This window comes from Polaromonas sp. P2_G11 (genome assembly GCF_056403595.1).
In genome coordinates this window covers 169,421-624,422 of sequence record NZ_JBFUFE010000004.1, presented here as the reverse complement: position 1 = coordinate 624,422, position 455,002 = coordinate 169,421, and the positions used below count along the sequence as shown (strand labels likewise).

The following is a 455,002-nucleotide window of genomic DNA, read 5'->3' as shown; positions in this document are numbered from 1 at the left end:
GCAGCGGCAGCGAGAGCACTTCGCGCAGGCTGCTGCCGGTGTACAGGGGCTGCGTGCCCAGCTCTTCAAACGGCAACTGGTAACGGTTGACCCACAGCGTCTGGTAGCCATACCAGGTAGCCGCCAGCGCGTCCCAGCTGTTGCAGCTCACGAAGGCGATCTGTTTCGCCTCCAGCCCGGTGGCTTTCAGCCCGAGCGCATAGGCTTCGGGAGCGGTCTTGTATTTGCGAATGCTGTCCACGCTGATGATGTGGTCCAGCAGGCCTTCAAGCCCTGCCGACTTGACGGCCACATCCAGCATGGAGGGATCGCCGTTGGACAGGATGCCGGTGGTGATGCCACGCGCCTTCAGCGCCTGCAGCACCTCGCGGTTTTCCGGAAACGCCGACAGGTGGCGGTACTGGTTCATGAGCTGCTCCTCACGGGCGGCATTCAAATCCAGCCCCAGGCGTTTGCACGCATAACGCAGGCCTGCGCGCGTGAGGTCCCAGAAGGGCCGGTAATGCGAGCCGCTATTGCTGATGGTCACCAGGCGCGTGTACTCAATCTGCTTGTCGCGCCACAGCACGCCCAGCGCTTCGCCTTTGCCCGGAAACAATTGCTCCGCCAGCAAGCCCACGCTGTACACGTCAAACAGCGTGCCGTAGGCATCAAACAACACGGCACGAAGCTTGGGCTGTGGGTTGGAGCGAGACTTTTCCATAAGCCTCTACTGTATTTGATACATCGAGCGCGATTAATTACCCAAGAATCGCTTTATCCATGACATTCATGCGCCTAATTGGATGACAAGCAGACATCAAAGTACTTTTCGTCATCGGCAGTGCTCGGGACGGCTCTACGGATTGGCACAGCTCTTGCATCTCATCTTGTACACAAGTATGGATGCTTTCAATTGGTGCACATCTCTTCATCGCCGAACTCTCCTCAATCGCTCGCTGCACCTGAGCAGGTGATGGCATCTGCAGGCACGGACGCCGGCAGGGCTCCCGAGGCCTGGATTACCAGGACATCGTCTTTCCCGACCGGCCGCGGCGGCGCGCTGGCCGGGCTCTCATTTGCGGCCAAAGACAACATTGATGTAGCGGGCCTGCCGACCACCGCCGCCTGCCCCGCTTTCGCCTACACGCCGACGGCGCACGCCGCCGTGGTGCAAAAGCTGCTCGATGCGGGTGCGCAACTGCTTGGCAAGACCAACATGGACCAGTTCGCCTGCGGCCTCAACGGCACACGCTCCCCCTACGGCGCCGTTCCCAACGCGATCAACCCGGCATATATATCAGGAGGGTCGAGTTCCGGCTCCGCCTACGTGGTGGCGACCGGGCAGGCGGATTTCGCGCTGGGCACCGACACGGCGGGTTCCGGGCGCGTGCCGGCGGGCCTGAACAACATCGTGGGCCTGAAACCCTCCAAAGGCCTTGTCAGCGCACGCGGCGTGGTGCCGGCCGCGCAGAGCGTGGACTGCGTCTCCATCTTCGCGCGCACCGTGGCCACGGCCGCCCGCGTGCTCGAAGCGGCCATGGGCTACGACCCGCTGGATCCCTACTCGCGCGTGCTGGCGATGGCCGACACCGCCTTGCCCGCAGGCTTTCGTTTCGGTGTGCCTTCAACACTGGGCTTCTGCGGCGACGCGCTGGCCGAGCAGGCTTTTGGCGAAGCTGTCACCCGCATGCAGGCCCTGGGCGGCGTGCCGGTGCCCATCAATTTCGCGCCGCTGGCCGAGGCGGCCGCGCTGCTCTATGAAAGCGCGCTGGTGGCTGAACGCTACACCGCCGTGCGCGATTTTTTTGACGCGCATGAAGAAGCGGTGATCGAGCCGGTGCGCAGCATCATCGGCGCGGGCAAACAATACAGCGCTGCCGACCTGTATGCAGCCCAAACAAAGTTACGCGCGCTGGGCCAGCAGGCGGGCGCAATGTGGCGTGACATTGATGTGCTGTTGCTGCCGACCGCGCCCACACACTACACGCTGCAGGCCATGCAGCGCGACCCCGTCACGCTGAACCGCCACCTGGGCACCTACACCAACTTCGTCAACCTGCTGGACTACGCGGCCCTTTCCGTGCCCAGCAGCCTGCGTCCTGACGGCCTGCCTTTCGGCATCACGCTGGTGGGGCTGGCGGGCAGCGACTGGCAACTGGCTGAGTTGGGGCAGCGCTATCACCATGCCACTGGTTTGCCGCTGGGCGCATTGAACGAAGCGCTGCCCGCACCCGCAGCGTTGCCAGGCATCCAGCCGGCGGCCACGGTCAGGCTGGCCGTGGTGGGCGCTCATCTTTCGGGCATGCCGCTGAACAGCCAGCTGACCTCGCGCGGCGCCACGCTGGTGGGCCCGGCACGCACCGCGCCAGACTACCGCTTTTACGCCCTGCCGGGCACGGTGCCGCCCAAGCCGGGGCTGCTGCGTGTGGCGGCCAATGAAGGTGCAGGCATCGCGCTGGAAATCTGGGAAATGCCGGTGCAGCACTACGGCTCTTTCGTTGCGCTGATCCCCGCGCCCTTGGGCATAGGCACGCTGGCGCTGGAGGGCGGCGGCAGCGTCCAGGGCTTCCTCTGCGAGGCGCATGCCCTGCAAGGTGCACAAGACATCACACACCTGGGCGGCTGGCGCGCTTACCTCGACTCACCGAAGCCAGTCGCGCAGGCGTGAAAGCTTTTCGTCCTCTTCATCAACCCATTCCTTCACCACTTATCCATCACCAGCAGGAGCATTTCATGAAGCCCGTTCCCACACCGTCATCCGCCCCCCACGGCCCGGCACGCCGCTCGCTGCTCAAGGCCACGGCCGCCGGCGCCACACTGGGCTTGCTGGGCATGCCCGCCTTCCTGCATGCGCAGGGCGGTCCCAAGATACGCATCGGCTACTGGCCCATCGCCGCCGGCCTGCCGTTCTACTCAGCCATCGAGCTGGGCTACTTCAAAGAGACCGGCCTTGACGTGGAGCCGCTCAAATTCGCCGGTGCGCAGCAGGTGATGGAGGCGGTGCTCTCGGGCCGCGCCGATGGCACCGCCAACGGCACCGGCTCGGCCAACATCGCCATCGGCGAGATCGCCCAGCCCGGCACCTTCAAGATCTTCTGCTCCAACCCCAGCAACGTGAAGAATGTGCTCGACGAGGTGATCGTGCCGGCGGCCAGTCCGGCCAAGGTGATGGCCGACCTCAAAGGCAAGCGCGTCGGCTCCGGCCCCGGCATCCAGAACGTGACGCTGGCCAAGACCGTGCTGGAGCGCGGCGGCGCTACCGGCGCGACCGTGGTCGAGCTGCCCATCGGCCAGCATGTGGCCGCGCTCGCCGCCGGCCAGATCGACGGTGCCTACACGCTGGAGCCCACCGGCACCATAGGCCGCATGAACGGCACGACGCGCGTGCTTGAAGCCGGCGTCATCGCGCGCTATGTACTGGGTGACCCGATGGCACCGTGGTTCGGCGGCTCGGCGTCGCTGTCTTCCGACTTCATCAAGAAGAATCCCGACGCGGCAAAAAAATTCGTCGCCGCCTACGGCAAGGGAGTGGCCTACGTGCGAAGCAAGTCGGTCGAGGCGCGCCAGTACCTCAAGGGCTACACCGCCATTGAAGGCCCGCTCACCGGCGAGGTGCCGCTGGCCGCCTACACCATGTACAACGAGTTCACCCCGGCCGACGTGGCGCACTTCCAGAAATTCTTCGACCTGTTCTCCGAAAAAGGCATCTTCAGTTCGCGCCTCATCGTAGACACCATGCTCTACAAGGGTTGAACACCATGAGTACCACCTCTCCCGTGACGGCAACGCCCGCCAAACCCTGGACGCCTCCGGCCGCGCCGGCGGCCGTCGTGCAGCGCAAACCGGCGCTGGACAAGGCCCTGCCCTTCATCGGCCCGGTGGCGCTCTTCATCATCTGGGACCTGGCCGTGCGCCTGGGCTTCATCAAGGCCATCCTGCTGCCGCCACCGATCGACGCGCTGGGCGCACTGCTCAGCGGCCTGGCTGGCGGGCCGCTCCTCAAGGACTTTGCCGTCACCGTGTGGCGAACGGTCCAGGCTTTCATGATCGCCGCCGCGGTCGGCATGCCGCTGGGCGTGCTGCTGGGCAGCAATGAAAAAGCCTACCGCAGCGTGGAATTCCTGATCGACTTCTTCCGCTCCACGCCGTCCTCGGCGCTGATTCCGCTCTTCCTGATGATTTTCGGCGTGTCGGACATCAACAAGGTGGCGATTGCCGCCTTCGGCGCGCTGCTGATCGTGGTCTTCAACAGCGCCTACGGCGTGATCAACGCGCGCAAGCAGCGTGTCATGGCGGCCAAAGTCATGGGCGCCTCGCGCTGGCAAGTGTTCAAGGACGTGTTGATCTGGGAAAGCCTGCAGCCGAGCTTTGTCGGCCTGCGTTCGGCGGTGTCCATGGCACTCGTCATCGTGATCGTTGCCGAGATGTTCATAGGCGCCGACACCGGCCTGGGCAACCGCATCATCAACTCGCAGCAGGTCATGAATGTGAAGGACATGTACGCGTCCATCCTGGCGGCCGGTGCGCTGGGGTATGCGCTGAATATTTTGTTTCTCATCGCCGAGCGCCGCATCGTGCATTGGAGTGGAAGATAAATGGCCCCCACGCTTTTCACTTCGTGTAATGCGCTTCCCCCCGAGGGGGCCGCTGCGCCTGCGGCCCGGCAAAGCCGGTTCCGCGGCCCCTGCTTGAAGGTGAGAGGCCTGCAGTCACTCACCACTGTGTTTACCCATGGATCCCACCGGAGTCCGACATGTCCGCTGTAATTAATGCTCCCGTATTCGCCGATGTCCCGGTGCGTGAATTCCAGCCCGGCCCGGCAGGCACGCACATCACCATACGCGGTCTGACCAAGTACTTTGCGGGCTGGCCGCTGTATGAAGACTTCAACCTGGACATCCCCAAGCACAAGATCGTCTCGGTCTTCGGGCCCAACGGCTGCGGCAAGTCCACGCTGATCAACATGATCGCGGGCCTCATCCCCATCGACGCGGGCGAAATCCTGTTCGACGGCAAGTCGCTCAAGGACACCAAGATCGGCTACGTCTTCCAGAACTACCGCGAAGCCATGTTCCCGTGGATGCGTACCATCGACAACATCGCCTACCCGCTCAAGCTTGAAGGCAGATCCAAGGCTGAAGTCGACAGGCGCATGGCCGAACTCGTGGCCTCCTTCGACGTGAAGTTCGACCTGAACCGCTACCCCTATGAACTCTCGGGCGGGCAGCAGCAGACGGCCTCCATCATGCGGGCGCTGGCGCCCAATCCGGAAGTGCTGTTCCTGGACGAGCCGTTCTCGGCGCTGGACTTCGAGATGACGCTGTTCATCCGCGAAAAACTGCAGGAGGTGTTCATGCAGACAGGCACTACCATGCTGCTGGTGTCGCACGACCTGGAAGAAGCCGTGTACCTCGCCGACCAGGTACTGCTGCTGACCAAGCGCCCGACGCGCGTCGCCGAAATCCTGCCCTACGGCGATGCGCGTCCGCGCACGGTGGAGACCTTGTCTGAAGCCAGCTTCATCCGCACCAAGAAACTCAGCCTGGAAATATTCCAGCGCGAAGTCAGGCGCTGAACCACATGACACCCGCGCAAATAGATGCCTATGTCGACGCCGCCGCGGCCGCGCTGGACTTGCCGCTGAATCCGGAACACCGGCCCGGTGTGCTGCAGTTCTTCGCGCTGGCCGCCGGCTTTGCCGCGCAGCTGCAGGCCGTGCCGCTGGACGCCCATAACGACCCGGCGCCGGTGTTTGTACCTGTTGAGCCTTCCGGCAAGGCTGGCGGATGAGCGACGCTGCCGAATGCCTGCGCGGCGATGCGATGGCCATGGCGCGGGCCGTGCGGACGCGCGAGGTCGGTGCAGGCGCATTGATTGAAGCCAGCCTCGCGCACATAGCCGCCACCAATGGCCGCGTCAATGCCTTTACCGAAGTCACCGCCTCGCGGGCACGGCAACGCGCGGCACTGCTGGACCAGCAGCTCGCCGTCGATGCGCCCGGCCTCGCAGCACAGCCCTTGCTGGGCGTTCCTTTTGCCGTAAAGAACCTGTTTGATATCCAGGGCCTGTCCACACTGGCGGGCTCGGCCATTGAACGCGGGCGAACGCCTGCCACGGCCGACGCACTGCTGGTGCAGCGGCTCGAGGCAGCTGGCGCCGTGCTGGTGGGTGCGCTCAACATGGACGAATATGCCTATGGCTTCACCACCGAAAACAGCCATGCCGGCCCGGCCCGCAACCCGCACGACCTCACACGCATCGCCGGCGGTTCATCCGGCGGCTCAGGCGCCGCAGTGGCTGCGGGCCAGGTACCGCTGACGCTGGGGTCGGACACCAACGGCTCCATCCGTGTGCCGGCCTCGCTGTGCGGCGTGTTCGGGCTCAAGCCCACTTTTGGCCGGCTACCGCGTACCGGCAGCTACCCCTTTATTTCCGGGCTGGATCACCTGGGGCCGTTTGCGCGTTCTGTGCGCGACCTGGCCCTGTCTTATGACCTCATGCAAGGCCCGGAGGCCGCCGGGCCATCAACCGTCCGCGACCCCGGCTGCGCACAGCGCACCGCCGAGCCGGCATTGCCATCGCTGGTGCAAGGCATGGGCGGACTGCGCGTAGGTGTGCTGGGCGGCTACTTCCAGGACTACGTCCAGCCCCAGGCCTGGGCCGCCGTGCAGCGTGTGGCCCAGGCGCTGGGCGCCCGCGAAACGGTGGCGCTGCCAATGGTCGAGGCGGGCCGCGCCGCTGCCTTCCTGATCACCAACGCCGAGGGCGGCGCCCTGCACCTGGACGACCTGCGGCGCCGCGCCGGCGATTTTGAGCCTCTGTCGCGTGACCGCTTTCTTGCGGGCAGCCTGCTTCCGGCTGCCTGGGTAGACCGCGCCCAGCGCGTACGCCGCCTTTATGCCCAGGCCGTGGCCGGACTGTTTGAACACTTCGATGTCCTGCTCGCCGCCGCCACCCCCTGCGCCGCCACGCCCATAGGCGCCGAGTGGCTGGAATTGAACGGCAAACGACTGCCGCTGCGCCCAAGCATGGGTTTGTTGACCCAGCCTTTTTCGTGCATAGGCCTGCCCGTCTGTGCGGTGCCGGTGTGGCCGGATGAAGGCCTGCCCGTAGGAGTGCAGCTCGTCACCGCGCCCTGGCGTGAAGACCACGCGCTGCGCGTGGCGGCCGTGCTGGAGGCAGCCGGCATCGCCCGCGCTCCGCTGGCTTCGCTGGCTTCGCTGGCTTCGCTGGCTTCGCTGACAATCGGTAAATCATGATCCATGCCATCAACCTGCCCGACGTTCATGCCGAAGTGACTGCCGCATTTTTTCGCTACGAAGATGCACTGGTCAACAACAACGTGGAAGTGCTCGACGAGCTGTTCTGGAACAGCGAGCACACCCTGCGCTACGGCGTCACCGAGAACCTCCACGGCTATGACGCCATCCGTGCTTTTCGCGCGGGGCGCTCCCCACAAGGGCTCGCGCGTACCTTGCGCGCCACAGTCATCACAACATACGGACGCGACTTCGCCACGGCCAACACAGAGTTTGCACGTGTAGGTAGCGACAGGACCGGGCGCCAAAGCCAGACCTGGTTGCGCACGCGGGATGGCTGGCGTGTGGTAGCCGCCCACGTGAGTCTGCTGGCATGAGCCGCACGCACGCCGCCCCGCCTGTTGCCGGCAGCGCCTTTCATTCGCGCGCCGAGCAAGCCTATGCCGAACTCAAGCGCGACATCGCCGAATTCAAGCTGGTGCCCGGCGACCGCTTCACCGAAAGCGAGGTCAGCGAGCGCCTGGGTGTCTCGCGTACACCGGTGCGCCAGGCCCTGTTTCGCCTGCAGCAGGAGGGATTCGTCGAGGTGCTGTTTCGCAGTGGCTGGCGCGTGCTGCCCTTTGATTTCGACAAGTTCGAGCAGCTCTACGATCTGCGCATGGTGCTGGAAACCACGGCCGTGCAGCGCCTGTGCAGCGGCAGCCAGACGGTGGACACGGCGCTACTCGATGAACTGGCGGCCATCTGGCTGGCGCCGCTAGCTCAACGCAGTACCGACATGGTGCAGGTTGCACAGTGGGACGAGGCGTTTCATTGTGCGCTGGTGGCGGCCGCCGGCAATGCCGAAATGGCCCGGGTGCACCGCGATGTGACTGACCGCATCCGCATCATTCGCCGGCTTGACTTCATCAAGCAGCCGCGCATTGACGCGACCTATGAAGAGCACGCCAAGATTCTCAAGGCGGTGCGCGCCAAGCGTGGCGACCAGGCCGCCATGCTGCTGCGCGCCCATATCGAAACCAGCCAGGCCGAGGTGCGGAAAATAACGCTGCACCAGGTGCATCTCGCGCGTCAGATCGGCTCCGGAACGTCGCCCAAGGCATAAAACGCCTGGAGCCGTTAACCGGTGGGCGCGAGAAGCTATCAAAAAAGGAGCAATGTGCGGGGCATTACCCCGCGGCGTGCCCTGCTTACCGCCCCCAGCGCAGCACAAGCGGATCAAGCCGGCTGGCGGTTGCCAGCAGCCCGGCGCGCGTGTCCGGGTGCATGGCCGGAAAAGGATGACGCGGTGCTTCGCAGGCGATCACGCCGCCTTCCTTCATCAAGGTCTTGGCGGCCAGCAGCCCCGCCTGGCGGTTTTCATAATTGATCAGCGGCAGCCATTGCTGGTAAAGGGCATAGGCCTTGTCATGGTCGCCGGCGCGGTGCGCCTCGATGATCGGACGAATGCCGTCGGGGTAGCCGCCGCCGGTCATGGAGCCGGTGGCGCCGGCATCGAGGTCGGGCAACAGCGTGATGGCCTCTTCGCCGTCCCATGGCCCTTCCACCGAGTCACCTCCCAAACGGATCAGTTCGCGCAGTTTGGAGGCTGCACCGGCGGTTTCGATCTTGAAATAGGCGACGTGTTCAATCTCACGGGCCATACGCGCGAGGAAGCAGGCTGAAAGCACAGTGCCGCTGGCGGGCGCATCCTGGATCATGATGGGAATGTTGACCGCATCCGACAGCCGCGCATAAAACTCGTAAATCTGCGGCTCGCTCACGCGAAAGGTAGCCCCGTGATACGGCGGCATGACCATCAGCATGGCGGCGCCCATGTCCTGCGCCCGGCGGCTGCGTTCGGCGCAAACCTTCGTGCCGTAGTGGGTGGTGGTCACGATCACCGGCACGCGGCCGGCCACATGTTCGAGGACGGTACGGGTCAGGGTTTCACGCTCTTCGTCCGAAAGCACGAATTGCTCGGAGAAGTTGGCCAGGATGCAGATGCCGTCTGAGCCGGCGTCGATCATGAAGTCGATGCAGCGCTTCTGGCTTTCAAGGTCAAGCTCGCCGGTTTCGGTGAACGTGGTGGGGGCAACGGGGAAGATACCGCGGTAACGCGGCTGGCGGAGCGTGTTCATGGGGACTGGATCAGGTTGAATAAAGTTCAGTAATTCACTGCTTGCGCGATTTAATGGGAGTGCCGGGGAACTTCGGAGCCGCGGCAGCCGACCAGAAAATCGAAGTCGCAACCCTCGTCGGCTTGCAGCACGTGGTCGACATACAGGCGCTGGTAGCCGCCACGCATGCCTGCAGGGGCCTTCTGCAGGGCGGCAAGGCGTTCAGCCAGTTCGGCATCGCTGATGTCCAGGTGCAGGCGGCCCGCATCGCAGTCGAGCTCGATCCAGTCGCCGTCGCGTACCGCGGCCAGCGGCCCGCCGGCCGCCGCTTCTGGCGCCACATGCAGCACAACGGTGCCGTAAGCGGTGCCGCTCATGCGTGCGTCCGAGATGCGCACCATGTCCTTGACGCCCTGGCGCAGCAGCTTGGGCGGCAGGCCCATGTTGCCGACTTCGGCCATGCCGGGGTAGCCCTTGGGGCCGCAGTTCTTCATCACCATCACGCAGCTGGCATCGATGTCGAGGTTCTCGTCGACGATGCGCTCCTTGTAGTGCTCGAGGTTCTCGAATACGACCGCGCGGCCGCGGTGCTTGAGCAGTTCGGGCGAGGCCGCAGAGGGCTTGAGCACGGCGCCGCGCGGCGCCAGGTTGCCGCGCAGGATGCAGATACCGCCGTCGGCGATCAAGGGGTTGTCGAGGGGGCGGATCACCTCGTCGTTGTACTGCGGCGCCTCGCGCACGTTGTCCCATATCGACCGGCCATTGACGGTGAGCGCATTGGGATGCGGCAGCAAGCTGTTTTCACCCAGACGGCGCAACACGGCGGGCAGGCCGCCGGCGTAGTAGAACTCTTCCATCAGGAAACGGCCGGAAGGCTGCAGGTCAACGAGGGTGGGCGTGTTGCGGCCAATACGCGTCCAGTCTTCCAGGTCCAGCTGCACACCAATACGGCCCGCAATCGCCTTGAGGTGAATCACTGCGTTGGTGGAGCCGCCAATGGCGGCGTTGACGCGAATCGCATTTTCGAAGGCTTCGCGTGTGAGGATTTTCGACAGCGTGAGGCCTTCGCGCGCCATCTCGACAGCCCGCGCGCCCGACATTTGCGCCAGCACATAGCGGCGTGCATCCACCGCGGGAATGGCGGCGTTGTGCGGCAGCGAAGTACCCAGCGCTTCGGCCATGCAGGCCATGGTGGAGGCTGTTCCCATGGTGTTGCAGGTGCCGGCCGAACGCGACATGCCGCCCTCGGCCGCCAGGAACTGGTGCAGCTGGATTTCGCCCGCTTTCAGCGACTCGTGCAGCTGCCACACTGCCGTCCCCGAGCCGATGTTTTTGCCTTCAAGCTTGCCGTTTAGCATGGGCCCGCCGGTCACCACGATGGCCGGAATGTCGCAACTTGCAGCACCCATCAGCAGTGCGGGCGTGGTCTTGTCGCAACCGGTGAGCAGCACCACGGCGTCGATGGGATTGCCGCGAATCGCTTCTTCCACGTCCATGCTGGCAAGGTTGCGTGTGAGCATGGCGGTGGGCCGCAGGTTCGACTCGCCGTTCGAGAACACCGGGAACTCGACCGGAAAGCCACCCGCCTCTGAAATGCCGCGCTTCACATGCTCGGCGATCTTGCGGAAGTGGGCATTGCAAGGCGTGAGCTCCGACCAGGTATTGCAGATGCCGATGATGGGGCGGCCGTCGAACTCATGGTCGGGAATGCCCTGGTTCTTCATCCAGCTGCGGTACATGAAGCCGTTTTTGTCGGCCGTGCCGAACCACTCGGTGGAACGTAGTTTTCGTTTGGTGCTTGTCATGATGGTCTGGCCATTAAGGTTTCAGGAAGATTTGGGTGTGCGATTTGCCAGCAGCCGTTGCAGGAGGCAAAAAACAAACAGCAACACGCCGACGACAATGCGCGTCCACCAGGAACTCAAAGAGCCGTCAAAAGAGATCAGGGTCTGGATGATGCCGAGCATCAACACCCCGAACAGGGTGCCGGCCACATAACCCACGCCGCCGCTGAGCAAGGTGCCGCCGATCACCACGGCGGCAATGGCGTCAAGCTCCATGCCGGTGGCGTGCAAGCCGTAGCCCGAAAGCATGTAGAAGGTGAAGACCACACCGGCCAGCGCCGAGCAAAAGCCCGATAGCGTGTAAACCCCCACCAGCGTGCGGCGCACCGGCAAGCCCATCAGCAGTGCCGATTGCTCGTTGCCGCCGACGGCATACACCGCTCGGCCAAAGGGAGTGCAGTGTGCAATGAACACCGCCGCCAGCAGCACCGCAATGGCGATCACGGCACTGATTGAGAGGGAGGCGTCTTCCCACAAGGGGATGCGCAGCTGCGAGACCTCCGAGTAAAACTCGTTGGTGATGCTGATGGAGTCGACACTAATCAGGTAGCACAGGCCGCGCGCCAGAAACATGCCGGCCAGCGTCACGATGAAAGGCTGCAGGCGAAAACGCTCAATCAGAAAACCCATGAAGGCGCCGAACGCCGTGCCCATAAGGAGCACCAGCGGAATCACCGCAGCTGGACTCCAGCCATGGTGCTCCACCAGCGCGGCAGACACCATGGTGGTCAGCGCCACCACGGAGCCGACGGACAGGTCGATACCGCCCGACAGGATGACAAACGTCATGCCCACGGCGATGATGACCAGAAAGGCGTTGTCGATCAGCAGGTTGAGGAACACCTGAGCCGAAAAGAACCCGCTGTAGAGCACCGAACCCATGGTCGCCATGGCGATGAAGAGCGATATGGTGGCCGCCAGCGGCAGGTATTTGGGATTAAAACCCGAAGCCGGCGCAGCAGGTGCCCGTTGGCTGGCGGCGGCCTCCTCTACGGGAGGCTGGGTGACGATTGTGCTCATGGCCGCATTCCCCGCGCGGCCGGCCGCCGCATCCAGATACCGATCTCGGCCCGGAATTCAGCCGATTGCAGCAGCATGACCACAAATACCACCACAGCTTTGACCACCAGATTGATCTCGGGCGGCACACCCAGCGAGTAGATGGCGTAAGTCAGGGTCTGGATGATCAGCGCACCGATGACACTGCCCACGAGGCTGAAACGCCCACCGGTGAGGGCGGTACCGCCCAGCGTCACGGCCAGGATGGCATCCAGCTCAAGCAACTGGCCCGCATTGTTGCCGTCGGCGCTTTTGACGTTGGAGCTGATCAACAAGCCCGCGATGCCCGCGCAGAAGCCGCAGAAGGCATAGGCCGCAACCATCAGACGCCGGGCCTGCACACCGGCAACGCGTGCCGCAGTCGGGTTGATGCCCACAGCCTGGATGAACAGCCCGAGGGCCGTGCGCGTCACCGCCAGATATAGCAGCGCAAAGACTACGGCCACGATAAAAAGCGAGAACGGCAAGCCCAGCAGGTAGCCACTGCCCAGGAAGAAGAACGGCGCGTAATAGATGGTGATGATCTGCCCGCCGGTGATCAGCTGCGCGATGCCCCGGCCTGCCACCATGAGGATCAGTGTGGCGATGATCGGTTGCATGCCCACCCTGGCGACCAGCAGCCCGTTCCACAGCCCGCACAGCAGCGCGACGGCCAATGCCGCCAGAATTGCCAGCGGCATCGGGAAACGGCTCACGCTCCCTGCCACCGACCCGCCAATCATCCAGGCGGCCACCGCGGCAGCAATGGCCACCACGGCGCCCACGGAAATGTCGATGCCGCGGGTGGCGATCACCAACGTCATGCCGAGCGACACCAGCACCAGCGGCGCGGCACGGTTGAGAATATCGATCAGGCTGCCGTACAAATGACCGTCACGCCACTCGACGTGCAGGAAACTGGCGTTAAACGCTGTGTTCACAGCCAGCAGCAGGAACAGCGTGATGAGCGGCCAGGCCAGGCGGTGCCTCATGGCAGTGGCCAGAGGCGAGGGGTGGTGTTTCTCTTCAGGCATGTTCAGCTGCAATCAGTTCATAGACGGTGTCTTCGCTGCTGCCTGCCGGCAACTCACCCACCTTGCGGCGGTCACGCAGCACCACAATGCGATGCGCCACGCGAACCACTTCGCTCATTTCGGAAGAGATGAAAATCACGGCCATACCGGCTTCTGCCAGGCGCAGGATCTGCTCCATGATTTCCTGCTTGGCGGCCACGTCGATACCGCGCGTGGGTTCATCCAGGATCAGCAGGCGCGGTTCGGTCGCGAGCCAGCGCGCGATCATGGCTTTTTGCTGGTTACCGCCTGACAGCAGGCCGATGGGCGTGTCCACACTTGCGGTCTTGATACCCATCGCCTGGACAAAGCGTTCGGCCAGCGCGGTTTGCTCGGCCCGCGACAAAAACCGGCGCATGCCCATGCGGGCTTGCAGCGCCAGCGCAATGTTTTCACGGACCGACAGCTCGGCCACGATGCCGTCGGTCTTGCGCTCTTCCGGGCACAGCGCCAGGCCGTGGCGGATCGCATCCGCCGGGCTGGAAAAAGTGACCGTCTGGCCGTCGATCCTGAGCACACCGCGGTCGGGTGCCTCCAGGCCGAACAACAACCGCGCCAGCTCCGTGCGCCCCGCCCCCAGCAAGCCGGCCAGGCCCACCACCTCGCCGGCACGCACGCGCAGATCCACAGCTTGCAGTTGACCGGCCTGGCCGAGGCCTTCGGCTTGCAGAAGTGCCGGCACGGCATCGTCAAACGCCTGAGGTATCGCGGTAACGGCAGATTGGGCGGCCAGCTCCCGGCCGAGCATGGCCGCTATCAATGCCTGCGGTCCCAGCTCGCTGGCCCGCCACTCGCCTACCCAGGTGCCGTTGCGCAGCACGGTGATGCGGTCTGACACCGCGTAGACCTGGTTCAGGAAATGGGTCACAAAAACGATGGCGAGCCCCTCGTCGCGCAAGCGGCGCAACACCCCAAAGAGTTTTTGGACTTCGTCATCATCCAGACTGGAAGTCGGCTCGTCAAGGATAAGGACTTTCGATTCGATGCTGATGGCGCGCGCGATGGCAACCAGCTGCTGCACCGCGACCGGGTAGCTGGACAACAGGCGCGTGACGTCAATATCCAGGCCGACACGCGCGACCAGCTCGCGGGCGCGGCGATTCAGCGCGGCCCAGTCGATGCGGTATCCCTGCGAAATGCCGCGCCGCGGATAGCGGCCCGCGAAGATGTTTTCCGCCACGGAGAGGTTGGGGCAAAGATTGACTTCCTGGTAGACCGTGCTGATGCCCAGACGCTGTGCGGCCAGGGGAGAGCCCGGCCACACCGGTTTGCCGGCCAGCTGCATCTGGCCGCCGCTGGCTTCAAGCACCCCGGTCAAAACCTTGATCAGGGTGGACTTGCCCGCACCGTTTTGCCCCATCAAGGCATGGATTTCACCGGGATACAGGCGCAAACGCACGTCGCGTAATGCGTCAATGCCCGCAAACTGTTTGTGGATGCCCGCGAGTTCCAGTACGGGGACGATGTCAGTGGCGGTAGTGGCCAGGGTCATAGAACAAGTTCCGTGCTGTGTGCTGCGGTATTTGTCTTCGAAACGGCCGGGCGGCTCATGCCTTGTTCTTGTTGTAGACGTCGACAAACACGGCGGCCAGCAACACCACGCCCTTGATGACCTGCTGGTAGTCGATGCCGATGCCCAGGATGGACATGCCGTTGTTCATCACGCCCATCACAAACGCACCGATCACCGCGCCCATGACCTTGCCGACACCGCCCGAGGCCGAGGCCCCGCCGATGAAACAGGCGGCGATGACGTCGAGCTCAAAGCCCAGGCCGGCCTTGGGCGTCGCGGTATTCAGGCGCGCGGCGAACACCAGGCCCGCCAGCGCCGCCAGCACGCCCATGTTCACGAAGGTATAGAAGGCCAGGCGCTCGGTCTTGATGCCCGACAGCTTGGCGGCCTTTTCGTTGCCGCCCAGCGCATAGACGCGCCGCCCGATGGTGGTGCGACCCGTTATGAAGTGGAACAGGAAAATCAGCGCGGCCATCACGATCAGCACATTCGGCAGACCCCTGTAGGAAGCCAGCAGGTAGCTGAAATAGATCAGGAGCGCCGAGAACATCGCCGTTTTGACGAAGAAAATGGCGGCGGGCTCGGCCTGGATGCCGTGCTTGAGCTGCTTGGCCCGCGCGCGTATGCCGGCCACGGCGAGCACGGCGGCCAGCGCCACGCCCAGCAGCAGCGAAGTCATGCGCAGGCCTTCGCTGCTCAGCAGGTCGGGCATGAAACCCGAGCTGAGCATCTGGAATGAATCGGGGAAGGGGCCGACCGACTGGCCTTGCAGCAGCGCCAACGCCAGCCCCTTGAACACCAGCATGCCGGCCAGCGTGACGATAAAAGAAGGGATGCGGAAGAACGCGACAAACCAGCCCTGAACCCCGCCTATCAGCGCGCCGCAGAGCAGGCACACCAGCGAGGCCGGCACGAAATGCCAGCCGTACTCCACCATCAGCACGGCCGCCAGCGCGCCGATGAAGCCGCACACCGAACCGACCGACAGGTCGATATGCCCGGCCACGATCACCATCAGCATGCCCAGCGCCATGATGACGATGTAGCTGTTCTGCAGGACCAGATTGGTGAGGTTGAGGGGCTGCATGAGCGTGCCCTCGGTCATGTACTGGAAGAAGCCCATGATGGCCACCAGCGTGATCAGCATGCCGTACTCGCGGAAGTTGTGCTTCAGGTAGTCGAGCGGCGATTTGCCGCTGGCAGCGGCGGTTTTTGCCGCAATCGCTGTGGCGTTGGAGGACTCGTTGTTCATTTCAGCTTGCTTTCATGATCGCGCGCATGATCTTTTCCTGGGAGGCTTCGGCCGTCGGCATCTCGGCGATGAAGCGGCCTTCGTTCATGACGTAGATGCGGTCCGTCATGCCCAGCAATTCGGGCATTTCCGAGGAAATCATGATGATGCATTTCCCTTCTGCCGCGAGCTGGGCCATCAGGGTGTAAATCTCGTACTTGGCGCCCACGTCGATGCCGCGCGTGGGCTCGTCGAGGATGAGGACTTCGGGGCTGGTGAACAGCCATTTCCCGAGCACCACTTTCTGCTGGTTCCCGCCCGAGAGGTTGAGGACTCTCTGGCCAACGCTTGAGCACCGGATGCGGAGCTTTTCCCGGTAGCTCTGCGCGACCTGGTATTCGCGGCCGCTGTCGATGACGGAGGCACTTGAAACGCCCTTGAGGTTGGCCAGCGACACATTGAACTGGATGTCTTCGTTCAATATCAGCCCGTTGCCCTTGCGGTCTTCGGTCACATAGGCCAGACCATGGCGAACGGCTTTCTCTACCGTGCCGACATCAACAGGCTGGCCGTTCAGAAGAACCTGGCCGCTGATGCGGCGCCCCCACGAACGGCCGAAGATGCTCATGGCAAGCTCTGTGCGCCCCGCCCCCATCAGTCCGGCAATGCCGACGATTTCACCGCGCCGCACCTGCAGGCTGACACCTTTGATGAATTTCCTGTCCGTGTGCAGCGGGTGGTAGACGTTCCAGTCGCGCACTTCAAACACGGTCTCGCCAATTTGCGGCTGGCGCGGCGGATATCGGTCAGCCATCTCACGGCCCACCATGCCGCGAATGACGCGATCCTCGCTGATGGCTTCGGCACGGCAGTCCAGTGTTTCGACGGTGCTGCCGTCGCGCAGGATGGTGATCGCGTCCGCCACGCGTGAAATTTCGTTGAGCTTGTGTGAAATAAGGATGCAGGTGATGCCCTGCCCCTTGAGTTCCAGCAACAGGTCCAGCAAGGCCTGGCTGTCGTTTTCGTTGAGGCTCGCCGTCGGCTCATCGAGGATCAGCAACTTGACCTGCCTCGACAGGGCCTTGGCAATTTCCACCAGTTGCTGCTTGCCCACGCCGATGTCCGTGATCAGCGTGGCGGGTGATTCCTTGAGGCCCACTTTTTTCAGCAGGGCCTGTGTCTTGCTATGCGCAGCCATCCAGTCGATCACGCCGCGCTGTGCGGTCTCGTTGCCAAGGAAAATGTTCTCGGCAATGGATAGCAGCGGCACCAGCGCCAGCTCCTGGTGGATGATGATGACGCCCAGCTGCTCGCTGTCGTGGATGCCGAGGAACTGGCGCTCCTGGCCTTCGTAGACGATGTCCCCACTGTAGGAGCCGTGCGGATAGACCCCCGAGAGCACTTTCATCAAGGTCGATTTTCCGGCGCCGTTTTCACCGACGATGGCATGAATCTCACCCGCGCGCACGCGCAGGTTGACCTTGTTCAGCGCGACCACCCCTGGGAAGGTTTTGCGGATGTCGCGCATCTCGAGAATCGTTTCCAATGCCTGTCCTTTGGTACAAAAATCGCTCCGCAGGTGATTGACACCCATGGGCGTAAACAGTCCCGCGCCTCCCCGGCACGGGACCGTCGTGCTTTCACCCTTCAGCCGGGGTTACTTGATTTGTGACTCTTTGTAGTAACCGCTGCCAATCAGAACCTGGTTCCAGTTAGAGGCATCCACAGCCACCGGCTTGAGCAGGTAAGAGGGCACCACTTTCACGCCGTTGTTGTAGGTCTTGGTGTCATTGATCTCGGGCTGCTTGCCCGAGAGGGTGGCGTCCACCATGTTGGCCGTTACCTTGGCCAGCTCGCGCGTGTCCTTGAAGACCGTCGAGTACTGCTCGCCTTTCAGGATGGACTTCACCGAAGGAATTTCGGCGTCCTGCCCACTGACCACCGGGCAAGGCTGCTGCGCCGTGCAGTAGCCGACGCCTTTGAGCGAGGACAAAATGCCGATGGACAGGCCGTCATATGGCGACAGGACCGCGTGGACCTTTTCCTTGCCGTAGTAGGCCGAGAGCAGGTTGTCCATGCGTGCCTGGGCGACCGCACCGTCCCAGCGCAGCGTGCCGACCTTGTTCATGCCCATCTGCTTGCTGCGCACCACCAGCTTGCCGCTGTCGATGTAGGGCTTGAGCACGCTCATGGCGCCGTCGTAGAAGAAAAATGCATTGTTGTCGTCCGGGGAACCGCCGAAGAGTTCAATGTTGAAAGGGCCCTTGCCCTGCTTCAGGCCCAGCTTGTCGACGATGGAAGTGGCCTGCAGCACGCCAACCTGGAAGTTGTCGAAGGTGGCGTAGTAATCCACGTTCTTCGAACCCTTGATCAGACGGTCATAGGCGATGACCTTGACACCCTTGTCGGCCGCGTTCTGCAACGCCTTGGACAGTGTGGTGCCGTCGATGGAGGCGATCACCAGCACCTTCGCGCCCTTGGTGATCATGTTCTCGATCTGGGCAAGCTGGTTCGGGATGTCGTCATCAGCATATTGCAGGTCGGTTTTGTAGCCGCGCTCCTTGAGCACCTTGACCATGTTGTCGCCGTCGGCGATCCAGCGGGCAGAGGATTTGGTGGGCATCGAAATGCCGATGCTGCCTTTGTCTTGCGCCTGGACTGACGGTGCAATACCGAGGGTTCCCAGCACGAGGCCGGCGAGCAGGGTCTGGAGAAATGTACGTTTCATGAAATAGTTTCCTTCTGGAGGTTTGAAAGAGCGCCCCAGTATCGGGGCGCCGGCCCGGATGCTGATCAGTATTTACGCTTGGGGAATTCCTTGGCGGCTACTTCCATCGGAAAAATACCCTCTTCGGTAACGATACGTTTCTGAACGGACTTGCCGGCCTTGATGTCCTTGACTGCCGCCATCAGCTGCGGGCCCAGCAAGGGGCTGCACTCCACGGAGACATTGAGCTTGCCGGCCATCATGGCTTCGAAAGCGCCCTTGACGGCATCGATCGAGATGATGGTGATGTCCTTTGCCGGCTTCATGCCAGCCTCTTCAATCGCCTGGATCGCACCGATAGCCATGTCGTCGTTGTGCGCGAAAAGCACATTGATCTTCTTGCCTTCGGCCTTGAGGAAGGCTTCCATCACCTCCTTGCCCTTGGCCCGGGTGAAATCACCCGTCTGCGAGCGAATGATCTTGAACTTCGGGTCGGCCTTGATGATTTCTTCAAATCCTTTTTTGCGGTCAATCGCCGGCGCGGAACCCACGGTTCCCTGCAACTCAACGATGTTGACCTGGCCGCTTGTGCCCTTCATTTTTTCGACAAGCCAGCGGCCTGCCTTGCGGCCTTCCTCCACAAAGTCCGAGCCCATGAAGGAAACATACAGCGAGGTGTCTTTGACGTTCACGGAGCGGTCAGTCAGCACCACCGGAATTTTGGCGGCCTTGGCTTCACGCAAAACGGTTTCCCAGCCCGACTCGACCACGGGCGAGAACGCGATCACGTCAACCTTTTGGGCAATGAAGGAGCGGATCGCCTTGATCTGGTTTTCCTGCTTCTGCTGGGCATCGGAGAATTTGAGTTCGATGCCGGCGTCCTTGGCGGCCGATTTGATGGATTCGGTATTGGCGGTGCGCCATTCGCTCTCCGCGCCGACCTGGCTAAAGCCCAGCACGATGGGCTTTTGTGCCCATGCTGAAACCGGCAACAGGCCGGCAAGGGGGGCGCAGGCGAGTGCGACAGTGAGGGTGCGGCGATGGATCTTCATTTTGTCTCCTTGGTTGAAATGGAACTGAAAGCTCTCTGGTGATCTTCAATGGCTCAGGCTAGCACGTAACCGGTCTTGACGGTGGTGTAGAACTCGGCAGCGTAGCGGCCTTGTTCGCGTGAGCCGTAACTCGACCCCTTGCGCCCGCCGAACGGAACGTGGAAGTCGACACCCGCAGTAGGCAGGTTCACCATGGTCATGCCGACTTCTGCATGACGCTTGAAATGCATGGCGTGCTTGAGGGAAGTCGTGCAGATGCCTGCACAGAGGCCGAAGGGTGTGTCGTTGGCCAGGGCCAGCGCGTGTTCAAAGTCATCGGCCTGCAACACACATGCTATCGGCCCAAAAATCTCTTCGCGCGCAATGCGGTGTTCCGGCCGGGCCAGGAAGAGCGCCGGATTCATGTAATGCCCCGGTGTCGGGCGCTCCAGCAATTCGCCGCCCCAGACATGCTCGGCACCTTCGTTGCGCCCTATGTCCAGATACGACTGGTTCTGTTCGAGCTGGCTGCGATCAACCACCGGGCCCATTTCGATACCCCGCTCCAGCGCGTGGCCCACCTTGAGCCCGGCAATGCGGTGGCGCAGGCGCGCAACGAATGCATCGTGTACGGGCGCTTCCACGATGAGCCTGCTTGACGCGGTGCAGCGCTGGCCGGTCGAAAAGTACGAGCCTTGCACGGCGCATTCGACGGCCTGGTCAAGATCGGCATCAGCCAGTATCACCAGCGGATTTTTGCCACCCATTTCAAGCTGCACCTTGGCGCGGCGCGCGGAAGCCGACTGAAGGATGCGTTCGCCGGTTGTCACCGAGCCCGTGAAACTCAGCGCATTGACCAGGGGATGGTCGACCAGCGTTTGCCCGACTTCCCGGCCGCTTCCCATGACAAGGTTGAAGACGCCCGCAGGCAGCCCGCAGCGGCTGATGATTTCGGCCAGAGCCCAACCGCAGGTGGGCACCAGCTCGGCCGGTTTGAAAATCACCGTGTTCCCATAGGCCAGTGCCGGCGCGATTTTCCAGGCCGGAATCGCCAGCGGGAAATTCCATGGTGCGATGATTCCCACCACGCCGACAGGTTCACGCGTCACGTCGACCTGAATGCCGGGCCGGACCGATGCCATGGTCTCCCCCTGAACACGCAATGCTTCGCCTGCGAAAAACTTGAATATCTGGCCGGCCCGTGCCGCTTCGCCCACGCCTTCGGGCAAGGTTTTTCCTTCTTCCCGTGACAGCAGCATGCCCAGCTCATCTTTTCGCGCCAGGATCTCGCTGCCGATCTGGTCAAGTACATCAGCCCGGCGTTGCGGCGTGCTGTGACTCCAGTGCGGCAATGCCTCGGCTGCGGCCCGGATCGCAAGTTCGGTCTGGTTGCGGTCGGCACGTGCGTACTCGCTGACCACCTCCCGGGTATCCGAGGGGTTGGTGCTGGTGCCCGTGGTGGTGCCGGTTTCCCAGCGCCCATTGATATAGTGCCGGGCGTTTTGTTGCAGTTCGCCAAATTTCATGAGAGTGAGAGCCTCGTCTTCATAGCGCTGCAGTCTAGAATTAATTTTGATATCAATCCAATTGTTTTTTTGACAAAATAGATATCGTTCTACGCATTCTGGAAAACCCGATGAGCACCTACAACCACTGGTTCATACGCGCACGGCTCAAGACAAGGCAATTGCTGTTACTGGTTGCACTGGCCGAAGAAGGCAATATTCATCGCGCAGCGCAGGTTCTCAGCATGACCCAGCCGGCGGCGTCCAAGTTGCTCAAGGATCTGGAAGATGTTCTGGAGGTACAGCTTTTTGAGCGCTTGCCCCGGGGCATGCGGCCAACCTGGTATGGCGAAACCATGATCCGGCATGCGCGCATGGCACTGGCCAGCCTGAACCAGGCACATGACGAGCTGACCGCACTCAAAACCGGCCACTTCGGCCAGGTCGGCATCGGCGCCATCACGTCGCCGGGCCTGGCCTTGTTGCCGTCTGCGGTGGCCGTGGTCAAACAGGAGCACCCGAGCCTGCGCATTTCGCTGGATATCGAAACCAGCCCGGTGCTGCTGGAGCGGCTGGAGCAGGGCAAGCTCGACATCCTCGTGGCACGCCTCTTTGCCGAACACGACAAGACCAATTTGCGCTATGAGCCCCTGGTCGAGGAGCCGGTGTGCGCCATGGCGAGGCCGGGACATCCACTGCTGGGTGTGTCTGGCCTCACCCTGCGCGACGTGGTGGCCGCCGCCTGGATTGTGCCGCCCGCGGGCAGCGTCCTGCGGCACCGGTTCGAGCTGATGTTCCGCGAGGATGGGCTTGCTCCACCCATCAACGTGGTGGAGTCTTCAGCCCTGCTTTTCATCACGCGCATGCTGCAGCAAAGCGACATGGTGGCCGTGGTCGCGGCCGATGTGGCGCGGTATTACGCCGCGCACGGTATCGTCTCGGTACTGCCGCTGGACATGCCCTGCCACATGGACGCCTTCGGCATCATCACCCGCACCGACCGGCTGCCATCGCCAGCCGCCAAGGTCATGATGAAAGCGCTGAAGACAGCGAGCCTGACACTCTATGGCCGCAGGCTGGAGATGGACTAAAAGTCTTCGCGACTCAGGCCAAGGACACCGCGGAACCGGCTTTGCCGGGCCGCCAGTGTCGCCCCCTGAGGGGCTGAGAGCCGCGGCTCCAAGCCTGCCCGCGCAGGCTTGGACGGCTCCGAAGAGCCGTCGCGTCTGGCGGCGGTACGGGGCGCCGAAGGCGCCCCGGGGGGATTGTTAAACCCAGCCGGCATCCACCGTGAACTCCTGCGCTGTGCACATGGCGGCGTCATCGGATGCCAGGAACAGCACCATGCGCGCGATGTCGTGGGGCAGCAGCTTGTCGGGCAGGCATTGGTTGCGCTGGAGTTCCTTCTCGCCTTCGGCATCCAGCCAGAGCTTGATCTGCCGCTCGGTCATGACCCAGCCCGGCGACACGGTGTTGATGCGGATGCGGTCCCGGCCCAGCGTTTTCGCGAGGCCGCGCGTCAGGCCGTTCACCGAAGATTTGGCGATGGCATAACAAGGGTAGCCTGCGCCCTTGCCTTGCCAGCCGGTGGAGCCCAGGTTGATGATGGAGCCGGCGCCGAGGCGCTGCATGCCCGGCACCACCGACTGGATTGCAAAGAAGGCGGGCCGTTCATTGATCGCGATGCGGTCGTCGTAGTAGGCGGGCGTTACAGACTCCAGGCTGTGGCGGTCATCGCTGGCAACATTGTTGACCAGCACCGAAAAGTCGCCCAGCGCGCTTGCTGCGTCGGTGATTGCCGACTGCAGCGCGGCCACGTCCCGCACATCGCAGGCGCGCCACCATGGGCGGGCGTGCCCCGCATCTGCCAGCTCCTGCGCAAGCGCTTCACTGGCCTCCTTCGCGACATCGATGAAGGCAACGCGCGCGCCCTGCTGCGCAAAGGCTGTCACGATGGCGGCGCCTATGCCGCTGCCTCCGCCGGTGACAAATACCGACCGCTTGTTCAGGCTGGGAAAGACGGAGAGGGTCTCGCTTGCGGGAGCGGCACGCATGGGGGCAGAGCTGGAAATGTTTGACATTGCAAGTTGTGTATCAATTAATATAAAAAGAATAAGTTTCCAACATCACTATGCATTGATATCATCCACCGCGTCAAGAGGCCACCGCACAGCCCCGCAATACGGAGACATTAGTGACATTGATTCCAGACACCCCCGCGGGCATGCATCAGCAGCGGCCGGCCATGCCGGTCCCCGGCAAGGTGCATTGCGTCCATCCGGCGGGCGCCCTGCTGGGTGAGGGTACCTTGTGGTCGCCGCGGGAGCAATCCCTGTATTGGGTGGACATTCTTGGCTGCCGCCTGCACCGCTTTCACCCCGCCACCGGCGCGCGCAGCAGCTGGGCCTTTGACGAGGAAATTTCCGCGCTGGCCGAGCGGGCGCATGCGCCCGGTCTGATCGTGACCCTGCGGCGCGGCTTCGCGCTGTTTGACCCCGCTTTGGGCGGCGAACCACACTACCTGCACCAACCCGAGGCTACGTTGCCGGGCAATCGCTTCAACGATGGCAAGTGCGATGCGCAAGGCCGCTTTTGGGCGGGGACGATGGACTTTGACTGCGTGGCCCCCACCGGCGCGCTGTATCGCTATGACCCTGATGGCCGCTGCACGCGCCATGAAGAAGGTTTTGCGGTGACCAACGGCCCCACCTGGTCCGCCGACGGTCGCACCCTGTATTTCAACGATACAGTCAATGGCCGCATCCATGCGTATGACTTCGACAGCGCGGCGGGAACCTTGTCAGGCAAGCGCCTGTGGCTGGCTTTTGCGGCCGGCGACGGCGTACCCGACGGCATGACCACCGACGCCGCCGGCCGCCTGTGGATTGCCCATTGGGGCGGTGCCTGCATCAGCTGCCATGACCCGGTCACTGCACAGGAGCTGTGCCGCGTGCCGCTGCCGACAAGCCATGTGACCAACTGCGCCTTTGGCGGGCCGGACATGCGCACGCTTTTCATCAGCACGGCACGCACCGGGCTAACGCCCGCGCAGCTCGCAGACCAGCCGCTGGCCGGCGGCCTGTTCGCGGTGGCGATTGACAGTCCGGGTCTGCCTGCCGGTTTGTTCGGCGCCTGATATCACGAACAAAACACCATCTACCTGCCCTCACCGTGAAAGATCTTCAATGACCGATTCCGCACATCCTGTAGTCTGGCTGCGCCACGCCGGCCAACGCCTGGGACTGGTTCCCTCGCTCGGCGGCAGTGTGGCTGCCTGGCAGCTTGACCGTCCGCAAGGGCCGCTGGACCTCTGGCGGCCTTGGGACGGCAAAACGGACGATCTCTACCAGACCGCTTCGTTTGCCATGGTGCCGTGGTCCAACCGCATCAGCGGTGGCGGCTTCACGCATGAGGGGCAATTTCACGCCATGCGCCCGAATCGCGCGGGCGAGCCCTATCCCATTCATGGCGACGGCTGGCTGCAGCCGTGGCAGGTTTCGCAGCCGGCTGCCGACACCCTGGTGATGACGCTGGTGTCGTATGGGTTCGACGGCAACCCCTATGACTACGAAGCCGTGCAGACCTTCCGGCTGGTTGATGGTGGGCTGAACCAGAAGCTGCAGGTGCGTCACCTGGGCGTCAAGCCGCTGCCGTATGGTTTGGGCGTGCATCCCTGGTTTCCCCGCACCCCGCAAACACGGATTACCGCGCAGGTAGAGGGCCTCTGGCTCTGCGGTGACGATCCGCTGCCGGTTGCGCACACGACCGACTTTCCGGCAAGCTGGAACCTGAACGAAGGTGCGCCAGCCAACGGCCCGCTCATCGACAACGGCTACACAGGCTGGGGTGGCAAGGCCAGCATCGCATGGCCCGAGCTGGGCCTGCAGGTCACGGCCAGCATGCCGGACTTCGCGCGCGACGGCGGTGCTGCACAGCACTTCTGCCTGGTTTACCGGCCGCCGCAAGGCCCCGCGTTTTGTTTTGAGCCCATCACGCAGCCCATCGACGCCTTTCATCTGCCGGGGCAGCCAGGCCTGCGCGTGCTGGGGCCCGGGGAGCAGTTCTCGCTCAACATCCAGTGGCGCATCGAATCCACCGCCGCGCAGGGCTGAACGGCAATACAGGCTTAGACCGCGAACAGATGCTTAAACCAGGCCAGTCAGGCGGCGGGCTGCTTCGAGTACCGGTTTGACGTGGCGTTCTCTGTAACGGGTGTCGGGCATGGTCAGCGTCAGCGCGCCTGCCAGTGCGCCGCCAGCCCCAAACACCGGCGCTGAAATGCCTGCTACCTCGGCCAGGCGGTCACCCACGGCCGTGTAGTAACCCTGTTCGCGGATTCTGGCGTACAGCTGACGGTCTTTTGGGCCACCAGCCCTTACCCGTTCTGCGCCAAACGCTATCAAAATGCGAGCGCCCGTGCCGCGGTCGGCGGGTAGCAGGTCGCCGGCCTTGATGTGGTCGCGGATCGGATGCGGCGAGTCCACGCGGTACAGGCACAGGCGGGCCTCCCCCTGGCGCACATGGTAGGCCGCGCTCTCGCCAGTGGCTGCCACCAGTTCACGCAGCACCGGCAGCACCACGCGGTCCAGCGAAAACGAGGCGGCGTAAACACCGTGCAGGCGCGCCACCTCGGCGCCCAGTGCGTAGCGGCCGTCGCCGAGTTTCTGGACCAGCCTCGCATGCTCCAGCGAAGCCAGCAGCCGCAGCACCGTGCTCTTGTAAAGCTGCGTGCGCTCCGCCAACTCCCCCAGGCCCAGTGAGATGTCGCCCGCCCTGAAGGCTGACAGCAGCGACAGGGCGCGGTCCACTGCCGCGGCACCGCCGGGAGCGGCATGGGCGTCTGCAACGGATTCGGTCTGGGCTTTGCGCGGCATGGCTCGATCTCCTGGGCTTTCGTGCCGGTTGCCTGCTTGACAGTGCTTGCAACCTGCTTCATCATTCCATCAGAAAGAATATAGTTCTATCTTACAGAATACCAAAGACGATGCAAATCCCCCAGCCCTGCCAGGTGCTGATCAGTGAAGTCGGCCCGCGCGATGGCCTTCAAAGTGTCGCGCGCACCATGGCGACCGCCGACAAGTTGCGCTGGATCACAGCCCTGCACGCGGCCGGCCTGCGCGAAATCGAGGTGGGCTCGTTTGTTCCCGCCAAACTGCTGCCGCAAATGGCCGACGTGGCGGAAGTGGTGCGGCACGCGCTCACCTTGCCCGGCCTCACAGTGATGGCCCTGGTGCCCAACCGCCGCGGCGCTGAAGCCGCACTGCAGGCCGGCGTGCACAAGCTGACCATGCCGGTGTCGGCCAGCGCGGCGCATTCGCAGGCCAATGTGCGCAAGACGCGCGAAGAGATGGTCGAAGAAGTGCGGGCCATTGCCGGCCTGCGCCGTGAGCTTGCACCGCAGGTCAAGCTGGAGGCCGCCATCTCGACAGCGTTCGGCTGCACGCTGCAGGGCGTAGTGCCTGAAGACGATGTGATCCGGCTGGCCGCCCAATGCGTCGCTGCCGGTGCTGATGAGTCGGGTTTGTCGGACACGGTCGGTTATGCCAACCCCGCGCAGGTGCGCCGCCTCTTCAGGCGCCTGCGCGCCGAGCTTGGCAACAAGGCAGGCGCTGCGCATATGCACAACACGCGTGGCCTGGGCCTGGCCAACTGCCTGGCTGCGTATGAAGAGGGCGTGCGCACCTTCGATGCTTCGCTGGGCGGCCTGGGCGGCTGCCCCTATGCACCGGGCGCGTCGGGCAATGTGGTCACTGAAGACCTGGTTTTCATGTTTGAAGCCATGGGCGTTTCCACGGGTGTGGACCTTGCAAAACTGATGGCTGCGCGCGAGCCGCTCAAGGCCGGATTGCCGGGCGAACCGCTTTATGGCATGACGCCCGAAGCGGGCCTCCCCAAAGACTTTGTACAAGGACGTTTGCATGGCTGAAGCCAGCGTATCCGGCGAACAAGGCCTGCCCTATGCAGGCCTGCGAGTCGTCGAATTCACCCATATGGTCATGGGCCCGACCTGCGGCATGCTGCTGGCCGACCTGGGAGCCGAAGTCATCAAGGTCGAGCCGATCATGGGAGACAACACCCGCAAGCTGCTCGGCTCCGGTGCGGGATTTTTCCCCCTGTTCAACCGCAACAAAAAAAGCATCGCCGTCGACCTGCAGACACCCGAGGGCCGCGAGCTGGTGCTCAAGCTGGTTGCCACGGCCGACATCGTCAGCGAGAACTTCAAGCCCGGCACCATGAAGAAGCTTGGCCTGGATTACGCCAGTCTTTCGCAGCTCAACGAGCGCTTGATCTATGTCAGCCATAAAGGCTTTCTGCCGGGGCCCTACGACCACCGCACCGCCCTCGACGAAGTGGTGCAGATGATGGGTGGCCTGGCCTACATGACGGGCCGCGCTGGCGACCCGCTGCGTGCCGGCAGCAGCGTCAACGACATCATGGGTGGCATGTTCGGCGCCATAGGTGCCATGGCCGCACTGGCCGCACGCGAGAAGACGGGCAAGGGCCAAGAGGTGCAGGCCGCGCTGTTTGAAAACAATGTCTTTCTGGTGGCCCAGCACATGATGCAGTTTGCCGTGACCGGCCAGCCTGCCGCACCCATGCCCAGTCGCATTTCGGCCTGGGCGATCTACGACGTGTTCACGGTCAGGGACGGCGAGCAGATTTTCCTGGCCGTGGTCAGCGACACGCAGTGGGCCGTTTTCTGTGAGGCCTTTGGGCTGCAAGAGCTGCGGGCCGACCCGCGGCTGCTGACCAACAACGAGCGCGTAATTGCGCGCGAGTGGCTGATGCCCCTGCTGCGCTCGCACCTGGCCGGGCACAGCGCCTCCGAACTGGGCGCTGTGTTTGAAAAGCATGCGTTGCCCTTTGCGCCCATCACCCGGCCGCAGGATTTGTTTGACGATCCGCACCTCAAGGCCACGGGCGGGCTGGCGCCCATCACCTTGACTGACGGCGCCCGCGCGGGACAGGAAAGCGCCACCGTGCTGCTGCCGCTGACCCTGGGCGGCAAACGTCCCGGGGTGCGCCTGAACCCGCCCAGGCTGGGCGAGCACACGCGCGAACTGCTGCGGGAGCTCGGTTATGACGAGGACGCCATCCAGGCTCTGCAAGCCAACCGGGTGACGCGCTGAGTTTTGTTGCTATAAAAAATGTAGCTACTCGCGCACAGCTATAAAGGGCTGGTGGCACTTTTCATAAACAACTCGGCACACACGCTGCGCAGCCACCGGGAGGCCGGGTCGTGGTGGTAGCGGGCATGCCAGTGTTGCTTCACGGTAAATCCGGGAATCGCCAGCGGGCAGGGCAGCACCTGGAGGTCGGCGGCGCGGGCCAGGGTTTCGCCGATGTGGCGCGGCAGCGTGGCGATCAGGTCGGTGGTGGACAAAATGGCCGAGAGGCCCAGAAAGCCCGGCAGCTCCAGCAGCACCCGGCGTGAGATGTTTTGTGACGCCAGGGCACTGTCCAGCAGCTGGTAGCCCGTGCCGGAGCTGATGCCGATATGTGCCTCAGCCTGGTAGACCGACAGGCTCCAGTCGGCGCCCAATTCGCTGCCCACCCGCGGATGCCGGGCATTGGCCAGGCAAATCCAGTCCTGGCCATACAGCGTCTGCTGGTAGAAGCCGGTGTCGAGCCAGGGCAGAAAGCCGACAGCCAGATCGGCCTCGCCTGCTTGCAGGGCATGCGCCAGGCCGGCATCGATACGCGCGGCTTCCAGCGCCACGCCCGGCGCCACCGCCCGCACGTGGGACAGCAGCCGGGGCAACAGCGTGACGTGGCTGGCGTCGGTCATGCAGATGCGAAAGCGCCGCTGCGCCGTAGACGGTTCAAAGGCAGCCTCTGACTGGGCCAGCCGCTGCAACCCGCCCAGCACTTCGCGCACCGTGGCAATCAGCATATCGGTGCGCGGCGTGGGCAGCATCCCCTCGGCCGTGCGCACAAACAGCGGGTCGCCAAGCTGCTTGCGCAGGCGCGCCAGCCAGATGCTGACCGTGGGCTGGCTTTGCCCCAAGGCCTCGGCCGACCGGGTGACGCTGCGGGTGGTGTAGAGCTGGTCCAGCAGCCGCAGCAGCTTGATGTCCAGCAGATCCAGGTCTTTTTCCATACCTCTATTGTTATACGCAATGATTAGTATTGCCTTCATTGCATGGACGACATGGGTGGCTCCACCCAGAATTCGCTCCTGAATCACGAAGGAGTTGTGCAGTGAAGATTTGTGTTCTGGGGGCCGGCGCGCTGGGCGGTGCACTGGGCGGCGTGCTGACGGAGGCGGGCCACGAGGTCTGGCTCATCAACCGCAATGCTGCGCAGGTCGAGGCCCTGAACAGCCGCGGGCTGATCCTGCGCGATGGCGGCATAGACCGTTGCGTGCAGGTGCATGCCGCGATCTCCGCTACGGGCGTGGCCATGGACACCGGTGCGGTGGACCTGGTGATCGTGCTGGTCAAGTCCTTCGACACCCGCCCGGCCATGGAGGCAGCCCTGTCGCTGCTGGGGCCGGACACGGTCGTTCTGTCGCTGCAAAACGGGCTGGGACACGAAGACATCCTGGGCAGCATCGTGGGCCGCGAGCGTGTGCTGGCCGGCAAAACTTATGCGGGCGGCACGCAGCTCGGCGCCGGGCATGTGCTGATTGGAACGCGCGGCAAGGACACCCACCTGGGCGAACTGGACGGCCGCATCACGGAGCGCGTGCAGCGCATTGCCGCCGCCTTCAACGCCGCCGGGCTCGACACCACCGTCAGCCGCAACATCATCGGCACCATCTGGGACAAGCTGCTGGTCAATGTGGCCACCGGCGCTGTCAGCGCCGCCACGCGCCTGCCCTATGGCGAGATGTACCAGGTGCCCGAGCTTGAGGCCTGCGGCATTGCGGCCGTGGCCGAAGCAATGGCGGTGGCGAAAGCCAGCGGCATCACGCTGGCCACCACCGACCCGCGCCAGCCGTGGGTCAAGGCGGGCGAGGGCCTGCCCTACGCCTTCAAGACCTCGATGCTGCAAAGCCTGGAGAAGGGCTCAATCACCGAGATCGACTTTGTGAACGGTGCGGTGGTGCACCAGGGCGCGAAATGCGGCGTACCCACGCCCGTCAACCAGGCCCTGGTGGCCTGCATCAAGGGTATTGAGCGCGCACAGCCTCGTCAACGCGATTCAAAAGAGCACACCATGGCCCCTCACAAACAAAAGTCTTATGTAGAACACGTTGCGGTACGCGTCAAAGACATCCAGTGGCACATCAACTTCTTCCTGGAGGTGCTGGGCATGGATGCGCGCGAGGTCGACGGACCCGCCGATGCACCGCACCAGTACTGGACGATCGGTGGCCTGCAGCTCATGAGTACGCCCGGCTTTGTGGCGGCGCCATCCAACGACGCTGGCTGGCTGGCGCATCTGGGCATCATGGTTGACGACCTGGAGGCCGCCTTGGCCGAGGCGAAGGCATGGGGCGTCAAGCAACTGCCCCAGGGCCGCAACTGGCTGCAACTGCCCGATGGCCTGGCCGTCGAGCTGATCCAGGCCAGTGCCGGCAGCGTGTCTGCTGTATTGGCCGTCAATCCCAGAGCCGCCACGGCCTGAAAGGCGCCTCATGCCTAACCCCAACATCCAGTTCGCCACGCCGGAAAAATACTGGGACGACGCACAGGTCGGTGACGAGTGCACCAGCCCGTCCTATACCTTCACCGCCGCGCGCATTGATGCCTACGCCGAACTCACCGGCGACTTCACGCCGGTGCATATGGATGAGGCCTACGCCAATGCCTCGCACTTCGGCTGCCGCGTTGCGCACGGCCTGATGGGGCTGTCGGTTGCCGACGGCCTGAAAACCCAGAGCGAATACCGCTTCCTGCCTGGCATGTCGCTGGGCTGGACCTGGGACTTCCTGCTGCCCATCAAGATCAATGACACGCTGCACGTGAAGTTTCGTGTGGACAGCATGCGGCCCTCGAAGAGCAAGCCGGGCTGGGGCATCGTGGTGCTGCCGGCCGAGCTGATCAACCAGGCCGGGCAGGTGGTGCAAAAGGGCGAGCACCGCCTGATGGTGCCGCGCCGGCCATCGTCTGAAAAATGACTTGCTATCAAAAACATAGCCGCTTGCGCACGCTATACAAGGATGAACTCAGGTTTTTATGGATAAAACTACACAAGCGCTGCCGCTGGCGGGCATCCGCGTCGTCGATTACAGCCATTTCCTGGCTGGGCCCTATTTGTCGCGCTGCCTGGCAGCGATGGGCGCAGACGTCATCAAGGTCGAGCGGCCCAAGGACGGGGACGCGGGACGCGCCCACGCTTACTTCATCAAGGGACAAAGCGGCTACTTTTTGCAGCAGAACATGGGCAAGAAGGGTTTGTGCATCAACCTCAAGGACCCGCGCGGCCTGGAAATGATGCACAAGCTCACCGACGCAGCTGATGTGTTCGTCGAGAACTACCGCCCAGGCGCATTGAAAAAACTCGGCCTGGGCTACGAAGAGCTGTCCCGGCGCAACCCTGGCCTGGTGTACTGCTCGATCTCCGCCTATGGCCATACCGGCCCCGACGCGCACCGTGCCGGCTTCGGCCTGATTGCCGAGGCCAAGAGCGGCATCATGGCCATGGTCGGCGAGCCCGGCAGCGCACCGCCGTTGCTGCGCGTTTCACTGGGCGACATGTATACCGGCATCCATGGCGTGGCGGCGGTATGTGCCGCGCTGCTGGGCCGCATCAAGTCGGGCAGGGGCCAGCATATTGACTTGTCCCTGTACGACTGCCTGGTGTCCATGCACGACTATGCGGTGCAGTGCTACACCCTCTCGGGCGGCAAGGAAATTCCGCAGCAAACCGGCCACGACATGCCGCAAAGCACGCTGTACGGCGTGTTTGCCGCCAGCGACGGCTACCTCGTGATTGCCGCGCAGGTCGACGACGCCTGGAAGCGTTTTGCCCTGCTGATCGGCGGTGAAGCACTGGCGCTTGATGCGCGCTTTCACAGCGCTGCGGGGCGCAATGAGAACCGTGCAGAAATACTCGCCCTGGCGAAAGGCTGGGTAGCGGGCCGCACTGTGGCCGAATGCCTGGCCGCGCTGGACGCGATTGATGTACCCAGCGCCAAAGTGCAGAACATCGAGGAAGTGCTGAACGACCCGCAAATTCAGGCACGCAACATGGTGATTGAGCAAGACCACCCGGTGCTGGGAAAAATACGCCTGCCCAACCTGCCTTTCAGGTTTTCGGAGTGCGACACCTCGCCTGCCTGCGTTGCACCCGGCATGGGCCAACATAACCGCGAGATCGCCGCGAGCGTCGGTTATAGCGCTGCCGACATTGACGCGATGGAGCGCGACGGCGTGCTGTATGCAGAGGTGCAGCCATGACCGACCGCTATGCCGTCATCGGTAACCCGATAGGGTTCAGCAAATCGCCGCTGATCCACGGCATGTTCGCGCAGGCTAGCAGGCAGGACATGGAATACACGGCTATCGAAGGGCCGCCAGGCGGGTTCAACGGCGCCGTGGATGCCTTCCGCGCTCTGGGCGGCAAAGGCATGAACATTACCGCGCCCTTCAAGCTCGACGCCTTTGCCTATGCCACCGAACGCTCGGAGCGGGCGCAGCTCGCGGGGGCAGCCAATGCCATGAAGTTTGAAGGCACACGCGTGATTGCCGAAAACTTCGACGGTGTTGGCCTGGTGCGCGACGTCACGCACAACCTGGGCTGCCAACTGCAAGGCAAACGCGTGCTGCTGCTGGGCGCCGGCGGAGCGGCCCGGGGCGCGTTGCTGCCGTTTCTCGCGCAGGCCCCGGCCGAACTGGTGATTGCCAACCGCACGGTTGCCAGGGCACATGAACTACAGGCCATGGGCGCGGCCCAGGCAAACGTCCGCGGCTGCGGCTATCCGGATCTGGCGGGGCAGACCTTTGACGTGGTGTTCAATGCCACCTCAGCAAGCCTGCGCGCCGAACTGCCGCCGGTGCCGGCGAGCGTGTTCGCTCCCGATTGCCTGGCCTACGAACTGGCGTACGGCAAAGGGCTCACGCCGTTTTTGCGCCTGGCGCAAAACGCGGGAACCCGGCGGCTGGCCGATGGCGTGGGCATGCTGGTGGAGCAGGCAGCCGAAGCCTTTGCATGGTGGCGCGGCGTGCGGCCCGACACACGCGCCGCGATTGAACGCATCACCATTGCGCTGGTATGACATGAGCTCAGCCTGCCCCCTATACTGCGCGAATGGACGAAACAGTACATTCGCAGGCAGCTTCGGCCAAGGTGCGTGCGCGCAAAAGGAAGGCCCCGGTTGTGCAGACGGCCACGCGCACCAACGACCCGGCACGCACGATGGCCGGGATCCTCGAAGTGGCCACAGCCGAATTCGCCGAGAAGGGCCTGAGCGGCGCACGCATCGACGAGATCGCGGCGGCCACCCGGACCAGCAAGCGCATGATCTATTACTACTTCGGCAGCAAGGAGGGGCTGTACCTCGCCGTGCTGGAGGAGTCGTACCGGCGCATGCGCAGCATCGAGGCGGAACTGCACCTGGAAGACCTGCTGCCGGAAGATGCGCTGCGCCGCCTGGTGGGATTTACCTTCGACCATCACCACAGCAACCCGGGCTATATCCGGCTGGTGATGTCCGAGAACATGGAGCGCGGCAGCTACCTGGCGCAAAGCAAAATCATCCAGCAACTCAATGTGCCGGCCATCGATGCCATCCGCAAGCTTTACGAGCGCGGCGTGGCGGCGGGCATATTCCGTACGGGCCTGGACCCGATCGACATCCATGCATCGATTTCCGCGCTGACATTCTTCAATGTGTCCAACCAGCACACCTTCGGGCTGATCTTCAAGAGCGACACACAGTCGGGACGCGCCATGACGGCGCGGCGCGACAGCATCATCGAAATGATCGTGCGCTTCGTGCGCAAATAAGTTCCGGATCGCCGCCGGCCAGGGGCGGGCATGTCGGGTTTCTACTGATTCGTTTAAAACTAACTAGTTCGTACATTATGGGTTAAGACAGTCCTCAACAGGCTTGGCGCTGGACGGCCGCGCGCGCGGCCACGCATAAAAAGGAGACAACATGGACAAATGGATAAACCGGTTTTGCCGGGTGCTGGATGGCGTGATTGCGCTGTTCCTGGCACTGATGGTGGTGCTGGTGTTCGGCAACGTGGTGTTGCGCTATGGCTTCAACTCGGGCATCAATCTGTCAGAGGAGCTGTCTCGCTGGCTGTTCGTCTGGCTGACCTTTCTCGGTGCCGTGGTGGCGATCAACGAGCGCGGGCATCTGGGCACCGACATGCTGGTGGGTCGCCTGGGGCCCAGGGGCAAAAAAATATGCCTCGGCATCAGCTATCTGCTCATGCTTTTTGCCTGCTGGTTGATGTTCCGCGGTGCGTGGGAGCAGGTCAAGATCAACTGGACCACCACCAGTGCCGTGATGGAAGTGTCCATGAGCTGGTTCTATGGCTCGGGCATGGTGTTCGCCGTGCTCGGCGGCCTGTTGCTGCTGCGGGATCTGATCCGGCTGCTCAGCGGCAAGACCGGGGACGGCGAGCTGATGATGATCAGGGAATCCGAAGACCAACCGCATGAAGGAGGTCCGGCATGACCATCGCTATATTCCTCGGATCGCTGCTTGCCGCCATGGCGCTGGGCATCCCGATCGCGTTCTCCCTGCTGCTGTGTGGTGCTGCATTGATGTGGCATCTCGACATGTTCGACGCGCAGATCCTGGCACAGAACGTCGTGAACGGCGCCGACAGCTTTCCGCTGCTGGCCGTGCCCTTTTTCATGCTCGCCGGCGAGGTCATGAACGCAGGTGGCCTGTCGCGCCGCATCGTCAACCTCGCCATGGCCCTGGTCGGCCACATCAAGGGCGGTCTGGGCTATGTCACGATCGTGGCGGCAGTCATCATGGCGGCGCTGTCGGGCTCTGCAGTGGCCGATGCGGCTGCGCTGGCGTCGCTTTTACTGCCCATGATGGTGGCCGCCGGCCATGACAAGGCGCGCTCCGCAGGGCTGATTGCATCGGCGGGCATCATCGCGCCGGTCATCCCGCCTTCGATTGCCTTTGTCATCTTCGGTGTGGCAGCCAATGTGTCAATTTCCAAGTTGTTCCTGGCCGGGATTTTTCCGGGTGTCCTGCTGGGGCTGTCGCTGTGGCTGACCTGGTGGTGGCTGGTGCGCAAGGAAGTGGTGAAAGCCCCGCCGCGCAAGAGCCGCGCAGAAGTCCTGGTGGCGTTGAAGGAGTCGACCTGGGCGCTGGTGCTGCCGCTGATCGTGGTGTTCGGCCTGAAGTTCGGCATCTTCACGCCGACCGAGGCTGCCGTGGTTGCCGCGGTGTACGCAACGCTGGTTTCCGTACTCGTCTACAAGGAGCTCACGCTGAGGAAGCTCTACCCGCTGTTCGTGGGCGCCGCCAAGACCAGCGCGATCGTGATGTTCCTGGTGGCTGCGGCCATGGTGTCGGCCTGGCTGATCACGGTAGCGCAGATACCGGGCCAGGTGGTTGCCCTGCTGCAACCGCTTCTGGACAGCCCGAAGTTGCTGATGCTGGCCATCATGGTGCTGGTGATGGTGGTGGGAACCGCGCTGGACATGACGCCCACCATCTTGCTGCTGACGCCGGTGCTCATGCCGGTCGTCAAGGCCGCCGGCATTGACCCGGTGTACTTTGGCGTGCTGTTCATCATCAACAACGCCATCGGGCTGATCACCCCACCAGTGGGCACGGTGCTGAACACGGTGGCCGGGGTGGGCAAGGTGAGCATGGACGAAGTCACCAAGGGCGTGCTGCCCTTCATGTGGGCCCAGTTCGCCATCATGTTCCTGATGGTGGCTTTCCCGCAAATCGTCATCATTCCGGCGCGCTGGTTCTACGGCGGCTGACAACTTTCCGCGCTGCCGGGCGTGCTGGGTACGCCACGGCCGGCAGCCACGTCAAAGCGTACCGTGACACCTCATCCCCTCAAAGAAACCGGAGACAACCATGAAACGCCTGTTTATCAAATCCGTCCTCACTACCGTCGCCCTGGCGGCCTTCGGCATGGCCTCAGCCCAGGACATCAAGGAACGCACCGTCAAGTTCGCCACGCAAAACCCGGACGGCCACCCGATTGTGCTGGGCATGAAAAAATTCGCTGAAACCGTGGCAGCGAAATCGGGCGGCAAGATCAAGGTCAACCTCTTCCCCGGTGGCGTGCTGGGCGGCGATGCACCGAACATCTCCGCGCTGCAAGGCGGCACGCTGGAAATGGTGGTGATGAATTCCGGCATCCTGGCCAGTCAGGCCAAGGAATTTGCCGTTTTCGATTTTCCGTTCATGTTTGCCAGCTCGCAGGAAGCCGATGCCGTGGTGGACGGGCCCTTCGGGAAAATGATGCTCTCCAGGCTCGATGCCAAAAACATCCATGGGCTGGCCTACTGGGAACTCGGTTTTCGCAACATCACCAACAGCAAGCGCCCCATCACCAAGGTGGACGACATTGCCGGCCTGAAACTGCGCGTGATTCCCAATGCCATCAACATCGACTGGGTGACCGCCCTGGGCGCCAATCCGACGCCCATGGCTTTTCCCGAGGTTTATGCCGCGATGGAGCAAAAGGCCATTGACGGCCATGAAAACCCGTTCACGGTCATCAACGCGAACAAGTTCTACGAAGTGCAAAAGTACCTGGCGGTGACCAACCACCAGTACAACCCGCAAACCGTCATTGTCAGCAAAAAGCTGTGGGACACCCTGAGCAATGATGAGAAAAAAATATTCTCGGATGCGACCGCCGAAGCTGCTGCGTACCAGCGCAAGGCCTCGCGTGAACAGTCCGGCACTGCGCTCGAAAACCTGAAGAAGAACGGCATGCAGGTCAGCGAGTTCAGTCCCGCGGAGATGGCTAAATTCCGCGAGAAGATGAAGCCCGTGATCGAGAAGCACTCAGCCATCGTGGGTGCCGATGTGGTCGGCGCGCTGCAGGCAGAGCTCGCCAAACTGCGCAAATAGGATTTCACGCCCCGGCCGGCCCAGCGCACCGGAGCGCCGGCCGGCCTGTTCTTTCATTCCGGTTCCGGGTATCTTCCTTCATGAGCAAAATCCGCATCGCTGTCGCAGGGGCCGGCTACATCGGTCTCGCCCACATGGATGTGGCTCAAGAGAGCCCTACGTGCATCCTTTCGGCCATTGTCGATCCTGCGCCGGCGGCAAAGGCTATCGCCGCCAAGGCGGGTGTGCCCCTCTACCAATCGCTGGACGAGCTGTTCACCAGAGACCGGCCCGACGGCGTGATCCTTGCGACGCCGAACCAGCTGCACGTGCCGCAGGCCCTGCAGTGCATCAAGGCGGGCGTTCCCATCCTGCTGGAAAAACCCATCGCACCCACGCTGGCCGAAGGCGAACAGCTGGTCAAGGCGGTCGCTGAAACGGGCGCCAAGGTACTGATAGGCCACCACCGCGCGCACAGCCCCATCATGGCCAAGGCGAAGGAAATCGTGGATTCGGGAAAACTCGGCAAGCTGGTCGCCGTGATGGGTAGCGCCACATTCTTCAAGCCCGACCGCTACTATGAAGACGCGCCATGGCGCCGCGAGATCGGCGGCGGCCCCATTTTGCTGAACATGATCCATGAGGTGCATAACCTGCGCATGCTGTGCGGTGACATCGTGGCGGTGCAGGCTTTTGCCTCCAATGCCACACGCGGTTTTCCGGTGGAAGACACGGTGGCCATCAATCTGCGTTTTGCCAACGGCGCGCTGGGCAGCTTCATGCTGTCGGACACCGCCGCCTGCGCGCGCAGCTGGGAGCAAACCTCCCGGGAAAACAAGGCCTACCCAAGCTATGGCGACGAAGACTGCTACGTGATTTCGGGCACCAACGGAAGCCTGTCGATTCCGACCATGCGCCTGAAAAGCTATCCCAGGCCGGAAGACCGTTCCTGGTGGAAGCCGTTTGACGAGAGCGTGGCCGACATGGTCCGCGACGATCCCCTCAAGCACCAGCTGGAGCACTTCGGCGCCGTCATTCGTGGTGAAGCACCGCCGCTGGTCAGTGCCCGCGACGGCCTGCTGAACCTGCGCGTCACCGAGGCCATCGCACAGGCCGCCCAAACCGGCCAGGTGATCGAGTTGCCCGTTTTTTAAGCAACTCGACCCTCCCACATGCAAATCAAACCACCACAAACAACGTCAACCACCAGGAAAGAAATCACCATGAAAGTGCTCATGCTTCACGGCATCAACCACAACATGTTCGGCAAGCGCGATCCGGCGCAGTACGGCACCATCACGCTGGACGAAATCAACACCAGCCTGCAGGCTTTGGGCCGGGAGCTCGGCGCCGAGGTGGAACATTTCCAGACCAACAGCGAATGCGACATGTGCGAACGGATTCACCAGGCATTCACCGACAAGGTCGACGCCGTGCTGATCAACGCCGGCGCCTGGACGCATTACAGCTACGGCATCCGCGACGCCCTGGCCATCCTCACCGTGCCGGTTGTCGAGCTTCACATGTCGAACATCCACGCCCGTGAGCCTTTCCGCCATGTGTCGGTGTTCGCCGAAATCGTCAAGGGGCAGATCTGCGGCTTTGGCGCTGACAGCTACCTGCTGGCTTTGCGCGCCGCTGTTTCGGCGATCAATGCCGCAAGGGTTTCGTAAATCATCAGAAAGAGAGCGGCCATGTCACAGGAGTTCGCTGGAAAAGTCATCGTCATAAGTGGCGCCAGCCGGGGCATTGGCCATGGCATCGCCGCTGCGTTTGCTGCACGCGGTGCACAGACCGTTTTGGCCGCATCGTCCATTGAGAACCTGAAGACTGCCGCGGATGCGATTGCCAGTACCGGAGCAATCCGCCCTGAGATATGCGCTGCGGATCTTCGAGGCGAAGAAGGTTGCAAAGCGGTATTCACCCTGGTGTCCGAAAGATTTGGACGCTGTGACGTGTTGGTCAATTCCGCGGGTGCCACGCGCGCCGGTGCGTTTCTGGATCTTCCGGAGGACGCATGGCATGACGGCTTTGCATTGAAGTTCTTCGGCTGTGTGAACCTGTGCCGCCTGTTTTGGCCGATGCTGAAAACTGCGGGTGGGCACGTTGTCAACATCATTGGCGGCGCTGCCCGTACGCCCGACCCGGGCTTCCTGATCGGTGGGTCGGTCAACGCTGCGATGCACAACTTCACCAAGGGCCTGTCCGGGCTTGGAAAGCGGGACGGCGTCAATGTCAACGCCATTCTTCCGGGCTTGACTGAAACCGGCCGTGTAGCGCAGCTGTTTCAGCAGCGTGCAGCCGCAAGTGGAAAACCCGTCGAAGAAGAACGACAAGCGCAAATCGCACGCGAGGGACTCAGCCGGCTGGGTACGCCCGAGGATGTCGCCGCACTTGCGATATTCCTGTGTTCGGAGAGTGCCCGCCACATTCAAGGCACGGCCATCGCTGTGGACGGCGGTGGCACCCCTGGCCTGTATTGATCGTCAAAAGCGTCTTTGTTGCCGGCGAATGACCGTCAGCACTGATTATTCGGCGTTATTTTCAACAGCGGTTTTAACTGCAAATTTCTGGAACCTCCATGATCAACGGCCATACCGAACTCATCGCCCACATCGGCTACCCGACGCATTCCTTCAAGGCGCCGATGATCTACAACCCCTACTTTGAACAGGCGGGAGTGAACGCGGTGGTCGTGCCCATGGGTTGCAAGGCCGAAGACTACCCGGCCTTTCTGCGGTCGGTGTCTTGCCTGGAGAATTTCCTAGGCGCGCTGATCACCATGCCGCACAAGGTCACGACAGTCGATTTGCTGGACGAAGCCACACCCACGGTACGCATCGCCGGCGCCTGCAATGCCGTCAAGCGCGACGCGAACGGCAAGCTCGTGGGCGACATGTTCGATGGGGAGGGCTTTGTGCGCGGTGTGCAGCGCAAGGGCTTTGATCCGCGCGGCAAACGTGCCCTGGTCGTCGGCAGCGGCGGCGTGGGCTCGGCAATCGCGGCTTCCCTGGCCAAGGCCGGCGCGCGCGCGCTGGGGCTGTGCGACGTCAATGCGGACTCTGCGCAGGCCCTGGCAGGGCGGCTACGCCAGCACTACACGGCACTGGAACTTTCCACTGGCTCCAACGACCCGGCGGGTTACGACCTGGTGGTCAATGCCACGCCCATGGGCATGAATGAAGGCGATCCCTTGCCCATGGACGTTTCACGTATCGCAGCCAGCAGTTTTGTGGGCGAAGTGGTCATGAAGTCGGAAATGACCGCGTTTCTGGCGGCGGCCAAGGCGCGAGGTTGCACCGTGCAGGTGGGTTCGGACATGCTGTTCGAGCAGATCCCGGCCTACCTGGAATTTTTTGGCCTGCCGACCACCACACCGGACGTCTTGCGGTCGGTGGCACGGCTGAGTTATTAAAAAAGTGTAAGAGGACGCACGCACCGTGCGTCCTGGGTGGGAAGTACTGGAATCAATGCTAAAAACGTCTGATTTCAGACGTTCATAGACATAATCCAGCATGGACAAACTCAAGCAGCTTGAATCGTTCGTGTCGGTTGCGACGCGCGGCAGCCTGACTGCCGCCGCGAACGCCGAAGGCGTGGCGCCTGCCATCATGGGTCGGCGGCTTGATGCACTGGAAGGCCGCCTGGGCGTCAAGTTGCTGGTGCGTACCACCCGGCGCATCACGCTCACACACGAAGGCAGCGCCTTTCTTGAAGACTGCCAGCGCCTGCTGATTGATTTTGCCAACGCCGAAGCCAGCGTATCGGCCGGCGGCGTCAAGGCCAGCGGGCATCTGCGCATCACCGCGCCGGCCGGCTTTGGCCGCCGCCATGTGGCGCCGCTGGTGACGCGCTTTCGCGAAGTGCATGCCGATGTCACGATCTCGCTGAACCTGAGCGACCGGGTGGTTGACCTGGCCGGCGAGGGTTTTGACTGCGCAGTGCGCGTCGGCGACATGCCGGACTCTTCGCTGGTGAGTGTGCGCATGGCTGACAACCGCCGGCTGTGCGTGGCCACGCCGGTTTACCTGGCCCGCCACGGCACGCCCCAGCACCCCAGCGAGCTGGCGAAATTTGACTGCCTGACGCTGTCCAGCGACGCCTCGCAAACGCGGGGCTGGGCGTTCCGGGTCCAGGACGAATTGATCCATCTCAAGCCGGGCGGGCCGCTCGACTGCTCGGACGGCCAGGTCCTGCATGACTGGTGCCTGGGAGGGTACGGCATTGCCTGGCGCAGCACCTGGGAGGTCGAGGCGGAAATTGCCGCCGGCCAGCTGGTAGCGGTGCTGGAGGATTTTGCCGCGCCGCCCAACGGTATTTACGCCGTATTTCCGCAACGCAAACACTTGCCCCTGCGGGTTCGCCTGTGGCTGGATTTTCTGAAACACCATTACAGCCAACCGGAGTTCTGGTGCTCGTCGCCAGCCGCCGCAAAACCCTGACTGGAAAGGATCCCGACGATGGTTCTCGAATCTCTTTTGGCCTATGCCCACCTGCTGGCGATTCTCACCATGGTGGTTTTTCTGGCGAGCGAGGCGGCGCTGTGCCGCACCGAGTGGCTGGACGCCGCCGTGATCGAGAGGCTCGGCAAGATCGACATGGTCTACGGCATCTCGGCCGGCGCGGTGTTCCTGACCGGCCTGGCGCGCGTGTTTCTGGGCAGCAAGGGCGCGGCCTGGTACGCCCATAACCCCTTGCTGTACGTCAAGCTCGTCATGTTCCTGGTGATCGGGCTGATTTCCATCAAGCCCACCATGATGTTTTCGCGCTGGCGCCGGGAGTTGCGCGCCAACGGTGCCCTGCCCGATTCGCTGGAAGTCAAACAAGCGCGGCGGCTGGTGATGGTGCAGGCGCACATCCTGCCGTTCATTCCGCTGGCTGCCGTCTTTCTGGCCCGTGGCTTTGGTTAGGCGCACGCCAGTGCTGCAGCCGGCGTCAGGCTGAAAACAGGCCGTGCACCAGCCAGAAGGCGGTGCCCCACATCATCAGCGCCACCAACATGTCCATGGCGCGCCATATGACCGGCGTGTTGAGCTTACGCCCCACGCACCACAGCGCCACGCCCAGGCCGGTAAACCACAGCAATGAACCCGTGATAGCGCCCAGGCCGAACACGGCGTTGTCCGGCCGGGCGTAAGCCAGCGATGCGGTGCCGATGACCACGGCGGTGTCCAGCCAGGCATGCGGGTTGAGCCACGACAGCGCCAGTGCCAGCCCGATGGCTTTGCGGCGCGGCATGGCTTCGGCGACAAGGGGCGCGCCTTCTGCCGCCTGCGGCGCCGGCTGCACAAAGCGGCGCATCGCGTGTGTTCCGTACACCATCAGCACCAGCGCACCCGCGCCCGTCATGGCGCCCACCAGTTTGTCTGACAGGCCGCCCAGCTGTGCGAGCCCCATCACACCCAGGCCGATGAGCGCCACGTCAGTCAGCACGCAGACGGCAACCGTCAGCCAGAGGTGCTGGCGCAGCAGGCCCATGCGGATCACATGGGCGTTTTGCGGGCCTATGGCCATGATGAGCGAGAGGCTGAGGACCATGCCGGTCAGGAAGGCGGGGGCGGTGAGCGGGTTCATGGCCGCAAGTGTGTGCCAGGGTTCATAATAGTTAAATAGAATTAACTAAAACTAGCTTTAGTCAATTATTAATTGATTTAGTAGGTGCCTAACAACATGCTCGATGCCCGACAACTTGAAGCATTGGCCGCCGTGATTGAGCACGGCAGTTTCGGCGAAGCCGCCAAGGCCCTGAGCCTGACGCTGGCTGCCGTGTCCCTGCGCATCAAGTCACTAGAAAACGCACTGGGGCAGCGGCTCCTGGTGCGCGGCAAACAGGTACGCGCCACGTCGACCGGTCAGGCTTTGCTCGGGCACACCCGGCAGGTTCGCCTCATGGAAGGCGACCTGCTGGCCGGGCTGCAGGGCGGGGGAAAGTCCGCGCGCCTGCAAAGCCTGAGTGTGGCGGTGAACGCCGACTCCCTGAGCACGTGGTTCTTGCCGGGCGTGGCCACAGCCCTGCACACTCACGGCCTGCTGCTCGATGTCGTGGTGGACGATCAGGATCACACCCACGAAGCCCTGAAAAGCGGAGATGTCACGGGCTGCGTGACTGCATTGGCGCAGGCTATGCGGGGCTGCGTGGCTGAACCGCTGGGCGTGATGCGTTACCGCTGCATGGCCTCGCCCGCACTGGTGGCACAGTGGAACGAGCCCGCGGCGGGTGGCAAGGCCGCACCGAACCGGCTGGCCCATCGCCTGCTGGCCAGCCCTGCCGTGATCTTCAACCGCAAGGACGCGCTGCAGGATACTTTTCTTGAACAGCATTTCGGGCTGCGCGACGCGCTGTACCCGCGCCACTTTGTGCCGGCGGTGGATGCGTTCGAGCTTGCGCTGGAGCTTGGCATGGGCTGGGGCATGGTGCCCGACCTGTTGCTGGCCGCGCGCACCCGCAAGCCGCCGCTGCAGGAAGTGCTGCCGGGCAGCACGGTCGACGTGCGGCTGTACTGGCAGCACTGGGCACGTGAATCCGTTGCGGCGCAACGATTGACACAGGCGGTCAAGCAGGCGGCGCAAGGGGAGTTGCTACAGATGTGACGGTGTATTTGTAAGCAAAAAGTGCCGCCTGCGCTTTGCGGATGGGCGCAAGCAGCTATCAACTCAATAGCGCTCATCAAGAAATCGCTGACACAAAAAAAGCCCGCCATGACATCCATGGCGGGCTGGTTCGGCTGGATACGACTGGCTTACTTGCTCAGGCATTCTTTCATGAACGCTTTGCGTTCGTCGCCTTTTTTGCCCTTGGCGTCGACGTTGCAGGTTTTCATTTTGGTTTGCTGCGTTGGCGCTTCTTTCTTGGCACTGAGGCACTCTTTCATGAATGCCTTGCGTTCGTCGCCCTTCTTGCCTTCAGCGTCCTTGTTGCAGGTACCCATTTTGGTTTGCTGTGCGGTTTTGGCTGGAGCGTCCGCGGCGTGCGCCACCGGAGACAAGGCCATCGAGACGGCAAAAACGGCGGCGATCAGGGATAACAGCTTTTTCATGGTGGCTCCATTGGGTTGGGGAATCAGGTTTGAGTTCCGGCTGGAATTCCAACACATAACGCCGCGCCGGGCAAATTCGATGACCGGGTATCTGAGGGGTCCGAACGGCAGATGGCTTAACCGTAAAATCAGCCCATGCTCTCGATTAAAAAAGACCTGCTCGCGGCCCTGGCTGCGGGGCTGGAAGACCTTTCCCCCGGCGCAGGCGACAAAGCTGCCTTTGAATCCCCCAAGGTGGCGGCCCACGGCGACTTCGCCTGCACGGCCGCCATGCAGCTGGCCAAGCCGCTCAAGCTCAATCCACGCCAGCTGGCGGAAGACCTGCGTGCCATTTTGCTGAAGGCTCCGGCCTTCGAGCGCTGGGTGGACGCGATCGAGATCGCCGGGCCGGGCTTTATCAACATCCGCCTGAAGCCCGCCGCCAAGCAGGAGACCGTGCGCGAAGTGCTGGCCGCCGGCGCGCAGTTCGGCGTACAGCCCGCCGACCCGGCGCGCAAGATGATCGTGGAGTTCGTCTCGGCCAACCCGACCGGCCCTCTGCATGTGGGCCATGGGCGGCAGGCCGCGCTGGGCGATGCGATCTGCAACCTGTTCGCCACTCAGGGCGCGAAAGTCTGGCGCGAGTTCTATTACAACGACGCAGGCGTGCAGATCCAGACCCTGGCCACCAGCACGCAGGCGCGCGCCAAAGGCATCAAGCCCGGTGACGCCGGCTGGCCCGAGTCGGCCTACAACGGCGATTACATCGCCGACATCGCGGCCGACTTTCTGGCCAAAAAGACCGTCAAGTCGGACGACCGCGAATACACCGCCTCGGGCGATGTCGACGACATCGATTCGATCCGCCAGTTCGCCGTGGCCTACCTGCGCCACGAGCAGGACCTGGATCTCAAGGCTTTCTCGGTCAGGTTCGACAACTACTACCTTGAGTCCAGCCTGTACAGCTCGGGCCGTGTCGATAGCGCCGTGGCCAGACTGAAAGACGCCGGTAAGACCTACGAGCAGGACGGCGCGCTGTGGCTGAAGTCGACCGACTACGGCGACGACAAAGACCGCGTGATGAAAAAGAGCGACGGCAGCTACACCTACTTCGTCCCCGACGTGGCCTACCACCTGGCCAAGTGGGAGCGCGGCTTCGGCAAGGCCATCAACATCCAGGGCATGGACCACCACGGCACCATTGCCCGCGTGCGCGCCGGGCTGCAGGCCGCCGGCGAAGGCATTCCCCAGGGCTACCCCGATTACGTCCTGCACACCATGGTGCGCGTGGTGCGCAACGGCGAAGAGGTCAAGATTTCCAAGCGCGCCGGAAGCTACGTCACCCTGCGCGACCTGATCGAATGGACCAGCGCCGACGCCGTGCGCTTCTTTTTGCTCAGTCGCAAGCCGGACACGGAGTTCCTGTTCGATATTGACCTGGCGCTGGCACAGAGCAATGACAATCCGGTGTATTACGTGCAGATGGCGCACGCGCGCATCTGCTCCATCCTCACCATCTGGGCCGGCCAGGGCGGCGACGAAGCGAAGCTGAAATCCGTGGACCTGTCGGCACTCGACAGCCCGCAGGCCCAGGCACTCATGCTGCTGCTCGCCAAGTACCCTGACATGCTTGCCAATGCGGCCGCCGGCCTGGCACCGCACGATGTAGCTTTTTACCTGCGCGAGCTGGCGGCGAGCTATCACAGCTATTACGATGCCGAGCGCATCCTGGTAGACGACGAGGCCGTCAAGCAGGCACGCCTGGCGCTGGTCGCCGCGACTGCGCAGGTGTTGCACAATGGCCTCGCAGTGCTGGGCGTGAGCGCCCCGCGCAAGATGTAACCAGTAGCGAAAACCATGCGAATTTCAGGACAAGGCAATGAACGTGGGCAAGGTATGAATACACAACGAGGCGGAACCCTGCTGGGGTTGATCATTGGCGCGCTGATCGGCCTGGGCGCGGCGCTGGCGGTGGCGGTTTACATCACCAAGGTGCCGGTTCCTTTCATGAACAAGAGCCAGGCACGCAACCCCGACAGCGACGCTGTTGAAGCCAAGAAAAACAAGGACTGGAACCCGAACGCCCCGCTGGCCGGCAAGAACCAGCCCAAGCCGCCGCCTCCGGCAGCGGTTGAAGTGCCTGGTGTTCCGGTACCCGACCCCTCCGCCGGGCCCGCCCCCAGGGCCGCCGCTTCGGCGCCGACCAAGGTGGCCAAGCCGGCACCTGCCGATCCGCTGGGCGATCTGGCAAAGGCAAAGGTCGAAGGCCTGTCGTCCGGTCCGGGAGCGGATCCCTTCAGCTATTTCATTCAGGCCGGTGCCTTTCGCACGCCGGAAGATGCGGAACAGCAACGCGCCAAGCTGTTGCTGCTGGGCATGCAGGCCAAAGTGTCGGAACGCGAGCAGGCGGGCCGCACCGTGTACCGCGTGCGCCTTGGCCCTTTCGACAAGAAGGAAGATGCCGACAAGGCCAAGGAGCGCCTGGACAACAATTCCATTGAAACCGCGCTGGTCCGGGTCCAGCGCTGAAGCCCTCGTCCAACGATAGGCTGAACTTTTCACGAGGCTGGTGTACAAACCCCTATACCCCGCGCCACGAGGCATCCGCCAGAGGGGCGGTTTCCGGGCTATTTCCGTCATTCCAGGAGAAAAATCTGATGCAACGCCGTGAGTTTTCGTTTTCAGCCGCCTCGGCAGCAGCCGCCCTCGGCGGCGTCGCCGCCCTGCCCACCCTGGCGCAAGCCCAGGCCAAGGCCTTCAAGGACGGCGAGGATTACCTGACGCTGGACAAGCCGGCGCCGACCGAGACCGCCGCCGGCCGGGTCGAGGTGGTGGAATTCTTCTGGTACAACTGCCCCCATTGCAACGCCTTCGAGCCGCAATTCGAAGCCTGGATGAAGCAGATCCCCAAGGACGTGTCCGTGCGGCGTGTTCCAGTGTCCTTCCGCCCCGATTTCGAACCTCAGCAGCGCCTGTATTACGTGCTTGAGGCCATGGGCAAAATTGAGGAACTTCACAAGAAGGTGTTTGCTACGATCCACGTGGAAAAACAACCGCTCAACACGCCCGAACTGATAGCTGCATGGGCTGAAAAGCAGGGCCTCAACAAGGCCAAATTCGTTGAGTTCTACAACTCCTTTTCGGTCGCCTCCAAGGCGCGCAAGGCCACACAGCTGCAGGATAGCTACAAAGTGGCCGGCGTGCCGTCGCTGGGTATCGCGGGGCGTTATTACACCTCGTCGGACCAGACCCAAACCATGACCCGCGCGCTGCAGGTCACAGATCACCTGATCGCGCAATCCCGCAAGGCCAAATAAAGAAAGCGCCTGCGGCCGTGCGCCGCGCCAAACACTGGCTCACAAAACCCGCCCGATTTCCGGCGGGTTTTTTTATGCCCCTAATATTCCCCGTGCAAGCCATTCCCGGAGCTGGCATGGCTACAATGGCCCAACACCAAGCAGCAAGATTCGTGCCTTATGAAACACCCCATTTTTTCGTTCATCCTGCCGGTCATCCTGGTGCTGGGGGTGGCTTTCCCGGCCAGCGCCGAAAAAGCCGACCGGGACAAGCCCATGAATGCGGAGGCAGATGCCCTGCGTTATGACGACCTGAAGCAAACCAGTGTTTTTACCGGCAATGTGGTGATCACCAAGGGCACGACCATCGTGCGCGGCGAGCGCGTTGACGTCATGCAGGATCCCGAAGGCTACCAGCAGGCGGTGTCCATCGCGGCGCCCGGCAAGCTGGCGTTTTACCGGAAAAAGCGTGACGGCGTAGACGAATACATCGAAGGCGAAGGCGAACGCATTGAATATGACAGCCGTGCAGACCTGGTGAAGTTCATCAAGCGGGCGGTGGTGCGCCGCTACAACGGCGCCACCCTGGTGGACGAAACCACCGGCAGCCTGATTGTTTACGACAACAACACCGACGTCTTCACCGTGGATGGGGGCGCGCAAAATCGTACGGCCAGCAACCCCACAGGACGGGTTCGCGCCATGCTGTCACCCCGCGCGACAGCCTCGGCCCCCGTCGCGGCGCCGCCCGCAGGCCCAGCCCCGGTTCTGCGCCCCAGCACGACGCTGGGCAATGAAAAGAACTAGAAAGACCTGCACAGATGGATGTGGTGACTGACACTTCAGCGGCCCCGGCCGCTCCTGCCCTGACCCCCAGCCGCCTTGTTGCGCAAGGTCTGCAAAAATCGTACGGCAGCCGCAAGGTGGTGCAGGACGTTTCGCTGTCCGTGCAAAAAGGCGAAGTCGTGGGCCTGCTGGGCCCCAACGGCGCGGGCAAAACGACCTCGTTCTACATGATCGTGGGCCTGGTGCGCGCCGATGCAGGCGAAATTTCCATCGACGGCGAGTCGGTCGAGCACATGCCGATTCACCTGCGTGCCCGCCTGGGCCTGAGCTACCTGCCGCAGGAAGCGTCGATTTTCCGCAAGCTCACGGTCGAAGAAAACGTGCGTGCCGTGCTGGAGCTGCAGCTCGACAAAACCGGAAAGCCGCTGGGGCGCGCAGACATCGAGTCGCGGCTCGACGCGCTGCTGCAGGATTTGCGGGTAGATCATTTGCGCAACTCACCGGCACCGGCGCTCTCGGGCGGCGAGCGCCGCCGGGTCGAAATCGCGCGGGCGCTGGCAACCCAGCCGCGCTTCATCCTGCTGGATGAGCCCTTTGCCGGTATCGACCCCATTGCCGTGATCGAAATCCAGCGCATCATCGGTTTCCTCAAATCGCGCGGCATCGGCGTGCTGATCACCGACCACAACGTGCGTGAAACACTGGGCATTTGCGACCACGCCTACATCATCAGCGACGGCCATGTGCTGGCGCAAGGCACACCGTCCGAGATCGTGAACAACGCCGATGTACGAAGAGTCTATCTCGGCGAACACTTCAAGATGTGAAGATGGTTCCCCCCTGTTGTCGCTCACTTCGTGTAGCTCCCTCTCCCCCTCTGGGGACGGCGCCTGCGGCCTGGCGAAGCCAGTTCCGCGGCCCCTGCTGGCCGAAGACATGTCGTTTTATCTTTCCGCACATTTGAAAATCCAGTGAAACAAGGCCTGTCACTCCGCGTCTCGCAGCATCTTGCGCTGACGCCCCAGCTGCAGCAGTCGATCCGGCTGTTGCAGCTGTCGACGCTTGAGTTGAGCCAGGAGGTCGAGCAGATGCTCGACGAAAACCCGTTTCTGGAAGTGTCGGAAGAGACGGCGGTGCGCGAAGAGTTTGGGCTGGAGCACATCAACACGCCGGTAAGCCAGGACAGCCGCGAGTTTGAATCTGCTACGGATTCGATAGCTGGCGGCGCAGACGAGACTGGCGCTACAGCCCCGAATGACGCAGAAGTCAGTGCGGAGCCCAAGCTCGAGGAAAGCTGGGAAGGCGATGGCACGGTAGAAACCACGCCCGACGACAGCGAGTGGGGAAGCGACGCACCGGCGCGCAAGAACAACAATGAAGAGAGCGAAGCCGAGGCCTCCGACCTCACGGGCAGCCATGAGTCGCTGCAGGACCACCTGCACCGGCAATCGCTGAGCTTGCGCCTGTCGGAGGAAGATCGCGCCGCGCTGCACTTCCTCATTGAATCGCTCAACGACGACGGCTACCTTGAAGACAGCCTGGCGTCGCTCGCGGCCGGTCTTGCAAGAGATGACATGGCGCAGGCGGAAGAGCTGGAGCAGCGTTTTGCGATGGCGCTCAAGCTGCTGCACCACATGGAGCCTGCCGGTGTCGGTGCGCGCAACCTGGCGGAATGCCTGAGCCTGCAACTGCTGGACTGCAAGGACTGCGAAGAAACCCGCGCAGCCATTGCCATGTGCAAGCAACCCATGGAGCTGCTGGCCAAGCGCGATGTCAAGCGCCTGTCGCACCTGTGTGGGTTCACCGAAGCCGCCATCAAGGGCGCCATCACGGTGATTGGCCGGCTCGACCCCAAGCCCGGGCGCCGCTTTGTGAACGTGGAGCGCAACCTGATCGTGCCCGACGTCATCGTCATCAAATCGGGCCGGGGCTTCAAGGTTTCGCTCAATGGCGACGTCATGCCGCGCCTTCGCGTGCACGACATTTATGCCAATGCCCTCAAGCAGCACAAAGGCCAGGGCGGCCAGGCGCTGCAGCAGCGCCTGCAGGAGGCCCGCTGGTTCATCAAGAACATCCAGCAGCGCTTTGACACCATCCTGCGCGTAAGCAGCGCGATTGTGGAACGGCAGAAAAACTTCTTCACGCACGGCGAACTCGCCATGCGGCCGCTGGTGCTGCGCGAAATCGCCGATGAACTGGGCCTGCATGAGTCCACCATCTCCCGCGTGACCACGGCCAAGTACATGGGCACCCCTTTCGGTACTTTCGAGCTCAAGTATTTCTTCGGTTCCGCACTCGGCACCGAAACCGGCGGCAATGCTTCCAGCACAGCGGTGCGCGCGCTCATCAAACAATTTGTCTCGTCAGAAAGCCTCAAGAAGCCGCTCAGCGACAACCAGATTTCCGAAATGCTCAAGGAGCAGGGCATTGAATGCGCCCGCCGCACCGTGGCCAAGTACCGCGAGGCGCTCCGCATCGCGCCCGCCAACCTGCGCAAATCACTCTAGCCGCCCAATCAGGCCGCGCTGCCCCGCCCCTCAAAGTCAGTCATGAATCAACTCCAACTCTTTTTACCGTGCGCCGCAGGCGTCGAAACCCTGCTGGCCACCGAGGTCAAGCGTGTCACCGGGATCGACGGCAAAGCCTGGCGCGCCGGCGTGCAGCTGCAGGCTTCGTGGCGCGACGCGTTGCAGCTCAACCTGCACAGCCGGCTGGCGCAGCGCGTGCTGATCGAGCTGCAGCACAACCAGTACCGCAGCGAACAAGACCTCTACAACGCAGCTGCCAACGTGGCCTGGGAAATCTGGTTCACGCCCAAGCAGACCTTCAAGGTCGAGATCACGGCCCAGCACAGCCCGCTGCAAAGCCTGAACTTCGCGGCGCTGAAGATCAAGGACGCGATCGCCGACCGCTTTCGCGCCAAGTTCGACGACGTGCGGCCCAGCGTCGACACGCGCTGGCCCGACGTGCGCGTCTACGTGCACCTGACGACGGACACCGTCACGGTCTACATCGACACCTCGGGCGAGCCGCTCTTCAAGCGCGGCTGGCGCGAAGACAAGGGTGATGCCCCGCTGAAGGAAACCCTGGCCGCCGCCATGATTGCCGCCAGCGGATGGGATCAGCTCTGTAAAGAAGGCGTGCCGCTCTATGACCCCTGCTGCGGCTCGGGCACCATCGCGATTGAAGCCGCGCAAATCGCCTGCAACATTGCGCCCGGCATCAACCGCCGTTTTGCCTTTCAGAAATACCTGCCCTTCCAGGGCCATGTCTGGGACGGCCTGCTCGACCAGGCCGAAGCCGCCATCACCGAACCTACAGCGCCGGTGTTCGGCAGCGACGTGTCTTTCCGCATGGTCGACTTTGCCGAACGCAATGCCGAGCGTGCCGGTGTGGCCAATGCGGTGGAATTCCGCGGCGGCGACGCCCTGCAGCGCATGCCGCCCGCGCCTTCGGGCGTGATGCTGGTGAATCCGCCTTACGGCGAGCGTATTGATGTGGCAGGTGTGGCCGGCATCACCGGCGTGCAGGGGCGCGACCAGCGCCGCCAGCAAGGACAGGCCGAAGGACGCGTGCAGCAGGACCACCGCAACCAGCCCATCGACGAATTTGGCCAGCCGCTGAACCGGGACAGCGGTGATCGGGGTGACACACGTGAAGAACCCGCCTTCGAGACATCGCGCGACCGCTCGGCGAACCCCGGCCGCGAGCAGGCACAAAACGCCTGGGGCGAAGAAGCGACGGAGTTTTTTCCACAACTGGCCGCGCACTGGAAGAAAAATTACGCCGGCTGGACCGCTCACGTGCTCACACCCGACCTCAAACTGCCCGGCAAGATGCGCCTGAAAGAATCGCGGCGCGTGCCGATGTGGAACGGTCCCATCGAATGCCGCCTGTTCCGCTTTGACATGGTGGCGGGCTCCGCACGCGGCAAGCCCGGCGCAGCCGCCCCCACCCCACCGAACGAGCCGGCGGCGTGACGGCCTCAGTGCGCCAGCCTGTCGTGCTGGACACCAACATCGTCCTCGACGTGTTTGTCTTCAATGACGCGGCAGCGCAGCCACTGAAAAAAGCGCTGGAGGCCGGCGAGCTCGACTGGCTGGCCACGCAGGCCATGCGCGACGAACTTGAGCGCGTGCTGGCCTATCCGCAAATCATTCCCCGCCTGGCGTTTTACGAATTAAGCGCCGATGACGTGCTCGCCGCCTTTGACCGGCATGCTCGCCTGACGGAGGTGGCAGCCAAGGCCGGTGTCACTTGCAGCGACCCCGACGACCAGAAGTTCATCGACCTGGCGGTGACTGGCAAGGCCTTGCTGCTCAGCAAGGACCGGCATGTGCTTTCAATGAAGAAAAGGCTCCTGACCCAGGGTGTACGTGCGCAAGCAGCTATTTAATTAATAGCGACCCGTTCATGACCCGGAATGCCGTGAGAGGCGTTTAACCCGCAGCGCGCTCTGCGGAGGCGCCAGAGGGAACTGCCCCCGATACCGCCGCGGCATCACCCGTCACCGGCATACGGATGCCGTTGGCTTGCGCAGGCATGTGCCCACCCGGCCCCACGCCATTGGCGCGAAAACTGTGCGCGCTGGCCAGCGGCCAGTAGTAGCTGAACACCGTGTTCTGTTTTTCCAGCGAGCCCAGTAGCGCGCCGGGTTCGACCTGCATGATGAGGTTGCTCAGCAGCCGCACCTCGGTATCGGTCAGGCGCCGCACGATGTGATGCGCGTTGACTTCGCGCGGGTGGCACAGGCCCGCGGCCTGCACCAGCTCCTGCAGCGCATGCAGCGTGCTGCGGTGGAAATTGCGCACGCGTTCGGCCTTGTCGGGCACCACCAGTGCCTGCTGGCGCACCGGGTCTTGCGTGGTGACGCCCGTCGGGCATTTGCCGGTGTGGCAGCTTTGCGCCTGGATACAGCCCAGCGCCATCATGAAACCGCGCCCGGCATTGCACCAGTCGGCGCCCAGCGCCATCAGCCGCACCATGTCAAACGCGCTCACCACCTTGCCGGCGGCACCGATGGAAACGCGGCTGCGCAGATTGACACCGATCAGCGTGTTGTGCACCAGCAGCAGGCCCTCCTGCAGCGGCGCGCCCACGTGGTCGGTGAACTCGACGGGCGCCGCGCCCGTGCCGCCCTCGGCGCCGTCCACCACGATGAAGTCCGGCGTGATGCCGGTCTCCAGCATGGCTTTCACAATCGCAAACCATTCCCACGGGTGTCCGATGCAGAACTTGAAGCCGGTCGGCTTGCCGCCCGACAGCTTTCGCAGTTTGGCGATGAAATGCATCATCTCGACCGGCGTGGAAAATGCACTGTGGCTGGAGGGCGAAATGCAGTCCTTGCCCTGCGGTACACCGCGCGCCGCCGAGATTTCCTCGGTGACCTTCGGCCCCGGCAGGATGCCGCCGTGGCCGGGCTTGGCGCCCTGGCTCATCTTGAGCTCGATCAGCTTGACCTGTGGGTCGCGTGCGTTGGCGGCGAAACGCTCTTCGCTGAACGTGCCGTCCTCGTTGCGGCAACCAAAGTAACCCGAGCCGATTTCCCAGATCAGGTCACCGCCATGCAGCCGGTGGTGCTGCGAGATCGAGCCTTCGCCCGTGTCGTGCGCGAAGCCGCCGAGTTTGGCGCCCTTGTTCAGCGCCATGATGGCATTGGCCGAGAGCGATCCGAAGCTCAGTGCCGAAATGTTGAACACGCTGGCGTGATAAGGCTGCGTGCAGGGCTCCACCGAGGGCGACGGATGATCGGGCGTGCCGCCTATCCAGACACGGAAGTCGTGGGTTGACAGTTTGGTCGGCGACATCGAATGGTTGACCCACTCATACCCCTGCGCGCCCACGTCCAGCTGCGTGCCGAACGGCCGGTTGTCGGGTTCGCCCTTGGCGCGCTGGTACACCAGCGAGCGCTGGGCACGGGAAAACGGCGTGGCCTCGCTGTCGCTTTCGATGAAGTACTGGCGCATTTCGGGCCGGATGTACTCAAACAGGAAACGCAGGTGGCCGATGACCGGGTAATTGCGCAGCACGGCATGGCGCGTTTGCCGCAAGTCGCGCACACCGACACACACCAGCACCACACCGGCCACCAGGGAAACCAGCGCCAGCTTCCCGACGCCAAAAACCATCAGGCCGAGCAGCCCCAGCAGCGCAGCAAGCCCGCACAGGGCCATAAAGGTGTAACGGACGGGGAACCAGGCATCCAGGCGCTGAAGAAACATGGTGGAGCTTCCGGGGGAGGGGTCACAAAAGGGCACAAAACAGAGTCATATCAGGGGCATACGGCCGCGACGCGCCAGATACACTTTGCATCATAAGAGCCTCATGTGACGCTCAGAACTGTTTTTTTCATGAAGCCCACCCCCAAATCCGTCATCCCTTCAAAGCCCTCGCCGGAGCCGGTTTTCCTGGAAGTCGAGGCGTTCGACGAGCTCGATGCCATCCTCGACGACCTGCGCACCCGCTATGACGAAACGCCGCAGTGGGAATTCTGCGAAGGCTTCATGGCCGCCGTGATCTGCTCGCGCCGGCCCATCGAGGCAGCCGAATACCTGCCCGTGCTGCTCGCCGTCCCCGCTGAGGGCGAGGCACCGGATCCGGAAGGCGGCTCGTTCGCCAGCGACGCGCAACGTGAGCGCTTCCTCATGCTCTGGAACCAGCGCTGGCAGGAAGTCGAAACGGCGCTGGACGCCGAAGTGGACTCGCTCGAAGACGACAACTGCTACCACCCCGAGGTCATGGACATACGCGGCGCCGTGGCCGACATGCCGCCCGACGAACGTGCCGCTTTCAAGGGCGAAGACCTGCCCGCATTCGCGCAGGTCTGGGCGCTGGGCTTCATGTTTGCGGTGGAAAGCTGGCCCGACGAGTGGATGGCGCCGCGTGACAAAGACGCCGCCAAATGGCTCGACGGCGCCCTGCAGGCCGTGGTCGCCATGACCGAAGACGATAGCGCCCCGCCCGAGGTGTCACCCCTGAGCGAAGACGGCACGCCCAGCACCAGCATTGCCAGGCTCAACGCTTTTGGCGAGGCCATCTGGGCGGTGTATGACTTGCGTGAGTTGTGGAAGACCATGGGCCCCAAGGTCGAGACGGTGCGGGTGGAGGCCACGCCCGGGCGCAACGACCTGTGTTATTGCGGTAGCGGGAAGAAATACAAGAAGTGTCACGGGGCGGGGTAAAGGCCGGTGATCTGACGGCAGGTGTCCTTTGCCGGGTCCGGACGCACCGAGCGATCGCTATCAATTTCATAGCTTGTGGCGCCCTATTTAATTGACCTCGAGCCACTTTTGGACCTCAAGAACAAGGCTTGCGAGGCCTCCTGAACGCGCCAGAAGAAGGGATTTGCCCCGAAACTGAAACCAGACCCGGTTCAGGCTGTTTTCAGGGGAAGTTTCGGCCTTAAGCCCAATATGGATGGGCGCCAGCAGCTATGTTTTTAATAGCAACAACAAACACCGGTAAAACCCGCAGAGTTCAGCCGGTTGTCCACCAGGATATTCCGCCGAGCAGCAGGTCGTAACGCTTCACGCTGGAAGGCGGCGTCTGGACACTTTTTTGGGGCAACGGTGTTGGTTACGTGGGCGACGGCCAGGCGGTCCGCCGCCGGACCGCCGGTTTTCATGAAGTCAGCAATCGCGGAAAACCCGGGTCTTGACGCGCGCGGTCGGCGGCGCAGAATGCATCAGTCGCCCTGGACCGTGAACAGGTCCCTGACTTGTATGTACAAGTTACCGGCGGCAACCACCAGCGGCATGGGCATGATTCCTGCTCACCCCTGAGACCCCCGGGCGCGGCCGCCACAAGCGGTCAGGCGCAATGTTTGTTTGACTGTCCAACCGAAGGAAATCATCTTGAACCACATGCTTCCCCACCTCAGCCGCCGCGTTCTTTGCGCCACTGCCGCAGCCGCCATGCTGGCCTGCAGCGCCGGCGCAGTGCTGGCCGCCACGCCCAAAGACACCCTGGTGCTGGCCTTCGGTTTCGATGACATCATCACCATGGACCCGGCCGAAGCCTTTGAGCTGTCCGCCGGCGAGATCATGGGCAACACCTATGACCGCCTGCTGCGCCTGGATGTGAACGACCCTTCCAAACTGGTGGGCGACGTGGCCAAGTCCTGGACCGTCTCGGCCGATGGCAAGACCTACACCTTCGAGCTCAAGCCCGGGATCAAATTCGCCTCCGGCAATCCACTCACGGCCGAAGAAGTGGCGTATTCGCTGCAGCGCGCCGTGATGCTGGACAAATCCCCCGCCTTCATCCTGACCCAGTTCGGTTTCTCCAAGACCAACGTCAAGGACAAGATCAAGGCCACCAGCCCGACCGTGGTGACCCTGGAAACCGACAAGGCCTATGCGCCCACCTTTGTCTTCAACTGCCTGACGGCCAACGTGGCCGGCATTGTCGACATGAAGCTGGTGCAGTCGAAAGAGGTCAACGGCGACTGGGGTTATGCCTGGCTGAAAACCAATTACGCCGGCTCCGGCCCGCTCAAGCTGCGCGAATGGCGAGCCAATGAAATCGTGGCGCTGGAACGCAACGACAACTACTATGGCGCCAAGCCCAAGCTGGCCCGCGTGATCTACCGCCACGTCAAGGAATCGGCCACGCAGCGCCTGCTGCTGGAAAAAGGCGACATCGACATCGCCCGCAACCTGAGCCCGCAGGACATCGCCGCGCTCTCGACCAACAAAGATGTGAAGATGACTTCCACGCCCAAGGGCACGGTCTACTACATCAGCCTGAACCAGAAGAACGCCAACCTGGCCAAGCCCGAAGTGCGCGAGGCCCTGAAATACCTGGTCGACTACGACGCCATCGGCGACACACTGGTCAAGAACATCGGCGTGATCAATCAGAACTTTCTGCCGCAGGGTTTGCTGGGCGCCAGCACCGTCAAGCCCTACAAGCTCGACGTGGCCAAGGCCAAGGCGCTGCTGGCCAAAGCGGGCCTTGCCAACGGCTTCAAGGTCACCATCGACATGCGCACCATCCAGCCGGTGCAGGGCATCACCGAGGCCTTCCAGCAAACAGCCAAGCAGGCCGGCATCGACATCGAGATCATTCCCGGCGACGGCAAGCAGACGTTGACCAAGTACCGCGCCCGCACCCACGACATGTACATCGGCCAGTGGGGCGCCGACTACTGGGACCCGCATTCGAACGCCGACACCTTCACGCGCAACCCCGACAACGCCGACGATGCCAAGGCCAAGCCGCTGGCCTGGCGCAATGCCTGGGCGATTCCCGAGCTGACCAAGCAGTCGGACGCGGCGGTGCTGGAGCGCGATGCCGGCAAGCGCAAGAAGATGTATGAGGACCTGCAGGCCGAGTTCCGCAAGACCAGCCCCTTCATCATGCTGTACCAGCAAACTGAGGTGGCGGCTTTCCGGAGCAACGTGGACGGCCTGAAGCTGGGCCCCACCTTCGACAGCAACTACATGTTCAACGCCTCCAAGCGCTGATAAGCCACCGACTTTGGCCATTCCCGACCCCACAGCCGCCGGCGTGGCGCCGCTCAGTGCGGTGACCACGCGCACGGCGGGCCAACGCTTCACGCCGCACGCCAGGAGCTTAGTCAACTTCCTGGTGGTGATTTTGCTCACCTACCTGGGCCTGCTCGCGGTCACGTTTTTCATCGGCCGCGTGATCCCCATTGACCCGGTGCTGGCCATCGTGGGCGATCGCGCACCGGCGCATGTGATCGAGCGGGTGCGCCAGGAGCTGGGGCTGGACAAGCCGCTGTATGAGCAGTTCTACATCTACATCGGCAAGGTGCTCAAGGGCGACTTCGGCGTCTCGGTGCTGACAGCCAACCCGGTGATGACGGACATCAAGCGCGCCTTTCCGGCCACGCTGGAGCTGGCGAGCCTGGGCATCCTGATAGGCGCGGGCCTGGGCGTGCCGCTGGGCGTCTGGGCCGCAGTGCGGCGCGGCAAGCTGGTGGACCAGGTGGTGCGCGTGATCGGCCTGGTGGGCTATTCGGTGCCCATCTTCTGGCTGGGGCTGATGGCGCTGGTGGTGTTTTATGCGCGGCTGGGCTGGGTCTCCGGGCCGGGCCGGATCGACGTGAGTTATGAGTACACACTCAAGCCCATCACCGGGCTTTTGCTGCTCGACACAGCCATGACCGGCGAGTGGGAGGCTTTTCGCAATGTGTTTTCGCACCTCATCCTGCCGGCTTCGCTGCTCGGCTATTTCGCGTTGGCCTACATCAGCCGCATGACGCGTTCCTTCATGCTCAATGAACTCGCGCAGGAATACGTGGTCGCCGCGCGCGCCAAGGGTCTGTCGGAGTCGCGCATCATCTGGCGCCATGCGCTGCGCAACGCCATGGTGCCGCTGGTCACGGTGATCGCGCTGTCGTATGCGGGCCTGCTCGAGGGCTCGGTGCTGACGGAAACCGTCTTTGCCTGGCCAGGCCTCGGTCTCTACATCACCAACTCGCTGCAGAACGCCGACATGAATGCGGTGCTGGGCGGCACGATTGTGGTGGGCTCGATCTTTGTCGGCTTGAATTTATTGTCAGACGTCTTGTACAAGCTGCTCGACCCAAGGACGCGTATCCGATGACTTCAAAGGTTGCATCCCTGCGCGACTGGCTGAGCACCGACCGCCCTGCCTCGCGCCGCCAGGCCTTCATGGGCCGCATGTACCACGGCTGCCACGATTTTTCGCGCAACCGGCTGGCGATGCTGGGCCTCTTCATCGTGCTGGGCCTGGTCCTCGTGGCGATTTTTGCCGACCTGCTCGCGCCGTATTCGGCCTACACCGGCGACCTGCGCACCACACGCCTGCTGCCGCCTTCGTGGGCGCACTGGTTCGGCACCGATGACCAGGGGCGGGACATCCTCTCGCGCATCATCATCGGCTCGCGCATCACGCTGATGGTGGTGATTCTGGTGGCGGTGCTGGCAGCCCCGCTGGGCCTCATCGTGGGCACCGTGGCGGGTTATGCCGGCGGCTGGGTCGATGCGGTGCTGATGCGCATCACCGATATTTTTCTGGCGTTTCCGCGTCTCATTCTGGCATTGGCGTTTGTCGCGGCGCTGGGCCCCGGCATCCAGAACGCGGTGATCGCGATCGCCATCACCTCCTGGCCGCCCTATGCGCGCATGGCGCGGGCCGAAACGCTGACGATACGCCAGACCGACTACATCGCCGCCGTGCGGCTGCTGGGCGCATCGCCCTGGCGCATCGTGCTCGGCCACATCATGCCGCTGTGCGTGTCGTCGGTGATCGTGCGCGTCACGCTGGACATGGCCGGCATCATCCTGACCGCCGCCGGGCTGGGTTTTCTGGGCCTGGGCGCGCAGCCGCCCATGCCGGAGTGGGGCGCGATGATCGCCAATGGGCGTCTTTATGTGCTGGACCAGTGGTGGGTGGCCGCCGCGCCCGGCGCGGCGATTTTTGTCGTGAGCCTGGCCTTCAACCTGCTGGGCGACGGCCTGCGCGATGCGCTGGACCCGAAGGCCGCCAAATGACGGGCGCCAACATGCCCCTGCTGGTGGTCGACGACTTGCGCGTGAGCTTTCCGCGCCGTGACGGCGGCATGACCGAGGCGGTGCGCGGCGTGTCCTTCACGCTGGGCCGTGAGCGCCTGGGCATCGTGGGCGAGTCGGGTTCGGGCAAGTCACAAACCGGCCGCGCCATCATGGGGCTGACCGCACCGGAAGGCCGCATCAGCGCCAAGTGTCTTGAGTTCGCCGGCATGGACTTGCTCAACTGCCCGCCCGCCCAACGCCGCGAACTGCGCGGCGGCCGCATCGCCATGGTGTTGCAGGATCCGAAGTTTTCGCTGAACCCCGTCATGACCATAGGCGCACAGATCGTGGAGACGCTGCAAGCCCATACCCGTGTTTCGTCGGCGGAAGCAAAAAAGCGCGCACTCGCCGCGCTGGAATCCGTGCGCATCGACGACCCGGCGCGCGTCTACAAACTCTACCCGCATGAGGTGTCCGGCGGCATGGGCCAGCGCGCGATGATCGCGATGATGCTGATCGCCGACCCGGACCTTCTGATCGCCGACGAGCCGACTTCGGCGCTGGACGTGACGGTACAACTGCAGGTGCTGGCCATCCTCGACACGCTGGTGGCTGAGCGCGGCATGGGCTTGATTTTGGTCTCGCACGACCTGCGGCTGGTGTCGACCTTCTGCGACCGCATCCTCGTGATGTACGCCGGTCGGGTTGTGGAAGAGCTGGCTGCCGGCGGCCTGGCGAATGCGCAGCACCCCTACACACGCGGCCTGATGGCCTGCCTGCCGCAGCTGGGCGCGTCCACGCATCCGCTGGCCACGCTGGACCGTCAACCGGAGTGGGCGCTGTGAATGCCGTGGTTTCATCTGCATCGCTGGGCCTGGAAGTCAGCGGCCTGCGCGTGGTGTACGACAGCTTTGTCGCCGTCGCCGATACCTCCTTCGTCGTGAACCCCGGCGAAAGCTTCGGCATCGTCGGCGAATCGGGTTCCGGCAAATCCACCGTGCTACGCGCCATCTGCGGGCTCGCGCCGCGCACGGCCGGCACGGTCAAGTTGCTGGGCCAGGACAGCGCACCCGGCAGCAAGGCCTTCAGGCGGCAGGTGCAGATGGTGTTTCAGGACCCGTACGGGTCACTGCATCCACGCCACACCGTAGACCGCATCCTCGCCGAGCCGCTGGCCATTCACGGCATCGACGACGCAGAGGCGCGCATCGAACGTGCGCTGGAAGAAGTCGGGCTGGGCACGGGCTTTCGCTTTCGTTACCCGCACCAGCTCTCGGGTGGGCAGCGCCAGCGCATCGCGATTGCGCGCGCCTTGATTCTCGAGCCGCAAATCCTGCTGCTGGACGAACCCACTTCGGCGCTGGACGCCTCGGTGCAGGCCGAGGTGCTCAACCTGCTCGAAGAACTGCGCCGCAGGCGCGGCCTGACTTTCGTCATGGTGAGCCACGACCTGGCCGTCGTCACGCACCTGTGTGAACGGCTGATGGTGATGCAGCGCGGCCAGACGGTGGAGATGCTGCCTGCGGCCGACCTGGCGGCACACAAAGTCACGAATGCCTATACGCTGAGCCTGATGGAGGCTTCCACCGGGTTCAAACGCCGCGCAGCGGCCGACGTATCCGCCACGGCGTAAATCGTTACCAGGCAGGTCTGGCGCGCCGCAGCGCCGCATGCTTTAATTTCTCTTCAACACCACACGCCACGCCATGATCCACTGGGAAGCCCACGCCTGCCTGCCATTGCACCCGGCAGCCGATTTTTCGCCGATGGACGCGTTGCGCACTGCGGGCGTGAACTATGTGTCCGTCAATGTCGGCATGGACATGAACCCGGTGGCGCAAATCATGGCGGTCATTGCGGCCTTCCGCGCGAAGATTGCCGCGAACCCCGGGCGCTATCGGCTGGTGTCCAGTGTGGACGAGATCCGCGAGGCCGCGGCGGCGGGCCAGCTTGCCATCGGCTTTGACCTGGAAGGCGCGATGCCCCTGCAGGAGCGGCCCGATATGGTGACCTTGTACCGCGAACTCGGCGTGCGGCAAATCCATTTCGCCTACAACCGCAACAACAGCGTGGCCGACGGCTGTCACGACGAAGCACGCGGCCTCACGCCGCTGGGTGTGCGCATGGTGCAGGCTGTGAACGAGGCGGGCCTCTTGATGGACTGCTCGCACACCGGCCGCCGCTGCAGCCTGGACATCATGGCTGCCTCGGCCAAGCCGGTGATCTTCAGCCACGCCAACCCGCTTGCGCTGGTGGAGCACGGGCGCAACATCACCGACGAGCAGATACGCGCCTGCGCCGCAACCGGCGGCGTGGTGTGCGTCTCGGGCGTCTCTGCCTTCCTGGGCACACGCACCCCCACAGCCGATGACATGGCGCGGCATGTGGCCTATGTGGCGGGCCTGGTCGGCGCGCAGCATGCGGGCATCGGCCTGGACATCAGCTTCCGGCAGGATGAGCTCAATGACAACCCTCCCGGCGACTACGATCCCACCTACTGGTGGCCCAAATCGGCTGGCTATGACCGCGCCGTACAGCGCATGACATACACGCCGGTTGAAACCTGGCAACTGCTGCCCGAAGCGCTGCGCCAGGTGGGCCTGAGCGCAACCGAGATCGAAGGTGTGATGGGCGACAATATGATGCGTGTCGCCGGCATCGCCTGGCAGCACGCATAAGAACCTCATAAAACTACCGGCAGCCCCCATGTCCTCCATTACCCTCCGCTTCCTGGCCGAACCCAGCACCGTCAACTTCGGCGGAAAAGTGCACGGCGGCACCGTCATGAAATGGATTGACGAAGCCGGCTACGCCTGCGCCACCAGCTGGGCGAAACGTTATTGCGTCACCGTGTCGGTGGGCAGCATACGTTTTCAGCGCCCCATCATGATCGGCGACTTGGTCGAAGTCGAAGCCCGCCTGGCCTATACCGGCACGACCAGCCTGAACATCTCGGTGGAAGTGCGCGCCGGCGACATGAAAGTCGGGCAGATGCAGGTCATCACCGAATGCCTGGTGGTGTTTGTTGCGGTAGACCTGGACGGCAAGGCCTTGCCCGCCCAGGAATGGCGGCCAGAGACCCCCGGCGACGTCGCGCTGGCCCAGCGCGTCAAAGCGCACCTGGATGCAGCCCGCTCCATGCAGCTGGGCTGACTTCACGTCTTGCGCGGATGCAGCCCAATGCTCTGACGGGCCGCGATCTGGCGGCCGCCCTCACGGTCGTCGTGCTGTGGGGCGTTAACTTCGTGGTGATGAAATTCGCGCTGCGCGATTTCACGCCTTTTCAGTTGGGCACGGCCCGTTATGTGTTTGCCGTGTTGCCGCTGGCGCTGCTGATCCGCCCGCCCAAAATCGCGTGGAAGTGGATCGTGTTCTACGGCCTTTTTCAGGGTGTGGGCCAGTTCGGCATCTTGTTTCTGGCGCTCAAGGTCGGCATGACCGCGGCGTTGGCCTCGGTGCTGCAGCAGACCCAGGTGTTCTGGACGGCGCTCTTTGGCTTTGTGCTGCTGCATGAGCGCGCCAGCCGGCCGCTGCAGGCGGGCCTGGTGCTGGCGGCGCTGGGCTTGGCCTGCTTTGCGCTCAACTACGTGGGCGCCAATGGCGCGGGCGCCACCACGCCGCTGGGCTTTGTGCTTACGCTGTGCGCGGCGGCCATGTGGGCCATGTCCAACATCGTGGCGCGTCGCGTTCAGCAGACCTACAGCGATTATTCGCCGCTGGCCTTTGTGGTCTGGAGCAGCCTGGTGGCGATACTGCCCTTTGCCGCTCTGTCCTGGGCCTTCGACCCCGAGGCCGCGCGCTGGCACTGGATGGAAGCGCGTGCCTCCAGCTGGGCCGCTGTAGCCTACCTTGGCTGGGCGGCCACCATTTTGGGCTACAGCCTGTGGACCAACCTGCTCAAGCGCCACCCGGCCAATCGCGTCGCGCCTTTCAGCCTGGGCGTGCCGGTGGTGGGCCTGGCCACCGGCATGCTGGTACTGGGCGAGGTTGTCACGCCCTGGCAATGGGCCGGCGTCGCGTTTGTAGTGGCCGCGCTGGCTTGTGTGATGCTGGGCGGGCTGGTGCTCAGGCCGCGTCCGCAACAGGCCTGACGCCCAGGAACCAGGCCGCCAGCAGCTCCAACGCGTAGCGCACCTTGGCCGGCTGCTCACCACGCCGCGGCGTGACGGCGTAGACCGGAACATCCGCCATGCGCCAGCCCGGCAATATCGGCAGCAAGCGGCCTTCGGTCATCGCTTTGCGGTCGTCCTCGCTCACACCCATGCTGATGCCCCAGCCGGCTATGGCCAGCGCATGCAGCGCCGTGACCTGCGAAGCCTGCACCCGGCCTTCCAGCCTCAGGGTTGCGCGTTCGCCAGACGGGCCCAGCAGCTCCAGCATGTCCGCGCTGTTGCTGCTGTTGGGTTTGCTGGCCAGCCAGTCGTGGCGCAGTAAATCCTGCGGCGTGGCGGGCCAGCCCCGTTCGGCCAGGTAGGCCGGCGAGGCGCATAGCTGGCGCGTCATATTGCCCAGCTTGCGTGCCACCAGGCTGGAGTCGGCCAGCTCGCCCACGCGCACCGCGATGTCCACGCGTTCGCTGATCAGGTCAACCAGCTTGTCGTCCAGCAACAGGCGCAGCGTGAGCCGGGGGTAGCCGCGCAGCGGCGCCAGCGCCGCTGCCAGCAGGCCGCCAAAGCCGGCCGGCGCGGCCAGGCGCAGCTCGCCTTCGGGTTCGTCGCGCAGCCGCACCAGCGCCTGTTCCGCCGAGCGCGCAGCCGCCACCATGGCGGCGCAACCAGCGTGGTAGCGCTCACCCGCTTCTGTCAGTGTCAGGCGCCGCGTGGACCGGTGCAGCAGGGCCAGGCCGAGCGACTGCTCAAGCTGCCGCAAATGCTGGCTCACGGCCGAAGGCGTCATGCCCAGCTGCCGCGCCGCCGCAGTCAAGGACCCCTTGGCAACCACCTCGGCAAAAATGGCCATGCGCTTGAGCTGGTCCATGGATTTATCGCTCATTAGTTAGCTCTACTTCACAGTGTTAGCGAATTTTGCCGTCTATTCAGAGCGTTGTGAAGTAATGACACTAGAGGCTCTTTTAACCCGCAGGAGTTTTTATGAACATCGCACTGATCGGCGCCACAGGTTTTATCGGCGCACCTATTCTTTCCGAACTGCTAAGCCGCGGCCACAAAGTCACCGTGCTGGCCCGCAACCCCGGCAAGGTCACCCCGCAAACCGGCCTGACCGTGGTCGCCGCCGACGCACTGAATGCCGGCCAGGTGGCCAAAGCCGCGGCGGGCCACGATGCCGTCATCAGCGCCTACAACCCGGGCTGGAGCGAGCCGAAAATCCACGACCTGCACCTGGAGGCCAGCAAAGCCATCGTGAATGGCGTCAAGCAGGCGGGTGTCAAACGCCTGCTAGTGGTCGGCGGTGCCGGCAGCCTGTATGTGGCGCCGGGCCTGCAGCTGGTGGACACGCCTGAGTTTCCCGCGCAATACAAGCAGGGCGCGCTCGCCGCACGCGAGGCGCTGAACCAGCTCAAGCTCGAAACCTCGCTGGACTGGAGCTTTGTCTCGCCCCCTATCGGCCTGGCACCCGGCGAGCGCACCGGCAAATACCGGCTGGGTGCGGACGATCTGCTGCCCGGCCAGGGTGACAAGCCGGCCGGTATTTCGGTGCCTGACCTGGCTGTGGCCATCGTGGACGAAATTGAAAACGCGCGGCATATTCGGCGCCGGTTTACGGTTGCCAATTAATAGTCTTATCGATCCCCGGACCAATAGACATGGGCGCAAGCAGCTATCCAATTAATAGCAATTTCTTTTGAGGTTGTGGCTGATTTTCAGGACGTGCTCTTTGTTGAGGGCGGCTAGCCGGGGGTAGCCCGGCAGCTACTCACTTTTCTTTTGCTTCGCCAAAAGAAAGTTACCTGCATGCCGGGCTACCCCCGGCCAGCAACTCTCAGTAAAGAGTACAACGCCGGGTAAGAAACCAGCCTACTTCAAAGCCTCACCCCGAGCCGCCTCCAGCACATCCCGAGTCTTCACCGCCTCGCGCCGCGCAGCCTCCGCAAAATCATCCGCCGAAGAGGCATACAAAATCGCGCGCGACGAGTTCACGATGATGGGAGCGCCGGACCGCCATCCCGCCTTCACGGTCGCCACCGCATCGCCACCTTGCGCCCCCACACCCGGAATCAGCAAAGGCAAGGTAGGCGCCACGGCCCGCACACGCTCAATCTCCGCCGGGTACGTCGCCCCCACCACCAGCCCCAGCTGGCCATTGAGGTTCCACAGACCTTGCGCCAGACGCGCCACATGCTCGTACAGCAGCGGCTGGCCTTCAATCGAGGCGAATCGCTGGTTCTGCAGGTCGTCGCCGCCGGGGTTGGAGGTGCGGCACAACAGGAAAGCGCCCTTGCCTTCGTACTTCAAATACGGCGCGACCGAATCAAACCCCATGAAGGGCGAGAGCGTCACCGCGTCGGCACCGTAGCGCTCAAAGGCTTCCTTGGCATATTGCTCCGCCGTGCTGCCGATGTCGCCGCGCTTGGCATCCAGGATGATGGGCACTTGCGGCGCCACGCGGCGCATGTGTTCCATCAGGCGTTCGAGCTGGCCTTCGGCGCGGTGCGCGGCGAAGTAGGCGATTTGCGGCTTGAAGGAAATCACCAGGTCGGCAGTGGCGTCAACAATCGCCGCGCAGAAATCGTAGATCTTGTTGGCGTCGCCCTTGAGCTTGCCGGGAAATTTCGCGGGTTCAGGGTCCAGGCCAACGCAGAGCATGGAGCGGTTCTGGCGTTCTGCGGCGCCCAGCATGTCGAGAAAAGTCATGTCCCATTTTAAGCTCCCACGATCTCGGCAGCTTGCACTGTGCCCCTGATGGAGAACCCCCTGTATGCCAAACGCGCGATTGTCGCCAGTGGCTACCTGTCTGGCGTTTTACACGACGCAACAAAAAACAAGCGCCAGCGTCATGAGGATTTCACAGTGAATTTTTACGATCACCGCATTGCAAGTGCAGGAGGTCGTTGTGAATTTGCGGATCAGTCAAGGCGAATGCCCGCTGGAGATACCTCGTTCCAGGCTCGGGGCCGTGCCGGAGATGGTGTCTCCCCAGAGGCATGAGTGGATAGGTCATGGCCCTGTTGTTTTGCGGGGCATGGGGCGCAACTGGGCAGCGCTGGAGCGCTGGACATTTCAGCACCTTGCCCATCTGGGCGGGGCCAAGCCCGTGACTTTGGTGGTGGGTAATCGGGAGAGGTCCAGCACCCGGTTTGTGACGTCCACACTTGATCGCTATGTGGCACAGCTGGCGTTGCAGACAGCCGCGCAGGAAGAGGGCTCCCATATCGGATACCTCAAAGAGTTCGATCTGCTCAAGGAGATACCCTCATTGCGCCAGGACGTGGAACAAGATGCATGGTTCCCGCCGGGCAACATCGTCTCCAGCAGCGCGTGGATTGGCCCGCAAGGGGCACACACAGGCTTGCATTACGACCTGCTGGACAACCTGGCGGTGCTCACGCGCGGAGTCAAACGCTTTTATCTGGCCCGCCCCGGCACCGTGGAGCACCTGGGTGCGTTGTCAAAGAAGTATGACCGCTGGGCCAAGCTGGCATCGGTGGGCATGCGCGATCTGGCGCAAAGCGATGTGCCGGCAGACGCACTGTTTGCTGTCGATCTCTATCCGGGTGATGCCATCTACGTGCCTCATGGTTGGTGGCATGAGGTGGTGAATTTGCAGGCCAGCATTTTTCTGAGCGGATTTTTCGGCAGCAAGGCCCGGGTCGTTGGATTGTGGGTGGCCACAGGTGCCGTGCAGCTGATGCACGACTTTCAACCCTTGGGCACTCGCAATTGCTCCTGCCACTCAGGCGCCGCACGCCCGCCACCAGCCCCCGAAGTTCCGGGCAGTCAACTCCTTTAACACCAACGCATACCGTTACCCATGACAACCAAGCCGACCATCAAAAAGCACCGCTACATCACCCGCAATCTGCGTATCGGCGATATTCCGGCCTTGCTGGATCTGGAGCGCAAGCAATGGACAGAAGAGCAGCAAGCTACGGCAGAAGACTTTCGATCACGCATTGCCGCGCATCCCGATTTGAGCGGGGGTGCATTTTGCGCAGAAACGGGTGAGCTGCTGGCATCGCTGTTTTGCAAACCCACCACAGAGGCAGAGTGGGTCAACCCGGGCGACTGGCAAAAGAGCGCCGCTTTGGACGGCAAAGTGCCCAGCAACAAATACGCATCACGCTGCCTGTTTGGCATCAGCCTGACCAGCGTGGATGCCGGCGCTGCTTTGCAGCTGATTGCCTTTAACTATCTTTATGCTGTGAAATGTGGCAACCGCAAATATTTCCTGGGTTCGCCAATGCCCGGGCTCAAGCGTCATTTGCAACGCAAGCCAGGTGCGTCGGTAGAGGCCTATGCACGGGCTACGCGGGCCGGTTTGCCGGTTGATCCCCAGCTGCGCTACTACCACGGCAAGGGGTTTTGTGAGGTTGTGGCCGTGCGTGAGAACTACTTCCCCCACGAAGCCTCGTGTGATTACGGCGCCATTCTGAAATCCAGAGTGCCGTATCCCTGGCTGACGCCGCTATTTCGCTTGGTACCCGTCCCGGTGTTGAGGTCGCTTGCAGCATTGGCGCCACGCTATGCCATTCCAGAAGACGACGGGGTGCCCGCACGAACAGAGTCGGCCGCTGAGCCGGAGGCAGCTTAGCAGTTCAACCCGTGTTGCGCAGCCCAGCCGGGCTGGTTACTCCACTGAATCTTCAGGCCAGCATGAGCCGCGGGACTGGCTTTGCCAGACCGCAGGCGGGCGGCCCCCTCGGGGGGCAGCGCATTACACGAAGTGAAAAGCGTGGGGGCACAATAGTTCCATGCAACTCTCCCAACGCCAACTCATCCTGCTGGTTCTGCTCACCCTGGTCTGGGGCCTGAACTGGCCGGTGATGAAACTGGGGATTGCGGACTTTCCACCCTTGACGTTTCGGGCGATGTCGATCTGGCTGGGCATTCCGGTGCTGGGCATCGCCATGGTGGTGCTGAAGGTGCCGTTTTGGGTGCCGCGGGGCAAGTGGCGTGAGCTTTTCTGGCTGGCGGCGGCCAACATGTTTGTCTGGCATGCGCTGATCATCCTCGCCGTCAAAAACTTGAGCAGCGGCCGCGCGGCGATTCTGGGCTACACCATGCCGATTTTTTCGGCGCTGCTGGGCGCCTGGTTTTTTGGCGCCAGGCTCAAGCCCCGCAACTGGCTGGGGGTGGCAGCTGCCGCGCTGGGCGTGGCGCTGCTGCTGTGGAATGAAATGACCAACCTGTCGGGCAGCCCCCTGGGTGTGCTGTGCGCGCTGGTGGCAGCTGCGGTGTGGGCGCTGGGCACGCAGCTGCTGCGCAAGACCACGATACCGGCCGCGACGCTGACGCTGTCGTTCTGGATGACGGTGATGACCGCCGTGATGCTGACCGTGTTGGGTGTCGTGTTTGAGATGCCGCAGTGGAAGGCACCTTCGCCCACGACCTGGGGCGCGATTCTTTACAACGCGGTGCTGATTTTCGGTTTTGCGCACGCGGCGTGGTTCACGCTGGCGCGCGCGCTCCCGCCGGTGGCTTCCACGCTGAGCGTGATGATGATTCCCATCCTCGGGGTGTTTTCAGGCGCGCTGGGCCTGGGCGAAGTGCTGCACTGGCAGGACTGGGCTGCCGTGGTGCTGATGGTGGTGGCGATTGCCTCGGTGCTGGCGCCCAGCCGTGGCGCAGTTAAGGCCTGATAAAAATCAGCCCGGGTTGGTGACCAAATTCATGGCCAGGCACAGGTCGTCCCAGGCCTTGCCCTTGTCGGCCGGGTTGCGCAGCAAATAGGTGGCGTCGTAGGTCACTACCATGCGGGCTCCATGCAGGCTGTGCAATTGGCCGCGCTGTTTGCCGAAAGGCTCTGTCGATTGCAACACCGCCTGCGCGGCCAGACGGCCCATGACGAGCACGACGTCGGGCTGCGCGCTGGCCACCAGGGCGGGCAGCGCTTCGGGCAGGCCGGCGCCCGCACCGGATGCCGCCTGCCGGACCAGCGGCGCCAGCAGCACCATGCCAGCCTTGTGCAGGCGCGTAGCGCGCAGCATGTTGTCGAGCAGCTTGCCGGCATCGCCTTCAAAGGGGTTGAAAGACTCCCGCTGCAGCGCAGCCGCCGGCGTTTCGGCCAGCACCAGCCAGCGTGCGCCTTCGGCATGGGCGGCGTCAGCGTACAGGGCTTGCGCGTTGCCCATGCGCCACGCTGCCGTCGTGCCGGGTGCAGCGGTTTCGCGCGCTTCGGCCAGCGGGCGAACCGGCGCCTGCACGGGCCGCACGGGCGGCGCAACCTCACGCGGCGTAGCGGACGTGGAAGGTGCACTGACTTTTTGATCAAATTCACTTGCAGGCGTTACTGACTGTGCGCCAGCAGCTACCAAATCAGTAGCAACGGCAGCTTCAGCAGGCGCAGCAGCGACCGGCAACCACACGCGTACACCCATTTCGCGCAGCATGGCGCGCTGGCGTTTGTCGAGGTCCAGGCTCATAGCGCCAGGCTCATGACGACCGCATCTTCGCGCGTGGAAGCGCCGTCCGGGTAGTAGTTGCGGCGCGTGCCGACATGGCGAAAGCCGTAGCGTTCATAGATGGCCTTGGCCCGCACATTGCTCACGCGCACTTCCAGCCACAGCCACTGCGCGCCCTCTCCGCGCGACCAGAGGGCCAGCGCATCCAGCATGATGCGGGCCCAGCCCTGGCGCTGGTGTTCGGGGGCCACGGTGATGTTGAGCAGGTGTACTTCGTCAACGCCCTTCATGGCCACGAAATAACCGAGCAGCACGGCGTCGGGCGGGTTGCCGGCAGTGAGCAGTTGCGCCTGGTAGCCGGCGTTGAGCGAATCGTTGAAATTGCCGTGCGTCCAGGGGTGGTCATACGCGGTTTTTTCCACGCGCACCACCTCATCCAGCCATGCAGTTGTCATGGCTTCGAACTGGGCTTCGAGGGGCTTGAGGATGGCGTTCATGAAAGGGGTGGAGCGGCGGCCAGCTTGGCGGCCTTGACCTGGTCGCGCTCTTCGGTGGTCAGCGCTACTTTATCGCGAACGTAGAGCGGCAGGGCGAGGTCGGCGCTGACGCACAGCCCGGCAGCAGCCAGCTGCGGCGCCAGGCGCAGCATGGCGGTGGCGGTGGGCAGGGCCTCGGCCTGCGCAAATGCCGCAAGGCTGTCCGGCAACCGCCCGGCGTATACCGCAAAAACATTGCCCGCGAACAAACCGGCCGCAGTGTCAGGCACCAGGTTTTCAGGCCGGACCAGCCCGCATTCGCCGAGCGCCCGGCAGTGCCCGCCGCTGAACTCAAAACCCTGCACATACATTTCGTCCATGCGCGCATCCAGCAGCGCGGTGACGCGCAGGGTCGCATCGCCATCACCCTGCTGCTGAAAGCGCGCTTCTTCGGCCACAGCCATCGGCGTGTCGACAGGCAGCACGGGAATGCCGGCGCCCTGGTTGGCGCCCAGCGCCAGGCCTTGCGCCACCGCGCAGGCCGTGCGCAGGCCGGTAAAGGAGCCGGGGCCGCGCCCGAAGGCGATGGCATCCAGCTCGCCCAGCGCCAGGCCAGCCTCGGCCAGCAGCGCCAGGATGGCGGGGATCAGCGTGGTGGAAGCCTGCGCGCCGCCCGGGCCGTTGTGCTGCCAGACACGCGCACCGTCGGTCAGCGCCACGGACATGCGGTCGGTGCTGGTGTCAAAAGCGAGGAATTTCACAAGTTCAGGCATTAAATCGGGCTCATGCCCTTATATATCAGGCGCAAGCAGCTATTAAATTCATAGCAATCTGCGGGTACCCGGAGGCTGGGGCCGATGGGTAAGCCCTGATTATCCGCGCCAATGGCCGGCCACCCCGGCGCCCACCGGCAATGCCTTGCAGAACGCTCAACCGCGATAATCCCCGCATGACCCACGACTTGCTGCGCCCGCGCACGACACACACTGTTGCGCTGGCTGCCCTGGCGGCCATGGCAGCCCTGGCCGCAAGCCCCGGCCTGGCACAAACCGCACGCCTGCCGGCCCCGATTGAAAAAGCCCTGTCGCGCGCCAGGGTACCGCGCGATGCGGTGTCCATGCTGGTGGTGGAAGCCGGCAGCGGCAAACCGGTGCCGCGCCTGAGCTGGCGCGCCGATGTGCCGATGAACCCTGCCTCCGTCATGAAACTGGTGACCACGTATTCGGCGCTCGACGCGCTGGGCCGCGACTTCACCTGGAAGACGAAGGTGATACTGGACGGCAGCGCCTCGGGCGGCCTGCTCAACGGCAACATGGTGGTACAGGGCGGCGGCGACCCCAAGCTGGTCGTTGAACGCCTGCAGGCCCTGCTGGCCGAGGTGCAGGCCGGCGGGGCGCGGGCGATCCGCGGCGACATCGTGCTGGACCGCAGCGCCTTCAGCGTGCCGCCCACCGATCCGGGCGAATTTGACGGCGAGCCGCTGCGGCCCTACAACGCCCGGCCCGATGCGCTGCTGATCAATTTCAAAACCATCGTGATGACCTTCACGCCGGACCTGCCCAACGGCCGCGCGCTGGTGCGCTATGAGCCGCCGCTGGCAGGTGTGCAGGTGGGCACGACGGTGCCGATCGTGCGTGTGGCGCGCTGCGGCGACTGGCGCAGCGAGCTGCGCGCCAGTGTTGAAAATCCCGTCAACATCGAATTCCTGGGTACCTATTCTTCGGCCTGCGGCGAAAAGGTGTGGCCCAGCGCCTATTCCGACCCCGTGAGCTTTGCGGCACGCGCCATCGAAGGCTCGTGGCGGCAACTGGGTGGCCTGCTGACGGGCACAGTGCGCGACGCCACGCCGGCAGAGCTGGCCATGCTGCGCAGGACCGGCACCCTCTCGGGCGAAAAGGCCGCAGTGCGGTTTGAATACCAGTCGCCGCCATTGCTGGAAATGGTGCGCGACGTCAACAAATACTCCAACAACATCATGGCCCAGCACCTCTTTTTGACACTCGGGCTTTGGGCCGGCCTGGGCCAGCCCAAGGCCGGCACGCTTGAATCTGCGCGCGCAGCGCTCACCGCCTGGTGGCGCAAAAGCCTGCCCGGCAGCACGCCCCCGGTGATGGACAACGGCTCGGGCCTGAGCCGCGATGAACGCATCAGCGCCGCCAGCCTGTCGGCCCTGCTGCAGCACGCCGCAAAAAGCCCTTTTGCCGCTGATCTCGCCGATTCGCTGCCGGTGGCCGGCACCGACGCCACCATGCGCGAACGCGCCAGGCCGGTGGCCGGACTGGCTTTCGTCAAGACCGGCTCGCTGCGCGACGTGACCGCGGTTGCCGGTTATGCCAATGGCGACAGCGGCGCACGCTACATCGTGGTGGGGCTGATCAACCACCCGAACGCGCCCGCTGCGCGCCCGGCACTGGACGCCATGCTGGAATGGGCCGTCAAGGAGGGCAAGCGATGAACGCCACAGACATCGTGGGCTTTCTGGCAGCCGTGCTGACCACGGCGAGCTTTGCGCCGCAGGCCTGGCTGACCTTTCGCAGCCGCGATGTCAGCGGCATTTCACTGGCGATGTACAGCGCCTTTACCGTTGGCGTGGCACTCTGGCTGGCCTACGGCGTGCTGGCGGGCGCCTGGCCCATCGTGCTGGCGAACGCCGTCACGCTGGGGCTGGCGCTGGCCATTCTGGTGATGAAGCTGGTGTACGGGCGCGGTGACTGAATAGCCCGATGCCATACACGCCCCGCGCGGCAGGCACGGATGCTTCGTCGAAGTGCCTGCAAGTTATCCCTGCCGCCTGTGGACAAGGCTGTTGATGGCGGCGGGACTTGTGGACGAAAACACCGCTTGGCGCGGCATTGCGCCACAATGCCCGAAATTTGGGCAAACACCTTAGCGGCCTCCCGGGAAGGGCGCCTCAGCTCGCGGCAGCCCGCTGCAGCCGGTCGCGCACACCGTCCCACCCGGCATCGGCCGGCGGGTTTTCAATCCAGATCAGCTTGACGCCTTTGGTATCAAAGTCGCGCAACACGGCAAACAGTTGCTGTGCGGTGGCCAGTGCATCGTCAGGCATGCGGCGGTACAACACCTTGTCGGACTTGATGCGCACGATGCTGCGCGCGAAGACGGCGATGTGGGCCGCGTCGGCGCCCAGCAAATCGAGTGCGGTTTGTATGGGGCCGGCGTCCATCAGGCGCACCTTGGCGTCGGGCGCGTAGTGCGCTTCCAGCGTGCCGGAAGCACGTGGCGCATCGCCTGCGCCCAGGGCTTGCTGCTCAAATTCGTCCTTGCCCAGTACGGCTTCGCCGCATGCTGCTTCCAGTTGTGCGCGCGTGAGGATGCCCGGGCGCAGCAGCACGGGGCGCCCGCGCGTGCAGTCGACGATGCTGGACTCGATGCCGACATCACAGGGCCCGCCATCGAGCACCAGCAGGCTGTCGCCAAACTCTTGCTGCACGTGCTGCGCGGTGGTGGGGCTGACGCGGCCGAAACGGTTGGCGCTGGGGCCGGCCACGCCGGTGTCGCAAGCCTTCAGAAAAGCCAGCGCGACAGGGTGTGAGGGGCAGCGCAGGCCGATGGAATCCTGGCCGCCGGCCGCGGCCGCCGCCACGCCTTCCTTGCGCGGCAGGATCACGGTGAGCGGCCCGGGCCAGAAGGCTTTCATCAGGCGCGCGGCAAACGGCGGCACGCTGCTGGCGTAAGCGTCTACGTGTGCCGCATCGGCCACGTGCACGATGAGCGGATGGTCGGACGGTCGGCCCTTGGCTTCAAAAATTCCGGCGACGGCTTGATCGCTGGAAGCGTCGGCGCCCAGGCCGTACACCGTCTCCGTCGGGAAGCCCACCAGCCCGCCGGCCCGGATGCGGCGTGCGGCTTCAAGAATGGCCTCAGGGTCCGTACCGGGAAGAATCATCAGAGGGCGTCCAGGCCGGGCAGGCCCAGGATGGATGCAACCTGGCGTGCCGTGGCCTTGACTGAAGCGACGTCGGGGCCTGTGATGTTGAGATGGCCCATCTTGCGGCCGGTGCGGGCTTCGGTTTTGCCGTAGAGATGCAGGTGCGTGCCGGGCAGTGCCAGCACGGCCTGCCAGTCGGGCGTGCGCATCTTTCCGTGAGCGTCAAACCACACATCTCCCAGCAGGTTGAGCATGATGGCCGGTGAATGCTGGCGCGGCTGCGGCAGCGGCAGGCCGGCCATGGCATGCACCTGCAGGTCGAACTGCGACACGTCACAGGCGTCCATCGTGTAGTGGCCGCTGTTGTGCGGGCGTGGCGCCATTTCATTGACGATGAGCGCGCCATCGGCGCTGCCGTCGTCCACCAGGAAGAACTCGACGCAGAGCACGCCGACATAGTCAATGTGTTTTGCTATGGTTTTGGTAGCTGCTTGCGCACGACCAGCAAGCGCTGCAGGCATATTTCCTTCATAAGCTTGCGTCACCGCGAGGATGCCGTCGACATGCACATTCAGCTGGGGCGCAAAACTCACGACGCTGCCGTCCCAGCCGCGCGCCACGATGACCGAGCACTCGGCCTTGAGCGGCAGCATTTTTTCGAGCACACAGGGCACCTGCTTCAGGCCAGCCCAGGCGGTGGCCAGTTCGTCCGCATTCTTGACGCGGACCTGGCCCTTGCCGTCGTAGCCCATGCGCGCGGTCTTGAGGATGCCGGGCAGCAAGCCGGCCGGCACGGCCTTCAGCTGCCCGGCTGTTTCAATCACGGCGTAGGGTGCGCAGGTAACGCCGGCCAGCACGCCGGATTCAGCAGCGCTGGCGGTGAAGTGGGATTTTTCCTCGATGCGGTTTTGCGCGATGGCCACGGCGGCAGCGCCGGGTGCCACGGGCCGGCTGGCGGCCAGCGCCTGCAGCGCGCCGGCGGGCACGTTTTCAAATTCGGTGGTGACGGCGGCGCACAGTGCGGCCAGTTGGGTCAGCCCTTTTTCATCGCTGTAGCCGGCCTGGATGTGGTGATGGCTCACCAGGCCCGCGGGGCTTTGCGGATCGGGGTCCAGCACCGCCGTGAAATAACCCAGGCGCTGCGCGGCATGCACAAACATGCGGCCCAGCTGGCCGCCGCCCATCACGCCGAGGGTAGCGGGCTGGCCGGAGGCCGAGGCCGTGCCGGGAAAAATAGGCAACTCCGGCAGGCTGGAGGCGGCCCGGGAAGAGGTGGAGGCGGTCATGCTGGCGGCAGCGTCATGGCGTGCGCGGCAGCGGTTTGCTCTGCACGGAAAGCCTGCAATTGGGCGGCCAGCGCCGGGTTGTGCAGGGCCAGCATGGCCACCGCGAACAGGGCTGCATTGGCTGCGCCGGCGTTGCCGATGGCAAAGGTGGCGACCGGAATGCCCTTGGGCATCTGCACGATGCTGTGCAGCGAGTCCACGCCCTGCAAATGCTTGCTGGCCACGGGAACGCCCAGCACCGGCACAGTGGTTTTGGCGGCCAGCATGCCGGGCAGGTGCGCTGCGCCGCCAGCGCCGGCAATGATGGCCTGCAAGCCGCGACCGCCGGCACCTTCGGCATAGGCAAACAGCTCGTCGGGCATGCGGTGGGCCGACACCACCCGGGCTTCGTGCGCAATGCCGAATTGCGTCAGGATCTGCACGGCGTGCTGCATGGTCTCCCAGTCGCTGCTGGAGCCCATCACCACACCCACCAGGGGTTTTGCCGAATTGTTGCTTGTTGTCATGCGGGGACCTTCAAGGCCGGGGTTGCAGGTTCTAACCCCATGATTTTAAGGGCAGGCCACCGCAAGGGCCGGGCCGTGCGTGCTACGCTCTTGCCTCTCAGGCGTCCAGCTGCGCCGACCCGGTTGAAAACCGGCCCCGATACCCCAACTTTGCCAGACCATGATCGACGTCACCATTGCCAACTTTGAAGCGGAAGTCGTTGCCGCATCCATGACCACGCCTGTGCTGATCGACTTCTGGGCGCCCTGGTGCGGCCCCTGCAAGTCGCTCGGGCCCATCCTTGAAAAAGTGGAAGTGGAATATGCCGGGCGCTTCAAGCTGGTCAAGATCGACTCCGACCAGGAGCAGCAACTGGGTGCCGCTTTCGGCATCCGGAGCATCCCCACCTGCATCCTGATGATGAACGGCCAGCCGGTGGACGGTTTTGCCGGCGCCCTGCCCGAAGGCAAGGTCAAGGAATTTCTCGACAAGCATTTGCCGCCGGCTGAAGAGCAGCCCGAAGAGCAGGAACTCGCGCTCGAAGAAGAAAGCACCGACCCCACTGCCGTGCTGGAAAAACTCCAGCATGCCGTCGCCGCCAACCCGGCCGACGACAACGCCCGCTTTGACTATGTGAAGCTGCTGCTGCAGCTGGGCCGCGAAGACGACGCCAAGGTGGCGTTTGCGCCGGTGATCGCCCAGACCACGGTGGTGCGGCGTTTTGACTCGCTCAAGCGCTGGATGGATGCTATGGATTTTGTAGCTGTCGGCGCTTATGGAGTGGGCGCCGCAGCCGGTTTTGATGCAAAGATTACGGCCAACAAACGCGACTTCGAAGCACGTTTTGACAAAGCCCGCTGGCTCATGGCACAGCAGCGCTGGACCGAGGCGCTGGACGAGTTGCTGGAAATCCTGATGCGCGACAAGGCCTGGAGCGAAGACCTGGCCCGCAAGACCTACATCGCCGTGCTCGACGTCATGGAAGCGCCCAAGCCCAAGGTGGCTGATGGGCAAATCCCGCCGGAAGATGCGACCGTGGCGACGTACCGTCGGCGCCTCAGCAGCGTCGTCTTGAGCTAGGGCTTATTGGCCAAACAGCCAGCGCGTCAAGGCAAAAGCAAACCCGAACAGCGCGGCATAGCCTGCCACCTCAACGCTGAATTCACGGCGCGATTCGCGCCACGCACGAGCCCTTTCGACCAGCAGCCCCGCCAGCAAAGGGGCAAGCAGCAGATTGAGAATTTGCAGCCAGTGCAGGCGAATCGCCAGATGAGGCACCACCAGCACGGTGAGGAGGCCGGCGCCAACACCTGTAGCCACAGACCAGGCAGCTTCCTGCACGGGAGTGAGCTCATGGTCGCGTCCGTGCAGCTTGTACCAGGCCGCCTTGAAAACACCGCCAAAAAACTCACCGAAGAGCTGCAAAAACAGTTCACCGAAAAATTCGAACAGCAACTCGAGCAGGAACTCCATGGAGAGCGCCGGCGACTGCTGCCGTGCCTCAGGCCGTCAGGCGGGCCAAGGCTTCCTGGTACTTGGCAGCGGTCTTGGCAACCACATCGGCCGGCAGGTGCGGCGCAGGCGGGGTTTTGTCCCAGGGCTTGCCGTTGATGCGTACGCTTTCAAGCCAGTCGCGCACAAACTGCTTGTCGTAGCTGGGCGGGTTCTGGCCAGCCGCGTAGGCCGCTTCATAGCCTTCAATCGGCCAGTAGCGTGACGAATCCGGTGTCAGTACCTCGTCCATCAGCGTAAGCACGCCATTCTCATCAAGGCCGAATTCGAATTTGGTGTCGGCAATGATGATGCCCTTGGTCAAGGCGAAGGCGGCGGCGGTGCTATAGATCTCGATGCTGATCTTTTTAATCTGCGCGGCGAGTTCGGGGCCCACAACCTTGACGACCTGCTCGTAACTGATGTTTTCGTCGTGCTCGCCGGCTTCGGCTTTGGCGGCCGGTGTGAAGATGGGCTCGGGCAGTTTTCCGGCGTTCTTCAGGCCCGCGGGTAGCGGTACGCCGCAGACGGCCTGGCTCTCCTGGTATTCCTTCCAGCCGCTGCCGGCCAGGTAGCCGCGCACCACGGCTTCGACCGGGATGGGCTTGAGGCGCTTGACCAGCATGGAGCGGTTCACGACCTGCGGCACCTCGGCCGGCGTGACCACGCTTTCGGGCGTCTCGCCTGTCAAGTGGTTGGGGCAGATGTGGCCGAGCTTGCCAAACCAGAACAGCGCCATCTGCGTGAGCAGCGCGCCCTTGCCGGGAATCGGCTCACCCAGGATGACATCGAATGCACTCAGCCGGTCGCTGGCCACCATCAGCAGCCTGTCTTTACCCACGGCGTAGTTATCGCGCACCTTGCCACGCGCGAGCAGGGGCAGGGAGGTCAGGGCGGAAGTATGGAGAGCAGGAACTGTCATCAATGGATCCATGTCAATTGAACCGGTGGCTCAGGAACGGCTTGGAGAATTGTGAGCCGTACTTGATGGAAGAAACGCTGGCAAGTGCCGGGTGCGAGAGCACGATGTCCGAGGGCGCCGCAGACCATTCGCCGGCGCGCTTGAATTCGGTCCAGTAGCTCAGGCTCGAAGGCGAGGAAGAAGCCGGCTCGATCCAGTATTTGCTGAGCTGCGCATTGCCATTGCTGAATTTGTAGATCACGCTGGCCGTGCCGGTGCGCGCGATGGCGGCTGCAATTTGCAGGTACCAGCCTTCGGAAACATCAGGCGGAACACCTGAAGGATTGATGGTCTTGTAGAAGGCTTCACCGGCCAGGATAGGGTGCTTACCCTCCGACTGTGCGATGCAGACGGCAGTGGATCCCGTCACGACAAGGTAGCCGGCATCGCGCTCATGGCCGTGGATCACTGTGGTTCCCCGCGGCAACGGAAGCTTCCAGTTACCCAGCACCGCCGTAGTGCTGCGCTCGGTCCAGGACGGCATGCAACGTTTCGCGGTGGCCCCAAAATTCTCGCGCGTCAGGGTCACGGTTTCGAACTGCCCGGACAACTGCATCTGGGCGTACGGCACGAAACCTGTTTTTTCGACGATCGGCCGCTGTGGCGCCGCACACGATGTGAGCAGCATGACAAACGGCACCAAAGCAGCCGCCCTAAGCGACACGAAGGAAAGTGGGAACACAGGCGCCCTCAAGTAAATGCCGCTTTTGCAGCCGGCCAACGCCGGCACTCGTTACGGATGCCTGTCGCGATAGCGTTGAAGTTTAATGCACGACCTGGGCGAGCTCGCCCTTGGCGTACTTGGCGGCCACGACCTGCAGGGCGTCACCCTTGATCTTGGCGCCCTGGCCTTCACAGCCGAATTCGATGTAGCGCTGCTTGCACAGGGCCTTGGCGGCTTCGCGGGCGGGCTTGAGCCACTCGCGGGCGTCGAATTTCTCGGGGTTTTCAGCCAGGAACTTGCGCACCGCGCCGGTCATGGCCAGGCGGATGTCGGTGTCGATGTTGATCTTGCGCACGCCGTGCTTGATGGCTTCCTGGATTTCCTCGACGGGCACGCCGTAGGTTTCCTTCATCTGGCCGCCGTACTGGCGAATGACAGTCAGCATTTCCTGCGGCACCGAGGACGAGCCGTGCATCACCAGGTGGGTGCTCGGGATGCGCTTGTGGATTTCCTTGATGCGGTCGATCGCCAGGATGTCGCCGGTGGGCTTGCGGGTGAATTTATAGGCGCCGTGGCTGGTGCCGATGGCAATCGCCAGCGCGTCAATTTGCGTGCGCTTGACGAAGTCGGCGGCCTGCTCGGGGTCGGTCAACAGCTGCTCGCGCGTCATGGTGGCGTCGGTGCCGTGGCCGTCTTCCTTGTCGCCCTTCATGGTCTCCAGCGAACCCAGGCAGCCGAGCTCACCTTCGACGGTAACTCCGTATTTGTGGGCCAGCTGCGAGACCTTCTTGGTCACCTCGACGTTGTATTCATAGCTGGCGATGGTCTTGCCGTCGGCTTCGAGCGAGCCGTCCATCATCACGGACGAAAAACCAAGGTCGATGGCGCCCTGGCAAACGGCAGGATTCTGGCCGTGGTCCTGGTGCATGACCAGCGGGATGTTGGGATACATCTCGATAGCCGCCTCGATCAGGTGTTTGATGAAGGGTTCACCGGCGTACTTGCGGGCGCCTGCGCTGGCCTGCAGGATGACGGGCGCGCCGGTCTCTTTGGCCGCTTCCATCACGGCTTGCACCTGCTCAAGGTTGTTGACGTTAAAAGCCGGAATGCCGTAGCCGTTGACTGCCGCATGGTCCAGCAGCTCGCGCATAGAAACGAGTGCCATGTGTGATATCCCCAGAAGTTAGAAAAACACTGCCAAAAGGCGGGTTCCTCGCGAGGGCCGTGCGGCGTAAAAGCCGCCTGGAAACGCCCGTAACCACGAAGTAACCGAAGCCTTGATTCTAACGTTTACCCGAATAGGGTGGGATAACCGAACTTGTGTCTGAATGCATGCCGTAACTGCTTGTAAGCGTTGCCCACCCCCGTCCAGGCTCACTGCGTGTAGCCTGTTCCCCCCTCAAGGGGGCGGCGCCTTGGGCCGGCGAAGCCGGACCCTTGGCCCCTGCTGGTGGAATACCCCGCTGGTTGCGCTCAAAGAACTCTTCAAGCCAGCATGAGCCGCGGGACTGGCTTTGCCAGACCGCAGGCGGGCGGCCCCCTCGGGGGGCAGGGAGCTACACGAAGTGAGCGACCGTGGGGGCCATATCTTTAAGCTACCCTGCAGATCTTCAGCATATTGGTGCCGCCCGGTGCGCCCATGGGTTCGCCGCAGGTGATGGCATAAATGTCACCGCTTTCGACGATGCCGCGTTTTTTCAGGTGGGCCTCGGCATCGCCGAGCGCGGTGTCGCGCTCGACACTCTGGTCCATCAGCAGCGGCCTGACATTGCGGTACAGCGCCATCTTGCGCTGGGTCGCCAGTTTGGGCGTCAGCGCGTAGATGGGGATATGGATACGGTGGCGGCTCATCCACAGCGCCGTAGAGCCCGAGTCGGTCAGCGCCACAATGGCTTTGCAACCCAGGTGGTGGGCCGTGAACAAGGCGCCCATGGCGATGGACTGGTCAATGCGGTCAAAGGTCATGCCGGTAAAGTCGGCGTCCAGTTTCACGTCCTCGGCTTTTTCGGCTTCGGCGCAGATGTTGGCCATCTCGACAATGGTCTCCAGCGGATAACGGCCGGCGGCGGTCTCGGCCGATGTCATGACGGCATCGGTGCCGTCGAGCACCGCGTTGGCCACGTCGCTGACCTCAGCGCGCGTGGGCACCGGGTTGGTGATCATGGACTCCATCATGTGGGTCGCGGTGATGACCACCTTGTCCAGCTCACGGGCCATGCGGATCATGCGTTTTTGCAGCGCCGGCACGGCCGCATTGCCGACCTCGATGGCCAGGTCGCCACGCGCGACCATGATGCCGTCGCTGGCCCTGCAGATGGCTTCCAGGTTCGGGATCGCTTCGGCACGCTCGATCTTGGCGATCAAGCCCGGCTTGTGGCGGTGCTCAGCACCGGCCACATTGCACAGCTGGCGCGCCATTTCCATGTCGCTGGCGTTCTGCGGAAAGCTCACCGCGACATAGTCGGCCTGGAAACTCATTGCGGTGCGAATGTCTTCCATGTCTTTGGCCGTCAGCGCCGGCGCCGTCAGACCGCCGCCCTGCTTATTGATGCCCTTGTTGTTGGACAACACGCCGCCGATTTTGACCGTCGCATGGACCTGCTCGCCCAAGACCCTGTCGACCGTCATGACGATCAGGCCGTCGTTGAGCAGCAGTGTGTCACCGGCCTTGACGTCGCGCGGCAGTTCCTTGTAGTCCAGGCCTACGCCGTTGATGTCACCAAGCTCGGTGCGGGACGCGTCGAGCACAAACTTCATGCCTTGCTCAAGCTGCACCTTGCCCTCGGCAAATTTGCCGACACGGATTTTCGGGCCCTGCAGGTCGGCCATGATGGCGACCTCGCGCCCGGCGCGGGTGGCGGCCTCTCGCACCAGCCTGGCACGATCGATGTGGTCTTGCGCCGTGCCGTGGCTGAAATTCAGCCGCACGCAGTTGACGCCAGCGCGAATCATCTGCTCCAGCAAGGCCGGATCGCTGGAGGCGGGGCCAAGGGTGGCAACGATTTTGGTGCCGCGGCGCTGCATCTTCATGTCTGTCTCCTGTAATTTAGTTTCTTATTTTTACACGAATGAGTTACGTGGCGGTTACCAAGCCATCGCCGCATCCGGGGTATTGGTCAGAAGCCGGAGGGGTGGCCCGCTGCATGCAACGTGTCGCGCCTTGAACCTGCAAACCGCGGTTTGCCGCATTTTGCAGGTAGCGCCTCAATGGCCCGCGCGCTTTTGCAGGATTTCAAAGGCCGGAAGCGTCTTGCCTTCCAGCACTTCCAGAAAAGCGCCGCCGCCGGTCGAGATGTAGTCGACCTGCTTTTCAATGCCGTATTTGGCAATGGCGGCCAGCGTGTCCCCGCCTCCGGCGATAGAGAACCCGCTGCTGTCCGCAACGGCGCGCGCAATGCCTTCGGTGCCTTTAGCGAACGCGTCAAACTCAAACACGCCGACCGGGCCGTTCCATACGATGGTGCCGGCCGCCTTGAGCTGCGCCGCAAGTCTCGCGGTGGTTTGCGGGCCGATATCAAGAATCAGGTCGTCATCGGCGACGTCAGTGGCCGCCTTGACGGTGGCCGGCGCGTCAGCGGCAAAGGTTTTGGCGGTGACAACGTCCGTCGGAATCGGCACCTCGGCGCCACGCGCCTTCATGGCGTCAATCACGGCTTTGGCTTCGGCCAGCAGGTCGGCTTCGGCCAGGCTTTTGCCGATTTTCAAACCGGCGGCCAGCATGAAGGTGTTGGCAATACCGCCGCCCACGATGAGCTGGTCAACATTGGCGGCGAGTGATTTGAGGATGGTGAGCTTGGTCGAGACCTTGCTGCCGGCCACGATGGCCACCAGCGGCCTGCGCGGGCTGGAAAGGGCTTTGGAGATGGCGTCCATCTCGGCGGCCAGCAGTGGGCCGGCGCTTGCCACGGGCGCGTACTGCGCAATGCCATAGGTGGAGGCTTCAGCGCGGTGCGCCGTGCCGAACGCATCGTGCACAAAAATATCGCAGAGCGCAGCCATCTTGCGCGCCAGCTCTTCGCTGTTTTTCTTCTCGCCCTTGTTGAGCCGGCAGTTCTCCAGCATCACCAGCTGGCCGGGTTTGACATCCACACCGTCCACCCAGCCGGAGGCCAGGGGAATGTCGCGCTTCATCAACTCGCCCATTCGTTTGGCCACAGGCGCCAGCGAATCGGCCGGCTTGAACTCACCCTCCACTGGCCGCCCGAGATGAGATGTCACCATGACCGCCGCGCCTGCGTCCAGGGCCATCTGGATGCAGGGAATCGAGGCGCGGATGCGCGTGTCTTCCGTGATGTTGCCGCTGTCATCCTGCGGCACGTTGAGGTCGGCACGGATGAACACGCGCTTGCCGGCAACTTTGCCGCTGGCGCACAGGTCGGAGAAACGGATGAAGTTCATAAATCGCTCGCACAATAAAAAAGGCTTTGGGCCACAGCGCCCAAAGCCCTAAATTGTAGGTGCCTGTATGTGCCTGGGCCCGTCAGACAAAGCCGGGAAAGCGTAAATTTAGGCATCAAATCGGCCTCCAGCCCACGCAGAACGAGCGCAAGCAGCTACTGATTTGATAGCAGTCGACACCAAACACGATGCGAAGCGAGTAACACCAAGGCCAGCAGGGGCCGCGGAACCGGCTTTGCCGGGCCGCAGGCGCCGTCCCCTGCAAGGGGAAAAGGGCTACACGCAGTGAGCCCGATAGGGGTGTGCTAATTTTTACCGTGGGGGCTCACCATCCAAACCCCATATGCAGCGGCAAATACACCGCCATGCCGGCCAGGATGGTGCCCAGCACGCCGTGACGCCAGTAATACCAGGCGGTGCCGGCGACTACCGCAAACAGCCGCGCGTCTTTCCAGGTTGCGATGAAATGGCCCTGCGTCATCACCATTTCCGGCACGATCACTGCGGCCAGCGCAGCAATGGGCGCGTAGTGCAGGCCGCGCTGCGCCCAGCCTGGCAGCGTCCAGGGCTTGCTGGAGAGAAAAAAGAAGGAGCGCGTGAGGACGGTCATCAGCGTCATGCCGATGATGGTCACCACCGTCCAGAGATCGGTCTGGTTCATGCTGCGTCTCCGGTTCCGGGAGTGGATACCGCAGGCTTGGCCGGCGCTGATTTTTCCAGCGCCAGGCAGACGATGACGGCTACGGCAATGCCCACCAGGATATTGAGCTTGAGCGGCAAGGCGAAGGTGGCGACAGCGGCGGCACCCGCGATGGCTGCAGACACCGCTCGCAGGCGGGTGGTGGCCAGCGACCACATGATGCCCAGCAGCGCCAGGATGCCGGCAAAGCCCAAGCCCCAGGACAGCGGAATGGAATTGGCCAGCGCAATGCCCACCAGCGTGGCACCCACCCAGCTGACCCAGCTCATGCCGCAGCTGCCGACCCAGTAGGCGTCCTGGGCTTCAATGCCGGCAGCATCGGCGGCCGGGTGCGGGAAGCGTTTGGTAAAAAGCACATAGTTCAGGTCGGCCATGCCGTAGCCAAAAGCCATGCGGCGCCACAGGCTCTGGTGCATCACATAGGGGCGCAGGTGAGCGCTGAAGACCATGAAGCGCAGGTTGACGCAAAACGAGGTAGCCAGAATCACCCACATGGGTGCGCCCGCCACGATGAGAGGCAAGGCTGCCAGTTGGGAACTGCCGGCAAAAACCAGCACCGCCATCAGCAGCACCTCGATAAGACTCATGCCCGACTTCACCATTGCCACGCCCGTCATCAGGCCCCAGGCGGCGATGCCAGGTGCAACGCTAGCGAGCTCACTCACCCCGAGCCGGAAGTCCGGATGCTTGAAGAATGTCTTCACAAAAACCCCGCCCTTTTCTGTTCCGTCATTTTTTTCACCCCTGTTTGGCGATATCCGGTTGAATGAAGACCATGCCGGGACGGATCTCAAACCCCCGCAAAAACTCGGACGCATCCAGCGCCTTGCCGCCGGCTTTTTGAAGGCGGCTCACACGTAGAACGCCGTCGGCGGCACAAATGTCCACACCTTGTGGCCCTGCGGCAAGGACTTCACCGGCCTGGGCATCCCCCGGCCGACGCGCATTCGCCAGAACTTCGGCACGCCAGAACTTGAGGGTTTGCCCGTCTACAACACCGGCCGCGCCGGGAAACGGGTTGAACGCCCGGATCCGCCGCTCGAGTACGGAAGCGCCTTGCGACCAGTCCAGTAATGCCTCATGTTTTTCAATTTTGTGTGCGTAAGTGATGCCGTCCGCGGGCTGAGAGACCGCGTGCAGGCCTCCGCACGCAGCGATCTCGAGGGCCTCCACGATGAGCCGCCCGCCCAGATTGGCCAGCTTGTCGTGCAGCGAAGCCGTGGTGTCGCCGGGTGCGATGCGCAGCTTTTCCGTCAGGAGCATGTCGCCCGTGTCCAGCCCGGCATCCATTTGCATGATGGTGACGCCGGTTTCCGGATCACCGGCTTCGATGGCCCGGTGAATCGGCGCGGCACCGCGCCATCTCGGCAACAGCGACGCGTGGATATTGAGGCAGCCCAACCGCGGTACATCCAGAACCCACTGCGGAAGAATGAGTCCATAGGCCGCCACCACCATGACGTCCGCGCGCGCTGCGGTGATGGCTTCGTGCGCCGCGGCTGCATCGTCAGGGAATTTGCCGTCCAGCCGCAAGCTTCTGGGTTGGGCGATGGGTGTGTGTGAGGTTTCGGCCCATTGCTTGACAGGCGAAGCCTGCAGTTTCATGCCGCGGCCTGCGGGGCGGTCAGGCTGGCTCAGTACGAGGGGAATCTCAAAACCGGCCGCATGCAGTTTTTCAAGGGCCACACGGGCGAACTCAGGGGTACCGGCAAAAATGACACGCATGGAGTCCGATTCTAAAGACTCCTAGGGAAATCCCGTGGTTCCGGCACGCGGTACAACGGCCGACGTCCGTACGTACGGACAGGTTAACGGGGCGAGTCGCGCTCCTCGTCCTTTTTCTGCTTGATCATCTTGGTTTTGATGCGGTTGCGTTTAAGCGGGGACAGGTACTCCACAAACACCTTGCCCATCAGATGGTCCATTTCATGCTGGATGCAAACCGCCAGCATGCCTTCGGCTGCGTGCACCTGCAGCTTCCCGTCTAGATCCAGCGCCTGTACCTTGATGGCGGTAGAGCGTTCCACGCCGTCATAAATACCAGGCACCGACAGGCAGCCTTCGTCGCCCACGCGTGTTTCTTCGCTGGCCCAGACAATCTCGGGATTGATCAGCACCAGGGGCTGTGTCCGGTCTTCGCTGACATCAATCACGACCAGGCGCTCATGCACATCCACCTGGGTTGCCGCCAGGCCGATGCCCGCCGCTTCGTGCATGGTTTCGAGCATGTCGTCGACCAGCTTGCGCAGGCGCGCATCAACGGCCGCCACAGGCTTGGCAACGGTGTGGAGGCGGGGGTCGGGGTAACGAAGAATGGTTAACTGGCTCATGGAGGAAGGCTGGGCAATGGGTGAGATGTCGCTATTTTCGCCACTTTTCCCGGTTTTTCAGCATCCCGATATTCCCAGAATCGCGTAATCGTTGCTTAATCAAGGGCTTAGGTACAAAATCGTTAGTAATTTATCAAGATATAGAAGCGGCTTTTTCTGCCCGGTTCAGCCCGGATAGTGTCTGCCAGCCTCATAAAAGCACCGAGGGCCTACAGAGATGCAAACAATTTTTGGTCGTTTCAGTCAAATTTCAATGGCAACCGCAGCCCTTTTGGGCACTACTGTCGGCTTGCATGCCCAGAATTTTCCCATTACCCCGGCACAGAAGGCCACGGCCACCCAAGTGGCTCAAACCGGGGTTCCCCTCAGTGAACTGGCGCCCAATGCGCCTGACAACTACACCGTCAAGCGGGGCGACACGCTCTGGGCCATTTCCGGCATGTTCCTCAAGAGCCCATGGCGCTGGCCCGAACTGTGGGGCATGAACCTAGACGACATCAAGAATCCTCACCGCATCTACCCGGGACAGCAGCTCTACCTCGACAAGACCGGCGGCCGCGCCGTCTTGCGCACACGGCAGGCCTCCAGCGACGGCCCGCCGACAGACACCGTACGCGTTTCTCCGCGCACCCGCTTTGAAACCCTGGCAGACGCCTCCATTCCCACGATCGCGCCCAACCTGATCGAGCCCTTCCTGAATGAGGCCTTGATCGTCGACGAGGCCATGCTTTCCAATGCGCCCCGCATTGTGGCGGCCCAGGAAGGCCGCGTTCTGCTTAGCCGCGGAGATCGCGCCTATGCGCGCAGCCAATACGGCACCGGCAGCACCACCGGCAAACCCCTGAGCATTGAAAAAGGCGAACCGGTCAATTACCGGGTGTTTCGCAACGCAACGCCGCTGAAAGATCCGACGACCCAGGCGATTCTGGGCTACGAGGCGCAATACGTCGGCAAGGCGGAAATAGCACGCGGCGAATCGGTTGCGGAAATAGCCGGTAAAGACGGCAAGCCGCAATCCGAAATCGTGCCGGCGACGATCGACATCGTTGCTACCAAAGAAGAGATGCGGGTGGGGGACCGGCTGTTGGTTGAACCGCCACGCGAGTTGCTGAATTACATACCGCACGCGCCTTCTTCTGCCGTTGCCGGACAGATTGTGTCTATCTATGGAAGTGCCGTGACCAATGCTGCGGAGAACCAGGTCGTGGTCATCAATCGTGGCGCCAGGGATGGTCTGGAACGTGGCCATATCATGGCCATTCTCAAGGACGGCGCAAGATTGCAAGACAAGACCGACAGCAGCCGCCAGCAGATTAAACTGCCCAACGAGCGAAATGGCTTGTTGATGGTATTTCGCACTTTTGATGCCGTTTCCTATGCCCTCGTCCTGCAGATTACCGATGGCGTGAAGGTGGGGGATCGCTTCGTCAATCCCAATTAAACCGGCGGACAAGCAACGCACGAACTTGGGCAATCCGGGTCCATCGACATTCGAGACAAATACTCGAACTCGTTGACCCTGTCATTCTTTCAGCCCTGGCTATCACGTGGAAAAACATGAGCTCCAGGCCTGGTTGCGCCTGACCCTCTCAACGGGCATAGGAAATGAGAATTCCCGCAAGCTGCTAGCCGCTTTTGGATCCGTGCAGGCGATTTTTGACCAGAGTTCAGCCGCTCTGGAACAGTTGGGTTCGGAGAAATTGGCGCGCGCGCTCAGGGCAGAGCCTCCAAATCTGGCAGCCCAGCTGCAAATGACGCTGGACTGGTTGCAGGCCGGCGAGCACCGGCGGGTGGTCGCGATTGGAGATGCGGCCTACCCTGCGGCCTTGCTCGACATCGCCGATCCCCCGCTGATGCTCTACATGCTCGGCAAGCGTGCATCCCAGCCTCAGGCGTTATCGCCATCCCACGTGGCCCATATAGCCATCGTAGGCAGCCGCAACCCGACGCCGCAGGGCGAAGCTAATGCGCGCCAATTCGCCAAGGCCCTGGCCGGTGCCAAACTCTGCGTTGTGTCAGGCTTGGCCTTGGGTATCGACGGTGCGGCGCACGACGGCGCCATGCAAGCCGGCGGAGATACCATTGCCGTGGTGGGTACCGGACTAGACCGCGTCTATCCCAAAAAACATCTCGAGCTGGCGCACCGTATTGCCCAGCAAGGCATGATCATCAGCGAATTCCCGCTCGGCACGCCACCGCTGACCGCGAACTTCCCGAGACGCAACCGCATCATTTCCGGCCTGTCGCTGGGCACTCTTGTCATCGAGGCAGCGCTGCAGTCCGGCTCACTGATCACCGCGCGGCTGGCGGCCGAACAGGGCAAAGAAGTGTTTGCCATACCCGGCTCCATCCATTCGCCCCAGTCACGCGGCTGCCACGCACTGATCAAGCAGGGGGCCAAGCTGGTGGAAACTGCGCAGGACGTATTGGAGGAATTAAGTCTCCCTGCGCGGGGTGTGGCGCCGGCTGCAGCGGCATATACGCCAACAGAGAAAGAAACCGGTCTCCTGGTCGAGTCCCCCTCATCTACCGCCCTGATCGCCGCACTGGGATTCGACGTGGTGAGCCTGGACACACTACAGGCGCGAACCGGGATCGAAACAGCCATGCTGCAGGCGCAGCTACTTGAGCTGGAACTCGACGGACAGGTGTTCAGGCTTCCCGGCGGCCTGTTCCAGCGACGCGCTGACGCATAAACACCGCACTCTTTTCACCGGCTTGACAATGCTGCCGCCAACTGCGTTATATTGGACGCATGTTCGAAGTACTCGTGTACGTCTACGAAAATTACTGGCAAGGTGACGCTTGCCCCGAACTTCAGCGGCTCGGCCGCAAACTGACAGCGGCGGGTTTTGAGGCGGAAGAAATCCAGGCGGCCCTCGTCTGGCTCGACGGCTTGAATATCGCCGCCCAAGGCACGCAAATCAGTCTGCCGGCCAGTGCCCCGTCAGAGCTCACCGAGCCCGGTGCGCATCCGGTCATTCAGCCCCAATCCCCCGACAGCCTTCGCGTTTATTCGGTTGCCGAGCAAACACAACTCGGCGCACAGAGCCTGGGATTTGTGAGCTTCCTTGAGTCGTCCGGCGTATTGCCTCCGCACATGCGCGAGATTGTGATTGACCGTGCCATGGCGGCACCGGGCGACCCCGTCACGCTCGATGACCTGAAAATCATCGTATTGATGGTCTATTGGAGCTTCGGCGAAGAACCCGATGCGCTGGTTCTGGACGAATTGTGCGACGACGCGGAAGGTCGCCTTGCTCACTGAATAGCACTGCGGCACAAAAACGACATTTTTGAACCGGTTGCCCGGGCACGCCGGACAACGAGGCCCTTAGCCGAGCAACCGCTCGGGATTTGCATCCAGCTTGGCAAGCGCGTCGCGCGTGGCACGTACCGTGAGCGCCTCCTCTTCCGTAGGCACCAGCAAACCCGACTGCAGGTAGGCCGCGAGCCGACGAGCCTGGATCAGGAAGTTCCGGCCATCGGCAGAAGCAAACAGGTGCAACTGCTTGCGATCACTGCACCAGGCAAACTGCACATGACTGATCTTGCCGTTGTGGTCCAGGCTGAACCATGTACCTACCTGGAGCTCCCGGGCCCATGCGCGCATGGCTTCCGTGGGCTGGCTGCCGCCATCGGCGATCACTTCAATGTCGGTAGCATCGATCCCGATCATGGTGACCAGGCTGTCAGTATCCAGCGGCAGGTCTCCGACGTCCTCGTCGGAAAGATAGTCTTCCAGGTTCATCAGCCGTTTGGCCATGATCTCCACCCGCTCCTGGGAAATGGTGTCGGTTTTGGACATGAATGCATCGGCCAGCGTATCGCTGATGGTCTTCAGGTGCCCGTCCTGGTCAGACACACCCAAGCCCAGCATGGACATGCCCAGGCGCAGCAGCTGCAGCAATTTCGGCAGGTCTGCAATCACGCGGGCGCGATCATTGCGGTTCGGTTTGGCGCTCGCGGCCCACACCAGATCAGCGGCAGCCCGCTTGAGCGTGATGGTTTCCTCGTGCTGCGGCCCGTTCTTCATCGCGGCGATTGCCAATACCTCGGCCCATACCTTGAAGAGGAATTCGCGGATCTCGTCTCGAACCGGCATGTCATTGAGCATGTTCCGCATCTCAATGGTGTACTGGATCGTCATGGTCTCTTTTTGTTCGACCTGTTGCGCGACGCTCACAACACGGGCGGCGCTGCCATGCTCGGAAAGGAATTTGGATAAAAACTTTTCGAACTCGTCGTAAACCAGCTGAAACACCCGACGCCCTGTTTCGGGATACTGCTCTATCACTTGCACAATGCGCTTGACTTCAGATTCCATGGCGCCGCCGGCCACCGTGACGTCAAAGCCCAATACGCAGGAACCCATGCGGTCGATCAACCGGCGTGCAGGATGCTGCAGCGACTCAAAGAACTCTGGCTCGGAAATCGCCACACGCAATACCGGCATCTGCAAACGGGCAAACCAGACCCGGATCACAGGCGGAATGCGGTCTTCGGCAAGAATGCTCTGGAACATCAGGGCCACGATTTCAATCGTCGCCTTCTCGGATGAGGTGGACGCCGCCTGCTTGAGGGTATTGGTTCGTTCCCGCAAGGCAGTTGCAGCATTGTCGACATGCACCTGGCCATAGATCTGCCCTTGCGCATCTGCGAGCAAGGTACGCTCTGCACCGGTTTCTTCCTGCTTCTGCACGCTCACCATGGCCTGCGCGAGCTGAGGCGACGCCTGTGTGGGGTGGGTATCGTCGAAGCCTGCGACCTGGTTCGACAGCAAACGCTTGAGGTGCCCCATCACACCCTGGGCCCTCATGCGTGCCCTGGCGAGCGGCGTCGTCGCCGTTTGCATGCGGGTTTCATCGTAGACTGCGCCGCCTTGCCTGGATACGCCTGGCTGCGACCCTGCTCCTTCGGACGCCGTACCTGGAGAAGCTGCACCCTGACGGCCGCCAAAGGCTGAAGATCGCCCGCCACCCACACCCTGAACCCGGCTATCAGGCCCATCGCCCTGGCCTCCGCCAAAACCACGTGCGCCACCGCCTTCAGACCCGCCGGTCCTGGAGCCGGTTTCGCTGCCGAATTTGCCGCGTTCCTTCTCAGAAGTGGAGGCTTTCCTGGCAGACGCTCCGGCATCCGCAGCGGAGGGAGTGCGTTTGACCAGCGGCCGTAAGTCGATTTCCGCCATCACCCCCTGCTGCACCAAAAACTCGTTGGTGGCATGGTAAGTCTCCAGCAGGTGTGTGCCCATGTCCTTCTGGATGACATCCTGGACAACGAGCCAGACATCCCGTGGCAGCGATGCAAGACTCCATTGCTCAACCATGTGCTGGGCAAGCACCTCGGGGCGAAGAATGTCCTGCTTGTGCAATTCCGTGACGGCCTCCAGGTTTTGGATGCGCAACCGGAGGTCGTTCAACTCCCAGCTTGCGAAGTCCAGCAACCGAAGCGCGAGCCGCGAAGCAAGGATTTTGTCCTCCATCACGTCGTTACCCATCAATTCAAATTTGCCGCTGTCGGCAAACCTCGAGGGCGAGTTTGGCGCAGGAATCGTCTGGGCAGTGGTCCATGCGGCGGTTGTGCCACGGACCCAGGTGGCACCACTTTTCTGGAAAGCCATCCAGGCATCACGCCGGTCCTGCATTTCCCGGACACTGCCGGGCTGATCAACTGCGGCAGTGAGCCTGTCTTGAATGGTTTTCGCCAGTGCAGGCAGTACGCGTACAGCACGCTCCGCAAACAGCGCACGTGCCTGCTCGACCAGAACCCTGCTATTTTTGTTACTTGGAGCCACAGCCGCCCTAGGATGATTAAGTCATAGCTTACACCGTGGCTCCGGCGTTGGGGTCATTGGGATCCTCGTCTTTTTTGGCCGGCCCTTTCATCAGGTCTTCACGCCGAATGCCTAGCCACATGGCGATTGCAGCGGCAACAAACACCGACGAATAGATCCCGAACAGAATGCCGATGGTCAGCGCCAGGGCAAAGTAAAACAGGGTCGGCCCGCCAAAGAGAAGCATGGACAGCACCATGATCTGGGTGGAACCGTGGGTAATGATGGTACGGCTGATGGTGGACGTGATCGCGTTGTCGATGATCTCGGTGGTATTCATCTTGCGATAGCGTCGAAAATTCTCGCGGATCCGGTCAAAGATCACCACCGACTCATTGACCGAGTAGCCCAGCACCGCCAGCACAGCAGCAAGCACAGCCAGTGAAAACTCCCATTGGAAGAAAGCGAAGAATCCCAAAATGATCACGACGTCGTGCAAATTGGCGATGATGGCCGCCACGGCATATTTCCATTCAAAGCGGAAAGCCAGATAGACCATGATGCCGAAAACCACCATGGCGAGCGCCTTCAGCCCGTCGTGGGCGAGTTCCTCGCCCACCTGCGGGCCGACGAATTCGGTGCGCCGCAGCGTCACATCCGGGCTGGCAGCCTTCAGGGCCGCAAGCACCTTGTCGCTTTGCTGCGCAGTGCTTACGCCCTTTTGTGCCGGCAGGCGGATCATCACGTCGCGTGAGGTGCCGAAATTCTGGACCTGCACATCGGCGAAGCCCAACCCCGCCACCGTATCGCGGATTTTTCCGACATCGGCAGCCTGGGTGTAATTCACCTCCATCAAGGTGCCGCCGGTGAATTCGACGGACAGGTGCAAGCCGCGCGAGAACAGGAAAAATACTGCCAAAGCGAACGTGGCAAAGCTGATGGCATTGAAGATCAGGGCGTGCCGCATAAACGGAATGTCACGCCGGATTTTGAAAAATTCCATCTGGAGTCCTTGGGAAATTCAGGAAAAAAGGGCCGGGCGTGGGCTTACTTCGCCACCGCACCCGAAGTGGTGGGCCGCCACACTGTGCCAATGGAAACCGTCTTGAGCTTCTTCTGGCGGCCATACCAGAGGTTGACCAGGCCGCGCGAGAAAAACACCGCTGAGAACATGCTGGTCAGGATACCGATGCAATGCACAACGGCAAAGCCGCGGACCGGGCCGGACCCAAAAGCCAGCAACGCAAGACCTACGATCAATGTCGAGGTGTTGGAGTCCAGAATGGTTGCCCAGGCCCGCTCATAACCTGCATGAATCGCCGCTTGCGCGGAGGCACCGTTTCGCAATTCTTCCCGCACACGCTCATTGATCAGCACATTGGAATCGATGGCCATACCCAGCGCGAGCGCCATCGCCGCCATGCCAGGCAAGGTCAGGGTAGCCTGCAGCATGGACAGCACCGCGACCAGCAACAGCAGGTTGACGGCAAGCGCCAGGCCGGAAAACAGGCCAAAAAGCATGTAATAGATCGCCATAAACGCCACGATCACGACGAAGCCCCACGACACACTGTGAAAGCCCTTGGCAATGTTGTCGGCGCCCAGCGTCGGGCCAATGGTGCGCTCTTCAATGACCTCCATGGGAGCGGCAAGCGAGCCTGCGCGCAGCAACAGGGCGAGATCGTTGGCGGCATTGATATTCATGGCGCCCGAGATGCTGAATCGTGTACCCAGTTCACCGCGAATGGTTGCCACCGAAATAGCCTGCCCTTTGCCCTTTTCGAACAGCAGGATGGCCATCGGCTTGTCCATGTTCTCGCGGCTTGTTTCGCGCATCACCCTCCCACCCTTGGCATCCAGCGTCAGGGATACATTGGGTTCCTGCTTTTGCGAATCGAAGCCGGCCTGGGCGTCCGTCAGGCTCTCACCGGTAACAAGGACCTGCTTCTTCACAATCACCGGATTGCCGCTGATATCGGGGAATTTTTCCGACCCAAAGGGCACCATGCCCCCCCCGGTCATGGCAGCACGGGCTTCAGCGCTGTCTTCCACCAGACGCATTTCCAGGGTGGCGGTACGGCCAATAATGCGCCGGACCCGGGCAGGATCCTGAATACCTGGTAGTTGCACAACAATGCGGTCTATACCCTGCTGCTGTATTACCGGCTCTGCGACGCCCAGTTCGTTGACCCGGTTGTGAAGGGTCACCATGTTCTGTTTGAGAGCCTGGTCCTGAATGCGGCGCGCCGCCTCAGGCTTGATCGTAGCCGTAAGCTTGTATTCCGTGCCTTCGGGGACCTCAGCAGTCTGGAGGTCGGGAAACTGGTCTTGAATCAGGGCTTTGGCCGATGCCAGTGTGGCAGAGTCACGCACCTTGATGTCAATGGTCTGTCCATTACGAGCGATGCCGCCGTGCCGGATATTTTTCTCACGCAGCGACGTCCGTAGGTCGCCAACCAGGGACTCGGCGCGCTTGGTTAGCGCGGCCTGCATGTCCACCTGCAGCATCAAATGCACGCCGCCTCGTAAGTCAAGCCCGAGGTACATTGGGAAAGCATGAAGCCGGGCTAGCCAGGGAGGTGAAAGCGATAGCAAATTGAGCGCAACGACATACGGAGGATCTTCGGAATCCGGCGCCAGTACTTTCTGGATCGCGTCCCTGGCCTTGAGTTGCGTATCGGTATCGCCAAACCGCGCCCTGACAGAAGTTTCGTCCAGGGCGACGGCATCCGCCGCAATACCGGCTTCCTTCAGTATTTGCTCCACTTTCGCCATCGTCGTACTGTCGATCTTGACGGTGGACTTGGCGCTGGAGACCTGGACCGCAGGCGCTTCGCCGAAAAAGTTGGGCAGCGTGTACAGGGCTGCGACGATGAACGCAATCACAATGATGGCGTACTTCCAGGCCGGATAACGATTCATGAGAGGGCTGTTCCTGGTGGACGGATGAACAAAGTCAGGCCTGCCGGCCGTTGCGGCCGGCGAAAGCCTTATTTGGCTGGATTGATAGCGCCTTTGGGCAGCACCTGGATGATCGCGCTGCGCTGCAGCTGGACTTCGACGCCTGGCGCCAGTTCGAGGGTCAGGTACACATCGCCCAGCTTGGTCACCTTGCCCAGCAGGCCGCCTGCGGTGGCGACTTCATCGCCCTTGGCCAGCGCCTCAATCATGGCGCGATGCTCTTTCTGCTTTTTCATCTGCGGGCGGATCATGACGAAGTACAGGACCACGAACATCAGCACCAGAGGCAGCATGCCCGTCAGCGAGGACATCATGTCACCGCCGGCAGCGGCAGCGGGAGCGGTTTGGGCAAAGGCGGAAGAAATGAACACGGCTAACTCCACAACGATTTAAAAGACACACTGGCGCGCGCCATCCGGCACGGACAGCGCACAGAGTTCACGATTGTATGCGGCGGGGCATCCGCAGAAGGGGGTAACTGGCGCGCACCAGGGGCTTTTCAAGCCGGGGTTGCGCGCAAAGGGCTGCTGCAAGCTCCGCAGCAAAGCCGCTCCATGAAGGAAACACCGGACCGGCGGCGAGGCCGGCGCCGGTCCAGGCTTTAAGCCGCTTCCCGCTGAACGGTAGATCCGGGGGTACGAAAGGATTCCATCAACGCGGCCCACTGGGGCCGCGCTGCTGCCAGGTGGCGTGCCTTGACATGGCCATAACCCTTGATCATTTCTGGAATCCGGGCGATTTCCAACGCCGTGGCGTGGTTTTCGGCCGTCAGGCCAGCCATCACGTCCTGCAGGCTCGCCTTGTATTCCTCAATCAGGGCCCGCTCGGTGCGCCGCTCCTCCGTGCGGCCAAAGACATCCAGCGGCGTGCCGCGCAGACCTTTCAGGCGAGCCAACACCTTGAATGCGCCCAGCATCCAGGGGCCGAACTGCTTCTTCTGCAGCTCGCCCTTGTCGTTTTTGGACGCAATCATGGGCGGCGCCAGGTGGTAATTGAGCTTGAAGTCGCCTTCAAACATGCCGTTGACTTTGTCCAGGAAGCCCGTGTCGGTGTGCAGGCGCGCCACTTCGTACTCGTCTTTGTAAGCCATGAGTTTGAAAAGGTACCGGGCCACCGCCTCGGTCAGCAGCGTCTTGCCCAGCGGCGCTTCCACAGCGCGCACCTTCTCCACAAAAGCCTGGTAGGTCTGCGCATATGCCGCGTTCTGATAAGCCGTCAGGAAGTCAACCCGCTTGGCCAGCATGTTGTCCAGCGAAGGGCGCTTCACGAACTCGATCACCTGGGCGGCCTTGAACAGGGCCTGCACCGCAGCCAGGTCGTGCGCGCAACGCCGGCCCCACTCAAAAGCCGCCTTGTTGTTGTCAACCTGCACACCGTTGAGCTCGATCGCGCGCATCAACGCGGCGTGCGACAGCGGCACCCGGCCTTTTTGCCAGGCAAAGCCGAGCATGAGCGGGTTGGTGTAGATCGAATCCCCCACCAGCTGCACCGCGACCTGCTCAGCATCAAAGCTACCGAGCAAGTCAGCGCCCACTGCGGAGGTCACGGCCGTCTCGCAATTGCCGCCAGGGAACTGCCAGGCGGGGTTGGTCACAAAGGCCGCTGTCGGCGTGCCGTGTGAATTCATGGCCACGTAGGTACGGCCCGGCTGCATGACGGTCAGCGTGTACTTGCTGGCCGCCACGATCGGATCGCAGCCGATCACCAGGTCCGCCTTGGCGGTGTCGACTTTGGTCGTGTAAATGGCTTCCGGCCGGTTGGCGATCTGAATATGGCTCCAGGTGGCGCCGCCTTTTTGCGCCAGGCCACCCGCATCCTGCGTGACCACACCCTTGCCCTCAATATGGGCTGCCATGCCCAGCAATTGGCCGATGGTGATGACACCGGTGCCGCCGACACCACCCACCACAATGCCCCAGGCGTTTTCCGCCACAGGCAGCACGGGCTCGGGAACTGCGAACAGGCTGCTGGGCGCGCCCTTCTTGTCTTTTTTGGGCTTCTTCAGCTGCCCGCCCTCGACGGTCACAAAGCTGGGGCAAAAGCCCTTCACGCAGGAGTAATCCTTGTTGCAGGTGTTCTGGTTGATGCGGCGCTTGCGGCCGAATTCGGTCTCCAGCGGCTCCACCGACAGGCAGTTGGATTGCACCGAACAATCGCCGCAGCCTTCGCACACCAGCTCGTTGATCACCACGCGCTTTTCAGGATCCACCAGGGTGCCGCGTTTACGGCGGCGGCGCTTTTCAGTCGCGCAGGTCTGGTCGTAAATGATCGCGGTCGTGCCCTTGATCTCGCGGAACTCGCGCTGGATGCGATCCAGCTCGTCGCGGTGGTGCACCGTCACACCGTCGAGCAGCGGCGCGCCGTCGTATTTCTGCGGCTCGTCGGTCACGATGACCAGCTTGGCCACGCCCTCGGCGCGCAGGCTTTGCATGATCTGCAGCACCGAATGGCCTTCAGGCCGTTCGCCGACTTGCTGGCCGCCCGTCATGGCGACCGCGTCGTTGTAGAGGATTTTGTAGGTGATGTTCACACCCGAGGCGATGGCCTGGCGGATCGCCAGCAGCCCGCTGTGAAAGTAGGTGCCGTCGCCCAGGTTGGCAAAAATGTGTTCGTCGGTCGTAAACGCCGCCTGGCCCACCCATGTCACGCCCTCGCCGCCCATCTGGGTGAAGGTGGAAGTGGAGCGGTCCATCCAGGTCGCCATGTAGTGGCAGCCGATACCGGCCACGGCGCGCGAGCCTTCGGGCACGCGGGTGCTGGTGTTGTGCGGGCAGCCGCTGCAAAACCAGGGTGCGCGCTCGCCGGTGTCGGCCTTGCCTGCGGTCAGGGCGCGCTCACGCCCTTCAATGATGGCCAGGCGCTCGTCCATGCGCGAGATGATGTCGGCGGGTACGCCCAGCTTCTTCAGGCGCTTGGCAATCGCCTTGGCGATGATGGCCGGCGTCAGGTCGGCCTTGGCGCGCAGCAGCCAGTTGTCGCTCGGGTTGGAACGGCCCCATTCGCCGCCCGACTGGTCGCCTTCGGGCTCGTCGAACTTGCCCAGCACATTGGGGCGCACATCGGCACGCCAGTTGTAGAGCTCTTCCTTGATCTGGTATTCGATGACCTGGCGTTTTTCCTCGACCACCAGAATCTCTTGCAGGCCTTCAGCGAAGTCGCGCGTGATGGTGGCCTCCAGCGGCCAGACCACGTTGACCTTGTGCAGGCGGATGCCCAACTGGTGGCAAGTGTCTTCGTCCAGGCCCAGGTCGGCCAGCGCCTGGCGCGTGTCGTTGAAGGCCTTGCCGCTGGCGATCAGGCCGAAGCGGTCTTTGGGGCCGGCGATGACGTTGTAGTTGAGCTTGTTGGCGCGGATGTACGCGAGCGCCGCATACCATTTGTAGTCCATCAGCCGGGCTTCCTGCTCCAGCGGAGCATCCGGCCAGCGGATGTGCAGTCCGCCAGGCGGCATCTCGAAATCTTCGGGGATGATGATCTTCACGCGATCGGGGTCGACCAGGATGGAGCTCGAAGACTCGACCACTTCCTGGATGGTTTTCATGCCCGACCAGACGCCGGAAAACCGGCTCATGGCAAACGCGTGCAAGCCCATGTCCAGGATGTCCTGCACATTGGACGGAAAGAACACCGGCAGGCCGCAGGCCTTGAAGATGTGGTCACTCTGGTGCGCGGCGGTGGAGCTCTTGGACACATGGTCATCGCCGGCGATGGCGATCACGCCGCCGTGTTTGGCCGTGCCGGCCATGTTGGCGTGTTTGAAAACGTCGGAGCAGCGGTCCACGCCCGGGCCCTTGCCGTACCAGATGCCGAATACGCCGTCGAATTTTTTGCTTTGCGGGTACAGGTCGAGTTGCTGGGTGCCCCAGACTGCCGTAGCGCCCAGTTCTTCATTGACGCCGGGCTGGAACACGATGTTTTGCGCAGCCAGGTGCTTTTTGGCAGCCCACAGGGCCTGGTCATAACCGCCCAGCGGCGAGCCGCGGTAGCCGCTGATAAAACCCGCCGTGTTCAGCCCCTCGATCGCATCGCGCGTGCGCTGCAGCATGGGCAGGCGAACCAGCGCCTGGACGCCGCTCATGAAGGCGCGGCCGTGGCCTAAAGAATATTTATCGTCAAGCGTGACGGTCTCTAGCGCTTTGCGGATGTGTTCAGGTAGGGGCGCGTTCATGTTCGTGGGTCTCCAGGACTGTTTGTTAGTACCGCTTTGTGGGCAGGCTGGCAGAAGGGCCACACCCGGATAGGGGGCGCCCTCTAGTTGCATGCAAAGTGTATGCCGCCAGCCGTGATATGTCTTTGCTTTGTTTGCCCAATTTAGGGCACTTCCAGAAAGAATCTTGCTGTAAAGTTGTGAATATGGAAACATTAGATAAGTTTGATATCGCCATCCTGAATGAGTTGCAACTCGACGCCCGGTTGACGAACACGGAACTCGCCTCCCGCGTGGGCCTGTCGGCCGCGCCCTGCTGGCGGCGCGTGCGGGCGCTGGAAGAAAGCGGCTTCATCACCGGCTACCGGGCCGAGATCAACCGTCACAAGATCGGGCTGGGCGTGCTGGCTTTTGTCCGGCTGGACGCTGACCGCAACAGTGGCGACGCAACGCGCCAGCTGGAAGAGGCCATCAAGAAGCTGCCGGAGATCGTCTCTTGCCACTACATCAGCGGCACCGGCACCTTTGAGCTGCAGGTGGTGGCGCAAGACCTGGAAGCCTTCAGCAAGTTTGCGCTGCAAAACCTGATCAACCTGCCCAATGTGAAAGACTTGCACACCAGTTTTTCGCTGGGCGAAGTCAAAGCCAGCAGCGCGCTGCCGTTGGGGCATCTGACGCGAGCTACAGCCTAAAATTCAAGAAAATAGTGCTTGCAACCCTTTTCCGACGGGCGCAATCAGCTATTGATTTAATAGCATCAAGCTCTCCCACTGTGCACAATGGCCAGCGCATGAAACACCTGCAAGACAACGCTTCAAGGAGCCCCGCATGAAACCATTTTCCAGCCCCGCCTCTTTGGCCTTTATGCTTTTTATGGCTCTGGCGCCCGTCCTGCAAGCGCAACCCGCTATCAATTCAGGAGCAAATCCAGAGCCACTACCCATGCGCAACCTGCAGATCGAAGTGCGGCAGGCCGGCAGCAGCCTGCGCTCCCAGAGCGCCCTCGGCGCACAAGGCGGTGTTGTGCTGCAACCGGGCCGTTCGGGCCTCAATGCGCAGATCACAGCCCAGGACAGCCAGCGCAGCGATTCACGCGACCTGGTGCAGCGCGTGCTGGTGCTCAATGGCCGCAACGCCAACATCAACCTGGGCAACAGCCAGCCGCTGCGGCTGGTACAGGCGCGCCAGGCCGGCACCGTGTTCATCGAGGCCAACAGCGGCTTTTCAGCCAGGCCCACCTGGTACGGCGGCGACAGCGTGGAGCTGGAACTGGCCGCGGGGCAGGCCAGCCGCACAGGCTCGTCGCCGCAGGCTCCCCTGTCCTCATCGTCCACCAGCACCTCGCTAACCGTTCGCCTCGGGGAATGGGTCACCGTGGCCGAATCGGACGATGCGAGCGCCGGCAGCAGCAGCGGCATCGCCGACAGCCGGCAATCGACCCGTCGGGACGGCATGAGGGTAGAAGTCCGCCTCTCCGTGCGCTAGAAGAAGCCGCCCACAAATCGCGGTGAAACGATTGTGGCACGGCAGGTCCGCACAACAACGCAAAGAGGTTTTCCAGGGAATCAGTCGCGCACGCAGCGTGACGTCAGCGGCAGCAAGGAATAACGCAGCACCGCCTCACGGCCGCTGGCGCCCAGGCCAAACTCGGCGCGCATCCGCGGATTGCTGTACACCGTCTGCTGCGCACCCTGGCCGCCTGCGTCACGAAACAGCAGGTCCGAGCCGCCGGCGCTATCCAGCACGGCGGTGTCGTCCACAAATTTCACCTTGAAGTCAGCGCCGTGTTCGCAGCGGTACTGCGCGGTAGACGAAGGCCCGCCACCCGCCGCGCAGGCTGCCAGCACAAGCGCTCCGGTCACCCCCACCAAGGCCATCCCGGTTCGGGCCGACAGTTGTTTCATGGAATCTCCTTCAGGCTTGCCCAACGTTTCGAGCACTCACTTCGGCCAGAGCACCCAGAGCCGCAGCGGCTGGTTGACACGTGCCGCCAGCAGGCCGGCTTCGGGGCCGGTTCCGGCAAAGTAATCGGCCCTGACCGCACCCACGATGGCGCTGCCGGTGTCCTGCGCCAGCACCAGCTTCTGCAGGTTGGCCGCACCGCCACGGGACGCCAGCCACACCGGCGTGCCGTAGGGAATGCTTCCCGGGTCAACTGCAATGGAACGGCCCGGTGTCAGCGCCACGCCCTGCGCACCTTTGGGTCCAAAGGCGGTATCCAGTTCACTCAGCGGCTGCTCCTGGAAAAAAGTGTAGCGCGGGTTGCTCCAGAGCATTTGCTGCGCGCGCTGCGGATTTTTTGCAACCCATGCCTTGGTGGACTCCACCCAGGGCGCCGTCATGCGGCCTTCGCCCTGCTCCAGCAGCCACTGGGTCACGCTGCGAAACGGCTGCTCGTTCGAGCCGGCATAGGCCACACGCACGACACGCTGTGAGCCATCGGCTTCGGTGATGTTCAGGCGGCCCGAGCCTTGTATGTGCAGCGACATCGCCTCAACCGGGTCGGCCAGCCAGGCGATCTCGCGGCCGCGCAGCGCCGCTTTGGCTTCAGCAAGGGTGTCGATTTCCTGCCGGGAGAACCACGGTTTGCGGCTGCCCAGCGATGCGGGAGGACGGTACAGCGGCACCTCGTAACCCGCAACGGGCTGCCGGCTGGCCCTGAGCACAGGCTCGTAGTAACTGGTCAACAGCCCCTCGGTTACGCCTTGCAGGCTCTCCACCCGATAGGGCTGCAGCCGCCTGACCATCCAGTTGCGCTGCTCATCGGCAGACGCAATGCTAAGGCGCCGGATCTCGCCGCATAGCGGCGCAAAACCCGGGCCGGGACGCTCGCAGCTTTTGAGCCAGGCGTTCCAGGCCTCAAACAGCGCGTCTTCCTCGAAGCCGGGCAACTCGGCCCAGCGGACCGCGACCCAGCGGCTTTTCCCCTGCACCATGGGCGCAGGCAATGGGCCGGTATCGCCGGCGCGCACGCCCGGGGCTGTGGGCTCGCCCGCCGGGACGGTCGAAGGCGGCCGGGGCGGGCTTGCGCAGGAAGCAAGCAGCGCCGCCATGGCGATAATTGGGACAAGCCGCATGGAACGCATTGACGGCAGCACAGGCATCGAAGCCTCTTTTGAAATCCAAGGAAATGTCATGGCCCTACTTTTGCTCGAAGCCCTGGGGGCATTGCTGCTGCTGGTGTTCATTGTGTGGTGGACGATGTTTTCGGGCCGTAAAAATGGCGAATTGAAGGAATCGGTCCACTCAGAGATCCCGGCAGAGCCCGAAAAAAAATAAGCCCGGCACAGCGCTGCAATTACAGGTTACGCAGCAGGTTGGCCAGCTCCACCGCCGACTTGACACCCATTTTGTCAAAAACCCTGGCACGGTGGACCTCCACCGTGCGCACACTGATGTCAAGCTGGTCCGCCACCAGCTTGTTGGGCAACCCACCCACCACCAGCTTCATCACATCACGCTCACGGTCTGTCAGGCCGTCGAGACGGGCCTGCAGGCCCGTCGACTCGCTGTGCTGCGCCAGTGCCCCGGCAGAATGGTTCAGCGCCTGTTCAATGCGGTCTACCAATGCGTTGTCTGAAAAGGGTTTTTCGCAAAAATCAAAAGCGCCGCGCTTGACCGCGTCGACCGCCGTGGGAACGTCCGCATGGCCCGTCAAAAAGATCACCGGCAACGTGGGCAGCAAGCCGTAGGCAATCAGCTTCTCGAACATGGCCAGACCGCTCAGGCCCGCCATGCGTACATCCAGCAACACACATGAAGGCGACTTGACCGCGAATTGCTGGGATACGCGCGCATCAAACGCCTCTGCACTGTCGAAGGTTTCGCTCAGCAGGCGGCGCGAGCGCAGCAGCCAGGCCAGCGCGTCGCGCACGCTGGCATCGTCGTCGACGATATAAACCGTGGCATTTTGAATGGGTTCCATGCTGTGTCCTTCAGGCTGTATGCGCCCCTGCATCATGCGGCAGGGCCGCCGGCAAGGTGAAACTGAAAATCGTACCCCGCGGCTGGCCGGGCTCAAACCCCAGGAAGCCGCCGTGCTGCTCAATCACCGTGCGGCACAGGCTCAGGCCCAGCCCCATACCCTCTTCCTTGGTAGTGAAAAAAGGCGTGAAGAGCTGCTCGGCCACTTCACTGGAAATGCCTTCACCGCAATCCGTCACCGAAAATTCCACCCAGCGGCTCTGTGCGTTCGATGCGGCCGGACGGATACGCAGCGTCAGCACCTTTTCCCGCGGGGCCGCCTCCGCCGCCCCTCCTTCGTGGGCCGCAGCCTGCATGGCCTGCATGCCGTTGCGCGAGAGGTTGAGAAGCACTTGCTCAACCATGGTGCGGTCACACAGCACGGGCGTGCAGGTCTCGTCGACCTCGATCACCACGCGCACGCCGAGCTTGCGTGCCTGAAGGGTCACCAGCGGCATGATGGCGTCCAGCAGGGCGCGAGGCTGCACGGCTTCGCGCACCTGATCGCGCCGCCTCACAAAATCATGCACGCTCTTGATGACCTTTCCCGCGCGTTCGGCCTGCTCGGCAATGCGGCGCATGGCCAGCTGCAAATCTTCCGACAACGGTGCCATGGCTGAGCTGGCGTTCGCTGCCAGCGGCTTGTCATGGTCCATGCCATCCTGCAGCAGGTTGAGTGAGCCGGTGGCGTAGCTTGAAATGGCGGCCAGCGGCTGGTTGAGTTCGTGGCTGAGCAGCGAGGCCATCTCGCCAACCATCGCCAATCGTGCGGTGGCCTGCAGACGGTCCTGGCTGGCACGGGAAAGCTCTTCCACCCGTCGCTGTTCACTGACGTCCAGAATCGCACTCATCCAGCCGGTGTGCTTGCCCACGGCATTGATCAGCGGAGCTTCCATGATCAACACGGGGAACCGCGTGCCATCGCGCCGCATGAACACCGATTCGTGACCCTCCCTGGGCAGGCTGTTGCCCGCCAGCCGGATTTCCTGGCGCTGCTGATAAACGCCGGCCAGTTCGGGTGGCCAGTAGGGCGAGGGAAAGCTCTGGTTGAGCAGGTCCTTGGCGTCCACGCCAACCATCTTGCAAAACGCCGGATTCACGTAAGTGATGCGCCCGTGCAGGTCGCGCGCGCGCAGGCCGGTCAGCACGGAGTCCTCCATGGCCTTGCGGAAAGCCAGGGCCTCGCCGAGGTCATGCTCGACTTTCAGCCTGCGGCGCATATCCCTTGCGAGGAGGTACAACACGGCAAGCAGCGCCAGTGACATGGCGGTTACCAGTGCGGTGAGCACGTTGGGAAAAAGGGCCGGCGTGCCCAGCCGGCTTTCCATCCTGACCACCAGCGTATTGCCGGGCAGGTCCAGCAGCTGTTGCGCAATATAAATCCGGCTGCCGCGCGAAGGCACGCCTTGCAGGGCCAGGCGCGTGCCGTCCGCTTCGGTAAAAGACAGGCCGATGCCCCGTGCGAGCTGGCGGCCGACCAGTTCCCCCAGAATGTCCTGCAGCGAATAGGTGACCACGCTATACCCCGTGAGGCGCCCCGACACCGTGATGGGCAGGCACATGTCGAGCACCTCCAGACCCAGGCCATCGCGCTGCGGCATGAAATAACTGGTGGAGTAGGCCGCGCCGCTCAGGCGCCGGGCCGTGGTGCAGGTCAGGCCCACGTCGGTTTGCAAACTGCCCCGCCCGAGCCGCTCGAACACCGAAGTGCGATAGGGCGTCTCCACAAACCCGAGCACATCGAGCGCTTCGCTGCGCCATTCAAGCCGCATGATTTCACGGCGCTCGCGAAGCAGCTCGGCGGCGGACGAATGCCACGACTCCGGCGTGCGGTCGCTGGACTGAAGTGCCTGCAAGGTCTGGATATTGCGCGTCAGTCCCGAGCGGATGTCGGTCACGGCTTCCGCTGCGTCATGCTCCAGCCGGCTTTGCACCATGCTGGACTCGTACCGTCCCGCCAGCCACACCAGAATGCCCAGCAACGCCACCAGCAGCGCCACCAGCAGCGCCCACAGGGACCAGCGCTTGCTGGCGCGGCTGACGCCGTTGGCAAACGGAAACCTCACGCGGCCGGCCTCATAGGAAACGATGGTTCAATGCAGGCAAACGGCTTCGCACACCTTCCGTGTGAGTGCTGGAGATTTCACCCAGAACAACGCCTGCGCCTTCGGCCTGCTGGGCCAGCACCTCACCCCAGGGATCCACCAGCATGCTGTGGCCCCAGGTACGACGGCCGTTTTCATGCGTGCCGCCCTGCGCCGCCGCAATGACATAGGCCTGGTTTTCAATGGCGCGTGCACGCAGCAGCACTTCCCAATGCGCCTGCCCGGTGGTGTAGGTAAACGCGCTGGGCACCAGCAGCACATCGGCCTTCAACGCGCGGTAAAGCTCCGGGAAGCGCAGGTCATAACAAATGCTCATGCCGACAGCGTAGACATGGCCATCGCGGGAAACCAGATCAAACCCGACGGGCTGCGCGCCGGGCTCCAGCACACGCGTTTCGTCATAGTCTTCCTTTCCCTGCGCAAAGCGAAAAAGATGGATCTTGTCGTACCGCGCGATGCATTGGCCCGTCGGCGCATAGGCCAGCGAACAGTTGCGCGCGCGCGCCGGATCAGACGTGGCCATGGGCAGCGTGCCGCCCACGATCCACAAGCCGAGCTCACGCGCCGACCGGCTCAGGAAGTCCTGTATCAAGCCCGTTCCGACGCTCTCCTGGACTTTCAGCTTGTCGGTGTCCTTGAAGCCCATGATGCAGAAATATTCCGGCAGCACGGCCAGTTCGGCGCCCTGCGCCGCAGCCTGCTCAAGCAGGCTGCGGGCTGCGGCAAGGTTGTCCTGCACGCGCGTACCTGAGACCATCTGGATGGCAGCTATCTTCATGGTTAACGAACCTCCTGAACAGGCTCTGCTGCAGCCTGTGCCTTGCGATCCACCTTGATGATTTTCGGGTCAGACCAGGTTCCTTCAATGTGGAATTCCTGGGTCGCCGCCTGCATCAAAGGCCGGCGCAGGAACATCTGGGCAAGGAAGCTGCCCAGGCCGATGGCCGGATTGATGACTGTGGCGATCAGGGAAGCCGTACCGGCATTGATTTCCGGCACCACGACCGCCTTGATGTTCTGCGTCTCCTTGGCAATATCGGCACTACCCTCCATCAGCACGGCCGCATTCACGCCCTTCATCTGCAGGTTGTTGGTATAGGCGACGCCCTGGTTGATATTGATGTCGCCGCGGACAAAGTCAAAGGCAAAGCCTTCGGAAAAAACGTCCCGGAAATCCAGGGTCAGCCGCCTGGGCAAAGACTGCAGGCTCAGCACACCCAGCAGTTTTGTGATGCCCGGGTCAGCCTTGACAAACTGCCCCGACTCCACATTGACGTTGAACTGTCCGCTCATGCTGGGATAGTCCAGGCTGAGAGGTGACCCCATCCACGCGACCTGCCCCTCCAGTTTGCCCTTGCCACGGCGAATGACCTCACCCATGCCAAAGCGCTTGAGCAGCTCACCCGAATCGGCGATGTCCAGCTTGAAATTCATCACGGTGCGGCGGCGCTCGGCAGCCGCGCGCGCGGCACGCGGCGCATTTGTCGCAACGCTCTGGGCATTGATCGCCACCCAGTTGCCCGTTGCCGTCAGCACCGCCTCGGGAAGGATCACATTGAACTTGTTCAGGCGCCATTCGCGCACGCCCTCGCGGGCCGCGGCAGACGCTCCGCGGTTGACGGCGTCGATCTCGACCCGCCCCAGCTTTTTTCCGCGCAGCTCCAGGTCTTCCACCACGATGTCCAGGGCAGGGATGCTGGCGGGCTGCTCGTTCAGGATCGCTTCCACGTCACTGGCCGTACCTGGCGCCAGGCTCAAACGGGAAAGCCGCGCATAGACCCGCCCGGCCCCTATGCCGCCAGGCTGCCGGAATTCGACATATCCATTGAGCTCCGACGCGTCGATATTTGCACGCCATGTCAGGCCTTCACGGGAGCCTCCCACCACCACGTTGTTCAGCTTGCGCCCTTCAATCACCAGCTCCTTTGCGCGAATGGCCATGGAGGTCGGCAGATAAGTCAGGGACGCGTTCGCGGCGGCCCGGTTGGTCGCCGCAGTGGCAGCCACCGGCGGAGGTGTCTGGAGCGCGCTGCCGGAAGAAGAATCTGCCAGTATTTTTTGCCAGGCATCGAGGTCCACGTGGGCCAGGTTGATATTGGCCGCCACACCGGCTTCCTGCACGGGCACTGTCTCCCCCGGCTCCAGCCCGACGCCGATTCCGCCCCGCATCACACGAGGTTCGCTGCCGCTGACGTCGCGCACATACATGACGGACGCCACACGGCCAATGGTTACCGAAAGCTGGTCCTCCAGCTTTTGCCCCGGCCCCATGGAGGTCGGCACAAGCGAATTCTCAAACCGCAGCGGCAATGCCGCTTCTGCGGTCTTGCTCAGGGGCGCGGGCAGGTTGAGCGCCATGCCTTGCAGGCTGCTGGCGACAACCAGCTCAGGCACGCCACGGCGAAAACCCAACGAGGCGGTGTAAGCCGTGCTGCCCGTGGCATTTTGGGCCATGCGCGAAAGCGCGCCGAGCTCCCTGGCCTGACGCAACCCTTCAGCGGTGACAACGCCTTGCGCCTTGAATGCCACCAGGCTTTCCGGCTCTGCATTGCCGGGCGATCGCGCCTGCACCCGCGTGCCACCGTCAAAACGGACGTCGCCGCCAAGCAGCCGTGCCTGGGCGCCTGTCACGGTGAAACCGCGTTCGCTCACGGTCACAACGCCCTTGAGTTTTGTCAGCGCTGGGGTATCCAGGCCAAATTGCAGGTCATTGCCGGGCAGAGTGACGGTTCCTTCCACCCGGGATTTATCGATCGTGTGGATAGGCAAGTCCAGCCGGAACCGGTATTCGCCCGTTCCGGCCGCAACCGCCTTGGCCAGCACATGATTGGTCATGCCGGCAACCGGGGACTGGTTGACGAACCCCAGCGCATCAGCAAGCGGCCCCTTGAGGTGTGTGTTCACCTCGACAGTGGTGTCATGGGTCAGGTCAGGGATACGTGCATTACCCTTGACCAGCTGCAAACCCGGCAGGCCATTGACCTTGCCGGTGACGTCGTTGACCTCAAGTGCCGCATGGTTAAACACCAGTTCGCCGTTGAGTTCAGTCAAGGCCGGCCACCCCGCCGCTCCGGCCGGCTGTATGGATTTGGGCACATAGGCATAGTGCCCATTCCGCACCTTGGCGGTCACCCGGAAGTCCCCTTGCGCCGGGTTGGTGAAAGGCAATTGCGCCAGCGGTCCCTTGACCTTGAACTTCACGTCGCTGACCTGGCCTTGCACGACCGCGTCACGCACATAGTGGCGCACCCGGTCCGGCAATACCAGCGGCAAATAACGGTGTACCCGCTCGCCATCACCGCGGCTCAAAACGCCCTGCAGATCCAGCACACCCGGGAATCGGGGATCTGCTGCATCTCCGGCAGGCGGCTTGCCGGAAACCACATCGTCGGTATGCCATGCGGCTTGCGCTTCTCCCTGCGCGTCGGCATTGGCAAATCGCAGGTTGTTCAGCTGCGCTTCGATTTTCCGGCCCGCAAACTTCCATTGCGTCTCGGCGGAAAGCTGGTCAAACGGCACCAGCGAATCCTCAAACACGCCCGGCAGGTCGAGCGAGCCGTTGAGTATCTTGACCCCGGCCCGTCCACCCGCTTGCGTCAGGTCAAAGTCAATGGTGGCGCCGCTGATTCCCGGCCTGCCAGGCTTGGGATGCACTGACGCTGGGCTGGGCGGTGCGGGCAGGGCAGCAATACTCAGCCCGGCGACGCGTCCTTTTGCGGCGTAGGCGGCAGGGGCATCCAGCGGTCCCTGCCAGCGAGCCTCAACGCTTTCGACCAGTCCCTTCGGGGCAAATGAAGCGATCAGCCCATGGACGGGAGCATCAAGCGGCAGGCGATTGGCAATCTGTGCGAGCGCTGCAAGATCGAGCTTGTCTGCCTTGAGTTCGGTGTGCTGCGCAACGCCGGCCTCGTCCCCTGTGTGCACCAGCGCCACGTTGCCGCCTGGCCACTGCAGGCCGTCGCGGGTACGAAAGCGCAGGCCTTCGGTATTGAAATCAAAACCATTGGTACGCTGACCGCCACCCACACGCCCGGCGACAAAATCAAAGGCCAAAGGCTGCAGCTTGGCACCCAGACGGGCGTCTACATCCTGCAACGCCACATCGGCCGTGCCGCCAGTCACCCGGCCCTGGGAAATATCTGCCCAAGCGCGAAGCGCGCCATTCCCGCGTGTCAGCTCAATGCCCAGTGCGTCCAGGTTGAGGTACGGTTTGATGCGGGACGCATCCACCCGGTCGAACCCGGCAAATAGCTGGCCTGTCCAGGCATCAAAATCACCGGCGCTGCTTGACAGCAGCGATTGGCGGAATATGCCCCTGACAGTGAAACGGTCACCCCATTCTGCAGGGGGTGTGGCATCCAGACGCATGAGGTGGCGCCGCCGCGTATTGCGCATCACCCAGTCAACCTGCGTCAACGCCAGGGGTGGTGCCGGATTCATTTCATCTGTCCAGCGCACGGTGCCGCCTCGCATGACAAACTCGGTCTGCGAGAAGAACCAGTCGGCAGCGGCGCTCTCGCCGGCCGCCCGGTCCTGCGAAACATCGAGGCCGCCGACATAGATCTTTCCGTCAGCGGTTCGCCGTATGTCCAGCTCGGGCTTGTCGATGTAAAGCTGCTCGAAGCCCAACCCCCAGATCGAAGAGGCGGACAGGGCGCCGAGAATCACCGGCAGCCGCAGGGCCTCGCGCCCCTGGGCGTCGAGCAGGGTCACGTCGCGCAACTCGAACGACGGAATCATCCCTTGGGAATGTGCGGTGATTCCACCAATGCGAACAGGCACCCCCAAAGCCTTGCTGGCCTCTATTTCCAGGCGCGGACGAAACTCCCCGATTCGCGGCACAATCCAGCCATGCAGCACGAACCAGGTCAGGCCAAAGAGCACCCAGGCCGTGGCAACAAGCCACAGCAACACGCGCAGGGTAAGAGCAAGCCATCGCAGTCGTTGCGGCGGCGGGGTAGGCAGGCTGGGGATCGTTGGCTCCATTGACATGAGAATTATGACCGCCGGGGCCAGCGTTCGCCCGGCAGTGAACCATGAAGTTTTGTGAAGTAGTGTGATGACCGTCGCTCAAACCGCCTGCCCTGATACCTTACTCGCCGCTGGGCCGGCCGCGTCGGACTATTCACGGTTCGTTCAGCGCATCCGCCGCCGCTACGCTGATCAACTCCTCCTCCTGCCTGCGGGCGCCCCCGTGCGCGCCGCCATGCAGGTCGCGCTGGACGCGCTGCTGGCGCAGGGCATGGCGACAGGCGCGGCGCTTCGGGTGCTTCGCCAGCTGGTCATGGAAAGGCTGGTGGTGCTCGACTGTGACGGCGCCCTCGAAAGCCAGGCCCCGCTTGCCGTAGTGACCTGCGCCATGACCGAGCTGGCCGAGCTGGCCCTGGATGTCGCCATGCGCGAGTCGGGAGCCGAACTTGACGGGCTGCATGGCGCACCGCAAGGCCCCGACGGGGAGCGTGCCCGGATGTGGGTTGTGGGCATGGGCAAGCTGGGTGCGCGTGAACTCAACGTTTCCAGCGACATCGACCTCATCTATGTCTACGACCACGACGGCGAAACCCGGGGGCGCAGCGATGGCCGCGGGCAGATATCCAACCACGAGTACTTCGCGCACCAGGTCAAAGCCGTCTTCAGCCTGATTGGTGATGCCACGGAGCATGGTTTTGTGTTTCGGGTGGACCTGGCGCTCCGGCCCAACGGAAGCTCCGGGCCGGCGGCCACTTCACTGAGCGCGCTTGAGGAGTATTTCCAAGCACAGGGTCGTGAATGGGAACGCTTTGCCTGGCTCAAGAGCCGGGTGGTGGCGCCGCTTGAATGCGTGCAGGACGGCTCGGCGCAGGCCCTGCGCGGCTCCGTGCTGCCCTTCGTGTTCAGGCGCTACCTTGACTACAACGTCTTCGATGCGCTGCGCACCTTGCACCGGCAAATCCGCGAGCATGCCGCCAAGCGCTGCGCCGGCCACCCGGAGCGGGCCAACGACGTGAAGATGTCGCGCGGCGGCATTCGCGAAATTGAATTCACCGTGCAATTGCTCCAGGTGGTGCGCGGCGGACAGTTTCCCGAGCTGCGCACCCGTCCCACGGTAGACGCCTTGCAGCGCGTGGCACGCGCGGGCCTGATGCTGCAGGAAACCGCCGATGCGCTGGCACGCGCCTATGATTTTCTTCGCCGCGTGGAGCATCGCATCCAGTACCTCGATGACCAGCAGACCCATGTCCTGCCCACGCGTGATGACGACCTGGCGTGGATCGCAGAAACGCTGGGCTACAGCAATTGCTGCTTCTTCCTCAGCGAACTCGACACCCACCGGGAGCTGGTGGCCGGGGAATTCGACAAACTGCTGGGCGGCAAGCCCGACTGCAAAGGCTGCGGCAAAACGGCCAAGGCGGCGCCGCAGCAGCTCGAAGACGTGCTGGAGCAATTGTCGGAACAATGGCCGGAACAGTTTCGCGCCCGCCTGGCGCTGTGGCGCCAGCACCCCAGGGTGCTGGCCCTGCGCGAAGATTCCCGCGCCCGCCTGGCGCGGCTGGTGCAGCGCACCGCCGCCTGGCTGGCGGAAGGCACGGTCACCGAGGAAGCGGCTGTGCGCATCATCGACTGGATAGAGCCGCTCCTGAGGCGGGAGAGCTACCTGGCGCTGCTGCTGGAACGGCCCGCGGTGCATGAGCGCCTGCTGCGCCTGCTGGGGGCCGCCAAATGGCCCGCGCGCTACCTGCTACAGCACCCCGGCGTCATTGATGAACTGGCCAGCGACGAGCTGCTCAAGGAACGCTTTGACGGCACGGCCTTCGCGCGGGACCTGCAACAGCGCCTGGCCGCGCTCAGGAGCACCGGCGAGGACGACGAGGAAACCTGCCTGAACCTGCTGCGCCGCGCCCATCATGCGGAAGTGTTCCGCACCCTGGCGCGCGATCTGGAAGACGTACTCACCGTCGAGCAGGTGGCCGATGATCTGACGGCTCTCGCCGAAGCGGTGCTGAGCATCACCACCGACTGGTGCTGGCAGCGCCTGAAGAACCGGCACCGTGAAACACCGCAGTTCGCCATCATTGCCTACGGCAAACTGGGCGGCAAAGAACTGGGTTACGGCAGCGATCTCGACATCGTGTTCGTCTATGAGGACGATGACGAGCGGGCCCCCGAAGTCTATGCGGCATTTGTGCGCAAGCTGATCAACTGGTTGACCATCAAGACCGGCGAAGGCGACCTGTTTGAAATCGATACCGCTTTGCGCCCCAACGGCAATTCAGGCTTGCTGGTCACCAGTTTTGAGGCCTATACCCGCTACCAGCAGCAGCGCGGCAGCAATACCGCCTGGACCTGGGAACACCAGGCCATGACACGTGCGCGCTTCGTGTTGGGTGACGAGTCGCTGCGCCTGCGGTTTGACGAAGTCCGGCAGACCGTCATCACCGCTCCGCGCGACATCGTTGCGCTGCGCAATGAAATTGTGGCCATGCGCGAAAAGGTTCGCGACGCCCATCCGGTCAAAAGCCTCCATGCAACGCCGAGCCCCACAGGCGGATCCGTCTCAGGCCCGCCTCCGCTCAAGGCTGAAAAATTTGACGTCAAGCACAGTGCGGGCGGCATGGTGGACGCCGAGTTCGCCGTGCAGTTCCTGGTGCTTTCCCAATCAGCCCGGCACCCGGAATTGAGGGACAACGTCGGCAACATCTCGCTCCTGCAACGCGCAGAAACGGCCGGCCTGCTGCCGGCCGGCGTCGGCCAGCGGGCGGCAAGCGCCTACCGCGAACTGCGGCGTGTCCAGCACCGCGCACGCCTCAACGAAGAACCCACCCAGGTCAACCCGCCTGCGCTTGAGGCAGAGCGCGGCGCGATCCAGCAACTGTGGGTCGCCACTTTCAAATCAAACAATTGATTTAATTCAATCGATTGTTTGATTAATGTGCTCTAATCCGGGCACATGACACCCGACCTGCCCTCTCAAACACCTTCGCGCTCAGCCAAGCCTGAAGGCGAAAGCCGAAAACAGCGCTCCGACGGCGCCCACGCCAGGGCGCACCTGTTGCTCGCGGCACTCAGGCTGTTTTCCGAAAAAGGGTTTGCCAAAACCTCGATTCGCGATATCGCCCATGCTGCGGGAGCCAACGTGGCGGCGATCAGCTATTACTTTGGCGACAAGGCCGGCTTGTACCGGGCCGTTTTCACCGAACCGCTGGGCAGCGCGCGCGATGACATTGCGCTGTACAACCAGCCCCATTTCACCTTGCGGCAGTCCCTTGAAGGCTTTTTTTCGAGCTTCCTAGAACCTTTACGCCAAGGTGAACTGGTGCAGTTGTGCATGAAGCTCCACTTTCGCGAGATGCTGGAACCCACAGGCCTGTGGGCCGAAGAAATCGACCAGGGGATCAAGCCGGCGCATACCGCGCTGGTTATTGTGCTTTGCCGCCATTTAGACGTCACCAAAGCCGACGACGAGGTGCACAGGCTGGCGTTTTCCATCACCGGGCTGGCACTTCAGATGTTCCTCAGCCGCGAAGTCGTGGAGGCGATCCGGCCCCAGCTGTTCGGAACACCTGAAGCCCTGGAACAGTGGGCCGTCAGCCTGGTGGCGTATGCCGAAGCCATGGTAGGCGTCGAAATGGCACGCCGAAATCACCTTTCCGATTACCCCGTGGCCGCGGCGCCGCGATTGAACACAGCACACCATGAAAAAAACTGACTCCGGACGCGATCGCTTGCGCTTGCTGACAGCGGCGCCGCTGTTCGGCGCATGCGCGCTGTTGCTGGGCGGCTGCGCTTCCGACAATCCGCACACACCACCTTCCGTCTCGATTCCCGCGCAATGGCAAACGCCTTTGCCGGCGGCGGGCACCACAGCAGCATTGCCTCACGGCGGCAGCCTGAAAGGGCTGTCGCAATGGTGGCAGCAACAAAATGACCCCTTGCTGGTGGAACTGATCATGGCGGCGGAATCGGTCAGCCCGACCGTTTCCACCGCGCGCTCCAACATTGAGCAGGCGCGGGCTTCACGCGTGGCCTCGGGCGCAGCCATGCTGCCTACCCTTGATGGCACCGCCAGCGTCAGCCGCGGACGCTCGGCACCCGTGAACCGTACAGCGCCACCGATTGCCACAACCGCCCAGGTGGGTTTGCAGACCTCCTGGGAGATCGACCTCTTCGGTCAGTACGCCGCGAGCCGGGATGCCGATCAGCAGCGGCTGGAGGGCTCCCAGGCGCTGTGGCATTCGGCGCGGGTATCGATTGCCGCCGAGGTGGCCACCCAGTACTACAGCCTGCGCGCTTGCGAAAAGCTGCTCGAGGTTGCGCGCTCCGATGCCGCATCCCGGGGTGAAACTGCACGTTTGGCGGAACTCAGCACCAGGGCAGGTTTTCAGGCGCCCGCCACCGCCGCATTGGCCAGGGCCAGCGCGGCCGAAGGCAACAGCAATGCCATCCAGCAGCGCGCACTGTGCGACCTGGATGTCAAGGCACTGGTGGCCCTGACTGCCATCGATGAGCCCGCACTGCGGCAAAAACTGGCCAGCACACCGGCCGACCTGACACAGGAATCGGTAGCGCCTGTCATCAGCGTGCCGGCGGAAGTGCTGGCCCAGCGGCCCGATATCTTCAATGCGGCACGCGAAGTGGACGCCGCCCACCTGGAAGTCGGCAGCGCACGCGCTCAGCGCTTTCCAAGACTCAACCTGAGCGGCTCGGTTGCGACCTCCAAGTCGTACACCGCCAGTACCACGCAGCGCTTTGACACCTGGACCGTCGGGCCGCTGCAGCTGACCATCCCGATCTTTGACGGCGGCGCCAGCGAAGCCAATGTAGAAGCCGCCAAGGCGCGCTACGAAGATGCCGCAGCCCAATACCGCGGCAGCGTGCGAAAAGCCGTACGGGAAGTCGAAGAAGCGCTGGTGAACCTGCAAAGCACGGCTGAACGCAGCCAGGATGCATTGATCGCCACACAAGGCTACCGCGCGTCGTTCGTCGGCACCGAAGCCCGCTACAAGAGCGGGCTGGCGAGCCTGGTCGAACTTGAAGACGCCCGTCGCACACTGCTGGCCGCACAAAGCGCCCTGGTCACGCTGCAACGTGACCGGCGCAGCGCCTGGGTTGCGCTGTACCGGGCGCTCGGCGGAGGCTGGACTACCGCCGAACCGCCTGTGCCGCCGCTGGTCTCCGATGTGCCGGCACCTTTCACCCCTGCTGCCCTCACCGCCCCCTGAGGCGCGGTTTGCCGACCCTGCCACACCTTATGACAGATCCTTTGAACACCATGCCAAACTTCAAACTAAAACCCGTCGCTCTCGCTGTGATCGCCGGGGCCGTGCTCGTTGCCGGGGCCGCAGCTTTTTTTCTTCTGAAGGCCAACGCAAAAGAAGACAAGGCAGTCACCGCAAAGCCGGCACTGACTGTCGCCACCGCGCTGCCGTCTCAAGTGACTTTGCCGGTGAAACTGAGCGCCAACGGCAATATCACCGCCTGGCAGGAGGCCGTGATCGGCTCCGAATCGAACGGCTTGCGGCTGGTGCAGGTGCAGGCCAATGTGGGCGACCAGGTCAAGGCCGGGCAGGTGCTGGCGGTGTTCTCGGGTGACAGCGTGCAGGCGGACACGGCCCAGGCCAAAGCCAGCCTGATCGAAGCCCAGGCCAACGCGGCCGACGCGGCAGACAACGCTGCGCGCGCGCGCACGCTGGCGAATTCGGGCGCTTTAAGCGAGCAGCAGATCAACCAGTACAACACCGCCGAGCAAACGGCCAGGGCGCGTGTCGAGGCGGCCAGGGCGCTCCTTGAGGTGCAGCAGGTACGCGGTAAAAACACGCAGGTGCTGGCGCCCGACAACGGCGTGATCTCCGCACGCACCGCAACGGTAGGCTCGGTGGTGCCGGCAGGCACCGAGCTGTTCCGCCTGATCCGGGGCGGCCGCCTCGAATGGCGCGCGGAAGTCACCTCGGCCGAGCTGGGCCGGATCAAGGCCGGCACGGTCGCCAGCGTGGTGGCGGCCAGCGGCGCCGAACTCAAGGGCCGGGTGCGCATGATCGCCCCGAGCGTGGACCCGCAGACCCGCGCGGCGCTGGTCTATGTGGACCTTCCCGTTTCGGCCGGCATGGCTTCCCCGGCCAAGGCCGGCATGTTTGCCCGCGGCGAATTCGATCTGGGCAGCACGTCCGCGCTGACCGTCCCGCAACCTGCGCTGGTCGTGCGCGACGGGTTCAACTACGTCTTTCGCCTCAACCCGGACAACCGCATCAGCCAGCTCAAGGTGCAGACCGGCCGGCTCGCCGGCGACCGGGTCGAAATTACCTCCGGCCTTGCTGCCGATACACGGGTGATCGTCAGCGGGGCGGGCTTCCTCAACGACGGCGACCTGGTCCGGGTCAGCGACGCCACCCCTGGAATTACGGCAAATCCGGCTATAGCGACCGCCAGTCGTGCGCAAGCAGCTATCAAATAAGGAGCGACTCGATGAACGTCTCCTCCTGGTCAATCAAGAACCCGATCCCTGCCGTCATGCTGTTTGTGCTGCTGACGTTCGCCGGCATGCTGTCGTTCAAGGCGATGAAGGTGCAAAACTTTCCCGACATCGACCTGCCGACCGTGACGGTCTCGGCATCGCTGCCGGGCGCCGCGCCCGCCCAGCTTGAGACGGAAGTAGCCCGCAAGCTTGAAAACTCCATTGCCACCGTACAGGGCCTCAAGCACATCTACACCAAGGTGCAGGACGGCGGTGTGAGCGTGACCGCCGAATTCCGGCTGGAAAAGCCGGTACAGGAAGCCGTGGACGATGTGCGCGCGGCCGTGTCGAAAGTGCGCAGCGAATTGCCCGGCGATGTGCGCGATCCGGTGGTCAGCAAGATGGACCTGGCCAGCCAGCCGGTGCTGGCCTTCACCATCCGCTCGCCGCGCATGGACGAGGAAGCGCTGTCCTGGTTTGTCGACAACGACATCTCCCGCAAGCTGCTGGCCGTACGCGGCGTCGGTGCGGTGAACCGCGTGGGCGGCGTCTCGCGAGAAGTCCGCATCGCGCTGGATCCCTCGAAGCTGCAGGCCCTGGGCGCGACAGCTTCCGACATTTCCCGCCAGTTGCGGCAGGTGCAAACCGAAAGCGCGGGTGGACGCGCCGACCTGGGCGGCAGCGAGCAGCCCATGCGGACGCTGGCGACGGTGAAGTCCGCACAGGAGCTGGCGCAGCTTGAGCTGGCGCTCAGCGACGGACGGCGTATCCGCCTCAGCGAGGTCGCCGCCGTGAGCGACACGACCGCAGAACCGCGCGCCGCCGCGCTGCTCGACGGCAAGCCTGTCGTCGGCTTTGAGGTGTCCCGCAGCCGGGGCGAAAGCGAAGTGGCGGTCGGCGCCGCCGTGCAGGCGGCGCTGGCCGAGCTGAAGCAGCAATACCCCGAAGTGGAAGTCCACGAAGCCTTCAACTTCGTCACGCCGGTGCAGGAAGAGTACGACGGCTCCATGCACCTGCTGTACGAAGGCGGCATCCTGGCGGTGCTGGTGGTGTGGCTGTTCCTGCGCGACTGGCGCGCCACCTTTGTGTCGGCCGTGGCGTTGCCGCTGTCGGTGATCCCGGCTTTCATCGGCATGCACCTGCTCGGCTTTTCGATCAACGTCATCACCCTGCTCGCGCTGTCGCTGGTGATCGGTATCCTGGTCGACGATGCCATCGTCGAGGTCGAAAACATCGTGCGGCACCTGCGCATGGGCAAGTCGCCGTACGAAGCCGCCATGGAGGCAGCCGACGAAATCGGCCTGGCCGTGGTGGCCACCACGTTCACGTTGATCGCCGTGTTCCTTCCCACCGCCTTCATGAGCGGCGTGGCGGGAAAATTCTTCAAGCAATTCGGCTGGACGGCCTCCCTGGCGGTGTTTGCCTCGCTGGTGGTGGCGCGCGTGCTGACTCCCATGATGGCGGCCTACATCCTCAAGCCCGTGGTGGGCACGCACTCCGACCCAGGCTGGATGAAGTGGTACATGCGTGCCACGACCTGGTGTCTGCATCACCGCCTGAAGACCATGATCCTGGCCACGCTGTTCTTCTTTGGCTCGGTGGCCTTGATCCCGCTGTTGTCCACGGGTTTCATTCCGCCCGACGACAACTCGCAGACACAGGTCTACCTGGAACTGCCGCCCGGCGCAACACTGGCGCAAACCCGGGCCTCGGCCGAACATGCGCGATTGCTGATCAGCAAGGTCAAGCACGTCAAGAGCGTGTACACCACCATCGGCGGCGGGTCGGCCGGCACCGACCCGTTCGCGATGCAGGGCGCAGCGGAAACCCGCAAGGCCACACTCACCGTGCTGCTGGACGAGCGCAGCGAACGGCCGCGCAAGCAGGGGATTGAAAGCAAGATGCGCACAGCGCTGGAAGCCCTGCCGGGCGTGCGCAGCAAGGTGGGGCTGGGCGGCTCGGGAGAGGCTTACATCCTCATGCTGACTGCTGAAGATGCCAATGCCCTGCAAACCGCGGCGCTGGCGATTGAAAAAGACCTGCGAACCATTCCCGGTCTGGGCAATATCTCGTCCAGCGCCAGCCTGGTGCGCCCCGAGATTGCCATCAAGCCGGATTTCGCCCGGGCAGCAGACCTGGGCGTGACCAGTTCAGCCATGGGTGAAACCCTGCGCATCGCCACGGTTGGCGACTACGAAGAGTCGCTGCCCAAGCTCAACCTTTCGCAGAGGCAGGTGCCCATCGTCGTCAAGCTGGATGAAGCGGCGCGCAAGGACCTCAGCGTGCTGGAGCGTCTTGCAGTTCCCAGCGTCAAGCCGGGCGTCGGCCCCGTCATGTTGGGACAAGTGGCGAGCCTGGAGATCACGGCCGGCCCGGCCGTGATTGACCGCTACGACCGCTCCCGCAACGTCAAGTTCGAGATTGAACTGTCGGGCCGGGCGCTGGGGGACATCACCGAAGCCGTGAAACTGCTGCCGTCCGTCAAGAATCTGCCGGCCGGCGTCAAGGTGGTGGAAGTCGGCGATGCCGAGGTCATGGGCGAACTGTTTGGCAGCTTCATCCTGGCCATGGCGACCGGCGTTCTGTGCATCTATATCGTGCTGGTGCTTCTGTTCAAGGATTTCCTGCACCCGGTGACCATCCTGGCCGCCCTGCCGCTGTCGCTAGGCGGCGCCTTTGTCGGCCTGTTGATCGCACAGAAGAGCTTTTCCATGCCCTCGCTGATCGGTCTCGTCATGCTGATGGGAATCGCGACCAAGAACTCCATCTTGTTGGTCGAATACGCCATCGTCGCGCGGCGCGACCACAATATGTCGCGCTGGGATGCGCTGCTGGACGCCTGCCACAAGCGGGCACGGCCCATCATCATGACCACGCTGGCCATGGGCGCGGGCATGATGCCGATTGCCCTGGGCTTCGGCGCGGCCGACTCCAGCTTTCGCTCACCGATGTCGATCGCGGTGATCGGCGGCCTGATCACCTCCACCGTGCTCAGCCTGCTGGTGGTGCCTGCCGTGTTTACCTACATCGATGACCTGGAGCGGCTGATCAAGCGCATGGCGGCAAGATTGCGCGGCCACGGCAGTGAAAAGCCTGAAAACGGCCAGCCCGCCGCTGAATCAGGCGCCCCATAAGCTGCAAAATAATGCACATACAGCCGCGTACCGCTTTGTAAAAGGCGGATCAGACGTGTAATTTTGCTGATTTGGACAGGTCCGTCCGAGTGAATTAGGGCTGACCGTCCAATACCCCTCGCTTATACTTGCAGGTTCAGCTTTACATTTCTTAACATGTCAAAACGCGTACTGCTTTCGGGCGCAACAGGCCTGATTGGCGGCGAATTAATGCTTCTTTTGGCTGCGCGCGGCGTTTACAGCACTGCTGTGGTGCGCGCTGCCGATTCGAACCAGGCCCGTGACCGTCTGCTGGATCGCCTGAAAAAGAGCGTCCTCTGGAAGCCCGAATTTGCCGACATGGTGTCTGCCGAGGCCGGCGATGTGGTCGAGCCCGGTTTTGGCCTCAGCGCGGCAGTTCTCCAATCGGCCGACGTCATCCTGCATTCGGCGGCCAGTACCTCGTTCAAGCCCGGTGCCGGGGTCTATCCCATCAATCTCAAGGCCGCCGAGCATTTTTCCGGCATCCTGAAAGACCTGCGGCCCTCACAACGCGGTTTTTTTGTTGGAACGGCGGCAGTGACCACCGAGCCGCGCGGCGTGATCACCGAAGACATGCCGTTTGCCGGCTATGCCAACGACTACATCAGGTCCAAACGCGATGCCGAAACACTGCTGCGCGGCAAAGGCCATCCTTTTGTGAGTTTGCGCCCGGGCATTGTGCTGTCGCGCGGGATTGACGACGCCAAACTGGCCCGCAACATGTTGTGGTCCATCCCGGTCATGGCCGAACTTGGTGATGTGCCGCTGGACCCCTTGGGCAAACTTGACTTCGCGCCGGTGGATTTCATCGCAAGCGCCTTCGCCGAGATGTTGCTCAAGGACGAGCTCCGGCACGATTGCTATCACGTGTCCACGGGCGAAGACTCCATGACGTTCGCGGCGCTGGCCGAAGAACTGAAAGCCAGCATGCCCGGCATCGGCAAGATGGTAATGCGCGGCAGGGACTTCGTGCCCACACCGAAGTTTGCCCGCCAACGCTGGATGTTTGAAGCATTGCAGCCGTATTTGCCTTTCCTGACCGCCGACGCGGTGTTCAGCAATGCGCGCCTGCGGGCAGAAATTGGTGCGGCAGCTGTCGCGCCGGCGCCCATTAGTTATCTGGGTGAATTATTGGGGACCTTCAGCCTGTCGGACGCCGTCAGGCAGATGTACACGCCCTGAGGTACGAAAACAACGCGGCTGCTTTTGTAAAATGCCCCTACAGGCCCGAAGAGGCCGGCCGTCATATCGATGGTGGGACAATGGCGGTTCGCATTACATATTTACTGGTTCGTGATGAATTCTGATTTGATTAATCTTTTTGCCGAGACATTTGGCATCAGCGAAGAAAAACTGCTGCCGGATGCCACGCTGGAGAGCCTGGGCCTTGACTCCCTCGCCGTCATCGAATTTCTGTTCCAGATTGAAGACCAGTTTGGCATTCAGATTCCGGACCAGGCCAGCCCGCCGCGCACCCTCGCCGAAATGGTCCAGCTGATTGAACCCCTGCTGCCATCAGGCAAGCCCGCCGCCTGAGCCCTGCCGGGCCCGCCAGACCGCCCATGCGTCGCGTAGCCATCACGGGTCTTGGCGTTGTTTCCGCCGTTGGAACCGGCACTCCCGCATTCTTCGAGTCCCTGCTTTCCGCCCGCTCCGGCATCCGGGGCATTGACATTGGCTTTCCCACCGGCAGCGAAAGCGTGCTGGCCGGCGCCGTCCAGTTCGACCCGGACCAGCATTTCCCCCGCGCCCGTCTCCTGACCATGGACCGGGTCAGCCAGCTCGCGGTGGTGGCTGGCCGCGAAGCCATGGCGCAGGCTGGATGGGGCCCTGAGGGTGGCTTCGCACCCGAGCGTTTCGGCGTCTCGCTGGGCACAGGCAGCGGCGGCGCAGGATCCACGGATGTGGCTTACACGGCATTGCTGGAGCAAAAAGTGGCGCGGCTGCGCCCCATGACGGTCGTGCTGGCCATGCACAACGCCATTGCCGCCCATGTGTCCATGGAGTTCGGGCTGAAGGGCCCCAGCAGCACGGTTTCCAATGCCTGCGCATCGTCGGCCACCTCCATTGGAGAAGCTTTCCGGCAGATCCGCCACGGTTATGCAGACGCCATGCTGGCCGGGGGTTCCGAGGCATTGCTGAACCGCGGCACCATCAAGGCCTGGCAAGCCATGCACACGCTGGCCAAGCCCCATGCCGACGGCACCGAAACCTCGTGCCGTCCATTTTCGGTTGACCGCTCCGGTCTGGTGCTGGCCGAAGGCGCCGCCATGTTGGTCCTGGAAGAATGGGAAAGCGCCAAACGGCGCGGCGCCAATATCCTGGCCGAACTTTGCGGCTACGCATCCACCACCGACGCCCATCACCTGACGCAGCCCGACGCCCAGGGGCAATCACTCGCCATGACGCTGGCGCTGAAAGACGCGGGACTGCAGGCCGCCGACATCGGTTACCTCAATGCCCACGGAACCGCCACCGATGTCGGTGATGTCATCGAAACCAGCGCCATCAAGCTGGCCTTCAAGGACCTGGCCGGGCGCCTGCCCATCAGCTCCAGCAAAGGGGTGCACGGGCACGCCATGGGCGCTGCGGGGGCGATGGAATTCATTGCGAGTGTGATGGCACTGCGCGCGGGGCAACTGCCGCCAACGGCCTTCCTGGTGAACCCAGACCCGCGTTGTGACCTGGACTACATACCGCTGGCGGCACGCGATGCCAAGGGCCTGCGCGCGGTGATGTCCAACTCGTTTGCCTTTGGCGGCTCCAACGCCGTGCTGGTGGCGAAGTCCGCCTGAGGGCGACCACCCTCCGAAGAAAAGCCGGCCGGGCTCCCCCAATACCCAATACCCAATACCCAATACCGGCGGATATCAGTGGATCAACTCGCAGCGCGGATTTTTTTCACCAGGGCCGTCGTCGAATAGCCATCCACAAACGGGATCGCCCGGGCGCTGCCGCCATACGCCTTGACCACCGCGGTCTCTGCCAGCTTGTCCATGTCGTAGTCTCCGCCCTTCACCAGCAGATCCGGCTGGAGCTCACGGATCAGCTCCAGCGGCGTGTCTTCGTCAAACCAGGTGACCAGGCTCACCGACTCCAGCGCAGCCATCATGGCGGCGCGGTCGTGTTCGTTGTTGAGCGGCCGGTCAGGGCCCTTGCCCAGCCGCCGTGCCGAGGCATCGGTGTTCAGCGCCACCACCAGGCTTGCGCCCAGCGCGCGTGCGTCGGCCAGGTAGGTGGCATGCCCGCGGTGCAAGACATCAAACACCCCATTGGTAAAGACAATGGGATGTGGCATTGAAGCAAGCCGCTGCCGCGCTTCTTCGCGGGGGACTATTTTTTGCAGGAAGTGGGTAGAGGAGGGGGTAGGGGGCTCGCTGGGCATCCCGCCACTTTAACGGAAGGCCCGGGTTACCACCCGGCTTCTGCCGCCCGAGGCACCCGGCCAGCGGACGTCGTGCATCAGGCGCCGGCAGGTGCCGGCTTGGCGGCGATGGACTCCGCCAGTTCCTTGGCAATTTCCTTGCGGTAGCGGTTCAGTTCCTGCACGGTCTTGAAGCTCTGGTTCAACAGCAGACTCAGGTTGTGCAGGATGCGTTCGACCACCTTGCCCTCCCACACCGCGTCAAACTTGATCTGCGTGTCGAGCCAGTGCTCCAGCCACTCGGGGTTGGGCAGGCGGCTCTGGATGGTGTCGCGCGGAAAAAGGCTTTTGTTCACATGCAGGTTGGTCGGGTGCAGCGCCTGGGCGGTACGGCGTGCGCTGGCCATCAGCACGCCCACCTTGGTGAAGGCGGACTTGGCTTCATTGCCGAAGTTGTTGATGGCGCGCTTCATGTAGCGCAGGTAAGCGCCACCATGGCGGGCTTCGTCCTGGCTCAGCTGGGTATAAATCTGCTTGATGACAGGTTCGGTATGCCATTCGCTGGCGCGGCGGTACCAGTGGTTCAGGCGGATCTCGCCGCAGAAATGCAGCATCAGCGTTTCCAGCGCGGGTGCGGGTTCGAACTCGAAACGCACTTCGTGCAATTCTTTTTCCGTGGGAGCGAGGTCCGGGCGGAAGCGCTTGAGGTATTCCATCAACACCAGCGAGTGTTTTTGCTCTTCAAAAAACCAGATGGACATGAAGGCCGAGAAATCGCTGTCGTCCTTGTTGTCGCGCAGGAACATTTCCGTGGCGGGCAGCGCAGACCATTCCGTGATGGCATTCATCTTGATGGTCTGGGCCTGCTCGTCGGTCAGCTTGGACGCGTCAAAACTTGCCCATGGAATGTCCTTGTCCATGTCCCAGCGGACGGATTCAAGTTGTTTGAACAGTTCGGGATAAAGCATGAGAACTCCTTCGCAAGGGATATGCAGATATATCTGCCTCGGATGTCCTGCGGGAGCATCCTGGGTACTTGTAACGATTTTAGGCGGCTAATGTGACAACGGGCGACTTATGCGCTATTTACCGGCAAATCAGGGTAATTCGGACCCCATTCCGGCGTGTTGGACCACACAAGTGCTCTTTTTCGGACTGCATTGTGCCAAATAAAGCCATGCAGACCCTGGATAGTCCGGGGCTGAATTCCCGCTGAATCCATTCACCGCGATACGGGCGTATCGTCAGGGCATGTTGTGAAACATGTATGACAGCGCCAGAATAAACCTGAATCAGCCCGATCACCAGCCCGCGAGTTTAGCCAATGACCGCCACTGCCATCTCTTGCGCCCCCCGCCGGGCGGCCCAGTTCCTTTTGCTGATCATGCTGGCTGCCCCTGCGCTGCTGGCCTCCGGCGGCGCGCTGGCAGCGCCACCGGCACCTGCCGTAGCGTCCGCCGGCCCCGCACCGGCAACCTGCCCCGCGCTGCTGCAGCAGACGTTTTTACGGTTGCAAGACGAAAGGCCGCAGACGCTCTGCCAATACAGCGGACAAGTGGTGGTCGTGGTCAACACTGCCAGCTTCTGCGGCTTTACCCCGCAGTACCAGGGGCTTGAAGCGCTCTACGCCAAATACAAAGACCGGGGCCTGGTGGTGCTGGGTTTTCCATCCAATGATTTTTCGCAGGAAACAGGCAGCAACAAGGAGATCGCGGACTTCTGCGAAAACACCTTCGGCGTGAAGTTCCCCATGTTCACCAAAACCAGCGTGACCGGAAAAGACGCCAATCCCCTGTTCCAGAAGCTGGCGGCCACAACAGGCACCACGCCGCGCTGGAATTTTTACAAATACGTCATTGCACGCGATGGTGTCGGCGTCACCAGCTTCAACTCCATGGCCGACCCGGCCGGCGGCGCGCTGGTCAAAGAAATCGAAAAACAGCTGGCCATCAAGCCCGCGGCCCGTTAACAAAAATTTACCTGAGGGATCTTTTATTTGCGGGAACTACCCCGCACTTGTGCTCTCATACTTCTGCAAGCGCGATTTGCCTTCACCGGTAGCGCTGGCAAGAGAACAGTTTCATTGTTGCGAAGCCTTCTGAGCCGTCCAGGTTCAGCTGCAATCCCGGGGCGCTCCTCCTCCTCCCTCCCTCCCTCGTTCGCGCCGGGGCGCTTCGCAGCATTTTTATATTCCGGCCCTTTGCCGGGCCAGGGCCAGCACATGCGTTGTGCCCGCCTGAAGTTCACCGCCGATGGCCTGGTGAACTTCCATCGTGATGACCGGGAAACCCGTAAAGCCCCGCAACCGCTATTATTTTGATAGCTGCTTGCGCTCGCTCTGATTAGGTCGGAGGCCATTTTGACGCCTGAAATCAGGCTGTCTCGACCTCAAAACACCTGAAAAGGGCTGCCCAAGAGGCGTTGAAAGAGGCCTTGAGCCTGTTTTTGAACCAATTTCAAACGCGAATAGTAGCCAGGGCCCAATAAAGACGGGCGCAAGCAGCTACCAAATGCATAGCAAATAGCCGGCGGCGTCTTGAGTTTGTATGCGATTTGGTGATTTGGCATCAGCGAGAACATCGGCGAGAAGAGCCGCCTCCTCCACCATTCAGTACCCGCATCAGCCCGGCGGAATGCTTTCCGCAAAGCTGGGCCGCTGCATCAGCTTGTCCTGCAGCTTGGTCAGGTTCGGATACATCTCACGCCAGTTGATTTGCGCAAAACGCAGGTCGAGGTAGCCGAGCGCGCAGCCGACCGCGACGTCGGACAGGCTGAAGTGGATGCCGCTGCAGAACGACTTGTCGCCCAGGCCGGTGCTCATGGCCTTGAGGGTGGCTTCGATCTTGCCCATCTGGCGGTCGATCCAGGCGTCGCTGCGCTGCTTGACGCTGCGGCCGGCCCAGGTGGCTTCGAGGCGCGCCAGGATGGCGGCGTCGATCAGGCCGTCGGCCAGGGCCTCCCAGGTTTTGACTTCAGCGCGCTCACGGCCCTGGCTGGGGATAAGCTTGCCGACAGGTGACAGGGTGTCGAGGTATTCGACGATGACACGGGAATCAAATACGGCTTCGCCGCCTTCCATGACCAGGCAGGGCACCTTGCCGAGCGGGTTGGAAGCCTGGATGGTGGTGTTGGCTGCCCAGACATCTTCCAGGACGAACTGGTAGTCGAGCTTTTTCTCGGCCATCACTATGCGCACTTTACGCACATAGGGGCTGGTAGCGGATCCGATGAGTTTCATGATGGTGTGAGATCGTGGTCCGGGGGAAGAGCATTCTATCGAGTAAGCCGGCAGCCAGGCTGACGGGGGTGTAACGTGCCGGGCAAGAAGATTCGCAAATATGCACATCTTTTCGGGCTTGCGGCAGCGGCTTCCGGCGCGGCGGGCGCGGCAGGCACCCGGCCTACAATTGGGCCATGAGCTCCTCTCCCCCTTTTTCCACGATCAACGCCCTGTCCCCACTGGACGGCCGCTACGCGAACAAACTGAACCAGTTACGCCCCCTGATGTCCGAACAGGGCTATATGCACCGCCGCGTTCAGGTCGAAGTGGCGTGGTTCATCGCGCTGTCCGATGCCAAATTCGCCGAATTCAAGCCGCTGAGCCCGGGCGCCCGCACTTATTTGCTGGGTCTGGTCAAAAACTTCTCGGAGGCCGATGCGTCGGCCATCAAGGAAATCGAAAAGACTACCAACCACGACGTGAAAGCCGTCGAGTACTGGATCAAGTCGAAATTCGAAGCCAGGCCGGAGCTGCAGGGCGCCAGCGAATTTGTGCACTTTGCCTGCACCAGCGAGGACATCAACAACACCAGCCACGCGCTGCAGCTTAAAAGCAGCCGCGACCTGGTGGTGCTGCCGGCGCTGGACAAGGTCATTGCGCAGCTGCGCGAAATGGCCCACATCTATGCCGAAGAACCCATGCTGAGCCGCACGCACGGCCAGACGGCCAGCCCGACCACGGTCGGCAAGGAAATCGCCAACGTGGTGGTGCGCCTGGCCAATGCGCGTGACAAGATCGCCGGCATCAAGCTGATGGCCAAGATGAACGGCGCGGTGGGCAACTACAACGCGCATCTCTCGGCCTGGCCCGACTTCGACTGGGAGGCCTTCAGCCGCAACGTGATTGAAACGCCGGAGCCGCTGGGCCTGGGCCTGACCTTCCAGCCCTACAGCATCCAGATCGAGCCGCACGACTACATGGCCGAGCTGTTTGACGCGGTAGCCCGCACCAACACCATCCTGATCGATCTGGCCCGCGACATCTGGGGTTATGTGAGCGTGGGCTACTTCAAGCAGCGCCTGAAAGACGGCGAGATCGGTTCCTCGACCATGCCGCACAAGGTCAACCCGATTGACTTTGAAAACGCCGAAGGCAACCTGGGCCTGGCCAATGCGCTGCTGCGCCACCTGAGCGAAAAGCTGCCGATTTCCCGCTGGCAGCGCGACCTGACCGATTCGACCGTGCTGCGCAACATGGGCGTGGCGCTGGGCTACGCCGTGCTGGCCTACAACTCAATGGGTGTGGGGCTGAACAAGCTCGAACTCAACCGCGAAGCGCTGGGCGACGACCTGAATGCCTCCTGGGAAGTGCTGGCCGAACCGATCCAGACGGTGATGCGCCGTTACGGTGTGCAGGGCGCTTACGAGAAGTTGAAGGAAGTCACGCGCGGCAAAACCGTGAAGGCCGAAGACCTGCACGCGCTGATCCGTTCGCTGGAAATTCCTGCTGCGGAAAAAGAGCGCCTGTTGAAGATGACACCCGGCAGCTATGTCGGCATGGCGGCCGAACTGGCGAAACGGGTCTAACCCCCGTCCAGGCTCACTGCGTGTAGCCTGTTCCCCCCCTTGCAAGGGGGCGGCGCCTGCGGTCTGGCAAAGCCAGTCCCGCGGCACCCTTGGTTGTGCCCACAGAACTCTTCAACCAAGCATGAGCCGTGGAACTGGCTTTGCCAGGCCACAGGCGGGCGGCCCCCTCGGGGGGCAGGGAACTACACGAAGTGAGTGACCGTGGGGGCTACAGCCTGACAGTTCCAACACTGCTCAAACCCGCCCTCGACGATTTCGCCACAGACGCACAGCCATCGCCGCTGCGGCATGTTCTGCAGGTTGTCGAGCAACTCCCGTGCGCGGTGTTCTTCTTCGTGGTGGGTGAGCCAGACTTCGGGCTGGCACTGGTCGGGTGGGAGTTCCCCGGCGACGCTGCCCAGAAAATAGCGCTGCACGCTGGCGGCAATACCGGCCTGCTGCAACACGTCGACCCACAGCGCCGCGATGGCGATATTGGGGGCACGCGTCAGTCTGAGCATGCCGTCAGTGTAGCGACATCACTATCAAATTCATAGCTGCTTGCGCTTGCCATATATGGGCCGCAAGCCCAAAAGGCCTAGATTTTTGGCATGGCGACCGGGGCGGGCGCCGCATCATTCTGCACATCCTTGTCCCGGTTCTCAAGGGCGCGGTCAGCGTAGCGGCCAAACCGCCAGGCAGTTGCTTCCTGCGTGATGCGCCGCCAGGTACCACGCTTCTCGGCGGGCGTCATCTCGGGCCAGTGCTGCACTTCGTCAAACGTGCGGCCGCAGCCCTTGCACAGGGCGTCCCCCTGGCTGGTTGAGCAAATGGCAATGCAGGGCGTGTCGGCTGTCGTGTCGTACCAGGTCCGCCACGCCGCCAGCGCCTTGGGCGGAAAGCTTTTTTCGTCGGCCTCATCCTCATGGTAGAAAACCAGGAGCGCATAGACCTCGGCGAGCGCACGCAACTCGGGCGCCAGCGTCACGCCGTCGGGCGAAGGCTTTTTGTCGCGCCAGTAATTGATGGCGGCTTCAATATCGGTGATGTGGATGCCGGGCATGGAACGGTGGGTCTAAGGGCTGCCGCTGAGCGGATGGAGCGAGCGCAAGGAGGCGAAGAATGGCGAGGAAGCGAAGTGGCAGCGCCGGGCCGTTCATTATCAGCCAGATGGGCGGGCCGGACGTCTATGGGGGAAATGGGGGCATATCCCCGCATCGCGCCGCTGCGCGGCAAGACCGGGTTGCAAAAAATCTTTTTTTATTGTCAAATACCCAGACGAAGGGGAGTAACTCCCTCGTTTTGCTGCAATATACGAAAACAGACACCACAGCAAAATCGCTAACAACAAGTCGTCATTACGAAGTTGACACTTCCGGCTTGTTGGGCATGCAGCGACACTGCATGTCGAGCCAGACCTTCGATTGAAACCTGAACAGGTTTGATCGAGGTATCTGCGGCGTCCACGGGCGCCGACCCCAGCCACCCATCACACCCGTTCCGGTTTCACGAAGCCGGAAATCCGTCGTGCGCCGTCGCGCGGATTTCCAAGTCGAAACTTGACATGGAGTGTGACGTGGAACTATTTACTGCCCCCTGGTGGTCCGCCCTGCTGGCCATCATCCTCATTGACCTGGTGCTCGCCGGCGACAACGCCATCGTGATTGCACTGGCCGCGCGCAACCTGCCATCCCACCTGCAGAAAAAAGCCATCGTATGGGGTACGGTGGGCGCCATTGTGGTCCGCTCTGCCATGACGGTTGGCGTGGTGTGGCTGCTGAAAATTCCCGGCCTGATGCTGGTGGGCGGCCTGGGGCTGCTGTGGATTGCCTACAAGCTGCTGGCCGACCAGGGTGACAAGGAGCACGACGGCCCGGTTGCTCACACCTTTTGGGGCGCCATGAAAACCATCGTCGTGGCCGACGCCCTGATGGGCATCGACAACGTGCTGGGTGTGGCCGGCGCCGCACACGGCTCGTTTGACCTGGTGGTCATCGGCCTGCTGGTCAGCATCCCGATCGTGGTGTTTGGCAGCACCATGGTGCTCAAGCTAGTGGAACGTTTCCCCATCATCATCAATATCGGCGCCGCCGTTCTGGCCTTTACCGCCGCGAAGATGATTGTGAGCGAGCAGCTGCTCGACCCGATCTACGGCGGCCCGGGCACCATGCCTTCGGCTGAAACCCTGCACCTTGCAGCGCAGTGGGCAACCTACGCCCTTGCGGTGGCAGGCGTGCTGGGCGCAGGGTGGTGGGCCACACGACGCTCACGGTCCGCGCAGGATGCCGACCTGATTCCACATTGAAACCAGCAACCCGTGGGGGGCGTATGCCCCTCTTTCAGCCAGCAAGCTTCTAAAACGACGACAACTCAAGGAGAACTTTATGGACAACATCATTGTGTACATTGACGATGCCGCATATGCCCTGCAGATGCTGCAACCCATGCTGCCGGCCGGCGAGGCCCACAGCCCTACTCGCTGGATCGTGGTCGGCTGCGCACCCCGCGTGACGCACCGCGTCAGCAAATGGGTAACACACAGTGCGCGGGAAAGCTGGCGCGGCAAGTGGGCCGAAAAGGTGTTCGCACAGTTGACGCCTCTTCTTCAAAAAGAAGGCAACACCGTGTTGACCCAGCTGGCGCAGGCCACCCTGATCACCCAGACCGAGGGCCTCATCAGGCAGTATGGCGTTGCACGCGTGCTGGATGCCCGGCGGCCGAAATTCGGCCAGGACATGCAACCGGTCACGGCAACGCAGGCCCAGGAAAGCCACGGCATCCTGGGTTATGCCACGGCACTGGCAGGTGCCGGGCTGCTGGTCGCAAGCGACTGACGGCTTTCACTTCGTGCTGAAGTCGGGAGGGCCACCTCCCCGGCTTGATCCGCTGAATCGGGTTGCACACGGACACAAAAGACCGTGTACAACCCCGGGCACGCGGCTTCTGCTTGCCAGAGGGATGGGGGCCGAATCGGGCAGGCCGGTGGTATTCTTTGCCCATGAAACTTATCCTCAAATGGCTTTTAAGCGCAGCGGCCTTGCTGGCCGTTGCCTATCTCTACCCCGGGGTCGTGGTGACCAGTTTCACCGGAGCACTGATTGCCGCGGCGGTACTTGGTGCGCTGAACATGGTGGTGCGCCCGATCCTGGTTCTGCTGACGCTGCCCGTCACGCTGGTGACGCTGGGCTTGTTCCTGTTTGTCATCAACGCGCTGATGTTCTGGGCTGCGGCCGGTCTGATTGACAGCCTGAAGGTCACGGGCTTTACCGCCGCGCTGATAGGCTCACTGATTTATTCGGTGCTGCAGCTAGCGATCGACTTTGTCCTGGAGCGCCTGCTCTTTAACAAGTAGTTCGGTCTGACGGGTTCGTGTGTCGATGATCGAACCCTCCACGTAATCTGCGTTGCCGGGGCTGCTGCGCATCAAGCCCTGCGCCGCCTTGAAGCGGTCCAGCGCCGCCGGGTAGTCCAGCTGGGCGGCGCGGCTTTCCGCATCAGCGCGAATCGCCTGAACCTGCTTGTTTTGCTTGCCGTACGCGACCGCAAGCAGCTGCCAGGCCATCGCGTCCTTGGGATGCAGCGTCACCCAGCTTTGTAGCCGGCCCGAAACGTCCTGCGCACGGTTCGCGGCCATCAACGACTGGGACTGCAGCAGTACCTCAGCGCGAGATGTCGCCCTGGAAATGTCAGCAGATGCCGCTGTCGGGGGAACCAAGCCGGCCATCAAGTCAATTTCAACGGCCAGCAGATCCACCGCATTGGCGGCATGCGGCGCACCCACAGCAAGCGGTTTCAACCGTTCCAGCAAGCCCTTCGCCGTGGTGAAGTCGCGCAGCCGGGCCGCCGCAAAAGCGCCACCATACAAAACTCCAGCATCACGCACATTGTCGGCCGTGGGAAGCGGTTGCAGTGCGGCAACAGGGCCGGTCTGGCGCTGGGCCTCCGCCACCATGGAGCGCAGCGCATCAACCCCCGGGGCTGCCAGGATGCGTGCCCGCGATGCCATCATGGCGTGTAACACGCGGGCCCTGCCGGCCTCGGTTTCTTTTTCGCGCGAGGGTTTTGCCGCGTCCGCTGAAGACAGTTGCACGCGCGCCCGCGCTTCGGCAATTCGCTCGGTCGTCAGCGGATGGGATCTCAAATAGGGAAAGGAGCCGTTGTCGTTCAGGCGCGAGGCCTGCTGCAGCTTTTCGAACATGGCCGAAACACCACGGCTTTCAAAACCCGCATCGGTCATGACCCCGAAACCCACGCGATCGGCCTCCCGCTCCATGTCCCTGGAAAAGTTGAGCTGGTTCTGCATCGCGACCGCCTGCCCGCCGACCACGGCGGCGCTGCCGGCATTGCTGCTCTTCCCGGCAGCCAGCACGCCAAGAATCATGGCGGCAATCATCCAGGGGGTCTGGCGCGACTGCTGCGTCAGCATGCGCGCAATATGCCGCTGGGTCACATGACTGAGTTCATGACCCATCACTGCGGCCACCTCATCGGAACTGCTCACCGCGGCCAGCAGGCCCAGGTGCACGCCAAAGTAGCCCCCGGGCAATGCAAAGGCATTGATGCTGCGGTCCCGGATCAGGAAAACCTGCCAGGCAAAACGCTCTTCAAGTTCGGCATTGAGCTCGCCCCGGGCCCTTGCGGCGGCCACCAGCGGCAACCAGATACTCTGGAGGTAATCGCCGAGCACCGGATCATCAATGTAGTCAGGGTCGCGGTAGATGCTGACGGCGATGCGGTCTCCGATACGGCGCTCTGCTGCCGCTGCGAGGTCGGAAGTTTCACCCAGCGATGGCAATGAACCCGTCGAGCCTCCGGTCGTACCGACGGGCGCCTGAGCCAGCGAGGAACCGCCCAAAGCCATGAACACAATGCAGGCCAGGGCAAGGCGGTTCAGGGCCGGACGCGGCTTCACGGACACAGTTCGCCTAGAAGGAGTCAATGGGTACAAATGCAATTACCTCTGCCGTTTTGGTGTCGATGAGAACAGTCCAGAAAGTCTTGCGCCCGATCATCGGGATATAGCCAATATCGCTGCTCTTGCGACCCGATGCCAACGCTGATGCCAATGCGTTATCGATATTAACAACCTGTGCCGGAAAACGGTTCTTGAGTTCTGCAAGAGGCTTGGCCTGTCTCAGGATCTGGGGCTTGGCCGTTTCATAGCTTTGCCATAAATCGGGACGAGCCCCCAGAGGCACGCCGTCCAGCGCCGCCATGGTTGCGTCGAAGCTTTCCTTGGCGTCCTTGAACTCCCGCACTGACAACAGTGTCGGCCCGGTCAACGGCAGTTGCCGCAGTCTTTCAGGCGCAAGAGAAAGAAGCCCCGGGTCAACTTCAATGGCATGAACCACCCGAAAACGGTCGAGTTCAAAAACCAGATGCACGGGACGGGCCACTGCAACCGTCCAGACACCATAAGCGAGCGCGGCCAGCTGCAAGAGCCCGATCACGCACAGATCGAGGCGCAACACTTTGCTCGGCTTGGCGATGTTGAATATGGCAAGGGTCATCAACGGCCCCATGATCACATCCACCGTAATGACCAACAGGAAGAGCTCGCGCCCCCCGGATATCTCACGATAGGGATAGGGATACCAAATGATAAAAACCAGCAACGCCGCGCACAGGGCTACTGCCAGGCTAATGCCTAAATGAATGCCAGAAGCCTTAAATCGGCTCCTCCAAAACTTTGGATTGTTGAACATGGTCTTATGATGATGGATACATGTAAAGGTTCTTGCTGCATGATGTCCGATTCAACACTCACCCATTTTGACGCCCGAGGCCAAGCCCACATGGTGGATGTATCCGGCAAGACTGCCACACACCGTGTGGCCATCGCGCAGGGCCGTATAGTAATGAATTTCACGACCCTGTCCATCATCCTTGCCGGTAGTGCAAAAAAGGGGGATGTACTGGGCATTGCACGCGTTGCCGGGATCATGGCAGCAAAAAAAACCAGCGATTTGATCCCGCTGTGCCATCCTTTAGCTTTGACACGGGTAGCCATAGAATTCACACCGGATGAGAAAAGCTCCTGCATCGCCTGTTCCGCAACAGTAGAAACCGTCGGCCCAACGGGCGTCGAAATGGAAGCATTGACTGCAGTGCAAATTTCGCTGTTGACCATCTATGACATGTGCAAGGCAGTAGATCGGAGCATGACCATCACCGATATACACGTGCTTGAAAAACACGGCGGCAAATCAGGCAGTTTCGTCCACGAACCCTTGTAGTACCGTCTTCATCTGGCCGCCGCTCCCGTCGAAGTAGCCTGTCCCGGTGCAAATTTGCTGTTTTGCCGCGTCCATTGTGCGTACTCCGTCGGGAAAGCGGCCCTGTAGCGCGCCAGCTGCTCGACAGCCACATCATCAGAGCCGAGCATCACTGCACTTTCGATGAGCTTTTCGATGACTCGCGGCTCCGGCGAGTAGTGCAGCAATGCGCTCGCGGTATTAAATGTCCACTGGGCGTTTGCAGGGGTCAGCGGGGTGAGAGAGATCTCGGCAAATCGCACTTGATCGGTGAATAGCCACGAGCCTTCAATTTTGGCAAGCGTGTCGCTGCGATAGCTGGCAGCTCGCTCATCTACAGGAAGATAGATCTGGCTGACGCGGCGGTAGTCCCATGCAGCATAGATAACAGCTATTGCAAGTACGCCCCCCAGCAGGGTCATGCCTACGGCTGATATACGGTCAATTAACAGTGATTTCGACGGGTTCGTCACAATCGGGACCGCATTCTCCCGCCTCCAGAGCATTGCGATGCAAAGGCAGAAGGCCATCTGAAATGGGCCATACCATAGTGGATATTCGAGCATGCTGTGGAGCAGAATCACTAGAAGGACTGTCCATGCGAGCTGACGCGTCGGTTGAGTCTCGCGCCATGGCGCACGCCGAAACACCCAGTATAGAAACGCGCCACAGGCAAATAGCGAAGCAGGCAGCCCTAGCTCTACGGCAAGTTGCAAGGGCAAATTGTGGGCGTTGTCGAGTATTTGGCAGAACCGCGGACCACTGTAGAGGGTAATGTAATGTGCGTAATCCAGCTCACCCCAGCCCCAGCCAAGCCATGGCTTTTGGGCAATAAGGCTCAACACATTTGACCAGAGCGTCAAGCGGCTAACGCAGAGTTCATCGCCAGCCAGAAACCGGGCTGCGGCACCATACAGCGACGGATCCAATCCAGAAAGCCATGGCAGGAGGAGTGTGCCGAGTGCATAGACAACGGCCGATACCCATAACAGCCGGCGAGCAGAAGACAGACGTGATGCCCCCCAATACCACCACAATCCGGCGACAAAAATCAACTGCACCATACCCGTACGGGAGGAGGAAGCAGCATTACCCAGCGCGAGCACACAAGCACACGCCACGAATGCAAATGCCCGCCCACCGCCCGCCCTCACAGTCGAACGCTTAGAGTCCTTCACCGCACACCAGATCACCGCAGCCAAGGCAATGTTGATAAGGGTGGCAAATTGATTGCGCTGGCGCAGATTTGCGAAGGCCTCACCCAAGCCTGCCTTGGCCACCCAGGGAGTGAGAGCATTCGCATGACCGGAATATTGCAACAACGCAAAAATACTGCTGATCGTTCCCGCCAAAATCCATGCCCAGGAAACCGGGGTGACCCAGTATCGGCTGAACGGGGCGCCGCTTGCCGCTTTGTCGATACTCGGCAAGATGGCTTGGAGAAGAATCAGGCCAACGACGGCGGCGAGACTTATCAATAACGGAACAACATTGGGCGATGGGCCGAAGGCGAATGGATTCAGCCAAGGCAACAAGACAAGCAAGGTGACCGGCACCGCCCAGGTATCAGCAGAAAATTTCATTCTTTGGATTGCATGTACACCGCGCGGAGATATCAACAATAAACCGGTGCTTAGCGATGCAGCAAGTGTATGGGCTTACGGCTCGCGCAGCTCCGCCGACCGGCCAGCTGTAGAGAGGCGTCCACTCTATTTCCGGGTTAACGCTGTATTGCTACTGGCTGGCATGCCGGGAAACGGGATTTTGGACAGTTGTGGCCACTTTTTTCTGGACAGTTCCGCCCACGCCTCCCTGGCCTCTGCACACTTCCGCGGCTCATGCAAACTGCAGAGGAGACGCAGAGCTTGAACAGCATCGCTGTCTGCGCCATTCAGACCAGCCGCGGTGGCATAGCGAAAAAGAGCGGAAGAGTAGGGGTATCGCGTGGATACCAAACGCATCCAGTGAAGTTGCTCTGCCGTCATATTTGGGCTGGCCTCGGTACGGGTGAACAGAAGCAGCGCTTCGAGCTGGTCTAGCAAAAATGCACGCGGAGGTACGTGTTTTGTATCAATACCGATGCGCCGCTCTTCGAAGCGCATTGCCTGCCAATCTTCTTCAAATGCAGGATATTCCTTCGACACGAGAATAAAGAGCAGGACTGTGATGACGGTGACAACGGGCACAAAAGATCGAAGCAAAAAACCCTCTCGGGAAATTCGCCATAAACCCAAGAATGCCCCCGGTTTGGCGCTTAAAGCGCCCATCCAAAGCCCCACGGGCAGCAGGAAATAGGCGTAATGCAGAGGGAACTCAACCATGGCATGGCTGAACACGAAACCCGTGCCGAGCAGCAGACACCAGGATAGAGAATCACGAACAATACGGTATTGCCACAAGAACCATAGGGAAACCAGTAAAGTGGCCGCAAGCCCGACTGGTAAACCGTTCCACAACATCAGGTCAAGAAAGAGATTGTGGGCACTTTCAAAGAATGTGTAGGTAGGGGGATAAGCAAGTGCAGTGGCTTGTTGTGCCGCTGCTATCTGCGTCCATCCGTAGCCCTGCCATGGGGCCAGGGAAATCGCCTCCATCATTGATTGCCAATAGATGGTTCTAATTCCGGGAGTCATGCGGCCAACAATGCTTCCCGCTTCGGCTCCAAGCAATAGCCATTGATTAATCAAAGGCCAGGCGAGCGTGACGGCGAAGTAGAAGGCACCGATGGCGGCAATTGCGCTCCCACTCACACGCAGCTGGCACCGTTTGCGCAGCGGGACATATAAAACCAGGAGCCAACACCATGCCAACAGGACGGAGCGGGAGCCTGTCATGACAAGCCCGAATACCAACCAAAGAGCCGCGCTTAGCCCTACCCAAACATGTATTTTTCTTGTCTCAAATAGAAATAAAAGCCCGGTCAGGCCGAGTAGCAGTAGTGTGGCAAATTGATTCGGCTGAGCCAGATTGGCGAAGACTCGTCCACCCGGCTCAAGGTCAATCACAAAAATCGCCAGCTTCCCTAAATCCAGCCACTGATGGAACGCAACGCCCATGGAGACAATTGACGCCATCGAAATGGCGAGCCACAAACCAGTGATACGCGTCAGATCCGCCGGCAGATTGTCGTCGGGCTTCACATAGCGGGCCCCCAAGAAAACGGCGAGTCCAAAGCCCGCCGGGTACAAAAACGCCATCAAGGCATCACCCCTGAAAACGATCAACCCAAAGCCCAGCTGCAACATGGGCACTATCGCCAAAGCCCAAGCAGCCCACGCCAATAACGGCACACTTGGCACGCCATGAATAGCAGCCCACAAGCCCAAAGGCAGAAATGCCAAGGCCATCGCCCATTCCTGATGGGCGGTAACCCATGGGGAATAGTGGTTTGGCAATAGATACGCAAGAAACGCCAGAACTGACAACCAGGTAAATGCCCTCTGCCGCACCAAAGTTTCCGAAATCAAGTTATGGACTCCGACGATTTATTTATCTTCATACCCAAAAATAAAAGCGGCGCGTCGAATGACGCGCCGCTTTACATGCAATACCGAACTGCTGTTTCAGGCAGCAGCGCAGCAATTAACCCCTGCAAGAACCTGGCAGGTACTTGGTAGGCGTTCCACCGGTGGCGATAGGACCACAAACCCATTTGAAGATGGTTGAACCGACATCGGTGTTGGAAAGTGCCGTGGTTGAATCCTTGAAAGGAACCAGCTGGATCGATGTGGCGCCTGCATCCTTCAAGTCAGCAACGTTTTGCGTGAGCACCGTGATTACACCGGCATTGTCTGTTTTGATGGAATAAACATATTTCGTTGGTGCGCTTGCGGCGGTACCGGCGCCGCTGGCGTTCTTTTCACAGCCCCAGTTATTGGCGCTTGGAAGATTCGAACTGGCGGCAGATTGCACGGTTTCAGTGATGCTGGTACGGCACTGTGATGCAGCCAGAATCACTTCAGACACTTTTGCACGAATGGTGTAGTCCTGATAGGCAGGCAGAGCCACCGCAGCCAGGATACCGATAATCGCCACGACGATCATCAATTCGATCAGGGTAAAACCCCGTTGGATTGAACGCTTCATAAAAACTCCTTGGTTAAAAAAACTAGCTCAACTGTTCAGCAGTTTTTGTGCCACGTTAAAGAGCCTTCTTTTTCGTGATTTTTGGGCCGTAAAAGGCCGCCAACTTACTTTTTTGACTCTCGCCCCTAAATCCAACGACATTTTTGTCACTTGATGCAGACGGATCGGACCATCTTTAAATCTGTCATGCCCATGAGTACCTTTTCCATGCCATCCATCTTGAGCGTCCGCATGCCGCTGTTGACAGCGCTTGCAAACAGCTCCGCGACACGCGCCCGCTCCTGGATCAATTTTTTGGCAGCATCATCGGCAATCATCAGTTCATGCAAGCCAATACGGCCCTTGTAGCCGGTCTTGTTGCACTTGTCGCAGCCGACCGCACGGTACAAGGTCAATTTATCGTCCTTCCCATAGCGCGCCATCCAGTCTTCATAGAGTTTTTGTGACTCGCCACCAGGATCGGCTTTCCAGGCTTCGGTATGGCGCAGCTCTTCGGCGTATTCCTTGATGAAATCTTTGACTTCCTGAGCACTCGGCTGATAAGCCTCTTTGCAGTCGCAGAGTTTTTTGGCCAGACGCTGAGCCAGGATACCCAACAATGCGTCCGCAAAATTAAAGGGATCCATGCCCATGTCCAGCAGGCGGGTGATGGACTCGGGGGCCGAATTGGTGTGCAGCGTCGAGAAAACCATGTGCCCCGTCAATGAAGCTTCCACGCCCATCGCCACGGTTTCTTTGTCGCGGGACTCACCGACCATGATGATGTCGGGATCGGCTCGCAGGAAAGCACGCATGACCAGTGCGAAGTCAATGCCCGCCTTCCTGTTAATTTGCACCTGACGCAAACCCTTCTGGGTAATTTCCACGGGGTCTTCGGCGGTCCAGATTTTGGTGTCCGGGGTGTTGAGAAACTTCAGGATGGAATGCAGGGTCGTGGTCTTGCCGGAGCCTGTGGGGCCACATACATAAAAAAGACCATAAGGCTTGGAGATCGTTTTTTCCAGTCGCTCCTTGTTGTGCGCCGTCAATCCGAGTTTTTCAAGCGGGATCGGCTCACCTGCGGCAAGAATCCGCATGACCACATCTTCCACACCACCGGCGGATGGAATCGTGGCAACACGCAACTCGATGTCCAGTGGGCCGTATTTCTTGAACTTGATCTTCCCATCTTGCGGTTTGCGCTTTTCAGAGATGTCCAGGTCGCACATGATCTTGAGCCGCGTGACCATGGCCTGGCGAAACTGCGCCGGCACTTCGATATAGGGCTGCAAGGTACCGTCAATGCGAAACCGGATACCGGTTTTGGCTTTGCCTGGCATAGGCTCGATGTGAATGTCCGAAACCTTCTGGTTGTAAGCGTCAATGATGACCTTGTTGACAAACTTGACCAGCTCGTTGTCCGCTGCGGCAGACTCCAGCGAAGAATCGTCATTTGACTCACTCTCCAGTGGTGAGTCCATGTCTGCAAGCAATTGGTCGATGGTGCTACTGTCTGCAGCCACGCCAAAGAGCTGCCCCAGGGTTTCTTCAAATTCGGTCTGAGTTGTAACGCGGTAAGAAAATTTGGAGACGCGGGGAAACACCTGTGGAACCACGCGTGCCCCTCGCACAGCCTCCGGATCCACACACATGATCACGAGGCCTTCGGTAGTTTCCTCCAGCGGAATCCAGCCTTGCTGTTCAATAAAGTCCCGTTTTAACGCACCATGCAACATCTCCGAGCGAATCCGCCCAGCATTGAATGCTTCGTAGGCCACACCAAAAAACTTGGCAAGCGAAGCACCAATCTGAGTGGGCCGGATGTGGAAGTTGGCCATGAGCATATGCTCGACAGACTGACCTTCTTCCCGGGCCTGGCGGATGCATTGCTGTAATTCTTCTTGGGACAGCACACCTTCCGTCACCAAGCCGTCGTACTTGGTAGCTTTGCGCCTTTGGCTGTCGCCCGCTTTTTGCATTCGCTGGCGTATGGCAATGCCCAAAGTCTTGCACAGCTGCAGCGCACCGTCTTCCTCAAGTTTTCCAAAAGGCTGATCGCTCCGGTTGTTGATAACCTGCAGCACGCCGTACAACGTCTCTCCGTCCATGACGGGAGCCACCAGCATCTGCTTGGTTCTGTACCCGGATCGCTTGTCAACTTCCTGGAGAAAGCTCAACGCAGGATGAATTTTCTTCAGCGCCTCCTCATCGTAGACGTCCGCAATATTCACCATCTGGCGAGCCATGGCAACGTAGCCCGCAATGCTCTGCGCACTGACCGGGAGTTTCAGGTCGCGGCTGGTATTGAGCCCCGTCTTGACCTTGGAAACAATGGAACTGCGGTCTTCGTTGACTGCATAAAGTGTTAACCGGTCTGCGTTAAAAAGCTTGCAGATGTCCTGGCTGGCTTCGAGCATGATCTGCTCGACATTTTCCGTTTCGTGAATCCGGTTGGTAACCAGCTGAAGCTGCCGGAAATACAGGGCTTCAAAAGTAACGCCCCGCTCCTGGGGAGGCAACATCTGCGAGTCAAAAAACTCGTCCTCGGGGTCACGTTGCAATACGGCGCTCATAGCTCAAACTCCTGGCCCGCCCTCAACCACCGGATGTCGTGCGATACATTCGGGCCAAACGGGCGGGTTTGGTCAAAACGCTGTATCTCGGCCATGATCAGGTCGGTCTCGGCCGGTTTGGTATGGGTAATGTAGATGGGATAACTGTGTCCTCGCTCGATGCAATCGAGTTCATTGGCAAGCGCATGAGGAGAAAGATGAAGGCTCCGCTTGGCAAGGTCGCGCTCACGATTGCTAAATGCCGTTTCGATGACCAGCATGGCAACCCTTATCTGATTAATGCGGGCCCACAGAGCCGGATTCTGTTCCGTGTCGCCCGTGAACACCCAATACCCCTTGCCCGTGGCCACCGCGTAGCCTGCAGCCGGGACGGTATGCACGGCAGGTAGAACCTCTATTTGCTTACCAGCCAATAACAAGGTTTGTCCGATTTCCAGAGGGTGAAAACTGACAAACGGGGCCTCGGGGCTGGGAATGCGGGAAAAGTCGGGCCAAATGGTGTTGTTGAAAATATGCGCCTTCAGTGCGTCAATCGTGCCCTGCAGCGCATGAATCTGGATAGGTGTTGTTCGCCGGGCGGCAATGGCGTCCACCATCAACGGTAACGCGGCCACGTGATCGAGGTGCGAATGCGTCAACAGAACATGGTCAACACCGGCCATCTCATCCAGCGTGAGATCTCCCACTCCCGTACCGGCATCAACCAACAAATCATGGTCAAGCAAAAAAGACGTGGTCCGGCAGTCTTTGGCAATGGCTCCCGAGCAGCCGAGTACACGTACTTTCATGAGATTTCCCGGTTGGCCTTGACTTGGAGGGTTGTGCTATTTGGTTTCAAAATTGGTTGCGCCATCCCATTCCGGATCAAAAGGCAACAGCCTCATAGAGGCTACACGCTCCGCATACAGCCGGTAAAGGAACTTTTTGCCATTTATCCGATGTAAATTGAGCAATTGCACATCGCATTGATCCCAATCCTGCGCGCGATAAGCTTTTAACGCCATTCCCCAGGTTTTCAGCTCAGCCGCAATGTCCTTGTCGATCTGGTCTACCGGCACCAACGGCCAGAAAATGGAAACCGCCTGATCTTTGCCCTTCACGCGAACCTTGTCGAGTTCCTGCCATGCAAAATCATTCGCCTGCTTTCGGGTTGACTCGCTGACCACGATATCCACTCCGTAGGTTTTTGAGAGCCCCTCCAGACGCGAACCCAGATTCACGGAATCGCCAATCACGGTGTAACTGCGGCGGATATCCGAACCCATGTCACCCACACACATCGTGCCCGTATTGACACCGATACCTATGCCAATCTCGGGTAAACCCTTGATCTTGTGTTCCTCGTTGATCTTCTTGACTGCATTCGACATCTCAAGTGCCGTTTTGACTGCAAGACCAGCATGATCTGGCGTGTCGACAGGGGCCCCCCAAAAAGCCATCACGCAGTCACCCATGTATTTGTCAATGGTGCCGCGATTGCTGCGAATCAGGTCTGTCAGCCGGCTGAAAACACTGTTTAGCAAAGCCTGTAGTTGGGTAGGCTCCATCGACTCCGACATTTTGGTGAACCCGCGCATGTCGCAAAACATGACCGTCAGCTCCTTGGTCGTTGCCTTCATGCTGTAGCTGTCGGGATCTTTCACCATCTCGTCAACCAGTTCGGGGGGTACATAGGTGCCGAACAGATGGGCCAACTCACGCTTGGATCGGCTTTCCACGAAATATCCATAACTCATGTTCAACGCAAATGCGGTCAAAGCCATAACCAGCGCACTGGCCAACGGCAGCACAAGACCGTAACCAGAATAAAGCCAGAAATTCAAGCCGGCTATGGCGGCAATCACCGCCAAGCTGACCAGCACCGCACGGGAAGCCGAAAGCAGGGGCAGTGCAAAGGCCAGCGTCAGCCCCGAAAAAAGCAGGATGACCACCTCAAATCCGATGGCGTAGTCCGGCTTGACGAATACCTTCCCGTCAAGGAAACCGGAGATGACATTGGCATGCGTTTCCACCCCCGGATAGGTTTCCCCTACCGGAGTCACTCTCAAATCGAGCAGGCCGGGCGCTGTGGTGCCGACCAGGATGATCTTATCCTTGAGCGTGCCAGGCGCAAGGCGTTTGGCCAGGACATCCGCTGCGGAGATATACCGAAACGAGCCGCCGTTCGCACCACCATTACCCCTGAAGGGCACCAAAGTGGCTACGCGATCATCGACCGGAATCGCCAGGGTTTTGTTGCCTTGCTTAAGCAGAATGCTTTCCAGCCCTTGATAGTTCCGGGTCAGGAATTTTTCCTGCGGAAAACCAGGCTCGACCTTGGGCAAACCCGCAAGCATGCGAAACATGGCGAGCGCCAATGACTCGTAGTACTGCCCCTTGAACTCCGCCAGCAAGGGAATAGAGCGCACCACACCGTCGCCCTCGGTAATGGAGTTGAAGAAACCTCCCAAAGGGGCCGCTTTGGCCAACAACTCAATGTTGGCCCCGTATCCGTTCCAGCTGGTGAATTTGATAGGACGGCCACCAAGCGCATCGCTGCCCATAACCGGTGGCGGCAAAACGCCATTGACCCGGCCATCCCTGTCGCTGGTGAAGTAATACCCCATCACGACGGGGCGTTTTTCGATCGCTTTCGCGAAAATCGCGTCGTAATCCAGGCTGGTCTGCAGCTGGCTGAGTTTTTCCGAGAAACCCGGTTGATCTTTCAGCTCCGCCTGTGCAAGCTGCTTGAGCCGCTTTAGACCCGAGCTTTCGTCGGCTTCGGCAAATACGACATCAAACCCCAACAGCGCCGTTTTTTGACGATCCTGCAGCTCTTCGACCAGCTCCGCCAACCTGTTACGGCCCCAAGGCCACCGCCCCACCTCCGCAAGGCTCTTCTCATCGATGTCAACGATAACAATGCGTTCGTCCAGTGTATGCGGCATGGTCGCGCGCAGGCGTGCATCGTAGATGATGTCGTCCAACCTTTGCAGAACACCAATGCGAGCGACCCCGCTGGCATGCATCAATGCAAACACCAGCGGAATCAACGTGACGGCGATACGAGGCCAGTGCCGGAAGAGGAGTCTCATGCGACCTCGTTTGAAGGGTGCTTGCGGTCCGCTTGGTGCGAGACCTCTCAACACCAATGTCAGTGTTGGACGAACTGCATTTGCGTTCCGGCCAGCTCAAGCATGTCCCCATTTTTCAGGACAACCGGCTCAGCCCCGATGGGAGCTCCGTTAAGCGTGGGCTTGCCAGTGCCCTCTACATGGGCAACGACAAAACCCTGCGGCCGCTTGGTAATGGCGGCAACTGCGACCCCGGGCTTTCCGATGGTTGTGACTACCTTCACCAATGCCACTTCACGGCCAGCTGCAGCACCTGACATCACTTTAATCGCCGCCGTGAGGCCCGTACCACCGGCTTCAGTTGATGCCGCTGGCGAACCTGTCGGCGCCGGAGGCACAAGACCGGCAGAGCCAGCCTTGATAATCATGGTTTTCTCAAAGCCTGCGGGTGCAGCTTCGTTGACGTACTTGATTTTGTACTTGCCAATTTCAACGGTATCGCTATTTTGCAGCAGCAGCTTTTTAACGGCCTTCCCGTTGACATAGGTGCCATTGGTGCTGTTGAGATCCTCTAGATAGACCTCGTTGCCGGTCATTTGCAAAACGGCATGCTCCCCGCTGACAGCTAGGTTGTCGATGACAATGTCGTTGTAGGGCCTACGGCCCAAAGAAGTCCGGTCTTTCGTCAACTGGACTTCCTTGATCACAACGCCGTCAATAGAGACGATCATTTTCGGCATGGCCGACTCCTGTCTGTTTGTAATATTTCAGTCATCGCTATTTTCCCAGCATTCTGGACAAAAGGCCGCGCTTGGTCGAGTCTTCTTTCGCGTATGCCAACAGTACGGAAATATTATCGCGTCCACCAGCCTCATTCGCCGCAACAATCAGCTGTTTCGCTTTTTGCTCCAAGGTCCCTGCGCCTGTAAGGATAGCCGCAATGCCCGGATCCGCAACCATGTCCGAGAGCCCATCCGAACACATCAGATAAAGGTCCCCCGCGTCCACACGATGCTCATTGACCTCAACCAGCACCGTGTCTTCGACGCCCAAGGCGCGTGTGACCAAGTTCTTGTTCAGGGAAGTCAGTGCCTGCTCGGGAGTTATCAGCCCGGCGTCAATTTGTTCTTGCAGCAGCGAGTGGTCTTTGGTGATTTGCTGCAGCTCCTGGCCGCGCAGACGATAGCAACGGGAATCGCCAATATGACCCAGCATCAGTCGCCCGTCCTGGAACACCCCCACCACCAGCGTGGTACCCATACCCGCGTACTGGGGGTTGGAGTTCGCCGCGTTGAAGATCGAATGATTGGCATTTTCCACGCAGATTTCTAAAGCCCGACGCACTTCCTTGGCATTGGCATGCCTGCCCGCCTGGGAAAGCCAACGGCCCATTTCCGACTTGATGAAAGCGGCAGCCATGCCGCTTGCAATTTCGCCTGCGTTATAGCCACCCATTCCGTCCGCCAGGATGCAAAGCCGCGTCGCAGCATCAAAAGCAACCGCATCCTCGTTGTTGTCCCTCGTCAACCCCGGGTCGGTATGTGTACAAATCTCGTAGTTCATCTTGTTCGTGTGATCACTGGGTGTCGGTATCGGCAGCAGGTGCTTTGGAAACCACGGTTTTCTCAAATGTCTGCGTGCCGTCGACATTCACGGCCTGGGTCGCATCATAGGTCTTCGGGCCAGCAGCTGGTACAGTCGCTGATTGCACGACCGTGGCGTCAAATTGGGCTGCTGGCGCACCCTGTTGAGGCGCAAACGATGGGGCCGGTGCAGTACCTTCCATTGCGGCAATGACAGCGCGCAGATCTGTCGCCAATCGATCACCATCCTGATACCGCAACTCCGGCTTCTTGGCCAGAGACAGCGCAACAATCTCGGCCAGTCGCGCCGGCAGCTCTTTACGGATGATACGGATATCGGGGGCTTCTTCGTTCGCGATCTTGTACATCAGTTCGGCCATGGAATCGCCACGGAATGGCAACACGCCAGCCAGCATCTGAAACAGCATGACACCCAGCGAGTACAAGTCCGAGCGCCCGTCGACTTTTTTACCTGCAATCTGCTCCGGCGACATGAAGCTGGGCGTCCCCAATACAAGACCGGTCTTTGTTTTGCTTGAATCCGTAATGCGAGCGATGCCGAAGTCGGTCACCTTCACCGTATCGCTTTCGATTTCATACATGATGTTGGCCGGTTTGATGTCCCGGTGCACCACATTCTGCTTGTGTGCGTAAGCCAGGGCTTCAGCCACCCGTGCCACGATGGACAGGACCTTCGGGACCGGCAACAAATGGCCGTCCTTGGTGACATCTGCCAGATCCTTGCCCTTCAGAAACTCCATGGCAATGAATGCCAGGTCGTGTTCTTCACCCGCATCAAAAATCGTGACAATGTTCTGGTGCTGCAGCCGGCCAGCGGTCTCGGCTTCCCTGAAGAAGCGCTCCCGCGCATCGTCAAGCTCCTCGCCCTCGAACTCCTGACTCAAAGCCATAGTCTTGATGGCGACGACACGGCCAATCTTTGGGTCCTTGCCGAGGTACACCACGCCCATGGCGCCCTTGCCCAATTCCTTTTCGACTTGATAGCGACCCAACATGGGCTTTTCAACACCCCCACCGTCAAGGAGCATGGTCCCGCCCGGGTGCGCGCCGCCACCGCCCAAAATGACGGTTTCCGACAGGTTTTTGGCCCGATTAAGCTTGGACTGCAGGTCTTTGTGGTTCTTGTTGTAGGTGGCCATGTACTCGTACACGGCTTGAGCTTTGTTGAACTGGCGCTTGCGCTCGAAATCCAGCGCTAGGTTGTTCATGTTGTCCATCAGTGCGTCAGTGAAAGGTACGCGGCGAAAACGATCAAACGCCATGTCGAGCTGGCCTTGACCTTGCAGCGCCAGACCCATCATGCGATTGGTCTCGGCCGATTCCTCGTCGGACTTGAGCTTGCCAGCCTCGGTCATGAGGAAGCGCTTGGTCGTCAACGCCAGGTGGCCGATCACCAGCAGGGCTGCGGGAAAGACAAACTTGAGCCAGGTCGCGGCCGCCGACAGCAAGCCGAACTCAACCACCAGCAACACCAGGAACAGTGCCAACGTGATGACCGCAGCCTTACCAGCGGAGAGGCGAGGCAACCCGGCGATAAGGTAAGCCGCAACCACGAGCAGAACAGCCAACGTAGCCCAGACACCCCAAGTCGGCTGGACAATGAAGTGTTCACTCAGGATGCTGGAAGTGATGTGCGCAATGGTCTCTGCCGGTGACAGCCCCGGACCGGCCGGCGTCGTGAAGAGGCTACCCACGCCCTGCGCCGTGGCGCCGATCACCACAATCTTGTCCGCATATTTGGTGGCAGGGATTTTGCCAGTCAGCACGTCATAGAAGGAGTCAACTGCAAAAGCAGGCTTGCCGCCGCTGCCTTTATAAAACTGCGGCAACATCAGGGCCGACTCGTCGGTGCGCACTCGGAGCTTGCCGATTTGCACCGACTCCCCCACGTTGAGCTTGATATCAGAGGTGTTGAGGTTGAGGCTTTTTGCGGCAGCCAGCAGCGCCATAGAGGGCACACCCTTGCCGTAATAATTGACAAGCAGCGGCTCCTGGCGAACTGCCCCATCAACGGGATCCTGTATCTGGTTCAGGTGGCCTATACCGGCGGCGGCATTGCCTATGGCTTCAATCGGCTGGGTGCCGCGTATTGCCGCAATGGAAAAGCCGTTGCTCTCGTCAATCGCGCTTTTGAGCGCGTAGGCCGGCAGCGGATTGTCTGGCCTGCCCTGCGGCTCGCCAAGAGTAAACACCGAGGGCACAAGCACATTGCCGGCATTGACCATACTGGCAGCCAGCTTGGCATCGCTATCCAGCGCCACCTCGGCATCCGCAATCACCTTGCTCAATTGCTCGCCAATACCAGTTTGCGCGACAGCAGGATCGCCGAGGACCTCTTTCATCTTGCGGATAAAAGCGAGACCTCGGTCGGTTTGAGGCTCAAAGAAAAAAGCCGTGTGGACGACTGTCTTGGTCTTGGCGGCTGTCAACTGGTCTATCAGCTTCGCATGGACGTCCCGGGGCCAGGGCCAACGGCCTATATTCGCGATGCTTTGGTCGTCAATCGCAATAACCGCTATACGGTCTGAGGGCTGACGATTGCTGCTGGTGCTCGCATAGTCATAGTAACGGCGCTCAAGTGTGCCGAAAAAATCGGTCAGGCCATGCAAAAAAAGGACGGCCAGCACCACCAGAACGCCCACAAACCAGTCGGCCCGCCAGAACTGACTCAATTTCCTAGATGTTTTGGCCACTTCCCGTCCCTTGTCCTGATTCGCTATGCATAGCCCCAGCCATTTTTGTAATTGCTTTGTACTATCGGTCCTCCGGCAGCAAATTTCGTGCGCCGGATATCACCCGCCGACTGTTTCGGCAGGTTACAAGTCTCCTGACAATGGACATTAACAGACGGGGTGCGGCTGGACAAGCGACTTCTGCACCGCAAGCGTGCCGACTGTTGCAAATAAGTGGTTTTCTGGTATGCGCGGCGCGCATCCGGTCCGCAGCAGGTGGCGAACGCTAAGAAACGACCCTAACCGCCAAAGGGGCTGCGGCGGCCGGGCCGTACGCCGGTTCAGGCGGAAGGCGCCTTTGTCTGCTGCCGTTTGGTCAGGTAGGTGCCCAGTGCCACCACGAGCACGGCACCCACAATCCCACCGGCAGTCACCGTATGGTCGCTAACGGCACCAAAATAGCTCACTACCGCAGGATCCGTCAGCAACATCTCACCCGCCAGGAAGCCCAAAAGAGCTGCACCGATGGTAATGATGATGGGGAAGCGCTCCATGACCTTGGTCAACAAGGTGGCGCCGAAAATAATCAGCGGGATGCTCACCAGAAGACCCAGTACCAGCAACGGGAGGTTGCCCTTGGCGGCTGCTGCGACTGCCAGAACGTTGTCCAGGCTCATTACCAGATCGGCAATCAGGATAGTGCGAATCGCAGCCATCATGCCGTTGATTTCGTGGCCTTCGCCGTCTTCATCTTCTTCGCCTTTGAGCAGGTCCACGCCAATGTAGACCAGCAGTACGGCACCGATCATCTTCAGGTATGGCAAGCTCAACAGCTGAATGGCCACAATGGTCAGCACGATACGCATCACGATCGCGGCGGCGCTGCCCCAGAAGATCGCCTTGCCGCGCTGCTCGGGTTTGAGTGTGCGCGCAGCCATGGCAATTACCACGGCGTTATCCCCAGACAGCACGATGTTGGCAAGAAGGATGGAGCCGAAAGCGCTCCAGAAGAGGGGGGACGCGAGGTCCAGTCCGAAAAACATGGCAGCTCCTGTTATGAATTAAAAAAGCGCTGGGAAGCGCTTTTTTGTTTTGGAGAGTCTAAGCCGCAATAGGCCAATCCCGATTGGTATTACTGCTTACCTGCTTGACCGTGGTCAAGTTTTCAAATCACTTTTTTGTGGTGGCGCCTTACAGCAGCGCTTTGAGCAGTTTGGCCATTTCCGAAGGATTGCGCGTCACGGTGAAACCGCAGGCTTCCATGATGGCAAGTTTGGCATCGGCCGTGTCGGCGCCGCCGGAGATCAGCGCGCCCGCATGGCCCATCCGCTTGCCGGCAGGGGCAGTCACACCAGCAATGAAGCCAACGATCGGTTTTTTCATGTTGGCCTTGCACCACTGGGCGGCTTCGGCCTCATCGGGACCGCCGATTTCGCCGATCATGATGACGGCGTCAGTGTCCGGATCGTCATTGAAGGCTTTCATCACGTCAATGTGCTTGAGGCCATTGATCGGGTCGCCGCCGATACCGACTGCACTCGATTGGCCCAGGCCGATTTCGGTCAATTGCGCCACAGCTTCATAGGTCAGCGTGCCGGAGCGGCTGACTACGCCGATACGGCCCTTGCGGTGGATATGTCCTGGCATGATGCCGATCTTGATTTCTTCAGGCGTGATCAGACCGGGGCAATTGGGGCCCAGCAGCAGGGTTTTCTTGCCGCCGGCAGCTTCCTTGGCTTTCATGCGGTTGCGCACTTCCAGCATGTCCTTGACCGGAATGCCTTCGGTGATGCAGATCGCCAGGTCCAGGTTGGCTTCAACAGCCTCCCAGATGGCGGCGGCAGCGCCTGCAGGGGGCACATAGATGACCGACACGGTTGCGCCGGTCGCCTTGGCGGCTTCGGTCACGTTGGCAAAAATCGGGATGCCTTCGAAGTCTTCGCCGGCTTTCTTGGGATTCACACCGGCCACAAAAGCTTCTTTGCCGTTCGCGTAGTCGCGGCACATGCGGGTGTGGAATTGACCGGTTTTGCCGGTGATGCCCTGGGTGATGACTTTGGTGTTTTTGTTGATGTAGATGGACATGTTCTTGGCTCCGGGCTTTTATTTGACAGCGGCGACGATTTTGGTCGCGGCTTCGGCCATGGTGTCTGCGGCGATGATGGGAAGGCCAGAATCGGCCAGCATCTTCTTGCCCAGGTCTTCGTTGGTGCCCTTCATGCGCACGACCAGTGGAACCGAAAGGTTCACGGCCTTGCAGGCGGTGATCACGCCGTCGGCGATGGTGTCGCACTTCATGATGCCGCCGAAGATGTTGACCAGGATGCCTTTGACATCAGGGTTCTTCAGCATGATCTTGAAGGCTTCGGTGACTTTTTCAGCTGTTGCGCCGCCGCCCACATCCAGGAAGTTGGCTGGCTCGCCACCGAAAAGTTTAATGGTGTCCATGGTCGCCATGGCCAGGCCTGCGCCGTTGACCAGGCAGCCGATGTTGCCGTCCAGGCTGATGTAAGCGAGGTCGAACTTGCTGGCTTCGACTTCGGCCGGGTCTTCTTCGTCCAGGTCGCGATAGGCCACGATTTCGGGATGGCGGAACAGCGCGTTGGCATCGAAGTTGAACTTCGCATCCAGGGCCATGACTTCACCCTTGCTGTTGCGGTTCAGGGGGTTGATTTCAACCAGCGACGCGTCGGTCTCCATATAGCACTTGTAGAGCTTTTTCAGGATGTCGACGGTCTGCGCCACGGAGTCGGCAGGCATGCCGATGCCGGCGGCGATTTGCTTCGCCTGGGCGTCCGTCATGCCGACCAGCGGATCGACAAACACCTTGATGATTTTTTCAGGGTTGGAATGAGCCACCTCTTCGATGTCCATGCCGCCTTCGCTGGAGGCGATGAAGGCCACCTTTTGCGACTCACGGTCGGTCACGGCCGAAACGTAGTATTCCTTTTGGATGTCGGCGCCGTCTTCAATATAGAGGCGGCGGACTTTCTGGCCTTCTGGGCCGGTCTGGTGCGTTTTCAGCTGCATGCCGAGGATTTCGCCGGCAATGCGCTTGACGTCGTCGATGGTTTTGGCAACCTTCACGCCGCCGCCCTTGCCGCGGCCGCCCGCGTGGATCTGGGCCTTGACCACCCACACCGGGCCACCTAGCTTCTGGGCGGCTTCCACCGCCTCCTGCACCGTGAAGGCCGGGATGCCGCGCGGCACTGGCACACCAAAATTGCGCAAGATTTCCTTGCCCTGGTACTCGTGAATTTTCATGAAAGACCTTCAGAATTCAGTAAAAGAGGGGGGTGCAACAGGGATTTGGGCAGAGGAATGGGGTGTCGGAAACAGGCCACACCGGCCCAAAAAACCACGTCGGCGGTCACTGCAGGCAGCAACGCAGAACTGTATCATGGTGCGACGCACAACTCTTGTGCCCGCCTTACACCCCGAAAAGGGCCGAAATTGACCTCTGGGGCGGCCAGCCGCCCACTTTGTTTTGTACCTGGAAGCCCATGCCTAAAGTATTTATTGACGGCGAAGCCGGCACCACGGGCCTGCAAATCCGCGAGCGGCTGCAAGCCATGCCGCAGATCGAACTCGTCAGCATCGCGCCCGAGCTGCGCAAGGACGCGGCCGCCAAGCGCGCCCTGATGGCGCAGGTGGATATGGTGATCCTGTGCCTGCACGACGACGCGGCACGCGAATCGGTCGCCATGATTGACAGCTTGACCGGCAAAAAGCCCAAAATCATTGACGCCTCCACGGCTCACCGCACCGTGTCCGGCTGGGTTTACGGCTTTCCCGAACTGACCCAGACCCAGCGCGCCGCCGTAGCCGCTGCCGACCGCGTGGGCAACCCCGGCTGCTACGCCACCGGTGCGATCGCGCTGATCCGTCCGCTGGTTGACGCCGGCATGATCCCGGCCGACTTCCCGCTGAGCCTTCCCGCTGTGAGCGGTTACTCCGGCGGCGGCCGGCAGATGATTGAAGACTACGAAGCCGGCACCGCTCCCCTGTTTGAACTTTACGGCCTGGGCCTGAAACACAAACACCTGCCCGAAATCATGAAATACACAGGGCTCACACGCCGGCCGGTGTTCATTCCGTCGGTAGGCAACTTCAAGCAGGGCATGCTGGTGCAATTGCCGCTGCACCTTGACTTGCTGCCCGGCAAACCAACCGGGGCGCAGTTGCAGGACGTACTGGCCAAACACTATGCCGGCAGCGAATGGGTAACCGCGGAGGCCGCGCCCGAGTCAGGCAAGCTGGATGCGCTGGCGCTGAACGACACCAACAAGATGGAGTTGCGCGTGTTTGCCAATGAAGAGTACCGCCATGCGGTGCTGGTGGCGCGGCTGGACAACCTGGGCAAGGGCGCATCCGGCGCTGCAGTCCAAAACCTGAAGCTGATGCTGGGTCTCTAATCGTCCGGACCAGACAACCAAACTCCTTGCCTCCCAAAGTTGAAGCTCAGCCTTCCATTTTGATGTGTTCAAGCGCCTTTGGCAATTCACTGCCGACTTTCTTTACTACTTCTTCCCAACAACGGCTCTCGCCTTGGCGGAATAGGCGCGCCGTGGGGTACCAGGGGCTGTCGTCCCGTTCAAGCATCCAGCGCCAATCTGGCCGATAAGGCAGCATGAGCCACAGCGGTTTTCCCATCGCGCCAACCAGATGGGCGACGCTGGTGTCGACGCTGATGACAAGGTCCACGCAATCAGCCAGAGCAACTGTGTCTTCAAAGGTTTTCAGCGCGTCACCTGCAAAGAAGATGCCGGCCGACTCGACCAGCTCTTGGTCAGCCTCACGCACCTCTTTTTGCAGGCACACCAGCTGGCAGGACTGCGGCAAAGCGTCCAGCAGCGTCGCCAGCGGCATCGACCTGTTCGCATCATTCTGATGTGTCGCGCTACCTGACCAGACCAAGCCCAGCCTTGGGCCGCGCTCTGTGCTGAGCTTTCGCAACTCTCCTTCCCATCCTGTCTTCAGGGCAGGAATGCTTCGCAAGTAGGGAATGGCCGCCGGAATGCTGGTCAGGTCGGTTTCAAACGCGAACGGTAGGCTGAACAATGGGCAGTGAAAGTCAAAATCCCCAGGCAATTGCCCGCGGCCCACAAGAATGCAGTCATCCTTGAAGTCCGCGCAGAGCGGCTCTATCGAAGCCGGGACCGATAAAAATACTTTCGCGCCTCTGGTGGCAATCAAAGGGATGTAGCGCAGCAACTGTATGGTGTCGCCCAAGCCTTGTTCACCATACAGGAAAATGCTTTTACCAATAAGCGACTCGCCGGTCCAAATAGGCTTGCCGAAATTGGGCCTAGGCGGACGCGGACCAAGCGCGCTGGCAAACCACCGCCATTCGTATTCAGGCCAGCCTTGGCGCAGGTCGCCAAGCAGCAAATGGGCAACGGCCTTGTTCCAGTGGAGATTGGCATGGTCGCCCTCCGCCGCGAGACCGCGATCAGCAACCGTCACCACTTCAGCACAGCGACCCAGATTCAGCAGGGTGCAGCCCATGTTGTACAGAACGTGCGTATTTTGCGGCTGCAGGCTAACGGCGCGTTCATGAAAAGCCATGGCCTGATCAAGCCGACCCAACCGGTCGCAGGCCGCACCGGCATTCGACAGCGCGTCCGCATGCTGGGGCTGCAATGCGATCACCTGCTCGTAACTTTGCAAGGCTAACGCATGCTTGCCCTGTGCAGCCTGAATCGCCGCTTTGCCGTCGAGCGCCGGAACATTCCCGGGATGTTCAGCCAGAATGGCATCGATCAGGGCAAGGGCTTCGTCATGGCGGGCCAAACCGTTCAGCGCGCACGCTTTCTGGATGCCGAAGCCATGGGGTGCTCCGTTTTTCATCTGCCCGTCCGCCACCGTGATGACCTCCTGCCAGCGCTGCAAGTCAAGCAACAGCTTGACCTGGTTGGCTGCCGCATCTACAAAGGCCGGATTGATACGCAGGACCTGCTGGTAGCTATCCAGCGCCGCATCCACCTGGTGCAAATTTTCCTGCACGCGGGCCAGCTCAAACCAGGCCAAATCAAAATCAGGCTTCAAAGTCAGAGCCGCTCGGAAACTGCGGACCGCGTCTTCAACCAACGTCTGGCGCATCTGCACCTGTCCCATCAGGAAATGGGCATCCAGAAGACCGCCGTCCAACGCGAGGGCCTGCCTGAAGCTAGCGCTGGCCTCAGGCAGTTCGCCCAGTTCCATCAGGCCATAACCCAGGTTGACATGGGCCAAGCCATCGTTCGGTGTCATGGCAACCACCTGGCGATAGCAGTCGGTGGCCTCGGAAATCCTGCCTTGTGCCAACAATTCGTTGCCACGTGAGCGCAATGACTGGGCATCTTCGTCCGGGACAATCGGTCCGGCAGATACAGCGCTTTTATTGCGTGCCAGTAGGGTGCGGATACTCTGGAAAATGGCTGACTCCTGAAAGTTTTTCACATTCCCAGGCCAGACTTTGGGAGGAAGGGCCACTGCAGCCTGGATCTCAATACCCTTCCTTGTCGGGATTTTTGAGGACCCACGATGCAACCTCCAGTGTAAAACCTCTTCCCGCCAGAAATCGGATTTGCCGGGCATGTTCTGCGGGGTTGGCCGGGGCTGTGCCAAACTTTCGCTGCCAGATGTCTCGCGCCCGTTCGCGCTCGGTGGCCTTAAGCTGCCCAACCGCCTCCCGTATGGCCGTCACGTCCAGTCCTTTGGCCTGCAGCTCCTGCTGGATACGCGAGGCGCCCAGCTTGCGGGAACGCCGGTTGATGACCGAATCGATGACACGCTCTTCGCTGATGAAATCCTTGAGCTCAAGGTCGTCGAGCACCGCCTTCAGCTGGCCCGGCGTTTCTTCATGCGGAGCCAGCTTGCGTTCAAGTTCGGCGCGTGAATGTTCGCGCGCGGCAAGGTAACGCAATGCGCGGCCCTTGAGGGAAAGGCCAAAACCCGCACGGCGGGCGGGTTTGGCGGGGGAGCTGTCTGCCGGGTTTTCCATGTCAAAGGACCCAGCCAGATTGAAATGCAAGCGCTACTCTTTTGATAGCTGCTTGCGCCCATTCTGATTGGTATGTCGCCTTATTTGGCATTCAAAAGACAGGCTCAGGCGGCTACTTTGGCGGGTTTTTCGGCTTTCTCGGCCTTGGGCGCCTTTTCAGCCGGTGCTGGCTCGGTGCCGGCCGCGGCTTGCACCAGCGGAATACCCAGCGATTCGCGCACCTTGTTTTCGATCTCGATGGCGAGTTCGGGGTTTTCTTTCAGGAACTCACGCGAGTTGTCGCGCCCCTGGCCAATTTTTTCGCCGTTGAAGGCATACCAGGCGCCGGCTTTTTCGACGATGTGGCCGGCCACACCCAGGTCCAGCACCTCGCCCAGCCGGCTGATGCCCTCGCCGTAGAGGATGTCGAACTCCGCCGTCTTGAATGGCGAGGCCACCTTGTTCTTGACCACCTTCACCCGGGTTTCGTTGCCGATCACCTCTTCGCCTTTCTTGATGGAGCCGATGCGGCGAATGTCCAGCCGCACCGAGGCGTAGAACTTCAGCGCATTGCCGCCGGTGGTGGTTTCGGGCGAACCGAACATCACGCCGATCTTCATGCGAATCTGGTTGATGAAGATGACCATGCAGTTGGCCTTCTTGATGGTGGCGGTGAGCTTGCGCAGCGCCTGGCTCATCAGGCGGGCCTGCAGGCCGGGCAGCGAGTCGCCCATTTCGCCTTCAAGCTCGGCCTTGGGCGTGAGCGCCGCCACCGAGTCGACCACGATCAGGTCGACCGCGCCGGAGCGGGTCAGCGAATCAACGATTTCAAGCGCCTGCTCGCCGGTGTCGGGCTGGCTGATCAGCAGGTCTTGCAAATTGACGCCCAGCTTTTGCGCGTACTGGATGTCCAGCGCGTGCTCGGCATCCACAAAGGCGCAGGTGCCGCCCAGTTTTTGCATTTCGGCGATGACCTGCAGGGTCAGCGTGGTTTTGCCCGACGATTCAGGGCCGTAGATTTCAACCACACGGCCGCGCGGCAGGCCGCCGACGCCCAGGGCGATGTCCAGGCCCAGGGAGCCGGTGGAAACGACCTGGATGTCTTCGATGACCTCGCCGTCGCCCAGCTTCATGATGGTGCCTTTGCCGAACTGCTTTTCGATCTGGGCCAGCGCGGCCTGCAGGGCTTTGGCCTTCTCGGTGTTCAGGGCGGCGCTTTGTACAGGGTTTTGGGCGGGGTTCAGTTTGCTGGTCAGTTCCATGAAAAACTCCTTGAAAATCAATGATGTAAAACTTTTTCTCTAATTTCCGGCCTCTGCTTTTAATCACAGCGCTGGATGCATGACCAGTACTTTATGGGCGCCATAGAAATAAGTAAACCCTATTTTTAGTCAGTTTGCCTGATCAATTGAGATACCATGATTTCATGCCTGAAGCAGTCAGTCCACCTCACATTTCCAGCCCCTTTGGTGCCACCGAAGCCGGCTGGCGGCAGACCCACCTGGGCCGCCTGATGGGCCATGCGCTGCGCCGCTTCGACGAGCGCGTGCTGTCGCTGATGGCCAGCAGCATCGAGGTGCCGCTGGCGCTCTCCAACCTGGCCGCACGCGACCAGGTCGGTGCCGCGCACATCCACATCACTCGCCACCTGGCGGTCGGCGGCTCGCGCCTGACGGACCTGGCGCAAAGCGCGGGCATGAGCAAGCAGGCCATGGGCGACCTCGTCGACCAATGCGAAGCCTGGGGTTTGGTGACGCGCCAGCCCGACCCGCACGACAAACGCGCCCGCCAGGTGGTGTTCACCGAATCGGGCCTGCTCTGGCTGGAAGCCTTTCACAGAGCGGTTCGGCAAGCCGAGGATGAGTTTCGCCAGGCTGTGGGGCATGATGTAGCTACGGTGGTCGCGCTGGGACTCGAGGCCTACGCAGCAGCCTGATCCCAACCGACGTCAGCAAACCTCTGGCGACAAAAGCCTAAAATTTGCCGAACAAGTAAAACTGGCCCACAGCTCCCGTAATGCGGACCACTCCCCGGAGACAACCATGCGTATCCTGATTGCCGAAGATGACCAGGTCCTGGCAGACGGCCTGCTGCGCACTTTGCGCGCCTCCGGTGCGGCAGCCGACCACGTGGCCAGCGGCACCGAAGCCGACGCCGCGCTGCTCACCAACACAGAATTCGATCTGCTGATCCTGGATCTGGGCCTGCCGCGCATGCACGGGCTGGAAGTGCTCAAGCGCCTGCGCGCCCGCGGCTCGGCCATGCCGGTGCTGATCCTGACCGCCGCCGACAGCGTGGAAGAACGCGTCAAGGGCCTGGACTACGGCGCCGACGACTACATGGCCAAACCGTTTTCACTGCAGGAACTCGAAGCCCGTGTGCGCGCGCTGATCCGCCGCGGCATGGGCGGCGCCAGCAGCACCATCAAGCACGGCCCGCTGGTGTACGACCAGGCCGGACGCGTGGCCACCATCGACGGCCAGATGCTGGAGCTGTCGGCGCGCGAACTCGGCTTGCTCGAAGTGCTGCTGCAGCGGGCCGGCCGCCTCGTCAGCAAGGACCAGCTGGTGGAACGCCTCTGCGAATGGGGCGAAGAAGTCAGCAACAACGCGATCGAGGTGTACATCCACCGGCTGCGCAAGAAGATTGAAAAAGGCCCGGTGCGCATCGCGACCGTGCGCGGGCTCGGTTACTGCCTCGAAAAAATACCAAATTGATGAGCCCCCACGGTTGCTCACTGCGTGTAGCGCCCTGCCCCCCGAGGGGGCCGCTGCGCCTGCGGCCCGGCAAAGCCGGTTCCGCGGCCCCTGCTGGCATGAAGAGCATGCGCGCCGGACGGACGTCCCGCACGCTTCTTGACCTGTGGCTCTGAGACTCTTCCAGCGCGAGCGCCGAAGCCTCTTCGGCGAGATCCTCGACTGGATGCTCACGCCGCTGCTGCTGCTATGGCCGATCAGCCTGGCGCTGACCTGGCTGGTGGCGCAGAACATTGCAGGCAAGCCATTTGACCGTGCGCTTGAATACAACGTGCAGGCACTGGCCAAGCTGGTGGCGGTCAAAAACAACCAGGTGCAATTCAACCTGACGGCGCCGGCGCGCGAGATCCTGCGCGCCGATGACACCGATCTGGTCTATTACCAGGTTGTGGGCACGCAAGGCGAACTGCTCAGCGGCGAACACGACCTGCCCCTGCCGCCCGATGAAGACAAGCCCACCAACGGCGAGGTGCGGCTGCGCGAAGACCTGATCCAGGGCGAGGATGTCCGCGTGGCCTATACCTGGCTCAAGGTCGAGGTCAAAGCCCCGGCGCCGACAGGCAAGGCGGCTGCACCGCGCAGCGACAAGAGCGCGGGTGCACCCGAAGCCGTGTCCGCCCAGATGGTGCTGGTGCAAGTGGCCGAAACGCTGGAAAAGCGCAAGACGCTGGCCACTGAAATCGTCAAGGGCACCATGGTGCCGCAGTTCGTAACGCTACCGCTGGCCGTACTGCTGGTGTGGCTGGCACTGGTGCGCGGCATCAAGCCGCTGGCCCAGCTTGAAAAGCGCATCCGCGCACGCAAGTCCGACGACATGAGCCCGCTCGATGAAACCGCGGTGCCAGAAGAGGTAGCACCGCTGGTGTCCTCCATCAACGATTTGCTGAGCCGGCTCAAGGTGTCGCTGACCACGCAGAAACGCTTTCTCGCCGATGCCGCGCATCAGTTGAAGACACCGCTGGCGGGCCTGCGCATGCAGGCCGACCTGGCGCAGCGCGAAACCGATGCCGACGAACTCAAAAAATCGCTCAAGCACATCGGCCGTGCCAGCATACGTGCCACCCACACCGTCAACCAGCTGCTGGCGCTGGCACGCGCCGAAACCACAGGCCGCAGCCTCGCCAAGCTGCACATCGACCTGGTGCATATCGTCTCGGAAGTGATGGCCGACTCGGTGCCTCGCGCCCTTGAAAAACAGATCGACCTCGGCTACGACGGGCCCGCCGCCGGCGAGCAGGCGACGCAGCTGGAAGGCAACCCGACCCTGCTCAAGGAGCTGGTGCGCAACCTGCTGGACAACGCCATCAACTACACGCCCGAAAAAGGACAGGTCACGCTGCGGCTCATGACCGACCGCTTCAGCGGCGTACTGGTGCTGCTGGTGGAAGACTCCGGGCCGGGCATCCTGGAGTCCGAGCGCGAGCTGGTGTTCCAGCCGTTCTACCGGACGCTGGGCACCAACGTCGACGGCTCCGGCCTGGGCCTGGCCATCGTGCTGGAAATCGCCAAGCAGCATGGCGCCACCATCACCATTGAAGATGCGGCCCTGCCGGGCCACCCGCAAACGCCCGGTACCCGCGTCACCGTGCGTTTTGTCGGGATGGATTTACCTGACGGTCAGTAGCGGCAGCGGCAGCACCTGCACCCATGCACTTTCCCGGGAATTTTTAAGCAAATGAGCCTGCAATCCATACAGAACTTGCGCAAGCAGCTCCTGAAATGATAGCGAATCAGGGTTTGGCAGGCGGCCACTTGTCGTAAAGCTTCGCACCGATGCGCTCGCCCCACAGCTCGATTTGCGCAGGCGTTCCGGCATGCGGCTGGTTGGCGCTGTCGCCGCGCACATAACCCAGCGCCACGCAGGCGCCGGCCAGCGGGCTCCAGCCGACCGACGAAATTTCGCCCACCATTTGCCCGTCCATCACAATCGCCTCGCCGCCCCAGGCAAAGGCATCCGGCGTGTCAAACACCAGCGTGACCAGTTTCTTGCGCAGCGCCAGCCCCTGTGAATTGAGCAACGCGGCCTTGCCGATAAAGTCAGCCGGCTTGTCGAGCCTGACGCTGAAGGCCAACCCCGCCTCCCACGGCGTTTCGTCCGGGCCGAGCTCTGCGCCCCAGGCGCGCCGGCCTTGCTCAATACGCAGCGCATCCAGCGCGTAGTAGCCTGCATCACGAATACCGAGCGCCTTGCCGGCCTCCATCAGTGCCAGGTACACATGGCGCGCCATTTCGATCGGCGTGTAGAGCTCAAAGCCCGGCCCGCCCACATAGCTCATGCGGGCGGCGCGCACGCGGGCAAAGCCCACGTCAATCTCTTTCGTCCATGAGAACTTCAGCGCCTCGGGCGACAGGTCGTCCGGGCTAACGAGCGCCAGCAGCTCGCGCGCCTTCGGCCCCATCACCGACAGCACCGAGTACATCGTCGACACATCGGTCAACACGGCATGTTCCGCTTCGCCGATACGCCGCGTGATCCAGTCGAAGTCCCTTACCGTTTGCGCAGATCCGGTGATGATGAGGAATTGGTTCGCGGCTTGCCTCATCACGGTCAAGTCACTTTCAAAACCGCCGCGCTCATTGAGCATGGCGGTGTAGACCATCTTGCCGACAGACACGTCCATCTCGTTGGCGCACAGGCGCTGCAGCACGGCCAGCGCATCGCGGCCCTGCAACAGGTATTTGGAGAACGAGGTCTGGTCGTAAAGGGCAACGGTTTCGCGCGTGGCTTTTTGCTCCTCAATCATCCACGGGAGCCAGGCCGGTTTGTCGAGGGAGTATTCCGGGCGCGCCTGGCCCTCCGGCCTGAAATAGCTTGCACGCTCCCAGCCATTCTTGCCGCCGAACTCCGCGCCTCTGGCGGCCAGGATGTCGTACAGCGGTGAGGTACGCAACGGCCGCGCCGTTTCCAGTTCCTGACGCGGCCAGCGCATGGCGTAGTGCAGGCCCAGCGTCTCGCCGGTGCGCTCGGCCAGTGCCTTGCGGTTGCCGGTAAAGCTGCCGAAGCGGCGGATGTCCACGTCCCATAAATCGGTGCTGGGCTCCCCACCCACAATCCATTCGGCCATGAGCCGGCCCGCGCCGCCGCTGTTGGCAATGCCGGCCGAATTGAAGCCCGCGCAGACAAAGTAGTTTCGCAATTCGGGCGCTTCACCCAGGATGAAGTTGCCGTCCGGCGTGAAGCTTTCGGGGCCGTTGAGCAGCATCTTGACTTCGGCCGTCTCCAGGCACGGGGTGCGGTGCAGCGCGGCGGTCATCAGCGGTTCGAACTGGTCCCAGTCTTCGTCCAGCAATTCGAACTGGAAGGTCGCCGGAATCGGGTCCATCTTCCAGGGCTTGGCCTGGGGCTCAAAGCCGCCCATCACCAGGCCGCCGACTTCTTCCTTGTAGTAGATGTAGCCGTCTGGGTCGCGCATGACCGGCAGCATGGGGTGCACACCCGGAATCTTGCCGGTGACGATGTAGAAATGCTCAGCCGAATACAGTGGCACATTCACGCCCGCCAGCTTGCCGAACTGGCGCGCCCATTGGCCGGCGCAATTGACGAGGACTTCGCAGCGCACGTCGCCTTGCGCGGTCTTCACGCCCACGGCCTTGCCGTTTTCAATGATGACGCCGGTCACCTCAATGCCTTCAACCATCTTCACGCCGCGGTTGCGCGCGCCCTTGGCCAGCGACATGCAAAGGTCCGCCGGATTGGCCTTGCCGTCACCCGGCAGCCAGATCGCGCCCTGCAGGTCATCGATGCGCATGATCGGGTATTTCTCGCCAGCTTCCTGCGGCGAGATCTCATGGCACTCCACGCCAAAGCTGTTGGCCATGGCGACCTGCTTTTTGAGCACCTTCATGCGCTCGGGCGTGCGCGCCACGTTGACGCTGCCGCATTGTTTCCACCCGGTGGCCAGGCCCGTTTCAGCCTCCAGCGAGGCATACAGCTCAATGCCGTACTTGCTCATCTGCGTCATGTTGCGGTTGGGCCGCATCTGGCCGACCAGGCCGGCCGCGTGCCAGGTGGTGCCGCTGGTGAGTTTGCCTTGCTCGAGCAGCAGCACGTCGGTTTTGCCCATTTTGGCCAGGTGGTAGGCCACAGAACAGCCAACGATGCCGCCACCCACAATCACGATCTCTGCATGCTTGGGAAGCGTCGTGGCAGTCATGGTTCAGGCCTCACATCAAAGGAAATATGTGCAGAACTAAGCTAACCGTATAGCCATGACACCTGCGACGATGGCGCAGGTGCCGATGAGTCGGCGCAGGGTAAAAACTTCTTTCAGCAGCCAGCAACCCAGCAGCACCGCGAACAGCACCGAGGTTTCGCGCAGCGCCGCCACCGTAGCCACGGGCGCGCGCGTCATGGCCCACAGCGCGATTCCGTAGGAGCCCAACGATGCCAGCGCACCGCCGGTGGCCACCGGCCAGCGATGCAGCGCATAGTGGCCCATGGCGCGCCCCCGCCGCGCCATCATCAGCAGGCCGAATGGCCAGCCATCAAACAGGAAGAGAGCCCCAACGTATTGCAAGGCGTTGCCTGAAGCGCGGACACCCAGCCCATCGACCACGGTATAGATGGCAATGATGACGGCGTTGGCCAGCGCAAAACCGACAGCCTTGGGCGCATGCAGAGCGTGGCGGCTCAGGCCCAGCACCAGCACACCGCAGCAAATACCCAGGATGCCTGCCCAGGCCAGCGGCGTGAGCGTTTCACCCAGGGTGAAACTGGCCGACAGCGCCACCAGCAGCGGCGCTACGCCGCGCATCAGCGGGTAAGTCAGGCCCAGGTCTCCATGCTGGTAGGCGCGCGTGGTGGCAATGTAGTAGCCGATGTGAATCAGTACCGACGCCCCGATGAATGGCCAGGCCTCAGCCCGCGGCCAGCCAACCAGCAGCACCAGCGGCAACGCCAGCACAGAGCCAATGAGGTGAATGACCGCCATGTCCAGCGCCTTGTCGGCACTGGACTTCACCAGGGCATTCCAGCCTGCATGCAGCAGCGCGCCAAACAGCACGGCACCCAGCACCGGCCAGGTCAGGGCCAGGATTTCAGGCGGCAAGCGAGGGCTCTGCGGCGGGAAGGGTGCAGCGCCTGGCCCGTGCCAGGTAGTGCGCCAGTGGCGGCGTGGCCTTGTGCGCATCTTTCGCGAGATCGTCCCAGAGGCGCAGCTTCACCGCATCCCCGGCACCGGGCTGCGCGATGAAGCGCGCCGCTTCTTCAGCTGAAAAGATGCCGCCCTGCAGCTGCAGGCTGCGTTTGGAATCCGCTGAAAGGCTGGAATGGTAACCACGCCGCGCCGCGCACAGATAGCGCTTGGCATCCACATGCAGCTTGATGGCGTCCAGCACCTCGTCGGGGAAAAGACCCCGCAAAAAAGGCAGTGCTCGGTACTGGTGAACGTCATCCACACCACGCAGCGACGGTGTCTCACCCAGGTCGTGCAACAAGTGCCCCAGGTCATGCAACAGTGCCGCGGTCACCAGCGCATCGCTCGCGCCTTCGGCTTCGCCGAGCGCCGCAGTCTGTAACGCGTGCTGGAGTTGCGTCACGGGTTCGCCGCTGTATTGCTCGCCGCCGCGCTCTTTGAAGAGTTGTTCGATGTCGTCAAAGTTCAGCACGTGAATTCCTTACACAGTACGCATTGAAGAAGAAGGCTACTTAAGCCAGCGGCCGCCGTGGAACCGGCTTCGCCGGGCCGCAGGCTGCGCCCCCTGGAAGGGGGAGGCGCCGAAGGCGCTTCGGGGGTGAATCATGAGCTCCATGGGAGCGAATAGGTTTTTAGATTGGTGAAGCTTTTAATCGCTTCCTGCACGCCCTCTTTATAGCCCAAGCCCGAGTCCTTGATGCCGCCGAAGGGCGTGAGCTCCAGGCGATAGCCTGGCACCTCGCGCACATTGACGGTGCCGACATGCAGCTCGCTGACAAACCGGTTGATGTAGTCCAGGCGATTGGTGCAGACGGCGCTTGAAAGACCGTAGGCCGTGCCGTTCGAAATCTGGATGGCTTCGTCAATGTTTTTGAAGCGGATCACCGGGGAGACGGGCCCGAAAGTCTCCTCGCGCGCTACCGTCATCTGCGGCGACACATGATCGATCAAGGTGGGGGAGTAAAGCGCGCCGCGCCTGTGGTTGCCCGCCAATAATTTCGCGCCCTGCGCCACCGCTTCATTCACACGTGACTCAAACAGCATGGCTGCCGGCTCATCAATCACCGTGCCCATGTCGTTGGCCTTGTCGGCCGGGTCGCCGTATTTCCAGGCCAGGGTCTTGGCCAGCACCTGCTCCACAAATTCGCCGGCCACCGCCTCATGCACCATGAGCCGCTTGATGGCCGTGCAGCGCTGGCCTGAATTTTTATAGGAACCCTGCACGGCCAGCGTGGAGGCCTCGTTGAGATCGGCATCCTCCATCACGATGATGGGGTCGTTGCCGCCCAGCTCCAGCACCACACGCCGGTAACCGGCCTTGCCGGCAATGTACTTTCCGATGGCCACGCCACCCGTAAATGTCACCAGGTCAACCAATGGGTTGGTGATCAATTCGTCCGCAATCTCACGCGGGTCGCCCGTTATCACGCTGAGCATTTCGGGCGGCAAACCCGCCTCATAAAGGATATCGGCGAACAGGAGGGCAGAGAAAGGCACTTTCTCGGACGGCTTGAGCACCATACGGTTGTTGGTCGCAATGCTGGGCACCACCTTGTGCGCCACTTGGTTCATCGGGTGGTTGAAAGGCGTGATGGCGGTGATCACGCCCAGGAGCGGGGAGCGGTGCGTGTAGACGCGGCGCTTCTTTCCATGCGGCGTGAGGTCGCAGCTGAAGATCTGGCCGTCGTCCTTGAGCACCTCGGTTGCACCGAAGAGCAACACGTCACTGACACGGCCTGCTTCGTAGATGGAGTCCTTCAGGCACAGCCCTGCCTCCGCCGTGATGAGATTCGCGACCTCCATCAACCGCGACTGGACGATGGCCGCCGCACGGTTGAGGATGGCTGCTCGTTCATAACGGCTCAGCTGGGGCTTGCAGGCGTGCGCCCTGGCGAAGGTTTCACGGACTTCCTCAAGCGTGGCCTTGGGCACGCTCCCCAGCAGCTTGGTCGTGTACGGATCGAACACCTCGATCGCGCGGTCACCGGTCCGGCCGGCGCCAACCTTGCGGCCAGCCAGTCGCATGGCATTGAGCTGGTGGTCGCGGATGTACTGGTCAATCACTCTGCGGCTTTCAGGACGAGGTATTTGCGGACATGTTTCTTGCGGTTGTTGCCGGATATCTATTGGGCGTAATTGAGCGCCAGGTCGAAGGCATCGAAATTGCGAAAACGCCGGTTGCGGTTCAGGCCCGGCAAGTCCCGGTTCACGATCAGCGGGACACGCTGCTCGCTCATGCCGCCGTGCGAGCGCAGCGGAACTTCGAGCGCAGAGAGATCGTGGCGTGAGACCGATGTGCCGATCACGGTGAAACGTTCGGATACCGCCACAATGTCGCCGATCCGGTCGGCCGGGAGTTCGAAGCGCTCGGCGGCCTGTTCACGCGAAAGTACCAGCTCCATGCCCTTGAGCGCCGCCAGCCGTTTGCGGGCGGCCTCGATGTTTGTGCCCTCGGGCAGGTAGATCGTGGCGAAGGATCCCAGCGCGCCGTGATGCACCACATAGGGGTCGGTGATCGGAAGAATCACACGCGCAACGCCCGCGCCCAGCCAGCTGTCAAACCAGTCCTGCAGGTAAATCACGTCGGGCGTCCCGTCCATGGCCACCTTGGCATTCATGCCATGGTCAGCAGTCAGCACAATGACGCACCCGAGGTCTTCGAGCTGCTGCATATAGCCGTCCATCATGCGGTAGAAGGAATTGGCGCCGTCGGTGCCGGGCGCGTGCTTGTGCTGCACGTAGTCGGTGGTCGACAGGTACATCACATCGGGCTTGTATTTCTGCATGATCTTCACGCCGGCGGCAAACACGAACTCCGACAGGTCCGCGCTGTAGACGCTGGGTAGCGGCTGGCCCACCAGGCCCAGCACGTCTTCAATGCCGTTTTCTTCCAGCGTGACCTGGTCGGCCTTCTCGGACGAAAAGCAGATCCCTTTCATCTTGTGGCCCAGCAGCTTGCGCAACTTGTCTTTGGCTGTAATCACCGCCAGGGACTTGCCCGCGTCCGCAAGGGCCGCCAGCAGGGTGGGCGCACGCAGCCACTTCGGGTCATTCATCATGACCTCGGTGTCGGTGGCAGTATCGAACAGGTAGTTGCCACAGATGCCGTGCACGCTGGGCGGTGCGCCCGTCACGATGGAAAGGTTGTTGGGGTTGGTAAAGCTGGGCACCACGCAATCCCCTGTCAGGCCCGAACCCAGCGCCAGGGTGCGCTTGAGCCACGGCATGTGGCCGGTGGCCACGGCCTGCGCCAGGTAATCAGGCTCGCAGCCGTCCACGCACACCACCACAACGGGCTGGGTCGGCAACCGGTACGCCCGGCCATTGACTTTCACTTCGGTCTTTTTATCAGCGACTGCCACGTTGGAGCCTTCCCTTGTCCATGTTTTTCTCTGGGCCTTTTGCGATGTCGTCATCGACCAGATGCGACGCCCTGGCCTGTGCCGCACGGGCAGCGGGGCTGGCCTGCAGGCGCGCCTGTCGCCGCAGGTCGTTTTCAATCGTGCGCTCTTTGCTCTCGATCACGTGGTCATACATGGCCCGGCCTGCGACGTCCGCGTCACCGGAGGCGATGGCCTTGACGATCTGCCGGTGTTCGTTGGCCGAGATCGGCATGAGCCAGCCGTCGGCCAGGTTCAGGCGCCGGAACAGCGACAGCTCCTTGATGAGCTTGCGATAGATGGCCGTGAGTTTGCTGTTGCCTGCCATTTCCACCAGCCGGTCGTGGAATTTCAGGTTAAGCAGGTGGTAGTTGTAGGCGTCTTCTGCCTTGACGGCCTTTTCCATCGAGTCGACGAGGCCCCGGATTTCCTTGAGTTGGGCCGGCGTGATGTTCCTGGCAAGCTGGCGGCCGACGAGTTCGTCCATCGCGGCGCGCAGATCGAAAATCTCGACGGCCTCCTCGATGGGAATGTCACGCACGAAGACGCCGCGATTTTTTTCGTTGCGCACCAGGCCAGCTTCCTCCAGCATTCGGAAGGCTTCACGCACCGGCCCGCGGGAGACGCCCATTTTTTCAGCCAGCGCCGCTTCAATGAGTTTGCTGCCCGGTTCGTATTCGCCAACAAGAATGGCACGCTCGATTTCCTGCTGCACCACCGTGGTGAGGGAACTGGTCTGCAACAGCGCGATAGTGGGATGAAACACGGCATTCATGCCCTGCATTGAAGCACAAAACACAGGATTGTCAACAATCTGCAAAAAACAATTGACAAGATAAAAGGGGCAGCGTTAAATAAATATTGAGCTGGGTTGATATGACCTGAACACAGGTTGGTCATCGCAGTGTCACTGCCCCGACACGAACAGGTCACAACATTGCAGGTTTTCCACAAAGGACTTTTTATGCAGCTGGCTACCCATCTCAAATCCCTGCCAAAGGCGATCGCTCTTATCGGCTTTTTTGGCCTGCTCACCGCCGCCACCGGCGCATTCGCCCAGAAAACCCAGTTGCTGGTCTACACCGCGCTGGAAACCGACCAGATCAAGGCCTATCAAGAGGGCTTCAACAAGGTCTACCCCGATATCGAAATCAAATGGGTCCGCGACTCGACCGGTGTGATCACCGCCAAGCTGCTCGCCGAAAAGTCCAATCCCCAGGCCGACACCATCATGGGTGTGGCTGCCTCCAGCCTGGCCCTGCTCGACAAGCAGGGCATGCTCGAACCCTACGCGCCGATCAACCTTGACGGCATCATGAGCCAGTACCGTGACAAGAAAAAAGTCCCCGCCTGGTTCGGCATGGACGTGTGGGGTGCCACCGTGTGCTTCAACACCGTCGAAGCCAAGAAGAAAAACATTCCTACCCCGGAGACCTGGCAGGACCTGACCAAGCCCATTTACAAGGGCCAGATCGTCATGCCCAACCCCGCCTCCAGCGGCACTGGCTACTTCGACGTGACCGCCTGGCTCACGCTCTTTGGTGACAAGGACGGCAAGGGTGGTGGCTGGAAATACATGGATGCGCTGCACGAAAACATCGCACAGTACACCCACTCAGGCTCCAAGCCTTGCAACATGGCGGCCGCCGGAGAGTTTCTGGCGGGCATTTCGTTTGAATACCGCGGCAACACCAACAAGGCCAAGGGTGCGCCTATCGACCTGGTGTTCCCCAAGGAAGGCCTGGGCTGGGACCTGGAAGCCTTTGCCATCCACAAAGGCACCAAGAAACTGGACGCCGCCAAGAAACTGGCTGACTGGGCTTCGAGCAAGGATGCCATGATGCTGTACGGCAAGAACTTCGCGATCACCGCGCAGCCCGGACTGGCGCCGCCGCTGGCCAATGTGCCAAAAGACTATGAGGCCCGCCTCGTCAAGATGGATTTCAGCTGGGCAGCAGACAACCGCGAGCGCATTTTGAATGAGTGGACGAAGCGCTATAACTCCAAAACAGAGAAGAAGTAGCCCCCTGTCGGCGGCCTTTTGGCCGCCGTCTCCCCCTCAGGGGGACAGCCGCTGTGGCCCGGCGGAGCCGGTTCCACGCCGCTGCTTGCCCTTTGCGCTGGCGCGACCGTTCAGGTAATACACGTATGACCCACGAATGAACAACGACACTTTTCTGAGCCTGCGTCATATCCGCAAGGAGTTCGGCGCCTTCACCGCGCTGCAAGACATCAACCTGGACATCCGCAAGGGCGAGTTCGTGTGTTTTCTGGGCCCTTCGGGTTGCGGCAAGACGACGTTGTTGCGCATCATTGCCGGGCTGGAGGTGCAGACCTCGGGTGAAGTACACCAGGGCGGGCGAGACATCTCGCGATTGCCGCCCGCGCTGCGCGACTACGGCATCGTGTTTCAGAGTTATGCGCTGTTTCCCAATCTGAGCGTGGCTGACAACGTGGCCTATGGCCTCGTCAATCGCAAGACGCCCAAGGCCGAGGCCGCCCAACGCGTGAGCGAGCTGGTCAAGCTGGTGGGCCTGCCGGGCAGTGAAGCCAAGTACCCCAGCCAGCTCTCGGGCGGCCAGCAGCAGCGCATCGCGCTGGCACGCGCGCTGGCCACCTCGCCGGGCTTGCTGCTGCTCGATGAGCCGCTATCGGCACTCGATGCACTGGAGCGCGTACGCCTGCGCCAGGAAATCCGCGCGTTGCAGCAAAAACTGGGCGTGACCACCATCATGGTGACGCACGACCAGGAAGAAGCCTTGAGCGTGGCCGACCGCATCGTGGTAATGAATCACGGCCTGATCGAACAGGTGGGAACACCGATGGAGATTTACCGCGAGCCGGCTTCGCCCTTTGTGGCGGACTTTGTCGGCAAGGTCAACGTCATGCCGGCGCATGTTAACGGCGGCCAGATGAGGTTCGGCACCTTGTGCCTGCCTTGCGACGGAGCCGACCGCGAGGTCAAGGTTTACCTGCGCCCTGAAGATGTGCTTGCCCGGCCCATTGCAGCGGATGACGCCCACGTGTTCGACGCCACCATCGAAAAGATCGAATTCCTCGGCTCCTTCTGCCACGTTCACGTGACCTCTCCTGCACTGGGCAGCCACAAGCTCACGGTTTACCTCTCACTCAATTTCCTGTCGGAGCAGTCCTTGCAGGTCGGCTCGTCCCTTCCCCTCAAATTGCTGCCAGAGCGCATCAAGGTGTTCTGATGCCCGTCTATACACCTCCTGCTTTGCCCCTGGTGCGGCAGCGTGTGCACTGGATTGACCACCTGGCCTATGCTGCCCTTGCGCTGGCAGCTATTATTTTGATAGCGTTTCTGGCAGCCCCGTTGCTGGCCATCCTGCAGCAGGCCGTGCAGGACAAGGCAGGGGATTTCATCTGGCTTGACAACTTCATCGAGTACGCCAAGACTCCGGCACTGCTCGAAAGCCTGTGGAACAGTCTCTGGGTGTCGAGCGCCGTCACCCTGATTGCGGTACCCCTGGCGTTTGGTTTTTCCTATGCGCTGACCCGTTCGTGCATGCAATACAAGGCGCTGTTTCGCGGGATCACGCTGGTTCCCCTGCTGGCACCTTCCCTGCTGTCAGCCATTTCGCTGATTTACTGGTTTGGCAATCAGGGGGTGCTCAAGGGCTGGATGCAGGGTATCGGCATTGACCAGATTTATGGTGCGCCCGGCATTGTGGTGGCCGAATGTTTTGCGGTGTTTCCGCATGCGCTGATGATTCTGGTCACCGCGCTCAGCCTGTCCGACGCCCGGCTGTACGAGGCAGCCAATGCCATGGGCACCAGCGCCAGGCGCAAGTTCTTCACCATCACGCTGCCCGGTGCCAAATATGGCCTTATTTCCGCGGCGCTCGTCACCTTCACGCTGGTCATGACGGACTTCGGCATTCCCAAGGTGATAGGCGGCAACTTCAATGTGCTGGCCACCGACGTCTTCAAGCTGGTGATCGGCCAGCAGGATTTCGCCAAAGGCGCAGTGGTCGCCATCTTGCTGCTGGCGCCCGCCGTCCTGACATTCGCGGTAGACAGCTACGTCAGCAAACGCCAGACCGCGATGCTGACGGCGCGTGCCGTGCCCTACCGGCCCACGCCTTCGCGCGGCTACGACCGGGTCATGACGCTGTATTGCTGTGCCATTGCCTTCCTGGTGCTGGCCATGCTGGGCATGGCCGTGTTCGCATCCTTCGCCAGCTTCTGGCCCTACAACCTGAAGCCCAGCCTGCGCCACTACACCATGGGCCTGATCGACGCGGAAGTCGGTGTCGGGTTTCTCAACAGCCTGAAGATGGCGGCGGGCACGGCCTTCTTCGGCACCGCTCTGGTGTTTTGCAGCGCCTACCTGCTCGAAAAAACCAAAGGCATGGACGGCCTGCGCGGCTTTGTGCGCATGCTGGCCATGTTGCCCATGGCCGTGCCCGGCCTGGTGCTGGGACTGGGCTACATCTTCTTTTTCAATGCGCCCGGCAATCCGCTGAACGGCCTGTACCACACGCTGACCCTGCTTACGCTGTGCACCATCGTGCACTTCTACACCACCGGCCACCTGACGGCCGTAACCGCACTCAAGAGCCTTGATGGCGAATTTGAAGCCGTGAGCGCCTCGCTCAAGGTACCCTTCTTCAAGACCTTCTGGCGCGTCACCCTGCCCATCTGCACGCCGGCGCTGGTCGACATCGCGCGCTACTTCTTCATCAACGCCATGACCACCATCTCTGCCGTGGTGTTTCTCTATTCGCCCGAAACCAAAGTTGCGTCGATCGCCATCCTGAACCTGGATGAAGCCGGCGAAATGGGCGCCGCCGCAGCCATGGCCGTCCTGATCGGTATGGCATCAACGATTGCAACCCTGCTTTTCATGGCGCTGGCCTGGTGGGTCAACCGCCGTACGCAGGCATGGCGAACCAGCTCGCGCTAGGCGCTTCATGACAGCCCAGCGCAACATCCGCATGCTCACACGTTACAACGCGTGGGCCAACGACCGCCTGTTCGGCGCATTAAAGCAACTTCCTGCAGCTGAACTCCTGGCACCGCGCGCGACAGGTTTTGGCAACATGCTTCGTACGCTGAACCACGCCTATGTGGTGGATCTCATCTGGCAGGCGCACCTGCAGGGGCGGCCGCATGGCTTCAGCTCCCGCAACACAGAGGCTACTCCCACACTGGAAGAGCTGTGCGCAGCTCAGGGGAAAATCGACACCTGGTACATCGAATACGCGGACACCCTGAGCGTCGAGGCACTCGACGAAATCGTGCATTTCACGTTCATCGATGGCGACGCGAGTGCCATGACACGGGGAGACATGCTGCTGCACGTTGTCAACCACAAGACCTACCACCGGGGCTACGTGGCCGACATGATCTACCAGGTTCCGGCGCGCCCCCCAGGCATGGACCTGCCCATATTCCTGCAGGGATACCCGGCCCGACTGAATTGAATCGCCCGCAACGAAGACCACAGGCATCACAAATGGACAGAGACAAAATCCTCCTCACCCCCGGGCCACTGACCACCACCCTGCGCACCAAGCTCGCGATGCTGAAAGACTGGGGCTCCTGGGACAGCGATTTCAACGCTGTCACGGCGAGTGTGCGCAAAAGCCTGCTGGCCGTCATCCATGGGCAGGATTCGCACGTCGTCGTTCCGCTTCAGGGAAGCGGTACTTTCAGCGTGGAAGCGGCAGTGGCCACCGTAGTGCCGCGCGACGGCCACGTGCTGGTGATGGACAACGGCGCCTACTGCAAACGCGCGGCAAGGCTCACCACGCTGATGGGACGGCGCTGCACCATCATGCCCTTCGACGAAGCGGCACAGGTCTCTCCCGCCGCACTGGACGCCATGCTGGAAGCCGACACCAGCATCACCCACGTCATGCTGATCCACTGCGAGACAGGCGCGGGCGTGCTCAACCCGCTGAAGGAAGTGGCCGACGTCTGCAAAACCCACGGCAAGGGCCTGCTGGTGGACGCCATGAGTTCCTTCGCCGCAATAGACATCGACGCGCGCAAGGTGCATTTCGACGCACTGGTGGCGGCCAGCGGAAAATGCCTCGAAGGCGTGCCCGGCATGGGTTTTGTCTTCATCCGCAAGGCCGTGCTGGACGGCTGTGCCGGCCGCAGCCAGTCGCTGGCCATGGACCTGCACGACCAGTACGCCTACATGGAAAAAACCACGCAGTGGCGCTTCACGCCTCCCACCCATGTGGTGGTGGCGCTGGCCGAAGCCATTGCCCAGTTTGAGGAAGAAGGCGGCCAGCCAGCGCGCCTGGCGCGCTATACCGCCAACTACACCACCCTGGTCACCGGCATGGCAAGGCTCGGTTTCAAACCCTTCCTGGACCCGGCCATCCAGGCGCCCATCATCGTGACCTTCCACGCGCCAGGCGACAGCCGCTACGAATTCAAGAAGTTCTATGCCGCCGCACGAGATCGCGGTTTTGTCCTATACCCGGGCAAGCTCACGCAGGTAGAAACTTTCCGGGTGGGCTGCATCGGTGCGATCGGCCCGAATGAGATCGAACAGGCCGTGCTGGCTGTGGCGGGTGCCCTGCAGGACATGGGCATCAGCTCCGCCGCACCGGCAACCCACGCGCACGGAGCGTAGGCCCTGAGAACGTCTCTTTACAAGCATGAGCCGTGGAACCGGCTTTGCCGGGCCACAGGCGGGCGTCCCCTCGGGGGGCAGGGAGCTACACGAAGTGAGCGACCGTGGGGGCCTAGTGACTTCGGCGAAACGCCTCGGAAGGCAACTCGCCAAACATTTGCTGATAGTCGTGCGCGAAATGACCAAAATGCCAAAACCCAAGGTGCGTTGCAGCCGCCGTCACGGACGTAGCGGTCTTCAATGCCTGCCTGGCCGCGTTCAAACGCACGGCGCGCAGGTAAGCCAATGGGCTGATGCCCAGCGCCGTTTGAAAACCGTTTTGCAAGGTTCGGCGGCTCACGCCGAGCTGTTCACACAGGGCCAGGACCGTAGGCGGTTGATCGAGCTGCGTATGCACCAGCTCGCGGGCGCGCCGCGTCAGCGTCCAGTGCGCATGGGTGCCGGCCGAATCCACGGTATCCACCGGCGCAAGTACGCGGCCGAGTTGCTCCATCACGGTGTCAAGCATCGCCGCCTGGACGGATGCAGACTGCAGCAGCGCCGGGGCAGCCTCCACGGTATCCATCACACCCGTGAGGCATTGCCGGAGACTGGCCTGTGCCGCAGCGTCCAGCCTGCGCAAGCCGGCCTGCGCACCCAGCCGGGCTTGCAGTGCCGGGTCATGTCGGCTGCAGCGGCGCCAGGCCGCCTCATCGAGCTCCAGCCCCAGCATCACATGACGCCGGGAAGAGCGGAACTCAAAACCCGACGCCCCCGAAAACACATGCAATGCACCAGCGTCGCTGGGCGCGCCGCAAAAAACGCTGGGGCCTTCGACCTGAAGCGGCAGCCCCAAGGCCAGGGCACCATCGCGTATCCGTCCGGTCTGGTACACCGACTCCCGCAGGCTTTCCACAAAGAGGCGAAGGCCCGCGAATTCCAGCTGGCGCACTTCCCCACCGAACGCACCGCGAGACAGCTGGAGGTAGCTCTGGTTCCAGCCCGTGAGTGCCGCCGCCTGCTCGTCTGCGTCGGCGAACGACGCGCGGGACAGCAGGGCTGGCGGGAGAGTGTCAGGCGTGTGGACCATGGCCGCATTCTTGCAGGATTCGTGCCGTGTGCAAGCAACGCTTTGAAACACTTCGACTTACTCGCCGTCTCTTTAAGCTCACTCTCGCTGCGTTACTTGCCGAAATGGGATTTCAGCGCACCTACGCTCGCCCTACGATGCAAGACAGCCCCACCGGGCCCTCAACCTTGCAACCTATAAGGGAGCCACCATGTCAGAACGTTCCAGCGTGCAATACGCGAAAGTCGACGGCAGCTATTTTGAAAAGAGGGGGCTGCGCCGCTATGCCGGTGTCTGGTCGCTCTGGGCACTCGGCGTTGGCGCCGTGATCTCCGGCCACTTCGCCGGCTGGAACCTGGGTCTGGCCAACGGCTGGGGCAGCATGTTGCTGGCCACCATCATCATCTCCGTGATGTATCTTGGCCTGACCTTTTCGCTGGCCGAAATGTCGCCTGCGCTGCCCCATACCGGTGGCGCCTATTCCTTTGCGCGCACCGCCATGGGGCCCTGGGGTGGCTTTCTAACCGGGCTGGCCGAAAACGTGGAATACGTGCTGACGCCGGCCGTCATCGTGTTCTTCATCGGCAGCTACATGGGCAGCATCTTCGGCACACCACCGGCCTGGCAGCCTTTGTGGTGGATCGGTTTTTACATCGTCTTCATCGGGCTGAACATCATCGGCGTCGAGCTGTCGTTCAAGATCACACTGGCCGTCACGCTGCTGGCGCTGGCCTGCCTGGTGGCGTTCTGGATCAGCGCCTTTCCCAAGATCGACTTCGCACGCTGGGCCATGAATGTCGGCGCCGGCGGCGCCGTGCTGCCCGAGGGCCGCGGTCCCTTCCTGCCGCTGGGCTTCGCCGGCGTGCTGGCGTCGCTGCCATTTGCGGTGTGGCTGTTCCTGGCAATCGAGCAGCTACCGCTGGCGGCTGAAGAGTCGGTGGACCCGCGCCGTGACATGCCGCGCGGCATCATTGCCGGCATCTTCACGCTCATCCTCTCGGCCTTCATGATCCTCTGGCTCAACCCCTCGGTCGCAGGCATAGGCTCGCACGCGCTGAGCACCTCGGGTGAGCCGCTGCTCGACGGCTTCAAGGCAATTTACGGCAACGGCATCGCCAAGATACTGGCGCTGGTGGCCGTGCTGGGCCTGGTGGCGAGTTTTCACACCATCATCTTTGCCAAGGGCCGGCAGATCTATTCGCTAAGCCGCGCCGGGTACTTTCCTTCGGCACTGTCCGTCACGCACGGCAGCCGCAAGACTCCGCACATCGCCATGATCGTCGGCTCGGTGGTGGCGCTGGTGGTCATGTTTGTGCTGTGGTTTTCGCTGGGCGTTGACAAAGGCTCGGCCGTCATCGGCGGCACCTTGCTCAACATGGCGGTGTTCGGCGCCATGTTCTCTTACGTCATGCAGGCGCTGTCGTTCATTCGGCTCCGCAGCAAGCTGCCGCATATGGAGCGTCCCTACCGCAGCCCCCTGGGTGTCACGGGCGCGGTGCTGACCCTGCTCATCGCCCTGGTCACCATCTACTTCCAGCTCAGCGACCCGATCTACCGCGTGGGCGTGCTGTGGGTGGCGCTGTGGTTTGCCATCGGCGTCAGTTACTTCGCGGTGATGGGCCGGCACCGGCTGATCCTCTCGCCGGAAGAAGAATTTGCGATTGGCCTGGCCGAAAAAGGCCGGGCAAGCGCCCACCCCTAAAACCAAAAGGTGCCCACGACCATGCCCAAAAAAGCCACCAAATCCTCCGCCCCCCATCCAGCCCTGGAGATGCTGCGCAAGTCGGGCGCCAACAAGATGAAGGTTGCCGTCAGCGACATCGACGGTGTGCTGCGCGGCAAGTACCTGCACAAGGACAAGTTCTTCGGCGCGGCCGAGCCCTACCCGGCGGGCGGTTTTGGATTTTGCGACGTGGTGCTGGGCTGGGACATGATGGACAACTGCTACGACAATACCTCGGTGACAGGGTGGCAGCACGGCTTTCCGGATGCGCTGGCACGGCTGGACCTGGCCACCACACGTCACGTGCCCTGGGACAACAACGTGCCCTTTGTGCTGGGTGAATTCGTGAATGCCGACGGCACGCCGCACGCCGTCTGCCCACGCCAGACGCTCAAGCGCGTGCTCAAGCGCGCCGAAAAAATGGGCTTCATGCCCATGACCGGTATGGAGTTCGAGTGGTTCAACTTCCTGGAAACGCCGCACAGCTGGGCCGCGAAAAACGGCGTGGGGGCCGAAAAACTCACGCCCGGCATGTTCGGCTATTCGCTGCTGCGCATGAACGAGAACCAGGATTTCTTCAACGCCATCATGGACGAGATGCTGGCCTTCGGCATCCCCATCGAAGGCCTGCACACCGAAACCGGGCCGGGCGTGTATGAAGTAGCCATTGGCTTCAGCGAGGCACTGGAGCAGGCCGACCGCGCCATCCTGTTCAAGACCGGCGCCAAAGAGATCGGCTCGCGTTTTGGCATCATGCCCAGCTTCATGGCCAAGCCCCATCAGCAGCTGCCGGGCTGCAGCGGCCACATCCACCAGAGTTTGTCGGACGGCAAGACCAACCTGTTCTTCGACGCAAAGCACCCACGCAAGATGAGCAAGCTGTTCGAGAGCTATGTTGCCGGCCAGGTCGCCTGCATGATGGAGTTCGGTCCCATGATCTGGCCCACCATCAACAGCTACAAGCGCCTGGTCGACGGCTTCTGGGCGCCTGTGAAGCCGACCTGGGGCATGGACAACCGCACTGCAAGTTTCCGCGTGATCGCGGGCAGCGCCAAAGCCACCCGGCTGGAAACCCGTTGCCCCGGCGCCGACGTGAACCCCTACCTGGCGATGGCGGCCGTCATCGCTGCGGGACTGGACGGCGTCGAAAAAGGCCTCAAGCTGGGCGCGCCGATCACCGGCACCAACCAGGGAGCCGAACACATTGCCCGCGCACCGCGCACCTTGATCGAAACCACACGTATTTTCCAGAAATCGGACATCGCGCGCGACTGGCTGGGCGATACTTTCGTGGATCACTTCGCGGCAACGCGCGAGTGGGAATGGCGCCAATGGCTGGACGCCGTCACCGACTGGGAAATGAAACGCTATTTTGAAATCATCTGACCTCCTGATCCGCAGGCTGACCGTGCCCGACGCCGCCATTTACCGCGAATTCCGCCTGCGCGGCCTGCGCGAGCACGCGGATGCCTTCACCTCCAGCTTTGAGGAAGAAAACCTGCGCGTGCCGGCCGACACCGAAAAGCGCCTTTCACCCGCCGGCGACACCGTCATGTGGGCCGCCTTTGTGGACGGTGCGATGGCCGGCGTGGTGGGGCTGAACCGCGAGACGCGGCTGAAGAACCGTCACAAGGCCACGCTGGTCGCGATGTACGTCGCGCCCGAATACCAGGGGCATGGCATAGGCCGGGCGCTGGTCGGCAAGGTGCTGGACGAGGCCCGCGCCGGCGGCGTGGAGCTCGTGGTGCTGACGGTCACCGCCGGCAACCGCGAGGCGACGGCGCTCTACGAGAAATGCGGGTTTAAATCCTTCGGCATAGAGCCCGACGCGATTCGGGTCAACAATGTCTCTTACGGCAAACAACACATGTACTTCCAGGTCGCACCACTATGAGCATCACCGGTTTTTCCTTCCCCACCACCATCAAGTTCGGCGCAGGCGCGCGCAAGCTCGTCGCCGACACCCTGAAAGAAGCGGGCTGCAAACGCCCGCTCATCGTGACCGACAAGGCGCTGGGCGCCTTGCCCGTGCTGGCCGAATTCAGGACCCACCTGGCCGGCCTGGACGTGGCCGTGTTCTCGGGCGTCTTCGGCAACCCGACCTGCAGCCAGGTCATGGACGGTGCCGCAGCCTACAAGGCCCACAAGGCCGACTGCGTGATTGGTTTCGGCGGCGGCGCGGCGCTGGACGTGGCCAAGGTGGTCGGCATCGCCGCCACGCATGAGGGCGACATCCTTGAATACGTCTGGGACCATCCGCAGGTACGGCCCATCGTCAATGAGCTGCCGTACTTCGTGGCCCTGCCCACCACCTCGGGTACCGGCTCCGAAGTCGGCCGTTCCAGCGTCGTCAGCGAAAACGACACGCACCTCAAGCGCGTGGTGTTCAGCCCAAAAATTCTGGCGAAAGTGGTGTTTGCCGACCCCGAACTCACGCTCGGCCTGCCACCGCATGTGACGGCCGCCACCGGCATGGACGCGCTCACGCACAACATCGAGAGTTACCTCTCACCGGCCTATCACCCGCTGTGCGACGGCATTGCACTCGAAGGCACGCGCATCGCAGCCCACGCACTGCTCAAGGCTGTCAAGGAACCGTCGAATCTGCAGGCGCGCAGCGACATGATGATGGCCTCCATGATGGGCGCCATCGCCTTCCAGAAAGACCTGGGCGCCGTGCATTCATGTGCCCACGCGCTGGGCGCTGTCTGCGACCTGCACCACGGCCTGGCCAATGCGCTGATGATCGACACCGTGCTGGCGTGGAACTACGAATCGGCGCCCGCCAAATTTGACGAGCTGGCCCACGTATGCGGCGTGGCCGGCGGTGGCAAGGCTTTTGTAGCCTGGCTCAAGCAGCTCAAGGAGAGCGTGGGCATCACCGGCCCGCTGTCGGCCCACGGCGTCAAGCGCGAACACCTGCCGCGCCTGGTCGAGATCGCCACGGCCGACATCTGCCACCAGACGAATCCACGGCCCTGCAAGGCTGAGGACTTCCAGCGATTGTTCGAGGCCGCCTTATGAATGTGGCCCCCACGCTTTTCACTGCGTCTTCGACTTCGTGTAATGCGCTGCCCCCCGAGGGGGCCGCTGCGCCTGCGGCCCGGCAAAGCCGGTTCCGCGGCCCCGGCTTGGGCAGAACAGAACGATCACTTTTGAGAAGGGTACTCGCATGATCGCCGCTAGTCGTCTCAAGATTGGGTTGTCAGCGTGTTTCTCGCATGCCGACCCAACCCGCTCTTTCTTCACCGGCAAGACGCTACAGTATGTCGAACAGTCGATCGCACACTGGGTTATGTCTTCCGGCGCCATGGTCGTCATGGTGCCTTGCCCCACGGGCAGCACGCAGCGCGGCGACGTTACATACGAACACTATGCACAGTGGCTGGACGGCCTGGTGCTGCACGGCGGCGCCGACGTCTGGCCCGGCAGTTACGGCGAGGAGCCGCTGGAAGAAAAATGGTCGGGCGACCGTGTGCGTGACGAATACGACAAGGCACTGGTAGCCGCGTTTGAAAGAGCCGGCAAACCGGTGTTTGGCGTTTGCCGCGGCCTGCAATTGCTCAATGTTGCATTCGGCGGCACGCTCTACCAGGACATCAATACGCAGGTGCCTGACTCCTTCGTTCACCGCGACGCCGTCACTTACGACCAGAACTTTCACAGCGTGAACATCGTGCAGGGCTCCAGGCTTTCCGCCATGTACCCCGGCGTGGAGCGCGTGCGCGTCAACAGCATCCACCACCAGGGCATCAAGGATTTGTCACCCGAGTTTGAAGCCGAGGCTTTCAGCGTGGACGACGGCATCGTGGAAGCGATACGCCGCAAGGACAAAACCAAGAGCTATATCGCCGCCACCCAGTGGCATCCCGAATTCCACAAACCCGGCTCCGACACGATTGACGACGCCGCCGTACTCGATGATTTCCTCACCGCCGTAGCGGCGGCCAAAAGCAAAGCCAACAAACATGACCAAACTCGCCATTCATAACCCCGCCACAGGTGAGATGATCACCGAACTGCCTGCGGACGACGCGGCTTCCGTCGCTGCCAAGGCAAAGCAGGCGCGCACCGCGCAGGCTGCGTGGGCCGCCGTGCCGGTGGCCGAGCGCAAGACCTGCATCACGCGCTTTCGTGCCGGCATCGTTGCAGAGCTCGATACCCTGGCGGCCGTCATGACGCGAGAAACCGGCAAGCCGATCAAGATGTCACGCAATGAACTCAACGGCCTGCTGGGCCGCATTGATTTTTTCCTGGCAGAGCTTGACGCGTCCACGACCACACAGACCGTGTTTTCCGATGGCGGCATGACCGAGCAGATCGAGCACACACCGCTGGGCGTGGTCGCCAATATTTCGGCCTGGAACTACCCCTGGTTTGTCGGCGGCAATGTATTCATTCCCGCGCTCCTGACTGGCAATGCCGTGCTTTACAAGCCCTCTGAATATGCGGCCATGACGGGCCAGGCCATCGCGCGCCTGCTGCATGCGGCCGGTGTTCCGCAAGATGTGTTTGTGCTGCTGATCGGCGGCGGCGCAGTCGGTGCGGCGCTGATGGAGCAGCCGGTGGACGGCCTCTTTTTCACCGGCTCCTACGCCACCGGGGCAAAGATCGCAAAAGCCATCGGCCCGCGCATGGTCAAGCTCCAGCTGGAGCTGGGCGGCAAGGACCCGACTTACGTCTGCGAAGACGCCAACCCCCAGGCCGCCGCCGAGTCGCTGGCCGACGGCGCGATGTACAACACCGGCCAGAGCTGCTGCTCGGTTGAGCGTATCTACGTGCATGAAAAAATTTACGACGCGTTCGTCACCGCCTTTGTAGACACCGTGAAGACCTTCAAGACCGGCGACCCGATGAGCGAAGACACCTACATCGGCGCCATCACCCGCGCGCCGCAGCTAGAGGTGTTGGATGCCCAGGTCGCCGATGCCAAAGCCAAAGGGGCGACCCTGCTGGCAGGTGGCAAGCGCGGCGCTGGACCCGGCACCTGGTATGAACCCACGGTGTTCAGCAACGTCAACCACAGCATGGAGCTGATGCGCGAGGAAAGCTTCGGGCCGGTCATCGGCATCCAGAAGGTATCGGGCGATGCAGAAGCCGTCAAACTCATGAACGACACACGCTACGGCCTGACCGCCGGCGTCTTCACGCCAGACGAAAAGCGCGCCAGGACGCTGCTGTCCCAGGTCAACGCCGGCAGCGTCTACTGGAACTGCTGCGACCGCGTCAGCCCGCGTTTGCCCTGGAGCGGCTACGGTGATTCCGGTGTGGGCCTGACCTTGTCCACCTACGGTATCCAGACATTCACCCGGCCAAAGGCTTGGCACCTTCGTCAATCCTGAACATGAAGCTCACCCTCTTCGATCTGGACCACACCGTACTCAACGGCGACAGCGATGTGCTGTGGTGCGATTTCCTGATCGAGAAGGGTTACCTGGGCAAGACGGAATTCACCGCACGCAACGCCGACATGGCAGCGCGCTACAAGGCGGGCACCGTGGGCCTGAAGGAGTTTGCCGATTTTTATGTGGGCACCCTGGCAGGTCGCACCGCCCAGGAATGGGAGCCGATGCGGCAGGAATTTTTAGCGGACTGGATTGTTCCGCGCATCACACCGGCTGCGATCGCACTGGTCGACAAGCACCTGGAGGCCGGCGACCTGGTGGTCATGACGACGGCCACCAACCGCTTCATCACCGAGCTCACGGCAATCTACTTCGACATCGAGCACCTGATTGCCACCGAGCCCGAAATACAGGGCAGCCGTTTCACCGGCAGCACCACCGGCGTACTGAACATGCGCGAAGGCAAGGTCGAGCGCTTGCATGCCTGGCTCACCGCACGCGGCCTGCGCTTCAAGGATTGCAAAACCACCGCCTACAGCGATTCCATCAACGACCTGCCGCTGCTGGAAGCCGTGAAACACCCGGTGACTGTGAATGCCGATGCGACGCTGGCAGCGATTGGGACTGAGCGCGGCTGGCCCGCGCTGCAGTTGCACTGAGCAGCCCGGCCTGCGCAGCTGAAACAGCCCCAGAGAGGGTTGCATCCGCCTCGTTTGAGTATAAAAATGGCCTGCAAGGCAATCAGGGCGGGCGCCAGCAGCTATTAAAAGAATAGCATTTACGCCCGCATCTGCCCGCTTACTCCGCGCTCAGATGCTTGCCCACAATCCCGGCCAGCTCGAACATCGTGACCTGCGGCTTGCCGAACACCGGCAGCAGCTTGGCGTCGGCGTTGATGGCGCGCTTGTTGGCCGCGTCCTGCAGGCCTTCGGCCTTGATGTAGTCCCAGAGCTTTTTGATGACCTGGGTGCGCGCCACCGGTTCGGCGCCAATCACCGCGGCCAGTGCGTCGCTGGGCTTGAGGCCTGCGCCCGGCTTGGCGACGCGCGGCGTTTTGGGCTTGGCGGTTTTGGCGGCGGGCGTCTTCTTGGCGGCGACTTTTTTGGCTGCAACCTTTTTGGCCGCAGGTGCGGCGCCCTTGGCCGCCACCGTCTTGCCGAAAGGCGTCTTCACCGTGCCGGTCTTGGCCGCCGCCGGCTTGCGCGGCGGAAATTTGGACGGCGCGAACTCGAAGTTCACCTTGTCGGCCTCCTTGTCCCAGGCCAGCATGGCCTTGAAGGGGCGGCGCGTGCGCATCGAAACGAACTTGTCGAGCAGATCAGTCTTGCCAGTTTCCAGCAGCTTGTGCATCTGCTCGCGCTCAATCGGCTGCTGCAGGATCACCTGCCCGGTCTTGAAGGTGCAGCTGGGCGTGGGTTGGGCCAGTGTGGGCACCGACTTTTCGCAGACGTAGTTTTTACCGAGCTCGAACACCCGCGCGGCGCAGCGCGGGCAGGGGCCCAGCGACTGCTGGTCGCCAAAGTCGACGATCTCGCCGGTCTCGGCATTCTTGTCGTCGCCGAAGTCGAATTCAAGCTTGTAGTTCTTCGTCTCTTCGTCGAACTTGATCACCATCTCGGCGGTAAAAGGCCAGCCGGCCTTGGAGCGGAAGCCGTCCAGCGGGCCGATCTTCTTGTCGCGCAGGAACTGCTCAACCTCAGCCACTTCAAAGGTGCGGCCCGCCGGCGTTTTGCCGAAGCTGAAACCACAGCCGTCGTCGCCGTTCTTGCCGGTGCAGGTGTAGCGCCGGTAGTTTTCCTTCATGACACCGCCGCAGTTGGGGCAGGGCGCTGAGAGCGTTGCGTAGTCGCCGGGAATCGTGTCCTTGTCGTAGCCTTTGGCCTTGGCCACCATGCGCTCGGTCATGGTGGCAATTTCGGCCATGAAGGTTTCGCGGCTCAGCTTGCCGTGTTCCATCTGCGCCAGCTTGAACTCCCACTCACCGGTCAGTTCGGCCTTTGAAAGCTCCTGCACATCCAGTCCGCGCAACAGCGTCATGAGCTGGAAGGCCTTGGCCGTGGGGATCAGCTCGCGGCCTTCGCGCAGCATGTATTTCTCGGCAATCAGCCCTTCAATCGTGGCGGCGCGCGTCGCCGGCGTACCCAGGCCTTTTTCCTGCATGGCTTCGCGCAGCTCGTCGTCGTCAATCGTCTTGCCGGCGCCTTCCATTGCGCCCAGCAATGTCGCTTCGGAATAGCGGGCGGGCGGCCGGGTCTTGAGGCCCTTGGCCTCGACCACCTCGGCGCGCACCATTTCGCCCGGCTTGACCGGCACCAGGCTCTGGCCCTTGTCGCCGTCCTTGGCGTCGGCCACTTCATCGGCGGCTTCCTTGCCGTAAATCGCCAGCCAGCCCGGCTTGACCAGCACCTTGCCTTCAGTCTTGAAGCTGTGGCCGACCGACTGGGAAATACGCGTGGTGACCAGGTATTCGGCGCTCGGGAAAAACACCGCCATAAAGCGGCGCACCACCAGGTCATACAGTTTTTGTTCGGCTTCGCTCAGGCCGCTAGGCGCCTGCAGCGTTGGGATGATGGCGAAGTGGTCGCTCACCTTGGCATTGTCGAAAATGCGCTTGCTGGGCTTGATGTAATTGCCCTTCAGCGCCGTCGCCGCGTGCGGCGCCAGGTGCTTCATGCCGCTGCTTTCCAGCATTTCAAAGGTCTTTTTGACCACCGGCAAATAGTCTTCGGGCAGCGCGCGCGAGTCGGTACGCGGATAAGTCAGGGCCTTGTGGCGTTCATACAGGCTTTGCGCAATCGACAGCGTCGTCTTGGCTGAAAAACCGAACTTGCCGTTGGCCTCGCGCTGCAAGGAAGTCAAATCAAACAGCAGGCCGGCGGCCTGCGTGGTGGGCTTGCTTTCTTCCGTCACCGTGGCGGACTTGCCGCGCACGGCTTCGGCAATCGCCATGGCTTCGCGCTCGGACCAGACGCGGTCGGCTTTCAGTTCGGCATCGGGCTCCGTGTTGTCGGCATTGGCCGCGGCTTTTTTCCACTTCGGGTCAAACCACTTGGCGGGGTATTCGCCGGCCTCGGCCAGGAAGGTCGCGTGGATTTCCCAGTAGTCGCGGCTCACGAACTTGCGGATTTTTTCCTCGCGCTCCACCACCACCGACAGCGTCGGCGTCTGCACACGGCCCACGGTGGTCAAAAAGAAACCGCCGTCACGCGAGTTGAAGGCCGTCATGGCGCGCGTGCCGTTGATGCCGACCATCCAGTCGGCTTCCGAACGTGAGCGCGCCGCATCGGCCAGGCCCTGCATCTGCTTTTCAGTGCGCAGGCTCTCAAAGCCGTCGCGGATGGCTGCCGGCGTCATGGACTGCAGCCACAGCCGTTTCACCGGGTGCTTGCTGTTGGCGTATTGCTGGATCAGCCGGAAGATCAGCTCGCCTTCGCGGCCCGCGTCGCAGGCATTGACGAGGGCGCCCACGTCCTTGCGTTTGGTCAGCTTGACGATCGCGTTGAGCCGCGTCTTCGTCTTGTCCATGGGCTTCAGGTCAAAGTAGGGCGGAATGACAGGCAAGTTGGCAAAGCTCCATTTGCCGCGCTTGACGTCAAACTCCTCAGGCGCCTGGATCTCGACCAGATGGCCCACGGCCGAGGTGACCAGCCACTCGTCGCTCTCGAAGTACTCGTCGTGCTTTTCAAATTTGCCGGCCGTAGGCGTGATCGCCCGCACAATGTCTTGTGCGACCGAGGGTTTTTCTGCAATCACCAGAGTTTTCATAAGTACTTCTTCAAACCTTCTACATCTTCGGGGAACATTTCCCCGCTTTCGGCAAATACGACTTTGCCTTCACGTCCGTTCGCCGCCACCTTGAGCACCACCACCACGGGCAGGCCCACCGGCTTGGGCAGGAATTTGGCAACCTCGGGGGTCAGCATCCCGGCGGGAAAGCTGTAGCCCTTGGTCTTCATATAGGCAGCTGCGGCCGCCGGCTGCTTGTCAATCGACAGGGCCAGCACCTCCAGCCCGTTGGCCTTCTGGGCCCGCCACAAAGCTTCTATATGGGGCGACTGCACCGCACAAAAAGGGCACCAGCTGGCCCACCAGTACACCACAAGCGTCTTTCCGGCCACCTCGACAGGCTTCCAGGCGCTGCCGTCCAGCAGCGTGACGGCCGGCAAAGGCAGGGTGCTGCCGGCCTTGGGCAAGGGGCTTTCCCCGCCTTTGGACCACGCCGGCAGGCCCAGCCCCGCCGCGGTCGGCAAGGCAAGGGCAGCAGCGGTCTGCATCAGGTTTCTGCGGTTGAACACGGGGACTCCTTGGGCGCATCACTACAATAGCGGCTCTCGCGCATGTACGCGCGCGGGTGCGCACGCATGCGCACGCACGCGCACATGCATGAATTAACCATACCAAAAAAATACGTCGTGTCAAAAACCCAGGCTTCCGCAGTCCCCGCATCTCCTTCCAAACCCGCGGCTCCGGCTGCCGACGGGCGCCGCATCCAGACGCGGCGTTCCGGCGTCCACGGCAAGGGTGTGTTCGCAGTGCAGGACCTGGCTGAAGGTGAAACGCTGATCGAATATGTCGGCGAAATCATCAACTGGAAAGAGGCGCTGCGCCGCCACCCGCACGACCCCAAGGACCCCAACCACACGTTCTACTTCCACATCGACGAAGAGCATGTGATCGACGCCAAACACGGCGGCAATTCCTCGCGCTGGATCAACCACAGCTGCAAGCCCAACTGCGAAGCCGACGAAGAGGGCGGCCGCGTCTTCATCAAGGCGCTGCGCAACATCAAGGCCGGCGAAGAGCTGTTTTACGACTACGGCCTGATCATCGACGCGCCTTACACCAAGAAGCTGCTGGCCGAATACCCCTGCTGGTGCGGCGCCAAAAACTGCCGCGGCACCCTGCTGGCGCCCAAGGACGACGAAGGCAAGAAAAAGAACAAGAACAAGGACAAAAAGAAGTCCACAAAAAAAGCCAACAAAAAGGCTGAAGCCAAGGCTGACAAAAAGGCAGCCGATAAAAAGGCCGGCAAGAAACCCAAAAAGAAAAAGAAGGACTGAGCAGGCGCTCAACCCGCTTCACAGGCCATGCCGCCGGCGCAACCGGCTGCAACCTTCTCATGAGCACTCCCCTTACATCCCCCATCCGCTGGCCCGCCGAAGCTCTCTGGGAGGCCCTGGCGCCGTCCTTGCCGGGGTTCACGGTGGAAGTCCTGCCCGAGATTGATTCGAGCAACACCGAGCTGATGCGGCGTTTTCGCGGCAGCCCCGGTGTCCTGCCCCGTCCAGAGCCCCTGCTGCTGGTGGCCGAACAGCAAACCGCCGGGCGCGGCCGGCTGGGCCGCCAGTGGCAAAGCCGCCGCGGCGACAGCCTCACGTTTTCGCTGGGCCTGCCGCTTGCGCCCGCCGACTGGTCCGGCCTCTCCCTGGTGGCCGGCATCAGCGTAGCCGAAAGCCTTGAGCCGTTCGCCGGCAGCGCCTCCGGCCAGGCCGCCAAACCCCGCATCGGCCTGAAATGGCCCAATGACCTCTGGCTGTCCACACCCGAAGGCGACCGCAAGCTGGCCGGCATCCTGGTGGAAACCGCCAGCTGGGAAGGCATCCGTTACGTGGTGGTCGGCATCGGCATCAACATCCGCGCGGTGGAAATCCCCGTTGCGGCTGACGCACCCGCCATGCCCGGCATTCCGCCGGGCGGCTTGCAGACGCTGCTGCCGACGCTGGACGCACCCGCCACCTTGCTGCGCATCGTGCCGCCTCTGGTGCAGGCGATGCAGGCGTTTGAACGCTTTGGCTTTGCGCCTTTCCAGGCGCGTTTTGCGGCGCGCGACGTTCTGGCAGGCCGGGCCGTGCAGCTGTCCGACGGCCAGAACGGCCTGGAAGGCACGGCCCACGGTGTGGGCGAAAACGGCGCGCTGCTGGTGCATACTGCGGCTGGCATGAAACAAATCACCAGCTCCGAAGTCAGCGTACGGCCCGTGGCGGCGCAGCCAGCGAAGGGCGCGGACCCATGCTGAGGCTGCTGGTGCTGGCGCTGGTCCTGGCCAACGCAGGCTACTTCGCCTGGACGCAAGGCCTGCTGGCCGACTACGGTTTTGCACCCGTCGTGCAGGCCGAGCCCCAGCGCCTGGCGCAGCAGATCCGGCCCAAGGCGATGCGCCTTTTGAGCGCCACCGATGCCGGCCAGCTGGAAAGCACCAGCACCACCGCTGCAGCGCCGCCGCCCGCCCCTGAATGCCTGCAGGCCGGCCTTTTCACCCCCGAGCAGACCATCGCCCTGCGCTTCGGACTGGAGGCCAGCCTGCCCATCGGCAGCTGGTCACTCGAGAACAGCTCGGAGCCGGGCCGCTGGATCATCTACATGGGCAAATACACCAACGAGGACGCACTGGCCAAAAAGCGCAGCGAGCTGCGCGGCATGGGCGTGTCGTTTGAGCCCTTGCTCAACTCCTCGCTGGGACCTGGCCTCTCGCTCGGCCACTTCAGCTCCCAGGCCGACGCAGAGCGTGAACTGGCCAAGGTCGCCACGCGCGGCGTACGCACCGCCAAGGTGGTGCAGGAGCAGCCTGAAATACGCGGCCAGCTCCTCAAACTCCCGGCCGTTGATGCGCCGCTCATGGCCAAACTGGAGTTGCTCAAGCCGCAGTTGGCGGGCAAGGCCTTGCGGCCTTGCTAGATAAGACCCCCACGGTCGCTCACTTCGTGTAGCTTCCTGCCCCCCGAGGGGGCCGCCCGCCTGCGGCCCGGCAAAGCCGGTTCCGCGGCTCATGCTGGCTTAAGAGCACACTGCAGTTGCACAGCGCTTATCCAATCGTCCCGAGCCTCCCGAAGGTCCGGCTTCCGGCACCACATGCTATTAATTTAGGAGCTGTTGGCGCTTACTCTGTTTGGCTCTAGGCACTATTTCTTTAAGAAATACCTCCCTGAGCCACCGCACCCGATTCCAAGCCAGCAGGGGCCGCGGAACCGGCTTTGCCGGGCCGCAGGCACCGTCCCCTGCAAGGGGAAAAGGGCTACACGCAGTGAGCCCGATAGGGGTGTACCGGTTCACCGCCCCCTTGAGGGGGAACGGGCTACACGCAGTGAGCCCGGACGGGGGTGGGTTTATTCAGACGGCTTTCCAGTGCCGCAGCGGCACGCAGGTCTGCAGGCGCGTCACGGCCTGGTCCATCAGCGCGGGGTGCAGCTCGTGGCCCAGCCTGGCGGCAACGTCCAGGGTGGCGTCGGCGCCGAGTTCCATCAGGTGGTCGAAGTCGCCGCGCGTGCGTGCCAGCGGCACCACGTCGTCGTTTTGCCCGTGCAGCAGATGCAGGGTGGTGAGTGCGGGCGCTTTTGCAGGCCAGATCTGGTAGCCGCCGCCGAAGGCCAGCAGGCGGCCGGCCAGGCCGTCGTGCGCATCGCTCAGCGCCAGCGCCAGGCTCGCACCGGCGCCAAAGCCGGCCAGTGCGGTGTCCGACTGCAGGATCTCAAAGCGCTGCTGCTGCGCACGCACAAAAGCCGCCAGAACCTCCACGCGCGCGGCCAGCGCAGCGGCGTCATCTTTGCCCGCAGCGGTAGCGCCTGCCGCATCGGCATGCGGGCCCGAAAGGCCTTCCGGAATCAGCACCGCCGCCTCGGGAAATGCGCCGCCCAGCAGGTTACCCAGCTCCAGCATGTCGGTGGCCGTGCCTCCCGCGTCGTGCAGCAGCACAAACAGTTGACGGGGGGCGCCGTTCACGGGCAGCAGTTCAATGGTTTCGGTCTCGGACGGGTTCATGGCAGGGCAAGCGTGAGCAGGGTGAAAAAAGGCAATTGAGGCCTTTTCAGCCTCTTTCAACCACTTTAACCAGCCCCGCCTTTTTACGCCGCGTTCCGCCCGTTCTTCCGCGTTATGCCGCTGCGGTTTCCCCGCGTTGCGCGTCTTCCGTGATCAGCGAAGAGTGCAGCCTGACGCCGGCCGCCACACCCCCGGCAGTGGCGAAGGTGATGCTGTGCGGCACGCGCGCCATGTCGCCGGCAGCGTACACGCCATCCACGCTGGTCATGCCCCAGGCATCGACGCGCACGATGGGGCCAAACGGTGAATCGTCAAACGCGCAGCCCAGCGCTTCAGCCAGCGGACTGGCCATGCGCACCTGCGTGCCCACCAGCAAGGCCTTGATCGCCACGCGCCGGCCATCCTGCAACAGCACGCTTTCCAGCGCGGGCGCCGTGCCCTGCAGTTCGGCGACAGGACTGGGCTCGACCCTGACCTTGCGCGCGGCCAGCAGCCCATGCTCTTCGGCCGACACATCGACCACGCCTTGCGTAAACAGGGTCACCTCGCCCCAGTCGGCAAACATCAGCGCCTGGTGTACCGACATCGGGCCCGTGCCCAGCACACCGACGGCGCCACCGCCGATTTCATAGCCATGGCAATAGGGACAGTGCACCACCGTCTTGCCCCAGCGCGCCTCCAGGCCGGGGATGTCGGGCAGCACGTCCGTCACGCCGGTGGCCAGCAACAGGCGGCGCCCGGTGAACCAGCGCATGCCCTCTTCCGCTTCCGCCACAAATCCTGCCTCGCCGGTTTCAATGCGGGTCACACGGCCGCTGAAGATCTTTGCCGTCGGATAGGCCAGCAGCTGCTCCCGGGCCGTCGCCAGGAGTTCGAAGCCCGGCTTGCCGTCGTGCCCCAGCACGCCGTGAGACTCCGGGGCGAAGCGGTTGCGCGGCAGGCCCGCGTCGATCACCAGCACATTTCTTCTGGCGCGAGCCAGCTGCAATGCCGCAGACTGCCCCGCAAAGCTTCCGCCCACAATGATGGCGTCATACAGCATGGGAGGCCTCCGGTGACAGGGCGTGCGCAGCCATCGCGCGGTTGAAATCGGCCGACAGGTCGGCCAGCGTGACTTCCGCCAGGCGTTTCATCAGCAGGGCTTCCGCCTCGCGCAGGCTGCCGGCCAGGGCGCGCTGCACAGACTGTTCAATGACACAGCCGTCCGCATGGGCGCCTTCTTCGGCGCCCGGCGCGCCGGCATCGCCCACAGCCATCTGCACGTCCAGCAGCGTGACGGAAGCCAGCTCCCGCGCCAGCACCCAGCCGCCGCCATGGCCTCGCTCCGACACCACAAAACCGGCATCACGCAGGCTTGCCATGGTGCGCCGCACCACCACCGGGTGCGTGCGCAGGCAGGCCGCCAGCTCGTCCGACGTCATCGGCCCCTGGCGATGGGCCATATGCAGCAGGGCATGCAAAACGGCGGAAAGCCGGCCTCTTAATTTCATGTAACTTATCATGTTGCATGATTCTATGAAGATCTCGTACCGGCGCTGCAAGGCCGCGTCAAACCCCCACGCCTCAAGGGGGCACTGCACCGCGGTGCCCGGCCGTCCGGACGGTTTTGGCCCGGGTCGGCGAGAATCAGCGTTTTTCACGCACCAGAGATCTGGAAAAACACCATGAAAATCGGAAAAAACACCGCCGTTACCCTTAGCTACAAGGTGGCAGACGCCCAGGGCAAGCTGGTCGAGCAAAGCAGCGCCCCCATGGTTTACCTGCACGGCGGCTATGGCAACACCCTGCCCAAGATCGAAGAAGCGCTGGACGGCCAGGAAAAAGGCTTCCAGACCGTGTTGGCGCTGGAGCCGGCGGACGCCTTCGGCCTGCGCGACGAAAGCCTGGTGCGCACCATCCCCCGCACGCAGTTTCCGCCCGGGGTCAAAGTGGGCGGCCAGCTCGAAGGCCGGGGCGACGACGGCCGCGAGCATGTCTTCAACGTCACGAAGATCAAGGGCGACACCGTCCTGCTGGACGGCAACCACCCGCTGGCCGGCAAGGCCCTGCGTTTCACCCTGAAAGTGACTGACGTGCGCGCTGCTTCGGAGGAAGAAATTGCCCACCGCCATGTGCACGGCGAGCATGGACACCACCATTAATCTGCGCAACGTGACCGTTCGGCGATTAAGCCGTTAGCGTTACGTACCGTTACCGCTCTGGGGAGCCCGCTGAACTACAGTGGGATTGAGCCTACATCCCCCGGTGATGCACGACCACAGCCCCGGCGCAGGATGATGGCTAACTTCATGGATTAACTTCAGAGGTACCCATGGTCATCAACGCGTTTCTTGTCGAAGACAAGCCGGACATACGCAAAACACTGGTTGAGGCCATGGAAGAAATCGCACCCCTGCGTTTCGTCGGCCACGCCGATTCCGAGTCCAGTGCCCGCCAGTGGCTGGGTTCCCACCACGATGACTGGGACCTTGCAATCGTCGACCTCTTTCTCGCCGAAGGCTCCGGCTTTGGCGTGCTGAAAGACTGCCAGCAGCGCACGGCCCGCCAGAAGGTCGTGGTGCTGACCAGCCACAACCAGGAAAACATCCTGCACTACTGCCGCGAGCTCGGCGCCGACGAGGTGTTCGACAAATCGCAGGACGTGGAAAAGCTGGTGCTTTATTGCCAGGCCCATGCGGCCAGCCTGGGCGGTACGGCTCCGCTGCTGCCCCAGTAATCCCCACGTTCAAGCGGCAGGCGTTCTGCTCAGGCGCCCGCTAAAACAAGCCCACACACAAAAGCGGCGCCATGCCGCTCTTGTCGCTACCCGGCAGGCCTTGATATGAGCTCTTTCAAGCGGTGCCCATGAGCGTCCGCTGAGCCCGCCCTCCGAAACCGCACCGAAACCACGCTCACCCGCCAGCGTGCGTCTAGGCGCTGCCGCACGCTTCGTCGGCTTCAAAAAGCAAACCCCCGGGAATCGCTGTCTATAGCGACCTATCGCGGCTCCGTTTGATCTGCATCAACAGCGCCCAGGGACCGATGGCTAACCATAGGTGTATCTCGAATGCATCTTATGAAGACCACTCGCGATTCCTTTGAAAGAATCCCCATGACACACACCGCTTCCCACACCAGGGTGGATCTCCGCGAGCTCGCGCCCAGCGAGCGCCATCCGCTGGTCTTCTCGACATTCGGCCAACTCGGCACCGGCCAGGCCATGGAGTTGATCAACGACCACAACCCGAAGCCCCTGCATGCCCGGTTCATGATGGACCTGCCCGGCAGATTCTCCTGGGACTACCTGGAGCAGGGGCCCGACACCTGGCGCGTCGCCATCACCCGGCTTGCACCCGCGCAGGGTAGCAAGCAGTGCTGCGGCGCCTGCGGTGGCGGCTAACTTCCACGCATTCCCACTCAAGACTTCCCAAGAAAACCCGATGAAAAACAACAACATGCTGTGGCGCTGGCTCGGCTTCGTATTCGTCCTGTCCTTCGGGGCGCTCGGCTACCTCGGCTGGCAGATTTACCTGACCGCACCACCCATCCCCACAGCCGTCGTCAGCACCACAGGCGACGTGCTTTTCACGGGCGAGCAAGTGCAAAGAGGGCAGCGCGCCTGGCTGGCCAGCGGCGGCCAGCAACAAGGCAGCGTCTGGGGCCACGGCGCTTATGTGGCGCCGGACTGGTCTGCCGACTGGCTGCATCGGGAAGCGCTGGCCCTGCAGGCCCTGCGCACGCAGGAGCTTCGCAAGGCGCCCGCCGCGCTCACGGCCTCAGACCGCGGCGCAGTCGCAGCGGCGCTCAAGGAAGAAATGCGCCGCAACACCTATGACGCGGCCAGCGGCGCCGTCACCGTCACACCCGCGCGGGCGCAAGCCATCCGTGAGGTGGCGCGCCACTACGAAGGCCTGTTCGGCCACGACGCCAGCCTGGACGCCTTGCGCGAGCAATACGCCATGATCGAAGGCGCGCTGCCCGACGCGGCCGACCGCCAGGCGCTCGCGGCATTCTTCTTCTGGACTTCCTGGGCCGCCGTCACCGACCGTCCCGGAGAAGAGAACCTCTCATACACCAGCAACTGGCCGCACGAGCCGCTGGTGGGCAACACCATGACCAACTCGGCCGCCATCTGGTCGATGGTCAGCATCGTCCTGTTGCTGGCCTGCATCGCCGCCATGCTGTGGCTGCACGGAAGCCAGCGGCATGGGCCTGAGGCGCAGCCGCCCCAGGCCGACCCTTTGCTGGGCGCCGTTGCCACACCTTCGATGAAGGCCACGCGCAAGTACTTCTTTGCCGTGATCGGCCTGATGCTGCTGCAAATCGGCATGGGCGTGGTCACCGCGCATTACGCAGTTGAGGGGTCATCCTTCTTCGGCCTGCCGCTTGCGCAGGTGCTGCCCTATGTGGTCAGCCGCACGGTGCACACGCAAGTCGGCATCTTCTGGATCGCCACCGCCTGGCTGGCTACGGGCCTTTACATCGCACCGCTGCTGTCGGGCCGTGAACCCAAGCTGCAAAAGCTCGGCGTCGACGTGCTGTTCTGGGCGTTGATCGCCATCGTGGTCGGCTCTACCGCCACCGGCTGGCTGGGCACGCTGCAGCATCGCGGCGTCGACTTCAGCTTCTGGATCGGCAACCAGGGCCTGGAGTTCACCAGCATGGGCCGCGTCTGGCAGCTGCTGCTGTTCGTGGGCCTGCTGTTCTGGGTATTCCTGCTGGGCCGCGCGCTGTGGCCGGCACTGGTCAAACCTTCGGAAACGCGCGGCCTGATCGCCATGGTGTTCCTGTCGGCCACCTGCATTGGCGGCTTCTACGCCTCGTCACTCACCTGGGGCCAGCACACCCACTATTCGATGATCGAGTACTGGCGCTGGTGGCTGGTCCACCTCTGGGTGGAAGGCTTCTTTGAAGTGTTCGCCACCGCCGTCGTCGCGCTGATCTTCACCAAGCTGGGCCTGGTGCGCACCGAAAGCGCCAACCGCGCCATCATCGCCGAGACCATCGTGTTCCTGTTCGGCGGCATCCTGGGCACCCTGCACCACCTGTATTTCACCGGCACGCCGATCTCGGTCATCGCCGTCGGCGCGGTGTTCTCGGCGCTCGAAGTGGTGCCGCTGACACTGATCGGCCTGGAAGCCCTGCAAACTTACCGGCGCTCCAAAGCCATGCCGTGGCTCGCCACCTACCAATGGCCCGTGATGTGTTTTGTGGCAGTCGGTTTCTGGAACACCGTGGGCGCCGGCCTGCTGGGCTTTGCCATCAATCCGCCGGCCTCGCTGTACTACATGCAGGGGCTGAACATGACGGCGGCCCACGGCCATGCCGCGCTGTTCGGTGTCTACGGCATGCTGGGCATCGGCCTCATGCTGTTCTGCCTGCGCGGCCTGTATGCGCGCCACCTGCATGCCGACAACCTGCTCAAGCCCGCCTTCTGGAGCCTGAACATCGGCCTGGCAATGATGGTCTTCCTGTCGCTGCTGCCTGCCGGCATCTACCAGGCCTGGGCCAGCATCACCAAGGGTCTGTGGTACGCCCGCTCGCCCGAGATCATCCACTCCGGCGTGATGGAAACCCTGGTCTGGATGCGCGTGCCCGGCGACATCCTGTTCGCCATCGGTGCGTGCTTCCTGGCCTGGTACGCCGCGCGCCTGCTGCGCCGCCCGGCCGTGCAGCCGGCCGGCATGACCGCGGTGCCCGCAACAGCGGGGCCCTGACCCGGCAAGCCGCCATGAAACTCACGGCTTTCACCGACTACAGCCTGCGTGTGTTGATCTACCTGGCGGCGCAGCCAGAGCGGCGCGCCACCATCGCCGGGATAGCGGATGCGTTTGACGTGTCCGAACACCACCTGACCAAGGTCGTGCACTTCCTCGGCAAGAACGGCTGGCTGGCCAACGTGCGCGGCAAGGGCGGCGGGCTGGCACTGGCGAAAGCGCCGGAGCTGATCGTTGTGGGCGAGGTGGTGCGCGCAACCGAAGGAACGGACGTACCGGCCGAATGCTTTGAAGCGGCGGGCGGCCATTGCGCCATCACCCGCATCTGCCGCCTGCGCGGCGTGCTTGGCGAAGCGGTCGACGCGTTTTACGGCGTGCTCGACCGCTACACGCTGGCAGACCTCGCTCGCAACCGTCAGTCGCTCGCCAGGGTGTTCTTCACCGGCCGCACGGCTGCCGCTTCACCGGCCGGGCGTGCCTCATGAATGCAGCCCCCGCCGGCACCGGCGTTGCCGCAAGCGTGTGCAAGCCACCCTTTCCCTACGACGGGCCCGAGGCGCTGCGCCAGCCCATCATCGACGCGCTGAGGCGGGTGGTCGACCCGGAGGTCGCGATGACCATCGTCGACGTCGGGCTGATCTATGGCGTCACCGTGACCGGAGAAAAATTGCATGTGCTGCTGACAATGACCTCAGCCGCCTGCCCGGTGACCGACCTCATCATCGAAGAAGTGGAAACCGAGCTGGACCGCGCCGTGCCGCCCGAACTCCTGATCGAAGTCGAACTGGTGTGGGACCCTCCCTGGTCTACCGACCAAATGAGCGAGAGCGCCAAGCGCTTCATGGGCTGGTGAAACCCTCACGCCCGCTTCGCCCAACGCTGCACCACAGAGCCGCGCCGCCCTGGGTCAAGGTGGGCGCGCGGCTACTGCTGCCGGCAGTAGTGGTGCTGTCGCTGCTGGCCGGTATCGCAGGTGGCTTGCTGCGCGCAGGCGTGGCCCTGCCCGCCGTGGCCGATGCCGCCTGGCTCGGCCATGCCGCCCTTTCGCATGCCGCACTGATGATCTGCGGCTTCCTGGGCACGGTCATCGGTATTGAACGGGCGGTGGCCGTCAAACTGCGTGCCGCTTTTTTTGCGCCTCTCGCCTCGGGCCTGGGCGGCCTGTGCCTGCTGCTCGGGCAGGCACAGGCAGGCGCCTGGCTGGGCGTAGCCGCAGCGGCTGCTTTTACGGCCGTCAATGCCGTGGTGGTGTGGCGCCAGCGCGCGGCTCACACCTGGCTGCTGCTCGCCGGCGCGGGGGCCTGGCTGGCCGGCAACCTGCTGTTCGCATTCGGTTTCGGCAGCGGCGCGATCCTGCCATGGTGGTTCGCCTTCCTCGTGATGACCATCGCGGCCGAACGCCTGGAAATGACGCGCCTGATGCGCCGCCGACCCGCCGCGCAGTGGTCGCTCCAGGCCGTGCTGCCTGCCATGCTTGTCGGCGCCGCGGCGTCGGCCGTATCACCCGTGTGGGGCGGGCTGCTGTACGGCGCAGCACTGGCCTTGCTGGCAATGTGGCTGGCCATATTCGACATTGCCCGCCGCACGGTGCTGGCCCACGGGCTCAGCCGCTACATGGCGGTGTGCCTACTCAGCGGCTACGGCTGGCTGGCGGTGGCCGGCGCGGCATGGGCCGCCACGGCGCTGGGCTTGCCGTTGCGCGACATGGCGCTTCACGCGCTCGGCCTGGGGTTTATTGTCAGCATGATGATGGGCCACGCGCCGGTGATCCTGCCGGCCATCGCACGCGTGAAGCTGCAGTTCGGCGCTTTCTTCTACGTGCCGCTCGCGGCGCTTCACCTGTCCCTCATCGCGCGGCTCGGCTTCGGCCTGTTCGACCCGCCGCTGCGCGCCACCGGCGCCACCCTCAACGCCGCAGCCATCGCGCTCTTTGCCGCAACCGTCGCTGGCGCCGCTGTCGCATGGCGTATCAACGACGGCGCAACGATCGCCACGCAACCCGGAAAGACCTCGCTATGACACAGTCCATCCCCATCAAAACCCCGCCTGACAGCTCACCTTTTCCGACGGCGGGACCGCAAGGCATCGCGCTCTGGCAAACCGGCTTTCGGCCCTTCTACCTGCTGGCAAGCGTGTTCGCTGCGCTGTCGATTGGCCTGTGGGCGCTGCAGTTCGCCGGCTGGCTGGGCCAGCCCTACCTGCAGGGGCCGATGTGGCATGCGCACGAAATGCTGTTCGGCTTCACGCTGGCTGTGGTGGTGGGCTTCCTGTTCACGGCCGGGCGCAACTGGTCCAACCGCCCCACGCCCACCGGCCTGCCGCTGGCCGCGCTGGCGGCGCTCTGGGTGGCCGGGCGGGTGCTTGTGCTCACGCCCTTCGGCTGGGCTGCGGCGGCGGTCAACGTTGCGTTTCCGCTGGTCGCGGCCGTTGCGCTGGCGGTTCCCTTCATCGCCGCGCGCAATCGCCGCAACTACTTTTTCATCGGCTTGCTGCTGCTGATGGCGGTGGCCGTGCTGGCGGTGCATCTTGCGCAGCTCGGGCTCATGCAGCTGCCAGGCTGGGTCGGCATTCAGGCTGCGCTTGACGTCATGCTCTTCATCATGGCCGTGATGGGTGGCCGCGTGATCCCCATGTTTACCAACAACGGCGTGCCGGGTGCCAACGCCACCCGCCGCCCCTGGCTCGAGAAAGCAGCGCTGGGCTCGGTGCTGGCGCTGCTGCTGGCCGATGCGCTGCAGCTGCAGGGCGCGCCCCTGGCGGCGCTGGCCGGTGTTTGCGCGGCCGCACACCTTGTGCGCTGGGCACTGTGGCAACCGTGGAAGACCATGCACACACCGCTGGTCTGGGTACTGCATGCCGCCTACTTCTGGATTCCGGTGCACCTGGTGCTGCGCGTCCTGGCCGCAGCTGGCTGGGTCACGCCCTCTGCGGCAACCCACGCGTTGACGGTGGGCGCCATCGGCGGGCTCATCATCGGCATGATGACGCGCACCGCGCTCGGCCATACCGGCCGGCCGCTCCAGGCGGGCCGCACCGAAGTCACCTGCTATGTGCTTGTCCTCGCTTCGGCACTGGTGCGCGTGTTCGTGCCGATCATCGCGCCGGCCGAGACGCTGCACGCCGTGCTGGTTTCGGCCGCACTGTGGTCCGCAGGCTTCGCGCTGTATGCCGTGGGCTACTGGCCGGCCCTGACCCGTGCGCGCGCGGACGGGCATCCCGGATAGGTGGCTGGCCGGGTCTGCCTGCCGCCGCGCAGGGCTAAAAACAAACGCCCATAAAAAAGCGGCGCCAATGCGCCGCTGTTCTGGCTGCCCGGCAAGCCGGACATGCTGGCTCAAAAGCTTCAGAAGCCTTTGTTGCCCTTGGTCGCGTCTTTCACGACTTCCTTGGCATCACCATAATTCTTCTGCACAGAGCCTTCCACCTGCTTGGCCAGGCCCTTGGCTTGCTGGTCCTTGCTGCCCACGAGCTTGCCGGCAGCTTCCTGTGCCTTGCCAGCTGCGTCTTTGGCTGCGCCTTTGACTTGATCCTTGTTCATGATGACTCCTGATGAATTCGACGGGAAGGTCCAGGAAACCCTGGCGAGACCCTTGCGAGGCCATCGCGAGGGGTATCCCGGGCCAACGTTCGTCGTGTCACGTCAGCCAGTTACCAAGATACCGGGCTGCCGGGAACGCAGCGTAGGCCAAGCACCCAAACGCATGTCGGTCCCTGTTTTCCTGTACGCCTTCATCACTCAATCAGCCACCGTCACCACATTGCTGGAGAACGTGATCCGGTCCGGCGCGTCCGCCTGTAGCTTGATGGGCGGCACATTGGCGGGCGTGATCGGGTTGGGCGTGGTGCCACTCAGGCCGCGCGGCACAGTGCGCACCACCTGGCTGGCCGGCAGCGGTGCGCCGGTTTTGAGGTGGGCATACATCATGTCCATGGCCTGGATGAAATAGCGGTGCAGCGGCACCAGCCGCTGGCCATAGCCGGGGAACCCCAGGAAGGCATCAAAGTGCTGGGCGTTGGTGACTTCGACGTACGAGAGCTTGCTGCGCGAACCCTCCACCATCTTGTTCAGGCCAAAGTAGGGGCGCGAGGTAAACGCCACCGGCACCAGCGTGTCAGAGCGGCCATGCACGATCAGCGCAGGCTTGCCCTGCAGGTTGGCCGTGCGCAGCACCTGCTGGATGCCTTCGCGCACGCGCAGGGCGTCGGGGGTGTTTCCCGTGGCCAGGTTGCGCAGGCACAGGGCGCCGGCGCTGTTGTAGTCCTGCACGTTGCCGGCAGAGATGGAGGCCGAGTCCAGCATCGGGCCGCCGAGGCTGGCGTTGTTGACGATGTTCACGCCCACCGTGGGCGGTATGCCGTTGCCGGTGCCGAATGACGTGGCCAGCGGGCCCGCCGGCGCAGGCACCGGCAGGTTGGGCGTGGGCGAAGCGGCAGGGGCCGTGGCGGCAAAGCTGTAGCCACAGAGGTTGTCCTGCACGCCGGCACGGCCGTAGGCATTGGCGTAGGTCAGCGCCACCGGCAGGGTGGCAAACGAATAGTGCGACGCCTGCAGGTCGTTGCCCTCGGGCTGCCAGCCTGCCTGCACCAGCGTGGCCATGGCGCTGCCCGCCTGCTCGGCCGTGGTGTTGCCCGCGACCATGCCGTTGGCCTTAAGCGCACTGCAGCGGCTCGCGGCGATGACCGGGTTGATGGTGTTGAAGACATTGGTGGCGGGCGAGGCCAGCGCAGCACAAGGCTGCAGCAGGTTGGCCAGTGTGGTGTAGTCATAAAGCGGCTTGCCGGTGCCGGCCAGCGTGCTGCTGCCGCGCCGCACGCTCAGCCGCGCATCGGGCACCAGCTGCACCTGGGGCTCGCCCACGGCCACGCCGCTGATGAGCCCCTGCGTGTCCTGCTCGGCCGCGGCCAGTGCCGCACCCGCGCCGTTGGACACGCTGGAGGCAATCACGATGGTGTTCGACGGGTTCAGCGTCTTCAGGCGGCCGCCACCGTCGGGCGAAGGCTTGCCATAGCGCTCGTTCAGCACGAAGTAGGCAAACTCAACCGCCTGCAGCGTGTAGCGGCCCCAGTCTTTTTCGGAATTCTGCTGTGAATGCGCATGCTTCACGGCAAAACGGTTGGGCGTGGCCGCGTTGAAGGCTGTGCGCTCAGCCTGTGTCAGGTTGGCGGTGAAGTTGGAGGCCGTGCCGGCCGCCACTGCGTCGGCACGCAGGCCGTTCTGCAGGTTCACCGTGTTGTTCTGCAGGTCGTGCATGCCGCTGCCGGTGCCCTTGTCGGTATAGGCCACGGCGCAGCCGTTTTTCAGGCCCCATTCACCCGACGAACCAATCGCGCCGTAGATACCGCGCGAACCGCTCGAGGTGCCGGTGACGATGCACGGGCTCGCCGGGTTGAAGCTGGCCGGCACCTGCACCATCATCGTGACGTTCTGGCGGCCACTGCCGTCGTCTGAATAGGCGATGTATTCGGTACCGGCGATCTTGCCTTCACTGGCGGTGATATTGCCTTTGGCATCCACGTTGGGGCCGTACAGCGTGCCGTAGCCGCCACCCGCGGAAATGTCGAGGATGGCGCGGTAGTTGTTGTAAATCGCAATCCGGCGCAACTCGGCCGCGCTCGGGTTCAGGGGGTCGACCGGCAGCGGCGCCGTTGCGGCCAGGCCGCTCTTGCCCAGGCCGGCGGTCAGCAAGTCGTCGTTGCCGCCGTCGTACACGCCGGTGGTGATGCCGCCCAGCCAGACCGGTTTGATGTTGGGCTGCACGCCCACACCGCTTGCGCAGCCGCCCAGCGCGGCCATTGCCGCCAGGGCCGTGGTTGTTTTGATCAGGGTGAATTTCATGTCGTCCTCCTCAGGTTATTCGTACAACATCATCATCCCAATAGCGCCCGCGTGGGCGTTGGGCGCTGTGGGATTTGTAAGAGTTCTTTTGTAAGGGTTTTGCCTCAACGCCTTGCTGTGTGTGCCGCCCCGTGGTCGCTATCTTTTTTATAGCTGCTCGCGCCGGTTCTGATTGGGCTGACGGTCAATTTCATGCTCAAAATCGGCTAATTTTTGGCTGTGCAGAGCTTTTTCGGCTGGTTTTCGCCTACTTCGCGTCGCTGTACACCGTGGCGCGCGAAACGCCCATGTGCGCGGCGGCTATCTCCGCGCCGCGGCGAATCTCCAGGTAGCCCGCTTTCCTGAGGTCTTGCACCAGCTGCTTGCGGTCTGCCGGCTTGAGCGAGCGTGAGGTGGTGGCGCGGGCCGCGGCAAATTCGTCAATGCACTGTTGTATGCGGTCGGCATTGGCGGCGTCCAGTGTTTCGGTGACGGCGCTGCTTTCAATGGCGGTGAACTGCGACATCGCCGCCTGGAAGCCGTTGAACAGCGTCAGGTCCACGTTCAGGCAGATCGCCGCCACATACTCGCCTTCTTCATTGCGAATGCCCACCGACGTGCTCTTGACCTTGCGGCCGTCGGCAAACTGGTTGGCGTAGTTGGCGATCACCGCGGGGTAGTCCGGGTCCTGGATGCGCGCCAGGCCCAGCTCGGTGGCGGGCTGGCCCAGGCGGCGGCCGCTCAGGTTGTTTTCAATCGCCAGGATCGCGTTCTTCGGGTGTGTCAGGTCATGCACCACCACTTCGCAAAACGGCGCGAACGTTTTGCCCAGGCCTTCGGCAATGTTCTTCAGCTCGGCGAGCAAATGCTTGTTGCTGGGCGTGTTGCTGGGGTTTTTCATGGTGCGCGGCCTCCGGCGAGTCAGGCGATTCGAATTTCAGACAAATTGTCCAGGCGGCCATCGTATCGCACCACGCGGCATTTGTTGAACAAAAGGCCGGGCGCCCGTGCGCGGCAGCCGGACACCACGCGCAAGCAAATTCCTACACAGAGCCTGCCCGGCCTCCTGCAACGCACGGCCGCTACAGCGGCGAAAGTACAACGCTATCTGCCGCGGCTTGCTGGTTTGCTAATTCCTATCTTCGCGGCGTCTGTTCCCCCATACCGAATCAACCCGTCAACAACCACCCCTTCAAAGGAGGCCCTCATGTTGAACCGATTGAACCGATCGAAATTCAAACTCAGCAGCGTGGCACTGGCCGCCGTGGCCGCTTCTGCCCTGGCACTGGCTGCCCTGCCCGCCACGGCCCAGACCAGCACCACCGCAGGCACCTCAACAGCGGCAGATGCCGGCAAGCTGGCCCGTGCCGACAAGGGCATGCTGGACGACCTGGCCCAGGCCAACATCGCCGAGATCGAAAGCGGCAAGATGGCGCTGGAAAAATCGCAGAACGCCGAGATCAAAAAATTTGCGCAGCAAATGATTGACGACCACAACAGCGCCCTGGCCGAAGTGCAGGCACTGGCCCGCGCCAAAGGTGTGACCTTGCCCGACGGCCCCGGCGTGATGGCCAAAACCAAGGCCACCGCAATGAAGGCCTTGTCGGGCAACCTGTTTGACACGGAATACGCCAAGCGCGCCGGTGTGGGCGACCACGAAGCCACCATCAAGCTGCTGACCAAGATCCAGAAGGACGCCAAAGACGCCGACCTGAAGGCGCTGGCCGGCAAGATGCTGCCCAAGGTGGAAGCCCACCTGGAAATGGCCAAGGCCGTAGTACCGACCAAGTAAGCCGCCAAGTAAGCCAGTCATCGCGGGCTCTTGCCCGCGTCCTGGGTTTCCCCTTTTTTTTTAGGAAGACGCTATGTCAATTATCTGGACCATCATCATTGGCTTCATCATCGGCTTTGTCGCCAAGTTCCTGATGCCCGGCCGCGACCCTGGCGGCTTCATCATCACCGTGCTCATCGGTATTGCGGGCTCATTCCTTGCCACCTACCTGGGCGCGGCCATGGGCTGGTACCAGCAAGGCGAAACGGCCGGCTTCATCGCCGCCGTGCTTGGCTCCATCGTGCTGCTGCTGGGTTACCGCCTGATCGCCAAGCGCTGAGCAGGCCGAAAAAGAAACGCCAGCCAGACGCCCCGGTGCATTCACGTGCACCGGGGCGTTGTGCTGTGCGGCTCACGCGTGGGTGACTTGCGAAAAAAGTTTTAAACCTGACCGCAACGCCGCTGCCTGGGCCGCCCTTTTGCAGGCCCGCCGCGCCTGAGAGTGACGTGCGCAAATTCCCTCTTGAAATTTTTTTGGCAATTCCTACATCCTCTTCCCGGGCGCCGGAAGCCGCTTTTTTGGGGGTTTTCCAGCGCACTGATGTTCAACCCGTATGGAGGTTTTCGCCATGTACCGATCGTTATTTCCGCGCGACATGTTCGCCGAACTCGATCGCCTGCAGCGCGACGTGCAGCAGGCCTTCGATCTGTCTCCCAGCATTCGCGGCTTTGGCCGCAGCAGCTTTCCCGCCTTGAACATTGGCGGCACACCGCAAACGATAGAGGTGTATGCCTTTGCGCCGGGCATTGACCCGAAGTCGCTCGACGTCAGCCTGGAGCGCGGCCTGCTCACCATTGCCGGCGAGCGCAAGACTGAACTGCCCGAAGCGGGCGCGCAATCGACCCTGCACATCAATGAGCGCTTTGCCGGCAGCTTCCGCCGCGTGCTCACCGTGCCCGACGACGCCGACCCCGACGCCGTGAACGCCAGCTTCAAGGACGGCCTGGTCCACATCACCATCCAGCGGCGCGCTTCAGCCCAGCCGCGCCGCATCGCCATCCAGTGAAAGGAGGCAAGCCATGAACTACGCCAACACACAACAAACCGGCGGCAACAGCGGCGCCGCACGGAGCAGCGGTAATGGAAGCGCCAACAACGGCAGCACCACCGGCCGCAGCATGCAAACCGGGCAAGCAAACGAAGTGGCGCAGAAAGACACATCGCGCTACGCCAATGGCGCGCTGACGCCGCCCGTCGATGTAATTGAAGACAGCACCGGCATTACGCTGTATGCCGACCTGCCCGGCGTGCCGCGCGACAAGCTGCACCTGCAGGTAGAGGCCGACACGCTGACGATTGATGCCGAGTCGGCCCTGTCTGCGCCCGAAGGTTTGCAGTCAACCCACACCGAAGTGGGGCTGGGCCGCTTTCACCGCGTGTTCACGCTCAGCAAGGAGCTCGACACCGAGAAAGTCAGCGCCGAACTCGCGAACGGTGTGCTGAAGCTGCGCATACCCAAGGCGCAGCACGCACAGCCCCGGCGCATCGAGATCAAGGCAGCTTGATCGCGCTCCCCGCACGACCGCGCCGGCCTGCTTACTTGGCCGGCACCGGCGTGCGCTGGGCCGGGTCATAGAAGAACGTTTCTTCGGCAATGCGCTCGCCTTCCCAGCGCTGGTAAGCGAGTTCTTCCATGCGCATGGTGCTGCCGTCGGCCCACACAAAATTGAACACCCAGCGGATGACGACCTTGTCACCGCTGATAAACACCGGCCGCACGCAGGTTGACGTGACCGACTTCACGCGCGCCATCACTTTTGCCTCACCCTCCACCAGCTTGTCGCGCCCACGGCGCGGCGGCTGCTGGTTCTCTTGCATAGTGGCGTCAGGCGTGTAGAACTCTTCAATCGCTTCGGTGTGCGCGTTCTGTTCAACGCGGGCAACAAAGCGGTCTACGGTTTCAGGCGTGGGCATGCGGGTTTCCTTCGCTTGTTTGGCTGTTGATGCGCTTCGGCTTTCGCGGGGTGCGCGGACCAAGGCAGATGAAACCCAAGTGTTGCACGCTGCGGCTTTTGCCGCAGGCAGCCCCCTGTAAACGTGCTTCGCCGATCAAAACCCGGCGGATAATCCCGATGGGTCTGTCGGCAAGCAGCACCGCGCGCCGGCATTCTCCAGGCAGGTACATACAAATATATTTCCTTGGAGGGAAACATGATGACTTCAGGACTGAAAATTCTCGTCGCCCGGTTTGCCATAAGTCTGTTGCTGGCCATTGCCGGCAGCCAGGCCATGGCGGCAGGTTCATTGGCCATTGACACCCTGCAGGGTGAAAAGTATGGCTTTTCATTCAACCACCCCAGTTCGGACCTGGCCGACCAGCGCTCTATCCGCGAATGCGGTACTGACTGCTCCATCGTGCTGCGCTTCGCCGGCCAGTGCGGCGCCTATGCCGCCGACCAGGCCAAGGGATCCAACGCGTATGGCTGGGGCACCGGCACCACCAGCGCCAACACCCAGGCGCGGGCCATGGCGGAATGCCGGGACAAGGGTGGTTCCAGCTGCAAGGTGCGTGCATGGGGCTGCGACGCCGTCAAGGCGTCTGCCGAAACACAGCCCACGCCCCAGGGCAACAACAAGGCGGCCGGCGGCGGCTTTCCCATGATGGGTGAGTGGCTGGTCGACTATGTTTCGAGCACGGGTTACACCGCCAACGGCACCCTGCGCGTGAGGGAAAACCTTGGCAACGGCAGCTACCGCGGCGTGCTGGTGCTGGGCTTTGCCAACAGCGACGGCGAGTCCAAGCGGGTGCAGCAAGACGCAATGATTACCGTGCGAGGCGAAACCGTAACACTCAACGGCAGCAACCCGGTGTACCTGCTTGGGACCGGCAAATACAACGCCGACAACTACACCCTGAACATCGGCAGCCAGAACCTGCTGCGTGGCCAGAATGCCGACGCCAAGGGCGCCGGTGGTGCTGTGGTGATTAGCCGGAAGTAGAGCCCCCACGCTCCCCCACTGCGAGCCTGCGGCGGGTCCCTGCCCCTTGCACGGAAAAAGGGCTGCCCGCCTGCGGCCTCCTCGAGGGGCAGGAAGCTACACGAAGTGAGCGACCGTGGGGCTAGTGCTTCGCCTCAACCAGCGGGTCCGCATGCCTGTGCACCAGCTTCCAGGCATCGCCTTCGCGCCTGAACACCTCGGTTACCCGCAGCTTGTTCGCCACGGGCTCTGGCTCACCCTTCATGCGGGCCTGCGCTTTTTGAATGCCCGTCCAGAAGGCAACGGTATCGCCCGCCGCCATGTCGAGAATTTCCAGCTGGGTCGTACTGCCCGCCTCAAACCGGCCGGCATCTTGCTGGTAGCGCGACCACACTTCCTGCGTGCCCCGCACCACCCCGCCGCCCGGGCTCATAAAGGTGGCCGGTGACTCCTGCGCCACGACACGCCCCAGTGGCGCCGCGTCGCCACTGACATACGCGGCTGCGACCTGCTGCCGCTCTTTCATCAAGGTTTTGAAGTCTTGCTGCTGTTTGCTCATCTTGTCTCTCCTTAAAAGGACAAGGTAAGCCTGGTGCGCGGGGTACGGCGTAGGACAAGGGATGACGAGGCAAGCGGAAATTTGCCCTCCAGGCTATTTGGTGGGGATTACTTAGGAACCGCCTACGTTTGAATGTCTCGCATGAACAAGCACCCTCGACAAAGTTTTTTGAGAAACTCGTAGTCGTCTTAAGACTAGCAACTCTGCATGGAGAACCTGAATCTTATTATTTAGAAGTCCATTTGCCAAGAGCGCTAAACAGGCGGGGTACCGCTTCAGAATAGGCTAAAACGACGTTGCTAGTGCGAACATTCCGATCGACCTCATTCAATTTCATATCTCTGTATCGCTGTTCGTTGGTGATCCAATATGCACGCAACTGGTCGGCGTCCAATACCCGACTGAATGATCCCAGATCCGGGACGAAATCTTGCGCTCCAGGGCTACCGAACAGTCTTTCAAATCCGAGAAGCATGTAATCCACAAAACACTCCGCATTGGATGCCGCGGCATCCAATGCGAAGCACACTCCGAAAAGATACTCACTCATCCAACGCTTGATCTCATGGTTGTCTTTCGTCCCGGAAATATCGTAATACCCACATCCGACTCCGGAACTGATGATGTCGTTCGACAACTGGTATATACAAAAACTCTTAATTCGTGATCGGGCTAAATCCGCGACTTCATTGACTTGTTGTTGAGTAACTGTTCCATCGGCCAGCTTGCTGTTCAGGTAGGAACTTCTGGTGCCAACTAGTTTTTCTACTGACAACTTGTCCACTTCAAGAAGAAAGTTTTTCCCACTATCGATGTAATTTCGGCGAAACAGAGAGAAGGCTTGCTGGGAAGCAATTCGCATCTGATGTCTTGCAATCTCTGAAGTCAGCCCTGCTATTGGCGCATTGGCATTCTCATAGAGTGCAAGCGCTCGTGAAATATTGAAAGTGTGACCACCTCTGTCTGCACAGCATTGAAGCCGAAAAAGAAGCATGTCGAACATGCCAAGAGGGCCGCGTTCGATTTCAGCCAAGCGCCGGAGAATTCCTGAATGCTCAAATGGACCAAGGCCAAGAATCCGATGCGCGATTTCGGCTATGTTTTCAGGTGTATTCACCCGTCGACCCGACGAATCACCACCCCAACCAGCATCTTCAACAATTTTGATCAGGACATAGGGCAAGTTGTCCCGCGCACCTAACCCAATTTCTGGCAGTTCAAGGTGCGAATACTCAGCAATCGTCTTGAGAATATGGTCTATTAACAAAGGGCCAATCTCAGCCGGTGCCTCGTGTGCGGTGTTCGCCAGGATGCTCCAAAATTGGTCTTGAAGCGACTCTCCATTGGTAATATCGAACTCCGATTCAGCCAAGATACCCGCAATCGGTGTTCCGGCGTAAAGCTGCTTTTTCTTCTCGGCCAAGTATCGCAAGCCATCTTTCTTATTCGTCTTTGCTACTCTTACTATCGCGTGAATGTAGCGCTCCAGATTTCTTTCTGCGTTTCCTGCTAAACCATTGAAACAAGCGAAGGAAAGAATCTGGTCTTCGGTAACTTTCCCATGCACATCCCTCAACCGAGAATCAACGCCGAAAATCTTGTTTAGTAAAAATGCCTGTGGAATAGAAAGGCTCGGAAGCAGCTTAGAGTACTCATCGGTATTGCAATAAAGTCGTCCTAAATTTTTGTCATTTTTCGACATTCTGATTGAGAACGGTCCATTCCTCCCATTCGTTTCCGAGTCGTACACTTTTCTGAAAGTATCTGGGAAATTAAGATATAGAAGGAGCAAGTTCAAAAGATCCTCCCCAACTAGATCGCTGCTGGAAATGTCGATCTTCTCAAGCTCAAGAATCAGAAGTGTGTTGATGACACGTTTGATCTTGCGAATATCCCCGACCAATGGGAGATAGTCCGGATAATCGTTGCTCGAAAAAATGTTCTTGAGTGCCGAAATTGCATTCTTAACTTGATCGATCTTCTGAGGGCTCATCGCGACGTTTTTCGCCAGCGCCGTATCAAAGTCTCGAGTAACGTAGTTAAGCATCGCTTGCGAATCAATGAATAGGCTGAACTTGACGTTCACGTACTTTTCCAAAAACTCGCGGATTTTTTCGGCGTCGCCCTTGTCACTGCGAAGGCCAGCCAAATTCAGTGTGTCGTAGCAAAGAACGAAATTTACGTAGGGTAGATCGAAGGTCGTTCGAATGGCAAATAGCACCTCCTTGACCGATCCAAGGTCCAGACGATCTAGGTCATCTACGATGACAATGATTCGAGTTCTCGCTGAAGCTAAAAGCTGACGCAAGTCCGCCAGAGTGTCCTCGATAGTCTCATCACTAGGCTTTAGGGAAACCTTCAGTCCCAGAATATTGATCTCGTCCTGCCCGACCAAGCGCGCGTACCGATTCAGGATGGGGTCAATTTCAGGAAGAAAAACCTTCTGATTTATTGCTTTTACGAATCCGTCAATAAACTTCCGAACGAGTTTTTCCTTATCCTCAAAGCGCAGCGGTTCGAAGTCATAGACTACCGTGCTGCCATGTTTTTCCCAGGTCTGTCTACAGACATTAACGAATGACGACTTTCCAGTTCCCCATGGGGAATCTAACCCGAAGATTAAGCTTGCCGGAGACCGCTCATTCATTACATTGAGCGCAAATCTCTTTGCCATTTCCCCTATTCCGAGCCCATCTTCGATGTCTTTAGTAATCGCCCGATCGTCGATTAATGCTGAACGCCCCTTGAACTTGGCAAGAAATAGTATGACTCTTGCTCGGATCGAACCTACAAAGCCAGTAAACGTGAGGAGTACTACTGAGTAAAGCGCGAGACCCGGTGGAATAGCTCGGAGGAACGCTTCATATTCTTTAGGTGCGAACATGACCCAGAAATATCCACCAACGCCACCCGTGATTCCAATCACCGCAATATCTGCGCGTTTGCTCCGCAACAATCGCCCTGCCGAAGAGTAGGCTCCTCTCTCCCATAAATGCAGACCACCCAAAAAACCTACGACGGTGACAACCAATATGATCGTTAGTGGGTCGAACTTTGCGGTGTAGGTGATGTAAATCGACTGCCCAACAAGCATTGCCACTCGCCACAGTTCTACGCTAACAAAGCAAAAAATGGCCGCGAAAAAATATACGCGAAAAATCGCAATGCTTGGATTTCCTCTTTCACGCAGGGCTGTAAGTACACCTTTCCATTTCGTGGGAGTAGGGCCGGCGGCTTGATTTGGATCCTTGGAAAAATGGATTGATGCCATTGGCCTCCCTTGGCTGCGCGCAGTCTAATTAATATCATCTGAAGTTACTATAAAAAAGTAGGGATGTGCGGAAATGTTTGAGCTGATGCGAGAGACTGGCGTGGCGAGGATTTTCACCAGACTTTTGCACGCTCCACGTCGTCTCCGACCTGCGCATAGCCAGCACCTGGCGCGGTCCAACCTTTCCTACCGGTGGTGGTGACCTCACTCAACGCGCGCTGCGTCAGCGGCCGATAAATCCCGGCCGCTGCGAGTGCGCTTTGCGCACCGCTGTGGCCACGCGTGCGACGTCGAGCCGCTAAAACCAGCAACAGGCTGACGGCAACGCATCAAATGGTAGATTCGGAAAAAGCCCAGCCCCGGGCCGAATAAAAACAACCCATGAACAACAAAACCAAGATCGCCCTCGCCACAGCCGGAGGAACCCTGTTACTGGTAGTGGCCACCGCCATCGTCATTACCCTCGACTCTGACCGCAGCAAGAAAGACGCACCACCGCCTGCCGCCGCTCTGGCCGCAGCCCCACTCGACACCAGCAAAATCCTGACAGGCATGCAAGACCTGCTGGCCAGCTACCGAAAAATCATCGTGCTGTTTGCCGATGAGAAGAAACTGGGTGCGGGTGAACGGGCCATGGCCAACCAGGTGGGGCAGGGGCTGTTTCATGACAACCGTGCGCGGGTGGCGGAGATTGAGGCGCAGCTGGCGGCGCTGGTGGCTTCTGGCAGCGCGCAGCGCTTTGATGCGATTGCGGGCATCCTGGACTATGTGGAAAGCGACAAAAACCTCTTTGACGCGGACCGGCTGGCTTTTCGGGAGCTGCTGCGCAGCCTGCAGGCCAGCGTGGCGGCTGATTCGTCACTGCCGGCCATCAAGCTGCACAAGCGCATCGGTGAAGACCTGGACGCGCTGGTTGAGATTGAGCGCAACTACGAGAAAGAAATTCGCCTGGTGTTCGGCCGCTTTGAGCCGCGTGCGATTGAGCTGAAGCGTGAGCGCTGGGAAGACTATGTTGCCAGCCTGAAGAAGCGCTACACGCGCGAGCAGATTTTGAAAGACTTTGGCGTGGTGATGCCTTACGCGCTGCCCAAGCCCACCACGCGCAAAAGCAAGGACGAAGAAGAGGGCGAGGTCTTTGGCTACAGCCTGCCACCCAAGACCATCGTGCTGACGTTTGACGACGGCCCGCACGGCGTTTACACCAATGAGATTGCAGCCATCTTGAAGCAATACAGCGTGCCGGGCATTTTCTTTCAGGTAGGCAGCAACCTGGGCACGGTGGCCGCAGACGGCAAAACCAAACTGGGGCCACGCGCAGACATCAGCCGCAAGCTGCTGGAGGCCGGCCATACGCTGGCCAACCACAGCATGACGCATGCACAGCTTTCCAAGCTCAATGGTGCGGGCCTCAAATCAGAAATGCTGGGCACTGATGAATTGCTGAAAGCGGTGGATGCGCGGCGTTCGCCGCTCTTTCGCTTTCCGTATGGCGCGCGCAACGACGAAGGGCTGGACGTGTTGTCGGCCGCGCACCTGCGCTCAGTGATGTGGAACATTGATTCGCTCGACTGGGCCGACCCGGTGCCCAGCTCGATTGTGGAACGCGTGCTGAAGTCGGTAGAAAAAGAAGGCCGCGGCATTGTGCTGTTTCATGACATTCATGAACGCACGGTGAAAGCACTGCCGGGCATTCTGGAACGCCTGGTGGCCGACGGCTACCAGTTTGCGAGCTGGGACGGCAGCGGTTTTGCCGTGGCCAAGGGCGCTGGCGTGGCGCCCGCCCCGCAGGCGGCCAACCCGGGTTACAGCGACTCGTGGGCCATTGTGATTGGCATTGACGACTATGCCAGCTGGCCCAAGCTGCAGTACGCGGTGCGCGACGCGCGTGCCATTCGTGAAACGCTGATCCAGCGCTTTGGCTTTGCCGCCGACCACGTGATCTCTTTGGAAAACCGCGAGGCCACACGCACCGGCATATTGGCCGCCTTTCATGACAAGCTGGCGCACAGCGGCATGAAAAAGAACGACCGGCTGTTCGTGTTCTTTGCCGGGCACGGCGCCACACGGCAGCTGAGCTCGGGCCGCGATTTGGGTTACATCATTCCGGCAGATTCAGACCCGAACAAGATCGCGACGGACGCGGTGCCGATGACGGAGCTGCAGAACATTGCGGAAAGCCTGACAGCCAAGCATGTGCTGTTTGTGATGGACGCCTGCTACAGCGGGCTGGGCCTGACGCGCGGCGCGGGCTCTGGCAACTTTCTGCGCGACAACGCCAAGCGCCTGGGCCGGCAGATGCTGACGGCCGGCGGCGCCGACCAGCTGGTGGCCGACGGCGGGCCGAACGGGCATTCGGTGTTTACCTGGACGCTGCTGCAGGCCATGGGCGGCAAGGCCGACCTGAACGGCGACGGCCTGATCACCGCGACCGAGCTGGCCGCGTATGTGGCGCCGGCCGTGGCGTCGGTGTCGCGGCAGACGCCGGCCTTTGGCAGCCTGCCGGGCTCGGAAGGTGGCGACTTTGTGTTTGCGCTGCCGGCAGAGGCGGAGTTTTTGAGCGCGCAGACGAGCCAGTTGTCTGTCGATGCGATTGCGCTGAACAGCAAGCTGGATGCCACGCGCCCGCCCGCTGCCGCGCCGACTGCTGGCAGCGATGTGCCGGTGGCGGCACCGCCCACGGCAACCGTGGTGGTGAAAGACCTGCAGGGCGGTGAACAGAAGATCACCACACCGCTGGCGGTGCCCAGCTCTGCACGGCAATTGGCCCAGCGCGCCAATGACCGCGGCCTGCAGCTCTATAAAGAAAAGCTGTATGCCGAAGCCGAAGCCCAGTTCACCGAAGCGCTGAAGCTGCGCCCCGACTTTGCACTGGCCGCCAACAACCTGGGCTTTGTGTATTTCAAGCAAGACAAATTCAAGGAAGCGGCGCGCTGGTTTGAGAACACTGTGAAGATGGACCCTTCGCGCGCGATTGCCTACCTGAACCTGGGAGACGCCCATGCACGGGCGGGCGATGGCGACAAGGCGAAGAAGGCGTTTCGCAATTACCTGGAGCTGGCACCGAACGGGCCGGGCGCAGCCCATGCGAAACAAGAGCTTGAGAAGGCCTGAAGTCGCTTGAAGCTGGAGTAGCCCGGCGCGATTTGGCGATACTCTGCCTATGACCCCAACTTCCCAGGCCGCTCACGCAGTTTCCCGCCTGCGCACCGCGCGGCTGGCGCGCGCCTCCAAACCGTTCCTGGCCCGTGGCGGCCCACGCAATGTGCGCTGCGCCGGTTGCCGCCTGATGCCCAGCCACTGCATGTGCGCCCTGCGCCCCAGCGTGCCCACGCGCGCGGGTGTGTGCCTGGTCATGGCAGACATCGAGGCGCTGAAACCCAGCAACACGGGCTGGCTGATTGCCGATGTGGTGGCGGACACGTTTGCGTTTGAGTGGGCGCGCACCGAGGTAGACCCTGCGCTGCTGGCGTTGCTGGCGGATCCGCAATGGCAGCCCTACCTGGTCTTTCCCGGTGAGTTTGTGGCGGCTGAGCGGGTGGTGGCAGATGTGTTGCCTGCCGACCCGACTGATGGCACAAAGGGCAAACGCCCGCTGTTTGTGCTGCTCGACGCGACGTGGCCCGAAGCACGCAAGATGTTTCGCAAAAGCCCCTATCTCAACCACTTGCCGGTGCTGAGTTTGCAGAGCGAGCAGCTTTCTCGCTACAAGCTGCGCCGCTCGCAGCGCGACACGCACTTTTGCACGTCTGAAGTGGCCGCCCTCTGCCTGGAGCTGGCCGGTGAAACGCATGCGGCGCAAACGCTGGAGGCTTACCTGGATGTGTTTACCAACCGCTATTTAAAAGCCAAGCAGCAGCAGCCGCTGGATCTGGAAGATGCGGCGCATGCGCAATTGCGCAAGCTGGCACACCCCTGTTGAATAAATGGCACACCCCTGTTGGGGCTCACTGCGTGTAGCCCCCTCTCCCCTTGCAGGGGACGGGCGCCTTGAGGCCGGCAAAGCCGGACCGCGGCCCCCGCTGGTGAATAACTCGCAGTCGTTACTTCGCCGTGCGCTGACGTACCGCTATAGTCCCACCCCATGGATAGACCCCCTTACCTGCGCAAGCGCCGGCCGGCCCCTGACGAAAGCGAAGGCCTGCTGTGGCGGCTGGTGGCTGCGCTGGTGGCGGTGCCGATATTTGAGGTTTCGCTTTACCTGGGCCTGTACCTGATTCTTTCGCCGCGCAGCCTAAGCCATCTTTTCATGGCCATCCCCTTATGGGTGCATGGCGTCTACGCTGGCGCGGCCGCGCTGGTCGGTTTGCTGTTTGGCTTCAGTGGCATTACCTGGCTGCTGGGCCACCTCTTCATGACGCACCATGAAAACGAACGCAACCGGCTGGTAACGGCGCTGCTGTGGGGCGGGCTGGCGGGGCTGGCGTTTGTGGCTTCGCGCTTTGTGCCTTAGTGCCTTGGTCCGCGCGCTGACATCTGCTTGCATTGAGCGCGGCGCCGCTGGGCAACCGCTGTAATACATTCACTGCCTTCATCACCCTTTCATCACCACCTGGATACCCATGCGCCCAAGCTCCCGGCCTCTTTGCACCACGCTTGCCACCTTCGCCCTCACCCTGCTGCCGCTGGCCGGCGCGCTGGCTGTTACCCCGGCTGAACAGCCGTATGTTGGTGGCTACACGCAGGGTTCGGTCGATTCGCGTGCGCAGCTGATGCTGCTGGACGACAACACGTTTTGTTTTAGTTTCATGGGCGGCTCGCTCGACATGCTGGCCGGCGGGCGCTGGAAGGCCGAGGGCAACGGCGTGCGCCTGCAGGAGGTACGGCAAAACGGCTCCGTCTTCCCCGTCTTTGGCAGGGCGGTGCTGCCTGAGAAAGGGCCCGTGGAGTTTGACTTTCACGGCCATTCGCTGTCTCGCGCGGTGTCGGTCGCGTTTGCCACGGGCACTGACGAGACCTTGCCCACCAGCCTGCGCCGGCTCTTCAAGGACGGCCACAACGGCTGGTCTTCCAGCTACAAGCTGCCGCCCATGCCGGCGGCGCAGGTGCGCTACTTTTATATCGCCGACGCGGAAGTGGATGCCAACGGCCAGCCCAAGCAGCTGCGCGTGGTGCAGTACCGGCGCGGTGACGCGAACACGCTGCGCGTGGGCTACAACCCGGCGTTTGGCAACCCGCCGCTGAACCAGCTTGCCACGCTGAAGGATGGTGAGGTGCTGCATGTCGACGGCAGCCGCTTTGGCCCGCGCAAGGAGTTGCCGGAAAAAGCCCTGGAAAGAATACGCTCGGCCTGCATACGGCCCGCGCTGGCTGAGCCCAAACGCCCCAGCGAAGAAGAAGCCGCGGAGATAGCGGCCGGACGCGCGACGTCCGTGAAACAGCCGCCGCTGGTGCCTGTGAAAACTTTCTATCTGCCGCTGACGGCCCTGCAGGGCGCGCCTTACTTTTCTGACGACAAGTAGGCTGGCTGTGTTCCTGCGGCGGACGCGACTCGCTACTAAATTGATAGCTGCTCGTGCACGTTCTTATTGGTCTGCGGCCACTTTTGATATTTGAAAACCGCCCAACAAGGCTGCATCCATCGCCCGGGCCGCTGCCGCGCACCGAAGCCCGGTTATTGATACCGGCGCAACCAGGGCACCCGCTGTAATACATTCATTGGCTTCAACCCCCACCGGACTCACCGCCCATGCGCTCCATCTCCCAGCCTCCTGGCACCACGCTTGCCGCCTTCGCCCTCACCTTGCTGCCGATGGCCGGTGCGCATGCGCTGACCGCGGCTGAAAAGCCTTATGTGGGTGGCTACACGCAGGGCTCTGTTGATTCGCGTGCGCAGCTGATGCTGCTGGACGACAACACCTTCTGCTTTACCTTCATGGGCGGCTCGCTCGACATGCTGGCCGGTGGGCGCTGGAAGGCCGAGGGCAATGGCGTGCGCCTGCAGGAGGTTCGGCAGAACGGCGCGATCTTCCCGGCCTTTGGCAAGCAGGTGCCTGAGCAGAAAGAGACTGTGGCGTTTGACTTTCACGGCTATTCGCTTTCCAACGCAACGTCTGCGGTGTTTGCCACTTCCGGCAACGACGCGCTGCCCACCACGATGCGCCCACTGTTCAAGTCAGACCAGAGCAACTGGTCTGACAGCTACAAGCTGCCGCCCCTGCCGGCGGCGCAGGTGCGCCACTTTTATATAGGCGACGTGGAAGTGGACGCCAACCGCCAGCCCAAACGGCTGCGCGTGGTGCAGTACCGGCGCGGCGACGCGAACACGCTGGCCGTGGGCTACGACCAGTCGTTTGGCAACCCGCCGCTGAACCTGTCTGCCACGCTGAAGGGCGAGGTGCTGCACGTAGACGGCAGCCGCTTCGGCAAACGCGACGAGCTGCCGGGCGAAATCCTCGAAGGTATACGCGCTGCCTGCATAAGGCCGGCGCTGGTGCCCGGCGCCAAACGCCCGGCCGAAGAGGGCAGCGAAGAAGAGGCTCAGGACAAAGCCGCCGCAGCCTTGGGCAAGGTGGTGGTGCGCAATGCGCCGCTGGTGCCGGTAAAGACTTTCTATCTGCCGCTGACGGCGATGCAGGGCGCGCCGTACTTTCCCGGCACGGAAAAGTAAATCCAAGTCACATTGGCTGCACGGGATAGCCGCACGTTGCTACCAAATTAATAGCTGCTTGCGCACATTCCTATTGGGTTGCAGTCACTTTTTACGCCTGAAACAGGCTCTACTTGAAGCGCTCCACCACAAAATCCACAAAGCTGCGCAGCTTGGGTGAGCGGTAGCGGTCGGGCAGGTAGAGGATGCTCATGGGCCGGGTGGCGAGCTCATGGTGGGGGAAAAGCTGCACCAGGCGGCCGGCCCGGACATCGTCCTCGAGCAGAATCGCCGGCTGCAGCACGATGCCCATGCCGTGCAAGGCCGCCACCCGCAGCGCCTGCCCCTGGTTGACCTGCAGGCGCCCCGAGACGGGAACGCGGCAGATGTGCTCTTGATCCTCCAGGCGCCAGTGCGCGGCGGCGGTGGGAGAAAAAGCCAGGCACTCATGCTGGCTCAGCTCATCGGGCCGGGCTGGTGTGCCCCGGCGCGCCAGGTAGGCGGGAGACGCGCAGATCATCAGCCGGTAGGGCGCCAGCGGCCTGGCGATGAGCGCTGAGTCCGGCACGGGGCCGACGCGGATGGCCGCCTCGAATCCTTCTTCGAGCAAATCCGTCACGCGGTCGCTCAAGACAACATCGATGCTGACCTGCGGGTAGCGATCCAGGTAGTCCGAGAGGGCGGGCATCAAGGCCTCGGTGCCAAAGGAGACGGGCGCGGTGACGCGCAACTTGCCGGCCGGCGCCAGCTGCAGGTTCTGCGCCTGCGCATCGGTTTCGGCCACCAGCCGCAGGATTTCCTTGCAGCGCACGTAGTAGTCCTCACCAAAAGCGGTGAGGTTCTGGCGCCGGGTGGTGCGGTTGAGCAGTTGCATGCCCAGGCGCTTTTCGAGCGTGCGCAGGTGGTTGCCGGCCATCGTGGCGGAAATATCGCAAGCCGTGGCGGCCGCGCTGAGGCTGCCTTTTTCGACGGCCAGAACATACACCTTCATGCTGTCGAGCAAATCCATTTAACACTCTCGCTTTTAAATCAATCAACCAGATCGGTGTTTATCTCTGATTGATTCTAAATAACACTGATGCTTTCCTTCATTTCAGACACAAAGACCATGAAAGCCATCCAGCTCACCGCCCCCTCCCTGACCGCGTTTCGCCCCGCTGAGCTGCCCGACCCGAACGCCGGCCCGGGCGAGGTACTGGTGCGCCTGCGCGCCGCTTCGCTGAATTTTCTGGACGTGGCCATTGCCACGGGCAACTTCCCGGGCCCGGCCTTTCCCACGGTTCCGGTGGCGGACGGCGCGGGCGAAGTGGCCGCGCTGGGTGAAGGTGTTGAGGCCATGTCCCTTGGGCTGGCGGTGGGGGGCAGGGTGATTCCGCACTTCATGCCGAACTGGCAGGGCGGGGCCATCACGCCGCGCAACGTGGCGGCGATGCGCGGCGTGACGCTGCCGGGCTCATTGGCCGACTACGTGGTGGTACCGGCCACCAGCCTGGTCGCGCTGCCGGCGCACCTGGATTTTGTGCAGGGCGCGGCGCTGCCGATTGCGGGCACGACGGCCTGGAATGCCGTGCGCTCGGCCACGCTGCGCCCCGGCTCGGTGGTGGTGTTGCTGGGAACGGGCGGCGTCAGCATCTTTGCTCTGCAGTTCGCCAAGGCGTCCGGCGCGACGGTGATCATCGCGTCGTCGTCGGACGAAAAACTGGAACGCGCACGCCAGCTGGGCGCGGACCACCTTGTCAATTACCGCGCTACGCCGGCTTGGGACGAGCAGGTGCTGAAGCTCACCGAAGGGCGCGGCGCAGACCTGGTGGTGGAGACGGTGGGCGGGGCCAGCATCACGCGCTCCATCAACGCAGCGGCCATGGGCGGCACGATCTTCACGGTCGGCTTTGTCGGCGGCACGGCGGCCTCGATTGACCTGCTGCCCATCATCGTGAAAGCCTTGCGCATCGTTGGCAACAACACCGGCTCGGTAGCCGACCTGGCCGAAGCAACACGCGCCATTGCCGCGCATCGCATCGTGCCCGTCATCGACCGCGTGTTTGAGATCGCCGACACCGCCGCCGCGTATGCCGAACTCAGTGCCGGCGGGCGGCACTTCGGCAAGATCGCGATTGCGCATTGAAGTGCGTCCCGGGAAAGATTTGCTATGAATTTAATAACTTCTGGCGCAGACTCCTATTGGTCTGCAGGCATTTTTAATGCGCAAAAGAAGCTCCAAACAATCTGCCAAAGCTAAAAATCAAACTGCGGCGCGCTGTTGCTGAGCACTTCGGTAACGGGTGCAACCGGCCACGTGGCGGCCAGCTCGGCAGCGAGTGTGCTGATGAGACGGCGCACGTCGTCTGCCGCCGTGGCGTGCAGGGCTTCGGCCACGATGAGGACGCTGTGCGTGGCAGCGCTGACGGCCGAGAGACCGCTTTGCCGGTGCGTCCAGCGGCGGGCGTGGGCGGAGGGCGGCTGGGCGGCGTCGGCAAAGATGACTTCATGCGGCTCGGGGTGCTCTGTTTCGCCGCTGAAGGCCTGGTAGCTTTCAGCGCCGGTGGCGTAGCGCACCTCCAGCTGCTGCGCCACCCGGGCCACGTCAAACACGGCGACGGGAATGGCGAACGCAATCGACACGGCATTGCACAGGTCAACCAGCGGGTGCAGCTGCGGCAGCGAACCTTCCTTGCGGAAGCGGCGCAGCAGTGATTCAGACGCGCAGCGGTATTGCGTGGGCTTGAGGCCCATTTTTGAAAAGGTACGGCGCCAGGCCTGCACTTCGGGCAGCTCGCCTTCAGCGTTCGTGGCCAGGCGGGTGGCAGCGATGGCGTTGAAGCGGGCGACCTGGGCTGAGACGTCTGCATCGGCCGTGATGCCGGTGGCGGCCAGCACGCCGGGCACCAGCTCGGGGTAGTCGGCCCAGATGGCCGGGGAATGGCGGAAGAACATGCGCGACGGCCTTCTTTAAAAAGTGAAACAGCGGCCAGCATGCCGCCGCGCACGCCAGCCGTCTTGAACGTTATTGCAGTGGAGTTTATTCATGGCCTGCTCCCACGCGCCGGGCGTAAAGCCAAACTGGCGGGCAAACAGCCGCGTCATGTGGCTCTGGTCGGCAAAGCCACAGGCGGCGGCCACCTGCGCCAGCCCGGCGCCGCTGCGAATGAGGCTGCGCGCATGCTCGACACGCTGCTGCAGCAGCCAGGCGTGGGGAGTGAGGCCAAAGGCTTTTTCAAAACGGCGCAGAAGCTGGAACTTGCTAAGGCCTGCGGTGCGCGCCAGCTCCGTCAACGTGGGCGGGGCCAGCAAGTCAGCGGCCAGTTGGTCGCGGGCGCGGTGCAGCTCAGGTGAAGACGATGAGACTTGCGATTGCGTGACAGGCGAAACGGCATGGCGGTGCAGCAGCAGGGCGCAGGCGCGGACCAGCGACTCTTCACATGCGAGGGCATCCGCGCCGCTGCGCCCCGCACCGGCGTCCCAGCGCTGCAGGCGGCCGAGCAGGCGTTGCAACGCTGTGCGCAGGCGCACGTCTTGCGTGACGGGGCGCGTGAGTTCGATGTCAGTGGCCAGCGAGTTACCTGGCGCATCGGCCACCAGGGACGCGATGGCCGCGGGCTCAAAGTACAGCATGCGCCACCGGCGCGAAGGGCCGCCCAGCGGCCGGCCGTCATGCACCTCGCCAGGGTTGCACATGATGACATCACCGGCATAGGCATCGACCGGGCCGCGCCCGCTGGCCGAGCTTTGCGCGCCTTGCTCCATCAACCCTACGCCATACACCGCATGCCAGTGGCGGCCGAAGTGGCGCGCGCTTTCCATCTGCGTGGCGTAGATGCCGGCCCACGGTGAGCCGAAGACGCGGCCCTGGTGGGCGGGTGGTGCAGCTGAGGGGGGCATGGGCGCCATGATGCCTCGGGAATGCGCGGCGCACCAGCCCTCCCGGCGCCCTCCCTCAAGACGGCGCCCTGGTGTCAGGGCTCCGCGGCTTTTGAAGCGGTGGTATTCAGGTGGCAGGCCGAGATTTGCGACGGCGCGACTTCGATCAGGGCCGGCCGGACTTCCCGGCAAATGGGCATGACATGCGGACACCGGGGGTGAAACGCGCAACCGCTCGGAACATTCATGGGGCTCGGCATCTCGCCCGCAATCGGCCTGTACGTGAGCGGTTTCGCATCCATGCGCGGCGCGTCGGCAATGAGTGCCTTTGTGTAGGGATGGTTGGGTTGGCTAAAAAGCGTCTCTGTTTTGGCCAGCTCCACAATGCGGCCCAGATACATGATCGCCACCCGGTCGGCCAGATATTCCACCACCGCCAGGTTGTGGCTGATGAACAGGTAGGCAAGGTTTTGCTCTCGCCGCAGCTTCTGGAAAAGATTGAGAACCTGCGCCTGGATGGACACATCAAGCGCGGAAACAGCCTCATCACAGACGACCAGCGACGGCTTCAGGGCCAGCGCTCTTGCGATGGCGATTCGCTGCCGCTGCCCGCCCGAGAACTGGTGCGGATAGCGTTCGCCGTAACTGGCGTCAAGACCCACCTGTTCCAGGAGGCCTCTCACGAACGGGGCCTTGTCCTTTGCGGAAATCAGCCCGTGATAGATGGCCGCCTCGCTGAGGAGCTGGTCAACACGCAGCCGCGGATTGAGCGAGCCATAGGGGTTTTGAAAGACCATCTGGACGTTTCGGTGGACATCCGAAAGATAGGGCTTGCCCGGCACCTGATGAACCATGACGTCGCCGCTGGACGGTTCCAGAATGCCCGCGACGATTCGCCCGAAGGTTGATTTTCCACAGCCCGACTCACCCACCAGGCCGACGACCTCCCCCGCCTCGATCTGCAGGCTGACGTCACTCACCGCGGACACCTGCTTGGGTGTCTTGCGGGCCAGCTTCAATTTGTGCGCCAGTTGCCCGCTCCAGGTTTGCGCGGCACCAAACCGTTTCGAGACATTGGCCGCTTCAAGTATCGTGGTCATGAATTGTTTGTCGTATAGGGGTGAAAGCAAAGAAACTCCCGGTCTTCTGTCCGGGTCAGGCCGGGCATCTTTGTGCACGCTTGCGTTGCCCGGCTGCAGCGGGGTGCGAACGCGCAACCGGACGGCAGGTTGAGCAAAGGCGGGGTACTTCCGGGAATGGGCTTGAGCAGGGAGCCGCGATCCTGCGACTTGGGCAATGAGTCGATCAACCCGCGTGTGTAAGGATGTCTCGGCGACCTGATCACGTCAGCGACCGCGCCTTTCTCGACGATGCGGCCGGCATACATCACGCACACGTAGTCGGCAAGGTCTTTCACCACACTCAGGTCGTGCGTAATCCACACCAGTCCCGTTCCTCGCTCCTTTGTCAGCTTGCGGATCTGGTAAAGAATCTGCGCCTGAATCGTGACGTCCAGGGCGGTCGTCGGCTCGTCGGCGATGATCACGGCCGGCTCGTTGATGATGGCGTTCGCGATGGCGATTCGCTGGCGCATGCCACCCGAGAGTTCATGCGGATAGGCGCGCATTCTCTCGGCCGGCGCCGGAATTCCCACCGCGGCCAACGCGGCGCATGCCCGCTCCGTGGCATCTGACCGTGATACTTTGGCGTGAATCCGGATGGTTTCCGTCAACTGGTCTCCCACACGGATGACAGGGTTGAGCGACATCATGGGGTCCTGGAAAACCATCGCCATCTCTTTGCCCCGAATCCTGTTCCATTCGCGGGCGGAGACGGAGCGCAGGTTATTTCCCCGAAGGAGAATTTCACCGGCAACGATTCGGCCCGGAGGATCCACCAGGTTCATCAAAGACATTGCCGTCACGGACTTCCCCGATCCCGACTCGCCCACCAGGGCAACGATTTGCCCTTGCCCGACGGAGAAGGAAACGTCGTTCACCGCCCTGGCGACGCCGGCCTTGGTCTCGAAGTGGGTCGTGATCCCACTGACCTTTAACGCACTTGTGCTCATACCTGATCCAGCTTGGGGTTGAAAACAACACGCAGACGATCACCGATCAGGTTGATCGACCCCACCAGAAGCACCAATGCCAACCCCGGATAGACCGAGATCCAGTATTTGTTCGTGAGCATGTACTCGAAGCCATTGGCAATCAGCAGCCCCAGCGAAGGTTCTGTCTGGGGAAGCCCGATACCCAGGAAACTCATCGTTGCCTCCAGGCTGATGGCGTGCGCCGTCTGCAGGGTGCCGGTGACGATCAGCGTTCCCATGCAGTTCGGCAGCACGTGCCTGAACATGATCCGCCTGGGGGGCAAGCCTTGCCCCATCGCTGCCTCCACATACTCTTTTTGTTGCTCCACCAGCGCGGCCCCGCGCACATTGCGGGCGTAGTACGCCCATTGAACAATGATCAGGGCCAGCAAGGTCTTGTCTACACCCTGGCCCAGCGATGCCAAAAGTACCAGCGCGATCAGGATGGCCGGCAGGCTCAGCTGCAAGTCAACGATTCGCATGAAGAACGAATCCACACGCCCGCCAAAGTAGGCGGCCGTCAGGCCCACTGTTGTTCCGATACAAAGCGCGGCCAATGCACTCAAAAGGCCGACAGCCATGCTGATGCGAAGCCCATAAAAGATTGCACTGATCAGGTCCCGTCCGGCGCCATCGGTGCCGAGGATATGCAGCATCCCGCTCACTTCGCTGCGCGCACCCGGAACGAGTTCTGCGTCCACGATAGACACGGAGGCCAGGTCGTACGGGTTCTGCGGTGAGAAAAATGGCGCGCCCAATGCCACGATGAGCAGCAGCCCGAAGACGACCAGCGCTGCGAACGCAATTTTGCTGAGCAGGAATTGCCGCCGGATCCGGCTCCACGGGGTTTGCGCCGGCTGCGGCGCCGGCCGGGCCGCCGGCTTTTCCTCCGGATTCAACGATTCGGTCTGGATCATGGGGTCACCTCATTTTTATTTGCTGCGGGCTCTGAGCCGGGGATCAAGAATCACGTACAGGAGATCGACCAGAAGGTTGATGGAGACCACCAGAAGGACGGTGACCATCAGGTAAGCCACGACAACCGGCCTGTCGAGATGGAGGATCGAGTCAATGATGAGTTTTCCCATGCCTGGCCACGCAAAGACCGACTCGGTCACCACAGAGAAAGCGATGAGGTGACCGAACTCGAGCCCGACGGCGGTGACAACGGGAATCATCACATTCGGGGCAATGTGCCTGGCCAGGAGCCTCAACCCGGACACGCCTTTGGCACGCGCGAACCGCACATATTCCTGTTGCACCACATCGCGGGTTCCGGTCTCCGTCAGGCGAATCACCATGGCGATCTGGAATATCGCAAGCGTCGTCGCCGGAAGGATCATGTGCTTGAGGCCGTCCCATGTCAGGAAGCTGAAGGCGATGCCGAAGAGCTGTTCGGTGTCGCCTCGCCCGCCTGACGGAAGCCATCCGAGGTTCACGGAAAAGATGAGGATGAGGATGAGCCCCTTCCAGAACGTGGGAATGGTGACCCCTGCGATTGAAAATCCGGCAATGAGCTTGTGAACCCAGGAGTCCGGCATCAGGCCCGCGACGAGCCCGAGAGGGATCCCGATGGCCAGTGCCAGTATCAGCGCAATAAACGCCATCTCCAGGGTTGCGGGCATGCGCTCCAGAACAATTCCCAGTGCCGGCCGGTTGAAGACAAACGATTTGCCAAGATCTCCCTCGACCGCATGCTTCACAAACAGTGCGTATTGCTCGTAGATCGGCCGGTCCAGCCCCAGGCTGCGCGCCGCGACCTCTACCTCCTCGGTGGAGGCATTCGGGCTGACAAGCAGGTGTATGGGGTCGCCAATGAGGTGAATGCCCGTAAACGCGATGGCAGACATCAGCGCAACGACGACGAGGCTGTCGCGCATTCGCTGGAATATGGGGCCAAACATCAGATTGCGTCCTTATCTCTGCCTGCGACACCGGCCAACACCCGCCCACATCGCACGCCGCTTCGCTCGAGCCCGCGGCCTCCACCCGGGGAAGCCGCAACAGGCCCCCTATTGCACGTCACTTTCATCAAAAACTCCAGTCAGCGGGAGGCCTCCCGCCGGTACGTCACGTTCGCACAACTGCTCGCAATTTAGAGGCCAACCAACACCCTTGCCAGCTTTCACCTTGTGCATTCGCGGCAACAGCGCCGCGAAATTTCTTGACAGTCATCACCGCTTCATGATCTAGTTGTAACGCTGTTTGATACAGTGTATCGCTAGTCAATACAATAAAGCAAGCGAATTTTTCAGGATTTATGACGGTCGGCGAGGAGGGAAGCAGGAAAGACCTGGGCGAACTGCGCCTGTGAGCACCCATGCGGCGGCGAATGATTCGCCGCCATTTACAAAACTTTTCAGGAGTGAGAAATGAAATTGAAGATAGCCTGCCTGGCTGCGATTGGCGCCGGCGCAATAACCGCCATAACCCCCGTCGCCGCGTTGGCGCAAAGCACGGTGACGATTTACGGGAGGATGGATACGAGCTTTGAGAACTCAAAGACTGGCTCGGTCTCGCAGACGCTCATCACGGGCAACGCGTCCCGGTTCGGCGCCAAGGGAACCGAGGACCTGGGCGGAGGGCTCAAGGCGCTCTTTGGCCTGGAGATGGGAATTTCCTCGGACACCGGGGCGTCAAGCTCGCCCGTCTACCGCAACTCCTATGTCGGCATCAGCGGCGACTTCGGGGTGGTCAACATCGGCCGCATCGACTCGGCCGCGCCCAGCCGCACGCCGATCTACGCGATCCTGGGCCGCAATGTCGAGTACGTCATCCACGATGCCGGCGCCACCGCGATTGGCACCTCCATCTTCAATGCGCGCACACGTGTTTCGAACGCCATCGGCTATGCCAGCCCGCTGATCAGCAACTTCGTTTTCCGCGCCGGCCATTACTTCAATGGTGAAGGCCTGGCGGAAGCGGCGGCCGGCCCGGTCCGCTTTGAGAGCGACTACAAGCAGACCGATGTCTCGCTGAGCTATGGCGAAGGCGAGGGCCCGCTGGGCCTGGGCGTCGGCTACGGTAGGGACAGCAAACGCGGGGGTGCCTTGCTCAATGATTTCAAGAGCAAGTGGATGCTGGTGGGCTCCTACGACTTTGGCGATATCCGTGCCTGGGCGGTCTACAACCGTGACAACTTTGAGGGCAATGCGCTGTCACGCAGCAAGGTGGCGGCACAGATGATCGGCGCTTCGTGGGACATCACGCCCAGCAGCAAGGTCATGGCCAACTACATCCGCAAGGATGTGCAGAGCGATCCTGCGGCCAAGCTCAAGCGCTTCCAGGCGGGCTACTCCTACAAGATGAGCAATCGCACTTCGCTGTACGGCTTCTATGACCGCTCGGACCCGAACAACCGTGTCGCCAATGACGTGATCCGTGTTTACGGGGTTGGCATTCAGCATAACTTCTGAGCGCACAAAGGCACGCGATCAGTATCTCGTCCGCAAAGCCCGCCTCCGGCGGGCTTTTGTCATGGATAACAGGAACGCCTTAGACAGGCTCCATCATTTTGGAAAGCATGGGTATGTCAATAAAACATTGGATCAGTACAGGCATTCTGGGAACAGTTTGTGCCGTTGCCTCATCCGCTCCGCAGGACATCGTGATCGGCCAGATCGGCCAGCTTAAGGACCCGAATTCCGCGGCAAGCCAGGTCAAGGTGGGCGTGCAACTGTATTTTGATGTCGTCAACGACCGGGGTGGCGTTAATGGGGCGAAGCTGAAACTTGTCACCAAAGACCGGGGACCGGACGGGTCGGACTCAGTGGAAAAAACACGGGAAATCATCCAGGAAGAAAAGCCTGTTGCATTGATCGGATTTTCTGGAACTGCGCCTGTTGAAGCGCTGATTCAGGAAAAGGTACTGGCTGCGGCCGGCATTCCCTTGGTGGGGCCTCGAACAGGCGCCGTATCGCTTCATCAACCGGTGAACCCCTGGATTTTTCACACGCGCGCCAACTATGCCCAGGAGGTGCAAAAGATTGTGTCCCATATGAACATCATCGGGCACAAACGCATCGCGGTTCTCTACGAAAAGAGTCCGTTTGGCATTGAAGGTTACGACCGGGCCCTACACGCGATCAGGGGAAAAAACCTTCAGCTCTCGGGCAGTGCAAGCTACGAATACGGCACGACCAATGTCAGTGAAGCGGTCGCAACGATTCTCAAGGCCAAACCCGACGCGGTTATTTCAGTGGCGACGAGTGCCGCGACCGCCGAGTTCTACAAGAATTTTCGTCAAGGTGGAAGTTCGGCGTTTGTCGTCGCCCTTTCTGTCACCGACGGTGCCGCGGTCGTGAAAAGAATCGGCAAACAGGCCGCCTACGGCTTGGGCATAGCGCTGGTGGTGCCCGATCCGTCCAGTAAGACCTCCACGCTCATCAGGGAAATGCAGGAGGACCACAAGAAATTTGGCGTACCAGGATCTGATTTGAACCTGGCAGTGACTGAAGGCTACATTGCGGCCAGGGTGCTGACCGAAGGCCTGAAACGCGCCGGACCGAATCCCACTTCCGCAAAACTGAAACGTTCCCTGGAGTCATTGAGGGATTTAAATCTCGGCGGATTCTCTGTTAATTTTTCCCCGACAAATCACTCGGGCTCGTCGTATGTCGACATCATCGTACTGGGCCCTGACGGTAGAATGCTTCGCTAACTCAAACATACCCGTTGAAGCAAGCCAGCGGCAAGAAGGCAATGGACTATAACGTAGCGTCGGTAGATGAAGCACTCGGCTTATTGATGCTTGTAGCCCAGAACCCCGGCCTGGGTGTGACCGAGCTTTCCAAAAGATCTGAAATTACCAAAGCCAGGGCGTTCCGCCTTTTGAGCACACTGGAACGGCGCGGTTTCGTGCAGCGATCGGGTGACGCTGCGACCTACCATCTCGGCTACAACGCATTGCTTGTGGGGTTGGCTGCCGACGAACAGGTCAGCCTGGTCAGGCAGGCCAGCAAATATCTTCAGCAGCTGGCCAGCAAATTCAACGAGATTGTGCAGATCCGTGTCCGTGACGGCTTTGAATCCGTCTCTGTGGCCCGATGGGACTCCACCCATGATGTTCGCATCCACGGGTCCGTCGGCATGAGGCGGCCTCTCCACGGTGGCGCGTCGGGCAAAGTCCTGTTGGCCTATGCCCCCGCAGAGTTTCTGAACGAATTTTTCGCACAGGACTTTCAGAAGTTCACGCCCAACACCATCGTGCAACGCGCAAAATGGAATGAGGAGCTGATCAAGATCCGCAAGCAGGGCTACGCCACTTCCCTGGGCGAAATCACGAACGAAGTCCTTTCCGTGGCGGCACCGGTGCGCGACGGAACATCAAAAGTCATCGCCGCCATGGCGATCTCCATTCCTTCAAGCCGCATCACGGCCAAAGGGCTGGAGAAACTGGCCAAGCCGCTGTGCGCGGCGGCCTACGACCTTTCGGTTGAGCTCGGATATCGTCGCTCCGACGCTTCTGCCGATTAGCGGCAGCGCACCTGGTGGGGCGCGCTGCAGCCACCACCATTATTGAGAACGCTTCGGGATCACAGGAAGCACCACGTGCGATGGATGCTGGCTGCTCATGTACACCTTGTTGAGCGCCGTCCTGCTCGTCGTTGCCTGCGCCTCAGGATCCCCGGTGTTCGGGTTGACGTCAAAGTGCGGAAAGTTGCTGCTCGAAATGTCAACCCGGATGCGATGCCCTGCCTTGAACAGGTTGCTTGTCGGAAACGCCTCGATGCGGATGGGGTACACCGTTCCCGGCGTCATCAATTCCGGGTACTCCCATGAGTCCCTGTACCTCACCCGCAGAATCCCGTCGGTAAGGTTCATGGCGAAACCCTTTGGGTAGTCTTCGCTTTGCGGATACACATCGACCAGCTTGACGGTGAAATCCGTGTCCGGGCAGTCGGAGGATATCCACAGGTTCGCCACCACCGGCCCTGTAATCTCGACATCCTCCGCCAGCGGTTCAGTTGAAAAGGCAAGCACATCTTCACGGTCGGTCAGTGGGTAAAACGGTTCTGCGCAACCAAAGAAGCGCTCATCGGTTGTTTGGTCGAAAGCCCCGGCCAGTATTCCGGGTGGACGTGAAACCACGCTGCCGCCCAAGGTGGGAACCGGATTTTTGGGGTCAAACCGGTACGCCAGCGCGCCGTGATGCCTCTCTGGAAGAGAGGGGGACAGCGAACGATCAACGTGAAGATGGTAGGGCGTCCACCGCGTATCCGGAATCGGCCAGTCCTGCTCGGAACGCCAGGTACCGCCATGGTCAAGACGTCCCTCGCTGTTTTTTCTGCCGGAGCCGCCGCCCATCACGAACAGCCTCACGTTGGCGTTGTCTTCAGCGGCCGGAAGGCCTTTCAGCCAGTGGTCAAACCATTTGAGCCTTGCCTCAAGAAAGCTTGCGGCAGCGTGTTGGCCAAAAGTGGATTTCTCGCCGAAATCCACATCGCCCGAATAGGTCAACCACCGGTTTCCGTGCACCCACGGACCAAAAACGAGCTTTACCGGAGCGCCGATTTTCTTGAGGCTGACGTAATTTTCGGCTGCGGTGCGCGTATAGACGTCATACCAGGAAGACATATGGACTGTCGCCACATTCTTGAGGTGATGGTAGAACCCCTCCGCATAAATTCCGGGCTGCTTCCAGTACGCATCGAACGTACCACGCTCCCATTGATCGAAGAGAAACTCTTCATATTCCGGTGCTTCCGAAAGCGGTGAGTTTCCACGGCGCCACGGCATTCTTCTGAACCAGTCGTCGACGTCGATATTCTTCAGGGTGCTGGCGACGGCCGTATTTTCCGACCGCTGGGCAATGCTCGATGCGAAGAGAACAGCCCAGGCCGCCTGCTTTAACTCATACGCGCCGCCCTGCCGGATGCCGCTCTGATAGCCGTTTGAAAACCCGCCGGAGTCGACATACATGGCCAGCAAGCCGGGTGCACCGGTAGATGCCAGGGCCATTTGCGTATGTGCCGCATAGGAAAGGCCCTTGGTCCCGATCCTGCCGTCGGACCAGGGCTGCCGCACGATCCAGTCACAGGTGTCATGGCCGTCGTTGGCCTCGCTCAGATACTTCGTGAATGTTCCTTCGGACCCGTATCTGCCGCGGCAATCCTGGTACACAACGATATAACCCTGGGCCACAAAATACGTTGCCACCTCTTCGCGTGACATAGGGCGCGTGCTCCCCGGTTCGCGTTCGGTGCGGCTTTCAAGGTGCTTCCCATAGGGAGTGCGTTCCATGATGACCGGGAACGGTTTCGGATCTTCTCCCGGCTCCTGTCTCGGGCGATATATATCGGTCGAGAGCCTCACGCCGTCCCTCATCGGCACCATCACGTTGCGTTCAATCACCACAGCAAGATTGCTGAACGTCGAGTCTTTCATTGATTACCCTGGTTCGGCTCGGATTGGAGCGCCACCGGTGCTGACACCAGCACCGGTGACCCCCTCACCTCACCCCTATTCGTTGATCTGTTTTACTTCGAAGCTGCGTCCTTGATGGCACTCGCCACCGTGAACCCGTCACTTCGCGGGACCATGCTCAGGCCTTTGCGCAACCCCCACGCCACCTTCGCGTTATGCACCGGCACGATGGCAACGTCCTCCGCGGCAACCCTTGCGGCCGTTCGCAGCAACTCTTCGCGTTCCTTTTCACTCAATGTTTTTGACGCAGAGCGGATCGCCGCGTCAAACTCCTTGTTGCTGTACCGGCCATAGTTGTTGGCTCCGGTCCCCAGGGCCTTGTCAAAGGTATGGACAACGGCGGTGGAAGGCTCCAGCGAATCACCGAGAACCGCACCAATGCCAAACATGGCCAGGCTGAATTCAGGCTCGCCACCAGCTCCGCCGCTTGTCGCCCGGGTAACAAAGTTCGCGTAGGGGAGCGTCCTTGCGTCGGTTTTTATCCCCGCCTGGGTCAACATCTGGGCAATTGCTTCGCAGACCCGTGCGTCGTTGAGGTACCGGTCATTGGTGCAGTGCAGAACCACCTTGAATCCGGAGGGATAGCCTGCCTCGGTCAGCAAGGCTTTGGCCCGCGCCGTGTCCCCGGGCTGAAGCTTCAGTGCGGGCTCGTACCCAAAAAAGCCGGCGGGAACGATCTGCGTCGCTGGTTCCGCATCGCCTTTCATGACGAACTTGTTAATGGCGTCCCTGTTAATGGCCACTGTGATGGCCTGGCGGACTCTTTTGTCCTGGAACGGGTTCTTGGCCAGCGGTTTCCCGTCATGACTGGTGACATAAGGCGAAACCGTCCGAAATTGATCCATGGACAGGTAGTTGAGTAGATAGGAGGTCGTAGAGACCACCGACACCTTGTCGCTTTTCTTCAAGGTCTCGCTCAAGCTACCGGCAGCGCCATCAATGACATCGACACTTCCGCCCAGCATTGCCGCCGCTCTCGCCGGTTCTTTCGGTATGAATTGGTAAATCACTTTTGACCAGGCCGGTTTTGAGCCCCAGTACGCGTCATTGCGTGTCATGGTCACTTGCTGGCTTGGAATGAGTCCTGCGTACTTGAAGGGACCGGTGCCCACCGCCGCCTTGCCGTTCTCGAAGTCTTCCTCCTTGATCTCCGCCCCGCTTCCTTTCGAAAGAATGGCTACGAGACCTACGTTTTCAGGCAGAGTGGGCGCGGCTTCCTTCGTCTTGATGATGACTGTCAGCGGATCCTGGACCCGAACGCTGTCGACCGCTCTCAAATACGTCTTGAATGTTCGCGGGCCGGCCAGCGCCCTGGCCCTGTCCAGCGAGAACTTCACGTCGTTGGCCGTCATCGGTTCGCCGTTGTGAAATTTGACGCCGGGGCGCAACTTGAATTCCCATTGTTTGTCATCTATCGCCTTCCAGGACAAGGCAAGCAGAGGAATGGGATGCAGCTTTTCATCCTGGCCAATCAGCGAGTCGTAGACGTTCATCCAGACGCCACGATTTGCGGCGCCCAGAACGTGGGGATCGGCAGAAGTGACTTCGGCCTTGAACCCGATCCGTAAATCGGCAGCTGACGTCATACCCGAAAGCGTCACAGCCACGGCAGCCGCCAGCAACCGGCGGGGACAAGTTAGTGCGATTCCCATTCTGAAGCTCCATGAAGTTAGGCCAGGCCTTCTACAGCAAGGCAAATACAAATGTATCGTTGAATGATACATCGTATTGTTGTACGATACAACAACTTCGGGATTTTCGCTGCACCGGCCTTACAGAATCATCAGGCGGCGAGGGACTTTTGACCAGAGGGAACACAGAACCGGGACGCGTCACTGAATAGAACTCTACGGCCCGGGTTCAGCGCAGGCGGAGCCCGCTGGCTTGCCCCCTAAGGATGTCAGCCTGTGTCACGCATTGACCGTACCCAGAAACGACGCGGGGTAGCGCAGTCCGGCGGCCGCGTCAGGCGGGAAGGCCTTGTCGAGCTGGACCAGCTCGGCCGGGCTCAGCGTGACGTCGAGTGCGGCGATGTTCTGGTCGAGGTAGCTGCGGCGCTTGGTGCCGGGAATCGGGATGATGTCCGCGCCCTGGGCCAGCACCCAGGCCAGCGCCACTTGCGAGGCGGTGACGCCTTTGGTTGCGGCCAGCTGCTTGACGACATCAACCAGTGCCAGGTTGCGCCTGAAGTTTTCTTCGGCAAAACGCGGCGAAAACTTGCGGCGATAGTCGTCGGCGGGCAGGTCTTCGGGCTTGCTGAAGGCGCCGGTCAGGAAACCGCGGCCCAACGGCGAATAGGGGACAAAGGCCACGCCGTGCTCGCGGCAGGCGGCCAGGGCGCCGGTGACTTCGGGGTCGCGCGTCCACAGCGAATATTCACTCTGCAGCGCGGCGATGGGATGCACCTTGCAGGCACGCGCCAGCGTGGCGGCAGAGGCTTCGGACAAACCCAGATAGCGCACCTTACCGGTTTTCACCAGCTCTGCCATGGCGCCGACGGTGTCTTCAATGGGCACGGTCTTGTCGACGCGGTGCTGGTAATAGAGGTCGATCTGGTCGATATCCAGACGCTGCAGGCTGGCGTCGCAGCTGGCTTTGACATATTCAGGCCGACCGTCGACGCCGCGCGCCGCTTCATTGGCCGGGTCGCGCGTGATGCCGAACTTGGTCGCGATGAACACGTCCTTGCGGCGGCCGGCGATGGCCTTGCCGATCAGCAGCTCATTGGTGTGCGGGCCGTAAATGTCGGCGGTGTCGAGGAAATTCAGGCCTTGATCGAGCGCGTGGTGAAGGGTGGCGATGGACTCGGCGTCGTCGCGGTTGCTGTAGAAGTCGCTCATGCCCATGCAGCCAAGGCCGATGGCGGAGACTTGTGGGCCGTTGCGGCCGAGGGTGCGGGTTTTGATCATGGTGTGTTTGCGTTGGGTTGAAGGGTTGGTTGAAAGGGTTGATAGACAGGGATGGGTTCAGGCGCGCTTCGGCACGGCGCGCAGCTCTTCATAGAGGCCGAGCTTCTTGCGGATGTACTGCAGGGTTTCGCGCTGGCTGCGGATGCCGGCCTCCAGCCGCGCGGCGTGCGCTTCGAGCAAGGTTTGCCGCTCGTCCAGGCTGGCGGCGGTGTTGCCTTCGCGCAGCAGCTGGGCATAGCGCTGCATGTCACGCATCGACATGCCGGTGGCGCGCAGACGCACCAGGAAGTCGAGCCAGCGCATGTCAGCATCGCTGTAGCGGCGCGCGCCGCTGCGCCGGTCTATCGGCGCAATCAGGCCGATCTGTTCGTAATAGCGCAGCGTGTAGGCGCTCAGCCCCGAGGCTTCTGCGGCTTCGGCAATGCTTAAGGAGACGGTGGGGGAGTCAATGGTTGCGGTGGTCATGAAGGGACTGTAAAACTTCGAGCACACTCGAAGTCAAGCCCCTTTTTCGCACAGGGTGTTTTGGCTGCCGCGACCACTGGAAACGGCAGGCCAAATCGCTTTCGCATCCCCTGGGGCGACAATAGGGCACATCCTGCAACGCAAGAGCACCCCCATGACCCAAGCCCAAGACCCCAACCGCGCCAGCGAACTCAAAAAGATGGAACTCTGCGACTCGTGCGCCGGCATCCAGCGCAACTGGCGCAAGGCCCCGGGCCACCCCGAGCTGGTGCAGGGCGACCCGCGCCATGAAACGCGCCGCCATGGGCTGATCACCATCACCCGCTACAAATGCGACCGCTGCGGGACGGCGTGGGAGTATGAGAACGACAAGACCAACCAGAAGGCCGGCTGGTCGGTGGTGGGCCGCTGAGGCGACTCAAGCACAGGCGGCTTACCGCTCTGCGTTGGCGCGCTTGATGAGCGCATCGCACTCGGCGCGAAGCTTCTGCAGCTTGTCTTTCCCGGCATGAAACACCTTGTCGTCGAGCGCACTGACGGCCTTCTTGCCCGAAAGCCCAGCAAGGTAAGACGCTGTTTCAAGCGCATTTTTGCAAGGCCGGAATTGATCAAACGGATCAGGCCCTTCCTTGGCCGCAGGCCACTGCTTGCGCTGCCCGTCCAGCGCTGCCTGGGTCAGGCGCAGCCGCTGGGCGTACTTCATGGCCTCCGGCTCCATGGCCCCGATGGCGTATTCATTGAGGACACGCTGCGACCTGATCGCCAGGGCCAGCGCATCCTGCTCGCCCTTGGTGGGTTGCGCCATCGCCAGCGTGGCGGCCGGAAACAGCAGGAAGGTCAAAAGCATTCGCATCAGGCCGACCATACAGGAATATGAAATCCGCCCTCTTGCCGCCCGGCCGCTTGAATCGCCATCGGCTGGACGCCGACCCCGACACGGGCTTTTGAATGACACGCGTGGCGGGGCACCGGACGCATCATGGCTCTTGCACTGAAAGGACACAACAAGCATGAAACGAAGACTGCTTCTCGCCACCACCGCACGGCTGTGCCTGGGCGGAGCTGTGTATTTCACCCTGCCGGGCGCACAGGCCCAGCCCAGCTACACCGTCAGCATGGCCCAGCTGCAGGACGCGGTGGCCAAACGCTTTCCGGTGCGCAAGCGCGCCAACGGCCTGCTGGACATGACCGTGCAGGCACCGCAGCTGCGCCTGCTACCCGAACAAAACCGGCTGGGCGCCGCCATGGCGGTGGAAGCCGCCGGCCCGGCGCTGCAGCGTGCTTACCCCGGCACCTTTGACCTGGACTTTGCGCTGCGCTACGAAGCCAGCGACATGACGATACGCGCGCACCAGCTGCGCGTGAACACGCTGCAGTTTGACGGCCTGCCGCCGCAGGCGTCGATGCTGGTATCAGGCTATGGCCCGCAGCTGGCCGAGCAGGCGCTGCAGGGCGTTGTGCTGCACTCGCTCAACCCGCAGGACCTGGCACTGCCCAACAGCATGGGCGTGCAGCCTGACCGGATCACCGTGACGGCGCGGGGGCTGGTGATTGAGTTCGTGAACAAGCCGCTGAGCTGAGCCAGCAGACCGCCGCGGTAACGCGCTAGCCGCGTTGCTCGCCCGCCAGCGCCTGCACATACGCGCGCAGCGAGGTGCGACCGCGGACAGGTGCATCGGGCACGGTGTAATGCCGGTCCAGCGTGATTCCTGTCATTGCCGCATACGATCTGGCCGCAGCACTTGAAAAGCCCATGGCCCTGAAGGCCTCTTCCCATTTCTCGCGCGGCGCAACACGCACCGAGACGGGTTTTTGCAGCGCCTCTCCAAAGGCCACGGCAACATCGCCTGCGCTGTACTGCTCTGGCCCTTCAACATGAAAGAGGCCGGTTTTGCCGGCGGGCTCGGTCATCAGGCGCGCAGCGAACTCACCCAGGTCTTGCGGCGCCACCATGGGCAGCTTGAAGTCCGCCGGGTACATGGAGTCGATCACACCTTCATCCTGCGCGGTCTTCAGCGCCGCGTCCCAGTTGCTCATGTAGTAGGCCGCGCGTATCACGCTGAACGGCACAGCTTGTGCCTCCAGGGCTTTTTCCATGTCGTAAAGAATGCCGAGGTCGCCCGCGCGCTGGACGGGCTGGGCGCCATAGGTGGACTCGGCCACGATCTTCTCGAAGCGTGTACCTTGCAGTGCCTCAATGATGGACGTCACCGTGCTGCGCTCTTCGGCATCGGTGTCGGTGGAGGGAGCCGCCGGCGGATTAAGCAGAAAAAGCCGCGTGCCCTGCTGGAAGACTTTGCGCAGCGACGGTACATCGTGGGCGTCGGCAACAGCGACCTTCGCCCGTTGGGGTACGTCGTGTTTGGTCTTGCCCACCCGGCCGGATTTTTTGGGGTCGTGGGTGATGAGGGTGACGGGCTCGCCCGCACCGATAAGGCGTTTGACCAGCGCCGAGCCGACGTGTCCTGTTCCGCCAAGAATGATATGCATGGGATTCTCCTGGTGTCAAAAGATCCATGCTCGAGGCAGGCGAGGCTCCTCAGTGACAGCCACTGGAGCCCTGGAAAGTCGGAATGCGCCGACAAGGGACAAGGAAGGGCTGCGACGCGTGCGGTCACAAGGAGACAGGCAAAAAAAAGACAGGCCTCAGCCTGTCTTTTTGGATCAGCGGGTATGTATTTGACCCGCGTTGCCGCTTACTTGGTGCCGGCTGCCTTGACGTCGGTCTTGGCTTCTGCCTTGACTGCGCTGGTGTCGACCGCAGCGTTGGCCTTGTCGGCGGCGGCTTTGGCCTTCACGGTATCAACCTTGGCATTGGCATCGATAGCGACGCCGGCTGCTTTGGCATCTGCCTTGGTGGTGGCCTTTTCAGCTTTGGTGGTGGCCTTGGCTTTGTCGTCAGCGTCTGCCTTTTCAACCTTGGCGTCGGCCTTGACCTTGGCTTTAGCGGCCTTGGCATCTGCCTTGGCGGTTTTCGCCGCGGCTTTTTCTTCGGCCTTCACCACTTTGGCATCGGCCTTGGCGTCAACCTTGGCTTCGCTTTTCACGGCGGCTGCCACAGACTTGTCGGCCTTGGCTTCAGCCTTGCCGGCAACCGGAGCGGTTTGCGTGGACGACTCGACAGGTGCCGGTGTTTGTGCAGAAGCAATGCCGACGAAGAGGGTAGCAATGAGAGTAGCGAGCAATTTGTTCATGAGAGAGTCCTTTGAATGGATGGATGATGGAAATTATTGTTATCACGTAGCCTGTGTTCAACGGCGTGGCATGCAGCGCTGTTGACCCTTCACACACACCGTTGCACAACACACTTGCGCCTTACATCGCTTGTCGCTGTATGGCGACAATACCGCCCCGTTTCGCGCTGGCCTGTAGGATGTGGCGCTTCCACCGTGTAATGAATGAAGCAGCAGCATGTTCCTCGAAGCGTCCGAGGACTGATCAGGCATCAGTATCCTGGTGATGAATCTGGCATTGAACAAACTCAGAGCCAGAGATGGAACGCGGATATTGCGTCTTGTCGATTGACCTCCGAAGCCTGATAGAAACACTTTGCTGCGACGTATGGACTTGCGCTGACGCACCGTTAAAGAACACAGATACGAGCCGCGCAATCTCTGTTACTGAAGATGGCTTGCAACGCATCAATAGACTCACCAAGTCCAGTTGGTCATGTGGATCGCTGTATAGATCAAGCACGACAACGGTGTCCGGATCGCCCTTTACGGGGTAGACATGAACGTCCCCACGCCCGGCTCGGTAAGCATCGTCAAAGTAATCGTGGTGGATGGATAAGATCTCAATCTTTACACCCAGGGCATCAAAGACGGCTTGAAGGTCTGGATTGGGCACTGGCTTGTCTTCGACAGTCCAACTGACGAAGTCACCCATAGAGACACAGATTTCAAATTCGGTTGCGGGAACGATCGGACTCATGATGCTCAATGTTTGAGATGCAGGGTGCACAGCCGACTTGCCGGCAGAGTGCCTCGTTTTACCGGAAAGTCATTTTCAGGTCGGCTACCAGAACTTCCACCAGGGACGCACTTTTTTAAGCGTAGGTGCGAAGACAGACGGCTCGCCAGGAATGTCTGCGAGTAATAGCGGAGAGATGGCGGTGAAGAGGCCCGACACAGATTCACCGTCTTCATTGGCAAGCTGCTTTGCGACCTTGTTGAAGGGAAAGACTGACAACTTGTCATTGATCCTGACCATCCAGCCGTGCTCTGGATCTTGCACCCACTGCCCGCCGAAAGTGTGACGGATGCATTCACCGAGGAATGAGCCCAAGGTGCTCGGCAGGTTGCTCTTGACTTCCTCACTCGCAGTTTGGCGTTGACGATCAATGTATGCGTCGAGCCAGCGCACTCCAGCCTCGTTGTACTCGACGATGACGGCCAGCTTTCCCCTGGCAATGTTTCGCACCAATTCGGCGTTGGCAATGATGTGGTGTTCCATGTGTCCTAACTTTGACATGTCCCGCAGAAGTGCGGAATGGCGCGGAGTCTTGCCAGGCAACCTTCTCAGGGGTTCAGATGGAAGTGAATGGCAGCCTCCAGGGCCCGGTGCAGCGGATTCCTTTGATCCGCCTGAGCGGGCTTGGTGGGAGATACGGTGCGCGTGAAGCGACGCCGCCCCTGCGATTCGCTCTCGATGAAGATCACGAACGCGGAGGTGCCAGCTTTGAGTTCGGCTTCGGTGTAGAAGGCGCGCTGGTATTCGTTCTCGCCCGAGAGCGCGGCATAGCTCGCTGCATCGACCAGGGTATGGACGGTTTCACCTTCGCGCTTGACGGTGCCGCTTGTAATGGCGGCGCCAATGGCACCTCCCAGTGCAGCACCCAACGCCGCGCTTTTGAGTTCTGCGCGATAGTTTGAATACACCGCAAAGTGATGCAACCTGGTTGGAGGGACGGGTCCGGCACCATACTTTTCTTGCAGACGATGGGAGAACAGCCGGGGGCCGGTGGGGTCTGTGAGGTCCTGGGCCAACCGGAAATAACCGTAGCGATCACTGGTAATCAGCAGGCTAAAGATTTCGCGAGTGCCTTCATTCTTCGGGCGCAGGTCTTCGACCGGTGTCCGGGCCGATGCGGCGAGGTTCTCGACAGGCAGAGACACCGGGCCTGTGGCGCAGCCCACCAGGGAGAGGGAAGCCAGGAAAGCTAGCAATAGACGCATGGACATGAACTCCGGTAGTTATCGGCTGATGGCGACAGTCGCCGCCCGCGGGATATTTGGTGCGGTGAGACAGGGTCAATGGCGGGAGGTCAGGCCAACCACTGACCATCGGTTCGACCGAGCGGCGGAACGCACTATTTCGCGGGCGACGTTGAAACAACGTCCCTGACAATCACCTCCGAGACGGTTCGAACCTGCTTGGGGGTAACGGCTGAGAAAATGCCCTCCCAGGCGCTCGAGGAGGTATTGAAATTTTTGGCTCCGAACGACTTGTTCGAAGGAAGCTCGATGTACTGGGCGTTAACGTCCATGTACGCGTTTCCAACCAGCACGCCCAACACGTATCGCTTCGCTGTAGACACATACTTGAAGTCGTTGACGGTCAAACGGACAAGGATGGAGGCGTTCGAGGGAATTGCGGCTTCATCCTTGGCAAAGACGAATGGGATCTTCGCGGTTTTTGCGGATTCTGCCAGCGACTCCTTCCATTCTTCCACCAACGACGGCCAATCAGCGTTGCTTCGTACGGCCTGGCTGCCGCTGACGACCGCGACGAGCGCCCCGGAGAGCGCTTGCGCTCGCGGTGTCGTCGCAGACGGCGAAGATGCCGCAGCCGGTGACTGGGTGACCGTCGCAGCGCAACCCACAAGAGAAGCGATGGCGAGGCACAGGATGAAGCGTTGGATAAGTTGTTGCATTTGAATGTGTGAGTTGCAGGGAGCGCCCCTGGGCGTACGCGATCATATGGGATGAATGCGCACGCACCGCAAATGCGGAGACCCTGATGCTGAAGCAGCATGCCGATCAGAAACCAGGCCCGCCGCGGCCTGTAGGATGTGGCGCTTCCACTGTGTAATGAATGAAGCAGCAGCATGAACCCTGAAGCATCCGCACAAAAGATCGTCATCGTCGGCGGTGGCGTGATCGGCAGCGCCATCGCGTACTTTCTGGCGACGCACCCGCGTTTTGACGGCAGCATCACTGTCGTCGAGCGTGACCCCACTTACACGCAAGCCTCTTCTGCGCTGTCGGCCAGCTCGATTCGCCAGCAGTTTTCACAGCCGGTGAACATTGCGGTGTCGCAATTCGGCATTGATTTTTTACGCAACATCAAACAGCACCTGGCCGTCGATGGTGATGTGCCTGATATTGGTTTGACCGAGCGCGGCTATTTGTACCTGGCCTCTGAAGCCGGCGCGGCCACGCTGCAAGAGAACCACGCCACACAACGCGCAGCCGGTGTCGATGTGATGCTGATGACGCCTTCCGAGTTGCAACAGCGCTTTGCGTGGCTGCAGGTGGACGACCTGGCGCTGGCGTCGCTCGGCCTTTCGGGCGAAGGCTGGTTTGACGGTTATGGTTTGCTGATGGCCTTCAAGCAAAAGGCGCGCAGCCTGGGTGTGCAGTATGTGAAGGCCGAGGCCACGGGCTTTGCGCACAGCCGCGGCCGCGTGAGTGCCGTGGCGCTGGAGGGCGGCGCGCAGCTGCCGTGCGACTGGGCCGTCAATGCGGCGGGTGCATGGGCGCGGCCGCTGCTGGCCGGCACGGGCCTTGACCTGCCGGTGTATGGCCGCAAGCGCTGCGTGTACGCATTTGCCAGCCCCGCGAAGACGCCTGACTGCCCGCTGGTGATTGACCCGAGCGGTTTGTGGTTTCGGCCCGAAGGCGACATCTGGATTTGCGGCCTGCCGCCGGCGCAGGGCCAGGACGGCAACGACGCGCCGCTGGAGGTGGACTACGACCTTTTCGACGAAGCCTGGCTGACGCTGGCCAAGCGCGTGCCGGGCTTTGAGGCCGTGCGCATGCAGCGCGCCTGGGCCGGCTATTACGAATACAACACGCACGACCACAATGCGCTGCTGGGACCACACCCGCACCTGCCCAACCTGCTGCTGGCCAATGGCTTCAGCGGCCACGGGTTGCAGCAGTCACCGGCGGTGGGGCGCGGCCTGGCGGAGTGGATTGCCGAAGGCGGCTACACCAGCCTGGACTTGTCGCCGCTGGCGGTGCAGCGGCTGGTAGAGGGGCGCAGCTTGCTGGAGAAGAACGTGATCTAGGTTGGGTTCACGCCTTCTTCCTTTTTTGCTCCTGAATTGATAGCTGCTCGCGCATGACCCCCAATGGCTACAGGTCGATTTTGTATAAATTTGCGCTTACTTTTCGCTGTCCAGGTGGCCCATCTGGTAAGCGTCGTAGCGTGTGCCGGCCACCGCGTCGGCAGGCAGCGCGGCTTCAATGCGCTGCAGGTCTTCGGCGCTGAGTTTGAGCTTCAACGCGCCCAGCGCTTCATCAAGCTGGCCTGGCTTGCGGGAACCGACCAACGCCACCATGTCGACCCCGAGGGCCTTGCCGCGTGCGATGACCCAGGCAATGGCCACTTGCGATGCCGTGGCGCCCATGCCAGCGGCGAGTTGATGCAATACATCGACGAGCTGCTGGTTCTTCACCGCGTTGTCGCCGGTAAAGCGCGGCAGGTGGGCGCGGAAGTCACCAGGCCCCGTGGGTTTGGAGCCCGACAGCAACCCGCGTGACAGCACGCCGTAGGGCGTGACGCCGATGCCCAGTTGCTTGAGCACGGGGAAAATTTCTGCTTCGGGGCCGCGGCTGACCAGCGAATATTCAATCTGCAAATCGCTGATGGGGTGCACCGCGTGCGCCTTGCGGATGGTCTGCGCGCCGACTTCGCTGAGGCCGATGTGGCGCACGTAACCGGCTTTGACCATGTCGGCCATCGCGCCTATGGTCTCTTCGATCGGCACATTCGGGTCGAGCCGCGCGATGCGGTAGATGTCGATGTGGTCGGTGCCCAGGCGCTGCAGCGTGTAGGCCAGGAAGTTCTTCACCGCTGCGGGACGGCCGTCCATGCCGATCCAGCCGGCAGACGGGTCGCGCAGCGCGCCGAACTTCACGGAGATCAGCGCTTCGTCGCGCCGGCCTTTCAGCGCCCGGCCGATCAGCATCTCGTTGTGGCCCATGCCGTAAAAGTCGCCGGTGTCGATCAGGTTGACGCCGGCGTCGAGCGCGGCGTGAATCGTGGCGATGCTTTGCGCCTCGTCGTGGGCGCCGTACATGCCCGACATGCCCATGGCGCCCAGGCCGATGGCGGAGACGGATTGCGGGCCGCGAAAGCCCAGGCGGGTGGGAGAAAGGATATTCGTGTTCATGGGGAGCCTTTTCTTAAAAAGTGGATCAGTGTTGGAATGGGCAGATAAGTGAGCAGGTGAATGAACTGTATTGGTTTGAATTAAAAGAATAAACTGCCATTCAATAAACTAACTGTTAGTGATTTAAAGAACAATAAGGGCGAAATCATGAGCGTTGATCGCTACAGGGCGATGGAAGTCTTCACACGCGTGGTGGACCTGGGCAGCTTTACCGCGGCAGCCACCGCGCTGCACATGCCCAAGGCCCGGGTGACGACGGTGGTGCAGGAACTTGAAGCGCACCTGGGAGTGCGCCTGCTGAACCGCACCACGCGCACCTTGAGCCTGACAGACGACGGCGCGCTGTACCACCAGCGCGCGCAGGCCATGGTGCAGGACATGGGCGAGCTGGAAGGCACACTGCGCCGGGCCGTGGCCACGCCGGCCGGGCGGTTGCGGGTGGATGTGCCGGCGGCGGTGGGCCGCCACGTGATCTCACCGGCGTTGCCGGAATTTTTCAAACGCTACCCCGACATGGTGCTGGAACTGGGCAGCACCGACAGGCCGGTAGACCTGGTGGCCGAAGGCGTGGACTGCGTGATTCGCGGCGGCTTGGTGCACGACGAAACGCTGGTAGCGCGGCCGCTGGGCCGGCTGACGGTAGTGACCTGCGCTGCGCCTTCTTACCTGGCGCAGTACGGCACACCGCAGACCCTGGAAGACCTGGAGCAGCACCGCTTTGTGAACTTTCATTCTGCCAAGACGGGGCGGGTGTTTCCGTTCGAGTTTTCCAGGGACGGTGACGTGCGGCAAATTCACCGCCCGCACTGGGTGAGCTGCAACGACGCCGACAGCCACATGGGTGCGGTGCTGGCCGGGCTGGGTTTGTCGCAGCCGCCGCTGACACGCCGCACCTGCGCGCTGCTGGCCAGCGGCGAACTGGTACGCGTGCTGCCCGACTGGCAGCCCGAAGCGCTGCCGATGATGGTGCTGTACCCGCGCAACCGCCACCTGACGGCCAAGGTACGCGCCTTTGCTGACTGGGTGGCCGAAGTGTTCAAGGCGGAATTTGCGGCGGGGACGAAACTGTATTCGTGACTTCGCCAGCCGTCTCGGCCAGCAGTTGCCCTATGGCCGAACCGACGGCCAGATCGTCCAGGTGCCCGAAGTGGCTCAACCGCAAGCGACCCTGCCTGTCGATCAGCACCAGGCTGGGTGTGCCGCGCAACTGATAAGCCGCCATGGTTTGCGGGATGGGGCCGTCCGTTGCAGGCAAGTCCGCGCCGATGGGAAAACGCAGACGCTGCTCATGCACAAATACCTGCAGCGCCTCATGGTTCATCACGCGGTGATGCTCGAACACGGTGTGGATGCCGATGACGGCAACCGATGCTTCGGGAAATGCCTGGCGTATCGCTATGGCCTGCGGCAGGCCGTGGCTCACGCAGACCGGGCACAACATCTGGAAGGCGTGCATGACGATGACCTTGCCGCGCAGGGATTCGAGGGTGATGGGCAACGGTGTGTTGAGCCAGTGCGCGATGTGCCAGGCGGGTGCGGGAGAATAATTTTTGGTTTGCATGAAAGCTTTCAAAAATACTTTCAGCGCGGCCTGCATGCAGCAGACCGCGCACGTCGGGTCAAAGACCCGGGTGGTAAAGCGTCAGGCAGCGGCTCGGCTCAGCCTGACGGGCGCGAAATCAACCGGCACCGCAAACGCCACATTGACGTAGTTGGTGAAAAGGTTGAGCGCCACATGCGCGAGGATTTCCACGATCTGCTCATCGGTGAAGCCGGCCTGGCGAACGGCCTGCACATCGGCCCCGGACACGTTGCCGCGTTCATTCACCAGCTTGAGTGCAAACGCGAGCACCGCAGCGGTGGCCGGGTCGGCGGATTCACCGCGCTGCGCAGCGGCCATGCTTTCAGCACTGACGCCGGCCTTGCGGCCCAGGGCCGTGTGCGCGGCCAGGCAGTATTCGCAGGCGTTGCGGTCGGCCACTGCCACAGCGATCTGCTCGCCCAGTTTGGCGTTGATGACACCGCCCCCCAGCGCGCCGAACGAGCCCCACATGCTTTTGAGCGCGGCGGGTGAATTGGCGACGGCCTTGAACATATTGGGCGTGGCACCGAAGGCTTGGGTGACCTGATCGAGCAGGGCTTTGCGATCGGCGGAGGTGGCGTTACGGTCGATCAATGGAATGCGTGACATGTGAAGTCCTTTGGAGGTTGAAGAGTCGCGGTTGAGGGATGACGTTTCGCGCGGCGGGGCGTGTAGGTGCGCTCGCTGCACAGGAAGAAGTTTCACGCGACAATCAGGACTTATTGGATGAATTCGTCTATCAAATCATCCTTATCATCCAAAACAAGCCTCAACCCAGTCCCACACCATGACCACGCCCCCCGAAGGAATTGACCGGCTTTCCGCCCTGATGGAACGCTTTCGCGTGCGGGCCCACATGTTTCACAACGGGCCGCTGTGCGGCGTGACGCGCTTCACGCCAGAGGCCGGGCTGGGCTTTTTGCACGTGATGCGTCGCGGGACCATGGTGGTGACGCACCGCGCGGCAACGGGTGCGCCCAGGCGGGTGAAGGTGAGCGAGCCCAGCCTGGTGTTTTACCCGCGTCCGCTCGCGCACGACTTTCACAATGCACCGGTGGAGGGCGCTGATTTCACCTGCGCAACGCTGGCATTCGCCGGCGGCGCCAGCCACCCGCTGGCGCGTGCGCTGCCGGCCCTGGTGGTATTGCCGCTGGCGCGCGTACCGGGGCTGGAGCACACGCTGGCCCTGCTGTTTGCCGAGACCGCGCAGGTGCGCTGCGGCCAGCGGCTGCTGGCCGACCGATTATTTGAGGTGTTGCTGCTGCAACTGCTGCGCTGGCTGCTGGACCATCCGGAAGAAGGCAGCCCTCCCGAGGGCCTGCTGGCCGGGCTGGCCGAACCGCGCCTGGCGCGCGCGCTGGTGGCGGTGCATGAAAACCCGGGCCATGCATGGAGCCTTGAAGGCCTGGCGCAATCGGCCGGCATGTCGCGCAGTGCGTTTGCACCGTTGTTCAAACAAAAAGTGGGGCAAACGCCCGCGAACTATCTGGCGACGTGGCGGCTGGCCATTGCGCAGGCCGAGCTGCGCAATGGCCAATCACTCAAGGCCATTGCCGCGCAGCTGGGATATGCCAATGCGTCGGCGCTGTCGCGGCTTTTTGTGCAGAAGACCGGTGTCTCGCCGCGTGAATGGGCCAAGACGGCGGTGTAGCGCGAGGGTGGGTTCGGCATGCAGACGCTACCAAAAAGATAGATACAAGGCAGTGCACTGATTGAGCTGCAGGCCAATTTCACTTAAAACTCACGCGACACTGAAGCCAGCAGCACAAAGCCGCCCGCCAGCGCAATGTTCTTGAAGAAATGCAGCAGCTGGTTGCGCAGCGCTTGCGGTGTGGCGGCCCAGAAGCCGTGCGCGATGAACGCATCCACCACGAGAAAAGTCGCGGCGGCCAGCGCGAACCAGCGCACCTGCCAGCCGAATGCCAGCGCCAGGCCGGCGGCGACTTCGACTGCGCCTATGGCGGCGGCTGTGTAGTTGCGCAGCCGTACGGATTCGATGAAGTGCGAAGCGCCCGGGCCGATAAAGGCCAGGGCCATGAGGATGCGGGCGAGAGCGAGGACGACAGCGGGTTGCATGGTGAAGCTCCTGAAAATCAATGGTGAAGAGGCACCACAGGGCCCGGGCTCAAGCCGGACCGTGTGATGAAGGCCATCAAGCCGTGCGGCGCACCGTGGGCTTGAGCATGTCGGCGATGCCGATGCGGTGGGCGAACTCTTCGCGCACGCGTTCGGCCACCACGGTGACTTCACCGGCGCCGTCGTCGATGAAGTCGGTCACCGAGCGGAAAGGCCGCGTGCCGGCGGGCAGGCCGACGATGCGGGTGATGTCGTCGGCCACGGCTTGCGGGTCGGCGTGGTCGGGGCTCAGCGCCGAGAGGCGTTCGCCGACCTTGTCCATGACACCGTCGTAGCGCGCGTAAGCAGCCGTGACCGCTTCGTCGGCCGGCTTGCCAGCGCTGGGGAAGTGCGCCGTGCCTTTGGTGAAGGCGCCGGGCACCACGATGGAGGTCTCGATGCCGAAGCGGGCGAGCTCGTACGACATGGTCACGGCCATCGAATCCATCGCAGCCTTGGCGGCGGCGTAAGGGCCGAGGAAAGGCGGGAAGCCGCCGCGCACCGTGCTGCTGCTGACCCACAGCACCAAGCCAGCTTCGGCCTTGCGCATCACCGGCAACACAGCGCGGTTCACGCGCTGGCTGCCCAGGAAGTTGGTGTCCAGCACCTTGACGATTTCTTCGGGCGTGTAGGCCTCGGCGGGCCCGACCACCAGGTGGCCGGCGTTGTGCACGATGACGTCCAGGCGACCTTGCTCGGCCATGATGTGCGCCACGGCGGCGTCTGCGGAAGCTTGCGACAGCACGTCGAGCTCAACAGCACGCAGATCGAAGCCGTTGGCAAAACTCCAATCGCGCAGCTCACGCACCTTGGGTGCGTTGCGGCCCTGGATGTCGCGCATGCTGGCGTAGACGGTGTGGCCGGCCTGGGCCAGTGAGCGGACGGTGAGGTGGCCGATGCCGGTGGATGCACCGGTGACCAGGATGACGGATTTCATGATGTGTGTCTTTCTGGAAAGGGTTTGAAAAGAGTGCTTGATGGCTTGTAGAAGTACGTGCGCTTAGACGACGCCACCATTCGCACGCAACGTCTGGCCGTTGACCCAGGCCGCGTTGTCGCTCACGAGGAAAGCAACCGCACTGGCGATGTCCTCCGGCGTGCCCAGGCGTTCGAGCGGCGCCATCTTGGACATGCGCTCAATCGTCTCGGGCGTTTTGCCGTTGAGGAAAAGCGCAGTGGCCGTAGGGCCGGGAGCAATCGCGTTGATGCGGATGTTTTTGCCGCGCAGCTCTTTGGCCATGATGTTGGTGAAGGTTTCCACCGCGCTCTTGGTGGCGCCGTAGATCGCGTAGCCGGGCAGGGCCAGACCGATCACGCTGGTCGAGAAGTTGACGATGCGCCCGCCGGGCTGCAGGCGCGCGGCGGCTTCGCGCAGGGTGTTGAATGTGCCCTTGACGTTGACGGCGAAGAGGCGGTCAAAGGTGTCGTCGTCGGTGTCGGCCAGCGCCGGCAGGCTGGGCGGCATGATGCCGGCGTTGTTGATGAGCACATCGACGCGGCCAAAGGCCTGGATGCTGTCATCGAACAGCTGCGTGACGGCGGCGGAACTGGCGACGTCGGCCTGCACGGCAACGGCCTGGCCGCCGCTGGCCATGATGGACTGCACAACGGCCTGGGCTTCTTCAGCCTGGCCGGCATAGTTGATGACGACGGCGTAGCCCTCTTGTGCCAAGCGCCGAGCGACGGCCGCGCCTATGCCGCGCGAGGCGCCGGTGACGATGGCCACCTGGGTGGCGTTGTTGCTGGAAGCGGTCATTTGAAACTCCTGATGGTTAAAAGTGGGTTGGTTCTGACCGCCCGGGGTGCTGCGTGTGTTGTGCGCCTTTGGTGAGCCAGTGAAGGTATTGTTCTATTCAATCCACACACGATAAATACCGTAAACTTGCCATCATTGTTCAATAAATACCAACAATAGAAGCACGCGTTATGGACCGTTTTCATTCGATGCAGCTGTTCACCCGCATCGTCGAGCTGGGCAGTTTTACGAAGGCGGCCGACGACCTGCTGCTGCCGCGCGCCACGGTGACGCATGCGGTGCAGCAGCTTGAAAAACGCCTGGGCGCGCGGCTGTTGCAGCGCACGACGCGGCATGTCAGCCCCACGCAGGACGGCGCGGCGTATTACGAGCGCTGCCTGCGCCTGTTGACCGACCTGGAGGAAGCCGAGTCGGCCTTTGTCAACACGGGCAGCAAGCCGCGCGGCAAGCTGCGGGTGGATTTGCACGGCACGCTGGCCAAGCATTTTTTGCTGCCGGTGATTGGTGATTTTTTTGAGCGCTACCCGGACATCGAGCTGGAGATCGGCATGGGCGACCGGCTGGTGGACCTGGTGCGCGAGGGAGTGGACTGCGTGCTGCGCGTGGGCGAGCTGGCCGAGTCCAGCATGGTGGGGCGGCGCGTGGCCTTGCTCGAACAGGTGACCTGCGCGAGCCGCGAGTACCTGGCAAAACACGGCACGCCCGAAACACTGGAGGCCCTGCGCGGGCACCGCGCGGTGAATTTTTTATCCAGCCGCACCGGCAAGGCGCTGCCCTTTGACTTCATCGTGGACGGCGCGCCGCGTCAGGTGCAGCTCAAGGGCCCGGTCGCGGTGACGGACGCCGACGCCTACAAAGCCTGCTGCGCCGCGCACTTGGGTTTTATCCAGGTGCCGCGCTACCACCTGGCCGCGCAACTCGAGGCGGGCACACTGGTTGAAGTGCTGGCCGCTTTCCGGCCCGCGCCCATGCCGGTGTCGGTGCTGTACCCGCACCACCGGCAACTGTCGCCGCGCGTGCGCGTGTTCGTGGATTGGGTTGCCGACGTCATGAGCCGGGCCGGATAGGAGCGGCTCAACTAGCGCGGCAACGCATAAGCCCGCACATAGTCCCCCGCACGCGTCCCCAGTGACCCATGGCCGCCGGCCACTACTAGCAGGTATTGCCGGCCATCTGCGCCGGTGTAGGTCATGGGCGTGGCCTGGCCGCCGGCGGGCAGGCGGCTCTTCCAGATTTCCTTGCCGGTGTTCACGTCGTAGGCACGCACGTAATAGTCGAGCGTGCCGGACAGGAAGGCCACGCCGCCCGCCGTGGTCAGCGGCCCACCCAGATTGGGCACACCCATGCGGAAAGGCAGGGGCACGGGGGCCAGGTCACGCACGGTGCCGTTTTTATGCTGCCAGGCAATGGCGCCCGTCGTCAGGTCGGCGCCGGCCACGTAGCCCCAGGGCGGCGCCTGGCACGGAATGCCCAGCGGCGACACAAACGCGCTGAGCTTGACAGCAAAGGGCGCACCGAAGTTTTCATTGAGCGAGGGCAGGCTGCCTTCGGGCCGCTCCTTGCCCTGCACCATGAGGCTGGTGTCGTCCGTGCGCGGCACGAGTTTGGAGACAAAGGCCAGGTAGGTCGGTGTGGCGAAGACCATCTGCCGCTCCGGGTCCACCGCCACGCCGCCCCAGTTGAACACGCCGAAGTTGCCGGGATAGATCAGCGAGCCCTGCGTGGAAGGCGGCGTGAAGCGGCCCTCATAACGCAGCCGGTGAAAAGCAATGCGGCAATAGAGCTGGTCGAACAGGGTGGCGCCCCACATGTCGCGTTCCGTCAGCGGCGGCGGGTTGAATGAGAGTGCCGAATTCGGTTGCGTGGGCGCGGTGCGGTCACCCTGTGCAGCGCCCTGCGGTGCCGGTGTTTCCACCACGGGCAAAAGCGGTGTGCCGGTGCGGCGGTCCAGCACAAAGATCTCACCCTGCTTGGTGGGCTGGACCAGCGCGGGCACCCGGTTGCCGCCCACGGTGAGGTCCACCAGGCTGGGCTGGGCCGGCACGTCGTAGTCCCACAGGTCGTGGTGCACGGTCTGGAAGTTCCAGCGCACCTTGCCGGTGGCCAGGTCCAGCGCGACGACGGACGACGAATAGGTTTCGACGGCAGGACTGCGCTGGCCCCCCCACTGGTCGGGCGGCTGGTTGCCCAGCGGCACATAGACCATGCCCAGCGCTTCGTCGACGCTGGAAATGGACCAGCTGTTGGGCGAATTGGCGGTGTAGGTTTGCCCTGTCGCAAGCGGGGCGGTGGCGTCGGGCTTGCCCGAGTCCCAGTTCCAGACCAGCGCACCGGTGTTGATGTCATAGGCACGGATCACGCCGGACTGCTCTTTGGTGGACACGTTGTCGAGCACCGTGCCGCCCACGATGATGAGCCTGGATGTGACCACCACCGGTGAGGTGGAGTAATAGGCGCCAGGCTTGACGTTGGGCATGCCGGCCCAAAGATCGATCTGCCCCTTGCCGCCGCCGAAAGAGGGGCAGACCTTTCCGGTGTCGGGGTTGAGGGCGATCACGCGGCCGTCTGCCGTGGGCATGAACAGTTTGGCCGGGCAGTCGATGGACGCTGCGGCAGCTGCCGCAGTCGCAGGGGCAGGCGGCTGGTAAGACAGGCCGCGGCAAGTCAGGTGCTGCAGTGCGAGCTTGCCCTGGATCTCGGGATTGAAGCGCCAGGCTTCCGCGCCAGTGGTGGCGTCCAGCGCAATGACGGACTGGTGCGGTGTGCACAGGAAAAGCCGGTTGCCCACTTTCAGCGGGGTCACCTCGAAGGTGGTTTCTGCCGGGTCACCCGGCTGGCCGCGCATGTCACCGGTGCGGTACTGCCACGCCAGCCCCAGGTTTTCCACGTTGTCAGGGGTGATCTGGCTGAGCGGCGAATAGCGCTGCCCCTGGCCGGTGCGCCCGTAGGCATGCCATTCGCCGGCAGGTACGGCATCAGCCGGGCGCGCGGCCGATGCGCCGGTGGGCGGCAGCGGCAGCATGCCCGTCACACGATTCGCATCATGCAGCCAGGTCGCCACCGATGCCACAAGAAAAAGCGCCAGCGCGGCGCCCAGCGCCCACTGGCCGGCGCGCACACCGGATTGGCCCGGCGCTTCGGACTGCATGGCACGGGCAAGCATGGGGGTGAGCAGGAAGAGGCCAATGAGAAACGGCACTCCACCGCGCGCAGCCAGCGGCCACCAGTCGAGCCCACCTTCCCACAACGCCCATGCCAGTGTGCCCACCAGCAAGAGTGCATAGGTCCACAATGCTATCGGTCCGTACTGGATCAACAGCATGCCCGTCAATATAAATGCGAGGCCGGCCACCAGGTAATACCAGGAACCTCCCAGCACCACCAGCCAGATGCCCGGCAAGGCCAGCACCCCTCCCATCAGCACGAGCACCAGGCCGGTGAAAAAGGCGGAGCGAAGGCGCGGGATAGCTGACACTTTTTATTCTTCCTGATGCATCCGTACAGGCCCCCAATCTATTCCCACATCGGCCTGCCGCGCGTCAGCCGTGGGCTAACGCAGCTGTAGGCGACGCCAAGAAAACGGCTGCACGCAAACGGATGGATAAGAAAGATACAGAAAGAGATGTCTGCGCGGCGCTGATGCCGCGACACCCGCGCGTCAGCCGGCCGCGCGGGCGCGGCGCGTTTTCCGCGCGGCGGCATGGGGCCGCAGTTCATGCGGCTCCAGGTAAAACTGCGTGTTGCCAACCAGCCGTTCCACCGCCAGGTCGATAAAGGCCCGCGCACGGGCAGGCTGCGCGTTACGGCTACCGTAGTAGACATAGAGGCCGAGATGCCCGGTGACATGCTGCGTCAGCAGCGGCACCAGCCGGCCGGCGCGCACAAGCGGCGCAGCGGTGGCGCCGATCAGCTGGCCGATGGCCTGGCCGGCCACGACAGCGCGGGCTTCAAGGTCCACGTCATTGGTGAGGAAGGACGCGGCGACGGTACGGGCCACCACTTCTTCACCCACCTTGAATTCCCAAGGCATGGTCTTGCCGGTGCCCGTGTGGTGAAAGCCCGTGCAGCGGTGCCCGGCCAGGTCTTCGATGGTCTGGGGCGCGCCATGCTGCGCGATGTAGGCGGGTGACGCGCACACCACCAGTTGCAGCGGCAGGATGCGGCGCGAGATGATGCCGCCCGCGGGCGGCGCGCCGGCGCGAAAGCCGACATCGACACGGTCTTCCACCCAGTTGCCGATGCGGTCGTCCATCTGGATATCGGGATCCACCTGCGGGTAGCGGCGGCAGTATTCCTCCAGCACAGGCCACAACACCTCGAGCATGATGGAACGCGGCGCGACGATGCGCAGCGGCCCGGCGATTTCTTCGCGGGTGCGGCGGGCGCCCTGCAACGCCCGCTGCAGCGTCGAAAGGCCGGGCTGCGCGGCCTGCAGGAACTGCTCGCCTTCTTCGGTGAGGCTCAGGCTGCGCGTGGTGCGGTGAAAAAGGCGCACGCCCAGGTGCCGTTCAAGCTGGACCAGCGCCTGGCTGGCGGCCTGAGGTGTGATGGCCTGGGCGGCAGCGGCCTGGCGCAGGCTGCCGAGTTCGGCGGCCCTGACGAAGGTGGAAACGGCGCGCAATTCATTGAAGGCCATGGCGGCTCCTGGCGGTTTTACGGGGAGCAAGCCCCTAATTGTCACGATTAGCTTGATTATGAACTCACCGATTGTGGGCTATTCAACACTTAATCAAAAACCTACATTGCCCTCCTCAGCAACATTTTTTAGGGGCAAGACCATGAATGCAAAGATTGACTTCAAACGTATCTGGATGATCACCGGCGCGGCGCGCGGCATTGGCGCGCGCATTGCCGAAGCGGCGCTGGCGCACGGTGACGCGGTGGTGGCCACTTCGCGCGACGCCGCCTCAGTGCAAAAAAGATTTCCCGCCAGCGCTGCGCTGCTGGCATTGCCGCTGGATGTGACCGACGAAGCACAGGCGGCGGCCGCCGTGCAAGCCGCGTTGGCACGTTTTGGCCGCATCGACGTGCTGGTCAACAACGCGGGCTATGGCCTGCTGGGCGCGGTGGAAGAAGCCACCGGCGACGAGGTGCGGCGCCTGTACGAAACCAATGTGTTCGGCCTGCTGAACGTGACACGCGCTGTGCTGCCGGCCATGCGTGCGCGCCGCAGCGGCCACGTCATCAACATCTCGTCGCTGGGTGGTTACCAGTCGGGCCCGGGCTTTGGCGTGTACTGCTCAACCAAGTTTGCGGTGGAAGGCCTGACCGAAGCGCTGCATGGCGAACTGGCACCGCTGGGCATTCACGTCACCACCGTGGAGCCCGGTTACTTCCGCACCGACTTCCTGGACAACGCCTCACTTGCGGTGTCGCCGCGCATTCTGGACGACTACGCCCAAAGCGCAGGCAGGGTGCGCGAAGCTGCTAAAGAGATCAACCACAACCAGGCGGGCAACCCGCTGCGCCTGGCGCAGGCGATGCTGAAGCTGGTGGAGGCCGACACCCCACCGCTGCGCCTGCCGATGGGCACCGACACGCTGAAAGTGATTGCAGACAAGCATGCGTTTGTGGAGGCCGAGGTGAAGGCCTGGAAGGCGCTGTCGGCTTCGACGGATTTTCCGAAAGAAGCGCTGATGGCCTGAGTTTTTCAATGTCCTGTTGACTTGGCCCCTGGGTCCGCCTTCATGATGCTGAAAGTTCAAAAGCAATGCTGAAGCAACCCAGAGGTCTCTCATGAATTCTCCCCGCGCACACCCAGGCGCCTCCGAAGCGGCCAGGCGGCTTGGCGTATCGATCAAAGCCTTGCGGCTGTATGAACAGCGCGGCCTGGTAACACCGGAGCGCGCCGCCACCGGCTACCGGATTTATGGTCCCGACGCGATGGCGCGTGCCGCCGAGGTGGTGACGCTGCGCAAGTTGGGCCTGAGCCTGGCTCAGGTGGCAGAGGCTTTTGTGGGTGACCCGCAAAGCCTGGAGCCTGCGCTTGCCTTGCACGAGGTGGCGCTCGAATCGCAAGTGAGCGAACTCGTAGACACGATAGGCAAGGTCCGCACGTTGCGTGCGGACCTTCTTCGCGGCAGGGCGCCGGGCCAGGGGGAGCTGGCGCGTGTGCTTCATCCTTATGCCAAATTCAGCGTGGGTTTTGAGTTGCCCTGGCCCTGGGGCGGCGAGTGGTTTGAGCTTGCCGGCATACGCCCACTGAACTACATCATCGGGCCGCTTGGCAGCGGCAAGACTCGTTTGGCGATGCTGCTGGCTGAGCGGCTGCCGAATGCGGTCTTTCTGGGTTTGGACCGGCTGGACAACACGGACAAGGATGCTGCATTGAAGCAGCGTGTTGACAGGACACTGGCGTGGCTGGTGGATGAAGGAGCTGTAGCCTCGGAAGCACTGACCGCGCTGCTGGCGGGACTGGAAGCCGAAGGGCCCGCCGTCTTTGTGGTCGACATGGTGGAGCAAGGGCTGGACCAGGCCACGCAGGAAGCGCTCATCATCTACCTGCGCCAACGCGCCGGGCTTGGCGCACGCCCGCTTTTCCTGATGACACGTTCGTCGTCGATTCTGGATCTGGCGGCGATGGGCGCGGAGGAAGCCGTCATCCTTTGCCCGGCCAACCACAGCCCGCCGGTTCGCGTCGCGCCCTATCCCGGCGCGCCGGGCTACGAGGCGGTGATGACCTGCCTGGCGACACCGGAGGTCAGGGCACGCACGGCGGGCATGGTGGCCACGATTCCCAAAAAGGCTTGACGGTTCAGCGTCGTTTTCACGCGGCGCAGCGCACCAGTTTCTTCGCTGGCCACATTCGCACCACCAGTGCTGCCGCACCCGATACCGCGGCCATCACGCACACGCCCTGCCAGCCGGCGTGCGCCAGCACCACGCTACCCAGCCACGCACCGCCGGCCATGCCGCTGAACATGCCGATGAACAGCACCGCATTGAGCCGGCTGCGCGCGGCGGGTTCAATGCCGTAGACGATGGTCTGGTGAGCAATCAGCGTGGCCTGCGCGCCCAGGTCAAACACCACTGCACCCAGCGCAATGAGCCACAGCTGGTTGGGGCCACAGGCCATGGCGATGAAAGCGGCGGCGACCAGCACAGCGCCCAGCCGGGTGACGACTTCAGGGCCTTTGCTGTCGGCGATGCGGCCGGCCAGCGGTGCTGCGAGCGCACCGGCGGCACCGGCCACACCGAAGGCGCCAGCGGCGCCGCTGCCCAGGTTGAAGGGCTCGGCGTGCAGCATGATGGCCAGCGTGGACCAGAAGGCGCTGAAGCCGATGCTGATCAGGCCCTGTGCGGTGGCCGCGCGGCGCAGCGCGCCGTGGCGCTTCCACAGCGTGGCAAGCGAGCCTAGCAGCGCCAGGTAGGGCAGCTGCGTGGTCGGCTCAAAGCGCGGCAGCCGCCGCCACACCGCCACGCCCAGCAGCGCAATGCTGAGGGCCGCGCCCACAAACATGCTGCGCCAGCCGAACTGCTCAGCCACGACGCCGGCCACCACGCGCGACAGCAGGATGCCCAGCAACAGGCCGGTCATCACCGTGCCCACGGTTTTGCCGCGACGGGCTTCGGGTGCGAGTGTGGCGGCGGCCGGCACGATGTCTTGCGCCAGCGTGGCCGCAAGACCGATCGCGAGGCTGGCCAGTGCGAGCACCGCCACGGACGGCGCGGCGGCGGCGAGCAGCAACGCCAGCACCAGAGCGGCGGCCTTGCCGAGGATGATGCGCCGGCGGTCATAGCGATCGCCCAGCGGCGCGAGGAGTCCTATGCCCAGCGCATAACCGAGCGTGGTCAGCGTGGGCACCAGGCCGATGGCGGCGGGCGTGGACTGGAACTCAGCAAGCAGCAAGGCCAGCATGGGCTGGCTGTAATAGAGCGAGGCTGCGGCCAGGCCGGCACCGGTGGCGAGCAGGAGAATCAATGGGAACGGCAAGCCGGGCCCGGTCTGGTCATGCGTATTAGCTGTAGAAGTCATGAGGAAAATCCCGATTTGAGGCAGGATGCGAGTATGCGGGTGAGGTTTTGCGCTGTGAAGGCTGCTATTGGGCACAATGGTCATACGCAAAACGCATAAGCAACCTGGGGTACCTCATGAAAACCGCACCGGACCGGATCGAACTCATGCAGACCTTTGTGCGCATCGTGGAGGCGGGCAGCCTGTCCGCCGCCGCAGCGCAGATGAACGCCACGCAACCCACAGTCAGCCGGCGCCTTCAGGCGCTGGAACGTTCGCTGGGCCTGAAGCTGCTGCAGCGCTCCACCCACGCGATGAAACTGACGGAGGGTGGCGAGCGCTGCTTTGCCCGTGCCAAGGAGCTGCTGGGCAACTGGGGGGCTTTTGAGGCCGACCTGCGCGGCACACAGGAAGTGCCGGAGGGCACGCTGCGTGTGGTGGTACCGCATGCGCTGGGCCAGCAGCAGCTGGTGGGGCCGGTGGTCGACTATTTGCGGCGCCACGAACGCGTCACGGTGGAGTGGCTGCTGCATGACGGCACGCCCGACTTCATCACGCAGGGCATCGACTGCGCGGTGCATGTGGGCACGGTGGAAGACCCCTCCCTGGTGGCTGTGAAGATCGCTGAAGTCCGGCGCATCGTGGTGGCAGCGCCCTCATTGCTGCAAAACAAACCGCCGCCGCTGCATCCCACCGGTCTGCAGGCCCTGCCCTGGCTGGCCCTGCAAACGTTCTACCGCAACGAGGTGGTGCTGATCCGCCGCCACGCCGACCAGCGCCGCGAAGAGCACCGCTTTGCAATACAGCCGCGCCTGGGCACGGACAGCCTGTTTGCCCTGCGCAACGCCACGCTGCTGGGCCTGGGCGCAAGCATCGCTTCGACCTGGCTGGTGGCGGGCGACGTGGCCGAAGGCCGGCTGCTGCACCTGGCGCCGCAGTGGTGTGCTGAGCCCCTGCCGGTCTACCTGATCTACCCCTATTCGAATTTTTATCCGGCCAAGCTGCGCCGCTTTATCGAAGCACTGCGCGAGGGATTGCCCAAGGGCATGGGCCTGCCGGCCCGCGAGGACGGGGCCGGCGCAGCCTGATCGCAGCGCCTGGGAGAGGTCAGGCGCCGGCCGTGTTGCCGGCCTGCTCTTGCAGCCATGAGGCAAACGCTTCAACGGCGCGATTACTGTGGGCGGCAGCTGATCGTTGGCAAAGGTAATAGCCGCGCGCGATCAGGACCCGGGTGTCGAAGGGCAGGACCAGCTTGCCGCTTTCGAGTTCGCTCTCGATGAGGCACGGCTGGATGACGATGGCTCCCATGCCGGCGCATGCCGCGACGATGAGGTTGTTGCCCAGATCGAACCCCGGGCCCAATGCTGGCTTGGGCTGCTTTAAACCTGCACCCTCCATCCACACGGCCCAGTTGTCGGGGTAGTTGATATGATGAAGAAGGGTATGCGCCGCGAGATCCCGCGGATGCTGAATGCTTCGCGCAAGTGCGGGTGTGCATGCGGGCGTGATCTCGTTGCCCAGCAGATAGCATCCACGGATACCGCGTGGCCACCTCCTTCCGGGACGCCTGAGCGCGATCCACAGGTCCACGTCGTCGCGCTTGAAGTCCTCGTCGAAATGAAATTGGCGCAGCTCCACCTCAACATTGGGATTCAAGGACTTGAATTGCGCGAGCCTGGGGACCAGCCAGCGCGTTCCGAGGGTTGGTATGACGCTCACCCGCACTTTGTGTTGCGATGACTCTCCGCCGAACTGGGTGACCGCCGCCTCCAGCCCGGCGACATGGGTTTCGACCAGCTTCTGGAATTCGCGCCCGCGGACTGTGGGCACAACGCCCGCCTGCTGACGGTCGAACAGGCTGCAGCCGAGCCGTTGTTCCAGGCGCAGGATGGCCTGGCTGACGGCGCCCTGCGTGACAGAGAGAACTTCCGCCGCGCGGCGAAAACTCCCCAATTGGCAGACCCCAAGAAACGCGTGCAGTTCGGCCAGCGACGGCGACTTGAATTTCATGGCCCTATTAGATCATCTAATCAGCAGCTTTGAAATTGTCGTTTGTCGCGCAGCACTCGCGGCGCCACACTACCCGCCATGAGCCAAACCATGTCCCGCGCCGAACCCGTCAAAGTCGTCCGACCCGTCGTTGATCCCATCGCACTGGTGTGCGACTCCCCCCACAGCGGCACCTACTATCCGCAGGACTTCGATTTTTCCATTGAATTGCAGCAACTGCGGCAATGCGAAGACACGCTGATCGAGCAACTTTGGGACGCGGCGCCGCTGGTCGGCGCGACGCTGGTGCACGCGACGTTTCCGCGCAGCTATATCGACCCCAACCGCAGCGAGGACGACATCGACCTTGCGATGCTGGACGGAGAGTGGGCTGAGCCAGTGGCCCCTTCTCAACCCTGCCTGCGGCTGGGTAACGGCCTGGTGTTCAGCAAGACTCCGACACTACAGCCGATCTACAGCCGCCGGCTTCATGCCAGCGAAATCAAACACCGGATTGAAAGCTGCTGGCGGCCGTATCGCCATGCGCTGGAGGACGCGCTGGCCCAGTCAAGCACCCCGCAGGGTGAACGGTGGCACCTCAACCTCCATTCCATGCCGAGCAACGCGTATGTGCGCCTGGGGTTGCCGGACAAGCCGCTGGCCGACATCGTGCTGGGCAACCTGCATGGCGCCAGCTGCAGCGCGGCTTTCGCTGACTTCGTCGGGGACGAGTTCAAGCGGCAAGGCTACACCGTCGCACTGAACGACCCCTATGCGGGGCAAGACCTGGTGCGCACTCTTGGCCGGCCCGCACACGGACAGCACAGCCTGCAGATCGAAATCAACAGGTCGCTCTACCTCAACGAAACAACACGCGAGCCGAAGCGGCAGTTTCCTGAACTCAAGAAGCGCATTCACCTGGTGCTGCAGGCCATCGCGGGGTACATCAGGGAAGAAACCACTCACCCGAAACGCCACGTCAACATCAAGGACACAGCATGATCACCATCCCAAGCCGTCGCAAATTCCTGGGCATAGCGGCCGGCGCGGCGAGCGCGGTGGCGTGCCCGGCATTCAGCCAGCCGCAGGCTTACCCGAGCCGTCCCATTACCCTCATCGTGCCGTTCCCGCCGGGCGGGGCGGTGGACATCTCAGCACGCGCCATGGCCGACAAACTGGGCAGGCTGCTGGGCCAGCCGGTCGTGATCGACAACAAGGCCGGCGCAGGTGGCGCCATTGGCACCGGCATTGTTGCAAAGGCCGCGCCCGATGGCTATACGCTGGTCGTCACTTCGCAGTCGACCCATGTGGTCAATCCGGCGGTGTCACCCAACCTGCCTTATGACGCAGTGAACGATTTCGCCTACATCACGCTGATCGACAGGCTGCCGAACGTGCTGGTCGCCAGCGCCAAGCTCCCGGTCAAGACCTTTGCCGAATTTGTACGCTACGCCAAGGCCAACCCCGGCAAATTGAACTACGCATCGTCGGGCAACGGCTCGGTGGCACACCTGAGCATGGAGCTGCTCAAGTCGAAGCTGGGCCTGTTCATCACGCACATTCCCTACCGGGGCGCCGGACCGGCACTGACGGATCTGCTCTCGGGGCAGGTTCAGCTGACGTGGAACAACCTGCCCTCCAACCTGGCCATGCTGCAGAGCGGAAGCCTGCGCGCACTGGCCGTCGCCTCGCCGCTGCGCGCACCGCAGTTGCCTGATGTTCCCACCTTCGACGAACTCAAGCTGCCCGACCTGAACCTCACGTCGTGGACGGGGTTGGCAGCGCCGGCAAAAACGCCGGAGGCCATCATCCAGAAACTCTACGACGCGGTACGCACCATTCTTCGCGACAAGGACACGCTGGAAGCCTGGCGCAAACGCGGTGCGATGCTGCCCGAGAACGTGCGCCCCGCCGAATACCGGCAGGAAGTCATTCAACGCATCCGGTTCTTCAAGGATGTCGCTCAGGCCAACAAGATTGTTCTGGAATAGCCGCGCATGAACCTTCACCACCCCACCACGCTGCCGCAGCCAGACGGTTGACGCGCACATACACGCACCTGTGAGTTGCTGCCCCGTGGAAGACGAAATCTTCTCGGGCCTGGGCGAACTTTGCCCGCGAATATCCATACGGCGGTGATTGGGCTCCCGCTATCTATAGAAAACTTTGAGGAGTGAGGAATGAATTACAAGATGATCTGCCTGGCAGCGGTTGCTGCCGGTGCAATAGCACCCGTTGCCGCGTTGGCGCAAAGCACGGTAACGATCTACGGGAAGATGGATACGAGCTTCGAGAACTCGAAGACCGGCTCGGTCTCGCAGACGCTCATCACGGGCAACGCGTCCCGGTTCGGCTTCAAGGGAACCGAGGACCTGGGCGGAGGGCTCAAGGCCTTCTTCGGGATCGAGGCTGCGATCTCTTCCGACACCGGGGCGACGACCTCGCCGATGTACCGCAATTCGTTCGTGGGAATTGGCGGCGACTTCGGGGTGGTCAACATCGGGCGCATTGACTCGGCCGCACCCAGCCGCACGCCGATCTACGCGATCCTGGGCCGCAATGTCGAGTACGTCATCCACGATGCCGGCGCCACCGCGATTGGCTCCTCCATCTTCAATGCACGCACCCGGGTGTCCAATGCCATCGGCTACGCCAGCCCGGTGATCAGCAACTTCGTTTTCCGCGCCGGCCATTACTTCAATGGTGAAGGCCTGCCGGAAACCGCGGCCGGCCCGATCCGCTTTGAAAGCGACTACAAGCAGACCGATGTCTCGCTGAGCTACGGCGAAGGCGGCGGCCCGCTGGGCCTGGGCGTCGGCTACGGAAGGGACAGCAAACGCGGCGGCGCCCTGCTCAATGATTTCAGGAACAAGTGGATGCTGGTGGGCTCCTACGACTTCGGCGAGATCCGGGCCTGGGCGGTTTACAACCGTGACAACTTTGAGGGCAATGCGCTGTCGCGCAGCAAGGTGGCGGCGCAGATGATCGGCGCTTCGTGGGACATCACGCCCAGCAGCAAGGTCATGGCCAACTACATCCGCAAGGATGTCCAGAGCGATCCTGCGGCCAAGCTCAAGCGCTTCCAGGCGGGCTACTCCTACAAGATGAGCAATCGCACTTCGCTGTACGGCTTCTATGACCGCTCGGACCCGAACAACCGTGTCGCCAATGACGTGATCCGTGTTTACGGGGTTGGCATTCAGCATAACTTCTGAGCGCACAAAGGCACGCGATCAGTATCTCGTCCGCAAAGCCCGCCTCCGGCGGGCTTTTGTCATCAATGCACCGGCCAAGCCTTAGGCAAATTCAATCAATGGGTGTCAACTCCCCTTAGTCCCCGCACAGGCCCTTTTCAACCATGTCCAGCAGGCGCTCGCCGATCTGCTGCATCTGCGGGCCGATGAGGGGGCCCAGCGGGCCGTCAATCACCAGCATGGCCAGGCCGTGTACCGCCGACCAGGCGAGGAACTCAGCCCCGGGGCGGCGCTCGGGCGGCAACACGCCGGCGCCCACAAGTTTGTCGAGCGCGGCACCCAACAACTCGAAGGGGTCCAGGCCGCTTTCCCCTTTGCGCTCGGTGTCCGCCGGCGCGCCCTGGGCTCTTTCTTTCAGATCATCCGAGGGGCCAAAGGCCGTACGGAACAACCCGCTCTCTGCCTGCGCAAACCGCAAATAGCCGGCGCCAACCGCGCGCACGTTGGCGCGGGCGAATTCGGCTGGCGGCAAACCCTGGGGCAGCGCAGCCAGTTCGGCCTCCATCGCGCGGGCCACGGCCGCCAGCGCGGCTGAACGAACCGCATACAGCAAAGCCTGGCGGTTTTCAAAATGGCGGTAGGCCGCATTAGGCGCAACGCCCGCGCGGCGCGTGGCTTCGCGCAACACCACAGCCTCGGGCCCGCCGGCGCGGGCCAGTTCCACCCCGGCCTCCAGCAAGGCACGCCGCAGGTCGCCGTGGCGGTAAGTGCTGCGGGGCGGCGGGACTGGCTGGGAGGGAGGCGCGGTCGACATGGCTTGTTACTTATTTATGTGGACAGTGTTCATTATCTTTGCTATTCTTTTGTGGACGGTGTACACAATACTGCTGATTTGGCCACCGCACAAGGCCCGCAAGCCTTTAACGATTCTTTAAACGCTCTTCTTTCAAGGAACCAGACCATGCAGAAAATCACCCCCTTCCTGTGGTTCAACGACCAGGCCGAGGAAGCCATGAATTTTTATGTTTCGATCTTCAAGAACTCGAAGATCACCATGCTCAGGCGCTACGGCAAGGAAGGTCCGGGCCCGGAGGGTTCCGTCATGACCGGCAGTTTCCAGCTCGAAGGCCAGGAATTCATGGCACTCAACGGCGGCCCGCACTTCAGCTTCACACCGGCGATTTCGCTGTTCGTGGACTGCAAGACGCAGGAAGAGGTGGACGAGCTCTGGGACAAGCTCTCGGCCGGGGGCGCGCCCAACCAGTGCGGCTGGGTCCAGGACAAATTCGGCCTGTCGTGGCAGATCATCCCCACCGCGCTCGGCGACATGCTGGGCGACAAGAACCCGGCCAAGGCCGGCGCCGCCATGAGCGCCATGCTGAAGATGCGCAAGATCAATATCAAGGAACTCCAGGAAGCCTATGACAGGGCCTGAAGAAGCACCTACTCATTCAATCATTCAAGGAGAAACCCGTGACGACCAAGATGTTTGTGAACCTGCCCGTGAAAGACCTGGGCAAATCAGTGAAGTTTTTCACCGCGCTGGGCTTCAAATTCAACCCGCAATTCACCGATGAAAACGCCACCTGCATGATCGTGAGCGAGGAAAGCTTCGTCATGCTGCTGGTCGAGAAATTTTTCAAGACCTTCACGCCCAAGCCGGTGAGCGACGCACGCAAAAGCACCGAGGTGCTGATCTGCCTCTCATGCAACAGCCGCCAGGAAGTTGACGAGATGGTCAGCAAGGCCGTGGCCGCCGGCGCGACCACGCCCAACAAGGCGCAAGACCACGGCTTCATGTACCAGCACGGCTTCGAAGACCTGGATGGTCATCTCTGGGAACTCGCCTAGATGAACGTTGAAGCCCACGCTGCGCAAATGAGTGCCTGAAAAATCCCCCAGCCTTATCAACCCACGAAGGAGTCAATCATGCTGATCCAGTCTTACCTCTTTTTTAACGGCCGCTGCGAAGAGGCCATCGAGTTTTACCGCAAGGCGCTTGGCGCCGAAGTGAAGATGATGATGCGCTTCAAGGAGAACCCGGAACCCATGACCGAAGGCTGCGGGCCGGACGGCGGTGCCATCCCGGGTGAGAACATCATGCACGCCAGCTTCAGGATCGGCGAAACGGAAGTGATGGCCTCTGACGGCATGGGCAACGGCAAGCCGGAATTCAAGGGCTTCTCGCTCTCGTTGACTGCGGCCAGCGACGCCGAAGCGCAGCGCCTGTTCAAGGCATTGAGCGACGGCGGCAAGGTAGGGATGCCCATCATGAAGACCTTTTACGCTTCGTCTTTCGGCATGGTGGAAGATCGCTTCGGCGTGTCGTGGATGGTCATCAAGCCGCTGCCTATGCCTTGAGAGGGAAAAGCCCATGCAATTCCTGCTGATCATTTGCCACGACGCGGCCTTCGCGCCCACGCCGGCGCTGGTGGCCGACATAGGCGCCTGGGTAAAGGACATGGGGAGCCGCGGCATCCTCAAGCACGGCAACCCGCTGCGACCCCCCGACGACGCCATGACGGTTCGGGTGCGCGGCGGCAAGCGCGCGGTAACCAACGGCCCTTTCACCGATAGCGCAGAAAAAATGGCGGCCTACGGGCTGATTGAATGCGCCGGCATGCAGGAGGCGATCGACACTGCAGCCGGCCATCCCATGGCCAGGGCCGCAACCATAGAGGTCAGGCCGGTGTGGTCCGACCTCCCCCGCATGGCGGCCTGAAAATTAACGATGAAGTGAGTCAGCATGAAGCTTTATTACTCGGACACGCTGAACCCGCGAAAAACCTGCGCCGTCGCCAGGCACTTGAAGCTGCCGGTGGAGTTCATTTACGTCGCGCTCGAAAAAGGCGAACACCGTACGCCACAGTTCCGCGCAATGAACCCCAATGCCAAGGTGCCGGTACTGGTGGACGGCACCACGACCTTGTGGGAGTCGAATGCCATCATGTGCCACCTGGCGGAGAAAGCCGGTTCTGACCTGTGGCCACGCGACCAACGCCAGACCGAGGCGATGCGCTGGCTGATGTGGGATGCCACCGAGTTCGCGCCAGCCGCCGGGACTTTTTATTTCGAACACATCATCAAGCCGCGCTTCCTGCAGCGCGAGGCCGACCCGGCCGAGATTGCGAGGGTGACACCCGACTTCGAGCGCTACGCCAGCGTGCTCGAAGCGCACCTGAAGGGGCGCGAATACCTCGTCGGTGACGCACTGACGGTAGCCGACTTTGCGGTGGCCATCACCTTGCCATACGCTGAAAAGGCACGCTTGCCGCTGGACAATTTCCCGGAAATCCGGCGCTGGCACGACCGGCTTAATCAGCTGCCGGCGTGGCGTGAGCCCTTTCCGGAATTGCGGGCCGGTTAAACGCCTTGTCCCCGCCGCTGAAAACAAAAAAGGCCGGCGAGCATTCACGCGCTCGCCGGCCTGTACAGCCGAAAACCTTATCGTGCGGGCGCGGGAACGATCACGACCGTATCGCCCGTGGCACCGGTCCTGCCGGTCTTTCCGGTGTCGCCTGTGGCGCCGGTAGCACCGGTTGCGCCCTCATAACCGGTAGAGCCCGTCGCTCCAGTCGCACCGGTAGCGCCGGTCGGGCCTGGAATACCGACGCCAGCGCCCGTGGCCCCCTTGGCGCCGTCAGTGCCGGCGGCACCCGTGGCGCCCGCAGGACCTGCAGGCCCGGGCACGGTGACAACTGCCGCAGGCGGCGCGACAACCGTCCGCTCACAGGCAACAAGGCTCAACGTTGCGACCAGTGTGGATAAAAGGAATGCGTGTTTCATTGTCATAGTGATCCTCTGGGAAAATTCGCACCAAGGTGCGTCAACAGTTCGTTCCTGCCTTGACCGTGAACTGTTTTTTTTACGGATCATGTGCATGAAACCGATACCAGCCACAACGCTTTTGCTGAAGGTCACACATTCGAAAACCGCTAACGGCTACCGTATGCCTGGCCCTCTTGAAAGAATCATTTCTGATGCAGACAACAGGATGAGTGCTCAAGGTACCCATTGGCAAGCGCCCATGCTGTAGGACGGGCCCACGACAGCGTGTCCCGAATCGGCAGCATCGCAAACGCGCGCAAACACGTCCAATAGTGCAAACTTCAACCTGAACTTTCGCCCACACCGCCAAAGCCCTTTCTTCATTCACACCAGACAACAAGGCAAGGACATCCATGACCGCAACTTCTTCAACCAGCCCCGTGGCCGTCGTGACAGGGGGTGCTCGCGGCATTGGCCTTGCCATCGGGAAATGGTTTCTGGCCAACGGGTACCGTGTGGCGCTTCTGGATATCGACAGCGACACGCTGCTCCCAGCCGCTAGCGCCATTCAGGATGCAGGCCGCGTACTGGCGGCGCATTGCGACGTGGCCGACCCGGCGCAGGTGAAATCGGCCATGGAGGAGGTGGACGCCCGCTTTGGCCGTATCGATGCGCTGGTCAATAACGCCGGCATCGCGGTGTTCAAGCCTATCGGTGAGACAACATTTGAAGAATGGCGCCGGGTTTTGGGCGTCAACCTGGATGGCGCGTTTTTGTGCAGCCAGGCTTGCGTGCCCATCATGAAGCGCACGGGCGGTGGCAGCATTGTCAACATCGCGTCGATCTCGGGCTTGCGTGCAAGCACGCTTCGCGTGGCGTACGGCACCAGCAAGGCCGCGCTCATCCAGCTGACCAAGCAGCAGGCGGTTGAGCTGGGCACCCTCGGCATCCGGGCCAACGTGATCGCGCCCGGGCCGGTGGACACGGAAATGGCCAAGCTGGTTCACAGCGTGGCGATCCGCTCGGACTACCACGACGTGATTCCGCTGGGGCGCTACGGCACCGTGGAAGAAATCGCGTCGGCCGTGGGCTTTTTGTGCAGCCCGGCAGCCAGCTATGTCAATGGCCAGGTGCTGGCTGTGGATGGTGGTTTTGAGTCCGCCGGTGTCGGCTTGCCGACGCTGAGAAAAAACCAGACGGCCTGAGTCTTCCACGGGATTCGGGCAACACCCACCGCGCTGGAAAACCCTAGGGCCTACTAACACTATGTTTGCAAGATGCGTTGCGAGTCAAAAAGGCCGTGAGCAAGGCGCAAAACGCAGGCGGGGTGAACCCCGTCAAGGCTTTGCAACGCCGCTCAGGGCCTTTTTGATCGCAACCCGGAGGGAATGGGGTGAAAACATAGTGTTAATAGGCCCTGGTCCCAGCTTTTTCAGCCTTGCTCTATAGAATGATTCGGGTCTCTTCTGGCGTCATTCTGGCGCCACTTTCTTGTCAGGATGCCGCGTGCAACCCATTATTTCCCTTCAGAAACTCAGCAAAACTTACGCTTCGGGCTTTCATGCGCTCAAGTCGGTGGACCTGGATATCCAGCGCGGCGAGATTTTCGCCCTGCTCGGCCCCAACGGCGCAGGCAAGACCACCTTGATCAGCATCGTCTGCGGCATTGTCAATCCCAGCTCGGGCAGCGTGACGGCCGATGGACACGACGTCGTGCGTGACTACCGCGCCGCTCGCGCCAGGATCGGGCTGGTCCCCCAGGAGCTTTCGACCGATGCGTTTGAAACCGTGTGGTCCACCGTGAGCTTCAGCCGGGGCCTGTTCGGCAAGCCGCCGAACCCCGCCTACATCGAGAAAGTACTGCGCGACCTTTCGCTGTGGGACAAGAAGGACAGCAAGATCATGGCGCTCTCCGGCGGCATGAAGCGCCGGGTATTGATTGCCAAGGCGCTGTCGCACGAGCCCACCATCCTGTTCCTCGATGAGCCCAGCGCGGGCGTCGACGTCGAGCTGCGCAAGGGCATGTGGCAAATGGTGCGGGAGCTGCGCGACAGCGGCGTCACCATCATCCTGACCACGCACTATATTGAGGAAGCCGAGGAGATGGCCGACCGCATTGGCGTCATCAATAAGGGCGAGCTGATTCTTGTCGAAGACAAAACGGTGCTGATGCGCAAGCTGGGCAAGAAGCAACTGAGCCTGCAACTGCAAACACCGCTGCAAAGCATTCCGGATGCGCTGGCAGGGCTGCCGCTTGAGTTGACGAAAGAGGGCCACACACTGGTCTACACCTTCGATACACAAACCGAGGAGACGGGTATTGCGGCGTTGCTCAAGCAGCTGGCCGAACTCGGCATTGACTTCAAGGACCTGCATTCAAGCGAGAGTTCGCTCGAAGACATCTTCGTGAGCCTGGTGCATGCCGACCAACCTGGCGCCCAGAAGGAGGCCGCATGAACTGGCACGCCATCCGCGCTATTTACCGCTTTGAAATGGCGCGCACCTTCCGCACGCTGATGCAATCCATCGCCTCGCCGGTGATCTCGACCTCGCTGTACTTCGTGGTGTTCGGGGCGGCCATCGGTTCACGCATGGGAGACATCGACGGCATCCGCTACGGTGCCTTCATCATTCCCGGCCTCGTCATGCTGTCGCTGCTCAACGAGAGCATCTCGAACGCCGCCTTCGGCATCTACATGCCGAAATGGTCGGGGACAATTTACGAGCTGCTGTCGGCGCCGGTGTCATCGATGGAGGTGGTGATGGGCTATGTGGGCGCCGCGGCGAGCAAATCCGTCATGCTGGGGCTACTGATCCTGGCAACGGCGCGCCTCTTCGTGCCTTATGAGATCGCGCACCCTTTCTGGATGCTGTGCTTCCTGCTGCTGACCGCGCTGACCTTCAGCCTGTTCGGTTTCATCATCGGGCTGTGGGCCGACAACTTCCAGAAGCTGCAGATTGTGCCGCTGATGGTGGTGACGCCGCTGACTTTCCTCGGTGGCGCGTTTTATTCGATCAACATGCTGCCGCCGCTGTGGCAGAAGGTCGCCCTGTTCAACCCGGTGGTCTACCTGATCAGCGGATTTCGCTGGAGTTTTTACGGGGTGGCCGATGTCAACGTAGGCATCAGCGTGGCGGCCATCATGGGCTTTCTGGGGCTGTGCCTCGGCGCGGTGTGGTGGATCTTCCGCACGGGCTGGAAACTGAAGGCCTGAGGAAGGGGCAGGCGGCTGGTGGAGAGCGTCCTGCAAATGCTATTGATTTTATAGCTGCCTGCGCTTACCAAATAAGGGCTACGGGCATATTTCCCTAAAATTCCAGGGCCAGGCCCGACGCATGGGCTGGCGGCGCAACTTGAAAGGACAGCGGCCAACCTCATATGTATTCGTTGAAAGTTTCACGCCAGAAAGGCCTCCTCATGCCTGCCGACCTCGCCGCAAGTCCCGCCACCCATCCAGTCCTCCAGGTCAAGCCGCTCGGCTTTCCGTGGGCAACGCTCGACCCGTTCCTCTTTTGCGTGTACCACGACGACGCTTACCCCCGCGCCAATGCGCAGATGGGCCCGGATGCCTCGCTCGCGGGGCGCAACATCGGCCAGGACTTTGCCCGCAAGGACGGCTGGAACATGTACCACGGCAGCACGGTGCCGGGCTTTCCCGCGCACCCGCATCGCGGCTTTGAAACCGTGACCATAGTGCGCAAGGGACTGATCGACCATTCCGACTCCCTGGGCGCGACAGCGCGCTTTGGCCGCGGCGACGTGCAGTGGCTGACGGCCGGCAAGGGCGTGGTCCATTCCGAGATGTTCCCTTTGCTGGACCAGCAAAATCCCAATCCACTGGAGCTGTTCCAGATCTGGCTGAACCTGCCGGCGGCCGGCAAGATGAGCGAGCCGCATTTCACCATGTTCTGGTCGCAGGACATTCCGCGCCTGGACATCAAGGATGCCGAAGGGCGCGGCACCGAAGTGGCCGTGATTGCCGGCCGTATTCAAAATACCCAAACCGCGCCGCTGGCGCCGCCGCCGGATTCGTGGGCCTCGCAGGCCGAGGCCGACGTGGCGATCTGGACGATTCGCATGGTGCCCGGCGCCCGCTGGACGCTGCCCGCCGCAACGGGCGAAGGCACGCGGCGCCAGCTCTATTTTTTCAAGGGGCAGTCGGCGACGCTGGGCGGTCAGGCGGTGAGTGTGGACAGCGCCATCGAGCTGCGGGCCGGCGTGGACGCAGAGATCGTCAACGGCGGCGAGGAAGCCGAATTCCTGATGCTGCAAGGCAAGCCCATTGGTGAGCCGGTGGTCCAGTACGGCCCGTTTGTCATGAACACGCAAGCCGAAATCGCGCAAACCATGGCGGACTACCAGCGCACGCAGTTTGGTGGCTGGTCGTTTGGCGATGACGCGCCGGTGCATGGGCGGGAGCCGGCGCGCTTTGCGCGGCACCCGGGCGGACGCGAAGAGCGGCCGACGGGCGACTGACGGCCGAGCAGCACCTCGCTGCTATATTTTTAATAGCTGCCCGCGCTTGTTCTTAGCTGCTCCGGGGCACTTTTCGCATAACTCCGGCATTACCAGTCAACCTCCCCGCAGTACCCCCAGGCAATATCGGGTTTCGCAAACGCCGCCTGTGGGGTGCGGCAGCAGGCGCCTACACTCCCGCCAACACAAGGAGATGCCATGAGCCAGGAGCCCAACTCCCAGGCGGTCAAAAACGAACTGAATGCGCTGGCGCAGGCGTTCTTTCGCGCCGTCTCGTTTGAGCCGGGCAGCGTGCCGTCGTACGATGACATTCACGCGCTCTTCATCGACGCAGGCCTCCTGATCAAGAACACAGGAACCGCACCCGAGATTTCCAGCGTGCGCGAATTCATCGCGCCGCGGCAGGCTCTGGTGGACAGCGGTGCACTGACGCGCTTCAGGGAATGGGAGCTGTCGGAAACCACACAAATCTTCGGCAACATTGCCCATCGCTACAGCGCTTACGGCAAGGCCGGCACGATGAACGGCGAGGCATTCGAGGCGCGCGGCATGATCTCGACGCAGTTCGTCAAAACGCCTGAAGGCTGGAAGATGAGCGCGATGGCCTGGGACGATGAACGGCCCGGCCTGCACTTGCCTGATTGACCTGCCACTCAGGGAGGCATCAGCCCCGCATTGACCACCACCTCGTCCAGCGCGGCGAAAGTCATGTTGTGGCGATCCGTCAGCGGCCCACCGCCGGGCACTACATGGCCGTCTGCGGTGTAGCCAATGGCCTTGAACTTCCACACGCCGCCAATCAGTTTGAGCTGGCCCACCAGCTCGCCGCTGCTCAGATGAACACTCACCACTTGTTCGTTGAGTTTTTTGAACGTCAGGGGCATCAGCATGAACCTTTCAGGGCGACTGGTCGCCGAGTATTGCACTGACAATAAAAAAGCGCCCGGAGGCGCTTTTTTATTGGCGATGTTGAAGTGAATTACTTCGCCACCACGCGGACCATTTCGAGGCACTTGTTGGAGTAGCCCCATTCGTTGTCGTACCAGGCGACGACCTTGATGAAGGTGCCGTCGAGCGCGATGGACGCATCGGCGTCAAACACGCTGGTGCAGGTCTCGCCGCGGAAGTCGGTGGCAACGACCTTGTCTTCGGTGTAGCCCAGGATGCCCTTGAGTGCGCCTTCGCTTTGCGCTTTCATTTCGGCGCAGATTTCCTTGAGCGTGGCTTCCTTGTTGAGCTCGCAGGTCAGGTCAACCACCGACACGTCGGAGGTGGGCACGCGGAAGGACATGCCGGTCAGCTTCTTGTTGAGCTCGGGGATCACCACGCCCACAGCCTTGGCAGCGCCGGTGCTGGAGGGAATGATGTTTTCCAGGATGCCGCGGCCGCCGCGCCAGTCTTTGTTCGACGGGCCGTCCACGGTTTTCTGCGTGGCAGTGGCCGCGTGCACGGTCGTCATCAGGCCGCGCTTGATGCCCCACTTGTCGTTCAGCACCTTGGCGATAGGCGCCAGGCAGTTGGTGGTGCAGCTGGCGTTGGAAATGATGGCCTCGCCCTTGTAGGTCTTGTCGTTGACGCCGAAAACGAACATCGGGGTGTCGTCTTTCGACGGTGCCGAGAAGATGACCTTCTTCGCGCCGGCGGCCAGGTGCTTCTCACCGGAAGCCTTGTCGAGGAAGAGGCCCGTGGACTCCAGCACCACGGTGGCGCCGATATCGCCCCACTTGAGGTTGGCGGGGTCACGTTCCTGCGTCAGGCGGATCTTCTTGCCGTTGACGATCAGCGTGTTGCCTTCAACGGACACGTCGCCTTCGAAGCGGCCGTGCACCGAGTCGTACTTCAGCATGTAGGCCAGGTACTCAGGCTCGAGCAAATCATTGATGCCGACGATTTCAATGTCGCCAAAGCTTTTGATGGCCGAGCGAAACACGTTGCGGCCGATACGGCCAAAACCATTAATGCCAAGTTTGATAGTCATCTGCTGTTGCTCCTGGAAGTTGAAATCTTGTTGAATTGGGCGGCCGTGTCCGTTATCCGCGTGTTTACTTGCGCAGCACCTTGCGCACGGTGTCGGCCACGTTCTCGGCGGTAAAGCCAAAGTGCTTGAACAGCACTGGCGCGGGCGCCGATTCACCGTAGCTGTCGATGCCCACCACGGCGGCACAGCCGTATTTCCACCAGCCGTCCGTCACGCCCATTTCCACCGCGATGCGGGGGATGCCTTCGGGCAGCACTTCGGATTTGTACGCCGTTTTCTGTTTGTCAAAGGTCGTGGTGCTGGGCATGGAAACCACGCGCACAGCGATCTTGTGAGCGGCGAGCAGCTCTTGCGCCTTGAGCGCGAGTTGCACTTCAGAACCCGTGGCGATGATGACGGCCTGGGCCTTCTTGTTCAGGCCCACTTCGGCGGGCTCGGCCAGCACATAAGCGCCCTTGCTGATTTCACCGAGGTCGTTCTTCGGTGCGTAAGGCAGGTTCTGGCGGCTCAGCAGCAGCGCCGTCGGCTTGTTCTTGTTCTCGAGCGCGACGGCCCAGGCAACAGCCGTTTCAGCCGTGTCGCCCGGACGCCAGACGTCGAGGTTGGGAATCAAACGCAGGCTCGCGGCGTGCTCGATGGACTGGTGCGTCGGGCCGTCTTCACCGAGGCCGATGGAGTCGTGCGTGAAGACGTGGATGACGCGGATCTTCATCAGCGCGGCCATGCGGATGGCGTTGCGGCTGTAGTCGCTGAAGGTCAGGAAGGTGCCGCCGTAGGGAATGAAGCCACCGTGCAGCGCAATGCCGTTCATGATGGCGGCCATGCCGAATTCGCGCACGCCGTAGTTGATGTGGCGGCCACCGGCGCTCACGCCTTCGGCATTGGCCGTCAGCACGACTTCGCCGTTCATGTCAAAGCGCAGGTTGGGCGTGGACTTGGTGTTGGTGAGGTTGGAGCCGGTCAAATCGGCCGAGCCGCCCAGCAACTCTGGCAGGCCGGCGGTGAAGGCTTCGAGTGCGAGCTGCGAAGCCTTGCGCGAGGCCACGGTTTCGGCCTTGGTGTGTGCGCCGATGACAGTGTCGACAGCCAGTTGCGAGAAGCTCTTGGGCAGGTCGCCCTTCATACGGCGGGCCAGCTCGGCGGCCAGTGCGGGGTGCGCGGCCTTGTAGGCAGCGAATTTCGCGTCCCAGGCGGCCTCAAGAGACAGGCCCTTGGCCTTGGCGTCCCAGGCGTCGTAGGTTTCTTTCGGCACTTCAAACGGTGCGTAAGGCCAGTTGAGGGCTTCGCGCGTGAGCTTGATTTCTTCGGCGCCCAGCGGCTCGCCGTGGGCCTTGGCGGTGTTGGCGCGGTTGGGCGAACCTTTGCCGATATGCGTCTTGCAGATGATCAGCGTGGGCTTGTCGTTGGACTTCTTCGCGCCTTCGATGGCCTGCGAGACCAGCTCGGCGTCGTGGCCGTCGATGGGGCCCAGCACGTTCCAGCCGTAGGCGGCAAAACGCACGGCGGTGTTGTCGATGAACCAGGGCGCGACCTGGCCGTCGATGGAGATGCCGTTGTCGTCATACAGCGCGACCAGCTTGTTGAGCTTCCACGCACCGGCGAGCGCGGCCGCTTCGTGGCTGATGCCTTCCATCAGGCAGCCGTCGCCCATGAACACATAGGTGTTGTGGTCGACGACGGTGTGGCCTTCGCGATTGAACTCTTTGGCGAGCAGCTTTTCAGCCAGCGCCATGCCGACCGCATTGGTCAGGCCCTGGCCCAGCGGGCCGGTGGTGGTTTCAACGCCGGGGGTGTAGCCGTATTCGGGGTGGCCGGGGGTTTTGCTGTGGAGCTGGCGGAAATTCTTGAGTTCGCCGATGGGCAGCTTGTAGCCGGTGAGGTGCAGTACGGCATAAATGAGCATGGAGCCGTGGCCGTTGGACAGCACAAACCGGTCGCGGTCGAACCAGTTGGGGTTGTGCGGGCTGTGCTTGAGGTGGCGGCCCCAGAGGGCGACTGCCATGTCGGCCATGCCCATGGGGGCGCCGGGATGTCCGGAATTGGCTTGTTGAACGGCGTCCATTGCGAGTGCGCGTATCGCATTCGCCATCATTTGCGTATTGGCCATGTAGGCAGCTCCGGGAGGGGAAAAGATCAGGGGTAACCCGGTATTTTACCGTTTGGGCCCTCCCCACCGGTTTGGCGGGGGTTTGGACCCGATTTGGCCGGGCGGCACCCCGTCATGCACTAAAGTCAGGGGCATGCAAGGCCTTCACCTGACCGCCGACCTTTACAAATGCCGCTGCGACCCGGCCTGGCTGACCGACGCCACCCGACTGGGCGACTGGTGCGTGCAGGCCGTGCAGGCGGCCGGCCTGCAGGCCGTTAACCAGCTGTTTCACACTTTTCCCGACACCGTGCATGGCCCCGGGGGCATCACGGCGACCGTGCTGCTGGCCGAGTCGCATGTGTGCGTGCACACCTGGCCCGAGCAAAAAGCAGTAACGCTGGACGTCTATGTGTGCAACTTCGGCGGCGACCACTCCGCCAGGGCGCGCGGCCTGATGGACGCGCTGGTGCGGCGCTTTAATCCGGAATGGACCGAGCAGCGGTCGCTGGACCGGGGAGATACGCAGTAGGCCGGCTCACCACTTCTCGCGCACGGTCGTCAAAAAGAGCGCGTTGAGGGTCGGCAGCACGGGCCGAAGATCATCGCGTTCCGGGATCGCCGCATCCAGCCTGGCAAGCTCAACCTCAATAAAGGCATTGACTCGCGGGAAAGGCGCCGACAGGCCCAATTCAGGCGCGCCGCGTTTTTTCTCCAGCATTTCGTCGATGTCGGCGAGCAGGTCCGTCTCACCCTCGATCAGGTGCAGCAGGCTGGCGAATTCGATAGGCGCGGCTGTGCCGTAGCGCTCGAGCCAGCGCACCGCGAGCAGCGGCCGCAGCACATAAAAATACTTCTTGAGCCGCACCATCTCACCCTGCAGGTGTTCGCGGTAGTTGCCCTTGGCCGAACTGCGGTAATGGTGTATGCCCCGCTCGCACGAGTAGACCAGGGGCAACAGCCGCCTCGCCTCTTCGGCAAAGGGACCGTTTTCCATATATTTGATCGGCGACTGAATCCACTCGACAAATCCCGGATTCGACTTCCAGAACAGGCGCAGCGCTTTACGCAGGTCCCAACCGTTGAGGTCGATGTCGTCGACGATGGGGTACTCGATGACGTCACGGCGGTCCTCAAGATCAAGCGAGAGGTAGTCGTCGGCCGGCCGCGCGTAAATAAAGCGCACGTCGAAATCACTGTTCGGCGACGCAAAGCCCCAGGCCCGGCTGCCGGACTCGATCGCCATCAGGATGCGCACACCGTGCTCCCGTTCGGTGGCTGCGAGGCGGCTCATGATTTCAGCGTGGATCTCGGGAGGAATCATCGGCAGGCTTTCGAATTTTGGTTCATCCATTCTGCATGAGCGGCCCCGTTAAACTGCCGTCATGCCCTCTGCACCCATCAAAGCCATGATCATGGCCGCCGGCCGCGGCGAGCGCATGCGCCCGCTGACCAACACCACGCCCAAGCCCCTGCTGCCGGTGCGCGGCAAGCCGCTGATTGACTGGCAGGTTACTGCGCTGGTGCGCGGTGGTTTTACCGGCCTGGTCATCAACACGGCCTGGCTGGGTGAACAGGTTCCGGCCCATTTTTCGGCGCTTTCTTCAAGCCATTTCGGGCTGCAGCCCAATAAGGACGGGCGCAAGCAGCTATCAATTTCATACTCACACGAAGGCGTGGATTTTGGCGGCGCACTGGAAACCGCCGGAGGCATTGCGCGTGCGTTGCCGCTGCTGGGTGACATTTTCTGGGTGCTGGCGGGTGATGTGTTTGTGCCCGGCTTTGAGTTCACCCAGGCCGCCGTTGCCCGGTTTGCCGCCGGCAACACGCTGGCCCACCTCTGGCTGGTGCCCAACCCCGCACACAACCCGAAAGGCGACTTTGGCCTCAGCCCCGACGGCCTGGCGTTGAACCTGCCCAAGGACAACCCGCAGCCCAAATTCACCTACAGCACCATCGGCCTGTACCGGCGCGAGTTGTTCGACAGCCTGCCCTTCGGCAACCCCCAGGGCCTGAAAGCCCCGCTGGCACCGCTTTTGCGTACGGCGATGGACAATCAGGCCGTGAGCGCCGAGCTGTATGAAGGCGCCTGGACCGATGTCGGCACACCGGCGCGGCTGCACGAGCTGAATCAAACCACCACAAACTGAAGCGGAACGCATATGAGCACCACCACGATCTACGAAAAACGCCGCGCTGCCATTGCCCGCGCCCTGAAGGCGGCCGGCGGCGGCATCGCCCTGCTGCCCACCGCGCCCGAATACCCGCGCAACCGCGACAGCGACTTTCCCTACCGCCACGACAGCTATTTTTATTACCTGACCGGCTTCAGCGAACCCGACAGCTGGCTGGTGATTGAGGCCAGCGGCAAGACCACGCTGTTTTGCCGGCCCAAGGACCTGGAGCGTGAGATCTGGGACGGCATTCGCCTGGGCCCCAAGGCCGCGCCCGCCGCGCTGGGTGTGGACGCCGCCTTCAGTGTGGAAGCGCTGGAAGAAAAAATGCCTGGGCTGCTGAGCAACCAGAGCGCCGTGTGGTTTCCATTTGCCACACACAAGGGCCTGGAAACCCAAGTGGACGGCTGGTTGAACAAGGTGCGCGCCCGCGTGCGTTACGGCGCCGAGTGCCCGCAAAGCCAGCACGATTTGTGCAAGCTGCTCGACGAAATGCGGCTGGTCAAAGACAGCCATGAAGTCGCCATCCTCAAGCGCGCCGGCAAGATTTCAGCCGGTGCCCACGTACGCGCCATGCAGACCTCGGCAGCGATGCTGCGCAACGGTGCCAACGGGAAACTGAAGGGCGGCCTGCGTGAATACCACCTCGAAGCTGAACTGCTGCACGAGTTCCGCCGCCATGGTTCGCAGTTTCCGGCTTACGGCAGCATCGTCGCGGCCGGCGCCAACGCCTGCATCCTGCATTACCGCGCCGGCGATACGGAACTCAAACCCGGCCAGCTGTGCCTGATCGACGCCGGCTGCGAACTGGACGGCTACGCCAGCGACATCACCCGCACCTTCCCGGCAGACGGCAAGTTCACGCCGGCCCAGCGCACGCTGTACGACATCGTGCTGGCCGCGCAGGTCGCCGCGGTGAAAGTGACAAAGCCCGGCAAACGCTTTTTAGATCCGCACGATGCTGCGACGCGTGTACTGGTGGAAGGCATGCTGGACACCGGCCTACTCGACAAAAAGAAGCACGGCAAGGTCGACGACGTGCTCGAGTCCGGCGCCTACCGCCAGTTTTACATGCACCGCACGGGCCACTGGATGGGCATGGACGTGCATGACTGCGGCGACTACACCGAGCCCGGCAGCAAGCCGCGCGAGGAAAAAGACGCCCTGGGCCAGACCGTGATGCGCAAGCCCTCACGCATCCTGCGGCCCGGCATGGTGCTGACCATCGAGCCCGGTATTTATGTACGCCCCGGCAAGAACGTGCCCAAGGAGTTCTGGAACATCGGCATCCGGATTGAGGACGATGCGCTGGTGACCGCCAAGGGCTGTGAGCTGATGACGCGGGGTGTGCCGGTGGATGGGGATGAGATTGAGGCGTTGATGAAGGGGTAAGAGCGCTTTGGGAATAGCGTTTCGCTCAGGGGCAATCGCTTGCCTCTATCGCCGAACCTGGTTCCACCAACGTGTTGGTCATCAAGGGATTGATGCTTTTCCAGGCACGCATTTTTTCGGCCGTCAGGTAGACCTTCACACAACTGCCAACGGCAAAATTCTGACTGGTCCGAAAAAAGAGCTGCTCGGTATTGGTCTGGCGTATCAAGAAAAGACACTCTCGCGGTGCCAAGGCCTTGTCGATTGGCTTGAGCAGAGGCTCCATTGCCCTGCCGATGGCCGCTATGCCGGGTGGCTGCTCAACATTGGCCGTGAAGTTATTGGTCAGGGATTGGGTGCAGGGGTCATAGACCTTTTCCACGCGCCCCGTCAGCACCACTGTATCGGCCGCCTGTTTGTTGACCGCACAGGATGCAAGCAGCGTTGCCAGTACACCGCACGACAACAAAGACATGGGCCTTGCCCGGTAAACCACAAAGTCCGGCATGAGTTTCCTTCTGGATTAGCCATTTGCCATGGCGCAACGAGATTATCCGGCCTGCCTACTTAGCCTCAACGGCTGGCCGCACAAGTTCTCCCCGCAAGGGTAGCGCGCCCATCGGCAACTGAAACGTGATACTGACCTTCTGCACCACTCCCTCGTCCGGCCACCCCACACGACGGTAGCCCTGCATCAGGCAGTCGTTCTGCGACGTCTCCCCCGGTTGCAACGGATTGAGCATATTGGTGTACATCGTGCCATCCCGCTGAAGAATGCCCAGGTAGGCGCGCACGCGGGGAATCGGCGCCACCGGGTCAAACCCGTCGGGACGAAAAGCGATTGAAAACTCAGGGGTGTCTGCGGACGCCGTCCGAGGGTCCGCAAAAAACTCTCCCTTCACACGCCGGCCGTCTGCTTGCACCCAGTGCAGGCGCAATTGCGGCGCCGGCTCGCTCGCTGACCACATCAAGTGCAAATCCTCGCCCTGTCTGCAGAACACCGGATGCGTGGTGCCCCGCGTGTCGTACCAGGGCCCGTTGCGTCTGTCATCGACCCGCTCCAGCCGGATGCCGACCGGGGCGGTCAACGACTGCGCGTAAACCTCGCCGGCCCCCGGCACCGTAAAACGCCGGAGAGGGCCGGCCGTATGCGCAAGCGGCGTGGAGCCAGGTGCTTTCTGCCGCTGGGTTGCCAGGCGCCGCGCCGCATCTTCCATCGGAAATTGCGCGGCCATGAATGCGGTGGCGGGAATCGCCAGGATGCCGATGCCCACAATGGCGAGCACCATGCATTCGCTGGTCGTCAAGGCGGGCCGCAAGCCGCGGCCCACCAGCAGATGGCCGCCAAACCATAAAAGCGGCACGGCAGTGAAAAGGGCTACATAAAAAACAGCAAGGGCTTCCATGCCCGATACAGACCGGGCCGGAACCACCACGGCGGCAAAGGTGAGCGGCGCCAACAACGCCGATGCCAGCCTCAACGCGATCCAACTGCCGGTTCTCTGGCTTCTTTTGAAGTAGCGGCGCTCAACAAGGAGCACCAGCGCCATGGTGGCGAGAACGCCCAGCACGGCCAGCGCCCACTGCCGTTGCTCCGCGGCCGGCAAGGCGGCCAGGGTTTCAAACATCTGGTCGAATTCCATCCATACCTCCCACCAGGTCACGCCTGGCTGGCTCTCATGCTAAGCCAAGTTGCCATCCGGTCCAAGGGCCTCCATCCATCTGGCCGACACGCGGTCAGGCCAGTGAAGTCCCTCTGTGATGCCCCTGCGTAAAAGCCTCCTCAAACACCGAATACCCCGATAAATCACTGTGCGCAAAATGCAGCCGCTGCCAAGGCGCCTGCAAACGCCCTTGCAGCGCCCGCAAAGCCGCACTGTTGCGCACACCCGGCACCGGCGTGCTCATCGCATGGCCATAACGCATGATTTCCATGCGCGTGACCTTGCCGGGCAGATCAGGATGCGGCGCCGACAGCTCGGCCAGCACGCTGTCACGCCAGTGCGTCCAGGGCTTCTCGTACAAGGCTTTGCGGCCCGCCGGTTCAATGCCAAAGGCGCGGTAATACGTGAGCACCGTGGCGCCGGGCACGGCCTGCAGGCTCTGGTGCATGGCGTCGACGTAACCCAGGCCTGCCTGCGCAACGCTGCCTGCTGCGTCCCCGCCGTAGATGACGTTGTCCCAGCTGGGTGCGGCACCGGGCCGGTCGTGCAGCGCGGCCTTGATGTGCAGGTTGGCCACCAGCCAGGGTGCGTAACGCAGCTGGCCGGCGGCTTCGCGCAATGCGGGCGGCGGGCTTTCCACCACACGCGCCGCCACAAACAGCGGCATCGCCAGGATGCATTGCTCAGCCTGCCAGCGCTCGACGGTCTGGGTCGCCGCATTGAAGGCATCGACCTCTACACCATGACGGCCCGCAGCCACGCGAACCACGGTGCGGCCGGCGTACAGGCGTTCACCGAGTGGTGCAGCCAATTGGCGGGTAAGCCAGCCGTTGCCCTCGGGCCAGGTGAGCACACCCGCTTCGCGCTCCGCAGAAGCTGCGTCGCCGGGCGCTTGAAAACCATGCCGGCTGGCGAAGTAATGGATGCCGGCCCAGGCCGATACCGTGTCCAGGCCCGCGCCGTAATCGTCGCGGCAGCAATAGTCGAGGTACCAGCGCAGTGGCGTACTGGTGAGTTGCTGCTGGTCCAGCCATGCCTTGAACGTCACGGCATCCAGCGCGCGGTGTTGCGGTGCCAAGGGCACTCCGGCAACAGGAATCGGGAATGCGGCTGCAGACGAGGTCTGCTGCACCAGCACCGCAAAGCGCCGGTACTCGGCCAGCACGGCAGCACCGGCATCCTGCAGGGGCAGCAGCCCTTCCTGCCACTGGCCATTGATGAACAGCCGCTCCTGCGGGCTGTGGCACAAATGGCGTTCGTCATACACCCAGCGGCCGGCCACGCGCTGGCGCAGTGAAAGTTCTTCGAGCAAATCCTGCACATCACGCGCCGCATCCCCGGGCACCGGCAGGTAGTGCGCGCCCAGCGGGCAAGGCACGCCATTGACCACGCCTGCGCGGCTGTTGCCACCGGCCTGGTCTTCCAGCTCCAGCAGCGCGAAGTCCTGCATGCCGCGCAGGCGCAGCGCACGCGCCGCCGCCAGGCCGGCGACACCGCCGCCGGCAATTAGTACGCGGGTGCGCCGGGTGACGGAAGGGGCCGGCCAGGCACGGGCTCTGCCGGTCTCGTCAGGCCGAAGCAGATGGCCGCGCTCATGGTTCGCACCCACAAAACCGCCTTCGACATGCGTGGCCTCCTTGCAGCCCAGCAGCGGAAGTGCGGAGGCGGCCAGGAAATCCCGGCGCTTCAATGCAGCACCTTGCCCCATTCCTGCTCGTAACTGTGCACCAGTTCCTGGCTGGAGAGCCGGTTGACGGGCGCCGGCACGCGTGCCATGTCCACAGGGAAATCAAACAGCAAGGGCAAGGTCTGCGGGTCCAGAAAACGCAGGCCGGCGGGCAAGGCGCCGCTTTGCGTCGTGGGGCTGAAAGGCCGTCGGCTGGCGACCACAAAACCCCATTCGCCAAAACTGGGCACATTGGCGTGATAGGGGGCGGCCTTGAGCCCGACGGATTCCAGCGTGCTCACCACCGTCCAGTAGCTGCGCCGCGCCACCAGGGGAGACGTGGTCTGGATGACCGCATAGCCGCTGGCCGAAAGGTGCTGGTCGAGCAGCGCATAAAACGAGTTGGTGTAGAGCTTGCCGATGGAAAAATTGGTCGGGTCGGGGAAGTCCACGATGATGATGTCGAACATGCCGGCGTTTTTGTCCAGCCACTGGAAGGCGTCGGCATTCACGATGTGTACCTTGGGTGACAGCAGCGCGTCGCCGTTCAGGCGCTTCAAGGCCGGCTGCTGGCTGAACAGCTGCGTCATGGCCGGGTCCAGCTCTACCAGCGTGACGCTTTCCACACTGGGGTATTTAAGGACTTCGCGCACCGCCATGCCGTCGCCGCCGCCCAATACCGCGATGTTTTTCGGCGCGCCGTGCGCGCTCATCACCGGGTGCACCAGCGCTTCGTGATAACGGTATTCGTCGCGCTCGGCAAACTGCAGGTTGCCGTTGAGGAACAGGCGGTGGCCGCCGCGGCCGTTCGTGACCACGATGCGCTGGTAAGGCGTGGTGGCGGTGAAGATGACACGGTCCTGGTAGAAATGGTCTTCGGCCAGTGTGGTGATCTGGTTCGCGCCCACAAAGCCGGCACCCAGCACGCACAAGACCCCCAGGCAAGCCAGGGCATGCGACTTGACGTGCCGCAGCTCATGGCGGAACAGCCACAGCGCCCACACCGCGACAGCCGCGTTCATAAGGCCAAACAGCAGGCCGGTGCGTATAAGGCCCAGGTGCGGCACCAGCACCAGCGGAAATGCCAGCGACACGGCCAGTGCGCCCAGGTAGTCGAAGGTGAGCACCTGCGACACCAGCTCCTTGAGCGCCACGTTGCGCCGCAGGATGCGCATGACCAGCGGAATCTCCAGCCCCACCAGCGTGCCCACCAGCAGCACCATGGCGTACAGCAGGAAACGGAAAGCACCGGGCACATAGGCATTCGCCAGAAAAAGCGTGGCCGGCAGCGCACCGCCCACCAGCGCCACCATCAATTCAATGCGCAAAAAATGGGCCGGCAACTGCCGCTCGAAAAACCGCGACAACCAGGACCCAATACCCATGGCAAACAGATAGCTACCGATGATGGTGGAAAACTGCAGCACCGAATCGCCCAGCAGATAAGAAGCCAAAGCCCCTGCCGCCAGCTCATACACCAGCCCGCACGCCGCGACCACAAAGACGCTGGCCAGCAGCGCGACTTCAAGAGGGCGCGGTGTGGCAACGGTGGAGGGGGGTTTAGTGTTCAAAACGAGGGTGCCGATGGATGGGATATGCAGAACTGCGATGCGAAGCGAGCCGGTATCACGACGGCGTCAAGGGCGTAGCGAGCGAGCTGCGGGCAAGGCGGACGGCGCGCAGGAACCGGAATGTACCTGCGGGTACATGAGGATTCCGAGCACCGGCCAACGCCACCCCCAGTTCGCGCAGTAGCCGGGAACTATCCGTGGATGGCGGCGGCTACTATTACGCAAATGCCCAGCGCCATCGCGGCAACCACCAGCGCCAGCGCCACGTTCTGCTTCTCGACAATCTCCAGCCACAGGTCGTACGGCGTCATTTTGTCAATGATGACAAAGCTCAGCCAGAAGATGATCACGCCGATCAGCGCGAACAAAATCGAGCCGAGGAATGCGGCGGGTTTAAGCCATTCAAGTCCCATGATGTTCTCCAGAAAAAATCTGCCAGGTTGAATAGAAAGGGGCTGGCTTCATTTATGGCCGCCTCCGCCGGAAAATCCACCGAATGAACCGCCTGAACTGCGCGAGCTGCTGGACGAAGAACAGTTCTCGACATTCGGGTCGCAGCGCGAGCAGCGCGTGACCAGCAACAGAACCACCAGTATCACCAGCACCACCACAACAATGGTGCCGCAACCCATGCCCGACGCACTGCTCAGGGGCTTGGCATCCGCGCGCTTGAAGAGGTCTTTCTTGCCTTCAAGCTTGAAAGCCCTGGCCACCAGGCCGCCGTCCAGCTTGCTGCCGCTGGACCAGGTGACTTCGTTCGGCGCCTCTTCCTGGGACAGCAGCGCGCTGCCGCTGGCGAAATCGCGGTTAAAGGTTTTTTGCCCGCGCTGAACCTGCCAGTAGAACTCGCCGGCGGCATATGTGGTCTCGGCGCGGTAGCTGCTTTGCAGGCGGTAGGTGGTCTTGAGGTAGGTGGCGCTTTCGCCACCCGTCTTGAAGGTGGGCGCGCCGGTCAGGGGCTTGACCACGCTCCAGCCGTCGGTGGCGTCCACCAGAAAGGTAAAGCCGCGCTTGCGGTTGTAGAGCAGGTATTCATCCCAGCCGAAGTGCTCGTCCGGATCGTCGGGCTCGTACCCCATGCGGTGCTGGAACCCGACGACCTGCCATTGCGTGCCCAGCAACTGGCCCGTGCTTCCCAGCGCGATCAGCGGGGCAACCGGTTCGTCCTGGATCGCATGCTGAAGCGCGGCGCCTGTGCCCTGGCTCAGGTCGATGAGGCTGTTGCAGGAACTGCAGGTGATGCTTTTGCTGGCAGCCAGCGTAACCGCCACCGTCGCTCCGCAGTTGGGGCAGCTGAACTGCCTCCCGCTTTCTTCCTTGGCAGACTCGTCCTTCAGGCCAGCCAGCTTCAGTTCGTCAAGCAACACCGAGCGGCCCAGCGACAGCACCGGCGCGCCGCCGCCGGATGCCGTGCCGTAGTCAACACTGAGCACATCGCCATCCGTGCTGCGCAATTCAACCACGGCAAAGGGCATGCCCAGCGCCGGCAGGCGCGGCAGCTCGCCCTGTGCGGACAGCAGCACAACGCTCTCGTTGGAGGCCACACTGAATGGCTTGGCATTGATCGCCGTGGTGGCGCCGATGCGAAAGTTTTCTGCGGGCGGTACGGCGCGCTGCAGGCTGGTGGGCCGGCTGAACACATAAGCGCCGTTGTCCTCACTCAGGAAGGCCGCGCTGCCGTCATCCAGAATGGCATACCACTCGGTCCAGGTTCCCTGGGCGTACTTGTATTGCAGCCGGCCGACGAGCGTGAAGTTGCGACCCTGCCAGACCCCGGAGGCTTGCAGCTGCAACGGGCTGAAGTCGTTGAACAGTTCGGCCATCTTGCCGATGCGCGACAGCGTGTCACCGTCACGCACGACGGTGCTCTGGCAATAGCCGCACACCGCATGGGTGGACTGCGCGCTGCGGAATTCAACAGGCGCACCGCAGCCGGGACACGGCGCGCGGTAGGCGCGTTGCTGGGGCTCGGATGCCAAGTGGGGCCTGGTCGAGGTCGGTCAGTGAAGGGGCCGGGGCCGTGTCAGACCAGTTTTTTTAGCAACTCGGCCTTCTTGGCGTCGAACTCTTCCTGTGTGAGGATGCCCTTGGCCTTGAGTTCTCCCAGCTTCTCGAGCGTGGCCATGACATCGTCGGGCTTGACCGCCGCCGCTGCAGCGGAAGCCGCTTGGGCTGCGCCGCCCTGCAGGCCCTGCTGCAGGTTTTGCGCCAGCACCTGGCCCAGCGCCACACCGGCACCCAGGCCCATGGCGTCACCGGCAATACCGCTGCCGCCCCCGCCGCCTTCGGCGAATTTCGGGATGGCCTGCGCCGTCTGGTACTGCATGAACTTGCCCATGTCGTTGCCGACCATGCCCATACCGATTTTCTGGTCGAGGATTTTTTGCAGCTCTTCGGGCAGCGAGAGGTTCTGCACCGTCATGCCCTCGAGCTTCAGGCCTAGCTTGGCAAATTCGGGCACGAGCTGCGCCGCCAGCGCCTGCGCAAACACGAGCTGGTTCGCGGCCAGATCGAGGAAGGCAATGTCGCTGGCTGCAATGGCGGCAGAAATGTTCTGCAGCACCAGGCCGCGCAGCTGCCCGTCAAGGTCGGCCGTGGTGTAGCGGTCACGCGTGCCTGAAATTTCGGTGTGGAAAAGCTTGGGGTCGGCAACACGGAAGTTGTAGTTGCCGAAGGCGCGCAGCCGGACGGCACCGAAGTCCTTGTCGCGAATGGTGATGGGCTGGGGCGTGCCCCACTTCTGGTCGATCTGCTGGCGGGTGCTGAAGAAGTAGACGTCGCTCTTGAAGGGAGACTCGAACAGCTTGTCCCAGTTCTTGAGGTAGGTCAGCACCGGAACGGTCTGCGTCGTCAGCTTGTACATGCCGGGACCGAACACGTCGGCGATCTTGCCCTCGTTGACGAAGACCGCCATTTGCGATTCGCGCACGGTGAGCGAGGCGCCGTACTGGATCTCCATGTCGGCCATCGGAAAACGCCAGGCCAGTGTGCCGTCGTCGTCCTCGGTCCACTGGATGATGTCGATGAACTGTTTCTTGATGAAGTCCATTAAGGCCATAGCGCGCTCCCTTGAGTGGTTGTCGGCCACATGATACCCGCCGATAACGAAGTTTTTACGTTATTTACTGGCCCTGACCGCCTCCAGTGCAGTTCAGGCCGCGGCCCTGCTCTGTGCAGTCCAGTTGGACCAACCCGGCGCTGCGCGGATCAGGGAACCCTGCCAGGCGGAAAGTCGGCACATCGGCCACAACGCCGCCTTCGGCATCCTTGATGCCGGCGGCGCGCAGGGACTGCTGACGGCGCTCATCGCCTTCCAGGACTGGCAGCGCCGTACCGTTCACAATGCGCGCGTCACCGGTACGCTCCGCGGTACTGGCCGGGGCAGGCGTGATATTGGCTGTCGTGACGGCAGCCGTATTCTGCAAGGTGTAGTTGCCCGCGTCGGCGCCTGACAGGGTGATACCGGTAATGCTGACGGGCTTGCCGTTGCCGACGGCGGGTGTGTCGAAGTTGCCGGTCGCGGCGCCCACCGTCAGCACGTCCGCGCCTATGCGGCCGGCAAAGGCCGCGCCGCCGGTCGCCAGCGTGGCTGATGTGGTGCCGTCCTGCACCTTGTTCGCGGCGGTGATGCCGCTGACATTCGCAATCGAAGCCGGCGTGATGCTGGCCGTGGTGGCGGCCGTGCTGTTGACGCTGTAGTTGACCGCATCGGTGCCGGTGATGGCAATGCCGCCGACGTTGACGGTTTTACCCACGCCTGCATTCTTGTCGGCAAAGCTTGCCGACGTGTTGCTGGCCGCGAGTACATCGCCGGCAACCCGGTTGTCGGCCAGTGTCACGGTTGCGGCAGTGCCGCCGTCGTACACCTTGTTTTGGGCCGCGGCGCCCACGGTGAGCGCGCGCTGGGTGATGTTTGCCGTGGTCGCCGTCGTCGTGTTGAACGTGTAATTGCCAGCATCGGTGCCGGTGATGCCGATGCCGCTGACGCTGACGGCCTTGCCGGTGCCCACGTTCTTGTCGCCAAAGCTGGCCGCCGTGTTGCTGGTGGTGAGCACGTCACCGGCGACGCGGTTATCCGCCATGGTAACGCCGGCTGCCATGTTGCCGTCGTAAACCTTGTTGGTTCCCGTGGCGCTGACCGTGAGAGCGCGCTGCGTGATGTCGGCCGTGGTGGCAGCCGTGGTGTTGGCCGTGTAGTTCCCGGCGTCAGTGCCGGTGAGAGCGATTCCGGTGACGTTGACCGTCTTGCCGATACCCGCGTTCTTGTCGGTGAAATTCGCGGCCGTATTGCTGGCGGTCAGCACATCACCCGCGATGCGGTTGTCGGCAAGCGTCACGGTGGCAACGGTTCCGCCGTCATACACACGGTTCTGGCCGGTGGCGCCGACCGTGAGCGCGCGCTGCGTGATGTTGGCAGTGGTGGCTGCCGTGGTGTTGGCACTGTAGTTGCCCGCATCGGCGCCGGTGAGGGCAATGCCGCTGACGTTCACGGTCTTGCCGGTGCCGACGTTCTTGTCGGTAAAGCTCGCGGCGGTATTCGTGGCGGTCAGTACATCGCCGCTGAGGCGGTTGTCGGTCAGCGTGACGGTGGCAGCAACGCCGCCGTCATAGACACGGTTCTGGCCGGTGGCGCCGACCGTCAACGCGCGCGGCGTGATGGTCAGCGCGCCATTGGTCAAGGCCAGGGTGTAGTTTTCGCTGTTGGTGCCCACGCCGGCAGTGATGGCCACCGGTCCGGCCGCCACGGCCGTCCGGTCAACGGCTGTGGTGGTGTAGTTCACGCCCAGGCCGGCGATGGTGTCACCGTCGATCAGGCCGCTTACCACCCCGGTCAGCAGGGGGTTCGTGTCGCCATACACCTTGGTCTTGTTGTCGGCCGTAACCGTCAAGATCGGCGCGACGCGGTAGAGGAAAGTATTTGCGCTGCCGGCCGGTACATAGCTGGCGTCGCTGTTGTAGCGCTTGCTGTAGCCAGCAACGCCCTCAAGCGTGGTGCCGGGGTCGCCGCTGTAGACCAGGTAGCGGCCGGATGCGGCCACGATGCCGCCCACGCCCACATTGTTGATGAGCTGGCCGCCGGTGCTGACGCCGGCCGCATTGGCGCTACCGGCCTTGAGGACCACGGCATCGCCGGTGGCGGAAGAATTTACGGCATTGTTCAACGTGAGATTTGACGCCGCGCCGGTGGTTTCAATTTTGACCGCGCCGGTAGCCGTTACGCCTGCTATCGCGCCGACCGTGCCCACAACCAGTGCGCCGGCCTGCCTGTAGTCCACGCTGCCGGTGCTGGCGGCGAGCGTGGTGACGGCATTGCCCGCGTTTGCCAGGGTGTAGGCGCCGGCTGCGCCGGTCAGCGCAAGTCCCGAGGCCGCGATGGCGCCAGACTGGCTGACAGCACCGCCTGCAGAAAGGGTGGCATTGCCGGTGGTCGCAATGGCCGCCACGTCGAATCCGGCCGCGCTGCTGTACTGGATGGCCCCCGCCGCATTGGCCGAGTCTGCGGCATTGCGGGCCTGCAGGTTGATGGCGGTGTTGGTGTTGCCGCTGTTGCTGAGCGTGATGCCACCGCCGGCGTTGACCAGCGTTTTGACCTGCAGCGTGCCGGCCGTGATGTTGCCGGTACCTGCAGTCTGGGTGACCGCGCCCAGTGCTGTCAGGTTCAGTGTGCCGCTGCCGACGTTTGAGGCCGTGCTGCCCACACCCAGGTTGACGGCGCCCGTGCTGCGCACGAAGGCGTTGGCATTACCGGTGGTGTTGACACTCAGGTTGCCGGCCGCCACGTCGATGCCGTTGCTGGCGTCGGTGCCGATCTGGCCGTTGGCATTGAGGGTGAGGTTCTGCGCGGTGATGGTTTGCACACCCACATCGGTGATGGAGCCGGCATTGAGCGTCAGGGTCTTGCCGGCCAGGCCGACCGCGCCGCCTATGGTCATGGCGCCAGTGCTGGCCGTATCGCCGATGATGATGGGGCCGGTGGCACCCGTGGCGAAGGCGCTGACTTCCGCGGCCGTGAGGTCAAAGCCCGAAGCGCCCGACAGTGACATGGTGCGGCTCGCGGTTTTCGCCTTGAGCGTCAATGCGCCACTGGTCGCCAGCGCGTTGTTGCCGGTGTTCGCGGCGATGGCGACCGTGTCGGCCGTGATCGTGATGGGCCCGCTGCCGGCAACCACGTCGACGTTGTTCTGCGTGTACGCGCCGGTGCCGGTGTCTATGGCGACAGCGTTGTTGACGGTGCTGATATTGCCAGCCACCGTTGTGCTGTTGTTGCCGTTATTCAGCGTGAAGCCGCCCGCCGCCGTGATGGCATTGAGGGTGGCGATGTTGTTGGCTTGGGTGCCAAGGTTCAACGAGCCTGCACCCGTGCCGGCCACTGCCAGCGAGGCCGCCGTCACAGCGCCCGACTGCGTGATGTTGCCGCCGGATTGCAGCGTCAATGCCCCTGTGGTATTGACAGCGGCCACATCGAAGCCGGTTGCGTCGCGATAGCTGACTGCGCCATTGGCATTGGCTGTGTCGGTGGCATTGCGGGCACGCAGATCGACCGTGGCGACTTCGTTGCCGGCATTGTTCAATGTGATGTTCGCCGTGCCGGCGGACAGCGTTTTGGCAACCAGCGTGGGCGCGGTGATGGCTCCCGTCTGGGTGATGGTCGCGCCGGCCACCACTGTCAGGCTGCTATTGGCAACTGAGGTGCCCAGCACCACGGCATTGGCATCGCGCAGCGAGACGTTGTTGCCGCTGGTGACGGCCACGCTGGAGAAATTGTTGGCGGCATTGGCCAGCGTGATGTCGTTGGCCGCGCCGGCGGCCAGCGTGGTGGCGCCTGTGACCGTCACCGCGCCGGTCTGTGTGATGGCGCCGGCCGTATTCAGCGCCAGAGAGCCCGACACCACTGAGGTCCCCATCACCAGCGCATTGCTGTCGGTGATGCTGACGTTATTGCCCGTGGTGACAGCCACCGCCCCCGTGAAATCGTTGCCGGCATTGGTTAGCGTGATGTTGTTGCCGGGGCCGGCCGCCAGGGTGGCGGTGGTCGCCTTGATGGCGCTGGTTTGCGTGAGCGCGCTTCCGGCCGTCAGGGCCAACGCACTGACGTTGAGCGCGCCATTGAGGCTGATGTCGCCGGTGTCGGCGCCGGCGGTGGTAGCCGTCAGGGAAGTGGCACCGGTGACGCCCACCGAAGCACCACCCATGGCGCCCACGGCGATGTCGTTGGCGGTCACGGTGAGCGCCGACAGGGCCAGGCTGGCGCCCGTGGCGCCGGCAATGCTCACGTCGCCGTTGCCCGCCTGCAGGATCAGCGTACGGCCCGAGGCCTGGCTGTTGACCGCTCCGTCGAACTGGATATTGGCGCCGGCACCCGCGCCGGCATTACCGCCGCGCGAGTCCACAGTGATGCTGGCCGTATTGAGCAGTGCGTCATCCTTGATGCGAATCGCACCGCCAGCGCCGGAGACCGCGCCACCGACCTGGTTGCCACCCAACGCCGTAAGCCCGCCGGCAAGGGTGATGGTCGGCGTGGCGCCCGCTGCGTCGAGTGTGATGGCGCCTGCGTTGCCGCCCGCCGCCACGCCTGCGCCGCCGTTGCCGCCGGTGGTGGTGATGGCGGCGACCGATACATTGCCGCCGGTGGAAGCCATCGACACCGCGGCGCCCTGACCGCCGGCCTGGTTGCCGCCCGCGCCGTTGCCGCCAACAGCGCTGATTGCACCGGCGCTGCTGATGGCTCCCGTGGAATTGACGGTGACCGCGCCACCATTGCCGCCCGAGCCGACGGTGCTGCCGTTGGTGCCGTTGGCCGTGATGGCCGCCGTGGTGACGCCCGCGCCGGAAATGTCTACCGTGCCGGCATTGCGTCCGTTGGCCGTGCCGGCAGTTGTGCCGCCGCTGGTGACTATGGCGCCAACCGCCACTGCGCCGCCGGATCCGCTAATGCTGACATTGCCGCCATGGCCCGAAGTGCCGCCCGTAGTGGTCAGCGTACCCGCCGTGAGGTTGCCAGCCGTGTTGCTCAGGGTAATGCTGCCTGCCGAACCGCCTGCGCCCGTGCCGGCTGCATTGCCGCTTTGCGCAGCCAGTGCACCCACCGTGACGGCACCCGCAACGGTGTTGGCCACGCTGATGCTGCCCGCGTTGCCGCCGTCGCCGTTGGTGGTTCCGCCTGCCCCCCCGCTGGCCGTCATGCCTGCGGTAGTGACCACCCCCGTGGAGGTGATGCTGACGGCGCCGCCGCTGCCGCCCTTTTGACTGGACGTGGCCGCTGCCGCGCCGCCGCTGGCGGTGATGGTGCCGGTACCCATGGTAAGGCCGGCGCCGCTGATGGTGACCGTGCCGGCATCGCGGCCAGCCAGACCGCTGACCGTGGTGCCGCCGCTGGTGGTGATGTTGTTGTTGAGCACCGACACCTGGCCGGCAGCAGAAAGGCTGACGTTGCCGCCGTTGCCCTTGACACCACCGGTGGTGGTGACGGCCCCGGTGGAGAGTGTTCCCGCTGCTGCGGTGTTGCTCACGGAAACACCGCCGGCCGTGCCGCCCGCGCCGGTGCCCAGCGCGTTACCGGTTTGCACCGTCAGCGTTCCGGTGGTGATATTGCCGCTGCCGCTGTTGTTGACGGTGATGCTGCCGGCATTGCCCCCGGCCGCATTGGTGCCGACCGCTGCGCCGCCGCTCGCCACGAGATTGGTGACCGTGACGCCGTTGTTGCCGCTAATGGAAATCGCCGCACCGTTGCCGCCGGCCTGGTCACCCGTCAGCGTGCCATTCGTGCCGCTGGCAGTCACGGTGGTGCCGGTCAGCAGGCCTCCTGTGGCCTGCAGCGTGACGGAACCTGCGTTGCGTCCCGTCGTGCCCGCGTTGGCGGTGCCGCCGCTGGAAACAACCGCGCCTGTCGTCAAAACACCGCCCGTCGAGGTGACGCTGATGTTGCCGCCGTTGCCGTTGGCGCCACCCGTGGTGGTAAGCGCACCGACTGTCAGCGCCGTTCCGTTCAGCGTGATGCTGCCGGCCGTACCGCCGGCGCCCGTTCCGGTCGCGCCACCCGTTGAGGCCGTCACTGCCGCGGTGCCCAGCGTACCGCTGCCCGTGATGCTCACCACACCGGCATTGCCGCCGGCCTGGTTGGTGCCCAGGCCCGCGCTGCCACTGGCGCTGACCAGACCCGTGACCGAGCGGTTGACGCCCGTCACCGTAATATTGCCCGCATTGCGGCCAGCGCCGGTGCCACCGGCCAGCGCCGTGCCGCTGGTGTTCAGCGTGCCGGTAACCGTCACGCCGCCCTGCGAGGCCAGTGCGACCGAGCCGCCGTTGCCGCCTGCCGCGCCGCTGCTGTCTATCGCGCCGGTTCCGATGTTGGCGCCGGCCGCGTTGTTGGTCACGCTGATGCCGCCGGCCGCGCCGCCGGCACCTGTACCCACTGCCGCGCCCGTACGTGCCGTAAGCCCACCCAAGGCAATCGCGCCTGCCGATGTGGAATTGTTCTGCACCGTGATGCTGCCGGCATCACCACCGTCACCGTTCGTGGTGCCACCCGTGCCGCCGCTGGCGGTGAGCGCGCCCGTGGTCACGGCATCGGTGGTCGTGATGCTGACGGCCGCGCCGCTGCCACCTTTCTGGTTCGACGTGGCAGCTGCCGCGCCACCGCTGGCCGTGATGGTGCCCGTTCCCATATTGAGGCCGCCGCCGCTGATGGTGACGGTACCGGCATTACGGCCGGCCAGGCCACTGACCGCAGTGCCACCGCTGGTGGTGATGTTGTTGTTGACAATGGACACCTGACCCAGCGCCGACAGATTGACATTGCCGCCGTTGCCCTTGACACCACCGCTGGTGAGGATGGCCGCGGTGGACAAGGTACCGCCGGCCGCCGCGTTGGCCACGCTGACGCTACCGGCCGTGCCGCCTGCACCTGTGCCTACCGCATTGCCGGTTTGCGCCGTCAGCGTTCCGGTGGCGATATTGCCGCTGCCGCTGTTGTTGACCGTGATGCTGCCGGCATTGCCGCCGGCCGCGTTGGTACCCACGCCTGCGCCGCCACTGGCTGTGAGGTTGGTCACCGTGATGCCGCTGTTGCCGCCAAGGGAAATCGCCGCGCCATTGCCGCCGGCCTGGTCGCCTGCCAGCGCGCCATTGGTACCGCTGGCCGTAATGGTCGTGCCGGTGAGCAGGCCGCCCGTGACCTGCAAGGTGACCGCCGCTGCGTTGCGACCCGCCGTGCCGGCATTGGCCGCGCCACCGCTGGTATTGATGACACCGGCTGTCAAAACGCCCGCCGTGGACGTGACACTGACGGCGCCGCCGTCGCCGTTGGCGGTGCCTGTGGTCGTCAGCGCGCCGGCTGTGACGGCGCTACCTGTCAACGTGATGCTGCCGGCGTTGCCGCCGGCACCCGTTCCTGTTGCGGCACCTGTTTGGGACGTGATGCCGGCCGCGCCAAGTGTGCCGCTGCCGGTAATGCTCACCACGCCGGCGTTGCCACCCGCCTGGTTGGCACCCAGCCCCGCGCCGCCGCTGGCGGTGATCAGGCCCGTGACCGAGCGGTTGACGCCACTCAGGGTGATGTTGCCGGCGTTTTTTCCTGCGGCGGTCACCCCGGCGCCGATAGCGCCGCCGCTGGTGTTGATCGTTCCGCCGACCGTGAGAGCGCCTTGCGAACTCAGGACGACGTCGGCGCCGGCGCTGTTGGTGCCGCCATTGGCCGTCACAGCCCCTGCGATGGCGAGGGCTTGCCCGGCCGCGTTGTTGGTCACCTGCACAGCGCCGGCGGTGCCGCCCGTGCCGGCGCCGAAAGCAGCCCCGCTGTTGGAGCTCAGTGCTCCCAGCGAGATGGCGCCGGTGGTGGCCGAATTGTTGATGACGGTGATGCTGCCCGCGCTGCCGCCGTTGGCCGGCGTGGCAATGCCCGCACCGCCCGTGGTGTTGATGGCGCCTGCGGTGATGCCGCCCGCGGCAGCCGTGATTTGCACATTGGCGCCGTTGCCGCCGCTTTGGCCGGCGCCTATGCCTGGCGTGCCGTTGGCCGTGATGTTTCCGGTACCGGTGCTCACGCTTGCGCCTGAGAGCGTGACGGTGCCGGCATTGCGGCCTGCATTGCCCGCCAAGGTGACGCCGCCGGCCGTATTGATCGCGCCTGCAGCACCAGTGGACAGCGCACCCAGGGCACTCAGGGTGACGGCACCGCCGTCGCCTTTGGTGCCGCCGGTGGTGGTGATGCCTGCCGTCGTGACATTGCCGGCCGCTGCCGTATTCGTGACGGCGACGCTGGCCGCGGTGCCCCCTGCGCCCGTGCCGATTGCATTGCCGGTTTGGGCCGCCAGGGTTCCGGTGGTGATGTTTCCGCTGCCGCTGTTGTTGACCGTGATACTGCCGGCATTTCCGCCGGCAGCATTGGTGCCCACACCCGCGCCGCCGCTGGCCGCGAGATTGGTGACGCTGATGCCACTGTTGCCGGTAATGGAGATCGCCGCACCGTTGCCGCCGGCCTGGTCGCCCGTCAGAGTGCCGTTCGTGCCGCTGGCGGTCATGGTGGCGCCGGTCAACAGACCACCCGTGGCCTGCAGCGTCACCGTTCCGGCATTGCGCCCGGCCGTTCCCGCATTGGCTGTGCCGCCGCTGGAAACGATCGCGCCTGTCGTCAAAACGCCGGCCGTCGAGGTGACGCTGACAGTGCCGCCGTTGCCGTTGGCGCCGCCCGTGGTCGTCAGGGTACCAGTGGTCACTGCCGTGCCGTCCAACATGATGCTGCCTGCTGTGCCGCCCGCGCCGGTACCCGTCGCTGCACCGGTTTGTGTTGCGATGTTGTTCGTGCCCAGGCTGCCGCTGCCGGTGATGCTCACCACGCCGGCATTGCCGCCGGCCTGGTTGGTACCCATCCCTGCACCGCCGCTGGCGGTGATGGCACCGGTGATGGCGCGGTTGACGCCCGTGATCGTGACGTTGCCGGCGTTCTTGCCTGCTGCGGTCATACCGGTACCCAACGCGCCGCCGCTGGTGGTGATCAGCCCGCTGACGGTAAGGGCACCTTGTGAGCTCAGGGTGACATCGGCACCGGCGCTGTTGGTGCCGCCGTTGGCCGTGATGGCCCCCGTGGTGAGGCCTTGCCCGGCCGCATTGTTGGTCACCTGCACGGCACCGGCCGTGCCGCCAGCGCCGGTCCCGAAGGCCGCTCCACTGCTGGAGCTCAGCCCTCCCAGTGAGATGGCGCCCACCGTCGCCGAGTTGTTGATGACGGTGATCGTGCCCGCATTGCCGCCGCTGGCCAGGGTGGCAATGCCCGCACCGCCCGTTGTATTGATGGCACCGGCAGTGATGGCGCCCGTGGCCGTGACTTGCACATTGGCGCCATTGCCGCCATTTTGGCCAGCGCCTATACCCGGCGTGCCGTTGGCGGTGATGTTGCCCGTGCCGGTGCTTACGCTTGCACCCGAGAGTGTGACGGCGCCGGCATTGCGGCCGGCATAGCCTGCCAGCGTGACGCCACCGGCCGTGTTGATGGTGCCAGCAGCGCCGGTGGACAAAGCTCCCAGCGCACTCAGGTTCACGGCGCCGCCGTCGCCTTTGGCTCCGCCCGTCGTGGTGACTCCCGCGGTCGTCAGGTTGCCCGCGGCAGCCGTATTCGTCACCGAAATGGTGCCGGCCGCACCGCTGGTACCGGTGCCCGTGGCCGTGCCGGTCTGTGCGGCCAGCGCGGCGGCAGTGATGTTGCCGGCACCGCTGTTGGTAACCGTGATGGTTCCTGCATTGCCGCCCGACGCATTGGCGCCCACACCGGCCCCGCCACTGGCGGTCATGGCTGCGCCTGCGATGCCGCCCGCGGCGACTATGGAGACTGCGCCCGCGTTGCCGCCGTTGCCGGCCGTGTTGCCGGCCGTGCCGTTGGCCGTTACGGCGCCCAGCGCGGTGATGGCGCCGGCCGCCGTGATGTTGATTGCACCGGCATTGCGGCCTGCAGTGTTGGCCAATGCCGTGCCGCCGGTGCTGGTGACGGTGCCCGCGCTCAATGCACCGGCGGAATTGAGCGTGATAGCGCCACCGTCGCCATTGTTGCCGCCCTGGGTGGTGATGTTGCCGGCGCCCAGGCTGGCGCTGGCCACGCTGTTGGTCACGGAGATGCTGCCAGCCGTGCCGCCAGCGCCGGTGGTGACCGCATTGCCGGTGCTGGCGGTCAACCCGCTCACAGCGACGTTACCGGTGCCGCTGTTAGCCAGGATGATGCTGCCCGCGTTGCCCCCGGCCGCGATGCCCGTCGTGCCAGCGGCACCGCCACTGGCCGTGAGGGTGCCTGTGCTGGAGATGCCGCCGGTGGAGGTAATGCTGATACTGCCGCCCGTACCACCTGCCTGTCCAGCCCCCAGCCCGGCGGAACCGCTGGCGGTGATGGCGGCGGTGGAGACACCGGCGCCCGAGATGCTGACGGCCCCGCCGCTGCGGCCCGGGTTGCCGGTGGTGGCAGTGCCTCCTATGGCGTTGATGGCCCCGAGCAGGTTGACAGTCCCTGTGGCGTTGAGGGTGACGTTGCCGGCATTGGTATTGCCGGCGCCGGTGGTGGTGATGCTACCGGCCGCAGTGCTGGTGATATTGGCCGCCGAAAGATTCACGCCGCCGGAAGCCGTTAGTGCGGCATTGAGGGCAATCGTGTTGCCCGCTTCAAAGCGGACCTTGTTACCCGCCGCCATGGCCAGCGCGCTGGCCAGCGTGATGTTGCGCGAGGCCTGGAGGTACAGCTCGCTGTAGCCGGTGATGTCGGCGATCTGGATGGTGTACGTGCCCGTCGGGCTCGGTGGATCGAAGAGGGCCACGTCGGGCGTGCCATCGGCATTGTTGGGTGGTGAGGACTGTATGGTGGTGTTGATGTCGATGTCCTGCGGGTCCAGCAACACCCTGCCGCCAGTACCGGCCGGCGCGGCCACGTCGATACTGCCGCGCAGGTCCAGCTGCTGCTTGCCCGAAACCTCGACAAAGCCGCCGTCGCCGCCGTTGGCACCGCCGCGCGCGCTGACAGCGCCGCTGTGGCGCGTGTCACCGTCGGCCCAGACCACCACTTTTCCGCCTTTGCCGCTGTCTGTCGCGTCGGCCCGTATCGATGCGCCTGCGGCCACATAAGTGCGTGAAGCATTCTGGACGGCCGCATTGCCGCCCTGGTAGTCGCCGCCCACCAGCGCGGTGCCGCCGCCGGCCGGGCCGGACACGTCAATGGATGCGCCGGTGTTCAGCGCCACCTTGTCGCCAAGCACCTGCACCGTGCCGCCGCTTTGGCCCGGTGCGGTGCCGCTGGCATCGAGTGTGCCGGAGACCTGGACAACACCTGTGCCACCGCCGCTCAGCACAATCGTGCCGTTGCGCTCCACGGCGGAGTTGGCGCGGATGACGCCGGACTGGTTGATGACGGTCGCCATCGCATCGCCCATGGCGCTGGCCAGCACGGCAACCCGGCCGCCCGTGGCCGTGATGCTGCCGCTGTTGGTGATCGCGGCCTGTGCCGCCGCCGCATCCACCGAGAAACGCACCAGGCCTGTGCCCGAAGTGTCGACCGACACGCGGGAGCCTGCCAGCAGGCCAACCGAACCAGCGTCTGCGGTGATGGCACCGGTATTGCTGACCTGGGGCGCGGCCAGCAGCACGTAACCGCCGCGCGCGACGTTGATGCTGCCGTGGTTGTCCACCCGGCCGGAGGCGTTGCCGCTGAAGGTGTAGCGACCTGCCATGAAGTCGCCGTTGCCGATGTCGAGACTGGAGGCGACGAGCCCGCCCACATTGACTTGCGCCCCAGGAGCGAACATCACACCCGCCGGGTTGATCAGGAAGACCTGGCCGTTGGCGCTCAGCGAGCCGAAGATGGATGAGGCACCGTTGCCGATGACGCGGTTCAGCGCGACGGACGAAGCGCCGGGCTGCACGAACTGCATCGATTGCCCCACGCCGATGTTGAAGCTTTGCCAGTTCAGCACCGCCTTGTCGCTGGTCTGGTTGACCACCATGGCGTTGGCCGACGGCGTGCTGACGCTGGCCTGGCCTCCCACCACCTGCGCGCCTTCAGGCAAGGCGGTGGCCCAGGGCGAGACAACCGCCAGCAGCGTCGCAAGCAGGCGCGACAGCCTGCGGTCGCTGCGGATGCGGTAGGTGGCCGAGAGCTTGCGAGACAGGCGGACCACCACCGTACGCACGGACCAGGGGCTATAGGCGGCGCGGGCGGAAGAAGTGTGGGCGGTCATGATGGGCATGCAGAGCGGGGAGTGGGGCCGGGCTAGAACCAGGTTTGGACCGACAGCCAGGCGCGCGGCGCACGGTCCGGGTCGCCGGTGGACGGCAGCGCCGTCGTGGTGCGCCAGGCCAGGTAGGTCTTGACCAGGAATTTGCCGGACTGGCCCAGCGTGGCGCCCACACCGGCGGAACCGAGGCTCAGCGTGTTGGCATTGCCCGGCACAGTGGGGCCGTTCTGGTTGAAGCGAATGCGCCCATGGTCATAGAAAGCCAGCAGGGTCAAAGGCTCACCCCAAACCGTTGGCGCGAGCTGGTAACGCGACTCCAGGTTCAACAGGAAACCGGCGTCGCCGACGCCTTCGCCCACTGGGTAGCCGCGCACGCCATTGGGCCCGCCCAGAACCATTTTTTCGGCCGAGCTGAGGTTTTTCGACGCCAGCTGGGCCTGTGCCGCGACGTGAAAGCTGTAAGCGGCATCAAAAAACTGGGAGCGCTGGAATTCCAGGTTCAGCTTGCTGAAACCGCCCGCTGTGCGCAGGCCGCCGAGGCCATCGTCAAGCGCCTGATCGGCCGCATTCAACGTGAGGCGGCCAAAGGTGGCGTTCACGGCATAGTTGTTCAGGCTGCTGCCGCCTGCCAGTTCGTCGATGAAGTTGCCCGCCAGCCCCAGCCTGAGCGCGGCGATGTCGCGCTCGCTTTTGAGTGCGGGTGTGCGCGTTTCGTCAACGAGCTTTTTTTGCTCTGCACTGATGAGGCCGTACAAATTGCTGGCGCGCCCGCGCAGCAGGGGGTGGGACAGGCTGAGGCCGAGAATGTCGGCCCGGCCGCTGGCCCCCAGCGGCTCGAACTGCTTGCCCAGCGCGTAATCCAGGCGCACCGCGCTGACCCCCACCCTTGTGCCGTAAGCGCCGACCGGCACGGTGTAGCCGGCACGGTATAAGGTCGAACCAGCCTGGTCGCTTTGCTGGGTGCTCAAGGCCAGCACGTCACCGCGCCCCAGCAGGTTGTTGAGATTGGCACTTAACGTGACACGCGCGGCACCAGCGGCGCGCGCACCATGGTTGTCTACGCTGACCGAGCCGTCGGCGCGCGGCCCTTTGCCCTGCACGGTGATCAGGACATCCGCCAGGCCCAGGCGATCTCCAGGCTCGACCGTAGCGCCGGCGTCGTACCCCGCCAGGTCGCGCAACAGCAACACCGGCTTGTCGAGTGCGTATTCGGTAACGGCGTCACCGGACCGCAGCTGGCCGCCCACCAGTTCTTCCGCGAACGTCTTTGAGATACCAGCGCCGTCGACACGCACAGTGACGCGGCCGACCCGCGCTTCGATGATGGTGATGGCGACAGTCCCGCCTTCTGCGGGAAACGCCTGCTCGGGCAGGTACGCCTGCGTGAGCAGATAGCCGTTCTGCCGGTAGAGCGCGCTGACGGCATTGGCGGCGTCTGTGAGGCCAGCCAGATCCGTGGACCGGTGGAGCCGGCTCGACAGCAAAGCCGCAAGTGCTTCACTGGAGAAAACGCTGTTGCCGGAGAAACTGAACGCCGCTGGCGTGATGCGCGCCGTTCCCGCCGCTGGCTCCGCAACCCGGGGTGGTGTCAGTTCAGGTAGTGGGCCGCTACGCGGGGGTAGCAGCGGTAACGAACCTTGCGGCTCCAGCAGCGTACCGGCATCGGGCCGCACGTCCACGCGGGCCTGCGCCAGCGCAGGGACGTTCAGGGCGATGCATGCGCCCAGAACCCCCCAGGCAAAAAGCCTGGATGCCAGAAAGACTGAACTGCGCAAGGAGCGACCCTTTCGATGTACAAATGAAACAAAATGTTTTATTGGTTGTAGCGCTTTACCCTTACGCTGTCCAATATTTTCCGCTAAAGAACCTCTTATTTTCGCGGTAAGTGTTTGTTTTTACACGATTATTTTAGGATTTTGAGAAAGTAAGCGGGCACGCTCAATGTTCTTGGTTAAATGTAAGTAAATGTTAGAGCATTATTCCCACCGGCAGGCAGACAGAAGTGGCCGTCGGCCGCATGAAGAAGCGCCGGTCAATAGGAATAAGAAGAGAGAAGAGGAGGCAAAGAAGGGGGCGGCACTCATGGATCTGTGCCGGCCGGCAGCGCCAGTACTGGCGAGGTTGGGCCAAAAGCCTGCGGGCAGCAGGCTCAGGCCCATGATTGCTATCTTTTTGAGAGCTGCTTGCGCACGCTCAGCAGGGATGACGAGTCATTTTGATGATCAACCAAGCGCAATTAATGGAATCGGTCCATCCGACCCGTTGAACGGCTTGCCTCGTGGACGGCTGCGACGGGAGTGCACAGCCGAAAAAGTCAGCGCCGCAGCCCGGTTGAGCGGCCTCGAAAAGGCCGGGGCTGGGGGTCCGTTGGGACTCCCCCTCGCTAAAGAAAAGAGAAGGGGAGGACGACATGCGCCAGTCCCGGGGGTCAGATCAGGCTGTGCCCCATACCTCGCGTGCGGTTTCGACCACCAGGCGCAGCTTGTTGCGTTGCGCTTCCACGGCGATGTTGTTGCCGTGCACTGTGCTGCTGAAGCCGCATTGCGGTGACAGCGCGAGCTGCTCCAGCGGTGCGTATTTCGCAGCGTCTTCAATGCGGCGTTTCAGGTCGTCCTTGCTTTCCATTTCACCGAACTTGGTGGTGACCAGGCCCAGCACCACGGTCTTGCCCTTGGGCAGGTAGCGCAGGGGCTTGAAATCGCCGCTGCGGCTGTCGTCGTACTCGAGGAAATAGGCGTCCAGGTCCATCTCCTTGAGCAGCGCCTCGGCCACCGGCTCGTAGTTGCCGGCCGCGGCGTGGGTGCTCTTGAAGTTGCCGCGGCACAGATGCATGGCCAGCGTCATGCCGGCGGGCTTTTGCGCGACCACCTTGTTGATGAATTTGGCGTAGCGGTGCGGCAGCTCATTAGGGTCGTCGCCGCGCTGGCGCGCCGCCTCACGCATTTTCTCGTCGCACAGGTAGGCCAGGTTGGTGTCGTCCATCTGCACATAAGTGCAACCGGCCGCGGCCAGGCTGCGCAACTCGTCGCCATAGGCTTTTGCCACGTCGTCGTAGAAAGCCGGATCGAGTTCGGGATAAGCCTCCTTGCTGATGCCGGCGCGGCCGCCGCGAAAGTGCAGCATCGTGGGCGAGGGAATGGTGACCTTGGGCGTGTTGCCCGCACTGACCTGGCTTTTCAGGTACTGGAAGTCGGCGAGCTGGATGTCCTTGACGTGGCGCACCTTGTCAATCACGCGCATCACCGGCGGCGCCAGTTCCATGCTGCCGTCGGGCCGCTGGATGGTGACCGGGATGTCGGTCTTCACGCCGCCGATCTGCTCCAGGAAGTCGATGTGGAAATAAGTGCGGCGGAATTCGCCGTCGGTAATGCTTTTGAGGCCCACGTCTTCCTGGAACTTCACGATTTCGGTGATGGCCTGGTCTTCGACCTTGCGCAGTTGTTCGGGCGTGATCTGGCCCTTGGCTTTTTGCTCGCGGGCTTCCAGCAGGTACTGCGGGCGCAGAAAGCTGCCGACATGGTCATAACGGGCGGGTAGCTTGGCGGTCATGGGAAAGTCTCCATCGGTTGCAGGCACAAACCCCCATGGTATTCCAGCAAAATCACCCCTCATTGGATACAGAAACTCCGTATTTTCCCTGAATTTCTCTATTTTTCTTGGCATTTTGGCAATTTGTGTATACATTAAGTATCCATGAATGCCCAGAAATCGACTTTCCCCCTGAACGCCTGGTATGCCGCCGCTTATGACGTAGAGGTGGGCCGCACGCTGCTGGCGCGCACGATCTGCAAACAGAAGGTGGTGATGTTCCGCCGCACCGACGGCCAGGTCGCCGTACTGGAAGACGCCTGCTGGCACCGGCTGCTGCCGCTGTCCATGGGCACGCTGAACGGCGACGAGGTGACCTGCGGTTACCACGGCCTGGTCTATAACGCCCAAGGCCGCTGCACCCACATGCCCAGCCAGGAAACGCTGAACCCCTCGGCCTGCGTGCGCGCGTTTCCGGTGGTGGAAAAGCACCGCTTTGTCTGGATCTGGCCCGGCGACCCGGCCAAGGCCGACCCGGCGCTGGTGCCCGACATGCACTGGAACGACGACGCAGACTGGGCCGGCGACGGCAAGCTGATCACGGTGAAGTGCGACTACCGCCTGGTCGTCGACAACCTGATGGACCTGACCCACGAAACCTTTGTGCACGGCTCCAGCATCGGCCAGCGCGCCGTGGCCGAGGCGCCCTTTGTAGCCACGCACGGCGACCGCACGGCCACCGTCACGCGCTGGATGGAAAAAATCGACGCACCGCCGTTCTGGGCCGGGCAGATCGAGCATGCGCGCGGCTACAGGGGCAAGGTGGATCGCTGGCAGATCATCAAATTCGAAGCGCCCTGCACTGTGAACATCGACGTCGGCGTAGCCGAAGCCGGATCAGGCGCGCCACCCAAGGACGGCCAGCCGGGCGACCGCAGCAAGGGCGTCAATGGTTTTGTGCTGAACACGGTGACGCCAGAAACAGACGGCAGCTGCCACTACTTCTGGGCTTTCGCACGCAACTACTGCCTGGGTGAGCAGCGCCTGACGCACCAGCTGCGCGAGGGCGTGGCCGGCATCTTCCGCGAGGACGAACATGTGCTGGAGGCCCAGCAAATCGCCATCGACGAACACCCGGACCACCAGTTCTACAACCTCAACATCGATGCCGGCTCGATGTGGGCACGCCGCCTGATAGACGGACTGATCGCGAAAGAAAAACCACCAGCGCCTGTCATCGCTATCCGGCTGGCGGCCTGAGGCGGGGTCATTTTTATGCGAACCACAATCAATGCTATCAATTCAGTAGCTGCCGGCGCAGATTCTGACAGGGGTACAGGCCAAAACAGCCTTGAAAGTGCCCAGGTGCGGGCGCAGCTTCAGCTTCGCGAGATGATCCTGGCCGGCGAGTTGCCCGGCGGCGCGCGCATTGCCGAGCTGTCCATCGTTGAAAAGCTCGGCTTCTCGCGCACACCGATCCGCGCGGCATTGATGCGGCTGGAGCAGGAAGGCCTGCTGGAGTCGCTGCCCAATGGGGGCTACGCCGTGCGCACGTTTTCCGAACGCGATGTGTCCGAAGCGATCGAACTGCGCGGCACCATTGAAGGACTGTCGGCGCGGCTGGCCGCCGAGCGAGGCGCACCCACCGTGGTGCTGAACGAAGCCCGCGAATGCCTGGGCAAGATTGATGCGGTGCTCAGCCAGCCTGCGCTGGACGATGAGGCTTTCTCTTCCTACGTCGCGCTGAACGAACGGTTTCATGAACTGCTGGGTGAAATGGCTGGCAGCAGCGTGATTGCCAAGGAACTCGAACGCGTGTTCAGCCTGCCCTTTGCGTCGCCTTCGGGTTTCGTGGTGGTGCAGGCCAATTCCCCGGGCGCGCGCGACATGCTGGTTGTGGCGCAAGACCAGCACCGCCAGGTGCTCGACGCCATTGAGCAGCGCGAAGGCTCGCGCGCCGAAGCGATCATGCGCGAGCACTCACGCCTGGCCCAGCGCAACCTGCGCGCTGCCGTGGCCAGCCACAACCTGGACCAGATGCCTGGCGTGCGTCTAATTAGAAAGAAATGACGTTCCCCCCGAAGCGGCCTGCGGCCGCCTCCCCCCAGGGGGCGCCACCAGTGGCCCGGCAAAGCCGGTTCCACGGCGACCCTCGAATTGAAGAGATCACGGAAAACTGAATGAAAGCCACCTCCAGCTGGACCGATGCGGTCATTGAATCTTTTGAGGACCTCACGCCCACCGTGCGCGAGTTTCGCATCCGGCCCACGGGTGACGCAGCCACCGTGCAGCGCCACGAACCCGGCAGCCACCTGCAGGTGCAGCTGCTGGTGGACGGCAAGCCGCAGCTGCGCTCTTACTCGCTGGTTGGCGAGACCGATGCGCAAACGTATCGCATCGCCGTGAAGCGGCTGGACGACGGCCGCGGCGGTTCGCGCGCGATGTGGCAGCTGGCCGCCGGCGACCGGCTGCAGGTGAGCGGCCCACGCAACCATTTCCCGCTGGACTTCAACGCGCCAGCCTACCTGCTGGTGGCCGGCGGCATAGGTATCACGCCGCTGGTCGGCATGGCCGAAGTGCTGGCCGCCCGCTGTGCGCAGTCGGGCCGGCCGCTGCGCATGCTGTATGGCACGCGCAGTGAATCTGAACTGGCTTACGGCGAAACACTGCGGGCTTGCCTGGGCGAACGGCTTCATGTGGCCGTCGACGCGCGCATCGACTTTGCCGGCGAGATTGCGGCGCTGCCGGCGGGCGCGCAAATGTACGTCTGCGGTCCGGTGCCCATGCTGGACGCCGCGCGCCATGCCTGGGAGGCCTCGGGCCGGCCAGCGACTGACCTGCGTTACGAGACCTTCGGCAACAGCGGGCGGTATGCGCCGCAGGCTTTCCGGGTGCTGATTCCGCGCCACGCGCTGGACATCACCGTGCCGGCCGGTTGCAGCCTGCTGGACGCGCTGGAGCAGGCGGGCGTGGAAGCGGTGTCCGACTGCAAGCGCGGCGAATGCGGCCTGTGCACGCTGGACGTGCTGGCGGTGGACGGCGAGATCGACCACCGCGACGTCTTTCTGAGCGAGCACGAGAAACAGCAAAACACGCGCTTGTGCGCCTGTGTCTCGCGCGTGGTCGGTTCGGTGACGCTGGATTCTTCCTACCGGCCCGACGCGTGAGGGGACAACTTGTGTGCGATCACCGGGTCATGCGCGCGATGATCGCACAATCGACCGCGAATCAGCAGTGACCCCGTGAGCGGCAACCCACACAATGAAGCCATGGAGGGCATGGAGGTCATGGCCGATGTGTTCACATATCGAACATTTGTGCTGATACCGCACTCATACTAGACTCGCACCGGTTTGCAACCCGATGCCGGCAACCTGAACTCCGCCGCGTTTGACGCAGCAGCAAGAACTGAAAACCACCCAGGAGACAAGCATGAAAAAACGTACCTTCCTCACCGCCGCCGCGCTGTCGGCCGCGGCACTTGCCGCCGCCCCGGCACTGGCCCAGGACAACACCTTCAAGATCGGCCTGATCCTGCCGATGACGGGCCAGCAGGCCACCACGGGCCGGCAGATCGAGGCGGCCGTACGGCTTTACATGGCGCAGAACGGCGACAGCGTGGCGGGCAAGAAAATCCAGCTGATCGTGAAGGACGACACCTCGCTGCCGGACACCACACGCCGCCTGGCGCAGGAGCTGGTGGTCAACGACAAGGTCAACGTGCTGGCAGGCTTTGGCATCACGCCCTCGGCCCTGGCCACCGCGCCCATTGCGACGCAGTCCAAGACACCCATGGTGGTGATGGCCGCGGCAACATCCAGCATCACGCAGGCCTCCCCCTACATCGTGCGCAGCAGCTTCACCTTGCCGCAGGTTTCGGTCGCGCTGGCTGACTGGGCGCCCAAGAACGGCATCAAGACGGTGGTCACGCTGGTGTCCGATTACGGCCCCGGCATTGATGCCGAAAAATTCTTCAAGGACCGCCTGACCTTCAACGGCGGCCAGGTGACCGACGCGCTACGCGTGCCGCTGCGCAATCCCGACTTCGCGCCCTTCCTGCAAAAGGTGCGAGACAACAAGCCCGATGCGCTCTTCGTCTTTGTGCCCTCGGGCGCGGGCGCCGCGGTAATGAAGCAGTTTCTCGAACGCGGCCTGGACAAGGCCGGCATCCGGCTGATCGCCACCGGCGACGTGACGGACGACGACCAGCTCAACGACATGGGTGACGGCGCGATCGGCGTGGTGACCTCCCACCACTATTCGGCGGCGCACCCCTCGGCCATGAACAAAAAATTCGTGGAAGCGTTTGCCAAAGCCAACAAGGGCCTGCGCCCCAACTTCATGGCCGTGGGTGGCTATGACGGCATGCGGGTAATTTACGAGGCGCTCAAAACCAGCAAGGGCCAGGGTGGCGGCGACGCGCTGCTCGAAGCCATGAAGGGCCAGCTCTTTGAAAGCCCGCGCGGCAAGATCTTCATCGACGCACAGACGCGCGACATCGTGCAGGACGTCTATCTGCGCAAGGTCGAGAAGAAGGACGGGCAACTCTACAACGTGGAGTTTGACGTGATCAAGGACGTCAAGGACCCAGGGAAGAACAAGTAACCCCCCGAAGCGCCGCTTCGCGGCGCCTCCCCCCCTGCTGGGGGCAACCTCTGCGGCCCGGCAAAGCCGGTTCCGCGCCGTTCCTTGCGAAGATAAATGCTCACGATTCTTTTCGACGGTATCGCTTACGGCATGCTGCTGTTCATTCTGGCGGTGGGACTGGCGGTGACCATGGGCCTGATGAATTTCATCAACCTCGCGCATGGTGCTTTCGCGATGGCCGGCGGCTACATCACCGTGTTGCTGATGCAGCACTTCGGCGTGCCTTTTTTGCTGTGCCTGCCGCTGGCCTTCGCCGGCTCGGCGCTGCTGGGCGCTGTACTGGAGCGCACGCTGTACCGGCCGCTGTACAACAAGCCGCACCTGGACCAGGTGCTGTTTTCGATCGGCCTGGTGTTCATGGCGGTGGCCAGCGTGGACTACTTCGTCGGCTCGACGCAGCAGATCGTGCAGCTGCCCCAATGGCTCAAGGGCCGCACCGAGATTGGCAGCGGCGCCTGGATGCTGGGCATGGGCCACTACCGGCTGTTCATCATTGCGGTGTGCGCCGCGCTCACGCTGGGCCTGCAATTCGTGCTGACTCGCACACGCTTCGGCAGCCGCTTGCGTGCCTCGGTGGACGACCAGCGCGTGGCGGCCGGCCTGGGCATCAACGTCAACCTGGTGTTCCTTTCGACCTTCGCCGTCGGCTCGGGACTGGCCGGCCTGGGCGGCGCGCTGGGCGCCGAAGTGCTGGGGCTGGACCCGAGCTTTCCGCTCAAGTTCATGATTTACTTCCTGATCGTGGTGGCCGTGGGCGGCACCACGTCGATCACTGGGCCGCTGCTGGCCGCGCTGCTGCTGGGCATTGCCGATGTGGCGGGCAAGTACTACATCCCCAAGCTGGGGGCCTTCATCGTTTACAGCCTGATGATCGCGATCCTGATCTGGCGGCCGCAGGGCCTCTTTGTGCGCAAGGGTGGCAGATAAATGAACACTCAAACGTCCCTGCTCAAAAACAGCCGCTGGAAGCTCTGGGAACCGGTGCTCTGGCTCGCCGCCTTCGCCGCGCCGGTGGTGATGCCCAGCCACGCGTCCATCATCAATGAGATCGCCATCGTCGCGCTGTTCGCGGTGTCGCTGGATCTGGTGCTGGGTTACACCGGCATCGTCTCGCTGGGCCATGCAGCCTTCTTCGGCATAGGCGGCTATGCGGCGGCGCTGTTCGCCAAGCTGGTGATGCCGGACCCGCTGGTGGGCCTGGCGGTGGGCATCGCCACCGCCACGCTGCTGGGTGCTGTGTGTTCACTCACCATCCAGCGCGGCAGCGACCTGACACGGCTCATGGTGACACTGGGCGTGGCGCTTATCCTGCTGGAGCTGGCCAACAAACTTGACTGGCTGACCGGTGGCGCCGATGGCCTGCAGGGCGTGGTCATGGGCCCGCTGCTGGGCCGCTTCGAGTTTGACCTGTCGGGCCGCACCGCCGCCTATTACTCGCTGGCCGTGCTGCTCATTTTGTTTGTGCTGATGCGTCGCCTCGTGCATTCGCCGCTGGGCGCGACACTCAAGGCGATACGCGACAACCGCCTGCGCGCCATGGCCATCGGCATTCCAGTCGCTTCACGGCTGGCGGTGGTCTATACGGTGGCGGCCGGCGTCGCGGGCGCCGCGGGAGCGTTGATGACGCAAACCACCGGCTTTGCCTCGCTGGATTTGTTTGAGTTTCATCGTTCGGCCGATGTGCTGCTGATCCTGGTGGTTGGCGGTGCGGGCTGGCTGTACGGGGGTGTGGCCGGGGCGATTGTGTTCAAGCTGATGCAGGACGCGCTGTCGTCCATCACGCCGCAGTACTGGACCTTCTGGATAGGCCTCTTCCTGGTGGTGCTGGTGCTGGTGGGGCGCGAGCGCCTGGTCCGGCCCTGGGCATGGCTGCCCAAGCGCGGAGGCCAGCCATGAGCGCGGCGCCGCACAGCGACGCGGTACTGTCCGCGCAAGGGCTGGTGATGCGCTTCGGTGGCATTGCCGCCACCAACAACGTGAGCCTGAACCTGCGTCGCGGCGCGCGCCATGCGCTGATAGGGCCGAACGGTGCGGGCAAGACCACGCTGGTCAACCTGCTGACGGGCGTTCTGCAGCCGACCGAAGGCCGCATCTTCCTCGATGGCGAAGACATTACGCGGCTGGCGCCGCACCAGCGCGTCAAGCGCGGGATGGTGCGCACCTTCCAGATCAACCAGCTCTTCGATTCGCTCACGCCGCTGGAAACGCTGGCACTGACCGTATCGCAGCAAGCGGGGCTCGGCGCGAAATGGTGGCAGGCGCTGGGGCGCAACCAGCGCGTGGCCGAGCGCTGCGAACAGTTGCTGGAGCAGTTTCACCTGACCGGAGTGATGGACCAGCCGACCCGCATGCTGGCCTACGGGAAGCGCCGCCTGCTGGAAATCGCCGTGGCGCTGGCCTGCGAGCCGCGCGTGCTGCTGCTCGACGAACCCGTGGCCGGTGTGCCGGCCGGCGAGCGCGAAGAACTGCTGCAGACCGTGGCCGCACTGCCCGCTGACGTGTCGGTACTGCTGATCGAGCACGACATGGACCTGGTGTTCAGCTTCGCCACCACCATGACGGTACTGGTCAACGGCACGCTGCTGACCGAAGGCACGCCTGAGGAGATCGCGGCCGACCCTCAGGTCAAGGCGGTCTATCTGGGCCATGGCGAAGAGGTGGCTCATGGCTGAACTGCTCAAGGTCGACAAACTGCGCGCCGGCTACGGTGAGGCGGTGGTGCTGCACGAGGTGTCGTTCACGCTGGGCGAGGGACAGACGCTCGCGCTGCTGGGCCGCAACGGCACCGGCAAAACCACGCTGATCAACACACTGGCAGGCGCGACGCGGCAGCACGGCGGCGCCATCTCGTTCGGGGCGGGCGCATCCATGGTCGCGTTGCACCATTTGCCCTCGCACGAACGCGCGGCGGCCGGCATAGGCTGGGTGCCGCAGGAGCGCAATATCTTCAAGTCGCTGACGGTGCACGAGAACCTGACGGCGGTGGCGCGCCCGGGCAAATGGAACCCCGATGGCGTGTACGCCATGTTCCCGCGCCTGGCCGAGCGAAAGGGCAACCTGGGCACGCAGCTGTCGGGCGGCGAGCAGCAGATGCTGGCTGTGGGCCGTGCGCTGGTACTCAACCCGAAGCTGCTGCTGCTCGACGAACCGCTGGAGGGCCTGGCGCCCATCATCGTGGAGGAGCTGCTGCGCGCCATACGCCGCATCACGCGCGAAGAGGGCCTGAGCGCCATCATCGTGGAGCAGCACCCGCAGGCCATTCTGGCGATTTCCGACAGCGCCGTGGTGCTGGACCGCGGCATGGTGGTCCACACCGGAACGGCCCAGGCGTTGCGCGAGCAGCCCGAGCGCCTGGACCATTTGCTGGGTGTTGCGCGCTGAGCGGCGCAGGCCCGCCAACCTGGCTTTTTTTATTTCGCGCTTAAAGCGCTCAAAAAACGGCTACGCGCCGCCATCGTGAATGAGCTACGCGGCAAAGCGGCTTTCTGTGCTGAAAAGTCAAAAGCAAAGCACCTTTTTGCGTAGATTCACTTACTAGGGTTTTCCCCTCCGACGGCCTACAATCGCAGACCTTACAAGAAATTGACGGTCGACCCGACCGTTTCCGCTGGAGACCTTGCTGATGCCGACACCCCCCACCGCGACGCCCAATAGCACTGAAGCCAATCGCGAAGAAAAACGCGCCGAATTGCGCAGCGCCGCACTTGAATACCACGAGTTTCCGACCCCGGGCAAGATCGCCATCGCAGCGACCAAACAGCTGACCAACCAGCGCGACCTGGCCCTGGCTTATTCCCCAGGCGTCGCGGCACCTTGCGAAGAAATCGTCAAGGACCCGAACAACGCCTTCAAGTACACCAGCCGCGGCAACCTTGTGGCTGTCGTGACCAACGGCACCGCCGTGCTGGGGCTGGGCGACATCGGCCCGCTGGCCTCCAAGCCGGTCATGGAAGGCAAGGGCGTACTGTTCAAGAAGTTCGCCGGCGTGGATGTTTTCGACATTGAGATCGACGAAAAAGACCCGGCCAAGCTGGTCGACATCATTGCTTCGCTGGAGCCGACCTTCGGCGCCATCAACCTTGAAGACATCAAGGCGCCCGACTGTTTTTATATCGAGCGTGAGCTGCGCAAGCGCATGAAGATCCCGGTCTTCCATGATGACCAGCACGGTACCGCCATCACCGTGGGCGCGGCCGTCCTGAATGCGCTCAAGGTTGTCGGCAAAGGTCCGGGGCAAGTCAAGCTCGTGACGTCCGGCGCGGGCGCGGCCGCCCTGGCTTGCCTGAACCTGTTGCTCAAGCTGGGCATCCAGCGCGAAAACGTGTTCGTGACCGATCTGGCTGGCGTGGTCTACGAAGGCCGCACCGAGCTGATGGACGAAGACAAGATCCAGTTCGCGCAGAAGACCGATGCACGCACGCTTGCCGACGTCATCGCTGGCGCGGACATCTTCCTGGGCCTTTCCGCCGGCGGCGTGCTCAAGAAAGACATGGTCGCCAAAATGGCCGCCAAGCCCATCATCCTGGCGCTGGCCAATCCCAATCCCGAGATCACGCCGGAGGACGTCCGGACCGTGCGCGACGACGCCATCATGGCGACCGGCCGCACCGACTACCCGAATCAGGTCAACAACGTCCTGTGCTTTCCCTACATCTTCCGCGGCGCACTGGATGCCGGAGCATCCACCATCACCGTCGAGATGGAAATCGCGGCTGTACACGCCATAGCCGAGCTGGCGCAGGCCGAGCAAAGTGAAGTCGTGGCAGCCGCCTACGTGGGTGAAAAGCTGGCGTTCGGGCCCGAATACCTGATTCCCAAGCCTTTCGATCCGCGCCTCATGATGAAGATCGCGCCCGCCGTCGCACAGGCGGCGGCCGACAGCGGCGTGGCCCTGCGGCCCATTCAGGACATGAACGCTTACCGCGAACGGCTGCAAAGCTTTGTCTACGCCTCGGGCACGGTGATGAAACCGATTTTCGCGGCCGCCAAGGCCGCCAGCCGCAAGCGTGTGGCCTATGCCGAGGGCGAGGAAGAACGCGTGCTGCGCGCCTGCCAGATCGTGGTGGACGAAGGACTCGCACGCCCGACACTGATTGGCCGACCCGCCATCATTGCCCAGCGCATCGAAAAATTCGGCCTGCGCCTGAAGGAGGAGCTCGACTACGACGTGGTCAATGTCGAGCAGGATCATCGCTACCGCGACTTCTGGCAAACCTATCACCGCCTCATGGAACGCCGTGGTGTGACGGTGCAGATCGCCAAAATCGAAATGCGCCGCCGCCTCACATTGATCGCCGGCATGTTGCTGCACAAAGGCGACGTGGACGGGCTGATTTGCGGTACCTGGGGCACGACGGCCCATCATCTGGACTATCTGGATCAGGTCATCGGCAAGCGCGAAGGCGTCAACACCTATGCCTGCATGAACGGCTTGTTGCTTCCGGGGCGCCAGGTGTTCCTGCTCGATACGCACGTCAACTGCGATCCGACTGCGGAGCAGCTCGCGGAGATCACCACCATGGCGGCCGAGGAAATGATGCGCTTTGGCATCAAACCGAAGGCGGCTCTGCTGTCGCATTCGAATTTTGGATCTTCCAACTTGCCCAGCGCCCTGAAAATGCGCCGCACGCTGGAGTTGCTGCGCGAAAAAGCGCCGTGGCTTGAAGTTGATGGGGAGATGCATGGCGACATGGCACTGGACGCCGATGCGCGCGCCCTCATCATGCCGAACAGCACCCTGACGGGTGAGGCCAACCTCCTGGTACTGCCCAATATTGATGCAGCGAACATTTCCTACAACCTGCTGAAAACAGCGGCGGGTGGCAATATCGCCATCGGCCCGGTTTTGCTGGGAGCAAACAAGCCCATGCACATCCTGACTGCTACGGCAACGGTGCGCCGTATTGTCAACATGACCGCATTGACGGTCGCGGATGCCAATGCGAGTCGATAAGCAAAAATTAGATAGCTAGCACTAACTTAGTGTATCAATGACCTCTCTCTTTACTGCCTAAATTTTCAGCATCCACTTGCGTTTTTTAGCCACATGCGGCAAACTACCTCTCTTGAAATTTAAGGGTTAACCCGAAAAATCGGCGGGTAACTCTGGATTCGAGAAAAAGGTTTTTTTCATGTTGCGCAATGGGTGGGCGGCCAAAACGGCCATGTTGCTGGTTTTGGCAACCGGTCTGGCCGGGTCAATCCCCAGCATGGTGCAGGCAAAGGGCCCGGTTCCGATCGGGACCATAGCGACCGTCCAATTGCCCCCCCAGGGACGCGACATGATGGTGCTGATCTACCAAGGCGGGCCTTTCAAGCATGAAAAGGACGGCGTGGTGTTTGGGAACCGGGAACGACTTCTACCGGCTCAAAGTCGCGGTTACTACCGTGAATACACCGTCAGAACGCCCGGTGAGCGCAGCCGGGGAGCCCGGCGCATCGTTTGTGGTGGCTTGAAACCTGTCGCACCTGATGCCTGTTATTACACCGACGATCACTATGCGAGTTTTCGCAAAATCGTTCAATAAATTGAACTGTGATCGTTATTTTGAGTTTTTGACTTAAGAGAAAGAGTAGCGGAGATGGATACACCACTTCGTCGGGACAACGAAACGCCTTTGCGCAAGGACGGTGAAACGCCCTTGCGCGGCGTACGTCCCAATATCGTTCAATCCATACGGGCCTTCCGGGTGCAAGACCTGCAGGATGCCGCGACACATTTAAACCAGCATTTCCTGTACGCCAACCTGGGCAACGCCCAGAGCAAGCAGGACGTGCTGGACATGATTGCGGCGCAGTACACCTTTCCGGCGCATTTCGGCAAAAACTTCGACGCACTGTACGACTGCATGACGGACCTGGTCCACAAGTCAGGCCCGCAGCCCGGCTTTATTGTCGTGCTCGAGCAAATTCCGGCCAACGCCAAATTTGACAAGGAAGCGCGCGAGCAGTTGCTCGACATCTTCCGGGATGCCTCTGATTACTGGGCGGATCGCAAGATACCGTTCAGATGTTTCTATTCTTTTCTGTAGCCCGCTCCCCAGACATTGGCCAAGGGGATCGGGCGAATGAGGCCCAGCAAGCAACCGCGGAAGGCGAAGAAGTCATGCCGACCGACAAATTGGTAGACGTGTCGCCACTGGCGTTGCGCATGAGCAGCCCGTTTAATGCGGGTTACTGGCTGGCAGCTGCCTGAAAAAAGGCACGCTGTCCGGTTCACAAAAGGCCCGCTTGTTGCGGGCTTTTTTTCGCCAGGCCGGAAGTTAAAGACAACGGCCGCATCCGACGGCGCCGCGACTTAAAACATGTAGTAAAGAATGCGGTGAAAATATTTGCTGATATCAATCGGGATGCGCACCAGCATCAGCTGAAGACGCGCGATGCCGGACAATCGCGGTCGAACCCGATGGCCGATTTGCGTGTCGGTTCCCGCCTGGCGGACCGGATAGGGCAACAAGGCATAGGTATTGATACCGTGTAAATGCCTCGCCTCCATAAAGTCGTCAACGGCCATGTAAAACCGCGCTGATCGCCGTATCAACTCCGCGGCCTCCAGCGGTCCCAGCACATAAGCCGCCGCGCCGGAAGGGTCACCCCAATACTTTGCGTACGGTGTGTCGCCGATGAATTTGTGCCGTTTCTCAAAAACGCCTGCGAGCCTGACCATTGGATACGGTGCCAATTCAAGCTGGGCGAGCAACGCCGTACTTAGCGTTGGAATTAATACGTCATCTTCCAGCACCAGGCATTTTCCGCCCTCGGCCAGCACTGCTCTCCAGGCATCCCGATGCGCGAGAAAACAGCCGACCTCCCCCGGCGACATGCTGTAACCATAACGAATCAGGCGCGCACTTTCGCTGTAACCAACCTCGGCCAGCCGTCCTGGGTCGACTCGCACACCATCAATCAGGCTATAGCGCAGCCCCAGCGCCATCATTTGCCGGTCAATATTCGCTCGCCTGGTGGTCGCCTCGGGAAGTGAGATGACAAATATCTTCATATCAGGTGTACCGACAGCTAATTGCGCAGTTGCGCTACGCTCCGCGCCAGGGCCACATACTCGGTCACCCCGACTTCTTCAGCGCGTCGCTTGACATCAAACTGCCCGCCAAAACCGTGGCTGTCCAGCCACTTTCCCAAGGTGTGACGCAGCAACTTGCGGCGCTGGCTAAAGGCGACCTGCACCAGCTCACTCAGGAGTTTGACGTCCAGCGCCACAGGCGCTGCATGCGGCACCATGCGCACCACGGCGCTATCGACCCGCGGCGGCGGATCGAAACTGTGCGGCGGCACGAACAGCACATTTTCCATCGCGTAGCGCCACTGCAGCATCACGCTGAGCCGGCCATAATCGCTGGTAGCTGGCACCGCCACCATCCGGTCTATCACTTCTTTTTGCAACATGAAGTGCTGGTCTTCTATGACCTCCACGGCATCCAGCAAATGAAACAGGATGGGTGTAGAGATGTTGTAGGGGAGATTGCCGACCACCCGAAGTTTTTGCCCTTCGGCACAGGCCGTTCGCGCCAGCTGGCGGACATCCACTTTCAACACGTCGGACTCAACCACGGCAAGCTGGGGGTGCAATCGCAACTGACGGGCAAGATCGCGGTCCAGCTCAATGACCGTCAAGTGCCCCACCCGTTCAACCAGGGGTTGGGTCAGCGCAGCCAATCCAGGCCCGATCTCCACCATGGCCTGTCCTGGACGTGGAGCAATCGCCTGCACAATCCCCTCAATGACGCCTTGATCCGTCAGGAAATGCTGGCCAAAACGCTTGCGCGGAATATGTTTCACATTGGGGGCGACCTAAAGCCGCCAGACTGGCATACAAACAAGGCTGCCGTTTCTTGGAGAAGTCACCCGGAAAGTTGACCCGCCCACGCAGCGCGAATGGAACCTTAAGGAAGGCCTGAGGCGATCTTCACAGCTGCGGTGCGTCACGGTACTCCACATAGGCGCGGCCCCGAATCTCCTGGATCCACAGTGCATAGGCTTCGTTTTGCTTTTTCTCGCGCAGCACACCGCGTGCCATCTCCCGCTGTTCACGTTGCGATAGCTGGGTCTCGCGGCGTTCAAGTACCTGAATAAGATGGACGCCAAAACGGGATACCAAGGGATCCGAGACCTGATTGGGTGCCAGCCCGTTCATGACTTTCTCGAACTCAGGCACAAACATGCCGGTGCTTGCCCAGCCGAGGTCACCGCCTTCCTTTGCGGAGGCATCGTCGCTGTTCTCACGTGCGAGTGCCGCGAAATCAGCCTGCCCGGCCTGGATGCGTCTTTTAAAACCCGCCAGCTTCTCCACCGCGGCGGCTTCACTGAGCTGTGGCGTCAACCGGAGCAGGATATGCCTGGCATGGGTTTGTGCCACCATCATGCTGGGCATGCCGCCTTGCCGTTTTTCGATGACTTTGAGGATGTGAAATCCCGCCCCGCTTCGAACCGGCCCCGCGAGACCTCCCGCCTGCAATTTGCTTGTCGCCTCAACAAAGAGATCAGGATAGCGGTCTGCAGTCCGCAGCCCCATCAGGCCACCTGAAGCGCGCGTGGGAGACGCTGAAACTTCGGCGGCCAGCGCCGTGAAGTCGGCACCGTTGCGGGCACGGTCCATCACCTGCTGGGCCTTGGCCTGCAGTGCTGCGACTTGATCGGGCGTGGCATTTTCCGGCACGGCCACCAGAATTTCCGCGAGGTTGAGAGCCAGCGAAGACGATGGGGTGCCGCCATCCTGATCACGCAGAAATTGGTCGACTTCCTGCTCCGTAACCGTCGCACGCGCCTCCAGTTCTCGCTGGCGCAGGCGGCTGACCAAAAGCTCGTCCCTCAATTCCGAGCGGAATTGGGCATAGTCAATCCTGTCCGCTTTCAGGCGGTTGCGCAGCTCGTCGACCGTGATCTGGTTTTGGCTGGCGACGGTCTGGACCGCAGCTTCGACGGCATTGTCATCGACCCGCAGGCCCGAATTGCGCGCCATTTGCAGCTGCGCCTTGTCGCTGATCAGGCGTTCCAGAATTTGTCCGACCATTTCACTGCGCGGCGGCACTGTCGCGCCCATCTGAAGCATTTGTTGCTCGGTCCGAATCAACTTGCTTCGAACCTCATTATTGGTAATGGGTTCGGAGTTGACCACGGCAACAATGAAGTCAGCCTGCCGCTGCGCGCTTCCTTGCGCCGACGCAGTCCGGGAGCCCGTGGCCGCGTCGGGCAGGCGCAATGTACCCGATGGCCGCAACCCCTGCGCCTGAGCACCCACCATCAGCACAATCGACAATGCCAAGGCCGTTGTGGCGGCTTGAATGGAGTTCAAAAGGAATCTTGAGACGGCGCGGTTATTAGTCATAAGTAGTAAAGCGGCTTGGCGTGCTGGTATTCTCACGCAGATATTGGTAACGTGGAACATTCGACTTCAGGGTTTCCAGGGGGTTGGAGCCGAGGCGCGAAAACCCCACAAGTTCAAGCTGGAACAGGATTTTCGTATCCGAGCTTCCGGTCCCGGTTTGAGAGCGCTGCAGAACCACGCGCCCTATCCAGCAGCAACCATCGTATTCAACACCGATGATCGAGTCGACCAGTTTTTTGTCCAGCACGCTGTAATTCAGGCGCCCAACGGCATAGTAGCGGCCGCCTCCCTGGCCCTGCCCAGCGCCCAGATCTTTTCCTTTGTCGCCCCACAAATCATTGATAGGCCACTGCCAGCCCACGTCAATTTGCTCGCTGACATTGCGCTGGCGCCGGAATGCGGCACTGATGACGCGGTAATTGCTGGGGTTGTAGCGCACGCCAATCGATGCACGCTCAGATTGCTTGGTCTTCGGGTTGTACTGAACCGTACTGTCGAAAGACCACTGCGGCACCCAATTGACGGAAGCCCCGACCAGCAAGTCGCTGATGCGGTCGGTGACCGGCAATACACCCGGCAGGGTCACCTTCTGATCCTCAAAACGAAAGCGCTGCGCAATGCCGACACGCACAGCTTCAGCACCGGTCGCAGGATCCAGCAGACGCGAGGTAACGCCCAGGGTCAGCAGGTTAGCGTCTGAAATACGGTCATTGCCGACAAATGCGTTTTCGGTAAAGACCGTGGCGAAGTTGAAGTCGTTGGACCCGGAGTCGTAGTTGGGCAGCAGGCTCTGGTCGCGATAGGGTGTACGCACATAAAAGGCCCGGGGCTCCAGTGTCTGGGTAAAGTTCCGGCCCAGGAACCCGGCATTACGTTCAAACTGCACGCCGCTGTCCAGGCTGAAGGTAGGCACAACACGCGACGCCGTTGTCGCACCATTGGGCAACGCTGAATCAAATTTGTAACTCGTGGCATGCAGCTGCACTTTGGGGGTGATGTACCCCGCAGGCAGCAGCCAGGGGCGGCTCAGTTGCAGCCGCGTGAATGCCCGGTCACTATTGGGCTGGTTGGTGAGCTGACGATCTGCGGAAAAACGGGTGAAGTCGCCCTCCACCGACCAGTCAAAGCCATTGCCCAATCCCACCACCGGCGCATCCACACGGGTGTACGCCGCTGCAAACTGGGGCAGGCGGTCGTAAGGCGGAACGATGGGCGAAGTGACATCCTGCAATGTCTGCCATTTGAGCGTTCGCATGGACGAAGAAAAGAACCCGCGGGTCCACGACAAACTCGCGTCCTGGGGCAGAAGGCGCTGGGTGGTCGCCCCCTTGAGAGCTGGAAAGTCACGCCAATAATCGTTGTCACTCACCCGGTTCATGTTGAGGTTGATGCCCAGGTCGCCGACGGATGACAGGCCGCTGCTGAAGGCACCAACGTGTTGATAACTGTAGGACCAGCGGTCACGATTGCGCAACTTGTCGCCGGGCAGGAAGTTTCCCTGCAGTTCGCCTGTGTACTTCGGCTCCAGGTAGCGGAATTCGCCGGCGAGGTCCACCCCGCGTTTGGTCATGATCGCCGGTGAAAATGTCGCGTCCCGATTGGGCGCAATATCAAAGTAATAAGGTTGCCGATACTCAAACCCGTTGATTGAGCCCATGCCGATGGAGGGCGGCAGAAGACCCGACTTGCGCTTGTCGCTCAACGGAAAACTCACCCGGGGGAAAGCCAGGATAGGCACATCCTTGAAACGCACAACGGCTCCATTGGCAACGCCAACTTCGCGGTCCAGGTCAAACTCGAAGCTTCTGGCGCGCAATACCCATGAGGGCTCCCAGCTGGCCTCGTCATTGCGCTCGCAGGTGGTGTAGCTGGCGCGCTGGGCCGTCAAATGGCCTTCATCGATGAAATCGATCCGCTCCGCCTGGCCGTTTCCGCTGTTGCTGAGGAAGCGGTAGGCCGGCGTCGTGAAAAAGCCTTCAAACCGGTCCAGCTTGATCTCCAGCTCGGGACCCTCAAACCTGTTGCCCGCCCGGTTGATGCGAACATTGCCGCGGCTTTTAAGTTGGTCTTCGGGCTGGTAGTACTCAATGCGGTCCGCGCGGATGGCGGTAGACCCGCGGCGCAATTCCGCATTGCCGTCAATCACGGTCTCAAGATCGGGGCGGCCGGAAATCCGGTCGCCAAAAACAAATGTGGGGCCCTTGTCCTGCGGGTCGCTGGAAACCTGCTCGGCCAGCTGGGGCGAAGACTTGAGTTTCGGGGTGTCGCCTGCGGGCGGGTCTGCGGAGGGGACGGCGGAAGCGCCCTGAAGAGGAGCAGGTGACGCAGCCGGAGTTTGGGCGAGCGCCGTCCCGGCACCGGTCATCCCCAGTGCTGCGCAAACCACCAGCGTGGAGACAGCTTGAGCTATCGGGGAAAGAATAAAGGGCGAAGGGGATGCGCGGCGCATCGTTTATGTGAGATAAACCCGTTTGTAAAATCAGGCCTGATTATCCATGACCCTCCACCCCGTCCCCACAATGTCGAACCAGCGCCCAATTGCAGGGCTGGCAGGGACTCCAGAAACATGACCACTCCCTCCATTGCCTGGGCCGACCCGGCACGTGCCATGGCTTTCGAAGCCTGGCTGACCGCCGCTGCCCGCCAGCACAACCTGCGGGTCGACACCATCAGGCCGGCATCAGCTGACGCAAGTTTTCGGCGCTACTTCCGGGTGGACGCCGCAACAGGCGATGGCAGTTACATCGTCATGGACGCACCACCTGCACAGGAAGATTGCAAACCTTTCGTCAAGGTCGCCGGCCTGATGAACGGCGCCGGCTTGATTGCCCCGCGCGTACTGGCCTGGGATGAACCAATGGGCTTCATGCTGCTAAGCGACCTGGGTGCGCAGACCATGATGGAAGCAATTAGACCGCCCGCCGAGGTTGACGCTATCGCCAGCCCCACTCCGGCGCACTACGACCTGTATGTGGATGCGGTGGAGGCCCTGGTGCGCTGGCAACTCGCCTCCACGCCCGGCGTGCTTCCGCCCTATGACGACGCACTTCTGTCTCGCGAGCTATCGCTCTTTCCAGACTGGTATGTCGCCAAACATCGCAGCCTGGCGCTGGACTCTGGCCTTCAGGACAAGCTGAACGCCATCTTCGAACAGATCAAGGCCAGCAATCTGAATTCGCTGGATGGCGCACGGGTGTTTGTGCACCGCGACTTCATGCCTCGCAACCTGATGATCACCCGGCCCAGCAACGCAGGGGGCATGCAATTTTCCGACGGGCCGCCCCTAGGGAACGAGCCCCGCAGCGTATCGAAACGGGGCAGCGCAGTACGCGAAGCGACAAGCGTGGGGGCTCCACCTTTGGGCGTGCTGGACTTTCAGGACGCGGTCTACGGCCCCATCACCTACGACATCGCCAGCCTGATGCGCGACGCCTTCCTGAGCTGGGAAGAAGATTTCGTACTGGACATCACCGTGCGCTATTGGCAAAAAGCCCGCAAGGCGGGCCTGCCGGTCGGCGACGATTTTGGCGAGTTTTACCGGGCCGTGGAATGGATGGGCCTGCAGCGCCACCTCAAGATTCTGGGCATCTTTGCGCGCCTCACGCTGCGCGACGGCAAGCCCAAATACCTGGCCGACACACCCCGCTTCATCAAATACGCCCGCAACACCGCCGCGCGCTACCGGCAACTGGGGCCGCTGATGGTGCTGCTCGACGAGATTGAGGGTAACGAAACCCGTGTGGGCTACACCTTTTGATGCACAATCGGGCTGTAGCGCTTGCTGGTTCTGCGCCAGCAGCTATTATTTTTATAGCGTTCACGGCAAAGTCCTAACAATGCATCTTCCTGCACCAGCACCATGACCGCCCGGTTTTTCGCTGACATCGCACTGGCGCCCGGCAGCGTCGTCAGCCTGCCGCCGTCCACTGCGCGCCACGTCCAGGTCTTGCGGATGCAGCCCGGCGACGCCCTGACAATATTCAACGGCCAAGGCAACGGCCAGCCCGGCAGCGAAGGGGAATTTGCAGCCACCGTCGAGCGCATGGGCCGCAGCGATGTGGAGGTCCTTATCGGCGGCTACACCGCCACGGCACGCGAAGCCAGCCGCTCCATTCACCTGGCCGTCGGCATGCCCGCCAATGACCGCATGGACTGGCTGATTGAAAAAGCCGCCGAATTGGGCGTGGCCAGCATCCAGCCCTTGATGAGCGAGCGCAGCGTGCTGCGCATCAAGGGTGAGCGAGCCGACAAAAAAATCGCGCACTGGCGGGGCGTCGCCGTCGCGGCCTGTGAGCAATGCGGCCGCAGCCGCATACCACCCGTTCACGACGTCGCTAACCTGTCTGACTGGCTCAAAGGCGCGGGGCAGGGCGCAGCTGGCGGCACCCGGCTGCTACTCTCATTACAAGACGGCAGCCGGCCGCTGGCCGAAGCGGTGGCCGCAGCTGATGCCGGCGCACTGACCTTCCTGAGCGGTCCCGAGGGCGGCCTCAGCGCGGCTGAAGAGGCTGCGGCCATGGCTTGCGGCTTTGCGGCCGTCACCCTCGGCCCGCGCGTGCTTCGGGCCGAAACCGCACCGCTCGCCTGCCTGTCGTTTCTCGCACTGACAAGCGGCACGCCATGAACCGCAATCTCTGGCTGCTGGCCGTCTGCCAGGGCCTCTTTCTCACCAACAACGTCACCTTCATCGCCATCAACGGCCTGGTCGGCCTGAACCTGGCGCCGCTGGGCTGGATGGCGACACTACCCGTCATGGGCTACGTGGTGGGTGGCGCGCTGTCCACGTCCGTGGTGGCGCGCACGCAAATGCGCTTCGGGCGCAAGATTTCCTTCCAGCTGGGCCTGCTGGTGGCCGCCGCCTCGGCCCTGCTGTGCTGCTATGCGGCTTACAGCAAAAATTTCTGGCTTCTGGTGGCCGCCACCGTGGTGGCGGGCTACTACAGCGCCAATGCGCAGCTCTACCGCTTTGCCGCGGCCGAGCTCGCCCAGCCTGCTTTTCGCGAAAAAGCCATTTCCCTGGTCATGGCAGGCGGCCTGCTGGGCGCCGTCGCCGGGCCCAACCTGGCGGCCTCTACGCGGGGGCTGACCGACGTGCCCTTTGCAGGCGCCTACCTGGCGCTGGCCGGCGTGGCGCTGCTGTCGATGGCGCTGCTGGCATTCATCCGGTTTCCGCCGCCGCCCGAGGCGCATGCCAGCCGCGGTGGCCGGCCGCTTCGCGAAATCATGCGGCAGCCGATCTTCATCGTGGCCGCCGCAGCCGGTGCCCTGGGCTTTGGCGTGATGAACCTGCTGATGGCGGCCACGCCAATTGCGATGCAGGTTTGCGGCCTGCCGTTTTCCAGCGTCGCGCTGGTGCTGGAGTGGCACGTGATCGGCATGTTCGCACCCGGTTTTTTCACCGGTCACCTGATCCGGCGCTTCGGCACTTTGCCCATCATGGCGGTGGGTCTGGCGCTCAATGGGGTGTGCGTGCTGATCGCGCTCTCGGGCGTGGAGCTCAAGGAATTTCTGGCGGCGCTCTTTTTACTGGGCCTGGGCTGGAATTTTCTTTTCACCGGCAGCACCACCCTGGCGCTTGAGACCTATCGGCCGGAAGAAAAAGACAAGGCGCAGGGCGCGCTCAATTTCTGTATTTTTGCCGTGCTGGCGGTTTCCTCGCTGGCCTCCGGCGTGCTGGTGACCACCCAAGGCTGGGCGCTGTTGAACCTGGGGTCGCTGCTGCCGCTGGGGCTCACCGCCGCCGCGCTGGCCTGGCTTGCAGTCGGCCAACGCAAGGGACAGAAGGCCTGAGAACCTGGTTACGCCTCGCACCGTGTCCGACATTGCGGCCAGGCTGGGCATGGAACCCGGCGATGCCGCCAGTTATTGCTATTGTTTTTATAGCTGTTTGCGCCCGTTCTTATTGGGCTGAAGCCGAATTTCTCTTGAGATTTTCTTAACCGCTAGAAGCGGGCGTCCAGCCAGGCCTTGAGCGTGTCAAACACCGGCTCCGACTCGACTTCATTGAATATCTCGTGATAGAGGCCCTCAAAGCACCGCGACGTCACCATGCCGGCGGTCACGGCCGGTGAGTTGGCCGCGTTTTCCGCGAAAGCGCGGCTGCCGGCCGGATTGACAAGCCGGTCCGCACCCGCATACATCAGCAGCGTAGGCGTGCGCCATTGGGCGGCGGCCGCCACCGTCGCGGGACCCGCTGTTGCGATGAATTTGCCCAGGCGTGGCGAGATTCTGTCGTGCACCAGCCGGTCGGTGAAGTATTTTTTGACCACCTCTTCATCGTGCGAGATGTAGCGCGCGTCCAGGCCGTTGCCTACACACAGGTCGGGTGCCAGCCTCGGCATAAAGGCCAGCAGCAGCTTTTGCAAGGCGTTGAGCCCCGGATCCAGCGCGGGAGAAGACATCACGAGGCCATCCACGGGGCGAATGCCCAGCGCGACAAACCGGCTCACCACCAGACCGCCCATGCTGTGGCCAAGCAGAACCAGGGGAAGATGCGCAGGCGGCTGCGGGCTTCGTCCGTCCGCGTTGACCTCCTCCAGAAGGCGCACGCAACGCAGGCGCGTGTCGTCGACTATTTCGGCCAGGTCGTCCAGCAGTGCAGTCTCATTGGGCAGCACACCACGGAACCCGCCCGATTCGCCATGGCCGCGCTGGTCGTAGGCACGCACGGCAAAACCCCAGTCGAGCAATTGGCTGGCGACATGGTCGTAGCGGCTGGCGTGCTCGCCCAAGCCATGGACCAGCAGCACCATGGCGCGCGGCGGCAACGCATGTTGACCCATTTCGATGGCCAAAGCATCCAGTGGCCACTCATAGAGAGCCAGGTTCTCGCCGTCGCGGGCGGTGAAAGGCGCTAGGACGGTGGAATGCATGCGGCAGCAAAAGCCTGGCTTGAAACAAGCGCTGCCGGCAAACCGCGGCGCAAAGAAGGGTAGCTCACCCGCATCAACCGGGAACGCGGGCCATCACATGCGCGACCGCGGCGGTCAGCTTCTTGGCGTAAGGCACGTTCAGGAACTCGTTGGGGCCGTGCGCATTGCTCTTGGGGCCGAGCACACCGCAAACCATCATCTGCGCCTTGGGGAAGCCCTTGCTCAGCATGTTCATCAGCGGAATGGTTCCGCCCTGGCCTATGGTGCCGCAGGGCGCGCCGAAGAAGCTTTGCGACGCATCGTTGAGCGCGTTCTCAAACCAGGGTACGGTGCTGGGCGCGTTCCAGCCGGTGGCGCCGCCGTTGCTTTCAAACGTGACTTTGGCCTGGTAAGGCGCATTGTCTTCCAGCAGTGTCTTGAGTTCCTGCACCGCCGCGCCAGCGTCGATCAGCGGCGGAAAACGCAGCGAGAGCTTGAAGGCGGTGTAGGGGCGCAGCACATTGCCCGCATCCTTGAGGGCTGGAAAACCTTCGGCACCCGTCACGCTCAGCGTCGGGCGCCAGGTGCGGTTGAGCAGGGCTTCCACCGGGTCAGTCGTGGTGGGCAAGGCAAATGCGCTGGAGCCTTCGCAGTCGTAGTGCGCCCACGGAAAACGCTTGTAGATTTCCTCGCCGAGGATTTTGGCCGTGGCCTGCGCCTGCGCCAGCCGGTCAGCCGGAACCTCACAGTGAAAGCTTTGCGGTAGCAGGCGACCGGTCTTGCTGTCTTCCAGGCGGTCCAGCACCTGGCGCATGATGCGAAAGCTCGACGGCACCAGGCCGCTGGCGTCGCCGGAGTGCACGCCTTCGGTGAGGATTTCCACCTTGAGCACGCCCGCCGCGTTGCCGCGCAGGCTGGTGGTCAGCCACAGCTGGTCGTAGTTGCCCGCGCCGGAATCCAGGCACACCACCAGCGCGACGTCGCCCAGGCGCTCACGCAACGCATTGACGTAAGGCAGCAAATCATAGGAGCCGCTTTCCTCGCAGGTTTCGATCAGGCCAACGATGCGCGGGTGCGGCACGTTCTGCGCTTTGAGCGCCTGCACCGCGGCAATGCTGGCGTAGACCGCATACCCATCGTCGGCGGCGCCACGGCCATAAAGCTTTCCGTCTTCGTACTTGGCCATCCAGGGGCTCAAATCATTGCGCCAACCGGTGAATTCGGGCTGCTTGTCGAGGTGGCCGTACATCAACACGGTTTGCGTCGAATCGGCGCGCGTGGCCGGGATCTCAAAGAACAGCACCGGGGTGCGGCCTTCGAGGCGCACGATCTCCAGCTTGAGGCCTTCGACCTTCTGCGCCTCGACCCAGGCCGCCGCATTGCGCATGACGGTGTCGATGAAGCCGTGCTGCGCCCAGTCGCTGTCAAACGTGGGGGACTTGGCTGGGATGGAGATGTAGTCGGTGATCTGTTTGACGATGTCGCCGTCCCATTGGGCCGTGACCTGGGACAGGGCCTGGGCGGCGTTAAGGATGCTGGCGGGGATTTCGCGGTGCAGTGGGGCGTTCATTGGAAAGGCTCCGGGAACAAGGATATCGGCTTTTAGGGCAGCATTTTGCTACGGCACCTGCTACTGTACGCTTCCGACACAGACCGCGCCACCGGCCACGGGAAGACCCGCAATTGGAGAATTCAACCTACAGCGCATCGCGGGCGGCGTGGACAAAGATAACTCCTCCAATTGGACGAGAAAGCAGACAAGTACGCCACGGAGCCGCCATGACACCAGCAAGCCGCGCACACACGCCATCTTCCGCCGCCACGCCAGCCACGGTAGCCGATTCCCGCATCCGCGCTGGCGTGGGCGGCTGGACCTTTGAGCCCTGGCGCGACAACTTTTTCCCAGCCGGCCTGGCGCACAGCCGCGAACTCGAATACGCAAGCCGCCGGCTGAGCGCCATCGAGGTCAACGGCACCTACTACGGCACGCTGAAGCCGGCCAGCTTCAGGAAGTGGCACGACGAGACGCCGGACAACTTCATGTTTTCCCTCAAGGCCTCGCGCTACGCGACCAACCGCCGCGTGCTGGCCGAGGCGGGCGAGTCCATCCAGCGCTTCACTGAAAGCGGCATCAGCGAACTGGGCGACAAGCTGGGCCCCATCGTCTGGCAATTCATGCCCGGCAAGGTGTTTGAGGCAGGGGATTTCGAGGCGTTTCTGTCGCTGCTGCCCAAACAGGTGGACGGCCGGGCGCTGCGCCATGTCGTCGACGTTCGCCACGAGAGCTTTATGTCGCCCGATTACCTGGCGTTGGCGCGCCGTTACAAGGTCGCCACTGTATTTACCGACGCTGACAAATTTCCGTCTTTCGCCGACCTCACGGGTGACTTCGCCTATGCCCGCCTCATGATGAGCGAATCAGGCCTGGAGACCGGCTACGAGGAAAGCGCGCTGAACGCCTGGGCTGAGCGCGCGCGGCAATGGGCTGACGGCTCCGCGCCGGCCGACCTGCCGACGCTGGAAGAAGCCCCGGCACAGGGCAAGCCGCGCGACGTGTTTGTGTATTTCATCAACGGCGCCAAGGAAAGGGCGCCGGCGGCAGCGATGGCGTTTTTAAACCGCCTGGGCTTCACACCCTCTGCTTAACCGTAGACCGCCATGGCTTCGCCGAGCCGTATTTCGCGGCCGGGCGCCCACTCGGCATTGAACTGCAGCGGCCCTTTGGGAAACAGCATGACGACGGTGGAGCCCAGCAGGAAGCGGCCCATTTCCTCGCCCTGCTTGAGGCGGATGGCGGAGGTTGGCTCGTCGGGGTAATCCCATTGCCGCACCACCTTGCCGCGCGGCGGGTTCACCACGCCGTGCCACACCGTGGCCATGCTGCCAACGATGGTCGCGCCGACCAGCACCAGCACAAAGGGCCCGCGCGCCGATTCGAAAACGCAGACCACGCGCTCATTGCGCGCGAACAGCCCCGGCACGCCGCGTGCGGTAACGGGATTGACGGAAAACAGGTCGCCCGGCACATAAATCATGCGCGTCAGCCGACCGCCTGCAGGCATGTGGATGCGGTGGTAGTCCCGGGGGCTCAGATAGAGCGTAGCGAAATGGCCGTCCTGGTAATGCGCCGCCAGCGCCGCATCCCCGCCCACCAACGCAGTAGTCGAATAACTGTGACCCTTGGCCTGAAAGATCTGGTCCTTCTCGATCGCACCGAACTGGCTGATCGCACCGTCCACCGGCGAAATCAGCTCGGCATCAGCCAGCGGTCGCGCGCCGGGCTTGAGCGCACGCGTGAAGAAGTCGTTGAAGGTGAGATAGCTCGCAATGTCGGAGTTGAGCGCCTCGTCCATGTTGACCTGGTACTTGGCGACAAAGCGGCGGATGATTTCGGTGGTGACCCAGCCACGCTCGCGCGAAGCTACAAAACCGGCAAAGTTGGTCAGCGCCTGCTTGGGAAACAGGTATTGGGGGAGGACGGCGAGTCGGTCGGACACTAGGCGGCTTGAATGGAGGGAGGAAGGGCCATTCTATCGACGCCGAAACGTCTTTCCCGCCGGATATCGGCGCACTACTGTGCGGGATAACCCGCCTCGGCCAGCGCAGCCGCCACGGCTTGCCTGTCTTGCGAGGATTGCACCACAACCTTTTTGCCGGGCAAGTCCACACTGACCTGCGCCGCTGCATCCAGCGATTTGATGGCCTGGGTGACGGCGCCAACGCAGTGGCCGCAGCTCATGGCGGGGATATTGAATTCCATAAAGACTCCTTGGAAGCTGTCTGAGAGATTGGTACAGGGATTACCCAGAAGTCTGAACCTTCCCATGGGGGCAGGGTCAAGCGTAGCCCGGCAAGTCCTGCCTCGATTCAGGGCTATTACACCAAGGCGCTTGACCCTCCCATGGTGGTAAGGTTGAGACTACAGGCATGAACACCCCATCCACGTTAAAAACATCTCCCGTCATGCCGGCGCTGACCGAGTGGCAGTTTCCCGTCCAGGGCATGAGTTGCGCGTCCTGCGTGGCGCGTGTGGAACGTTCGCTGGCCAACGTCCCGGGCGTTGAGGACGTGAGCGTCAATTTCGCGACCGAACAGGCCAGCGTCAAGGTGCGCGCCGGTGTCGGCATGGACGCCCTGAAGACCGCCGTCGCCAAAGCCGGCTACAGCGTGGCCGAACAATCCTTGCGGCTCAAAATAGACGGCATGACCTGCGCCTCCTGCGTGTCGCGCGTCGAGAAAGCGCTCAAGCAAATGCCAGGGGTGCTGTCGGCCAGCGTCAACCTGGCGACCGAGACCGCCGAAGTCCGCGTCGCGGGCAACGCCGCGATGTTGCCGGCGCTGGTGGCGGCAGTGGCCAAAGCCGGTTATCAGGCGAGCGAAATCCCCGCTTCGGGCACCCCCGTGGACAAAACTGGCGCGCCCTGGTGGCCTATCGCGCTGGCAGCCGTCCTGTCTGCGCCGCTGGCGCTGCCCATGGTGGGGGCGCTGTTCGGCAAGGACTGGATGCTGGGCGGCTGGTGGCAATGGCTGCTGGCCACGCCGGTGCAGTTCTGGCTGGGCGCACGTTTTTACCGCGCCGGCTGGAGCGCCTTGCGCGCCCGCACCGGCAATATGGATTTGCTGGTCGCGTTGGGCACCTCAGCTGCCTACGGCCTGAGCGTCTATCAATTGCTGCGGCATGGCGGCCATGGCATGGCGCACCTGTATTTTGAAGCCTCGGCAGTCGTCATCACACTGGTGTTGTTGGGCAAATGGATGGAAGCGCGCGCCAAACACCAGACGACCGCCGCCATCCGCGCGTTGCAGGCGCTGCGCCCCGACACCGCGCGCCGTCGGCGCGATGGAAAGGACGAAGACGTAGCCTTGCAAGACATACAGCTCGGCGACCTGGTGGTGGTGCGCCCTGGCGAACGCATCTCGGTTGATGGCGAGATCGTCGAGGGTTCCACGCAGGTGGACGAGTCGCTGATCACCGGCGAGAGCCTGCCAGTTGCCAAGTACGCAGGCGACCACGTGACTGGCGGCGCAGTCAATGCCGAAGGCCTGATCGTGGTGCGCACCACGGCCGTAGGCGCGGAGTCCACGCTGGCCCGCATCGTGCGTATGGTCGAATCGGCCCAAGCCAAAAAAGCACCCATACAACGGTTGGTGGACCAGGTCAGCGCCGTGTTTGTGCCTGTGGTAATTGCCATTGCCCTGGTGACGCTGCTGGGCTGGGGCCTGGCCACGCAGGACTGGGAGGCGGCCATCCTCAATGCGGTCGCTGTGCTGGTAATCGCCTGTCCCTGTGCACTCGGTCTGGCCACGCCTACCGCCATCATGGTGGGCACGGGCGCCGCCGCACGCCAGGGTATCCTGATCAAGGACGCGGAGGCGCTGGAAGTGGCGCACGGCGTCAAGGTAGTGGCTTTTGACAAGACCGGCACGCTGACCGAGGGCAAACCCGAACTGGTGGCGCTGGAGCCCAGCGCAATCGCTGCCAACGAGTTGCTGGCCTGGTCGACCGCCATCCAGTCGGGCAGCGAACACCCGCTCGCCCGCGCGGTCACACGGCGCGCGGCGGAGCAGCAGCTTGAGATTCCCGCAGCGACGGAGTTGCGCGCCGTCGCCGGCCGCGGCATGGCCGCCGTGGTGGCAGGCCGCGAACTGCGGCTCGGAAGCCCGCGCTTTATGCAGGAGCTGGGCCTGGACCTGAACACCTTCGCCACGCTGAATGCACGCGCCAAAGAACTCGAAGCCCAGGGCCGCACGGTGTCGTGGCTGGCCGAAGTCACCGGAACACCGCAGCTTCTCGGGCTGATGGCGTTTGGCGACATGCTCAAAAGCAGCGCGGCGCCGGCGATTTCCCGCCTCCACGCACTGGGCATTCAAACCGCTTTGGTGACCGGCGACAACCGCGGCAGCGCCGAAGCCGTGGCGCAGCAACTCGGAATAGACCTTGTGCACAGCCAGGTGTTGCCGCAAGACAAAGCCGCCATCATCGGCCAACTCAAGGCCGCTGCGCAAGCGCAAAGCGGGCGTGTGGCCATGGTGGGCGACGGCATCAACGATGCACCCGCCCTCGCCGCGGCCGATGTGGGCATCGCGATGTCCACCGGCACCGACGTGGCCATGCACGCCGCCGGCATCACGCTGATGCGCGGCAACCCGGCGCTGGTGGCGGACGCCATCGATATTTCGCGCCGCACCTACGCCAAGATCCGCCAGAACCTGTTCTGGGCTTTTGTTTACAACGTGGTCGGTATTCCGCTGGCTGCGCTGGGGCTGCTCAGCCCCGTCATCGCCGGCGCCGCCATGGCGCTGAGCAGCGCCAGTGTGGTGATGAACGCCCTGCTGTTGCGCCGCTGGAAAGGGAGCACCCATGACTGACACATTTGATATTGGTCCGCTCAACATCGGCCAGGCCGCTGCGCACACGGGCGTGTCCGCCAAGATGATTCGCCACTACGAGTCGCTGGGCCTGCTGCCCACCGTGCACCGCACCGATGCGGGTTACCGCCAGTACGGCGAAAAAGAAGTGCACACGCTGCGCTTCATACGCCGCGCCCGCGCGCTGGGGTTCAGCATGATCGAGATCGCCGAGTTGCTCAAGTTATGGCAGAACAAGCGCCGCGCGAGTGCCGACGTCAAGCGCATCGCGCTGGCCCATGTGGCCGACCTGGAGCGCCGTATTGCCGAGATGGAAGCGATGAAGCAGACCCTGGGCCACCTGGCGCACTGCTGCCAGGGCAACAGCCGGCCTGATTGCCCCATCCTCTCCGAGCTGGCTGCTTGACCAAGGTCGAATGAAATGTCCGATTCCGGCGAGCGTTAGCGAGCCGCCGGATTTATCCTGAATGCGTTGATGGATGCCCCATCGCCTCAAAGGATTTCCGCATGCCGCCCGTTTCCGATGCCCCCAGCCTGTTGCCCGAATCCGCCGGCACGGATGCCGGAACAGGCGGCTGGGCGCACATTACAGCCACACTCAACCGCTACGGCAGCGCCGTGCTGCCGCAGCTGCTGGGCGCGCAGGAATGTGAGGCCGTCACCGCGCTCTATGCCGATGCGGGCCGCTTTCGCAGCCGGGTGGTGATGCAGCGCCACGGCTTCGGCCAGGGCGAATACCAGTACTTCCGCTACCCGCTGCCGGACATCGTGGCGCGGCTGCGCACCACGCTTTACCCGCGGTTGGTCGGCGTGGCCAATGCCTGGAACCAGGCCATGGGGATTGACGTGCGCTATCCGCCGGTCCATGCCGATTTCCTCGCACGCTGTCACGCGGCAGGCCAGCAGCGGCCTACACCGCTGCTCTTGCAATATGGTCCTGGAGACTACAACTGCCTGCACCAGGACCTGTATGGCGAGCACGTGTTCCCGATCCAGGTCGCCGTGCTGCTGTCGCGCCCGGGCGAAGATTTCACGGGCGGCGAGTTTGTGCTGACGGAGCAGCGCCCGCGCATGCAGTCGCGGCCCGAGGTGGTGCCGCTGCGGCAGGGCGACGCCGTGGTGTTTGCCGTGCATCACCGGCCGGTGCAGGGCAGCCGCGGCTTTTACCGGGTCAACATGCGGCACGGCGTGAGCACGGTGCGTAGCGGCCGCCGGCACACGCTGGGCATTATTTTTCATGATGCTGAGTAAAGGAGATGGTGTGACCCTGGGGCTTTTCGATGAGGTGCCGGCGCCATACACCGCGCCCGAGGTGATGGCACCAGGCGCCATGCTGCTGCGCGGCTTTGCCTGCGAGGTGGACGAAGTGTTGCTGCAAGCTGTGCAAGACGTCACCGCGGCCGCGCCGCTGCGCCACCTGGTCACGCCGGGCGGCTACACCATGTCGGTCGCGATGAGCAATTGCGGCGCGCTGGGCTGGGTGTCCGATCACAGCGGTTACCGCTATGACGCGAACGACCCGCTTTCAGGCCGACGCTGGCCGGCCATGCCAGCCTGCTTTGCCGAACTGGCACTGCACGCCGCAGCGGAAGCGGGTTTCGGCAATTTTCGGCCGGACGCCTGCCTGATCAACCGCTATGAGCCCGGAGCGCGCCTCTCGCTACACCAGGACAAGGATGAAGGCAGCATGGAGGCGCCGATTGTGTCGGTGTCGATGGGCTTGCCGGCGGTGTTTTTGTTCGGCGGCCTGAATCGCAGCGACCGCCCCGCGCGATACCGCCTGGTGCATGGCGACGTGGCGGTGTGGGGCGGCCCGTCGCGGCTGGCTTATCACGGCGTAGCACCGCTGGCCGAGGGCGAACACGCGCGCCTGGGCAGGCAGCGCATCAATTTGACGTTTCGTTGCGCGCGCTGAATGCTGCGAACGCGCTCAGGCGCATTCGCGAAGTCTTTTCAGCCAGCCCAGCCCGGCCTGCGTAGCGCCGGCTTCTGCGCCGCGCAGCGGCTTGTATTCACACCCTACCCAACCGCTGTAGCCGAGCTCATCGAGCAGCGCGAACAGATAGGGGTAGTTGATCTCACCGACATCTGGCTCATTGCGGCCGGGTGCGCCCGCGATCTGCAGATGGCCGACGTGGCCCGTGGGCAGGTATTTGCGCAGTTTCATGGCCAGGTCGCCTTCAACGATCTGGCAGTGGTAAAGATCCATCTGCACCTTGACGTTGGGCGCACCCACTTCGCGGATGATTTCATGTGCGTGGTCTTGCCGGTTCAAAAAGAAGCGCGGAATGTCGCGGGTGTTGATAGGCTCGATCAACAGGTCCACACCCACCTTGGCCGCCAGTGGGGCCGCCTCGCGCAGGTTGTTCACATAGGTCGGTTGCACCGCCTCGCGCTCCACCCCGGCGGGCAGTACGCCCGCCATTACGTGGATGCGCGGGCAGCCCAGCGATTGCGCATACTCCAGCGCAATCGCGATACCGGCACGGAACTCCGCTTCATGGCCCGGCAGGCAGGCCGTGCCTTTTTGCGAGCTTGCCCAAGCCTTCTCGATGCTGGCCACATCGACGCCACCGGGCGGTGCGTTGAACAGCACCAGCTGCTGGCCGTGTTGCTGCAGGATGGCTTTGAGCGCCGCGGGTTCCCATGCATAGGGCGAGAGGATTTCCACGGCCGTGAAACCGTCACGAGCGGCTGCGGCAAAGCGTTCGGCCATGGGAAGCTCGGTGTACATCCAGCTAAGGTTGGCGGCGAATTGGGGCATGGGTTTCAGGGGGTGGGTGTGTCGGGGCCTGGCGCAGACTGGCATTCCCAGAATATCCGCGCGGTGCAGTGGCGGCAAATTTCAGGGTCCAGCTTATTGAAGATGGTGGAGATCGCGGTGAACTTGTCGGGGAACTGGTGCTCTGGCCCCAGCACGCTGGTAAAGCCCGTTTTGCGCCACATGCGGATGACTTCAGGCCGCGGCCGGTGGAAGTACAGGTCACCGCCCATGGCGCGGCGCGCGGCGAGCTCGGCCTCCCACAGCTCGGCGCCGGCCAGATCAATGAAGTTCATGCTCTTGCCCATGACAAGCAGGTGTTTTTGCGGCTGAGGCTGGGTGCGCAGCGAATGCAGGATGTCGGCGACGTGCTGTGTCGCGCCAAAGTAGACCTCGCCTTCCATTCGCAGCAATTTGAGCTGCGGGCATTCAGGCAAGGCCTGGGGCGTCGCTTCCGACGACGCTTCGGCCTTCTGTGCGGAAACGACGTCAACCCCCGCATCAACGCTGTTGTCGATCACCACAAACTGCCGGTCCAGCCCGCGGCTGTCAAAACCCATGGTGCGCATCGCAGGCTTTGACGTGCGGTAGAGGAAGGACATCAGCGACAAAATCATGCCCAGCAAGATCGCGATCTCCAGCCGTATGGTGACGGTCGCCACCATGGTGGCCATCGCCACGCCAAAGTCGCTGCGGCTCAAGGTGAACAGCTGGCGCCAGCGTGCGAAGTCCAGCAGCGCGAACGCCACCAGCACCAGCAGCGCCGCCAGCGCGGCCATGGGGATTTGCGCGAGTAGCGGCGCGCTCACCGCCACCAGCGCCAGCAGCAACAAAGCCGAAAATACCGAGGCCAGCGGGGTGCGCGCACCGGCCTCCAGGTTGGGCATGGAGCGGTTCATCGAGCCGCAGGAAACGTAGCTTGAGAAAAACCCGCCGACGATGTTGGACAGGCCCTGGCCGCGGAACTCGCGGTTGGCGTCTATGCGTTGGCCCGAGCGCAGCGCCACCGTCTTGGCGATCGAGATCGCCTGGCCCAGCGCGACGATGGTCAGCGCAAACGCCAGGCCGATAAGGTCGGCGGCCTGCGCCCAGCTGATGCGCGGCACTTCGAACCTCGGCCAGGGTACGGGGATCTGGCCCACAGTACGCAACGAGGCGGAGGGTGCGGCACCGGGATAAAGAAGGCCGCTCCACACCCAGGCCAGCGCAGTGGCCACCGCCAATCCGATCAACATGTACGGCCAGTTGCGGCGCAGGTGGCGCAGCAGCAGCGCGACACCCAGGGTGATGGCCGCAACACCCAGCGCCATGGGCTGGGCGGAAGTGATCTGCGTGAGAACATGTCCAAGAACCGCGGCCGCGCTGTGCTCAGGCGCAGCCGCCAGGCCCAGCAGGTCGGGCAACGCATGCACAGCGATCAGCAGCGCAGCGCCCGAAGTAAAACCAAACAGCACCGCCGGTGAAATGAAGTTGGCCAGCACACCCAGGCGCAACGCGCCAATCAGCCACTGCATGACTCCCACCATCACGGTGACGGCCAGCGCCAGCTGAATGTAGAGCGGGCTAAAGGCCATGGCCAGCGGCGAGAGCATGGCGAACAGAGCCAGCGAGTTGGCGTTTGTAGGGCCCGACATGACATGCCGGCTGGAACCGAACAGCGCGGCGATGATGCAGGGAATCACGGCGGTGTAAAGGCCGTAGGCCGGCGGCAGGCCGGCCAGCGTTGCGAAGGCAATGCCTTGCGGCAGCACCAGCACTGCGCCCAAGAGACCCGCCATCGCATCGGCCCGCACAGTAGCAGGCGACACCTCGCGCACCCAGTCGCCAAAAAGGCGTTCCAGGAGGAGGGTCGATGACCGGGATTCGCTGGGGGCTGAGGGTTCCATCACGAGGGCCTGAGCATACCGCGCCCAGCCCCCGGTCATCCAGAGCGGCGATCAGGTCAGGTCGGACAAACGCAACAGCAAACCGGCAAGCGCCGACAAGCGATCAAATCTGCTCTAGACGACGTTGCACAGCCAAAACCAGTGGCTGGATTGCGGAGTCCGGGAATGGCGCTACGCTGCTGACGTTAATCTCGCAAAGCACATAGTACTCAGAGGCATCGACGAGAGGCTCGCCGAACATGAAATCGCAGTCCCACAAGAAGGGAAGCCGCTCGCGCGCGAGGCCGACGCGTGCACGAAGCAACTCGACCCACTCGGTCTCCAGTCGTTCCTTCAGGTACCGGAATTGCGGCAGGTCCGCGGCGTAGTACAGCCTCGGGCCGGATTGCGGCGCTGGCTGGCCAGGCGCGGCGGGGTAGAGCGCATTCACCGACTGGTGTCCGAACCCCTCGACCCGGTCCTCCACCAAATAGGCCCGAACCATGCCTTCCACCAACCGTGGTTGCCATGCCTGGTCGATCATGTGCCCGCCATTCGCCGGCTCGAAGTACGGAGCCAGTCTTGCCAGCAGCGCCGGGAGCTCCATCAGCTCCTCGTCGCTGCCGCGCTGGGCGTGGCGCACACGCAGGCACGCGGGTGTGCCAATGGGACTCACCAGTTCCACACGCCAGACACCGATACCACTATGCCCCCGGTATTGCTTGAGCACCCGCGGGCCCTTGCGGAGCCGTTCCGGCAATTCTTCCTCAAGCTGTTTGAGGCTTTCGACTCGGCAAACGTCGCTGCCGAACGGGAGATCGCGCGTGTGAAGCAAGACGTCTTTGGTTCCCAGCTTCAGGATGGTCTCGGGGTGCGCGCTGACCACAACCCCCGAGTCGGCAACCCGCCGCAGCATGGCGTCCAGGACGTCCCGTCTTCGTCCGCCCTCGATGGGGTTGCACCATGTCAGCACAAGGCGGCAGTCGCGCACCTGCGCCTCCACTTCCTCGGCGAAGGCATCGTTGTACACGGCCGGGACGGCGCTTACTCCGGCGCTCGCAAACGCCTCGAACAAAGCGGCAAAGCGGCTTTCAGCTGGATCCGCGCGGTCCCGCATGGCGCGATCGCCAGGATAGAGCAATGCGACGGAAGGTCTGGGCATGATCAGCTCCTTGAAGGCTTACGCGTGCAGCAGGCGCCGCGCATTTCCGTTGGCGATCAGCTCCCGGCCGGCTTCGCCTAGGCCACACTGGTCGAACAGGCTGGTGAGCCGGGCCGGCAGATCCGTTTCAGTCACGACCGGCCAATCCGTGCCGGTGACGACATGGTCCTCCCCGACAAGGTCGATGGCCGCACGCAGCATGACCGGATGCGTGCCTGTCGTGTCGATGTAAACATTGCGCCGCGGCGACGCGTGTTTGCCGATCCGCGCGCCATCCGCCAGGCATTCCCCGAGCATCAAACCCCCAAGCGCAAGCGCAGTGACGACGACGTTCAGATGGGGCATCTCTTCGAACATGCCGGCGTGCACCATGGCAAGCAAGGCGGCGCTGTTGATCGCGCCGCGCGAAAGACGTTCGCTGAACTTTCCTGTGTGCCCAAACTTCTGGCGCAGAGCCGCATCCGGCACCGGGTGCAGGAACACGGGAACGTCCAGCTCCGATGCCGCAAGAAAGGTCGCCCTGGCTTCCGGTGCATCGGGCAGCAGATCCCCTTTCGCGCTCTCGATGAACACGCCTTTCAGGCCCAGCTCCTTGACTGCTCGCGTCAATTCGCGGCCTGACTCCTCGCCACGGTAGGCGTCCACGGTGGCAAGTCCGTGCAACACACCGCTGTGGCGGTGCACCACCTCTGCCATCGAATCGTTTATTTTGCGGATGGTGTCAATGTCCGCCTCCTCGCCTGGGGCCAAGACGAACTCGAGGGACGTGTTGATGACTCGACTCGTCACGCCTGCCGTCTGCAGCGACGCAAGCAATGCCGCCTCTTGCGTCAGCCGCCTGCTTACGCCGTCCCAGAATTCCTTCTGGGCTGGTGGACTGCCTCTGGACGCATCGACCGGAATGCCCGCTCCGGCGAAGTGGCAGTGAAAGTCGATCACGTCCATGGATCACGCCTCAGGTTTGCTTTGCCGCGAGCGGCCGGCCCGCGGCTTTCCAGCCGTCAATACCGCCGCTCAGGAACCTGGCATCGACCCCTGCTGCACGCAGGCGCATGGTCGTGGATCGTCCGACCTCGTGCCCGTAAACGCAATAGACCATCACGGGCTTGTCCTTGGGCAGCTGCGCCGACCAGGCGTTCACCTGGGCCGGGTCTCGCCACTGCGCACCGGGAATGAGCGAGTCCGCCTGGTCGAAGACCCCTGCCCGCCGCACATCCAGAACATGGGCACCGGCGAGGTCGTCGGCAGTGGCTGCGAACGGCTCGCTTGAAGCCTCCACCGCGGCCTGGTAGCGCTCGTACACGCGCGTCCAGTTGATGTTCTCCATGAAGGCATCGACATACTGGCCGGCGGCCGCGCCGAAATCCAGGTGGTAGGCGTGCTCGTACATGTCGAGCGCCAGGATGGGGATGCCACCCGCCACCGCGTGCGTGTGGTCCGCGGCCCACTGGTTCACAAGGGTTCCCTCGCGCGGCTGGAATACCAGCAGCACCCAGCCGGATCCGCCGGCCAGGGCCTTGCCCATCGCGACGAACTCCTCGCGCCATCGTTCAACGCTGCCGAAGTTCGATTGCAGCGCGAGCACCGCCGCCGGTGTCAGCGGCTCGCCGGTGGCACCCAGGCAGTCGAAGTACAGCTCGTGCAACAGCATCGAGTTGGTCGCGATGAGTTCTTCCCGCTTGAGACCATTGAGGTCGAAGCCGGGTGTAGTCGCGAAAGGCATCTCCCGCAACCGGCCGCGGATGGCATTCAGCCGCTTGACGGCGCCGCTGTAGTTGTTCTGGTGGTGGCTGCGCAGCAATTTCTCCGAAAGGCCATTCATGCCGGCAGGGTCGAAGGAGAGGTCGTGAATTCGAGCGTCCATGGGTGCACCTTTAAATAATGTTGCTGAGCCGCAGCGCCAGCCCGACGACGCCGGAGACCAACACGACGGGAATGACACTAACTTTGAAGCGAAACAGCGCCACGGCGGCCGCTACTCCGATGACGAATGAAGCCCACTCGAAGCGGCCCGAGAGGCCTTGCGGCCAGAGCACGTGGTAGGCAAAGAACACAGCGAGATTCAAGATCACGCCCACCACCGCGGCTGTGATGCCGGTCAGTGGAGCCGTGAACTTCAGGTTGCCGTGCGTGGACTCGATGAAAGGCCCGCCGAGCAGGATGAAGAAGAACGACGGCAGAAAAGTGAAGAAGGTGACCACCGTCGCCGCGGCAGCACCGGCCAGGAACAGGGACTCGGGGCCGAATATGGCCTTGGTCCAGCCACCGACGAAGCCGACAAACGCGACGACCATGATCAACGGGCCGGGCGTGGTCTCGCCGAGCGCCAGGCCGTCAATCATCTGGGGGCCGGTGAGCCATTGGTAGTTGTCCACTGCGCCCTGGTAGACGTAGGGCAGCACCGCATAGGCACCGCCAAACGTCAGCAGCGCAGCCTTGGTGAAGAACCATGCCATCTGTGTGAGCACCGCGTCCCACCCGTATGCAGCCGTGAGAGCGCCGATGGCGGCTATCCACAGGCCCAGGCAGACGACCAGCACTTGCCTGGCGCGCTTCCAGGTGAAGAACGCGTGGGCGGGTGTGGGCGTGTGGTCATCGATGAGGGCCGGACCGAACTGCTTGGTGGACGCGCCGTGGCCGCCGGTCTTGAACTTGTCGGGTGCGTACTTCCCGCCGAGGTAGCCGATGGCGCCCGCCGCGAGCACGATCAACGGGAACGGTATGTTGAATGCAAAGATGGAGATAAACGCCGCCGCCGCGATGCCCCACAACCAGCCGTTTTTGAGGGCGCGGGAGCCAACCCGGTAGGCGGCATGCACGACCAGTGCGGTGACGGCTGGCTTGATGCCGTAGAACAGGCCCGCGATGGCCGGGACGTGGCCGAAAGCCATGTAGACCCACGACAGTGCAATCAGCAGAAACAGCGACGGCAGGACGAACAGCCCGCCGGCGACAATGCCGCCCCACGTGCGGTGCATCAACCACCCGATGTAGGTCGCGAGTTGCTGCGCCTCCGGGCCGGGCAGCAGCATGCAGTAGTTCAAGGCGTGCAGGAAGCGGTTCTCGGAAATCCAGCGCCGGCGCTCTACGAGCTCCTCGTGCATGATGGCTATTTGCCCTGCGGGCCCGCCGAAGCTGATGAAGCCAAGCTTCAACCAGAAGGAGAACGCTTCCCCGCGAGTGATGGGTTGGGGCCCTGTCTGGTCGACGGTATCAGTGGTCATTTGGCGGCCTTCAGAGCGGCGTGCAGGGTGTCAAAAAATGCGAGCGCCGCCTCAAGCAGCTGGTCGTCGTCCGCGTGCTGCGCTTGCAAACCGCGAACGATCATTTCGATGCCCGGCGCTTCGTCGAGCGGAATGCCCCCGACGTCGATGTAATGCACAAGCTGACCGAGCCGCGCCAGGGCGGGCTTCTCGTCAAGGCCGAAGCTCCTGGCGACGACCTCAAAGGTCACCAGTTCACCCACGTGCGTGAAGGCCGCTCCGTCGAAGTCGTAGCCGAGAGCCTGTTTAGGGCACTTCTTCGGCTCCGCCAGCCAGATGAAGTTCGGGGACTTGTCGATAAAGCGGCGCACCAGCCAGGCTGTGGCCAGGCGGTCTACCCAGGGGCGCTTGCGGGTGGCCCAGGTGCGGCCCTGGTAGTCCTTGATGGAAAGCGCGGGGACAACGGCCCTCGTAGGCGACGGCTCGTCCGGCGAGAGGTGAAGTTCCATCTCACGCCGCAGAGCCGAGACGGCCTCAACACACCCTGCGCTCTCCTTGCCCGGGAAGAAATCGCTTGCCTGGACCTGCTGCAATTGCTGCTCAAGGCTGCGCAGTGTCTTGTGGAGTTCCGCTTCGCTGGCCGCCACTATGCTCTTGCGGGCATCCTTCACGGCCTGCACGAGCTCTGCATAGTGCTCGGAGCGGTCGAACAGGGCGCGGAACGCCTGTTCCTGGGCGTCATCGCGCGCGCGCAATTCGAGCAAGTAGGCGTCAGCTCCAGCGTCGGCAATCGTCTTGGCGAGCTCCCGCAGAGCAAGGGCGGAGGGCGCGGTGGCCGGAAGGACATAGACCCCCTCCCGAAGCGTTCCCGCACCTGTAGCCTTGAGTGCACGCCACACCCGGACCCGCAGGCCACTTGGGGTGGTCGGCAGTGTTGCGGTAAGGATCAGCCAGTCAGTCATGAAGCAATCATCTCATGACGTGATGAACGTTACAAGAGGGCTCGGCAGATTTGTGCTGAAAACGTACTGTTGACAGCTTTCGAACGCGTCGCAACATGCTCCAGCACGACTTGGAGGCGCGGGGGCGCCAGGTCGGAATTCCGGCCGACCCATTCGGAATTGCGGGTTATGTCTGCTTTTTGGCCGAAGCCGCGTTAGCGATCAGACAGCGCCGGCGCTACTCACGCTTGAACTTGAAAACCGCCCGGCTGGCGCGGGCATTCGGCCAAAAGCGGACTTCGCGGCCATCCTGCAAGCCGAAGGAATCCAGGATCTGCAACTGGTTTTGCAGCGCAAGCGCTTCAAAATCCTGCAGCGTGCCGACACGGATGTTGGGCGTGTCATACCACTGGTAAGGCAACACCTTCGTTACCGGCATGCGGCCGCGCGCAACAGCCAGGCGGTTGGGCCAGTGGCCGAAGTTGGGAAACACGACGATGCCGGCGCGGCCTACACGCGCGGTTTCACGCAGCATGGTTTCGGCGTTGTGCAGGTGTTGCAGCGTGTCGATCTGCAGCACCACGTCAAACGAGCGGTCGCCAAACAGCGCCAGGCCCGCTTCCAGGTTGAGCTGGATCACGTTGACGCCGCGCGCCACGCAGGCCTGCACGTTGGCGTCGTTGATCTCGACGCCGTAGCCCGAGCAGCCGCGCTCACGGATCAGGTAGTCCAGCAGCTCGCCGGTGCCGCAGCCCAGGTCAAGCACACGGGAGCCGTGCGGCACCAGCCGCGCGATCGACAACATATCGGCCGAAGGCTGCACATTGAGTTCGACGGGCAGGTTCATACGGCCACCTTGCTCTGGAAGTAGGAACGCACCACGCCCAGGTAGCGGTCGTCCTCCAGCAAAAATGCATCATGGCCGTGCGGCGCGTCAATCTCGGCGTAGCTCACATCACGCTGGTTGTCGAGCAGCGCCTTGACGATTTCGCGGCTGCGCGCGGGAGAAAACCGCCAGTCGGTGGTGAAGCTCACGAGCAGGAACCTGGCTGTCACATGGGCCAGCGCGTGGGTGAGGTTGCCGCCGTGCGCTCTGGCCGGGTCGAAGTAGTCGAGCGCCCGCGTGATCAGCAAATAGGTATTGGCGTCGAAGTACTCGCTGAATTTGTCGCCCTGGTAGCGCAGGTAGCTTTCGATTTCGAACTCGATGTCTTGCGTGGTGTATTTGTAGGGGACATCGGCGTTCACGGTTTCCTCCACCGCCTGGCGCAGTTGGCGGCCAAATTTTTCATTCATCACGTCATCGCTCAGGTAAGTGATGTGGCCGATCATGCGGGCGATGCGCAAGCCGCGTTTGGGCAACACGCCGTGACGGTAGAAATGGCCGCCGTGAAAATCGGGATCGGTCACGATGGCGCGGCGGGCGACTTCGTTGAAGGCGATGTTCTCGGCGGTGAGGTTGGGCGCGCTGGCCACCACCACGGCGTGGCGCACGCGGTCGGGGTATTGCAGCGTCCAGGCCAGGGCCTGCATGCCACCCAGGCTGCCGCCCATCACGGCGGCCAGGGTCTGGATGCCCAGGCGATCCAGCAGGCGGGCCTGGGCGCTGACCCAGTCCTGCACCGTGACGACGGGGAAGTCGGCGCCGTAGAGCTCCTGCGTGTCGGGGTTGGGCTGCATGGGGCCGGTGGAGCCGAAACAGGAGCCTAAATTGTTGACGCCGATGACGAAGAAGCGGTCGGTGTCGACCGGCTTGCCCGGGCCGATCATCGTGTCCCACCAGCCTTCGGATTTGGCTATCGGCTGGCCCTGCGCATCGAGGTACACGCCCGCCACATGGTGCGAGGCATTGAGCGCGTGGCAGATCAGCACGGCGTTTGATTTGTCCGCGTTGAGCTCGCCGTAGGTTTCATAGCTCAGGTCGTAGGCGCGTATCGACGCGCCGCTCTGCAGAGGCAAGGCCTCTACAAAGTGCATGCTGAGCGGGGTGGCAATAAGTGTCAAAAAATCACCTGCAGAAACAAAAAACCCGGCATCGCTAAAGCGAGTCCGGGTCGTTGGAGTTCGTCTTTAGCTGTACTTTTTAAGCGCCCGCAAGCTGAGCAAATCGGCGCTAATGAAAGTATACCCCGATGGATGTGGCCCCCACGGTCGTTCGCTTCGCGTAACTCCCTGCCCCCCGAGGGGGCCGCTGCGCCTGAGGCCCGGCAAAGCCGGTTCCTCGGCCCCTGCTGGGTGGGGAGTGCTGTTTGTCTCTTTTATGCTTTCATCAGCAATGCCGCCAGCCCCAGCCCGGCAAAAATGAGCGCCGAGACGATGTGCACCGCACGCAGCGGCACCAGGCGGGTGACGCGCTCGCCCAGCCAGACCACCGGCGCATTGGCCAGCATCATGCCCAGCGTGGTGCCGGCGACCACGCTGACGATGGCGTCGTAGCGCGCGGCCAGCATCACGGTGGCGATCTGTGTCTTGTCGCCCATTTCCGCCAGGAAGAACACCAGCACGGTGGTGAAGAACACGCCGTAACGCGGCGGCTTTTCCTCTTCGTCCGCGTCCAGCTTGTCGGGCACCAGCATCCACGCCGCCATGGCCAGAAACGAGGCGCCCAGGATCCAGCGCAGCATTTGCGGGCCGATCAGTGTGGTGACCCAGGCGCCGGCGGCGCCGGCCAATGCGTGGTTGACCAGGGTCGCGACAAAGATGCCGGCGACGATGGGCCAGGGCTTCTTGAAGCGGGCAGCGAGGATAAGCGCGAGGAGTTGCGTCTTGTCGCCCATTTCGGCGAGGGCGACGATGCCCGTGGAGACGAGGAAAGCTTCCATTCAAAAAGACTCCGGCCGAAAACCCATGACTGCACGGCATCCCCGGCCTGAAGCGGAGGCTGTGCAGTCAAAGGTCTCGCGTGATCCGAAGACCGCTTGCGCCATGTCCGAAAGAACAGGTTCCAAGGACAAGTCTGTTGACGCAAGCCCCTTTCAGGATTGAAAGGCTGGCTACTCCCCAATGACAGCTTTCATTATATCGCCAGGCGTCCAGGCGCTTTCAGGCTGAAATGGTGCACCCAGCTGTTCATTCGCACACTTGAGGCGCATTTCTTGCTTGTATTTGGTGCGGTTATGGGAATTTCTCTGAAATCGCACCAACAAATAGCAATTTCATCTGAAGAGGGACTTATGGAAGCACTAAAACAGGGCTCAGATGCCTTGTTCATCCTGCTGGGCGGCATCATGGTGCTCGCCATGCATGCCGGTTTTGCCTTTCTGGAACTGGGTACGGTTCGCAAAAAGAACCAGGTCAATGCCCTGGTCAAGATCCTGGTGGACTTCTCGGTGTCCACCGTGGTGTATTTTGTGGTGGGCTATGGCGTGGCCTACGGCACCCATTTTTTTGTCGGCGCAGAGCAGCTGGCGGCTAGAAACGGCTATGAGCTGGTCAAGTTCTTCTTCTTGCTGACCTTTGCCGCAGCCATTCCGGCGATTATTTCGGGGGGCATCGCCGAGCGGGCGCGTTTTTACCCGCAGCTCATCGCGACCGCCGTCATCGTCGGTTTTGTCTACCCCTTCTTCGAAGGCATCGTCTGGAACCAGCACTTCGGCGTGCAGGCCTGGATCAAGTCACTGACCGGTGCGGAGTTTCATGATTTCGCGGGCTCCATCGTGGTTCACGCCGTGGGCGGCTGGCTGGCCTTGCCGGCGGTGATTTTGCTGGGCGCGCGCAGCAACCGCTACCGCAAGGACGGCGCCGTGTCGGCGCATCCGCCTTCCAACATTCCCTTCCTGGCGCTGGGCGCCTGGGTCCTCACCGTGGGCTGGTTCGGCTTTAACGTGATGAGCGCACAGACCATCGACAAAATCTCCGGCCTGGTTGCCGTCAACTCCCTGATGGCCATGGTCGGCGGCACGCTCGCCGCACTGGTGTTTGGCAAGAATGACCCGGGGTTTGTGCACAACGGGCCGCTGGCCGGCCTGGTGGCGGTATGCGCAGGCTCAGACCTGATGCATCCGCTGGGCGCGCTGGTGACGGGCGGCATCGCCGGTGGCGTGTTCGTCGTGATGTTCACGCTGACACAGAACAAATGGAAGATTGACGACGTACTGGGCGTCTGGCCACTGCATGGCCTGTGCGGCCTGTGGGGTGGCATCGCTGCCGGCATCTTCGGCAACCAGACCCTTGGGGGACTGGGCGGTGTGAGCTTTGGCGCCCAGTTGCTGGGCAGCGCCATGGGTGTGGCCTGGGCGCTGCTCGCGGGCTTTGCTGTCTATGGTGTCCTCAAGTCCACGATGGGCCTCAGGCTGAGCCAGGAAGAAGAATTTGAGGGCGCGGATTTGTCCGTCCACCGCATTGGCGCCACACCTGACCGGGAAGTCAACTGGTAGCGGCGACGCAGGCGGCGCTTTTGCTACTTATTTGATAGCTGCTTGCGCCCGTCCTTATTGGGTTTGGACCCGTTTCTTTTAAAAATCGCGCCTGGGGCGTAAATTTCGTCACGTTCCGGCGCACAAGCATCACACCTGCCGCTAGACTTTCGGCCATGCCTACTTTTGAAGAGCAGCTGGTTGAACACCGCGTCTATCTCCTTCGTTTTGCGCGCCTGCAGCTGCGCAACGATGAATGGGCCGAGGACGCCGTGTCGGAAACATTGCTGGCGGCTTTGTCCAAGCCGCAGTCTTTCGGCAACCGCTCCCAGCTCAAGACGTGGCTTGTCGGCATTCTCAAGCACAAGGTCATTGACCTGATCCGCAGCAATGCGCGCATGGTGGCGGTACCGGACGCCCGCGGCGACGAAGAGGGTGACGAGCTCGACCGGCTCTCTTTCCAGGCCGACGGTCATTTCACCGAACCGCCCAACGACTGGGGCAATCCGGACCAGACCCTGCAGCAGGTTCAGTTCTTCCAGGTACTGGACGCCTGCATGGAACGCCTGCCACCTGCACTGGGGCGGCTGTTCCTGATGCGTGAGTGGCTGGAGCTTTCCTCGCAGGAAGTCTGTAAGGAACTCTCGCTGACACCGACCAACCTGTATGTCCAGTTGCATCGGGCCCGCCTGCGCCTGCAGGAGTGCCTGAATATCCACTGGTTTGGCAAACTCAGCACCTGATACGGCCAGCCCTTAACGTGAAACCCAACATTACCCTGTTAAGACGCACCTGCCGCGAGGCTGCGGCATTGCTGATCGCGCGGGAAGACCGCGCGCTTCGTTTGCCCGACCATATCGCGCTCAAGCTGCATCTTCTGGCCTGCGATGCCTGCCCGAAGTTTGAGAACCAGATTCTGACCATGCGCGCCGCGATGAAGCAGTGGCGCAACTATTCGGATCTTGCCGAGGCTGGCTCCACCGAATTGCCGCCCGATATTCGTCCCAAATAACGCGCCGCCGAACGGGCGAAGGCGGTCGCCATCTCATCGAATAAATATTGATTCGGATTGAATCATTGCAATTTTTTGTAACTATTTTCCTTCCGCGCGCGCGTCAACTGTCCTGCTTATGGCTTTTAACGGACACATCCTCGCTTCCAGCATCAGGGCTGTCCGGAGAGAACTTACGACTCTGATTTCTTCGCTCCGGCAGCCTCTATTCATTGGTAAATCCATCAACAGTAGGCGCTAACTTATTAAGCGGGGCCGTAAATTCGGGCCACTAATAGCGCTTTATTGTTAAACACCCGCGTAGCTGGGGCGAAAACCCCATCGCGGGCTTTTTGTTGCGCCATCTTCAATAGAAGTGCTTTGGGCTACCCTCCGCGGCCTTCAAGTCAGCCGGCAGGTCGATACAAAAATCGTAAACAAACCCGGGAAGCCCCTGTTTATGCGGGCTTGCGAGGCCCAGGCGTAACGCCGGCTGGTTGTCTTTTTGATAACTGACGCATAATATGCCGGTGCGAGTGTCACTATTCGCACACGTTAGGTGATCGGTCAGTTTCGCGCGCTACAGCGGTACGTATCAAGATTTGTTGTGCTTTCGGGACCCCATCGCTTTTGTTTTTGTGTTTTAGAGGAGTCCCTTCATGGGCAACAAACTTTACGTCGGCAACCTGCCGTACTCGGTCCGCGACGAAGACCTGCAACAATCTTTTGGCCAATTTGGCGCTGTCACCAGCGCTAAAGTCATGATGGAACGCGACACCGGTCGCTCCAAAGGCTTTGGCTTTGTCGAAATGGGCAGCGATGCAGAAGCCCAGGCAGCTATCAACGGCATGAACGGCCAGCCTCTGGGCGGCCGTAGCGTTGTCGTGAACGAAGCACGTCCCATGGAGGCACGTCCTCCACGTAGCGGCGGCTTCGGCGGCGGTGGTGGTGGCGGCTACGGTGGTGGTGGCGGCGGCGATCGTTCCGGCGGTGGTGGCTACGGCGGTGGCGGCGGTGGTCGTTCCGGCGGCGGCGGTAGCGACGGCGGTTTCCGCAGCCCCTACGGCGGCGGCGGTAGCGGCGGTGGCCGTTCCGGTGGCGGCGGCGGCGGTGGACGCGGCGGCTACTAAGCCCTGCAGAACCCCCTCTTCAGCCTCTGGTTGAAGAGCGCTTAAAAGGCTTCAAGACTTCGGTTTTGAAGCCTTTTTGCTTTGCAGCGCCCAACTTACGGGCGCGAGCAGCTCCTGTTTTGATAGCGCAACGCGCAAAGGCGCCCGGCTCTCAGCTCTCGCCCTGGCGATGCTTGCGTGCGCGGCCAGACAAAGCCTTGTCGAACACCGCATTGGGCAGCAGACGCAACAGCTTGGCCACCACGCCCATTTGCCAGGGGATCACCCGGTAGCTGCACCCCCCCTGGATGGTGGCAAACGCTTTTTCGGCAAATACCTCGGCCTTCATCAGAAACGGCATGGCATAGCGGTTTTCGCGGGTCAGCGGCGTGTCGATGTAACCTGGGCAAATCGTCACCACCTTCACGCCACTGGGGCGCAGTTCCCCGCGCAGGCTTTCGCAATAGGCGATGACTGCAGCCTTGCTCGCGCAATAGGCGCCATGGCCGGGAAGGCCCCGTATGCCGGCCACGCTGCCAATACCAACCAGTGTTCCTGTGCCTCGCAAAACCATGCCGGCGATGAACGGATGAAAGGTGGCTGCGACACCGATATTGTTGGTCGCAAAAGTCCGGGCCATGACCTCAAGGTCAGCACGCACCGCGGAGTCCATGCCGATGCTGATACCGGCATTGGCAATCACCACATCGGGCACGCCCTGCGCGGCGATGCAAGCCTCGCCGGCGGACACAATGCTGTCGATGTCGGATACGTCTGCGCCGTAGACCTGGTAGCGGCTCGCACTGATGGCATGGGTCTCGGCCCAGGCCTGGACCTCGGCGGTTCTGCGAGCAGCCAGCGCCAGCCGATAGCCTGCAGAATAAAAACGCAGTGCCAATGCCTGACCGATACCGCTGGAAGCGCCGGTGATAAATACGAGTCTGGACATGGTGGGCAGTCGTTGATTAGAGAGTGTCGCGTTAGCGGGTCGCCGGTGCGTTGCTTGCCGGATTGACGGGTGGTGCAGGCATGAGAGTGGGCAAGGTACCAGCACCTGCAGCGCTGGCCGCGGAACGCGGGACGAGAATGCCGCGGACACGTCCCTTGAGATCGGCCACCTGGTCCAGGTTGTCGTAGGCAAAAGTGTCACCGGTGAACTGGTCGGTGCCGCGAATCAGCAGCACCGGTTTGTGCGACTTCACGCGCTCGTCATTCAGGAAGGCATGAAGAAACTCACCGCGAAATTCCATGCGCGGCGTTTCCTTCCCGTTCGCATCCTGGCTCGCCTCCCTGACCACTACCGCATTGCCCGTCAACTGCACTTCCGATCCATCACCGTTGGTGTAGGCCCGGTTGGCCGTAGCCGTCGTGATGCGCTTTTCCACATTAATGCTGCGGATGCGCACCTGGTCAATTTCCAGGATGTCGGTGTCGGCGAAATGCCGGGCCTCTGTCCCATAAATTTCGCTCTTGAGCTGGCCCCCGTCGTCAAACGTCTTGACGGTGAACTTGCGCATGAAATAGTCCACATCGTGGCTCGCCTCCCTGGCCACTTCCGGCGTGCTGAAGATCGGGGTGTTGCGCACAAGCCAGTAGGTACCCAGCGCCAGCACCCCCATCATCACCAGCGGCATGTAAATGGCCATGCTGTCCCAGACGCGCAGAAAGCGTCGCCACACATTTTTCAGGTGCAGCAGGGCGCCGCGGTTCTTCGCCGCGGTGCTCACTGGCTGTACTCCTGAAGGAGCCCGGCATAGCGTCCGCTGGCAACCAGCAGCACATCACAGAACTCGCGTGCGGCGCCATGGCCACCAGGTGCTTGCGTCACGTGGTGGACCATCGCGCGCACCTCCGCGTGCGCATTGATCGGCGCGCAGCTCAACGCCACACGGGAGAGCACGGGCAGGTCGGGCCAGTCGTCACCCATGGCTGCGGCAGCGCTCCAGTCCAGCCCCAGGGCCTGCAGCGTGAGCTCGGCGGCCGGGCGTTTGTCCTCCGTACCGAAATGGGCATGGGTGATGCCGAGTGCCTGCAAACGTGCGCGCAGCACGTGGCTATCGCGCCCGGTGATGACGGCGGGAGTAATGCCGGCCCTCTGGAGCAGCTTGAGGCCATGGCCGTCCAGCGTGTTGAACCGTTTGACGATCTCGCCCGAAGCGCGATAACCACCCGACACCACAGCCAGTTCATGGCCGTCGGGGTATTCGGAAAAATACAGGCCACCATCCGTGAGTACACCGTCGACGTCAAAAAATGCCACCTTGATGCCCTGCGCGCGCAGCAGCAGTTCAGGCGGAAAGCTCAGTGTTGGAGTAAGCATCTATCGTTTCACCGCAAGCCAGATAACGGGTGCGAGCGTCATATCACTTTTGCGCGCATCAGGTCGTTGGTATTCAGCGCCCCGCACAACACCCCTGCGTCGTCCACAACCAGCACGCTGGTGATGCGGTACTGCTCCATCAATGCCACAGCCTCGACAGCCAGCGAATCCGGCTGTATCGTGCGCGGATTGGCGCGCATCACGTCGCCCGCCTTGCTGCTACGCAGGTCCACGCCTTTTTCGACCAGCCGGCGTAAATCGCCGTCGGTGAATATACCGAGCACCCGCCGGCTGCCGTCCACCACCGCAGAAGCCCCAAGTCCCTTGGCGCTCATTTCACGCATGAGGTCGGTGAAGCTGGTGTCGGCCAGCACTTGCGGCACCGCATCGCCGCTGCGCATCACGTCACTGACATGCGTGAGCAGTTTCCGGCCGAGCGCACCGCCCGGGTGGGAGCGCGCAAAGTCTTCTTCCTTGAAACCGCGCGCATCCAGCAGGGCGACGGCCAGCGCATCACCCAGGGCGAGCTGCGCGGTCGTGCTGGCCGTCGGCGCCAGATTGAGCGGACAGGCTTCCTGCGCCACGCTGCTGTCAAGCGTTACCCGTGCTTGCCGGGCAAGCGTGGACTGTGCGCCCCCGGTAATTGCCACCAACGGTACGCCCTGGCGGCTCAGCACCGGCAGGATCATCGTCAACTCGGCGCTCTCGCCGCTGTTGGAAATTGCGAGCACCACGTCGATGGCCTTGATCATGCCCAGGTCGCCGTGGCTGGCCTCGGCCGGATGCACAAACATGGCAGGTGTTCCGGTGGAGGCGAGTGTGGCGGCAATCTTGCGGCCTATATGGCCGCTTTTTCCCATGCCCATGACAACCACGCGGCCGCGGCATTGCAGCATCAACTCCACGGCCTGGGCAAACTCATTGCCCAGCCGTCCCACCAGGCCCAGCACAGCGGCGGCTTCTATTTCAAAAGTCTTCCTGGCAAGGCTCAGCACCTGTTCGGCATCAAAATTCACGGCGTCAAGGCTCATGGCTGCATTCTATAGAGGCGGGCAGGCCCATCCCGCCGGCCAACCCCCGCGCGAATGGGCCTTTGCCGCCTGCAATTGGTCAAGGCCATGCAATATCCTCGGCTACCATCAACGCATGAGCGCGCTTGAACTGACCCTGCTGTACCTGCTGGCTGCTGTGCTGGGTGTGGTGGCATGCCGTTCGCTCAAGCTGCCGCCCATGCTGGGTTACCTGGCGGTCGGCGTGGTCATCGGGCCCAACGCGCTGGCGCTGGCACAAAATTCCGACGGCGTCAGGCATTTGGGCGAGTTCGGCGTGGTGTTTCTGATGTTCGTGATCGGGCTTGAGTTCAACCTGCCCAAGCTGCGCTCCATGCGGCGTCACGTCTTTGGCCTGGGCCTGCTGCAGGTTACGCTGACCATCGTGCTGGCCACGGTGGGCTCGCTGTTCCTTGCCAGCATGGCCCCCGGTCTCTGGAAGATGGGCTGGCAGACCGCGCTGGCGCTGTCCGGTGCCATCGCCATGAGCAGCACCGCCATTGTGGTCAAGCTGCTGTCGGAGCGACTTGAACTCGAATCCGAACACGGCAAGCGCGTTATGGGCGTGCTGTTGTTCCAGGACTTGGCCGTTGTGCCGTTGCTCGTGCTGATTCCGGCACTGGGGGCGCCCGCCGATGCGCTCCTGATGGCGCTGGCGATCGCGGGGTTGAAGGCGGCCGTGCTGGTGGGGCTGCTGCTCACCGGCGGGCAACGCATCATGCGCTGGTGGCTCACCATCGTGGCACGGCGCAAAAGCGAAGAACTGTTCGTGCTCAACCTGCTGCTGGTCACGCTGGCGCTGGCCTGGCTGACCGAGCGCGCCGGGCTGAGCCTGGCGCTGGGCGCGTTTATCGCCGGCATGCTGATCTCCGAGACGGAATACAAGCACCAGGTCGAAACCGACATTCGGCCCTTCCATGATGTTTTGCTGGGCCTTTTCTTCATCAGCATCGGCATGCTGCTGGACTGGCGGCTGGTGCTGGAACGATGGCCGCTGGTGCTGTTGCTGACGACGTTGCCTGTTCTCTTCAAGCTGGTGCTGGTTACCGCGCTGGCGCGTTCGCTGGGTGCAACAGCCGGCGTATCGCTGCGCACCGGCCTGTACCTTGCGCAGGCGGGTGAATTCGGCTTTGTGCTGCTCACGCTGGCCCAGCAGGGCAACCTGGTGCCCCCCGCGCTGTTAAACCCCATTTTGGCCAGCATGGTGCTGTCCATGCTGGCAACGCCTTTCATCATCATGTACAGCAACCGCATTGTGATGAAGCTGGTTTCCAGCGAGTGGCTGCAGCAATCGCTGCAAATGACCACCATCGCGCGCAAGTCCATCAACGCCAACAAACACGTGATCATCTGCGGCTATGGCCGCTGCGGCCAGAACCTGGGTCACATGCTGGAGCGCGAAGGCATCCAGTACATGGCGCTCGACCTCGACCCCGACCGGGTACGGCAGGCCGCAGCCGCAGGCGATTCGGTGGTGTTCGGTGATGCAGTGCGGCTCCAGGCCCTGATGGCCGCCGGGCTGGCCCGGGCCAGCGCCGTGGTGGTAACTTATCTCGACACAGCCAGCGCCCTCAAAGTGCTGGCCAACACACGCGCCCACGCGCCGACCGTGCCGGTGATTGTGCGGACGGTAGACGACCACGACCTGGAAAAACTCCAGGCAGCCGGCGCGACAGAGGTCGTGCCGGAGGCCATCGAAGGCAGCCTGATGCTGGCCAGCCATGCGTTGGCGCTGGTGGGGGTGCCCATGCGCCGTGTGATCCGCGTCGTGCAGGATCAACGTGACGCCCGGTACAACCTGCTGCGAGGCTACTTTCGCGGCGCCGACGACGACACCGTGAACGAGCTCGAGCAGGAGCGCCTGTCAAACGTCACATTGCCGCTGGGCACCAGGTCTGCCGGGAAACCCCTGGGTGCGGTGGCACTGGGCGCCGGCGGCGTGCGTGTGGTCAGCCTGCGCCGCAGCAATGGCAAGGCCGTGGCCGCGCATGACGAAACATTGCTGGAGGGCGGGGATACGCTGGTGCTGTCAGGCAAGCCCGAGGCATTGGCCATGGCCGAAGAGAAGCTCCTGCGCGGCCGTATCAACTGAGCAGGGGGCCGCCCGTCGCGTGAAGCGTTCGGCGCAGGCACTGACGGCACAATATGGGCGCCACCCACCCCTGGACACGCCATGCCTGACCTGCACAGCCTCACTCACCAGACCGTCGGCCAGTACCTGAAGAACCATATCCGCACCGTGCCCGACTGGCCGGCCCCCGGCGTGCAGTTTCGCGACATCACGCCGCTGCTGCAGAACCCCAAGGTCTTTCGCGTGCTGATCGACGCTTTTGTGCACCGCTACATGGACGGCAAGCTCCGTCCCGACATCGTGGCAGGGCTGGATGCGCGCGGGTTCATCCTCGGCGCCGTCATCGCCTACGAGTTGAATGTTGGCTTTGTGCCGATACGCAAAAAAGGCAAACTGCCCTTCACGACCGTGCAGGAAACCTATGAGCTCGAATATGGAAGCGCCACCGTGGAGCTGCATACCGATGCGGTCAAACCCGGCGACCGGGTGCTGCTGATCGACGACCTGATCGCCACGGGCGGCACCATGATGGCCGGCAAGAAACTGCTGGAGAAGTTGGGCGCCACCGTCACCGAAGGTGCGGCGATTGTTGACCTGCCCGAACTCGGTGGGTCAGAAAAATTGCGGGCAGCAGGGCTGCCGCTGTTCACCTTGATCGACTTTTCGGGGCACTGAACGGAAGGATGCCGTTCTGGAAACTGCCCGGGGTAAACGAGCTCAGCTATAAAAGTTATAGCTGCTTGCGCCCACCCTGATTGGGTTTGAAGCCTATCTGTCTTGTATCTGAAGCCGGCTCGACCTAGTTGAGATCGCCGTACTGCGTGCTGCTCAGCGCTGGTGACGTGCTGAATTCCGGTGGCATTTCGGTGTCTTCAAAGCCCGTCAACAGGGTGTATGAACGTGAGCGCGGGCCGCTTTGCACTTTGACCCCTTTTTCCGGCGCAACTGCCGGGCCTTGCGCGGATGCAGCAACCAAAGCTTGTTTGAAGGCGGCAACTTCGTCGGCCTGGATAGGCTCATACCGTGGTGTTGCGGGTTTGACGGGCACGGGCGCGCGGGTTTCTACATTGGCTTCAGCGTGTGCTACTACGGGTGCATGTACAACGGGTGCTGGTACAACAGGTGCTTGCACGGCCTGCGGTGGCGTCGGGGCCTGTTTGACCACGACCGCCATTTCCTCCAGACGCCAGTACACAGCGGGTACCGTGATCTCAAAGCGCGCTTTGGCGTGCTGTGTGATCGATGCCTCAATTCCACTCAATTGCTCGGACGTGCCGCCGAATGCTTTTGCCAGGTCCATCATGACCAGGAATTCATTGCCGCTCTGGTCGAGCGAAAGAACTTTGAATTTGTAGCTGGCCGAGAGCACGCCGGAGCGGGTCATGGCCTCACGAATTGCTACGTACAACTGCTCGCGGCGGGCGTGACGCTTGAGCTTGCCGGAATCGGCGGGAGCAGGTTGTTCGGGGGAGAGTCGCTGGGGTACGGACGCAGCGCCTTTGTCACGTGCGGCGGACGCGCGTCTTTGTTCGTCATTCGCAGCCGCACCGGCTTGCTGCGGTTTATCGGAAAACCAGTTTAAAAAAGACATGGGCAATGTTCTCGTGATGAATCTTCATTTTCCGTCAATGCACGGAGTGAATCTGTAAGCAATAGCGCAAACGGTTCAGCTGTTGTTTAGCAGCAAATCCTGTGGCCGACTTTATCGAAACACCCGTGCAACTGTCTGGTAAAAAATCACGCCCGTCACGTTTTTGAGAACACCTGTGACGCCCGAAAGTATTACGGCAGGGAGTCAGTTGTCTGATGATGCCAATGCACCCGAGAAAGGGTCGACACTCAGGTCACCGCGACGCGCTTGGGACGGTTATAGAGTCGTTTGGCCATGACCGACCCCATTGCCATGGTCAGCTCCAATGCAATGGGGCTGTGGCGGTTTGCCAGTTCGAGGAACCGCATCGGGGTGAGGCACCAAAGCTTGCAAGGCGTCGACGCATGGACCGTGGCACTGCGCGGCATGTGCGAGAAAAATGCGCCTTCACCAAGCACAGTACCTGCACCCACCAGCGCCATTCGCACGCGGGCCTTTTCATCTTCGTAATGAACGCTGAGTGTGCCGCTTTCCACAAAATACAGCGTGCGGTCCAGCGCGCCCTGTTCCATCAGCACCTGGCCACTGTTGAGGGCGAAAGGCTGCATGTAGCTGGCCAGGATGTCCCAATGCGGCTGGTTGAATTGACAGCGCAGTGCGTCACTGGCGTGGCAGTGAAGAATGGCCTGGGCAAGGCCCTGAATGTCAAAACGGATGGCGGCAGGTAATGGAGCGTTCATAGTGGGACGGAAGATACCTTCGCACTACATAGCCTGCAAGGGATGTTAACGGCCCCTTACACCTGATACAGGAAAGCCGGAGTTGTAATTTCCCCTCGACAGAAGGCCATTTTTGACCGTTTTGGTGCGTTTTTCGCGGCATGGCGCCGCTTGTCCCCAGACAGGGCCCGTCTGTCGCCGGTTTACTACTTTCCAATACAGAATCTGGAAAAAATTTCGCCCAACAAGTCGTCCGGCGTGAACGCACCGGTGATCTCGCTGAGGTGAAGTTGCGCCTGGCGCAAATCTTCGGCCAGCAGGTCCAGGGCAGGGTGCCCCGCGCGAATCTGCGCATGGGCTCTCCCGAGTTGTTCGGCGACCTGCTGCAGGGCACGCACGTGACGTTCGCGGGCCATGAACACGCCTTCAGGTGCGGCCTGCCAGCCCACGACCTGCAACAGTTGCTTGCGCAGCGCCTGCAGGCCGTCGCCGGTTTTGGCGGAGATCAGAACGCCGCCGCTGATGGTGCCCAGCACATCCGCGTCAGCCGCGTCCGACTTGTTCCAGACGTCGATGATGGGCGTGTTGCGCGGCAGCTCACGGCTCAATACTTCTGCGATGTGTGCGTCAGCGGCCAGGTAATCGGCGGCATGCCGGGTCAGGTCATGCAGGAAGAGCACCGCGTCGGCGCTGGCGATTTCAGCCCACGCGCGTTCGACGCCGATTTTTTCCACTTCGTCGAGTGCCTCGCGCAGGCCAGCGGTGTCCACCACATGCAGCGGCACGCCTTCAATCTGGATCAGCTGCGAAACCTTGTCGCGTGTGGTGCCGGCAATCGGTGTGACGATGGCGAGTTCAGCACCGGCCAGCGCATTGAGCAGCGAACTTTTGCCGGCGTTCGGCTGGCCTGCGATCACCACCTTGATGCCTTCGCGCAGCAAGGCGCCCTGCACCGCGCGCTGCATCACGACGGCCAGCGTCGTCTGCAGGCGCTCAAGCTGGCCCTGCGCGTCTGCCTTTTCCAGGAAGTCGATGTCTTCCTCGGGGAAGTCCAGCGTGGCCTCAACCAGCATGCGCAAGTGGATCAGTTGCTCCAGCAGCGTGTTGACCGCCAGCGAGAATTCACCCGACATTGAACGTGCGGCCGATCGCGCGGCGGTTTCCGTGCTTGCGTCGATCAGGTCGGCAATCGCCTCGGCCTGCGCCAGGTCGATCTTGTCGTTGAGGAAGGCACGTTCGGTGAACTCGCCCGGTTGCGCCACGCGCAGCCCCGGCACGGCCGCCGAACCTGTCTCTGGGTTGAGTGCCGCACCGGCCTCAAGGCATCGCGCCAGCAACAGCTGCAGCACGACAGGGCCGCCGTGCGCTTGCAGCTCCAGCACGTCTTCGCCGGTGTAGGAATGCGGCGCCGGGAAATGCAAGGCGAGGCCCTGGTCGATGGCTACGCCGTGCGCATCCCTAAAGGGAAGGTAGGTCGCCTGGCGCGGTTGAAGCTGGCGGCCGCAAATCGCATCGACGACGGGCGCGATGTGCTTGCCGGACACCCGCACAATGCCCACCGCACCGCGACCGGGCGCAGTGGCGATGGCAACGATGGGGTCGTGGTGTCGGGCCAGCATGGTGGTAGATGTTAAGGGGCAAACCGGATATTGGTGCTATGGCAGAGAGCGCCGCAGCCAAAGCCGGTTTCCCAAGAAAAAGGGCCGCGAAGCGGCCCAATTTTTATTCCGTGTCCGCCTTATTTGAACTTCGGCAGGTTGAACTGCGGCGGCACGCCCATACGCGTGTTGATCACCCACTGCTGCGCGATGGACAGGATGTTGTTGGTAATCCAGTACAGCACCAGGCCAGCCGGGAAGAAGAAGAACATCACGCTGAAGATCAGCGGCATGAACCACATCAGCTTGGCCTGCATCGGATCCGGCGGAGCGGGATTGAGCGCCGTTTGCAGCATGGTCGTCAGGGTCATCAGCACGGGCAGGATGAAGAATGGATCCGGCGCCGAAAGGTCGTGAATCCACAAGATCCAGGGTGCATTGCGCATTTCAACGCTGGACAGCAGCACCCAGTACAGCGCGATAAACACGGGGATCTGGATCATGATCGGGAAGCAGCCGCCCATCGGGTTGACTTTTTCTTCCTTGTAGATTTTCATCATCGCCTGCTGCATTTCCTGCGGCTTGTCTTTCAGGCGTTCACGCATTTCCATGATCTTGGGATTGATCGCCTTCATCTTGGCCATGCTGGCATACGCCTTGGCATTGAGCCAGTAGAACGCGATTTTCAGCAGCAGCACCAAAGCCACGATGGACCAGCCCCAGTTATGGATGAAGCCGTGCAGTTTGTCGAGCAGCCAATACAGTGGCTTGGCCAGGATGGTCAACCAGCCGTAGTCCTTCACCAGCTCCAGGCCCGGTGCAATGGCTTCCAGTGTTTTTTCTTCCTGGGGGCCGACGAAAAATTTCGCCTCGACCGACTTGGTCGTGCCTGCTGCGATGGTGTCCAGCGGCGTGATCATGACGACGGAATACAGGTTGTTGGCGACCTTCTGGAACAACAGGTCGCGCTTGAGACCATCCGGAAGAATCCAGGCAGTTGCAAAGTAATGCTGGACCATGGCGATATAGCCATTGGTGGCCTGCTTTTCGACGTCAACCTTGTTGTTCTCGATGTCCTTGAATTCCACTTTTTGGTATTTCTTGGCTTCGGTATAAATCGCCGGGCCGGTGAAGGTGGAATAAAAAGAAGACTCTCCGGGCGGCTTGTTGCCGTCACGCACGAGCTGCAGATACAGCTGGGGCGACACCGCGGCTGTGCCGGTGTTGACGATGTCGTGGCGCACCGCAATGTCGTAAGCGCCGCGTTTCAGGGTGTAGGTCTTGACCAGCTTGACGCCGCCGACTTCCGCCGACTCAAACTTGATCTGCAGTTCGTCCTGGCCTTCTTTCAGCGCTCGTTCGCCTGGAACCACGGCCATTGGCGTTTTGTGGGTAGGAAAGCCTCCGGTGGTGCCGGGTGCCGTAACAAGTCCTGTCTGCGCCACATAAACACGGCTTGCGCTTTCGTCCATCAAGACAAAACCTTCGGCCGTGTGCGCCTGGTCCTTGTACTTGACGAATGCCGAGTGCACCAGGGTGCCGCCTTCGCTGTCAAAGGTCAGCGTGAGCACATCGGTATTCACAACGAAGCGTTCTTTGGCGGTCGACGGCGCGATCGATGGAGCGCCTGCCGGCACGGCACCAGGCGCGCCTGGCGTTGCGTTGGCAGCCTGCGGCGCAGGCACGGAAGAAGCCGTAGCGCCGGCAGCTACAGGTGCAGAGGAGCCCGCGACCGGTGCCTTGGCGCTTTGCGTGGCTGACGGGAAAAAGGTCGCCTTGTGGCCGTTATATACCTGCCATTGGTCCCACAAAAGGACCATGGAAAAACCAAAAATCACCCACAGGATGGTGCGGCGGATGTCGTTCATGACGGCGTCTTTTTAGAAGGGGTGGAGGCCACAGGGGTGGCCAGGCGGGAAAAGAGGGGAACAGGCGGCACCGGGTCGTGCCCGCCATCGCACCAGGGATGGCAGCGTACCAGCCGGCGCAAGGTGAGGTAGCTGCCGACTGTTGCGCCGTGCTGCTGCAGGGCCTGCAGTGAATAGGCGGAACACGTCGGCTCAAACCGGCAGGCTGAGCCCAGCCATGGGCTGAGCAACAAGCGATAGCCTTTGACCAGGCCAATCAGCAGGGTTTGCGGCAAACGGAAAAGAGGTGCCAGTGCAGCAAAAACGGAGCTCATGGCGCCTTGGCTCCTGCCTGCATCAGCGCCAGCACTTCGGTGCGTACCGCCAGCTTGAGCTGCTCGGACGTCGCACTGATGAATTCCTTGCGCGAAAAATCACGCCGCAAGCGGACCACAAAAGCAGCCTGAGGATACTGATGCGAAAAATCAGCGCTCACGGTGTAGATCTGTCGTTTGATGGCGTTACGTGTGACGGCGCGTTTGGCCCAGCGTTTGGGAACCATGGCCCCAAGCCAGACATCCTGTACGGGAAACAGCGGCCTTGCCGCGATCACATCAGCCAGCTTGCCTGGCTCAGCTTGCACGGGCTTTGCGTCCAGCGCATTGCGGTGCAATGCGAAGTGCGTTGTTTTTGCAACAATGGCGCCGGCAAGAACTGCCTGGAACTGGGGTCGGGTTTGAAGCCGTTGCACGAGCGCCAGGCGTCAGTTTAAAAAACTGCGAATGGCCAGCAGGAAACAGGCTTATACGGCCAGGCGCTTGCGGCCTTTGGCGCGGCGTGCAGCAATCACTGCGCGGCCGCCACGCGTTTTCATGCGGGTCAGGAAGCCGTGCGTACGAGCGCGTTTGACTTTGGATGGTTGGTATGTGCGTTTCATGATTGAGTCCTACTAGCCGGTCAGCTACAAAGCTTTCCCCTTTGCCGTTACCTTGCCTTAGTTATAAGACACACTGCTTTGGGCGATTCGAATGATCTTGGTGGCCGTACAACACAACCATCTCTGCAAGTCTTCAAGGCAGGCAAAACCCGCCGCGAATCAGGGAAACCCATGATTATCGCAGATTTCCTAACACTGGCAACAAGTTAGCCCGCCCATTTGGGGTAAAGGCTGAGATGCGGCGAACCGGGTCGCTACATACCCCAAACCAGTGCCCAAAATAGGTTGAAACCCGGATCAATTATTTTGTGGATAACTCCTCGTCCGGACTACAATTGCCGGTGCTCAAAATTAACAATATCCACAAGCAGCTCACCGCTGCCGGGCGCCTCTTGCCAGGCCAGCAACCCAGCCAAAACCAGCCATGAGTGAGGCATCCGTCCAAAATCTGAACCAGGACTTGTGGCAGAGCTGCGTCGACCACCTGGCCCAGGAATTACCTGAACAACAGTTCAATACCTGGATCCGCCCCCTGCTTGTCGAGGTCGCTCCCGACCTCACCAAAGTCACCGTTTTAGTGGGTAACCGGTTCAAACTGGACTGGGTTCGCGCCCAGTATGCCGGCCGCATTTCGGCCCTGCTTGAGAAAATTTCCGGGCAAAGCATCCCCCTTGAGTTAGCACTTGCTCCGCGCGAAGCGCCCGCCAAGTCTTCTTCTCTGGTTCGCAGCTTTGAAGGCTCCGGCGTTCCTGAACCCGTCGGCCTGGGCGTTCCCGAAGAAGCCGCCGGCGCGCCGTTCAAGAATCGGCTCAACAGCGCGCTGACCTTCGACACCCTGATTGAAGGCACGGCCAACCGCATGGGCCGGGCCGCCGCGCTGCATGTTTCCAGCAGCCTGGGCCAGCTTTACAACCCGCTTTTTATCTACGGCGGCGTAGGTTTGGGCAAGACGCATTTGATGCACGCGATCGGCAATAAATTGCTGTCGGACAACCCCGCCGCCAAAGTTCTCTACATCCATGCTGAACAATTTGTTTCAGATGTGGTTAAAGCTTACCAACGCAAGACTTTTGATGAATTCAAGGAGCGTTATCACTCCCTGGATTTGCTGCTGATTGACGACGTCCAGTTCTTTGCCAACAAGGACCGCACCCAGGAAGAGTTTTTCAACGCTTTCGAGGCCTTGCTGACCAAAAAGTCGCACATCGTGATGACCAGCGACACTTATCCCAAGGGTTTGACGGATATCCACGAACGCCTGGTGTCGCGCTTTGATTCCGGCCTCACCGTCGCCATCGAACCGCCCGAGCTCGAAATGCGCGTCGCCATCCTGATCCGCAAGGCCGAAGCCGAAGGCGCCTCCATGCCCGAAGAAGTCGCCTTCTTCGTCGCCAAGAACGTCCGCTCCAACGTGCGTGAGCTCGAAGGCGCCTTGCGCAAGATCCTGGCGTACTCACGCTTCAATCTCAAGGAAATCTCCATCCAGCTGGCCCGTGAGGCCCTGCGTGACCTGCTTTCCATTCAGAACCGGCAGATCAGCGTCGAGAACATCCAGAAGACCGTCGCCGACTATTACAAGATCAAAGTGGCCGACATGTATTCCAAGAAGCGGCCAGCCAGCATTGCGCGGCCGCGGCAGATTGCCATGTACCTGGCCAAGGAACTCACGCAAAAGAGCCTCCCCGAGATCGGTGAGCTCTTTGGCGGGCGTGACCACACCACCGTGCTGCACGCCGTGCGCAAGATGTCTGCCGAGCGCCAGCAAATGACAGAGCTCAACCAGCAGCTGCATGTGCTTGAACAGACCCTGAAAGGCTGAGGAACAACCTCCATGCGCCCCATTAACTCCATGAACCCTCTTGCGCCCGGTTTTCACGGTGTTTTACAGAGCCCAGCCACCCTCACAATAACTTTGGGGACAACTTTTGAACAACCCATGGCTTATCCACAGAAGCAGATGACAATCGAAAGTTGTTCATATTCAGCAGTGCAGTTCAGGGGCGTCTGAACACATGGTTAAACAAACGCCAAGTGGTTGATCAAAAAGGGGAAAATGGCACTATCCACAGATGGGCGCCACCCTTATCTACTACTACTAATTTGAATTAAAGAATTAAAGATATATACAGAGGAAGTCATGATCGTTCTGAAAGCAACCCAGGATAAAGTTTTGTCGGTACTGCAGTCGGTGGCCGGCATCGTTGAGCGCAGGCACACCTTGCCCATCCTTGCCAACGTGCTGATCCGCAAAACTGGCGCCCAGCTGCAGCTCACCACGAGCGATCTTGAAATCCAGATCCGCACCACTGCCGAGCTCGACGGCGACGCCGGCAACTTCACCACCACCGTGGGTGCCCGCAAGCTCATCGACATCCTGCGTTCCATGCCCAGCGACCAGACCGTCTCGCTCGAGTCGTCGCAGAACAAGCTGATCCTCAAGGGCGGTAAAAGCCGCTTCACCCTGCAAACCCTGCCGGCTGAAGACTTCCCGCTGGTGCAGGAAGCCGCCAATTTCGGCCCCAGCTTCTCGGTGCCGCAAAAGGTTTTGAAAGAGCTGCTCAACCAGGTTTCGTTTGCCATGGCGGTGCACGACATTCGCTACTACCTCAACGGCATCCTCTTCGTCGCCGAAGGCAAGCAGCTAAGCCTGGTGGCTACTGACGGCCACCGCCTGGCCTTCTCCTCGGCCACGCTCGACGTTGAAGTGCCCAAGCAGGAAGTGATCCTGCCGCGCAAGACAGTTCTGGAAATGCAGCGCCTGCTCAGCGACAAAGAAGGCGCCATCGAAATGCAATTTGCCGGCAACCAGGCCAAGTTCAGCTTTGAAGGTATGGAATTCGTCACCAAGCTGGTCGAAGGCAAGTTCCCCGACTACAACCGCGTGATTCCCAAGAACCACAAAAACATCATCACGCTGGGCCGTGTGCCCCTGCTGGCCAGCCTGCAGCGCACCGCGATTTTGACGAGCGAGAAGTTCAAGGGCGTGCGCCTGAACATCGAACCCGGCACCCTGCGCGTGGCTTCCAACAATGCCGAGCAGGAAGAAGCTGTCGACGAGCTCGACATCGACTACGGCGGCGACGCCATCGAAATCGGCTTCAACGTTACCTACCTGATCGACGCGCTGGCCAACATGGACCAGGACATGGTGAAGATCGAACTGGCTGACTCCAACAGCTCCGCGCTGCTGACCATCCCCGACGATGCAGCCTTTAAATACGTGGTGATGCCGATGCGCATTTAACGCGCTGACCACACGCTAACCAACAACCAGACCCGCGACTCTCCGCGGGTTTGGTCATTCAAGAGATTGAAGAAATCGAAGCAATTCGATAAAAGATCGGAAATAAAGCTGGCTATGACTGAAGAAAACACACCGAACGAAGCCGATCAGGTAAACGTCAACGACGGCGCCGCGGGCGAGGGAAGCTCCAATTTCCAGCCCAAGATCGACACCAACCAGGCCGGCGCGTCCGAAGCCTATGGTGAAGGCTCCATCCAGATCCTGGAAGGCCTGGAGGCCGTGCGCAAGCGCCCCGGCATGTACATCGGCGATACGTCCGACGGCACCGGCCTGCACCACCTGGTGTTTGAGGTGGTCGACAACTCGATCGACGAAGCATTGGCCGGCCATTGCGACGACATCGTCGTCACCATCCACGCCGACAACTCCGTCAGCGTCACCGACAACGGCCGCGGCATCCCGACCGGTATCAAGATGGACGACAAGCACGAGCCCAAGCGCTCTGCTGCTGAAATCGCCCTGACCGAACTTCACGCCGGCGGCAAGTTCAACCAGAACAGCTACAAGGTTTCAGGCGGCCTGCACGGCGTGGGCGTGAGTTGCGTGAACGCACTCAGCAAGATGCTGCGCCTGACGATTCGCCGCGACGGCAAAGTGCACGTCATGGAGTTCTCTCGCGGCTTTGTGCAAAACCGCATCATCGAACAAGTCAACGGTGTTGATGTGTCACCGATGAAAGTCATGGACGACACCGACAAGCGCGGCACTGAAGTCCACTTTCTGCCCGACACCGACATCTTCAAAGAGAACAACGATTTCCACTACGAAATTCTGAGCAAGCGCCTGCGCGAGCTGAGCTTTCTGAACAACGGCGTGCGCATTCGCCTCAAAGACGAGCGCAGCGGCAAGGAAGACGACTTTGCCGGCGCCGGCGGTGTGAAAGGTTTTGTTGAGTTCATCAACAAAGGCAAAACGGTTCTGCACCCCAACGTGTTTGCCGCCATGGGCGACCGCGCCAGCGACCAGGGCACCAACATCGGTGTTGAAGTTGCCATGCAGTGGAACAGCGGCTACAGCGAACAGGTGCTCTGCTTCACCAACAACATTCCCCAGCGCGACGGCGGTACCCACCTGACGGGCCTGCGCGCCGCCATGACCCGCGTCATCAACAAATACATTGATGACAGCGAACTGGCCAAGAAAGCCAAGGTTGAAGTCACCGGCGACGACATGCGAGAAGGCCTGTGCTGCGTGCTGAGCGTGAAGGTGCCAGAGCCCAAGTTCAGCAGCCAGACCAAAGATAAGCTGGTCTCCAGCGAAGTGCGCGGCCCGGTGGAAGACATCGTGAGCCGCCTCCTGCACGACTACCTGCAAGAGCGCCCCAACGACGCAAAAATCATCGTCGGCAAGATCATTGAAGCAGCCCGCGCTCGCGAAGCCGCGCGCAAGGCCCGCGACATGACACGCCGCAAAGGTGTTCTCGACGGCATGGGCCTGCCCGGCAAGCTGGCCGACTGCCAGGAAAAAGACCCCGCCATGTGCGAGATCTACCTGGTCGAGGGTGACTCCGCCGGTGGCTCTGCCAAGCAGGGCCGTGACCGTAAATTCCAGGCCATCCTGCCCCTGCGCGGCAAGATCCTGAACGTTGAAAAAGCCCGCTACGAAAAGCTTTTGACCAGCAACGAAATCTTGACGCTGATCACCGCCCTCGGCACCGGCATCGGCAAGGCAGGCGGCATTGGTGGCACGCCAGGCACCGACGACTTCAACGTCGCCAAGCTGCGCTACCACCGCATCATCATCATGACCGACGCCGACGTTGACGGCGCCCACATCCGCACGCTGCTGCTCACCTTCTTCTACCGCCAGATGCCCGAGCTTGTTGAGCGCGGCCACATCTACATTGCGCAGCCACCGCTGTACAAGGTCAAGGCCGGCAAGGAAGAGCAGTACCTCAAAGACACCGCAGCGCTAGACGGCTTCCTGCTGCGCATTGCACTGAAAGACGCGTCTGTGCAAACCGGCGCTGAAGGCAGCACGGTTTTGACGGGCGAGACGCTGGCCGAACTGGCCCGCAAGCACCAGCTGGCTGAGTCCGTAATTGCCCGCCTGCGCGGCTTCATGGACGCAGAAGCCCTGCGCGCCATTGCCGACGGCGTGAGCCTGAACCTGGACACCGTGGCCGACGCAGAAGTGTCAGCCGTCACGTTGCAGGCCAAGCTGCGTGAACTCAACACCACCGGCGCCCCCGCCGAAGTGGCCGGCGAGTTTGACACCCGCACCGACAAGCCCATCTTGCGCATCAGCCGCCGCCACCACGGCAACGTCAAGAGCAGCGTGCTCACGCAAGACTTTGTGCACGGCGCTGACTATTCCACCCTGGCCGATGCAGCCGCCACCTTCCGCGGCTTGATCAGCGAAGGCGCAAAAGTCATGCGCGGTGAGGGCGAGCGCCAGAAGGAAGAAAAGATTGGTGACTTCCGCCAGGCCATGGCCTGGTTGATTGGCCAGGCAGAAAACGCCACCGCACGCCAGCGCTACAAAGGCCTGGGTGAGATGAACCCCGCCCAGCTGTGGGAAACCACCATGGACCCGACCGTGCGCCGCCTGCTGCGCGTACAGATCGACGACGCCATCGAAGCCGATCACGTCTTCACCATGCTGATGGGCGACGAAGTGGAGCCACGCCGCGAGTTCATTGAACAGAACGCCCTGCGCGCCGCCAACATCGACGTCTAAGCGACCACTCAGTTCTTACTTGACACCATGACCGAAGAAACCAAAACAGCAGAGCGCCCATCGCTGCCCGACCACCTCTCCACCGACGAGCGCAGCCCGCACTTCGTCAGAGCGATCTTTGAACACGACATCGGTATCCGCTTCAACGACAAAGAGCGCAACGACGTTGCCGAGTACTGTATCAGCGAAGGCTGGATCAAGGTGCCCGTGGGCAACAAGGTCGACCGCAAGGGCAACCCGCTGATGATCAAACTCAAGGGCAAAGTAGAGTCGTTCTACAAGTAACCAGCCCGGCTGTGAGTCAATGCGTTGACTGGCCGGACCTCCATGAACACCATGAAGTTTGAACCTTTGAAAAGGTTGATTTCATGGTGTTTTCATTTTTGGCGACCACACACACCTGAGCCATGAGCCGCATCGCCGTCATCGACTTTGAAACCACAGGCCTGTCGCCCGCGATGGGTGACCGTGCGACCGAAGTGGCCATCGTGCTGGTCGAGCACGGCCAGGTGGTGGACAGGTTTCAAAGCCTCATGAACGCGGGGCGCTATATCCCGTCCTTTATCGAAAGCCTGACAGGCATCAGCAACGCCATGGTTGCCGCCGCGCCTGTAGCCGAGAAAGTCATGGCCGAAGCAAATCGCTTTGTCGGCAACGCGCCCATGGTGGCGCACAACGCTTCTTTTGACCGCAGGTTCTGGGAGGCTGAACTAAGCCGCGCAGGGGAGACGGCAACCCAGCCCTTTGCCTGCACCATGCTGGTCGCCAGAAGACTGTATCCCCAGGCACCCAGCCACAAGCTCGGCGTGCTGATTGACTACCACCGCTTGCCTAAAGCCGGCCGCGCGCACAGGGCTATGGCTGATGCGGAGATGGCGGCATTACTGTTGCACCAGATACAGCATGACTTGCGTATCCGGCATCGTATTGCAAGAACTGATCACTCGGTTTTAATGGGACTGCAGCGTTGTGCGAAACCTGCTGTGCCTGCGTTTATTGCTCGGCATGCGGAGGTTTCCTTGTAATGGGAAATTGGCGTGCCGAGAATTCGATGTCTGATAGAAATACAGGGGGTTGACTATGGCGTTTGATGCCTTGGCCTATTTTTATGATTTTGAGGTTCCCGATTTTCCGCAGGAGTGGTTGCCGCTTACCTATCTATACGATCCGGATTTACCGTTATTTCCGATCCTGTATTTTCACGAGATGGATCCCACTCTTGGTAGCGGACAAAGAGCAGGTGAAAGAGATCGAATTTTTGGATTTGTTCATAGCATTGCCTTCAACAGATCAACCGGTCGTTTGCGTATCACTCTGGCTATCAGCAAGGATCTGTCGCTGCAGCTAAATGCTAAGTACATAGCTGTTGCAGAAGCCGCCGCAAGATCACGACTTGGCTTAGATGATCCTGTCGTTCTGAGCGATATCGTTGGTGCATTGACTGGTGCATTGGCGTCAGCGAATAACCTACTGCGAGAGTTGTGGGAACAAATCGTGGTGAGCTCGTTTGGTGGAAAACTACCATTTGGAAAATGCTGGGACCCGGTTTTTGGTTTGGCTCGATATATCGCCAGCTGGAATTCAGATGGAGGTCGCAAGGGGGAATTAATCCAGTTGCATGCTTATGTGGCTTCTTTCGGAGAAAGAATTCAGACCGGCGGCGGAATTCATGCAGACTTTTATTTATTGCCCGCGTGGAATGAATTTCGCGACGTCTCAAATCCGCTGGCCCTATTCCAGAAATACTCATCTTTGGTTGGCCCTGGAGGAGCGACGGAATTTTTTGCGCAGCGCTTTGTTACCCCGATAGGTGCAAATGGGGTTTCATATAGTCGGTTTGAGCTGAGTAAATTGCGGGCCGTAACCGGTCAGAATTTCCGGAGACTTGATACTCCAGCGTTAATTTCATTAATGGAACAGGCACCAGCTAGGGGTCGAGCAAGGGCCGCGTTGTACGACAACTACTCTGCATTCAATAGAGGGCCTCCCCGAGCAATCCTGTCTCTCCTAATGCACCATGATTTACGAGTAGCTAATTGGGACCCATCGAACTTATCTCAAGTCGACTGCGTTGCCCAATACACGCGGTTGGGCTCGAGTTACCAGAGTCCAAAAGTAATGCAACTTTTTGCACAGCAGTGTTTTGGTTCTCTGCCGGTTCTACCAATAGATAACTGGGTCGAGACATTTGTAAAAGCGCCGCTGGCCCTGGTCCCAGTAAGAGGGCAATTTCATAGCGGTGTTTTTGCCAGTAGTGCGATGTGGGGGAAGATAGAGCGGCTGATTTGGATGGCTGCTCAGGCACGGAAAGTTCATTCGTCGGTGGCTGAAAATATTTTGTGGTGTGTGAGGTATGGAGGGCCGGATAAACAGATGCGTCGCGCAAATCCATTTGGGTGCAAAGTTTGCGATTCCCACATCCGTAACGTGTGTCCTTCTTATGCTGCGATAAAGCAGCTGCCAGTCTTATTTAATGCTCAAGCCAAGCCAAAGTTCGGCTTTAACATCCGTTCAGGCTCTCAAGACAACGTAACGCAGAATCAGGTGTTTGTCGCGTGCGATGGCGTTGATGGATGCGACGAATACACACCGAAAGATCGACCTGCTCAATTTGGCCCATATCCATCTCCGGGCCATTTAGGTGGTGCATCCATGACGGTTGCTCAATTTCTGAATACGTATTGACCTAGCCGCTTCGGGTGTCGTACGGTTCCGATTAGCGGGTTCAAACTCCCAGATGGTGAGACCGTACCAGCACAAGTTTTAGTTAATGTTTTTCTAGTTCATTTGTGTCGCGGTTTGCACTCAGCGTTGTTTGCCAAAAGGGCTCGTTCGTACCGGACCATTTGAAGAGTTCGCGGTGTGAAAATACTAAAGCTCCCTTCGACGAGTACAAAGGTATGTCTAGACTGTTCAAAGTGGTTCGGCAGTCAAGGTTTCATACAGAGTATGCAGGCCACTCACGTTGATCCGGAATTGGCTACGAGCCTTGACCTTCGAATTCGCAGAACCGGCATTGGTTACCTTAGAGCCTGGATCAAACACGACGGCTCCCACGCTCAGTGCCTGAAGGTACTTTGAAAAATCTGTATGCGCGCCCATCAATATCGGACTGCGATACTGATATGAAATTGGATCTTTTGTGCTCGTATACGGCACATATGCGGCAAAGGCATGTTTTCGATTCCAGTGCGTCAGCAGTTCTGCGAACCCCCAAGACGCAGCGTTGGCACCGTCGGCAGCGGATAGATAAATTGTTCCGTTGACGTCGGTCACTTTACCTGAGCCTGCATCGAAGCCGCTGAGATGCATAGTCATACCGCTGGCTGCGCATGGAACACCTACTTTATGGAGCCCGGTAAAGTATTTAACCCCGCCATCTAGAAGGCGACCATATTTTTCAACGAAAGCCTTCACGCCGTTTTCTCTGTACCAACCGCCGTTTGGTTCCGGCGTCATCAGCGTGACTCGTTGCCTGCTAAACGCTTTGATTTCCCACCCAAGATAGTCGGGCTCCGCATTCCCATTAGGGGTAATGCCCAACAACGCTTCCAATGTATAGCCGCCTCCATTCGGTGCTTTGTAAGGAATTACGTTTCCATTCTTGTCTCGGCGGCAAGATGGATGCGTACCCCGCAGATAGATCTCTCTCAGAGCATCCAGAACAAGCGCCCTGTTTTGTGCTGAGTCAACTGGAAGGGTGAGCTCCATGAACAGACCGTCGGGCGGATGTTCGGCGAATGAGGAAAGTAATTCTTCAGCGAGACTTGATGACTCGGGCGCCAAATGCGCGAATGTCCTGTTGTCGGTGGTTGTTCCGAAGATCAGAACCCTGCCGTCAGTGCCGCGGCGTTGATCTTTGGGCCGCTGTTGCAAATCTGCGGATGGGGCAGAGGCACACCCCATCAGAAAACCGGACAGGCGCACCTCGGGGTACTGCGGATAGAGGATGAGCTGTGTTCCCGGTGCTTGCTCCGTGGTCGTATCGGTTACCCAAAAAAATCTCAACGGCGCTTTGAAATTCGGAACGCTTAAAGCGGGGTGGGCCGTTATTTCTCCGTGGGGAAAAAAGGAGAGAACTTCAAATTTGCTACCGAGATAAATTTGCTGCTTTGAATTGTCGTTTTCGGCAAGACGTTTGCAAAAAACGCGAGTAGCTCCGAGTCCCTTAAATCGAGCGAGAAGTTGATTTACGTTTTGAAAAGCCACGACCTTGCCCTCTGGATATTTCGAGATATGGGGCATCGTAGTTGACAACCCAGTCGCGGGCAATGAGATATGGCTGCGTAGTTGTTTGTTTGACGGCTTGGCGAACTGCACATTCCCAGATCACCACGACGCGCCATCCAAGGCTGTGCAACTCGCGCACATGCCGCTTATCTCTGGCCACATTGCCAACTAACTTCGTCTCCCAGAACTCTGTATTTGTCGATGGCCATCGAAAGCCGCTGCAGCTATGACAGTGCCAGAAGCAGCCGTTCACAAATACCACGGTCTTATGACGTGGGAAAACCAGATCTGGTTTTCCCGGTAGTAATGATCCACCCAAAGTGAACCGCAATCCAAGGCGATGCAAGTTTGCGCGAACAGCTATTTCCGGCTTGGTGTCCTTGCCCTTGATACCCGCCATCATCCGGCTACGGGTAGCCTGATCAACAACATCAGTCAATGTTTAGCCGCTGCAACGAATTTATGATGTGCGAATAAGCTACTTTGTGAGCATTGTCGCCATGAGGGTTGATGGGACGTGTGTGACCTGATTAAGCCGCTCTTGGTATTGGCTGATTCTCTTGACGAATGGATTCAACGATTAGCGGCTGCATAGCTCTGGCGACTGCAGTCATGACCGGAACGATCACTGAGTTGCCAAACTGCTTATAAGCCCTCGTATCGGAAACCGGAATTCTCAAACTGTCCGGAAAGCCCATCAAGCGCGCGCATTCACGTGGTGTTAGGCGACGGGGATTCTTTTTGCTCCCTTGGCTCACGAGAATCTCAGAGCCATCTTTGTAGTAACGCGCAGACAGCGTGCGTGTAACGCTGTCTGGAGTGACGAGGCCGAAACCGAATCCATTACCCGCTTCTTGGTGCTTCTTTTTGTAGGCTTGCAAGTAAGCCCAGAGCTTGTCAGTCAGCGTGTACTTGTCGAGTACTTTGCGTTTTGCGTGGTCGTAATACTTATCACCGTCCCATTCCAGTTCCGGTTCGCCGACTTTTTTGTGAAGAATTTCGCCAAGGGTGTGCTGGCCTTTGCCCGGCAGATCAACCATATCCCAGTCAAACATGACCGGCTCACGGAACCCGACGATGATGATTCGCTCACGATGCTGTGGCACAAAGTGAGCGCCGTCGATGACCTTGTGGAAAACCTGATAGCCGAGTTCATCACGCAGGGTTTTAAGGATGACGTCAAACGTCCGCCCCTTGTCATGGGACTGAAGATTCTTGACGTTCTCAAGCATGAAGGCGCGAGGACGTTTCTCGGCAATGATCCGCGCCACATCAAAGAACAGGGTGCCTTGAGTTGCATCCGCAAAGCCGTGTGCGCGCCCCAAGGCATTCTTTTTTGAAACTCCGGCGATGGAGAAGGGCTGACAGGGGAATCCGCCCAATAAGACGTCGTGGTCTGGAATATCTTTTTCGTGGATTTGGGTGATGTCACCGTTCAGCGGGTGCCCGCCCTGAAAGTTCTCTGTGTAGGTCTTCTGGGCATAAGAGTCCCACTCGCTGGTGAACACACATTCACCGCCGATTGCTTCAAACGCGAGCCGGATGCCACCGATGCCGGCGAACAGGTCGAGGAACTTGAAGTCACCATTTCCCGAAAGGGGGCCGAAGTTGAGGAGTCTCTGAAGCTCGGCCGCGATGTGCGCCGGTGGAGGTAATTCGCCCGTCTCCCATCGGCGGAGGTGGCGAGGGCTGACCTTGAGGTGTTTGGCTACCGCTTCTTGGGTGTGGGTTTTGCGAGCGGCCGCCAAATAGGCGATGGTTGCGGAGTGGTCGGCAGTGATAAGTGGTGTGGTTTTCATGCGGCGGGAATAATTTCGGACATTTTGTCCGCTTTTTGTCCCCTTGTACATTCATCCAGTGGTTTTATTTTGTTTGTTGTTGTCTATCTACAGGGGATCCGGGCCTGCCTATCGCGGGCCTTTTTCCGATCGTCGCGTATCCGATCCTGGGTTTGACCGTCGAGTGGCTGGCGAGCCATTGCGTCTAGATGTTTGATGCGTTCGTCCAATGCTGCGCACTCCGCTTTCATCGCGGCATAGTCGTAGTTGGGTTTGCTCTCTGCTATCACCGTTGATTGAGCTGGTGGTTCTGCTGCTGGAGGTGTCTCCGGTAGGCGGACCGCATCCATCAGGTTGTGATTTTCCTTAGTCACGACCCGGCTGGTCTTTGCGCCTGCAGCACAGTCGCCGTCGCTGTATGTGGTTTTGCCGTTGGCTAGGCACTTGGTGACGAGTCGACTCCCTGGTTCTGGTGCTGTGCTGGGTAGAGGCTGTCCTTGTGGTTGCCCTGTGGCCTGGCTGGGGCGCGTGGGCGCCGGCGTGATTCCGGTGACCGGCGGGCGTTGATTCCACCAATCAGTTGTTCGGTAGCCTGCGTAAATGAGAGCCAGGAGTGTGAGTAGTGCGCCAAGCCAACGGAGAACGGGTTGCTCAGGCGGCGGAGTGAAGGGCCGCTCGCGGTCAGCACCTTTCAAAAAATCATGATCCATCAAACCCTCCTTGCGCGCATTTGTTTGTACTGACGATACCGCACCAATAGGCTTTGCAGAACTGGGGTCTTCGTTGCCAGGGGCCATACGGCTGGCTAAGCTTTTCCTTTTCAACCAACGAGGACAAGCCCATGCCCAACACCCCATCCCTCCCCGAAAGCATCATGTCCCACGTCTCCATCGGCACAAACGACTTTCCACGTGCCAAGGCGTTCTACACCGCTGTGCTGGGTGCGATGGAGATCAAGGTGATCATGGAGCACCCTGGTGCCGTCGCTTTTGGGCGCGCGTATCCGGAGTTCTGGGTGGGTGTGCCGCACGATGGCGGGAAGGCGCATGTGGGCAATGGCTCGCATTTTGGTTTCCTCGCCGTTTCCAAAGCGCAGGTGGATGCGTTTTATGCCAAGGCGCTGGAGCTGGGTGGGCAGGGTGATGGCGCGCCGGGCCCGCGGCCTTTGTATGGGCCGCAGTATTACGGCTGCTTTGTGCGGGACCTGGACGGGCACAAGATTGAAGCGCAGTTTTCGGATACATCTGCGGGTTGATGTAACGCTGGTCTTAAGTCAAATGGGCCGTTGGGCCAAGCAGAACGTGCGCGAGCAGCTATTTAATTCATAGCAATCCGGCTTGCTTTCCCTTCGCCTTGTCGCGCTTGGGTACGGGGCGCTGTCTGACATGGGCGGGCATTCGGGGTTTTCAGAATGGTTGTTACGCGGGTTGGTGTTGCCTTGTTTGCACGCTGGCCCTTGTTCAACCCCTTTATCTGGAGACACACCATGCCGAACAAACAGAACGCAAAAAACAAGCAGAACAAGCAACTCGCAACCGAGGACGCACGCAACCAGGCCGGCGGAGCGATGGAGCAAGACGGCACACCCAAAGCATCGGGCCACGGCGGCAAGGTTGAAAACGACTTCAACCAGATGGGTGAGCAAAAACCTACGCAGAAGAACGAGGGCCAGCGCACGGCCAACAGCCGCAGCGACCGGGAGTCGCATGTGGGCGGCAGCAACCAGCTGCAGTCGCGCCGCGGCAGCACGGGGCGTTGACGTGGCTGCCGACACGTTCAGCCGCGGGGCGGGGGTGAAGGCCGGCCAGTTTGATCACCAGAGCGGCGAGCACCTGACGCTGGACAGCGCGAAGATTTACTTTGAGGTTCACGGTGATGACGCCGACCCGCCGCTGCTGTTTCTGCACGGTGGGCTGGGCACGATGAAGGACTTCAACAGCGCCCTGCCGCTGCTGCAGAAGCGCTTCCGCGTGATCGGCATCGACAGCCGGGGCCACGGCAAGTCAACCCTGGGCACGGCGGGCGTGACCTACCAGCGGCTGGCGCTTGACGCTGCTGCTGTGCTGCAGCACCTGGGCGTTGAGCGCTGCAGCGTGGTGGGTTTCAGCGACGGCGGCATCACGGCGTTGCGCATGGCCGCGCAGACTGCGTCACTGATCGACAAGCTGGTTGTCATTGGCACCGACAAAATGCTCAAGGCCGATGACCCGGTGCGCAAGCTGCTGGGCGGCGTCACGGCGCAAAGCTGGGCGAAAAAATTCCCCGAGTCGGTGGCGCTGTACAACGCGGTCAACCCGCAGCCCGACTTTGCGGCGCTGATTGATGCCGTCGTGCCGATGTGGCTGGACGACGGCCCCAGCGGCTACCCGGGCGACTGCGTCAAGCAGATCAGTTGCCCCTTGCTGGCGATTCGCGGCGATGAAGACCACCTGGTGTCGCGTGCCAGTGTGTTTGAGCTGGCGGAGCAGGTGCCCGGCGCGAAGCTGCTGAACATTCCGTTTGCCGGCCATGAGGCGCACAAGGACCAGGCCGAAGGGGTGATGGCGTGCGTGAACCGGTTTCTGGAATGAAATAAAGGCCATTTTCATCACGAAAAGTGGCTGCAGCCCTGGCAGAACGTGCGCGAGCAGCTATCAATACCATAGCGCTTGGTGCTTTCGGCGCTGTTCGCATCTTTACCTGCCGCTGAGGCATTTCCTTACAAACCGCAACGTGGCAGACGCATGGCTCTAAGTTTGGCGGCGCAGGATGAACGCTTGTTTTTTTCTGCGGGGCAACCACCTGCAGACATCGCCGAGAAAGGCCGCCATGAAAAAGATCGCCGACTTCCTGTTTCACCCGCGCTATTTGCGGGCCATTCCTTCGCTGGTGGTGCTGACCACCGCCATGGCCTGGAGCGTGGCGCCGGACCCGGATGCGGTAGACACCGTGCAGAAGCGGGCAGGCGTGAGCTTGTCGCTCAACCACACGGCCGCGGGCAACAGCCCGAACGACAAGCTGCTGGACAAGCCCGAACAGGCTTGAATGCGGCCCAAGCGGTCGTAACGCCCTAGGGCTTGGCCGCGGCCATCCAGCGGCCGATCTTGCCGACCACTTCGGCCTCCAGCCCGTTATAGCCGTGGTACGCCATGGCCTCACAGGGGTCGCCCCGGCTTTGGCCGCCGGTGAAGGTCAGCAGCTCGGCCTTCGGCGTCTTGGCCAGTTTTTCCATCAGCTGCGGCATGTCACTGAAGGCGCAGAGCTTGCAGCCGTCTTGTTCGTGGTGCACCACCAGCACCGGAATCGTCAGTTTCTCCATCGGCATTTTGGGCACGGCGCGGCCGTTGGGGTCGGTCAGGATGGTGGACGTGAGCACGATGCCGTCGGGGCCGCCCTGCGCCGGCGCCGCCTCCGTGGCGATGTAGGCGGCCGACTGTGTGCCGCGGCTGGTGCCCACCAGCCACACGGGCACAGGCGACTGCTGCTTCAGCCACGCAATCACGGCCAGCACGTCGGCGGTGTGTTCGGGCTTTTGCCGGTTGCCCGACAGAAACGGCGGCGACTGTTTGTCTGACGGCGCATCAATCACCGCGACCGCAAAACCGGCGTCGGCAAACTGCTGGCGCGTGCGCACGACGAAGTTGCCGTTGCCCCAGCCATAGCCGCCGCTGTCGTTGATTTGCAGCCCGCCGTGGCCGCCGGCCATCAATATGACGGAGGCTTTGGGGGTGGCGTTCGGGGTGGGCGCGATGTAGACAAAGCGCTGGGTCACACCCGGGCGGGTGGGAATGTCGACCACGCGCGGCGCACTTTGCGCCAGTACGTTCCCGGCCACGACCATGCACAACAGCAGGAGAGCGGGCAGTGCGTGGCGCAGCCACAGGTACCGTGCGGAGGAATGCGGTGTCATGGTGGGGTTCCTGTGAGGACGTTTCGGGATTTGTTTAAAGAAAATAGGGCTGCAACCCAATCAGGACGGGCGCGAGCAGCTATCAAAGCAATAGCGCGCGCGTTGAACGCTGCTGGCGCGCCGGTGCTTCATGGCGCCGTCGCGGCTTTGATCCACTGCACCATCGCCTCGCTGGCCACGACCGGTGTGGTGAGGTGGTTGGCCTTGACTTCGAGGTACTGGCTTTTGGGGTTGGCGGGCAGCTTGTCGGCAAAGTAGGGACGGGCGTATTTGCTGATGCCGTCGTCTTCGCCCACCACTGTCAGCACGGGGGTGCCGGCCGGGATGCGCGGGGCGGTGACGCCCATGTCGGCATCGGACTCGGGGTCGAAATAGCTGAGGTAGTCTTTCGCGGTGGCCGTCACGCTCAGCTGCTTGCCCTGGTTGATGTCGGAAAAGCGTTCACGCGAATCGCCCTTGCCTGCGGCAACCAGTGCGCGGGCTTCGTCCACGCTTTCGCGCACGACCTTGCTTTGCGGCGATGCGTAGTAGCGCGCCGGCACATGGCCGGGCGCCAGCAGCACCAGTGCCTGCACGTCGCCGCCGCGCGCGGCAAAACTCATGGCGGCGGGCACGCCCAGGCTGTGGCCTGCAATCACGATTTTCGTGGCGCCCTGGCTGCGCAGGGTTTTGACATGGCCGGTCATTTCGGCCATGGCCTTGTCCCAGTTGCCGTCGATATAGCGGCCGCGCGACCAGGGCATGTCGGGAAACAGCACCAGCATGCCTGCGCCTTCCAGCACGGGCTTGATGCGGCTCATGTTGGGGTCGTTGTTGCTGCCGGGGTTTTTGCCGTGCAGCATCAGCACGCCGATTTTGGGGTTGCCGTCTTGCGCGTGGACGGCGCCGGCCAGCAGGGCAGACGCGAAAAGAAGGCCCGTGGCAACAAAGTGCTGGAAATGTCTGCGGCGCATAAAGCCTTTCGGGCGGTGGCTGATGGGGGATCGAGGTCGGGCCCAATATAACCCCGGCAAACCGCCGCGACAGCCGGGTTTGCACGCAGGGGCCGGGCTTCCTACAATGGCACGATGAACGCCGTCATGCCGCAAACCACCCCCAACGCCCCGGCAACCCCCTTGCTGGCCAGTGAGCCTGACCGCGCGGCTTACCGCGATTACGCGCAGCCCGGCCTGGACCGTGTACGCACCTTCTACCGCAACAACCACCAGAACCAGACCTACGATTTTGTGCAGCGCAAGAAAGCCGAGTGGCTGGCGTTTTCGCAGCGCGAGATGACGCCCTGGGCCGCGCTGGAATTCCTCAACACGCTGGTCGATGAGTCGGACCCGGACATCGAGCTGCCGCAAATCAGCCACCTGCTGCAAACCGCCGAGGCTATTCGCGCCGACGGCCACCCCGACTGGTTTGTGCTGACGGGTTTCATCCACGACCTGGGCAAGGTGCTGTGCCTGTTCGGCGAGCCGCAGTGGGCCGTGGTGGGCGACACCTTCCCGGTGGGTTGCAGGTTTTCAGACCGCATCGTTTACCCCGAATACTTTGACCTGAACCCCGACAGCCGTGACGCGCGTTACAACAGCGAGTACGGCGTGTATGCACCCGGCTGCGGGCTGGACGCGGTGCACATGTCCTGGGGCCATGACGAATACCTGTACCAGCTGCTGAAGTCGCATTTGCCGATGCCGGCGCTGTACATGATTCGCTACCACTCCTTCTACGCCTGGCACCGTGAGGGCCAGTACGGCCACCTGACGGACGCGCAGGACGCGGCGCACCTGGAATGGGTGCAGAAGTTCAACCCCTACGATCTCTATTCCAAGAACGACAGGCCGCCGGTACTGGCCGAACTCAAGCCGTATTACGACGACTTGATGGCGAAGTATTTGCCGGCGCAGCTCAAGCTGTAGTTTGTAGTTTCAGCCCGGGCCCTCAGTCCTCTTCAACGCCGTTGCTGCTGCGGCTGCTGCGCCAGATAGCGCGCACCAGCCATATGCCGCCGGCCATGGCGCCCGTAAAACCCAGAAAGCCGAAGGCCGGCAGGCCAAACAGCGTGGGCCCGCCCTTCACCGTCATGACGATGGACGAGCCGATGATGAGCGCGGCGATCACCAGCGCCATAGCCAGCCGGTTGGCGGCGCGGTCCAACTGGTCGCCCACGCGCTTGAGGTGGGCCAGCTCTATGCCCACGTGCACGCGGCCGCGGCGCGCGTTGCGCAGCAGGCGCGACAGATCATGCGGCAGCTGCCCGGCCAGGGCCAGCGCGCGGCTGAAGGTTTGCCAGCTCCGGGTGGCCAGGGCCTTGGGCTGGTAGCGGGCGCGCACCACTTGCCGCAGCAGTGGCGTGGCTTCAGTGGCCATGTGAAAGCCCGGGTCCAGCCCGCGGCCCATCCCTTCGAGCGAGATGAAGGCCTTGATCAGCAGCGCCAGGTCAGGCGGCAGGCCCAAGTGGTGCTCGCGCAGGATGGCGGTGACATCGGACAGCATTTGCCCCAGGCTGAGCTGGGCCAGCGGCGTGCCGTGGTACTGGTCGACGAAGGTTTCGATTTCGGACTCAAGCTGCGACAGGTTGACGCCATGCTCGTCGCCGGTCCAGTCGAGCAGCACGTCGGCCACGGCTTGCGGCTGGCGCTCGACCAGGCCCAGCAGCAGCTGCAGCAGCTCTTCCCGCCGCCGCGCGGTCAAGTGCCCGACCATGCCGAAATCAATAAAGGCGATGCCGTTGCCGGGCAGGTAAAACACATTGCCGGGATGCGGGTCGGCGTGAAAGAGGCCGTCTTCCACAATCATTTTCAGCACGGCGCGGGCGCCGCGGCGGGCCAGTTCGCCGCGGTCAAAACCGGCCTCGGGCGTGAGCTGCTCCAGTGCGCTGCCGGGCACGCCTTCGACCAGGTCTTGCACATTGACGCGCGGGCCGGTGTGGGCCCAGTGCACGCGCGGGATCACGACATAGGGCAGCGGCGCCATGTTGACGGCGATGCGCTCGGCATGGCGGCATTCGGCGGCCAGGTCGAGCTCACGGTGCAGCGACTTGGCGAGCTCGCGCACCAGCTGGCGCGGGCGGTAGGGTTTGAGTGCGGGCAGCTCTGCCTCGGCCATGGAGGCCAGACGCTCCATCAGGCGCAGGTCGGCTTCGATGACTTCGGTGATGCCGGGGCGGCGGATCTTGACGATGACTTCTGTGCCGTCGTGCAGCTGCGCGCGATGCACCTGCGCTATGGAGGCGGCCGCCAGCGGCGTGGCGTCAAAGCGGGCGAAGACGGTTTCGGGCTCGCCGCCCAGGTCTTCGCGCAGCTGCGGCAGCAGGAGGGCCAGCGGCACGGGCGGCACGTGGCTGTGGAGTTTTTCGAACTCGGTGATCCATTCGGGGCCGAAGAGATCCGCGCGCCCGGCGAGTACTTGCCCGAGCTTGACAAAGGTGGGGCCCAGCTCTTCCATGGCCAGACGCACCTGCTCGGCGGGGCTGATGCGGGCGAGGTCGGCCACGCCGTCCCAATGCAGCGCATGGCCCGCGCGTTCAAGCCTGTCGGCCAGGCCGAGGCGGCGCACGCTGTCGCCAAAGCCGTGGCGAACCAGCACGCCGGCGATTTCTGCCAGGCGCGTCATGTCACGCGCAGCGCCGAAGGTCCCGATCAACATCGAATGATGATAGCCCTGAGTTGTGTTGGCGGGCTTGCCTTTTGTCAATTGCAGGGCAGGCGCGGCGGGTTTTCTGGCGTGCTCTATTTGCGGGCTGCGGCGGCTGAGGCGCCGGATTTTTCCTTCTTGTCGGGCAGCTCGATCTTCACTTCCAGCACGTCCAGGTTGTCCTGGCGCTCCAGGTGCAGCTTGATGTCGTGCGGGTCGATGCGGATGTACTTGGCGATCACGGCGATGAGGTCGCGCTGCAGCGCGGGCAGGTAGTCGGGCTCATGGCCGCGCCCTGTGCGTTCGTGCGCCAGGATGATCTGCAGCCGCTCCTTGGCGACGTTGGCAGTTTTTTTCTTTTCGCCGAGAAAAAAGGACAGGAAGGACGCCATCGTTTTATTTCCCCCCGAACCAGCGCTTGAAGAGGCCGGGTTTTTGCGCGTCGATGAAACGCATGGGCTTGTCCTTGTCGCCGAGGAAACGATCGACCACGTCCTTGTAGGCTTCCGACACATCGCTGCCGTTCATGTGCACGGCCGGCACACCCTGGTTGGAGGCTTGCAGCACGGACTCGGATTCGGGGATGACGCCGATGAGCTTGATGCGCAGGATGTCCTGGATGTCTTCCAGCGAGAGCATCTGCCCCTGGTCGACGCGGCCGGGGTTGTAGCGGGTGATGAGCAAATGCTCCTTGATGGCGTCGCCGCCGTCGATGGCGCGTTTGGTTTTGCTTGAAAGCATGCCGAGGATGCGGTCGGAGTCGCGCACCGAGGAGACCTCGGGGTTGGTGACGATGAGGGCTTCGTCGGCAAAGTGCATGGCCATGAGCGCGCCGGTTTCAATGCCGGCGGGGGAGTCGCAGACGATGTACTCGAAGTCCATCTCGCCCAGGTCTTTCAGCACTTTCTCGACGCCGGCTTTTGTCAGGGCGTCTTTGTCGCGCGTTTGCGAGGCGGCCAGCACAAAGAGATTGTGGCACTGCTTGTCTTTGATGAGCGCCTGGTTGAGCGTGGCTTCACCCTGAATAACGTTGATGAGGTCGTACACCACGCGGCGCTCGCAGCCCATGATGAGGTCGAGGTTGCGCAGGCCCACGTCGAAGTCGATGACCGCGGTTTTGTGCCCGCGCAAGGCAAGGCCGGTTGCAAAGCTGGCACTGGTGGTGGTTTTGCCCACGCCGCCCTTGCCGGAGGTGACCACAATGATTTTTGCCATCAGATAAAAGTCCTTTTGAAAGCGATAGATATTTCAGCCGGGGCCGCGGAACCGGCTTTGCCGGGCCGCAGGCGAAGTGAAAAGAGTGGGGCCATGTCTATGCGGCCAACACATTCATGACGAGACGGTCGCCTTCCTGGCCTTCTTCTGCGGGAACGAGCCGCACCTGCGTGGGCTGGCCTGCCAGGCCTTCGGGCAGCGGGTGTTCAGCGGTGCGGTACACGCCGGCAATCGAAATCAGCTCGGCTTCCAGCGCCAGCGAAAAAATGCGTGCCTCGGTGTTGCCGCGCGCGCCGGCCATGGCCTTGCCGCGCAGCGGCGCATACACGTGGATGTGGCCGTCGGCAATGACTTCGGCGCCGGCGTTGACCATGGCCAGCACCACCAGGTCGCGGCCGCGTGCATACACCTGCTGGCCTGAGCGCAGGGGTTTGTCGACCACCAGGGCGCCCAGCGGGGCGGCGGCGGGCGCGGCCACCACCACGGGCGGTGCTGGCTGTTGCTGCTGCACCGGTGCTGCCGCAGCGGGGCGGTCGGGCAGCAGGTGGGCGTCGGGCACGGGCAGCAGCCCGGCTTGCAGGGCGGCCGCCATTTGCGCGGGGTTGCCGCCCTTCACGGAAAGCGGCACCAGCTGGTAGCTGCCCAGCAGGGTGATGAGGGCGGGGAAGTCGATGTCGCCCACCGCGCGGCCGCTGCGCACTGCGGCGGATTGCAGCGGCGAGAGGTCGATCATCAGCGCGTCCTGGTCGAAAAAGTCGGGAATGTCGCCAAAGCGGGCTTGCAGTTCTTGCGCCAGGGCGACGAGGTCGGTGGACTTGAGCAGCAAGGCCACCAGGGGCAGGTTGGCGCTTTTGATTTCGAAGGTGGCGGGGGTGGTGGCCTGTATGGCAACAGTCATGGATGGAAAGTCATGGGCAGAAGGACAACGGGCGACCGGTGCGGAAAATGAGGGCGAGGAAAGATGGCCGAGGGTAGCGTGCGAAGGGGCTGATTCGCGCGCACGCTTTGTCGCACTTGTGAGCGTATGAAACGCTGGCCGGCAATTTGTAGCGCGCGGGTGGCTGCGGTTGTGCGGCGCGGCAGCCCTGCTTTAAGCGGCCCCCGGCATTGAATGCGCACGGCCCGTACCCATGTGCAGGGCTCATCAGCTCGTCATTACCCTGGACATTTCATGAACTTCCTGCCGCTGGCGCTTGTAACCGCGCTGCTCCATGTTTACATTGGTGCACGCCTTCTCCCCGGGCTGGGGGCGTATCCCGCGGGGCAATGGCTGTTTGCCGCGGTCCTTCTGGTGTCGGCGCTGGTTATGCCACTGGGGCTGATGGCCGGCCGTGTGGCCAAGCAGCCTCTGGCCGATGTGCTGACCTGGGCGGGCCTGCTTTTCATGGGCCTGTTTTCTTCGCTGCTGGTGTTGACGGTGGCGCGTGACGCGGCCCTGATGGTGCTGTGGCTGGCCGATGCCGTGGCGCCCGGCCACCTGCCGCTGGCGTGGCTGCGCACGGTGTCGGCCGAGGCGGTGCCGCTGCTGGGCGGGCTGATCACCGTGCTGGGTTTTCTGAATGCGCGCCGTACGGCTGCCGTGGTGAAGGTGGACGTGCCCATCAAGGGCCTGCCCGCTGCGCTGCAGGGGTTTACCGTAGCGCAAATCAGCGACATCCATGTGGGGCCGACCATCAAGCAGGCGTATTTGCGCCGCATTGTCGACAAGGTCAATGCACTGGATGCCGATGTGGTGGCCATTACGGGCGACCTGGTGGACGGCAAGGTGAGCGAGCTGGCCTCGCACGTCGCGCCGCTGGCAGAACTGCAGTCGCGCCACGGCACGTATTTTGTAACGGGCAACCACGAGTACTACTCGGGCGCGCATGCGTGGATTGACGAGCTGCGCCGGCTGGGCCTGACGGTGCTGTTGAACCAGCACGTGGTGATTCGCCCGCCTCTTCTTGCTGCAGGCCAGGACGCCACGCCGCTGGTGCTGGCGGGTGTGACGGACTACAGCGGTGGGCATTTTGACCCAGCTCATCGCAGTGACCCGGAGGCGGCTCTGCGTGGTGCGCCGGCGGAGGCTGTGCGCGTGCTGCTGGCGCACCAGCCGCGCAGTGCGGCGGCGGCAGCCAAAGCCGGCTTTGACCTGCAGCTGTCGGGCCATACGCATGGCGGGCAGTTTTATCCGTGGAACCTGTTTGTGCGGTTTCAGCAGCCGTTTACGGCGGGCTTGCACAAGCTGCAGAACCTGTGGGTTTATACGAGCCGCGGGACGGGGTACTGGGGGCCGCCCAAACGGTTTGGGGCGCCTTCGGAGATTACTTTTTTGAGGTTGGTGGTTGGGTGAGGTTGTGTTGATTTGATGGGTGCGTACTTTGCTGAGTGTTGCTGGCCGGGGGTTGCCCGGCATGCAACTCACTTTTCTTTGCTTCGCCAAAGAAAAGTAAGCAAAAGAAAGGCGACCCTGGTTCCTGCGTCCCTTCGCTTCGCTGCGGGCAACCTGCGGTGCTCGGTCCAGCCGGGGTCAAAAACAACTCGCCTGCGGCTCAAACAAGTTTTTGCCCTGATCCGTCTGGACCTCCGCTCCTCGGCGCATCCACAAGGGGGGTGGAGACAGGAATACCAAACAGCCGAAGACAAGACCCCGAATACCGGAAGAAACAAGGACACGCCATGGCGTGTCCTTGTTGGTATTGGAGTTGGTATTTGTCTTTGTCTTCGGTCCCCGCTCCCGATAGCCCCTTCTGTCTGCGCCGAGGAGCACAGGTTCAGGCGGATCAGGGATCGCGATTGTCTGAGCCGAAGGCGAGTTCGAGCGAGACCCCGCCTGGACCGAGCACCGCAGGTTGCCCGTAGCGAAGCGTAGGGTCGCAGACAGCAGGGTCGCCTTTTCTTTGGTGACTTTCTTTTGGCGAAGCAAAAGAAAGTTACTTGCATGCCGGGCAACCCCCGGCCAGCCACCCTCAGCAAAGTCCGCCCCGCTTGAACAACAACAGCAACATCGTCTACCCTCCACCCATGCCCCAAACCCTAACTCTCCGCCTGAACCCAGGCGACGACCTGCGAACAGCCCTGGACGCAGCATTCGCCCAGCTGCAGGCCGAGCAGAACACCCGCGCGGCTTGCGTCATCTCTGCGGTGGGAAGCCTGTCTCGCGCCGTGCTGCGCTATGCGGCCGAGCCGCAGGGGACGGTGCTGGTGGAACCGCTGGAACTGATCACGCTGTCGGGCACGTTGAGCCCTGACGGCGCGCACCTGCATGCCAGCGTGGCCAATGCAGGGGGAGAAATGTGTGGTGGCCATGTGATGCCGGGTTGCCTTGTGCGGACGACCGCTGAAATTGTGCTGGTGTCGTTGCAGGGCTGGGTGTTTGCGCGTGAGCATGACGCGCGGACCGGGTTCAAGGAACTGGTGGCGAAGCCGGCAACGCCCTGGTCTTGAAAGCAGAGGCCGCGTCTGTAGGCCGGCCCTGACAGCCGCGCTGGCGTCATGGCCATGGCGGGCGTGGAGGACAGGCGTAGAGTGGTGTTAACGCACTACCATGCACGCAACCTACCAGCACCCACCATCAAGGAGGCATGTTCATGTTGAAACAACCACGCTTTTCCGTCGCTGCCGTCGCCCTGCCGGGCGCTGTGTTGGCACTGGCATTGACGCTTTTCACAGGGCCACGGGCGGTAGCGCAGACATCGCAGACCACACAGCCAGCTGAGGCACCCGATACCGCAGTGCCGACGGCGCCCTTGAGGAATCCGCTGAACCGCAACCCGGCGCGCCGGGCGTCTGAACCCGAAGCGCCGCTCCCACCGCCGGATCCGCGTGACTCGACCATCCGCCCGGTGACGCCACCGGGCAACGACGGCCGTGATGTGGTATTGCCCCCGCCGAATGCGCCAACGCGGCCCCCGCTTGCCAGGCCCTGAGGCGGATTTTCTGCCTGTTTATAGCCCGTGAGCGGTATGGCGTGGCATCAAGGATGAATGCCAAATACCGCCCTGACCCAATAGGGATAAGCGCAAGCAGCTATTAAATTGATAGTGACTGACCGGCAGCAGCCTTCGGTGTGCGCACCTTGCGGGCGCCGGCCGAGCTGCGGTTTTTCCGGTAGTAACGCTGCGGCGAATCTTTCTGCATCATCCGGCGGCGCAGGCGTGCGGGATGAAAGACCTGTTCGTACTGCGTGAGCCAGCGCTGTTCGCTGGCGTCGGGTGAGGGGGCTGTCTGCCTGTCGGCGGCGGGGCCAAAGCGCAGGGACGCCGGGGCGTCGGCCGGCTTGTGGCCTGGTCGTACTTCTTCCGGGGGCAACACCGGCGCAGCGTGCCGGCCGTGGCCGGAAGCCTGCGGGCCCAGGTAGTCGGACTCGACACTGCATTGAGGCGTGAGGATAGCCCAGCGCATGTGGGCAAAGCGGCGGGCAAACAGCGGCGCCACGGCTTCAACGATGTGGTGTTCCGGCTCGAACCAGGCCACATGCAGCGGGCCGCCTTGCGGGCGGGTTTTAAAGGTGTCGTCCTGCACCGAGTGAAAGCGCAGCTGGGCTTTCATTTTCTGCATGTCATGGCGCACCTCTTCGGCCATCTGCCGGGCGAGCGCCATGTCGGCGTCGAGCTGGTTGTGCCGCAGTTCGGGCTCATGCACCAGGCGCCACAGCAGGCGGTAGAGCAGGCTGAAGCGCTGCGGGTTGTTGTGCAGGATGACGGCCTGGCACAGGGTGAGAAATTCGGGTGGCACGGCGACGGTGGGTGCGTCGCTGAGTGCGGGGCTCTGCGCTGTGCCGGTGGGCTGCGGGCCTTCAGTAGCGGGTGTGGTGCCGCAATGCCAGCTGACTTGCCCGGGCAGGATGTTTTGTGCCAGCAGGCCGCGTGCGGCACGGCGAAAGCCCTCGAGGTCCGTCTGCCCCTGCAGCGTGACGGGCAGCATGGCTTGTGGAAAGAGGTCGTTCGTCAGCAGGTCATTCATCACGCCCATGGACACATCCTTTCTTCACGATTCAAGCACCCATGGTGCGGCGGCGGCCACCGCTGCGGGTGTAGGCAAAAGAGCCGACTTCCTGGGTGCGGGCGGCGCATTGCCAGGACAGTAAGCTGGAATTCACTGTATTAATATACAGTGTTTTGGTGGTTCAGGTGTGAAAGCGGGGCGCAAATCCCTGGCCTTTTGTGGCTTTGTCGCCTAAATCAGGCTGAAACCAGCCCAAAAGGGCCGGGCTGGCGGCAACGGTGCCAAACATGCTGCAGCGTGCGCTTTTGACCTGGACGGGGGTGGCGTCAGCGCTTTTTGTGGGCCCGCCGCAGCTTTTTGGCGTGGGTTTCCATGGCGAGATACGCCACAACCGCCACGGTCAGTGGCACCAGGTAATAGATCACGCGGTAAGCCACCAGCGCGGCCAGCAGTTCGTACTGCGGCATCTCGTGCGACAGCAGGGCGACGAACACGGCCTCCAGCACGCCGAGGCCGGCCGGCACGTGGGTGATCACGCCGGCGATGGCCGCCAGCAGCAGCACGCTGACGACGGCGGAAAACTCGATGCGGTGCTGCAGCAGGATGAAAATAATGCCGGACATGATGAGCCAGTTGCCGGCGCCCATCAGCAGCTGCAGGCCGGCCAGCCGCACGGAGGGCAACACCACCTCATGGCCGCGCAGCCGCAGCATGCGCCGGCGGGAAAACGCGCAAATGCCGAGATAACCCGCGACAACGGCCAGCAGCACCGCACCGATCAGGCGCAGGGAGTTGGTGGTGACAGGCCAGTCCAGGGGCAGGGTGGGCGGCTGCAAGGCAAACACCGTGCCGGCGAGCAGCAGGTACCCCATCCAGTTGGTCAGCATGCTCAGCGACATGATGCGGGTGATGGCGCCGTTGCCCAGGCCCAGGCGGGAGTAAAGGCGGTAACGAAAAGCCACGCCGCCCACGAGGGAGCCGAGGTTGAGGTTGAAGGCGTAGCTGACGAAGGTCACCGCCATCACGGTGGGGGCGCGTAGCGGGTGGCGGGTGTAGTGGCGGCCCAGCAGGTCGAAGGTGCTGTAAAGCGTGAAGCTGGCCACGGCCAGCAGCACGGCGCCCCAGGCGGCGGTGAGGGGGTAGTCCTCCAGCGCGGTGAGGACCTGGGACCATTCAATCTTGCGGGCCTGCGAGAACAGCAGGCTGGCGATGAGCAGAAAGAACGCGGCGGTGGCACCGTGCCTGAGCCATGGCCACCAGGCCTTTTTCTTCGGCGCGGCGGGCTGGGGCTTGCCGCTGCGCGCCTCGCCGGGCGGACGGGGGGGATGGGGCGTGGGCAAGGTGCGGCTTTCGGCCATCACGCGCTCAAATGGGTTTGGCCTGGGGCGGCGGCTCGCGTTCCTCTGGCGCGGCTGCTTGGGCGGGCGTGATGCGCGGCGCGTGCGCCGGCAGCCAGCCAGCCCAGGCGGGGTAGCGGCGCAGCAGGTGAAAGACAAAGTAGCTACGCAGCGTGCGCCACCACGTGGGCTTCACCAGGTCCTGGCGGCCTATCTGTTTGCAGCTGTGCTGCATCAGGTGGTCCAGCCGCGAACCCAGGTCGTTGTTGAAGGTGCGGTCGCGGATCATGACGTTGGCCTCGAGGTTGAGCGCCAGGCTGAGTGGGTCCAGGTTGCTGGAGCCCACAGTGGCCCATTCGTCGTCGATCATGGCCACTTTGCCATGCAGGGGCCGGTCGCAGTATTCGTAAATGCGCACACCCGCGTCCAGCAGGTGGTGGTAGAGCATGCTGGCGGCGGTCTTGACGATCGCCATGTCGGGCTCGCCCTGCAGGATGAGGTGCACGTCCACACCGCGCCGCGCGGCGTGGCGCATTTCCCTGAGCAGCCGGTAACCGGGAAAGAAATACGCGTTGGCGATCACGACGCGGTGGCGCGCCGTGCGGATGGCGGCGCGGTAGTGGCGCTCGATGTCGTTGGTGTGTTTGCGGTTGTCGCGCGTGACAAAAAGCGCCGCGGCGTCGCCCGCCGGCGCGGGCACGTCGTCCCTGCGCCATGTGCCGGCCACGGAACGGGCGCGTTCGGAAAACCGTTCACGCAAGCCCGTGGGCGCTTCGCCGCCGGCGCCGGCATTGCGCTGGCCCGCCGCCAGGGCCCTGCGCACAAAGCTGTGGATGTCGGCCACGAGGGGGCCTTCGATCTCGACGGCATAGTCTTGCTTGGCCTGCGGGCCGAAGTCGGCCAGGTGGTCCGCCGAATAGTTGATGCCGCCGACGAAAGCACGTTCGCCATCGACGACCACAATCTTGCGGTGCATGCGGCGAAACAGGTTGGTGCGCCAGCCCCACAGCCTGGGCCCCGGGTCAAACACATGCACGCGCACGCCTGCCCGCGTCAGGGTCGAAATGAATTCAGGTGACAGGTCCGGAGAGCCATAGCCGTCAATCGTCAGGTCGATCTGCACGCCGCGCCGCGCCGCCTGGTGCAGGGCCGCGTGCAGCTCTTCACCGACCTTGTCTTCAAACAGGATGAAGGTCTCCACCACCACCTCGCGCCTGGCCGCAGCAATGCACTCAAAGACGCGCGGGAAAAACTCCTCGCCGTTTTCAAGCAGCTGAAACTGGTTGCCGCTTACCCAACGACTCATGTTCAGAGCTCGATTTCTGCCGCGAGAGGCGCGTGATCTGACAAATGCGACCAAGGCCGCAGCGGCAGCACCACCGGCGCGTGGCCGATGGCGTTGCGCACATAGATGCGGTCCAGCCGCAGCAGGGGCAGGCGTGCGGGAAAGGTGCGCGCCGCCTTGCCGTTGGCCTGCACAAACACCTCATGCAGCTCGGCGCCTTTTTCCAGCCGGGCATGGGCGCGGTGCCGCCAGTCGTTGAAGTCCCCGGCCACCACGACGGGCGCATGCGGCGGAATGTTGTTGCGCACCAGTTCGCACAGCATGTCCATTTGCTGCTCGCGGTGCGCTTCCATGAGGCCCAGGTGCACGCAGACGGCGTGCACGTTCACGCTGCGGCCGGGTATCTGCAGTTCGCAATGCAGCAGCCCGCGGCGCTCGGGCCCGCTGATGGACACGTCGAGGTTTTCAAAACGCACGATGGGGAACTTGGACAACACGGCATTGCCGTGGTGCCCGTTGGTGTAGACCGCGTTGCGGCCGTAGGCGAACTGCGGCCAGATGGTGTCGGCCAGGAATTCGTAGTGCGGGGTTTCAGGGTAGTTGTCGAACTTGTCCTGGTGCTTGACGTGGTTGCCCGTCACTTCCTGCAGGAACACCACGTCCGCCCCGACGCCGCGAACGGCTTCGCGCAGCTCGGGCAGGATGAATTTGCGGTTGAAGAAGGTAAAGCCCTTGTGGATGTTGACCGTGAGCACCTTGAACGAGAACGACGAGTCGGCGCTGACTGCTGCAAGCGCCGTCTGCGTGTCGGCCTCGACGGCTTCCATGTCGATCGGCGTGGCGGCTTCGGGAGAGCGGGTGGGTACGGCGACAGACAGGGCGTCGGGCCCGCGGCGCGAAGCTGAAGAAGGCGATGGCGAAGGGGATTCGGGTGTGGAAGTCGGCATAGGAAAGATAAGCGAGTAGGCCCAGACAGGCAGGCGGAAAGGGCGCAGGACAGGCCTTGGCACCCATTGTTATTCTGCGCCCTGGGAGTGACTGTAGGACAGTAACTTATTTGCGGCAGGGCGCGGCGTACGCAAGCGCCTGGGACGTGCCTTTGGCCACAGCCCGCGGGCGCAGTGTCCTACATGGCGCGGGGGGCCTCTCCGATAAGGCAGACGGGCCCGGCCCGCTAGATTGAATTCAACGTTAGCCCGATGAAGTGGCAGGCGTGTTTTTTCAACCCAGCCTACGAGCACAACCCAAGGAACTACTCCCATGTTCAAAACCCCCTCTTCCATGAAGACCCTTTCCCTTGCAGCTGCCATGACGGCCGCACTGATGTTTGGCGCAGCCGCACACGCGCAGACCGATCCTGCGGGCAAACCGAGCGACAGCTCGGGCTCGGTTTCCACCGGTGCAACCGCCAAAACGCCTGAGCAGCGTGACGCCGCCAAATCCGAAAAACAGGCGGCGAAGTCCGACAAGAAGCAGGCCAAGGCAGCCAAACGGGCTGCACGCAAGAGCAAAGCCGCCACTGCAGGCGCTGCCCCCACGGATTCGGGCGGTACCAGCAAGTAAGGCCAGGCGCTGCCTCTGCGCCATGACAGTTTCAGGTTGAAGGCGCGCTGACGCGTTGCCATCACCCTTTTGAAGGAGTTTGATATGTCCAAGTACTTTATGCGTTCCATTCCTGCGGCCGCTGCGTTGACCGCAGCCGCGTTGTTCGGCTCTGCCGGCGCCTTTGCACAGGGCCTCGGTGTGGGCGTCGGCACCGGTGTTGGGGTCGGCGTCTCGGCCGGCCAGAACACCAATATCGACGCTGGCGTTCGCGCGAATGCCGCGGCAGGCGCCAGCTCGGACTCCAGCGGGCCCTCGGGATCTTCCAGCGGCAGGCTCGGTGCCGGCGCCAATGTTTCCGGCTCGGCTCAGGGTGATACCTCCGCAGGCAGCAGGGCCGCCGCTGCAGTGGACAACACCGCCCGCAGCACCGGACGGGCTGTAGCCCGCACCGGCAACGCCGTGAAGAGCGGCGCCAAGCGCACCTACAACAAGCTGGATAACGCTGCGGGCAGTGCCCGTGTCCAGGGCAGTGTTCAGGGTGATGCGGCCGTCGGCGGCACTTCGAAGTAAAGGCGGGCAAGGTGCGCGTGTAATTGCCGCAAGGTGGTTGCATCGCCACAAAGCCGGGCACAGGTTTTTACCTGCGCCCGGCTTTTTTTCACGCCTGCGTTTATTTGGGCCGGGGCTGCGGCAAGCCCCTGCCGGGCTGGGGTAGCTTCCCGGCCCGGAGTTCGGTGACTGCGGTGGCTACAGCCCTGGCCACGTTGCGGACTTCTTCCATCAGGGCTTTGTCTGCGTCCAGCGTGTCGTGGCTGGTGGCATAGGGTTCGTAGTAGCCGATGTAGCGGTCCAGCCGGGCCGGGCTGCCGGCATCAATCAGGCCCATCCAGTCCAGCCAGTCGCACAGGCCGCGGCGTGTGCCTTCGATCCCGGCCACGTCGCCATGCACCACGACGCCATACGCGCGGCCTGCCAGGTGCTTGGGATAGTCCCAACCTTTCATCTCCAGCGCCTTGGCTTCCTCGGGCTTTTTGCCGTGGGTGGTGGTGGGGTCGGGGTTGCCGCCGTCGGCACACACCAGGCGGTCGATCATGAGCTTGAGCGGGCTGGGTGACTGGTACCAGTAGACGGGCGTGAGGATGATGACGGCATGCGCGGCCGTCCAGCGTTCGTAGATCTCGGCCATCCAGTCGCTGGTTTGCCCCAATGAATGGTTGGGGTAGCAGCTGCAGGGCCAGTGGCACAGCGGCATGGCGGTGGACACGCAGCCTTTGCAGGGGTGGATGTGAAGGTTGTAGCTGGAGGTGAGCAGGCTGAGGTCCAGCACATCGGGATCCATGCCCGCTTCCTGGAGTGTGGTCTTCGCGCTGTTGAGCAGGCGCCAGGTCTTGGAGATTTCACCGGGGCAGGTGCCGTCGTTGCGGGCGGAGCCGCACACCAGCAGCACGCGGGAGGGTGTGGCCGGGTCTTTCCAGGCCGCCTGCGCTTTGGCCAGGCGTTCGCGGGTTTCCAGCCATTCGACGGACAGTTCGTAGTCGGGGTCGGCAAATTCCTCGCCGGCCTTGCGCGTGTGGGGCGCCTTGCGGCCTTCCTGGTAGGCGTCCCAGGCCACGCTTTCAAGCCGGGCCAGGGCTTCGTCTTCCTGCCGGAATGCCGGGTCGACAAAAGATTGCATAAAGCGTTCGTGGAACGCGTCGCGTGAGAGGAGGGCCGGTGCCTGGCCTTTGCGTACCGTGGTCATCTGCCGAGTCTAGTGACGCTGCAGGGCTTGAACCGGGGGTTTCGATGCCGTCCTACGCGGGTTTTCGGTACCGTCTGGCGAGCCGCAGTTTTTGGTCAAAATGGCCTTTAAGCCATATACAATCTGCGCAAGCAGCTATCAAAATAATAGCTAATGCGGAATGTGGGCTGGCCGCAAAAAAGCCCGCACGCAGCCGTTGGGGCTGCCGTGCGGGCCTGGCGCGCTTCAGTTCAGCGTGTCGCGGTTATGGATCAACCCTTTTGCGGGGCGGGGCCACCTTGACCGCGAGGGCCGCCATGGCGCATGCCGTGCTTTTTGTGCTCGGTATCAAAGGTTTTTTGCTGCTCGGGTGTGAGCGCCGCGTAGAAGGTCTTGGTGGCTTCACCGCGCTTGTCCATCGCCGTGTTCATCTCGGCCATGCGCTGGGTGCGCATTTCCTTCATCTTGTCGATGCGCTGGGGCGTGGTCAGCTTGTCGAACTCGGCGCGTTGCTCCGGCGTGGGGCGTGCTCCGTGGGCGGGCGGCTGCATGGAAGCGGTGTAAGCGGTCCACGCGCCTTCCTGGGCGGGCGTGAGCTTGAGTTTGGCTTTGAGCTCGGCCTGGTGCTTGGCGATCATGGCCTGCATCTTGGCGGGGTCGTGGCGGCCCATGCGATCGCCATGGGGGCCGGCAGGCTTGCCTGCGGCGGGCGGCGATCCGGCGGGTGGTGCGGGAGGCGTTTGTGCCATGGCACCGGCACCTACCGTTGCCAGCAAGCCGGCGAGTACGAGGCTGTTGAGGGAAGCGGAGCGGTTGAATGCGAATTTCATGAGGAACTTCCTTTCAGGAGAAGATGCCTGAGTTCCATCGAGTCGTGACATACGGCTTTTGGCTTCAGGTTGAAAGCAAGTGTGCGGGCCGTCTGTTTCCCTGCCGTTGCCGAAAGGTAAAGATAAGCCGTGGATACACCCCTATCAGCCCTCACTTCGTGTAGTGCTTTTTCCCCTTGCAGGGGACGGCGCCTGCGGCCTGGCAAAGCCAGTTCCGCGGCCCCCGTTGGCTTGGCCTTTCAGAGCAGGGAGCTGTAGCCTCAAAAGGCGATTCAAGCGGGGGCCGCGGTCCGGCTTTGCCGGCCGCGAGGCGCTCGTCCCCCGCAGGGGGAGAGGGGGCTACACGCAGTGAGCCCCAACAGGGGGACTTCCTTCTTGACTGCGGTCAATTGCCATCGCCGTCCGGGGTGCCTACAATGGCACCAGCTTGTCGGGGTGCCAAGGATGTTTCCGTGAGGAGGCTTTCGAGGCTGAGATCGCAGTATGCGAGACCCGCTGAACCTGATCGGGATTATCCCCGCGTAGGGAACAACGCAATTGGCTCCGGAACTCCGCAGCGGCACACCAGGTGCCACCGATGGACCCCCGGCTCCCCAGCAGGCACCCCACCTTCTGGAGAACCACATGGCCAAAACCCGACTCACCGTTGACACCCAAGACCTCACCAGTCGCATCACGCGCGCGCCATTTCCGGGCTCCGCCAAGATTTACATCGAAGGCTCGCGCCCCGACATTCGCGTTCCGTTCCGTGAAGTCACGCTGACCGACACGCTGGTGCACGAAGGCGCCGGGGAGCCGCGCCGCGAAGCCAACCCGCCGCTGCGTTTGTATGACGCCTCGGGTGTCTACACCGACCCGGCTTCGCCGATCGACATCACGCGTGGCCTGCCGCCTTTGCGCGGCGCCTGGATCAACGAGCGCCAGGACACTGAAGCCCTGCCCGGCATCAGCAGCGCCTACGGCCGTGAGCGCCTGAACGACCCGGCCCTGGCCGCGCTGCGCATGGCGCATGCGCCCGTGCCGCGCCGCGCCAAGGCCGGCGCCAATGTGTCGCAAATGCATTACGCGCGCAAAGGCATCATCACCCCCGAGATGGAATACATCGCGGTGCGCGAAAACCTGGTGCGCGCGCAACTGGCCGAGCGCCTGGCCACCGAACGCATGCCGAAAAAAGGGCATTCCTTCAACGCCGCGATTCCGGAGCAGATCACGGCCGAGTTTGTGCGCGACGAAGTGGCGCGCGGCCGCGCCGTCATCCCGAACAACATCAACCACCCCGAGAGCGAACCGATGATCATCGGTCGCAACTTCCTGATCAAGGTCAATGCCAACATCGGCAACTCGGCGGTCACCTCGAGCATTGAGGAAGAAGTCGACAAGCTGGTCTGGTCGATTCGCTGGGGCGCAGACACCGTGATGGACTTGTCGACGGGTGAGAACATCCATGAAACGCGCGAATGGATTTTGCGCAACTCGCCGGTGCCCATCGGCACGGTGCCGATCTACCAGGCGCTGGAAAAAGTCAACGGCAAGGCCGAAGACCTGACCTGGGAAATCTTCCGCGACACGCTGATCGAGCAGGCGGAGCAGGGCGTTGACTACTTCACCATCCACGCCGGCGTGCGCCTGGCCTATGTGCCGCTCACGGCGAATCGCCTGACGGGCATCGTCTCGCGTGGCGGCTCCATCATGGCCAAGTGGTGTTTGTCGCATCACAAGGAAAGCTTTTTGTACGAACGCTTTGACGAGATCTGCGAGATCATGAAGGCGTATGACGTGTGCTTCTCGCTGGGTGATGGCTTGCGCCCCGGCTCGATTGCCGATGCGAACGACGAAGCGCAGTTTGCCGAGCTGCACACGCTGGGCGAGCTCACGCAGATCGCCTGGAAGCACGATGTGCAGGTGATGATTGAAGGCCCGGGCCACGTGCCGCTGCAGCTGGTGAAAGAAAACGTAGACAAGCAGCTTGAAGCTTGTTTTGAAGCGCCTTTCTACACGCTGGGCCCGCTGATCACCGACATCTCGCCGGGTTATGACCACATCTCTTCTGCCATGGGCGCAGCCAACATCGGCTGGTACGGCACGGCCATGCTGTGCTACGTGACGCCGAAAGAGCATTTGGGCCTGCCGAACCGCGACGATGTGAAGCAGGGCCTGATCGCCTACAAGATCGCCGCGCATGCGGGCGACCTGGCCAAGGGCTACCCGGGCGCGCAGATGTGGGACAACGCGGTGTCGAAAGCGCGCTTTGAGTTCCGCTGGGAAGACCAGTTCCGCCTGGCGATCGACCCCGACACGGCGATGGCTTATCACGACGAAACGCTGCCCAAAGAGAACGCCAAGGTGGCGCATTTCTGTTCGATGTGCGGGCCGAAGTTCTGCTCGATGAAAATCTCGCAGGAGGTGCGCGAGTTTGCCCGGCTTAACCCGGCCAGCACCACGCTGGCGCCGGCAGCCACGACAATTCCCATCAAGCAGATCGCCACCGGCTTTGAGGAAAAGGCCAAGGAGTTCCGCGAAGGCGGGAGCGAGATCTATTCCTGAGTTGTTTCGGAGCCGTCCCTGACATGAGCACTTTGCACATCGGTATTGCGGGCGCGGGCCTGGCCGGCCGCACGCTGGCCTGGCGCCTGCTGCGTGCAGGCTGCCGCGTCAGCCTGTTCGATGCGCGGGCGCGTGACGATCTGGCCACGGCCTCGATGACGGCGGCGGCCATGCTGTCGCCGCTGGCGGAACTGGCGGTGGCGGACGAGGCCGTGTTTGCCTTGGGCCAGCGCTCCATGCAGCTGTGGCCGGAGTGGATTGCAGAGTTGGAGGCTGAAGGCTTGCCGGTGTATTTCCGGCGCGAAGGTACGCTGGTGGTGGCCCATGCGCCCGACCAGAGTTCGCTGGAACATTTCACCCGCCTGCTGATGCACAAGCTGCCTGATGCGTCACGCGCGCAGGTACAGGCGCTTGATGCCGCTGCGCTGGGCCGTGCCGAGCCGGCATTTGCCGGGCGCTTTGGCGGTGGCTTGTTGCTGGAGGGCGAAGGCCAGCTGGCCAATGACCAGTGGATGGCCGCGCTGGCGGTGGAGATCGACAGGCTGGGCGGTACCTGGCTCGAAGGTCAGGCGGTCAACGCCGTGGAAGAGGGGCGCATCGTCTGCGCCGGGCAAACTCATCGTGTGGATATTGCGGTGGACGCACGCGGTGTGGGTGCGAAGGAAGGCTGGCCGCAGCTGCGCGGCGTGCGCGGCGAGGTGCTGACGGTGGAATGCGCCGGCGTGACGTTGCAGCGCCCGGTGCGTCTGATGCATCCGCGCTACCAGCTGTATGTGGCGCCACGGCCCGGCCACCGCTTTGTCGTCGGCGCGACCGAACTGGAGTCGGAAGACAGCGGGCCGGTGACCTTGCGCTCCACGCTCGAGCTCGCCAGTGCGCTGCACAGCCTGCACCCGGCGTTTGGCGAGGCCAGGGTGCTGCGCCTGGCGGCTGCGCTGCGGCCCGCGCTGGACGACCACCGGCCGGCGATTGCGCTGCGCAACGGTGTCTGGCATATCAATGGCTTGTACCGGCATGGTTATCTGTGTGCGCCCGCGCTGGTGGACGGGCTTGTCCATAAACTCCTGGGGTACGGAGAATGAATGACATGACGACGACAACATTGCAGATCTCTTTGAACGGCGAACGCATGGAAACCGATGCGTCAACCCTGCAGGCTTTGCTGCAGGCGCGGGGCTACGACTTCAAGAGCGCCTTTGCCTGCGCCATCAACAACGGGTTTGTGCCGCGGCCGCAGTGGCCGGAGCGTGCGCTGCAAGACGGCGACCGCGTCGACGTGGTCACGCCTATCACCGGAGGCTAGAAATGGCACACCCCCGTCGGATGCTCACTGCGTGTAGCACCTTCCCCCCTTGCAGGGGGCGACACCAGCGGCCTGGCGGAGCCAGTTCCGCGGCGTCTGCTGGCATCGCGATACTTTTGCGGAACGCTTGATATGACAACATCTGCGTTACCTTCTATTGCCCACGGCCAGCCCCTGACGGTCGGTGGCAAGACTTTGTCCAGCCGCTTCTTCCTTGGCACCTCGCATTACCCCTCGCCGCAAGTGATGAGCGATGCGGTGCGTGCCAGCGGGTGCGAAGTGCTGACGGTGGGCCTGCGCCGCCTGCAGCCGGAAAGCGGTGGCGGCAACAGCTTCTGGCAGCGCATCCAGGCGCTGGGTTGCCACATCCTGCCCAATACGGCGGGCTGCCACAGCGCCGAGGAAGCGATCACGCTGGCGCAGATGGCGCGCGAGATTTTTGGCACGACCTGGATCAAGCTGGAGGTGATCGGCGACGACTACACCTTGCAGCCCGATACGCACGCCACCCTGCACGCCGCAACGGTGCTGGCCAAAGAGGGCTTCGCCGTCTTTGCCTACACGACGGATGACCTGGTGATAGCCCAGCGCCTGCGCGACGCGGGCTGCGCGGCCGTGATGCCCTGGGCCGCGCCCATCGGCACGGGCCGCGGGCCGTTGAACCCTTATGCGCTGGAAACCATGCGCCGCCGCCTGCCCGATGCGGTGCTGGTGGTGGATGCCGGCATCGGCCGGCCTTCGCATGCCGCGGCGGTGATGGAGCTGGGCTTTGATGCGGTGCTGCTGAACACCGCGGTGGCGCAGGCCGGCGACCCGGTGCGTATGGCGCGGGCGTTTGCCGACGGCGTGGCTGCCGGCCGCGCCGCCTATGAGTCAACCCCCATGCCGGAGCGCGCGGCCGCGCAGGCTTCCACGCCGACGGTCGGCGTACCCTTCTGGCACGCACCCTGACTGGACTTCCGATGAAAACACCCGCCTTTGCCCCATTGACCGGCCCGATTGGTTTTTACCCTGTGGTGCCCGATGCGGCCTGGATCAAACGTCTGCTGGGCTGGGGCGTGCGCACTGTCCAGCTGCGCATCAAGGCGGCGGACCACACGCCGGGGGAAATTGCTGCCGAAGTACAGGCGGCGATTGAAGCAGGGCGCGGCATCAAGGGCGCGCAGGTTTTCATCAACGACCACTGGAAGCTGGCGCTGGATTTCGGCGCCTACGGGGTGCACCTGGGCCAGGAAGACCTGGACACGGCCAACCTGGATGCGCTGCGCACCGGCGGTGTGCGGCTGGGCCTGAGCACCCACACACCGGCTGAACTTGTGCGCGCGCATGCGGTGCAGCCGTCTTACCTGGCCATCGGCCCTGTCTACCCGACGACGCTCAAGGTCATGCCTTATGAGCCGGTGGGGCTGGAGCAGCTGCGCGACTGGGCCCTGCGGGCCTCGCCCTACCCGGTGGTGGCGATAGGCGGCATCTCGCTGGACCGCATCGCCGGCGTGATGGACTGCGGCGTGGGCGGTGTGGCTGTGGTGAGCGCGGTGACGCTGGCCGCCGACCCGCAGGAAGCCGCGCTGCACGGCCTGCGCCTGGCGGCACCGAACCGGGCCTAGATCGGGTTCATGGATGAAAAGGCCCGTTCAGGCAATCTGAACGGGCGCGAGAAGCTATTAATTTGATAGCGCTGGATAGTCTGTGTAGCCCTTTTCGCGGCCGCCGTAGAAGGTGGCCTTGTCGGGGATATTGAGCGGTGCGCCAGCGCGCAGCCGCTCCACCAGGTCCGGGTTGGCTATGTAGGGCTTGCCGAAGGCGACCAGGTCGGCGCCGTTGGCGACAGCTTTTTCAGCCAGGGCCTGGTCGTAGCCGTTGTTGACCATCCATGCGCCCTTGCCGCCGGCCTGACGGTAGGCGGCCTTGAGTGCCTTGTAGTCGAACGGGCGGTCGTCGATTTCGCGCGGGCCGCCGGTGGCGCCTTCGATGATGTGGATGTAGGCGAGATTGAGTGTGGCAAGCTGCTTGACCACGTAGTCAAACAGCGGCTGCGGGTTGCTGTCATGCACGTCGTTGGCGGGTGTGACGGGCGACAGGCGAATGCCGGTTTTGCCGCCGCCTACCGCGTCCGTGACAGCTCGCGTGATTTCCAGCAGCAGGCGGGCGCGGTTTTCGATGCTGCCGCCGTAGTCGTCGGTGCGCTTGTTGCTGCCGTCTTTGAGGAACTGGTCGAGCAGGTAGCCGTTGGCGCCGTGGATCTCGACGCCGTCAAAACCGGCCGTCTCGACGGCGTTACGCGCCGCTGCCGCAAAGGTGTGCACGATGCCAGGGATTTCTGCTGCCGTGAGCGCGCGCGGTTCAGAGGTTTCAACAAAGGTCGGCACGCCGTCCTCGATCAGCACCGTCTTGGTCTTGGCGGTGATGGCCGAAGGCGCGACCGGCTTGCCGCCCTCAGGCTGCAGCTTGGTGTGCGACACACGGCCCACATGCCAGAGCTGCACAACGATCTTGCCCCCCTTGGCATGTACTGCACGGGTCACTTCCTTCCAGGCGTCGAGCTGCTCGCTGCCGTACAGGCCCGGCACGTCGGCATAGCCCTGGCCCTGATGGCTGACGGCCGTGGCCTCGGTGATCAGCAGCCCGGCGCTGGCGCGCTGGCCGTAGTAAATCTGCGCGATGTCAGTCGGGATGGCGTTGGGTGAGCGGTTGCGTGTGAGCGGCGCCATCACGATGCGGTTGGCAAGGGCCAGGTCACCGGCTTTGTTGGAGTCGAATAGGGTGGGCATGAAGAGATCCTGAATGGAGGCTTGAATGAAAACAGGGCCAGTTTGGCCCTGTTTCGATTGGCTTGCCCAACACGGGTTGCTTGAATCGTGCTATTGCAACTACTTGTCCCCGCTTCCGATTCCGCTCGCCCCTTGTGGATGCGCCGAGGAGCGGAGGGCCAGACGGATCAGGGCAAAAACTTGTCTGAGCGAAGCGAGTTGTTTTTGACCCCGGCTGGACCGAGCACCGCAGGTTGCCCGCAGCGAAGCGGAGGGACGCAGGAACCAGGGTCACCTTTTCTTTGCTTACTTTCTTTTGGCGAAGCAAAAGAAAGTGAGTTGCCGCCGGCAACCCCGGCCCCGGAACGCAAACTGCGATCAGCGTCCGGGAGGCGTCACTTATTTCAGCAATCCCTCATGCTTCATCGCCGCCTGAACAGAGGGGCGTGCCGCCACACGCTCACGAAACGCAGCAATGTTCGCAAACCCCGAAATATCCACCCCCACCCGCGGTGCCCAGTTGGTCACAGTGAAGAGGTAAGGATCAGCCACGCTGAAGGCATCGCCCATCAGGTATTGCTTGCCGGCAAGCTGGCTGTCCACCCACTTGAAGCGCGACAGCAGCTTGTCGATGACGATAGTCTTGTAGTCGGCCGGTGTGGCGGCATTGAACAGCGGGCTGAAGCCCTTGTGCAGTTCGGTGCCGACAAAAGTCAGCCACGACTGCAGCTTGTAGCGCTCCAGCGTGCCGTTGGCGGGTGCGAGTTTCTTCTCCGGCACCTGGTCGGCGATGTACTGCACGATGGCCGGGCCTTCGGCGATGCGCGTGCCGTCGTCCAGCTCCAGCAGCGGGACATAACCCAGCGGGTTGATGGTGTAGTAGTCGGTGCCGTCTTCCAGCTGGTGGGTTTTGGTGGGCGCCAGCACATGCTCGAACTTCAGGCCCGACTCGTGCAGCGTGATGTGGGGTGACAGGGAGCAGGTGCCGGGGGAGTAGTAAAGTTTCATGGTGTCTTGTCCTTTGTGGGGTAGCAAAGTGCGGCGGGAGTGTGGCGGGAATGTCGCACAGCCCCTGATGCTAGCCGGAACGGCGGATTATTGCTGGCCGGCGCGCCACAATAGCCGCATGGCAAAACTTTTCAAATGGCTGGTGTTCCTGGCCCTCGGCTTGATGGTGCTTCTGGCCGTGGTGGCCTACACCTTGCACCGCTGGGTCAGCACGGACGACTTCCGCCAGCGCGTTGAGCGGGAGGCGTCGGCCGCGCTGGGCGTTCCCATGACCCTGGACCGGGTGGCGGTGGACATCTGGCCTTTGCCCGCTGTGGCGCTGAGCGGCATTTCCGTGCAAAGCAAGCCGCCGCTGACGCTGGAGCGCGTGGAAGTGCGGCCCGAGTGGCGCCCGCTGTTGCAGGGGCGCCTGGAAGTGGCCACCCTGCGGGTGCGCCGGGCGGTGTTGCCGCAGCAGGGCATTGATGCGCTGCTCCTGTTGCTGCAAAAGAAGAAGCAGGCCGCGCCCGCCAAGCCGGGTGCGCCGGCATCTGCAGCCAACACGGGCCCGGAAATGAACCGGCTTGACTGGTTGCCGCGCCGCACGGTGCTGGACGACGTCACCTGGGTGAACACCACCGGCGCACGTACCACGGTCAAGGGCGAGGCCAGCCTGGGCGCCGACGGCCTGCCGGAGAACGCTTCGCTCAAATTGACAGAAGGCAACCTTCAGGGCCTGGAAGCAACGCTGCAACGCGTGGAAGCGCAAGCCGGCGAGGCCGGCGGTGCCGCCCAGTGGGATTTGCTTGTGAAGGTGGGCGGCGGCAAGCTGGAAGGCCGCCTGGGCCTGCAGCGCGGTTTTGTGGCGGCCGCAGCAGCAACGGCAGCCGCCAAGCCGGGCGCGAAGGCGCAGCCGGTGGCGCGCTCGGCGGAAGAACTGGTGCTGCAGGGGCAACTGAAAACCAGCGGTGTCGAGGTGTCTGCGCTGACGGCGCCCGCCAAGGCCCTGACCGGCCAGCTTGACGCCACGACCACGCTCAATGCGCGCGCTGCCACCACGGCTGCGCTGGTGGATGCGCTGCAGAGCCACACCACCTTCACGGTGCGCGATGCGGTGGTGAACGGGCTGGACCTGGCCAAGGCGGTCAAAACGGTGGGGCTGAGCCGTGGTGGCCAGACCCGGCTGGATACCTTGGCCGGGCAGGTCAGCACCCTGGGGCGGTCGGCGCAGCTGACCAACCTGGTGGCGAGCTCCGGGGCCTTGAGCGCCACCGGCAATGTGGCGGTCTCGTCCGCCAAGGCCCTGAGCGGGCAGGTCAGTGTGACCCTGGCCGGCGACAGCAAGATCGGCAGTGCCATTGGTGGCGCTGTGGGTGTGCCGCTGGTGGTGGGCGGTACGCTGGACAACCCGGAAGTCACGCTGTCGCGTGCGGCGCTGCTGGGGGCCGCCATCGGCACCGTGCTGTTGCCTGGCGTGGGTACCGGGGCCGGCGCTGGTGTGGGCGAAAAGGTCGGTAAAAGCCTGCGCGGCATCTTTGGCAAATAAGCCGGACGCCTTCCCGGTTGGTGCGTCAATGAGCGCTTACTTGCCCTTAAAGCCTTGGCGGTTCTGAAGTTGCGCTGAGCTGCGCCCTTGTCCTACAGGGCCATGCGGGCGCTGCTGATTCGGAAAATCGCCGCCTGCTTTTAGCATCGGCTTATGGGTCATGGGCTGCGTTGACTCACCTTGACCTCACACTTTGATGCCCATGACGTGCGTAACGCCGTAACGCCTCATCCTGCGCATTCGCGCAAGAGGCTACTTTCTGGAGGCCATCATGCTCAAGTACGCGATTATTTTTGCGCTGATTTCATTGGTTGCCGCTGCCCTCGGTTTCGGTGGTGTGGCAGCAGGTGCTGCCGGTATTGCCAAGATTCTGTTCGGCCTGTTCCTGATCCTCGCGGTTATCTTCATCGTGCTGGCTGCGCTGGGTGTAGGCGCTGCAAAGAAAGCACTGAAGTAGATGGCTGCGAGCACCGACATGCCGGCCGGCACCATGGCCGCGCGGTTCCGGCAGCGGCTGTTCCACCCGTGGCGGCAGCCGGGCAATGAGGCTGCACGCCTGCCTGCGCCTTCTGCCGGTGTGGCGCCCAAACGGCCGCTGGGTTTCCAGGCCAGCATTGCCGAGTTTTTACTGATCAACCGCCTGCGTGCGCGCCGGCCGGCTGCACCGTCTGCCGATGTGCTGGAGCGCGCGGCCCGCATTGTGTTTGTGACCTGCAAAAACTGGTTTGCACCGGCCGAGAACCGGGAAGTCAGCCACCGCACACGTCTCTAACGGCGCGGCCGCCTGACACACATCCCCTGCAAACCCTGCCGCTACTGCACGTCACGCATCCACAAGGTTTCTTTTCACCGGTTCAGGCTTATGCACACCACCCTTATTGATCTGTTGCTGGAATACGAGGTCATTCACCCCGCCCATTTCCTGTTTCACATCGAGGCGGCTTTTCACGAAGGCCACCATGTTGTGGAAGAGCGGCTGACCATCACGCCCAGCATGAAGGTGCGGAACTTTTCGGATGAGCGCAGCGGCAACCGCTTTATCCGCCTGGATGCTCCCAAGGGCGTGCTTTCGGTGAACTACCATGCGCGCGTGGAGCTGCACCCGGCCCCGGTGCCTCTGCACCTGGACGAAACCCCTGTGACGGCGGTGCCGGACGAAGTGCTGCGCTACCTGATGCCCAGCCGCTATTGCGAATCCGACGTCATGAGCCGTGCCGCGCAGCAGCTGTTTGGCCACTTGCCGCCGGGCATTGGCAGGGTGCGTGCCATCGAGGCCTGGATTCACGACTCGATTGGCTACTTGCCGGGCTTTAGCAATTCCACCACGACCGCGCAGGAGGTGTTTGTGCAGCGCGCGGGTGTCTGCCGTGACTTTGCGCACCTGGGCATCACGCTGTGCCGGGCCTTGAATATTCCCGCACGGCTGGTGGTGGGGTATGTGCACTTTGACGAGCCGCCGGAAGATTTCCATGCCGTGTTTGAAGCCTGGCTGGAGGGGCGATGGGTGATTTTTGACCCGACACGCATGGCGCCTATCGACCGCCTGGTGCGTGTGGGCACGGGCCGCGACGCCAAGGACGTGGCCTTTGCCACCATTTTTGGCGGTGTGCAGATGCTGCGCAAGGAACTCTCGATCACCGAGGGAGACATCCTGCCTGGCGTTTCAACGGGGGTGCATTCGCCCGCGCTGACCGTGGTCACGGTTTAGCCCGCAGGTGCCGCCATGACTGCCGCGTTGCGGCGCTTCAGCACAAGCAGCCCGAACAGCGTGGCCGTGATGTACATGCTGAAGGAGTAAATCGCCGCCGGCAGGGCCAGCTGGAAGTTGTTCAGCACGGCCAGCGCAATGAAGATGGCCAGCGTTGCGTTGTGAATGCCGATCTCGTAGCTGATGGCGGTCGAGATGGGTTTGTCCAGGCCCGTGGCCCGCGAGACGTAGTAACCGGCCAGCAGGCTCACCAGGTTGAAAGCCAATACCGCCGGGCCGATCGCGGCGAAGGTGGTGGTGAGTGACTGCCACTCCTTGACGACTGCGCCTATGGCCACCACGGCCAGCACGATGATGCTGAAAATCTTGGTCGGGTTTTCGCTGCGTGCGGCCCAGGCGGGTTTGCGCATGCGCAGCCACATGCCGATGGCCACCGGCACCAGCACGATGATGATCACTTCCACCACCTTGCCGAACTGCAGCGGCACGACCTGGCCTGTTTTGGCGAAGGTGTCGATCGCCCAGTTGGCGATCACCGGCATGGTGACGATGGACAGCAGCGTGTTAATGGCGGTCAGCGAGATGTTCATCGCCACGTTGCCGCCGAAGAGGTGGCTGAACAGGTTGGCCGAGATGCCACCGGGTGAGGCAGCCAGCAGCATCAGCCCCACCGCAAAGAGCGGCGGCACATTCAGCAGCACGATGATCGCGTAGCAGGCGACTGGTAGCACGATGACCTGCAGCACCAGCGCCACCGCCACGGCCTTGGGGTATTTGAGCAGGCGGGTGAAGTCCTCGACCTTCAGGGTCATGCCCAGGCCGAGCATGACCAGCGCGAGCGCCGCGATCAGCAGCTGCGCGACGACAGGTGAGCCGTTCATGACTTGTAGCTTTCGTCGAGTTTGTCGAGCTTGCGTATCAGTGACGGCCAGACAAAAGCACCACCCAGGCCGCCGGTCTGCACGCGCATGGCCTCGGCCACACCTTTGACGATCAACGGGTTGACCTCGGTGAGTTCGCCCCCGGCCTGCGCGTCGAGCTGGATGCGACAGGTGTTCTCGAAGGTGTACATGCTGAGGAAAGCGTCGGCAATCGTTTTGCCGACGACCAGCAGGCCGTGGTTGCGCAGCATCAGGAAATTGGCCTTGCCCAGGTCGGCCTGCAGGCGTGGTTTTTCATCGTCGCGGAAGGCCACGCCTTCATACGCGTGATAGGCGAGGGACGCCAGCACGAAAGTGGACTGCTGGCTGATGGGCAGCACGCCGCACTTTTGCGCGCTCACGGCCACCCCGGCGCGCGTGTGGGTGTGCAGCACGCAGCCGGCATCGGCGCGCGCTTCATGCACAGCGCTGTGAATCACAAAGCCTGCCGGGTTCACCGGGAAGGGCGTATCAATGACCTTGTTGCACTGGCCGTCGACCTTGACCAGGCTGGAGGCCGTGATCTCGTCGAACATCAGGCCGTAGGGGTTGATCAGGAAATGGTGGTTGCCCGCGCCGGAAATGGATTCGGGCAGCTTGGCGCTGATGTGGGTAAAGACCAGGTCGCTCCAGCCGTAGAGGGCGACGAGGCGGTAGCAGGCGGCGAGGTCGCAGCGCAGTTGCCATTCTTCAGCGCTGACGACTTCCTTGAGGGAGGGGATATGCATGGGGATGGTCTCCGTGGTGTGTATGAATAAAGGTGCTCTCTCGGCACGAACTGCTCACGATACGTGGGTGCTTGACGGGGAACTGTCAAAAATTTGACAATTGGTCGCATGCCTGTCGTTCCGAAGACACCTTCGCCCCTTTCACCGCTCTCACCGCCATCCTTGCTTGCCCGCATGTCGGCCAACCCGTGGTTTGGCGCGCTGCCGGCGATGGACCGCCAGGCGCTGCTCGCCTCTGCCGAGGTGCTGCGCCTGCGGCCCGGTGAAATGCTGTTTCGCCAGGGCGATGCGCCCGGCGGTTTTTATGGCTTGCTCGGCGGCCTGTTGAAAATCTCCTCGCTGCGTGAGGACGGGCGCGAGGCGATTCTGGTGGTGCTGGAAGCGGGCAACTGGATCGGCGAGATCTCGCTGATGGATGGCGAGCCGCGCACGCACGATGCCACGGCCTTGTCTGCGGTGGAGGTACTGGTGGTGCCGCAGGCGGCTTTTACCTTGCTGATGCAGGGCGCGCCGTTTGCGCGGGCCATTGCCGGCTTGCTGGCGGCGCGCGTGCGTTCGCTCTACGGCATGGTGGAAGACGCCGCCTTGCGTTCGACCCGCGCCCGCGTGGCGCGCCGCCTGCTGCTGCTGGCGCGCGGCGATGCCACGATGGCATTGAAGGCGCGGCCGGTGGTGCGGGTTTCGCAGGAGGCGCTGGCCATGATGCTGGGCATCAGCCGGCAAACGCTGTCGGTCGAACTCAAGGTGATGGTGCAGCGTGGCGCCATCGCGCTCGGTTACCGCTGCATTGAAATTGTTTCGCCTGCGCGGCTGGAGGCGTTGGGCAACGTATCGCGCTAGGGCGGGTTCAATGCCGGCCGGGCCGCGTGTCGTTTTCCAGCCGGGCCAGCCAGACCATCGCGCTTCCCGCGTCGGCGCCACACATCTCGGCAGACGCCATGAGCTGCCCGCACACCGCAGGCCGTTCGGGCTGGCCAAAAATGAGGCAGCGGTTGGCGGTGTCGAGCTGCACGCAGCGCACGCCCGCCGGCTTGCCGTGGGGCATGCCGGGTATGGCGGAGCTGATGGAGGGCGCGATGCAGCAGGCGCCGCAGCCGGGACGGCAGTTCATGGTTGGTGGTCTGCTATGAAAAATATAGCTGCTCGCGCAGATTCCTATTGGGCTGGAGCCGTATTTGGTGCTTAAAAAAGGCCTGTGGGACCGTTTGTGGCGCAAAATCAGTCGGGTTTGATCTTTGCCCGTGCCGCCACTTCTTTCCAGCGCGCCTGCTCGGTCTTGATGAAGGCACCGTACTGCGCCGGTGTGTCGCCGATCGGCTGGGCGGTGTCACCGCGCAGGCGTTCGGTGGCCTGCGGATTGCGCATGGCCTTATTGCAAGCCTCGGCGATGCGGTCGATGTTGGCCTGCGGCATGTTGGCCGGCGCATTAAGGCCGTACCACTGCGTCATTTCAAAACCGGGGTAGCCGCTTTCCGCCACGGTGGGCACGTCGGGCAGTTGGGACAGGCGCTCCTTGGTGCCGGTGGCAATGCAGCGCAGCTTGCCTGACTTGATGTGCGCGAGGATGGCCGGCGCGCCCACGCTTGCCGCTTCGAGCCGCCCGGCCAGCAGGTCGGTCAGCTGCGGGCCGGTGCCGCGGTAGGGCACGTGCAGCACAAAAATGCCGGTCGCCATCTTCAAATATTCAAACGCCAGATGGCCGGCGCTGCCATTGCCGGCTGAGCCGTAATTGAGCTGGCCGGGCTTGGCCTTGGCCAGCGCGATGAATTCTTTCAGGTTGTTGGCGGGCACGCTGGAATTGACGACATACAGGCTGGGCACCTTGGCCAGCAGCGAGATGGGCTTGAAGTCCTTGTTGGTGTCGAAGGGCAGTTTGTCGAAGATGAAGGGGTTGACCGCCATGGTGCCGATGTGGCCCAGGATGATGGTGTGGCCATCGGTAGAGGCAGCGCATTCCTGCATGGCGATGTTGCCGCTGGCGCCGGGCTTGTTTTCCACAAACACCGTCTGGCCCAGGCTCTTGGTGAGTTCGTTGGCCGCTGAGCGTGCGACGATCTCCGAGCTGCCGCCGGGCGCGAAGGGCACCAGCAAGCGTATGGGTTTGCTGGGCCAGCCGGCCTGTGCATGCAGCAGCCCGGGAAAGGCCGAAACCGCTGCCAGTGCGCCGCCGGCCTCGAGGCCGAACTGCAATGCGCCGCGGCGCGTGTTGAGGTGTTTCATTTGATGTGTCTCCATGTTGTTGCCGCCGTCGTTTTCATCGCTGGCGTGTCGGTCCAATATAGGACCGTACATGAGGCGCGGCGCTACGTGATTCCGCTAATGAGGCTAACCCCCATGCGCTAGATGAAGGATGCGTCAAAACGTTCGCGCGCGGCCTTCAGGTTCTGGTGGTTGCGCTCGGCCCAGTTGTCCAGCGGGATCAAGGTTTCGCTGAGGGACTGGCCCAGCGCGCTGAGCTGGTATTCCACATGCGGCGGCACGGTCTGGCGGTCAAAGCGCAGCACCAGGCCATTGCGCACCAGCTCCTTGAGCGTTTGCGTCAGCATCTTTTGCGAGATGCCTTCGATCTTGCGCATCAGCTCGTTGTTGCGCACCGGGCCATCGGCCAGCGCCGGGATCACCAGCAAGGCCCACTTGCTGGCCACCAGCTCCAGCGCTTGCCGCGACGGGCAGGCCTGGCTAAACACATTTGAAGCGTCGGTGGGTGGGTCGCCGGGAATTGTCATGGTTACCAGAAGGTGCGTACTTGCCTATGGGTAATCGTAAACCTAAGCTGGAGGCGCATCAATCCTTAACCCTCTTTAACCCTGTTATTCCAAAGAAAGACTCCCGATGGCCTGGCTCTATTTACTCGCCGCAAGCATTGTCGAAATCGCAATGGCCTTGTTCCTGAAATCTTCCGAAGGCTGGACGCGCCTGTGGCCCAGCGTGCTGGGGGTGGCCGCGGCCGGCGCCAGCATTTTCTTTTTGACGCATGCCGTCAAGACTTTGCCGGTGGGCACGGCCTACGCGATCTGGACGGGGATAGGTTCGGTCGGCGTGACGCTGATCGGCATCCTCTGGATGGGCGAAAGCGCCTCGGCACTGCGTCTGACCTGCGTGGCGCTGGTGGTGGCCGGCATGGTGGGCTTGCGCCTGCTGGACGGCACTGTTTGATCAACCCATCCGTGGAGAAACCCATGACCCATCTGGTTTATATCGAAGCTTCGCCGATGCAGGCCGCGTCCACTTCAACTTCCGTCGCCACCGCCTGGCTGGACGCCTATCGCCAGGCGCATCCCGAGGGCACCGTGGACACGATCAATGTGTGGGACATCGACCTGCCGCCGTTTGACGCCGACATGATCGCCGCCAAGTTTGCCGTGTTGCGTGCGCAGAATGCGACGGCGCCGCAGCAGGCGTTGTGGGCGCGTGCGGTCGCGGTGTCGCAGCGCTTCAATGCGGCAGACCGGTATCTCTTCAGTTTGCCGATGTGGAATTTCGGCATTCCTTACCGGCTCAAGCATTTCATCGACGTGGTGACCTTGCCGGGGCAGAACTGGGCATGGTCAAGGCAAACCGGTTACCAGGCGCTGCTGCCAGGCAAGAGTGCGACGCTGGTGTATTCAAGTGCCGGCGCGTACCCGCTGCGGCCCGGGGAAGATGAATCCGATTTCCAGAAACCGTACATGCGGCGCTGGCTGCGTTTCCTGGACATTGAGGTGACGGCGGAAATAAGCGTTGCGCCGACGCTGGTGCCGCCCGAGGACCTTGCGGCAACCAAGGCCGGTGCGGTGGAACAGGCACGGGCGCTGGCCGTAAATTAGTGCGTTGGTCACCGGGGTATTTTGGCGATCTCCAGTGTGGTCACGATCCCGTTGGCCAGCGCGTCACCCTGTTGAGGCTTTGCGCACAGCTCCTTGCGCAGCTTCGGGTCTTCGCTTCCCTGGCACAGTATCACGCCGTCGGGGCCGATGCCAGGCACCTGGGGGTGGTAGAAATAGGCGAAGCCGTTGTGGTTGGGCAGGTTGACCCACTGCTCTACCAGCTGGGGGTTGGCTTTGCCGTCGCTGTATTTCATGATCCAGGCTTTCAGTGCCGGCATGCGCGCCTGTTGCAGGCTGCCGTCCTGTGTGTAGTTGCCATGGAAACCCACGACCGTTCTTTCGAGAGGCTGGTCGTCGGAGTAGGCGCGTGTTGTGCCGCCCAGAAACATGCGCGAACACGAAGAACGGCAATAGCCTGAGAGCAAGGTCATCAGGCCTTTTTCACGGATGTATTCGCCAGTCGCATACCCGGCCCGGGCGTCCCCGCCCGAGGAGTTTTTGAGCACCACCGTTGTGATGCCGGGGTGCTCCTCTATCGCGGCCTGCAAAATCCGTTGTTCATTGCCGGTCACCTTGCCCGACAGAAAAACAAAAGGCTCCCTGATCTCCACGTCCATGGCGTAAGCGCACGACGCGAGGCAAAAGGCCGCCAGGCCCGACAGCCAGTGGCCTGGACGCGCTGTCATGCAGTGAGGCGTTGGGAAGCAAACAGCACCTGGTCGATCACCGCCTGCACATTTTTGAGATGCGATTCGTCGAGCAGGTTGCCCTCGGTGTCGAAGGCGGTGCCGGCGCGGCCCAGGGCAAAAGCCTTGGGCGCGACCCAGCACTGCGCGTTGAGCAGCAGCGGCACCAGATGGCTTTGCGAACGCAGGCCGCCCAGCGCGCCGGGCGAGGCGCTGAGAACGCCCACGACTTTGCCGGTGAAAGACTTGAAGCCTTCGTGCCAGGCTGGATCGCTCTTGACGGGGCTGGAGACCCAGTCGATGGTGTTCTTGAGCAGCGCGGTGTAGCTGCCGTTGTACTCGGGTGAGCAGATGATCCAGGCCGGATGTTCAAACATGAGCTGCTTGAGCTTCATCACGTCGGGCGGCGTGCCCTGCGCCTCCAGGTCGGCGTTGTACATGGGGATGTCGAAATCAGCCAGCTCGATGTGGGTGACTTCGGCGCCGCTGGCGCGCGCCAGTGTGGCGGTCACCTGGGCGAGTTTGCGGTTGAAGGAGTTTTGGCGGATGCTGCCAGCAAAGACGAGTAGTTTCATGCCCGCTATTGTGGCCGCTGGCGGCCGGTTTTTGGCGTGGCTGCCGCGCACAACAGCCGTCTTGCACGGACTTTGACGCTCCAGCCTAATAAGGACGGGCGCAAGCAGCTATTGAATTGATAGCAAATCCCCGAAGCCACGCAAGGCCATGCCCCCGGACAGGCCGCACAAATAAGGCCTCGCCTGATAAAATCGTGCCTTCGTCCTGTGGGGACCGATGGGCCGGGGCACCTGCACGGCGCATGTGTGTGTTGCCGCGCCGCCGTGCGGCTGCGGCAAGCCTGGCCACCATCGACACCGGACCGCTCCATGGCATGCAGGCGCCCCAGCCTGAAAGCCGCTTTACCCGAAGGAGGCGTGATGCACTCGCCTTATGTTTATCCGCAAGAATTTGATGTGATCGTGGTCGGTGGCGGCCATGCAGGCACCGAGGCCGCGCTGGCTTCCGCACGCATGGGCTGCAAGACTTTGCTGCTGACCCACAACATCGAGACCCTGGGGCAGATGAGCTGCAACCCCTCCATCGGCGGGATCGGCAAGGGCCATCTGGTCAAAGAGGTGGACGCCATGGGCGGCGCGATGGCGCTGGCCACCGACGAAGGCGGCATCCAGTTCCGCATCCTGAACAGCTCCAAGGGCCCGGCCGTGCGTGCCACCCGCGCGCAGGCCGACCGCATTCTGTACAAGGCGGCGATTCGCCGCAAGCTTGAGAACCAGCCCAACCTGTGGCTCTTCCAGCAGGCGGTCGACGACCTGATGGTCGAGGGCGACCGGGTTGTCGGGGCGGTGACGCAGGTCGGCATTCGCTTTCGTTCGCGCACCGTGGTGCTGACGGCCGGCACTTTCCTGGACGGCAAGATCCATGTTGGGCTCAATAACTATTCGGCGGGCAGGGCGGGCGACCCGCCGGCGGTATCGCTTTCGGCCCGGCTCAAGGAACTCAAGCTGCCGCAAGGCCGGCTCAAAACCGGCACACCCCCGCGCATCGACGGCCGTACCATCGACTTCAGCAAATGCACCGAACAACCCGGTGACGGCATGCCGGGCGGCACTGAAGGGCCGGTGCCGGTGTTCAGCTTTATGGGAGGCGGGATTGCTCATCCGCGGCAGATGCCGTGCTGGATTACCCATACCAACGAGCGCACCCACGAGATCATCCGATCCGGTTTTGACCGCAGCCCCATGTTCACCGGCAAGATCGACGGCGTCGGCCCGCGCTATTGCCCGAGCGTGGAAGACAAGATCAACCGCTTCGCCGACAAGGACAGCCACCAGATTTTCCTGGAACCGGAAGGCCTGACCACGCACGAGATCTACCCCAACGGGATCTCGACCAGCCTGCCTTTTGACATCCAGTACGACCTGGTCCGCTCCATGGCGGGGATGAAAAACGCCCATATCCTGCGGCCCGGCTACGCCATCGAATACGACTACTTTGACCCGCGCGCCCTGAAATCCAGCTTTGAAACGCGCGCCATTGGCGGCCTGTTCTTCGCCGGTCAGATCAACGGCACCACCGGTTATGAAGAGGCGGCGGCCCAAGGCATGTTCGCTGGCATCAACGCTGCGCTGCAATGCCAGGAGAAGGAAGCCTGGTTGCCGCGGCGCGACGAGGCTTACCTGGGCGTGCTGGTTGACGACCTGATCACCAAGGGCGTGACCGAGCCTTACCGCATGTTCACCAGCCGGGCTGAATTCCGCCTGATGCTGCGCGAGGACAACGCCGACATGCGCCTGACCGAAAAAGGCCGGGAACTGGGTCTGGTAGACGACGCCCGTTGGGATGCCTTCAACCGCAAGCGCGACACTGTTTCACGTGAAACAGCCCGGCTTCGGGCAATCTGGGTCAATCCCAACAACCTGCCGGTGGCTGAAGCCGAGCGGGTTCTGGGTAAATCCATCGAACGGGAGTACAACCTGCTGGACCTGCTGCGTCGCCCGGATGTGAACTATGCCGGACTGATGTCGCTGGAAGAGGGCAAGTACGCCAACCCCGAACTGGCAGCCGAAGCGGCAGCCAGCGACGACATGGCCAAAAGCGTGATCGAACAGATCGAGATCACGGCCAAGTACGCCGGGTATATCGACCTGCAAAAGACTGAAGTCGAGCGGGCATCACACTACGAAAACCTCAAGCTGCCCGCCGACCTGGATTACCTGCAGGTGTCGGCGCTGAGCTTTGAGGCGCGCCAGACTCTGGCCAAACACCGCCCCGAAACGTTAGGCTTGGCCTCCCGGATCTCCGGCATCACGCCTGCCACCATCTCCTTGCTGTTGGTGCACCTGAAGAAAAACCTCTGGAAAAACACGACGCCACTCCAGGCGGCCGGGGCTTCCACCGAAAAAGCCCAGGCCTGATGCGCGGCGGTGAACAGGATTTGCGCGCCGGCCTCAAGGCGCTGCAGCTGGATTTGACCGATGCGCAAGTCGGCCAGCTGCTGGATTACCAGGACCTGATCGGCAAATGGACCAAGGTTTACAACCTCACGGCCGTGCGTGATCCGGCGGAAATGCTGACCCACCATTTGCTGGACAGCCTGGCGGCGGTGCTTCCGCTGAAGCGACATTTGCAGAAAGCCGGACTGGAGGAGGGCGCCAAGTTGCTGGACGTGGGTTCCGGTGCAGGCCTGCCGGGCGTCGTCATCGCGATTTGCTGCCCCAACGTAGCGGTGACTTGCGTGGATACGGTGGCCAAAAAAGCCGCGTTTATCAAGCAAGCGGCGCTGGCTTTGAAGCTGCCCAACCTCTCCGGCCTGCACGCCCGGGTCGAAACCATCACCACCTCTTTTGATGTGATTTGCTCCCGGGCCTTTGCGTCCTTGGTCGATTTCACCAACTGGTCGACCGACGCGCTGGCACCGCAAGGTGTGTGGATGGCCATGAAGGGCAAGCACCCGGCCGACGAAATTGCCGCCCTGCCAGCCGGCGCTGAAGTGTTTCACGTGGAACAACTGCAGGTTCCGGGGCTGGATGCTGAGCGCTGCATTGTCTGGATGCAGGCGAAAGCCGCCGCCAGCCCGGCCTGAAAACCGGGGCCGAGCGCCTCGGCCCGTTGTTCGGGCACAAAAAGAACCCTTCGCGAATGCCAAATCGGCCTTGATCGGGCCAGTTTGGCATTTCTGCGGCACACCCCTGTCGTAAACTCACAGCCTCACTTCTCTCTACTTTCTGGAGAACCTCCATGTTGGGCTCATTCGTTGGCATCGCCGACTACGGCGCTTTTGTCGTCGCCATCATTGTGTTTTTGCTGATTCCCGGCCCGGGCAACCTGGCGCTGATCACCTCGACCAGCAAGGGCGGCATCGCGGGCGGCCTGGGTGCGACTTTCGGCGTGATTGCTGGCGACCAGGTTTTGCTCTGGGCGGCGGTCGCGGGGGTGTCGGCCATCATGGCGGCTTACCCGACGGCTTTTCATATCGTCCAGTGGGCGGGTGCGGTTTACCTGGCCTGGCTGGGCATCAAGATGCTGATGGCCAAGCCCGGCGACGCGCCCTTGCTCAATATCAAGCCGCGCCACTACTTTCAGCAGGCGATGATGATCACCTTGCTGAACCCCAAGGCCATCGTGTTCTATATGGCTTTCTTCCCGCTGTTTGTCGATCCGGCCCTGCACCAGGGCCTGAAGACTTTCGCCGTGATGGCGGCCACGATTGCGGCCCTGACTTTCTTGTATGGCCTGACCTCGGTCATGATCACCTATCACCTGGCGGAGCGCATACGCGCCAACCCGAAAATCACGGCGGTCCTCAACAAGCTGGCCGGCGTTTTCCTGATCGGCTTCGGCCTCAAGCTCGCGGTCTCCAAATAAGCCGCCATCGCATTTCGCATCCTCTCTCGAACAAAAACTAAAAGCACACATGGCCAAAATATTCTGCGTAGCCAACCAAAAGGGTGGGGTAGGGAAGACAACAACGACGGTGAACCTGGCCGCGGGCCTGGCCAAAGTCGGCCAGCGTGTGCTGATGATCGACCTGGATCCGCAGGGCAATGCCACCATGGGTTCGGGCGTCGACAAACGCAAGCTGGAAATGACGGTGTACGACGTGCTGCTGGAATCGGCTTCGGTGGTCGAGGCGCGCGTGCACAGTGAAAAGTGCGGCTACGACGTGTTGGGCGCGAATCGCGAACTGGCCGGCGCCGAGGTCGAACTGGTGGATGTCGAGCGCCGCGAAAAGCGCCTCAAGCTGGCGCTGGCCGAGGTCGACAGCCAGTACGACTTCGTGCTGATCGACTGCCCGCCGTCGCTCAGCATGCTGACGCTCAACGGCCTGTGTTGCGCACACGGCGTGATCGTGCCGATGCAGTGTGAATACTTTGCGCTCGAAGGCCTGACCGATCTCGTCAACACCATCAAGCAGGTGCACGCCAACCTCAACAAAGACCTGCAGATCATCGGCCTCTTGCGCGTAATGTTCGACCCACGCATCACATTGCAGCAGCAGGTGAGCGACCAGCTCAAGGAACACTTTTCCGACAAGGTGTTCAACACGGTGATCCCGCGCAACGTGCGCCTGGCCGAAGCACCCAGCTACGGCCTGCCCGGCGTGGTGTTTGACCCGGCCTCCAGGGGCGCGCAGGCTTTCGTCACGTTTGCCGAAGAAATGGTGGACCGCATCAAGGCAATGTGACCGCGCCAGGGTGCAGTTTTATATGCCAATAGTGCCTGTGGCCCAATGGGGGCTTGCGCCAGCAGCTATAAAAATCATAGCAAACAATCTTCTTTCGACATGAAACCCGACAACGTCCTCATTCTTCCCGGCTGGAAAAACAGCGGCCCCGGCCATTGGCAAACGCTGTGGGAGGAGGCCGACGGCTACACCCGCGTGGAGCAGCACAGCTGGATGCACCCGCTGCGCGGCGACTGGACGGCGCGCCTGGAAGAGGTGCTACTGTCCTGCGACGAACCAGCGGTGCTGGTGGCGCACAGCCTGGGCTGCATGCTGGTGGCGGCCTGGGCCAGCCACTCCAGGAACATTCACCGCGTCAAAGCCGCGCTGCTGGTGGCTCCACCCGACATTGACCGCGAGGACGTGCGCGAGCTGCTGCCCAGCTGGTCGCCAGCGCCGCTGAACAAACTGCCGTTTGAGAGCGCGCTGTTTGCCAGCAGTGACGATCCTTTCTGCGCGATCCAGCGGGCGCGGCAATTCGCGGCCGCGTGGGGCTCTACCTTTGTGGACGCCGGACCTTGCGGGCACCTGAATGCCGAGAGCGGCCTGGGCGGCTGGCCCGAAGCGTACCTGCGGCTGCTGCAGCTCAAGGAGCTGACTTCACCGGCCATTGAACCTTCACCCGGCATCACCCCTGGCCCATGACCTCATTTTTTTACCAACGCGCGCGCTACCTGCAACTCGCCCTGATAGTGCTGGCGATATGGGCGAGTGGTTCTCTGCATGCCGAGCCGGATGAAGAGCTGCTTGGAAAATCGCAAAATTATCCGCTGGGCAACGTGAACAACTGGCAGCTCAACCCTTACCGCGTTGGCTCCTGGTCAGCGCTCGACAAAGTGCCCGGGGTGCGGACCCGCGTGGTCGGGCACCCGGCCGAGGCCAGCCCCTTGCCGCGCGCAGCCAGCCCGGCGGCGGTCAGCTACCGCTACAAAAACACGAACTACACGCTGGCCGACTACCTGGACCGCCAGCGCGCCACCGGCCTGCTGATCCTGAAAAACGGCGAGATCATCGCCGAGCACTACCGCTACGGCCGCAAGGATGACGCGCGCTTTTTGTCCTTCTCCATGGCCAAGAGCGTGACCTCGCTGCTGGTCGGCAAGGCGCTCTCGCTGGGGCTGATCGCTTCGCTTGACGACCCCGCCGAGAAATACGCCAAAGACCTTGCCGGCAGCCCCTATGGCGCCACCACAATTCGCCAGCTGCTGCGCATGAGTTCGGGCCTGACGTTTACCGAACGCTATGACGGCAAGGACGATATTGCCCGGCTCGCCCGCGCTTCTGCCGGAACGCCGGGCGCCGGCATGCCGCTGGATGTGCTCAAGTCCATCACTGACCGGCATTCGCCGGCCGGTGAAAAATTCGTTTATGCCGGCTCCGAGACCGACGTGTTGGGCCGCGTGGTGGTGGCCGCCATCGGCAAGAACATGTCCGAGCTCACCACCGAGTGGCTGTGGAAGCCCATGGGCGCCGAACATGATGCCTTCTGGCGCATCTCCGCCGACGGGCAGGAGCAATCCTACGGCGCCTTCAACGCCACCCTGCGCGACTGGGCGCGGCTGGGCCAGTTGCTGGCCAATGACGGCCGTGCCATCGACAAGGCGACCGGCAAACCCGGCGCATTGCAGGTCTTGCCGCTGGACTACCTGCTGGACGCCACGGATCCGGCGCGCCAGCCGCCTGCGTTCAAGCCGCGCAAGGCCACGCCTTACTTTGGTTATGGCTACCAGTTCTGGCTCATGCCGCTGCGGGCACGCACTTTTGCCATGCAGGGCATCCACGGCCAGACGGTGTATGTGCAGCCGTCCACCGGCATTGTGATGGTGCTCACCTCGGTGTGGGAACAGGCCAGCGGCAAACAGGATGCACAACCTTATGAAGAGCGCGACGCCCTCTGGCGCGGCGTGCTGCAATCTCTGGGCGGGGACCTCACGCCCGGCTCGCAATGACGAATTGAAAGAAAGATAAAACCATGGTCACCAAAAAACCCAAAGGCCTGGGCCGCGGGCTCGAAGCACTGCTCGGCCCCAAGGTCAGCGAAAGCGCGACGGACGCGGAGAACGCCAGCAGCACAGCCAACAGCCCGGGCCTGCCGGCCTCGCTGCGCCTCAGTGACATGGTCGCCGGCCAGTACCAGCCGCGCACCCGCATGGACGAAGGCGCGCTCTACGAGCTGGCCGAGTCCATCAAGGTGCAGGGCATCATGCAGCCCATCCTGGTCCGCCGGCTGACCAGCGGCGCCAACGACGGCAAGTACGAAATCATCGCCGGCGAACGGCGCTTTCGTGCGGCCAGGCTGGCCGGGCTGGACGAGGTGCCGGTGCTGGTGCGCGACGTGCCCGACGAGTCGGCCGCCGCGATGTCGCTGATCGAAAACATCCAGCGCGAAGACCTCAACCCACTCGAAGAGGCCCACGGCCTGCAGCGCCTGGTCAAGGAATTCGGCCTCACGCACGAGCTCGCCGCGCAGGCCGTCGGCCGCTCGCGCAGCGCTGCTTCCAACCTGCTGCGGCTTTTGAATTTGGCTGATCCGGTGCAAACGATGCTGATGGCGGGCGACCTGGACATGGGCCATGCGCGGGCCTTGCTGGGCCTGGACCGTGCCGCGCAGATCACCGCGGCCAACCAGATCTCGGCCAAAAAAATGTCGGTGCGCGAGGCCGAAAGCCTGGTCAAAAAACTCAGCGCCGAGTTTTCGCTAAAGCCGCAAAAAGCCACCAAGGAAAAGTCCCGCGACACACGCCGTGTGGAAGAAGAACTCGCCGACCTGCTGATGGCCAATGTGGAAGTGCGCATCAAAAAGCAGGTCAAGCGCAACGGCCGGCGCGAAGACATGGGCGAGGTGGCCATCCAGTTCGCTTCGATGGACGAGCTCAACGGATTGATCGAGCGCTTGCGCGGCAACAAGTAGACTGTTTGGGTTATTTTTCGCCGGTGAATCGGTCGGTGATACTCAAGATGTGAACTAATTCACGACTTTTGTGACTCTTACACGGCTTTCTCCAGAAAGCGGGTGACGGCTGGCGCCCACATGCTTATTGTTACTACATGTAATTATTTGTGTGTTTGCGTATGAATTACCTGGCGAACCGTTCTTTCCGCAGCGCTCACCTGGCCCGGTTCGGCGTTACCACCGTCTCGGACATAACAGACTGGTTCAAGCCAGGCTGGCGAGAGGGGTTTGCCGGCCTTGGCGCCTGCGCCACCCTTGCGGTGGTGATGGCCCTGGCGCCTCAGGCCGCAAAGGCGCAGCAAACCATTGAGCGCGTCAAGCTCACGGACAACGACCTCAGCTGCCAGCAGATGTACGCCGAGGCGCAGCAGATGGACACCACCATGGCCCTGGCTGGCCCGGGCCTGCCGGTTCTCAGCGCAGCGCCCGCGGCCGCCATGCCCGGTGGCGCGCTCACGCTGGCGCAAATGCATGCGCCGACCGCCGCGCTGGCCACGCAGCAAGGGCTATCGGCCCAGTACCAGCAGCAAATCGCCAACAACATGGCAGCGGCCCAGCAAAACGGGCGCAATTCCGCCGCGCCATCGCCCGCGCAGCCCAGCGGCATCGCCGGTGCGCTGGGCGCAGGGATGCTGGGCTCCTTGCTGGCGGGCACCGGTGCCGCAGCTGCAGTATCCGCCACGGCGCCGGCTCAGGGGGCTGGTGGCGGCCTGGGGGTCCAGGCCAGGGCGCGCAAAGACCACCTGACTGGTTTGTTCCTGTCCAGGGGCTGCAAGCTCTCGGAAGTGCAGAAGTAGCCCCGAAATTTTTTACCCGCGTTTTCCCCCAACCTCCATCAACCTTACCCATTGCAGGACCGGTCATGAAACAACACTCCCTTGCCGCCGCACTGGCGCTTTTCCTGGTGGCTGCCGCCGCATCTGCGCAAACCATCGAGCGCGTAAAGATGACGGACAACGACCTCTCGTGTCAGCAGATCTATGGCGAGATCGGACAGATGGACAGCGTGGTCACGCGCGCCGCCCAGTACACCGCGGCACCGGCCGCTGTAGCCCCCGCAGATGCAGGGAGTCAGGTAGCAGGAGCGGTGGTGCAAACTGCACTGGCCTCCGCAGCGGCCAATGCAGCGGCGCAGAACGCCGGCGGCTTTGGCGGATTCGGCGGCGGCCTGGGCGGCATGTTTGGCGGCATCGTGCAGCAGCTGGCAGGCAATACGGCCCAACAGGCCGCCAATAACGGCGTCGCCCAGCAGCAGGCCGCAACCGCGCAGCAACAGGCCGTTGCATTGCAGGGCCAACAGGCACAGGGCCGCAAGGAACATCTCACCAGCATGTTCCTGGCCAAGGGCTGCAAGATGAGTGATATCCAGAAGTAATTGAGCCCCCACGGTCGCTCACTTCGTGTAGCTCCCGAGGCCTTGCAGGCCGCGGCTCGCGAGACGCTTCGCCTCTGTCGCCCGTCCAAGCCTGCGCAGGCAGGCTTGGAGCCGCGGGCTCCAGCCCCTCCGGGGCCGCCCGCCTGCGGCCCGGCAAAGCCGAAAATTGGCACACCCCTATCGGGCTCACTGCGTGTAGCCCTTTTCCTCTTGCAGGGGACGGTGCCTGCGGCCCGGCAAAGCCGGTTCCGCGGCTCATGCTGGCTCGAAGATTCAGGGCGTATTCAGTGGGGGTATTCACCAGTGGGGGCCGAGGGTCCGGCTTCGCCGGCCCAAGGCGCCGCCCCCTCGAGGGGGGAACGGGCTACACGAAGTGAGCCCGGACGGGGGTGGTTATAGATCGCACTGCAAACGCGCAGTAGAGCTCGCTTCACAGCGAGAAAATCTTGCCCGGGTTCATGATGTTCTTCGGGTCGAGCGCACGCTTGATGGTGCGCATCATGTCGACCGCGCCGTCACCGGCTTCGGTTACCAGGAAATCCATCTTGTGCAGGCCAACGCCATGCTCGCCCGTGCAGGTGCCTTCAAGCGCCAGCGCGCGGGTGACCAGCTTGTGGTTCAGTGCTTCGGCTACTTCGCGCTCCTTGGGAATCGTCGGGTCGATCAAATAGCCGAAGTGGAAATTGCCGTCGCCCACATGGCCGACGAGGAAATAAGGAATGCCGCTGGCATCGACTTCGGCCACCGACTCCAGCAGGCAATCGGCCAGGCGCGAAATCGGCACGCAGGTGTCGGTGGAAATCGCGCGGCAGCCGGGCCGCGACTGGATGGCCGCGAAGTAGGCGTTGTGACGGGCGGTCCAGAGGCGCGTGCGCTCTTCCGGCGTGCTGGCCCATTCAAACGCGTTGCCGCCGTGGCCGCTGGCGAGCTCCTGCACCAGCTCGGCCTGCTCTTTCACGCTGGCGGGTGAGCCGTGAAACTCCATCAGCAGCATGGGCTCTTCGCGCAGCGTGAGCTTGGAGTGTGCATTGACCATGCGCACCGTGTTGTGGTCGATCAGCTCGACGCGCGCAATCGGAACCCCCAGCTGGATGATCTCGATGGTGGTGCGCACGGCAGCTTCGATGCTCGGAAAGGAGCACACCGCAGCGGAGATGGCTTCAGGCAGGGGGTACAGCCTGACGGTGACTTCGGTGATCACGCCCAGCGTGCCTTCGCTGCCCACCATCAGGCGCGTGAGGTCGTAGCCCGCCGATGATTTCTTGGCGCGCGTGCCGGTGCGGATGACGCTGCCGTCTGCGGTGACGACTTCCAGTGCCAGCACGTTCTCGCGCATGGTGCCGTAGCGCACCGCATTCGTGCCGCTGGCGCGCGTGGCGCTCATGCCGCCCAGGGTCGCGTCGGCGCCTGGGTCGATGGGGAAGAAGAGGCCCGTGCTTTTGACCTCTTCATTGAGCTGCTTGCGCGTCACGCCCGCCTGCACGGTAACGGTCAGGTCTTCGGCATTGATGGACAGCACCTTGTTCATGCGGCTCACGTCGATGCTGATGCCGCCCTGCACGGCCAGCAGATGGCCTTCAAGCGACGTGCCCACACCAAAGGGGATCACGGGCACGTTGAACTGGGCGGCGAGCTTGACCGCATCTGCCACGTCCTGCGTGCTTTCGGCAAACACCACGGCCGAAGGCGGCGGTGCGGCAAAGGAGGATTCGTCGCGGCCATGCTGCTCGCGCACTACCAGGGCGGTTGAGCAGCGCTCGGCAAAGCGGGCTTTCAGCGCGTCAATCAGCGCGGCAGGAGTTTCGCGCTGGCAGATTTCGGGAAGCAGGTGCGTGGGCAGGGGGGCGTTCATGGTGTCTCCGGGTCGGTGGCACAGTTTACGACGTGCGCGCCGTTTGCGCCAACGAGGCCGGAGGCCCAGCCATGACCGCTGGAGCGCCCGCATGAAGCGGGGGAGACAAAGCAGGCCGCCCCCTCAAGGGGCCATCAGGGACTGTCAGGAGCCGGTGGCCGCCTTGGTGAGCTCGGCCAGCGAGATAAAGGTGTCGTGGTTGGTATCGATCTGCTCGAAACGCTGTGCCACGGCCGGCAGGTGCTCGGCTTCCTGGCGATCAAGCTTGCCGTCCTTGTTGGTATCCGCACGGCCGAAAGCCGCCTCGACGTCCTTGCTGGTGGTGCGGTTTTGCGGTACGGCGCCCGGCGTGCCGGAAGGCGCCATCTGGGAGGGCGGGCTGGTGGGGCTTGCAGGTGAGGGAGGAGCGGTTTGGGCCCGCACGGCGCCAGCAGCGCCCATAGCCAGTGCCGCCACCAAAAGCACGCTGCGCAACTCGAAGCCGGGAATAGAATGTTTTGGATGCTGTGTTGCTGTCGTGTGCATGGTCATGCGAAGAGTCTTTCAAAGAGTGGACAAGCAGCCATTGCAACCCAGCCTGCCCGTTGCGGCCAGCAGTTTTGCAGGGTGTTTCCTCACTCACATGATGGCGTACGACGACACATTTTCTTGCCCGGCGTAACGCTTGGGCTTCATGCACTTTCACCGCGCTTCACCGCGTCTCAGACCATGGCCAACAGACTCTCACAGATCGCAACGCGCACCGGCGATAACGGCACCACCGGCCTGGGCGATAACACGCGTGTGTCCAAGGACAGCCTGCGTGTGCATGCCATGGGCGATGTCGATGAATTGAACTCGCACATTGGTGTGTTGTTGTGCGAAGAGCTGCCCCCGGGCGTGCGCGACCTGCTGGTGGAGGTGCAGCACCAGCTCTTCAACCTGGGCGGCGAACTCTCCATTCCCGGCTTTGAACTGCTCAAGCCCGAAGCCGTGGCGCTGCTGGACGACGCACTGGCCGAACACAACGCGAAACTGCCGCGCCTGGCGGAATTTATCTTGCCGGCGGGCTCGCGTGCCGCGTCGCTTGCGCATGTGTGCCGCACGGTGGCGCGCCGTGCCGAACGATCGGTGGTCGCGCTGGGTGCGGTCGAACCGGTCAAGGAGTCGCCGCGCCACTACCTCAACCGCCTGAGCGATCTGCTCTTCGTTCTGTCGCGCGTGCTCAACCGCATGAATGGCGGTGACGACGTGTACTGGAAGAGCGAACGCATGGCACAGGCCGCCGGTACGAAATAACAACAACGGCCAGCGCGGTGTTCCCGCGTGAACTGCAGCCATGCCGGCCAGCCGTTGTCTGTAAACAGGTCCCGTTCGGGTGCGGTTGGAGTCGGCGGTTTTGCTATCAATAAGATAGCTAATTGCGCGCGATCATCAAGCGTTGCAGCACTAAAACACCTCGATCTCAAGTTGCCGTCGGGTTCTGGCCAAAAAAATGGCGCTTCTAGACCCGCGTCAGCATGTGCGCCGGTAGCCAGCCGGAGAAGGCGGGCAGCAGCGCATTGATGCGCCGCGCTGCCTCTTCCTGATAGAACTGGCGGGCTATCAGCTGGAATATCTCTCCCCGCAGCTGCCAAAGGTGCTGTGCGGTGTGCGCCTCGTCGATACGCCAGCGCATGCGTTCGCACATGGGTCCCTCGCACCGTTGCAGCGCATCGTGGAGCTGATGGCGCAGCTGGTCCAGGTCCAGCGTCGATGGCTCCAGCGCACTTTCATGCGGCCGGCTGTGCAGCGACTTCATCCATGCCATGGTGGTCTTCTCATGTGGAGGGCCTTGATGCAGCTGAACGTCAGCGCATGTCAACGCACGAAGCGGCCCTCGAGGCTCACGATGGAGAGGTCCGCGAAGTCCAGCCCCGTGTGGTCGTCGGGGCTGAAGCTCACCTCCAGCCCGCCCAGGTCGAAGCGTTTCATGCCTTCCAGGGCCGCCTGCAGCGTCTCCCGCGTCGGGTTCTTGCCCGCGCGCCGCAGGCCCTCCACCAGCACCTTGGCAGCGGCATAGCCTTCCAGCATGGCCGGCGACAGCGCTATCCCCTTGGCTTTGGCCAGGTCGTTGGCTTCCTGCACCATCGTGTAGGCATAGGAGCGCTCCGCCGGGTAGACCTGCGTGACGATGACGCCGCGTGAATACTCCCCCAGCGCCTTGATGAAGCCCGCCGATGCGTTGTTGGACAAGGTGACCACGCGCACGGACGACTTGGCGGCGCGCAGGGCCCGCACCCCATCCGCCACGGCGTTGCTCGAGCCGATCCAGAGCACGGCTTGCGCATCGCTTGCCAGAATGGGTGGAACAAGCTGGTTGTAGTCGGGCTTGCTGCGGTCCGCTTTCAGGATATTGGTGGGCTTCAGCTTCGCCTGCGTAAAGCCCTTGTTGGCTCCCTCCAGCCCGTCACGGCCGAAGGAGTCGTCCGCATGCACCACAGCGATACGCTGGATGCCCAGCGTGTGCAGGTGCTCGATGGCCTTCTCGGCCTCGCGCTGGTAGGTTGCGCGCACATTGAAGACATAGCGGTTGACCGGCTGGTGCAGGATCATCGCGCCCGTGGAGGGGCCGACCAGCGGCATATGGTTGGCTAACAGTACGGGCAACACGGCTTCGGTGGGGGGCGTGCCGCGCGTCAGGAACAAGGCGACGGCGCCGCGCTCGGCCAGCTTTTGCGCGTTCTCGCCGGCGAGCTTGGGGTCGAACTTGTCGTCCAGTGACACCAGCTCCAGTTGCCGGCCTGCGATCCCGCCCCGGGCGTTCACCGCATCCAGCCACAGGCGCGCACCTTCGGTGTTTTCCTTGACGCCCGCGGCCACGGGACCCGTGAAACCGGCTGTCTGGCCGATCAAAATCTGTGCGTGTCCTGCGCCGCACAGGACGGCTGCCAGCAGCGCTGTGGCCCATCGACTTACATTACTTGTGTCCATTTGTTAGCTTTCAACCTAGTTGTGGCGAACAATACGGACGGGGCAACATAAGATCAAATACGATTCAGAGCACGCCTTAAGATAAAAAAAATATGGAGTTGGCGTTGACCGACAAGACCCGGATGTGGCTTGTAGCGCGGCTTTCCGGGCGAAAACCCGGTGAAAAGCCTGAAAAGCGTCGCTGACCACGACCGCGATAGTGCACCAGGTTCAGGCCCACTGCATGACTAATATCTGGCGCAGAGAAATTGTTGCTATTCGTAACGAAGCCGTTACAGCCATCAATGGCAATGCGCCATCACCCCGGCCGCAGCATCGCCATCGTGATGCGCGAGACACAGGTCAGTTCGCCCGCGTCATTGGTGAGCTCGATCTGCCACACCTGCGTACTGCGTCCAATGTGCACGGGCCGCGTGGTACCGGTGACCCAGCCGCTGGTGACGCCCTTGAGGTGATTGGCATTGATGTCCAGCCCGACAGCGCGGTGCCCTTCGGGTGCCGCAAAGGCCGCGCCGCAAGAGCCCAGGGTCTCCGCCAGCACCACCGATACGCCGCCATGCAGCAAGCCATAGGGTTGTACCGTGCGGCGGTCCACCGGCACGCGGGCGCGGATGAAGTCGTCACCCACCTCCAGGAATTCGATGCCCAGATGGGTGACCGCACTGTCGGCGTTGTGGTGCGTGAGCAGTTCGACGGAGATGGGCTGTTTCCAGATGCGCATGAAGGTTCTCACAGGGCTGATACCCCTCACTATAAGGTTGCGGCCTACAGCGCTTGGGCACCTTGTCGCGTAGGCTGCAGCGGCGGCCGGGCTTAAGCTGGCCGTATGAGACACACGGACCACACGCACACGGACTGCACGGACTACATGAACCTGGATTACCGGAACCGGGGCTGCCCGGCTCCATCGGTCCGATGACACGTTCGAACAAATGGCTGGCAGGGCTGCTGGGTGTCGCACTGGCCCTCGGCTTGCTGTGGTTTGCCGCACTTCGGCTGTTGCCGAGTGACGAGGAACTCGCGCAGCGCGCCGCCACCGAGCTGGAGGCGCAATTGGGCGTCAAGGTCCGTGTCGGTGCATTGCACTGGCGTTTGCTGCCTTCGCCGGCGGTGGTGATTGAAGAGGCCCGCACGGAACAGCCCCAGCCGATCCTTATTAAAAAACTCACCGTCTACCCGGACCTCTTCGCCCTGTGGCAACGCCGCGTGAAAATTGACCGTGCCGACCTGGAAGGCGCCGTGGTGCCCCAGCTGTCGCTGCGCGGGCTGGGGAAACAGCGAGAAAAAAAAGACGAGATGGCTGGCGATGAACTGCCGCTGGCGCGTTTTGTGTTTCGCGACGTGACCTGGATCTCGCGGCGCGGCATCTCTGTAGTGTATGACGGCGAGGTTGATTTCGACCCCGCGTGGCGCCCGCGCAAGGCCGTGCTGAGGCGCCCCAATGTCGAGCCCACCACCCAGCTGAGCCTGGCGCGTCAGGGCCAGGAAGACCGCTGGGACACACGCATCCGCGTGGGCGGCGGCACGGCCGATGGGGAAGTCCGGCTCGAGTTTCGTGCCAACGGGCGCATGCATCTCGAAGGCACCCTGCAGCCCCGCGATATCGAAGTTGAAAGCGCGTTGGCTGCTTTCAATCGCCGGTCTGTCGTTGCAGGCAAAGCGTCGGGTGAAACCACGCTCTCGGCCAATGGCGACACGGTGGCCGAGCTGGCGCAGTCGTTGCACACCAAAACCCCCTTTACGGTGGGCAAGTCCATGCTGCTGCGCTTTGACCTGGAAAAGGCCGTGCGCACGGCCGGCAAGGAACACGCCGGCCAGACACCGCTGGACACCATCACGGGCCAGCTCGACACGCAGAACACGCCCGAGGGCATGGTGGTGACCTACACCGGCGTGAAGGCCAGTTCGGGCGTGCTCACAGCATCGGGTGAGGCCAAAATCGCCAACCGGCAGATTGCGGGCGAGTTTGCCGTTGACCTGGTGGACGGCATTGTGGGCATCCCGCTGACAGTCAGCGGCCCGCTCGACAACGTCAAATTTTCCGTGTCGGGCGGTGCCATTGCGGGCGCTGTGGTGGGCACCGCGGTACTGCCGGGTGTTGGCACGGCCATTGGGGCCCGCATCGGCTCCACGCTGGGCAAGATTTTCAGCCCGGGCCCGGCGCAGCCTGCCAGTGCGGCGCGCAGCGGCAAGGCGCCTGCCGCACCGTCCAAATCGCGCTGAGGGCCCGATCCATCAACGGCGCCCAGTGGGTCTGGTTGCCGTCAATACCCCCATCCGATGCTGAGCTTCTGGCCCTCTGAATTTGCCACAGGTGGTTAAAATCCCGCTGAAGCAGCGCAAGCCAACACCATCATTTTTGCGGATACCCCACGTTTCAACGACCCGCATCAACCGACCATAAGGCCATCGATATGCCACAGCAGCAGTCTGCCGCTTCCAACACCGCATCGACTCCCCTGGAGCGCGCGCTTGGGCAAAACGAGGCCGTCAAGGACACCGTGGAGCAATCGGCCGCCGAGCTGATGGTGATCAACACGGTGCTCAAACAGGAACTCCCGCCGCACGTGCAGGCCGGCGAAGTGGCCCAGGCCCTGCAGAAAACCGACGCCCTCGAAACCCGCATCCAGGAATCCGCGGAAGACCTCGCGCAGGTCAATGAAACCCTGGAACAGGAAATCGGCGAGCGTGCCGACCTGGAACGCGAACTCGCCAGAACCAAAGCAGCCCTTGCCAGGGCTACCGGCCAACCCCAGGCCAAGTAAGTAACCCCCGGCGAAACCGGCTTAGCCGGCGACAAGCCGGGCCATGCCCCGGCCATTTCACAGTTGCCTGCGTGCTGTCATCAATTGGTAAGGGTTTACCCCTAGAATCATTTAACCTTAAATGATTTGCTCTGCCATTTTGGCGCGCTGCTGTGCGCCGGTTGGCGGGCGGTTTTACCCCGCAAGGTCACTCGGCCTTGTCTTTTGGCCTTCACGGCTACCCCACCTTTTGGAGATTTGCGATGCTTCGCCGCCGCTTCCTTTCGTTTGCCCCTCAAATGGCTGCCCTTGCCGCCGCTCCCGCTTTCATTCGCAATGCCTATGCCCAGGAGGGTCTGACGGCCAAGGCCATCACCATCGGCAGCACCGGTGCGACCAGCGGTCCGCTGGCCAGTGTGGGCGCCGAGCTCAAGCTGGGCGTGGACGCAGCCATGGGCCAGATCAACGCCAAGGGTGGCGTGAACGGCCGCATGCTGCAGTTCCAGATGCTGGACGATGCCTATGTGCCGCAGCGCAGCGCCGACAACGTCAGGAAGATGATCGGCGACGGCAGCATTTTTGCGCTGATGTCCTGCGTCGGCACGCCCAACAACGCCGCCATCGTGCCGGTGATTGAAGAGTCCAACCTGCCTTACGTCGGGCCGCGTTCGGGTGCGTCGTCGCTGCGCAAGCCCGGCATGCGCAACGTGTTCCATGTGCGCGCCAGCTTCACTGACGAAACCCAGCGCCTGGTGCAAAGAATCGTGAGCATGGGCATCAAGGACCTGGCCGTCGTCTACCTGGACAACGACTACGGCAAGGAGGTGGTGCTCGATGTCAACCGCGCGCTGCAGGTGCAGGGCGCCAAGGTCGCCGCGCCGGTGGCGCTGGCCGTCGACGGCAAGAACCTCAACGAGGTCGTGAACCAGGTCGTCGCGGGCAAACCCGGCGCCGTGCTGCTTGGCACCGCCGGTTCGGCATCCGTCGGCCTCATTACCGCGCTGAAGAAAGCGTCACCGATGCTGCCTGTCGCAGGCCTGAGCGTGACGTTGTCGGGCGACGGCATCAAGGCCCTGGGCGCGGCCGGTTCCGGCCTGGCGCTGACCATGGTGTTCCCTGACCCATACCGCGCCAAGCTGCAGGTGGTGCGTGACTACCAGGCCGCCATGCGCGCCATCGGCCAGCAGGAGTTCTCGCTCGGCAGCCTGGAGAGTTATATCAACACCCACGTGATGGCCGAGGGACTGGAACGCGCCGGCCGCGATGTGACGCGCGGCAAACTGCGCACCGCGCTGGCCGGCCTGCAGAAGTTCGACCTCGGCGGTTTCAGTGTCGACTATGCCGCGCCGCCGTTCGCGGGTTCGAAATTTGTCGAACTGGGCGTGCTCGGCGCAGGTGGACGTTTCCTGGGCTGATGGACCATTGATCCTGGCTGGCAGCGCCTGTTGCCGCCAGCCAGAAAAAAGCCCCGGTTGTTGGGTCAGCGGGGACTTTTGGCATTAAAAAGAAGCTAAAGCCCAATCAGGGCATGCGCAAGCAGCTATCAAATAGATAGCGATTCGTTGATCAGGGTTTGCGGCTCAGCAAGGCGTACAGCAGGATCGCACCAAAGGTCGCGGTGCCGATGCCACCCAGTGCGAACTGGCCGAACTTCAGCGTGAAGTCACCGGTGCCGAGCACCAGCGTGATGGCGGCAACAATCAAATTGCGGTTGTCTGAAAAGTCCACCTTGTTGTCCACCCAGATCTTGGCGCCGGCCACGGCAATGAGGCCGAACACCACGATGCTCACGCCGCCCATCACCGGCAGCGGAATCGCCTGGATCAGCGCGCCGAACTTGGGGCTGAAGCCCAGCACCACGGCGATCAGCGCCGCCACCACGAAGACGGCGGTGGAATAGATCTTGGTCGCCGCCATCACGCCGATGTTTTCGGCATAGGTCGTTACGCCTGTGCCACCCGCGCTACCCGATACGATGGTCGCCACGCCGTCGCCGATGAAGGCGCGGCCCATGTAGACGTCCAGGTTCTTGCCGGTCATGGCCGTCACCGCCTTGATGTGGCCGAGGTTTTCCGCCACCAGAATGATGGCGACGGGCGCAATCAGCAGCATGGCATTGGCGCTGAACACCGGTGCCGTGAAGCCCGGCAGGCCGACCCAGGCGGCATTGGCGATGCCCGACAGGTCCATCGGCTTGCCAAGGCCCAGTCCGTTGGTCAGCACCGCATAAATCACGCTCGCCACGATCAGGCCGACCAGGATCAGCAGCCGCTGCACCATGCCGCGCGTCATCACGGCTACCAGGGCCACGCTCACAAACGTCACCACCTGCATCCATGAATCGAAATTGCCGGCAGCCATGTTCTTGATGGGAATGCTGGCCAGGTTCAGGCCGATCACCGCCACCACGGCGCCGGTGACCACGGGCGGCATGAAACGTTCTATCCAGCCGGTGCCGATGGACTGCACGATGAAGCCGATCAGCGTGTACACCACGCCGCAGGCGATGATGCCGCCCAGCGCCACGCCCAGGTTGGCATTCGGCCCTTTGCCGGCATAGGCCGTGGCCGCAATCACCACACCGATGAAGGCAAAACTCGAACCGAGGTAGCTGGGCACCTTGCCGCCGGTGATGACGAAGAAGATCAGTGTGCCGATGCCGCTCATCAGGATGGCGATGTTGGGGTCAAACCCCATGAGGATGGGTGCCAGCACCGTGGCGCCGAACATCGCGATCACGTGCTGCACACCCATCACCGCGGTCTGTGGCCACGGCAGGCGCTCGTCGGGCCCGATGACGCCGCCTTGCTGCAGTACCGCGCTGTCTTTTTCTGTCCAGTCCAGCATTCCCATCATGTCTCCTCTTGTTAAAAGTGAGGCAATGCTAGGGGGAATGGGCGCGCCGCACAAGCGCGGCGCCGTTTAGACCCTCAACAGGTTCTCAGGCCAGAAACGCTGCCACCTGGCGCAGCACTTCGTCATCCTTGAGGATCTTGCGATGGCCCAGGCCTTCGGTGGCCACCAGGCGCGCGCCGACAATCGCCTCGCTGTAAGCCACGCCGTCGGCAAAGCGGTTGATGCTGTCCTGCCGGTCATGCACCACCAGCGTGGGCAGGGCGATGCGCGGGCCGACCATTGCCGGCTCGAACTGCGGCATCAGGATGCCTTCGCGCGCCTCAATGCGCCGCTGCATGGCCGCGCGCGTGGATTCGTGCAGGCCAAACACGTGGGCAAATAGCCGCGTGTATTCAAGCGGCGACGCGGGGGGCGCCAGCAACACCAGCCTGCCAGCCGCCAGCCCTCGGCTGGCGGCATAAGCGCCGGCGTTCGCCGACAGCGAATGCGCCACCACCGCGCGCAGCGTATGGCCCTGTTGCTGCAGCCGTGCGGTCACGTACTCCAGCACGCGCGCAAACTGCGGCAGGTTGGTGACCGAGCCGCTGCTGCGGCCATGCGCCGGCATCTCAATGATGACCGGCCGCAAGCCTTGCGCACTCAAGACCTCCGCCAGCGCCAGCATCTGCCCGGCGTGTCCGCCCCAGCCGTGCACCAATAGCACCACCGGGCCGGCAGGTGCGACGGGGCGGCTGTACATCGTCACGCTGGCATCTTCAAAAGGCCATTGCTCAATGTGCCAGTCGGGGCTCCACTTTCTGCGACGGCTCACCCACTTGGGCGGTAGCGGTGTGCCGAACAAGCGGTAAGCCGCCCGCACAGCCAGCGCGGGCCAGAGCTGCTGCGAAGCGCCCAGCCCCCAGCGGAAAATGCGTGTCAGGGGGCTGGCGTTGTAAAAGGCTGCGGTGGCCTGGAGCGATGTGCGTGTCATGGTGTGGTCCTCCCCGTGAATGTCAGTACCAGATCCAGTCTTCGTTGCTGCGCGGCAAACTGCGCAGCGAAGCCAGGACCGCCTTCACGGCGCGAACGCCAAGAAATACGCCTAAACCAATGATCAGAATCAACATGATTTCCTTATTTCTCCGCACAGTCGTGCGAAATTAAAACTTACCGATGCATCGGAAATGGCGTGGCTGCCCTTTCCGCCCTGTTTGTCTCTTTATTTTGGGGTAACTGCCTCTGTCTGGTAGCTCTTGATCAGGCGCTCCCAGGCTGCCTGGGCCCGTTCAGCCGCGCGTGCATCGCGTAGAAAACGGGCATCGTGAAACATCCCCATGGCAATGCTGCTGATTTCCATGACCAGCTGCTCCGCATCGGTGTCGGTCTTCAGTTGACCGGCCTCCATGGCCTGCAGTACGGTGCGCCGCAACGAGGCGCGCCAGCGGGTGACCTCGCCGAGCAGCAGGTCGCGCAACTCGCCTTCGCGGTCGTCCAGCTCAAAGGCGCCCGCAGTGTAAATACAGCCCGACTTGGCCTCGACATCGCGCGTGCGCACAATCCAGCGCTGCACAATCGTCTCCAGCCGCGGCAAACCCTTGGGCTGCTGCATGGCGGGCACAAACACATCGGCAATAAAGCGCCGGCCGAACTCTTCAATCACGGCTTTCTGCAAAGCCTCGCGTGAGCCGATGCGCGAAAACACGCCGCTCTTGGAGATGCCGATGCGGTCTGCCACAGCCTGCAAGGTGATGGCCTCCAGACCTTCCGCCGCAGCCAGGTCGATGCCTGCGCCGATGATGGCGGCGCGGGTCATTTCGCTTTTCTGGGTTTTGGCGTCCATGCAGCGAATATTAGCACGATTGTGCGAAAGTGCAACTCCCTCATCGTGTCACGGTTTTCGGGCCTTCCGCGCGCGCTAGCAGGCGGCGATGCAATCCATCTCAATGTCAAAGTGCCCTGGCCATGCCGGCACGCAGATGAAAATCCGGGCCGGTGGATCCTGGGGGAAGTAGCGGGCGTAAATGGCATTGACCGTTGCAAACTTCTCGACCGAGGTGCAATAGACGTTGCATTTGAGCACCTGGCCCAGCGATGAACCTGCTGTTTCCAGGCAGAGCTTCATTTGCTCCAACACCAGTTCGGTCTGGCGTTCCACAGATGCGTGGACAACTTCACCCGTGGCGGGGTCGAACGGCGGCAAGCCGGCCACATAGACCGTATCGCCATGACGCGTGACGACAGAGGTGGGCGCCTTCCATCGCTGCAGCCAGGTGGAAAGGGGTTCGACGCGAATAATCTCTTTGGCCATGCGTTGCTCCTGGGCGGGTGTACGGGGTGATGCGGGTACATCCACATATATACGCGGCTACGGCACTTCGTTGCTTCGTGCGGGAACGAAGCATTCACACGTGCAGCTAACGACGGCGCCTGGCCGCTGGAGCGGGGCCTTTAGGCATCAGCCCCACCGCCGCCCGGGCCAGGGCATCGGCTTCCTGGTTGCGGTGGCGTGGTATCCACACCAGCCGCGCCGACTCGAAAGACCGCAGCACGGCGCGCACCTCGTCGAACAGCGGAACCAGGCGCAGGAAGGGTTCAGTGGCGGTTCCCGCCAGCTGCTGCACCACCACGCTGTTGTCGCAGTGGATCAACAATTGGGTAGCACCCTGCCGCCTGGCGTATTGCATGGCCGCCATCAGCGCGCGCAGCTCCGCTTCGTTGTTGCAGCCCCGGCCTTCCGCGGTAATAGACAGCGGATGCCGGGTCCCGTCAGGCGCCATGACAAGCGCGCCCAGACCCATGCGGCCGGGGTTCGGCACGGCGCTGCCGTCGCAGTAGATGACCCAGGGCTCGCTGTTCAATGAATACTTTCAGGCGGACAGATGCGCGGCACAGGCGGCCCCATGGGAGACGGCCCGATTAAGCAGAGCCAATCAATATAAGTCATGCCGGGGATACCACCCGGTCGCATTCGCCGCTCTTGGTTTATGGTTGCGTTCATGTTCCAGATACGCAAGTACCAAAACTGGCTGCAGGCTACGCGCGGCCTGTCATTCGACAACTATGACGCGCTGTGGCGCTGGTCGGTCACCGACCTCGACGCCTTCTGGCAAAGCATCTGGGACTACTTCGAACTGCAGTCGCCCACTGCGCACACGGCCGTGCTGGGCCGGCGCAGCATGCCGGGAGCCGAGTGGTTTCCCGGTGCGCAGGGCAACTACGCGCAGCAGGTGTTCCGCCACACGGCCGCGGCCGACGCGGCGGGCGTGCCTGCCATCGTCAGCCACGGTGAAGGCAGCCTGGCGAACGGCGAAGCAGCGCGCGAACTGGGCTGGGCCGAGATGCGCCGGCAGTCGGCGTCGCTGGCCCTGCACCTGAAGGCGCAGGGCGTACAGCCCGGCGACCGCGTGGCCGCCTATCTGCCCAACACGCCCGAGACCATGGTCGCCTTCCTCGCGACGGTCAGCATAGGCGCCGTGTGGAGTGTGTGCGCGCCCGACATGGGCACGCCCGCTGTGCTGGACCGTTTTCGCCAGATTGAGCCCAAGGTGCTGATCGCCTGCAACGGCGTGCACTACGGCGGCAAGGACATCGACCGCCGCAGCGTGGTGGCCGAGCTGGCCGCCGCGCTGCCAAGCGCCACGCACGTGATCCTTCACGAGGTGCTGCCCGGCAATTCAAATGCTATTGATTTGATAGCTGATTGCGCACACCTGCAAAGCGCCACAGCCCGAAACGATGCACAAACAGCGGCCTTCGAGCCACTCTGGCTGCCGTTTGACCATCCATTGTGGATCGTCTATTCCAGCGGCACCACCGGCCTGCCCAAACCCATCGTCCACGGCCATGGTGGCGTGGCCTTGGTGGGGCTGGCGCTGCTGCGCCTGCACAACGACCTGGCACCCAGTTATGCCGACCCGGCCAATCCGGAACGCTTTCACTGGTACAGCTCCACCGGCTGGATCATGTGGAACGTGCAGGCCGCCAGCCTGCTCAACGGTACCACCTGCTGCATCTACGACGGCAACCCGGCGGGCACGAACAAGGACAAGCCCGACTGGACCACACTGTGGCGCTTTGTCGCCAACACGCGTGCTACTTTCTTTGGTGCGGGTGCGGCCTTCTTTGCCAACTGCATGAAGGCGGGGATTGACATTGCGCAGTGTGGTGACCTGGGCCGGCTTCGTACGCTGGGCACAACTGGATCACCGCTCAGCGAAGACACGCAGCGATGGGGTACCGCGCAGTTCGCAAAGCTACGTGATCGGGAAAACCGGACACGCCTGGCCGCCGGGCCGCCCCAAGGCCAGGCAGCCCCAATTTCAGGGGAAAGGGGCAGCGTAACGCCGGAGGTACACGAAGTGAAAAGCGTGGGGGCACCAATCTGGTGGTGCAATATCTCCGGCGGGACTGATTTCGCCGGTGCGTTTATAGGCGGCAACCGCGAACTGCCCGTGGTTCCCGGCGAAATGCAATGCCGCATCCTCGGCTGCGCGGTCGAGGCCTGGAACGACAAGGGCGAGTCCGTTGTCGATGAAGTCGGTGAGCTGGTCTGCACGCAGCCGCTGCCGTCCATGCCGCTGTACTTCGTTGGCGACAAGGACAACCAACGCTACCTCGCGAGCTACTTCGACACCTACCCCGGCGTGTGGCGGCATGGCGACTGGCTCAAGGTTACGCCCTCGGGCAGCTGCATCATCTATGGCCGCAGCGATGCCACTATCAACCGCCACGGCCTGCGCATGGGCACCAGCGAGCTCTACAGCGCGATTGAGGCGCTGCCCGAAGTGCTGGACTCCATGGTGGTCGACCTCGAATACCTGAGTCGCGAAAGCTATATGCCGCTCTTTGTGGTGCTGCGGCCTGGCCATGTGCTTGACGAAGCGATGAAGGTGCGCCTGAACCAGGCCGTCAAGACGGCGTTGTCGCCGCGCTTTGTGCCCAATGAGATTTTTGTCGTGCCTGAAATCCCACGCACGCTATCCGGCAAGAAGCAGGAGCTGCCGATCAAGAAACTGCTGCTGGGCCAGCCGTTGGAGAAAGTCGTCAACAAAGACGCCATGGCCAACCCGGGCAGCCTGGACTGGTATGTGGCCTTCGCGCAAAGCCGGCGGGTGGAGACAGACCGCCCCGCGTGACGTCATGATGCCGGCCGCAAGCCGGTCAGGTCTGTTCGCGCAACCACCGCGCCAGGTCCGTCACGACCCGCAGGCCGATGGGCGACACCGCCGTGAAATGTATACAGGCATGAATGGCACTGGGGTAGTGGCGGTGCGTCACCTCTACCCCGGCAGAGTCCATGCGCCGGGCGAGGGCGTGGCCCTCGTCGCGCAGCGGGTCGTGGCCCATGGTGGCGACCCATGTGGCGGGAAGGTTCGCCAGGCCCCCTGAGTCCAGCAAAGCAAAGTCAGGATGCTTGTCCGCATCGGTCTGCTTGCCGAGATAGCTGGCCATAAACCACTGCATCACGCCCATGCTGAGAAATTTGCCTTCGTTCTCCGGGTAGGAGGCGCTGGGCTGGCTGGGGTGCTGTGCCACCGGATAGATCAGGCCGAGCGCGCGAACGGCTTTTGCGTTCACGCGCCGTGATGCCACCAGTGCCAGCTGCGCGCCGGCGCTGTCGCCGGCCACAGCGATACGGTTTGCGTCGCCGCCCAACGCAGAGGCATTTGCGAGTACCCAGCGCAAGGCGGCCTCGACGTCGTCCGGTGCGGCGGGGAAGGGGTGCTCCGGCGCCAGCCGGTAGTCCACCGCCACGACCAGCATGCCGCTGTGGTGGCACAGCGTGCGGCAAACCTTGTCGTGGGTCTCCAGATCGCCGATCACAAAACCACCGCCATGCGCATACAGCAGCACGGGCCAGGGGCCTGCAGCTTCGGGCCGGTATACACGAAGGCGCAGCGGACCGCTGGGGCCGGGGAAGCTGGTGTCGTTCACTTCCCCGATGGCTGGGGCCGGCAAGCCCAAGGTGCCGGCCAGCTCGCGGTAAACCTGCCGCGCGATGGCGGGGGGCAGGCTTTCCAGGGGCGGGTTGCCCTGCGCGGCCGCCTGCGCCAGAAAGCCGGCCAAGGCGGGGTCCAGCGGAGCCGTCTCGAGCACGGTGGGGATGGTAGATATGGTCATTGCAGTCCTTGGCAGTTCACAGTTGCAGTACAAGGGTCAGCGCGGAACCGGCTTTGCCGGGCCGCAGGCGCCTAGGGGGTGTCACCGAATTAGTTTTCCATCGCGCGCCCGCATGCCGATCTCGACATGGTCCGAAGCGTGGTGCCGCTCCCGACCGAACGAGAGCCTGAAGCCGCCCAGGTCCAGTGCTCCAAGGCTTTCAATCGCCTCGCCGAGGCGCTGGCTGTCGGTGCGCGGGCCGGCACGGCGCAAGGCTTCCGTGCAGACACGCAGGTTCAGGTAGGACTCCAGGCCTTCGAAGGTCATAGCCTCGGGGCCGATGAAATCGTCTGCATCGCGCTCGAGCTCACGCACGATGGGCAGGCGGGCCACCTCGGGATTCGGCACCACGCTGGTGTAGCCCACCAGCCGGTTGCGAAACAGCCGTGTCAGCTGCGTCAGCCCCGCCGTCGACAAAGTGGCGATGGTGGACGGCACACTGTCATAGGCTGCGGCCGGAAGCCGCCCCAGCGCATCCAGCACCTCGTTGCCCAGGTTGAGTACCAGGGCCTGCGGCGCGGCCTTGGCCACGTCGCGGAATGCCGCTTCGATGGACGACAGCCGCGCGTCGGCGGTGATGCGTGTGACCTGCCGGCCGTCGCGTTGCAAGGCTGCCACCAGCGCCTCGGTGCGCGCCGGTTCGGAACCGTCGGCCAGCACCGCCACCCGGGTGACGCCGATGGATGCCAGCTGGCGCGCCAGTGCATCGGCCTCTCGCGCATCATCCGGCCGCAGGCTGAAAACATGGCGGACATCGGGAGAACGCAAAGCCGACGCGCCCGACATCGGGCCGACCAGCGGCACGCGAAGTTCACGCGTGGCCTGGGCGGCCTCAAGGCAGGCCCGTTCACCGAGGCAATTGGCGATGAGCACTGCCTTGTGCTGGCCCACCAGGATGCGCAGGTTGGCCGCCACGCGCCGTGGGTCGCCGCCGTCATCCAGCGTCACCAGCTCGATGCGGCGCCCGGCGATTCCGCCTGACACGTTGACGCGCTCCACATGCGCGCGGGCGCCGGCCAGCACACGGTTGGCGACCGGAAAGCCCGCGCCGGTGAGCGGCAGAGACTGGCCGACGACCAGGGCGTCGGGCGCGGCATGGCTTGCCGCGGCCGCGCCCAGCAGCATCGCCGTGGCAAGAAGCCTGCGCGTGCGGCGGGTCAGTGTGTCGCCACGCCGGCTCATACCGGCACTCGTACATTGACCGGCGTGGGCAGGGCCACTGCCGGCCGCAGCAGGAAGTAGCCAAGCGCGGGCAGCAGGACCAGCGCCCCCACCATGTTCCAGACAAACATGAAGGCCAGCAAAATGCCCATGTCGGCCTGGAACTTGATCGGTGAAAAAGCCCAGGTGCCGATGGCCAGCGCCAGCGTGATGCCGGTGAGCAGAACCACGCGGCCGGTGAACTGCAGCGCATGGTGGTAGGCCTCGGACAGGCTGGCACCTTCGCGCATGCGGGCCAGCGTGATGCTGAGCACATAGAGGGCATAGTCCACGCCGATGCCCACGCCAAGCGCAATCACCGGCAGCGTGGCGACCTTGACCCCCATGCCCAGGCCCACCATCAGAGCCTCGCACAGGATCGAGGTCAACACCAGCGGCAGCACCGCCACCACCACTGCGCGCCAGGAGCGGAAGGTGATCCAGCACAAAATCACCACCGCTGCATACACCCACAGCAGCATCTCGCGCATGGCCTTGCCCACCACGATATTGGTCGCCGCATCAATGCCGGCGCTGCCCGCGGCCAGCTTGAAGGTGACGTCCTGCGTGTTGTTGACCGCAGCGAAGCGGTCCACATCTGCCACCACGCGTGCCAGGGTTTCGGCTTTGTGGTCCTTCAGGTAGACGTACAGCGCGAGGAAAGAGCAGCTCTGGTTGAAAAGCTCGCGGGGTGCGCGCGTCTGCACGCCGCCCAAAGCGCCTTCGTTGGGGAGCAGCTCAAACCACTTGAAGTTGCCTTCGTTGTAGCCCACCATGGCCAGCTTGGACAGCGCGGCCATCGAGTTGGTGGATTCCACACCCGGCACTTGCTCAAGCTGCCAGGCCAGGGCGTCCACCTTGGCCAGCGTGCCATAGGCCGTGCATTTATCCGCGGGCGTGGTCACCATCACGGTCAGGATGTCGGCACTCGCTGCGTAGTGGGCAATCTGGTAGGCGTTGTCCTGGTTGTAGCGTGAACTGGGCCGTAGTTCGGATGCGCCGGGGTCGAGGTCGCCGATTTTCAAATGCAGGCTGATGGCATAGCCGCCTGCGGCCATGAGCGCCGCAACGACCACTGCTGCCGTGGCCCAGCGCTTTTGCGTGAAGTGATCCAGCAAGGCCCACAGCCATGAACGTTGTGCCCCTTGCGATGCTTCCTGGCGCAGGCTGCGTGCCGCCGCCGTGGGGGCCACGCCCACGTAAGACAACAGGATGGGCAGCAGCACGAGGTTGGTGAAGATGAGAACCGCCACGCCGATGCTGGCAATCAGGGCCAGGTCCTGGATAACCTTGATCTGGATGATGACCAGCACTGCGAAGCCCACGGCATCGCAGAGCAGCGCGGTCAGGCCCGCGACGAACAGGCGCCGAAAGGTGTAGCGCGCTGCGACCACCCGGTGTGTGCCGCGGCCGATGTCCTGCATGATGCCGTTCATCTTTTGCGCGCCGTGGCTCATGCCGATGGCGAACACCAGGAAGGGCACCAGAACTGAATAAGGGTCGAGCTCATAACCCAGCAATGCCAGCAGGCCGAACTGCCAGACTACCGCCACCACCGAACACGCCACCACAAGCGCTGTGCTGCGGGCGCAGCGGGTGTAGGCAAACAGCACCGCGGTGGTGATGGCGAGAGCCAGCAGGAAGAACAGCAGCACCTGATGCAGGCCCTCGATCAGATCACCAGCCACCTTGGCGAAGCCGGTCACACGAATCTGCAGCGCATCGTTGCCGTGCTTGGCGCGCAGGACTTCGATCTGGCGTGACAAATCGCCATAGTCCAGCGCCTTACCGGTTTCCGGATTACGGTCCAGCAAGGGAACAAACACGATGCTGGACTTGAAGTCGCCCGCCACCAGCTGGCCGATTTCGCCCGAGCGCTCGACGTTGGCGCGCAGCCCGGCAAGGCTGGCGGGTGAGCCGTCGTAGGCATCAGGGATCACTGGCCCGCCGTCCAGGCCTTCCTCGGTCACGGCCACCCAGCGGGTGTTGGAGGTCCACAGCGACTTCATGAAGGGCCGGTCCACACCGGGCAGCAGAAAGATTTCGTCGTTGATCTTCTGCAGCGCATCGAGGTAGGCCTTGTCGAAGATCGTGCCCTGCCGGGCCTCCACCACCAGCCGCAAGGCATTGGCCTGGCCGCCGAGGTCGGCCTTGTGGGCCAGGTAGTTGACGATGTAGGGGTGGCCCGTCGGGATGGTTTTTTCAAAACTGGCGTTGAGCTGCAGCTTGGTGGCCTGCCAGCCCAGCACGAGGGTCAGCAGCAGGCACACCGCCATGACCCAGAGCCGGTGATTGAAAAAAGCGCGCTCAAGCAGCGTGCCCGAACGCGTGTCAAAGTCTTCAAGCCGTGCGACGACGGGCTGGAGATCGGAAGAGGAGGAATCGGCGTGCATAAAGTTTCGCCATTGGCGGCGCATGTCTCTTCGTTGTTTTCAATTTGCCGGCAGTGCGGGCAAGTGCCGCATGCCACGCAGGCTTGCCAGCACCAGGCTGCCGTCGGCCGCCAGGGCAACGCCGGAAACCGGGACCGGCTCGCGTGCCGGGATGCGCCGCAGGCCGGGCCCGCCTGCGGTGCCCATCAGGGCGTCACCCGCCTGGCTCATCAGAACAAAACCGCCGTCCGGCAAAGCCATGCCGGCTCCCACCGCCATGGGCACGCCGGTGTCGAGCTTGTCCCAGTGCACGCCCTCGTCTGTCGAGCGGTAGGCCGAGCCGCGCAGGCCGTAGGCCACCAGCGCGCCGCCTCGGGTGCGCAGCAGGCCGAAAAAGCTGCCCTTGTACGGTGACTGCAACGCGGTAAAGCTGGCCCCGCCGTCACTTGAGCGCAGCAGCAAGCCCTGCTCACCGGCGATCACCAGCGTGCGGCCGTGGGCGCGCACGCCGTACAGATGAAGGGCTTTCGGGTTGGGCAGCCGTAGTCCCCATGCGGCCCACGTCTTGCCGCCGTCTTCGGTGGCAAACATCAGGTTGTAAGCACCGACGGCAAAGCCGCGCCGGGCATCCACGAATTCCAGGTCAAAGAACGGTTTGTCCGCACCTTCTTCCACCAGGCGCTCCGCCTGTGCCATGGCCTGGCTGTCGCCGCTGCGCTGCGCTACCTGCTTCACCAGCTCGGCCGCCTGCATGCCGTCAAGCTGTTTTTCCCAGGTGGCTCCGCCGTCAACGCTGCGCAAAATCACGCCCAGATGTCCTGCGGCCCAGCCGGTGCGTTCATCGGCGAAACACACGGCCGTCAAGGTGGCTTGCACAGGCACCTGCGCCTGTCGCCAGGTGGCGCCATGGTCATCCGACAGCAACACCGTGCCGCGCTCTCCCACCGCCACGAGCCGGGTGCCGGCCCGTGTCACGGCCAATGTGGCCGCGCCTGACGCCTTGGGCGTGACCAGCGCCGGCTGTGACAATACGGCGGGCCCGTTGGCAGCCCATGCGGGGAGTGCAGCGGAGGCCACCCAGCCGAGCAGCCCCATCAGGGCTGTCCGCCGCGCAACGCGAGGCTGGGCACTTCCGGTCATCAGCGAGCGCCTTCGCTGGCGAGCGATTCAGCGCTGAAGAAGGAGCGCGGGATCGGCGGCTGCACTTCATACTGTTTGGGCAGCTCGTTGGAGGCCATGTTCAGGTAGTAGGCGCCGGTCTGCATGTCATAGCCGCCCCACAGCACGACGTTGGTCACGGCGGGGACGTCCGGTGCCGTCAGCATCAGTGCGTAGTTGGTGCGCCAGAGCTGACCTTTGGCGTCCCAGCCGTCGAACAGCGCGATCTGCCAGGAGTCTTCGTCGATGTAGTACTTGCGTTTGGGCACCACATGGCGCTTGCCGGCAGCCAGTGTGGCCTCGACTTCCCACACGCGGTGCAACTCCCAGCGCACCTGGGTCGGGTTCAGCGTGTTGGGCGTCACCAGGTCTTCGATCTTGGCGGAAGCTGCGCGGTTGTTGTTATAGGGGATGTAGATTTCCTTCTTGCCCAGCAGCTTGAATTCGTGTTTGTCGATCGGGCCAAACAGCGTGAAGGCCTCGTCGAACAGACCGATGCCGGAGGTCACCGAGTCGGGTGTGTCATACGCCACGGAAGGCGCTTTGCGCACGCGGCGCTGGCCCACCAGGTACTGCCACAGGCCGCGCGGCGCGGCATCCGAAACACCGTCGAGCGCCAGGATGGCTTCGCCCGCTTTGGAGCCCGGTGCGTTGACCACCAGCTTGCCGTACTGGTAGTAGCCGTCGAACTTTTCGGCGCTCCCGTCCTTGTCGTAGAAGGCCTGGCGTATGGTTTGCGTGCCGCCGGAGGCCATGGTGCGCTTGCCATCGGACGTCACCACCCACACGCGCATCGGCATGGAAAAGTTGCCGCCGCGCCAGGCTGTGCGCTGGTTCCACATGGCTTCATAGCCGTCTTTGGGAATCGGAAATGGCGTGCCGCCGAAAGCGCCTTCCATGCCGTAGCCGCCTTCAATGGTCTTGGCCCGGGTGGCGTTCCTGAAGGTGTTGTCGTACACCGACTGCGGCGCCGCCGCGGTGCGGTGCGTGGGGTAGACGTCGATGCGGAAGTCGGGGTACTTCTTCATCAGCGCCTGCACGCCGTCGGTCAGCTTGTCGGCGTGCTGCGCCATGTTTTTGGCGTTGATCGACAGGATGGGTTTTTCGTTGGGATACAGGTCGGGCCGGGCATCGCCGTTCTTGTAGCCCGGGGTGGCCTTGGCGAGGCCCCCTTCCCACGGCGGAATGGTACCGTCCTTGTTGCCGGCTTTCTCGGCGCCCATGGGCGTCAGCGAGGATTTGAGTTTGGCGGCCTCTTCGGCGGTGACGGCGGCCTGGGCGGACATGGCGCCGGCCAGCAGGGCGGCCACGAGCAATGAGTGTTTTGCGGTCTGCATCATGATGGTTGTCTCTGTAATGTTTTTCAGAAAGTGCGGGAAGCGGTGAAGGAAACGAAGTTGCGGTCTTTCAGGGTCTGTCCGTAGGACAGCATGCGGGTGGGGGTGCTGGGGTCCGTGACGGTCAGGGTGTTTTCCTTGCCGACGAAGGCGGTGTAGTTCAAGGCGAAATTCCAGACGTTCTGGTATTTGCCCTTGATGCCTATGCTCACGTCGCCCGCCTTGCTGGCCCCGCCGGCAAAGTTGATAACGGCTGCGGAACGGCCGCCGAAGTTGTAGCCCAGACCCAGCGGGAATGACAGGTCCAGGCCGGGCAAAACCTGGAAGTACTGCGGCTCAAAGATCATGCGGAACGCCGCCGCGTTCCGCGTTGCGTTGGGATCCAGCCCGCCAAAGCCGACGGCGCTGGGGTTTTTGGTCACGCTCATGAGCCGGTTCCAGGCCAGTTCGGCCACCAGGGCGCCGCCGTCCCACAGGCTGGACTTGTTGAGCACGTAAATGCCCGACAGATTCAGGTGCGCCGTCTTGCCGGTTGCATAGCACGGGTTGGAGGGAGAGCCGTCGCAGTTGGCCGGTGGCATGAAGGGTGCACCGCCCAGCACGGCGGGGTCGCTGGCCAGTGGCGCGTCGGTGCGCACCGAGCCCTCCAGTGCCCAGTTGAGCTGTCCTATCGATGACGTGACGCTGGCACCAAAAGTCTTGATGCCCTTGGCATAGACGTTGTGCACATTGCCGTTGATCAGGTCAAACACCGGAACAGCCGGGGTCTTGTCGTTGTAGCGTGCCGCGTACACGCCGAACTCATAGTTGCCTCCGGCCGGCGCCCAACGCAACTGGGCACCGAACTGGCCGCTGTCGCCCGGCTTCTGGTCGCGGCTGGTGTCGGTGGGCAGCACCGGCCCGCCGAGGTAGACCCGGCCGCCGCCTATGTAGTCCTGGTTGGAGAAATAACTGCCGACGCCGGGGATTTTGCTGGGCCGCCACTTGAGCTGGTAGTAGCCGCCCAGTGTCACGCCCTCGGCCACCTGCAGCGTGCCGGAGATCTGCTCCACCGGCAGCAGCACTTCCTTGAACTGCCAGTTCGGCACCGAGACGATTTTGGCGATGTCCACCGGGCCCTGCGCGTTGGCGATGCCGTTCTGGCCGAAGAACACACTCTCCCCGTACTGCAGCGCGTGCTTGCCGACGCGTATCGAGGCCGGCATGCTGCCGATGGATCCCTTGCCCCAGACAAAGGCGTCGAGGAATTCGTCACCGCGGCCGTGCTGGTCCCGCGTTGCCGGGACGAACTGGTTGGCGGCCTGGCCGGCGAAGTTGCTGACGCCTGCCGTGCCGTCATTGGCATTGGCGCGCAGGTACTGCGAGTCGTACCAGGCGGAGTGGCTGATGCGCAGGCCCCAGTTGCTGCGGCTGTAGTCAAATTCGGTCAACAGGTCGGCGCGGTTGGAGATCAGGCCCTTCTTGAAGTTGAGGTCGCCATCGTTTTCATTGGTCACACCGCCATCGCCGCGGGCGGCCGGCGAGGTGAGCAGTGCGGACGGGTCCTTCAGCCGCCAGGCCAGGCTGTACTTGGGTGTGAAGTCCAGCCGGATTTTGGTGTCGGGGTCGCCGTTGTCCAGTTCCAGGGCGTGAGCCGGCAGTGCGCAAGCCAGGCCGCAGGCCAAGGCCAGCGTGGCTGGCCTGAAGGGTGTGAATACCTTGTTCATCGAATGTCTCCTCGTTATGTCGTCGTTGTTACGTGAATGGGGGATGGGTGCCCTCGCACCCGCGGCGTGTCAGCGTTAGATATAGTTAGATATAGGTGGAGGCCAGGCCGCCGTCGACAGGAATGTTGGCGCCGCTGACCCAGCGCGCGGCGTCGCCGCACAGCCATGCGATGACGGGTGCGATTTCGTCGGCAAAGCCGGGGCGCAGCATGCGGTGGGCATCGGCCTGAACGCGCTCCTGGCCCAGCATCGCCACGAAGTCGCCCAGGATGGGCGTGAACACCGGGCCGGGCGCCACGCAGTTCATGCGCACACCTTTGCCCAGGAACCACTCCTGCGACTGCGTGGCGTTCCAGACGATCAAGGCTTCCTTGAAGTACTGGTAGCAGGTGGCTTGCGGCACAGGGTGGCTGCGCAGCCAGGCGGCACCGGCCTCGAAACCCTTCGCTGCCGCCAGCTCTTTGTGCAGGGCCAGCCGCTGCGGCCATTCGGCGCCCAGGATGGACGCCACGTTGACGATGCTGCCGCCGCGCGGCATGCGCGCCAGCACCTTTTCCGTCAGATGCCGCAGGCCCAGGTAATTCACGCGGGCCACCAGCTCGCCGTCTGCCGTGCCGGGTACGCCGGCGATGTTGCACAGCGCGTCAACCTGCGCCGGCAACTGGGCCACGGCGGCATCGATGGCCGCGGCGGTGCCGAGGTCGGCCTTGATGAAGCCGTCCAGCGTCAGGCTGGGATCGTTGCGGTCCATGCCGATGACCGTGGCGCCCTGAAAGCGCGCCAGCCTGGCCACCTCGGCGCCGATGCCGGACGAGGTGCCGGTGATGACAATGGTTTTGCCTTGCAGGCTCATAAAGCCTCCCGGGTGTGTGGATTCATGAAGGTCTCCTTGATGTGGTGAGCCAAAAAAATCGAAAAAGCTGAAGCGGTCCGTTCAGAACGGGAACATGGGCGCGGTGTCCTTGACGGTCATCCATTGCCATTGCGTGTATTCCTCCCAGTCGGACGGGCCGCCCACGCTGGTGCCGTTGCCCGCGATGCCAGGGCCGCCGAAGGGGTTGACGCAGTCGTCGTTGACGGTCTGGTCGTTGATGTGAACCATGCCGGCCTTGAGCTGCTGCCCCACCGCCATGGCGCGGCCCACCGAGCGCGAAATCACGGCGCAGGCCAGGCTGCCGGTGTTGTTGTTGGCCAGCGCGACCGCTTCCTCGTCGTTGCCGAAAGTGACGATGTTGGCCACCGGGCCGAAGGTCTCTTCATCGAACACGCGCATGCCGGGCTTGACGCCGGACAGCACCGTCGGCTTGTAGAACAGGCCGTCGTAGCTTCCGCCGGCTTCCAGCTTGGCGCCGGCCTTGATGCTGTCCTGCACGATGGCATGCACGCGATCACGCTGGCGCGCATCGATCAGCGGCCCGAGCGCGACCTGGCCGGTGGCACCGTCGCCGACCGGCAGGTGCGTGGCCTTGGCGACCAGGCGCTGCAGCAGCGGGGCCGCGATGCTCTGGTGAACGAGGATGCGGTTGGCGGCCATGCAGATCTGGCCCTGGTGCAGGTAGGCGGCCCAGGCGGCGTTGCTCGCGGCAATGTCCAGGTCGGCATCGTCCAGGATGATCAGCGAGTTCGCGCCGCCGAGTTCCAGCGACACCTTCTTGAGGTGCTTGCCCGCGAGCTCGCCGATGCGCCTGCCCACCGCGGGCGAGCCGGTGAAGGCGATCATGGGCACCAGCGGGTCGGTGACCAAGGCTTCGCCGGCTTCGGCGTCGCCGGGCAACACATGCAGCAAATCCTTGGGCAGGCCCGCCTCCGCAAAAATGCGTGCGATCATGAGGCCTCCGGTCACCGGCGTGCGGGTGTCGGGCTTGATCACCACCGCATTGCCCGCGGCCAGCGCCGGCGCCACCGCGCGCAGCGTCAGGATCAGTGGAAAGTTGAAGGGCGAGATGACACCCACCACGCCGTGCGGCACGCGGCGGGCGATGCTGGTGCGCCCCGGCACGCTGGGCAGCACATGGCCCTGGGGCTGCAGCGGCATGGCGGCGGCCAGGTGGCAGATGGTGATGGCTTCGCGTATCTCATGCTGCCCCTTGGGCAATATGCCGCCGGTCTCCCGCGTGGCATACAGCGCGAGTTCGTCGAAGTGCTGCTGGAACAGCGCGCCGGCGCGGCGGAAGACGTCGGCCCTCTCGCGCGGGGGCAGGGCGGCCCAGGGCTTTTGTGCATTGGCCGCCGCCCGCGTGGCCGCGGCCACATCCGCCGCGTTGGCGATGCCCACCGTGCACATCACCTTGCCGGTCGCGGGCTCGACAACGTCGCGCTTCCCGCCGCCCAGCGGCGCTTGCGCCAGCGCGGAGAAATCCAGAAATGCCATCGCGTCGGATACACCCATTTGCTTTTGTCCTTACGGTTGTTTGATCAGCTCGCCACATCGGCGCGTCGTGCTCCTGTATCGCAATGCATGTACCAGCGCCGCGTGCCAGGGCCCGCTTGCTGCGCTGCACCCAAAGCTTTTTCACTGGGAAAACGGGGACATACCCTAGGTATGTTTGCTGCGGTGCAGCACATGGAAACCACCCATGTTTTCTTCATCAAATAGTTATAAAGTTGAATCAAATTTCACCAATTGATCAAATCAAATCAATCAAATCGAGGAGCAAAGCCATGCGCGCATCCGATCGCATTTCCCTGGCCGAGGTGGCTCGGGCCACCGGGGTCGCGCTGGGCAGCTTCGACAGCGCGTCGGTGGCCAAGGCCATGGGCGGGTTTGCCAGCACGCACATCGGCGGCGACACGCACCCGACGATCGCGGACATCAGCGAATGCCTGTTCTTCTCACCGGGTGACGGGCGCATCTGGCTGCAGGACCAGCGCATGGTGTTGCTGCACACCGAGGCACTCGGTTCCATGCGCCGCGAAATGATCGACAGCCTGGGCATCGAAAAAGCCCGCGGCCTGTTCACCCGCGCCGGTTATGTCAGCGGCGCCCGTGATGCCCAGCTGGTGCGCAAGCACTGGCCCGACGCCGACCCGCCGGCTGCCGCCATGGCCGGCACGCGCCTGCATGCGCTCGAGGGCGTGGTGAAGGTCGAACTGGTCAGCGTGACCTACGACCCGGACACCAGCGGCTATGAAGGCGAATTCATCTGGCACAACTCCAGCGAGGACGATGAACACATTGCCGCCTACGGCATAGGTGGCTCCCCGGCCTGCTGGATGCAGGTGGGCTACGCCACGGGCTACGTCAGCACGCTGTTCGGCCGCCTCATCGTTTTCCGGGAAACCATGTGCCGGTCCATGGGCCAGGCGCAATGCCGGGTGGTCGGCAAGTCCGCCGACAAATGGGACAACATTGAAGAGGACATGCGCTACCTGAATGCCCGGGAGTTTGTCGACACCGCGGCCTATGCGCGCAGCGAATCGGTCCCGGCCGACCTGGCGACCGGCGACATGCCGGCCGGCGACGCGATGGTGGGAGCCTCATCCGCCTTCAACGCGGCCTGCCATCAATTGAGCCGGGTGGCACGCACGACGGCCACCGTGCTGTTCACGGGCGAGTCGGGCGTGGGCAAAGAAAAATTCGCCAGCATGCTGCACAGGATCAGCCCGCGCAAAGAGCAGCCTTTCATTGCCGTGAACTGCGCGGCCATCCCGGAGACCCTGATCGAGTCCGAGCTGTTCGGCGTAGAGCGCGGCGCCTACACCGGGGCCAGCCATTCGCGGCCGGGCCGCTTTGAGCGGGCCAGCGGCGGCACCCTGTTCCTGGACGAAATCGGCATGCTGAGTTTTGTGGCGCAAGGCAAGCTGCTGCGCGCCCTGCAGGAGGGCGAGGTCGAACGCGTGGGCGGCACACGCGGCATCGCCGTCGACGTGCGTGTGGTGGCCGCCACCAATGAGGACTTGCGCCAGGCCGTGCGCGAAGGCCGGTTCCGCGAAGACCTGTTTTTCCGGCTCAATGTGTTTCCCATTCACCTGCCGCCGCTGCGCGAGCGACGCGACGACATTCCCCTGCTGATGAACCACTTCCTCAACCACTACCGGCGCAAGCACGGCTGCAACACCGGCGGCTTCACGCAGGCCTCGGTGCGCACGCTGCTGAACTACGACTTTCCCGGCAACATCCGCGAACTGCAAAACCTGATCGAGCGCGCCGTGATCATGGCCGATGCCGACGGCTTGATCGACGTGCACCACCTGTTCACCGGCGGCGAGACCTTGAGCACCGAGGTCATGACCTTGCGGATGCAGGGCAGCTCAGGCACTTTGAACTTCGACGGTGCGCCGGCCGGTGCGCATCCCGTGCCGGCTGGCACCGCCGCTTCGCAGCAGTCCCTGGAGCAAACCGAGCGCGACATGCTGGAACGCGCCATCTCCGCCTGCCAGGGGAATCTCTCGGCAGCGGCGCGGCGGCTCAACACCACGCGGGCGAAGCTGGCTTACCGCGCCAGAAAACACAGCCTGATTTGAACCGCGTGCGGGGCCGTGGATCAAGCTGCCGGCGCCAGCGCCCCCAGGTAGGCCCTGACCTTCTCGTCGCGCGCCAGCGTGTCGAAGTCAGGCGCTTCGCTGACCGCACCTTTTTGTACAAAGATGAAACGCTCGCAGCATTGCCGCAGGATGTCGACGTGGTAGGGCTCGTTGGGATGCAGGCATAAAAACACCAGGCGGCCGTTGGCCCTGAGTTTGGCGAAGAAGTCCAGCATGAAGCCGATGTAGCCATCCTGCGTGTTGAACTGCGGTTCGTCGAACAGGTGCACCAGCGGCGAATCGCTCTGCGCATGCGCCAGCATGAAGTCGGGTTTGGTCTTTTGAAATGACCGCACCTGGTATGACTGGTGGTAGTGGATCGCCAGCCGGTCGCGTTCGCGTGTGCGCACCTGGTGGATGTCCTGGCCGTTGACCAGCACGCGGCCCGCGCTCGGCAGGTTGCTACCGGTGATCAGTTCGAACAGCGTGGTCTTCCCGGAACCGTTGGGGCCCATGACACCAACCACGCAGGGCTTGTGCACCTCGAAATCGGCGTTCAGTGAAAAGGTGGTCGTCTTGCGGAAGACGCCATGCTGGTATTGCTTGGCGACGTTCTCGACGCGTAACAGTGGATGGCTCATGCTGGCTCAGACTCCCAAAAGCTGCCGGCACAAGGCGGCGTCGTTGCGCAGATCGGCCGCAGGGCCCTCGTGGACGATCACGCCCTGGTTCATCACATAGGCGCGGTCGGCCACCTGTAGTGCGCTCTGCACGTTTTGCTCGACCACCAGCACCGCGATGCCTTCGGCCTTGAGCCGGCTGATGGTTTTCATCACGTCCTGCACCACCTTGGGCGCCAGGCCCTGGCTGGGTTCGTCGAACAGCACCAGGCCGGGCGAGCCCAGCAGCGCGCGCGAGATTGCGACCATCTGCATTTCGCCGCCCGAGAGGTTTTCGCACTCGCGGTGCATCAGGTATTCGAGCGCGCTGAAGATTTCAAAACATTCCTTCTCCTGCCAGGGGCGAAAGCGCGTGGTCTTGCGGGCGATAGCCAGGTTGCGCGCTACCGTCAGCGTCGGGAAGATGCGGCGGTCGTCCGGCACCCAGCCCATGCCGGCCTTGGCGATCTCGTGCGTGGGCATACGGGTGATGTCGCACGCGTCGAAGGCAATGCTGCCCTTGCGTGGCGGCGTGAGGCCGAGCACGGAGCGAAGCAGCGTGGTCTTGCCCGCGCCGTTGGGGCCCAGCAGTGCCACCACTTCGCCGGCGCCGACTTTCAGCGATATGTCGAACAGCACCTGCGTTTCGCCGTAGTAGGTGTCTATGCGGTTCACCGCCAGCATGTCGGCCTGCGGCGACACGGTTTTGATGACGGACTTCAGGACCGCGCTCATGCCAGCGCCCCCAGGTTGGACCGCCGCACCCATTCGTTTTCACGCAACTGGTCAGGCGTGCCATGGCTGATGACCTGGCCCCAGTGGATGACGGAGATCTGGTCGGCGAGCTTGAAGAGGAAATTCATGTCGTGTTCGATGATCACAATCGTGAGCTGGCGCTTGAGTTCTTTCACCAGCTCCATCAGGCGCGCCGTGCCTTCGGCACCCAGGCCGGCGGTGGGTTCGTCGAGGAAGAGCATGCGTGGCTCGGCTGCGAGTGCTACACCGATCTCCAGCGCGCGGCGCTCGCCGTAAGACAGGCTGCTGGCCAGCACGTGCTCCTTGCCCTTGAGGCCGACGCGCTCGAGGATGGCCGCGGCCAGTTGCTGGGCCGTGCTGTCGGCGCCCAGATCGCGCCAGGGGTTGAAGCCCTGCCTGCGCACATGCGGCGTGGCCACCAGCACGTTGTCGAGCGCGGTGTAGCTGTCGAACAAATTCATGATCTGGAAGGAACGCGACACGCCCTTGCGGGCAATCTCCCGCGGCGAGAGGCCGGTGATGTCCTCGCCGGCAAAGGTCACACGGCCGCGGTCGGGCTTGTAGCGGCCCGTCAGCACATTGAAGCAGGTGGTTTTGCCCGCGCCGTTGGGGCCCATGATGCCGTTGAGCTCACCTTCCCTGAAGCTGAGCGTGATGTCTTGCAGCACCACCTGGGCACCAAAGCGTTTGGACAGGCCGCTGGCCTCGAAGAGCTTCACAGTGCACCTCCGGCGGGGGTTGTCACGGGTTTGGCCACCACAGTGCGCCGCGGCCGTGCCTTCCAGGCTTGCCACGCGCCGGCAATGCCTTCGGGCTTGAACAGCACCATCGCCATGAAGACGAGGCCATACCAGAGCAGCCAGGTCTCGGTGTAGGCGCCCAGCAGGTCACGCGCCAGAATAAAGAAAGTGGCGCCGATGATGGGGCCCCAAAAACTTACGAGGCCGCCGCCTATCAGCACCATCATCACGACGAATCCCGAGTTGTGCAGGCTCATGACGTTGGGGTAGGCCGACTGCTGCGCCATGGCGAACAGCGCACCGGCCAGGCCCGCCACCGCGGTGGAGATCGTGAAGGCCAGCCACTTGTAAAGCCACACGTTGTAGCCCACAAAGGCGGCGCGGGTCTCGTTCTGCTTGATGGCACTGAAGATGCGACCCAATGGCGAATGGATCAGCCGCCACAGCACCAGCAGCACCAACCCGAACAGCACGAGGCAAAAGAAGAAGAGGGCGTTGTTGCCGGAGAGATTGAAAGACACAAAACCAAAATCGGCCGGCAGGCGCTTGATGTTCAGCAGCCCGTCTTCACCGCCCGTGACGGTATGCCATTTGTTGGCGATGAACCAGAACACCTGGCCGAATGCGATGGTGAGCAAGGCGTAATAAATGCCGCGCCTGTGTGAGATGAACAGCGCCACCAGCGCGCCGAGCGCCGCTGTGACCAGCACCGCGCCGGCCAGGTCGAACCACAGGTTGGGCCAGACCTTGAGTTGCAGCAGGCCGAAGGCGTAGGCGCCCGCGCCAAAGAATGCACCGTGCCCGAAGGAGGGCAGGCCGGTGAAACCCAGGAGCAGGTTGTAGCCCATCGCAAACAACACCCAGATCATGATTTCCAGGGCCAGGTATTGGTACAGCCCGACGCGGCCCACCCACAGCGGCGTGGACAGCAGCACCAGCAATGTGGCGAGCATCGGCAGAGGGATCAGCGGCGCGCGGCCGGAAGCGAGTTGCATGGGGACCTTGTCTCTTCGGTTTTTCTGGGTGAATGAGTGGAGCTAGAAAAACAAGTGCTGAAAATGGGCTGGACACAACAGAATATACGTTCTATTATTTAAATAAGCAAGAATATCTATTCTAATTTGATGCGACGCAGGCCCGGCCCGTCCATCGCATTCCCGAGGCGGCAACGACATATGGACTCTGCAACGACTTACGAAGAACTCAAGGCGCTGATTGGCCGGATTTACCCGGACATGTCCAAGCAGCTGCAGCGCATCGCGCGCTTCGCGCTCGAGCAGCCCAACGACCTGGCGCTGGGCACGGTGGCGACGGTGGCCGAGGCCACCGAGGTGCAGCCTTCGGCCATGATCCGCTTCGCCAACGCGCTGGGCTATGGCGGCTTCTCCGAAATGCAGCAGGTGTTCCGCGGCCACCTGCTGGAGCGTTCCGACAGCTACCGCGAACGCATAGACCAGATGCGGCGCAAGCAGCTCAACGGCGAGCGCGCACCGGCCGGTGTACTGCACCAGTTGGTGGGCGAATCGGTGGCCGAACTCGGCCACCTCGAGGAAAGCATCGCCCAGGCCGACCTGAAAGCGGCTGTCAAGCTCATGGCCTCGGCGCCGCGCATCCATGTGCTGGCCCAGCGCCGCGCTTTTCCGGTGGCGGGCTACCTCGCTTATGCGTTGAGCCAGCTCGAACTGCGCACCCACCTGCTCGACGGAACGGGCGGCATGCTGCGCGAAAGCCTGCGCTCCGTTGCGCCCGGCGATGTGTTGATCGCCGCCAGCTTTCGCAACTATTCGCCCGAAGTCATCGCGGCTGCAGCAGAGGCCGCCAAACTGGGAGCGCTGGTAATTGCCATTACCGACGGTCCCCTCTCGCCGCTCAAGGCGCATGCCAAGGTTTGCCTGGAGCTGGCCGACGATTCCTCCAAGCCGTTCCGCTCGCTGGTCGCACCGCTGTGTCTGGCACAGGCGCTGGTGGTCAGCACCGGTCATCAACTGGCTGAGCAGAGCGCAGCGAAAGCCAAAACCAGGAACAGCAAGACCGCAGCCAAGCCAACTCGCAAGGGGGCCGTATGAGCCGCCCGCTGGATCTGATCTGTGTCGGCCGCGCCGCGGTGGATCTGTATGGCGAGCAAATCGGGGGCCGTCTTGAAGACATGCAGAGCTTCACCAAATATTTGGGTGGCTCGCCGGCCAACACCGCGGTGGGCGTGGCGCGCCTGGGTCTGAAGCCCGCCATGCTGACCCGTGTGGGTGACGAGCACAATGGCCGTTTTGTGCGCGAAACCCTGGCGGCCGAAGGCGTGGACGTGAGCCATGTCGCCACCGATCCCAAGCGCCTGACGGCACTGGTGTTTCTGGGAATCCAGGACCGCGACACTTTTCCGCTGGTGTTCTACCGCGACAACTGCGCCGACATGGCGATCAGTCCAGACGACTTCGATGCGGCCTTCATTGCTTCGGCCAAGGCGCTCCTGATTTCGGGCACGCACCTGTCGCAGCCGCTCACCTATGAAAGCTGCAAGCGCGCCATGATGATGGCCAAAGCCGCGGGCACGCGCGTGGTGCTCGATATCGATTATCGACCCGTGCTATGGGGCCTGACCAGCCCGGGCATGGGCGAGCAGCGCTTTGTACCTTCCGGCGAGGTCAGCGCGCATCTGCAAACCGTCGTCGGTCACTGCGATCTGGTGGTCGGTACTGAAGAAGAAGTTCACATCGCCGGGGGCAGCACCGACACGCTCGCAGCCCTGCGCCGCTTGCGCGAGTTGACGCAGGCCACGCTGGTGGTCAAACGCGGGCCCATGGGCTGCGTGGTGTTCGACGGTGCGATTCCCGATTCACTGGAAAAAGGTTTGCAAGGCCCCGGCTTTCCGGTGGACGTCTACAACGTATTGGGCGCCGGCGATGCGTTCATGTCGGGGTTTCTGCGCGGCTGGATCCCGGGGGAGCCGCTCACACGCTGCTGCGCCTATGCCAACGCCTGCGGCGCGCTGGTGGTGTCGCGCCATGGCTGCGCGCCGGCCATGGCGAGCTGGGAAGAGTTGCAGTTTTTCTTGATGCATGGCTCGGCCACCCGGCGCCTGCGCGAAGACGCGCAGCTCGAACACCTGCACCGTGTCAGCACGCGCACACGCCGCTGGGAAGAACTGGTCATCCTGGCGTTCGACCACCGCAAGCAGCTGGAAGAGGTAGCGGCACGCCATGGCGCGCCTAGCGAACGCATCCCCCTTTTCAAATCCCTGATCGCCGAAGGTGCGCGGCTTGGAGCCGGCCAGCGCAGTGGCGTCGGCGTGATCGTTGACGGACGCTTTGGTGAAGAGGTGCTTCCAACGGTGACCGGCAAAGGCTGGTGGGTCGCAAGGCCGGTCGAGCTGCCGGGTTCACGACCGCTGCAGTTCGAAGCCGGCGCCGGCCTGGGTGCGGTCATGCGAACCTGGCCCAGCGAGCACGTCGCCAAATGCCTGGTGTATTACCACCCGCATGACAAGCCGGCCTTGCGCGACAGCCAGCTGGCCAAATTGGCCGACCTGCAGCGAGCCAGCGTGGACAGCTTTCACGAGTTCCTCATCGAGGTGATCCCACCCAAGGACATGCCCGCGGATGGCGACACCGTACCGATGGCGCTCGAACAAATCTACCAGGCTGGCATCTTCCCCGACTGGTGGAAGCTGCCGCCAGCCGTTAGTGCGGCTGCCTGGGAAAAGATCGCGGCCGTGGTGGCGCAGCACGACCCGCATTGCCGCGGTGTGCTGGTGCTGGGCCTGGAGGCCAGCGAGGAAAAACTGGATCAGAGCTTTCGAATCGCAGCGCCGCACGCCATCTGCCGCGGCTTTGCCGTGGGGCGCTCGATCTTTGCCGATGCCGCAACTGGCTGGTTCTCAGGCGCCATGGACGACGCGGCGGTGGTCAAGGCCATTGCCGAGCGCTATGCGCGGCTGATCTCGCTGTGGGACCAGGCGAGGGCGGGCGCAGGGGCCACTGTTTCAGTAGCCGCCACTGAGGCCGTGAACTAAGCCGCCAAACGCAACAGACAGAACAGACAAGCCACAACGGGAAAGAAAACGGAGACAAACATGACAATACCCAAAATCGGATTCATCGGCATCGGCATGATGGGCCACGGCATGGCCAGGAATCTGCTGGCCAAGGGCTTCGCCCTCACCTTCAAGGTCAACCGCAACAGGGACAACCTGGCCGACCTGATTGCCGCCGGCGCGAAAGAGGCCAGGACCAACGCCGAATGCGCGCAGGCCAGCGATATCGTGTTCATCTGCGTCACGGGCTCGCCCCAGGTCGAAGAGATTGTCTACGGCAAGGACGGCTTGCTGGACGGCGGCCGCAAAGGCCTGATCGTGGTCGACACCTCCACCGCCGAGCCCGCTTCCAGCACCCGCATCCGCAACGACCTCGCGGCCAAAGGCATCAAGCTGGTCGATGCGCCGCTGGCGCGCACGCCCAAGGAAGCCGAGGAAGGCAGGCTCAACACCATGGTCGGCGCCGAGCCTGAGGACTTCAAGGCGCTGGAGCCGGTGCTCAAGGCCTTTTGCGAAAACATCTTCCACGTCGGCCCGCCCGGCCACGGCCACGTGCTCAAGCTGGTCAACAACATGATGGCCATGAGCTTTGCGGCCTCGATTGCCGAGGCCTTTGCGGTGGCGGCCAAAAGCGGGCTGGACCTCAACCGCCTCTATGACGTGATCTCGGCCGGGGGCGTGAACTGCGGCATCTTTCAGATGATGGCAACGAAAACGCTCAAGGAAGGCGACGTCACCGGCTTCAAGTTCGGCATCGCCAATGCGCAAAAAGATTTGCGCTACTACACCCATCTGGCCGAGATGCTGCCCGTCACCAGCTTCATGGGTGAGGCCACGCACCAAAGCCTGATCCAGGCCAGCAACGCTGGTTACGGCGACAAGCTGATCGCCTCCCTTTTCGAAGCACAGGAAAAACTCAACGACGTCAAGATCGTTCCCCGTTAAGCCAACCCGTTTGACCCATTTACACGCAGGAGACAAAACCATGAGCGACATCAAGAACAACCACGCAACACCTGAATCCCAATCCGACAGCAAGGCCACCTCGCGCCGCGCGCTGCTCAAGCACTCAAGCCTGGCGCTGGTGGGGGCGGGCCTGTACGGCGCGGCGCCCTTCATGGGGCCGTGGAAGCACAACCACGCCTGGGCGCAGACCGGCCAGAAGAAACCGCTGACCATTGGCCTGACCATGGACGCTTCGGGCCTGTATGCAGCCTCGGGCGCCGAAGAGCGCCTGGGCGCCATGATGGCGATCAAGGAATTTAACGACAAGGGCGGTGTGCTGGGCCGGCGCATTGAGGCCATCCATATTGACACGGAAACGACACCGGCCACCGGCTCGCGCGTGGCCGAACGCATGATCACGCGCAATGAGGCCTCCTTTCTGATCGGTGCAGTGCACTCAGGCGTCTCCAATGCCATCTCGCAGGTTGCGCAGAAATACGGCACGGTATTTTTTAACACCAACTCCAGCAGCCCGACCGAGGCCGGCAAGGACTGCCACCGCACCAAGTTCGTCTGGGACGGCAACGGCACCAACTTTTCCAACGCGATCGTCAAGAACGCCATCAAGGCCAGCGGCAAGAACTGGGTGCTGCTGACCAACGACTATGTGTGGGGCCACACCACCTCCAAGGCGACACGCGCGATCGTGGAAGCCAACGGCGGGCGCATCGTTGAGGAGCTGCTGGTGCCGCAAAACACCCGCGACTTCTCGTCCTACCTGCTCAAGCTGCAACAGCTCAAGCCCAATGTGGTGGCCACGGCGGTGGGCGGTGACGACATCAAGGCGCTGCGCCAGCAAGTTGTGCAGCTCAAGATGAACCAGTCCATGGCGTGGATCAACAACCAGCAGGACTGGCCCGATGTCTACGGTCTGGGCCCCGAGGCCATCTTCGGCGTCTTCGGCACCACGTGGTACTGGCGCCTGGGCCTGCCGGGCGTCAAAGAGTTTGTGGCGGCATACCAGAAGCAGTTCCCTGGCATGGCGATTCGCGTGCCGGGCAATGTGTATCACAACGGTTATATGGCCACGCGCGAGCTGCTGCGCTGTGTGGAAGAGGCCGGCACCACCAACAACATTGCCGTGATCAAAAAGCTCGAAGGCCGCAAGATGAGCGCGGCCGACCGCCTGCAGCACTACGACGCGTGGATGGATCCCGTCACCCACCAGTGTCAGCAGACGATTTACATGGCGACCTACAACGACCAGCCCGCCGAGAAAGACGACATCTTCAAGATCCTCACACAGGCCGATCCCAAGGATGTGGCGGACAAGGATGCCGGCGGCGCCTGCAAGCTTGAGAGCTACGACGCGACCCCCAGCTACGAAGTCTGACTGGCCCTCCATCTTCAAAGACCGACATGGATTTTCTGCTCCAGCTTATTCCGCACCTCGTCAACGGCATCTCGCTGGGCCTGTTGTTCGCACTCATCGCGTTGGGCTTCATGCTCATCGTGGGGGTGATGGAAACCATCAACCTGGCGCACGGCTCGCTGTTTGCGCTGGGCATGTACTTCGCGCTTTTCCTGATCGCACCGCAGCTGGGCATGTTCCCGAACCTGCAGGCCTGGTACATGAGTTTGCCGCTGGGAACGCGTTACCTGGCGGCACTCATTCTTGCGCCCATCCTGGTGGGTATTTTCGGCTTGTTGCTGGAGCTGTGCATGCGGCGCACTTATGGCCGTGACCCGCTCTATGGCCTGCTGCTGACCTTCGGTGCGGCGCTGGTCATTGAGGAAACCATACGCCTGGTGTGGGGCTCCTCGGAAAAGCAGTTGATGCTGCCTGAAGTCATCTCTGGCGCTTTCCTGATGGGTGACCTGGTCTATTCGAAGTATCGCTTCTTCGCCAGTGGATTCGCCATCCTGATGATCATGCTGCTCTGGGTGTTTTTGCAGAAGACGCCTTACGGCGCGATCATCAAGGCCGGCGCGCACGACAGTGAAATGGTGCGCGCCCTGGGCATCAACCTTTCTCGCCTGCGCCTTTTCGTATTTGGTCTGGGCGTGGCGTTGGCCGCCATCGCCGGCGTGGTCATGGCGCCGATCTGGGGTATCCGCCCGCATGTGGGCGTAGACGCAGTGGTGCCGGCATTCCTGATCATTGTGCTGGGCGGCGTCGGTTCGCTCTGGGGTGCAGTGATCGCCGGGCTGATGGTCGGCATGGTTGTTGGGCTCACGGGTTCGTATGCGTCCGAATGGTCGTTGATGTCCATGTACCTCTTGTTCATTGCCGTCGTGACATTCCGCTCACGTGGATTGTTTGGCAAGAAGAGCGTCCTGGACGCTTGAAGTCGGCACACCCCCGTCTCGGCTCACTTTGTGTAGCCGGATCCCCCCTTGCAGGGGGCAACACTAGCGGCCCGGCAAAGCCGGTTCCGCGGTGTTCTGGTAAAGAGTTTTTTGACGACTATGAAAGTTGAGTAATGAAACCGCTTGAAAACAAAGTCGCGCTCGTCACGGGCGCGGCGGGCACCATGGGCCTGGCCGTCGTCAAGGTGTTGCTGGAGGACGGCTGCAAGGTCGCGATGGTGGATGTCAGCCATGAACGCAACCGTGCGCTCGCACATGAGTTGGGCTCGCGTGTCCTGCCGTTCTCGTTTGACATCAGCGATGCGGCCGCCGTGAGCGACGGTCATGCGCTCATCGTCAAGGCCTTCGGGCCAGTCGACATCCTGATCAACAACGCGGGCATCCTGTCCAACAACAAGATCGAGGCCACCGAAGCGGGTGAATGGCGGCGCGTGATGGGCGCCAACCTCGACGGCGCTTTTTACCTTGCGCAGCAGGTGGTGCCGGCAATGAAGGTGCGGCGCTTCGGCCGCATCATCAACACCAGCTCCCTGGCGGCCAAGACAGGTGGATTGACAGCAGGCACGGCCTATTCGGTGTCCAAGGGCGCGATGAGTTCGCTGACCTTTTCACTGGCGCGCGAACTCGCGCCCTTTGGCGTCACGGCCAATGCCGTCGCGCCCGCTTACGTCAAAACGCCCATGATCACCGAACAGCTCAATGAAGAGCAGCGCCAGAAGCTGCTCAAGGACATCCCGGTCGGCCGCTTCTGCGAGCCCGAGGAGTTCGCTCACGTGGTGCGCTTCCTGGCCTCGCCGCTGTCGGGTTTTATCACGGGCGAGATCATCGACCTGAACGGCGGGCTATTGATGGACTGAGGGAAAGCCCTTTCGTCGCTAGCCGGCTTTGCGCCCACAATTTCGCCATCCATGAGCATCACACCCCGGATTGATTTCAGTACCGCGCTTTCAGGCCTTTTTGACCTGCGCGGCAAAACCGCTTACGTGCCCGGTGGCTATGGTGGTATTGGCGAGGCCGTTGCCTGGGGCCTGGCGATGGCCGGCGCACGGGTGGCAGTTTCGGGGCGCGACGAAGCCAAGGCCGAGGCCGTTGCCTCCGCGCTGCGTGCGGCAGGGCACGAGGCCATGGGTCTGGCCATGGACGCGCATTCGGTGCCGCAGATGCAGGCTTCCGTTGATGCGGTTGCGGCGCAATGGGGAGCCCTCGACATCTTGATGAACTGCGTCGGCATGCAGCGTGAGCAGGCCTTGCTGGAGGTGACGGAAGAAGCCTTTGACGAGGTGTTGCAGGTCAACCTCAAGGCCGCCATGTTTCTTGCGCAGGCTGCGGCTAAAAAACAGATTGAAGGCGGCAGGGGCGGCGCTCAGGTGCATCTGCTGTCGGTGCGCGCGCAGCTCGGTTTGCGCGGCCGGGGTTATTCGGCCTACAGCAGCAGCAAGGGCGGCCTGGTCATGCTGATTCGCCAGCATGCGAGTGAACTGGCGCCGTACGGCATCACTGTCAACGGCATCGCACCTACGGTGGTGCAGACGGAGATGGCGCGCCACTGGCTCGAAAATCCTGAGACGCGCAAGCAGGTGTTGGAACGCATTCCGCTGGGTCGCGTGGCCG

At 62.5% G+C, this 455,002-nt stretch carries 418 protein-coding genes, 1 other RNA gene, 1 pseudogene and 2 riboswitches (2 of these 422 cut by a window edge); of the genes and pseudogenes, 213 read left to right on the top strand and 207 right to left on the bottom strand.

From position 1 onward, the window contains the following. On the bottom strand, positions 1–703 hold the 5' portion of the coding sequence (locus AC1DWQ_RS17035; protein ID WP_477670697.1) for a haloacid dehalogenase type II. It extends 5 nt beyond the left edge of the window; the window shows 703 of its 708 coding nt (coding positions 1–703); the start codon lies at positions 701–703; the stop codon falls past the left edge of the window. Between the two features lie 252 nt (positions 704–955). Between AC1DWQ_RS17035 and atzF the strand changes: the two genes are divergently transcribed. The 8 genes from atzF (at position 956) to AC1DWQ_RS16995 (ending at position 8,346) form a co-directional block, all read left to right on the top strand. Further along, positions 956–2,650: an allophanate hydrolase gene (gene atzF / locus AC1DWQ_RS17030; RefSeq protein WP_477670696.1), complete on the top strand. Its 1,695-nt coding sequence runs from the start codon at positions 956–958 to the stop codon at positions 2,648–2,650. Between the two features lie 65 nt (positions 2,651–2,715). Then, positions 2,716–3,735, top strand: coding sequence for an ABC transporter substrate-binding protein (locus tag AC1DWQ_RS17025; protein ID WP_477670695.1), 1,020 nt, complete (start codon positions 2,716–2,718; stop codon positions 3,733–3,735). Between the two features lie 5 nt (positions 3,736–3,740). After that, positions 3,741–4,577 (top strand): ABC transporter permease, encoded by an 837-nt coding sequence (locus AC1DWQ_RS17020; RefSeq protein WP_477670694.1) that lies wholly within the window; start codon positions 3,741–3,743, stop codon positions 4,575–4,577. 158 nt (positions 4,578–4,735) lie between these two features. Next, positions 4,736–5,557: an ABC transporter ATP-binding protein gene (locus AC1DWQ_RS17015; RefSeq protein WP_477656435.1), complete on the top strand. Its 822-nt coding sequence runs from the start codon at positions 4,736–4,738 to the stop codon at positions 5,555–5,557. 5 nt (positions 5,558–5,562) lie between these two features. Further along, positions 5,563–5,772, top strand: a complete 210-nt coding sequence (locus tag AC1DWQ_RS17010) for an AtzG-like protein (protein WP_477670693.1) — start codon at positions 5,563–5,565, stop codon at positions 5,770–5,772. Continuing rightward, complete coding sequence (locus AC1DWQ_RS17005) at positions 5,769–7,241, top strand: AtzE family amidohydrolase (RefSeq protein ID WP_477670692.1); 1,473 nt, start codon at positions 5,769–5,771, stop codon at positions 7,239–7,241. The genes AC1DWQ_RS17010 and AC1DWQ_RS17005 overlap by 4 nt, the downstream gene beginning before the upstream one ends. After that, complete coding sequence (gene hpxZ / locus AC1DWQ_RS17000) at positions 7,238–7,618, top strand: oxalurate catabolism protein HpxZ (RefSeq protein WP_477670691.1); 381 nt, start codon at positions 7,238–7,240, stop codon at positions 7,616–7,618. Before AC1DWQ_RS17005 ends, hpxZ begins: the two co-directional genes overlap by 4 nt. After that, entirely contained in the window at positions 7,615–8,346 is a 732-nt protein-coding gene (locus tag AC1DWQ_RS16995; protein ID WP_477670690.1) for a GntR family transcriptional regulator, read from the top strand. The genes hpxZ and AC1DWQ_RS16995 overlap by 4 nt, the downstream gene beginning before the upstream one ends. An 85-nt stretch (positions 8,347–8,431) precedes the next feature. Here AC1DWQ_RS16995 and AC1DWQ_RS16990 read toward each other — a convergent pair whose 3' ends face one another. The 10 genes from AC1DWQ_RS16990 to AC1DWQ_RS16945 form a co-directional block, all read right to left on the bottom strand. Then, complete coding sequence (locus AC1DWQ_RS16990; protein ID WP_477670689.1) at positions 8,432–9,361, bottom strand: dihydrodipicolinate synthase family protein; 930 nt, start codon at positions 9,359–9,361, stop codon at positions 8,432–8,434. Positions 9,362–9,411: 50 nt separating this feature from the next. Further along, positions 9,412–11,145: an IlvD/Edd family dehydratase gene (locus AC1DWQ_RS16985; RefSeq protein WP_457282341.1), complete on the bottom strand. Its 1,734-nt coding sequence runs from the start codon at positions 11,143–11,145 to the stop codon at positions 9,412–9,414. A 21-nt stretch (positions 11,146–11,166) separates the two neighbouring features. Next, complete coding sequence (yjfF, locus tag AC1DWQ_RS16980; protein ID WP_477670688.1) at positions 11,167–12,204, bottom strand: galactofuranose ABC transporter, permease protein YjfF; 1,038 nt, start codon at positions 12,202–12,204, stop codon at positions 11,167–11,169. Next, positions 12,201–13,256, bottom strand: coding sequence for an ABC transporter permease (locus tag AC1DWQ_RS16975; protein WP_477670687.1), 1,056 nt, complete (start codon positions 13,254–13,256; stop codon positions 12,201–12,203). The genes yjfF and AC1DWQ_RS16975 overlap by 4 nt, the downstream gene beginning before the upstream one ends. Next, on the bottom strand, positions 13,249–14,787 hold the full coding sequence (locus AC1DWQ_RS16970; protein ID WP_477670686.1) for a sugar ABC transporter ATP-binding protein: 1,539 nt from the start codon (positions 14,785–14,787) through the stop codon (positions 13,249–13,251). The genes AC1DWQ_RS16975 and AC1DWQ_RS16970 overlap by 8 nt, the downstream gene beginning before the upstream one ends. A 55-nt stretch (positions 14,788–14,842) precedes the next feature. Next, on the bottom strand, positions 14,843–16,060 hold the full coding sequence (gene mmsB / locus AC1DWQ_RS16965) for a multiple monosaccharide ABC transporter permease (protein ID WP_457282345.1): 1,218 nt from the start codon (positions 16,058–16,060) through the stop codon (positions 14,843–14,845). A gap of 1 nt (position 16,061) precedes the next feature. Beyond that, the gene (gene mmsA, locus AC1DWQ_RS16960) at positions 16,062–17,633 is read right to left on the bottom strand and encodes a multiple monosaccharide ABC transporter ATP-binding protein (protein ID WP_477670685.1); all 1,572 of its coding nucleotides are present in this window, start codon (positions 17,631–17,633) and stop codon (positions 16,062–16,064) included. A 63-nt stretch (positions 17,634–17,696) separates the two neighbouring features. After that, positions 17,697–18,767: a multiple monosaccharide ABC transporter substrate-binding protein gene (gene chvE, locus AC1DWQ_RS16955; RefSeq protein WP_457282346.1), complete on the bottom strand. Its 1,071-nt coding sequence runs from the start codon at positions 18,765–18,767 to the stop codon at positions 17,697–17,699. A gap of 65 nt (positions 18,768–18,832) precedes the next feature. Further along, positions 18,833–19,798 carry an ABC transporter substrate-binding protein gene (locus tag AC1DWQ_RS16950; protein WP_477670684.1) on the bottom strand — a complete coding sequence of 322 codons (966 nt, stop codon included), beginning with the start codon at positions 19,796–19,798 and terminating at the stop codon, positions 18,833–18,835. Between the two features lie 53 nt (positions 19,799–19,851). Then, positions 19,852–21,303: an aldehyde dehydrogenase family protein gene (locus tag AC1DWQ_RS16945; RefSeq protein ID WP_477670683.1), complete on the bottom strand. Its 1,452-nt coding sequence runs from the start codon at positions 21,301–21,303 to the stop codon at positions 19,852–19,854. Between the two features lie 110 nt (positions 21,304–21,413). Here AC1DWQ_RS16945 and AC1DWQ_RS16940 point away from each other — a divergent pair, with 110 nt between their 5' ends. Next, on the top strand, positions 21,414–22,373 hold the full coding sequence (locus AC1DWQ_RS16940; protein WP_477670682.1) for a LysR family transcriptional regulator: 960 nt from the start codon (positions 21,414–21,416) through the stop codon (positions 22,371–22,373). Positions 22,374–22,550: 177 nt separating this feature from the next. Here AC1DWQ_RS16940 and AC1DWQ_RS16935 read toward each other — a convergent pair whose 3' ends face one another. Then, positions 22,551–23,336 (bottom strand): SDR family NAD(P)-dependent oxidoreductase, encoded by a 786-nt coding sequence (locus tag AC1DWQ_RS16935; protein ID WP_477666913.1) that lies wholly within the window; start codon positions 23,334–23,336, stop codon positions 22,551–22,553. Between the two features lie 170 nt (positions 23,337–23,506). Here AC1DWQ_RS16935 and AC1DWQ_RS16930 point away from each other — a divergent pair, with 170 nt between their 5' ends. Both AC1DWQ_RS16930 and AC1DWQ_RS16925 read left to right on the top strand, forming a co-directional pair. Further along, positions 23,507–24,418: an SMP-30/gluconolactonase/LRE family protein gene (locus AC1DWQ_RS16930; protein ID WP_477670755.1), complete on the top strand. Its 912-nt coding sequence runs from the start codon at positions 23,507–23,509 to the stop codon at positions 24,416–24,418. Positions 24,419–24,467: 49 nt separating this feature from the next. Further along, positions 24,468–25,394 carry an aldose 1-epimerase gene (locus tag AC1DWQ_RS16925; RefSeq protein WP_477670681.1) on the top strand — a complete coding sequence of 309 codons (927 nt, stop codon included), beginning with the start codon at positions 24,468–24,470 and terminating at the stop codon, positions 25,392–25,394. Positions 25,395–25,427: 33 nt separating this feature from the next. Here the strand turns inward: AC1DWQ_RS16925 and AC1DWQ_RS16920 are convergent, their stop codons facing one another. After that, a complete protein-coding gene (locus AC1DWQ_RS16920; protein WP_477670680.1) occupies positions 25,428–26,156 on the bottom strand; it encodes an IclR family transcriptional regulator in 729 nt (242 codons plus the stop codon). A 110-nt stretch (positions 26,157–26,266) separates the two neighbouring features. On the opposite strand from AC1DWQ_RS16920, the gene AC1DWQ_RS16915 reads away from it, so the two are divergent. Together AC1DWQ_RS16915 and AC1DWQ_RS16910 are read left to right on the top strand one after the other, a co-directional pair. Beyond that, complete coding sequence (locus tag AC1DWQ_RS16915) at positions 26,267–27,208, top strand: hydroxymethylglutaryl-CoA lyase (protein ID WP_477670679.1); 942 nt, start codon at positions 26,267–26,269, stop codon at positions 27,206–27,208. Further along, the gene (locus AC1DWQ_RS16910) at positions 27,201–28,412 is read left to right on the top strand and encodes a CaiB/BaiF CoA transferase family protein (RefSeq protein ID WP_477670678.1); all 1,212 of its coding nucleotides are present in this window, start codon (positions 27,201–27,203) and stop codon (positions 28,410–28,412) included. The genes AC1DWQ_RS16915 and AC1DWQ_RS16910 overlap by 8 nt, the downstream gene beginning before the upstream one ends. A 38-nt stretch (positions 28,413–28,450) precedes the next feature. On the opposite strand, the gene AC1DWQ_RS16905 is transcribed toward AC1DWQ_RS16910, so the two are convergent. Next, the gene (locus AC1DWQ_RS16905; RefSeq protein ID WP_477670677.1) at positions 28,451–29,383 is read right to left on the bottom strand and encodes a LysR family transcriptional regulator; all 933 of its coding nucleotides are present in this window, start codon (positions 29,381–29,383) and stop codon (positions 28,451–28,453) included. Positions 29,384–29,484: 101 nt separating this feature from the next. On the opposite strand from AC1DWQ_RS16905, the pseudogene AC1DWQ_RS16900 reads away from it, so the two are divergent. From AC1DWQ_RS16900 to AC1DWQ_RS16830, 15 genes and pseudogenes are all read left to right on the top strand, one after another. Beyond that, positions 29,485–30,426, top strand: a pseudogene (locus AC1DWQ_RS16900) (ketopantoate reductase family protein); the annotation flags it as partial. Positions 30,427–30,444: 18 nt separating this feature from the next. Further along, entirely contained in the window at positions 30,445–30,855 is a 411-nt protein-coding gene (locus tag AC1DWQ_RS16895) for a VOC family protein (RefSeq protein ID WP_477670754.1), read from the top strand. Between the two features lie 10 nt (positions 30,856–30,865). Then, positions 30,866–31,348, top strand: a complete 483-nt coding sequence (locus AC1DWQ_RS16890) for a MaoC family dehydratase (protein ID WP_477670676.1) — start codon at positions 30,866–30,868, stop codon at positions 31,346–31,348. A 58-nt stretch (positions 31,349–31,406) separates the two neighbouring features. Further along, positions 31,407–32,630: a CaiB/BaiF CoA transferase family protein gene (locus AC1DWQ_RS16885; protein WP_477670675.1), complete on the top strand. Its 1,224-nt coding sequence runs from the start codon at positions 31,407–31,409 to the stop codon at positions 32,628–32,630. Then, positions 32,627–33,448 carry a shikimate dehydrogenase gene (aroE, locus tag AC1DWQ_RS16880; RefSeq protein ID WP_477670674.1) on the top strand — a complete coding sequence of 274 codons (822 nt, stop codon included), beginning with the start codon at positions 32,627–32,629 and terminating at the stop codon, positions 33,446–33,448. Before AC1DWQ_RS16885 ends, aroE begins: the two co-directional genes overlap by 4 nt. A gap of 32 nt (positions 33,449–33,480) precedes the next feature. After that, entirely contained in the window at positions 33,481–34,179 is a 699-nt protein-coding gene (locus tag AC1DWQ_RS16875) for a TetR/AcrR family transcriptional regulator (RefSeq protein ID WP_477670673.1), read from the top strand. Positions 34,180–34,330: 151 nt separating this feature from the next. After that, on the top strand, positions 34,331–34,861 hold the full coding sequence (locus tag AC1DWQ_RS16870) for a TRAP transporter small permease (protein WP_477670672.1): 531 nt from the start codon (positions 34,331–34,333) through the stop codon (positions 34,859–34,861). Next, the gene (locus AC1DWQ_RS16865; RefSeq protein WP_477670671.1) at positions 34,858–36,141 is read left to right on the top strand and encodes a TRAP transporter large permease subunit; all 1,284 of its coding nucleotides are present in this window, start codon (positions 34,858–34,860) and stop codon (positions 36,139–36,141) included. Before AC1DWQ_RS16870 ends, AC1DWQ_RS16865 begins: the two co-directional genes overlap by 4 nt. A gap of 100 nt (positions 36,142–36,241) precedes the next feature. After that, positions 36,242–37,249, top strand: a complete 1,008-nt coding sequence (locus AC1DWQ_RS16860) for a TRAP transporter substrate-binding protein (RefSeq protein ID WP_477670670.1) — start codon at positions 36,242–36,244, stop codon at positions 37,247–37,249. Positions 37,250–37,329: 80 nt separating this feature from the next. Next, entirely contained in the window at positions 37,330–38,382 is a 1,053-nt protein-coding gene (locus tag AC1DWQ_RS16855) for a Gfo/Idh/MocA family protein (protein ID WP_477670669.1), read from the top strand. A gap of 69 nt (positions 38,383–38,451) precedes the next feature. Then, positions 38,452–38,901: a type II 3-dehydroquinate dehydratase gene (aroQ, locus tag AC1DWQ_RS16850; protein WP_477647179.1), complete on the top strand. Its 450-nt coding sequence runs from the start codon at positions 38,452–38,454 to the stop codon at positions 38,899–38,901. A 21-nt stretch (positions 38,902–38,922) separates the two neighbouring features. After that, positions 38,923–39,711, top strand: a complete 789-nt coding sequence (locus AC1DWQ_RS16845; protein ID WP_477670668.1) for an SDR family oxidoreductase — start codon at positions 38,923–38,925, stop codon at positions 39,709–39,711. 98 nt (positions 39,712–39,809) lie between these two features. Next, entirely contained in the window at positions 39,810–40,643 is an 834-nt protein-coding gene (locus tag AC1DWQ_RS16840) for a shikimate dehydrogenase family protein (RefSeq protein ID WP_477670667.1), read from the top strand. Between the two features lie 100 nt (positions 40,644–40,743). Then, positions 40,744–41,670, top strand: a complete 927-nt coding sequence (locus tag AC1DWQ_RS16835) for a LysR family transcriptional regulator (protein ID WP_477670666.1) — start codon at positions 40,744–40,746, stop codon at positions 41,668–41,670. A gap of 18 nt (positions 41,671–41,688) precedes the next feature. Then, complete coding sequence (locus tag AC1DWQ_RS16830) at positions 41,689–42,138, top strand: DUF2214 family protein (RefSeq protein WP_477670665.1); 450 nt, start codon at positions 41,689–41,691, stop codon at positions 42,136–42,138. 25 nt (positions 42,139–42,163) lie between these two features. On the opposite strand, the gene AC1DWQ_RS16825 is transcribed toward AC1DWQ_RS16830, so the two are convergent. Then, positions 42,164–42,802, bottom strand: coding sequence for a LysE/ArgO family amino acid transporter (locus AC1DWQ_RS16825; protein WP_477670664.1), 639 nt, complete (start codon positions 42,800–42,802; stop codon positions 42,164–42,166). A 96-nt stretch (positions 42,803–42,898) separates the two neighbouring features. On the opposite strand from AC1DWQ_RS16825, the gene AC1DWQ_RS16820 reads away from it, so the two are divergent. Then, positions 42,899–43,819: an HTH-type transcriptional regulator ArgP gene (locus AC1DWQ_RS16820; protein ID WP_477670663.1), complete on the top strand. Its 921-nt coding sequence runs from the start codon at positions 42,899–42,901 to the stop codon at positions 43,817–43,819. A 149-nt stretch (positions 43,820–43,968) separates the two neighbouring features. Here AC1DWQ_RS16820 and AC1DWQ_RS16815 read toward each other — a convergent pair whose 3' ends face one another. Continuing rightward, entirely contained in the window at positions 43,969–44,265 is a 297-nt protein-coding gene (locus tag AC1DWQ_RS16815) for a PsiF family protein (RefSeq protein ID WP_348047291.1), read from the bottom strand. 135 nt (positions 44,266–44,400) lie between these two features. Here AC1DWQ_RS16815 and argS point away from each other — a divergent pair, with 135 nt between their 5' ends. The 8 genes from argS (at position 44,401) to AC1DWQ_RS16775 (ending at position 52,722) form a co-directional block, all read left to right on the top strand. Beyond that, entirely contained in the window at positions 44,401–46,086 is a 1,686-nt protein-coding gene (argS, locus tag AC1DWQ_RS16810; protein ID WP_477670662.1) for an arginine--tRNA ligase, read from the top strand. A gap of 54 nt (positions 46,087–46,140) precedes the next feature. Further along, on the top strand, positions 46,141–46,773 hold the full coding sequence (locus AC1DWQ_RS16805; protein WP_477670661.1) for an SPOR domain-containing protein: 633 nt from the start codon (positions 46,141–46,143) through the stop codon (positions 46,771–46,773). Positions 46,774–46,901: 128 nt separating this feature from the next. Further along, the gene (locus AC1DWQ_RS16800) at positions 46,902–47,561 is read left to right on the top strand and encodes a thiol:disulfide interchange protein DsbA/DsbL (protein ID WP_477670660.1); all 660 of its coding nucleotides are present in this window, start codon (positions 46,902–46,904) and stop codon (positions 47,559–47,561) included. 159 nt (positions 47,562–47,720) lie between these two features. After that, complete coding sequence (lptA, locus tag AC1DWQ_RS16795) at positions 47,721–48,347, top strand: lipopolysaccharide transport periplasmic protein LptA (protein WP_477670659.1); 627 nt, start codon at positions 47,721–47,723, stop codon at positions 48,345–48,347. 14 nt (positions 48,348–48,361) lie between these two features. Then, a complete protein-coding gene (gene lptB / locus AC1DWQ_RS16790) occupies positions 48,362–49,153 on the top strand; it encodes an LPS export ABC transporter ATP-binding protein (protein ID WP_457282376.1) in 792 nt (263 codons plus the stop codon). 144 nt (positions 49,154–49,297) lie between these two features. Further along, a complete protein-coding gene (locus tag AC1DWQ_RS16785; protein ID WP_477670658.1) occupies positions 49,298–50,833 on the top strand; it encodes an RNA polymerase factor sigma-54 in 1,536 nt (511 codons plus the stop codon). A gap of 42 nt (positions 50,834–50,875) precedes the next feature. Then, positions 50,876–52,306, top strand: a complete 1,431-nt coding sequence (locus tag AC1DWQ_RS16780) for a THUMP domain-containing class I SAM-dependent RNA methyltransferase (RefSeq protein ID WP_477670657.1) — start codon at positions 50,876–50,878, stop codon at positions 52,304–52,306. Further along, on the top strand, positions 52,303–52,722 hold the full coding sequence (locus AC1DWQ_RS16775; protein WP_477670656.1) for a putative toxin-antitoxin system toxin component, PIN family: 420 nt from the start codon (positions 52,303–52,305) through the stop codon (positions 52,720–52,722). The genes AC1DWQ_RS16780 and AC1DWQ_RS16775 overlap by 4 nt, the downstream gene beginning before the upstream one ends. A gap of 43 nt (positions 52,723–52,765) precedes the next feature. Here the strand turns inward: AC1DWQ_RS16775 and AC1DWQ_RS16770 are convergent, their stop codons facing one another. Next, complete coding sequence (locus AC1DWQ_RS16770) at positions 52,766–54,547, bottom strand: FMN-binding glutamate synthase family protein (RefSeq protein ID WP_477670655.1); 1,782 nt, start codon at positions 54,545–54,547, stop codon at positions 52,766–52,768. A gap of 129 nt (positions 54,548–54,676) precedes the next feature. Between AC1DWQ_RS16770 and AC1DWQ_RS16765 the strand changes: the two genes are divergently transcribed. The 9 genes from AC1DWQ_RS16765 (at position 54,677) to AC1DWQ_RS16725 (ending at position 63,903) form a co-directional block, all read left to right on the top strand. Continuing rightward, positions 54,677–55,507 (top strand): YecA/YgfB family protein, encoded by an 831-nt coding sequence (locus tag AC1DWQ_RS16765; RefSeq protein WP_477670654.1) that lies wholly within the window; start codon positions 54,677–54,679, stop codon positions 55,505–55,507. A gap of 681 nt (positions 55,508–56,188) precedes the next feature. After that, positions 56,189–57,793, top strand: a complete 1,605-nt coding sequence (locus tag AC1DWQ_RS16760; protein WP_477670753.1) for an ABC transporter substrate-binding protein — start codon at positions 56,189–56,191, stop codon at positions 57,791–57,793. A gap of 13 nt (positions 57,794–57,806) precedes the next feature. Then, positions 57,807–58,901 carry an ABC transporter permease gene (locus AC1DWQ_RS16755; RefSeq protein ID WP_477670653.1) on the top strand — a complete coding sequence of 365 codons (1,095 nt, stop codon included), beginning with the start codon at positions 57,807–57,809 and terminating at the stop codon, positions 58,899–58,901. After that, complete coding sequence (nikC, locus tag AC1DWQ_RS16750; RefSeq protein ID WP_477670652.1) at positions 58,898–59,812, top strand: nickel transporter permease; 915 nt, start codon at positions 58,898–58,900, stop codon at positions 59,810–59,812. Before AC1DWQ_RS16755 ends, nikC begins: the two co-directional genes overlap by 4 nt. Continuing rightward, on the top strand, positions 59,809–60,657 hold the full coding sequence (locus AC1DWQ_RS16745) for an ABC transporter ATP-binding protein (protein ID WP_477670651.1): 849 nt from the start codon (positions 59,809–59,811) through the stop codon (positions 60,655–60,657). The genes nikC and AC1DWQ_RS16745 overlap by 4 nt, the downstream gene beginning before the upstream one ends. Positions 60,658–60,680: 23 nt before the next feature. Then, positions 60,681–61,445 (top strand): ABC transporter ATP-binding protein, encoded by a 765-nt coding sequence (locus AC1DWQ_RS16740; RefSeq protein ID WP_477670752.1) that lies wholly within the window; start codon positions 60,681–60,683, stop codon positions 61,443–61,445. A 73-nt stretch (positions 61,446–61,518) separates the two neighbouring features. Next, positions 61,519–62,490, top strand: coding sequence for a dipeptidase (locus tag AC1DWQ_RS16735; RefSeq protein ID WP_477670650.1), 972 nt, complete (start codon positions 61,519–61,521; stop codon positions 62,488–62,490). Between the two features lie 28 nt (positions 62,491–62,518). Beyond that, a complete protein-coding gene (locus tag AC1DWQ_RS16730; RefSeq protein WP_477647199.1) occupies positions 62,519–62,965 on the top strand; it encodes an acyl-CoA thioesterase in 447 nt (148 codons plus the stop codon). A gap of 17 nt (positions 62,966–62,982) precedes the next feature. Beyond that, positions 62,983–63,903 (top strand): EamA family transporter, encoded by a 921-nt coding sequence (locus tag AC1DWQ_RS16725; protein WP_477670649.1) that lies wholly within the window; start codon positions 62,983–62,985, stop codon positions 63,901–63,903. Here the strand turns inward: AC1DWQ_RS16725 and AC1DWQ_RS16720 are convergent. Continuing rightward, positions 63,878–64,804, bottom strand: a complete 927-nt coding sequence (locus AC1DWQ_RS16720; protein ID WP_477670648.1) for a LysR family transcriptional regulator — start codon at positions 64,802–64,804, stop codon at positions 63,878–63,880. The genes AC1DWQ_RS16725 and AC1DWQ_RS16720 overlap by 26 nt on opposite strands. A gap of 98 nt (positions 64,805–64,902) precedes the next feature. Here AC1DWQ_RS16720 and AC1DWQ_RS16715 point away from each other — a divergent pair, with 98 nt between their 5' ends. Continuing rightward, on the top strand, positions 64,903–65,547 hold the full coding sequence (locus tag AC1DWQ_RS16715; protein WP_477670647.1) for an NAD(P)-dependent oxidoreductase: 645 nt from the start codon (positions 64,903–64,905) through the stop codon (positions 65,545–65,547). 240 nt (positions 65,548–65,787) lie between these two features. On the opposite strand, the gene pyrF is transcribed toward AC1DWQ_RS16715, so the two are convergent. After that, a complete protein-coding gene (gene pyrF / locus AC1DWQ_RS16710) occupies positions 65,788–66,624 on the bottom strand; it encodes an orotidine-5'-phosphate decarboxylase (RefSeq protein ID WP_477670646.1) in 837 nt (278 codons plus the stop codon). 199 nt (positions 66,625–66,823) lie between these two features. Here pyrF and AC1DWQ_RS16705 point away from each other — a divergent pair, with 199 nt between their 5' ends. The 3 genes from AC1DWQ_RS16705 (at position 66,824) to AC1DWQ_RS16695 (ending at position 69,569) form a co-directional block, all read left to right on the top strand. Beyond that, positions 66,824–67,720: a cupin-like domain-containing protein gene (locus tag AC1DWQ_RS16705; RefSeq protein ID WP_477670645.1), complete on the top strand. Its 897-nt coding sequence runs from the start codon at positions 66,824–66,826 to the stop codon at positions 67,718–67,720. A 21-nt stretch (positions 67,721–67,741) separates the two neighbouring features. Beyond that, positions 67,742–68,521 carry a hypothetical protein gene (locus tag AC1DWQ_RS16700; RefSeq protein WP_477670644.1) on the top strand — a complete coding sequence of 260 codons (780 nt, stop codon included), beginning with the start codon at positions 67,742–67,744 and terminating at the stop codon, positions 68,519–68,521. Positions 68,522–68,681: 160 nt separating this feature from the next. Further along, positions 68,682–69,569 (top strand): DMT family transporter, encoded by an 888-nt coding sequence (locus AC1DWQ_RS16695; RefSeq protein ID WP_477670643.1) that lies wholly within the window; start codon positions 68,682–68,684, stop codon positions 69,567–69,569. 6 nt (positions 69,570–69,575) lie between these two features. Here AC1DWQ_RS16695 and AC1DWQ_RS16690 read toward each other — a convergent pair whose 3' ends face one another. The 3 genes from AC1DWQ_RS16690 to tsaB are packed head-to-tail and all read right to left on the bottom strand — an operon-like array spanning position 69,576 to position 71,580. After that, positions 69,576–70,352: a uracil-DNA glycosylase family protein gene (locus AC1DWQ_RS16690; RefSeq protein WP_477670642.1), complete on the bottom strand. Its 777-nt coding sequence runs from the start codon at positions 70,350–70,352 to the stop codon at positions 69,576–69,578. Further along, a complete protein-coding gene (rimI, locus tag AC1DWQ_RS16685) occupies positions 70,349–70,828 on the bottom strand; it encodes a ribosomal protein S18-alanine N-acetyltransferase (RefSeq protein ID WP_477670641.1) in 480 nt (159 codons plus the stop codon). Before rimI ends, AC1DWQ_RS16690 begins: the two co-directional genes overlap by 4 nt. Next, positions 70,825–71,580, bottom strand: coding sequence for a tRNA (adenosine(37)-N6)-threonylcarbamoyltransferase complex dimerization subunit type 1 TsaB (tsaB, locus tag AC1DWQ_RS16680; protein WP_477670640.1), 756 nt, complete (start codon positions 71,578–71,580; stop codon positions 70,825–70,827). The genes rimI and tsaB overlap by 4 nt, the downstream gene beginning before the upstream one ends. 176 nt (positions 71,581–71,756) lie before the next feature. Between tsaB and dacB the strand changes: the two genes are divergently transcribed. Next, the gene (gene dacB, locus AC1DWQ_RS16675) at positions 71,757–73,262 is read left to right on the top strand and encodes a D-alanyl-D-alanine carboxypeptidase/D-alanyl-D-alanine endopeptidase (RefSeq protein ID WP_477670639.1); all 1,506 of its coding nucleotides are present in this window, start codon (positions 71,757–71,759) and stop codon (positions 73,260–73,262) included. After that, positions 73,259–73,522 carry a SemiSWEET transporter gene (locus AC1DWQ_RS16670; protein WP_457282398.1) on the top strand — a complete coding sequence of 88 codons (264 nt, stop codon included), beginning with the start codon at positions 73,259–73,261 and terminating at the stop codon, positions 73,520–73,522. Before dacB ends, AC1DWQ_RS16670 begins: the two co-directional genes overlap by 4 nt. A 196-nt stretch (positions 73,523–73,718) precedes the next feature. Here AC1DWQ_RS16670 and AC1DWQ_RS16665 read toward each other — a convergent pair whose 3' ends face one another. Genes AC1DWQ_RS16665 through purE form a run of 3 tightly spaced genes read right to left on the bottom strand, consistent with a single transcriptional unit; the run spans position 73,719 to position 76,488 of the window. Continuing rightward, a complete protein-coding gene (locus AC1DWQ_RS16665) occupies positions 73,719–74,714 on the bottom strand; it encodes an L-threonylcarbamoyladenylate synthase (protein WP_477670638.1) in 996 nt (331 codons plus the stop codon). Next, on the bottom strand, positions 74,714–75,982 hold the full coding sequence (locus tag AC1DWQ_RS16660; protein ID WP_477670637.1) for a 5-(carboxyamino)imidazole ribonucleotide synthase: 1,269 nt from the start codon (positions 75,980–75,982) through the stop codon (positions 74,714–74,716). Before AC1DWQ_RS16660 ends, AC1DWQ_RS16665 begins: the two co-directional genes overlap by 1 nt. Next, positions 75,979–76,488 carry a 5-(carboxyamino)imidazole ribonucleotide mutase gene (purE, locus tag AC1DWQ_RS16655; protein ID WP_457282402.1) on the bottom strand — a complete coding sequence of 170 codons (510 nt, stop codon included), beginning with the start codon at positions 76,486–76,488 and terminating at the stop codon, positions 75,979–75,981. The genes AC1DWQ_RS16660 and purE overlap by 4 nt, the downstream gene beginning before the upstream one ends. Before the next feature lie 160 nt (positions 76,489–76,648). On the opposite strand from purE, the gene trxA reads away from it, so the two are divergent. After that, entirely contained in the window at positions 76,649–77,548 is a 900-nt protein-coding gene (gene trxA, locus AC1DWQ_RS16650; RefSeq protein ID WP_477670636.1) for a thioredoxin, read from the top strand. Between the two features lie 3 nt (positions 77,549–77,551). Here trxA and AC1DWQ_RS16645 read toward each other — a convergent pair whose 3' ends face one another. The 10 genes from AC1DWQ_RS16645 to def form a co-directional block, all read right to left on the bottom strand. Then, positions 77,552–77,941: a hypothetical protein gene (locus AC1DWQ_RS16645; RefSeq protein ID WP_457282404.1), complete on the bottom strand. Its 390-nt coding sequence runs from the start codon at positions 77,939–77,941 to the stop codon at positions 77,552–77,554. A 28-nt stretch (positions 77,942–77,969) separates the two neighbouring features. Next, complete coding sequence (locus AC1DWQ_RS16640) at positions 77,970–78,881, bottom strand: phosphoribosylaminoimidazolesuccinocarboxamide synthase (RefSeq protein ID WP_477670635.1); 912 nt, start codon at positions 78,879–78,881, stop codon at positions 77,970–77,972. Between the two features lie 13 nt (positions 78,882–78,894). Further along, on the bottom strand, positions 78,895–79,548 hold the full coding sequence (locus AC1DWQ_RS16635) for a hypothetical protein (RefSeq protein WP_477670634.1): 654 nt from the start codon (positions 79,546–79,548) through the stop codon (positions 78,895–78,897). A 136-nt stretch (positions 79,549–79,684) separates the two neighbouring features. Then, a complete protein-coding gene (fba, locus tag AC1DWQ_RS16630; RefSeq protein WP_477670633.1) occupies positions 79,685–80,749 on the bottom strand; it encodes a class II fructose-bisphosphate aldolase in 1,065 nt (354 codons plus the stop codon). Between the two features lie 425 nt (positions 80,750–81,174). Then, positions 81,175–82,608 carry a pyruvate kinase gene (pyk, locus tag AC1DWQ_RS16625; protein ID WP_477670751.1) on the bottom strand — a complete coding sequence of 478 codons (1,434 nt, stop codon included), beginning with the start codon at positions 82,606–82,608 and terminating at the stop codon, positions 81,175–81,177. A gap of 180 nt (positions 82,609–82,788) precedes the next feature. Beyond that, positions 82,789–83,982: a phosphoglycerate kinase gene (locus AC1DWQ_RS16620; RefSeq protein ID WP_477666947.1), complete on the bottom strand. Its 1,194-nt coding sequence runs from the start codon at positions 83,980–83,982 to the stop codon at positions 82,789–82,791. Between the two features lie 325 nt (positions 83,983–84,307). Beyond that, on the bottom strand, positions 84,308–84,643 hold the full coding sequence (locus tag AC1DWQ_RS16615; RefSeq protein WP_477670632.1) for an AzlD domain-containing protein: 336 nt from the start codon (positions 84,641–84,643) through the stop codon (positions 84,308–84,310). After that, a complete protein-coding gene (locus tag AC1DWQ_RS16610) occupies positions 84,640–85,386 on the bottom strand; it encodes an AzlC family ABC transporter permease (RefSeq protein WP_477670631.1) in 747 nt (248 codons plus the stop codon). Before AC1DWQ_RS16610 ends, AC1DWQ_RS16615 begins: the two co-directional genes overlap by 4 nt. Positions 85,387–85,420: 34 nt before the next feature. Then, the gene (gene fmt, locus AC1DWQ_RS16605) at positions 85,421–86,407 is read right to left on the bottom strand and encodes a methionyl-tRNA formyltransferase (protein ID WP_477670630.1); all 987 of its coding nucleotides are present in this window, start codon (positions 86,405–86,407) and stop codon (positions 85,421–85,423) included. A gap of 83 nt (positions 86,408–86,490) precedes the next feature. Continuing rightward, positions 86,491–87,012 (bottom strand): peptide deformylase, encoded by a 522-nt coding sequence (gene def / locus AC1DWQ_RS16600; protein ID WP_477666950.1) that lies wholly within the window; start codon positions 87,010–87,012, stop codon positions 86,491–86,493. A gap of 217 nt (positions 87,013–87,229) precedes the next feature. Between def and AC1DWQ_RS16595 the strand changes: the two genes are divergently transcribed. The 3 genes from AC1DWQ_RS16595 (at position 87,230) to AC1DWQ_RS16585 (ending at position 90,280) form a co-directional block, all read left to right on the top strand. Then, positions 87,230–88,453 carry a LysM peptidoglycan-binding domain-containing protein gene (locus AC1DWQ_RS16595; RefSeq protein WP_477670629.1) on the top strand — a complete coding sequence of 408 codons (1,224 nt, stop codon included), beginning with the start codon at positions 87,230–87,232 and terminating at the stop codon, positions 88,451–88,453. A 106-nt stretch (positions 88,454–88,559) separates the two neighbouring features. After that, on the top strand, positions 88,560–89,708 hold the full coding sequence (gene dprA, locus AC1DWQ_RS16590; RefSeq protein ID WP_477670628.1) for a DNA-processing protein DprA: 1,149 nt from the start codon (positions 88,560–88,562) through the stop codon (positions 89,706–89,708). 59 nt (positions 89,709–89,767) lie between these two features. Continuing rightward, positions 89,768–90,280, top strand: a complete 513-nt coding sequence (locus AC1DWQ_RS16585) for a Smg family protein (RefSeq protein ID WP_457282413.1) — start codon at positions 89,768–89,770, stop codon at positions 90,278–90,280. 66 nt (positions 90,281–90,346) lie between these two features. Here the strand turns inward: AC1DWQ_RS16585 and AC1DWQ_RS16580 are convergent, their stop codons facing one another. The 5 genes from AC1DWQ_RS16580 to AC1DWQ_RS16560 all read right to left on the bottom strand — a co-directional run bounded on the left by AC1DWQ_RS16580 (position 90,347) and on the right by AC1DWQ_RS16560 (position 99,917). After that, positions 90,347–92,809 (bottom strand): DUF1631 family protein, encoded by a 2,463-nt coding sequence (locus tag AC1DWQ_RS16580; protein WP_477670627.1) that lies wholly within the window; start codon positions 92,807–92,809, stop codon positions 90,347–90,349. A gap of 28 nt (positions 92,810–92,837) precedes the next feature. Next, positions 92,838–93,791, bottom strand: coding sequence for a protein translocase subunit SecF (gene secF, locus AC1DWQ_RS16575; RefSeq protein WP_477670626.1), 954 nt, complete (start codon positions 93,789–93,791; stop codon positions 92,838–92,840). A gap of 44 nt (positions 93,792–93,835) precedes the next feature. Beyond that, positions 93,836–95,710 (bottom strand): protein translocase subunit SecD, encoded by a 1,875-nt coding sequence (gene secD, locus AC1DWQ_RS16570; protein ID WP_477670625.1) that lies wholly within the window; start codon positions 95,708–95,710, stop codon positions 93,836–93,838. Between the two features lie 68 nt (positions 95,711–95,778). Next, positions 95,779–96,120 carry a preprotein translocase subunit YajC gene (gene yajC, locus AC1DWQ_RS16565; protein ID WP_477656808.1) on the bottom strand — a complete coding sequence of 114 codons (342 nt, stop codon included), beginning with the start codon at positions 96,118–96,120 and terminating at the stop codon, positions 95,779–95,781. Between the two features lie 230 nt (positions 96,121–96,350). After that, a complete protein-coding gene (locus AC1DWQ_RS16560; RefSeq protein WP_477670624.1) occupies positions 96,351–99,917 on the bottom strand; it encodes an indolepyruvate ferredoxin oxidoreductase family protein in 3,567 nt (1,188 codons plus the stop codon). A gap of 185 nt (positions 99,918–100,102) precedes the next feature. Between AC1DWQ_RS16560 and AC1DWQ_RS16555 the strand changes: the two genes are divergently transcribed. Together AC1DWQ_RS16555 and AC1DWQ_RS16550 are read left to right on the top strand one after the other, a co-directional pair. Further along, positions 100,103–100,588 carry an Lrp/AsnC family transcriptional regulator gene (locus tag AC1DWQ_RS16555; protein ID WP_477670623.1) on the top strand — a complete coding sequence of 162 codons (486 nt, stop codon included), beginning with the start codon at positions 100,103–100,105 and terminating at the stop codon, positions 100,586–100,588. Between the two features lie 250 nt (positions 100,589–100,838). Further along, on the top strand, positions 100,839–101,381 hold the full coding sequence (locus AC1DWQ_RS16550; RefSeq protein ID WP_477670622.1) for a hypothetical protein: 543 nt from the start codon (positions 100,839–100,841) through the stop codon (positions 101,379–101,381). An 80-nt stretch (positions 101,382–101,461) separates the two neighbouring features. Here the strand turns inward: AC1DWQ_RS16550 and AC1DWQ_RS16545 are convergent, their stop codons facing one another. The 6 genes from AC1DWQ_RS16545 to AC1DWQ_RS16520 all read right to left on the bottom strand — a co-directional run bounded on the left by AC1DWQ_RS16545 (position 101,462) and on the right by AC1DWQ_RS16520 (position 110,950). Further along, positions 101,462–101,800, bottom strand: coding sequence for a hypothetical protein (locus tag AC1DWQ_RS16545; protein WP_477670621.1), 339 nt, complete (start codon positions 101,798–101,800; stop codon positions 101,462–101,464). Positions 101,801–101,836: 36 nt separating this feature from the next. Continuing rightward, positions 101,837–103,084 carry a murein transglycosylase A gene (gene mltA / locus AC1DWQ_RS16540; protein ID WP_477670620.1) on the bottom strand — a complete coding sequence of 416 codons (1,248 nt, stop codon included), beginning with the start codon at positions 103,082–103,084 and terminating at the stop codon, positions 101,837–101,839. A gap of 110 nt (positions 103,085–103,194) precedes the next feature. After that, positions 103,195–103,821 (bottom strand): response regulator transcription factor, encoded by a 627-nt coding sequence (locus tag AC1DWQ_RS16535; protein ID WP_457282424.1) that lies wholly within the window; start codon positions 103,819–103,821, stop codon positions 103,195–103,197. Positions 103,822–103,831: 10 nt separating this feature from the next. Beyond that, positions 103,832–105,925 carry a two-component system sensor histidine kinase NtrB gene (locus AC1DWQ_RS16530; RefSeq protein WP_477670619.1) on the bottom strand — a complete coding sequence of 698 codons (2,094 nt, stop codon included), beginning with the start codon at positions 105,923–105,925 and terminating at the stop codon, positions 103,832–103,834. 10 nt (positions 105,926–105,935) lie between these two features. Further along, positions 105,936–106,742, bottom strand: a complete 807-nt coding sequence (locus tag AC1DWQ_RS16525) for a carbon-nitrogen hydrolase family protein (RefSeq protein WP_477670618.1) — start codon at positions 106,740–106,742, stop codon at positions 105,936–105,938. A gap of 2 nt (positions 106,743–106,744) precedes the next feature. Next, positions 106,745–110,950 carry a YhdP family protein gene (locus tag AC1DWQ_RS16520; RefSeq protein WP_477670750.1) on the bottom strand — a complete coding sequence of 1,402 codons (4,206 nt, stop codon included), beginning with the start codon at positions 110,948–110,950 and terminating at the stop codon, positions 106,745–106,747. A gap of 73 nt (positions 110,951–111,023) precedes the next feature. On the opposite strand from AC1DWQ_RS16520, the gene glnE reads away from it, so the two are divergent. The 8 genes from glnE (at position 111,024) to AC1DWQ_RS16480 (ending at position 123,342) form a co-directional block, all read left to right on the top strand. Beyond that, complete coding sequence (gene glnE, locus AC1DWQ_RS16515) at positions 111,024–113,846, top strand: bifunctional [glutamate--ammonia ligase]-adenylyl-L-tyrosine phosphorylase/[glutamate--ammonia-ligase] adenylyltransferase (RefSeq protein WP_477670617.1); 2,823 nt, start codon at positions 111,024–111,026, stop codon at positions 113,844–113,846. Positions 113,847–113,891: 45 nt separating this feature from the next. Then, positions 113,892–114,650, top strand: coding sequence for a CerR family C-terminal domain-containing protein (locus tag AC1DWQ_RS16510; protein ID WP_477670616.1), 759 nt, complete (start codon positions 113,892–113,894; stop codon positions 114,648–114,650). Beyond that, the gene (locus AC1DWQ_RS16505) at positions 114,637–116,163 is read left to right on the top strand and encodes an efflux transporter outer membrane subunit (RefSeq protein ID WP_477670615.1); all 1,527 of its coding nucleotides are present in this window, start codon (positions 114,637–114,639) and stop codon (positions 116,161–116,163) included. The genes AC1DWQ_RS16510 and AC1DWQ_RS16505 overlap by 14 nt, the downstream gene beginning before the upstream one ends. Positions 116,164–116,192: 29 nt before the next feature. Next, complete coding sequence (locus AC1DWQ_RS16500) at positions 116,193–117,392, top strand: efflux RND transporter periplasmic adaptor subunit (RefSeq protein WP_477670614.1); 1,200 nt, start codon at positions 116,193–116,195, stop codon at positions 117,390–117,392. 11 nt (positions 117,393–117,403) lie between these two features. Next, positions 117,404–120,526: an efflux RND transporter permease subunit gene (locus AC1DWQ_RS16495; RefSeq protein WP_477670613.1), complete on the top strand. Its 3,123-nt coding sequence runs from the start codon at positions 117,404–117,406 to the stop codon at positions 120,524–120,526. A 156-nt stretch (positions 120,527–120,682) separates the two neighbouring features. Further along, positions 120,683–121,729 (top strand): SDR family oxidoreductase, encoded by a 1,047-nt coding sequence (locus tag AC1DWQ_RS16490; protein ID WP_477670612.1) that lies wholly within the window; start codon positions 120,683–120,685, stop codon positions 121,727–121,729. Positions 121,730–121,843: 114 nt separating this feature from the next. Next, entirely contained in the window at positions 121,844–122,083 is a 240-nt protein-coding gene (locus tag AC1DWQ_RS16485; RefSeq protein WP_457282434.1) for an acyl carrier protein, read from the top strand. 26 nt (positions 122,084–122,109) lie between these two features. Continuing rightward, on the top strand, positions 122,110–123,342 hold the full coding sequence (locus AC1DWQ_RS16480; protein ID WP_477670611.1) for a beta-ketoacyl-[acyl-carrier-protein] synthase family protein: 1,233 nt from the start codon (positions 122,110–122,112) through the stop codon (positions 123,340–123,342). 83 nt (positions 123,343–123,425) lie between these two features. Here the strand turns inward: AC1DWQ_RS16480 and rfaE2 are convergent, their stop codons facing one another. Next, a complete protein-coding gene (rfaE2, locus tag AC1DWQ_RS16475) occupies positions 123,426–123,932 on the bottom strand; it encodes a D-glycero-beta-D-manno-heptose 1-phosphate adenylyltransferase (protein WP_477670610.1) in 507 nt (168 codons plus the stop codon). 77 nt (positions 123,933–124,009) lie between these two features. After that, on the bottom strand, positions 124,010–124,879 hold the full coding sequence (locus AC1DWQ_RS16470) for a ferritin family protein (RefSeq protein WP_477670609.1): 870 nt from the start codon (positions 124,877–124,879) through the stop codon (positions 124,010–124,012). Between the two features lie 416 nt (positions 124,880–125,295). Here AC1DWQ_RS16470 and AC1DWQ_RS16465 point away from each other — a divergent pair, with 416 nt between their 5' ends. Beyond that, the gene (locus AC1DWQ_RS16465) at positions 125,296–125,880 is read left to right on the top strand and encodes a glutathione peroxidase (RefSeq protein ID WP_477670749.1); all 585 of its coding nucleotides are present in this window, start codon (positions 125,296–125,298) and stop codon (positions 125,878–125,880) included. 651 nt (positions 125,881–126,531) lie between these two features. On the opposite strand, the gene AC1DWQ_RS16460 is transcribed toward AC1DWQ_RS16465, so the two are convergent. Next, entirely contained in the window at positions 126,532–127,149 is a 618-nt protein-coding gene (locus AC1DWQ_RS16460; protein ID WP_457282438.1) for a glutathione S-transferase family protein, read from the bottom strand. A 176-nt stretch (positions 127,150–127,325) separates the two neighbouring features. Between AC1DWQ_RS16460 and purB the strand changes: the two genes are divergently transcribed. Next, a complete protein-coding gene (gene purB / locus AC1DWQ_RS16455) occupies positions 127,326–128,717 on the top strand; it encodes an adenylosuccinate lyase (protein WP_457282439.1) in 1,392 nt (463 codons plus the stop codon). 182 nt (positions 128,718–128,899) lie between these two features. On the opposite strand, the gene AC1DWQ_RS16450 is transcribed toward purB, so the two are convergent. Then, entirely contained in the window at positions 128,900–129,217 is a 318-nt protein-coding gene (locus tag AC1DWQ_RS16450; RefSeq protein WP_477670608.1) for a DUF2007 domain-containing protein, read from the bottom strand. A gap of 77 nt (positions 129,218–129,294) precedes the next feature. Beyond that, the gene (locus tag AC1DWQ_RS16445) at positions 129,295–129,759 is read right to left on the bottom strand and encodes a DUF3717 domain-containing protein (RefSeq protein ID WP_477670607.1); all 465 of its coding nucleotides are present in this window, start codon (positions 129,757–129,759) and stop codon (positions 129,295–129,297) included. Positions 129,760–130,272: 513 nt separating this feature from the next. Here AC1DWQ_RS16445 and AC1DWQ_RS16440 point away from each other — a divergent pair. The 3 genes from AC1DWQ_RS16440 (at position 130,273) to AC1DWQ_RS16430 (ending at position 132,048) form a co-directional block, all read left to right on the top strand. Further along, positions 130,273–131,001, top strand: coding sequence for a TerC family protein (locus AC1DWQ_RS16440; RefSeq protein ID WP_477670606.1), 729 nt, complete (start codon positions 130,273–130,275; stop codon positions 130,999–131,001). Between the two features lie 79 nt (positions 131,002–131,080). Next, positions 131,081–131,530 (top strand): hypothetical protein, encoded by a 450-nt coding sequence (locus AC1DWQ_RS16435; protein ID WP_477670605.1) that lies wholly within the window; start codon positions 131,081–131,083, stop codon positions 131,528–131,530. Between the two features lie 164 nt (positions 131,531–131,694). Next, on the top strand, positions 131,695–132,048 hold the full coding sequence (locus AC1DWQ_RS16430) for a phage holin family protein (RefSeq protein WP_477670604.1): 354 nt from the start codon (positions 131,695–131,697) through the stop codon (positions 132,046–132,048). On the opposite strand, the gene AC1DWQ_RS16425 is transcribed toward AC1DWQ_RS16430, so the two are convergent. Next, positions 132,004–133,608, bottom strand: coding sequence for a M48 family metalloprotease (locus AC1DWQ_RS16425; RefSeq protein WP_477670603.1), 1,605 nt, complete (start codon positions 133,606–133,608; stop codon positions 132,004–132,006). The two genes, AC1DWQ_RS16430 and AC1DWQ_RS16425, sit on opposite strands and share 45 nt — an antisense overlap. Before the next feature lie 13 nt (positions 133,609–133,621). Beyond that, the gene (gene tfpZ, locus AC1DWQ_RS16420; protein WP_477670602.1) at positions 133,622–134,401 is read right to left on the bottom strand and encodes a TfpX/TfpZ family type IV pilin accessory protein; all 780 of its coding nucleotides are present in this window, start codon (positions 134,399–134,401) and stop codon (positions 133,622–133,624) included. A gap of 39 nt (positions 134,402–134,440) precedes the next feature. On the opposite strand from tfpZ, the gene moaC reads away from it, so the two are divergent. Beyond that, positions 134,441–134,932 (top strand): cyclic pyranopterin monophosphate synthase MoaC, encoded by a 492-nt coding sequence (gene moaC, locus AC1DWQ_RS16415; RefSeq protein WP_477670601.1) that lies wholly within the window; start codon positions 134,441–134,443, stop codon positions 134,930–134,932. An 8-nt stretch (positions 134,933–134,940) separates the two neighbouring features. Here moaC and AC1DWQ_RS16410 read toward each other — a convergent pair whose 3' ends face one another. From AC1DWQ_RS16410 to sucC, 12 genes are all read right to left on the bottom strand, one after another. Further along, entirely contained in the window at positions 134,941–136,533 is a 1,593-nt protein-coding gene (locus AC1DWQ_RS16410) for a PglL family O-oligosaccharyltransferase (RefSeq protein WP_477670600.1), read from the bottom strand. Between the two features lie 126 nt (positions 136,534–136,659). Next, positions 136,660–138,417, bottom strand: a complete 1,758-nt coding sequence (locus tag AC1DWQ_RS16405; RefSeq protein ID WP_477670599.1) for a PglL family O-oligosaccharyltransferase — start codon at positions 138,415–138,417, stop codon at positions 136,660–136,662. A 115-nt stretch (positions 138,418–138,532) separates the two neighbouring features. Beyond that, entirely contained in the window at positions 138,533–139,036 is a 504-nt protein-coding gene (locus tag AC1DWQ_RS16400) for a pilin (protein ID WP_477670598.1), read from the bottom strand. Between the two features lie 146 nt (positions 139,037–139,182). Beyond that, a complete protein-coding gene (locus AC1DWQ_RS16395) occupies positions 139,183–141,588 on the bottom strand; it encodes a GspE/PulE family protein (protein ID WP_477670597.1) in 2,406 nt (801 codons plus the stop codon). After that, positions 141,585–142,376, bottom strand: coding sequence for a 3',5'-cyclic-nucleotide phosphodiesterase (locus AC1DWQ_RS16390; RefSeq protein WP_477670596.1), 792 nt, complete (start codon positions 142,374–142,376; stop codon positions 141,585–141,587). Before AC1DWQ_RS16390 ends, AC1DWQ_RS16395 begins: the two co-directional genes overlap by 4 nt. Before the next feature lie 36 nt (positions 142,377–142,412). Further along, a complete protein-coding gene (locus tag AC1DWQ_RS16385) occupies positions 142,413–144,662 on the bottom strand; it encodes a CHASE2 domain-containing protein (protein ID WP_477670595.1) in 2,250 nt (749 codons plus the stop codon). Between the two features lie 59 nt (positions 144,663–144,721). Next, positions 144,722–145,381: an FHA domain-containing protein gene (locus AC1DWQ_RS16380; protein WP_477670594.1), complete on the bottom strand. Its 660-nt coding sequence runs from the start codon at positions 145,379–145,381 to the stop codon at positions 144,722–144,724. Between the two features lie 37 nt (positions 145,382–145,418). Further along, complete coding sequence (locus AC1DWQ_RS16375) at positions 145,419–146,204, bottom strand: Stp1/IreP family PP2C-type Ser/Thr phosphatase (RefSeq protein ID WP_457282073.1); 786 nt, start codon at positions 146,202–146,204, stop codon at positions 145,419–145,421. 13 nt (positions 146,205–146,217) lie between these two features. After that, positions 146,218–148,938 carry a CHASE2 domain-containing serine/threonine-protein kinase gene (locus AC1DWQ_RS16370; protein WP_477670593.1) on the bottom strand — a complete coding sequence of 907 codons (2,721 nt, stop codon included), beginning with the start codon at positions 148,936–148,938 and terminating at the stop codon, positions 146,218–146,220. A 320-nt stretch (positions 148,939–149,258) separates the two neighbouring features. Further along, positions 149,259–149,960, bottom strand: a complete 702-nt coding sequence (locus AC1DWQ_RS16365) for a TerC family protein (protein WP_477670592.1) — start codon at positions 149,958–149,960, stop codon at positions 149,259–149,261. Between the two features lie 148 nt (positions 149,961–150,108). Beyond that, positions 150,109–151,002: a succinate--CoA ligase subunit alpha gene (sucD, locus tag AC1DWQ_RS16360; RefSeq protein ID WP_457282070.1), complete on the bottom strand. Its 894-nt coding sequence runs from the start codon at positions 151,000–151,002 to the stop codon at positions 150,109–150,111. 18 nt (positions 151,003–151,020) lie between these two features. Beyond that, complete coding sequence (sucC, locus tag AC1DWQ_RS16355) at positions 151,021–152,181, bottom strand: ADP-forming succinate--CoA ligase subunit beta (RefSeq protein WP_477670591.1); 1,161 nt, start codon at positions 152,179–152,181, stop codon at positions 151,021–151,023. Between the two features lie 239 nt (positions 152,182–152,420). Here sucC and argC point away from each other — a divergent pair, with 239 nt between their 5' ends. Further along, positions 152,421–153,332, top strand: coding sequence for an N-acetyl-gamma-glutamyl-phosphate reductase (gene argC / locus AC1DWQ_RS16350; RefSeq protein ID WP_477670590.1), 912 nt, complete (start codon positions 152,421–152,423; stop codon positions 153,330–153,332). A gap of 46 nt (positions 153,333–153,378) precedes the next feature. On the opposite strand, the gene AC1DWQ_RS16345 is transcribed toward argC, so the two are convergent. The 3 genes from AC1DWQ_RS16345 to recA form a co-directional block, all read right to left on the bottom strand. Further along, positions 153,379–155,358 carry a tetratricopeptide repeat protein gene (locus AC1DWQ_RS16345; protein ID WP_477670589.1) on the bottom strand — a complete coding sequence of 660 codons (1,980 nt, stop codon included), beginning with the start codon at positions 155,356–155,358 and terminating at the stop codon, positions 153,379–153,381. A 46-nt stretch (positions 155,359–155,404) separates the two neighbouring features. Further along, a complete protein-coding gene (recX, locus tag AC1DWQ_RS16340) occupies positions 155,405–155,932 on the bottom strand; it encodes a recombination regulator RecX (RefSeq protein WP_477670588.1) in 528 nt (175 codons plus the stop codon). A 74-nt stretch (positions 155,933–156,006) separates the two neighbouring features. After that, positions 156,007–157,143 carry a recombinase RecA gene (gene recA, locus AC1DWQ_RS16335; protein ID WP_457282065.1) on the bottom strand — a complete coding sequence of 379 codons (1,137 nt, stop codon included), beginning with the start codon at positions 157,141–157,143 and terminating at the stop codon, positions 156,007–156,009. Positions 157,144–157,307: 164 nt separating this feature from the next. Between recA and AC1DWQ_RS16330 the strand changes: the two genes are divergently transcribed. The 3 genes from AC1DWQ_RS16330 to AC1DWQ_RS16320 all read left to right on the top strand — a co-directional run bounded on the left by AC1DWQ_RS16330 (position 157,308) and on the right by AC1DWQ_RS16320 (position 160,261). Continuing rightward, positions 157,308–157,817 (top strand): MarR family winged helix-turn-helix transcriptional regulator, encoded by a 510-nt coding sequence (locus AC1DWQ_RS16330; protein WP_477670587.1) that lies wholly within the window; start codon positions 157,308–157,310, stop codon positions 157,815–157,817. A 106-nt stretch (positions 157,818–157,923) separates the two neighbouring features. Continuing rightward, a complete protein-coding gene (locus tag AC1DWQ_RS16325; RefSeq protein ID WP_477670586.1) occupies positions 157,924–158,598 on the top strand; it encodes a response regulator in 675 nt (224 codons plus the stop codon). Between the two features lie 151 nt (positions 158,599–158,749). Continuing rightward, a complete protein-coding gene (locus tag AC1DWQ_RS16320; RefSeq protein WP_477670748.1) occupies positions 158,750–160,261 on the top strand; it encodes a sensor histidine kinase N-terminal domain-containing protein in 1,512 nt (503 codons plus the stop codon). Between the two features lie 106 nt (positions 160,262–160,367). On the opposite strand, the gene AC1DWQ_RS16315 is transcribed toward AC1DWQ_RS16320, so the two are convergent. The 6 genes from AC1DWQ_RS16315 to AC1DWQ_RS16290 form a co-directional block, all read right to left on the bottom strand. Further along, complete coding sequence (locus AC1DWQ_RS16315; RefSeq protein ID WP_477670585.1) at positions 160,368–162,791, bottom strand: GcvT family protein; 2,424 nt, start codon at positions 162,789–162,791, stop codon at positions 160,368–160,370. Positions 162,792–162,827: 36 nt separating this feature from the next. Further along, positions 162,828–163,685, bottom strand: a complete 858-nt coding sequence (locus AC1DWQ_RS16310; RefSeq protein ID WP_477670584.1) for an EamA family transporter — start codon at positions 163,683–163,685, stop codon at positions 162,828–162,830. After that, positions 163,675–164,244, bottom strand: a complete 570-nt coding sequence (locus tag AC1DWQ_RS16305; RefSeq protein ID WP_477670583.1) for a phosphonate degradation HD-domain oxygenase — start codon at positions 164,242–164,244, stop codon at positions 163,675–163,677. Before AC1DWQ_RS16305 ends, AC1DWQ_RS16310 begins: the two co-directional genes overlap by 11 nt. 131 nt (positions 164,245–164,375) lie before the next feature. Next, a complete protein-coding gene (gene phnY / locus AC1DWQ_RS16300) occupies positions 164,376–165,797 on the bottom strand; it encodes a phosphonoacetaldehyde dehydrogenase (RefSeq protein ID WP_477670747.1) in 1,422 nt (473 codons plus the stop codon). Between the two features lie 98 nt (positions 165,798–165,895). Then, a complete protein-coding gene (phnA, locus tag AC1DWQ_RS16295; protein ID WP_477670582.1) occupies positions 165,896–167,134 on the bottom strand; it encodes a phosphonoacetate hydrolase in 1,239 nt (412 codons plus the stop codon). Next, positions 167,121–167,927, bottom strand: a complete 807-nt coding sequence (locus tag AC1DWQ_RS16290) for a phosphonate utilization associated transcriptional regulator (RefSeq protein WP_457282058.1) — start codon at positions 167,925–167,927, stop codon at positions 167,121–167,123. Before AC1DWQ_RS16290 ends, phnA begins: the two co-directional genes overlap by 14 nt. 189 nt (positions 167,928–168,116) lie before the next feature. Here AC1DWQ_RS16290 and AC1DWQ_RS16285 point away from each other — a divergent pair, with 189 nt between their 5' ends. The 5 genes from AC1DWQ_RS16285 to AC1DWQ_RS16265 all read left to right on the top strand — a co-directional run bounded on the left by AC1DWQ_RS16285 (position 168,117) and on the right by AC1DWQ_RS16265 (position 173,765). After that, complete coding sequence (locus tag AC1DWQ_RS16285; RefSeq protein WP_477670581.1) at positions 168,117–169,175, top strand: putative 2-aminoethylphosphonate ABC transporter substrate-binding protein; 1,059 nt, start codon at positions 168,117–168,119, stop codon at positions 169,173–169,175. A gap of 136 nt (positions 169,176–169,311) precedes the next feature. Beyond that, positions 169,312–170,364 carry a putative 2-aminoethylphosphonate ABC transporter ATP-binding protein gene (locus AC1DWQ_RS16280; RefSeq protein WP_477670580.1) on the top strand — a complete coding sequence of 351 codons (1,053 nt, stop codon included), beginning with the start codon at positions 169,312–169,314 and terminating at the stop codon, positions 170,362–170,364. Then, a complete protein-coding gene (locus tag AC1DWQ_RS16275) occupies positions 170,364–172,079 on the top strand; it encodes a putative 2-aminoethylphosphonate ABC transporter permease subunit (RefSeq protein ID WP_477670579.1) in 1,716 nt (571 codons plus the stop codon). Before AC1DWQ_RS16280 ends, AC1DWQ_RS16275 begins: the two co-directional genes overlap by 1 nt. Before the next feature lie 7 nt (positions 172,080–172,086). Beyond that, positions 172,087–172,599 carry a DinB family protein gene (locus AC1DWQ_RS16270; RefSeq protein WP_477670578.1) on the top strand — a complete coding sequence of 171 codons (513 nt, stop codon included), beginning with the start codon at positions 172,087–172,089 and terminating at the stop codon, positions 172,597–172,599. Positions 172,600–172,631: 32 nt separating this feature from the next. Continuing rightward, positions 172,632–173,765, top strand: coding sequence for a 2-aminoethylphosphonate--pyruvate transaminase (locus AC1DWQ_RS16265; protein WP_477670577.1), 1,134 nt, complete (start codon positions 172,632–172,634; stop codon positions 173,763–173,765). A gap of 112 nt (positions 173,766–173,877) precedes the next feature. Here the strand turns inward: AC1DWQ_RS16265 and AC1DWQ_RS16260 are convergent, their stop codons facing one another. Continuing rightward, on the bottom strand, positions 173,878–174,834 hold the full coding sequence (locus AC1DWQ_RS16260) for a helix-turn-helix domain-containing protein (protein WP_477670576.1): 957 nt from the start codon (positions 174,832–174,834) through the stop codon (positions 173,878–173,880). A 190-nt stretch (positions 174,835–175,024) separates the two neighbouring features. On the opposite strand from AC1DWQ_RS16260, the gene AC1DWQ_RS16255 reads away from it, so the two are divergent. From AC1DWQ_RS16255 to AC1DWQ_RS16225, 7 genes are all read left to right on the top strand, one after another. Continuing rightward, positions 175,025–176,515, top strand: coding sequence for an amino acid permease (locus AC1DWQ_RS16255; protein WP_477670575.1), 1,491 nt, complete (start codon positions 175,025–175,027; stop codon positions 176,513–176,515). A 21-nt stretch (positions 176,516–176,536) separates the two neighbouring features. Beyond that, positions 176,537–177,922 carry a glutamine synthetase family protein gene (locus tag AC1DWQ_RS16250; protein ID WP_477670574.1) on the top strand — a complete coding sequence of 462 codons (1,386 nt, stop codon included), beginning with the start codon at positions 176,537–176,539 and terminating at the stop codon, positions 177,920–177,922. After that, entirely contained in the window at positions 177,909–178,430 is a 522-nt protein-coding gene (locus tag AC1DWQ_RS16245; RefSeq protein WP_477670573.1) for an N-acetyltransferase family protein, read from the top strand. The genes AC1DWQ_RS16250 and AC1DWQ_RS16245 overlap by 14 nt, the downstream gene beginning before the upstream one ends. Further along, a complete protein-coding gene (locus AC1DWQ_RS16240) occupies positions 178,427–179,560 on the top strand; it encodes an iron-containing alcohol dehydrogenase (protein ID WP_477670572.1) in 1,134 nt (377 codons plus the stop codon). Before AC1DWQ_RS16245 ends, AC1DWQ_RS16240 begins: the two co-directional genes overlap by 4 nt. A 148-nt stretch (positions 179,561–179,708) precedes the next feature. Further along, positions 179,709–180,527: a gamma-glutamyl-gamma-aminobutyrate hydrolase family protein gene (locus AC1DWQ_RS16235; protein ID WP_477648783.1), complete on the top strand. Its 819-nt coding sequence runs from the start codon at positions 179,709–179,711 to the stop codon at positions 180,525–180,527. Beyond that, entirely contained in the window at positions 180,505–181,878 is a 1,374-nt protein-coding gene (locus AC1DWQ_RS16230; RefSeq protein WP_477670571.1) for an aldehyde dehydrogenase family protein, read from the top strand. Before AC1DWQ_RS16235 ends, AC1DWQ_RS16230 begins: the two co-directional genes overlap by 23 nt. A gap of 2 nt (positions 181,879–181,880) precedes the next feature. Beyond that, complete coding sequence (locus tag AC1DWQ_RS16225) at positions 181,881–182,540, top strand: HAD family hydrolase (RefSeq protein ID WP_477670570.1); 660 nt, start codon at positions 181,881–181,883, stop codon at positions 182,538–182,540. A gap of 139 nt (positions 182,541–182,679) precedes the next feature. On the opposite strand, the gene AC1DWQ_RS16220 is transcribed toward AC1DWQ_RS16225, so the two are convergent. Together AC1DWQ_RS16220 and AC1DWQ_RS16215 are read right to left on the bottom strand one after the other, a co-directional pair. Next, positions 182,680–185,646 carry a DNA topoisomerase III gene (locus AC1DWQ_RS16220; RefSeq protein WP_477670569.1) on the bottom strand — a complete coding sequence of 989 codons (2,967 nt, stop codon included), beginning with the start codon at positions 185,644–185,646 and terminating at the stop codon, positions 182,680–182,682. Continuing rightward, complete coding sequence (locus tag AC1DWQ_RS16215) at positions 185,643–186,176, bottom strand: TlpA family protein disulfide reductase (RefSeq protein ID WP_477670568.1); 534 nt, start codon at positions 186,174–186,176, stop codon at positions 185,643–185,645. The genes AC1DWQ_RS16220 and AC1DWQ_RS16215 overlap by 4 nt, the downstream gene beginning before the upstream one ends. 84 nt (positions 186,177–186,260) lie before the next feature. On the opposite strand from AC1DWQ_RS16215, the gene AC1DWQ_RS16210 reads away from it, so the two are divergent. The 3 genes from AC1DWQ_RS16210 to AC1DWQ_RS16200 are packed head-to-tail and all read left to right on the top strand — an operon-like array spanning position 186,261 to position 188,556. Then, entirely contained in the window at positions 186,261–186,941 is a 681-nt protein-coding gene (locus tag AC1DWQ_RS16210) for an SET domain-containing protein (RefSeq protein ID WP_477670567.1), read from the top strand. Positions 186,942–187,000: 59 nt separating this feature from the next. Beyond that, on the top strand, positions 187,001–187,897 hold the full coding sequence (locus AC1DWQ_RS16205; RefSeq protein ID WP_477670566.1) for a biotin--[acetyl-CoA-carboxylase] ligase: 897 nt from the start codon (positions 187,001–187,003) through the stop codon (positions 187,895–187,897). After that, entirely contained in the window at positions 187,891–188,556 is a 666-nt protein-coding gene (locus AC1DWQ_RS16200; protein WP_477670565.1) for an SPOR domain-containing protein, read from the top strand. The genes AC1DWQ_RS16205 and AC1DWQ_RS16200 overlap by 7 nt, the downstream gene beginning before the upstream one ends. Before the next feature lie 432 nt (positions 188,557–188,988). Here the strand turns inward: AC1DWQ_RS16200 and ypfH are convergent, their stop codons facing one another. From ypfH to AC1DWQ_RS16185, 3 genes are all read right to left on the bottom strand, one after another. Further along, entirely contained in the window at positions 188,989–189,636 is a 648-nt protein-coding gene (ypfH, locus tag AC1DWQ_RS16195) for an esterase (protein ID WP_477670564.1), read from the bottom strand. A gap of 112 nt (positions 189,637–189,748) precedes the next feature. Next, positions 189,749–190,678, bottom strand: a complete 930-nt coding sequence (locus AC1DWQ_RS16190) for an NAD(P)/FAD-dependent oxidoreductase (protein ID WP_477670563.1) — start codon at positions 190,676–190,678, stop codon at positions 189,749–189,751. After that, positions 190,668–191,126 (bottom strand): Rrf2 family transcriptional regulator, encoded by a 459-nt coding sequence (locus AC1DWQ_RS16185; RefSeq protein ID WP_477670562.1) that lies wholly within the window; start codon positions 191,124–191,126, stop codon positions 190,668–190,670. Before AC1DWQ_RS16185 ends, AC1DWQ_RS16190 begins: the two co-directional genes overlap by 11 nt. 174 nt (positions 191,127–191,300) lie before the next feature. Here AC1DWQ_RS16185 and AC1DWQ_RS16180 point away from each other — a divergent pair, with 174 nt between their 5' ends. From AC1DWQ_RS16180 to AC1DWQ_RS16145, 8 genes are all read left to right on the top strand, one after another. Beyond that, positions 191,301–191,777, top strand: coding sequence for an FKBP-type peptidyl-prolyl cis-trans isomerase (locus tag AC1DWQ_RS16180; RefSeq protein ID WP_457282038.1), 477 nt, complete (start codon positions 191,301–191,303; stop codon positions 191,775–191,777). A 170-nt stretch (positions 191,778–191,947) separates the two neighbouring features. Then, positions 191,948–192,352: a response regulator gene (locus AC1DWQ_RS16175; protein WP_477670561.1), complete on the top strand. Its 405-nt coding sequence runs from the start codon at positions 191,948–191,950 to the stop codon at positions 192,350–192,352. Between the two features lie 375 nt (positions 192,353–192,727). Next, complete coding sequence (locus AC1DWQ_RS16170; protein ID WP_477670560.1) at positions 192,728–193,015, top strand: DUF2249 domain-containing protein; 288 nt, start codon at positions 192,728–192,730, stop codon at positions 193,013–193,015. A gap of 40 nt (positions 193,016–193,055) precedes the next feature. Next, the gene (locus tag AC1DWQ_RS16165) at positions 193,056–195,332 is read left to right on the top strand and encodes a nitric-oxide reductase large subunit (RefSeq protein WP_477670559.1); all 2,277 of its coding nucleotides are present in this window, start codon (positions 193,056–193,058) and stop codon (positions 195,330–195,332) included. 14 nt (positions 195,333–195,346) lie between these two features. Next, entirely contained in the window at positions 195,347–195,817 is a 471-nt protein-coding gene (locus tag AC1DWQ_RS16160) for an RrF2 family transcriptional regulator (RefSeq protein ID WP_477670558.1), read from the top strand. Beyond that, a complete protein-coding gene (locus AC1DWQ_RS16155) occupies positions 195,814–196,185 on the top strand; it encodes a metal-sulfur cluster assembly factor (RefSeq protein WP_477670557.1) in 372 nt (123 codons plus the stop codon). The genes AC1DWQ_RS16160 and AC1DWQ_RS16155 overlap by 4 nt, the downstream gene beginning before the upstream one ends. Beyond that, positions 196,182–197,351 carry a hypothetical protein gene (locus AC1DWQ_RS16150; protein ID WP_477670556.1) on the top strand — a complete coding sequence of 390 codons (1,170 nt, stop codon included), beginning with the start codon at positions 196,182–196,184 and terminating at the stop codon, positions 197,349–197,351. The genes AC1DWQ_RS16155 and AC1DWQ_RS16150 overlap by 4 nt, the downstream gene beginning before the upstream one ends. After that, positions 197,348–198,556: an NnrS family protein gene (locus AC1DWQ_RS16145; RefSeq protein WP_477670555.1), complete on the top strand. Its 1,209-nt coding sequence runs from the start codon at positions 197,348–197,350 to the stop codon at positions 198,554–198,556. Before AC1DWQ_RS16150 ends, AC1DWQ_RS16145 begins: the two co-directional genes overlap by 4 nt. A 119-nt stretch (positions 198,557–198,675) precedes the next feature. Here AC1DWQ_RS16145 and AC1DWQ_RS16140 read toward each other — a convergent pair whose 3' ends face one another. The 3 genes from AC1DWQ_RS16140 to AC1DWQ_RS16130 form a co-directional block, all read right to left on the bottom strand. Beyond that, entirely contained in the window at positions 198,676–198,870 is a 195-nt protein-coding gene (locus AC1DWQ_RS16140; RefSeq protein WP_477648761.1) for a CsbD family protein, read from the bottom strand. A gap of 198 nt (positions 198,871–199,068) precedes the next feature. Beyond that, positions 199,069–201,168, bottom strand: coding sequence for a D-(-)-3-hydroxybutyrate oligomer hydrolase (locus tag AC1DWQ_RS16135; RefSeq protein WP_477670554.1), 2,100 nt, complete (start codon positions 201,166–201,168; stop codon positions 199,069–199,071). Positions 201,169–201,415: 247 nt separating this feature from the next. Next, positions 201,416–202,048, bottom strand: a complete 633-nt coding sequence (locus AC1DWQ_RS16130; protein WP_477670553.1) for a helix-turn-helix transcriptional regulator — start codon at positions 202,046–202,048, stop codon at positions 201,416–201,418. Between the two features lie 306 nt (positions 202,049–202,354). Here AC1DWQ_RS16130 and AC1DWQ_RS16125 point away from each other — a divergent pair, with 306 nt between their 5' ends. From AC1DWQ_RS16125 to AC1DWQ_RS16110, 4 genes are all read left to right on the top strand, one after another. Then, on the top strand, positions 202,355–202,939 hold the full coding sequence (locus tag AC1DWQ_RS16125; RefSeq protein ID WP_477670552.1) for a DUF4142 domain-containing protein: 585 nt from the start codon (positions 202,355–202,357) through the stop codon (positions 202,937–202,939). 73 nt (positions 202,940–203,012) lie between these two features. Further along, positions 203,013–203,258: a GlsB/YeaQ/YmgE family stress response membrane protein gene (locus AC1DWQ_RS16120; protein WP_457282025.1), complete on the top strand. Its 246-nt coding sequence runs from the start codon at positions 203,013–203,015 to the stop codon at positions 203,256–203,258. Positions 203,259–203,547: 289 nt separating this feature from the next. Beyond that, the gene (locus tag AC1DWQ_RS16115) at positions 203,548–203,985 is read left to right on the top strand and encodes an Hsp20/alpha crystallin family protein (protein ID WP_477670551.1); all 438 of its coding nucleotides are present in this window, start codon (positions 203,548–203,550) and stop codon (positions 203,983–203,985) included. 112 nt (positions 203,986–204,097) lie between these two features. Further along, positions 204,098–204,484: an Hsp20/alpha crystallin family protein gene (locus AC1DWQ_RS16110; protein ID WP_477670746.1), complete on the top strand. Its 387-nt coding sequence runs from the start codon at positions 204,098–204,100 to the stop codon at positions 204,482–204,484. Positions 204,485–204,515: 31 nt separating this feature from the next. Here AC1DWQ_RS16110 and AC1DWQ_RS16105 read toward each other — a convergent pair whose 3' ends face one another. Then, positions 204,516–204,893, bottom strand: a complete 378-nt coding sequence (locus tag AC1DWQ_RS16105) for a nuclear transport factor 2 family protein (protein ID WP_477670550.1) — start codon at positions 204,891–204,893, stop codon at positions 204,516–204,518. After that, positions 204,880–205,104 (bottom strand): hypothetical protein, encoded by a 225-nt coding sequence (locus tag AC1DWQ_RS16100; RefSeq protein WP_477670549.1) that lies wholly within the window; start codon positions 205,102–205,104, stop codon positions 204,880–204,882. The genes AC1DWQ_RS16105 and AC1DWQ_RS16100 overlap by 14 nt, the downstream gene beginning before the upstream one ends. A gap of 26 nt (positions 205,105–205,130) precedes the next feature. On the opposite strand from AC1DWQ_RS16100, the gene AC1DWQ_RS16095 reads away from it, so the two are divergent. Next, entirely contained in the window at positions 205,131–205,919 is a 789-nt protein-coding gene (locus AC1DWQ_RS16095) for a DUF4189 domain-containing protein (protein ID WP_477670548.1), read from the top strand. 121 nt (positions 205,920–206,040) lie between these two features. On the opposite strand, the gene AC1DWQ_RS16090 is transcribed toward AC1DWQ_RS16095, so the two are convergent. Together AC1DWQ_RS16090 and AC1DWQ_RS16085 are read right to left on the bottom strand one after the other, a co-directional pair. Further along, positions 206,041–206,457, bottom strand: a complete 417-nt coding sequence (locus AC1DWQ_RS16090) for a YybH family protein (protein ID WP_477670547.1) — start codon at positions 206,455–206,457, stop codon at positions 206,041–206,043. Between the two features lie 226 nt (positions 206,458–206,683). Continuing rightward, the gene (locus tag AC1DWQ_RS16085) at positions 206,684–209,728 is read right to left on the bottom strand and encodes a KAP family P-loop NTPase fold protein (RefSeq protein ID WP_477670546.1); all 3,045 of its coding nucleotides are present in this window, start codon (positions 209,726–209,728) and stop codon (positions 206,684–206,686) included. A 381-nt stretch (positions 209,729–210,109) separates the two neighbouring features. On the opposite strand from AC1DWQ_RS16085, the gene AC1DWQ_RS16080 reads away from it, so the two are divergent. The 5 genes from AC1DWQ_RS16080 to AC1DWQ_RS16060 all read left to right on the top strand — a co-directional run bounded on the left by AC1DWQ_RS16080 (position 210,110) and on the right by AC1DWQ_RS16060 (position 216,335). Then, positions 210,110–212,839 (top strand): polysaccharide deacetylase family protein, encoded by a 2,730-nt coding sequence (locus AC1DWQ_RS16080; protein WP_477670545.1) that lies wholly within the window; start codon positions 210,110–210,112, stop codon positions 212,837–212,839. A 49-nt stretch (positions 212,840–212,888) separates the two neighbouring features. Next, positions 212,889–213,647 (top strand): tRNA-uridine aminocarboxypropyltransferase, encoded by a 759-nt coding sequence (locus AC1DWQ_RS16075; protein ID WP_477670544.1) that lies wholly within the window; start codon positions 212,889–212,891, stop codon positions 213,645–213,647. Between the two features lie 162 nt (positions 213,648–213,809). Continuing rightward, a complete protein-coding gene (locus AC1DWQ_RS16070) occupies positions 213,810–214,178 on the top strand; it encodes a hypothetical protein (protein ID WP_477670543.1) in 369 nt (122 codons plus the stop codon). A 109-nt stretch (positions 214,179–214,287) separates the two neighbouring features. Continuing rightward, positions 214,288–215,187 (top strand): hypothetical protein, encoded by a 900-nt coding sequence (locus AC1DWQ_RS16065; RefSeq protein WP_477670542.1) that lies wholly within the window; start codon positions 214,288–214,290, stop codon positions 215,185–215,187. Between the two features lie 227 nt (positions 215,188–215,414). Next, on the top strand, positions 215,415–216,335 hold the full coding sequence (locus tag AC1DWQ_RS16060) for a hypothetical protein (protein WP_477670541.1): 921 nt from the start codon (positions 215,415–215,417) through the stop codon (positions 216,333–216,335). Positions 216,336–216,444: 109 nt separating this feature from the next. Here the strand turns inward: AC1DWQ_RS16060 and AC1DWQ_RS16055 are convergent, their stop codons facing one another. Further along, positions 216,445–217,323, bottom strand: coding sequence for a LysR family transcriptional regulator (locus tag AC1DWQ_RS16055; protein WP_477670540.1), 879 nt, complete (start codon positions 217,321–217,323; stop codon positions 216,445–216,447). Positions 217,324–217,422: 99 nt separating this feature from the next. Between AC1DWQ_RS16055 and AC1DWQ_RS16050 the strand changes: the two genes are divergently transcribed. After that, positions 217,423–218,439: a zinc-dependent alcohol dehydrogenase family protein gene (locus AC1DWQ_RS16050; RefSeq protein ID WP_477670539.1), complete on the top strand. Its 1,017-nt coding sequence runs from the start codon at positions 217,423–217,425 to the stop codon at positions 218,437–218,439. A gap of 110 nt (positions 218,440–218,549) precedes the next feature. Here AC1DWQ_RS16050 and AC1DWQ_RS16045 read toward each other — a convergent pair whose 3' ends face one another. The 6 genes from AC1DWQ_RS16045 to AC1DWQ_RS16020 form a co-directional block, all read right to left on the bottom strand. Next, a complete protein-coding gene (locus AC1DWQ_RS16045) occupies positions 218,550–219,248 on the bottom strand; it encodes a B3/B4 domain-containing protein (RefSeq protein ID WP_477670538.1) in 699 nt (232 codons plus the stop codon). Positions 219,249–219,263: 15 nt separating this feature from the next. Next, a complete protein-coding gene (locus tag AC1DWQ_RS16040) occupies positions 219,264–220,193 on the bottom strand; it encodes a helix-turn-helix domain-containing protein (protein WP_477670537.1) in 930 nt (309 codons plus the stop codon). Positions 220,194–220,267: 74 nt separating this feature from the next. After that, positions 220,268–221,272: an ABC transporter ATP-binding protein gene (locus tag AC1DWQ_RS16035; protein WP_477670536.1), complete on the bottom strand. Its 1,005-nt coding sequence runs from the start codon at positions 221,270–221,272 to the stop codon at positions 220,268–220,270. Then, positions 221,269–222,243: an ABC transporter ATP-binding protein gene (locus AC1DWQ_RS16030; RefSeq protein ID WP_477670535.1), complete on the bottom strand. Its 975-nt coding sequence runs from the start codon at positions 222,241–222,243 to the stop codon at positions 221,269–221,271. The genes AC1DWQ_RS16035 and AC1DWQ_RS16030 overlap by 4 nt, the downstream gene beginning before the upstream one ends. Further along, entirely contained in the window at positions 222,240–223,181 is a 942-nt protein-coding gene (locus AC1DWQ_RS16025) for an ABC transporter permease (RefSeq protein WP_477670534.1), read from the bottom strand. Before AC1DWQ_RS16025 ends, AC1DWQ_RS16030 begins: the two co-directional genes overlap by 4 nt. Before the next feature lie 15 nt (positions 223,182–223,196). Then, positions 223,197–224,168, bottom strand: a complete 972-nt coding sequence (locus AC1DWQ_RS16020; protein ID WP_477670533.1) for an ABC transporter permease — start codon at positions 224,166–224,168, stop codon at positions 223,197–223,199. A gap of 468 nt (positions 224,169–224,636) precedes the next feature. Here AC1DWQ_RS16020 and AC1DWQ_RS16015 point away from each other — a divergent pair, with 468 nt between their 5' ends. From AC1DWQ_RS16015 to AC1DWQ_RS16005, 3 genes are all read left to right on the top strand, one after another. Then, on the top strand, positions 224,637–225,680 hold the full coding sequence (locus AC1DWQ_RS16015; protein WP_477670532.1) for a porin: 1,044 nt from the start codon (positions 224,637–224,639) through the stop codon (positions 225,678–225,680). A 113-nt stretch (positions 225,681–225,793) separates the two neighbouring features. Then, positions 225,794–226,924 carry an ABC transporter substrate-binding protein gene (locus AC1DWQ_RS16010; RefSeq protein ID WP_477670531.1) on the top strand — a complete coding sequence of 377 codons (1,131 nt, stop codon included), beginning with the start codon at positions 225,794–225,796 and terminating at the stop codon, positions 226,922–226,924. Between the two features lie 14 nt (positions 226,925–226,938). After that, positions 226,939–227,739, top strand: coding sequence for an IclR family transcriptional regulator (locus tag AC1DWQ_RS16005; RefSeq protein WP_477670530.1), 801 nt, complete (start codon positions 226,939–226,941; stop codon positions 227,737–227,739). A gap of 39 nt (positions 227,740–227,778) precedes the next feature. Here the strand turns inward: AC1DWQ_RS16005 and AC1DWQ_RS16000 are convergent, their stop codons facing one another. From AC1DWQ_RS16000 to AC1DWQ_RS15985, 4 genes are all read right to left on the bottom strand, one after another. Further along, positions 227,779–229,650: a CocE/NonD family hydrolase gene (locus tag AC1DWQ_RS16000; protein ID WP_477670529.1), complete on the bottom strand. Its 1,872-nt coding sequence runs from the start codon at positions 229,648–229,650 to the stop codon at positions 227,779–227,781. Between the two features lie 92 nt (positions 229,651–229,742). Then, a complete protein-coding gene (locus tag AC1DWQ_RS15995; protein WP_477670528.1) occupies positions 229,743–231,341 on the bottom strand; it encodes an ABC transporter substrate-binding protein in 1,599 nt (532 codons plus the stop codon). 258 nt (positions 231,342–231,599) lie between these two features. Beyond that, on the bottom strand, positions 231,600–232,598 hold the full coding sequence (locus AC1DWQ_RS15990) for an aldo/keto reductase (protein ID WP_477670527.1): 999 nt from the start codon (positions 232,596–232,598) through the stop codon (positions 231,600–231,602). A gap of 57 nt (positions 232,599–232,655) precedes the next feature. Further along, entirely contained in the window at positions 232,656–233,063 is a 408-nt protein-coding gene (locus AC1DWQ_RS15985) for a MerR family transcriptional regulator (protein WP_477670526.1), read from the bottom strand. Positions 233,064–233,217: 154 nt separating this feature from the next. On the opposite strand from AC1DWQ_RS15985, the gene AC1DWQ_RS15980 reads away from it, so the two are divergent. After that, positions 233,218–233,475 carry a hypothetical protein gene (locus AC1DWQ_RS15980; RefSeq protein WP_477649662.1) on the top strand — a complete coding sequence of 86 codons (258 nt, stop codon included), beginning with the start codon at positions 233,218–233,220 and terminating at the stop codon, positions 233,473–233,475. A 21-nt stretch (positions 233,476–233,496) separates the two neighbouring features. On the opposite strand, the gene AC1DWQ_RS15975 is transcribed toward AC1DWQ_RS15980, so the two are convergent. Then, positions 233,497–233,916 carry a hypothetical protein gene (locus AC1DWQ_RS15975; RefSeq protein WP_477670525.1) on the bottom strand — a complete coding sequence of 140 codons (420 nt, stop codon included), beginning with the start codon at positions 233,914–233,916 and terminating at the stop codon, positions 233,497–233,499. 157 nt (positions 233,917–234,073) lie between these two features. Between AC1DWQ_RS15975 and AC1DWQ_RS15970 the strand changes: the two genes are divergently transcribed. Next, positions 234,074–234,643 (top strand): DUF1439 domain-containing protein, encoded by a 570-nt coding sequence (locus AC1DWQ_RS15970; RefSeq protein ID WP_477670524.1) that lies wholly within the window; start codon positions 234,074–234,076, stop codon positions 234,641–234,643. Positions 234,644–234,668: 25 nt separating this feature from the next. Here the strand turns inward: AC1DWQ_RS15970 and AC1DWQ_RS15965 are convergent, their stop codons facing one another. From AC1DWQ_RS15965 to AC1DWQ_RS15940, 6 genes are all read right to left on the bottom strand, one after another. Beyond that, the gene (locus tag AC1DWQ_RS15965) at positions 234,669–235,553 is read right to left on the bottom strand and encodes an NmrA family NAD(P)-binding protein (RefSeq protein WP_477670523.1); all 885 of its coding nucleotides are present in this window, start codon (positions 235,551–235,553) and stop codon (positions 234,669–234,671) included. A gap of 206 nt (positions 235,554–235,759) precedes the next feature. After that, positions 235,760–236,257: a hypothetical protein gene (locus tag AC1DWQ_RS15960; RefSeq protein ID WP_477670522.1), complete on the bottom strand. Its 498-nt coding sequence runs from the start codon at positions 236,255–236,257 to the stop codon at positions 235,760–235,762. Between the two features lie 244 nt (positions 236,258–236,501). Next, the gene (locus AC1DWQ_RS15955; RefSeq protein ID WP_477670521.1) at positions 236,502–236,996 is read right to left on the bottom strand and encodes a hypothetical protein; all 495 of its coding nucleotides are present in this window, start codon (positions 236,994–236,996) and stop codon (positions 236,502–236,504) included. An 84-nt stretch (positions 236,997–237,080) separates the two neighbouring features. Beyond that, positions 237,081–237,518 (bottom strand): hypothetical protein, encoded by a 438-nt coding sequence (locus AC1DWQ_RS15950; protein WP_477670520.1) that lies wholly within the window; start codon positions 237,516–237,518, stop codon positions 237,081–237,083. 65 nt (positions 237,519–237,583) lie between these two features. Beyond that, a complete protein-coding gene (locus AC1DWQ_RS15945; protein ID WP_477670519.1) occupies positions 237,584–238,246 on the bottom strand; it encodes a hypothetical protein in 663 nt (220 codons plus the stop codon). Between the two features lie 128 nt (positions 238,247–238,374). After that, complete coding sequence (locus AC1DWQ_RS15940; protein WP_477670518.1) at positions 238,375–238,938, bottom strand: DUF4410 domain-containing protein; 564 nt, start codon at positions 238,936–238,938, stop codon at positions 238,375–238,377. Between the two features lie 174 nt (positions 238,939–239,112). On the opposite strand from AC1DWQ_RS15940, the gene AC1DWQ_RS15935 reads away from it, so the two are divergent. Continuing rightward, entirely contained in the window at positions 239,113–240,297 is a 1,185-nt protein-coding gene (locus AC1DWQ_RS15935; RefSeq protein ID WP_477670517.1) for an NAD(P)/FAD-dependent oxidoreductase, read from the top strand. A 96-nt stretch (positions 240,298–240,393) separates the two neighbouring features. Here the strand turns inward: AC1DWQ_RS15935 and AC1DWQ_RS15930 are convergent, their stop codons facing one another. After that, positions 240,394–241,404: an aldo/keto reductase gene (locus AC1DWQ_RS15930; protein ID WP_477670516.1), complete on the bottom strand. Its 1,011-nt coding sequence runs from the start codon at positions 241,402–241,404 to the stop codon at positions 240,394–240,396. A 147-nt stretch (positions 241,405–241,551) separates the two neighbouring features. Between AC1DWQ_RS15930 and AC1DWQ_RS15925 the strand changes: the two genes are divergently transcribed. Next, the gene (locus AC1DWQ_RS15925) at positions 241,552–242,481 is read left to right on the top strand and encodes a LysR family transcriptional regulator (protein ID WP_477670515.1); all 930 of its coding nucleotides are present in this window, start codon (positions 241,552–241,554) and stop codon (positions 242,479–242,481) included. Here the strand turns inward: AC1DWQ_RS15925 and AC1DWQ_RS15920 are convergent. Together AC1DWQ_RS15920 and AC1DWQ_RS15915 are read right to left on the bottom strand one after the other, a co-directional pair. Next, positions 242,441–242,965 (bottom strand): peroxiredoxin family protein, encoded by a 525-nt coding sequence (locus tag AC1DWQ_RS15920; RefSeq protein WP_477670514.1) that lies wholly within the window; start codon positions 242,963–242,965, stop codon positions 242,441–242,443. The genes AC1DWQ_RS15925 and AC1DWQ_RS15920 overlap by 41 nt on opposite strands. Positions 242,966–243,046: 81 nt before the next feature. Next, the gene (locus tag AC1DWQ_RS15915) at positions 243,047–243,595 is read right to left on the bottom strand and encodes a carboxymuconolactone decarboxylase family protein (RefSeq protein ID WP_477670513.1); all 549 of its coding nucleotides are present in this window, start codon (positions 243,593–243,595) and stop codon (positions 243,047–243,049) included. A 178-nt stretch (positions 243,596–243,773) separates the two neighbouring features. On the opposite strand from AC1DWQ_RS15915, the gene AC1DWQ_RS15910 reads away from it, so the two are divergent. Further along, complete coding sequence (locus tag AC1DWQ_RS15910; protein ID WP_477670512.1) at positions 243,774–244,637, top strand: AraC family transcriptional regulator; 864 nt, start codon at positions 243,774–243,776, stop codon at positions 244,635–244,637. A gap of 83 nt (positions 244,638–244,720) precedes the next feature. Here the strand turns inward: AC1DWQ_RS15910 and AC1DWQ_RS15905 are convergent, their stop codons facing one another. From AC1DWQ_RS15905 to AC1DWQ_RS15895, 3 genes are all read right to left on the bottom strand, one after another. Further along, entirely contained in the window at positions 244,721–245,062 is a 342-nt protein-coding gene (locus AC1DWQ_RS15905; protein WP_477670511.1) for a DoxX family membrane protein, read from the bottom strand. A gap of 76 nt (positions 245,063–245,138) precedes the next feature. Continuing rightward, positions 245,139–246,038, bottom strand: a complete 900-nt coding sequence (locus tag AC1DWQ_RS15900; RefSeq protein WP_477670510.1) for an SDR family oxidoreductase — start codon at positions 246,036–246,038, stop codon at positions 245,139–245,141. Positions 246,039–246,101: 63 nt separating this feature from the next. Beyond that, positions 246,102–246,857 (bottom strand): glucose 1-dehydrogenase, encoded by a 756-nt coding sequence (locus tag AC1DWQ_RS15895; RefSeq protein WP_477670509.1) that lies wholly within the window; start codon positions 246,855–246,857, stop codon positions 246,102–246,104. A 170-nt stretch (positions 246,858–247,027) separates the two neighbouring features. Between AC1DWQ_RS15895 and AC1DWQ_RS15890 the strand changes: the two genes are divergently transcribed. Further along, positions 247,028–247,924 (top strand): LysR family transcriptional regulator, encoded by an 897-nt coding sequence (locus AC1DWQ_RS15890; protein WP_477670508.1) that lies wholly within the window; start codon positions 247,028–247,030, stop codon positions 247,922–247,924. Between the two features lie 11 nt (positions 247,925–247,935). Here AC1DWQ_RS15890 and AC1DWQ_RS15885 read toward each other — a convergent pair whose 3' ends face one another. Beyond that, positions 247,936–250,332 carry a glucose/quinate/shikimate family membrane-bound PQQ-dependent dehydrogenase gene (locus tag AC1DWQ_RS15885; protein WP_477670507.1) on the bottom strand — a complete coding sequence of 799 codons (2,397 nt, stop codon included), beginning with the start codon at positions 250,330–250,332 and terminating at the stop codon, positions 247,936–247,938. 183 nt (positions 250,333–250,515) lie between these two features. Beyond that, complete coding sequence (locus tag AC1DWQ_RS15880) at positions 250,516–251,493, bottom strand: LysR family transcriptional regulator (RefSeq protein ID WP_477670506.1); 978 nt, start codon at positions 251,491–251,493, stop codon at positions 250,516–250,518. Between the two features lie 142 nt (positions 251,494–251,635). On the opposite strand from AC1DWQ_RS15880, the gene AC1DWQ_RS15875 reads away from it, so the two are divergent. Together AC1DWQ_RS15875 and AC1DWQ_RS15870 are read left to right on the top strand one after the other, a co-directional pair. Then, positions 251,636–252,502: an oxidoreductase gene (locus AC1DWQ_RS15875; protein ID WP_477670505.1), complete on the top strand. Its 867-nt coding sequence runs from the start codon at positions 251,636–251,638 to the stop codon at positions 252,500–252,502. Between the two features lie 91 nt (positions 252,503–252,593). Beyond that, positions 252,594–253,607: a MerR family transcriptional regulator gene (locus tag AC1DWQ_RS15870; RefSeq protein ID WP_477670504.1), complete on the top strand. Its 1,014-nt coding sequence runs from the start codon at positions 252,594–252,596 to the stop codon at positions 253,605–253,607. 16 nt (positions 253,608–253,623) lie between these two features. On the opposite strand, the gene AC1DWQ_RS15865 is transcribed toward AC1DWQ_RS15870, so the two are convergent. After that, a complete protein-coding gene (locus tag AC1DWQ_RS15865; protein WP_477670503.1) occupies positions 253,624–254,832 on the bottom strand; it encodes an MFS transporter in 1,209 nt (402 codons plus the stop codon). A 116-nt stretch (positions 254,833–254,948) separates the two neighbouring features. On the opposite strand from AC1DWQ_RS15865, the gene AC1DWQ_RS15860 reads away from it, so the two are divergent. Next, positions 254,949–255,899 carry a LysR family transcriptional regulator gene (locus AC1DWQ_RS15860; RefSeq protein ID WP_477670502.1) on the top strand — a complete coding sequence of 317 codons (951 nt, stop codon included), beginning with the start codon at positions 254,949–254,951 and terminating at the stop codon, positions 255,897–255,899. 19 nt (positions 255,900–255,918) lie between these two features. Here the strand turns inward: AC1DWQ_RS15860 and AC1DWQ_RS15855 are convergent, their stop codons facing one another. Beyond that, positions 255,919–256,821: a LysR substrate-binding domain-containing protein gene (locus tag AC1DWQ_RS15855; protein WP_477670501.1), complete on the bottom strand. Its 903-nt coding sequence runs from the start codon at positions 256,819–256,821 to the stop codon at positions 255,919–255,921. A 90-nt stretch (positions 256,822–256,911) separates the two neighbouring features. Here AC1DWQ_RS15855 and AC1DWQ_RS15850 point away from each other — a divergent pair, with 90 nt between their 5' ends. The 3 genes from AC1DWQ_RS15850 (at position 256,912) to AC1DWQ_RS15840 (ending at position 260,015) form a co-directional block, all read left to right on the top strand. Further along, on the top strand, positions 256,912–257,802 hold the full coding sequence (locus AC1DWQ_RS15850) for an N-formylglutamate amidohydrolase (protein WP_477670500.1): 891 nt from the start codon (positions 256,912–256,914) through the stop codon (positions 257,800–257,802). Beyond that, positions 257,799–258,791 (top strand): Bug family tripartite tricarboxylate transporter substrate binding protein, encoded by a 993-nt coding sequence (locus tag AC1DWQ_RS15845; protein WP_477670499.1) that lies wholly within the window; start codon positions 257,799–257,801, stop codon positions 258,789–258,791. The genes AC1DWQ_RS15850 and AC1DWQ_RS15845 overlap by 4 nt, the downstream gene beginning before the upstream one ends. Positions 258,792–258,980: 189 nt before the next feature. Beyond that, the gene (locus tag AC1DWQ_RS15840; protein ID WP_477670498.1) at positions 258,981–260,015 is read left to right on the top strand and encodes a porin; all 1,035 of its coding nucleotides are present in this window, start codon (positions 258,981–258,983) and stop codon (positions 260,013–260,015) included. 115 nt (positions 260,016–260,130) lie between these two features. Here AC1DWQ_RS15840 and AC1DWQ_RS15835 read toward each other — a convergent pair whose 3' ends face one another. Then, on the bottom strand, positions 260,131–260,808 hold the full coding sequence (locus AC1DWQ_RS15835) for a TetR/AcrR family transcriptional regulator (RefSeq protein ID WP_477670497.1): 678 nt from the start codon (positions 260,806–260,808) through the stop codon (positions 260,131–260,133). A 147-nt stretch (positions 260,809–260,955) separates the two neighbouring features. Here AC1DWQ_RS15835 and AC1DWQ_RS15830 point away from each other — a divergent pair, with 147 nt between their 5' ends. The 5 genes from AC1DWQ_RS15830 to AC1DWQ_RS15810 all read left to right on the top strand — a co-directional run bounded on the left by AC1DWQ_RS15830 (position 260,956) and on the right by AC1DWQ_RS15810 (position 263,361). Further along, positions 260,956–261,429, top strand: coding sequence for a VOC family protein (locus AC1DWQ_RS15830; protein WP_477670496.1), 474 nt, complete (start codon positions 260,956–260,958; stop codon positions 261,427–261,429). Between the two features lie 50 nt (positions 261,430–261,479). Continuing rightward, the gene (locus AC1DWQ_RS15825) at positions 261,480–261,845 is read left to right on the top strand and encodes a VOC family protein (RefSeq protein WP_477670745.1); all 366 of its coding nucleotides are present in this window, start codon (positions 261,480–261,482) and stop codon (positions 261,843–261,845) included. A 78-nt stretch (positions 261,846–261,923) separates the two neighbouring features. After that, complete coding sequence (locus AC1DWQ_RS15820) at positions 261,924–262,355, top strand: VOC family protein (protein ID WP_477670495.1); 432 nt, start codon at positions 261,924–261,926, stop codon at positions 262,353–262,355. A 13-nt stretch (positions 262,356–262,368) separates the two neighbouring features. After that, positions 262,369–262,716, top strand: coding sequence for a YciI family protein (locus AC1DWQ_RS15815; RefSeq protein ID WP_477670494.1), 348 nt, complete (start codon positions 262,369–262,371; stop codon positions 262,714–262,716). 24 nt (positions 262,717–262,740) lie between these two features. Beyond that, the gene (locus tag AC1DWQ_RS15810) at positions 262,741–263,361 is read left to right on the top strand and encodes a glutathione S-transferase family protein (RefSeq protein ID WP_477670493.1); all 621 of its coding nucleotides are present in this window, start codon (positions 262,741–262,743) and stop codon (positions 263,359–263,361) included. A gap of 77 nt (positions 263,362–263,438) precedes the next feature. On the opposite strand, the gene AC1DWQ_RS15805 is transcribed toward AC1DWQ_RS15810, so the two are convergent. Then, complete coding sequence (locus tag AC1DWQ_RS15805) at positions 263,439–263,786, bottom strand: collagen-like protein (RefSeq protein ID WP_477670492.1); 348 nt, start codon at positions 263,784–263,786, stop codon at positions 263,439–263,441. 389 nt (positions 263,787–264,175) lie between these two features. On the opposite strand from AC1DWQ_RS15805, the gene AC1DWQ_RS15800 reads away from it, so the two are divergent. The 5 genes from AC1DWQ_RS15800 (at position 264,176) to AC1DWQ_RS15780 (ending at position 268,884) form a co-directional block, all read left to right on the top strand. Beyond that, positions 264,176–264,967, top strand: coding sequence for an SDR family NAD(P)-dependent oxidoreductase (locus tag AC1DWQ_RS15800; RefSeq protein ID WP_477670491.1), 792 nt, complete (start codon positions 264,176–264,178; stop codon positions 264,965–264,967). A gap of 301 nt (positions 264,968–265,268) precedes the next feature. Continuing rightward, positions 265,269–266,219: an ABC transporter ATP-binding protein gene (locus AC1DWQ_RS15795; RefSeq protein WP_477670490.1), complete on the top strand. Its 951-nt coding sequence runs from the start codon at positions 265,269–265,271 to the stop codon at positions 266,217–266,219. After that, positions 266,216–266,977, top strand: coding sequence for an ABC transporter permease (locus tag AC1DWQ_RS15790; protein ID WP_457281963.1), 762 nt, complete (start codon positions 266,216–266,218; stop codon positions 266,975–266,977). The genes AC1DWQ_RS15795 and AC1DWQ_RS15790 overlap by 4 nt, the downstream gene beginning before the upstream one ends. Before the next feature lie 203 nt (positions 266,978–267,180). After that, a complete protein-coding gene (locus AC1DWQ_RS15785) occupies positions 267,181–268,239 on the top strand; it encodes a pirin family protein (RefSeq protein ID WP_477670489.1) in 1,059 nt (352 codons plus the stop codon). 198 nt (positions 268,240–268,437) lie between these two features. Then, positions 268,438–268,884 (top strand): hypothetical protein, encoded by a 447-nt coding sequence (locus tag AC1DWQ_RS15780; protein WP_477670488.1) that lies wholly within the window; start codon positions 268,438–268,440, stop codon positions 268,882–268,884. 8 nt (positions 268,885–268,892) lie between these two features. Here the strand turns inward: AC1DWQ_RS15780 and AC1DWQ_RS15775 are convergent, their stop codons facing one another. The 3 genes from AC1DWQ_RS15775 to tkt form a co-directional block, all read right to left on the bottom strand. After that, positions 268,893–269,123 carry a hypothetical protein gene (locus AC1DWQ_RS15775; RefSeq protein ID WP_477670487.1) on the bottom strand — a complete coding sequence of 77 codons (231 nt, stop codon included), beginning with the start codon at positions 269,121–269,123 and terminating at the stop codon, positions 268,893–268,895. A gap of 95 nt (positions 269,124–269,218) precedes the next feature. After that, a complete protein-coding gene (gap, locus tag AC1DWQ_RS15770) occupies positions 269,219–270,217 on the bottom strand; it encodes a type I glyceraldehyde-3-phosphate dehydrogenase (protein ID WP_457281959.1) in 999 nt (332 codons plus the stop codon). A gap of 64 nt (positions 270,218–270,281) precedes the next feature. After that, entirely contained in the window at positions 270,282–272,324 is a 2,043-nt protein-coding gene (gene tkt, locus AC1DWQ_RS15765; RefSeq protein WP_477670486.1) for a transketolase, read from the bottom strand. A 133-nt stretch (positions 272,325–272,457) separates the two neighbouring features. Here tkt and speD point away from each other — a divergent pair, with 133 nt between their 5' ends. After that, positions 272,458–272,835 carry an adenosylmethionine decarboxylase gene (speD, locus tag AC1DWQ_RS15760; protein WP_477651193.1) on the top strand — a complete coding sequence of 126 codons (378 nt, stop codon included), beginning with the start codon at positions 272,458–272,460 and terminating at the stop codon, positions 272,833–272,835. A 6-nt stretch (positions 272,836–272,841) separates the two neighbouring features. Here the strand turns inward: speD and AC1DWQ_RS15755 are convergent, their stop codons facing one another. Further along, the gene (locus AC1DWQ_RS15755; protein WP_477670485.1) at positions 272,842–273,627 is read right to left on the bottom strand and encodes a nucleotidyltransferase domain-containing protein; all 786 of its coding nucleotides are present in this window, start codon (positions 273,625–273,627) and stop codon (positions 272,842–272,844) included. A 61-nt stretch (positions 273,628–273,688) separates the two neighbouring features. Here AC1DWQ_RS15755 and AC1DWQ_RS15750 point away from each other — a divergent pair, with 61 nt between their 5' ends. Then, entirely contained in the window at positions 273,689–274,453 is a 765-nt protein-coding gene (locus AC1DWQ_RS15750; RefSeq protein WP_477670484.1) for a nucleotidyltransferase family protein, read from the top strand. Between the two features lie 12 nt (positions 274,454–274,465). Further along, the gene (locus AC1DWQ_RS15745; RefSeq protein WP_477670483.1) at positions 274,466–275,869 is read left to right on the top strand and encodes an aminopeptidase P N-terminal domain-containing protein; all 1,404 of its coding nucleotides are present in this window, start codon (positions 274,466–274,468) and stop codon (positions 275,867–275,869) included. 25 nt (positions 275,870–275,894) lie between these two features. Here the strand turns inward: AC1DWQ_RS15745 and AC1DWQ_RS15740 are convergent, their stop codons facing one another. The 11 genes from AC1DWQ_RS15740 to AC1DWQ_RS15690 all read right to left on the bottom strand — a co-directional run bounded on the left by AC1DWQ_RS15740 (position 275,895) and on the right by AC1DWQ_RS15690 (position 299,501). Next, positions 275,895–276,323: a hypothetical protein gene (locus AC1DWQ_RS15740; protein WP_477670482.1), complete on the bottom strand. Its 429-nt coding sequence runs from the start codon at positions 276,321–276,323 to the stop codon at positions 275,895–275,897. Between the two features lie 88 nt (positions 276,324–276,411). Next, complete coding sequence (locus AC1DWQ_RS15735) at positions 276,412–277,491, bottom strand: hypothetical protein (protein ID WP_477670481.1); 1,080 nt, start codon at positions 277,489–277,491, stop codon at positions 276,412–276,414. Between the two features lie 94 nt (positions 277,492–277,585). Then, positions 277,586–279,220, bottom strand: coding sequence for an FAD-dependent oxidoreductase (locus AC1DWQ_RS15730; RefSeq protein ID WP_477670480.1), 1,635 nt, complete (start codon positions 279,218–279,220; stop codon positions 277,586–277,588). After that, positions 279,199–280,749 (bottom strand): polyamine aminopropyltransferase, encoded by a 1,551-nt coding sequence (locus AC1DWQ_RS15725; RefSeq protein ID WP_477670479.1) that lies wholly within the window; start codon positions 280,747–280,749, stop codon positions 279,199–279,201. Before AC1DWQ_RS15725 ends, AC1DWQ_RS15730 begins: the two co-directional genes overlap by 22 nt. 62 nt (positions 280,750–280,811) lie before the next feature. Beyond that, a non-coding RNA gene (locus AC1DWQ_RS15720) (sX9 sRNA) lies at positions 280,812–280,887 on the bottom strand. Between the two features lie 53 nt (positions 280,888–280,940). Continuing rightward, positions 280,941–281,162 carry a DUF350 domain-containing protein gene (locus tag AC1DWQ_RS15715; RefSeq protein WP_007871890.1) on the bottom strand — a complete coding sequence of 74 codons (222 nt, stop codon included), beginning with the start codon at positions 281,160–281,162 and terminating at the stop codon, positions 280,941–280,943. 48 nt (positions 281,163–281,210) lie between these two features. Continuing rightward, positions 281,211–282,728, bottom strand: coding sequence for a DUF4178 domain-containing protein (locus AC1DWQ_RS15710; protein ID WP_477670478.1), 1,518 nt, complete (start codon positions 282,726–282,728; stop codon positions 281,211–281,213). A gap of 44 nt (positions 282,729–282,772) precedes the next feature. Beyond that, the gene (locus AC1DWQ_RS15705; protein WP_477670477.1) at positions 282,773–283,807 is read right to left on the bottom strand and encodes an SPFH domain-containing protein; all 1,035 of its coding nucleotides are present in this window, start codon (positions 283,805–283,807) and stop codon (positions 282,773–282,775) included. A gap of 64 nt (positions 283,808–283,871) precedes the next feature. Further along, positions 283,872–295,955, bottom strand: a complete 12,084-nt coding sequence (locus tag AC1DWQ_RS15700) for a YDG domain-containing protein (protein ID WP_477670476.1) — start codon at positions 295,953–295,955, stop codon at positions 283,872–283,874. A 32-nt stretch (positions 295,956–295,987) separates the two neighbouring features. Further along, positions 295,988–297,727 (bottom strand): ShlB/FhaC/HecB family hemolysin secretion/activation protein, encoded by a 1,740-nt coding sequence (locus AC1DWQ_RS15695; protein ID WP_477670475.1) that lies wholly within the window; start codon positions 297,725–297,727, stop codon positions 295,988–295,990. Positions 297,728–298,385: 658 nt separating this feature from the next. After that, positions 298,386–299,501 carry a 5-methyltetrahydropteroyltriglutamate--homocysteine S-methyltransferase gene (locus AC1DWQ_RS15690; RefSeq protein ID WP_457281944.1) on the bottom strand — a complete coding sequence of 372 codons (1,116 nt, stop codon included), beginning with the start codon at positions 299,499–299,501 and terminating at the stop codon, positions 298,386–298,388. Positions 299,502–299,645: 144 nt separating this feature from the next. Here AC1DWQ_RS15690 and AC1DWQ_RS15685 point away from each other — a divergent pair, with 144 nt between their 5' ends. The 11 genes from AC1DWQ_RS15685 (at position 299,646) to AC1DWQ_RS15635 (ending at position 311,158) form a co-directional block, all read left to right on the top strand. Beyond that, the gene (locus AC1DWQ_RS15685; RefSeq protein ID WP_477670474.1) at positions 299,646–300,740 is read left to right on the top strand and encodes an aromatic ring-hydroxylating dioxygenase subunit alpha; all 1,095 of its coding nucleotides are present in this window, start codon (positions 299,646–299,648) and stop codon (positions 300,738–300,740) included. 15 nt (positions 300,741–300,755) lie between these two features. Next, positions 300,756–301,550, top strand: a complete 795-nt coding sequence (locus tag AC1DWQ_RS15680) for a GntR family transcriptional regulator (protein ID WP_477670473.1) — start codon at positions 300,756–300,758, stop codon at positions 301,548–301,550. Positions 301,551–301,660: 110 nt separating this feature from the next. Then, positions 301,661–302,647 carry a PDR/VanB family oxidoreductase gene (locus tag AC1DWQ_RS15675; protein WP_477670472.1) on the top strand — a complete coding sequence of 329 codons (987 nt, stop codon included), beginning with the start codon at positions 301,661–301,663 and terminating at the stop codon, positions 302,645–302,647. 265 nt (positions 302,648–302,912) lie between these two features. After that, complete coding sequence (locus tag AC1DWQ_RS15670; protein ID WP_457281940.1) at positions 302,913–304,085, top strand: ABC transporter substrate-binding protein; 1,173 nt, start codon at positions 302,913–302,915, stop codon at positions 304,083–304,085. A 96-nt stretch (positions 304,086–304,181) separates the two neighbouring features. Continuing rightward, positions 304,182–305,054, top strand: a complete 873-nt coding sequence (locus AC1DWQ_RS15665) for a branched-chain amino acid ABC transporter permease (protein ID WP_477670471.1) — start codon at positions 304,182–304,184, stop codon at positions 305,052–305,054. After that, a complete protein-coding gene (locus tag AC1DWQ_RS15660) occupies positions 305,055–306,023 on the top strand; it encodes a branched-chain amino acid ABC transporter permease (protein ID WP_477670470.1) in 969 nt (322 codons plus the stop codon). Further along, positions 306,020–306,799, top strand: coding sequence for an ABC transporter ATP-binding protein (locus AC1DWQ_RS15655; protein ID WP_477670469.1), 780 nt, complete (start codon positions 306,020–306,022; stop codon positions 306,797–306,799). Before AC1DWQ_RS15660 ends, AC1DWQ_RS15655 begins: the two co-directional genes overlap by 4 nt. After that, on the top strand, positions 306,792–307,508 hold the full coding sequence (locus AC1DWQ_RS15650; protein ID WP_477670468.1) for an ABC transporter ATP-binding protein: 717 nt from the start codon (positions 306,792–306,794) through the stop codon (positions 307,506–307,508). Before AC1DWQ_RS15655 ends, AC1DWQ_RS15650 begins: the two co-directional genes overlap by 8 nt. Before the next feature lie 241 nt (positions 307,509–307,749). Continuing rightward, positions 307,750–310,080: an NADP-dependent malic enzyme gene (locus tag AC1DWQ_RS15645; protein WP_477670467.1), complete on the top strand. Its 2,331-nt coding sequence runs from the start codon at positions 307,750–307,752 to the stop codon at positions 310,078–310,080. Between the two features lie 178 nt (positions 310,081–310,258). Then, positions 310,259–310,654, top strand: coding sequence for a guanyl-specific ribonuclease (locus AC1DWQ_RS15640; protein ID WP_457282089.1), 396 nt, complete (start codon positions 310,259–310,261; stop codon positions 310,652–310,654). Between the two features lie 54 nt (positions 310,655–310,708). Next, on the top strand, positions 310,709–311,158 hold the full coding sequence (locus AC1DWQ_RS15635; RefSeq protein ID WP_348050784.1) for a barstar family protein: 450 nt from the start codon (positions 310,709–310,711) through the stop codon (positions 311,156–311,158). A gap of 266 nt (positions 311,159–311,424) precedes the next feature. Here the strand turns inward: AC1DWQ_RS15635 and AC1DWQ_RS15630 are convergent, their stop codons facing one another. From AC1DWQ_RS15630 to AC1DWQ_RS15615, 4 genes are all read right to left on the bottom strand, one after another. Next, entirely contained in the window at positions 311,425–312,126 is a 702-nt protein-coding gene (locus AC1DWQ_RS15630; RefSeq protein WP_477670466.1) for a glycosyltransferase family 25 protein, read from the bottom strand. A 17-nt stretch (positions 312,127–312,143) separates the two neighbouring features. After that, on the bottom strand, positions 312,144–312,923 hold the full coding sequence (gene rsmA, locus AC1DWQ_RS15625; protein ID WP_477670465.1) for a 16S rRNA (adenine(1518)-N(6)/adenine(1519)-N(6))-dimethyltransferase RsmA: 780 nt from the start codon (positions 312,921–312,923) through the stop codon (positions 312,144–312,146). Between the two features lie 127 nt (positions 312,924–313,050). Next, on the bottom strand, positions 313,051–314,469 hold the full coding sequence (locus tag AC1DWQ_RS15620) for a peptidylprolyl isomerase (RefSeq protein ID WP_477670464.1): 1,419 nt from the start codon (positions 314,467–314,469) through the stop codon (positions 313,051–313,053). Further along, on the bottom strand, positions 314,462–316,918 hold the full coding sequence (locus AC1DWQ_RS15615) for an LPS-assembly protein LptD (protein ID WP_477670463.1): 2,457 nt from the start codon (positions 316,916–316,918) through the stop codon (positions 314,462–314,464). Before AC1DWQ_RS15615 ends, AC1DWQ_RS15620 begins: the two co-directional genes overlap by 8 nt. Before the next feature lie 117 nt (positions 316,919–317,035). On the opposite strand from AC1DWQ_RS15615, the gene AC1DWQ_RS15610 reads away from it, so the two are divergent. From AC1DWQ_RS15610 to AC1DWQ_RS15600, 3 genes are all read left to right on the top strand, one after another. Beyond that, a complete protein-coding gene (locus AC1DWQ_RS15610; protein ID WP_477670462.1) occupies positions 317,036–318,226 on the top strand; it encodes an aminoglycoside phosphotransferase family protein in 1,191 nt (396 codons plus the stop codon). A 102-nt stretch (positions 318,227–318,328) separates the two neighbouring features. Next, positions 318,329–319,093: a 16S rRNA (uracil(1498)-N(3))-methyltransferase gene (locus AC1DWQ_RS15605; RefSeq protein WP_477670461.1), complete on the top strand. Its 765-nt coding sequence runs from the start codon at positions 318,329–318,331 to the stop codon at positions 319,091–319,093. Beyond that, entirely contained in the window at positions 319,090–320,259 is a 1,170-nt protein-coding gene (locus AC1DWQ_RS15600) for an MFS transporter (RefSeq protein WP_477670460.1), read from the top strand. Before AC1DWQ_RS15605 ends, AC1DWQ_RS15600 begins: the two co-directional genes overlap by 4 nt. 152 nt (positions 320,260–320,411) lie before the next feature. On the opposite strand, the gene AC1DWQ_RS15595 is transcribed toward AC1DWQ_RS15600, so the two are convergent. Both AC1DWQ_RS15595 and AC1DWQ_RS15590 read right to left on the bottom strand, forming a co-directional pair. Then, on the bottom strand, positions 320,412–321,341 hold the full coding sequence (locus tag AC1DWQ_RS15595; RefSeq protein ID WP_477670459.1) for a lysophospholipase: 930 nt from the start codon (positions 321,339–321,341) through the stop codon (positions 320,412–320,414). 73 nt (positions 321,342–321,414) lie between these two features. After that, positions 321,415–322,890, bottom strand: coding sequence for a M20 family metallopeptidase (locus AC1DWQ_RS15590; protein WP_457281927.1), 1,476 nt, complete (start codon positions 322,888–322,890; stop codon positions 321,415–321,417). A gap of 209 nt (positions 322,891–323,099) precedes the next feature. Here AC1DWQ_RS15590 and AC1DWQ_RS15585 point away from each other — a divergent pair, with 209 nt between their 5' ends. Next, a complete protein-coding gene (locus AC1DWQ_RS15585) occupies positions 323,100–323,966 on the top strand; it encodes a DUF72 domain-containing protein (protein WP_477670458.1) in 867 nt (288 codons plus the stop codon). Here AC1DWQ_RS15585 and asd read toward each other — a convergent pair. Both asd and AC1DWQ_RS15575 read right to left on the bottom strand, forming a co-directional pair. After that, entirely contained in the window at positions 323,963–324,817 is an 855-nt protein-coding gene (gene asd / locus AC1DWQ_RS15580; protein ID WP_477670457.1) for an archaetidylserine decarboxylase, read from the bottom strand. The genes AC1DWQ_RS15585 and asd overlap by 4 nt on opposite strands. Positions 324,818–324,891: 74 nt before the next feature. Beyond that, a complete protein-coding gene (locus AC1DWQ_RS15575) occupies positions 324,892–325,080 on the bottom strand; it encodes a heavy-metal-associated domain-containing protein (RefSeq protein ID WP_477670456.1) in 189 nt (62 codons plus the stop codon). A 167-nt stretch (positions 325,081–325,247) separates the two neighbouring features. Here AC1DWQ_RS15575 and AC1DWQ_RS15570 point away from each other — a divergent pair, with 167 nt between their 5' ends. The 4 genes from AC1DWQ_RS15570 to alkB all read left to right on the top strand — a co-directional run bounded on the left by AC1DWQ_RS15570 (position 325,248) and on the right by alkB (position 329,604). Beyond that, positions 325,248–327,689 (top strand): heavy metal translocating P-type ATPase, encoded by a 2,442-nt coding sequence (locus AC1DWQ_RS15570; protein ID WP_477670455.1) that lies wholly within the window; start codon positions 325,248–325,250, stop codon positions 327,687–327,689. Continuing rightward, positions 327,682–328,095: a Cu(I)-responsive transcriptional regulator gene (gene cueR, locus AC1DWQ_RS15565; RefSeq protein ID WP_477670454.1), complete on the top strand. Its 414-nt coding sequence runs from the start codon at positions 327,682–327,684 to the stop codon at positions 328,093–328,095. The genes AC1DWQ_RS15570 and cueR overlap by 8 nt, the downstream gene beginning before the upstream one ends. 101 nt (positions 328,096–328,196) lie before the next feature. Further along, positions 328,197–328,940, top strand: coding sequence for a 2OG-Fe(II) oxygenase (locus AC1DWQ_RS15560; RefSeq protein WP_477670453.1), 744 nt, complete (start codon positions 328,197–328,199; stop codon positions 328,938–328,940). Positions 328,941–328,950: 10 nt separating this feature from the next. Then, positions 328,951–329,604 (top strand): DNA oxidative demethylase AlkB, encoded by a 654-nt coding sequence (alkB, locus tag AC1DWQ_RS15555; RefSeq protein ID WP_477670452.1) that lies wholly within the window; start codon positions 328,951–328,953, stop codon positions 329,602–329,604. A gap of 15 nt (positions 329,605–329,619) precedes the next feature. Here alkB and otnI read toward each other — a convergent pair whose 3' ends face one another. From otnI to AC1DWQ_RS15505, 10 genes are all read right to left on the bottom strand, one after another. After that, positions 329,620–330,453 carry a 2-oxo-tetronate isomerase gene (gene otnI / locus AC1DWQ_RS15550; RefSeq protein WP_477670451.1) on the bottom strand — a complete coding sequence of 278 codons (834 nt, stop codon included), beginning with the start codon at positions 330,451–330,453 and terminating at the stop codon, positions 329,620–329,622. A gap of 5 nt (positions 330,454–330,458) precedes the next feature. After that, the gene (locus AC1DWQ_RS15545; protein WP_477670450.1) at positions 330,459–332,336 is read right to left on the bottom strand and encodes a SulP family inorganic anion transporter; all 1,878 of its coding nucleotides are present in this window, start codon (positions 332,334–332,336) and stop codon (positions 330,459–330,461) included. Between the two features lie 103 nt (positions 332,337–332,439). Beyond that, on the bottom strand, positions 332,440–333,477 hold the full coding sequence (locus AC1DWQ_RS15540) for a Cj0069 family protein (RefSeq protein ID WP_477670449.1): 1,038 nt from the start codon (positions 333,475–333,477) through the stop codon (positions 332,440–332,442). Between the two features lie 18 nt (positions 333,478–333,495). Next, positions 333,496–334,422 (bottom strand): amidohydrolase family protein, encoded by a 927-nt coding sequence (locus AC1DWQ_RS15535; protein WP_477670448.1) that lies wholly within the window; start codon positions 334,420–334,422, stop codon positions 333,496–333,498. A 10-nt stretch (positions 334,423–334,432) separates the two neighbouring features. Further along, the gene (locus AC1DWQ_RS15530) at positions 334,433–335,341 is read right to left on the bottom strand and encodes a Fe-Mn family superoxide dismutase (RefSeq protein ID WP_477670447.1); all 909 of its coding nucleotides are present in this window, start codon (positions 335,339–335,341) and stop codon (positions 334,433–334,435) included. Between the two features lie 10 nt (positions 335,342–335,351). After that, complete coding sequence (gene chrA / locus AC1DWQ_RS15525; protein WP_477670446.1) at positions 335,352–336,701, bottom strand: chromate efflux transporter; 1,350 nt, start codon at positions 336,699–336,701, stop codon at positions 335,352–335,354. Then, positions 336,698–337,642 carry a chromate resistance protein ChrB domain-containing protein gene (locus tag AC1DWQ_RS15520; protein ID WP_477670445.1) on the bottom strand — a complete coding sequence of 315 codons (945 nt, stop codon included), beginning with the start codon at positions 337,640–337,642 and terminating at the stop codon, positions 336,698–336,700. Before AC1DWQ_RS15520 ends, chrA begins: the two co-directional genes overlap by 4 nt. 217 nt (positions 337,643–337,859) lie before the next feature. Continuing rightward, positions 337,860–338,468 carry a methionine biosynthesis protein MetW gene (gene metW, locus AC1DWQ_RS15515; protein WP_477670444.1) on the bottom strand — a complete coding sequence of 203 codons (609 nt, stop codon included), beginning with the start codon at positions 338,466–338,468 and terminating at the stop codon, positions 337,860–337,862. Continuing rightward, the gene (gene metX, locus AC1DWQ_RS15510; RefSeq protein ID WP_477670443.1) at positions 338,465–339,625 is read right to left on the bottom strand and encodes a homoserine O-succinyltransferase MetX; all 1,161 of its coding nucleotides are present in this window, start codon (positions 339,623–339,625) and stop codon (positions 338,465–338,467) included. The genes metW and metX overlap by 4 nt, the downstream gene beginning before the upstream one ends. Positions 339,626–339,879: 254 nt before the next feature. Then, a complete protein-coding gene (locus tag AC1DWQ_RS15505) occupies positions 339,880–340,443 on the bottom strand; it encodes a TMEM165/GDT1 family protein (protein WP_477670442.1) in 564 nt (187 codons plus the stop codon). Positions 340,444–340,448: 5 nt separating this feature from the next. Beyond that, a riboswitch (yybP-ykoY riboswitch) is annotated at positions 340,449–340,635 on the bottom strand. 159 nt (positions 340,636–340,794) lie between these two features. Here AC1DWQ_RS15505 and AC1DWQ_RS15500 point away from each other — a divergent pair. The 4 genes from AC1DWQ_RS15500 to AC1DWQ_RS15485 all read left to right on the top strand — a co-directional run bounded on the left by AC1DWQ_RS15500 (position 340,795) and on the right by AC1DWQ_RS15485 (position 344,097). Continuing rightward, a complete protein-coding gene (locus tag AC1DWQ_RS15500; protein ID WP_477670441.1) occupies positions 340,795–341,997 on the top strand; it encodes an ammonium transporter in 1,203 nt (400 codons plus the stop codon). A 155-nt stretch (positions 341,998–342,152) separates the two neighbouring features. Beyond that, positions 342,153–342,719, top strand: a complete 567-nt coding sequence (locus AC1DWQ_RS15495) for a sigma-70 family RNA polymerase sigma factor (RefSeq protein WP_457281906.1) — start codon at positions 342,153–342,155, stop codon at positions 342,717–342,719. 17 nt (positions 342,720–342,736) lie between these two features. Next, positions 342,737–342,988, top strand: coding sequence for a zf-HC2 domain-containing protein (locus tag AC1DWQ_RS15490; RefSeq protein WP_477670440.1), 252 nt, complete (start codon positions 342,737–342,739; stop codon positions 342,986–342,988). Positions 342,989–343,626: 638 nt separating this feature from the next. Further along, positions 343,627–344,097, top strand: coding sequence for an RNA recognition motif domain-containing protein (locus AC1DWQ_RS15485; protein WP_477651325.1), 471 nt, complete (start codon positions 343,627–343,629; stop codon positions 344,095–344,097). A 151-nt stretch (positions 344,098–344,248) separates the two neighbouring features. Here the strand turns inward: AC1DWQ_RS15485 and AC1DWQ_RS15480 are convergent, their stop codons facing one another. From AC1DWQ_RS15480 to AC1DWQ_RS15465, 4 genes are all read right to left on the bottom strand, one after another. Continuing rightward, a complete protein-coding gene (locus AC1DWQ_RS15480; protein WP_477670439.1) occupies positions 344,249–345,025 on the bottom strand; it encodes an SDR family oxidoreductase in 777 nt (258 codons plus the stop codon). Between the two features lie 31 nt (positions 345,026–345,056). Beyond that, the gene (lptC, locus tag AC1DWQ_RS15475) at positions 345,057–345,722 is read right to left on the bottom strand and encodes an LPS export ABC transporter periplasmic protein LptC (protein WP_477670744.1); all 666 of its coding nucleotides are present in this window, start codon (positions 345,720–345,722) and stop codon (positions 345,057–345,059) included. 77 nt (positions 345,723–345,799) lie between these two features. After that, positions 345,800–346,396, bottom strand: a complete 597-nt coding sequence (locus AC1DWQ_RS15470) for a KdsC family phosphatase (protein ID WP_477670438.1) — start codon at positions 346,394–346,396, stop codon at positions 345,800–345,802. Between the two features lie 38 nt (positions 346,397–346,434). Then, positions 346,435–347,427, bottom strand: coding sequence for a KpsF/GutQ family sugar-phosphate isomerase (locus AC1DWQ_RS15465; protein WP_477670437.1), 993 nt, complete (start codon positions 347,425–347,427; stop codon positions 346,435–346,437). Positions 347,428–347,542: 115 nt separating this feature from the next. Here AC1DWQ_RS15465 and AC1DWQ_RS15460 point away from each other — a divergent pair, with 115 nt between their 5' ends. Together AC1DWQ_RS15460 and AC1DWQ_RS15455 are read left to right on the top strand one after the other, a co-directional pair. Continuing rightward, positions 347,543–349,537: a cation:proton antiporter domain-containing protein gene (locus AC1DWQ_RS15460; RefSeq protein ID WP_477670436.1), complete on the top strand. Its 1,995-nt coding sequence runs from the start codon at positions 347,543–347,545 to the stop codon at positions 349,535–349,537. An 81-nt stretch (positions 349,538–349,618) separates the two neighbouring features. Continuing rightward, positions 349,619–350,191, top strand: a complete 573-nt coding sequence (locus AC1DWQ_RS15455; protein ID WP_457281899.1) for an adenine phosphoribosyltransferase — start codon at positions 349,619–349,621, stop codon at positions 350,189–350,191. Positions 350,192–350,315: 124 nt separating this feature from the next. Here AC1DWQ_RS15455 and AC1DWQ_RS15450 read toward each other — a convergent pair whose 3' ends face one another. The 7 genes from AC1DWQ_RS15450 to rpmH form a co-directional block, all read right to left on the bottom strand. After that, positions 350,316–351,107, bottom strand: coding sequence for a hypothetical protein (locus tag AC1DWQ_RS15450; RefSeq protein ID WP_477670435.1), 792 nt, complete (start codon positions 351,105–351,107; stop codon positions 350,316–350,318). Between the two features lie 248 nt (positions 351,108–351,355). Beyond that, the gene (locus tag AC1DWQ_RS15445; RefSeq protein WP_122954706.1) at positions 351,356–351,847 is read right to left on the bottom strand and encodes a Crp/Fnr family transcriptional regulator; all 492 of its coding nucleotides are present in this window, start codon (positions 351,845–351,847) and stop codon (positions 351,356–351,358) included. 185 nt (positions 351,848–352,032) lie between these two features. Beyond that, positions 352,033–353,445, bottom strand: a complete 1,413-nt coding sequence (mnmE, locus tag AC1DWQ_RS15440) for a tRNA uridine-5-carboxymethylaminomethyl(34) synthesis GTPase MnmE (RefSeq protein ID WP_477670434.1) — start codon at positions 353,443–353,445, stop codon at positions 352,033–352,035. Between the two features lie 119 nt (positions 353,446–353,564). Beyond that, positions 353,565–355,292, bottom strand: a complete 1,728-nt coding sequence (gene yidC, locus AC1DWQ_RS15435; RefSeq protein WP_477670433.1) for a membrane protein insertase YidC — start codon at positions 355,290–355,292, stop codon at positions 353,565–353,567. After that, positions 355,289–355,606 (bottom strand): membrane protein insertion efficiency factor YidD, encoded by a 318-nt coding sequence (gene yidD / locus AC1DWQ_RS15430; RefSeq protein ID WP_477670432.1) that lies wholly within the window; start codon positions 355,604–355,606, stop codon positions 355,289–355,291. The genes yidC and yidD overlap by 4 nt, the downstream gene beginning before the upstream one ends. Beyond that, positions 355,603–356,022 (bottom strand): ribonuclease P protein component, encoded by a 420-nt coding sequence (locus AC1DWQ_RS15425; protein ID WP_477670431.1) that lies wholly within the window; start codon positions 356,020–356,022, stop codon positions 355,603–355,605. The genes yidD and AC1DWQ_RS15425 overlap by 4 nt, the downstream gene beginning before the upstream one ends. Positions 356,023–356,073: 51 nt before the next feature. Then, on the bottom strand, positions 356,074–356,208 hold the full coding sequence (rpmH, locus tag AC1DWQ_RS15420; RefSeq protein ID WP_007862708.1) for a 50S ribosomal protein L34: 135 nt from the start codon (positions 356,206–356,208) through the stop codon (positions 356,074–356,076). 424 nt (positions 356,209–356,632) lie between these two features. On the opposite strand from rpmH, the gene dnaA reads away from it, so the two are divergent. The 6 genes from dnaA (at position 356,633) to AC1DWQ_RS15390 (ending at position 364,876) form a co-directional block, all read left to right on the top strand. Next, positions 356,633–358,027, top strand: a complete 1,395-nt coding sequence (gene dnaA / locus AC1DWQ_RS15415) for a chromosomal replication initiator protein DnaA (RefSeq protein ID WP_457281893.1) — start codon at positions 356,633–356,635, stop codon at positions 358,025–358,027. 318 nt (positions 358,028–358,345) lie between these two features. After that, positions 358,346–359,452 (top strand): DNA polymerase III subunit beta, encoded by a 1,107-nt coding sequence (dnaN, locus tag AC1DWQ_RS15410; RefSeq protein ID WP_457281892.1) that lies wholly within the window; start codon positions 358,346–358,348, stop codon positions 359,450–359,452. A 114-nt stretch (positions 359,453–359,566) separates the two neighbouring features. Further along, positions 359,567–362,191, top strand: a complete 2,625-nt coding sequence (gene gyrB / locus AC1DWQ_RS15405) for a DNA topoisomerase (ATP-hydrolyzing) subunit B (protein WP_477670430.1) — start codon at positions 359,567–359,569, stop codon at positions 362,189–362,191. A gap of 27 nt (positions 362,192–362,218) precedes the next feature. After that, positions 362,219–362,476, top strand: coding sequence for a DUF3297 family protein (locus AC1DWQ_RS15400; RefSeq protein ID WP_477670429.1), 258 nt, complete (start codon positions 362,219–362,221; stop codon positions 362,474–362,476). A gap of 122 nt (positions 362,477–362,598) precedes the next feature. Then, a complete protein-coding gene (locus AC1DWQ_RS15395) occupies positions 362,599–363,216 on the top strand; it encodes a 3'-5' exonuclease (protein ID WP_477670428.1) in 618 nt (205 codons plus the stop codon). Between the two features lie 55 nt (positions 363,217–363,271). Then, on the top strand, positions 363,272–364,876 hold the full coding sequence (locus AC1DWQ_RS15390) for a hypothetical protein (RefSeq protein ID WP_477670427.1): 1,605 nt from the start codon (positions 363,272–363,274) through the stop codon (positions 364,874–364,876). Positions 364,877–365,104: 228 nt separating this feature from the next. On the opposite strand, the gene AC1DWQ_RS15385 is transcribed toward AC1DWQ_RS15390, so the two are convergent. The 3 genes from AC1DWQ_RS15385 to dcm all read right to left on the bottom strand — a co-directional run bounded on the left by AC1DWQ_RS15385 (position 365,105) and on the right by dcm (position 368,220). Next, entirely contained in the window at positions 365,105–366,400 is a 1,296-nt protein-coding gene (locus AC1DWQ_RS15385; protein ID WP_477670426.1) for an MvaI/BcnI family restriction endonuclease, read from the bottom strand. Further along, positions 366,360–366,860 carry a very short patch repair endonuclease gene (locus tag AC1DWQ_RS15380; protein ID WP_477670425.1) on the bottom strand — a complete coding sequence of 167 codons (501 nt, stop codon included), beginning with the start codon at positions 366,858–366,860 and terminating at the stop codon, positions 366,360–366,362. The genes AC1DWQ_RS15385 and AC1DWQ_RS15380 overlap by 41 nt, the downstream gene beginning before the upstream one ends. 91 nt (positions 366,861–366,951) lie before the next feature. Then, a complete protein-coding gene (gene dcm, locus AC1DWQ_RS15375) occupies positions 366,952–368,220 on the bottom strand; it encodes a DNA (cytosine-5-)-methyltransferase (RefSeq protein ID WP_477670424.1) in 1,269 nt (422 codons plus the stop codon). An 820-nt stretch (positions 368,221–369,040) separates the two neighbouring features. Here dcm and AC1DWQ_RS15370 point away from each other — a divergent pair. From AC1DWQ_RS15370 to AC1DWQ_RS15355, 4 genes are all read left to right on the top strand, one after another. Beyond that, entirely contained in the window at positions 369,041–369,454 is a 414-nt protein-coding gene (locus AC1DWQ_RS15370; RefSeq protein ID WP_477670423.1) for a VOC family protein, read from the top strand. Between the two features lie 312 nt (positions 369,455–369,766). Beyond that, the gene (locus tag AC1DWQ_RS15365; RefSeq protein WP_477667089.1) at positions 369,767–369,958 is read left to right on the top strand and encodes a hypothetical protein; all 192 of its coding nucleotides are present in this window, start codon (positions 369,767–369,769) and stop codon (positions 369,956–369,958) included. Between the two features lies 1 nt (position 369,959). Further along, positions 369,960–370,769: an alpha/beta fold hydrolase gene (locus tag AC1DWQ_RS15360; RefSeq protein WP_477670422.1), complete on the top strand. Its 810-nt coding sequence runs from the start codon at positions 369,960–369,962 to the stop codon at positions 370,767–370,769. 238 nt (positions 370,770–371,007) lie between these two features. Continuing rightward, positions 371,008–371,223, top strand: a complete 216-nt coding sequence (locus AC1DWQ_RS15355) for a hypothetical protein (RefSeq protein ID WP_477648569.1) — start codon at positions 371,008–371,010, stop codon at positions 371,221–371,223. A 25-nt stretch (positions 371,224–371,248) separates the two neighbouring features. Here AC1DWQ_RS15355 and AC1DWQ_RS15350 read toward each other — a convergent pair whose 3' ends face one another. Together AC1DWQ_RS15350 and AC1DWQ_RS15345 are read right to left on the bottom strand one after the other, a co-directional pair. Next, positions 371,249–372,088, bottom strand: coding sequence for an alpha/beta hydrolase (locus AC1DWQ_RS15350; RefSeq protein ID WP_477670421.1), 840 nt, complete (start codon positions 372,086–372,088; stop codon positions 371,249–371,251). Positions 372,089–372,216: 128 nt separating this feature from the next. After that, positions 372,217–373,041 (bottom strand): alpha/beta fold hydrolase, encoded by an 825-nt coding sequence (locus AC1DWQ_RS15345; RefSeq protein ID WP_477670420.1) that lies wholly within the window; start codon positions 373,039–373,041, stop codon positions 372,217–372,219. A 114-nt stretch (positions 373,042–373,155) separates the two neighbouring features. On the opposite strand from AC1DWQ_RS15345, the gene AC1DWQ_RS15340 reads away from it, so the two are divergent. Next, entirely contained in the window at positions 373,156–373,992 is an 837-nt protein-coding gene (locus AC1DWQ_RS15340) for an inositol oxygenase family protein (protein ID WP_477670419.1), read from the top strand. A gap of 22 nt (positions 373,993–374,014) precedes the next feature. Here AC1DWQ_RS15340 and AC1DWQ_RS15335 read toward each other — a convergent pair whose 3' ends face one another. The 4 genes from AC1DWQ_RS15335 to minC form a co-directional block, all read right to left on the bottom strand. Further along, positions 374,015–375,721: an ABC1 kinase family protein gene (locus AC1DWQ_RS15335; protein WP_477670418.1), complete on the bottom strand. Its 1,707-nt coding sequence runs from the start codon at positions 375,719–375,721 to the stop codon at positions 374,015–374,017. 83 nt (positions 375,722–375,804) lie between these two features. Next, positions 375,805–376,101 (bottom strand): cell division topological specificity factor MinE, encoded by a 297-nt coding sequence (gene minE, locus AC1DWQ_RS15330; RefSeq protein ID WP_477670417.1) that lies wholly within the window; start codon positions 376,099–376,101, stop codon positions 375,805–375,807. Positions 376,102–376,105: 4 nt separating this feature from the next. Next, positions 376,106–376,924 carry a septum site-determining protein MinD gene (minD, locus tag AC1DWQ_RS15325; RefSeq protein WP_348046637.1) on the bottom strand — a complete coding sequence of 273 codons (819 nt, stop codon included), beginning with the start codon at positions 376,922–376,924 and terminating at the stop codon, positions 376,106–376,108. 97 nt (positions 376,925–377,021) lie between these two features. Continuing rightward, entirely contained in the window at positions 377,022–377,822 is an 801-nt protein-coding gene (gene minC, locus AC1DWQ_RS15320; protein WP_477670416.1) for a septum site-determining protein MinC, read from the bottom strand. A gap of 273 nt (positions 377,823–378,095) precedes the next feature. Between minC and AC1DWQ_RS15315 the strand changes: the two genes are divergently transcribed. From AC1DWQ_RS15315 to AC1DWQ_RS15305, 3 genes are all read left to right on the top strand, one after another. Beyond that, positions 378,096–379,256 (top strand): metallophosphoesterase, encoded by a 1,161-nt coding sequence (locus AC1DWQ_RS15315; RefSeq protein ID WP_477670415.1) that lies wholly within the window; start codon positions 378,096–378,098, stop codon positions 379,254–379,256. A 671-nt stretch (positions 379,257–379,927) separates the two neighbouring features. Continuing rightward, a complete protein-coding gene (locus tag AC1DWQ_RS15310) occupies positions 379,928–380,350 on the top strand; it encodes a PPC domain-containing DNA-binding protein (RefSeq protein WP_477670414.1) in 423 nt (140 codons plus the stop codon). A gap of 143 nt (positions 380,351–380,493) precedes the next feature. Beyond that, positions 380,494–380,832, top strand: coding sequence for a hypothetical protein (locus AC1DWQ_RS15305; RefSeq protein WP_477670413.1), 339 nt, complete (start codon positions 380,494–380,496; stop codon positions 380,830–380,832). A 103-nt stretch (positions 380,833–380,935) separates the two neighbouring features. Here the strand turns inward: AC1DWQ_RS15305 and AC1DWQ_RS15300 are convergent, their stop codons facing one another. The 4 genes from AC1DWQ_RS15300 to AC1DWQ_RS15285 all read right to left on the bottom strand — a co-directional run bounded on the left by AC1DWQ_RS15300 (position 380,936) and on the right by AC1DWQ_RS15285 (position 385,299). Next, positions 380,936–381,877: a TIGR03915 family putative DNA repair protein gene (locus AC1DWQ_RS15300; protein ID WP_477670412.1), complete on the bottom strand. Its 942-nt coding sequence runs from the start codon at positions 381,875–381,877 to the stop codon at positions 380,936–380,938. Positions 381,878–382,176: 299 nt separating this feature from the next. Continuing rightward, positions 382,177–383,208 carry a lysylphosphatidylglycerol synthase domain-containing protein gene (locus tag AC1DWQ_RS15295; RefSeq protein ID WP_477670411.1) on the bottom strand — a complete coding sequence of 344 codons (1,032 nt, stop codon included), beginning with the start codon at positions 383,206–383,208 and terminating at the stop codon, positions 382,177–382,179. 7 nt (positions 383,209–383,215) lie between these two features. Next, positions 383,216–384,493, bottom strand: coding sequence for a cardiolipin synthase ClsB (gene clsB / locus AC1DWQ_RS15290; RefSeq protein ID WP_477670410.1), 1,278 nt, complete (start codon positions 384,491–384,493; stop codon positions 383,216–383,218). A gap of 2 nt (positions 384,494–384,495) precedes the next feature. Further along, on the bottom strand, positions 384,496–385,299 hold the full coding sequence (locus AC1DWQ_RS15285) for an endonuclease/exonuclease/phosphatase family protein (RefSeq protein WP_477647033.1): 804 nt from the start codon (positions 385,297–385,299) through the stop codon (positions 384,496–384,498). Between the two features lie 433 nt (positions 385,300–385,732). On the opposite strand from AC1DWQ_RS15285, the gene AC1DWQ_RS15280 reads away from it, so the two are divergent. Together AC1DWQ_RS15280 and AC1DWQ_RS15275 are read left to right on the top strand one after the other, a co-directional pair. After that, the gene (locus tag AC1DWQ_RS15280; RefSeq protein ID WP_477670409.1) at positions 385,733–386,035 is read left to right on the top strand and encodes a hypothetical protein; all 303 of its coding nucleotides are present in this window, start codon (positions 385,733–385,735) and stop codon (positions 386,033–386,035) included. A gap of 84 nt (positions 386,036–386,119) precedes the next feature. Next, a complete protein-coding gene (locus AC1DWQ_RS15275; RefSeq protein WP_477670408.1) occupies positions 386,120–386,587 on the top strand; it encodes a hypothetical protein in 468 nt (155 codons plus the stop codon). A gap of 100 nt (positions 386,588–386,687) precedes the next feature. Here the strand turns inward: AC1DWQ_RS15275 and AC1DWQ_RS15270 are convergent, their stop codons facing one another. Together AC1DWQ_RS15270 and AC1DWQ_RS15265 are read right to left on the bottom strand one after the other, a co-directional pair. Further along, entirely contained in the window at positions 386,688–387,758 is a 1,071-nt protein-coding gene (locus tag AC1DWQ_RS15270; RefSeq protein WP_477670407.1) for a flavodoxin family protein, read from the bottom strand. Positions 387,759–388,009: 251 nt separating this feature from the next. Beyond that, positions 388,010–388,567 (bottom strand): Spy/CpxP family protein refolding chaperone, encoded by a 558-nt coding sequence (locus AC1DWQ_RS15265; protein WP_477670406.1) that lies wholly within the window; start codon positions 388,565–388,567, stop codon positions 388,010–388,012. A 421-nt stretch (positions 388,568–388,988) separates the two neighbouring features. Further along, positions 388,989–389,112: riboswitch (TPP riboswitch) on the top strand. 79 nt (positions 389,113–389,191) lie between these two features. Between AC1DWQ_RS15265 and thiC the strand changes: the two genes are divergently transcribed. The 5 genes from thiC to thiE all read left to right on the top strand — a co-directional run bounded on the left by thiC (position 389,192) and on the right by thiE (position 394,021). Continuing rightward, the gene (gene thiC / locus AC1DWQ_RS15260; RefSeq protein ID WP_477647020.1) at positions 389,192–391,111 is read left to right on the top strand and encodes a phosphomethylpyrimidine synthase ThiC; all 1,920 of its coding nucleotides are present in this window, start codon (positions 389,192–389,194) and stop codon (positions 391,109–391,111) included. A 23-nt stretch (positions 391,112–391,134) separates the two neighbouring features. Further along, positions 391,135–392,193 (top strand): glycine oxidase ThiO, encoded by a 1,059-nt coding sequence (gene thiO, locus AC1DWQ_RS15255; RefSeq protein WP_477670405.1) that lies wholly within the window; start codon positions 391,135–391,137, stop codon positions 392,191–392,193. 5 nt (positions 392,194–392,198) lie between these two features. Beyond that, positions 392,199–392,414 (top strand): sulfur carrier protein ThiS, encoded by a 216-nt coding sequence (gene thiS, locus AC1DWQ_RS15250; protein ID WP_477670404.1) that lies wholly within the window; start codon positions 392,199–392,201, stop codon positions 392,412–392,414. 132 nt (positions 392,415–392,546) lie between these two features. Next, positions 392,547–393,365 (top strand): thiazole synthase, encoded by an 819-nt coding sequence (locus AC1DWQ_RS15245; RefSeq protein ID WP_477670403.1) that lies wholly within the window; start codon positions 392,547–392,549, stop codon positions 393,363–393,365. A gap of 11 nt (positions 393,366–393,376) precedes the next feature. Further along, positions 393,377–394,021 (top strand): thiamine phosphate synthase, encoded by a 645-nt coding sequence (thiE, locus tag AC1DWQ_RS15240; RefSeq protein ID WP_477670402.1) that lies wholly within the window; start codon positions 393,377–393,379, stop codon positions 394,019–394,021. Between the two features lie 57 nt (positions 394,022–394,078). Here the strand turns inward: thiE and AC1DWQ_RS15235 are convergent, their stop codons facing one another. Both AC1DWQ_RS15235 and gstA read right to left on the bottom strand, forming a co-directional pair. Further along, complete coding sequence (locus AC1DWQ_RS15235; protein WP_477670401.1) at positions 394,079–395,185, bottom strand: alkene reductase; 1,107 nt, start codon at positions 395,183–395,185, stop codon at positions 394,079–394,081. A gap of 378 nt (positions 395,186–395,563) precedes the next feature. Further along, positions 395,564–396,172: a glutathione transferase GstA gene (gene gstA, locus AC1DWQ_RS15230; protein ID WP_477670400.1), complete on the bottom strand. Its 609-nt coding sequence runs from the start codon at positions 396,170–396,172 to the stop codon at positions 395,564–395,566. 118 nt (positions 396,173–396,290) lie between these two features. On the opposite strand from gstA, the gene AC1DWQ_RS15225 reads away from it, so the two are divergent. The 4 genes from AC1DWQ_RS15225 to AC1DWQ_RS15210 all read left to right on the top strand — a co-directional run bounded on the left by AC1DWQ_RS15225 (position 396,291) and on the right by AC1DWQ_RS15210 (position 399,405). Beyond that, on the top strand, positions 396,291–397,697 hold the full coding sequence (locus tag AC1DWQ_RS15225; protein WP_477670399.1) for an AsmA family protein: 1,407 nt from the start codon (positions 396,291–396,293) through the stop codon (positions 397,695–397,697). Positions 397,698–397,968: 271 nt separating this feature from the next. Next, entirely contained in the window at positions 397,969–398,154 is a 186-nt protein-coding gene (locus AC1DWQ_RS15220; RefSeq protein WP_457281859.1) for a DUF1328 family protein, read from the top strand. Then, positions 398,155–398,469 (top strand): hypothetical protein, encoded by a 315-nt coding sequence (locus AC1DWQ_RS15215; RefSeq protein WP_477670398.1) that lies wholly within the window; start codon positions 398,155–398,157, stop codon positions 398,467–398,469. 90 nt (positions 398,470–398,559) lie between these two features. Further along, positions 398,560–399,405, top strand: a complete 846-nt coding sequence (locus tag AC1DWQ_RS15210; RefSeq protein WP_477670397.1) for a transglutaminase-like domain-containing protein — start codon at positions 398,560–398,562, stop codon at positions 399,403–399,405. On the opposite strand, the gene AC1DWQ_RS15205 is transcribed toward AC1DWQ_RS15210, so the two are convergent. Both AC1DWQ_RS15205 and AC1DWQ_RS15200 read right to left on the bottom strand, forming a co-directional pair. After that, positions 399,402–400,286 carry a bile acid:sodium symporter family protein gene (locus AC1DWQ_RS15205; protein ID WP_477670396.1) on the bottom strand — a complete coding sequence of 295 codons (885 nt, stop codon included), beginning with the start codon at positions 400,284–400,286 and terminating at the stop codon, positions 399,402–399,404. The genes AC1DWQ_RS15210 and AC1DWQ_RS15205 overlap by 4 nt on opposite strands. Next, on the bottom strand, positions 400,283–401,053 hold the full coding sequence (locus AC1DWQ_RS15200; RefSeq protein ID WP_477670395.1) for a class II aldolase/adducin family protein: 771 nt from the start codon (positions 401,051–401,053) through the stop codon (positions 400,283–400,285). The genes AC1DWQ_RS15205 and AC1DWQ_RS15200 overlap by 4 nt, the downstream gene beginning before the upstream one ends. 174 nt (positions 401,054–401,227) lie before the next feature. Between AC1DWQ_RS15200 and AC1DWQ_RS15195 the strand changes: the two genes are divergently transcribed. Continuing rightward, positions 401,228–401,893, top strand: coding sequence for a Crp/Fnr family transcriptional regulator (locus AC1DWQ_RS15195; protein WP_477670743.1), 666 nt, complete (start codon positions 401,228–401,230; stop codon positions 401,891–401,893). A 7-nt stretch (positions 401,894–401,900) separates the two neighbouring features. Here the strand turns inward: AC1DWQ_RS15195 and AC1DWQ_RS15190 are convergent, their stop codons facing one another. The 3 genes from AC1DWQ_RS15190 to AC1DWQ_RS15180 all read right to left on the bottom strand — a co-directional run bounded on the left by AC1DWQ_RS15190 (position 401,901) and on the right by AC1DWQ_RS15180 (position 403,779). Continuing rightward, positions 401,901–402,164 (bottom strand): YkgJ family cysteine cluster protein, encoded by a 264-nt coding sequence (locus tag AC1DWQ_RS15190; protein ID WP_477670394.1) that lies wholly within the window; start codon positions 402,162–402,164, stop codon positions 401,901–401,903. A gap of 107 nt (positions 402,165–402,271) precedes the next feature. Next, positions 402,272–403,273 (bottom strand): Bug family tripartite tricarboxylate transporter substrate binding protein, encoded by a 1,002-nt coding sequence (locus tag AC1DWQ_RS15185; RefSeq protein ID WP_477670393.1) that lies wholly within the window; start codon positions 403,271–403,273, stop codon positions 402,272–402,274. Positions 403,274–403,392: 119 nt separating this feature from the next. Then, complete coding sequence (locus tag AC1DWQ_RS15180) at positions 403,393–403,779, bottom strand: winged helix-turn-helix transcriptional regulator (RefSeq protein WP_477670392.1); 387 nt, start codon at positions 403,777–403,779, stop codon at positions 403,393–403,395. Between the two features lie 106 nt (positions 403,780–403,885). Between AC1DWQ_RS15180 and AC1DWQ_RS15175 the strand changes: the two genes are divergently transcribed. Together AC1DWQ_RS15175 and AC1DWQ_RS15170 are read left to right on the top strand one after the other, a co-directional pair. After that, complete coding sequence (locus AC1DWQ_RS15175) at positions 403,886–404,209, top strand: DMT family transporter (protein WP_457281851.1); 324 nt, start codon at positions 403,886–403,888, stop codon at positions 404,207–404,209. Positions 404,210–404,232: 23 nt separating this feature from the next. Continuing rightward, a complete protein-coding gene (locus AC1DWQ_RS15170; RefSeq protein ID WP_477670391.1) occupies positions 404,233–404,859 on the top strand; it encodes an FMN-dependent NADH-azoreductase in 627 nt (208 codons plus the stop codon). A gap of 8 nt (positions 404,860–404,867) precedes the next feature. Here the strand turns inward: AC1DWQ_RS15170 and AC1DWQ_RS15165 are convergent, their stop codons facing one another. Continuing rightward, positions 404,868–405,545, bottom strand: coding sequence for a hypothetical protein (locus AC1DWQ_RS15165; RefSeq protein WP_477670390.1), 678 nt, complete (start codon positions 405,543–405,545; stop codon positions 404,868–404,870). Continuing rightward, a complete protein-coding gene (locus AC1DWQ_RS15160) occupies positions 405,542–406,120 on the bottom strand; it encodes an NADPH-dependent FMN reductase (protein WP_477670389.1) in 579 nt (192 codons plus the stop codon). Before AC1DWQ_RS15160 ends, AC1DWQ_RS15165 begins: the two co-directional genes overlap by 4 nt. A 360-nt stretch (positions 406,121–406,480) precedes the next feature. Between AC1DWQ_RS15160 and mnmG the strand changes: the two genes are divergently transcribed. The 9 genes from mnmG (at position 406,481) to AC1DWQ_RS15115 (ending at position 415,115) form a co-directional block, all read left to right on the top strand. Continuing rightward, on the top strand, positions 406,481–408,478 hold the full coding sequence (mnmG, locus tag AC1DWQ_RS15155; protein WP_477670388.1) for a tRNA uridine-5-carboxymethylaminomethyl(34) synthesis enzyme MnmG: 1,998 nt from the start codon (positions 406,481–406,483) through the stop codon (positions 408,476–408,478). Next, on the top strand, positions 408,478–409,146 hold the full coding sequence (gene rsmG, locus AC1DWQ_RS15150) for a 16S rRNA (guanine(527)-N(7))-methyltransferase RsmG (RefSeq protein WP_477670387.1): 669 nt from the start codon (positions 408,478–408,480) through the stop codon (positions 409,144–409,146). The genes mnmG and rsmG overlap by 1 nt, the downstream gene beginning before the upstream one ends. A 155-nt stretch (positions 409,147–409,301) precedes the next feature. Further along, positions 409,302–409,928, top strand: a complete 627-nt coding sequence (locus tag AC1DWQ_RS15145; protein ID WP_477670386.1) for a LysE family transporter — start codon at positions 409,302–409,304, stop codon at positions 409,926–409,928. A gap of 49 nt (positions 409,929–409,977) precedes the next feature. Then, a complete protein-coding gene (locus tag AC1DWQ_RS15140) occupies positions 409,978–410,748 on the top strand; it encodes a ParA family protein (protein WP_477670385.1) in 771 nt (256 codons plus the stop codon). Between the two features lie 99 nt (positions 410,749–410,847). Beyond that, positions 410,848–411,432 carry an RBBP9/YdeN family alpha/beta hydrolase gene (locus AC1DWQ_RS15135; RefSeq protein ID WP_477670384.1) on the top strand — a complete coding sequence of 195 codons (585 nt, stop codon included), beginning with the start codon at positions 410,848–410,850 and terminating at the stop codon, positions 411,430–411,432. Continuing rightward, positions 411,429–412,736, top strand: a complete 1,308-nt coding sequence (locus AC1DWQ_RS15130; protein ID WP_477670383.1) for a serine hydrolase domain-containing protein — start codon at positions 411,429–411,431, stop codon at positions 412,734–412,736. The genes AC1DWQ_RS15135 and AC1DWQ_RS15130 overlap by 4 nt, the downstream gene beginning before the upstream one ends. A gap of 23 nt (positions 412,737–412,759) precedes the next feature. Next, positions 412,760–413,698, top strand: a complete 939-nt coding sequence (locus tag AC1DWQ_RS15125) for a ParB/RepB/Spo0J family partition protein (RefSeq protein WP_477656353.1) — start codon at positions 412,760–412,762, stop codon at positions 413,696–413,698. A 161-nt stretch (positions 413,699–413,859) separates the two neighbouring features. Then, the gene (locus AC1DWQ_RS15120) at positions 413,860–414,537 is read left to right on the top strand and encodes a hypothetical protein (RefSeq protein ID WP_477670382.1); all 678 of its coding nucleotides are present in this window, start codon (positions 413,860–413,862) and stop codon (positions 414,535–414,537) included. 65 nt (positions 414,538–414,602) lie between these two features. Then, entirely contained in the window at positions 414,603–415,115 is a 513-nt protein-coding gene (locus AC1DWQ_RS15115; RefSeq protein ID WP_477670381.1) for a hypothetical protein, read from the top strand. A 430-nt stretch (positions 415,116–415,545) separates the two neighbouring features. Here the strand turns inward: AC1DWQ_RS15115 and AC1DWQ_RS15110 are convergent, their stop codons facing one another. Further along, a complete protein-coding gene (locus tag AC1DWQ_RS15110) occupies positions 415,546–416,967 on the bottom strand; it encodes an FAD-binding oxidoreductase (RefSeq protein ID WP_477670380.1) in 1,422 nt (473 codons plus the stop codon). Positions 416,968–417,111: 144 nt separating this feature from the next. Further along, a complete protein-coding gene (locus AC1DWQ_RS15105) occupies positions 417,112–417,498 on the bottom strand; it encodes an EF-hand domain-containing protein (RefSeq protein WP_477670379.1) in 387 nt (128 codons plus the stop codon). 177 nt (positions 417,499–417,675) lie between these two features. On the opposite strand from AC1DWQ_RS15105, the gene AC1DWQ_RS15100 reads away from it, so the two are divergent. After that, positions 417,676–418,245, top strand: a complete 570-nt coding sequence (locus tag AC1DWQ_RS15100; RefSeq protein ID WP_477670378.1) for a cob(I)yrinic acid a,c-diamide adenosyltransferase — start codon at positions 417,676–417,678, stop codon at positions 418,243–418,245. A 205-nt stretch (positions 418,246–418,450) separates the two neighbouring features. Here AC1DWQ_RS15100 and AC1DWQ_RS15095 read toward each other — a convergent pair whose 3' ends face one another. The 3 genes from AC1DWQ_RS15095 to AC1DWQ_RS15085 all read right to left on the bottom strand — a co-directional run bounded on the left by AC1DWQ_RS15095 (position 418,451) and on the right by AC1DWQ_RS15085 (position 420,640). Beyond that, on the bottom strand, positions 418,451–418,756 hold the full coding sequence (locus tag AC1DWQ_RS15095; RefSeq protein WP_477670377.1) for a hypothetical protein: 306 nt from the start codon (positions 418,754–418,756) through the stop codon (positions 418,451–418,453). A gap of 50 nt (positions 418,757–418,806) precedes the next feature. Further along, positions 418,807–419,919 carry an ABC transporter substrate-binding protein gene (locus AC1DWQ_RS15090; RefSeq protein WP_477670376.1) on the bottom strand — a complete coding sequence of 371 codons (1,113 nt, stop codon included), beginning with the start codon at positions 419,917–419,919 and terminating at the stop codon, positions 418,807–418,809. 298 nt (positions 419,920–420,217) lie between these two features. Beyond that, positions 420,218–420,640 (bottom strand): hotdog fold thioesterase, encoded by a 423-nt coding sequence (locus AC1DWQ_RS15085; protein ID WP_477670375.1) that lies wholly within the window; start codon positions 420,638–420,640, stop codon positions 420,218–420,220. A 194-nt stretch (positions 420,641–420,834) separates the two neighbouring features. Between AC1DWQ_RS15085 and AC1DWQ_RS15080 the strand changes: the two genes are divergently transcribed. The 3 genes from AC1DWQ_RS15080 (at position 420,835) to AC1DWQ_RS15070 (ending at position 424,078) form a co-directional block, all read left to right on the top strand. Further along, positions 420,835–422,142, top strand: a complete 1,308-nt coding sequence (locus AC1DWQ_RS15080) for a hypothetical protein (protein ID WP_477670374.1) — start codon at positions 420,835–420,837, stop codon at positions 422,140–422,142. A gap of 191 nt (positions 422,143–422,333) precedes the next feature. Continuing rightward, positions 422,334–422,684: a hypothetical protein gene (locus AC1DWQ_RS15075; protein WP_477670373.1), complete on the top strand. Its 351-nt coding sequence runs from the start codon at positions 422,334–422,336 to the stop codon at positions 422,682–422,684. A gap of 242 nt (positions 422,685–422,926) precedes the next feature. Beyond that, positions 422,927–424,078, top strand: coding sequence for an ABC transporter substrate-binding protein (locus tag AC1DWQ_RS15070; RefSeq protein ID WP_477670372.1), 1,152 nt, complete (start codon positions 422,927–422,929; stop codon positions 424,076–424,078). 151 nt (positions 424,079–424,229) lie between these two features. Here AC1DWQ_RS15070 and AC1DWQ_RS15065 read toward each other — a convergent pair whose 3' ends face one another. From AC1DWQ_RS15065 to AC1DWQ_RS15045, 5 genes are all read right to left on the bottom strand, one after another. After that, on the bottom strand, positions 424,230–425,516 hold the full coding sequence (locus AC1DWQ_RS15065; RefSeq protein ID WP_477670371.1) for a solute carrier family 23 protein: 1,287 nt from the start codon (positions 425,514–425,516) through the stop codon (positions 424,230–424,232). Positions 425,517–425,604: 88 nt separating this feature from the next. Continuing rightward, complete coding sequence (locus AC1DWQ_RS15060) at positions 425,605–426,489, bottom strand: alpha/beta hydrolase (RefSeq protein ID WP_477670370.1); 885 nt, start codon at positions 426,487–426,489, stop codon at positions 425,605–425,607. A gap of 228 nt (positions 426,490–426,717) precedes the next feature. Continuing rightward, the gene (locus AC1DWQ_RS15055; protein WP_477670369.1) at positions 426,718–427,338 is read right to left on the bottom strand and encodes a TetR/AcrR family transcriptional regulator; all 621 of its coding nucleotides are present in this window, start codon (positions 427,336–427,338) and stop codon (positions 426,718–426,720) included. A 75-nt stretch (positions 427,339–427,413) separates the two neighbouring features. Further along, positions 427,414–427,806 carry a RidA family protein gene (locus AC1DWQ_RS15050; protein ID WP_477670368.1) on the bottom strand — a complete coding sequence of 131 codons (393 nt, stop codon included), beginning with the start codon at positions 427,804–427,806 and terminating at the stop codon, positions 427,414–427,416. A 106-nt stretch (positions 427,807–427,912) separates the two neighbouring features. Next, positions 427,913–428,356 (bottom strand): ribonuclease HI family protein, encoded by a 444-nt coding sequence (locus AC1DWQ_RS15045; RefSeq protein ID WP_477670367.1) that lies wholly within the window; start codon positions 428,354–428,356, stop codon positions 427,913–427,915. A 138-nt stretch (positions 428,357–428,494) separates the two neighbouring features. Here AC1DWQ_RS15045 and AC1DWQ_RS15040 point away from each other — a divergent pair, with 138 nt between their 5' ends. After that, on the top strand, positions 428,495–430,633 hold the full coding sequence (locus tag AC1DWQ_RS15040; protein WP_477670366.1) for an acetoacetate--CoA ligase: 2,139 nt from the start codon (positions 428,495–428,497) through the stop codon (positions 430,631–430,633). 25 nt (positions 430,634–430,658) lie between these two features. On the opposite strand, the gene AC1DWQ_RS15035 is transcribed toward AC1DWQ_RS15040, so the two are convergent. The 8 genes from AC1DWQ_RS15035 to AC1DWQ_RS15000 form a co-directional block, all read right to left on the bottom strand. Beyond that, positions 430,659–431,618 (bottom strand): alpha/beta hydrolase, encoded by a 960-nt coding sequence (locus AC1DWQ_RS15035; protein WP_477670365.1) that lies wholly within the window; start codon positions 431,616–431,618, stop codon positions 430,659–430,661. Between the two features lie 81 nt (positions 431,619–431,699). Then, positions 431,700–432,839 (bottom strand): ABC transporter substrate-binding protein, encoded by a 1,140-nt coding sequence (locus AC1DWQ_RS15030; protein ID WP_477670364.1) that lies wholly within the window; start codon positions 432,837–432,839, stop codon positions 431,700–431,702. Next, positions 432,836–435,250: an efflux RND transporter permease subunit gene (locus AC1DWQ_RS15025; RefSeq protein ID WP_477670363.1), complete on the bottom strand. Its 2,415-nt coding sequence runs from the start codon at positions 435,248–435,250 to the stop codon at positions 432,836–432,838. Before AC1DWQ_RS15025 ends, AC1DWQ_RS15030 begins: the two co-directional genes overlap by 4 nt. Before the next feature lie 39 nt (positions 435,251–435,289). Beyond that, the gene (locus tag AC1DWQ_RS15020; protein WP_477670362.1) at positions 435,290–436,369 is read right to left on the bottom strand and encodes a WD40/YVTN/BNR-like repeat-containing protein; all 1,080 of its coding nucleotides are present in this window, start codon (positions 436,367–436,369) and stop codon (positions 435,290–435,292) included. Continuing rightward, on the bottom strand, positions 436,369–437,727 hold the full coding sequence (locus AC1DWQ_RS15015) for a DUF1329 domain-containing protein (protein ID WP_477670361.1): 1,359 nt from the start codon (positions 437,725–437,727) through the stop codon (positions 436,369–436,371). The genes AC1DWQ_RS15020 and AC1DWQ_RS15015 overlap by 1 nt, the downstream gene beginning before the upstream one ends. A gap of 23 nt (positions 437,728–437,750) precedes the next feature. Continuing rightward, the gene (locus AC1DWQ_RS15010) at positions 437,751–439,430 is read right to left on the bottom strand and encodes a DUF1302 domain-containing protein (RefSeq protein ID WP_477670360.1); all 1,680 of its coding nucleotides are present in this window, start codon (positions 439,428–439,430) and stop codon (positions 437,751–437,753) included. Positions 439,431–439,515: 85 nt separating this feature from the next. Then, on the bottom strand, positions 439,516–440,283 hold the full coding sequence (locus AC1DWQ_RS15005) for a coniferyl-alcohol dehydrogenase (RefSeq protein ID WP_477670359.1): 768 nt from the start codon (positions 440,281–440,283) through the stop codon (positions 439,516–439,518). Positions 440,284–440,364: 81 nt separating this feature from the next. Then, a complete protein-coding gene (locus tag AC1DWQ_RS15000; RefSeq protein WP_477670358.1) occupies positions 440,365–441,819 on the bottom strand; it encodes a benzaldehyde dehydrogenase in 1,455 nt (484 codons plus the stop codon). Between the two features lie 272 nt (positions 441,820–442,091). On the opposite strand from AC1DWQ_RS15000, the gene AC1DWQ_RS14995 reads away from it, so the two are divergent. Further along, positions 442,092–443,894 (top strand): sigma 54-interacting transcriptional regulator, encoded by a 1,803-nt coding sequence (locus tag AC1DWQ_RS14995; RefSeq protein ID WP_477670357.1) that lies wholly within the window; start codon positions 442,092–442,094, stop codon positions 443,892–443,894. Positions 443,895–443,914: 20 nt separating this feature from the next. Here AC1DWQ_RS14995 and AC1DWQ_RS14990 read toward each other — a convergent pair whose 3' ends face one another. From AC1DWQ_RS14990 to AC1DWQ_RS14975, 4 genes are read right to left on the bottom strand one after another with little or no spacing between them, the layout of a single operon-like run. Then, entirely contained in the window at positions 443,915–444,535 is a 621-nt protein-coding gene (locus tag AC1DWQ_RS14990; RefSeq protein WP_477670356.1) for an ATP-binding cassette domain-containing protein, read from the bottom strand. Positions 444,536–444,541: 6 nt separating this feature from the next. Further along, the gene (locus tag AC1DWQ_RS14985; RefSeq protein WP_477670355.1) at positions 444,542–445,288 is read right to left on the bottom strand and encodes an ABC transporter ATP-binding protein; all 747 of its coding nucleotides are present in this window, start codon (positions 445,286–445,288) and stop codon (positions 444,542–444,544) included. Further along, positions 445,285–446,028: an ABC transporter ATP-binding protein gene (locus AC1DWQ_RS14980; protein ID WP_477670354.1), complete on the bottom strand. Its 744-nt coding sequence runs from the start codon at positions 446,026–446,028 to the stop codon at positions 445,285–445,287. The genes AC1DWQ_RS14985 and AC1DWQ_RS14980 overlap by 4 nt, the downstream gene beginning before the upstream one ends. After that, positions 446,025–447,044 (bottom strand): branched-chain amino acid ABC transporter permease, encoded by a 1,020-nt coding sequence (locus AC1DWQ_RS14975; protein ID WP_477670353.1) that lies wholly within the window; start codon positions 447,042–447,044, stop codon positions 446,025–446,027. The genes AC1DWQ_RS14980 and AC1DWQ_RS14975 overlap by 4 nt, the downstream gene beginning before the upstream one ends. A 180-nt stretch (positions 447,045–447,224) precedes the next feature. Between AC1DWQ_RS14975 and AC1DWQ_RS14970 the strand changes: the two genes are divergently transcribed. The 7 genes from AC1DWQ_RS14970 to AC1DWQ_RS14940 all read left to right on the top strand — a co-directional run. Continuing rightward, positions 447,225–448,115, top strand: a complete 891-nt coding sequence (locus tag AC1DWQ_RS14970; protein WP_477670352.1) for a MurR/RpiR family transcriptional regulator — start codon at positions 447,225–447,227, stop codon at positions 448,113–448,115. Then, on the top strand, positions 448,112–450,055 hold the full coding sequence (locus AC1DWQ_RS14965; protein ID WP_477670351.1) for a bifunctional 5-dehydro-2-deoxygluconokinase/5-dehydro-2-deoxyphosphogluconate aldolase: 1,944 nt from the start codon (positions 448,112–448,114) through the stop codon (positions 450,053–450,055). Before AC1DWQ_RS14970 ends, AC1DWQ_RS14965 begins: the two co-directional genes overlap by 4 nt. Before the next feature lie 60 nt (positions 450,056–450,115). Next, positions 450,116–451,021, top strand: a complete 906-nt coding sequence (locus AC1DWQ_RS14960) for an NAD(P)-dependent oxidoreductase (protein WP_477670350.1) — start codon at positions 450,116–450,118, stop codon at positions 451,019–451,021. A gap of 40 nt (positions 451,022–451,061) precedes the next feature. After that, entirely contained in the window at positions 451,062–452,414 is a 1,353-nt protein-coding gene (locus AC1DWQ_RS14955) for an ABC transporter substrate-binding protein (RefSeq protein WP_457281808.1), read from the top strand. A 26-nt stretch (positions 452,415–452,440) separates the two neighbouring features. Further along, a complete protein-coding gene (locus AC1DWQ_RS14950) occupies positions 452,441–453,370 on the top strand; it encodes a branched-chain amino acid ABC transporter permease (protein ID WP_477670349.1) in 930 nt (309 codons plus the stop codon). A 134-nt stretch (positions 453,371–453,504) separates the two neighbouring features. Next, positions 453,505–454,248 carry an SDR family NAD(P)-dependent oxidoreductase gene (locus AC1DWQ_RS14945; protein ID WP_477670348.1) on the top strand — a complete coding sequence of 248 codons (744 nt, stop codon included), beginning with the start codon at positions 453,505–453,507 and terminating at the stop codon, positions 454,246–454,248. Positions 454,249–454,299: 51 nt separating this feature from the next. Next, positions 454,300–455,002: the 5' portion of an SDR family NAD(P)-dependent oxidoreductase gene (locus AC1DWQ_RS14940; protein ID WP_477670347.1), read on the top strand. The gene runs 107 nt beyond the window's last position; 703 of the gene's 810 nt are visible here — the first part of the coding sequence; the start codon lies at positions 454,300–454,302; its stop codon lies beyond the right edge, outside the window.

Coding starts and splice junctions, on each gene's coding strand:
- AC1DWQ_RS16015 (WP_477670532.1), top strand. CDS start 224,637: ATGAAATTGAAGATAGCCTGCCTGGCTGCGATTGGCGCCGGCGCAATA.
- AC1DWQ_RS15775 (WP_477670487.1), bottom strand. CDS start 269,123: ATGCCCCTGACGTTCAAAAAACTCAACGAACAAGTGGTGAGTGTTCAT.
- AC1DWQ_RS16525 (WP_477670618.1), bottom strand. CDS start 106,742: ATGAAGATAGCTGCCATCCAGATGGTCTCAGGTACGCGCGTGCAGGAC.
- AC1DWQ_RS16950 (WP_477670684.1), bottom strand. CDS start 19,798: ATGAAGATCCATCGCCGCACCCTCACTGTCGCACTCGCCTGCGCCCCC.
- AC1DWQ_RS16040 (WP_477670537.1), bottom strand. CDS start 220,193: ATGCCCCCCTCAGCTGCACCACCCGCCCACCAGGGCCGCGTCTTCGGC.
- AC1DWQ_RS15745 (WP_477670483.1), top strand. CDS start 274,466: ATGAGCACCACCACGATCTACGAAAAACGCCGCGCTGCCATTGCCCGC.
- secF (WP_477670626.1), bottom strand. CDS start 93,791: ATGGAATTTTTCAAAATCCGGCGTGACATTCCGTTTATGCGGCACGCC.
- AC1DWQ_RS15060 (WP_477670370.1), bottom strand. CDS start 426,489: ATGACACGCACATCGCTCCAGGCCACCGCAGCCTTTTACAACGCCAGC.
- AC1DWQ_RS15505 (WP_477670442.1), bottom strand. CDS start 340,443: ATGGAAGCTTTCCTCGTCTCCACGGGCATCGTCGCCCTCGCCGAAATG.
- AC1DWQ_RS15285 (WP_477647033.1), bottom strand. CDS start 385,299: ATGGAAGCCGTCGAGGCCGACACGCAGACGGCGCTTGCAGCAGTCAGC.
- AC1DWQ_RS15225 (WP_477670399.1), top strand. CDS start 396,291: ATGGCAAAACTTTTCAAATGGCTGGTGTTCCTGGCCCTCGGCTTGATG.
- AC1DWQ_RS16175 (WP_477670561.1), top strand. CDS start 191,948: ATGGTCATCAACGCGTTTCTTGTCGAAGACAAGCCGGACATACGCAAA.
- AC1DWQ_RS15450 (WP_477670435.1), bottom strand. CDS start 351,107: ATGTCTTTTTTAAACTGGTTTTCCGATAAACCGCAGCAAGCCGGTGCG.
- AC1DWQ_RS16080 (WP_477670545.1), top strand. CDS start 210,110: ATGAACAACAAAACCAAGATCGCCCTCGCCACAGCCGGAGGAACCCTG.
- AC1DWQ_RS16835 (WP_477670666.1), top strand. CDS start 40,744: ATGGACAAACTCAAGCAGCTTGAATCGTTCGTGTCGGTTGCGACGCGC.
- AC1DWQ_RS15955 (WP_477670521.1), bottom strand. CDS start 236,996: ATGAGTCCGATCGTTCCCGCAACCGAATTTGAAATCTGTGTCTCTATG.
- AC1DWQ_RS15070 (WP_477670372.1), top strand. CDS start 422,927: ATGCTTCGCCGCCGCTTCCTTTCGTTTGCCCCTCAAATGGCTGCCCTT.
- AC1DWQ_RS15545 (WP_477670450.1), bottom strand. CDS start 332,336: ATGGAACCCTCAGCCCCCAGCGAATCCCGGTCATCGACCCTCCTCCTG.
- AC1DWQ_RS15960 (WP_477670522.1), bottom strand. CDS start 236,257: ATGAACAAATTGCTCGCTACTCTCATTGCTACCCTCTTCGTCGGCATT.
- AC1DWQ_RS15670 (WP_457281940.1), top strand. CDS start 302,913: ATGAAAAAACGTACCTTCCTCACCGCCGCCGCGCTGTCGGCCGCGGCA.
- AC1DWQ_RS15690 (WP_457281944.1), bottom strand. CDS start 299,501: ATGACCGCCAAGCTACCCGCCCGTTATGACCATGTCGGCAGCTTTCTG.
- AC1DWQ_RS16170 (WP_477670560.1), top strand. CDS start 192,728: ATGACACACACCGCTTCCCACACCAGGGTGGATCTCCGCGAGCTCGCG.
- AC1DWQ_RS15400 (WP_477670429.1), top strand. CDS start 362,219: ATGACCGAAGAAACCAAAACAGCAGAGCGCCCATCGCTGCCCGACCAC.
- AC1DWQ_RS16500 (WP_477670614.1), top strand. CDS start 116,193: ATGACAGATCCTTTGAACACCATGCCAAACTTCAAACTAAAACCCGTC.
- AC1DWQ_RS15180 (WP_477670392.1), bottom strand. CDS start 403,779: ATGACAATTCCCGGCGACCCACCCACCGACGCTTCAAATGTGTTTAGC.
- AC1DWQ_RS16095 (WP_477670548.1), top strand. CDS start 205,131: ATGATGACTTCAGGACTGAAAATTCTCGTCGCCCGGTTTGCCATAAGT.
- AC1DWQ_RS15335 (WP_477670418.1), bottom strand. CDS start 375,721: ATGTTGATCGGGACCTTCGGCGCTGCGCGTGACATGACGCGCCTGGCA.
- AC1DWQ_RS16470 (WP_477670609.1), bottom strand. CDS start 124,879: ATGCTTTATCCCGAACTGTTCAAACAACTTGAATCCGTCCGCTGGGAC.
- AC1DWQ_RS16825 (WP_477670664.1), bottom strand. CDS start 42,802: ATGAACCCGCTCACCGCCCCCGCCTTCCTGACCGGCATGGTCCTCAGC.
- AC1DWQ_RS16970 (WP_477670686.1), bottom strand. CDS start 14,787: ATGACCCTGGCCACTACCGCCACTGACATCGTCCCCGTACTGGAACTC.
- AC1DWQ_RS16635 (WP_477670634.1), bottom strand. CDS start 79,548: ATGCTGCTCACATCGTGTGCGGCGCCACAGCGGCCGATCGTCGAAAAA.
- AC1DWQ_RS15665 (WP_477670471.1), top strand. CDS start 304,182: ATGCTCACGATTCTTTTCGACGGTATCGCTTACGGCATGCTGCTGTTC.
- AC1DWQ_RS15785 (WP_477670489.1), top strand. CDS start 267,181: ATGCCTGCCGACCTCGCCGCAAGTCCCGCCACCCATCCAGTCCTCCAG.
- AC1DWQ_RS15000 (WP_477670358.1), bottom strand. CDS start 441,819: ATGGGTGTATCCGACGCGATGGCATTTCTGGATTTCTCCGCGCTGGCG.
- AC1DWQ_RS16220 (WP_477670569.1), bottom strand. CDS start 185,646: ATGAAAACTCTGGTGATTGCAGAAAAACCCTCGGTCGCACAAGACATT.
- chvE (WP_457282346.1), bottom strand. CDS start 18,767: ATGAAACGTACATTTCTCCAGACCCTGCTCGCCGGCCTCGTGCTGGGA.
- AC1DWQ_RS16160 (WP_477670558.1), top strand. CDS start 195,347: ATGAAACTCACGGCTTTCACCGACTACAGCCTGCGTGTGTTGATCTAC.
- AC1DWQ_RS15805 (WP_477670492.1), bottom strand. CDS start 263,786: ATGACAATGAAACACGCATTCCTTTTATCCACACTGGTCGCAACGTTG.
- AC1DWQ_RS15590 (WP_457281927.1), bottom strand. CDS start 322,890: ATGAACGCCCCACTGCACCGCGAAATCCCCGCCAGCATCCTTAACGCC.
- AC1DWQ_RS15605 (WP_477670461.1), top strand. CDS start 318,329: ATGACCGCCCGGTTTTTCGCTGACATCGCACTGGCGCCCGGCAGCGTC.
- AC1DWQ_RS15345 (WP_477670420.1), bottom strand. CDS start 373,041: ATGCGCCGCAGACATTTCCAGCACTTTGTTGCCACGGGCCTTCTTTTC.
- AC1DWQ_RS15900 (WP_477670510.1), bottom strand. CDS start 246,038: ATGAAATCCGTCATCCTGGTCACCGGTGCATCCACCGGCATCGGCCAC.
- AC1DWQ_RS15945 (WP_477670519.1), bottom strand. CDS start 238,246: ATGTCCATGCGTCTATTGCTAGCTTTCCTGGCTTCCCTCTCCCTGGTG.
- AC1DWQ_RS16210 (WP_477670567.1), top strand. CDS start 186,261: ATGCATGAATTAACCATACCAAAAAAATACGTCGTGTCAAAAACCCAG.
- glnE (WP_477670617.1), top strand. CDS start 111,024: ATGACCGTCGCTCAAACCGCCTGCCCTGATACCTTACTCGCCGCTGGG.
- AC1DWQ_RS15530 (WP_477670447.1), bottom strand. CDS start 335,341: ATGGACGCTCGAATTCACGACCTCTCCTTCGACCCTGCCGGCATGAAT.
- AC1DWQ_RS16105 (WP_477670550.1), bottom strand. CDS start 204,893: ATGCCCACGCCTGAAACCGTAGACCGCTTTGTTGCCCGCGTTGAACAG.
- thiS (WP_477670404.1), top strand. CDS start 392,199: ATGACGACGACAACATTGCAGATCTCTTTGAACGGCGAACGCATGGAA.
- AC1DWQ_RS16715 (WP_477670647.1), top strand. CDS start 64,903: ATGAACATCGCACTGATCGGCGCCACAGGTTTTATCGGCGCACCTATT.
- AC1DWQ_RS16240 (WP_477670572.1), top strand. CDS start 178,427: ATGAGCATCACCGGTTTTTCCTTCCCCACCACCATCAAGTTCGGCGCA.
- AC1DWQ_RS15600 (WP_477670460.1), top strand. CDS start 319,090: ATGAACCGCAATCTCTGGCTGCTGGCCGTCTGCCAGGGCCTCTTTCTC.
- thiC (WP_477647020.1), top strand. CDS start 389,192: ATGGCCAAAACCCGACTCACCGTTGACACCCAAGACCTCACCAGTCGC.
- AC1DWQ_RS16550 (WP_477670622.1), top strand. CDS start 100,839: ATGCGCAACCTGCAGATCGAAGTGCGGCAGGCCGGCAGCAGCCTGCGC.
- AC1DWQ_RS16855 (WP_477670669.1), top strand. CDS start 37,330: ATGAGCAAAATCCGCATCGCTGTCGCAGGGGCCGGCTACATCGGTCTC.
- AC1DWQ_RS15395 (WP_477670428.1), top strand. CDS start 362,599: ATGAGCCGCATCGCCGTCATCGACTTTGAAACCACAGGCCTGTCGCCC.
- sucD (WP_457282070.1), bottom strand. CDS start 151,002: ATGTCCATCTACATCAACAAAAACACCAAAGTCATCACCCAGGGCATC.
- AC1DWQ_RS15145 (WP_477670386.1), top strand. CDS start 409,302: ATGTTGGGCTCATTCGTTGGCATCGCCGACTACGGCGCTTTTGTCGTC.
- AC1DWQ_RS16035 (WP_477670536.1), bottom strand. CDS start 221,272: ATGACCACGATACTTGAAGCGGCCAATGTCTCGAAACGGTTTGGTGCC.
- AC1DWQ_RS16895 (WP_477670754.1), top strand. CDS start 30,445: ATGGCCCCTCACAAACAAAAGTCTTATGTAGAACACGTTGCGGTACGC.
- atzF (WP_477670696.1), top strand. CDS start 956: ATGGCATCTGCAGGCACGGACGCCGGCAGGGCTCCCGAGGCCTGGATT.
- AC1DWQ_RS16090 (WP_477670547.1), bottom strand. CDS start 206,457: ATGAGCAAACAGCAGCAAGACTTCAAAACCTTGATGAAAGAGCGGCAG.
- AC1DWQ_RS16485 (WP_457282434.1), top strand. CDS start 121,844: ATGAATTCTGATTTGATTAATCTTTTTGCCGAGACATTTGGCATCAGC.
- AC1DWQ_RS16840 (WP_477670667.1), top strand. CDS start 39,810: ATGATCAACGGCCATACCGAACTCATCGCCCACATCGGCTACCCGACG.
- AC1DWQ_RS15445 (WP_122954706.1), bottom strand. CDS start 351,847: ATGAACGCTCCATTACCTGCCGCCATCCGTTTTGACATTCAGGGCCTT.
- AC1DWQ_RS16845 (WP_477670668.1), top strand. CDS start 38,923: ATGTCACAGGAGTTCGCTGGAAAAGTCATCGTCATAAGTGGCGCCAGC.
- AC1DWQ_RS15890 (WP_477670508.1), top strand. CDS start 247,028: ATGGACCGTTTTCATTCGATGCAGCTGTTCACCCGCATCGTCGAGCTG.
- AC1DWQ_RS15460 (WP_477670436.1), top strand. CDS start 347,543: ATGAGCGCGCTTGAACTGACCCTGCTGTACCTGCTGGCTGCTGTGCTG.
- argC (WP_477670590.1), top strand. CDS start 152,421: ATGCCTAAAGTATTTATTGACGGCGAAGCCGGCACCACGGGCCTGCAA.
- AC1DWQ_RS16065 (WP_477670542.1), top strand. CDS start 214,288: ATGCGCCCAAGCTCCCGGCCTCTTTGCACCACGCTTGCCACCTTCGCC.
- AC1DWQ_RS16380 (WP_477670594.1), bottom strand. CDS start 145,381: ATGCCGAAAATGATCGTCTCTATTGACGGCGTTGTGATCAAGGAAGTC.
- tkt (WP_477670486.1), bottom strand. CDS start 272,324: ATGGCCAATACGCAAATGATGGCGAATGCGATACGCGCACTCGCAATG.
- AC1DWQ_RS16140 (WP_477648761.1), bottom strand. CDS start 198,870: ATGAACAAGGATCAAGTCAAAGGCGCAGCCAAAGACGCAGCTGGCAAG.
- AC1DWQ_RS15025 (WP_477670363.1), bottom strand. CDS start 435,250: ATGCACGCCGATTCCTCCTCTTCCGATCTCCAGCCCGTCGTCGCACGG.
- AC1DWQ_RS16780 (WP_477670657.1), top strand. CDS start 50,876: ATGAATCAACTCCAACTCTTTTTACCGTGCGCCGCAGGCGTCGAAACC.
- AC1DWQ_RS15095 (WP_477670377.1), bottom strand. CDS start 418,756: ATGGCATGGATGAAGTCGCTGCACAGCCGGCCGCATGAAAGTGCGCTG.
- AC1DWQ_RS16410 (WP_477670600.1), bottom strand. CDS start 136,533: ATGAAATTTTCTGCTGATACCTGGGCGGTGCCGGTCACCTTGCTTGTC.
- AC1DWQ_RS16860 (WP_477670670.1), top strand. CDS start 36,242: ATGAAACGCCTGTTTATCAAATCCGTCCTCACTACCGTCGCCCTGGCG.
- AC1DWQ_RS15105 (WP_477670379.1), bottom strand. CDS start 417,498: ATGACCATGCACACGACAGCAACACAGCATCCAAAACATTCTATTCCC.
- lptC (WP_477670744.1), bottom strand. CDS start 345,722: ATGGCCATTTACATGCCGCTGGTGATGATGGGGGTGCTGGCGCTGGGT.
- AC1DWQ_RS15820 (WP_477670495.1), top strand. CDS start 261,924: ATGCTGATCCAGTCTTACCTCTTTTTTAACGGCCGCTGCGAAGAGGCC.
- AC1DWQ_RS16765 (WP_477670654.1), top strand. CDS start 54,677: ATGAAGCCCACCCCCAAATCCGTCATCCCTTCAAAGCCCTCGCCGGAG.
- mnmG (WP_477670388.1), top strand. CDS start 406,481: ATGCACTCGCCTTATGTTTATCCGCAAGAATTTGATGTGATCGTGGTC.
- AC1DWQ_RS15835 (WP_477670497.1), bottom strand. CDS start 260,808: ATGTCGACCGCGCCTCCCTCCCAGCCAGTCCCGCCGCCCCGCAGCACT.
- AC1DWQ_RS16465 (WP_477670749.1), top strand. CDS start 125,296: ATGCTGGCTGCCCCTGCGCTGCTGGCCTCCGGCGGCGCGCTGGCAGCG.
- AC1DWQ_RS16985 (WP_457282341.1), bottom strand. CDS start 11,145: ATGACAAGCACCAAACGAAAACTACGTTCCACCGAGTGGTTCGGCACG.
- AC1DWQ_RS16030 (WP_477670535.1), bottom strand. CDS start 222,243: ATGAGCACAAGTGCGTTAAAGGTCAGTGGGATCACGACCCACTTCGAG.
- AC1DWQ_RS16165 (WP_477670559.1), top strand. CDS start 193,056: ATGAAAAACAACAACATGCTGTGGCGCTGGCTCGGCTTCGTATTCGTC.
- AC1DWQ_RS15985 (WP_477670526.1), bottom strand. CDS start 233,063: ATGACCACCGCAACCATTGACTCCCCCACCGTCTCCTTAAGCATTGCC.
- AC1DWQ_RS15910 (WP_477670512.1), top strand. CDS start 243,774: ATGACCACGCCCCCCGAAGGAATTGACCGGCTTTCCGCCCTGATGGAA.
- AC1DWQ_RS15815 (WP_477670494.1), top strand. CDS start 262,369: ATGCAATTCCTGCTGATCATTTGCCACGACGCGGCCTTCGCGCCCACG.
- AC1DWQ_RS16225 (WP_477670570.1), top strand. CDS start 181,881: ATGAAGCTCACCCTCTTCGATCTGGACCACACCGTACTCAACGGCGAC.
- AC1DWQ_RS15160 (WP_477670389.1), bottom strand. CDS start 406,120: ATGAAACTACTCGTCTTTGCTGGCAGCATCCGCCAAAACTCCTTCAAC.
- sucC (WP_477670591.1), bottom strand. CDS start 152,181: ATGAAAATTCACGAGTACCAGGGCAAGGAAATCTTGCGCAATTTTGGT.
- speD (WP_477651193.1), top strand. CDS start 272,458: ATGCAAGGCCTTCACCTGACCGCCGACCTTTACAAATGCCGCTGCGAC.
- AC1DWQ_RS16070 (WP_477670543.1), top strand. CDS start 213,810: ATGGATAGACCCCCTTACCTGCGCAAGCGCCGGCCGGCCCCTGACGAA.
- AC1DWQ_RS15585 (WP_477670458.1), top strand. CDS start 323,100: ATGACACCAGCAAGCCGCGCACACACGCCATCTTCCGCCGCCACGCCA.
- AC1DWQ_RS16510 (WP_477670616.1), top strand. CDS start 113,892: ATGACACCCGACCTGCCCTCTCAAACACCTTCGCGCTCAGCCAAGCCT.
- AC1DWQ_RS15185 (WP_477670393.1), bottom strand. CDS start 403,273: ATGAAACACCTCAACACGCGCCGCGGCGCATTGCAGTTCGGCCTCGAG.
- fba (WP_477670633.1), bottom strand. CDS start 80,749: ATGGCACTCGTTTCTATGCGCGAGCTGCTGGACCATGCGGCAGTCAAC.
- AC1DWQ_RS15170 (WP_477670391.1), top strand. CDS start 404,233: ATGACCCATCTGGTTTATATCGAAGCTTCGCCGATGCAGGCCGCGTCC.
- AC1DWQ_RS15190 (WP_477670394.1), bottom strand. CDS start 402,164: ATGAACTGCCGTCCCGGCTGCGGCGCCTGCTGCATCGCGCCCTCCATC.
- AC1DWQ_RS15055 (WP_477670369.1), bottom strand. CDS start 427,338: ATGGACGCCAAAACCCAGAAAAGCGAAATGACCCGCGCCGCCATCATC.
- AC1DWQ_RS15495 (WP_457281906.1), top strand. CDS start 342,153: ATGCCTACTTTTGAAGAGCAGCTGGTTGAACACCGCGTCTATCTCCTT.
- AC1DWQ_RS15205 (WP_477670396.1), bottom strand. CDS start 400,286: ATGAACGGCTCACCTGTCGTCGCGCAGCTGCTGATCGCGGCGCTCGCG.
- AC1DWQ_RS15030 (WP_477670364.1), bottom strand. CDS start 432,839: ATGAGCCGGCGTGGCGACACACTGACCCGCCGCACGCGCAGGCTTCTT.
- AC1DWQ_RS16330 (WP_477670587.1), top strand. CDS start 157,308: ATGCCTGAAGCAGTCAGTCCACCTCACATTTCCAGCCCCTTTGGTGCC.
- AC1DWQ_RS16990 (WP_477670689.1), bottom strand. CDS start 9,361: ATGAACACGCTCCGCCAGCCGCGTTACCGCGGTATCTTCCCCGTTGCC.
- AC1DWQ_RS16720 (WP_477670648.1), bottom strand. CDS start 64,804: ATGAGCGATAAATCCATGGACCAGCTCAAGCGCATGGCCATTTTTGCC.
- AC1DWQ_RS15540 (WP_477670449.1), bottom strand. CDS start 333,477: ATGCCCAGACCTTCCGTCGCATTGCTCTATCCTGGCGATCGCGCCATG.
- gyrB (WP_477670430.1), top strand. CDS start 359,567: ATGACTGAAGAAAACACACCGAACGAAGCCGATCAGGTAAACGTCAAC.
- yidD (WP_477670432.1), bottom strand. CDS start 355,606: ATGAGCTCCGTTTTTGCTGCACTGGCACCTCTTTTCCGTTTGCCGCAA.
- AC1DWQ_RS15685 (WP_477670474.1), top strand. CDS start 299,646: ATGAATGCCCAGAAATCGACTTTCCCCCTGAACGCCTGGTATGCCGCC.
- AC1DWQ_RS16115 (WP_477670551.1), top strand. CDS start 203,548: ATGTACCGATCGTTATTTCCGCGCGACATGTTCGCCGAACTCGATCGC.
- AC1DWQ_RS16545 (WP_477670621.1), bottom strand. CDS start 101,800: ATGAAACAACTGTCGGCCCGAACCGGGATGGCCTTGGTGGGGGTGACC.
- recA (WP_457282065.1), bottom strand. CDS start 157,143: ATGGAACTGACCAGCAAACTGAACCCCGCCCAAAACCCTGTACAAAGC.
- AC1DWQ_RS16735 (WP_477670650.1), top strand. CDS start 61,519: ATGATCCACTGGGAAGCCCACGCCTGCCTGCCATTGCACCCGGCAGCC.
- AC1DWQ_RS16125 (WP_477670552.1), top strand. CDS start 202,355: ATGTTGAACCGATTGAACCGATCGAAATTCAAACTCAGCAGCGTGGCA.
- AC1DWQ_RS16585 (WP_457282413.1), top strand. CDS start 89,768: ATGTTCGAAGTACTCGTGTACGTCTACGAAAATTACTGGCAAGGTGAC.
- AC1DWQ_RS16920 (WP_477670680.1), bottom strand. CDS start 26,156: ATGCCGCGCAAAGCCCAGACCGAATCCGTTGCAGACGCCCATGCCGCT.
- AC1DWQ_RS15295 (WP_477670411.1), bottom strand. CDS start 383,208: ATGGCCGAAAGCCGCACCTTGCCCACGCCCCATCCCCCCCGTCCGCCC.
- ypfH (WP_477670564.1), bottom strand. CDS start 189,636: ATGAACCCGTCCGAGACCGAAACCATTGAACTGCTGCCCGTGAACGGC.
- AC1DWQ_RS14990 (WP_477670356.1), bottom strand. CDS start 444,535: ATGAGCCATCCACTGTTACGCGTCGAGAACGTCGCCAAGCAATACCAG.
- AC1DWQ_RS15340 (WP_477670419.1), top strand. CDS start 373,156: ATGAACGCCGTCATGCCGCAAACCACCCCCAACGCCCCGGCAACCCCC.
- AC1DWQ_RS15800 (WP_477670491.1), top strand. CDS start 264,176: ATGACCGCAACTTCTTCAACCAGCCCCGTGGCCGTCGTGACAGGGGGT.
- AC1DWQ_RS16865 (WP_477670671.1), top strand. CDS start 34,858: ATGACCATCGCTATATTCCTCGGATCGCTGCTTGCCGCCATGGCGCTG.
- lptA (WP_477670659.1), top strand. CDS start 47,721: ATGAAACACCCCATTTTTTCGTTCATCCTGCCGGTCATCCTGGTGCTG.
- AC1DWQ_RS15825 (WP_477670745.1), top strand. CDS start 261,480: ATGTTTGTGAACCTGCCCGTGAAAGACCTGGGCAAATCAGTGAAGTTT.
- AC1DWQ_RS15780 (WP_477670488.1), top strand. CDS start 268,438: ATGAGCCAGGAGCCCAACTCCCAGGCGGTCAAAAACGAACTGAATGCG.
- minC (WP_477670416.1), bottom strand. CDS start 377,822: ATGACTGTTGCCATACAGGCCACCACCCCCGCCACCTTCGAAATCAAA.
- AC1DWQ_RS16645 (WP_457282404.1), bottom strand. CDS start 77,941: ATGGAGTTCCTGCTCGAGTTGCTGTTCGAATTTTTCGGTGAACTGTTT.
- AC1DWQ_RS16275 (WP_477670579.1), top strand. CDS start 170,364: ATGCCCGTCTATACACCTCCTGCTTTGCCCCTGGTGCGGCAGCGTGTG.
- AC1DWQ_RS16490 (WP_477670612.1), top strand. CDS start 120,683: ATGTCAAAACGCGTACTGCTTTCGGGCGCAACAGGCCTGATTGGCGGC.
- mmsA (WP_477670685.1), bottom strand. CDS start 17,633: ATGGGTGTCAATCACCTGCGGAGCGATTTTTGTACCAAAGGACAGGCA.
- AC1DWQ_RS16110 (WP_477670746.1), top strand. CDS start 204,098: ATGCAAACCGGGCAAGCAAACGAAGTGGCGCAGAAAGACACATCGCGC.
- AC1DWQ_RS15200 (WP_477670395.1), bottom strand. CDS start 401,053: ATGCATATCCCCTCCCTCAAGGAAGTCGTCAGCGCTGAAGAATGGCAA.
- AC1DWQ_RS15860 (WP_477670502.1), top strand. CDS start 254,949: ATGAAAACCGCACCGGACCGGATCGAACTCATGCAGACCTTTGTGCGC.
- AC1DWQ_RS16870 (WP_477670672.1), top strand. CDS start 34,331: ATGGACAAATGGATAAACCGGTTTTGCCGGGTGCTGGATGGCGTGATT.
- argS (WP_477670662.1), top strand. CDS start 44,401: ATGCTCTCGATTAAAAAAGACCTGCTCGCGGCCCTGGCTGCGGGGCTG.
- AC1DWQ_RS16255 (WP_477670575.1), top strand. CDS start 175,025: ATGTCAGAACGTTCCAGCGTGCAATACGCGAAAGTCGACGGCAGCTAT.
- dnaN (WP_457281892.1), top strand. CDS start 358,346: ATGATCGTTCTGAAAGCAACCCAGGATAAAGTTTTGTCGGTACTGCAG.
- gstA (WP_477670400.1), bottom strand. CDS start 396,172: ATGAAACTTTACTACTCCCCCGGCACCTGCTCCCTGTCACCCCACATC.
- tfpZ (WP_477670602.1), bottom strand. CDS start 134,401: ATGTTCAACAATCCAAAGTTTTGGAGGAGCCGATTTAAGGCTTCTGGC.
- AC1DWQ_RS16130 (WP_477670553.1), bottom strand. CDS start 202,048: ATGAAAAACCCCAGCAACACGCCCAGCAACAAGCATTTGCTCGCCGAG.
- mmsB (WP_457282345.1), bottom strand. CDS start 16,060: ATGAACAACGAGTCCTCCAACGCCACAGCGATTGCGGCAAAAACCGCC.
- AC1DWQ_RS15965 (WP_477670523.1), bottom strand. CDS start 235,553: ATGCATATCATTCTTGGCGGAACAGGACACGTCGGCTCGGCGCTGGTC.
- AC1DWQ_RS15645 (WP_477670467.1), top strand. CDS start 307,750: ATGCCGACACCCCCCACCGCGACGCCCAATAGCACTGAAGCCAATCGC.
- AC1DWQ_RS15455 (WP_457281899.1), top strand. CDS start 349,619: ATGCCTGACCTGCACAGCCTCACTCACCAGACCGTCGGCCAGTACCTG.
- tsaB (WP_477670640.1), bottom strand. CDS start 71,580: ATGCCTGAACTTGTGAAATTCCTCGCTTTTGACACCAGCACCGACCGC.
- AC1DWQ_RS16120 (WP_457282025.1), top strand. CDS start 203,013: ATGTCAATTATCTGGACCATCATCATTGGCTTCATCATCGGCTTTGTC.
- AC1DWQ_RS15080 (WP_477670374.1), top strand. CDS start 420,835: ATGACACGTTCGAACAAATGGCTGGCAGGGCTGCTGGGTGTCGCACTG.
- AC1DWQ_RS16695 (WP_477670643.1), top strand. CDS start 68,682: ATGCAACTCTCCCAACGCCAACTCATCCTGCTGGTTCTGCTCACCCTG.
- AC1DWQ_RS15935 (WP_477670517.1), top strand. CDS start 239,113: ATGAACCCTGAAGCATCCGCACAAAAGATCGTCATCGTCGGCGGTGGC.
- AC1DWQ_RS15355 (WP_477648569.1), top strand. CDS start 371,008: ATGAAAAAGATCGCCGACTTCCTGTTTCACCCGCGCTATTTGCGGGCC.
- AC1DWQ_RS16815 (WP_348047291.1), bottom strand. CDS start 44,265: ATGAAAAAGCTGTTATCCCTGATCGCCGCCGTTTTTGCCGTCTCGATG.
- AC1DWQ_RS15630 (WP_477670466.1), bottom strand. CDS start 312,126: ATGAAGATATTTGTCATCTCACTTCCCGAGGCGACCACCAGGCGAGCG.
- purE (WP_457282402.1), bottom strand. CDS start 76,488: ATGACAACAAGCAACAATTCGGCAAAACCCCTGGTGGGTGTGGTGATG.
- purB (WP_457282439.1), top strand. CDS start 127,326: ATGAGCTCCTCTCCCCCTTTTTCCACGATCAACGCCCTGTCCCCACTG.
- AC1DWQ_RS15855 (WP_477670501.1), bottom strand. CDS start 256,821: ATGAAATTCAAGTCGCCGTCGCTGGCCGAACTGCACGCGTTTCTTGGG.
- AC1DWQ_RS15390 (WP_477670427.1), top strand. CDS start 363,272: ATGGCGTTTGATGCCTTGGCCTATTTTTATGATTTTGAGGTTCCCGAT.
- AC1DWQ_RS16935 (WP_477666913.1), bottom strand. CDS start 23,336: ATGCGTGCCGCTCCCGCAAGCGAGACCCTCTCCGTCTTTCCCAGCCTG.
- aroQ (WP_477647179.1), top strand. CDS start 38,452: ATGAAAGTGCTCATGCTTCACGGCATCAACCACAACATGTTCGGCAAG.
- AC1DWQ_RS15300 (WP_477670412.1), bottom strand. CDS start 381,877: ATGGGCGTGATGAATGACCTGCTGACGAACGACCTCTTTCCACAAGCC.
- AC1DWQ_RS14985 (WP_477670355.1), bottom strand. CDS start 445,288: ATGAGCGCGGTCCTGAAGTCCGTCATCAAAACCGTGTCGCCGCAGGCC.
- AC1DWQ_RS16325 (WP_477670586.1), top strand. CDS start 157,924: ATGCGTATCCTGATTGCCGAAGATGACCAGGTCCTGGCAGACGGCCTG.
- AC1DWQ_RS16445 (WP_477670607.1), bottom strand. CDS start 129,759: ATGCCCGGCATCCACATCACCGATATTGAAGCCGCCATCAATTACTGG.
- AC1DWQ_RS15270 (WP_477670407.1), bottom strand. CDS start 387,758: ATGACCACGGTACGCAAAGGCCAGGCACCGGCCCTCCTCTCACGCGAC.
- AC1DWQ_RS16180 (WP_457282038.1), top strand. CDS start 191,301: ATGAAAATCGGAAAAAACACCGCCGTTACCCTTAGCTACAAGGTGGCA.
- AC1DWQ_RS15310 (WP_477670414.1), top strand. CDS start 379,928: ATGCCCCAAACCCTAACTCTCCGCCTGAACCCAGGCGACGACCTGCGA.
- AC1DWQ_RS16930 (WP_477670755.1), top strand. CDS start 23,507: ATGCATCAGCAGCGGCCGGCCATGCCGGTCCCCGGCAAGGTGCATTGC.
- AC1DWQ_RS15920 (WP_477670514.1), bottom strand. CDS start 242,965: ATGCAAACCAAAAATTATTCTCCCGCACCCGCCTGGCACATCGCGCAC.
- AC1DWQ_RS16890 (WP_477670676.1), top strand. CDS start 30,866: ATGCCTAACCCCAACATCCAGTTCGCCACGCCGGAAAAATACTGGGAC.
- AC1DWQ_RS15275 (WP_477670408.1), top strand. CDS start 386,120: ATGTCCAAGTACTTTATGCGTTCCATTCCTGCGGCCGCTGCGTTGACC.
- AC1DWQ_RS15610 (WP_477670462.1), top strand. CDS start 317,036: ATGACCACTCCCTCCATTGCCTGGGCCGACCCGGCACGTGCCATGGCT.
- AC1DWQ_RS15635 (WP_348050784.1), top strand. CDS start 310,709: ATGGATACACCACTTCGTCGGGACAACGAAACGCCTTTGCGCAAGGAC.
- AC1DWQ_RS15175 (WP_457281851.1), top strand. CDS start 403,886: ATGGCCTGGCTCTATTTACTCGCCGCAAGCATTGTCGAAATCGCAATG.
- AC1DWQ_RS16085 (WP_477670546.1), bottom strand. CDS start 209,728: ATGGCATCAATCCATTTTTCCAAGGATCCAAATCAAGCCGCCGGCCCT.
- AC1DWQ_RS16480 (WP_477670611.1), top strand. CDS start 122,110: ATGCGTCGCGTAGCCATCACGGGTCTTGGCGTTGTTTCCGCCGTTGGA.
- AC1DWQ_RS15620 (WP_477670464.1), bottom strand. CDS start 314,469: ATGACTAATAACCGCGCCGTCTCAAGATTCCTTTTGAACTCCATTCAA.
- AC1DWQ_RS16010 (WP_477670531.1), top strand. CDS start 225,794: ATGTCAATAAAACATTGGATCAGTACAGGCATTCTGGGAACAGTTTGT.
- AC1DWQ_RS15930 (WP_477670516.1), bottom strand. CDS start 241,404: ATGAACACGAATATCCTTTCTCCCACCCGCCTGGGCTTTCGCGGCCCG.
- AC1DWQ_RS15535 (WP_477670448.1), bottom strand. CDS start 334,422: ATGGACGTGATCGACTTTCACTGCCACTTCGCCGGAGCGGGCATTCCG.
- rimI (WP_477670641.1), bottom strand. CDS start 70,828: ATGAACGCCATCCTCAAGCCCCTCGAAGCCCAGTTCGAAGCCATGACA.
- AC1DWQ_RS15880 (WP_477670506.1), bottom strand. CDS start 251,493: ATGGCCTTCAATGAATTGCGCGCCGTTTCCACCTTCGTCAGGGCCGCC.
- AC1DWQ_RS15715 (WP_007871890.1), bottom strand. CDS start 281,162: ATGGGACTTGAATGGCTTAAACCCGCCGCATTCCTCGGCTCGATTTTG.
- AC1DWQ_RS14945 (WP_477670348.1), top strand. CDS start 453,505: ATGAAACCGCTTGAAAACAAAGTCGCGCTCGTCACGGGCGCGGCGGGC.
- AC1DWQ_RS16940 (WP_477670682.1), top strand. CDS start 21,414: ATGAGCACCTACAACCACTGGTTCATACGCGCACGGCTCAAGACAAGG.
- AC1DWQ_RS15905 (WP_477670511.1), bottom strand. CDS start 245,062: ATGCAACCCGCTGTCGTCCTCGCTCTCGCCCGCATCCTCATGGCCCTG.
- AC1DWQ_RS14955 (WP_457281808.1), top strand. CDS start 451,062: ATGAGCGACATCAAGAACAACCACGCAACACCTGAATCCCAATCCGAC.
- AC1DWQ_RS15925 (WP_477670515.1), top strand. CDS start 241,552: ATGAGCGTTGATCGCTACAGGGCGATGGAAGTCTTCACACGCGTGGTG.
- AC1DWQ_RS16270 (WP_477670578.1), top strand. CDS start 172,087: ATGACAGCCCAGCGCAACATCCGCATGCTCACACGTTACAACGCGTGG.
- AC1DWQ_RS15830 (WP_477670496.1), top strand. CDS start 260,956: ATGCAGAAAATCACCCCCTTCCTGTGGTTCAACGACCAGGCCGAGGAA.
- AC1DWQ_RS16830 (WP_477670665.1), top strand. CDS start 41,689: ATGGTTCTCGAATCTCTTTTGGCCTATGCCCACCTGCTGGCGATTCTC.
- AC1DWQ_RS17020 (WP_477670694.1), top strand. CDS start 3,741: ATGAGTACCACCTCTCCCGTGACGGCAACGCCCGCCAAACCCTGGACG.
- AC1DWQ_RS16875 (WP_477670673.1), top strand. CDS start 33,481: ATGGACGAAACAGTACATTCGCAGGCAGCTTCGGCCAAGGTGCGTGCG.
- AC1DWQ_RS15840 (WP_477670498.1), top strand. CDS start 258,981: ATGAATTACAAGATGATCTGCCTGGCAGCGGTTGCTGCCGGTGCAATA.
- AC1DWQ_RS15915 (WP_477670513.1), bottom strand. CDS start 243,595: ATGTCACGCATTCCATTGATCGACCGTAACGCCACCTCCGCCGATCGC.
- AC1DWQ_RS15675 (WP_477670472.1), top strand. CDS start 301,661: ATGAAAGCCACCTCCAGCTGGACCGATGCGGTCATTGAATCTTTTGAG.
- AC1DWQ_RS15940 (WP_477670518.1), bottom strand. CDS start 238,938: ATGCAACAACTTATCCAACGCTTCATCCTGTGCCTCGCCATCGCTTCT.
- AC1DWQ_RS16400 (WP_477670598.1), bottom strand. CDS start 139,036: ATGAAGCGTTCAATCCAACGGGGTTTTACCCTGATCGAATTGATGATC.
- AC1DWQ_RS16020 (WP_477670533.1), bottom strand. CDS start 224,168: ATGTTTGGCCCCATATTCCAGCGAATGCGCGACAGCCTCGTCGTCGTT.
- AC1DWQ_RS15220 (WP_457281859.1), top strand. CDS start 397,969: ATGCTCAAGTACGCGATTATTTTTGCGCTGATTTCATTGGTTGCCGCT.
- lptB (WP_457282376.1), top strand. CDS start 48,362: ATGGATGTGGTGACTGACACTTCAGCGGCCCCGGCCGCTCCTGCCCTG.
- AC1DWQ_RS15575 (WP_477670456.1), bottom strand. CDS start 325,080: ATGGAATTCAATATCCCCGCCATGAGCTGCGGCCACTGCGTTGGCGCC.
- AC1DWQ_RS16280 (WP_477670580.1), top strand. CDS start 169,312: ATGAACAACGACACTTTTCTGAGCCTGCGTCATATCCGCAAGGAGTTC.
- AC1DWQ_RS16190 (WP_477670563.1), bottom strand. CDS start 190,678: ATGCTGTATGACGCCATCATTGTGGGCGGAAGCTTTGCGGGGCAGTCT.
- AC1DWQ_RS15875 (WP_477670505.1), top strand. CDS start 251,636: ATGAATGCAAAGATTGACTTCAAACGTATCTGGATGATCACCGGCGCG.
- AC1DWQ_RS14960 (WP_477670350.1), top strand. CDS start 450,116: ATGACAATACCCAAAATCGGATTCATCGGCATCGGCATGATGGGCCAC.
- AC1DWQ_RS16290 (WP_457282058.1), bottom strand. CDS start 167,927: ATGAATGCCGTGTTTCATCCCACTATCGCGCTGTTGCAGACCAGTTCC.
- AC1DWQ_RS15480 (WP_477670439.1), bottom strand. CDS start 345,025: ATGTCCAGACTCGTATTTATCACCGGCGCTTCCAGCGGTATCGGTCAG.
- AC1DWQ_RS15350 (WP_477670421.1), bottom strand. CDS start 372,088: ATGACACCGCATTCCTCCGCACGGTACCTGTGGCTGCGCCACGCACTG.
- AC1DWQ_RS15980 (WP_477649662.1), top strand. CDS start 233,218: ATGACCCAAGCCCAAGACCCCAACCGCGCCAGCGAACTCAAAAAGATG.
- thiE (WP_477670402.1), top strand. CDS start 393,377: ATGAAAACACCCGCCTTTGCCCCATTGACCGGCCCGATTGGTTTTTAC.
- AC1DWQ_RS16700 (WP_477670644.1), top strand. CDS start 67,742: ATGACAACCAAGCCGACCATCAAAAAGCACCGCTACATCACCCGCAAT.
- rsmG (WP_477670387.1), top strand. CDS start 408,478: ATGCGCGGCGGTGAACAGGATTTGCGCGCCGGCCTCAAGGCGCTGCAG.
- AC1DWQ_RS16615 (WP_477670632.1), bottom strand. CDS start 84,643: ATGAACCAGACCGATCTCTGGACGGTGGTGACCATCATCGGCATGACG.
- dnaA (WP_457281893.1), top strand. CDS start 356,633: ATGAGTGAGGCATCCGTCCAAAATCTGAACCAGGACTTGTGGCAGAGC.
- AC1DWQ_RS15005 (WP_477670359.1), bottom strand. CDS start 440,283: ATGAGCCTGCAAGGCAAAACCATTGTCATCACCGGCACCTCGTCCGGC.
- AC1DWQ_RS15640 (WP_457282089.1), top strand. CDS start 310,259: ATGTTGCGCAATGGGTGGGCGGCCAAAACGGCCATGTTGCTGGTTTTG.
- AC1DWQ_RS15315 (WP_477670415.1), top strand. CDS start 378,096: ATGAACTTCCTGCCGCTGGCGCTTGTAACCGCGCTGCTCCATGTTTAC.
- AC1DWQ_RS15680 (WP_477670473.1), top strand. CDS start 300,756: ATGCGAACCACAATCAATGCTATCAATTCAGTAGCTGCCGGCGCAGAT.
- hpxZ (WP_477670691.1), top strand. CDS start 7,238: ATGATCCATGCCATCAACCTGCCCGACGTTCATGCCGAAGTGACTGCC.
- AC1DWQ_RS16945 (WP_477670683.1), bottom strand. CDS start 21,303: ATGAAATTTGGCGAACTGCAACAAAACGCCCGGCACTATATCAATGGG.
- AC1DWQ_RS16535 (WP_457282424.1), bottom strand. CDS start 103,821: ATGGAACCCATTCAAAATGCCACGGTTTATATCGTCGACGACGATGCC.
- AC1DWQ_RS17005 (WP_477670692.1), top strand. CDS start 5,769: ATGAGCGACGCTGCCGAATGCCTGCGCGGCGATGCGATGGCCATGGCG.
- def (WP_477666950.1), bottom strand. CDS start 87,012: ATGAGCCAGTTAACCATTCTTCGTTACCCCGACCCCCGCCTCCACACC.
- AC1DWQ_RS15700 (WP_477670476.1), bottom strand. CDS start 295,955: ATGACCGCCCACACTTCTTCCGCCCGCGCCGCCTATAGCCCCTGGTCC.
- AC1DWQ_RS16260 (WP_477670576.1), bottom strand. CDS start 174,834: ATGGTCCACACGCCTGACACTCTCCCGCCAGCCCTGCTGTCCCGCGCG.
- AC1DWQ_RS15730 (WP_477670480.1), bottom strand. CDS start 279,220: ATGGGGCAAGGTGCTGCATTGAAGCGCCGGGATTTCCTGGCCGCCTCC.
- secD (WP_477670625.1), bottom strand. CDS start 95,710: ATGAATCGTTATCCGGCCTGGAAGTACGCCATCATTGTGATTGCGTTC.
- AC1DWQ_RS14970 (WP_477670352.1), top strand. CDS start 447,225: ATGGACTCTGCAACGACTTACGAAGAACTCAAGGCGCTGATTGGCCGG.
- AC1DWQ_RS15120 (WP_477670382.1), top strand. CDS start 413,860: ATGAATTACCTGGCGAACCGTTCTTTCCGCAGCGCTCACCTGGCCCGG.
- AC1DWQ_RS16770 (WP_477670655.1), bottom strand. CDS start 54,547: ATGTTTCTTCAGCGCCTGGATGCCTGGTTCCCCGTCCGTTACACCTTT.
- fmt (WP_477670630.1), bottom strand. CDS start 86,407: ATGCGTGTCATTTTTGCCGGTACCCCTGAGTTCGCCCGTGTGGCCCTT.
- AC1DWQ_RS15750 (WP_477670484.1), top strand. CDS start 273,689: ATGCCCTCTGCACCCATCAAAGCCATGATCATGGCCGCCGGCCGCGGC.
- AC1DWQ_RS16375 (WP_457282073.1), bottom strand. CDS start 146,204: ATGAACTACGAGATTTGTACACATACCGACCCGGGGTTGACGAGGGAC.
- AC1DWQ_RS16155 (WP_477670557.1), top strand. CDS start 195,814: ATGAATGCAGCCCCCGCCGGCACCGGCGTTGCCGCAAGCGTGTGCAAG.
- AC1DWQ_RS16135 (WP_477670554.1), bottom strand. CDS start 201,168: ATGAAATTCACCCTGATCAAAACAACCACGGCCCTGGCGGCAATGGCC.
- AC1DWQ_RS16050 (WP_477670539.1), top strand. CDS start 217,423: ATGAAAGCCATCCAGCTCACCGCCCCCTCCCTGACCGCGTTTCGCCCC.
- AC1DWQ_RS15125 (WP_477656353.1), top strand. CDS start 412,760: ATGGTCACCAAAAAACCCAAAGGCCTGGGCCGCGGGCTCGAAGCACTG.
- AC1DWQ_RS16385 (WP_477670595.1), bottom strand. CDS start 144,662: ATGAGACTCCTCTTCCGGCACTGGCCTCGTATCGCCGTCACGTTGATT.
- AC1DWQ_RS16995 (WP_477670690.1), top strand. CDS start 7,615: ATGAGCCGCACGCACGCCGCCCCGCCTGTTGCCGGCAGCGCCTTTCAT.
- AC1DWQ_RS16460 (WP_457282438.1), bottom strand. CDS start 127,149: ATGAAACTCATCGGATCCGCTACCAGCCCCTATGTGCGTAAAGTGCGC.
- AC1DWQ_RS15065 (WP_477670371.1), bottom strand. CDS start 425,516: ATGGGAATGCTGGACTGGACAGAAAAAGACAGCGCGGTACTGCAGCAA.
- AC1DWQ_RS15115 (WP_477670381.1), top strand. CDS start 414,603: ATGAAACAACACTCCCTTGCCGCCGCACTGGCGCTTTTCCTGGTGGCT.
- AC1DWQ_RS15465 (WP_477670437.1), bottom strand. CDS start 347,427: ATGAGCCTTGACGCCGTGAATTTTGATGCCGAACAGGTGCTGAGCCTT.
- AC1DWQ_RS15100 (WP_477670378.1), top strand. CDS start 417,676: ATGGCCAACAGACTCTCACAGATCGCAACGCGCACCGGCGATAACGGC.
- AC1DWQ_RS15305 (WP_477670413.1), top strand. CDS start 380,494: ATGTTGAAACAACCACGCTTTTCCGTCGCTGCCGTCGCCCTGCCGGGC.
- AC1DWQ_RS15975 (WP_477670525.1), bottom strand. CDS start 233,916: ATGCGAATGCTTTTGACCTTCCTGCTGTTTCCGGCCGCCACGCTGGCG.
- AC1DWQ_RS15705 (WP_477670477.1), bottom strand. CDS start 283,807: ATGGCCTTAATGGACTTCATCAAGAAACAGTTCATCGACATCATCCAG.
- AC1DWQ_RS16595 (WP_477670629.1), top strand. CDS start 87,230: ATGCAAACAATTTTTGGTCGTTTCAGTCAAATTTCAATGGCAACCGCA.
- AC1DWQ_RS16200 (WP_477670565.1), top strand. CDS start 187,891: ATGCTGAGGCTGCTGGTGCTGGCGCTGGTCCTGGCCAACGCAGGCTAC.
- metW (WP_477670444.1), bottom strand. CDS start 338,468: ATGAACCTGCCCGTCGAACTCAATGTGCAGCCTTCGGCCGATATGTTG.
- AC1DWQ_RS15500 (WP_477670441.1), top strand. CDS start 340,795: ATGGAAGCACTAAAACAGGGCTCAGATGCCTTGTTCATCCTGCTGGGC.
- AC1DWQ_RS15850 (WP_477670500.1), top strand. CDS start 256,912: ATGTCCCGCGCCGAACCCGTCAAAGTCGTCCGACCCGTCGTTGATCCC.
- nikC (WP_477670652.1), top strand. CDS start 58,898: ATGACTTCAAAGGTTGCATCCCTGCGCGACTGGCTGAGCACCGACCGC.
- AC1DWQ_RS15870 (WP_477670504.1), top strand. CDS start 252,594: ATGAATTCTCCCCGCGCACACCCAGGCGCCTCCGAAGCGGCCAGGCGG.
- AC1DWQ_RS15370 (WP_477670423.1), top strand. CDS start 369,041: ATGCCCAACACCCCATCCCTCCCCGAAAGCATCATGTCCCACGTCTCC.
- AC1DWQ_RS16395 (WP_477670597.1), bottom strand. CDS start 141,588: ATGAGCGCCGTATTGCAACGTGACCCCGAGGACGAGTTTTTTGACTCG.
- AC1DWQ_RS16100 (WP_477670549.1), bottom strand. CDS start 205,104: ATGTACCTGCCTGGAGAATGCCGGCGCGCGGTGCTGCTTGCCGACAGA.
- chrA (WP_477670446.1), bottom strand. CDS start 336,701: ATGACCACTGATACCGTCGACCAGACAGGGCCCCAACCCATCACTCGC.
- AC1DWQ_RS16925 (WP_477670681.1), top strand. CDS start 24,468: ATGACCGATTCCGCACATCCTGTAGTCTGGCTGCGCCACGCCGGCCAA.
- AC1DWQ_RS15210 (WP_477670397.1), top strand. CDS start 398,560: ATGCACACCACCCTTATTGATCTGTTGCTGGAATACGAGGTCATTCAC.
- AC1DWQ_RS15020 (WP_477670362.1), bottom strand. CDS start 436,369: ATGACCGGAAGTGCCCAGCCTCGCGTTGCGCGGCGGACAGCCCTGATG.
- AC1DWQ_RS16665 (WP_477670638.1), bottom strand. CDS start 74,714: ATGATTCTTCCCGGTACGGACCCTGAGGCCATTCTTGAAGCCGCACGC.
- AC1DWQ_RS16265 (WP_477670577.1), top strand. CDS start 172,632: ATGGACAGAGACAAAATCCTCCTCACCCCCGGGCCACTGACCACCACC.
- AC1DWQ_RS16820 (WP_477670663.1), top strand. CDS start 42,899: ATGCTCGATGCCCGACAACTTGAAGCATTGGCCGCCGTGATTGAGCAC.
- AC1DWQ_RS15090 (WP_477670376.1), bottom strand. CDS start 419,919: ATGGACACAAGTAATGTAAGTCGATGGGCCACAGCGCTGCTGGCAGCC.
- thiO (WP_477670405.1), top strand. CDS start 391,135: ATGAGCACTTTGCACATCGGTATTGCGGGCGCGGGCCTGGCCGGCCGC.
- AC1DWQ_RS15165 (WP_477670390.1), bottom strand. CDS start 405,545: ATGACAGCGCGTCCAGGCCACTGGCTGTCGGGCCTGGCGGCCTTTTGC.
- AC1DWQ_RS16520 (WP_477670750.1), bottom strand. CDS start 110,950: ATGGAGCCAACGATCCCCAGCCTGCCTACCCCGCCGCCGCAACGACTG.
- AC1DWQ_RS15595 (WP_477670459.1), bottom strand. CDS start 321,341: ATGCATTCCACCGTCCTAGCGCCTTTCACCGCCCGCGACGGCGAGAAC.
- AC1DWQ_RS15615 (WP_477670463.1), bottom strand. CDS start 316,918: ATGCGCCGCGCATCCCCTTCGCCCTTTATTCTTTCCCCGATAGCTCAA.
- AC1DWQ_RS16560 (WP_477670624.1), bottom strand. CDS start 99,917: ATGAACGCGCCCCTACCTGAACACATCCGCAAAGCGCTAGAGACCGTC.
- AC1DWQ_RS16905 (WP_477670677.1), bottom strand. CDS start 29,383: ATGGAAAAAGACCTGGATCTGCTGGACATCAAGCTGCTGCGGCTGCTG.
- AC1DWQ_RS16910 (WP_477670678.1), top strand. CDS start 27,201: ATGGCTGAAGCCAGCGTATCCGGCGAACAAGGCCTGCCCTATGCAGGC.
- AC1DWQ_RS15215 (WP_477670398.1), top strand. CDS start 398,155: ATGGCTGCGAGCACCGACATGCCGGCCGGCACCATGGCCGCGCGGTTC.
- AC1DWQ_RS16450 (WP_477670608.1), bottom strand. CDS start 129,217: ATGCTCAGACTGACGCGTGCCCCCAATATCGCCATCGCGGCGCTGTGG.
- rfaE2 (WP_477670610.1), bottom strand. CDS start 123,932: ATGCCCAGCGAGCCCCCTACCCCCTCCTCTACCCACTTCCTGCAAAAA.
- AC1DWQ_RS15735 (WP_477670481.1), bottom strand. CDS start 277,491: ATGGAATTCGACCAGATGTTTGAAACCCTGGCCGCCTTGCCGGCCGCG.
- AC1DWQ_RS15660 (WP_477670470.1), top strand. CDS start 305,055: ATGAACACTCAAACGTCCCTGCTCAAAAACAGCCGCTGGAAGCTCTGG.
- AC1DWQ_RS15810 (WP_477670493.1), top strand. CDS start 262,741: ATGAAGCTTTATTACTCGGACACGCTGAACCCGCGAAAAACCTGCGCC.
- yidC (WP_477670433.1), bottom strand. CDS start 355,292: ATGAACGACATCCGCCGCACCATCCTGTGGGTGATTTTTGGTTTTTCC.
- AC1DWQ_RS16365 (WP_477670592.1), bottom strand. CDS start 149,960: ATGTTTTTCGGACTGGACCTCGCGTCCCCCCTCTTCTGGAGCGCTTTC.
- minD (WP_348046637.1), bottom strand. CDS start 376,924: ATGGCAAAAATCATTGTGGTCACCTCCGGCAAGGGCGGCGTGGGCAAA.
- AC1DWQ_RS15235 (WP_477670401.1), bottom strand. CDS start 395,185: ATGCCCACCCTATTCGACTCCAACAAAGCCGGTGACCTGGCCCTTGCC.
- AC1DWQ_RS16725 (WP_477670649.1), top strand. CDS start 62,983: ATGCAGCCCAATGCTCTGACGGGCCGCGATCTGGCGGCCGCCCTCACG.
- AC1DWQ_RS15865 (WP_477670503.1), bottom strand. CDS start 254,832: ATGACTTCTACAGCTAATACGCATGACCAGACCGGGCCCGGCTTGCCG.
- AC1DWQ_RS16885 (WP_477670675.1), top strand. CDS start 31,407: ATGGATAAAACTACACAAGCGCTGCCGCTGGCGGGCATCCGCGTCGTC.
- AC1DWQ_RS16620 (WP_477666947.1), bottom strand. CDS start 83,982: ATGAACTTCATCCGTTTCTCCGACCTGTGCGCCAGCGGCAAAGTTGCC.
- AC1DWQ_RS15570 (WP_477670455.1), top strand. CDS start 325,248: ATGAACACCCCATCCACGTTAAAAACATCTCCCGTCATGCCGGCGCTG.
- AC1DWQ_RS15895 (WP_477670509.1), bottom strand. CDS start 246,857: ATGACCGCTTCCAGCAACAACGCCACCCAGGTGGCCATCGTCACCGGC.
- pyrF (WP_477670646.1), bottom strand. CDS start 66,624: ATGACTTTTCTCGACATGCTGGGCGCCGCAGAACGCCAGAACCGCTCC.
- AC1DWQ_RS15050 (WP_477670368.1), bottom strand. CDS start 427,806: ATGGCCAAAGAGATTATTCGCGTCGAACCCCTTTCCACCTGGCTGCAG.
- AC1DWQ_RS15790 (WP_457281963.1), top strand. CDS start 266,216: ATGAACTGGCACGCCATCCGCGCTATTTACCGCTTTGAAATGGCGCGC.
- AC1DWQ_RS16555 (WP_477670623.1), top strand. CDS start 100,103: ATGGAAACATTAGATAAGTTTGATATCGCCATCCTGAATGAGTTGCAA.
- AC1DWQ_RS16055 (WP_477670540.1), bottom strand. CDS start 217,323: ATGGATTTGCTCGACAGCATGAAGGTGTATGTTCTGGCCGTCGAAAAA.
- AC1DWQ_RS17010 (WP_477670693.1), top strand. CDS start 5,563: ATGACACCCGCGCAAATAGATGCCTATGTCGACGCCGCCGCGGCCGCG.
- AC1DWQ_RS14995 (WP_477670357.1), top strand. CDS start 442,092: ATGCGCGCATCCGATCGCATTTCCCTGGCCGAGGTGGCTCGGGCCACC.
- clsB (WP_477670410.1), bottom strand. CDS start 384,493: ATGAGTCGTTGGGTAAGCGGCAACCAGTTTCAGCTGCTTGAAAACGGC.
- minE (WP_477670417.1), bottom strand. CDS start 376,101: ATGGCGTCCTTCCTGTCCTTTTTTCTCGGCGAAAAGAAAAAAACTGCC.
- AC1DWQ_RS16060 (WP_477670541.1), top strand. CDS start 215,415: ATGCGCTCCATCTCCCAGCCTCCTGGCACCACGCTTGCCGCCTTCGCC.
- AC1DWQ_RS16505 (WP_477670615.1), top strand. CDS start 114,637: ATGAAAAAAACTGACTCCGGACGCGATCGCTTGCGCTTGCTGACAGCG.
- AC1DWQ_RS15990 (WP_477670527.1), bottom strand. CDS start 232,598: ATGATCAAAACCCGCACCCTCGGCCGCAACGGCCCACAAGTCTCCGCC.
- AC1DWQ_RS14975 (WP_477670353.1), bottom strand. CDS start 447,044: ATGCAACTCGCTTCCGGCCGCGCGCCGCTGATCCCTCTGCCGATGCTC.
- AC1DWQ_RS16075 (WP_477670544.1), top strand. CDS start 212,889: ATGACCCCAACTTCCCAGGCCGCTCACGCAGTTTCCCGCCTGCGCACC.
- gap (WP_457281959.1), bottom strand. CDS start 270,217: ATGACTATCAAACTTGGCATTAATGGTTTTGGCCGTATCGGCCGCAAC.
- AC1DWQ_RS16230 (WP_477670571.1), top strand. CDS start 180,505: ATGACCAAACTCGCCATTCATAACCCCGCCACAGGTGAGATGATCACC.
- AC1DWQ_RS16805 (WP_477670661.1), top strand. CDS start 46,141: ATGAATACACAACGAGGCGGAACCCTGCTGGGGTTGATCATTGGCGCG.
- AC1DWQ_RS15740 (WP_477670482.1), bottom strand. CDS start 276,323: ATGTCTTTGTTGTCGTGCGGTGTACTGGCAACGCTGCTTGCATCCTGT.
- AC1DWQ_RS15950 (WP_477670520.1), bottom strand. CDS start 237,518: ATGGAACACCACATCATTGCCAACGCCGAATTGGTGCGAAACATTGCC.
- AC1DWQ_RS16800 (WP_477670660.1), top strand. CDS start 46,902: ATGCAACGCCGTGAGTTTTCGTTTTCAGCCGCCTCGGCAGCAGCCGCC.
- rpmH (WP_007862708.1), bottom strand. CDS start 356,208: ATGAAACGCACATACCAACCATCCAAAGTCAAACGCGCTCGTACGCAC.
- phnY (WP_477670747.1), bottom strand. CDS start 165,797: ATGCGACTGGCTGGCCGCAAGGTTGGCGCCGGCCGGACCGGTGACCGC.
- AC1DWQ_RS15245 (WP_477670403.1), top strand. CDS start 392,547: ATGACAACATCTGCGTTACCTTCTATTGCCCACGGCCAGCCCCTGACG.
- AC1DWQ_RS16390 (WP_477670596.1), bottom strand. CDS start 142,376: ATGAAAGTACGTGTACTCGGCTGCTCGGGAGCCATTGCCAAAGACTGC.
- AC1DWQ_RS16745 (WP_477670651.1), top strand. CDS start 59,809: ATGACGGGCGCCAACATGCCCCTGCTGGTGGTCGACGACTTGCGCGTG.
- AC1DWQ_RS15085 (WP_477670375.1), bottom strand. CDS start 420,640: ATGCGCATCTGGAAACAGCCCATCTCCGTCGAACTGCTCACGCACCAC.
- AC1DWQ_RS15650 (WP_477670468.1), top strand. CDS start 306,792: ATGGCTGAACTGCTCAAGGTCGACAAACTGCGCGCCGGCTACGGTGAG.
- AC1DWQ_RS16285 (WP_477670581.1), top strand. CDS start 168,117: ATGCAGCTGGCTACCCATCTCAAATCCCTGCCAAAGGCGATCGCTCTT.
- AC1DWQ_RS15485 (WP_477651325.1), top strand. CDS start 343,627: ATGGGCAACAAACTTTACGTCGGCAACCTGCCGTACTCGGTCCGCGAC.
- AC1DWQ_RS15015 (WP_477670361.1), bottom strand. CDS start 437,727: ATGATGCAGACCGCAAAACACTCATTGCTCGTGGCCGCCCTGCTGGCC.
- AC1DWQ_RS17015 (WP_477656435.1), top strand. CDS start 4,736: ATGTCCGCTGTAATTAATGCTCCCGTATTCGCCGATGTCCCGGTGCGT.
- AC1DWQ_RS15365 (WP_477667089.1), top strand. CDS start 369,767: ATGGAGCAAGACGGCACACCCAAAGCATCGGGCCACGGCGGCAAGGTT.
- AC1DWQ_RS15110 (WP_477670380.1), bottom strand. CDS start 416,967: ATGAACGCCCCCCTGCCCACGCACCTGCTTCCCGAAATCTGCCAGCGC.
- yjfF (WP_477670688.1), bottom strand. CDS start 12,204: ATGAGCACAATCGTCACCCAGCCTCCCGTAGAGGAGGCCGCCGCCAGC.
- AC1DWQ_RS15135 (WP_477670384.1), top strand. CDS start 410,848: ATGAAACCCGACAACGTCCTCATTCTTCCCGGCTGGAAAAACAGCGGC.
- AC1DWQ_RS15140 (WP_477670385.1), top strand. CDS start 409,978: ATGGCCAAAATATTCTGCGTAGCCAACCAAAAGGGTGGGGTAGGGAAG.
- mltA (WP_477670620.1), bottom strand. CDS start 103,084: ATGAACACCAGCAGCAGCAATGCCCCCAGGGCTTCGAGCAAAAGTAGG.
- AC1DWQ_RS14950 (WP_477670349.1), top strand. CDS start 452,441: ATGGATTTTCTGCTCCAGCTTATTCCGCACCTCGTCAACGGCATCTCG.
- AC1DWQ_RS16250 (WP_477670574.1), top strand. CDS start 176,537: ATGCCCAAAAAAGCCACCAAATCCTCCGCCCCCCATCCAGCCCTGGAG.
- trxA (WP_477670636.1), top strand. CDS start 76,649: ATGATCGACGTCACCATTGCCAACTTTGAAGCGGAAGTCGTTGCCGCA.
- AC1DWQ_RS16975 (WP_477670687.1), bottom strand. CDS start 13,256: ATGCCTGAAGAGAAACACCACCCCTCGCCTCTGGCCACTGCCATGAGG.
- AC1DWQ_RS16435 (WP_477670605.1), top strand. CDS start 131,081: ATGGACAACATCATTGTGTACATTGACGATGCCGCATATGCCCTGCAG.
- AC1DWQ_RS16430 (WP_477670604.1), top strand. CDS start 131,695: ATGAAACTTATCCTCAAATGGCTTTTAAGCGCAGCGGCCTTGCTGGCC.
- AC1DWQ_RS15265 (WP_477670406.1), bottom strand. CDS start 388,567: ATGAAATTCGCATTCAACCGCTCCGCTTCCCTCAACAGCCTCGTACTC.
- AC1DWQ_RS15655 (WP_477670469.1), top strand. CDS start 306,020: ATGAGCGCGGCGCCGCACAGCGACGCGGTACTGTCCGCGCAAGGGCTG.
- AC1DWQ_RS16025 (WP_477670534.1), bottom strand. CDS start 223,181: ATGATCCAGACCGAATCGTTGAATCCGGAGGAAAAGCCGGCGGCCCGG.
- AC1DWQ_RS16730 (WP_477647199.1), top strand. CDS start 62,519: ATGTCCTCCATTACCCTCCGCTTCCTGGCCGAACCCAGCACCGTCAAC.
- cueR (WP_477670454.1), top strand. CDS start 327,682: ATGACTGACACATTTGATATTGGTCCGCTCAACATCGGCCAGGCCGCT.
- AC1DWQ_RS15520 (WP_477670445.1), bottom strand. CDS start 337,642: ATGACTGACTGGCTGATCCTTACCGCAACACTGCCGACCACCCCAAGT.
- AC1DWQ_RS14965 (WP_477670351.1), top strand. CDS start 448,112: ATGAGCCGCCCGCTGGATCTGATCTGTGTCGGCCGCGCCGCGGTGGAT.
- AC1DWQ_RS15995 (WP_477670528.1), bottom strand. CDS start 231,341: ATGGGAATCGCACTAACTTGTCCCCGCCGGTTGCTGGCGGCTGCCGTG.
- AC1DWQ_RS15130 (WP_477670383.1), top strand. CDS start 411,429: ATGACCTCATTTTTTTACCAACGCGCGCGCTACCTGCAACTCGCCCTG.
- aroE (WP_477670674.1), top strand. CDS start 32,627: ATGACCGACCGCTATGCCGTCATCGGTAACCCGATAGGGTTCAGCAAA.
- AC1DWQ_RS15035 (WP_477670365.1), bottom strand. CDS start 431,618: ATGACCATATCTACCATCCCCACCGTGCTCGAGACGGCTCCGCTGGAC.
- AC1DWQ_RS16235 (WP_477648783.1), top strand. CDS start 179,709: ATGATCGCCGCTAGTCGTCTCAAGATTGGGTTGTCAGCGTGTTTCTCG.
- AC1DWQ_RS15280 (WP_477670409.1), top strand. CDS start 385,733: ATGTTCAAAACCCCCTCTTCCATGAAGACCCTTTCCCTTGCAGCTGCC.
- AC1DWQ_RS15755 (WP_477670485.1), bottom strand. CDS start 273,627: ATGATTCCTCCCGAGATCCACGCTGAAATCATGAGCCGCCTCGCAGCC.
- AC1DWQ_RS17025 (WP_477670695.1), top strand. CDS start 2,716: ATGAAGCCCGTTCCCACACCGTCATCCGCCCCCCACGGCCCGGCACGC.
- pyk (WP_477670751.1), bottom strand. CDS start 82,608: ATGCAGCGCCGCGGCACCAAAATCGTTGCCACCCTTGGCCCCGCCTCC.
- AC1DWQ_RS16660 (WP_477670637.1), bottom strand. CDS start 75,982: ATGACCGCCTCCACCTCTTCCCGGGCCGCCTCCAGCCTGCCGGAGTTG.
- AC1DWQ_RS15845 (WP_477670499.1), top strand. CDS start 257,799: ATGATCACCATCCCAAGCCGTCGCAAATTCCTGGGCATAGCGGCCGGC.
- AC1DWQ_RS15470 (WP_477670438.1), bottom strand. CDS start 346,396: ATGCTTACTCCAACACTGAGCTTTCCGCCTGAACTGCTGCTGCGCGCG.
- AC1DWQ_RS15195 (WP_477670743.1), top strand. CDS start 401,228: ATGTCGGCCAACCCGTGGTTTGGCGCGCTGCCGGCGATGGACCGCCAG.
- AC1DWQ_RS16000 (WP_477670529.1), bottom strand. CDS start 229,650: ATGAAAGACTCGACGTTCAGCAATCTTGCTGTGGTGATTGAACGCAAC.
- AC1DWQ_RS16640 (WP_477670635.1), bottom strand. CDS start 78,881: ATGACAGTTCCTGCTCTCCATACTTCCGCCCTGACCTCCCTGCCCCTG.
- AC1DWQ_RS15075 (WP_477670373.1), top strand. CDS start 422,334: ATGCCACAGCAGCAGTCTGCCGCTTCCAACACCGCATCGACTCCCCTG.
- dcm (WP_477670424.1), bottom strand. CDS start 368,220: ATGAAAACCACACCACTTATCACTGCCGACCACTCCGCAACCATCGCC.
- AC1DWQ_RS16205 (WP_477670566.1), top strand. CDS start 187,001: ATGAGCACTCCCCTTACATCCCCCATCCGCTGGCCCGCCGAAGCTCTC.
- AC1DWQ_RS16045 (WP_477670538.1), bottom strand. CDS start 219,248: ATGTTCTTCCGCCATTCCCCGGCCATCTGGGCCGACTACCCCGAGCTG.
- AC1DWQ_RS15560 (WP_477670453.1), top strand. CDS start 328,197: ATGCCGCCCGTTTCCGATGCCCCCAGCCTGTTGCCCGAATCCGCCGGC.
- AC1DWQ_RS15970 (WP_477670524.1), top strand. CDS start 234,074: ATGAAACGAAGACTGCTTCTCGCCACCACCGCACGGCTGTGCCTGGGC.
- AC1DWQ_RS16495 (WP_477670613.1), top strand. CDS start 117,404: ATGAACGTCTCCTCCTGGTCAATCAAGAACCCGATCCCTGCCGTCATG.
- AC1DWQ_RS16670 (WP_457282398.1), top strand. CDS start 73,259: ATGAACGCCACAGACATCGTGGGCTTTCTGGCAGCCGTGCTGACCACG.
- mnmE (WP_477670434.1), bottom strand. CDS start 353,445: ATGCTGGCCCGACACCACGACCCCATCGTTGCCATCGCCACTGCGCCC.
- AC1DWQ_RS16760 (WP_477670753.1), top strand. CDS start 56,189: ATGCTTCCCCACCTCAGCCGCCGCGTTCTTTGCGCCACTGCCGCAGCC.
- moaC (WP_477670601.1), top strand. CDS start 134,441: ATGATGTCCGATTCAACACTCACCCATTTTGACGCCCGAGGCCAAGCC.
- AC1DWQ_RS15010 (WP_477670360.1), bottom strand. CDS start 439,430: ATGAACAAGGTATTCACACCCTTCAGGCCAGCCACGCTGGCCTTGGCC.
- AC1DWQ_RS16690 (WP_477670642.1), bottom strand. CDS start 70,352: ATGAGCCTGGACCTCGACAAACGCCAGCGCGCCATGCTGCGCGAAATG.
- otnI (WP_477670451.1), bottom strand. CDS start 330,453: ATGCCCCAATTCGCCGCCAACCTTAGCTGGATGTACACCGAGCTTCCC.
- AC1DWQ_RS16145 (WP_477670555.1), top strand. CDS start 197,348: ATGACACAGTCCATCCCCATCAAAACCCCGCCTGACAGCTCACCTTTT.
- AC1DWQ_RS16315 (WP_477670585.1), bottom strand. CDS start 162,791: ATGACTGCCACGACGCTTCCCAAGCATGCAGAGATCGTGATTGTGGGT.
- dacB (WP_477670639.1), top strand. CDS start 71,757: ATGACCCACGACTTGCTGCGCCCGCGCACGACACACACTGTTGCGCTG.
- AC1DWQ_RS15040 (WP_477670366.1), top strand. CDS start 428,495: ATGTTCCAGATACGCAAGTACCAAAACTGGCTGCAGGCTACGCGCGGC.
- AC1DWQ_RS16915 (WP_477670679.1), top strand. CDS start 26,267: ATGCAAATCCCCCAGCCCTGCCAGGTGCTGATCAGTGAAGTCGGCCCG.
- AC1DWQ_RS16185 (WP_477670562.1), bottom strand. CDS start 191,126: ATGAAATTAAGAGGCCGGCTTTCCGCCGTTTTGCATGCCCTGCTGCAT.